The sequence below is a fragment of the Delftia sp. Cs1-4 genome (assembly GCF_000214395.1).
In the GTDB taxonomy this organism is placed as follows: domain Bacteria; phylum Pseudomonadota; class Gammaproteobacteria; order Burkholderiales; family Burkholderiaceae_C; genus Comamonas; species Comamonas acidovorans.
On record NC_015563.1, the window covers coordinates 1,179,049 to 1,628,431 of the forward strand.

The 449,383-nt window shown below is 65.7% G+C and carries 412 protein-coding genes and 9 tRNA genes (2 of these 421 running past the window's edge); 250 read left to right on the plus strand and 171 right to left on the minus strand.

Going from position 1 to position 449,383, the window contains the following annotated elements; all coding sequences use genetic code 11:
• The 11 genes from DELCS14_RS05170 to DELCS14_RS05220 all read left to right on the plus strand — a co-directional run.
• Nucleotides 1–713, plus strand: partial view of a pilus assembly protein PilM gene (locus tag DELCS14_RS05170; protein WP_043795715.1) — the 3' portion only. Its footprint begins 367 nt before the window's first position; only the last 713 of its 1,080 coding nucleotides appear in the window; its start codon lies off the left edge, out of view; its stop codon occupies nucleotides 711–713.
• Nucleotides 710–1,321 (plus strand): PilN domain-containing protein, encoded by a 612-nt coding sequence (locus DELCS14_RS05175; RefSeq protein ID WP_013800760.1) that lies wholly within the window; start codon nucleotides 710–712, stop codon nucleotides 1,319–1,321. The genes DELCS14_RS05170 and DELCS14_RS05175 overlap by 4 nt, the downstream gene beginning before the upstream one ends.
• Nucleotides 1,321–1,998: a type 4a pilus biogenesis protein PilO gene (locus tag DELCS14_RS05180; RefSeq protein ID WP_013800761.1), complete on the plus strand. Its 678-nt coding sequence runs from the start codon at nucleotides 1,321–1,323 to the stop codon at nucleotides 1,996–1,998. The genes DELCS14_RS05175 and DELCS14_RS05180 overlap by 1 nt, the downstream gene beginning before the upstream one ends.
• Complete coding sequence (locus DELCS14_RS05185; protein WP_013800762.1) at nucleotides 1,998–2,546, plus strand: pilus assembly protein PilP; 549 nt, start codon at nucleotides 1,998–2,000, stop codon at nucleotides 2,544–2,546. The genes DELCS14_RS05180 and DELCS14_RS05185 overlap by 1 nt, the downstream gene beginning before the upstream one ends.
• Nucleotides 2,543–4,690, plus strand: a complete 2,148-nt coding sequence (locus tag DELCS14_RS05190; protein ID WP_013800763.1) for a type IV pilus secretin PilQ — start codon at nucleotides 2,543–2,545, stop codon at nucleotides 4,688–4,690. The genes DELCS14_RS05185 and DELCS14_RS05190 overlap by 4 nt, the downstream gene beginning before the upstream one ends.
• A gap of 23 nt (nucleotides 4,691–4,713) precedes the next feature.
• Nucleotides 4,714–6,141 carry an Ig domain-containing protein gene (locus tag DELCS14_RS05195; RefSeq protein ID WP_043795717.1) on the plus strand — a complete coding sequence of 476 codons (1,428 nt, stop codon included), beginning with the start codon at nucleotides 4,714–4,716 and terminating at the stop codon, nucleotides 6,139–6,141.
• A 65-nt stretch (nucleotides 6,142–6,206) separates the two neighbouring features.
• Nucleotides 6,207–6,737 (plus strand): shikimate kinase, encoded by a 531-nt coding sequence (locus tag DELCS14_RS05200; protein ID WP_013800765.1) that lies wholly within the window; start codon nucleotides 6,207–6,209, stop codon nucleotides 6,735–6,737.
• A gap of 129 nt (nucleotides 6,738–6,866) precedes the next feature.
• Complete coding sequence (gene aroB / locus DELCS14_RS05205; RefSeq protein WP_013800766.1) at nucleotides 6,867–7,985, plus strand: 3-dehydroquinate synthase; 1,119 nt, start codon at nucleotides 6,867–6,869, stop codon at nucleotides 7,983–7,985.
• A 64-nt stretch (nucleotides 7,986–8,049) separates the two neighbouring features.
• Nucleotides 8,050–9,228 carry a deoxyguanosinetriphosphate triphosphohydrolase gene (locus DELCS14_RS05210; RefSeq protein ID WP_013800767.1) on the plus strand — a complete coding sequence of 393 codons (1,179 nt, stop codon included), beginning with the start codon at nucleotides 8,050–8,052 and terminating at the stop codon, nucleotides 9,226–9,228.
• A gap of 138 nt (nucleotides 9,229–9,366) precedes the next feature.
• Complete coding sequence (locus tag DELCS14_RS05215; RefSeq protein ID WP_012207370.1) at nucleotides 9,367–9,987, plus strand: DUF1415 domain-containing protein; 621 nt, start codon at nucleotides 9,367–9,369, stop codon at nucleotides 9,985–9,987.
• Nucleotides 9,984–10,883 carry an SAM-dependent methyltransferase gene (locus tag DELCS14_RS05220; RefSeq protein WP_013800768.1) on the plus strand — a complete coding sequence of 300 codons (900 nt, stop codon included), beginning with the start codon at nucleotides 9,984–9,986 and terminating at the stop codon, nucleotides 10,881–10,883. Before DELCS14_RS05215 ends, DELCS14_RS05220 begins: the two co-directional genes overlap by 4 nt.
• Nucleotides 10,884–10,890: 7 nt before the next feature.
• Here DELCS14_RS05220 and DELCS14_RS05225 read toward each other — a convergent pair whose 3' ends face one another.
• The gene (locus DELCS14_RS05225) at nucleotides 10,891–12,000 is read right to left on the minus strand and encodes an MBL fold metallo-hydrolase (protein ID WP_013800769.1); all 1,110 of its coding nucleotides are present in this window, start codon (nucleotides 11,998–12,000) and stop codon (nucleotides 10,891–10,893) included.
• A gap of 192 nt (nucleotides 12,001–12,192) precedes the next feature.
• Here DELCS14_RS05225 and DELCS14_RS05230 point away from each other — a divergent pair, with 192 nt between their 5' ends.
• From DELCS14_RS05230 to DELCS14_RS05240, 3 genes are all read left to right on the plus strand, one after another.
• Complete coding sequence (locus DELCS14_RS05230) at nucleotides 12,193–13,605, plus strand: alkaline phosphatase (RefSeq protein ID WP_013800770.1); 1,413 nt, start codon at nucleotides 12,193–12,195, stop codon at nucleotides 13,603–13,605.
• Nucleotides 13,606–13,643: 38 nt separating this feature from the next.
• Nucleotides 13,644–15,161: an alkaline phosphatase gene (locus tag DELCS14_RS05235; RefSeq protein WP_013800771.1), complete on the plus strand. Its 1,518-nt coding sequence runs from the start codon at nucleotides 13,644–13,646 to the stop codon at nucleotides 15,159–15,161.
• Nucleotides 15,162–15,256: 95 nt separating this feature from the next.
• Nucleotides 15,257–16,054, plus strand: coding sequence for a hypothetical protein (locus DELCS14_RS05240; protein ID WP_013800772.1), 798 nt, complete (start codon nucleotides 15,257–15,259; stop codon nucleotides 16,052–16,054).
• Nucleotides 16,055–16,249: 195 nt separating this feature from the next.
• Here the strand turns inward: DELCS14_RS05240 and DELCS14_RS05245 are convergent, their stop codons facing one another.
• From DELCS14_RS05245 to DELCS14_RS05265, 5 genes are all read right to left on the minus strand, one after another.
• Complete coding sequence (locus tag DELCS14_RS05245; RefSeq protein WP_012207363.1) at nucleotides 16,250–17,257, minus strand: tripartite tricarboxylate transporter substrate binding protein; 1,008 nt, start codon at nucleotides 17,255–17,257, stop codon at nucleotides 16,250–16,252.
• 175 nt (nucleotides 17,258–17,432) lie between these two features.
• Nucleotides 17,433–18,173, minus strand: a complete 741-nt coding sequence (locus tag DELCS14_RS05250; RefSeq protein ID WP_013800773.1) for an SDR family oxidoreductase — start codon at nucleotides 18,171–18,173, stop codon at nucleotides 17,433–17,435.
• A 7-nt stretch (nucleotides 18,174–18,180) separates the two neighbouring features.
• Nucleotides 18,181–19,392, minus strand: a complete 1,212-nt coding sequence (gene pcaF / locus DELCS14_RS05255) for a 3-oxoadipyl-CoA thiolase (protein ID WP_013800774.1) — start codon at nucleotides 19,390–19,392, stop codon at nucleotides 18,181–18,183.
• Between the two features lie 72 nt (nucleotides 19,393–19,464).
• Nucleotides 19,465–20,124: a 3-oxoacid CoA-transferase subunit B gene (locus tag DELCS14_RS05260; RefSeq protein WP_026062883.1), complete on the minus strand. Its 660-nt coding sequence runs from the start codon at nucleotides 20,122–20,124 to the stop codon at nucleotides 19,465–19,467.
• 26 nt (nucleotides 20,125–20,150) lie between these two features.
• Nucleotides 20,151–20,852 (minus strand): 3-oxoacid CoA-transferase subunit A, encoded by a 702-nt coding sequence (locus DELCS14_RS05265; RefSeq protein WP_012207359.1) that lies wholly within the window; start codon nucleotides 20,850–20,852, stop codon nucleotides 20,151–20,153.
• An 86-nt stretch (nucleotides 20,853–20,938) separates the two neighbouring features.
• On the opposite strand from DELCS14_RS05265, the gene DELCS14_RS05270 reads away from it, so the two are divergent.
• From DELCS14_RS05270 to DELCS14_RS05285, 4 genes are all read left to right on the plus strand, one after another.
• On the plus strand, nucleotides 20,939–21,778 hold the full coding sequence (locus DELCS14_RS05270; protein ID WP_013800775.1) for an IclR family transcriptional regulator C-terminal domain-containing protein: 840 nt from the start codon (nucleotides 20,939–20,941) through the stop codon (nucleotides 21,776–21,778).
• A 55-nt stretch (nucleotides 21,779–21,833) separates the two neighbouring features.
• Entirely contained in the window at nucleotides 21,834–22,544 is a 711-nt protein-coding gene (locus tag DELCS14_RS05275; protein WP_013800776.1) for a transposase, read from the plus strand.
• Nucleotides 22,545–22,732: 188 nt separating this feature from the next.
• Nucleotides 22,733–27,463 carry a glutamate synthase-related protein gene (locus DELCS14_RS05280; protein ID WP_013800777.1) on the plus strand — a complete coding sequence of 1,577 codons (4,731 nt, stop codon included), beginning with the start codon at nucleotides 22,733–22,735 and terminating at the stop codon, nucleotides 27,461–27,463.
• A gap of 69 nt (nucleotides 27,464–27,532) precedes the next feature.
• Nucleotides 27,533–29,008: a glutamate synthase subunit beta gene (locus DELCS14_RS05285; RefSeq protein WP_013800778.1), complete on the plus strand. Its 1,476-nt coding sequence runs from the start codon at nucleotides 27,533–27,535 to the stop codon at nucleotides 29,006–29,008.
• A gap of 210 nt (nucleotides 29,009–29,218) precedes the next feature.
• Here DELCS14_RS05285 and tatC read toward each other — a convergent pair whose 3' ends face one another.
• The 10 genes from tatC to galE form a co-directional block, all read right to left on the minus strand.
• Nucleotides 29,219–30,043, minus strand: a complete 825-nt coding sequence (gene tatC, locus DELCS14_RS05290) for a twin-arginine translocase subunit TatC (RefSeq protein ID WP_013800779.1) — start codon at nucleotides 30,041–30,043, stop codon at nucleotides 29,219–29,221.
• A 150-nt stretch (nucleotides 30,044–30,193) separates the two neighbouring features.
• Nucleotides 30,194–30,691, minus strand: coding sequence for a Sec-independent protein translocase protein TatB (gene tatB / locus DELCS14_RS05295; protein WP_012207353.1), 498 nt, complete (start codon nucleotides 30,689–30,691; stop codon nucleotides 30,194–30,196).
• Between the two features lie 21 nt (nucleotides 30,692–30,712).
• A complete protein-coding gene (gene tatA, locus DELCS14_RS05300) occupies nucleotides 30,713–30,952 on the minus strand; it encodes a Sec-independent protein translocase subunit TatA (protein ID WP_013800780.1) in 240 nt (79 codons plus the stop codon).
• A gap of 193 nt (nucleotides 30,953–31,145) precedes the next feature.
• Nucleotides 31,146–31,508, minus strand: a complete 363-nt coding sequence (locus tag DELCS14_RS05305) for a histidine triad nucleotide-binding protein (protein WP_013800781.1) — start codon at nucleotides 31,506–31,508, stop codon at nucleotides 31,146–31,148.
• A gap of 41 nt (nucleotides 31,509–31,549) precedes the next feature.
• The gene (locus tag DELCS14_RS05310; RefSeq protein WP_013800782.1) at nucleotides 31,550–32,581 is read right to left on the minus strand and encodes a patatin-like phospholipase family protein; all 1,032 of its coding nucleotides are present in this window, start codon (nucleotides 32,579–32,581) and stop codon (nucleotides 31,550–31,552) included.
• 19 nt (nucleotides 32,582–32,600) lie between these two features.
• Complete coding sequence (locus DELCS14_RS05315) at nucleotides 32,601–32,993, minus strand: membrane protein (RefSeq protein WP_013800783.1); 393 nt, start codon at nucleotides 32,991–32,993, stop codon at nucleotides 32,601–32,603.
• Nucleotides 32,990–33,403, minus strand: coding sequence for a phosphoribosyl-ATP diphosphatase (locus DELCS14_RS05320; protein ID WP_013800784.1), 414 nt, complete (start codon nucleotides 33,401–33,403; stop codon nucleotides 32,990–32,992). Before DELCS14_RS05320 ends, DELCS14_RS05315 begins: the two co-directional genes overlap by 4 nt.
• Nucleotides 33,400–33,798 (minus strand): phosphoribosyl-AMP cyclohydrolase, encoded by a 399-nt coding sequence (gene hisI / locus DELCS14_RS05325; protein WP_013800785.1) that lies wholly within the window; start codon nucleotides 33,796–33,798, stop codon nucleotides 33,400–33,402. Before hisI ends, DELCS14_RS05320 begins: the two co-directional genes overlap by 4 nt.
• A gap of 244 nt (nucleotides 33,799–34,042) precedes the next feature.
• Nucleotides 34,043–34,843, minus strand: a complete 801-nt coding sequence (hisF, locus tag DELCS14_RS05330) for an imidazole glycerol phosphate synthase subunit HisF (protein ID WP_013800786.1) — start codon at nucleotides 34,841–34,843, stop codon at nucleotides 34,043–34,045.
• A gap of 76 nt (nucleotides 34,844–34,919) precedes the next feature.
• Nucleotides 34,920–35,930 (minus strand): UDP-glucose 4-epimerase GalE, encoded by a 1,011-nt coding sequence (gene galE, locus DELCS14_RS05335; RefSeq protein ID WP_013800787.1) that lies wholly within the window; start codon nucleotides 35,928–35,930, stop codon nucleotides 34,920–34,922.
• A gap of 235 nt (nucleotides 35,931–36,165) precedes the next feature.
• Between galE and DELCS14_RS05340 the strand changes: the two genes are divergently transcribed.
• From DELCS14_RS05340 to hisA, 29 genes are all read left to right on the plus strand, one after another.
• A complete protein-coding gene (locus tag DELCS14_RS05340) occupies nucleotides 36,166–38,994 on the plus strand; it encodes a bifunctional glycoside hydrolase 114/ polysaccharide deacetylase family protein (RefSeq protein ID WP_013800788.1) in 2,829 nt (942 codons plus the stop codon).
• Nucleotides 38,960–42,799, plus strand: coding sequence for a tetratricopeptide repeat protein (locus DELCS14_RS05345; protein ID WP_013800789.1), 3,840 nt, complete (start codon nucleotides 38,960–38,962; stop codon nucleotides 42,797–42,799). The genes DELCS14_RS05340 and DELCS14_RS05345 overlap by 35 nt, the downstream gene beginning before the upstream one ends.
• A 25-nt stretch (nucleotides 42,800–42,824) precedes the next feature.
• Entirely contained in the window at nucleotides 42,825–43,376 is a 552-nt protein-coding gene (locus DELCS14_RS05350) for a hypothetical protein (RefSeq protein WP_012207342.1), read from the plus strand.
• A gap of 23 nt (nucleotides 43,377–43,399) precedes the next feature.
• The gene (locus DELCS14_RS05355; RefSeq protein WP_013800790.1) at nucleotides 43,400–44,779 is read left to right on the plus strand and encodes a PelD GGDEF domain-containing protein; all 1,380 of its coding nucleotides are present in this window, start codon (nucleotides 43,400–43,402) and stop codon (nucleotides 44,777–44,779) included.
• Entirely contained in the window at nucleotides 44,772–45,794 is a 1,023-nt protein-coding gene (locus DELCS14_RS05360; protein WP_013800791.1) for a hypothetical protein, read from the plus strand. Before DELCS14_RS05355 ends, DELCS14_RS05360 begins: the two co-directional genes overlap by 8 nt.
• Nucleotides 45,791–47,347, plus strand: a complete 1,557-nt coding sequence (gene pelF / locus DELCS14_RS05365) for a GT4 family glycosyltransferase PelF (RefSeq protein ID WP_013800792.1) — start codon at nucleotides 45,791–45,793, stop codon at nucleotides 47,345–47,347. Before DELCS14_RS05360 ends, pelF begins: the two co-directional genes overlap by 4 nt.
• A complete protein-coding gene (pelG, locus tag DELCS14_RS05370) occupies nucleotides 47,347–48,720 on the plus strand; it encodes an exopolysaccharide Pel transporter PelG (protein WP_013800793.1) in 1,374 nt (457 codons plus the stop codon). Before pelF ends, pelG begins: the two co-directional genes overlap by 1 nt.
• A 208-nt stretch (nucleotides 48,721–48,928) precedes the next feature.
• Nucleotides 48,929–49,735 carry an amino acid ABC transporter substrate-binding protein gene (locus DELCS14_RS05375; protein ID WP_012207337.1) on the plus strand — a complete coding sequence of 269 codons (807 nt, stop codon included), beginning with the start codon at nucleotides 48,929–48,931 and terminating at the stop codon, nucleotides 49,733–49,735.
• Nucleotides 49,736–49,866: 131 nt separating this feature from the next.
• On the plus strand, nucleotides 49,867–50,520 hold the full coding sequence (locus tag DELCS14_RS05380; protein ID WP_012207336.1) for an amino acid ABC transporter permease: 654 nt from the start codon (nucleotides 49,867–49,869) through the stop codon (nucleotides 50,518–50,520).
• Between the two features lie 162 nt (nucleotides 50,521–50,682).
• Nucleotides 50,683–51,435, plus strand: coding sequence for an amino acid ABC transporter ATP-binding protein (locus tag DELCS14_RS05385; protein ID WP_034347627.1), 753 nt, complete (start codon nucleotides 50,683–50,685; stop codon nucleotides 51,433–51,435).
• 218 nt (nucleotides 51,436–51,653) lie between these two features.
• On the plus strand, nucleotides 51,654–52,493 hold the full coding sequence (locus tag DELCS14_RS05390) for an ABC transporter ATP-binding protein (RefSeq protein WP_013800794.1): 840 nt from the start codon (nucleotides 51,654–51,656) through the stop codon (nucleotides 52,491–52,493).
• Nucleotides 52,490–53,272, plus strand: a complete 783-nt coding sequence (mlaE, locus tag DELCS14_RS05395) for a lipid asymmetry maintenance ABC transporter permease subunit MlaE (RefSeq protein WP_012207333.1) — start codon at nucleotides 52,490–52,492, stop codon at nucleotides 53,270–53,272. The genes DELCS14_RS05390 and mlaE overlap by 4 nt, the downstream gene beginning before the upstream one ends.
• A 44-nt stretch (nucleotides 53,273–53,316) precedes the next feature.
• The gene (mlaD, locus tag DELCS14_RS05400; RefSeq protein ID WP_012207332.1) at nucleotides 53,317–53,802 is read left to right on the plus strand and encodes an outer membrane lipid asymmetry maintenance protein MlaD; all 486 of its coding nucleotides are present in this window, start codon (nucleotides 53,317–53,319) and stop codon (nucleotides 53,800–53,802) included.
• Nucleotides 53,799–54,602 (plus strand): VacJ family lipoprotein, encoded by an 804-nt coding sequence (locus DELCS14_RS05405; protein ID WP_013800795.1) that lies wholly within the window; start codon nucleotides 53,799–53,801, stop codon nucleotides 54,600–54,602. The genes mlaD and DELCS14_RS05405 overlap by 4 nt, the downstream gene beginning before the upstream one ends.
• Nucleotides 54,603–54,718: 116 nt before the next feature.
• Nucleotides 54,719–55,360, plus strand: coding sequence for an ABC transporter substrate-binding protein (locus tag DELCS14_RS05410; RefSeq protein WP_013800796.1), 642 nt, complete (start codon nucleotides 54,719–54,721; stop codon nucleotides 55,358–55,360).
• Nucleotides 55,361–55,380: 20 nt separating this feature from the next.
• A complete protein-coding gene (locus tag DELCS14_RS05415) occupies nucleotides 55,381–55,662 on the plus strand; it encodes an STAS domain-containing protein (protein ID WP_013800797.1) in 282 nt (93 codons plus the stop codon).
• 73 nt (nucleotides 55,663–55,735) lie between these two features.
• Nucleotides 55,736–56,665, plus strand: coding sequence for an ABC transporter ATP-binding protein (locus DELCS14_RS05420; protein WP_013800798.1), 930 nt, complete (start codon nucleotides 55,736–55,738; stop codon nucleotides 56,663–56,665).
• Nucleotides 56,662–57,417, plus strand: coding sequence for an ABC transporter permease (locus DELCS14_RS05425; RefSeq protein ID WP_012207327.1), 756 nt, complete (start codon nucleotides 56,662–56,664; stop codon nucleotides 57,415–57,417). The genes DELCS14_RS05420 and DELCS14_RS05425 overlap by 4 nt, the downstream gene beginning before the upstream one ends.
• A 128-nt stretch (nucleotides 57,418–57,545) precedes the next feature.
• A complete protein-coding gene (locus DELCS14_RS05430; protein WP_012207326.1) occupies nucleotides 57,546–57,794 on the plus strand; it encodes a BolA family protein in 249 nt (82 codons plus the stop codon).
• 96 nt (nucleotides 57,795–57,890) lie between these two features.
• Complete coding sequence (gene murA, locus DELCS14_RS05435; protein ID WP_012207325.1) at nucleotides 57,891–59,159, plus strand: UDP-N-acetylglucosamine 1-carboxyvinyltransferase; 1,269 nt, start codon at nucleotides 57,891–57,893, stop codon at nucleotides 59,157–59,159.
• Nucleotides 59,156–59,806 carry an ATP phosphoribosyltransferase gene (gene hisG / locus DELCS14_RS05440; protein ID WP_012207324.1) on the plus strand — a complete coding sequence of 217 codons (651 nt, stop codon included), beginning with the start codon at nucleotides 59,156–59,158 and terminating at the stop codon, nucleotides 59,804–59,806. The genes murA and hisG overlap by 4 nt, the downstream gene beginning before the upstream one ends.
• The gene (locus tag DELCS14_RS05445; RefSeq protein WP_013800799.1) at nucleotides 59,790–60,461 is read left to right on the plus strand and encodes a DUF6348 family protein; all 672 of its coding nucleotides are present in this window, start codon (nucleotides 59,790–59,792) and stop codon (nucleotides 60,459–60,461) included. The genes hisG and DELCS14_RS05445 overlap by 17 nt, the downstream gene beginning before the upstream one ends.
• Before the next feature lie 17 nt (nucleotides 60,462–60,478).
• A complete protein-coding gene (hisD, locus tag DELCS14_RS05450) occupies nucleotides 60,479–61,795 on the plus strand; it encodes a histidinol dehydrogenase (protein ID WP_013800800.1) in 1,317 nt (438 codons plus the stop codon).
• A 134-nt stretch (nucleotides 61,796–61,929) separates the two neighbouring features.
• Entirely contained in the window at nucleotides 61,930–62,178 is a 249-nt protein-coding gene (locus DELCS14_RS05455) for a DUF6364 family protein (RefSeq protein WP_043782827.1), read from the plus strand.
• Nucleotides 62,175–62,612 carry a PIN domain-containing protein gene (locus tag DELCS14_RS05460; RefSeq protein ID WP_043795720.1) on the plus strand — a complete coding sequence of 146 codons (438 nt, stop codon included), beginning with the start codon at nucleotides 62,175–62,177 and terminating at the stop codon, nucleotides 62,610–62,612. Before DELCS14_RS05455 ends, DELCS14_RS05460 begins: the two co-directional genes overlap by 4 nt.
• A 53-nt stretch (nucleotides 62,613–62,665) precedes the next feature.
• Nucleotides 62,666–63,790, plus strand: coding sequence for a histidinol-phosphate transaminase (gene hisC, locus DELCS14_RS05465; protein ID WP_013800801.1), 1,125 nt, complete (start codon nucleotides 62,666–62,668; stop codon nucleotides 63,788–63,790).
• Nucleotides 63,787–64,392, plus strand: coding sequence for an imidazoleglycerol-phosphate dehydratase HisB (gene hisB / locus DELCS14_RS05470; protein WP_012207318.1), 606 nt, complete (start codon nucleotides 63,787–63,789; stop codon nucleotides 64,390–64,392). The genes hisC and hisB overlap by 4 nt, the downstream gene beginning before the upstream one ends.
• Nucleotides 64,393–64,473: 81 nt before the next feature.
• The gene (hisH, locus tag DELCS14_RS05475) at nucleotides 64,474–65,142 is read left to right on the plus strand and encodes an imidazole glycerol phosphate synthase subunit HisH (RefSeq protein ID WP_013800802.1); all 669 of its coding nucleotides are present in this window, start codon (nucleotides 64,474–64,476) and stop codon (nucleotides 65,140–65,142) included.
• 61 nt (nucleotides 65,143–65,203) lie between these two features.
• A complete protein-coding gene (gene hisA, locus DELCS14_RS05480) occupies nucleotides 65,204–65,944 on the plus strand; it encodes a 1-(5-phosphoribosyl)-5-[(5-phosphoribosylamino)methylideneamino]imidazole-4-carboxamide isomerase (protein WP_012207316.1) in 741 nt (246 codons plus the stop codon).
• A gap of 85 nt (nucleotides 65,945–66,029) precedes the next feature.
• Here hisA and DELCS14_RS05485 read toward each other — a convergent pair whose 3' ends face one another.
• On the minus strand, nucleotides 66,030–67,220 hold the full coding sequence (locus DELCS14_RS05485; RefSeq protein ID WP_013800803.1) for a spherulation-specific family 4 protein: 1,191 nt from the start codon (nucleotides 67,218–67,220) through the stop codon (nucleotides 66,030–66,032).
• A gap of 85 nt (nucleotides 67,221–67,305) precedes the next feature.
• On the opposite strand from DELCS14_RS05485, the gene DELCS14_RS05490 reads away from it, so the two are divergent.
• The gene (locus tag DELCS14_RS05490; protein ID WP_013800804.1) at nucleotides 67,306–68,208 is read left to right on the plus strand and encodes a D-hexose-6-phosphate mutarotase; all 903 of its coding nucleotides are present in this window, start codon (nucleotides 67,306–67,308) and stop codon (nucleotides 68,206–68,208) included.
• Nucleotides 68,209–68,277: 69 nt separating this feature from the next.
• On the opposite strand, the gene DELCS14_RS05495 is transcribed toward DELCS14_RS05490, so the two are convergent.
• The gene (locus tag DELCS14_RS05495; protein ID WP_013800805.1) at nucleotides 68,278–69,429 is read right to left on the minus strand and encodes a Do family serine endopeptidase; all 1,152 of its coding nucleotides are present in this window, start codon (nucleotides 69,427–69,429) and stop codon (nucleotides 68,278–68,280) included.
• A 353-nt stretch (nucleotides 69,430–69,782) separates the two neighbouring features.
• Between DELCS14_RS05495 and DELCS14_RS30365 the strand changes: the two genes are divergently transcribed.
• From DELCS14_RS30365 to pdxA, 10 genes are all read left to right on the plus strand, one after another.
• Nucleotides 69,783–70,193 carry a hypothetical protein gene (locus DELCS14_RS30365; protein WP_157158235.1) on the plus strand — a complete coding sequence of 137 codons (411 nt, stop codon included), beginning with the start codon at nucleotides 69,783–69,785 and terminating at the stop codon, nucleotides 70,191–70,193.
• Nucleotides 70,194–70,308: 115 nt separating this feature from the next.
• Nucleotides 70,309–70,617, plus strand: a complete 309-nt coding sequence (locus DELCS14_RS30370) for a hypothetical protein (RefSeq protein WP_157158236.1) — start codon at nucleotides 70,309–70,311, stop codon at nucleotides 70,615–70,617.
• Between the two features lie 103 nt (nucleotides 70,618–70,720).
• The gene (locus DELCS14_RS30375) at nucleotides 70,721–71,146 is read left to right on the plus strand and encodes a hypothetical protein (protein ID WP_157158237.1); all 426 of its coding nucleotides are present in this window, start codon (nucleotides 70,721–70,723) and stop codon (nucleotides 71,144–71,146) included.
• A 208-nt stretch (nucleotides 71,147–71,354) separates the two neighbouring features.
• Nucleotides 71,355–71,633, plus strand: coding sequence for a hypothetical protein (locus tag DELCS14_RS31135; RefSeq protein WP_228676853.1), 279 nt, complete (start codon nucleotides 71,355–71,357; stop codon nucleotides 71,631–71,633).
• Nucleotides 71,634–72,219: 586 nt separating this feature from the next.
• Complete coding sequence (locus tag DELCS14_RS31140; RefSeq protein ID WP_228676854.1) at nucleotides 72,220–72,420, plus strand: hypothetical protein; 201 nt, start codon at nucleotides 72,220–72,222, stop codon at nucleotides 72,418–72,420.
• Between the two features lie 136 nt (nucleotides 72,421–72,556).
• Nucleotides 72,557–72,970 carry a hypothetical protein gene (locus tag DELCS14_RS30380; RefSeq protein WP_157158238.1) on the plus strand — a complete coding sequence of 138 codons (414 nt, stop codon included), beginning with the start codon at nucleotides 72,557–72,559 and terminating at the stop codon, nucleotides 72,968–72,970.
• 103 nt (nucleotides 72,971–73,073) lie between these two features.
• Complete coding sequence (locus tag DELCS14_RS30385; protein ID WP_157158239.1) at nucleotides 73,074–73,397, plus strand: hypothetical protein; 324 nt, start codon at nucleotides 73,074–73,076, stop codon at nucleotides 73,395–73,397.
• A 574-nt stretch (nucleotides 73,398–73,971) separates the two neighbouring features.
• Nucleotides 73,972–75,297 carry an MFS transporter gene (locus tag DELCS14_RS05510; RefSeq protein WP_013800808.1) on the plus strand — a complete coding sequence of 442 codons (1,326 nt, stop codon included), beginning with the start codon at nucleotides 73,972–73,974 and terminating at the stop codon, nucleotides 75,295–75,297.
• Nucleotides 75,298–75,371: 74 nt separating this feature from the next.
• Nucleotides 75,372–76,130 (plus strand): Nif3-like dinuclear metal center hexameric protein, encoded by a 759-nt coding sequence (locus tag DELCS14_RS05515; RefSeq protein ID WP_013800809.1) that lies wholly within the window; start codon nucleotides 75,372–75,374, stop codon nucleotides 76,128–76,130.
• Nucleotides 76,131–76,231: 101 nt separating this feature from the next.
• Entirely contained in the window at nucleotides 76,232–77,293 is a 1,062-nt protein-coding gene (gene pdxA / locus DELCS14_RS05520; protein ID WP_013800810.1) for a 4-hydroxythreonine-4-phosphate dehydrogenase PdxA, read from the plus strand.
• Between the two features lie 92 nt (nucleotides 77,294–77,385).
• On the opposite strand, the gene mscL is transcribed toward pdxA, so the two are convergent.
• On the minus strand, nucleotides 77,386–77,814 hold the full coding sequence (gene mscL / locus DELCS14_RS05525; protein WP_012207302.1) for a large conductance mechanosensitive channel protein MscL: 429 nt from the start codon (nucleotides 77,812–77,814) through the stop codon (nucleotides 77,386–77,388).
• Nucleotides 77,815–77,963: 149 nt separating this feature from the next.
• On the opposite strand from mscL, the gene petA reads away from it, so the two are divergent.
• The 6 genes from petA (at nucleotide 77,964) to DELCS14_RS05555 (ending at nucleotide 82,290) form a co-directional block, all read left to right on the plus strand.
• Entirely contained in the window at nucleotides 77,964–78,560 is a 597-nt protein-coding gene (petA, locus tag DELCS14_RS05530) for a ubiquinol-cytochrome c reductase iron-sulfur subunit (protein WP_012207301.1), read from the plus strand.
• 14 nt (nucleotides 78,561–78,574) lie between these two features.
• Entirely contained in the window at nucleotides 78,575–79,990 is a 1,416-nt protein-coding gene (locus tag DELCS14_RS05535; RefSeq protein ID WP_013800811.1) for a cytochrome bc complex cytochrome b subunit, read from the plus strand.
• A gap of 17 nt (nucleotides 79,991–80,007) precedes the next feature.
• Nucleotides 80,008–80,763, plus strand: a complete 756-nt coding sequence (locus DELCS14_RS05540; protein WP_012207299.1) for a cytochrome c1 — start codon at nucleotides 80,008–80,010, stop codon at nucleotides 80,761–80,763.
• Nucleotides 80,764–80,866: 103 nt separating this feature from the next.
• Nucleotides 80,867–81,478 (plus strand): glutathione S-transferase N-terminal domain-containing protein, encoded by a 612-nt coding sequence (locus tag DELCS14_RS05545; RefSeq protein ID WP_012207298.1) that lies wholly within the window; start codon nucleotides 80,867–80,869, stop codon nucleotides 81,476–81,478.
• A gap of 101 nt (nucleotides 81,479–81,579) precedes the next feature.
• Nucleotides 81,580–82,116, plus strand: a complete 537-nt coding sequence (locus DELCS14_RS05550) for a ClpXP protease specificity-enhancing factor (RefSeq protein WP_013800812.1) — start codon at nucleotides 81,580–81,582, stop codon at nucleotides 82,114–82,116.
• Between the two features lie 98 nt (nucleotides 82,117–82,214).
• Nucleotides 82,215–82,290: transfer RNA gene (locus tag DELCS14_RS05555), tRNA-Thr, on the plus strand.
• A gap of 69 nt (nucleotides 82,291–82,359) precedes the next feature.
• Here DELCS14_RS05555 and DELCS14_RS05560 read toward each other — a convergent pair.
• Nucleotides 82,360–82,665, minus strand: a complete 306-nt coding sequence (locus DELCS14_RS05560; protein ID WP_034396930.1) for a hypothetical protein — start codon at nucleotides 82,663–82,665, stop codon at nucleotides 82,360–82,362.
• A 311-nt stretch (nucleotides 82,666–82,976) separates the two neighbouring features.
• Between DELCS14_RS05560 and secA the strand changes: the two genes are divergently transcribed.
• The 4 genes from secA (at nucleotide 82,977) to DELCS14_RS05580 (ending at nucleotide 88,798) form a co-directional block, all read left to right on the plus strand.
• Nucleotides 82,977–85,724, plus strand: a complete 2,748-nt coding sequence (secA, locus tag DELCS14_RS05565; RefSeq protein ID WP_013800813.1) for a preprotein translocase subunit SecA — start codon at nucleotides 82,977–82,979, stop codon at nucleotides 85,722–85,724.
• Nucleotides 85,725–85,874: 150 nt separating this feature from the next.
• On the plus strand, nucleotides 85,875–87,107 hold the full coding sequence (gene argJ, locus DELCS14_RS05570; RefSeq protein ID WP_013800814.1) for a bifunctional glutamate N-acetyltransferase/amino-acid acetyltransferase ArgJ: 1,233 nt from the start codon (nucleotides 85,875–85,877) through the stop codon (nucleotides 87,105–87,107).
• A 165-nt stretch (nucleotides 87,108–87,272) separates the two neighbouring features.
• A complete protein-coding gene (locus DELCS14_RS05575; RefSeq protein WP_013800815.1) occupies nucleotides 87,273–88,229 on the plus strand; it encodes an ATP-binding protein in 957 nt (318 codons plus the stop codon).
• Nucleotides 88,230–88,279: 50 nt separating this feature from the next.
• Complete coding sequence (locus DELCS14_RS05580) at nucleotides 88,280–88,798, plus strand: NUDIX domain-containing protein (protein WP_012207292.1); 519 nt, start codon at nucleotides 88,280–88,282, stop codon at nucleotides 88,796–88,798.
• Between the two features lie 10 nt (nucleotides 88,799–88,808).
• Here the strand turns inward: DELCS14_RS05580 and DELCS14_RS05585 are convergent, their stop codons facing one another.
• From DELCS14_RS05585 to DELCS14_RS05620, 8 genes are all read right to left on the minus strand, one after another.
• On the minus strand, nucleotides 88,809–89,039 hold the full coding sequence (locus tag DELCS14_RS05585) for a DNA gyrase inhibitor YacG (protein WP_085929076.1): 231 nt from the start codon (nucleotides 89,037–89,039) through the stop codon (nucleotides 88,809–88,811).
• A gap of 17 nt (nucleotides 89,040–89,056) precedes the next feature.
• On the minus strand, nucleotides 89,057–89,812 hold the full coding sequence (zapD, locus tag DELCS14_RS05590) for a cell division protein ZapD (RefSeq protein ID WP_012207290.1): 756 nt from the start codon (nucleotides 89,810–89,812) through the stop codon (nucleotides 89,057–89,059).
• Nucleotides 89,813–89,901: 89 nt separating this feature from the next.
• Nucleotides 89,902–90,546, minus strand: a complete 645-nt coding sequence (gene coaE / locus DELCS14_RS05595; RefSeq protein ID WP_013800817.1) for a dephospho-CoA kinase — start codon at nucleotides 90,544–90,546, stop codon at nucleotides 89,902–89,904.
• 14 nt (nucleotides 90,547–90,560) lie between these two features.
• Nucleotides 90,561–91,445 (minus strand): A24 family peptidase, encoded by an 885-nt coding sequence (locus DELCS14_RS05600; RefSeq protein ID WP_013800818.1) that lies wholly within the window; start codon nucleotides 91,443–91,445, stop codon nucleotides 90,561–90,563.
• Complete coding sequence (locus DELCS14_RS05605) at nucleotides 91,445–92,662, minus strand: type II secretion system F family protein (RefSeq protein ID WP_013800819.1); 1,218 nt, start codon at nucleotides 92,660–92,662, stop codon at nucleotides 91,445–91,447. The genes DELCS14_RS05600 and DELCS14_RS05605 overlap by 1 nt, the downstream gene beginning before the upstream one ends.
• A gap of 38 nt (nucleotides 92,663–92,700) precedes the next feature.
• Nucleotides 92,701–94,443 carry a type IV-A pilus assembly ATPase PilB gene (pilB, locus tag DELCS14_RS05610; RefSeq protein WP_013800820.1) on the minus strand — a complete coding sequence of 581 codons (1,743 nt, stop codon included), beginning with the start codon at nucleotides 94,441–94,443 and terminating at the stop codon, nucleotides 92,701–92,703.
• A gap of 130 nt (nucleotides 94,444–94,573) precedes the next feature.
• Nucleotides 94,574–94,650 (minus strand) — tRNA-Pro (locus tag DELCS14_RS05615).
• 33 nt (nucleotides 94,651–94,683) lie between these two features.
• Nucleotides 94,684–95,613 carry a polyprenyl synthetase family protein gene (locus DELCS14_RS05620; RefSeq protein WP_013800821.1) on the minus strand — a complete coding sequence of 310 codons (930 nt, stop codon included), beginning with the start codon at nucleotides 95,611–95,613 and terminating at the stop codon, nucleotides 94,684–94,686.
• Between the two features lie 230 nt (nucleotides 95,614–95,843).
• Between DELCS14_RS05620 and rplU the strand changes: the two genes are divergently transcribed.
• The 4 genes from rplU (at nucleotide 95,844) to proB (ending at nucleotide 98,925) form a co-directional block, all read left to right on the plus strand.
• The gene (gene rplU, locus DELCS14_RS05625) at nucleotides 95,844–96,155 is read left to right on the plus strand and encodes a 50S ribosomal protein L21 (protein ID WP_012207284.1); all 312 of its coding nucleotides are present in this window, start codon (nucleotides 95,844–95,846) and stop codon (nucleotides 96,153–96,155) included.
• Between the two features lie 15 nt (nucleotides 96,156–96,170).
• Entirely contained in the window at nucleotides 96,171–96,428 is a 258-nt protein-coding gene (gene rpmA / locus DELCS14_RS05630) for a 50S ribosomal protein L27 (protein WP_012207283.1), read from the plus strand.
• A gap of 149 nt (nucleotides 96,429–96,577) precedes the next feature.
• Nucleotides 96,578–97,693, plus strand: a complete 1,116-nt coding sequence (gene cgtA / locus DELCS14_RS05635; RefSeq protein ID WP_012207282.1) for an Obg family GTPase CgtA — start codon at nucleotides 96,578–96,580, stop codon at nucleotides 97,691–97,693.
• An 83-nt stretch (nucleotides 97,694–97,776) separates the two neighbouring features.
• On the plus strand, nucleotides 97,777–98,925 hold the full coding sequence (gene proB / locus DELCS14_RS05640; RefSeq protein WP_012207281.1) for a glutamate 5-kinase: 1,149 nt from the start codon (nucleotides 97,777–97,779) through the stop codon (nucleotides 98,923–98,925).
• A 66-nt stretch (nucleotides 98,926–98,991) separates the two neighbouring features.
• On the opposite strand, the gene DELCS14_RS05645 is transcribed toward proB, so the two are convergent.
• Nucleotides 98,992–99,681, minus strand: a complete 690-nt coding sequence (locus DELCS14_RS05645) for an RNA pyrophosphohydrolase (protein WP_013800822.1) — start codon at nucleotides 99,679–99,681, stop codon at nucleotides 98,992–98,994.
• Between the two features lie 93 nt (nucleotides 99,682–99,774).
• Between DELCS14_RS05645 and DELCS14_RS05650 the strand changes: the two genes are divergently transcribed.
• Nucleotides 99,775–101,520, plus strand: coding sequence for a proline--tRNA ligase (locus tag DELCS14_RS05650; RefSeq protein WP_013800823.1), 1,746 nt, complete (start codon nucleotides 99,775–99,777; stop codon nucleotides 101,518–101,520).
• Nucleotides 101,517–102,170, plus strand: coding sequence for a lytic transglycosylase domain-containing protein (locus DELCS14_RS05655; RefSeq protein ID WP_013800824.1), 654 nt, complete (start codon nucleotides 101,517–101,519; stop codon nucleotides 102,168–102,170). Before DELCS14_RS05650 ends, DELCS14_RS05655 begins: the two co-directional genes overlap by 4 nt.
• Nucleotides 102,171–102,224: 54 nt before the next feature.
• Here the strand turns inward: DELCS14_RS05655 and DELCS14_RS05660 are convergent, their stop codons facing one another.
• From DELCS14_RS05660 to hemA, 5 genes are all read right to left on the minus strand, one after another.
• On the minus strand, nucleotides 102,225–103,598 hold the full coding sequence (locus DELCS14_RS05660; RefSeq protein WP_034396907.1) for a hemolysin family protein: 1,374 nt from the start codon (nucleotides 103,596–103,598) through the stop codon (nucleotides 102,225–102,227).
• Between the two features lie 187 nt (nucleotides 103,599–103,785).
• The gene (gene grxD / locus DELCS14_RS05665; RefSeq protein ID WP_012207276.1) at nucleotides 103,786–104,109 is read right to left on the minus strand and encodes a Grx4 family monothiol glutaredoxin; all 324 of its coding nucleotides are present in this window, start codon (nucleotides 104,107–104,109) and stop codon (nucleotides 103,786–103,788) included.
• Nucleotides 104,110–104,225: 116 nt separating this feature from the next.
• Complete coding sequence (prmC, locus tag DELCS14_RS05670; protein WP_013800826.1) at nucleotides 104,226–105,095, minus strand: peptide chain release factor N(5)-glutamine methyltransferase; 870 nt, start codon at nucleotides 105,093–105,095, stop codon at nucleotides 104,226–104,228.
• Nucleotides 105,096–105,105: 10 nt separating this feature from the next.
• Nucleotides 105,106–106,188, minus strand: a complete 1,083-nt coding sequence (prfA, locus tag DELCS14_RS05675) for a peptide chain release factor 1 (RefSeq protein ID WP_013800827.1) — start codon at nucleotides 106,186–106,188, stop codon at nucleotides 105,106–105,108.
• A 173-nt stretch (nucleotides 106,189–106,361) separates the two neighbouring features.
• On the minus strand, nucleotides 106,362–107,687 hold the full coding sequence (gene hemA, locus DELCS14_RS05680; protein ID WP_012207273.1) for a glutamyl-tRNA reductase: 1,326 nt from the start codon (nucleotides 107,685–107,687) through the stop codon (nucleotides 106,362–106,364).
• Nucleotides 107,688–107,759: 72 nt separating this feature from the next.
• Between hemA and DELCS14_RS05685 the strand changes: the two genes are divergently transcribed.
• Nucleotides 107,760–108,035 (plus strand): hypothetical protein, encoded by a 276-nt coding sequence (locus DELCS14_RS05685; protein ID WP_013800828.1) that lies wholly within the window; start codon nucleotides 107,760–107,762, stop codon nucleotides 108,033–108,035.
• Nucleotides 108,036–108,090: 55 nt separating this feature from the next.
• Here DELCS14_RS05685 and DELCS14_RS05690 read toward each other — a convergent pair whose 3' ends face one another.
• Nucleotides 108,091–109,014, minus strand: a complete 924-nt coding sequence (locus DELCS14_RS05690) for a LysR substrate-binding domain-containing protein (RefSeq protein ID WP_013800829.1) — start codon at nucleotides 109,012–109,014, stop codon at nucleotides 108,091–108,093.
• A gap of 148 nt (nucleotides 109,015–109,162) precedes the next feature.
• On the opposite strand from DELCS14_RS05690, the gene DELCS14_RS05695 reads away from it, so the two are divergent.
• Both DELCS14_RS05695 and DELCS14_RS05700 read left to right on the plus strand, forming a co-directional pair.
• Nucleotides 109,163–110,155, plus strand: a complete 993-nt coding sequence (locus DELCS14_RS05695) for a tripartite tricarboxylate transporter substrate binding protein BugE (protein WP_012207270.1) — start codon at nucleotides 109,163–109,165, stop codon at nucleotides 110,153–110,155.
• The gene (locus tag DELCS14_RS05700) at nucleotides 110,155–111,060 is read left to right on the plus strand and encodes an N-formylglutamate amidohydrolase (protein WP_013800830.1); all 906 of its coding nucleotides are present in this window, start codon (nucleotides 110,155–110,157) and stop codon (nucleotides 111,058–111,060) included. Before DELCS14_RS05695 ends, DELCS14_RS05700 begins: the two co-directional genes overlap by 1 nt.
• Here DELCS14_RS05700 and DELCS14_RS05705 read toward each other — a convergent pair.
• From DELCS14_RS05705 to ugpB, 6 genes are all read right to left on the minus strand, one after another.
• A complete protein-coding gene (locus tag DELCS14_RS05705) occupies nucleotides 111,057–113,483 on the minus strand; it encodes a DUF3772 domain-containing protein (protein ID WP_043796591.1) in 2,427 nt (808 codons plus the stop codon). The genes DELCS14_RS05700 and DELCS14_RS05705 overlap by 4 nt on opposite strands.
• Nucleotides 113,484–113,636: 153 nt before the next feature.
• Nucleotides 113,637–114,401 (minus strand): glycerophosphodiester phosphodiesterase, encoded by a 765-nt coding sequence (ugpQ, locus tag DELCS14_RS05710; RefSeq protein WP_013800832.1) that lies wholly within the window; start codon nucleotides 114,399–114,401, stop codon nucleotides 113,637–113,639.
• 90 nt (nucleotides 114,402–114,491) lie between these two features.
• Entirely contained in the window at nucleotides 114,492–115,502 is a 1,011-nt protein-coding gene (gene ugpC, locus DELCS14_RS05715; protein WP_013800833.1) for a sn-glycerol-3-phosphate ABC transporter ATP-binding protein UgpC, read from the minus strand.
• 89 nt (nucleotides 115,503–115,591) lie between these two features.
• On the minus strand, nucleotides 115,592–116,440 hold the full coding sequence (gene ugpE / locus DELCS14_RS05720) for a sn-glycerol-3-phosphate ABC transporter permease UgpE (protein ID WP_012207265.1): 849 nt from the start codon (nucleotides 116,438–116,440) through the stop codon (nucleotides 115,592–115,594).
• 2 nt (nucleotides 116,441–116,442) lie between these two features.
• Nucleotides 116,443–117,324 (minus strand): sn-glycerol-3-phosphate ABC transporter permease UgpA, encoded by an 882-nt coding sequence (gene ugpA / locus DELCS14_RS05725; RefSeq protein WP_012207264.1) that lies wholly within the window; start codon nucleotides 117,322–117,324, stop codon nucleotides 116,443–116,445.
• A gap of 123 nt (nucleotides 117,325–117,447) precedes the next feature.
• Nucleotides 117,448–118,752: a sn-glycerol-3-phosphate ABC transporter substrate-binding protein UgpB gene (ugpB, locus tag DELCS14_RS05730; RefSeq protein ID WP_013800834.1), complete on the minus strand. Its 1,305-nt coding sequence runs from the start codon at nucleotides 118,750–118,752 to the stop codon at nucleotides 117,448–117,450.
• A 420-nt stretch (nucleotides 118,753–119,172) separates the two neighbouring features.
• Between ugpB and DELCS14_RS05735 the strand changes: the two genes are divergently transcribed.
• The 22 genes from DELCS14_RS05735 (at nucleotide 119,173) to DELCS14_RS05840 (ending at nucleotide 143,854) form a co-directional block, all read left to right on the plus strand.
• Nucleotides 119,173–123,087, plus strand: a complete 3,915-nt coding sequence (locus tag DELCS14_RS05735; protein WP_013800835.1) for an FAD/FMN-binding oxidoreductase — start codon at nucleotides 119,173–119,175, stop codon at nucleotides 123,085–123,087.
• Nucleotides 123,087–123,542, plus strand: a complete 456-nt coding sequence (locus tag DELCS14_RS05740; RefSeq protein WP_013800836.1) for an HIT family protein — start codon at nucleotides 123,087–123,089, stop codon at nucleotides 123,540–123,542. Before DELCS14_RS05735 ends, DELCS14_RS05740 begins: the two co-directional genes overlap by 1 nt.
• 10 nt (nucleotides 123,543–123,552) lie before the next feature.
• A complete protein-coding gene (locus tag DELCS14_RS05745; protein ID WP_013800837.1) occupies nucleotides 123,553–123,975 on the plus strand; it encodes a DUF971 domain-containing protein in 423 nt (140 codons plus the stop codon).
• Between the two features lie 227 nt (nucleotides 123,976–124,202).
• Complete coding sequence (gene ubiE, locus DELCS14_RS05750; protein WP_013800838.1) at nucleotides 124,203–124,934, plus strand: bifunctional demethylmenaquinone methyltransferase/2-methoxy-6-polyprenyl-1,4-benzoquinol methylase UbiE; 732 nt, start codon at nucleotides 124,203–124,205, stop codon at nucleotides 124,932–124,934.
• Between the two features lie 53 nt (nucleotides 124,935–124,987).
• Complete coding sequence (locus DELCS14_RS05755) at nucleotides 124,988–126,004, plus strand: Tim44-like domain-containing protein (protein WP_012207258.1); 1,017 nt, start codon at nucleotides 124,988–124,990, stop codon at nucleotides 126,002–126,004.
• 122 nt (nucleotides 126,005–126,126) lie between these two features.
• The gene (locus DELCS14_RS05760) at nucleotides 126,127–126,765 is read left to right on the plus strand and encodes a hypothetical protein (RefSeq protein WP_043795724.1); all 639 of its coding nucleotides are present in this window, start codon (nucleotides 126,127–126,129) and stop codon (nucleotides 126,763–126,765) included.
• Nucleotides 126,762–128,327 carry a ubiquinone biosynthesis regulatory protein kinase UbiB gene (gene ubiB, locus DELCS14_RS05765; protein WP_013800840.1) on the plus strand — a complete coding sequence of 522 codons (1,566 nt, stop codon included), beginning with the start codon at nucleotides 126,762–126,764 and terminating at the stop codon, nucleotides 128,325–128,327. The genes DELCS14_RS05760 and ubiB overlap by 4 nt, the downstream gene beginning before the upstream one ends.
• Nucleotides 128,328–128,385: 58 nt before the next feature.
• Entirely contained in the window at nucleotides 128,386–129,834 is a 1,449-nt protein-coding gene (locus DELCS14_RS05770) for a sodium:solute symporter family protein (protein WP_013800841.1), read from the plus strand.
• A 177-nt stretch (nucleotides 129,835–130,011) separates the two neighbouring features.
• Entirely contained in the window at nucleotides 130,012–132,030 is a 2,019-nt protein-coding gene (locus DELCS14_RS05775) for a DUF11 domain-containing protein (RefSeq protein WP_013800842.1), read from the plus strand.
• Nucleotides 132,031–132,249: 219 nt separating this feature from the next.
• Entirely contained in the window at nucleotides 132,250–132,567 is a 318-nt protein-coding gene (locus DELCS14_RS29715) for an FmdB family zinc ribbon protein (protein ID WP_012207253.1), read from the plus strand.
• Nucleotides 132,568–132,585: 18 nt separating this feature from the next.
• Nucleotides 132,586–133,209: a DUF502 domain-containing protein gene (locus DELCS14_RS05785; protein WP_012207252.1), complete on the plus strand. Its 624-nt coding sequence runs from the start codon at nucleotides 132,586–132,588 to the stop codon at nucleotides 133,207–133,209.
• Nucleotides 133,210–133,250: 41 nt separating this feature from the next.
• Complete coding sequence (gene aspS / locus DELCS14_RS05790; protein WP_013800843.1) at nucleotides 133,251–135,053, plus strand: aspartate--tRNA ligase; 1,803 nt, start codon at nucleotides 133,251–133,253, stop codon at nucleotides 135,051–135,053.
• A gap of 78 nt (nucleotides 135,054–135,131) precedes the next feature.
• Complete coding sequence (locus DELCS14_RS05795) at nucleotides 135,132–135,956, plus strand: CsgG/HfaB family protein (RefSeq protein WP_013800844.1); 825 nt, start codon at nucleotides 135,132–135,134, stop codon at nucleotides 135,954–135,956.
• On the plus strand, nucleotides 135,956–136,441 hold the full coding sequence (gene nudB, locus DELCS14_RS05800) for a dihydroneopterin triphosphate diphosphatase (RefSeq protein ID WP_013800845.1): 486 nt from the start codon (nucleotides 135,956–135,958) through the stop codon (nucleotides 136,439–136,441). Before DELCS14_RS05795 ends, nudB begins: the two co-directional genes overlap by 1 nt.
• A gap of 27 nt (nucleotides 136,442–136,468) precedes the next feature.
• Entirely contained in the window at nucleotides 136,469–137,242 is a 774-nt protein-coding gene (locus DELCS14_RS05805) for an endonuclease/exonuclease/phosphatase family protein (protein ID WP_012207248.1), read from the plus strand.
• 129 nt (nucleotides 137,243–137,371) lie between these two features.
• Complete coding sequence (gene folE / locus DELCS14_RS05810; RefSeq protein WP_013800846.1) at nucleotides 137,372–138,094, plus strand: GTP cyclohydrolase I; 723 nt, start codon at nucleotides 137,372–137,374, stop codon at nucleotides 138,092–138,094.
• Nucleotides 138,095–138,205: 111 nt separating this feature from the next.
• Nucleotides 138,206–139,087 carry an EamA family transporter gene (locus DELCS14_RS05815; protein WP_013800847.1) on the plus strand — a complete coding sequence of 294 codons (882 nt, stop codon included), beginning with the start codon at nucleotides 138,206–138,208 and terminating at the stop codon, nucleotides 139,085–139,087.
• Between the two features lie 14 nt (nucleotides 139,088–139,101).
• Nucleotides 139,102–139,974, plus strand: coding sequence for a DUF429 domain-containing protein (locus tag DELCS14_RS05820; RefSeq protein WP_043795726.1), 873 nt, complete (start codon nucleotides 139,102–139,104; stop codon nucleotides 139,972–139,974).
• Between the two features lie 45 nt (nucleotides 139,975–140,019).
• The gene (locus DELCS14_RS05825; RefSeq protein ID WP_013800849.1) at nucleotides 140,020–140,664 is read left to right on the plus strand and encodes a LysE family translocator; all 645 of its coding nucleotides are present in this window, start codon (nucleotides 140,020–140,022) and stop codon (nucleotides 140,662–140,664) included.
• 62 nt (nucleotides 140,665–140,726) lie between these two features.
• Nucleotides 140,727–141,614, plus strand: a complete 888-nt coding sequence (locus tag DELCS14_RS05830) for an alpha/beta fold hydrolase (RefSeq protein ID WP_049801341.1) — start codon at nucleotides 140,727–140,729, stop codon at nucleotides 141,612–141,614.
• A 58-nt stretch (nucleotides 141,615–141,672) separates the two neighbouring features.
• Nucleotides 141,673–142,698, plus strand: a complete 1,026-nt coding sequence (locus DELCS14_RS05835; protein WP_013800851.1) for an AraC family transcriptional regulator — start codon at nucleotides 141,673–141,675, stop codon at nucleotides 142,696–142,698.
• Between the two features lie 142 nt (nucleotides 142,699–142,840).
• Complete coding sequence (locus DELCS14_RS05840) at nucleotides 142,841–143,854, plus strand: tripartite tricarboxylate transporter substrate binding protein (protein ID WP_013800852.1); 1,014 nt, start codon at nucleotides 142,841–142,843, stop codon at nucleotides 143,852–143,854.
• On the opposite strand, the gene DELCS14_RS05845 is transcribed toward DELCS14_RS05840, so the two are convergent.
• The 6 genes from DELCS14_RS05845 to DELCS14_RS05870 form a co-directional block, all read right to left on the minus strand.
• Nucleotides 143,841–145,322 carry an amidase gene (locus DELCS14_RS05845; RefSeq protein WP_013800853.1) on the minus strand — a complete coding sequence of 494 codons (1,482 nt, stop codon included), beginning with the start codon at nucleotides 145,320–145,322 and terminating at the stop codon, nucleotides 143,841–143,843. The two genes, DELCS14_RS05840 and DELCS14_RS05845, sit on opposite strands and share 14 nt — an antisense overlap.
• Before the next feature lie 100 nt (nucleotides 145,323–145,422).
• Nucleotides 145,423–146,916: an ABC transporter substrate-binding protein gene (locus DELCS14_RS05850; protein WP_013800854.1), complete on the minus strand. Its 1,494-nt coding sequence runs from the start codon at nucleotides 146,914–146,916 to the stop codon at nucleotides 145,423–145,425.
• Nucleotides 146,917–147,045: 129 nt separating this feature from the next.
• On the minus strand, nucleotides 147,046–147,903 hold the full coding sequence (locus DELCS14_RS05855; RefSeq protein ID WP_013800855.1) for an ATP-binding cassette domain-containing protein: 858 nt from the start codon (nucleotides 147,901–147,903) through the stop codon (nucleotides 147,046–147,048).
• Nucleotides 147,900–148,952 carry an ABC transporter ATP-binding protein gene (locus DELCS14_RS05860; RefSeq protein ID WP_013800856.1) on the minus strand — a complete coding sequence of 351 codons (1,053 nt, stop codon included), beginning with the start codon at nucleotides 148,950–148,952 and terminating at the stop codon, nucleotides 147,900–147,902. The genes DELCS14_RS05855 and DELCS14_RS05860 overlap by 4 nt, the downstream gene beginning before the upstream one ends.
• Before the next feature lie 15 nt (nucleotides 148,953–148,967).
• Complete coding sequence (locus tag DELCS14_RS05865) at nucleotides 148,968–149,891, minus strand: ABC transporter permease (protein WP_012207236.1); 924 nt, start codon at nucleotides 149,889–149,891, stop codon at nucleotides 148,968–148,970.
• On the minus strand, nucleotides 149,888–150,850 hold the full coding sequence (locus DELCS14_RS05870; RefSeq protein WP_013800857.1) for an ABC transporter permease: 963 nt from the start codon (nucleotides 150,848–150,850) through the stop codon (nucleotides 149,888–149,890). Before DELCS14_RS05870 ends, DELCS14_RS05865 begins: the two co-directional genes overlap by 4 nt.
• Nucleotides 150,851–151,158: 308 nt before the next feature.
• Here DELCS14_RS05870 and DELCS14_RS05875 point away from each other — a divergent pair, with 308 nt between their 5' ends.
• Entirely contained in the window at nucleotides 151,159–151,422 is a 264-nt protein-coding gene (locus DELCS14_RS05875; protein ID WP_012207234.1) for a YfhL family 4Fe-4S dicluster ferredoxin, read from the plus strand.
• Between the two features lie 4 nt (nucleotides 151,423–151,426).
• On the opposite strand, the gene pth is transcribed toward DELCS14_RS05875, so the two are convergent.
• The 7 genes from pth to DELCS14_RS05910 all read right to left on the minus strand — a co-directional run bounded on the left by pth (nucleotide 151,427) and on the right by DELCS14_RS05910 (nucleotide 157,357).
• The gene (gene pth / locus DELCS14_RS05880; protein WP_013800858.1) at nucleotides 151,427–152,050 is read right to left on the minus strand and encodes an aminoacyl-tRNA hydrolase; all 624 of its coding nucleotides are present in this window, start codon (nucleotides 152,048–152,050) and stop codon (nucleotides 151,427–151,429) included.
• 126 nt (nucleotides 152,051–152,176) lie between these two features.
• Complete coding sequence (locus DELCS14_RS05885; protein ID WP_013800859.1) at nucleotides 152,177–152,806, minus strand: 50S ribosomal protein L25/general stress protein Ctc; 630 nt, start codon at nucleotides 152,804–152,806, stop codon at nucleotides 152,177–152,179.
• Between the two features lie 173 nt (nucleotides 152,807–152,979).
• Nucleotides 152,980–153,939, minus strand: coding sequence for a ribose-phosphate pyrophosphokinase (locus DELCS14_RS05890; RefSeq protein ID WP_012207231.1), 960 nt, complete (start codon nucleotides 153,937–153,939; stop codon nucleotides 152,980–152,982).
• A gap of 44 nt (nucleotides 153,940–153,983) precedes the next feature.
• Nucleotides 153,984–154,060 (minus strand) — tRNA-Gln (locus tag DELCS14_RS05895).
• Between the two features lie 29 nt (nucleotides 154,061–154,089).
• Entirely contained in the window at nucleotides 154,090–154,953 is an 864-nt protein-coding gene (gene ispE / locus DELCS14_RS05900) for a 4-(cytidine 5'-diphospho)-2-C-methyl-D-erythritol kinase (RefSeq protein WP_013800860.1), read from the minus strand.
• A gap of 71 nt (nucleotides 154,954–155,024) precedes the next feature.
• On the minus strand, nucleotides 155,025–155,573 hold the full coding sequence (locus DELCS14_RS05905) for an outer membrane lipoprotein LolB (RefSeq protein ID WP_172642944.1): 549 nt from the start codon (nucleotides 155,571–155,573) through the stop codon (nucleotides 155,025–155,027).
• On the minus strand, nucleotides 155,570–157,357 hold the full coding sequence (locus DELCS14_RS05910; protein WP_170962004.1) for a tetratricopeptide repeat protein: 1,788 nt from the start codon (nucleotides 157,355–157,357) through the stop codon (nucleotides 155,570–155,572). The genes DELCS14_RS05905 and DELCS14_RS05910 overlap by 4 nt, the downstream gene beginning before the upstream one ends.
• A gap of 61 nt (nucleotides 157,358–157,418) precedes the next feature.
• On the opposite strand from DELCS14_RS05910, the gene mutM reads away from it, so the two are divergent.
• The 3 genes from mutM (at nucleotide 157,419) to mutY (ending at nucleotide 161,657) form a co-directional block, all read left to right on the plus strand.
• Nucleotides 157,419–158,249, plus strand: coding sequence for a bifunctional DNA-formamidopyrimidine glycosylase/DNA-(apurinic or apyrimidinic site) lyase (gene mutM / locus DELCS14_RS05915; RefSeq protein WP_012207227.1), 831 nt, complete (start codon nucleotides 157,419–157,421; stop codon nucleotides 158,247–158,249).
• Nucleotides 158,250–158,584: 335 nt separating this feature from the next.
• A complete protein-coding gene (locus tag DELCS14_RS05920) occupies nucleotides 158,585–160,582 on the plus strand; it encodes a dynamin family protein (RefSeq protein ID WP_013800863.1) in 1,998 nt (665 codons plus the stop codon).
• 4 nt (nucleotides 160,583–160,586) lie between these two features.
• Nucleotides 160,587–161,657 (plus strand): A/G-specific adenine glycosylase, encoded by a 1,071-nt coding sequence (mutY, locus tag DELCS14_RS05925; protein ID WP_013800864.1) that lies wholly within the window; start codon nucleotides 160,587–160,589, stop codon nucleotides 161,655–161,657.
• A 21-nt stretch (nucleotides 161,658–161,678) separates the two neighbouring features.
• On the opposite strand, the gene DELCS14_RS05930 is transcribed toward mutY, so the two are convergent.
• The 7 genes from DELCS14_RS05930 to DELCS14_RS05960 all read right to left on the minus strand — a co-directional run bounded on the left by DELCS14_RS05930 (nucleotide 161,679) and on the right by DELCS14_RS05960 (nucleotide 169,269).
• Entirely contained in the window at nucleotides 161,679–161,921 is a 243-nt protein-coding gene (locus DELCS14_RS05930) for a hypothetical protein (protein ID WP_012207224.1), read from the minus strand.
• Nucleotides 161,918–163,351, minus strand: coding sequence for a cell envelope integrity protein CreD (gene creD, locus DELCS14_RS05935; RefSeq protein WP_013800865.1), 1,434 nt, complete (start codon nucleotides 163,349–163,351; stop codon nucleotides 161,918–161,920). Before creD ends, DELCS14_RS05930 begins: the two co-directional genes overlap by 4 nt.
• A 109-nt stretch (nucleotides 163,352–163,460) precedes the next feature.
• On the minus strand, nucleotides 163,461–164,921 hold the full coding sequence (gene creC / locus DELCS14_RS05940) for a two-component system sensor histidine kinase CreC (protein WP_013800866.1): 1,461 nt from the start codon (nucleotides 164,919–164,921) through the stop codon (nucleotides 163,461–163,463).
• A 16-nt stretch (nucleotides 164,922–164,937) separates the two neighbouring features.
• Nucleotides 164,938–165,657 (minus strand): two-component system response regulator CreB, encoded by a 720-nt coding sequence (gene creB / locus DELCS14_RS05945; RefSeq protein ID WP_083829061.1) that lies wholly within the window; start codon nucleotides 165,655–165,657, stop codon nucleotides 164,938–164,940.
• A 30-nt stretch (nucleotides 165,658–165,687) separates the two neighbouring features.
• On the minus strand, nucleotides 165,688–166,590 hold the full coding sequence (gene rapZ, locus DELCS14_RS05950; RefSeq protein ID WP_012207220.1) for an RNase adapter RapZ: 903 nt from the start codon (nucleotides 166,588–166,590) through the stop codon (nucleotides 165,688–165,690).
• A 4-nt stretch (nucleotides 166,591–166,594) separates the two neighbouring features.
• Nucleotides 166,595–168,370 (minus strand): DNA repair protein RecN, encoded by a 1,776-nt coding sequence (recN, locus tag DELCS14_RS05955; RefSeq protein WP_013800868.1) that lies wholly within the window; start codon nucleotides 168,368–168,370, stop codon nucleotides 166,595–166,597.
• Nucleotides 168,371–168,372: 2 nt separating this feature from the next.
• A complete protein-coding gene (locus DELCS14_RS05960) occupies nucleotides 168,373–169,269 on the minus strand; it encodes an NAD kinase (protein WP_012207218.1) in 897 nt (298 codons plus the stop codon).
• Nucleotides 169,270–169,299: 30 nt separating this feature from the next.
• Between DELCS14_RS05960 and hrcA the strand changes: the two genes are divergently transcribed.
• The 3 genes from hrcA (at nucleotide 169,300) to DELCS14_RS05975 (ending at nucleotide 170,705) form a co-directional block, all read left to right on the plus strand.
• Complete coding sequence (gene hrcA / locus DELCS14_RS05965; RefSeq protein WP_013800869.1) at nucleotides 169,300–170,304, plus strand: heat-inducible transcriptional repressor HrcA; 1,005 nt, start codon at nucleotides 169,300–169,302, stop codon at nucleotides 170,302–170,304.
• 67 nt (nucleotides 170,305–170,371) lie between these two features.
• Nucleotides 170,372–170,450, plus strand: a tRNA-Ile gene (locus DELCS14_RS05970).
• A 178-nt stretch (nucleotides 170,451–170,628) separates the two neighbouring features.
• Nucleotides 170,629–170,705, plus strand: a tRNA-Arg gene (locus DELCS14_RS05975).
• Between the two features lie 80 nt (nucleotides 170,706–170,785).
• Here the strand turns inward: DELCS14_RS05975 and DELCS14_RS05980 are convergent.
• The 5 genes from DELCS14_RS05980 to DELCS14_RS06000 form a co-directional block, all read right to left on the minus strand.
• A complete protein-coding gene (locus DELCS14_RS05980) occupies nucleotides 170,786–173,155 on the minus strand; it encodes a CHASE2 domain-containing protein (protein ID WP_013800870.1) in 2,370 nt (789 codons plus the stop codon).
• A 27-nt stretch (nucleotides 173,156–173,182) separates the two neighbouring features.
• Complete coding sequence (locus DELCS14_RS05985) at nucleotides 173,183–174,973, minus strand: FecR domain-containing protein (protein ID WP_085929077.1); 1,791 nt, start codon at nucleotides 174,971–174,973, stop codon at nucleotides 173,183–173,185.
• Nucleotides 174,967–175,680: a response regulator transcription factor gene (locus DELCS14_RS05990; RefSeq protein ID WP_012207214.1), complete on the minus strand. Its 714-nt coding sequence runs from the start codon at nucleotides 175,678–175,680 to the stop codon at nucleotides 174,967–174,969. Before DELCS14_RS05990 ends, DELCS14_RS05985 begins: the two co-directional genes overlap by 7 nt.
• Before the next feature lie 94 nt (nucleotides 175,681–175,774).
• The gene (locus tag DELCS14_RS05995; RefSeq protein WP_013800872.1) at nucleotides 175,775–177,067 is read right to left on the minus strand and encodes a tryptophan--tRNA ligase; all 1,293 of its coding nucleotides are present in this window, start codon (nucleotides 177,065–177,067) and stop codon (nucleotides 175,775–175,777) included.
• A 75-nt stretch (nucleotides 177,068–177,142) separates the two neighbouring features.
• Nucleotides 177,143–177,811, minus strand: coding sequence for a site-2 protease family protein (locus DELCS14_RS06000; protein WP_170962005.1), 669 nt, complete (start codon nucleotides 177,809–177,811; stop codon nucleotides 177,143–177,145).
• Nucleotides 177,812–177,996: 185 nt separating this feature from the next.
• On the opposite strand from DELCS14_RS06000, the gene DELCS14_RS06005 reads away from it, so the two are divergent.
• On the plus strand, nucleotides 177,997–179,367 hold the full coding sequence (locus DELCS14_RS06005) for a methyl-accepting chemotaxis protein (RefSeq protein WP_013800874.1): 1,371 nt from the start codon (nucleotides 177,997–177,999) through the stop codon (nucleotides 179,365–179,367).
• 105 nt (nucleotides 179,368–179,472) lie between these two features.
• On the opposite strand, the gene DELCS14_RS06010 is transcribed toward DELCS14_RS06005, so the two are convergent.
• Both DELCS14_RS06010 and DELCS14_RS06015 read right to left on the minus strand, forming a co-directional pair.
• Nucleotides 179,473–180,117 carry an L-threonylcarbamoyladenylate synthase gene (locus DELCS14_RS06010; protein ID WP_012207210.1) on the minus strand — a complete coding sequence of 215 codons (645 nt, stop codon included), beginning with the start codon at nucleotides 180,115–180,117 and terminating at the stop codon, nucleotides 179,473–179,475.
• Nucleotides 180,118–180,142: 25 nt separating this feature from the next.
• Nucleotides 180,143–181,006 (minus strand): 3',5'-nucleoside bisphosphate phosphatase, encoded by an 864-nt coding sequence (locus tag DELCS14_RS06015; RefSeq protein WP_013800875.1) that lies wholly within the window; start codon nucleotides 181,004–181,006, stop codon nucleotides 180,143–180,145.
• Nucleotides 181,007–181,218: 212 nt separating this feature from the next.
• Here DELCS14_RS06015 and DELCS14_RS06020 point away from each other — a divergent pair, with 212 nt between their 5' ends.
• Nucleotides 181,219–183,006, plus strand: a complete 1,788-nt coding sequence (locus DELCS14_RS06020; RefSeq protein WP_013800876.1) for a methyl-accepting chemotaxis protein — start codon at nucleotides 181,219–181,221, stop codon at nucleotides 183,004–183,006.
• A 58-nt stretch (nucleotides 183,007–183,064) separates the two neighbouring features.
• Here the strand turns inward: DELCS14_RS06020 and DELCS14_RS06025 are convergent, their stop codons facing one another.
• From DELCS14_RS06025 to DELCS14_RS06055, 7 genes are all read right to left on the minus strand, one after another.
• Nucleotides 183,065–183,727, minus strand: coding sequence for a DUF799 domain-containing protein (locus tag DELCS14_RS06025; RefSeq protein WP_013800877.1), 663 nt, complete (start codon nucleotides 183,725–183,727; stop codon nucleotides 183,065–183,067).
• 1 nt (nucleotide 183,728) lies between these two features.
• Nucleotides 183,729–184,103, minus strand: a complete 375-nt coding sequence (locus tag DELCS14_RS06030; protein ID WP_013800878.1) for a DUF4810 domain-containing protein — start codon at nucleotides 184,101–184,103, stop codon at nucleotides 183,729–183,731.
• Nucleotides 184,100–184,780, minus strand: a complete 681-nt coding sequence (locus tag DELCS14_RS06035) for a CsgG/HfaB family protein (protein ID WP_013800879.1) — start codon at nucleotides 184,778–184,780, stop codon at nucleotides 184,100–184,102. The genes DELCS14_RS06030 and DELCS14_RS06035 overlap by 4 nt, the downstream gene beginning before the upstream one ends.
• A 97-nt stretch (nucleotides 184,781–184,877) precedes the next feature.
• Nucleotides 184,878–186,596 carry a single-stranded-DNA-specific exonuclease RecJ gene (gene recJ / locus DELCS14_RS06040; RefSeq protein WP_013800880.1) on the minus strand — a complete coding sequence of 573 codons (1,719 nt, stop codon included), beginning with the start codon at nucleotides 186,594–186,596 and terminating at the stop codon, nucleotides 184,878–184,880.
• A 10-nt stretch (nucleotides 186,597–186,606) separates the two neighbouring features.
• The gene (locus DELCS14_RS06045; RefSeq protein WP_013800881.1) at nucleotides 186,607–187,605 is read right to left on the minus strand and encodes a hypothetical protein; all 999 of its coding nucleotides are present in this window, start codon (nucleotides 187,603–187,605) and stop codon (nucleotides 186,607–186,609) included.
• 66 nt (nucleotides 187,606–187,671) lie between these two features.
• Nucleotides 187,672–188,997 (minus strand): sulfatase-like hydrolase/transferase, encoded by a 1,326-nt coding sequence (locus tag DELCS14_RS06050; protein WP_013800882.1) that lies wholly within the window; start codon nucleotides 188,995–188,997, stop codon nucleotides 187,672–187,674.
• Nucleotides 188,998–189,041: 44 nt separating this feature from the next.
• Nucleotides 189,042–190,064 (minus strand): tripartite tricarboxylate transporter substrate binding protein, encoded by a 1,023-nt coding sequence (locus DELCS14_RS06055; RefSeq protein WP_013800883.1) that lies wholly within the window; start codon nucleotides 190,062–190,064, stop codon nucleotides 189,042–189,044.
• Nucleotides 190,065–190,243: 179 nt separating this feature from the next.
• Here DELCS14_RS06055 and DELCS14_RS06060 point away from each other — a divergent pair, with 179 nt between their 5' ends.
• From DELCS14_RS06060 to lolD, 3 genes are all read left to right on the plus strand, one after another.
• On the plus strand, nucleotides 190,244–190,714 hold the full coding sequence (locus DELCS14_RS06060; RefSeq protein ID WP_034396824.1) for a MarR family transcriptional regulator: 471 nt from the start codon (nucleotides 190,244–190,246) through the stop codon (nucleotides 190,712–190,714).
• 61 nt (nucleotides 190,715–190,775) lie between these two features.
• On the plus strand, nucleotides 190,776–192,029 hold the full coding sequence (locus DELCS14_RS06065; RefSeq protein WP_043796595.1) for a lipoprotein-releasing ABC transporter permease subunit: 1,254 nt from the start codon (nucleotides 190,776–190,778) through the stop codon (nucleotides 192,027–192,029).
• Entirely contained in the window at nucleotides 192,022–192,738 is a 717-nt protein-coding gene (gene lolD, locus DELCS14_RS06070) for a lipoprotein-releasing ABC transporter ATP-binding protein LolD (RefSeq protein WP_013800885.1), read from the plus strand. The genes DELCS14_RS06065 and lolD overlap by 8 nt, the downstream gene beginning before the upstream one ends.
• A 34-nt stretch (nucleotides 192,739–192,772) precedes the next feature.
• Here the strand turns inward: lolD and DELCS14_RS06075 are convergent, their stop codons facing one another.
• The gene (locus DELCS14_RS06075) at nucleotides 192,773–194,239 is read right to left on the minus strand and encodes a methyl-accepting chemotaxis protein (RefSeq protein ID WP_013800886.1); all 1,467 of its coding nucleotides are present in this window, start codon (nucleotides 194,237–194,239) and stop codon (nucleotides 192,773–192,775) included.
• A gap of 214 nt (nucleotides 194,240–194,453) precedes the next feature.
• On the opposite strand from DELCS14_RS06075, the gene DELCS14_RS06080 reads away from it, so the two are divergent.
• The 9 genes from DELCS14_RS06080 to DELCS14_RS06120 all read left to right on the plus strand — a co-directional run bounded on the left by DELCS14_RS06080 (nucleotide 194,454) and on the right by DELCS14_RS06120 (nucleotide 206,198).
• The gene (locus DELCS14_RS06080; RefSeq protein WP_013800887.1) at nucleotides 194,454–195,275 is read left to right on the plus strand and encodes a TatD family hydrolase; all 822 of its coding nucleotides are present in this window, start codon (nucleotides 194,454–194,456) and stop codon (nucleotides 195,273–195,275) included.
• A 75-nt stretch (nucleotides 195,276–195,350) separates the two neighbouring features.
• Nucleotides 195,351–195,896 (plus strand): DNA-deoxyinosine glycosylase, encoded by a 546-nt coding sequence (locus tag DELCS14_RS06085; RefSeq protein ID WP_013800888.1) that lies wholly within the window; start codon nucleotides 195,351–195,353, stop codon nucleotides 195,894–195,896.
• Nucleotides 195,897–195,915: 19 nt separating this feature from the next.
• A complete protein-coding gene (locus DELCS14_RS06090) occupies nucleotides 195,916–196,725 on the plus strand; it encodes a hypothetical protein (protein ID WP_013800889.1) in 810 nt (269 codons plus the stop codon).
• An 84-nt stretch (nucleotides 196,726–196,809) separates the two neighbouring features.
• The gene (locus tag DELCS14_RS06095; protein WP_013800890.1) at nucleotides 196,810–198,612 is read left to right on the plus strand and encodes a GspE/PulE family protein; all 1,803 of its coding nucleotides are present in this window, start codon (nucleotides 196,810–196,812) and stop codon (nucleotides 198,610–198,612) included.
• Nucleotides 198,613–198,819: 207 nt separating this feature from the next.
• Complete coding sequence (locus DELCS14_RS06100) at nucleotides 198,820–199,308, plus strand: tripartite tricarboxylate transporter TctB family protein (RefSeq protein WP_013800891.1); 489 nt, start codon at nucleotides 198,820–198,822, stop codon at nucleotides 199,306–199,308.
• 15 nt (nucleotides 199,309–199,323) lie between these two features.
• A complete protein-coding gene (locus DELCS14_RS06105; protein WP_012207191.1) occupies nucleotides 199,324–200,835 on the plus strand; it encodes a tripartite tricarboxylate transporter permease in 1,512 nt (503 codons plus the stop codon).
• A gap of 154 nt (nucleotides 200,836–200,989) precedes the next feature.
• Nucleotides 200,990–202,306, plus strand: coding sequence for a DUF3422 domain-containing protein (locus tag DELCS14_RS06110; RefSeq protein WP_013800892.1), 1,317 nt, complete (start codon nucleotides 200,990–200,992; stop codon nucleotides 202,304–202,306).
• A gap of 157 nt (nucleotides 202,307–202,463) precedes the next feature.
• Complete coding sequence (locus DELCS14_RS06115) at nucleotides 202,464–203,261, plus strand: SDR family oxidoreductase (protein ID WP_013800893.1); 798 nt, start codon at nucleotides 202,464–202,466, stop codon at nucleotides 203,259–203,261.
• Between the two features lie 186 nt (nucleotides 203,262–203,447).
• Nucleotides 203,448–206,198 carry an EAL domain-containing protein gene (locus DELCS14_RS06120; protein ID WP_013800894.1) on the plus strand — a complete coding sequence of 917 codons (2,751 nt, stop codon included), beginning with the start codon at nucleotides 203,448–203,450 and terminating at the stop codon, nucleotides 206,196–206,198.
• On the opposite strand, the gene DELCS14_RS06125 is transcribed toward DELCS14_RS06120, so the two are convergent.
• Nucleotides 206,173–207,075, minus strand: a complete 903-nt coding sequence (locus DELCS14_RS06125; protein ID WP_013800895.1) for a DMT family transporter — start codon at nucleotides 207,073–207,075, stop codon at nucleotides 206,173–206,175. The genes DELCS14_RS06120 and DELCS14_RS06125 overlap by 26 nt on opposite strands.
• A 136-nt stretch (nucleotides 207,076–207,211) precedes the next feature.
• Here DELCS14_RS06125 and DELCS14_RS06130 point away from each other — a divergent pair, with 136 nt between their 5' ends.
• Both DELCS14_RS06130 and DELCS14_RS06135 read left to right on the plus strand, forming a co-directional pair.
• Nucleotides 207,212–208,192, plus strand: coding sequence for a quinone oxidoreductase (locus DELCS14_RS06130; protein ID WP_013800896.1), 981 nt, complete (start codon nucleotides 207,212–207,214; stop codon nucleotides 208,190–208,192).
• Complete coding sequence (locus tag DELCS14_RS06135; protein WP_013800897.1) at nucleotides 208,189–209,013, plus strand: NUDIX domain-containing protein; 825 nt, start codon at nucleotides 208,189–208,191, stop codon at nucleotides 209,011–209,013. Before DELCS14_RS06130 ends, DELCS14_RS06135 begins: the two co-directional genes overlap by 4 nt.
• A gap of 6 nt (nucleotides 209,014–209,019) precedes the next feature.
• Here the strand turns inward: DELCS14_RS06135 and DELCS14_RS06140 are convergent, their stop codons facing one another.
• From DELCS14_RS06140 to DELCS14_RS06155, 4 genes are all read right to left on the minus strand, one after another.
• Nucleotides 209,020–210,684 carry a Na/Pi cotransporter family protein gene (locus DELCS14_RS06140; protein ID WP_013800898.1) on the minus strand — a complete coding sequence of 555 codons (1,665 nt, stop codon included), beginning with the start codon at nucleotides 210,682–210,684 and terminating at the stop codon, nucleotides 209,020–209,022.
• A 263-nt stretch (nucleotides 210,685–210,947) separates the two neighbouring features.
• Nucleotides 210,948–211,463 (minus strand): signal peptidase II, encoded by a 516-nt coding sequence (gene lspA / locus DELCS14_RS06145; RefSeq protein WP_013800899.1) that lies wholly within the window; start codon nucleotides 211,461–211,463, stop codon nucleotides 210,948–210,950.
• Between the two features lie 20 nt (nucleotides 211,464–211,483).
• The gene (gene ileS / locus DELCS14_RS06150) at nucleotides 211,484–214,339 is read right to left on the minus strand and encodes an isoleucine--tRNA ligase (protein WP_013800900.1); all 2,856 of its coding nucleotides are present in this window, start codon (nucleotides 214,337–214,339) and stop codon (nucleotides 211,484–211,486) included.
• Between the two features lie 105 nt (nucleotides 214,340–214,444).
• Nucleotides 214,445–215,494 (minus strand): bifunctional riboflavin kinase/FAD synthetase, encoded by a 1,050-nt coding sequence (locus tag DELCS14_RS06155; protein WP_013800901.1) that lies wholly within the window; start codon nucleotides 215,492–215,494, stop codon nucleotides 214,445–214,447.
• A 157-nt stretch (nucleotides 215,495–215,651) separates the two neighbouring features.
• On the opposite strand from DELCS14_RS06155, the gene DELCS14_RS06160 reads away from it, so the two are divergent.
• Nucleotides 215,652–216,209 (plus strand): HNH endonuclease, encoded by a 558-nt coding sequence (locus DELCS14_RS06160; RefSeq protein WP_013800902.1) that lies wholly within the window; start codon nucleotides 215,652–215,654, stop codon nucleotides 216,207–216,209.
• Nucleotides 216,210–216,220: 11 nt separating this feature from the next.
• Here the strand turns inward: DELCS14_RS06160 and DELCS14_RS29720 are convergent, their stop codons facing one another.
• The 4 genes from DELCS14_RS29720 to DELCS14_RS06180 form a co-directional block, all read right to left on the minus strand.
• On the minus strand, nucleotides 216,221–217,534 hold the full coding sequence (locus DELCS14_RS29720) for a tetratricopeptide repeat protein (RefSeq protein WP_013800903.1): 1,314 nt from the start codon (nucleotides 217,532–217,534) through the stop codon (nucleotides 216,221–216,223).
• Nucleotides 217,535–217,652: 118 nt separating this feature from the next.
• A complete protein-coding gene (locus DELCS14_RS06170; protein ID WP_013800904.1) occupies nucleotides 217,653–218,972 on the minus strand; it encodes a methyltransferase domain-containing protein in 1,320 nt (439 codons plus the stop codon).
• Between the two features lie 113 nt (nucleotides 218,973–219,085).
• Nucleotides 219,086–221,155: an ATP-binding protein gene (locus DELCS14_RS06175; RefSeq protein WP_013800905.1), complete on the minus strand. Its 2,070-nt coding sequence runs from the start codon at nucleotides 221,153–221,155 to the stop codon at nucleotides 219,086–219,088.
• Nucleotides 221,143–223,122 (minus strand): ATP-binding protein, encoded by a 1,980-nt coding sequence (locus DELCS14_RS06180; RefSeq protein ID WP_043796597.1) that lies wholly within the window; start codon nucleotides 223,120–223,122, stop codon nucleotides 221,143–221,145. Before DELCS14_RS06180 ends, DELCS14_RS06175 begins: the two co-directional genes overlap by 13 nt.
• Before the next feature lie 168 nt (nucleotides 223,123–223,290).
• Between DELCS14_RS06180 and DELCS14_RS06185 the strand changes: the two genes are divergently transcribed.
• The 3 genes from DELCS14_RS06185 to DELCS14_RS06195 all read left to right on the plus strand — a co-directional run bounded on the left by DELCS14_RS06185 (nucleotide 223,291) and on the right by DELCS14_RS06195 (nucleotide 226,975).
• Nucleotides 223,291–223,992, plus strand: a complete 702-nt coding sequence (locus DELCS14_RS06185; protein WP_013800907.1) for a response regulator transcription factor — start codon at nucleotides 223,291–223,293, stop codon at nucleotides 223,990–223,992.
• Between the two features lie 170 nt (nucleotides 223,993–224,162).
• Complete coding sequence (locus DELCS14_RS06190) at nucleotides 224,163–225,905, plus strand: IPTL-CTERM sorting domain-containing protein (RefSeq protein WP_013800908.1); 1,743 nt, start codon at nucleotides 224,163–224,165, stop codon at nucleotides 225,903–225,905.
• Between the two features lie 122 nt (nucleotides 225,906–226,027).
• Nucleotides 226,028–226,975 (plus strand): bestrophin family protein, encoded by a 948-nt coding sequence (locus DELCS14_RS06195; RefSeq protein ID WP_012207174.1) that lies wholly within the window; start codon nucleotides 226,028–226,030, stop codon nucleotides 226,973–226,975.
• A 95-nt stretch (nucleotides 226,976–227,070) separates the two neighbouring features.
• Here DELCS14_RS06195 and DELCS14_RS06200 read toward each other — a convergent pair whose 3' ends face one another.
• The 3 genes from DELCS14_RS06200 to DELCS14_RS06210 form a co-directional block, all read right to left on the minus strand.
• Entirely contained in the window at nucleotides 227,071–228,186 is a 1,116-nt protein-coding gene (locus tag DELCS14_RS06200) for an acyl-CoA dehydrogenase family protein (protein WP_012207173.1), read from the minus strand.
• Between the two features lie 69 nt (nucleotides 228,187–228,255).
• Complete coding sequence (locus DELCS14_RS06205; RefSeq protein ID WP_012207172.1) at nucleotides 228,256–229,437, minus strand: acyl-CoA dehydrogenase family protein; 1,182 nt, start codon at nucleotides 229,435–229,437, stop codon at nucleotides 228,256–228,258.
• 114 nt (nucleotides 229,438–229,551) lie between these two features.
• Nucleotides 229,552–230,232, minus strand: coding sequence for a YceH family protein (locus DELCS14_RS06210; protein WP_043796599.1), 681 nt, complete (start codon nucleotides 230,230–230,232; stop codon nucleotides 229,552–229,554).
• A 98-nt stretch (nucleotides 230,233–230,330) separates the two neighbouring features.
• On the opposite strand from DELCS14_RS06210, the gene purN reads away from it, so the two are divergent.
• Nucleotides 230,331–230,909 carry a phosphoribosylglycinamide formyltransferase gene (gene purN / locus DELCS14_RS06215; RefSeq protein WP_012207170.1) on the plus strand — a complete coding sequence of 193 codons (579 nt, stop codon included), beginning with the start codon at nucleotides 230,331–230,333 and terminating at the stop codon, nucleotides 230,907–230,909.
• A 7-nt stretch (nucleotides 230,910–230,916) separates the two neighbouring features.
• Here purN and DELCS14_RS06220 read toward each other — a convergent pair whose 3' ends face one another.
• The gene (locus tag DELCS14_RS06220) at nucleotides 230,917–231,189 is read right to left on the minus strand and encodes a DUF1653 domain-containing protein (protein WP_013800910.1); all 273 of its coding nucleotides are present in this window, start codon (nucleotides 231,187–231,189) and stop codon (nucleotides 230,917–230,919) included.
• Between the two features lie 92 nt (nucleotides 231,190–231,281).
• On the opposite strand from DELCS14_RS06220, the gene DELCS14_RS06225 reads away from it, so the two are divergent.
• Nucleotides 231,282–232,610 (plus strand): RsmB/NOP family class I SAM-dependent RNA methyltransferase, encoded by a 1,329-nt coding sequence (locus DELCS14_RS06225; protein WP_013800911.1) that lies wholly within the window; start codon nucleotides 231,282–231,284, stop codon nucleotides 232,608–232,610.
• Between the two features lie 115 nt (nucleotides 232,611–232,725).
• On the plus strand, nucleotides 232,726–233,949 hold the full coding sequence (locus DELCS14_RS06230) for a fatty acid desaturase (RefSeq protein WP_013800912.1): 1,224 nt from the start codon (nucleotides 232,726–232,728) through the stop codon (nucleotides 233,947–233,949).
• Here the strand turns inward: DELCS14_RS06230 and DELCS14_RS06235 are convergent.
• A complete protein-coding gene (locus tag DELCS14_RS06235) occupies nucleotides 233,924–234,292 on the minus strand; it encodes a hypothetical protein (protein WP_013800913.1) in 369 nt (122 codons plus the stop codon). The two genes, DELCS14_RS06230 and DELCS14_RS06235, sit on opposite strands and share 26 nt — an antisense overlap.
• Nucleotides 234,293–234,504: 212 nt before the next feature.
• On the opposite strand from DELCS14_RS06235, the gene DELCS14_RS06240 reads away from it, so the two are divergent.
• A complete protein-coding gene (locus DELCS14_RS06240) occupies nucleotides 234,505–235,989 on the plus strand; it encodes a PLP-dependent aminotransferase family protein (protein ID WP_013800914.1) in 1,485 nt (494 codons plus the stop codon).
• A 120-nt stretch (nucleotides 235,990–236,109) separates the two neighbouring features.
• On the opposite strand, the gene rpmG is transcribed toward DELCS14_RS06240, so the two are convergent.
• From rpmG to trxB, 3 genes are all read right to left on the minus strand, one after another.
• Nucleotides 236,110–236,280, minus strand: a complete 171-nt coding sequence (gene rpmG / locus DELCS14_RS06245) for a 50S ribosomal protein L33 (RefSeq protein ID WP_012207164.1) — start codon at nucleotides 236,278–236,280, stop codon at nucleotides 236,110–236,112.
• A gap of 20 nt (nucleotides 236,281–236,300) precedes the next feature.
• On the minus strand, nucleotides 236,301–236,534 hold the full coding sequence (gene rpmB / locus DELCS14_RS06250; protein ID WP_012207163.1) for a 50S ribosomal protein L28: 234 nt from the start codon (nucleotides 236,532–236,534) through the stop codon (nucleotides 236,301–236,303).
• 267 nt (nucleotides 236,535–236,801) lie between these two features.
• Complete coding sequence (gene trxB / locus DELCS14_RS06255) at nucleotides 236,802–237,755, minus strand: thioredoxin-disulfide reductase (RefSeq protein WP_013800915.1); 954 nt, start codon at nucleotides 237,753–237,755, stop codon at nucleotides 236,802–236,804.
• Between the two features lie 261 nt (nucleotides 237,756–238,016).
• Between trxB and DELCS14_RS06260 the strand changes: the two genes are divergently transcribed.
• The 3 genes from DELCS14_RS06260 (at nucleotide 238,017) to DELCS14_RS06270 (ending at nucleotide 242,741) form a co-directional block, all read left to right on the plus strand.
• On the plus strand, nucleotides 238,017–240,380 hold the full coding sequence (locus DELCS14_RS06260; protein ID WP_043795743.1) for a DNA translocase FtsK: 2,364 nt from the start codon (nucleotides 238,017–238,019) through the stop codon (nucleotides 240,378–240,380).
• Between the two features lie 29 nt (nucleotides 240,381–240,409).
• A complete protein-coding gene (gene lolA / locus DELCS14_RS06265) occupies nucleotides 240,410–241,045 on the plus strand; it encodes an outer membrane lipoprotein chaperone LolA (RefSeq protein ID WP_013800917.1) in 636 nt (211 codons plus the stop codon).
• 169 nt (nucleotides 241,046–241,214) lie between these two features.
• Nucleotides 241,215–242,741: a methyl-accepting chemotaxis protein gene (locus DELCS14_RS06270; RefSeq protein ID WP_013800918.1), complete on the plus strand. Its 1,527-nt coding sequence runs from the start codon at nucleotides 241,215–241,217 to the stop codon at nucleotides 242,739–242,741.
• Here the strand turns inward: DELCS14_RS06270 and brnQ are convergent.
• Entirely contained in the window at nucleotides 242,728–244,041 is a 1,314-nt protein-coding gene (brnQ, locus tag DELCS14_RS06275; RefSeq protein WP_013800919.1) for a branched-chain amino acid transport system II carrier protein, read from the minus strand. The two genes, DELCS14_RS06270 and brnQ, sit on opposite strands and share 14 nt — an antisense overlap.
• 442 nt (nucleotides 244,042–244,483) lie before the next feature.
• Here brnQ and DELCS14_RS06280 point away from each other — a divergent pair, with 442 nt between their 5' ends.
• Nucleotides 244,484–245,788: a replication-associated recombination protein A gene (locus tag DELCS14_RS06280; RefSeq protein ID WP_012207157.1), complete on the plus strand. Its 1,305-nt coding sequence runs from the start codon at nucleotides 244,484–244,486 to the stop codon at nucleotides 245,786–245,788.
• Nucleotides 245,789–245,820: 32 nt separating this feature from the next.
• Here DELCS14_RS06280 and DELCS14_RS06285 read toward each other — a convergent pair whose 3' ends face one another.
• Nucleotides 245,821–246,270 (minus strand): helix-turn-helix domain-containing protein, encoded by a 450-nt coding sequence (locus DELCS14_RS06285; RefSeq protein WP_013800920.1) that lies wholly within the window; start codon nucleotides 246,268–246,270, stop codon nucleotides 245,821–245,823.
• 90 nt (nucleotides 246,271–246,360) lie between these two features.
• On the opposite strand from DELCS14_RS06285, the gene DELCS14_RS06290 reads away from it, so the two are divergent.
• A complete protein-coding gene (locus DELCS14_RS06290; protein ID WP_013800921.1) occupies nucleotides 246,361–247,089 on the plus strand; it encodes an SDR family oxidoreductase in 729 nt (242 codons plus the stop codon).
• 80 nt (nucleotides 247,090–247,169) lie between these two features.
• Nucleotides 247,170–247,775: a 2-hydroxychromene-2-carboxylate isomerase gene (locus tag DELCS14_RS06295; protein ID WP_013800922.1), complete on the plus strand. Its 606-nt coding sequence runs from the start codon at nucleotides 247,170–247,172 to the stop codon at nucleotides 247,773–247,775.
• Between the two features lie 8 nt (nucleotides 247,776–247,783).
• Here the strand turns inward: DELCS14_RS06295 and DELCS14_RS06300 are convergent, their stop codons facing one another.
• Nucleotides 247,784–248,131: a GFA family protein gene (locus tag DELCS14_RS06300; RefSeq protein WP_013800923.1), complete on the minus strand. Its 348-nt coding sequence runs from the start codon at nucleotides 248,129–248,131 to the stop codon at nucleotides 247,784–247,786.
• A 305-nt stretch (nucleotides 248,132–248,436) separates the two neighbouring features.
• On the opposite strand from DELCS14_RS06300, the gene DELCS14_RS06305 reads away from it, so the two are divergent.
• The 7 genes from DELCS14_RS06305 to DELCS14_RS06335 all read left to right on the plus strand — a co-directional run bounded on the left by DELCS14_RS06305 (nucleotide 248,437) and on the right by DELCS14_RS06335 (nucleotide 254,456).
• Nucleotides 248,437–249,366 (plus strand): branched-chain amino acid ABC transporter permease, encoded by a 930-nt coding sequence (locus DELCS14_RS06305; protein ID WP_012207152.1) that lies wholly within the window; start codon nucleotides 248,437–248,439, stop codon nucleotides 249,364–249,366.
• Nucleotides 249,367–249,376: 10 nt separating this feature from the next.
• Entirely contained in the window at nucleotides 249,377–250,456 is a 1,080-nt protein-coding gene (locus tag DELCS14_RS06310; protein WP_013800924.1) for an ABC transporter ATP-binding protein, read from the plus strand.
• A 17-nt stretch (nucleotides 250,457–250,473) separates the two neighbouring features.
• A complete protein-coding gene (locus DELCS14_RS06315) occupies nucleotides 250,474–251,268 on the plus strand; it encodes an ABC transporter ATP-binding protein (protein WP_013800925.1) in 795 nt (264 codons plus the stop codon).
• Nucleotides 251,269–251,271: 3 nt separating this feature from the next.
• The gene (locus DELCS14_RS06320; protein WP_012207149.1) at nucleotides 251,272–252,018 is read left to right on the plus strand and encodes an ABC transporter ATP-binding protein; all 747 of its coding nucleotides are present in this window, start codon (nucleotides 251,272–251,274) and stop codon (nucleotides 252,016–252,018) included.
• A gap of 252 nt (nucleotides 252,019–252,270) precedes the next feature.
• A complete protein-coding gene (locus DELCS14_RS06325; RefSeq protein ID WP_012207148.1) occupies nucleotides 252,271–252,633 on the plus strand; it encodes a DMT family protein in 363 nt (120 codons plus the stop codon).
• A 142-nt stretch (nucleotides 252,634–252,775) separates the two neighbouring features.
• On the plus strand, nucleotides 252,776–253,423 hold the full coding sequence (locus DELCS14_RS06330; protein WP_013800926.1) for a DUF47 domain-containing protein: 648 nt from the start codon (nucleotides 252,776–252,778) through the stop codon (nucleotides 253,421–253,423).
• Between the two features lie 22 nt (nucleotides 253,424–253,445).
• The gene (locus DELCS14_RS06335) at nucleotides 253,446–254,456 is read left to right on the plus strand and encodes an inorganic phosphate transporter (protein WP_012207146.1); all 1,011 of its coding nucleotides are present in this window, start codon (nucleotides 253,446–253,448) and stop codon (nucleotides 254,454–254,456) included.
• A 94-nt stretch (nucleotides 254,457–254,550) separates the two neighbouring features.
• Here the strand turns inward: DELCS14_RS06335 and DELCS14_RS06340 are convergent, their stop codons facing one another.
• Together DELCS14_RS06340 and DELCS14_RS06345 are read right to left on the minus strand one after the other, a co-directional pair.
• Nucleotides 254,551–255,057 carry an NINE protein gene (locus DELCS14_RS06340; RefSeq protein WP_012207145.1) on the minus strand — a complete coding sequence of 169 codons (507 nt, stop codon included), beginning with the start codon at nucleotides 255,055–255,057 and terminating at the stop codon, nucleotides 254,551–254,553.
• 7 nt (nucleotides 255,058–255,064) lie between these two features.
• Nucleotides 255,065–255,589 carry a GNAT family N-acetyltransferase gene (locus tag DELCS14_RS06345; protein WP_013800927.1) on the minus strand — a complete coding sequence of 175 codons (525 nt, stop codon included), beginning with the start codon at nucleotides 255,587–255,589 and terminating at the stop codon, nucleotides 255,065–255,067.
• A 146-nt stretch (nucleotides 255,590–255,735) separates the two neighbouring features.
• On the opposite strand from DELCS14_RS06345, the gene rpsP reads away from it, so the two are divergent.
• The 6 genes from rpsP to DELCS14_RS06375 all read left to right on the plus strand — a co-directional run bounded on the left by rpsP (nucleotide 255,736) and on the right by DELCS14_RS06375 (nucleotide 259,840).
• Nucleotides 255,736–255,990, plus strand: a complete 255-nt coding sequence (gene rpsP / locus DELCS14_RS06350) for a 30S ribosomal protein S16 (protein ID WP_012207143.1) — start codon at nucleotides 255,736–255,738, stop codon at nucleotides 255,988–255,990.
• Nucleotides 255,991–256,122: 132 nt separating this feature from the next.
• On the plus strand, nucleotides 256,123–256,692 hold the full coding sequence (gene rimM / locus DELCS14_RS06355) for a ribosome maturation factor RimM (RefSeq protein WP_013800928.1): 570 nt from the start codon (nucleotides 256,123–256,125) through the stop codon (nucleotides 256,690–256,692).
• 12 nt (nucleotides 256,693–256,704) lie between these two features.
• Complete coding sequence (gene trmD, locus DELCS14_RS06360; RefSeq protein WP_013800929.1) at nucleotides 256,705–257,475, plus strand: tRNA (guanosine(37)-N1)-methyltransferase TrmD; 771 nt, start codon at nucleotides 256,705–256,707, stop codon at nucleotides 257,473–257,475.
• Between the two features lie 110 nt (nucleotides 257,476–257,585).
• A complete protein-coding gene (rplS, locus tag DELCS14_RS06365) occupies nucleotides 257,586–257,966 on the plus strand; it encodes a 50S ribosomal protein L19 (RefSeq protein ID WP_013800930.1) in 381 nt (126 codons plus the stop codon).
• 87 nt (nucleotides 257,967–258,053) lie between these two features.
• Entirely contained in the window at nucleotides 258,054–258,782 is a 729-nt protein-coding gene (locus DELCS14_RS06370) for a CoA pyrophosphatase (protein ID WP_012207139.1), read from the plus strand.
• Nucleotides 258,783–258,850: 68 nt separating this feature from the next.
• Complete coding sequence (locus DELCS14_RS06375) at nucleotides 258,851–259,840, plus strand: CobD/CbiB family protein (protein WP_034398910.1); 990 nt, start codon at nucleotides 258,851–258,853, stop codon at nucleotides 259,838–259,840.
• An 88-nt stretch (nucleotides 259,841–259,928) separates the two neighbouring features.
• On the opposite strand, the gene rsgA is transcribed toward DELCS14_RS06375, so the two are convergent.
• The 3 genes from rsgA to DELCS14_RS06390 are packed head-to-tail and all read right to left on the minus strand — an operon-like array spanning nucleotide 259,929 to nucleotide 262,566.
• Nucleotides 259,929–260,897, minus strand: a complete 969-nt coding sequence (gene rsgA, locus DELCS14_RS06380) for a ribosome small subunit-dependent GTPase A (RefSeq protein ID WP_013800931.1) — start codon at nucleotides 260,895–260,897, stop codon at nucleotides 259,929–259,931.
• Nucleotides 260,898–260,915: 18 nt separating this feature from the next.
• On the minus strand, nucleotides 260,916–261,248 hold the full coding sequence (locus DELCS14_RS06385; RefSeq protein WP_013800932.1) for a 4a-hydroxytetrahydrobiopterin dehydratase: 333 nt from the start codon (nucleotides 261,246–261,248) through the stop codon (nucleotides 260,916–260,918).
• Between the two features lie 16 nt (nucleotides 261,249–261,264).
• Nucleotides 261,265–262,566 carry a M48 family metallopeptidase gene (locus DELCS14_RS06390; RefSeq protein WP_013800933.1) on the minus strand — a complete coding sequence of 434 codons (1,302 nt, stop codon included), beginning with the start codon at nucleotides 262,564–262,566 and terminating at the stop codon, nucleotides 261,265–261,267.
• A gap of 30 nt (nucleotides 262,567–262,596) precedes the next feature.
• On the opposite strand from DELCS14_RS06390, the gene orn reads away from it, so the two are divergent.
• The 3 genes from orn to DELCS14_RS06405 all read left to right on the plus strand — a co-directional run bounded on the left by orn (nucleotide 262,597) and on the right by DELCS14_RS06405 (nucleotide 267,211).
• Complete coding sequence (orn, locus tag DELCS14_RS06395) at nucleotides 262,597–263,211, plus strand: oligoribonuclease (protein WP_013800934.1); 615 nt, start codon at nucleotides 262,597–262,599, stop codon at nucleotides 263,209–263,211.
• 324 nt (nucleotides 263,212–263,535) lie between these two features.
• Nucleotides 263,536–265,590 (plus strand): DEAD/DEAH box helicase, encoded by a 2,055-nt coding sequence (locus tag DELCS14_RS06400; protein WP_013800935.1) that lies wholly within the window; start codon nucleotides 263,536–263,538, stop codon nucleotides 265,588–265,590.
• A gap of 151 nt (nucleotides 265,591–265,741) precedes the next feature.
• Nucleotides 265,742–267,211 (plus strand): sensor domain-containing diguanylate cyclase, encoded by a 1,470-nt coding sequence (locus DELCS14_RS06405; RefSeq protein ID WP_330873353.1) that lies wholly within the window; start codon nucleotides 265,742–265,744, stop codon nucleotides 267,209–267,211.
• 22 nt (nucleotides 267,212–267,233) lie between these two features.
• On the opposite strand, the gene DELCS14_RS06410 is transcribed toward DELCS14_RS06405, so the two are convergent.
• Entirely contained in the window at nucleotides 267,234–268,466 is a 1,233-nt protein-coding gene (locus DELCS14_RS06410) for a multidrug effflux MFS transporter (protein ID WP_013800937.1), read from the minus strand.
• Nucleotides 268,467–268,592: 126 nt separating this feature from the next.
• Between DELCS14_RS06410 and DELCS14_RS06415 the strand changes: the two genes are divergently transcribed.
• On the plus strand, nucleotides 268,593–269,732 hold the full coding sequence (locus tag DELCS14_RS06415; protein ID WP_228676856.1) for a TRAP transporter substrate-binding protein: 1,140 nt from the start codon (nucleotides 268,593–268,595) through the stop codon (nucleotides 269,730–269,732).
• A 36-nt stretch (nucleotides 269,733–269,768) separates the two neighbouring features.
• Here DELCS14_RS06415 and DELCS14_RS06420 read toward each other — a convergent pair.
• The 4 genes from DELCS14_RS06420 to DELCS14_RS06435 form a co-directional block, all read right to left on the minus strand.
• Nucleotides 269,769–269,844: transfer RNA gene (locus DELCS14_RS06420), tRNA-Lys, on the minus strand.
• Nucleotides 269,845–269,890: 46 nt separating this feature from the next.
• Nucleotides 269,891–269,966, minus strand: a tRNA-Lys gene (locus tag DELCS14_RS06425).
• A 55-nt stretch (nucleotides 269,967–270,021) separates the two neighbouring features.
• A tRNA-Lys gene (locus DELCS14_RS06430) sits at nucleotides 270,022–270,097 on the minus strand.
• Nucleotides 270,098–270,282: 185 nt separating this feature from the next.
• Nucleotides 270,283–271,260, minus strand: coding sequence for a GMP reductase (locus DELCS14_RS06435; protein WP_013800939.1), 978 nt, complete (start codon nucleotides 271,258–271,260; stop codon nucleotides 270,283–270,285).
• 330 nt (nucleotides 271,261–271,590) lie between these two features.
• On the opposite strand from DELCS14_RS06435, the gene DELCS14_RS06440 reads away from it, so the two are divergent.
• The gene (locus DELCS14_RS06440; RefSeq protein ID WP_013800940.1) at nucleotides 271,591–274,059 is read left to right on the plus strand and encodes a UvrD-helicase domain-containing protein; all 2,469 of its coding nucleotides are present in this window, start codon (nucleotides 271,591–271,593) and stop codon (nucleotides 274,057–274,059) included.
• A 24-nt stretch (nucleotides 274,060–274,083) separates the two neighbouring features.
• On the opposite strand, the gene DELCS14_RS06445 is transcribed toward DELCS14_RS06440, so the two are convergent.
• The 5 genes from DELCS14_RS06445 to DELCS14_RS06465 form a co-directional block, all read right to left on the minus strand.
• Complete coding sequence (locus DELCS14_RS06445) at nucleotides 274,084–274,716, minus strand: hypothetical protein (RefSeq protein WP_013800941.1); 633 nt, start codon at nucleotides 274,714–274,716, stop codon at nucleotides 274,084–274,086.
• 283 nt (nucleotides 274,717–274,999) lie between these two features.
• A complete protein-coding gene (locus DELCS14_RS06450; protein ID WP_013800942.1) occupies nucleotides 275,000–276,952 on the minus strand; it encodes an alkaline phosphatase PhoX in 1,953 nt (650 codons plus the stop codon).
• Between the two features lie 306 nt (nucleotides 276,953–277,258).
• Nucleotides 277,259–278,101, minus strand: coding sequence for a BPSS1780 family membrane protein (locus tag DELCS14_RS06455; RefSeq protein WP_013800943.1), 843 nt, complete (start codon nucleotides 278,099–278,101; stop codon nucleotides 277,259–277,261).
• 146 nt (nucleotides 278,102–278,247) lie between these two features.
• Nucleotides 278,248–279,204: a homoserine kinase gene (locus DELCS14_RS06460; protein ID WP_013800944.1), complete on the minus strand. Its 957-nt coding sequence runs from the start codon at nucleotides 279,202–279,204 to the stop codon at nucleotides 278,248–278,250.
• A gap of 124 nt (nucleotides 279,205–279,328) precedes the next feature.
• Complete coding sequence (locus DELCS14_RS06465; protein ID WP_013800945.1) at nucleotides 279,329–279,700, minus strand: hypothetical protein; 372 nt, start codon at nucleotides 279,698–279,700, stop codon at nucleotides 279,329–279,331.
• 72 nt (nucleotides 279,701–279,772) lie between these two features.
• Between DELCS14_RS06465 and polA the strand changes: the two genes are divergently transcribed.
• From polA to DELCS14_RS06480, 3 genes are all read left to right on the plus strand, one after another.
• On the plus strand, nucleotides 279,773–282,616 hold the full coding sequence (polA, locus tag DELCS14_RS06470; protein ID WP_013800946.1) for a DNA polymerase I: 2,844 nt from the start codon (nucleotides 279,773–279,775) through the stop codon (nucleotides 282,614–282,616).
• A gap of 57 nt (nucleotides 282,617–282,673) precedes the next feature.
• Nucleotides 282,674–283,570, plus strand: coding sequence for a dienelactone hydrolase family protein (locus DELCS14_RS06475; RefSeq protein ID WP_012207122.1), 897 nt, complete (start codon nucleotides 282,674–282,676; stop codon nucleotides 283,568–283,570).
• A 172-nt stretch (nucleotides 283,571–283,742) separates the two neighbouring features.
• Complete coding sequence (locus DELCS14_RS06480) at nucleotides 283,743–284,567, plus strand: ZIP family metal transporter (RefSeq protein WP_013800947.1); 825 nt, start codon at nucleotides 283,743–283,745, stop codon at nucleotides 284,565–284,567.
• A gap of 28 nt (nucleotides 284,568–284,595) precedes the next feature.
• Here the strand turns inward: DELCS14_RS06480 and DELCS14_RS06485 are convergent, their stop codons facing one another.
• Together DELCS14_RS06485 and DELCS14_RS06490 are read right to left on the minus strand one after the other, a co-directional pair.
• The gene (locus tag DELCS14_RS06485; protein WP_013800948.1) at nucleotides 284,596–285,258 is read right to left on the minus strand and encodes a response regulator transcription factor; all 663 of its coding nucleotides are present in this window, start codon (nucleotides 285,256–285,258) and stop codon (nucleotides 284,596–284,598) included.
• The gene (locus DELCS14_RS06490; protein ID WP_012207119.1) at nucleotides 285,255–286,667 is read right to left on the minus strand and encodes a cache domain-containing protein; all 1,413 of its coding nucleotides are present in this window, start codon (nucleotides 286,665–286,667) and stop codon (nucleotides 285,255–285,257) included. Before DELCS14_RS06490 ends, DELCS14_RS06485 begins: the two co-directional genes overlap by 4 nt.
• A 647-nt stretch (nucleotides 286,668–287,314) precedes the next feature.
• Between DELCS14_RS06490 and DELCS14_RS06495 the strand changes: the two genes are divergently transcribed.
• Complete coding sequence (locus DELCS14_RS06495; RefSeq protein WP_013800949.1) at nucleotides 287,315–287,785, plus strand: Rid family detoxifying hydrolase; 471 nt, start codon at nucleotides 287,315–287,317, stop codon at nucleotides 287,783–287,785.
• A gap of 27 nt (nucleotides 287,786–287,812) precedes the next feature.
• The gene (locus DELCS14_RS06500) at nucleotides 287,813–289,300 is read left to right on the plus strand and encodes an aminotransferase class V-fold PLP-dependent enzyme (protein ID WP_012207117.1); all 1,488 of its coding nucleotides are present in this window, start codon (nucleotides 287,813–287,815) and stop codon (nucleotides 289,298–289,300) included.
• A 185-nt stretch (nucleotides 289,301–289,485) separates the two neighbouring features.
• Here DELCS14_RS06500 and DELCS14_RS06505 read toward each other — a convergent pair whose 3' ends face one another.
• Both DELCS14_RS06505 and DELCS14_RS06510 read right to left on the minus strand, forming a co-directional pair.
• Nucleotides 289,486–290,247: a LytTR family DNA-binding domain-containing protein gene (locus DELCS14_RS06505; RefSeq protein ID WP_012207116.1), complete on the minus strand. Its 762-nt coding sequence runs from the start codon at nucleotides 290,245–290,247 to the stop codon at nucleotides 289,486–289,488.
• Complete coding sequence (locus tag DELCS14_RS06510; protein WP_013800950.1) at nucleotides 290,228–291,382, minus strand: histidine kinase; 1,155 nt, start codon at nucleotides 291,380–291,382, stop codon at nucleotides 290,228–290,230. Before DELCS14_RS06510 ends, DELCS14_RS06505 begins: the two co-directional genes overlap by 20 nt.
• 150 nt (nucleotides 291,383–291,532) lie before the next feature.
• Here DELCS14_RS06510 and argH point away from each other — a divergent pair, with 150 nt between their 5' ends.
• From argH to DELCS14_RS06525, 3 genes are read left to right on the plus strand one after another with little or no spacing between them, the layout of a single operon-like run.
• Complete coding sequence (argH, locus tag DELCS14_RS06515) at nucleotides 291,533–293,014, plus strand: argininosuccinate lyase (RefSeq protein ID WP_012207114.1); 1,482 nt, start codon at nucleotides 291,533–291,535, stop codon at nucleotides 293,012–293,014.
• A gap of 25 nt (nucleotides 293,015–293,039) precedes the next feature.
• Nucleotides 293,040–294,038, plus strand: a complete 999-nt coding sequence (locus DELCS14_RS06520) for a Bug family tripartite tricarboxylate transporter substrate binding protein (protein ID WP_013800951.1) — start codon at nucleotides 293,040–293,042, stop codon at nucleotides 294,036–294,038.
• 21 nt (nucleotides 294,039–294,059) lie between these two features.
• On the plus strand, nucleotides 294,060–295,556 hold the full coding sequence (locus DELCS14_RS06525) for a rhomboid family intramembrane serine protease (protein WP_013800952.1): 1,497 nt from the start codon (nucleotides 294,060–294,062) through the stop codon (nucleotides 295,554–295,556).
• Here the strand turns inward: DELCS14_RS06525 and DELCS14_RS06530 are convergent, their stop codons facing one another.
• Nucleotides 295,557–296,882 carry a hypothetical protein gene (locus DELCS14_RS06530; protein WP_013800953.1) on the minus strand — a complete coding sequence of 442 codons (1,326 nt, stop codon included), beginning with the start codon at nucleotides 296,880–296,882 and terminating at the stop codon, nucleotides 295,557–295,559.
• Nucleotides 296,883–297,302: 420 nt separating this feature from the next.
• Between DELCS14_RS06530 and DELCS14_RS06535 the strand changes: the two genes are divergently transcribed.
• The 14 genes from DELCS14_RS06535 (at nucleotide 297,303) to pbpC (ending at nucleotide 317,789) form a co-directional block, all read left to right on the plus strand.
• Complete coding sequence (locus tag DELCS14_RS06535; protein WP_013800954.1) at nucleotides 297,303–303,365, plus strand: MG2 domain-containing protein; 6,063 nt, start codon at nucleotides 297,303–297,305, stop codon at nucleotides 303,363–303,365.
• An 89-nt stretch (nucleotides 303,366–303,454) separates the two neighbouring features.
• Nucleotides 303,455–303,982, plus strand: a complete 528-nt coding sequence (locus DELCS14_RS06540; protein ID WP_013800955.1) for a DUF2867 domain-containing protein — start codon at nucleotides 303,455–303,457, stop codon at nucleotides 303,980–303,982.
• A gap of 39 nt (nucleotides 303,983–304,021) precedes the next feature.
• Complete coding sequence (locus DELCS14_RS06545; protein ID WP_013800956.1) at nucleotides 304,022–304,318, plus strand: hypothetical protein; 297 nt, start codon at nucleotides 304,022–304,024, stop codon at nucleotides 304,316–304,318.
• A 186-nt stretch (nucleotides 304,319–304,504) separates the two neighbouring features.
• Entirely contained in the window at nucleotides 304,505–306,601 is a 2,097-nt protein-coding gene (locus DELCS14_RS06550; RefSeq protein ID WP_013800957.1) for a BCCT family transporter, read from the plus strand.
• 95 nt (nucleotides 306,602–306,696) lie between these two features.
• Complete coding sequence (locus DELCS14_RS06555; protein ID WP_013800958.1) at nucleotides 306,697–307,641, plus strand: helix-turn-helix domain-containing protein; 945 nt, start codon at nucleotides 306,697–306,699, stop codon at nucleotides 307,639–307,641.
• Between the two features lie 131 nt (nucleotides 307,642–307,772).
• A complete protein-coding gene (locus DELCS14_RS06560) occupies nucleotides 307,773–309,173 on the plus strand; it encodes an amidase (protein WP_013800959.1) in 1,401 nt (466 codons plus the stop codon).
• A gap of 66 nt (nucleotides 309,174–309,239) precedes the next feature.
• Nucleotides 309,240–310,307, plus strand: a complete 1,068-nt coding sequence (locus DELCS14_RS06565) for an ABC transporter ATP-binding protein (protein WP_013800960.1) — start codon at nucleotides 309,240–309,242, stop codon at nucleotides 310,305–310,307.
• 100 nt (nucleotides 310,308–310,407) lie between these two features.
• Nucleotides 310,408–311,703 (plus strand): ABC transporter substrate-binding protein, encoded by a 1,296-nt coding sequence (locus tag DELCS14_RS06570; RefSeq protein WP_013800961.1) that lies wholly within the window; start codon nucleotides 310,408–310,410, stop codon nucleotides 311,701–311,703.
• 21 nt (nucleotides 311,704–311,724) lie between these two features.
• Nucleotides 311,725–312,621 (plus strand): sugar ABC transporter permease, encoded by an 897-nt coding sequence (locus tag DELCS14_RS06575; protein WP_013800962.1) that lies wholly within the window; start codon nucleotides 311,725–311,727, stop codon nucleotides 312,619–312,621.
• Entirely contained in the window at nucleotides 312,618–313,466 is an 849-nt protein-coding gene (locus DELCS14_RS06580; protein ID WP_013800963.1) for a carbohydrate ABC transporter permease, read from the plus strand. Before DELCS14_RS06575 ends, DELCS14_RS06580 begins: the two co-directional genes overlap by 4 nt.
• Before the next feature lie 48 nt (nucleotides 313,467–313,514).
• On the plus strand, nucleotides 313,515–313,904 hold the full coding sequence (locus DELCS14_RS06585) for a VOC family protein (RefSeq protein ID WP_012207101.1): 390 nt from the start codon (nucleotides 313,515–313,517) through the stop codon (nucleotides 313,902–313,904).
• Entirely contained in the window at nucleotides 313,901–314,770 is an 870-nt protein-coding gene (locus DELCS14_RS06590; protein ID WP_013800964.1) for an endonuclease/exonuclease/phosphatase family protein, read from the plus strand. Before DELCS14_RS06585 ends, DELCS14_RS06590 begins: the two co-directional genes overlap by 4 nt.
• Before the next feature lie 94 nt (nucleotides 314,771–314,864).
• Nucleotides 314,865–315,425, plus strand: a complete 561-nt coding sequence (locus tag DELCS14_RS06595; RefSeq protein ID WP_012207099.1) for an HdeD family acid-resistance protein — start codon at nucleotides 314,865–314,867, stop codon at nucleotides 315,423–315,425.
• 63 nt (nucleotides 315,426–315,488) lie between these two features.
• Nucleotides 315,489–317,789, plus strand: a complete 2,301-nt coding sequence (pbpC, locus tag DELCS14_RS06600) for a penicillin-binding protein 1C (protein ID WP_013800965.1) — start codon at nucleotides 315,489–315,491, stop codon at nucleotides 317,787–317,789.
• A gap of 17 nt (nucleotides 317,790–317,806) precedes the next feature.
• On the opposite strand, the gene DELCS14_RS06605 is transcribed toward pbpC, so the two are convergent.
• Nucleotides 317,807–318,490: a TetR/AcrR family transcriptional regulator gene (locus tag DELCS14_RS06605; protein WP_013800966.1), complete on the minus strand. Its 684-nt coding sequence runs from the start codon at nucleotides 318,488–318,490 to the stop codon at nucleotides 317,807–317,809.
• A gap of 128 nt (nucleotides 318,491–318,618) precedes the next feature.
• On the opposite strand from DELCS14_RS06605, the gene DELCS14_RS06610 reads away from it, so the two are divergent.
• Nucleotides 318,619–319,563, plus strand: a complete 945-nt coding sequence (locus DELCS14_RS06610; protein WP_012207096.1) for a tripartite tricarboxylate transporter substrate binding protein — start codon at nucleotides 318,619–318,621, stop codon at nucleotides 319,561–319,563.
• Between the two features lie 25 nt (nucleotides 319,564–319,588).
• Nucleotides 319,589–320,140: a cupin domain-containing protein gene (locus tag DELCS14_RS06615; protein ID WP_012207095.1), complete on the plus strand. Its 552-nt coding sequence runs from the start codon at nucleotides 319,589–319,591 to the stop codon at nucleotides 320,138–320,140.
• Between the two features lies 1 nt (nucleotide 320,141).
• On the opposite strand, the gene DELCS14_RS06620 is transcribed toward DELCS14_RS06615, so the two are convergent.
• Nucleotides 320,142–321,143, minus strand: a complete 1,002-nt coding sequence (locus DELCS14_RS06620; RefSeq protein ID WP_013800967.1) for a helix-turn-helix domain-containing GNAT family N-acetyltransferase — start codon at nucleotides 321,141–321,143, stop codon at nucleotides 320,142–320,144.
• 155 nt (nucleotides 321,144–321,298) lie between these two features.
• Complete coding sequence (locus DELCS14_RS06625) at nucleotides 321,299–322,957, minus strand: L-lactate permease (protein ID WP_013800968.1); 1,659 nt, start codon at nucleotides 322,955–322,957, stop codon at nucleotides 321,299–321,301.
• Nucleotides 322,958–323,176: 219 nt separating this feature from the next.
• On the opposite strand from DELCS14_RS06625, the gene DELCS14_RS06630 reads away from it, so the two are divergent.
• On the plus strand, nucleotides 323,177–324,352 hold the full coding sequence (locus tag DELCS14_RS06630) for an alpha-hydroxy acid oxidase (RefSeq protein WP_013800969.1): 1,176 nt from the start codon (nucleotides 323,177–323,179) through the stop codon (nucleotides 324,350–324,352).
• A gap of 63 nt (nucleotides 324,353–324,415) precedes the next feature.
• On the opposite strand, the gene DELCS14_RS06635 is transcribed toward DELCS14_RS06630, so the two are convergent.
• Nucleotides 324,416–326,116, minus strand: a complete 1,701-nt coding sequence (locus tag DELCS14_RS06635) for a 2-isopropylmalate synthase (RefSeq protein WP_013800970.1) — start codon at nucleotides 326,114–326,116, stop codon at nucleotides 324,416–324,418.
• Nucleotides 326,117–326,411: 295 nt separating this feature from the next.
• Here DELCS14_RS06635 and DELCS14_RS06640 point away from each other — a divergent pair, with 295 nt between their 5' ends.
• Entirely contained in the window at nucleotides 326,412–327,263 is an 852-nt protein-coding gene (locus tag DELCS14_RS06640; RefSeq protein ID WP_013800971.1) for a helix-turn-helix transcriptional regulator, read from the plus strand.
• Between the two features lie 15 nt (nucleotides 327,264–327,278).
• Here the strand turns inward: DELCS14_RS06640 and DELCS14_RS06645 are convergent, their stop codons facing one another.
• Nucleotides 327,279–327,827, minus strand: coding sequence for a DUF3455 domain-containing protein (locus DELCS14_RS06645; protein ID WP_013800972.1), 549 nt, complete (start codon nucleotides 327,825–327,827; stop codon nucleotides 327,279–327,281).
• Between the two features lie 312 nt (nucleotides 327,828–328,139).
• Between DELCS14_RS06645 and DELCS14_RS06650 the strand changes: the two genes are divergently transcribed.
• From DELCS14_RS06650 to DELCS14_RS06670, 5 genes are all read left to right on the plus strand, one after another.
• Nucleotides 328,140–328,724 (plus strand): sigma-70 family RNA polymerase sigma factor, encoded by a 585-nt coding sequence (locus tag DELCS14_RS06650; protein WP_013800973.1) that lies wholly within the window; start codon nucleotides 328,140–328,142, stop codon nucleotides 328,722–328,724.
• Between the two features lie 37 nt (nucleotides 328,725–328,761).
• Nucleotides 328,762–329,589 carry an anti-sigma factor gene (locus DELCS14_RS06655; protein ID WP_013800974.1) on the plus strand — a complete coding sequence of 276 codons (828 nt, stop codon included), beginning with the start codon at nucleotides 328,762–328,764 and terminating at the stop codon, nucleotides 329,587–329,589.
• Between the two features lie 232 nt (nucleotides 329,590–329,821).
• Complete coding sequence (locus DELCS14_RS06660) at nucleotides 329,822–330,760, plus strand: DMT family transporter (protein ID WP_013800975.1); 939 nt, start codon at nucleotides 329,822–329,824, stop codon at nucleotides 330,758–330,760.
• 42 nt (nucleotides 330,761–330,802) lie between these two features.
• Nucleotides 330,803–332,125 (plus strand): DNA polymerase IV, encoded by a 1,323-nt coding sequence (dinB, locus tag DELCS14_RS06665; protein WP_013800976.1) that lies wholly within the window; start codon nucleotides 330,803–330,805, stop codon nucleotides 332,123–332,125.
• Nucleotides 332,126–332,316: 191 nt separating this feature from the next.
• Nucleotides 332,317–333,876, plus strand: coding sequence for a PAS domain-containing methyl-accepting chemotaxis protein (locus DELCS14_RS06670; protein ID WP_013800977.1), 1,560 nt, complete (start codon nucleotides 332,317–332,319; stop codon nucleotides 333,874–333,876).
• Nucleotides 333,877–333,900: 24 nt separating this feature from the next.
• Here DELCS14_RS06670 and queF read toward each other — a convergent pair whose 3' ends face one another.
• From queF to DELCS14_RS06690, 4 genes are all read right to left on the minus strand, one after another.
• Complete coding sequence (queF, locus tag DELCS14_RS06675; protein WP_013800978.1) at nucleotides 333,901–334,749, minus strand: NADPH-dependent 7-cyano-7-deazaguanine reductase QueF; 849 nt, start codon at nucleotides 334,747–334,749, stop codon at nucleotides 333,901–333,903.
• Nucleotides 334,750–334,905: 156 nt separating this feature from the next.
• Nucleotides 334,906–335,790 (minus strand): 2OG-Fe(II) oxygenase, encoded by an 885-nt coding sequence (locus DELCS14_RS06680; protein WP_013800979.1) that lies wholly within the window; start codon nucleotides 335,788–335,790, stop codon nucleotides 334,906–334,908.
• 78 nt (nucleotides 335,791–335,868) lie between these two features.
• Nucleotides 335,869–336,654: a peroxide stress protein YaaA gene (yaaA, locus tag DELCS14_RS06685; RefSeq protein WP_013800980.1), complete on the minus strand. Its 786-nt coding sequence runs from the start codon at nucleotides 336,652–336,654 to the stop codon at nucleotides 335,869–335,871.
• Between the two features lie 118 nt (nucleotides 336,655–336,772).
• The gene (locus DELCS14_RS06690; RefSeq protein WP_013800981.1) at nucleotides 336,773–339,907 is read right to left on the minus strand and encodes an Rne/Rng family ribonuclease; all 3,135 of its coding nucleotides are present in this window, start codon (nucleotides 339,905–339,907) and stop codon (nucleotides 336,773–336,775) included.
• 592 nt (nucleotides 339,908–340,499) lie between these two features.
• Between DELCS14_RS06690 and DELCS14_RS06700 the strand changes: the two genes are divergently transcribed.
• The 4 genes from DELCS14_RS06700 to DELCS14_RS06715 are packed head-to-tail and all read left to right on the plus strand — an operon-like array spanning nucleotide 340,500 to nucleotide 343,681.
• Nucleotides 340,500–341,504: an RluA family pseudouridine synthase gene (locus tag DELCS14_RS06700; RefSeq protein WP_043795769.1), complete on the plus strand. Its 1,005-nt coding sequence runs from the start codon at nucleotides 340,500–340,502 to the stop codon at nucleotides 341,502–341,504.
• A 24-nt stretch (nucleotides 341,505–341,528) separates the two neighbouring features.
• On the plus strand, nucleotides 341,529–342,215 hold the full coding sequence (locus DELCS14_RS06705) for an HAD-IA family hydrolase (RefSeq protein WP_043795772.1): 687 nt from the start codon (nucleotides 341,529–341,531) through the stop codon (nucleotides 342,213–342,215).
• A gap of 49 nt (nucleotides 342,216–342,264) precedes the next feature.
• The gene (locus DELCS14_RS06710; protein WP_013800985.1) at nucleotides 342,265–342,633 is read left to right on the plus strand and encodes a Rieske 2Fe-2S domain-containing protein; all 369 of its coding nucleotides are present in this window, start codon (nucleotides 342,265–342,267) and stop codon (nucleotides 342,631–342,633) included.
• Nucleotide 342,634: 1 nt separating this feature from the next.
• Nucleotides 342,635–343,681 carry a S49 family peptidase gene (locus tag DELCS14_RS06715; RefSeq protein ID WP_013800986.1) on the plus strand — a complete coding sequence of 349 codons (1,047 nt, stop codon included), beginning with the start codon at nucleotides 342,635–342,637 and terminating at the stop codon, nucleotides 343,679–343,681.
• An 85-nt stretch (nucleotides 343,682–343,766) separates the two neighbouring features.
• Here the strand turns inward: DELCS14_RS06715 and DELCS14_RS06720 are convergent, their stop codons facing one another.
• Together DELCS14_RS06720 and DELCS14_RS06725 are read right to left on the minus strand one after the other, a co-directional pair.
• Nucleotides 343,767–344,558: an SAM-dependent methyltransferase gene (locus tag DELCS14_RS06720; protein ID WP_013800987.1), complete on the minus strand. Its 792-nt coding sequence runs from the start codon at nucleotides 344,556–344,558 to the stop codon at nucleotides 343,767–343,769.
• The gene (locus DELCS14_RS06725; RefSeq protein WP_013800988.1) at nucleotides 344,555–345,175 is read right to left on the minus strand and encodes a Maf family nucleotide pyrophosphatase; all 621 of its coding nucleotides are present in this window, start codon (nucleotides 345,173–345,175) and stop codon (nucleotides 344,555–344,557) included. The genes DELCS14_RS06720 and DELCS14_RS06725 overlap by 4 nt, the downstream gene beginning before the upstream one ends.
• 25 nt (nucleotides 345,176–345,200) lie before the next feature.
• Between DELCS14_RS06725 and DELCS14_RS06730 the strand changes: the two genes are divergently transcribed.
• The 25 genes from DELCS14_RS06730 to purT all read left to right on the plus strand — a co-directional run bounded on the left by DELCS14_RS06730 (nucleotide 345,201) and on the right by purT (nucleotide 367,868).
• A complete protein-coding gene (locus DELCS14_RS06730) occupies nucleotides 345,201–345,758 on the plus strand; it encodes a YceD family protein (protein ID WP_013800989.1) in 558 nt (185 codons plus the stop codon).
• Nucleotides 345,759–345,895: 137 nt separating this feature from the next.
• A complete protein-coding gene (gene rpmF / locus DELCS14_RS06735) occupies nucleotides 345,896–346,078 on the plus strand; it encodes a 50S ribosomal protein L32 (RefSeq protein ID WP_012207072.1) in 183 nt (60 codons plus the stop codon).
• A gap of 113 nt (nucleotides 346,079–346,191) precedes the next feature.
• Nucleotides 346,192–347,232 (plus strand): phosphate acyltransferase PlsX, encoded by a 1,041-nt coding sequence (gene plsX, locus DELCS14_RS06740; RefSeq protein WP_013800990.1) that lies wholly within the window; start codon nucleotides 346,192–346,194, stop codon nucleotides 347,230–347,232.
• A gap of 5 nt (nucleotides 347,233–347,237) precedes the next feature.
• Nucleotides 347,238–348,215, plus strand: coding sequence for a beta-ketoacyl-ACP synthase III (locus DELCS14_RS06745; RefSeq protein ID WP_013800991.1), 978 nt, complete (start codon nucleotides 347,238–347,240; stop codon nucleotides 348,213–348,215).
• Nucleotides 348,216–348,271: 56 nt separating this feature from the next.
• On the plus strand, nucleotides 348,272–349,216 hold the full coding sequence (fabD, locus tag DELCS14_RS06750; RefSeq protein WP_043796600.1) for an ACP S-malonyltransferase: 945 nt from the start codon (nucleotides 348,272–348,274) through the stop codon (nucleotides 349,214–349,216).
• Nucleotides 349,213–349,959, plus strand: a complete 747-nt coding sequence (fabG, locus tag DELCS14_RS06755; protein WP_013800993.1) for a 3-oxoacyl-ACP reductase FabG — start codon at nucleotides 349,213–349,215, stop codon at nucleotides 349,957–349,959. Before fabD ends, fabG begins: the two co-directional genes overlap by 4 nt.
• Nucleotides 349,960–350,108: 149 nt before the next feature.
• Entirely contained in the window at nucleotides 350,109–350,348 is a 240-nt protein-coding gene (acpP, locus tag DELCS14_RS06760; RefSeq protein WP_003058049.1) for an acyl carrier protein, read from the plus strand.
• 39 nt (nucleotides 350,349–350,387) lie between these two features.
• Nucleotides 350,388–351,632 (plus strand): beta-ketoacyl-ACP synthase II, encoded by a 1,245-nt coding sequence (fabF, locus tag DELCS14_RS06765; protein ID WP_013800994.1) that lies wholly within the window; start codon nucleotides 350,388–350,390, stop codon nucleotides 351,630–351,632.
• Nucleotides 351,633–351,717: 85 nt separating this feature from the next.
• Nucleotides 351,718–352,239: a hypothetical protein gene (locus tag DELCS14_RS30390; protein ID WP_013800995.1), complete on the plus strand. Its 522-nt coding sequence runs from the start codon at nucleotides 351,718–351,720 to the stop codon at nucleotides 352,237–352,239.
• 38 nt (nucleotides 352,240–352,277) lie between these two features.
• A complete protein-coding gene (gene rpoE, locus DELCS14_RS06770; protein WP_043783676.1) occupies nucleotides 352,278–352,907 on the plus strand; it encodes an RNA polymerase sigma factor RpoE in 630 nt (209 codons plus the stop codon).
• A gap of 75 nt (nucleotides 352,908–352,982) precedes the next feature.
• Nucleotides 352,983–353,699 carry a sigma-E factor negative regulatory protein gene (locus DELCS14_RS06775; protein WP_013800997.1) on the plus strand — a complete coding sequence of 239 codons (717 nt, stop codon included), beginning with the start codon at nucleotides 352,983–352,985 and terminating at the stop codon, nucleotides 353,697–353,699.
• 304 nt (nucleotides 353,700–354,003) lie between these two features.
• Entirely contained in the window at nucleotides 354,004–355,476 is a 1,473-nt protein-coding gene (locus DELCS14_RS06780) for a DegQ family serine endoprotease (RefSeq protein WP_013800998.1), read from the plus strand.
• A gap of 428 nt (nucleotides 355,477–355,904) precedes the next feature.
• Nucleotides 355,905–357,713 (plus strand): translation elongation factor 4, encoded by a 1,809-nt coding sequence (gene lepA, locus DELCS14_RS06785; RefSeq protein WP_012207063.1) that lies wholly within the window; start codon nucleotides 355,905–355,907, stop codon nucleotides 357,711–357,713.
• The gene (gene lepB / locus DELCS14_RS06790; RefSeq protein WP_012207062.1) at nucleotides 357,713–358,690 is read left to right on the plus strand and encodes a signal peptidase I; all 978 of its coding nucleotides are present in this window, start codon (nucleotides 357,713–357,715) and stop codon (nucleotides 358,688–358,690) included. The genes lepA and lepB overlap by 1 nt, the downstream gene beginning before the upstream one ends.
• Nucleotides 358,691–358,770: 80 nt before the next feature.
• A complete protein-coding gene (locus tag DELCS14_RS06795) occupies nucleotides 358,771–359,133 on the plus strand; it encodes a DUF4845 domain-containing protein (protein WP_012207061.1) in 363 nt (120 codons plus the stop codon).
• Nucleotides 359,134–359,817 carry a ribonuclease III gene (gene rnc / locus DELCS14_RS06800; protein WP_012207060.1) on the plus strand — a complete coding sequence of 228 codons (684 nt, stop codon included), beginning with the start codon at nucleotides 359,134–359,136 and terminating at the stop codon, nucleotides 359,815–359,817.
• A complete protein-coding gene (gene era, locus DELCS14_RS06805; RefSeq protein ID WP_012207059.1) occupies nucleotides 359,814–360,848 on the plus strand; it encodes a GTPase Era in 1,035 nt (344 codons plus the stop codon). The genes rnc and era overlap by 4 nt, the downstream gene beginning before the upstream one ends.
• Nucleotides 360,849–360,875: 27 nt before the next feature.
• Nucleotides 360,876–361,646 (plus strand): DNA repair protein RecO, encoded by a 771-nt coding sequence (gene recO / locus DELCS14_RS06810; protein WP_012207058.1) that lies wholly within the window; start codon nucleotides 360,876–360,878, stop codon nucleotides 361,644–361,646.
• Nucleotides 361,643–362,416: a pyridoxine 5'-phosphate synthase gene (locus tag DELCS14_RS06815; protein WP_013800999.1), complete on the plus strand. Its 774-nt coding sequence runs from the start codon at nucleotides 361,643–361,645 to the stop codon at nucleotides 362,414–362,416. Before recO ends, DELCS14_RS06815 begins: the two co-directional genes overlap by 4 nt.
• Nucleotides 362,417–362,436: 20 nt before the next feature.
• Nucleotides 362,437–362,832, plus strand: coding sequence for a holo-ACP synthase (gene acpS, locus DELCS14_RS06820; RefSeq protein ID WP_013801000.1), 396 nt, complete (start codon nucleotides 362,437–362,439; stop codon nucleotides 362,830–362,832).
• A 59-nt stretch (nucleotides 362,833–362,891) separates the two neighbouring features.
• Nucleotides 362,892–363,983, plus strand: a complete 1,092-nt coding sequence (gene nagZ, locus DELCS14_RS06825) for a beta-N-acetylhexosaminidase (RefSeq protein WP_013801001.1) — start codon at nucleotides 362,892–362,894, stop codon at nucleotides 363,981–363,983.
• Between the two features lie 111 nt (nucleotides 363,984–364,094).
• Nucleotides 364,095–365,192, plus strand: coding sequence for an ATP-dependent 6-phosphofructokinase (locus DELCS14_RS06830; protein WP_013801002.1), 1,098 nt, complete (start codon nucleotides 364,095–364,097; stop codon nucleotides 365,190–365,192).
• Between the two features lie 7 nt (nucleotides 365,193–365,199).
• A complete protein-coding gene (locus DELCS14_RS06835; RefSeq protein WP_013801003.1) occupies nucleotides 365,200–365,859 on the plus strand; it encodes a cold shock and DUF1294 domain-containing protein in 660 nt (219 codons plus the stop codon).
• A gap of 18 nt (nucleotides 365,860–365,877) precedes the next feature.
• Nucleotides 365,878–366,540: a hypothetical protein gene (locus DELCS14_RS06840; RefSeq protein WP_013801004.1), complete on the plus strand. Its 663-nt coding sequence runs from the start codon at nucleotides 365,878–365,880 to the stop codon at nucleotides 366,538–366,540.
• Between the two features lie 110 nt (nucleotides 366,541–366,650).
• Nucleotides 366,651–367,868 (plus strand): formate-dependent phosphoribosylglycinamide formyltransferase, encoded by a 1,218-nt coding sequence (purT, locus tag DELCS14_RS06845; protein ID WP_013801005.1) that lies wholly within the window; start codon nucleotides 366,651–366,653, stop codon nucleotides 367,866–367,868.
• A gap of 69 nt (nucleotides 367,869–367,937) precedes the next feature.
• Here the strand turns inward: purT and DELCS14_RS06850 are convergent, their stop codons facing one another.
• From DELCS14_RS06850 to DELCS14_RS06870, 5 genes are all read right to left on the minus strand, one after another.
• Nucleotides 367,938–368,606: a mechanosensitive ion channel family protein gene (locus tag DELCS14_RS06850; protein ID WP_013801006.1), complete on the minus strand. Its 669-nt coding sequence runs from the start codon at nucleotides 368,604–368,606 to the stop codon at nucleotides 367,938–367,940.
• A gap of 108 nt (nucleotides 368,607–368,714) precedes the next feature.
• Nucleotides 368,715–369,797: a diguanylate cyclase gene (locus tag DELCS14_RS06855; protein ID WP_013801007.1), complete on the minus strand. Its 1,083-nt coding sequence runs from the start codon at nucleotides 369,795–369,797 to the stop codon at nucleotides 368,715–368,717.
• Between the two features lie 110 nt (nucleotides 369,798–369,907).
• The gene (locus DELCS14_RS06860) at nucleotides 369,908–370,924 is read right to left on the minus strand and encodes a hypothetical protein (protein WP_013801008.1); all 1,017 of its coding nucleotides are present in this window, start codon (nucleotides 370,922–370,924) and stop codon (nucleotides 369,908–369,910) included.
• A 92-nt stretch (nucleotides 370,925–371,016) separates the two neighbouring features.
• A complete protein-coding gene (lysS, locus tag DELCS14_RS06865) occupies nucleotides 371,017–372,576 on the minus strand; it encodes a lysine--tRNA ligase (protein ID WP_013801009.1) in 1,560 nt (519 codons plus the stop codon).
• Nucleotides 372,577–372,821: 245 nt separating this feature from the next.
• Nucleotides 372,822–373,496 carry an LON peptidase substrate-binding domain-containing protein gene (locus tag DELCS14_RS06870; protein ID WP_013801010.1) on the minus strand — a complete coding sequence of 225 codons (675 nt, stop codon included), beginning with the start codon at nucleotides 373,494–373,496 and terminating at the stop codon, nucleotides 372,822–372,824.
• A 90-nt stretch (nucleotides 373,497–373,586) separates the two neighbouring features.
• Between DELCS14_RS06870 and DELCS14_RS06875 the strand changes: the two genes are divergently transcribed.
• Nucleotides 373,587–374,144: a YggT family protein gene (locus DELCS14_RS06875; RefSeq protein WP_013801011.1), complete on the plus strand. Its 558-nt coding sequence runs from the start codon at nucleotides 373,587–373,589 to the stop codon at nucleotides 374,142–374,144.
• 77 nt (nucleotides 374,145–374,221) lie between these two features.
• Here DELCS14_RS06875 and accD read toward each other — a convergent pair whose 3' ends face one another.
• The 13 genes from accD to DELCS14_RS06935 all read right to left on the minus strand — a co-directional run bounded on the left by accD (nucleotide 374,222) and on the right by DELCS14_RS06935 (nucleotide 388,122).
• On the minus strand, nucleotides 374,222–375,097 hold the full coding sequence (gene accD / locus DELCS14_RS06880; protein WP_013801012.1) for an acetyl-CoA carboxylase, carboxyltransferase subunit beta: 876 nt from the start codon (nucleotides 375,095–375,097) through the stop codon (nucleotides 374,222–374,224).
• 65 nt (nucleotides 375,098–375,162) lie between these two features.
• Nucleotides 375,163–375,972, minus strand: coding sequence for a tryptophan synthase subunit alpha (gene trpA / locus DELCS14_RS06885; protein ID WP_013801013.1), 810 nt, complete (start codon nucleotides 375,970–375,972; stop codon nucleotides 375,163–375,165).
• Nucleotides 375,969–377,225 carry a tryptophan synthase subunit beta gene (trpB, locus tag DELCS14_RS06890; RefSeq protein ID WP_012207042.1) on the minus strand — a complete coding sequence of 419 codons (1,257 nt, stop codon included), beginning with the start codon at nucleotides 377,223–377,225 and terminating at the stop codon, nucleotides 375,969–375,971. Before trpB ends, trpA begins: the two co-directional genes overlap by 4 nt.
• On the minus strand, nucleotides 377,203–377,925 hold the full coding sequence (locus DELCS14_RS06895; RefSeq protein ID WP_013801014.1) for a phosphoribosylanthranilate isomerase: 723 nt from the start codon (nucleotides 377,923–377,925) through the stop codon (nucleotides 377,203–377,205). Before DELCS14_RS06895 ends, trpB begins: the two co-directional genes overlap by 23 nt.
• 32 nt (nucleotides 377,926–377,957) lie before the next feature.
• Nucleotides 377,958–378,806, minus strand: a complete 849-nt coding sequence (gene truA, locus DELCS14_RS06900) for a tRNA pseudouridine(38-40) synthase TruA (RefSeq protein WP_013801015.1) — start codon at nucleotides 378,804–378,806, stop codon at nucleotides 377,958–377,960.
• Nucleotides 378,807–378,919: 113 nt separating this feature from the next.
• Nucleotides 378,920–381,826, minus strand: a complete 2,907-nt coding sequence (locus DELCS14_RS06905) for a FimV/HubP family polar landmark protein (protein ID WP_172642947.1) — start codon at nucleotides 381,824–381,826, stop codon at nucleotides 378,920–378,922.
• A 367-nt stretch (nucleotides 381,827–382,193) separates the two neighbouring features.
• A complete protein-coding gene (gene asd, locus DELCS14_RS06910) occupies nucleotides 382,194–383,306 on the minus strand; it encodes an aspartate-semialdehyde dehydrogenase (RefSeq protein ID WP_013801017.1) in 1,113 nt (370 codons plus the stop codon).
• A gap of 99 nt (nucleotides 383,307–383,405) precedes the next feature.
• Entirely contained in the window at nucleotides 383,406–383,666 is a 261-nt protein-coding gene (locus DELCS14_RS30395) for a hypothetical protein (protein ID WP_157158241.1), read from the minus strand.
• A 28-nt stretch (nucleotides 383,667–383,694) separates the two neighbouring features.
• Entirely contained in the window at nucleotides 383,695–384,765 is a 1,071-nt protein-coding gene (leuB, locus tag DELCS14_RS06915) for a 3-isopropylmalate dehydrogenase (RefSeq protein ID WP_012207037.1), read from the minus strand.
• A gap of 96 nt (nucleotides 384,766–384,861) precedes the next feature.
• Nucleotides 384,862–385,515: a 3-isopropylmalate dehydratase small subunit gene (leuD, locus tag DELCS14_RS06920; RefSeq protein WP_012207036.1), complete on the minus strand. Its 654-nt coding sequence runs from the start codon at nucleotides 385,513–385,515 to the stop codon at nucleotides 384,862–384,864.
• 20 nt (nucleotides 385,516–385,535) lie between these two features.
• Nucleotides 385,536–385,661, minus strand: a complete 126-nt coding sequence (locus tag DELCS14_RS06925) for an entericidin A/B family lipoprotein (protein WP_012207035.1) — start codon at nucleotides 385,659–385,661, stop codon at nucleotides 385,536–385,538.
• A 31-nt stretch (nucleotides 385,662–385,692) separates the two neighbouring features.
• The gene (gene leuC / locus DELCS14_RS06930) at nucleotides 385,693–387,114 is read right to left on the minus strand and encodes a 3-isopropylmalate dehydratase large subunit (protein ID WP_013801018.1); all 1,422 of its coding nucleotides are present in this window, start codon (nucleotides 387,112–387,114) and stop codon (nucleotides 385,693–385,695) included.
• 63 nt (nucleotides 387,115–387,177) lie between these two features.
• Nucleotides 387,178–388,122 (minus strand): LysR substrate-binding domain-containing protein, encoded by a 945-nt coding sequence (locus tag DELCS14_RS06935; RefSeq protein WP_012207033.1) that lies wholly within the window; start codon nucleotides 388,120–388,122, stop codon nucleotides 387,178–387,180.
• A gap of 292 nt (nucleotides 388,123–388,414) precedes the next feature.
• Between DELCS14_RS06935 and DELCS14_RS06940 the strand changes: the two genes are divergently transcribed.
• Nucleotides 388,415–389,626 carry a tetratricopeptide repeat protein gene (locus DELCS14_RS06940; RefSeq protein WP_043795783.1) on the plus strand — a complete coding sequence of 404 codons (1,212 nt, stop codon included), beginning with the start codon at nucleotides 388,415–388,417 and terminating at the stop codon, nucleotides 389,624–389,626.
• Nucleotides 389,627–389,695: 69 nt separating this feature from the next.
• Here the strand turns inward: DELCS14_RS06940 and dnaJ are convergent, their stop codons facing one another.
• The 3 genes from dnaJ to grpE form a co-directional block, all read right to left on the minus strand.
• Complete coding sequence (gene dnaJ / locus DELCS14_RS06945) at nucleotides 389,696–390,838, minus strand: molecular chaperone DnaJ (protein ID WP_013801020.1); 1,143 nt, start codon at nucleotides 390,836–390,838, stop codon at nucleotides 389,696–389,698.
• 100 nt (nucleotides 390,839–390,938) lie between these two features.
• Nucleotides 390,939–392,888 (minus strand): molecular chaperone DnaK, encoded by a 1,950-nt coding sequence (dnaK, locus tag DELCS14_RS06950; RefSeq protein ID WP_013801021.1) that lies wholly within the window; start codon nucleotides 392,886–392,888, stop codon nucleotides 390,939–390,941.
• A 114-nt stretch (nucleotides 392,889–393,002) separates the two neighbouring features.
• A complete protein-coding gene (grpE, locus tag DELCS14_RS06955) occupies nucleotides 393,003–393,548 on the minus strand; it encodes a nucleotide exchange factor GrpE (protein WP_013801022.1) in 546 nt (181 codons plus the stop codon).
• A gap of 307 nt (nucleotides 393,549–393,855) precedes the next feature.
• Between grpE and rpsF the strand changes: the two genes are divergently transcribed.
• From rpsF to dnaB, 5 genes are all read left to right on the plus strand, one after another.
• Entirely contained in the window at nucleotides 393,856–394,218 is a 363-nt protein-coding gene (gene rpsF, locus DELCS14_RS06960) for a 30S ribosomal protein S6 (RefSeq protein WP_012207028.1), read from the plus strand.
• A 26-nt stretch (nucleotides 394,219–394,244) separates the two neighbouring features.
• Nucleotides 394,245–394,535 carry a primosomal replication protein N gene (gene priB, locus DELCS14_RS06965; RefSeq protein ID WP_012207027.1) on the plus strand — a complete coding sequence of 97 codons (291 nt, stop codon included), beginning with the start codon at nucleotides 394,245–394,247 and terminating at the stop codon, nucleotides 394,533–394,535.
• An 18-nt stretch (nucleotides 394,536–394,553) separates the two neighbouring features.
• Nucleotides 394,554–394,835, plus strand: coding sequence for a 30S ribosomal protein S18 (rpsR, locus tag DELCS14_RS06970; RefSeq protein ID WP_012207026.1), 282 nt, complete (start codon nucleotides 394,554–394,556; stop codon nucleotides 394,833–394,835).
• Between the two features lie 11 nt (nucleotides 394,836–394,846).
• Nucleotides 394,847–395,299, plus strand: a complete 453-nt coding sequence (rplI, locus tag DELCS14_RS06975; protein WP_013801023.1) for a 50S ribosomal protein L9 — start codon at nucleotides 394,847–394,849, stop codon at nucleotides 395,297–395,299.
• 132 nt (nucleotides 395,300–395,431) lie between these two features.
• The gene (gene dnaB, locus DELCS14_RS06980) at nucleotides 395,432–396,865 is read left to right on the plus strand and encodes a replicative DNA helicase (RefSeq protein WP_012207024.1); all 1,434 of its coding nucleotides are present in this window, start codon (nucleotides 395,432–395,434) and stop codon (nucleotides 396,863–396,865) included.
• A 73-nt stretch (nucleotides 396,866–396,938) separates the two neighbouring features.
• Here dnaB and DELCS14_RS06985 read toward each other — a convergent pair whose 3' ends face one another.
• From DELCS14_RS06985 to DELCS14_RS07000, 4 genes are all read right to left on the minus strand, one after another.
• Nucleotides 396,939–397,337, minus strand: coding sequence for a hypothetical protein (locus DELCS14_RS06985; protein ID WP_013801024.1), 399 nt, complete (start codon nucleotides 397,335–397,337; stop codon nucleotides 396,939–396,941).
• Nucleotides 397,338–397,340: 3 nt separating this feature from the next.
• Nucleotides 397,341–399,158, minus strand: coding sequence for a PhoH family protein (locus DELCS14_RS06990; RefSeq protein ID WP_013801025.1), 1,818 nt, complete (start codon nucleotides 399,156–399,158; stop codon nucleotides 397,341–397,343).
• A gap of 176 nt (nucleotides 399,159–399,334) precedes the next feature.
• Nucleotides 399,335–399,820 (minus strand): peroxiredoxin, encoded by a 486-nt coding sequence (locus tag DELCS14_RS06995; protein ID WP_013801026.1) that lies wholly within the window; start codon nucleotides 399,818–399,820, stop codon nucleotides 399,335–399,337.
• A 138-nt stretch (nucleotides 399,821–399,958) separates the two neighbouring features.
• Complete coding sequence (locus DELCS14_RS07000) at nucleotides 399,959–400,327, minus strand: Mth938-like domain-containing protein (RefSeq protein WP_043796605.1); 369 nt, start codon at nucleotides 400,325–400,327, stop codon at nucleotides 399,959–399,961.
• A 170-nt stretch (nucleotides 400,328–400,497) separates the two neighbouring features.
• On the opposite strand from DELCS14_RS07000, the gene DELCS14_RS07005 reads away from it, so the two are divergent.
• The 7 genes from DELCS14_RS07005 to DELCS14_RS07035 all read left to right on the plus strand — a co-directional run bounded on the left by DELCS14_RS07005 (nucleotide 400,498) and on the right by DELCS14_RS07035 (nucleotide 407,242).
• Nucleotides 400,498–401,733 (plus strand): pyridoxal phosphate-dependent aminotransferase, encoded by a 1,236-nt coding sequence (locus DELCS14_RS07005; protein WP_013801028.1) that lies wholly within the window; start codon nucleotides 400,498–400,500, stop codon nucleotides 401,731–401,733.
• A 108-nt stretch (nucleotides 401,734–401,841) separates the two neighbouring features.
• The gene (locus DELCS14_RS07010; RefSeq protein ID WP_012207018.1) at nucleotides 401,842–403,191 is read left to right on the plus strand and encodes a homoserine dehydrogenase; all 1,350 of its coding nucleotides are present in this window, start codon (nucleotides 401,842–401,844) and stop codon (nucleotides 403,189–403,191) included.
• A gap of 140 nt (nucleotides 403,192–403,331) precedes the next feature.
• A complete protein-coding gene (thrC, locus tag DELCS14_RS07015; protein ID WP_013801029.1) occupies nucleotides 403,332–404,759 on the plus strand; it encodes a threonine synthase in 1,428 nt (475 codons plus the stop codon).
• Between the two features lie 46 nt (nucleotides 404,760–404,805).
• Nucleotides 404,806–405,366, plus strand: a complete 561-nt coding sequence (gene mobB, locus DELCS14_RS07020) for a molybdopterin-guanine dinucleotide biosynthesis protein B (RefSeq protein WP_013801030.1) — start codon at nucleotides 404,806–404,808, stop codon at nucleotides 405,364–405,366.
• A gap of 9 nt (nucleotides 405,367–405,375) precedes the next feature.
• Nucleotides 405,376–406,611, plus strand: coding sequence for a gephyrin-like molybdotransferase Glp (glp, locus tag DELCS14_RS07025; protein WP_013801031.1), 1,236 nt, complete (start codon nucleotides 405,376–405,378; stop codon nucleotides 406,609–406,611).
• A complete protein-coding gene (moaD, locus tag DELCS14_RS07030) occupies nucleotides 406,608–406,883 on the plus strand; it encodes a molybdopterin converting factor subunit 1 (protein WP_013801032.1) in 276 nt (91 codons plus the stop codon). Before glp ends, moaD begins: the two co-directional genes overlap by 4 nt.
• 5 nt (nucleotides 406,884–406,888) lie before the next feature.
• Nucleotides 406,889–407,242 (plus strand): recombinase family protein, encoded by a 354-nt coding sequence (locus tag DELCS14_RS07035; protein WP_013801033.1) that lies wholly within the window; start codon nucleotides 406,889–406,891, stop codon nucleotides 407,240–407,242.
• Here the strand turns inward: DELCS14_RS07035 and dapA are convergent.
• The 3 genes from dapA to DELCS14_RS07050 form a co-directional block, all read right to left on the minus strand.
• Complete coding sequence (gene dapA, locus DELCS14_RS07040; protein WP_013801034.1) at nucleotides 407,188–408,123, minus strand: 4-hydroxy-tetrahydrodipicolinate synthase; 936 nt, start codon at nucleotides 408,121–408,123, stop codon at nucleotides 407,188–407,190. The genes DELCS14_RS07035 and dapA overlap by 55 nt on opposite strands.
• Before the next feature lie 281 nt (nucleotides 408,124–408,404).
• A complete protein-coding gene (locus DELCS14_RS07045) occupies nucleotides 408,405–408,749 on the minus strand; it encodes a hypothetical protein (protein ID WP_013801035.1) in 345 nt (114 codons plus the stop codon).
• Between the two features lie 8 nt (nucleotides 408,750–408,757).
• Nucleotides 408,758–409,012: a hypothetical protein gene (locus DELCS14_RS07050; RefSeq protein ID WP_012207010.1), complete on the minus strand. Its 255-nt coding sequence runs from the start codon at nucleotides 409,010–409,012 to the stop codon at nucleotides 408,758–408,760.
• Nucleotides 409,013–409,107: 95 nt separating this feature from the next.
• On the opposite strand from DELCS14_RS07050, the gene DELCS14_RS07055 reads away from it, so the two are divergent.
• Complete coding sequence (locus DELCS14_RS07055) at nucleotides 409,108–409,569, plus strand: molybdenum cofactor biosynthesis protein MoaE (protein WP_013801036.1); 462 nt, start codon at nucleotides 409,108–409,110, stop codon at nucleotides 409,567–409,569.
• Between the two features lie 12 nt (nucleotides 409,570–409,581).
• Here the strand turns inward: DELCS14_RS07055 and DELCS14_RS07060 are convergent, their stop codons facing one another.
• A complete protein-coding gene (locus DELCS14_RS07060) occupies nucleotides 409,582–410,472 on the minus strand; it encodes an EamA family transporter (protein ID WP_228676857.1) in 891 nt (296 codons plus the stop codon).
• A 104-nt stretch (nucleotides 410,473–410,576) separates the two neighbouring features.
• On the opposite strand from DELCS14_RS07060, the gene DELCS14_RS07065 reads away from it, so the two are divergent.
• The 6 genes from DELCS14_RS07065 to DELCS14_RS07090 all read left to right on the plus strand — a co-directional run bounded on the left by DELCS14_RS07065 (nucleotide 410,577) and on the right by DELCS14_RS07090 (nucleotide 418,278).
• Entirely contained in the window at nucleotides 410,577–411,485 is a 909-nt protein-coding gene (locus DELCS14_RS07065) for an AraC family transcriptional regulator (RefSeq protein WP_013801038.1), read from the plus strand.
• Nucleotides 411,486–411,618: 133 nt separating this feature from the next.
• Nucleotides 411,619–414,231, plus strand: a complete 2,613-nt coding sequence (gene clpB / locus DELCS14_RS07070; protein WP_012207006.1) for an ATP-dependent chaperone ClpB — start codon at nucleotides 411,619–411,621, stop codon at nucleotides 414,229–414,231.
• A 30-nt stretch (nucleotides 414,232–414,261) separates the two neighbouring features.
• A complete protein-coding gene (locus DELCS14_RS07075; RefSeq protein WP_012207005.1) occupies nucleotides 414,262–414,615 on the plus strand; it encodes a hypothetical protein in 354 nt (117 codons plus the stop codon).
• A 130-nt stretch (nucleotides 414,616–414,745) separates the two neighbouring features.
• Nucleotides 414,746–416,242: a coniferyl aldehyde dehydrogenase gene (locus DELCS14_RS07080; protein WP_083829062.1), complete on the plus strand. Its 1,497-nt coding sequence runs from the start codon at nucleotides 414,746–414,748 to the stop codon at nucleotides 416,240–416,242.
• Between the two features lie 257 nt (nucleotides 416,243–416,499).
• The gene (locus tag DELCS14_RS07085; protein ID WP_013801040.1) at nucleotides 416,500–417,021 is read left to right on the plus strand and encodes a GNAT family N-acetyltransferase; all 522 of its coding nucleotides are present in this window, start codon (nucleotides 416,500–416,502) and stop codon (nucleotides 417,019–417,021) included.
• 45 nt (nucleotides 417,022–417,066) lie between these two features.
• Nucleotides 417,067–418,278, plus strand: coding sequence for a class I SAM-dependent methyltransferase (locus DELCS14_RS07090; RefSeq protein WP_013801041.1), 1,212 nt, complete (start codon nucleotides 417,067–417,069; stop codon nucleotides 418,276–418,278).
• Nucleotides 418,279–418,306: 28 nt separating this feature from the next.
• Here DELCS14_RS07090 and DELCS14_RS07095 read toward each other — a convergent pair whose 3' ends face one another.
• Nucleotides 418,307–418,849 (minus strand): hypothetical protein, encoded by a 543-nt coding sequence (locus DELCS14_RS07095; protein ID WP_013801042.1) that lies wholly within the window; start codon nucleotides 418,847–418,849, stop codon nucleotides 418,307–418,309.
• 226 nt (nucleotides 418,850–419,075) lie between these two features.
• Between DELCS14_RS07095 and DELCS14_RS07100 the strand changes: the two genes are divergently transcribed.
• Entirely contained in the window at nucleotides 419,076–420,065 is a 990-nt protein-coding gene (locus DELCS14_RS07100) for a tRNA-dihydrouridine synthase (RefSeq protein WP_013801043.1), read from the plus strand.
• Nucleotides 420,066–420,078: 13 nt separating this feature from the next.
• Here DELCS14_RS07100 and DELCS14_RS07105 read toward each other — a convergent pair whose 3' ends face one another.
• The 14 genes from DELCS14_RS07105 to DELCS14_RS07150 form a co-directional block, all read right to left on the minus strand.
• Nucleotides 420,079–421,893, minus strand: a complete 1,815-nt coding sequence (locus tag DELCS14_RS07105; RefSeq protein WP_013801044.1) for a phospholipase D family protein — start codon at nucleotides 421,891–421,893, stop codon at nucleotides 420,079–420,081.
• A gap of 83 nt (nucleotides 421,894–421,976) precedes the next feature.
• A complete protein-coding gene (ribD, locus tag DELCS14_RS07110; RefSeq protein ID WP_043795790.1) occupies nucleotides 421,977–423,086 on the minus strand; it encodes a bifunctional diaminohydroxyphosphoribosylaminopyrimidine deaminase/5-amino-6-(5-phosphoribosylamino)uracil reductase RibD in 1,110 nt (369 codons plus the stop codon).
• 65 nt (nucleotides 423,087–423,151) lie between these two features.
• Complete coding sequence (locus DELCS14_RS07115) at nucleotides 423,152–423,586, minus strand: type IV pilin protein (protein WP_269784347.1); 435 nt, start codon at nucleotides 423,584–423,586, stop codon at nucleotides 423,152–423,154.
• A complete protein-coding gene (locus DELCS14_RS29725; protein WP_013801047.1) occupies nucleotides 423,586–427,086 on the minus strand; it encodes a PilC/PilY family type IV pilus protein in 3,501 nt (1,166 codons plus the stop codon). Before DELCS14_RS29725 ends, DELCS14_RS07115 begins: the two co-directional genes overlap by 1 nt.
• Nucleotides 427,087–427,100: 14 nt before the next feature.
• Nucleotides 427,101–427,868: a PilX N-terminal domain-containing pilus assembly protein gene (locus DELCS14_RS29445; RefSeq protein WP_013801048.1), complete on the minus strand. Its 768-nt coding sequence runs from the start codon at nucleotides 427,866–427,868 to the stop codon at nucleotides 427,101–427,103.
• The gene (locus DELCS14_RS29730) at nucleotides 427,865–428,761 is read right to left on the minus strand and encodes a PilW family protein (RefSeq protein WP_013801049.1); all 897 of its coding nucleotides are present in this window, start codon (nucleotides 428,759–428,761) and stop codon (nucleotides 427,865–427,867) included. Before DELCS14_RS29730 ends, DELCS14_RS29445 begins: the two co-directional genes overlap by 4 nt.
• A gap of 23 nt (nucleotides 428,762–428,784) precedes the next feature.
• Nucleotides 428,785–429,546, minus strand: a complete 762-nt coding sequence (pilV, locus tag DELCS14_RS29450; protein WP_013801050.1) for a type IV pilus modification protein PilV — start codon at nucleotides 429,544–429,546, stop codon at nucleotides 428,785–428,787.
• Nucleotides 429,540–430,127, minus strand: coding sequence for a GspH/FimT family pseudopilin (locus DELCS14_RS29455; protein ID WP_013801051.1), 588 nt, complete (start codon nucleotides 430,125–430,127; stop codon nucleotides 429,540–429,542). Before DELCS14_RS29455 ends, pilV (DELCS14_RS29450) begins: the two co-directional genes overlap by 7 nt.
• Before the next feature lie 247 nt (nucleotides 430,128–430,374).
• Nucleotides 430,375–430,800 carry a type IV pilin protein gene (locus DELCS14_RS07125; RefSeq protein WP_013801052.1) on the minus strand — a complete coding sequence of 142 codons (426 nt, stop codon included), beginning with the start codon at nucleotides 430,798–430,800 and terminating at the stop codon, nucleotides 430,375–430,377.
• Nucleotides 430,801–430,808: 8 nt separating this feature from the next.
• Nucleotides 430,809–433,205: a PilC/PilY family type IV pilus protein gene (locus DELCS14_RS07130; RefSeq protein WP_013801053.1), complete on the minus strand. Its 2,397-nt coding sequence runs from the start codon at nucleotides 433,203–433,205 to the stop codon at nucleotides 430,809–430,811.
• Between the two features lie 15 nt (nucleotides 433,206–433,220).
• Nucleotides 433,221–433,985: a pilus assembly protein gene (locus DELCS14_RS07135; protein ID WP_013801054.1), complete on the minus strand. Its 765-nt coding sequence runs from the start codon at nucleotides 433,983–433,985 to the stop codon at nucleotides 433,221–433,223.
• The gene (locus DELCS14_RS07140) at nucleotides 433,982–434,857 is read right to left on the minus strand and encodes a PilW family protein (RefSeq protein WP_013801055.1); all 876 of its coding nucleotides are present in this window, start codon (nucleotides 434,855–434,857) and stop codon (nucleotides 433,982–433,984) included. The genes DELCS14_RS07135 and DELCS14_RS07140 overlap by 4 nt, the downstream gene beginning before the upstream one ends.
• Nucleotides 434,854–435,474 (minus strand): type IV pilus modification protein PilV, encoded by a 621-nt coding sequence (gene pilV / locus DELCS14_RS07145; RefSeq protein WP_013801056.1) that lies wholly within the window; start codon nucleotides 435,472–435,474, stop codon nucleotides 434,854–434,856. The genes DELCS14_RS07140 and pilV (DELCS14_RS07145) overlap by 4 nt, the downstream gene beginning before the upstream one ends.
• On the minus strand, nucleotides 435,465–436,028 hold the full coding sequence (locus DELCS14_RS07150) for a GspH/FimT family pseudopilin (RefSeq protein WP_013801057.1): 564 nt from the start codon (nucleotides 436,026–436,028) through the stop codon (nucleotides 435,465–435,467). The genes pilV (DELCS14_RS07145) and DELCS14_RS07150 overlap by 10 nt, the downstream gene beginning before the upstream one ends.
• An 803-nt stretch (nucleotides 436,029–436,831) precedes the next feature.
• Between DELCS14_RS07150 and rpsO the strand changes: the two genes are divergently transcribed.
• From rpsO to nuoH, 14 genes are all read left to right on the plus strand, one after another.
• Nucleotides 436,832–437,098, plus strand: a complete 267-nt coding sequence (gene rpsO, locus DELCS14_RS07155) for a 30S ribosomal protein S15 (protein WP_012206984.1) — start codon at nucleotides 436,832–436,834, stop codon at nucleotides 437,096–437,098.
• Nucleotides 437,099–437,305: 207 nt separating this feature from the next.
• Entirely contained in the window at nucleotides 437,306–439,567 is a 2,262-nt protein-coding gene (pnp, locus tag DELCS14_RS07160) for a polyribonucleotide nucleotidyltransferase (protein WP_013801059.1), read from the plus strand.
• 119 nt (nucleotides 439,568–439,686) lie between these two features.
• Nucleotides 439,687–440,688, plus strand: a complete 1,002-nt coding sequence (locus tag DELCS14_RS07165; protein ID WP_012206982.1) for an NAD(P)H-quinone oxidoreductase — start codon at nucleotides 439,687–439,689, stop codon at nucleotides 440,686–440,688.
• A 2-nt stretch (nucleotides 440,689–440,690) separates the two neighbouring features.
• Entirely contained in the window at nucleotides 440,691–441,437 is a 747-nt protein-coding gene (gene tpiA / locus DELCS14_RS07170; RefSeq protein ID WP_013801060.1) for a triose-phosphate isomerase, read from the plus strand.
• A 58-nt stretch (nucleotides 441,438–441,495) separates the two neighbouring features.
• Entirely contained in the window at nucleotides 441,496–441,888 is a 393-nt protein-coding gene (gene secG, locus DELCS14_RS07175; RefSeq protein WP_012206980.1) for a preprotein translocase subunit SecG, read from the plus strand.
• Between the two features lie 117 nt (nucleotides 441,889–442,005).
• A tRNA-Leu gene (locus tag DELCS14_RS07180) sits at nucleotides 442,006–442,090 on the plus strand.
• A gap of 73 nt (nucleotides 442,091–442,163) precedes the next feature.
• Nucleotides 442,164–442,523 carry an NADH-quinone oxidoreductase subunit A gene (locus DELCS14_RS07185; RefSeq protein ID WP_012206979.1) on the plus strand — a complete coding sequence of 120 codons (360 nt, stop codon included), beginning with the start codon at nucleotides 442,164–442,166 and terminating at the stop codon, nucleotides 442,521–442,523.
• Between the two features lie 23 nt (nucleotides 442,524–442,546).
• The gene (locus DELCS14_RS07190; RefSeq protein ID WP_012206978.1) at nucleotides 442,547–443,026 is read left to right on the plus strand and encodes an NADH-quinone oxidoreductase subunit B; all 480 of its coding nucleotides are present in this window, start codon (nucleotides 442,547–442,549) and stop codon (nucleotides 443,024–443,026) included.
• A 10-nt stretch (nucleotides 443,027–443,036) separates the two neighbouring features.
• Nucleotides 443,037–443,645 carry an NADH-quinone oxidoreductase subunit C gene (locus DELCS14_RS07195; RefSeq protein WP_043783660.1) on the plus strand — a complete coding sequence of 203 codons (609 nt, stop codon included), beginning with the start codon at nucleotides 443,037–443,039 and terminating at the stop codon, nucleotides 443,643–443,645.
• A 32-nt stretch (nucleotides 443,646–443,677) separates the two neighbouring features.
• Nucleotides 443,678–444,931, plus strand: a complete 1,254-nt coding sequence (locus DELCS14_RS07200) for an NADH-quinone oxidoreductase subunit D (RefSeq protein ID WP_013801061.1) — start codon at nucleotides 443,678–443,680, stop codon at nucleotides 444,929–444,931.
• A complete protein-coding gene (gene nuoE / locus DELCS14_RS07205; protein ID WP_012206975.1) occupies nucleotides 444,928–445,419 on the plus strand; it encodes an NADH-quinone oxidoreductase subunit NuoE in 492 nt (163 codons plus the stop codon). The genes DELCS14_RS07200 and nuoE overlap by 4 nt, the downstream gene beginning before the upstream one ends.
• A complete protein-coding gene (nuoF, locus tag DELCS14_RS07210; protein ID WP_013801062.1) occupies nucleotides 445,416–446,774 on the plus strand; it encodes an NADH-quinone oxidoreductase subunit NuoF in 1,359 nt (452 codons plus the stop codon). Before nuoE ends, nuoF begins: the two co-directional genes overlap by 4 nt.
• Before the next feature lie 15 nt (nucleotides 446,775–446,789).
• Entirely contained in the window at nucleotides 446,790–448,913 is a 2,124-nt protein-coding gene (gene nuoG, locus DELCS14_RS07215) for an NADH-quinone oxidoreductase subunit NuoG (RefSeq protein ID WP_013801063.1), read from the plus strand.
• Nucleotides 448,910–449,383, plus strand: partial view of an NADH-quinone oxidoreductase subunit NuoH gene (nuoH, locus tag DELCS14_RS07220; RefSeq protein WP_013801064.1) — the 5' portion only. 603 nt of this gene lie beyond the right edge of the window; 474 of the gene's 1,077 nt are visible here — the first part of the coding sequence; it begins with the start codon at nucleotides 448,910–448,912; its stop codon lies off the right edge, out of view. Before nuoG ends, nuoH begins: the two co-directional genes overlap by 4 nt.

Here is a 449,383-nt window from a genome sequence, read left to right on the forward strand (position 1 = left end):
TCGATGAAGTGAGTCTGGACTTCTGTGTCATAGGCCCGTCATCGAATTCACCCGGCGATGTGGACGTGCTCATTGCCGCATCGCGCCGCGAGAAGGTCCAGGACCGCCAGGGCCTGGCCGAGGCGGCCGGCCTCAAGCCGACGGTCATCGACATCGAGCCCCACGCCTCCCGCATGGCGGCTGCAAGGCTGATCGAGCGCCTGCCCAATCAGGGCAACAACGCCCTTGTGGCCTTGTTCGAGTTGGGCGCCATGACGACCAGCATGCAGATCCTGCGCGACGACGAGGTGCTGTATGACCGGGACCAGGCTTTTGGCGGCGCACAGCTGACGCAACTGATCGCGCGCCAATATGGTTTCTCGCTCGAAGAGGCCGAGTCCAAGAAGCGCAGCGGCGAACTTCCGGAGGACTACGCGTCCGCCGTGCTCAAGCCCTTTGTGCAAAGCATGACGCAGGAAGTGTCGCGCGCACTGCAGTTCTTTTTCACCAGTACGCCCCACAACCGCATAGACCACATCCTGCTGGCAGGCGGCTCGGCCCCACTTTCCGGCCTGTCCGAGGCCATCACGCAGCAGACCGGATTTGCCTGCAGCCTTGCCAATCCCTTTGATGGAATGGAAGTCGGCAGCGGCGTACGCCTCAAGCGCATGTCGCGCGAGGCCCCCGCCTACCTGACCGCCTGCGGACTGGCCATGCGGAGGTTTGTCTCGTGATCCTGATCAATCTGCTTCCTCACAGAGAAGCAACACGAAAGCGCCGCAAGGAAGCATTCCAGGCCACCATGGTCCTGTCGGCCCTGGTGGGGCTTTTGATCATTGGCGCGGTGTACTGGTGGTACCAGATGATGATCGAGGCCCAGCAGGCCAAAAACAGCATGCTGCGCGCCCAGATCACCGTGCTGGAGTCCCAGATCAAGGAAATTGCCGGGCTGGAGGATGAGATCACGGCCCTGCGTGCACGTCAGAAGGCCGTGGAAGATCTGCAGTCCGACCGCAATCTTCCGGTGCACATGCTCAACGAGCTGGTGGCGCAGTTGCCCGATGGCGTCTACATCACCAGCATCAGGCAGGAAGGCCTGTCTGTGACCATGCAGGGTACGGCGCAGTCCAATGAGCGGGTTTCCGAAATGCTGCGCAATCTGTCCGAAGGAACACCCTGGATCTCCAAGCCTGATCTGGTGGAAATCGTGGCCAGGACGGTCAATGTCACGCCCAAGGACCAGCGCCGCGCTGCTGCGTTCAATCTGCGCTTTCAACTGACGCGTGCCAGTGTGGCGGAAAAGAGCCTTTCGACGCCGGCCAACCCAGGAAAGCCCCAGTGATGGCCAAGAAGAAAAAGAACGACATCGACTTCTCCGCACTGCAGGAGAACATCCAGCGCCAGTTCCGTGGTCTTGATCCCAATGACCCGTCGCGGTGGCCTGTGTTGCCGCGGGCGCTTTTGTGTGTGGCCATCGCGCTGGCTGTGGCCGCCGTGCTCTGGTATGTGCTGATCAAGGACTACGAAGACACCTTGGAGCAGGAGCGCAATACCGAAGTCACGCTGCGCCAGGACTTCAGCCAGAAGCTGTCCAAGGCCGTCAGCCTGGATGGCCTGAAGAAGCAGCGTGAACAGGTCCAGCAGTATGTGACGCAACTGGAAAAGCAATTGCCCAGTAAGGCGGAAATGGCGGCGCTGCTCTCGGATATCAATCAGGCAGGGCTGGGCCGCAGCCTGCAGTTTGAAACCTTCCGGCCTGGTGCGATGGTTGTCAAGGAGTACTACGCCGAGTTGCCCATTGCGTTGAAGGTCACGGGCCGCTTCCATGACATTGGATCCTTTGCGTCCGATGTGGCCTACCTGTCGCGCATCGTGACCTTGAACAATCTCTCGATCGTCCCCGTGGGCAAGGAAGGCAGCGAAGTCTTGAGCATGGAGGCGACGGCTCGGACCTTCCGCTACCTGGATGCCGACGAGGTGCAGGCGCAACGCGCGGCTGCAGGGAAGGGCAAGAAATAATGAGACACATGCGTTTCAGCGGCTGGCTCACGCTGGCAGCCTGCTTGGCCGTCTCAGGCTGCTCTTCTTCTGATCAGGAGGAGCTGCAGAGCTGGATGGCTCAGGAAAGAGCCAATGCCAAACCCCGTATCAAGCCTCTGGAAGAGCCCAAGACCTTCACACCCCAGGCCTATCTTGGTTCTGATGGCATGGATCCCTTCAATCCCATGAAGCTGATGCAGGTGCTGCGCAGGGAGTCTGCACAGACTAGCGCCAATACCACCCTGATTGCTTCCGAACTCAATCGCCGCAAGGAACCGCTGGAGGCCGAGCCTTTGGATGCAATGACCATGGTCGGCAGTCTGGACAAAAAAGGCGTGCCTACGGCGCTTGTCAGGGTGGGGGCTTTGCTGTACCAGGTTCGGGCAGGAAATTACCTGGGGCAGAACTACGGCAAGGTTACCCGGATCACCGAGACGTCCATCCAGTTGCGGGAAATCGTCCAGGACGGCAGCGGCGACTGGATAGAGAGAAATAGCACACTGGAGTTGCAGGAGGGAAGAAAATGATGGGCACACATCGAAGCATGTTGCACAAGGCTCGCTGGGGAATCGCCGTAGGCGGTTGGCTGCTTGGCTCCTTGGCATGGGCGCAGTCCGCGATAGAGTCGGTCTCCGGCTCGATTCAAGGAGGCACTGAGGTGGTGCGCATCGAGCTTTCCGAAGCGCTGGCTGCGGACCCGACCGGATTTGCAATCCAGTCGCCTGCACGAATCGCACTGGATTTCCCTGGCGCAACCAATGCCACGGGTAAATCGATGGTCGAGCTCAACCAGGGCAACCTGCGCTCCATCAATATCGTGGAGGCATCCGGCCGCTCCCGCCTGGTGCTGAATCTGAAGTCTGCTACGTCCTACCGCACTGAACGCCAAGGCAAGGCACTGCTGATCCTGTTGGATCCGGTGGCAACGTCTGCCACAGTAAAGCCTTCTACGCAGCAGGGCGTGTTTGAAGCCAAGACAGCTGTTGGCAGTGATGTCCAGCCCATTCGGGATGTTGATTTCCGCCGCGGCAGTGACGGCTCGGGCCGCATCGTCGTGGGTCTGAGCAATAGCCAGGTTGGCGTGGATCTGCGCCGCGAAGGCAAGGAACTGGTGGTCGATTTCCTGCGCTCCTCTTTGCCTGAAGGGCTGCGACGCAAGCTGGATGTTGGGGATTTCGGAACGCCGGTGCAGACAATCTCTTCGGTGCAGCAGGGTGAGTCGGTCCGCATGCGCATCGCTCCCGTCGGCGACTGGGAGCACAGCGCCTACCAAAGCGACAGCCAGTTTGTGATCGAGGTCCGCCAGAAAAAGGTGGATGTGAGCAAGCTCACGCAGGGACCCGGCTACAGCGGTGAAAAGCTCTCCCTGAACTTTCAGAACATCGAAGTGCGGTCGCTGTTGCAGGTGATCGCCGATTTCACGAACTTCAATATCGTGACCTCGGACACGGTTTCTGGTGCGTTGACCCTGCGTCTCAAGGACGTTCCCTGGGATCAGGCGCTGCAGATCATTATGGACGCCAAGGGCCTGGGCATGCGCAAGTCCGGCTCGGTGCTCTGGATTGCTCCCAAGGATGAGATCGATGCCCGTACAAAGCGTGACTATGAAGCCGCGATGGAAATTCAGAAGCTGGAGCCGCTGAGAACCCAAGGATTTCAGCTGAATTATGCGAAGGCGGCCGATATTCTGTTGCAAATCACGACCAACACCAGCGGAAGTGGTGTCGGTGGAACGGCTACGAGATTCCTGTCTGAGCGTGGATCCGCAATCTCTGAGCCTCGAACCAATCAACTCTTTGTGACTGACACCCCTTCCAAGCTTGAGGCGATGAAGGCTTTACTGGCGACGTTGGATGTGCCAGTGCGCCAAGTGCTCATTGAGGCGCGTATCGTGGAAGCCCGTGACACATTTGGGCGTGCGCTAGGTGTGCGCCTCGGGGGTGGGGACCTGCGTGCTCAGCGCGGTGGTGATGGTGGCTACAGTATCGGTGGTGACAATCGTGTTGCGTTCGGTACTGGCTTTGATAACGCGAATGCTTCTGCGGGTGCGGGAGGGACAGTTAATACTTCGGGCAGCTTTGTGAATCTTCCGGCATCCGTGGCGGGTGTTTCTGGGTCTGGTACCTTTGCCATGTCCATATTCAATGCTGCGGCCAACCGTTTCCTCACGTTGGAGCTCTCGGCAATGGAGGCGGATGGTCAAGGTAAGATCATTTCAAGCCCTCGTCTCATGACAGCTGATCAGACTAAGGCACTGATCGAGCAGGGTACCGAATATCCGTACTCGGTCACAGCACCAAATGGCGCGACCACCATAGCTTTCAAGAAGGCTGTGCTGAAGCTGGAGGTGACGCCTCAAATAACTCCTGAAGGTGATATTATTCTGGACTTGGATATCAATAAGGATTCTCGTGGGGAAACCACAGTCCAGGGTGTGGCGATTGATACCAAGCATATCAAGACACAGATTCTGGTGCAAAACGGTGGCACGGTGGTGATTGGGGGTATCTTTGAGCTGGAAGAGACCAATCAGGAAAACAAGATTCCTTTCCTGGGCGATGTGCCTGTGTTGGGTAATCTCTTCAAGAGCCGTTCCAGGGCTTCTTCCAAGAGAGAAATGCTGGTGTTCATTACGCCAAAGATGCTATCGGATATCAGAAATACTCGTTGAATAATAGTAGAAGGTAAGTAATCATGCAAAAAATCTTGTTTGGCACCATGCTGGCACTCGGTTTGGCCGGGTGTGGAGGTGGTGGTGGGAGTGCTGGAGAGACAAGTCAGCCTTACACCATTTCGTTGCGTGCGGATAAAACGCAGCTTCCGGTGAATCTGGGAAATACTGGTCCTGACATTGGTGCGAATGCGGCATATACAACAACGATGTATGTTGAGGCTCGCCAAGGGAGCATGCCTATTCCTGGTGGAGAGGGTATTTTTCAATGTGCGATGACTGCAGGCCTTGATTCGGCAGTGCTGTATTATCTGGACGGAACAGATAAGAAAGACGATCAAGGAAACATATCGGCCAGCCGTTCCATTGTGTTGGGCTCCAATTCTGGAAGTGCCACTTTCCATTTGCACGCAATCGACAAGGCTGGTGTGGCGAGCGTGACCTGCACGGTAACCGATCCTCGCGATAAGCGTCAGGTGAGCGCTGTTGCCAGTGTCAATGTCGGCGGTGCAGCGCAGGGCATTCCCGCCAGCACGCTGGCCGTGACCCAGACGCCTGGCTATCTGGGCTCCCGCGACAACCTCTCCAATCTGCGAAACAACGTCGCACTGGAAGTGAAGGTGGTCGACGACCGCAATCAGCCGGTCACTGGCACCAGTCCCAATGTGCAGGTTCGGATTTTGCCCAGCTCGGCTTATGAAGGTGCGCGCCTGATCTCTGGATCCAAGGCTGGCTCTTCGTTGCAAGTCAATTCGCTCAACGGCATTGCACAGCTGTCGCTTTCCAGTGGCCCCGATAGCGGCGCCATCGTGCTGGAAACGACCGTGGACCGCCGGGACAATGATGTCAGCAATGGCATTCAGGATCCCATCAGGGCCTATACCGTTGTGGGTGTCTATCACGAGATCGCCAAGACGCCTCTGGCCCTGCCTGATGGCTTGAGCATCACGGGTGTCAAGGACCAGCCTCTGGTGTACGGCTTTGCGGCAACAGGCGGCATTCCTCCTTATCGCTGGTCGACACTGGGTGGTGTTCCAGACGGTATGCGCCTGAGCAGCGACGGCGTGCTTTCCGGTACGCCGACGGTGGTCGGAACCTTCAACATGCTGGTACGTGTGCAGGACGCACAGGGCACCGTGGTCGACAAGACCGTGACCGTGACCATCGCGGCCAAGGCACCTCTGGCCTTCACTGCACCGACCATCTCTGGCGTCCGTGATGTGGCCCTGGCGTACGCACTGTCGGCAACTGGCGGTAGCGCTCCCTACACGTGGGTGAGTCTGGGTGGCACTCCCGAAGGGCTGGCGTTGTCCAGCGACGGCATCTTGTCGGGTACTCCGACAGCGGATGGCACCTTCAACATGATCGTGCGCGTCACGGATGCCGACAACACGGTGATCACGAGGAACATGACCATCACGGTGGCCAAGCCGGCAACCACGACGCCGTAAAGGCGATGCCGTTCGCGGCCATGGGAGATAATTTTGATTTCCCATGGCCCGTGCGGTAACAGCAAATGGATGTATCAGGCTTGGTAACCCGGGTGGCCCTGATCGGCCTGCCCGGCTCCGGCAAATCGACCATAGGGCGCCAGCTGGCGCGCCTGTGGTCGATGCGTTTTGTGGATGCGGATCATGTGGTCGAGCAGCGCATAGGCTGCAGCATCCGGGAGTTTTTCGAGCGCGAGGGCGAGCAGGCTTTTCGAGACATGGAGTCGCAGGTCATTGATGAGCTGTCCGCCTCCACATCCAGCCTGCTGCTGTCCACGGGTGGTGGCGTGGTGCTGCGCGAGCAAAACCGCCGCCATCTGCATGCGCGCACCCAGGTCTTCTATCTGGATTGCACGCCAGAGGCCATCGCCGCGCGGCTGCGCAACGATGTGACGCGGCCCTTGCTGCAGGTGGAAGACCCGGCGCTGCGCCTGCGGGAGCTGTTGCTGCAACGCGAGCCGCTTTATCTGGAGACGGCTCACTTCGTGATCCAGACATCGGGTCTGTCTGTGGCGCAGGCTGCGCAGCGCATACGCATGCAGGCGGAACTGGCCTGAGCACAGTCAGGTGGAACACCAAAGGCCTCGGCACTTGCCGGGGCCTTTTTCTTTAAGATCGGCGGTTGCCGGGCGCGCTGCCGTGTCGCGCAATTCCTTTCACTCTTTCTGCCTTGGAGCGACACCATCTTGCCCACCGCTTCCTCCTTGCCTGCCGCCCAGGTCGTGACCATCGACCTGGGTGACCGTTCCTATCCGATCACCATCGGCACCGGCCTGCTGGACCAGGCCGCGACCTATGCCGCCCTGCCTTCTGCGGCCCAGGCCGTGATCGTCAGCAATGATGTGGTCGCGCCGCTCTACGAGCCCGCACTGCGTCGCGTGCTGGAACAACGCTACCGCAGCGTGCGTACCGTGGTGCTGCCCGATGGCGAGGCCCACAAGGACTGGCAGACGCTGAACCTGATCTTTGACGACCTGCTGTCCGGCGGCTGCGACCGCAAGACCGTGCTGTTCGCGCTGGGCGGTGGCGTCATTGGCGACATGACCGGCTTTGCCGCCGCCAGCTATATGCGCGGCGTGCCCTTCGTGCAGGTGCCCACCACGCTGCTGTCGCAGGTGGACTCGTCGGTGGGCGGCAAGACCGCCATCAACCATCCGCTGGGCAAGAACATGATCGGCGCCTTCTACCAGCCGCAACTGGTGGTTTGCGACCTGGCTTCGCTGGACACGCTGCCCGTGCGCGAGCTGAGCGCCGGCCTGGCCGAGGTCATCAAGTACGGGCCGATCGCCGACATGGACTTCCTGGCCTGGCTGGAGGAGAACATGGATGCCTTGCTCGCCCGCGACCGCAGTGCGCTGGCGCACGCGATCAAGCGCAGCGTGGAGATCAAGGCCTGGGTCGTGGGCCAGGACGAGAAAGAGGCTGGGCTGCGCGCCATTCTCAATTTTGGCCACACCTTCGGGCATGCGATCGAGGCCGGCATGGGCTACGGCAACTGGCTGCACGGCGAAGGCGTGGGCGCCGGCATGGTCATGGCGGCCGAGCTGTCGCATCGCCTTGGCTTGGTGGATGCCGCCTTTGTGCAAAGGCTGCGCGTGCTGATCGAACGTGCGGGTCTGCCGGTGCGTGGCGCCGTACTGGATGCGCGTGACAACGCTGGCCGCTATCTGGAGCTGATGCGCGTGGACAAGAAGTCCGAGGCGGGCGAGATTCGCTTCGTTCTCATCGACGGGCCGGGAAAGGCCGTCATGCGCTCGGCACCCGATGCCTTGGTGCGCGAAGTCATAGACGCCTGCTGCGCCTGACGCGCGGCGCCGGGGGCAAGCCGGAACTGCTAGAGTGCCCTTGTCAGCATGATGAGGCGATCGAATGCAGAAACAGGCCCTGGCCCCTTATGCCTGCAACCCGGCGTTCAGCCGGGGGCGGCGTTTCCCGGAGGCGCCTGCGCCCACGCGCAGCGACTTCCAGCGCGACCGGGACCGCATCGTCCATTCCTCGGCCTTCCGGCGCCTGGTCTACAAGACCCAGGTCTTCGTCAACCATGAAGGCGATCTGTTCCGCACCCGCCTGACGCACTCGCTGGAAGTCGCCCAACTGGGCCGCTCGGTCGCCCGGTCCCTGCAGCTCGACGAGGATCTGGTCGAAGCCATCTGCCTGGCCCACGACCTGGGCCACACCCCCTTCGGCCATGCGGGCCAGGACGCGCTCAATGCCTGCATGCAGCCGCACGGCGGCTTCGAGCACAACCTGCAAAGCCTGCGCGTGGTGGACCGACTGGAGGAGCGCTATCCGGCCTTTGACGGGCTCAACCTGAGCTTCGAGACGCGCGAGGGCATTCTCAAGCACTGTTCGCGCACCAATGCCGAGCACCTGGAAGCGCGGGAGCCCGGTGGCGTGGCCCACCGCTTTTTGCTGGGCCGGCAGCCTTCGCTGGAGGCCCAGCTGTGCAATCTGGCCGATGCCATTGCCTACAACGCCCATGACGTGGACGATGGCGTGCGCTCCGGCCTGATCACCATGGCCCAGCTGCGCGAGGCCGTTCCTTTGTTCGCGCGCTATCACGATGCAACGCTGGCCGAGCATCCCCAACTGGGCATGCCTTTGGCCGAGCGCCGACTGCTGTACGAAAGCATCCGCCGCATGCTCAGCGACCAGGTCTATGACGTGATCGCCGCCACGCAGCAACGCATTGCTCAGGCGCGGCCCTGTTCGGTCGATGAGGTGCGCGCACAGGCTGGCCCCCTGGTGGGCTTCAGCGATACCATGAGGCAGCAGTCGTTGCAGCTCAAGCAGTTCCTGTTCCGCAATCTCTATCGCCATGAACAGGTGATGAAGACCATGGACGGCGCGCAGCAGGTGGTGGCCGAGCTGTTTGCGGCCTACATGGTGGAGCCCGATCGCATGAAGCCGCGTTTCGTGCAGCGGGCCATGCTGGCCGAGGACGTATCGGCGCGTGCGCGGGTGGTGGCCGACTTCATCGCCGGGATGACGGATCGCTACGCGGCCCGGGAGCATGAGCTGCTGACAGGCCTGCGCCTGCTGGGCTGAGAAATCCGAGCACCGGCATCGCCCGGGCGGCGCGGCTAGAATGCGGACCCTGCGTGACAGGGCAGGGAAGGGTTCCTGGACGGTTTCGCAATGTCTGGGGGCGCAGTGCCCCCGTTCGCATTTTTGAAGGGCACAGCCATGACCGATACCAACCACGAGATTCGCGCGGCCGAGTTTCCGCCTGTCACCGTGATCGAGGATACGGTGCACTGGCTCGAAAAGGCCGTGATCGGCCTGAACCTGTGCCCCTTCGCCAAGGGCGTGCACATCAAGGGCCAGATCCACTACACGGTCAGCCAGGCCACCGACGCCGAGGGCGTGGCGGCGGATCTGCACCGCGAGCTGGAAGCGCTGGCCGAGGCCTCGCCCGAGAAGCGCGACACCACGCTGCTGATCCTGCCCCATGCGCTGCAGGAGTTCCTGGACTTCAACGACTTCCTCGAAGTGGCCGACGCCATGGTCGAGGAACTGGACCTGGGAGGCATCCTGCAGGTGGCCTCGTTCCATCCGCAGTTCCAGTTCGAGGGCACCGAAGCCGACGACGTCACCAACTGCACCAACCGCTCGCCCTATCCCACGCTGCACCTGCTGCGCGAGGACAGCATAGACAAGGCGGTCGAAGCATTCCCCGAGGCGGAGTCCATCTACGAGCGCAACATGGAGACGCTGGAGAAGATCGGCATCGAAGGCTGGCTGGACATGGGCGTGGGCGCGCGCTGCCCCGTGGCGCATGCAGCCAAGCCGGGCGCAGCCGAATGAAGGCGCGCCAAGGCAAGCCTGCCGCGAAACCCGAGCAGGATGTGACCGAGCAGCTGGGCCTCAAGCCCGGCCAGTCCATCGAACTGCTCAAGGCGCTGCACATCCTCACGCGCGAAGGCAAGATCAACCAGGACTCGCGGCGCAAGCTCAAGCAGGTCTACCACCTGTACCAGTTCATCGCCCCCATCCTCGAAGAACTGTCGGCCGACGACCATGCGGTCACCCTGGCCGACCACGGCGCCGGCAAGTCCTATCTGGGCTTCATCCTCTACGACCTGTATTTCAAGCCGCTGGGGCGCGGCCATATCTACGGCATAGAAACGCGCGCGCCGCTGGTGGAAGCTTCACAGAAGCTGGCCGCCGAGCTGGGCTTCGACCGCATGGGCTTCCTCAACATGTCGGTGGCCGAATCCACGCATGCCGACTTCATGCCTGCGCAATTCGACGTGGTCACGGCCTTGCACGCCTGCGACACCGCCACCGACGACGCCATCGCCTTCGGCCTGGAGAAGAAAGCCAAGGCCATGGTGCTGGTGCCCTGCTGCCAGGCCGAGGTCGCTGCCTGCCTGCGCCAGACCAAGGCGCTGAGCCTGACGCGCACGCCCCTGGCAGAACTGTGGCGCCATCCCATACACACGCGCGAAATGGGCAGCCAGCTCACCAACGTGCTGCGCTGCCTGTACCTGGAAGCCTGCGGCTACCAGGTCACCGTGACCGAGCTGGTCGGCTGGGAGCACAGCATGAAGAACGAGCTGATCATTGCGCGTTATACGGGGCAGAAAAAGCGCAGCTCGGCCGAACGGCTGCATGCCCTGCTGGCGCAGTTCGGGCTGGAGCAGACGCTGGCGCACCGCTATCCTCATCTGCCGGCCCCCGCACAGGCCGTTCCCGCCTGATCGGTTCCTAGCCGATGGCTGCGGCACCGGGCATCGCCCGGTACCAGGCAATCCCCTCACCATCGATGCTGCGCTCCACCTGCCCCGCATGCATCAAATGATTCAGGCAGGCCAGGCTCTCGCCCGTGGCCATGCCCAGCAGGGCGGGGCTGGATTCGCTGATGGGGCGTGAGAACAGGGCGCCGAAGACATCGACGGCGCGACGCGGTTCGGCCAGTGCGGCCAGCAAGCGGGCGTTGGCGCGTTCCTGGCCTGCGGCCAGTGAATCGATTCGTGCATGCAGGCCGCGAAAGCAATCGCCATGCGCGGGCAGGACGAGCACATCGTCGGGCACTTCGCGCCTGACCTTTTCCAGAGAATCCATCCAGTCGGCCATGGGGTTGGCGTCTGGCTCCATGGCATGGACCGAGACGTTGGACGAGATGCGCGGCAGCACCTGGTCGCCCGAGATCAACAGCTTGAGATCGGGGCAGTAGAGGCTGGCGTGCTCGGGCGAGTGGCCGCTGCCGACCACCACGCGCCACAGGTGCTTTCCTATGCGCAGTTCCTCGCCGTCGTGCAGGCGGCGGTAGCTGTCGGGCAGGGCGTGGATGTGCTTGCCGAAGTTGCCGAAGCGGGCGCGGTAGGACTCCAGGGCGCTGTCGCTCCAGCCTGCGCGGCGGTAGAAGGCGATGGCGTCGGGCGGCGCCTCGCGGCTGCAGTCCGAGACCACGACGCGGCAGTTGAGGTACTCCAGGCGCGTCATGTACAGCGGCACATGGAACTTGCGCGTCAGCCAGCCGGCCAGGCCCACATGGTCGGGGTGCATGTGGGTGACCAGCACGCGTGTCAGCGAGCGGCCGTCGGTGGATTGGGAGAACAGCGCGCGCCAGGTGGCCACGCCTTCGTCGCTGCGCGCGCCGGTGTCGACGATGGCCCAGCCCTCGCCGTCATCGATGGCCCAGAGATTGATGTGATCCAGCGCATAGGGCAGGGGCATGCGTATCCAGAGCACGCCGGGTGCGACCTCCAGCGTCTGCCCGCGCTGCGGTGGCGCCTCGAACGGGTAGTCGAGCACCGGCTTGGGCGGCGCATCCGTGGCGTGCGAGGCGTTCGGGGCTTGGGCTTTCTGGTCCATGGGGTTCCTTGTTCAGTCGCGGGGGTGGCCGGGTGCTCCCCGGCTGGCAGCGCATCCCCGCAACGATACGCCTGCCGCTGCTGCCTTGCTGTCACGGGCTCGTCACAGGCCGCTCCTACAGTGCACGGGTCAATCAACAGGGGGAGGGCGCGGCCGTGCTGCGGGGTCCCCTGCCTACAGAGGGATATCCGCATGAAATTGAAGATGTTGTGCAGCGCGCTGGCTGGTGCCTCGCTGCTGTTGAGCGCCTGTGGCGGCAGCGACGGTTCGTCCGCAGCCGCTCCGACCAAGAACGTGCTGTTCTTCCTGGGCGATGGCATGGGCATCACCACCATGACGGCCGCACGCATCTACAGCGTGGGCGAAGACGGTGAGCTGACCATGGACAAGCTGCCCGAGACGGCCTTCGTCCACACCTTCTCTAACGACGCCCAGGTGACGGACAGCGCGCCCTCGATGGCCGCCTACATGACCGGCGTGAAGATGAACAACGAAGTCATCTCCATGACGCCCGACACCAAGGCCACGGACGCTGCGGGCAAGGCCTATCACACCAACTACGACAGCACCTGCCCCAGCGGCAACGGCCAGGCCGTTCCCACGCTGCTCGAGCAGATGAAGTCCGCCGGCTACGGCACGGGCGTGGTCTCCACCGCGCGCATCACGCATGCCACGCCGGCAACCACCTACTCGCACGTCTGCCACCGCGATGCGGAGAACACCATTGCCGCGGCCCTGGTGCCCGGCGGCTCCGGCTACAACAGCAAGCTCGGTGACGGCGTGGACGTGATCCTGGGTGGCGGCTCCTACTACTTCACGCCCAAGGCCGACGGCGGCCGCCGCAACGACAGCCGCAACCTGATCGCCGAGTTCAAGACGCAAAAGTACAGCTACGCCGCCAACAAGAGCGAGTTCGACAAGCTGCCCGTGGACGGCAGCAAGATCGCCGGCCTGTTCACCAAGGACCACATGGCCTATGACCTGGACCGCGATGCGACCAAGGAACCGAGCCTGGCCGATATGACGGGCAAGGCCATCGACGCACTGTCGGCCAAGAAGAAGGGCTTCTTCCTGATGGTGGAAGGCGGCCGCATCGACCATGCGCTGCACGCCACCAACGCGCGCCGCGCGCTGCAGGACACCGTGGCCTTCGACAACGCCATCCAGACCGCGCTGGACAAGATGGCCAAGCTCGATCCGGGCCTGAAGAACACGCTGATCGTCGTCACCGCCGACCATGACCACACGCTGCACCTGAACGGCTATGCCGCGCGCACCGGCAAGACCGAGGCCGGCAAGCCCGGCGTGCTGGGCCTGGTCAAGAACTACGTGGACGGCAAGGCCTCCACCGATGTGGACGGCAATCCCTACACCATCCTGGGCTTCGGCAACGGTCCCAAGCGCCTGGCCACGCGGGGTCCCATCGACGCTGCCTCGCTTGAAAGCCCCGACTACCTGCAGGAGGCCGTGGTGCCCCTGGCCTCCGAAACCCACGGCGGCGGCGACGTGTTCCTGGGCGCGCAAGGCATGGGTGCCGATACGTTCTCGGGCGTGATCGACAACACCACCGTCTTCACGCTGATCAAGAAGAGCATCGGCTTGTGATGCCGCACGCTGCAATCAAGGCACTCAAGGAATTCCACATGCATCCGATCCTCCAAAAGACCTCCCTCGCCCTGGCTGCGGCCGGCGCGCTGGCGCTGCTGGCACCTGCCGCCCATGCGGCTGGCGAGGCCAAGAACGTCATTTTCTTCCTCGGCGACGGCATGGGCCCGGTCACCGTGACCGCCGCGCGCATCTACAAGGGTGAGAAGCAGCTGGCTGCCAATCCCACGGCACTGACCAGCAGCGAGCGCGCCACGCTGACCATGCAGTCCCTGCCTTACGCCAGCCGCGTCAAGACCTTCTCGCGCGATGGACAGACCACGGACAGCGCGCCTTCGATGGCGGCCTACATGACCGGCGTGAAGATGAACAACGAAGTCATCTCCATGTCGGCCGAGACCCTGGCCTATGCGGCCAACGGCCAGCAGTACATCAACGGTGAGGACACCACCTGCCCGGCCGGCAACGGCCAGCCCGCGCAGACCCTGCTGGAACTGTCCAAGGCCAAGGGCCGTGCCGTGGGCGCCATCTCCACCACGCGCGTGGGCCATGCGACGCCTGCGGCCACCTACGCCCACATCTGCAACCGCAATGGCTACAACAGCATTGCCGAGCAGTCCGTGCCCGGCCATGCCAACTACAACGCCAAGCTGGGCGACGGCATCGACGTGCTCATGGGCGGCGGCCAGCGCAACTACCTGCCCAAGTCGGTCAACCCCAGCAGCAAGCGCACGGACACGGCCAACCTCGTGGACATGATGAAGGCCAAAGGCTACGCCTATGTCGCCAAGGGCAGCGAGCTGTCAGCCCTGGACGCGACCAAGGCCCCCAAGCTGCTGGGCCTGTTCACGCAAAGCGAAATGGCCTACGAGCTGGACCGCGTCAAGCAAAAGCTGGACGAGCCCAGCCTGTCCGACATGACCGGCAAGGCGCTGGACGTGCTCAGCCGCAATGACAAGGGCTTCTTCCTGATGGTGGAAGGCGGCCGCATCGACCACGCACTGCACGGCACCAATGCCAAGCGCGCGCTGGAGGACACGCTGGCCTTCGACCGCGCCATCGAGACCGCCATGGCCTACATGGAAAAGAAGGACCCGGGCCTGAAGAACACGCTGATCGTCGTCACGGCCGATCACGACCACAACATGGTGTTCAACGGCTACTCCAAGATCGGCAATCCCATCCTGGGCAAGGTGCAGGACTACCAGACCGGCCAGATGGCCAAGGCCCAGGACGGCAAGCCCTACACCACGCTGGCCTTCGGCAACGGCGGACGTCCCAACGCCACCGCCTCCAGCCAGGTCAATGCCGAAGATGGCAACAAGCCCTGGATCGCTCCCACGCGCGGCGCCTCGCGCGACGACGTGACGGCCGTGGACACCACGGACGACAACTACCTGCAGGAAGTCGGCCTGAACCTGGGCACGCCGGGCTCCGAGACCCATGGCGGCGGCGACGTGATGCTGTTCGCCGGCGGCGCGGGCGCCAAGATCTTCAAGGGCACGATGGACAACACCAAGGTGTTCTCCAAGGTCCGCGAAGCCGCTGGCCTGTAATTGTTTCTTCCTTCGTTGGCTGCTTGCCAACCCCTGGCCGGAGCCGTGGTACATGCGTGTGCCCGGCCCCGGTTTTTTCGCATTGGCTGGATTCCATGACGCTTTCCCTTCCGGCGCCGCGCGCGGCGCGCCACATCTACGCGGCCGCGCTGCTGGCCTGTTCCGTCTCCGCAGCATGGGCCGCCGAGCCGGCCAAGGCGGCGGCATCCGCACCCACGGCCGCAGTCCCTGCGGATTCCGTGGCCCGCACCACGGCCGCCGTGCAGGCCACGCCCGAAGCCGACCTGCGCATCACCTATGAAGCCATGAGCGTGGGCAGCGACGGCGTGCAGCGAAGCAGCGTCTATACCAACCGCGTCTACCGCCGCAAGGCCCAGCTGTGGATAGAGCGCGAAATGCCCGCCGCCCTGCGCCAGAGCCAGGACCACGGCCATGACCATGCCCACGGCCCGCACGCCGGCCACGCCCATGACGAAGCCCGCGCCGCACCCCTGTCCATCCGCCGCGCCGATGACGGCAAGGTCGGCGTGGAAGTCATCCTGGCCAAGCTGCGCCGCGTCATCAGCGTGGACTTGGCCCACCACGGCAACGTCGGCTACGGCGGCTCCTTCGACAACGTGTACTGGATCGTGCCGCCCACCGCGCTGCAAGGCATGGAACGCGTGGGCAAGCCGCACAACGGCGTGCAGCGCTACCGCGGCACGGCAGGCGAACAGACCACCGTCATCGACTGGGACGTGGCCAACCAGTTCGCCCGCCGCGTGGAGCGCAGCGACTCCCACGGCACCGAGCGCATCGTCGTCACCGCCAGCAAGCTGCCCGCACCGCTGGCCCAGCCCTGGAAGGCCATCGAAGGCTACGACAAGGGCGACTACTCCGACTTGCTGGATTGAACCCCAGCCCCCAACGCAAAAGAGCTGCCCGAAGGCAGCTCTTTTTCATTCCAACGCTCAAGCGCACGGCGCAGGAAACCGGCGCAGCCTAAAGCGGGAGACACCGAGGAAGGGCCTGGGCCGGCCGCGCCGCCCCGCACCGAGGGTGTCGTCCCCCTCAGGGGGAAGCCGCGCAGCGGCTCAGGGGGAGGCCAGTTACACCTGCGCTCCAGAGTCTTTTACGACCTTGCTCCACTTCGTCGATTCGGCCTTGATGTAGGCGAGGAATTCGGCCGGCGTGTCGATCACGACGTCACCGCCCTGGTCGTTGATCTTCTTGACCACGGCCGGGTCCTTGAGCACCTTGGCAATGGCCGTGTACAGGCGCTGCTGCACGGCGGCGGGTGTCTTGGCCTGGGTCCAGAGGCCGAACCACGAAGTGGCCTCGTAGCCGGGCACGCCGGCTTCGGCCACGGTGGGCACATCGGGCAGTTCGGGCGAGCGCTTGGCCGTGGTCACGGCGATGGGACGCAGCTTGCCCGAGCGCACGTGCTGGATGGCCGAGGGCATGTTGTCGAACATGATGGCGATCTGGTTGCCCAGCAGGTCGGTGATGGCCGGGGCGCTGCCCTTGTAGGGCACGTGCACCATGTCTAGGCCCGTCATGGAGCGGAACAGCTCGCCCGACAGGTGGATGGAGCTGCCGCTGCCCGAGGAGCCGTAGTTCAGCTTGCCGGGATTGGCGCGCGCGTAGGCGATCATTTCCTTGACGGTCTTGAACGGCTGGCTGGGGTGGGCCACCAGCAGGTTGGGCACGTTGGCCACGCGCGTCAGGGGCGAGAAGTCCTTGATGGGGTCGAAGCCGGGCTTGGCGTAGAGCGCGGCATTGATGGCATGCGTGCCCACGGTGCCCATGAACAGCGTGTAGCCGTCGGCCGGCGCACGTGCGGCGGCCACGGCGCCGATGTTGCCGCCCGCGCCGGGCTTGTTGTCCACGATCACGGTCTGGCCCAGTTCCTGCTGCAGCGCCTGGGCGACGATGCGCGCCAGGATGTCGGTGGTGCCGCCAGCGGCGAAGGGCACGAGGATGGTGATGGGCTTGCTGGGGAAGCCGTCCTGGGCCAGGGCGGCGGTGCCGGACAGGGCGCCGAGCGCGGTCAGGGATGCGGCGGCCAGCGCCTGCAGGCCACGGCGGCGGGTGAAGTGGGTGGTTTGATCGGACATCGAGAGGTCTCCTGATTCGGCAATAAGGTGGATGGCCGGGCCCGGCAAGGTCGGGCTGGGCCAGGGCAGGGCCCTGTGTGGCGCCCGCCTGTGCAGGCGGGCGCTTCCAGTGGTTCTTCTTGAAGGGTGTTGTGCCTGGGAAGGCGTTCGGTCAGACGGTCGGTCCGACGTTCGGTCAGATGGGCGCCACGCCCAGCGTGGTGCCGCCGCAGATGTAGAGCACCTGGCCGGTGACGAAGCCGTTGTCGGGCGACAGGAAGAACAGCGCGGCACGGGCCACGTCTTCCGGTGTGCCCATGCGGCCCACGGCAATGCTGTTGAGGATGCGCTGGGTCTGCGGCGCGCCCTCGGGGTTGCTCTTGGTGAACAGCTCGGTGGCGATGGGGCCGGGGCCAAGGGCGTTGACCGTGATGCGGTCGCGGCCCAGTTCCATGGCCAGGGTGCGCGTCAGGCCGATCAGGCCCGCCTTGGTCGCCGAGTAGACGATGCGGTCCGGCTTGCCCAGCGCGGCGCGCGAGGACATGTTCACGATGCGGCCCTCGCCGCAGGCACGCAGCGTGGGCAGGAAGGCCTGCACCAGCAGCATGGGCGCGCGCAGGTGCAGTCCCACCACGTCGTCGAGATGCTGGGTGCTGGCGTTGTCGATGGTGCCGGGGCGCGTGGCGCCCGCGTTGTTGACCAGGGCCACCACGTTGTGCGCGGCGGCAATGCGGGCCGCTGCCTCGGCGGTGGCCTGCTCGCTGGTCAGGTCGGCCTGGTAGCTCACCAGCAGCGGATGGCTCCATTCGGGCAGCACGTAGTCGAGGTTGACCACGGCGCGGCCCTGGGCCAGCAGGGCCTCGGCGATGGCGCGGCCGATGCCGTTGCTGGCGCCGCTGACCACGGTGACGGGTGTCTTGTTATCCACGGTGCTCATCGCAGTCTCAGACCTTTTCCAGGATCACGGCAATGCCCTGGCCCACGCCGATGCACATGGTGCACAGCGCGTAGCGGCCGCCCAGCGTGTGCAGCTGGTTCACGGCGGTGGTGGCCAGGCGCGCGCCCGATGCACCCAGCGGATGGCCCAGCGCAATGGCGCCGCCCCATTGGTTGACGCGGCGGTCGTCGTCGGCAATGCCCAGATCGCGCAGCACGGCCAGGCCCTGCGCGGCGAAGGCTTCGTTCAGCTCGATCACGTCCATCTGCTCCAGCGTCAGGCCGGTCAGGGCCAGCACCTTGCGCACGGCGGGCGCCGGTCCGAAGCCCATGATGCGCGGGGCCACGCCGGCCACGGCCATGCCGACCACGCGGGCGCGCGGCACCAGGTTGTATTGCTGGGCGGCTTCCTCGTTGGCCAGCAGCAGGGCGCAGGCGCCGTCGTTCACGCCGCTGGCATTGCCGGCCGTCACCGTGCCATCCGGGCGCACCACGCCCTTGAGCTTGGCCAGCGCCTCGATGGTGGTGGCGCGCGGATGTTCGTCCTGGCTCACCACGATGGCGTCGCCCTTCTTCTGGGCAATGGACACGGACACGATTTCCTTGGCCAGGTAGCCGGCTGCAATGGCGGCGGCCGCCTTTTGCTGGCTGGCCAGGGCCATGCGGTCCTGGGCTTCGCGCTCGATCTTGAAGTCGTCGGCCACGTTCTCGGCCGTCTCGGGCATGGAGTCCACGCCGTACTGCTGCTTCATCAGCTTGTTGACGAAGCGCCAGCCGATGGTGGTGTCGTACACGGCGTTGCTGCGGCTGAAGGCGCTTTCGGCCTTGGGCATGACGAAGGGCGCACGGCTCATGCTTTCCACGCCGCCCGCGATCATCAGGCGGGCCTCGCCCGCCTTGATGGCGCGCGCGGCCGTGCCCACGGCGTCCAGGCCCGAGCCGCACAGGCGGTTGATGGTGGCGCCCGGCACATCGATGGGCAGGCCGGCCAGCAGGGCGGACATGCGTGCCACGTTGCGGTTGTCTTCGCCGGCCTGGTTGGCGCAGCCGTAGAGCACGTCGGCCACGGCCGTCCAGTCCACGCCGGGGTTGCGCTCCATCAGCGCCTTGATCGGCACGGCGCCGAGGTCATCGGCACGCACCGGGGACAGGGCGCCGCCGTAGCGGCCGAAGGGGGTGCGGATGGCGTCGCAGATGAAGGCCTGGTTGGACTGGCTCATGGTGTCTCCTGGAAAAAGAATAAAGAGGTGCCGGGGTGCGCCGCAGCGCACCCACTGGGGGGAGCTGAGGGATCAGGCCGTGGCCGTCGCGTCCTTGATGGGCAGGCCCACGATGGACTGCAGCTCGGCGTGCGAGAGGCCGGGCACGGTGTCGATCAGGCGCAGGCCCTCGGGCGTGCATTCCAGCGTGCACAGGTCGGTGTAGATGCGTTTGACGCAGGACAGGCCCGTGAGCGGATAGCTGCAGGCCTCGACGACCTTGCATTCGCCGGTCTTGGTCAGCAGGTCCATCATCACCCAGGTCTGGCGTGCACCCACGGCCAGGTCCATGGCGCCGCCCACGGCGGGAATGGCACCGGCCTCGCCCGTGCTCCAGTTGGCCAGGTCGCCCGTGGCCGAGACCTGGAAGGCGCCCAGCACGCAGATGTCCAGGTGGCCGCCGCGCATCATGGCGAAGCTGTCGGCATGGTGGAAGTAGCAGCCGCCCGGCAGCAGGGTGACGGGCTGCTTGCCGGCATTGGTCAGGTCATAGTCCTCCTGGCCTTCGGCGGGCGCCGGGCCCATGCCCAGGATGCCGTTCTCGCTTTGCAGGATGACCTCGCGGCCGGCCGGGATGTGGTTGGCCACCTGGGTGGGCATGCCGATGCCCAGGTTGACATAGGCGCCGTCGAAGATGTCTTCGGCCACGCGCCGGGCCAGCTCTTGCTTGCTGCGTTTCTGGTAGCTGCTCATGCTCTTGCTTTCGGCGGTTGGGGCGCTCATGCGGTTTTCTTGAAGCCGCCGGCCTGGGTGGCCACGCGGTCGATCTTCACGATCTGGCTCACGTAGATGCCGGGCGTGACCACGGCCTCGGGGTCCAGCGCGCCCAGCTCCACGATCTCGTGCACGGTGGCGATCGTGTGCTTGGCCGCCGTGGCCATCACGGGTCCGAAGTTGCGGGCCGACATGCGGTAGGTCAGGTTGCCCCAGCGGTCGCCCTTCTCGGCCTTGACCAGTGCCACGTCGCCGTGGATGGGATGCTCCAGCACATAGTGCTTGCCGTTGATCTCGCGCGTTTCCTTGCCGTTGGCCAGTTCCGTGCCATAGGCCGTGGGGCAGAAGAAGCCGCCGATGCCGGCGCCGGCGGCGCGCAGGCGCTCGGCCAGATTGCCCTGGGGCACGAGTTCCAGCTCGATCTTGCCGCTGCGGTACAGGTCGTCGAACACCCAGCTGTCCACCTGGCGGGGGAAGCTGCAGATGATCTTGCGCACCTGGCCGCTCTTGAGCAGGGCGGCCAGCCCCTGGTCTCCGTTGCCCGCGTTGTTGTTGACCACGGTCAGCTCGCGTGCGCCCTGGGCGATCAGGCCGTCGATGAGTTCGGTGGGATTGCCCGAGGTGCCGAAGCCCCCGATCAGCACGGTGGAGCCGTCCTGGACGCCCGACAACGCCTCGGCGATGGTGTCGGTGATTTTGTTGATCACTTGCTTGTCTCCGGTATGCAGGCCGCTGGCGCTGCGCTAAAATGTTCGTATGTAGAACAAAAGTTCGCAGAAAGAATTATAGAGCCATGGAAAAAAATGCCGCTTCCGTAATTTCCACAGGTGGGGCAGAAGAAGAGGGCGGCACGCCGCGCCCCGGCGACAGCTATGTGCAGTCCTTCGCGCGCGGCCTGGGCGTGATCCGCTCGTTCAGCGCCGAGGCGCCCGCGCAGACGCTCAGCGAGGTGGCGGCGCGCACGGGGCTCACGCGCGCCGGGGCCCGGCGCATCCTGCTGACGCTGCAGACGCTGGGCTATGTGAAGAGCGACGGCAAGCTGTTCCAGCTCACGCCGCGCATCATGGAACTGGGCTTTGCCTACCTCAGCTCCACCCCGGTCTGGAACCTGGCCGAGCCCGTGATGGAAAACCTGGTCGACGAGGTCAAGGAGTCCTGCTCGGCCGCCGTGCTCGATGGGGGCGACATCGTCTATGTGCTGCGCGTGCACACCCACAAGATCATGAGCACCAACCTCGGCGTTGGCTCGCGCCTGCCGGCCTGCTGGACCTCGATGGGTCGCGTGCTGCTGGCCGGCGAGAGCGATGACTCCCTGCAGGCCCTGCTGGATGCGCGCGAGCGCCGGCAGTTCACGGCCCTGACCGAGCAGGATGATGACCGCCTTCGCCAGCGCATTCTGGAGGTGCGCGCCCAGGGCTGGGCCCTGGTGGACCAGGAACTGGCCGAAGGCCTGATCTCCATCGCGGCGCCCGTGAAGAACGCGGCCGGGCGCACCGTGGCTGCGCTCAACATCAGCGGCCAGGCCAACCGCAACAGCGCCGAGATGATGCGCGGGCAACTGCTGCCCCGGCTGCTGGCCGCCACGCAGCTGGTGAGCCAGCTGCTGCGGGCCTCATCGCGGCTTTCCCTGTAGGGCGGCGGGCGGCGCAGCGCTCCATAATTGCCGATCCACGCCCCGCACTCGCACCATGGCCCGCCTGCCCCGACTCACCCTTGCGGATCTGCCGCACCACATCATCCAGCTCGGCAACAACGGCGGGGACATCTTCATCGATGCCCAGGACCGGGAGACCATGCTGGGGCTGCTGCGCGAGATGGCGCGCAGCTGCGAGCTGGCCGTGCATGCCTACGTGCTGCTGCCCAGCCAGTTCCACCTGCTGGCCACGCCCCGCACCGGCGATGGCCTGCCCAAGTTCATGCAGGCCGTGGGCCGGCGCTATGTGCGCTACTTCAACGACCGCCACGGCCGCAGCGGCACGCTGTGGGAAGGCCGCTATCGTGGCACGGTGCTGCAGCCCAGCTGGCTGCTGCCCACCATGGTCTTCATGGACGACAGCCCCGTGCGCGCCGGCCTGGTCCAGCGGCCGGCCGACTGGCCCTGGTCCAGCTACGCGCACAACGCCGGCCTGCGCAGCGACGCGCTGATCCAGCCGCATGCCGTGTTCTGGGAGCTGGGCAACACCCCGTTTGCGCGGGATGCAGCCTATGTGGAAGCCGTGGAAGAGGGGGTTGGCGCCGACGACGCCGAGCGCATCAGCCAGTCGGCGCTGCGGGGTTGGGCGCTGGGCGATGAGCAATTCATTGCCGATTTACAACAGCGCACCGAGCGCCGTGTGACCCGCCAACGTGCCGGTCGTCCGCCCGGACGGACCAATGAGCGCACCACAACAGTGCGTTAGTACCCACTGATGGCCTGCAAGTGCTTGATTCCTCACTGCAGGTCTTTGTGAAATAAATATGTCCCTTATTAATTTCCGATTTTTTTGTTCTGGAATTAATTGGGATCTGACCCTTATATAAATTTATTGCATGAGGTGATGCCTTGCCTTAATCTTGCGTTCCCTGCGAAAAATTTGAGGATTCCGCCATGACGACGGCTGCCGAGATCAAGCATCTCCAAGACCACGGTCTGTACTCCAAGAGCAACGAGCACGACGCCTGCGGCCTCGGCTTTGTTGCACATATCAAGGGCGTCAAGCGCCATGACATCGTCACCGGCGCGCTCAAGATCCTCGAAAACATCGACCATCGCGGCGCCGTGGGCGCCGACAAGCTCATGGGCGATGGCGCGGGCATTCTGATCCAGATTCCCGACCAGCTCTACCGCGAAGAGATGGCAAAGCAGGGCGTGGCCCTGCCGCCGGCGGGCGAGTACGGTGTGGGCATGATCTTCCTGCCCAAGGAACACGCCTCGCGCCTGGCCTGCGAGCAGGAGATGGAACGCGCTATCAAGGCCGAAGGCCAGGTCCTGCTGGGCTGGCGCGATGTGCCCGTGAACCGCGACATGCCCATGTCGCCCACGGTCCAGGAAAAGGAACCCATCCTGCGCCAGGTCTTCATCGGCCGCGGCGCCGACGTGATCGTGCAGGACGCGCTCGAGCGCAAGCTGTACGTGATCCGCAAGACGGCCAGCGCCGCCATCCAGAACCTCAAGCTCAAGCACAGCAAGGAATACTACGTTCCCAGCATGAGCAGCCGCACCGTGGTCTACAAGGGCCTGCTGCTGGCCGACCAGGTGGGCGTGTACTACAACGACCTGTCCGACGAGCGCTGCGTCTCGGCCATCGGCCTGGTGCACCAGCGCTTCTCGACCAACACCTTCCCCGAGTGGCCGCTGGCCCACCCCTACCGCTACGTGGCCCACAACGGTGAAATCAACACCGTGCGCGGCAACTACAACTGGATGCTGGCGCGCGAGGGCGTGATGGCCTCGCCCGTGCTGGCCGAGGACCTCAAGAAGCTCTATCCCATCAGCTTCGCAGGCCAGTCCGACACGGCAACGTTCGACAACTGCCTGGAGCTGCTGACCATGGCCGGCTACCCCATCAGCCAGGCCGTGATGATGATGATTCCCGAGCCCTGGGAGCAGCACGAGTCCATGGACGAGCGCCGCCGCGCCTTCTATGAATACCACGCCGCCATGATGGAGCCCTGGGACGGCCCGGCCTCCATCGTGTTCACCGACGGCCGCCAGATCGGCGCCACGCTGGACCGCAACGGCCTGCGCCCCTCGCGCTACGTGATCACCGACGACGACCTGGTCATCCTGGCTTCCGAGGCCGGCGTGCTGCCCGTGCCCGACAGCTCCATCGTGCGCAAGTGGCGCCTGCAGCCCGGCAAGATGCTGCTGATCGACCTGGAGCAGGGCCGCCTGATCGAGGACGACGAGCTCAAGGCCAACATCGTCAACACCAAGCCCTACAAGCAGTGGATCGAGAACCTGCGCATCAAGCTGGGCAGTGTGGGCGGTGACACCCATGCCGGCCCCGAGGCCGCCAGCCTGCCGCTGCTCGAGCGCCAGCAGGCCTTCGGCTTCACGCAGGAAGACATCAAGTTCCTGCTGGCCCCCATGGCCAAGAACGGCGAGGAAGGCATCGGCTCCATGGGCAACGACAGCCCGCTGGCCGTGCTGTCGGACAAGAACAAGCCGCTGTACAACTACTTCCGCCAGATGTTCGCGCAGGTGACCAACCCGCCGATCGACCCCATCCGCGAAGCCATCGTGATGTCGCTGGTGTCCTTCATCGGACCCAAGCCCAACCTGCTGGACATCAACCAGGTCAACCCGCCCATGCGCCTCGAAGTGCACCAGCCCGTGCTGGACTTCGCCGACATGGCCAAGCTGCGCGACATCGAACGCCACACGCAGGGCAAGTTCAAGAGCGCAACGATCGACATCACCTACCCGCTGTCCTGGGGCAAGCAGGGCGTGGAAGCCAAGCTGGCATCGCTGTGCGCGCAGGCCGTGGATGCCATCAAGGGCGGCGCCAACATCCTGATCATCAGCGACCGCCATGTGAGCGCCACCCAGGTGGCCATCCCCGCGCTGCTGGCGCTGTCGGCCATCCACCAGCACCTGGTGCGCGAGGGCCTGCGCACCACGGCCGGCCTGGTCGTGGAAACGGGCACGGCGCGCGAAGTGCACCACTTCGCCGTGCTGGCAGGCTACGGCGCCGAGGCCGTGCATCCCTACCTGGCCATGGAAACCCTGGCCGACATGCACAAGGAGCTGGGCGGCGACCTGTCGGCCGACAAGGCCATCTACAACTACGTCAAGGCCATCGGCAAGGGCCTGTCCAAGATCATGTCCAAGATGGGCGTGTCCACCTACATGTCCTATTGCGGCGCCCAGCTGTTCGAGGTGATCGGCCTGAACAGCGACACCGTGGACAAGTACTTCACCGGCACGGCCAGCCGCGTCGAGGGCATCGGCGTCTTCGAGATCGCCGAGGAAACCATCCGCAACCACCGCGCGGCCTTCGGTGACGATCCCGTGCTGGAGACCATGCTGGACGCCGGTGGCGAATACGCCTGGCGCGCCCGTGGCGAAGAGCACATGTGGTCGCCCGACGCCATCGCCAAGCTGCAGCATTCCACGCGCTCCAACAACTGGAGCACGTACAAGGAATACGCCCAGCTGATCAACGACCAGAGCAAGCGCCACATGACGCTGCGCGGCCTGTTCGAGTTCAAGTTCGACCCGGCCAAGGCCATTGCGCTGGACCAGGTCGAATCGGCCAAGGACATCGTCAAGCGCTTTGCCACGGGCGCCATGTCGCTGGGCTCGATCAGCACCGAGGCCCATGCCACGCTGGCCGTGGCCATGAACCGCATCGGCGGCAAGAGCAACACCGGCGAAGGCGGGGAAGATCCCCAGCGCTACCGCAACGAGCTCAAGGGCATCCCGATCAAGAAGGGCGAGACCCTGGGCTCCATCATCGGCGCCGACAAGGTCGAGGCCGACATCGAACTGCAGGACGGCGACTCGCTGCGTTCCAGGATCAAGCAGGTGGCATCGGGCCGCTTCGGCGTCACGGCCGAATACCTGTCGTCCTCGGACCAGGTGCAGATCAAGATGGCCCAGGGCGCCAAGCCTGGCGAAGGCGGCCAACTGCCCGGCGGCAAGGTGTCCGACTACATCGGCAAGCTGCGCCACTCCGTGCCCGGCGTCGGCCTGATCTCGCCTCCGCCCCACCACGACATCTACTCCATCGAGGATCTGGCCCAGCTGATCCACGACCTGAAGAACGTGGCACCGCACGCCGACATCTCGGTCAAGCTCGTGTCCGAAGTGGGCGTGGGCACCATCGCGGCCGGCGTGGCCAAGTGCAAGAGCGACCACGTGGTCATCGCGGGGCACGATGGCGGCACGGGCGCATCGCCCTGGTCGTCCATCAAGCATGCGGGCTCGCCCTGGGAAATCGGCCTGGCCGAGACCCAGCAGACCCTGGTGCTCAACCGCCTGCGCGGCCGCATCCGCGTGCAGGCCGACGGCCAGATGAAGACCGGCCGCGACGTCGTCATCGGCGCGCTGCTGGGTGCCGACGAGTTCGGCTTCGCCACGGCGCCCCTGGTCGTCGAGGGCTGCATCATGATGCGCAAGTGCCACCTGAACACCTGCCCCGTGGGCGTGGCCACGCAGGACCCGGTGCTGCGCGCCAAGTTCTCGGGCAAGCCCGAGCATGTGGTGAACTACTTCTTCTTCATCGCCGAAGAAGTGCGCCAGATCATGGCCCAGCTGGGCGTTGCCAAGTTCGACGACCTGATCGGCCGTGCCGACCTGCTGGACACCCGCAAGGGCCTGCAGCACTGGAAGGCCCAGGGCCTGGACTTCTCGCGCCTGTTCGCCCAGCCCGAAGTGCCCGCCGACGTGGCGCGCTTCCATGTCGAAAAGCAGGACCACCTGCTGGACAAGGCGCTGGACGTGAAGCTCATCGAGCGCTGCAAGCCCGCCATCGAGAACGGCGAGCGCGTGCGCATCATGGAAGTGGCGCGCAACGTCAACCGCTCCGTGGGCGCCATGCTCTCCGGTGCCGTGACGCGCGTGCATCCTGAAGGCCTGCCGGATGACACCATCCGCATCCACTTCGAGGGAACGGGCGGCCAGTCCTTCGGCGCCTTCCTGTGCAACGGCATCACGCTGAACCTGCGCGGCGATGCCAACGACTACACGGGCAAGGGCCTGTCCGGCGGCCGCGTGGTGGTGCATGCCAGCCATGAATTCCGCGGCGACACGACGACCAACACCATCGTCGGCAACACCGTGATGTTCGGTGCCACCAGCGGCGAGGCCTTCTTCGGCGGCGTGGCCGGCGAGCGTTTCGCGGTCCGCCTGTCCGGCGCCACGGCCGTGGTCGAAGGCGTGGGCGACCACGGCTGCGAATACATGACCGGCGGCACCGTGGTGGTGCTGGGCAAGACGGGCCGCAACTTCGCGGCCGGCATGAGCGGCGGCGTGGCCTATGTGTATGACGAGGATGGCCGCTTCGCCGAGCGCTGCAACAAGGCGTCCGTCTCGCTGGACCAGGTGCTGCCCCACGACGAGCACCTGGCCCAGGTCTCGCCCGCCGTCTGGCACCGCCGCGAAACCGACGAACGCCAGCTGCGCGCACTGATCGAGGCGCACAGCCGCTGGACCGGCTCCAAGCGCGCCCGCGACCTGTTGGACAACTGGGCGGCGGCCCGCTCCAAGTTCGTCAAGGTCTTCCCCAGCGAGTACAAGCGTGCCCTGTCCGAGATGTACGAGCGCCAGGTGATGGAAGAGCCCGCCACGCCCGAGGTCGAGGAACACGCCAAGGAAGCCGTGGCCGCCAAATAACAAGGAAGCGAAGGATGCGGGCAGCGGCCCGCACCCATCCCTGCACCCCACACATCAGGACAACGAATCATGGGAAAGACCACCGGCTTCATGGAATATGAGCGCCTTGAGGAGGGCTACGCGCCCGTCGTCGAGCGCGTGAAGCACTACAAGGAATTCGTCATCGGCCTCGATGACAGCCAGGCCAAGATCCAGGGCGCGCGCTGCATGGACTGCGGCACGCCGTTCTGCAACAGCGGCTGCCCGGTCAACAACATCATTCCGGACTTCAACGACCTGGTCTTCCACGGCGGCTGGAAGAGCGCCAGCGCCGTGCTGCACAGCACCAACAACTTCCCCGAGTTCACGGGCCGCATCTGCCCCGCGCCCTGCGAGGCCGCCTGCACGCTGAACATCAACGACGACGCCGTGGGCATCAAGTCCATCGAGCACGCCATCATCGACCGTGCCTGGGCCGAAGGCTGGGTCAAGCCCCTGCCCAGCAGCCGCAAGACCGGCAAGAAGGTCGCCGTGGTCGGCGCAGGCCCCGCAGGCCTGGCCGCATCGCAGCAACTGGCGCGCGCCGGCCACGATGTCACGCTGTTCGAGAAGAACGACCGCGTGGGCGGCCTGCTGCGCTACGGAATTCCCGACTTCAAGATGGAGAAGTCGCACATCGACCGCCGCGTCGAGCAGCTCGTGGCCGAAGGCGTCAAGATCCGTACCGGCGTGCTGGTGGCGGGCAAGGACGGCCTGGGCGAAGACTCCAAGGTCACCAACTGGGCCAAGGAAACCGTCAGCCCCGAGCAGCTCATGGCCGAGTTCGACGCCGTGCTGCTGACAGGCGGTGCCGAGCAGTCGCGCGACCTGCCTGTGCCCGGCCGTGAACTCAAGGGCATCCATTTCGCCATGGAGTTCCTGCCGCAGCAAAACAAGGTCAACGCCGGCGACAAGCTCAAAGGCCAACTGCGGGCCGATGGCAAGCATGTCATCGTCATCGGTGGCGGCGACACCGGCTCCGACTGCGTGGGCACCAGCAACCGCCACGGCGCCGTCAGCGTGACCCAGTTCGAGCTGATGCCCATGCCGCCCGAGCAGGAGAACAAGCCCCTGGTCTGGCCCTACTGGCCGATCAAGCTGCGCACCAGCTCCAGCCACGAGGAAGGCTGCGAGCGCGAGTTCGCCATCGCCACCAAGGAGTTCATCGGCGAGAAGGGCCAGGTCACGGCCGTCAAGACCGTGCGCATCGAGATGAAGGACGGCAAGATGGTCGAGGTGCCCGGCAGCGAGCAGGTGCTCAAGGCCGATCTGGTGCTGCTGGCCATGGGCTTCGTCAGCCCCGTGCAGGCCGTGCTCGACGCCTTTGGCGTGGACAAGGACGCACGCGGCAACGCCAAGGCCACCACCGACTTCACGGGCGGCTACGCCACCAGCGTGCCCAAGCTGTTCGCCGCCGGCGACGTGCGCCGCGGCCAGTCCCTGGTGGTCTGGGCCATCCGCGAAGGCCGCCAGGCCGCTCGCTCCATCGACGAGTTCCTCATGGGCACGTCCGACCTGCCGCGTTGAGATGCCAACCCCGGAAGGGGCTTGGCCATAGACAAAGAAAAAGCCCTTGGTGATGAACCAAGGGCTTTTTATTACAGATTCCTCGTGTTTCAGCGTAGGCTCTTGAAACTGGCGCGCCCTAAAGCGAGGGACACCGAGGAAGGGCCTGGGCCGGCCGCGCCGCCCCGCACCGAGGGTGTCGTCCCCCTCTGGGGGAAGGCGCGAAGCGACTCAGGGGGAGGGTTTATCCTCTGCCGGCTTGTCCACTGCGGTGCCGGGTTCGGCTTCTTCTTCCGGTGCCTTGGAGACGCGGCTGAACCAGCCGGCGCCCAGGATGCCGATCTCGTAAAGAATGCACATCGGAATGGCCAGGGCCAGTTGGGAGATCACGTCGGGCGGCGTGACCACGGCGGCGATGATGAAGGCCACCACGATGAAGTAGCCACGGAAGGACTTGAGCTTGGCAATGTCCACCAGGCCGAAGCGCACCAGCAGCATGACCACGATGGGCACCTGGAAGGCCAGGCCAAAGGCCAGGTACAGGGACAGGATGGCCTCCACATACGAGGCGATGTCCGGCGTGGCCGCCACGCTGTCCGGGGTGAAGCCCTGGATGAAGGCGAACATCTTGTCGAGCACGAAGAACTGCACGAAGGCGATGCCGATATAGGCCAGCAGGCTGCCGAAGATGATCAGCGGCAGCGCAAAGCGCTTTTCATGGCTGTACAGGCCGGGCGCCACGAAGGCCCACATCTGGTACATGATCCAGGGCAGCACGGCCAGCACGCCCACCATCATCAGCACCTTGAGCGGTACGAAGAAGGGCGTGAACACGCCCACCGCGATGAGCTTGGCATCGGGCGGCATGTGGGCCTTGATCGGGTGGGCGATGAAGTCGATCAGCCCGTTGGGGCCGGGCCACACGGCCAGCACGGCGATCGCCAGACCGATGCCGTAGATGCAATAGAGCAGGCGGTCGCGCAGCTCCATCAGGTGCTGGACGAAAGGCTGCTCGGTGCCTGCCAGCTCGTCGTCTTTAGGTGGAATGTCGGACATGGTGCGAAACCGCGGCGGGCCGCAAGGGCATCCACGGACCTGGGGTGAAAAGCAGAAAGCCCGACGGATCGGGCAGGATTCGGCAATGGCGGGTGCCCGGGTGGCAGAGGCTGGGCTGGTTGCCTCGTGGCCCGCGGCGCGCCGGCATCTTCAGCGGGACTTCTGGGGGCGAAAGCGCGCCACGCGCGCCGCGCCCGACTGCGCCTTGGTGCGCACACCGGCGCGGGCCTTGTACCACTGGGGCACGGCGGCACGCTTGAGGCGCCAGTTCTTGCCCGGGTGGCGGTAGGCCGGCGCCACGGCGCTGTACGTATCGCTGTCGGAGCCGTAGGAAGAGGAGTCGTACGAGGAAGACGTGCCGTTGAGCGATGCCGTGGACTCGTTCCAGTCCTTCTCGAAGTTGGCGGCCGAAGTGTGGATGGATTGCTCGACGTCTCGCGCCGCGCCCTCCACGGTGTCCTTCATCTTGCGCAACTCGTCGAGTTCCATCGAACGGTTGACCTCGGCCTTCACATCGGAGACATAGCGCTGGGCCTTGCCCAGCAGGGTGCCGACGGTACGCGCCACGCGCGGCAGCTTCTCGGGACCGATGACCACGAGGGCCACGGCACCGATGAGCGCCATCTTGGAAAGGCCAATATCAAACATGGAAGCTTGGCGTGCAGGCCATCAGCTCTTTTGCTTGGCTTCGACGTCGATGGTGGTCTTGTCGGCAGCCGTCTGGCCGGCGACCTGGCCGGGAGCGGCTGCGGGAGTGTCGGTGGAGGTCGAGCCGTCCTTCACGCCGTCCTTGAAGCCCTTGACGGCGCCGCCGAGGTCGGAACCGATGTTCTTCAGCTTCTTGGTGCCAAACACCAGAACCACGATGGCCAGGACGATCAGCCAATGCCAGATGGAAAACGAGCCCATGAGAATCTCTCCTAAGAATTGCAGGTCATTTTAGACGCCGGGCCATGGCGGCAGTTCGCAAGGCCCCACAAAAGCCGTTTGGCCGATGCAAGAAACAGAGGGTGCCTCAAGCAAGAGACGGGCCACCTTGTGCCGGGCGGCAGCCGTCTGCCGCAGGCAGCGTGGCCGCCGCGGCGTTTTCAGCCCTTGAGTTTCAGCCCTTGAGCCAGGGGCGGGGGCCGCCCATGACGTGGATATGCAGGTGGTGGACTTCCTGGCCGCCTTCGGTGCCCGTGTTGACCACCAGGCGAAAGCCGCCGTCGGGATACGGGTTGCAGCCTTGCTCGGCGGCCAGGCGGGGCGCCAGCACCATCATGCGGCCCAGCAGCGCAGCGTCGTCGGCCTGGACCTGGGCCATGGAGGGGATGTGCTTCTTGGGCACCATCAGGAAATGGATGGGCGCGCCGGGATGGATGTCGTGGAAGGCGAAGACTTCTTCGTCCTCATAGACCTTGCGGGAAGGGATCTCGCCTTTGGTGATGCGGCAAAACAGGCAGTTCGGGTCGTGGTCGTGCATGGCGCTACAGGAATCCTGGGAAGCTGGCGGTAGGTTGGAAATCAGGCCGGATTGTCGTTGATGCGCAGCGTCTGGCGCACGCCGATGTCGCTGCGGTGCTGCTGGAGCCACTGCTGGCCCTGCTCGCGTCCGAGCTCGAACAGCTCGCGCACGAAGCGCATGTCGGAGCGCGTCTTGGTCGAGGCGCCATAGCCCTTGAGCACGGAGCCGCCGTCCACGCGGTGCAGCAGCACCTTTTTGTAGCGTGTCGGGTCCAGCTTGCCCTGCTCGAGCAGGCGCTTGACGAACTCGATGGCGCGCAACTCGGCCAGCAGGCCGGCGTTGAAGGTGACCTCGTTCATGCGGTCCATGATGTCGGCCGCCGTGTTGGGCAGATCGGTGTGCTCGATGGGGTTGATCTGCACCAGCAGGATGTCGCTGGACGCCGTGCCGTAGATCAGCGGGTACAGCGCCGGGTTGCCCGAAAAGCCGCCATCCCAGTAGGGCTCGCCGTCGATTTCCACGGCCTTGAACAGCTGAGGCAGGCAGGCCGAGGCCATGACCGCGTCGGCACTGAGTTTTCTGCCCGAAAAGATGCAGCCCCGGCCCGTGCGCACATTGGTGGCGCAGACAAAGACCTTGGGCACCACGCCTTCCACGGGCGGATGCGTCAGCGCCTCGAAATCCACGACCCGTTCGAGCAGCTTGCGCAGCGGGTTGATGTCCAACGGGTTGGTCTGGTAGGGCGAGAAGAACTGGTTGAGCACGCCCATGAAGGGGCTGCCCGGCAGGGGTGCGCCCCACATCAGGCTGCCCATGGTGCCCACGCCTTCCCACAGTTCGGTCAGCGTGGCGCGGGCCAGCTCGGCACCCAGCGCCTGGGCGGCCACCGGATCGCTTTCCTGGCGTGCAGCCTTGGCAAAGCCCTGGGCCAGGGCCACTGCATTCATGGCACCGGCGCTGGTGCCGCTGATGCCGTCGAAGACAAGGCTGCCGTCTTCCAGCAGCGCATCGAGCACGCCCCAGGTCAGGGCGCCGTGCGAGCCCCCGCCCTGCAGGGCGAGGTTGATCTTGCAGGTCGGGGTCGGAGTCATGGCGGTTTGCCCGGGACCGTCAGCGGTCCACGGCCTGGTTGCGGTTCATGGCGACCATGCCGCGCACGATGCGGTAGAGGAACCAGATGGAGATGACGGTCCAGGCGATCCAGCCGGGCACGAAGAACAGCAGCCACAGCGGCGCCGTGACCAGGTACAGGATGCCGGCCCAGATCACGCTGCGGATGCGCCACGAGAAGTGGTTGGCCATCCAGCTGCCTTCGGCGTCGCCGCGCTTGACCAGATCGATGATCAGGGCGATCACCAGCAGCGCAATGCTGGGCTGGGCGCCCGGCACGACGGCGGCCACGGCTACCACCAGGTGCAGCAGGTAGCTGACCCAGCCCCAGGCCTTGAGGCCTTCGATGCGGGACTGGTCCAGGGCACGGACTTCGATGTAATCGTCATTCATGGCAGCGGTCCTTTCTCGTTCACATCACGTTCCTGGGCCTTGCGCAGCGCCTTTTCCTCGATGCCGCTGGTGCCTTCGCGGCGCTCCAGCTCGGCAACGACCTGGGCGGGCGTCAGGCCATAGTGGGCCAGGGCGATCATGCTATGGAACCACAGATCGGCCACTTCGTAGAGGATTTTGCCGGCGTCTCCGCCATGGTCTGCGTCCTTGGCGGCCATGACCACTTCGGTGGCCTCTTCGCCGATCTTCTTCAGAAAGGCATCCGGGCCCTTGTGCAGCAGGCGGGCGACGTAGCTCTTGTCGGGGTCGCCGCCGTTGGCGGGCTTGCGGCTTTCGATGACGGCGGCCAGGCGCGCCAGGGCGTCCAGCGAGGAAGTGCTTGCGGTTTCGTTCATGGTCGTGGAATTCATTTGTAGATCGATTCGGGGTCTTTCAAGACCGGATCGACGGCCTGCCACTGGCCGTTCTGCAGCACGCTGTAAAAGCAGCTGTGGCGCCCCGTGTGGCAGGCAATGCCGGGCTCGTGGCCGGTCTGGGTGATCTTGAGCAGGACCACGTCGTTGTCGCAGTCGATGCGCACCTCGTGCACGGTCTGCACGTGGCCTGATTCCTCGCCCTTGAACCACAGCTTGTTGCGCGAGCGGCTGAAGTAGACGGCGCGGCCGAGCTCGGCCGTCTTGGCCAGGGCCTCGCGGTTCATCCAGGCGAACATCATCACGTCGCCCGTGTCCTTTTCCTGCGCGATCACGGGCACCAGGCCCTGCGCATCCCATTTGACTTGATCTAGCCAGTTCATTGCCTGCATTGTGAATATCCTGGGTGGGCATCCCTGTGACAGGATTGTCAGGAATTGCCTGGATTGAAAATACACCCCCTGAGTCGCTTCGCGCCTTCCCCCTCTCTCGCTGCGCGGGAGGGAGACGACAGCCTTGCTGCGGGGCGGCCCTTGCTCGCTGTCCCTGGTCCCTTGGGCCGCGCCGGTTTCATGGGTTGTGGGCGGCGCGAGCGCCATGGAAAACTGAAATGAAGGAGTCCGCCGACGCGCCGTATCAGAGGCGCACGGGCACGCCGCGCTCGGCCATGCGCTGCTTTGCCTGGCCCACGGTGAATTCACCGTAGTGGAAGATGCTGGCGGCCAGCACGGCGTCGGCGCCGCCCAGGGTCACGCCATCGGCCAGGTCGTCCAGCGAGCCCACGCCGCCCGAGGCGATCACGGGCACGGGCACGGCGTCGCTGACGGCGCGCGTGAGCTTCAGATCGAACCCGGACTTGGTGCCGTCGCGGTCCATGCTGGTCAGCAGGATCTCGCCCGCGCCGCGGCGCGCCATTTCGGCGGCCCACTGCACGGCATCCAGGCCGGTGTTCTTGCGCCCGCCGTGGCTGTACACGTCCCAGCCGGGGCCGGCAGCGCGGCCATCGGCGCCGATGCGCTGCTCGTCCTCGGCCGTACGCCGCTTGGCATCGATGGCCACGACGATGCACTGCGCGCCGTACTTGTCGGAGGCCGCATTGATCACATCGGGATTGGCGATGGCGGCCGAGTTGAAGCTGGTCTTGTCGGCGCCCGCGTTGAGCAGGCGGCGCACGTCCTCGACGGTGCGCACACCGCCGCCGACGGTCAGGGGAATGAAGACCTGGCTGGCCACCGATTCGATGATGGGCAGGATCAGGTCGCGCCCGTCGCTGGTGGCCGTGATGTCCAGGAAGGTCAGCTCGTCCGCGCCCTGGGCGTTGTAGCGCGCGGCGATCTCCACCGGGTCGCCCGCATCGCGCAGCTCCACGAAGTTCACGCCTTTGACGACGCGCCCTCCCGTGACGTCAAGACAGGGGATGATGCGTTTGGCAAGCATGGGCAGACTCGTGGCTAGGGCGTGAAACAAGGGCGAAAAGATACCACGCCCTCGGCGCCCGCAGGCGCTGCGGGGTTCAGCGCTTGAGGCCTGCGGCCTGGCTTTGCCAGCGCCATGCGTCTTCGCACATGCGATCGATATCCAGCACAGCCTTCCAGCCCAGCAGGCGCTCGGCCTCGGCGGGGTCGGCCCAGCACTGGGCCACGTCGCCGGGACGGCGCGCCACGATCTGGTAGGGCACGGGGCGGCCGCTGGCGCGCTCGAAGGCCTTGACCATCTCCAGCACCGAGACCGGGCGCCCCGTGCCCAGGTTCACGGTCAGCAGGCCCTGCTGCTCGCGCAGATAGCGCAGCGCCGCCAGGTGGCCGCGCGCCAGGTCGGTGACGTGGATGTAGTCGCGCACGCCCGTGCCGTCCGGCGTCGCATAGTCATCGCCATAGACACTGAGCTGCTGGCGCTGGCCGATGGCGACCTGCGACACATAGGGCATGAGGTTGTTGGGGATGTCGCGCGGGTCCTCGCCGATCAGGCCGCTTTCATGGGCGCCCACGGGGTTGAAGTAGCGCAGCCGTGCCAGGCTCCACTGGCCGGGCTCGGCCCGGTCCAGATCGGCCAGCATTTCCTCGATCCACAGCTTGCTGCGGCCGTAGGGGTTGGTGGCGGACAGCGGAAAGTCTTCGCGGATCGGCAGGCTGGCCGGATCGCCGTAGACCGTGGCCGAGGAGGAGAACACCAGGCTGCGCACGCCCGCCGTCCGCATGGCCTGCAGCAGGGCCACCGTGCCGCCCACGTTGTGTTCGTAGTAGCGCAGCGGCTGGGCCACGGACTCGCCCACGGCCTTGAGCGCGGCGAAGTGGATCACCTCGCGGATGGAGTGCTCGGCAAACAGCCGCTCCAGCGCGGCGCGGTCGCGCACGTCGCCCTCGACGCACAGCGGGCGCCGGCCCGTGATGCGTTCCATGCGGTCGAGCACATCGGGGCTGCTGTTGCTGAAGTTGTCGTAGATCAGGTAGGGCTCGCCCGCAGCGGCGAGTTCCACGCAGGTATGCGAGCCGATGAAGCCGGCGCCGCCTGTGACCAGAATCATGAATACCTTTCATTGGTGATTTTTCTGCCTGCCTAGTATCGCCATAACCCAGCTTCCCCCGTGCTTCAAGGGCGCCGAGCACAAAAGTAGGGAGAAGACACGTTTGCAGACAAAAACCGGTATGCTCGCGCCCGCATTTCGTCGGACTGACGATAGCTTTTATCAAATCGACTAGAAATTTGATGTACAAAAACTATGAATTGACCGTGCGTGGCCACATCCCAAGGAGAAGGCCGTGAACGCTTTCCTGCGAACCTGCATGTTTTGCTGGGGGCTGTTGTGCGGCTGGGCGGTGCAGGCCGCCGAACCAGCGGTTGCCGTCTATTACGGGAACAAGGCCTCGCTCAGTGAACTGAGCCTCTACGACATCGCTGTCGTGGAGCCGGGCCACGGCTACGACCCCGTTCAATTCCGCAAGCAGGCTCCGGGTAGCGAGCTCTACGCATATGCCTCCGTGGCCGAGGTGCTGCCCGAGCGCGCCTACTTCAGCAAGATTCCCGAGGCCTGGAAGATGGCGCGCAACGGCGCATGGCAGTCCATCGTCCTGGACCAGACGCCTGCCCAGTGGCCTGCCTTCTTCGCCGACGAGGTGATCGCACCGCTGTGGAAGCAGGGCTTTCGCGGCTTCTTCCTGGACACGCTGGACTCCTACCGCCTGGCCGCGAATTTCGACGAAAAGGCCCAGCAGGACGGCCTGGTGCGCGTCATCGAGACGCTGCACCAGCGCTACCCCGGCATCCGCCTGATCCTGAACCGGGGCTTCGAGATCGTGCCGCGCGTGCGCGACAAGGTACAGATGGTGGCGGCGGAGTCGCTGTTGCGGGGCTGGGATGCCAGCCTCAAGCGCTATGTGAACGTGCCCGAGAAAGACCGCGAATGGCTGCTGCAGCAACTGCAGACCATCCGCGAGCGCGACCGCCTGCCGGTGCTGTCCATCGACTACGTGGCCCCGCACGACCGCGACGCCACGCGCGAGACGGCCCGCCGCATTGCGCAGCTGGGCATCATTCCGTGGGTGTCGGATGCAGGCCTGCAGACCCTGGGCATAGGCCAGGTGGAGGCGGTGGCGCGCAGGGTGTTGATTCTCTACAACGGTGCCGACTATCCGTCCATCAACGGCGCATCGGCGCACCGCTTTCTGGAAATGCCCATCAACTACATGGGCTATGTTGCCGACTACGCCGATGTGCGCGAGCCCCTGCCCGAAGGCGTGGCGCGCGACCGCTATGCCGGCGTGGTGAGCTGGTTCGGCGGCGCGGTGCCCGAGATGCGGGCCAAAAGCGTGCGGCAGTGGCTGGCCAACCAGGTGCAGCAGGGCATGCCGCTGCTGGTGCTCAATACGCTGGGCCTGTCACAGGACCGTACCATGTCGGCCGCCCTGGGCACGCGCAGCACGGAAGCGGCACCCGTGTTCCCGCTGCGGCGCGCCGAAAAGGCGTCGGTCATGGGTTTCGAGATACAGCCGGCCGAGCCAGCGCACGATTACGAAGGCTGGGAGTTCACGCCGCAGATGGCCAAGGGCAGCCGCGAGCTGCTGTCCTTCGACGACAAGCGGGGGCGCCGCTTCGTGTCGGCCGCCATCACGCCCTGGGGCGGCTTTGCGCTCATGCCCTATGTGGTGGTGAGCATGCCGGGCACCGACCAGTCGCGCTGGGTGATCGATCCCTTCGCGCTGCTGCGCGAGGCGCTGCGCCTGAAGGATTTCCCCGCGCCCGATGTCTCCACGGAGAACGGCCGCCGCCTGTTGCTGGCCCATGTGGATGGCGACGGCTTTCCCTCCAGGGCCGAGCTGCCGGGCACGCCGTTCGCCGGTGAAGTGCTGCGCCGCGAGATCCTGGAGCGCTACAAGATCCCGCACACCATCTCGGTCATCGAGGCCGAGGTCTCGCCGCAGGGCCTGTATCCGCAGTGGGCCGAGCAGCTGGAGGGCATTGCCAAGCGCATCTTCGCCATGCCCCATGTCGAGATCGCCAGCCATTCCTACTCGCACCCCTTCTTCTGGGAGCCCGGGGCAGCGCCCGACGGGGATGACAGCAAGGAGGTGAACCTCAACCTCCACATCCCCGGCTACCAGATGGACATGAACCGGGAGATCAAGGGCTCGGTCGACTACATCCGCAAGCGCCTGGCGCCGCCCGGCAAGCCGGTGGACGTGTTCCTGTGGACCGGCAACACGGCGCCTAGCGCCGAGGCCCTGGCCATCTCCGATGCCGCCGGCCTGCTCAACATGAATGGTGGCGACACGGCCATCACGCGCAGCAATCCCTCGCTCACCGAGGTGCGCAGCTGGGGTCTGCGCAAGGGCGGCCACCTGCAGATCTATGCGCCCGTCACCAACGAGAACATCTACACCAACCTCTGGCACGGGCCGTTCTACGGCTTCGAGCGCGTCATCGAGACCTTCGAGATGACCGAGGCTCCCCGGCGCCTGAAGGCCGTGGACATCTACTACCACTCCTACTCCGCCAGCAAGCAGGCCAGCATCAAGGCGTTGCACAGGATCTACCAGTGGGCGCTGGCGCAGCGGCTGAACCCGGTCTACAGCTCCGAGTACATCCGCAAGGTGCAGGATTTCTACGAATTCGCCATCGGCCGCGACGCGCAGGGCTGGCGCCTGCGGGGTCCGGGCCAGCTGCGCACGCTGCGCATGCCGCCCGGCATGGCCCTGCCTTCCATGGCTGCCAGCAGCGGCATTGCCGGCTATGCCAAGGGGGCAGACGGCAGCTACCTGCATCTGGCCGGCAGCGCCGGATACCTGGTGCAACAGACGCAACAGGACGCCGCAGGCGCGGCCGCCCACGCGGCGCGCCCCTATCTGGTGGATGCCAATGCCCGGCTCACGCAATGGCAGCCCCAGGCCGACGGCGGCGTGCGCTTCGCCCTGCAGGGCCATGTGCCGCTGGAGCTGCGCATGTACCTGCCTGCCGGCTGTTCGCTGAGTTCCGCGAACGCCGCCACGCCCCTCCTTGCCGTGGCGGGTGCCGATACCGGCAACGCCAACCTCCGTTCCTTCAGAAGTACCCAAAACAGTGTCGAACTCCAAGCGCAATGCCGGGGGCTCTGAGCGCCCCATCACGGTTCCCTTCTGGCTGATCGCGCTGCTGGCGGTACTGATCGGTGGCGCCCTGTGGATGCTGTTTCCCAAGCAGGATCTGGAGCGCCGGCTCTCCGTCACCGGAGATGACTCCGAGCTTTCCTACAACTACCTGAGCAACCTGCTCAAGAGCGATCCCGGCAACGAGAACCTGCGCGCCCTGCTCAAGGCCAAGGAAGAGCGCCTGCAGGCCATCAAGCTGGCGCGGGAAGAGGCGGCCAAGCAGGCACTGCCCAGCGCAGCCGTCCAGGCCTGGGACCACTGGCAGGCCGCCTACCAGGGCTATCTGGAGGCGCAAAAGCAGGACCACCGCGCGGGCGGCCAGGCCGAGGCGCTGGCGCCGCAGGTGATGCAGGCGTTGAAGGACGTGCCGCTGCAGGGGCTGACCCAGGAGCAGGCGCTGTACCTGGCCTCGTCGGCGCTGGTGCTCAAGGACGCACCGCTGGCCCTGGGCATCTACGACGACGTGGCAGAGCGCCAGGCCGATCCCGCGCGCAAGGCGCAGGTCTATGAATCCGCAGCGCGGCAGGCGCTGGGCATGTCCCTGTACGAGGAATCGGCCCGGCTGCTGCGCCAGGCCAGCGCCACGACCGAGGACGTCCCGCAGTCGCGCGCCTACCTCTGGCAGGCCCTGCAGGTGCTGCAGTCCGGCAACCGTGCCAACGAAGCGCTGGCGCTGGCGCGCCAGCAGGAAGAGCTGCTGGGCAGCGACCCCGAGACGCTGCGAAAGCTCATCGGCCTGGCGCGCGCGGCCGGCAACCGGGCCGAGGCTGAGCGCTATGCCAAGCGGCTGCTGCAGCTGTCGCTGCTGCAGCAATGGCAGACGCAGGTGGCCGGGGCTTCGGGTGTCGGTCCGGACCCGGTTGCCGACGACGGCGCCTGGGCGCTGCAGCCCGTGGCCTGGACCGCCCCAGGCTGGCGCATGCTGCGCACGGCCGATCCCGTGCGCAAGCCGCCGCCGGGCCTGCCCTTTGACGACAAGACCTACCTGCTGGGCTACGAGGTGTTCCTCGAAAACCGCAACCTGGAAGATGCCTGGCGCGTGGCCACGGCCGCCGTGCGCCAGGCGCCGCAGGACATGGCCTGGCGCGAACGCCTGGCCCAGGTGTCCGAATGGATGGGACAGCAGCAGCAGGCCCTGGACAACTGGCTGGTCATTGCGCAGAACACGGGGCGCGAGGATGCCTGGAAGACGGTGATGCGCCTGGCGCCGGGCCTGTTCGACGACCGTGCCCTGATTGCCGGCCTGCGCCACCAGTTGAGCCGCCGTCCCCAGGATGCCGCGCTGCAGCAGGCGCTGGTCCAGGCCTACGAGCGCCAGGCCGAGCCCAGCGAGGCCATCGACTATCTGCAAAAGCACGGCAGCACGCCGCAGTCCCAGATCCTGCTGGCCCAGCTGGCCGAACGCGCAGGCCGGTCGCAACTGGCGCTGCAGGCCTGGAAGCGTGTGCTTGCCGATCCCGAGCAGCGCACGCCGGCCCATGCCATGCCCGCCGCCGTGCTCGCGCTGCTGCAGGGCGAGCCGGCCCTGGGCCTGCGCTGGCTGGAGGATGCGCAGACGCGCATTCCCGCCGGCATGCAGGACGAGGGCGAGTACTGGCGCCTGCTGGGCGACCTGGCCCAGGACCAGCGTCAGGAAGCACTGACGCTGAAGGCCTACCGCCGCCTGCTGCAGACGCCGCACGCCGGCATCAGCGACTACGACGAGGTGATACGCCTGCTGCAGCGCGCCGATCGGCGCGAGGCGGCCCGGATGTCCCTGCACGCCTGGGAGCAGTTCCATGACGTGCGCCATCTGACGCAGGCCTTCTACCTGTTGGAGGACCTGGAGGACTGGACGCAGATCGGCAGCCAGGTCGAACGCATCTTGGCCGACCCGGCCCTGGTCAAGCGCCTGCAGGGCCAGCCCACCTTCTTCCAGATACTGGGCGCCTACTACCAGCGCACGGCGCAATCGAAAAAGGCCATGGAGGCCTTCGAGAAGGGCCTGGCGCTGGACCCCGGCTCCACGCCGCTGCGCCAGGGCCTGATGTGGCTGCTGATCGACACGCAGAATGCGGCGGCCCTCAAGCTGCTGCTGGCGGCGGCCGAGCCTGTCTGGGCGCGCGATGCCGACATGCATGGCGCCCTGGCGGCGGCCTACATGACGCTGTCGCGCCCGGCCGTTGCGCTGGAACGCTATCTGAAGCCGCACCGCGCCGAGCATGCCGACGACTTCCTGTGGATGATGCAGTACGCCGACGCGCTGGAGCAGAACCAGCAGGCCGATCGGGCCTGGAGCCTGAGGCAGCAGCTGTGGACGCGCGAGAAGGTGCGGGCACGCGCCCAGGACGGCGCAGCGGCCCTGGCCGCCCGCAAATGGCTGACGGCTGAGGGGCTGGACGAGGTCCAGCGCCAGGCCCGCAGCCGGCTCATGCTCTTTCATACCCAGGGCGATGCCGAATTCGCCCTGATGCGCGAGCTGCTGCGCATGGACCTGGAAGGCGGGCGCCGCGAGCATTCCGCCGCTGCGGCCGAGTTGGCCATTGCCTGGCTGCAGGAGCGCGGCGAGTACCAGGCCGAGCGTGGCTACCTGTGGCAGCAGTACGCGCGCAGCCGCAGCAAGAGCACCAGCTCGCCGCTGTGGGCCGAGATCACGGTGGCCCTGGCGGAAAAGGATGTGGCCCAGGCCGGGGAGCTGCTACAGCGCCATGACGAGGCGCTGCCCCGCTATGACCGCATCAACGCGGCAGCCATGGTCGGCGATGTGCGGCTGGCGCAGACGGCGGCCTTCGAGAACATGGCCGACCAGCCCGACGACGATCCCCTGCACCTGGCGCTGACCGAGCAACTGCTGGCCTTCAGCGACTACGGCGGCCTGCAACTGCGCAACCGCCGCATGGACGCCATCGACGAGCAGGTCTCCCGGCTGCGCTGGCATGTGGGCCTGAACCCCCGCTGGGCGCTGGACCTGGATGCCGAGGACGTGCGCCGCACGGTCAACAAAAACACCCTGGTGCGCGGCCCCTCGCAGGAGCGGGGCATCGGCCTGCGCCTGACGCGCAAGACGCAGTCGGCGTCCAGCGAATTCATGCTGGGCCGGCGCGAAAGCCTGGAGAGCTACACGCCCATGCAGTTCACGCAGACCTACAACGTGGACAGCCGCTGGAGCCTGCAGGCATCACTGGGCCGGCACCTGGCCACGCAGGAAACGCTGGCCATGCGCATGGGCGGCATGAAGGACCGCGTGTCGCTGGGCAGCAGCTACCAGCTCTCGCGCCTGGACCAGATCACGCTGGAGCTGGCATCGGAGCGCTACCGCGTGCAAAGCGGCGCACGCGTGGGCTCCGGCAACCATGCGACGCTGCAATACCTGCACACCTACCGCAGCGAGGCGCCCACCCTGCAGTTCGGTGCCTTCACCTCCTGGCACCGCTACAGCCGCAACGACCCGGCGCTGCTGCAGGGCCGGGATGCGGCCATCCTGGGTTACCTGCCGCCGTTCAACGATCCCACCATCGACTATCTGCTGCCGCGCAGTTTCCGCTTCTCGGGCCTGCAGATGATGTTCAACACGGGCTACGAGCAGCAGTACACGCGCGCGCTGCGGCCCTACGCCAGCCTGGCCCTGACGCACCACAGCGTCAACGGCGCGGGCTACGAGCTGGGCATGGGCCTGGCCACCAGCCTGTTCGGCGCGGACCACCTCGCGCTGGGCCTGAATCTGTCCAAGTCGGGCATCAACACCGTGGGCAATACCCGCGAGCTGTTGCTGACCTACCGCCTCCACTACTGATCCGAAGACTTCAAGGAGCCTCTCCATGACACACCGCACCACTTTCGTCTCCCGCCTTCGCGTGCTCACGGGTATTGCCCTTGTCGGCCTGCTGTCTGCCTGCTCGACCATCGACCGGGGCACGGCGCCCGCGCTGGAGACGAATGCCAGCTGGGCGGTGCTGCCCTTCGAGAACCACACCGAAACGCCCATGGCCGGCAACCGCGCAGCCGCCATTGCCACGGCGCTGATCAATGCGCGTGGCGTGGGCCAGGTCAAGCGCTACACGGGCGATGCACTGCAGGAAACCCTGTTCGACGGCCGCGAAGCCAAGCGCCGCGACGACGCCCTGGCCTGGGCGCGCGGCGAAGGCGTGCGCTATGCGCTGACGGGCGCGGTGGACGAATGGCGCTACAAGGTGGGCGTGGATGGCGAGCCGGCCGTGGGCGTGACCTTGGAGATCGTGGACGTGGGCACCGGCGCCACCGTGTGGAGCGGCGCGGGCGCGCAAAGCGGCTGGAGCCGCGAGGCACTGGCCGCCGTGGGCCAGAAGCTGATCCGCAACCTGCTGGGCACAGGCCTGGCCAACGCCCGATAAGCGCATCCAGGGAACGACTCTTCATGCCAGACCAAGCCAGCACGCCCAAGGCGGCACCGCATTCCGCTGCACCGCGCCGCGCCGGCATTGCCGCGGAATTCAGAGGCTCGCCGCTGGGCCTGCTCGTGCAGACGAGCGCCAAGCCCTGGGTGGTGGTGGGCGAGACGCTGCTGCTGCCGGTGCTGGCTCTTTTGATCGGCATGTGGGCCAACCCGGACAATCCCCTGTGGGTGGAGTCCGAGTTCCCCTGGGCCTGGCTGGCGCCCGTGGTGGTGGCCCTGCGCTACGGGCCGGTGGCCGGCCTGTCGGCGGCCGGCGTGCTGCTGCTGGCCTGGCTGGGCGTCAACCAGCGCGATCTGTCGCTGTTCCCGGAACAGTACTTTCTGGGCGGCCTGATCCTGGTCATGGTCGTGGGCGAGATTTCCAGCCTCTGGCGCGCACGCATACGCCGCGCGCGCACGGCGCAGAACTACATGGACCAGCGCACCGAGCAGCTGATCCGCCAGCATTACCTGCTGCGCCTGTCGCATGACCGGCTGGAGCAGGAGCTCATAGGCCGTCCCGTGTCCATGCGCGATGCCATCAACGTGCTCAGCGGCCTCAGTGGCGCCGAGGGCGATGCGCAAAGCCTGCTCAACCTGCTGTCGCGCTTCAGCCAGATCAGCGTGGCCAGCCTGGTGCCCGTGCGCAATGAGGTGCTGGACCCCACGCCCATTGCCCAGCTGGGGGGCGAGCGGCCCATCCATGTCCACGATCCGCTGGTGCGCCAGGCGCTGGACAGCCATGTGCTGTGCCATGTCTCGCAGAGCATGGCGGAGGGCCAGCAGACGCAATACATCGTCGTGGCTCCCATGCTGGACCTGGAGGGCGAGATCTACGGCCTGCTGCTGGTCGAGGAAATGCCTTTCTTCGCACTGCAGGAAGAGGCGCTGCAGACCATCAACCTGCTGCTGGGCTACTACACGGACAGCGTGGCCGCCAACAGCCTGGCTGCGCCGCTGCTGCAGGCCTATCCCGATTGCCCGCCGCATTTCGCGTTCGAACTGCAGCGCATGGAGCATGTGAACCGCAGCGCGCGCCTGAGCAGCGTGGTGGTGGCGCTGGAGCTGTCGCCCTCGGCTGTGCAGTCCCAGATGGCCCAGCAGATCATGCGGCTGGAGCGCATGCTGGACCGCTCCTGGCTGCAGGAAAGCGATGGCCGGCAACTGCTGGCTATCTTCATGCCGTTGGGCACCAACGCCACGGCCGAGGGCTACCTGAACCGCATCGAGGGCTGGCTGGCCCAGCGCGGCGTGGCCTCGCTGGCCGATGCGGGCATCTTCCCGCGCACCATCTTGCTGGACCGCTGCTCGGCCAGCAGCGTGCTGGAGCGGCTCCATCAGATGGGGCAGGGCCATGCTTAACCTCAAGCTGGCCCTGGGCGCGCTGGCCGCGGAAATCGCCTCATGGAGCAGCCTGTGGCTGCTGCGCAGCCAGTCGGACGCGGCCCTGCTGGGCTATCTCACGGCCCACGGGCTGGCCAGCGGCCTGCTGGCGCTGTGCCTGACGCCCTTCCTGGCCACCTCGGCCAAGTCGGTGCGCCAGCGGCTGGCGCTGGTGGTGCTGATGGGGCTGTTTGCCTATGCCGTGCCGGTGGCCGGCATTTTGGGCGCCGTGGTCGCCACCATTGCGCTGCACACCCAGCGCGGCCCGCGTGGCGGCCCGCGTTTCCCGGTGATGCCCCTGCCTGATTTCGACCCGCACCAGCAGGCCAGCACCAGCCGCCGCCAGGCGGGCCTGCAGTCCTTCCTGGCCAATCCCAATGTGCCGGTCGCCTCGCGCATGCGGGCCATGGTGGCGCTGGGCAGCGTGCCGGGGCGCATTGCCTCGCCCATGCTGCGCACGGCGCTGGGCGATTCCAGCGAAGACCTGCGCCTGCTGGCCTACAGCATGCTGGACGCCAAGGAGCGCGAGATCAGCAAGACCATCCACCAGGAGCTGCAGCTGTTCGAGCATGCCCGCCAGTCCGAGGGCGATGCGCCCTACGGGCCGCGTGGCCTGCAGGCGGCGCGGGCGCTGACCGACCTCTACGCGGAGCTGGTCTACCAGGGCGTGGCGCAGGGCGATGTGCGCGACCACGCCATCAAGCAATCCCTGCACTACTGCGACCTGGTGCTCGCTCAGCGGCCCGACAATGCCTTGCTGCTGCTGCGCCGTGGCCGGCTGCTGCACATGCAGGGCAGGGCGGTGGAGTCGCTGGCCTGCTATGAGCGCTCGCTGGCGCTGGGCATGGAGCCGGCACGCGTCGTGCCCTACCAGGCCGAGCTGCTGTTCGATCGGCGCGAATTCGCCAGGGCGCAGGCCCTGATGCGTTCGCTGGACATCGAGCAAGCCCTGCCGCGCCTGAAGCCCAGCATCCGCTACTGGAGTGCCTCATGAGCCGTGCGAGCCAGTTCCCCACGGCGGCCAATGCGGACATCGCGCTGCTGCTGGAAGGCACTTTCCCCTATGTCAGCGGTGGTGTGTCCAGCTGGGTCAACCAGATCCTGCAGGCCTATCCCGAGCACCGCTTTGCCATCGTCTTCCTGGGCAGCCGGCGCGAGGACTATGGCGATTTCCGCTACGCACTGCCGCCCAACGTGGTGCACTTCGAGCAGCACTACCTGTTTGACGCGCTGCACTCCAATATCCAGCCCGCCCCTTCGCGCGGCCATCCCGAGGCCCTGGCCAAGGCCCGGGAATTCCTGGGCGCGCTGGAGGCGCATGACGGCAGTGCCGAAAGCCGGGCCAAGGTGCTGGCGGCCATGCGCTCCATTGCGCTGGAGCTGCAGCCCGGCGGCAGCCTGCCGCTGGAGGATTTCCTGCACAGCGAATTCGCCTGGGACCTGATCCGCGACAGCTACCGGCGCCACTGCACCGACCCGTCGTTCGTGGACTTCTTCTGGACCGTGCGCATCATGCTGCAGCCGCTGTGGCTGATGGCGCGCATCGCCCACGGGCTGATTCCGGTGCGCGTGCTGCATACCGTCTCGACCGGCTATGCGGGATTTCTGGGCGGCCTGCTGCACCATGCGCGCGGCCTGCCGCTGGTGCTGTCCGAGCATGGCATCTACACCAAAGAGCGCCAGATCGACCTGCTGCAAAGCTCCTGGATCCGCGACAACCGCAACATCTTCCAGCGCGACCCCATGGAGGTGTCGTTCTTCCGGCAGATGTGGATACGGTTTTTCGACTGGATGGGGCGCTTTTGCTATGGTGCGGCCGATCCCATCATTGCGCTGTACGAGAACAACCGCCTGCGCCAGGTGGCCGATGGCGCGGCCGCCGAGCGCACGGTCAGCATCCCCAACGGCATCCGCATAGAACGCTTTGCGCCGCTGCGCACCCAGCGGCCCGCCGAGACGCCGCCCGTGCTGTGCCTGATCGGCCGCGTGGTGCCCATCAAGGACATCAAGACCTTCATCCGCGCCATGCGCCGCGTGGTCAACCGGATGCCCCAGGCCCAGGCCTGGGTGGCCGGCCCCACGGCCGAGGACCCGGCCTATGCCGAGGAATGCCAGAACCTCGTGGACAGCCTGGGCCTGCAGGCCAACATCCGCTTTCTGGGCATGCAGAAGGTGGAGGAGCTGCTGCCCAAGGTGGGCGTGGTCGTGCTGTCTTCCATCAGCGAGGCGCTGCCCCTGGTGATCCTTGAAGCCCAGGCCGCAGGCGTGCCCGTGGTCAGCACCGACGTGGGTTCCTGCCGCCAGCTCATCGACGGGCTGGAGCCGCAAGACCAGGCCCTGGGCTCTTGCGGGCGCGTGGTCGGCATTGCCAATCCCGAGGCGCTGGCCGACGCCTGCCTGGAGCTGCTGAGCTCGCCCGCGCAGTGGCAGGCCGCCAGCGCGGCCGGGATTGCGCGCGTGGAGCGCTACTACTCCGACCGGCTGCTGTTCGAGCGCTACAGGCAGGTCTACGACAGGGCGCTGCAACAGTCCGAGGAAAAACACTGATGGCCGGCATTGGATTCGAACTGCGCCACCTGCTGCGCAAGAACACGCTGACCAGCGTGCTCCAGGCCTACGCCTATGCGGGCGTCATCGGCTCGGGGCCGTGGGTGTTCTCCATCATCGGCATCCTGCTGGTGGGGGTGTTCAGCGTCAGCGTGGTGGCGCCGCCGCTGCTGGTCACGCAGTTCCAGACCTCGGTGACCTATCTGGTGGCCAGCAGCCTGATCCTGACCGGGGCGGCGCAGCTGGCCTTCACGCGCTTTGTGTCGGACCAGCTGTTCCTCAAGAAGGACGAGAGCATCCTGCCCAACCTGCATGGCCTGCTGCTGGTGGTCGTGGCCACTGCCAGCGCGCTGGGCACGCTGGCGCTGTTCGTGGTGCTGCCGGGCCAGGGCCTGCTGTACCGCGTGCTGATGCTGGCCGGCTTCACGCTGATGTGCGTGGTCTGGGTCATGACCGTGCTGCTGTCGGGCCTCAAGCACTACCGGGCCATTGCCGGGCTGTTCGGCGCCACCTACCTGCTCATCGTGCTGCTGGCGCTGCCGCTGCGCTACTGGGGGCTGGAAGGGTTGCTGGCCAGCTTCGTGATCGGCCACGTGCTGCTGCTGGCCGGCATGTGGATGATCGTGCTGCGCAGCTTTCCGCTGCAGCAGCGCTGGATCGCCTTCGACTTCACGCAGCGCTCGCTGATCTTTCCGGCGCTGATCGGCATCGGCGTGCTCTACAACCTGGGCATCTGGATCGACAAGTTCATGTTCTGGTACTACCCGCCGACCTCGCAGCAGATCATCGGCGGACTCAGGGCCTCGCTGATCTACGACCTGCCGGTGTTCCTGTCGTACCTGTCCATCATTCCGGGCATGGCGGTCTTCCTGGTGCGCATCGAGACCGACTTCGTCGAGTACTACGACAAGTTCTTCGACGCCGTGCGCGGCGGCGGATCGCTGGAATACATCGAGTCCATGCGCAACGAGATGGTCTACGCCATCCAGGCGGGCCTGGGCGAGATCGCCAAGGTGCAGACGCTGGCCGTCCTCGTCACCCTGGTGGCCGGGCCGGCCATCCTGCAGTTGCTGGGCATCTCCCAGCTGTACCTGCCGCTGCTGCACGTGCAGGTGGTGGGCGCCGGCTTGCAGGTGGGTGTGATGGCCGTGCTCAACGTGTTCTTCTACCTGGACGAGCGGCGCATCGTGTTCATGCTCTGCATGCTGCTGGTGGTGCTGAACATTGCCTTCACGGGCATCTCGCTGGCCCTGGGCGCCGCGTTCTATGGCTACGGCTTTTGCCTGGCCATGCTGGTGACGCTGTGCGTGGGGCTGTACCTGCTCTCGCGCGAGCTCAACCGGCTCGAATACAAGACCTTCATGCTGCAGTGACCGGCAGGCATCTCTCGCCATTTGCCGATTTGCACGGTCTTGATCCAGCGTGTTGGCGGGGGGCGCCGGTCTGCGCGACAATACGGGATTCGGCGCCGGTACCCAACCGAGACAAAGGTTCCGCCGAGGAACCATTCATTACAACGATTGCGCACCTTGCGTGCAGCGGCCGCCGCCTTTCGCTTTTTCCACTCCAAAGCTTTAAGCCATGAAAAAACGCACCCTCTTGGCCATGGTGGCCCTGTCTGCACTGCTGGCAGCCTGCGGCAAGAACGAGTCCGCATCGACCGCCGCCGCGCCGGTTGCCGCCCCCGTGCCGGCAGCCATGACCAAGTTGGTGATCGGCCTGGACGACAACTTCCCGCCCATGGGCTTTCGTGACGACAAGAACGAGATCGTCGGCTTCGACATCGACATGGCGCGTGAAGCCGCCAAGCGCATGAACGTGGAAGTGGACTTCAAGCCCATCGACTGGAGCGCCAAGGAGGCCGAGCTGGTCGGCAAGCGCGTCGACGCGCTGTGGAACGGCCTGACCATCACCGAAGAGCGCAAGAAGAACATCGCCTTCACCGCGCCCTACATGGAGAACCACCAGATCATCATCGTGCGCGCCAACTCCGACATCAAGGACAAGGCCGGCCTGGCAGGCAAGGTCGTGGGCGCGCAGGATGGCAGCTCGGCCGTGGACGCCATCAAGAAGGACGCCGCCGTTGCCGCCAGCTTCAAGGACCTGAAGACCTTCGGCGACAACATCACCGCGCTGATGGACCTGTCGGCCGGCCGCCTGGACGCCGTCGTGGTCGACGAGGTCGTGGGGCGTTTCCACGTTGCTAAGAAGGCTGGCGAGTACCTGGTGCTCGAGGACAACTTCGGCACCGAGGACTACGGCGTGGGCCTGCGCAAGGAAGACACCGAAGTTCTTGGCAAGCTCGAAGCCGCACTGGCCGAGATGAAGAAGGACGGCAAGGCTGCCGAAATCGCCTCCAAGTGGTTCGGCAAGGACATCATCAAGTAAATCCGGCACACCATGCGACCGGCAAGGCCAGCCTGGCATTGCCGGTCTTTTGCGTTCTGGGACGCACGCGCCCGTGGCTGCCCGGATCCTGCCGATGCCGGCGGGGCCGCGCACCGCACTGAGGCCATTCGATGGAATATGTAATCTCGCTCATGGGGCCGCTGTCCGCCGGCGCCCTGGTCACCCTCAAGCTCTTCGTCATCACCCTGGCGCTGTCCATCCCCCTGGGACTGTCGCTGGCGCTGATGCGCATCTCCCGCTTTCCCGCCCTGAGCCGGCTGGTAGGCGGCTACATCTGGCTGATGCGCGGCACGCCGCTGATGCTGCAGATGCTGTTCATCTACTTCGCGCTGCCCTTCGTGCCCGTGATCGGCGTGCGCCTGCCCGATTTCCCTGCAGCCGTCGTCGCCTTCGCGCTGAACTACGCCGCCTACTTCGCCGAAATCTTCCGCGCGGGCATCCAGTCCGTGGACCGCGGCCAGTACGAGGGTGCCAAGGTGCTGGGCATGAGCTACGGCCAGACCATGCGCCGCATCATCCTGCCGCAGATGTGGGCGCGCATCATCCCGCCTGTGAGCAACGAGACCATCACCCTGGTCAAGGACACCTCGCTCATCTACGTGCTGGCCCTGAACGACCTGCTGCGCGCCGCGCGCGGCATCGTGCAGCGCGACTTCACCATCACGCCCTTCGTGGTGGCCGCAGGCTTCTATCTGGTCATGACTCTCGTGTTGACCTGGATCTTCCAATACCTAGAAAAACGCCATGCAAAGTATGACGCGTGAAACGCGACACCCCCTGAGTCGCTTCGCGCCTTCCCCCTCTCTCGCTACGCGGGAGGGGGACGACACCCTCGGTGCGGGGCGGCCCTTCCTCGGTGTCCCATGCCTGGGTTGCGCCCCTTTCGTCGGCATTGAACATGGGCAACTGACATGAATACCGAAACAATGATCAGTGCGCAGAACATCTGCAAGGGCTTTGGCGGCGTGCCGGTGCTGCGCGGCGTTTCGCTGGAGCTGGCGCGCGGCGAGGTGGTGGCCGTCATCGGTCCTTCGGGATCGGGCAAAAGCACGTTCCTGCGCTGCCTCAACCACCTGGAAACCATTGACAGCGGCCGTGTCGCCGTCGAGGGCGAGGTGCTGGTGGACAGCGGCGCGGACGGCCGCGCCCACTACGTGCCCGAGGCGCAGATCCGCCAGATCGGCCGCAAGATGGGCATGGTGTTCCAGTCCTTCAACCTGTTCCCGCACCTCACGGTGCTGGAGAACATCATCGAGGCGCCGATCGTCGTCAAGGGCCTCAAGCGCGAGCAGATCGTGCCCAAGGCCGAGGCGCTGCTCCACAAGGTGGGCCTGCTGGAAAAGCGCGATGCCTATCCCAACCGCCTGTCGGGCGGGCAAAAGCAGCGCGTGGCCATCGCCCGGGCACTGGCCATGGAGCCGGACATCCTGCTGTTCGACGAGCCCACCTCCGCGCTGGACCCGGAGCTGACCGGCGAAGTGCTGCGCACCATGCGCGAGCTGGCCCAGGAGCACATGACCATGCTGGTCGTGACCCACGAGATGGGCTTTGCCCGCGAGGTGGCCAATCGCGTGATCTTCATGGACAAGGGCGAGATCGTCGAGCAAGGCCCGGCGGAAGCCTTTTTTGCAGCGCCGCAGCACGCCCGGACCCAGGCATTTCTGCAGAACATGTTGTAAAAAAACATCTGTCCAGTCCGGACTTTCCCCAGGTCCAGAGAGCGTGCAACGCTTGTGTAGCAAGCGAAGCATGCTCTTTTTTTTATGGCGTTTTCTGCCATGACTTTTTGAGAAACATACACGGATGTATGTTTATCTCAGGGGGTGATGAGCAGGCATCGGCACCTGTCTGCACAATAGCGGGCTTGCCTGCGAACATTTATCGACCGCACCACAGCATGATCCCAACCGCCTCTTTCGTGGAGTTGCGCAACGTCACCTTCGGCTATGGCGAACGTGTGATCCTGCGCGACCTGTCGCTGCAGGTGCCGCGCGGCAAGGTCACGGCCCTGATGGGGGCATCGGGCGGCGGCAAGACCACCGTGCTTCGCCTGATCGGCGGCCAGCAGCATGCCCAGCAGGGGCAGGTATTGTTCGATGGCAAGGACGTCACCACCATGGACGCCGCAGGCCTGTACGCCGCGCGCCGGCGCATGGGCATGCTGTTCCAGTTCGGAGCGCTGTTCACCGACATGAGCGTGTTCGACAACGTGGCCTTCCCGCTGCGCGAGCACACCGATCTTCCCGACGAACTGGTCCGCGACATCGTGCTCATGAAGCTGCATGCCGTGGGCCTGCGCGGTGCGCGCGACCTCATGCCCAGCGAGATCTCGGGCGGCATGGCCCGCCGCGTGGCGCTGGCGCGGGCCATTGCGCTGGACCCCGAACTGATCATGTACGACGAGCCCTTCGCCGGGCTGGACCCCATCTCCCTGGGCACGGCCGCCCAGCTGATCCGCGAGCTCAACGATGCCATGGGACTGACCTCCATCCTGGTGTCCCATGACGTGGAGGAAACCTTCCACGTGGCCGACCATGTGGTCATCCTGGGCAACGGCGGCGTCGCCGCCCAGGGCTCGCCAGATGAGGTGCGGGCCAATCCCGACCCGCTGGTGCAGCAGTTCATCCACGCACGGGCCACCGGTCCCGTGCCTTTCCACTACCCCGGCGTGAGCGCCGAGGAAGATTTCGGCAACCCCGCAAGCTCCGGCAAGAGCAACGGCAGGAGGCACGCATGAACCGGCTGCATCCTGCGCGCATTGGCGCGGCGGTTCGCCAACAGCTGACGCAGCTGGGCATGGGCACGCGCCTGTTCGGCCGCCTGCTCGCCCTCATGGGGCCTGCGCTGGGCCGCCCGCGGCTGATCGGCGACCAGATCCATTTCCTGGGCAACTATTCGCTGGCCATCATTGGCGTTTCCGGCCTGTTCGTCGGTTTCGTGCTGGGCCTGCAGGGCTACTACACGCTGCAGCGCTATGGCTCGGCCGAGGCGCTGGGCCTGCTGGTGGCGCTGTCGCTGGTGCGCGAACTCGGCCCCGTCGTCACGGCGCTGCTGTTTGCCGGCCGTGCCGGCACGGCGCTGACGGCCGAGATCGGCCTGATGAAGGCCGGCGAGCAGTTGTCGGCCATGGAGATGATGGCCGTTGACCCGGTGCGCCGCATCCTGGCGCCGCGCTTCGTGGCCGGCCTGATCGCCATGCCGCTGCTGGCGGCCGTTTTCAGTGCCGTCGGCGTGATCGGCGGCTGGCTGGTGGGCGTGGTCATGATCGGCGTCGATGGCGGCGCCTTCTGGGGCCAGATGCAAAACGGCGTGGACTGGTGGTATGACCTGGGCAACGGCGTTCTCAAGAGCCTGGTGTTCGGCGTGGCGGTGACCTTCATCGCGCTGCTGCAGGGCTATGCAGCCAAGCCCACGCCCGAAGGCGTGTCCCGCGCGACCACGCGCACGGTGGTGATGGCCTCGCTGGCCGTGCTGGGGCTGGACTTCCTGCTCACGGCCACGATGTTCAGCCTTTGACCCGGCACCGGTGCCACCTCTCGCAAATCAAGGAAAAACAAACCATGCAGCAATCCAAGAGTGATGTCTGGGTCGGACTGTTCGTGCTGATCGGCGCTGCGGCGCTGGTGTTCCTGGCGCTGCAGTCGGCCAACCTGCTGAGCCTGAACTTCCAGAAGACCTATACGCTGACCGCGCGCTTCGACAACATCGGCGGACTCAAGCCCAAGGCAGCCGTGCGCAGCGCGGGCGTTGTCGTGGGCCGCGTGGAATCCATCACCTTCGACGACAAGGTCTTTCAGGCCAGCGTGACCATGGCCCTGGAAAACCGCTACGCCTTTCCCAAGGACAGCTCCCTGAAGATCCTGACCAGCGGCCTGCTCGGCGACCAGTACATCGGCATCGAAGCCGGTGCAGATGACCACAATCTCAAGGATGGCGACCGCGTCGTCGCAACCCAGTCGGCCGTTGTGCTGGAAAATCTGATCGGACAGTTCCTCTACGGCAAGGCCGAGCAGGGTGGCAGCTCCGGTGCAGGAGGCAAAGAATGACAACCAACCACCATGAACAGGCGACTGCGGGTCGCCCTGCCGCCCAGGCAGCCTCCTGGCAGCGCGCAGCCATGCTCGGCACGCTGGCCGCCGCCTCGCTGCTCGCCGGCTGCGCCACCGCTCCGGGCGAGGCACGCAACCCCCAGGATCCGTTCGAGCCGTTCAACCGCAGCATGTACTCGTTCAATGACGGGCTGGACCGCGCCGTCCTGAAGCCGGTGGCCACGGCCTACCGCGATGTCACGCCGCGCCTGGCGCGCGATGGGGTGAGCAACTTCTTCTCCAACCTGAGCGATGCCTGGTCATTCGTGAACAACGCGCTGCAGGGCCAGGCCGAGGGTGCCTACAACTCCATGGTGCGCTTCTCGGTGAACACGGTCTTCGGTCTGGGCGGACTGCTCGACATCGCCAGCGAGGCCGGCATAGAGCGCCAAAAGCAGGACTTCGGCCAGACGCTGGGCCGCTGGGGCGTGCCCACGGGGCCGTACCTGGTGCTGCCGCTGCTCGGCCCGTCCACGGTGCGTGACACGGCGGCTCTGCCTGTGGATGCCTGGGGCAACCCCCTGACGGCGATCAACGACATCCCCGTGCGCAACAGCCTGTATGTGCTGCGACTGGTGGATACGCGTGCACGCCTGCTCAATGCCTCGGACACGCTGGACTCCGTCGCCCTTGACCGCTACAGCCTGACGCGTGACGTCTACCTGAACCTGCGGCGTGGCAAGTCCGGCGATGACGGCCGCATCGAGGACTACGACGAAGATGCCGGCAAACTGCCGCCCGAAGACGGCGCAAAGTAAGCAGTTCGTAACATCCCGAGATGAAAAACGGTCCGCGCCTGACACGGCGCGGCCGGAAAAATGTGCAATATCAACCCGGTCCGGGGCATTGAGGCCCTGCTGGGAAAGGAAAAGTGATGATCAATCGACGTGCCTGGAGCGCTGCTGCGACAGCCGTGCTGGCCATGGGAACCTGGGGCGCTGCGCTGCCCGTCCACGCGGCCGACGAAACCCCTGATGCGCTGATCAAGCGTGTCTCCACCGACGTGCTGGAAACCATCAAGAAGGACCCCTCGCTGCGCGAGGGCGATGTCTCCAAGGTCAATGCGCTGGTCAATGACAAGGTCATGCCCTATGTGAATTTCCGCCGCATGACCTCGGCTTCGGTGGGCCCGGCCTGGCGCCAGGCCACGCCTGCACAGCGCGAGAAGCTGGAGACCGAGTTCAAGGCCCTGCTGATCCGCACCTATTCGGGCGCGCTGACCCAGGTCAGCAACCAGACCATCAATGTCAAGCCGGTGCGTGCTGCGCCCGGCGACATCGATGTGCTGGTACGCACCGAAGTGCTGGGCCGCGGCGAGCCCGTGCAGCTGGACTACCGCCTTGAAAAGTCCGGCGACGGCTGGAAGATCTACAACCTGAACGTACTGGGCGTGTGGCTGGTGGAAACCTACCGCAACCAGTTCAGCCAGGAAATCAATGCCCGCGGCATCGACGGCCTGATCGAGACCCTGGCCACGCGCAGCAAGATGCCGGCCACGCCGCCCTCCAAGGGCTGACAGCCGCTGACGCACGCGCCATGTTGCAGCTCCCCGGTGAACTGACCTACCGCCAGGCGCGCAGCTGCCTTGTGCAGCTGCAGCCCCAGGTGCAGGCCTTCGATGGCGCCCAGGTGCGCGTCGATGCCAGCGGCATCGAAGTCTTCGACTCGGCCGCCCTGGCCGTGCTGCTGGCCTGCCGCCGCACCGCGAAGGCGGCCGACAAGCAATTGGTGGTCGTGGGCCTGCCGCAGGGCCTGCAGTCCATGGCGGCGCTGTACGGCGTCGACGGGCTGCTGACCGACGCATCCTCCCCCTCCTGAGCCGGCGCAGCGCGCCGCTGCAAAGAGCCCTGCAAGGCAGGTTTGGCTGCAAGGGCCTAGAATCGCGCCTCGCATGTCTGCCGTCTCATTCCAATCCATCTCCAAGACCTACCAGACCCCCAAGGGGGCCTTCCAGGCGCTCAACCACGTGAGTCTGGACATCGAGGAGGGCGAGTTCTTCGGCCTGCTCGGTCCCAATGGCGCTGGCAAGACCACGATGATCAGCATCCTGGCCGGCCTGTCGCGCGCCACCAGCGGCCGCGTGCTGGTCCAGGGCAGCGACGTGCATGCCGACTACTCGGCTGCCCGGCGCAAGCTGGGCATCGTGCCGCAGGAGCTGGTCTTCGATCCCTTCTTCAATGTGCGCGAGGCACTGCGCTTTCAGTCCGGCTATTTCGGCGTCAGGAACAATGACGACTGGATCGACGAGCTGCTGCACAGCCTGGGGCTGACCGACAAGGCCAACTCCAACATGCGCCAGCTGTCCGGCGGCATGAAGCGCCGCGTGCTGGTGGCCCAGGCCCTGGTGCACAAGCCGCCCATCATCGTGCTGGACGAGCCCACGGCCGGCGTGGACGTGGAGCTGCGCCAGACGCTGTGGCATTTCATCGCGCGCCTGAACCGCGAAGGCCATACCGTGCTGCTCACCACCCATTACCTGGAAGAGGCCGAGGCGCTGTGCAGCCGCGTGGCCATGCTCAAGCAGGGCAACATCGTCAAGCTCTCGACCATGTCGGATCTGCTCAAGTCCGCCTCCTCCAACGTGCTGCAGTTCAAGACCGATACCGCCTTGCCGCCGGCCCTCGCCGCGCGGGCACGGGTGACCGGCCGCATCGTGCAGATACCCGCCAACGATGCCAGCGATGTGGAGCGCCTGCTCGCCGCGCTGCGCGAGGGCTCCGTCGTCCCCGAGGACGTGGAAATCCGCCGTGCCGATCTGGAGGATGTCTTCATCCACGTGATGAACGAGCAAGGCCAGACCTCGCAGGGAGCTTCGGCATGAACGGCTGGCAGACCCTGCTCAAGAAGGAAGTGCTGCGTTTCTGGAAGGTCAGCTTCCAGACCGTGGCTGCACCCGTGCTCACGGCCGTGCTCTATCTGCTGATCTTCGGCCATGTGCTCGAAGGCCGGGTGCTGGTCTACGACCGCATCAGCTACACGGCCTTCCTGATCCCCGGCCTGGTGATGATGAGCGTGCTGCAGAACGCCTTCGCCAACAGCTCCTCCAGCCTGGTGCAGAGCAAGATCATGGGCTCCATGGTCTTCGTGCTGCTCACGCCGCTGTCGCACTGGGCGTGGTTTGGCGCCTACGTGGGCGCTTCGGTGCTGCGCGGGCTGCTGGTGGGCGTGGGCGTGTTCATCGTCACGCTGTACTTCGCCATTCCCGAATTCACGGCGCCGCTGTGGATTCTGGTCTTCGGCCTGCTGGGCGCGGCGCTGCTGGGCACGCTGGGCGTGATCGCCGGCCTGTGGGCGGACAAGTTCGACCAGATGGCGGCCTTCCAGAACTTCCTGATCATGCCCATGACGTTCCTGTCGGGCGTGTTCTATTCCATCCAGTCGCTGCCACCTTTTTGGCAAAAAGTCAGCCATCTGAACCCGTTTTTCTACATGATCGACGGCTTCCGCTACGGCTTCTTCGGCCAGAGCGACGTGTCGCCCTGGGTCAGCCTGGCCATCGTCGGCTCGGCCTGGCTGGCGGTGAGCGCCCTGGCCGTGCACCTGCTGCGCATCGGCTACAAGATCCGCGGCTGAGGTTTTTCCACAGGCTGCGGCGGGCGCTGTGCCCGCATTGTTGAATCCACCCATGAACAGGCGGCCGGCGCCCGGCGCCGCCGCCAACCAAGGCCATGCCACGATGCATGGCAGGAAAGCTTCCCCCCATGACTGCAGACCAACTCAAGGAACTGATCGCCACCGGCCTGCCTTGCGAACACATTGCACTGGAAGGTGATGGACGGCACTGGTTTGCCACCATCGTCTCGGCCCAATTCGAGGGCCAGCGACTGCTGCAGCGCCAGCGCCTGGTCTACGCCACGCTGGGCCAGCGCATGCACACCGACGAGGTCCATGCCCTGTCCATGAAGACCTATACGCCCGCCGAGTGGGCTGCCCAGGCCGGCCAGGCCTGAGCCGGCGGTCAGGCACTTCAGACTCCTGCTGCACCGGTCGCCACGGCCCGTGCAGCATCTTCTTTTCCCCGATTTCCAGATTCAAGGCTGTCAGCCATGGACAAACTCCTGATTCGCGGTGGCCGAGCGCTGCATGGCGAGGTGACGGTCTCCGGCGCCAAGAATGCCGCCTTGCCCGAGCTGTGCGCCGCGCTGCTGTCGTCCGAGCCCGTCACCCTGCGCAACGTGCCGCGCCTGCAGGACGTGGCCACCATGCTCAAGCTCATCCGCAACATGGGTGTCAGCGCCGAGCACGATGACAGCGGCACCGTGCGCATCAACGCCGGCTCTCTGTCCAACCCCGAGGCACCCTACGAACTGGTCAAGACCATGCGCGCCTCGGTCCTGGCCCTGGGCCCGCTGCTGGCCCGATTCGGCCAGGCCCGCGTGTCGCTGCCCGGCGGCTGCGCCATCGGCTCGCGCCCCGTGGACCAGCACATCAAGGGCCTGCAGGCCATGGGCGCCGAGATCGTTGTCGAGAACGGCTACATGAACGCGTGCCTGCCCGGGCATCTCAAGCGCCTGCAGGGCGCCCGCATCACCACCGACATGGTGACCGTCACGGGCACCGAGAACTTCCTGATGGCCGCCGTGCTGGCCGAAGGCGAGACCGTGCTGGAAAACGCCGCCATGGAGCCCGAGATCGGCGACCTGGCCGAAATGCTCATCAAGATGGGCGCAAGAATTGAAGGCCATGGCACCGGCCGCATCGTCATCCAGGGCGTGGAGCGCCTGGGCGGCTGCGAGCACCAGGTGGTGGCCGACCGCATCGAGGCCGGCACCTTTTTGTGCGCCGTGGCCGCAACGGGCGGCAATGCGCTGCTGCGCAATGGCCGCGCCGACCATCTGGGCGCCGTCATCGACAAGCTCAAGGATGCGGGCGCTGAGGTGTCCGCCGAGGACGGCGGCATCCGCGTGCGCGCGGCGGGCAAGCTCAAGGCCCAGAGTTTCCGCACCACCGAATACCCGGGCTTTCCCACCGACATGCAGGCGCAGTTCATGGCGCTGAACCTGGTGGCCGAAGGCTGCAGCATGGTCACCGAGACCATCTTCGAGAACCGCTTCATGCACGTGGACGAAATGCTGCGCCTGGGCGCGCAGATCACCACCGACGGGCGCGTTGCCACCATCACCGGCAGCCAGTCGCTGTCGGGCGCGGCCGTCATGGCCACCGACCTGCGCGCTTCGGCCAGCCTGGTCATCGCCGGCCTCGTGGCCAAGGGCGAGACCCTGGTCGATCGCATCTATCATCTGGACCGCGGCTACGATCGCATGGAAGACAAGCTGCGCGGCCTGGGTGCCGACATCGAAAGAGTTTCCCAATGACCATCACGATTGCCCTGTCCAAGGGCCGTATCTACGACGAAACCGTGCCGCTGCTGGCCGCTGCCGGCATCTCGGTCAGCGAAGACATTGAAAAGTCGCGCAAGCTGATCTTCGAGACCAACAAGAGCGACGTGCGCGTGGTGCTGGTGCGCGCCTCCGACGTGCCGGTCTATGTGCAGTACGGCGGCGCCGATCTCGGGGTGGCCGGACTGGACTCGCTGATCGAGCATGGCGCCCAGGGCCTGTACCAGCCCCTGGACCTGAAGATCGCGCGTTGCCGCGTCAGCGTGGCCGTGCGCAACGGCTTCGACTATGCGCTGGCCGTCAAGCAGGGCGCCCGCCTGCGCATCGCCACCAAGTACCCCGAGATCGCGCGCAACTTCTTCGCCACCAAGGGCGTGCACGTGGACATGGTCAAGCTCTACGGCTCCATGGAGCTGGCCCCGCTGACCGGCATGGCCGACGCCATCGTCGACTTGGTGTCCACCGGCAACACGCTCAAGGCCAATGACCTGGTCGAGGTCGAGCCCATCATGGAGATCAGCTCGCGCCTGGTGGTCAACCAGGCGGCGCTCAAGCTCAAGCGCGAGCCGCTGCGCCACATCATCGATGCCTTCGCCGAGGCGGTAAATGGCCCCAGGGGCTGAGCCCGGCGATCCGGCGAAGGAGGCGCTTGCGCTGTGTTTCGCCGCGCATGGCCTGCCCTGCGAGGAATACAACGGCTGGCTGCTGCCTGGCGGCCAGGCACCAGGCGTGCTGGCTGATTGGCGCGGTGCCTACCTCGGCCATCCCCTGGTCGGTTCCCTGGCCGTGGTGGTCCGCCTGCCGGACGGGTACGAGATCATCGAGAATTTCACGGGCCTGGGTGAAGGCCTGCAGGGAATGCACGACGCATTCGGCCACTTCGCTGTCAGCGACCTGCATGTGATGCTCTCCGCCCTGTGGACGGCGCGCGATGAGGATGCCGTGCCAGCCGAGGCCTGGCAGGCCCATGGCCGACAATGGCAGGCCTATCCGGGCCCCTGGCATCTTCGCAACGATGCCCCGCTGCCCGAAGGCATCACTGAGCGCCTGCGGGCCTTGATCGAGGCCGAGGCGCTGGACAAGGACGAGGACCTGCACTGGTTCCGCTTCTTTGTCGGGCAGAACAATGGTGATTTCACCATTGAAGCGCTCAAGGACAATCAGAAGTGGCCCAGCGCTGAAGCCCTGCTGCGCGACCAGGACTGGCCCCTGCGCGACGGCTACTACGGCGCGCGCCTGTTCTTGATACTGAAGCACGGCTGCGAGACGGCCTGCTAGACCCCAAGGAAACCACAATGGAATATGTAGCTGCCCCTGCCCGCCTGTCGACTGCGGACGCCAACTTCGAACACGATTTTGCGCAGCGCCTGCATTGGTCGGCAGACACGGACGCGGCCATCGAGCAGCGCGTGGCCGACATCCTGGCCGATGTGCAAAAGCGTGGCGATGCGGCCGTGCTGGAGTACACGGCGCGCTTCGACGGATTGCAGGTGGACGGCATGGCAGCGCTGGAGCTGACGCAGGCCGAGCTCAAGGCCGCCTTCGACAGTCTGGGCGACGAGCAGCGCGATGCGCTGACGGCCGCCGCCCAGCGCGTGCGCACTTACCACGAGGCACAAAAGCGCGCCAGCGGCGAGAGCTGGAGCTACCGTGACGCCGATGGCACCCTGCTGGGCCAGAAGGTCACGCCGCTGGACCGCGTGGGCATCTATGTGCCCGGCGGCAAGGCGGCCTATCCGTCCAGCGTGTTGATGAATGCCATTCCCGCCCATGTGGCTGGCGTGCAGGAAATCATCATGGTCGTGCCCACGCCGCGCGGCGAGAAGAATGCCCTGGTGCTGGCCGCCGCCTATGTGGCCGGCGTCACGCGCGGCTTCACCATCGGCGGTGCCCAGGCCGTGGCGGCCCTGGCCTACGGCACGGCCACCATCCCCAAGGTGGACAAGATCACCGGCCCCGGCAATGCCTATGTGGCCAGCGCCAAGAAGCGTGTGTTCGGCACCGTGGGCATCGACATGATTGCCGGCCCCAGTGAAATCCTGGTGCTCGCCGACGGCAGCACGCCGCCCGACTGGGTGGCCATGGACCTGTTCAGCCAGGCCGAGCATGACGAGCTGGCGCAAAGCATCCTGCTGTGTCCCGATGCCGACTACATCGCCGCCGTCCAGCGTGAGATCGACCGCCTGCTGCCCGAGATGCCGCGGCGCGCCATCATCGCCAAGAGCCTGAGCGACCGGGGTGCCCTCATCCTCACGCGCGACATGCAGGAGGCCTGCGCCATCAGCAACCGCATCGCGCCCGAGCACCTGGAAGTCTCCAGCAACGATCCCCACCAGTGGGAGCCGCTGCTGCGCCATGCAGGCGCCATCTTCCTGGGGGCCTACACCAGCGAGAGCCTGGGCGACTACTGCGCCGGCCCCAACCATGTGCTGCCCACCAGCGGCACGGCGCGCTTTTCCTCGCCGCTGGGGGTCTATGACTTCCAGAAGCGGTCCAGCCTCATCGAGGTCAGCGAGCAGGGCGCCCAGACCCTGGGCCGCATCGCCTCGGTGCTGGCGCATGGCGAAGGCCTGCAAGGCCATGCGCGTGCGGCCGAAATGCGTTTGAAGTAGACACTCGCTTCGTGTTGAGTGAAGGCGCCGTTACCGAAAGGGGCGGCGCTTTTTGCTGCCTGAACGCCAGAGCAAGCGTGTCAAGAATTGACACGAAATCAGTGGAACACGAATTTCGTGTAGACTTGCGCCCTGTGAAGAACCTCACCATCACCGTCGAAGACAGCGTGCTCGAATGGGCCCGCATCGAGGCCGCGCGCCGCGGCACCAGCGTCTCGCGCATGGTGGGCGACTTCATGGCCGAGATGCAGCGCCGCGAGGACGCCTACGAGCGCGCCTACCTGGCCTGGCGTACGGACGAGCGCGGCTGGGACGGCGGCCAGCCGTCATCTGCACAGCCCGCCCAGCGCAGTGCCGCGCTGCGCCGCGAGGGCCAGGCATGAACACCGTCTTTGTCGATACCTCCGTGCTGGTCGCTGCCGAAGACACGGGGCAGGGCGCCTTGCATGCCGCCGTGCTGCAGTGGCTGGACCTGTTGTGGCGCACGCGCAGCGGGCGCACCGGCAGCCAGTCGCTGTGCGAGTTCTATGAACAGGTCACCACGTCCGCCCAGCCTTTGCCGCAGGGCGATGCGCGCGCCGCCATCCGCCGCTACCAGACCTGGACGCCCTGGAAGACCGATGCCGCCACGCTGGAAACCGCTTGGGCGGTGCAATCGCGCCACCAGCTGGCCTTTGGCGACTGCCTGGCCGTGGCCTGCGCCCAGCACAGCGGCTGCGAGCAGATGCTGACCCTGCACCTGCCGCACGGCACCCAGTTTGGCGGCGTCGCCATGGTGCACCCGCTGCACCAGGCGCTGCCGCAGCAGCAGGCCTGAGCGGCTTCGCTGATGGATTTCTTCCCCCACTGACTCGTGAAAGTGTGCATGCCATGACAGCTTCCATTCCGCAGGTTCAGGCCCTGGCCCTGGAGCGCATCCGCGCCGATGTCCGCGCCATGCATGCCTACCATGTGCAGCCCTCGCAAGGCCTGCTCAAGATGGACACGATGGAGAACCCCTTCCGCCTGCCCCCTGAATTGCAGGCCGCGCTGGGCGAGCGCCTGGGCCGGCTGGAGATCAACCGCTACCCTGGCGAGCGCCAGGAAGTGCTCAAGGACATGCTGGCCCGCTACGCGCAGGCGCCGGCCGGCAGCGCCGTGCTGCTGGGCAACGGCTCGGACGAGATCATCACGCTGCTGGCCCTGGCCTGTGCCCAGCCCCACGCCGAGGGCCGCGCCACCATGCTGGCGCCCATGCCGGGCTTCGTCATGTACCCCATGAGCGCCAGGCTGCAGGGCCTGGACTTTGTGGGCGTCAATCTGACGGCCGACTTCGAGCTGGACGTGCCCGCCATGCGCGCCGCCATTGCCGAGCACCGCCCCGCCATCACCTATATCGCCTATCCCAACAATCCCACGGCCACGCTCTGGGCCGAGGCCGATGTGCAGGCCGTGATCGACGCGGTCGGCGCCATTGGCGGCCTGGTCGTCATGGACGAGGCCTACCAGCCCTTCGCCCGCCGCAGCTGGGCAGAGAACATGCGCGCCGACCCGGCCCGCAACGCCCATGTGCTGCTGATGCGCACGCTCAGCAAGTTCGGCCTGGCAGGCGCGCGCCTGGGCTACCTGATCGGCCCGGCCGCCATCGTCGGCGAGATCGACAAGGTGCGCCCGCCCTACAACATCAGCGTGCTCAACTGCGAGACGGCCATCTTCGCGCTGGAGCACGAGGCGCTGTATGCGCAGCAGGCCGTGGCCATCCGCGCCGAGCGCCAGCCGCTGATCGATGCGCTGGCCACGCTGCCGGGTGTGGAAAAGATCTGGCCATCCGAGGCCAACATGGTCTTGCTGCGCGTGCGCGATGCCGCGCGCGCCCAGGCCGAGATGAAGGCCCGGGGCGTGCTGGTGAAGAATGTCTCTGCCATGCACCCGCTGCTGGCCAACTGCCTGCGACTGACCGTGGGCACCCACGAAGAAAACGCCCAGATGCTGGCGGCCCTGAAGGAATCCCTATGAGCAATGCAGCTCCCGCACGCACCGCCGAAGTGCAGCGCAATACCGCCGAGACCCGGATCAAGGTCGCCATCAACCTGGACGGCACGGGCAAGGCCAGCCTGCGCTCGGGCATCGGCTTTCTGGACCACATGCTCGACCAGATCGCGCGCCATGGCCTGATCGACCTCGATATCGACTGCGAGGGTGACCTGCACATCGACGGCCACCACACGGTGGAGGACATCGGCATCACCCTGGGCCAGGCCTTTGCCAAGGCCGTGGGCGACAAGAAGGGCATCCGCCGCTACGGCCATGCCTATGTGCCGCTGGACGAGGCCCTGAGCCGCGTGGTCATCGATTTCTCGGGCCGCCCAGGCCTGCACATGGACGTGAAATTCACGGCCGGCAGCATCGGCCAGCTTGACACCCAGCTGGTCTACGAATTCTTCCAGGGCTTCGTCAACCATGCGGGCGTGACCATGCACATCGACAATCTCAAGGGCTTCAACGCCCACCACCAGTGCGAGACCATCTTCAAGGCCTTCGCACGCGCCCTGCGCTTTGCGCTGGAGCATGACGAGCGCATGGCCGGCGTCATCCCCTCGACCAAGGGCGCTCTGTAAAGAGAAGCGATTGACTCCGGTCAGAGCTTGATCTGACCGGGCAATCCAGCCGAAAATCCGACCGAACACGCGCCACACGCTATGAGTTTGACTGACAACACCGTCGCCGTCGTCGATTACGGCATGGGCAATCTGCGCTCGGTTTCCCAGGCCGTGCGCACGGCCGCCGCCGACTCCGGCTGGCAGGTCGTGGTCACCGCCGATCCCGAGGTGGTGCTGGCCGCCAACCGGGTCGTGCTGCCGGGCCAGGGCGCCATGCCCGACTGCATGCGCGAACTGCGCGAATCCGGCCTGCAGGACGCCGTGCTGCACGCCGCTGCCAACAAGCCCCTGTTCGGCGTCTGCGTGGGCATGCAGATGCTGCTGGACCACAGCGACGAGGGCGATGTGCCTGGCCTGGGCCTGATCCCCGGCAATGTGCGCAAGTTCGATCTGGCGGGCCGCGTCCAGGCCGACGGCAGCCGCTTCAAGGTGCCGCAAATGGGCTGGAACCGCGTGCACCGCAAGCACAATGCCGGGCAGTCCCACCCGCTGTGGCGTGGAATTCCCGAAGACAGCTTCTACTACTTCGTGCACAGTTTCTACGCCGTGGTGCAGCAGCCCCAGCATTGCGCTGCAGAGGCCGACTACGGCGGGCGCTTTGCCTGCGCCATCGCACGCGATAATATTTTCGCCACCCAGTTTCACCCCGAAAAGAGCGCGGACCAGGGCCTGGCCCTGTTCCGCAACTTTCTGGGCTGGAAGCCCTGAACCCTCTTTCCCTCCCCGCACCGGCCGCTGCATCCCAGGCCTTCATTGCTCGCAAACCATCATGCTGCTCATTCCTGCCATCGACCTCAAGGACGGCCACTGCGTACGCCTCATCCAGGGTGATATGGACCAGTCGACCACGTTCGGCGAAGACCCGGCCATCATCGCCCGCCGCTGGCTCGACGCCGGCGCACGCCGCCTGCATCTGGTGGACCTCAATGGCGCGTTTGCGGGCCAGCCCAAGAACCTGGTGGCCATCAAGGCCATCCTCAAAGAGGTGGACGGCCGGATCCCGGTGCAGCTCGGCGGCGGCATCCGTGACTTGGACACCATCGAGAAATACATAGATGCCGGCATCAGCTACGTGATCATCGGCACCGCTGCCGTGAAGAACCCCGGCTTTCTGCAGGACGCCTGCAGCGCCTTTGGCGGCCATGTGATCGTCGGGCTCGACGCCAAGGACGGCAAGGTCGCCATCGACGGCTGGAGCAAGCTCACGGGCCAGGACGTGCACTCGGTGGCCAAGCGCTTCGAGGACTGGGGCGTGGAGTCCATCATCTACACCGACATCGGCCGCGACGGCATGCTCACGGGCATCAACATCGACGCCACCGTCAATCTCGCGCAATCGCTGAAGATTCCCGTCATCGCCTCGGGCGGCCTGGCGGGCATGGCCGACATCGAAGCGCTGTGCAAGGTCGAGGACGAAGGCATCGAAGGCGTGATCTGCGGCCGCGCCATCTACTCGGGCGACCTTGACTTCGCCGCGGCGCAGGCCCGCGCCGACGAGCTCAGGGCCTGAACGGCCTGCGCCTTCCCTGTATCCGCGGGCGCCTGTGCTTCACAGGCGCCCGCGCTGCATTCAGCACCAGGGATTCAGGCTTTCTTTACGAGCAGGCGGGCATGGCCTGCCCGGCATTGGCGGCGCGCACGGTCTGCACAAAGGCATCCCAGTAATTCGGCAGCCCGGCCCAGGGGTTGCCCACGCCGGTGCTGGGCTCGAACTCCAGCTGGGTCACGTAGATCCATCCCGCCTGGTAGCGGGCCGAGGCGGCCGACTGCACGGCCGACTGCATGGCCGCGCAGCCCGACACGTTGTGCACCAGCGAGGCCTGGTGGCTGTTGGGCAGCCCGTACAGCCAGTCAAAACTCGTCGTGCGCGGATCGTAGGTGGCGTAGGTGGAGCCCTTGCCCTCGAACGTGGTCAGCACATCGGCCACATCGGCATAACCGGCCACGGGCACGAGGCCCGGGTTGCCGATCACGATCAGGTTGGGATTCTTCGCCTTGATGTACTGGTAGATGGTGCGGTAGAAGTCCAGCCGGTTGGTGGTGGCCGCCATCTCGTCAATGAAGAAGCCCTTGACCAAGCCTGCGCCGTAGTGCGTGAAATAGTTGTCGATATTGGCCTGGATGCTGGCCAGCGATCGCGTGCCCGTGCCATAGCTGGAGCTCACATAGCCCACCAGCTGCCCGCCCGCGTTGGCAAAAGCGGTGGCGGCGCGCGTGATGTTCGCGTCCGGGCCACTGAAAATGCCGTTGGCCGGATTCAGGATGGCCGTCATCTGCACGGTCGGATTCGCCTGTGCGCTGGCGGTCAGCGCATTCCAGGCTGTGGCTCCCGAGCCGGTGGGATAGAAATACGTGGGCACCAGCACCCGCAGCGGTGCAGGTGCAGGACGCAGATAGAAGGTCTGGGAAGCGCTGCCCGTGCGGCCTGCCACGGTGGCGCTGGCCTGCACCTGCTGGCGGCCCGGCGTGGCGCCGGTCAGCGAAGCCGTTGCCACGCCGGAGCTGGTCAGTGCCGAGGTGCTGACGCCTGTGGCTGCGCTGAAGCTCACCACGGTTCCATCGGCGGCATTCACGCCATCGGCCAGAACACTTGCACGCAGGGCCAGTGCCGAGCCTGCAGTCACCACATCCCTGGCGGCAGGGGCCGTCCATTGCACGGTGACCGAGGTCACTCCGGGCTGGCCGGTGCCGCCATCACCCCCATTACCGCCATTGCCACCGCCAGCGTTGCTGTCACCACCGCCGCCTCCGCCGCAGGAGGCCACCGAGGCGGCCAGGGCGAGCATGCCGAGTCGCAGGACAAGAGAAGAGGGAGCGTGGGAGCGTTGCATGACAGAGGAGGGCTGAGCGGGGGAAAGGCTATATTCAAGCATGAAAGTTACATCTTCCTTTCCCGCGGTAACAGCTTTACCTGCGGCCGCGCAAGCTCCCGGCGCCTGCACTGATGCATGGCAGGGCCTGCCCGCCATCCGCCTGCGCCTGGCCTGCGGCGATACCGCCCTGGTGGCCTTGCAGGGCGCGCAGCTGCTGTCCTGGCAGGCCGGTGGCGAGGAGCAACTGTTCCTGAGCCCTCATGCCGCCCATGACGGCCACACACCCATACGCGGCGGTATTCCGGTCTGCTTTCCCCAATTCAACCAACGCGGCCCGCTGGTCAAGCACGGCTTTGCGCGCACCCTGCCGTGGCAGGCTGATGCAGCACAGGCCGAGGTTCTTGCCGGCGATGGCTTGTTCCTGCGGCTCAAGCTTGCCGATACGCCGCAGACGCGCGCCGTCTGGCCGCACTCCTTCGAGACCTGGCTGGAGGTGACGCTGTTGCCCGGCCGGCTTGACGTGGAGCTGGTGGTGCACAACCGTGGTGACGCGCCTTTGGCCTTCACTGCCGCCTTGCACAGCTACCTGCGCGTGGCGGACGTGGAGCAATGCCGGCTGCAAGGCCTTGACGGCCTGCTCTACTGGGATGCCGTGGCCGACACCCATCCCACGCAGCAAGGCGACGTGCGCTTTGGCGAAGAGCTCGATCGCGTCTACCCCCGGCCCGAGAAGACCATGGAACTGGCCGCTCCTGCCGGAGGCTTGCGCATCTCGCAGGATGCCGCCTGGAGCGAGACCGTGGTCTGGAACCCCGGTCCTGTGCTGTGTGCCCGCCTGGCCGACATGCCGCCACAAGGGTGGCGGCAGATGCTGTGCGTGGAGGCCGCCGCCATCGATGCGCCCGTGCATGTGGCGCCCGGCGCGCATTGGCGCGCGGCGCAGCGTTTGCACAAGCGGTAGTCCGGCACCCGCTCTTGAACGAAAAAGCGCCTGTGAACAGGCGCTTTTTCCATGGGTTCGTAAGCCGGGTCAGCGGCGCTGCATGCGTTGTGCCGACTGCGCAGGGCGCAGGCCCGGGGTGATCTGCAGCTCCACGGGGCCTTCGCCCCGGCGCACATCGAATTTCGCGGCCTCGCCGGGCTTGAGCGCGGCCACCGCGGTCAGCAGCTCGGACACATTGCGGATGGGCTTGTCGCCCACCTGCACGATCACATCGCCCGGGCGCATGCCGGCCTGGGCAGCGGGGCCTGCCTGGAGCACGCCGGTGATGATCACGCCGGAGTCGGCTTTCACGCCAAAGGTCTCGGCCAGTTCCGGTGACAGTTCATTGGGCTCCACGCCGATCCAGCCGCGCACCACGCGGCCGTCCTTGACGATGCCGTCCAGCACCAGCTTGGCCGTGGACACGGGAATCGCAAAGCCGATGCCCATGCTGCCGCCCGAGCGCGAATAAATGGCGGTATTGATGCCAAGCAGATTGCCGCTGGCGTCCACCAGTGCGCCGCCCGAATTGCCGGGGTTGATGGCGGCGTCGGTCTGGATGAAGTTCTCGAAGGTGTTGATGCCCAGCTGACTGCGGCCCAGTGCGCTGACGATGCCGCTGGTCACCGTCTGGCCCACGCCGAAGGGGTTGCCGATGGCCAGCACGCGGTCGCCCACGTCGATCTGGTCGGAATTGCCCAGAACGATGACGGGCAGCTTGTCCAGGGCGATCTTGAGCACGGCCAGGTCGGTCTCGGGATCGGTACCGATCACCTGGGCCTTGGCCTGGCGGCTGTCGGTCAGCGTGACCTCGATGTCATCGGCGCCCTCGACCACGTGGTTGTTGGTCAGGATGTAGCCGTCGGTGCTGATGATCACGCCGCTGCCCAGGCCTGCCTGCTCCTGCGTGCCCTGGTCGCCAAAGAAGAACTGGAACCACGGATCGTTGCTGCGCGGATGCCGTACCGCCTTGCTGGTGTTGATGCTCACCACGGCCGGCGCTGCCTTCTTGGCCGCAGGTGCAAAGCTGCCGGGGCTGACTTCTCCGACGGGCGTGGCCGGCGCCTCCAGCAACGCGATGCCGGCATTGCTGCGCACGGCTCCACGGCGCAGCCAGTCCGGCTGCAGGGTGGCGACGACAAAGTAGGCAGCCACCAGGATGGTGACCACCTGCGAAAACAGCAGCCAGGTGCGTTTCATGAAGTGTGGTGTTCTGTGCGGGAGTACAAGGCCTCATTGTGAGGCATGTCGTACACAGGGCGGTGGTGGGCGCGTTCGCTGGGGCGCTGGGTGATCGATGAATCACCGGACAACCGACATTGCTATATCGGGATGTGCCGATTTTTGCCTTTTTCTGAAGCGCTGAAGGGCGTGTCAATCTTTTTGTTGCGCCATTTGAAAATGGGACAAGTCTTATTTAAATTGGCTTGCTAATTATTTTTTCAAGTCACGATTTGATACGGATGAGGAATTTCAATACAATCGCGTCCCAATGAATAGAGCGGGGATGCGTAGGAACTTGCCAAAAGATAAAGTCTCTTGGGGAAATAGGCATGAAAAGAATACTTGGTTCTCTTACAGTTGGGATTGCTTTTGTTTTGGGATGCGAGGTCGGATATCGCGCACATAAAGCAGAAAGCGAAAACATAGAGAAATTTTCTGCAATAAAAGAAGTGAATTTCTCTCTGAAAAATGCCCCTACTCCGGATTGCTTGGGAGAAATAAGAGCGACAGAATATCTATTTAAGTTTTGTAGAGTGAATTTTTCATACGAATTTCTGATGGATGAAGATTATTTAAATTATAAGGATGGTATATACAGAAGTGATTTGAATTTTGCTGCTAAATATAGAGTGGAAAATCCAATAGACGAAAGCTATTTCAAGAGCTGTAAAGGCGTTAGCCTAGAATACCGTAGTCTTATAGTGAAATGTTGGGAGAGTATAAGTCATGAGTTAAATTGATTTAATTGGATATCTCAACACAAATGGATTTGCGTCACTTGTCGGAAAATTAAGAGAAATAGTCAGTTGAGAAATTTTCAAGAAGAGCTTGTTATGTAAATAGCAGAGCTGTAGCATGCCCAAGGCCACAGTAACATCGATATTTAACTGCTGCCGTGTTCAAATTGATCCAATCGGGCTGGAGCCGGGTCCCAATTTATATTTATATGCCTCTGAAAATTCTCTGGTATCAATTGATCCAAAAGGAGTGGAGGATTTTTTGGAAAACTGCAAAGGAAGGTATGCGCAATGTGCGAAAACTCAAGATCCCGGAGCAAGTACAATCGGCAATTGGTTGAGATGGAGGCTTTGTAAAAAACTTTTGATACTGGCTGCGACAAAGGACCTCAGATTTGTTGCGACGCAGATAGAAAAGATTGTTTAGGGGATGTTGATCCAAATGAACCAATCGGAATAGAACAGATTAAAAAGATGGCAGAGTGCCAGGCTGAATATGCTTCATGCATGGCAAGCTTCGGGGAAAATAAATGAAAAAATTATTAGTGGGTTCCGTTTTTATAATTGTCTTTTTGTGTGGGTTTGTACTTTGCTTATTTTTTTTAGTCAAAGCTAGCAAATTATGGGTTGCTGAAGAGGATATCAGAAGAGCGTTTTATTACGAATCGAAAGCTGTGGAAATGTATAATTCTGGGAATATTTCTGCTGCACGAGATAATATTGTGGCAGCCAGTGCTCTGGTTGATAATATTGTTAAGCGGAATGAATGGGGCTTGTTTGCGCCACTATTTATTATCGTTCTTCAGGAGCCTGAGTCGAGAGAAGATTACAACAAATGTTTATTGAGCTATCTTGATAAGGTGAAGGAATATGGCAGAGAGAAATCTGATTCGAAAGACTATTGTAGCGTTTTAGGGGCGGCGCTATTCGAGCGCAGAAGTGGAGGGGGAAATTAGGACTTGCGCAAAATCCGTGTCAACGTGACCTGCCTATTTCTTCGGGCCAGTGATTTATGGGAGGAGAGCGTGCTTAGATGTACGGTCGCAGGAAAATTCTTCAGCTGGAAGAGGAGAAAGCACTAGGGCAATCCGCCCGCATGACAGTGCCCGCACAACGCCGCGTATCCGCGTAGAACTCCAGCTAGCGACCAGCTCGCATCGGTCCTTGTCCAAGCTCTACGGCATTAACCCCAAGACCGTGGCGAAGTGGCGTGAACGCACCTCTGTGCTCGATGAGCGCATGGTTCTGCGGGACATAGCAAGCCAGCATCTTTCACAAGAGCAAGAACACTTGGCAATCGCGTTGCGCAATCAAGGACATCTGTCGCTGGACGATCTCATGGGGCAGCTCCTGGAGACAGCATCTGCAAGTTCAATGGCATCGAAAAAAGGCATACCAAGCCGTACCACCCCTAGACCAACGGGGGCATGGTCGAGCACATGAATCAGACCCTCAAGGAGTCCACGATCAAGGCGTATGAGTACGAGAGCCTGGATCAGCTACGGGAGCATGTCCAGGCATTCATTCGTTCAAAGCTACAACTTCGGCAAGCACTTGGAGGCGCTCAGGTGGAAAAAACTATTCCGTGCGATGTGCGAGGCATGGAAAAAAGACCCGAGCCGCTTTAGACTTCATCCGCGCCACCTCACCGTGGGACTGAACAGTCTAAGACACCCAGCACAACCGCACCTTTAGCGGCAATCAGGTATGCCATCTTATAAAAATAAACGGCTTGAAAAAACCAGCAGGTCAGTGATATTGAGGGTAATCGATGACTAATGAATTGTTCGCCATTGCCTCTGAAGCATATGACAGAAGAAATTACAGGAAGGCTTTGAATTTATTCCTTGAGTCAGCAAACTCTGAGGATGCGGATTCTATGCTGATGTTAGGGGTGATGTATGGATCTGGGAAAGGCGTTGAGATTGATTTTAAGATATAAATAGAATGGGATGAAAAGGCTGTTGCAGCAGGGAGTATTTCTGCTATTTTAAATCTTGGGATCACCTATCGCACTATCGGTGATTTGGTGAAGGCAAAGAATTGGTTTGAAAAGTATCTTGATGCTGGAGATGTTGAAGCGGTACTTCATTTGGCAAAAATATACATGGTAAGTGAGTTGGAGGCTGAGAAAATGAAAAAATATCTTGATATTGTTATTATTAGCAAAGATGCCCTTGAGATAACAAAGACTGAAGCTGTTGAACTGCATAAATATTTGTTCAAATAGGAAAATTAACCTATCACCCCAGTCAGCCGCTAAATCTGTGCTGTTGCTCATCGAGGCGAAGAACGTTTCAGCCGAACCGACACTAAAAATACGAAAAGGCTGATGGCATCGTTCGAATCGACAGAGATTGTGAGAGATGTATCGTTTGATGATAAAAAATAATATTCATTATCCTGTTGAATTCATCGTTCAGCAAGAGCATGGATACGCATTGTGGGTGGAGGGTGATGAAGATGGCTTTTTAAAGGATGTAGGCAGTGACAGTGTTCTCTATGCAAGAACCAGGATTGAATTGGATGAAATGTCTGAACGTGAAAAATTGAATGTGAATTTTGAGGAGGTTTTTAAAATAAATGTTGATCTTGTTCGTGGTTTGATAGACTCTATTGATTCATGTGTTGCGGTCGATGCTGGAAAATGCTTTGCTATTCTGGATTTTTTCAATATATCCCAAGATCTGGCAAGGGCTGCTAAGAGGGAAAATGAAGCTGGAGAGGATGTTGTTCTTGGTGATATCTTGGGTTTGAAGGTTGTGATCTTCCTTCAATGAAAAGGAAAGCTATTTCTCCCTTGTTCAATAACGATGAGATTTTGCAAATGAGATATTCCCATGAAAAATATCGGCAACTGATTGCTGAGAATTTCTCGATATCTTGAATTTGAGTCAAAAATCTATTGCGAGAAAGCAGGACGTTTCGATGGCGGCTGATGAAAAATGTCCGATAGATATCGGTAACCATGTCCGGCTGTTGAGTGTGCCTGCCTGGCTGCTGAAAGATCTTCCCAGTGATGAACAGTTGGAAATGCTGTCATACATTGGCAGGATAGCTTGTGTTGAAAGCATTGATGCCCATGGCTATATTTGGCTGGGATTCGGTTCTGCAGTTCAATTTGAAGATTACGGTGAATATGTGGGCCATAGTTTTTGCGTCCCGCCGGAATCGGTGGAGTTGCATTTCTTGAACAGTGAGAGTTGACGGCTGCGACCCTTCATCGGAAATGGCTGTGTCGGTGAGTGGCGGTGATCAGCGAACCAGATGCTCACGCAGCAGCCTGTTCACGCCCGAAAAACAGGATTGGCCTGAGCGGCATTCCTTTTCGCGGACAAAGTCTGAGGGGCTTATGCAGGAAAACGATCCAGGACCGATGAAAAGGCTTCATGCCTTCGTTCCGCAACAAGCGCCGCAAGGGTTATGAACGATCGATCCAATCTGGCTTGCGCGATGCAAGCGCTGCACCGTTGAAGAGCGTTTGCGCGCCTGCCAGCCCGCCCGCCCATGACCCATACGCCAGAGCGGGTAGACGCTCCGCCGTGATGTTGCGCCCAACGGCGCCAAAGCCGCGCTCCCCACACAGCTACAGTACAAACCCTAGAATCCCCCGACGACTGCGCCACGCCGCGTTCGCTGTTGCGCCGGCCCACAAGCCGGCCCCAAGAGAGAGCCAAGTCCTCCGATCCCGAAGTCTTGCAGAACGATCTGCCGCTGCACGCTCATCCGTTGCCGTGGCATCCACCGCGCCGTCCTGCTGTTCGACCCCTGGAAAAAAACCATGACTACGCTTGACCAAGCGCAGCCGGGCATGGCCCCTGCTGTTGCGACCGCACGTCCTCTCAACCGACAGGACTACAAGACCCTGGGCCTGTCGGCCCTGGGCGGCACCCTGGAGTTCTACGACTTCGTCGTTTTCGTTTTCTTTGCCAACGTCATCGGAAAGCTGTTCTTCCCGGCCGAGATGCCGGACTGGCTGCGCCAGCTGCAGACGCTGGGCATTTTTGCGGCGGGCTACCTGGCGCGGCCCATCGGCGGCATTCTGATTGCGCACTTTGGCGACATCCTGGGCCGCAAGAAGATGTTCACGCTGTCCATCTTCCTGATGGCCGTGCCCACGCTGGTGATCGGCCTGCTTCCCACCTATGCCTCCATCGGCATTGCCGCGCCGATTTTGCTGCTGGCCATGCGCGTGCTGCAGGGCGCGGCCATTGGCGGCGAGATGCCGGGCGCCTGGGTCTTCGTGGCCGAGCATGCGCCGGCGCGGCACTATGGCTTTGCCATCGGCTCGCTGACTTCGGGCATCACGGGCGGCATTTTCCTGGGCTCCATCATCGGTGTCTGGCTCAACAGCACCTACAGCGCCGAGGAGATCCACGACTGGGCCTGGCGCATGCCCTTCATCCTGGGCGGCGTGTTTGGCCTGGTTTCGGTCTACCTGCGCAAGTTCCTGCACGAGACACCCATCTTCCAGGAGCTGATGGCACGCAAGCAGGCCGACCGCGAACTGCCGCTCAAGACCATCGTGCGCGACCACCGCCAGGCCTGCGTGCTGGTGGCGCTGATGACCTGGGTGCTGTCCACGGCCATCGTGGTGGTGGTGCTGTTCACGCCGGCCTATCTGCAGAAGGTCTTCCACATCGACGCGGCCCTGGCCATGAAGGCCAACGCCGTGGCCACGGTGACGCTGACGCTGGGCTGCGTGTTCTGGGGCTGGCTGTCCGACCGTATGGGCACGCGTGTGGCCATGGTCGCGGGCTGGCTGGGCATGACGGTGACGGCCTATGTGTTCTATCTGAACCTGCCGGGCACGGCGTCCTCGCTGGTGTGGAGCTATGCGCTGGTGGGCTTTTTCGTGGGCAGCATTGCGCTGCTGCCGGTGGTGGGCGTGCGCGCTTTCCCGGCCGAGGTGCGTTTCACGGGCCTGTCCTTTGCCTACAACATGGCCTATGCGGTGTTCGGCGGCATGACGCCCATGCTGGTGTCCGTGTGGCAGCAGGTGGATGTGATGGCGCCGGCCCACTATGTGGCGGCCATGGGCATCCTGGGCGCGGCCATCGGCTTCTGGCCCCTGGCCTGCCGTGGTTGGCAACCCAGGCGCGGCTGAGCTTGGCAGTGGAATGAAGGGCAGCATGGCTGCCCTTTTTCTTGGGCGCCGCATGGATCGCTGACAATCCTTTCATGAGCACCACGCGACAAGAACTCCTGGCCCACTTCGACGGTTTGCTGCAGCCCGAGCGCTTCAAGGACTATGGTCCCAACGGCCTGCAGGTGGAGGGGCGCGGCGAGATCCGCCGCATCGTCAGCGGGGTGACGGCCAGCCGCGCGCTGATCGAGGCGGCCATCGAGGCGCAGGCCGATGCCATCTTCGTGCACCACGGCCTGTTCTGGCGCGGCATGGATGGCCGCATCACGGGCTGGCTCAAGGAGCGCATCCGCCTGCTGCTGGCCCACGACATCAACCTCTTTGCCTACCATCTTCCGCTGGATGCCCATCCGCAATGGGGCAACAACGCGCAACTGGGCGTGCAGCTGGGGCTTGAGGGCCAGGCAACGTTTGGCGAGCAGAACCTGGGCTGGATGGCCGCGGCGGAGTTTGCCGACGCGGCGGCGCTGGGCAGGCATGTGGAGCAGGCGCTGGGGCGCACGCCTGTCTGCGTGGGAGGAGAGCGACTGCGCCCCATTCGCCGCATTGCCTGGTGCACGGGCGGCGCGCAAGGTTTCTTCGAGGCCGCGATTGCCGCTGGGGCCGATGCCTTCATCACGGGCGAGATTTCCGAGCCGCAGGCGCACCTGGCGCGCGAGACGGGCGTGGCCTTCCTGGCTGCCGGCCACCATGCGACCGAGCGCTATGGTGCGCCGGCCCTGGCGGGGCAGGTGGCATTGGAGCTGGGGCTGGGGCTGGAGCACCGTTTCATCGAGATCGACAATCCGGCCTGATGCTGGCCTGTTAGTGGCCCACTATTGGCCCGCCCAGGGGGCGAGGCCTTTTGCTGCAAGCGCGGCGCGAATGACCGGCTTGCCTGATCCGGATACTGAAAATGCCTGATTCCACACAGTCCACGACCTTGATGGCCATCACCCAGGGCGACTCTGCCGGGGTGGGGCCCGAGACCATCGCCAAGGCGTTCATGGGCGCGCCCGAGCAGATGCGCGGCTGCTTCGTCGTCGGCGAGTTGCAGACGCTGCGCCGGGCAGCCGCCGTGGCGGCGCGTGCGCGCGATGGCGACAACGCCATTCCCATGCCCGTGGCCGTCATCGAGTCGGCTGAGCAACTGTGGCAGGTGCCGCCCCATTGCATCCCTTTGCTGGAGCTGCCCGGGCTGCCCGGTCCTGCGCCCTGGGGCCAGGTGAGTGCCAGCGCCGGTGACGCGGCTGCGCGCTGCGTGGTCTGGGCTGCGCGGGCTGCCTTGCGCGGCGAGATCGCGGCTCTTGTGACGGCGCCCCTGCACAAGGAGGCGCTGCATGCTGCGGGCGTGGACTTTCCTGGTCATACCGAGCTGCTGCAGTTCGAGGCTGCGCAGCATGCGGGTGTGGGCCTTGACCGCATGCCGGTGCGCATGATGCTGGCCAACGATGAGCTGCGCACGGTGCTGGTCAGCATCCATACCTCGCTGCGCAAGGCGATCGATGCGGTAACGAAGGACAACCTGCTGCAGACCTTGCGCATCACGCATGAGGCCTTGTCGCGCAGCCTGGGCCGCCCGCCGCGGATCGGTGTGGCAGGGCTGAACCCGCATGCGGGCGAGGGCGGCCTGTTCGGCAGCGAGGAGGTGGAGATCATTGCCCCGGCCATCGCCCAGGCGCGCGCCGAGGGCCTGGACGCCCATGGACCTTTTGCGCCCGATACGGTGTTCATGCGCGCCCGCAATGCGCCCGGCCACCCCGGTGAGTTCGACGTGGTGCTGGCCATGTACCACGACCAGGGACTGATTCCCGTGAAGTACCTGGGCGTGGAAAAGGGCGTGAATGTCACATTGGGGCTGCCGCTGGTGCGCACCAGTCCGGACCACGGCACGGCTTTTGATATTGCGGGGCAGGGCCTTGCAGAGGCGAGCAGCCTGATTGAGTCCGTGCGAATGGCGCGCAAATTGGCGGCTTGAATGGCTAGCCCAAGCACCGGGGATCTGCAGTAATGGAAAACGCCCGTGGCAACCATGCCACGGGCGTTTTGATTTGCGTCAAAACACGGATTTCAGCGCTTGAGGCTGTCGCGAATCTCGCGCAGCAGCACGATGTCTTCAGGTGTGACGGGGGCCGGCGCGGGGGCGGCCGGGGCCTCGCGGCGCAGGCGGTTGATCTGCTTGACCATCATGAAAATGATGAAGGCCAGGATGATGAAATTCACCGCCACCGTGATGAAGTTCCCATAGGCAAATACGGGGACGCCGGCCTTCTTGAGGGCATCGAGCGTCATCGCTGTTCCGGGGGGCACGCTGCCCAGCACGACGAACAGATTGGAGAAGTCCAGCTTGCCGAAAACCAGGCCAACGACCGGCATGATCAGGTCGTTTACCACGGAATCGACGATTTTGCCAAACGCTCCGCCGATGATGACGCCCACGGCGAGATCTACCACGTTTCCCTTAACTGCGAACTCACGAAATTCCTGCATCATGCCCATGGCTGGCTCCATCTGGAAAGAGTTTGAGATAGCGCAGTATTGCGCGGCTTTGGAGCCTGTCAATGTCGGAGTCGGTATGGAATAACCATACTCGCCCCGCTACAATTTATTGTTGACCCCAACTCAAGCGACGTAGTTCGAGGAACCCCATGAGTGACACTCCAATCGACTCCAGCAAGCGGACGTGGATCATCACGTCGGCGTGTGCTGGCGCGGTGGGCGGCGTGGCGACAGCCGTCCCGTTCGTGAGCACCTTCCAGCCATCCGAGAAGGCCAAGGCCGCCGGGGCTGCAGTGGAGGTCGATATCTCCGCACTCAAGGACGGCGAGAAGCTCACGGTCGAGTGGCGCGGCAAGCCAGTCTGGATCATCAAGCGCACGCCGGAACAGATCAAGGAACTGCCCGAGCTGGACAGCCAGCTGGCCGATCCCCAGTCCAAGCGCCACCCTGAAGAGTTCACGCCGCCCTACGCGATGAATGAAGCCCGCTCGATCAAGCCCGAAGTGCTGGTCGTCGTCGGCATCTGCACGCACCTGGGCTGCTCGCCTTCCGACAAGTTCCAGCCCGGCGCGCAGCCTTCGCTGCCCAATGACTGGAAGGGCGGCTTCCTGTGCCCCTGCCATGGCTCGACCTTTGACATGGCTGGCCGTGTCTTCAAGAACAAGCCGGCCCCCGACAACCTGCAGGTGCCACCGCACATGTACCTGTCGGAGACCAAGCTCCTCATCGGTGAAGACAAGGCTTGAGGGAGACAAGAACAATGGCCCACGAATTCAAGGACATCGATCCGAACGCGCCTGCGGGCGCCAAGCTCACGAACTGGTTCGAGAACCGTTTTCCAACGGCTTTCGACGCCTACCGTGTGCACATGTCGGAGTACTACGCTCCGAAGAACTTCAACTTCTGGTACATCTTCGGCTCGCTGGCACTGCTGGTGCTGGTGATCCAGATCGTCACCGGCATCTTCCTGGTGATGCACTACAAGCCGGACGCCGAGAAGGCGTTCGCCTCGGTCGAGTACATCATGCGCGATGTGCCCTGGGGCTGGCTGATCCGCTACATGCACTCCACGGGCGCGTCGGCCTTCTTCGTCGTGGTCTATCTGCACATGTTCCGCGGCCTTCTGTACGGTTCGTACCGCAAGCCGCGCGAACTGGTCTGGATCTTCGGCTGCGCCATCTTCCTGGTGCTGATGGCCGAGGCCTTCATGGGCTACCTGCTGCCCTGGGGCCAGATGTCGTACTGGGGCGCCCAGGTGATCGTGAACCTGTTCTCGGCGATCCCCTTCATCGGCCCTGACCTGGCGCTGCTGATCCGTGGTGACTATGTGGTGGGCGATGCCACGCTCAACCGCTTCTTCAGCTTCCACGTGATCGCCGTGCCCCTGGTGCTGCTGGGCCTGGTCGTGGCCCACTTGCTGGCGCTGCACGACGTGGGCTCCAACAATCCGGACGGCATCGAGATCAAGGGCCCCAACGCGCCCAAGGACGCCAAGGGCCATCCGCTGGACGGCATCCCCTTTCATCCCTACTACACGGTGCACGACATCTTCGGCGTGACGGTGTTCCTGTTCCTGTTCTCGGCCGTGGTGTTCTTCGCGCCCGAGTTCGGCGGCTACTTCCTGGAGTACAACAACTTCATTCCGGCCGATCCGCTGAAGACGCCTTCGCACATTGCGCCGGTCTGGTACTTCACGCCGTTCTACTCGATGCTGCGTGCCATCACCAGCGAGATGATGTATGTGCTGATCGCCTGCGTGTTGCTGGGTGCGGGCTTTGGCGTGCTCAAGTCGCGCCTGCCGGCCGCCGTCAAGGGCGTGGTCGCCATCGTGGCCCTGGGCGTCATCGCCATGATGCTGTCCATCGACGCCAAGTTCTGGGGCGTGCTGGTGATGGGTGGCGCCGTGATCATCCTGTTCGCGCTGCCCTGGCTCGATTGCAGCCCGGTCAAGTCCATTCGCTACCGTCCGAGCTGGCACAAGTACCTCTACGGCATCTTCGTGATCAACTTCGTGATCCTGGCCTATCTCGGTGTGCAGCCGCCTTCGCCCATCGGCGAGCGCGTGTCCCAGGTCGGAACGCTGTTCTACTTCGGCTTCTTCCTGCTGATGCCCTGGTGGAGCCGCCTGGGCAAGACCAAACCCGTTCCCGATCGTGTGACGTTCAAGCCGCACTGAAGCTGGAGAGAACAACAATGAAGAAACTGATTCTCACGTTGATCGCGGCCCTGGGCATCATGACCGGTGCACAGGCTTCCGAAGGCGGCATCGCCTGGGACAAGGCCCCGGGCAAGACCAATGACACGGCATCGCTGCAAAACGGCGCCAAGCTGTTCGTCAACTACTGCCTGAGCTGCCACTCGGCCGCATTCATGCGCTTCAACCGGCTGCAGGACATCGGGCTGACCGAGCAGGAAATCAAGGACAACCTGCTGTTCACCACCGACAAGGTGGGCGAGACCATGAAGGCGGCCATCAACCCGAAGGAAGCCAAGGAGTGGTTCGGTGCCAATCCGCCGGATCTGACGGTGATCGCGCGCTCGCGCGCAGGCCACAACGGCACGGGCGCCGACTACCTCTACACCTTCCTGCGCACCTTCTACCGCGATGACACCAAGGCCACGGGCTGGAACAACCTGGCCTTCCCCAGCGTGGGCATGCCCCATGCACTGTGGCAACTGCAGGGCGAGCGCCGTGCCATCTTCGAAGAAGCCGAAGAGCACGGCGTGAAGACCCAGGTTTTCAAGGGGTGGGAGCAGGTCTCTCCCGGCTCCATGAGCCCAGTGCAGTACGATCAGGCAGTTGGCGATCTGGTGAACTACCTGCAATGGATGGGTGAGCCGGCACAGAACAGCCGCATCCGCATTGGCGTGGGCGTGCTGCTTTTCCTGGCGGTCTTCATCTTCATTGCATGGCGCCTCAACGCCGCGTTCTGGAAAGACGTCAAATAAAACCGTGACTGCAGAAGGTCGTGCAAGCGATTGCGCGGCTGAACTGTGTGCAGAGTGGGCGCCGCGAGCGACCCACTCTTTTTGATTTTTAGGAGCCTCCACCATGATGGTGCTTTATTCGGGAACGACCTGCCCCTTTTCACACCGTTGCCGTTTCGTCCTGTTCGAAAAAGGCATGGACTTCGAGATCCGCGATGTGGACCTGTTCAGCAAGCCTGAAGACATCAGCGTGATGAACCCGTACGGCCAGGTGCCCATCCTGGTCGAGCGCGACCTGATCCTGTACGAATCGAACATCATCAACGAGTACATCGACGAGCGCTTCCCGCATCCCCAACTGATGCCCGGCGACCCGGTGGACCGCGCCCGCGTGCGCCTGTTCCTGCTGAACTTCGAGAAGGAACTGTTCGTGCACGTGAGCACGCTCGAGGAGCGCAACGTCAAGGGCAACGAAAAGGCCATCGAAAAGGCGCGCGCCCACATCCGCGACCGCCTGACGCAACTGGCTCCCGTGTTCCTCAAGAACAAGTACATGCTGGGCGAGAACTTCTCCATGCTGGACGTGGCCATTGCCCCGCTGCTGTGGCGCCTGGACTACTACGGCATCGAGGTGTCCAAGAACGCCGCCCCGCTGCTCAAGTACGCCGAGCGCATCTTCTCGCGCCCTGCCTACATCGAAGCGCTGACGCCTTCCGAGAAGGTGATGCGCAAGTAATTCGCATCGGTTGACGACTGATTGCGCGGGCAGGGAAGGCGGTCAACCGGTCGCCATCCTGCCCGTTTTCGTATTACGACCACTCTTTTCCTGGGATCGTCATGACTGCCCCCGAAGCAACTTCCACCCGCCCCTACCTGATCCGGGCCCTGTACGAGTGGTGCACCGACAACGGCTTCACACCCCACATCGCAGTGCGCGTGGACCGCAACGTGCAGGTGCCGCGCGAGTTTGTGCGCGACGGCGAGATCGTGCTCAACGTCAGCTACGACGCCACCAGCGGCCTGCAGATGGGCAATGACTTCATCAGCTTCACGGCCCGCTTCGGCGGCAAGCCACGCGAAATCATGGTGCCTGTCGAGCAGGTGATGGCCATCTACGCACGGGAGACCGGCCAAGGCATGGCTTTCCCGGCGCCGGAGTCGGATGCCGACAACGACAACGACAACGAAGTTTCGGTCGAGCAGGAATCCGATGAGCCTGTGTCGCAGGACGCAGTTGCTGAAGTGTCGGCCGAGCCAACTGCCGACGAACGCGTGGTGCAACTGGTGAGTATCCAGAACGAGGGCGATGATGAAGAGCCCCCGCGCACGCCGCCGCCCTCGGGCACGCGGCCCTCGCTGAAGCTGGTGAAGTAGGTTTTTCGTATCCCGGGCCTGCGATCACGCGCGCAAGCGTGTTCGCAGACGCCGGGAACGGCTGAAGCGGTCTTTTTCTGCGCTAGAATTCGTGCTTCGCCGGTTTAGCTCAGTTGGTAGAGCACCCGCCTTGTAAGCGGTAGGTCGTCAGTTCGAATCCGACAACCGGCACCAAAAGGTCTCCTTCGGAGGCCTTTTTTCATTGCCTTCTTCATTTCCGGCCGCGTTTGTTTCAGCGGCCGATCAGGCCTGCACTTTGAGCCGGATCTCGGTCACATCCCATCCCTTGGTGCGCAGGTGGGCGGCCATGGCGGGCAGCAACTGGCGGATCTTGGCGGCGGCTGCATTGTTTCGCACCAGCAGGCACCAGGTGCTGCCCTCGATGGGGCCTGCCTGCAGGCTGGCGCGCAGCAGCGGCGGCACCAGGGGCAGGATGGCCGTCAGGCGATTGCTGGAGTCCCGGGTGAGCTGTGCGAGCCGCGCCAGCGTGGGCGAGTTCTCGACGGCGTGCAGGGCGGTGACGGCGTGGTGGCGGCGTGTGAAGGTCATGGGCTTGAAGGGCTGGACTGGCAGCGTTGGCATGCGCCGGCCCGGAGGGTCGTTATAGCAGCATCTGCGGGGTGGCGCGGGTCCGGGGATTCGGGTTCGGGGCTGTGCGGCTGCATGCGTCGGCCTGCCTGAGAGAGGGTTGGACAGAGGCAGTTAGAATCAATTGTTCGGTTCTCGCTTCGGCCCGGTCGCATGTGTTCTTCAGAAGAGCACTTGCAGGCAGGTGGAGCGGCCCCATCTGAAATCCAACAATCTAGGGATTCCAGGCACACCGCAGTCCGCTTCAGCGGGCGGCGGTGTGTCTTTTTCGCATGGCCACCAACTTCCTCACCAAACTATTCGGCAGCCGAAACGATCGGCTTCTCAAGCAATACCGCAAGACGGTTGTTCGCATCAATGCGATGGAGCCCGACTACGAGAAGCTCAGCGACGAGGCTCTGCGTGCAAAGACGCAGGAGTTCAAGGAACGTGTGGCCAAGGGCGAGTCGCTGGACGACCTGCTGCCCGAAGCCTTCGCCGTGGTGCGCGAGGGCTCCAAGCGCGTCATGAAGATGCGCCACTTCGACGTTCAACTGCTGGGCGGCATGGCGCTGCACTACGGCAAGATCGCCGAAATGCGCACCGGCGAAGGCAAGACGCTGACCGCCACGCTGCCGGTCTACCTGAACGCACTTTCGGGCAATGGCGTGCACGTGGTGACCGTGAACGACTATCTGGCCAATCGCGATGCGACCTGGATGGCCAAGCTGTACAACTTCCTCGGACTGTCGGTGGGCATCAACCTGCCCAACATGCCGCGCGAGGAAAAGCAGGCCGCCTACAACAGCGACATCACCTACGGCACCAACAACGAATACGGCTTCGACTACCTGCGCGACAACATGGTCTACGAGTCGGGCGACCGTGTTCAGCGCGTGCTCAACTACGCCATCGTCGACGAGGTGGACTCCATCCTGATCGATGAGGCCCGCACGCCGCTGATCATCAGCGGCCAGGCCGAAGACCACACGGCCATGTACGTGGCCATGAACAAGATCGTTCCCAACCTGGTGCGCCAGGAAGGCGAGGCCGACCCGCGCACCGGCGAAGGCGTGACCAAGCCCGGCGACTTCACCGTGGACGAGAAGAGCCACCAGGTGTTCCTGACCGACCAGGGCTACGAGGCCGCAGAGCGCCTGCTGGGCCACGCCGGCATGATTGCCGAGGGCGCCTCGCTGTACGACCCGGCCAACATCACCCTGGTCCACCATCTCTACGCGGCGCTGCGTGCCAACAACCTCTACCACCGTGACCAGCACTATGTGGTGCAGAACGGCGAGATCGTCATCGTTGACGAGTTCACGGGCCGCCTGATGGCTGGCCGGCGCTGGAGCGACGGCCTGCACCAGGCGGTCGAGGCCAAGGAAGGCGTGACCATCCAGGCCGAGAATCAGACCATGGCCTCGATCACCTTCCAGAACTACTTCCGTCTCTACGGCAAGCTGGCTGGCATGACGGGCACGGCCGATACCGAGGCCTATGAATTCCAGGAAATCTATGGTCTCGAGACCATGGTGATTCCGCCCAACCGTCCCAGCAAGCGCGACGACCAGCTCGACCGTGTCTACAAGACCACGCGCGAGAAGTACGAGGCGGCGATCCGCGATATCCGTGAATGCCATGAGCGCGGCCAGCCCGTGCTGGTGGGCACGACTTCGATTGAGAACTCCGAAATCATCGACGAGCTGCTCAACAAGGAAAACCTGCCCCACCAGGTGCTCAACGCCAAGCAGCACGAGCGCGAGGCCGACATCGTGGCCCAGGCCGGTCGTCCCGGCATGATCACCATCGCCACCAACATGGCCGGCCGCGGTACCGACATCGTGCTGGGCGGCAACATCGAAAAGCAGGTGGCTGCTGTCGAGGCCGATGAATCCCTGTCCGAAGCCGAACGCCAGCAGCGCATCGAACAAATGCGCGCCGACTGGAAGATCGAGCACGACAAGGTCTCGGCCCTGGGTGGCCTGCGCATCATCGCCACCGAGCGCCATGAATCGCGCCGTATCGACAACCAGCTGCGTGGCCGTTCGGGCCGCCAGGGCGACCCCGGCTCCTCGCGTTTCTACCTGAGCCTGGACGATGCGCTGATGCGCATCTTCGCGGGCGACCGTGTGCGCGCCATCATGGACCGCCTGAAGATGCCCGATGGCGAAGCCATCGAAGCCGGCATCGTGACCCGCTCCATCGAAGGCGCGCAGCGCAAGGTCGAGGCCCGCAACTTCGACATCCGCAAGCAGCTGCTCGAATACGACGACGTGTCCAACGACCAGCGCAAGGTGATCTACCAGCAGCGCAACGAGATCCTCGACGCCTCGGACCTGTACGAGATGATCACGGTGATGCGCGACGACGTGGTGTCCGATCTGGTGCGCCAGTACGTTCCTGCCGAGTCCATGGAAGAGCAGTGGGATCTGGCCGGTCTGGAAAAGGCGCTGGAAAGCGAATGGCGCATCCAGCTGCCGCTGCAGTCGCAGGTGCAGTCCGCGCACGCCATCACCGACGAGGAAATCCTCGAAAAGGTGCTGCAGGCCGCCCGCGAAGTGTTCGATGCCAAGGTCGAGCTGATCGGCCGCGAGAACTTCACGCAATTCCAGCGCGCCGTCCTGCTGCAAAGCTTCGACACCAACTGGCGTGACCACCTGTCTGCACTCGACTATCTGCGCCAGGGCATCCACCTGCGCGGCTATGCGCAAAAGCAGCCCAAGCAGGAATACAAGCGCGAGGCCTTCGAGCTGTTCCGCCAGCTCATCGACCAGGTCAAGACCGAAGTCACACGCGTGCTGATGACCGTGCAGGTGCAGTCGCGCGAACAGGTGGAGCAGGCCACCGAGGCCCTGGAGCAGCGCAGCGCCCACAGCCTGGAGCACATGACCTATGGCGCTCCGTCGGATGGCGACATCGGTGGCTCCGTCGAAGACGAGCCGCTGGAGCTGCCCGAAGGCGCTCGCGTGGGCCGCAATGATCCCTGCCCCTGCGGCAGCGGCAAGAAGTACAAGCAGTGCCACGGCAAGCTGTCGTGATGCGGCGGGCGTCGTAAGACACCGCAAGACACGGAAAACGGCACGGATGCACTCCGTGCCGTTTTCTTTTTTAAGGTCGATGAAATACGTGCCGCTCCGGTTTGTTCCGATAATGGAGCGCGTTTTTCTTTCACTGTAGGAAGCCCCTCAATGCCTGTGAATCTCTCCGCTCCCGTGCACGCCGACCTGTTGGCGATCGACGGCGTTCGCATCGGCGTCACCGAAGCCGGTGTGCGCAAGGCCAACCGCAAGGACCTGTCCGTGTTCCTGCTCGACGAGGGCGCTTCGGTGGCTGGCGTGTTCACACAGAACCGTTTCTGCGCAGCGCCTGTGCAGGTCAGCCGCGAGCATCTGGTTCAGACAGCGGGCGCCATCCGTGCCATGGTCATCAACACAGGCAATGCCAATGCAGGCACCGGCGCCGACGGCCTGGCACGTGCGCGCCGTACCTGCGCAGATCTGGCAGCGCTGCTGCAGCTCAAGCCCGAGCAGATCCTGCCGTTCTCCACTGGCGTGATCATGGAAGAGCTGCCTGTGGACCGCATTGCAGCCGGCCTGCCGGCCGCCATTGCCGCAGCCAAGGCCGACAACTGGGGCACGGCTGCCGAGGGCATCATGACCACCGACACGCTGCCCAAGGCCTTCAGCCGGGCCGTGGACATTGGCGGCAAGCGCGTGAGCATCACCGGCATCAGCAAGGGCGCGGGCATGATCCGCCCCAACATGGCGACCATGCTGGGCTTTCTGGCCACCGATGCGGCCATCGCTCCCGAGCTGCTGCAGCCCCTGGTCAAGGAACTGGCCGACGGCTCGTTCAACCGTGTGACCATCGACGGCGACACGTCGACCAACGATTCCTTTGTGCTGGTGGCCACGCACAAGGCCGGCAATGCGCAGATCACTTCGCTGACCAGCGCCGAAGGCCAGGCCCTGAAGGCTGCATTGCTGGATGTGTCGCGTTTGCTGGCCCAGGCCATCGTGCGCGACGGCGAAGGCGCCACCAAGTTCATCACTATCAAGGTGGAGGGTGGCAAGACCGAGGCCGAGTGCCGCCTGGTGGCGTACTCCATCGCGCATTCGCCCCTGGTCAAGACGGCGTTCTTTGCCAGCGACCCGAACCTGGGCCGCATCCTCGCGGCGGTTGGCTATGCTAGCATCGACGATCTGGACCAGACCAAGATCGACCTGTACCTGAACGATGTGCATGTCGCAGTCAATGGCGGCCGCAACCCTGCCTATCAGGAGGAAGACGGCCAGCGCGTGATGAAGCAGCAGGAGATCATCGTGCGCGTGCTACTGGGCCGAGGGGAGGCCGAGCAGACCGTGTGGACCTGCGATCTGAGCCACGACTACGTGAGCATCAACGCCGACTACCGCTCCTGACTCTCCACCCACCGTGCCGCCGGCAGCCGCAGGCCTTGTGCCTGGCTGCTGCCAGCTTTCAATGGCGGCCGGCGCGCAAAAGCTCTGGCGTTGGCATGAGATCCATCTCGATTCCCGGGCATATCCAGCGTCGGTGGCCGTGAGATCCGTATTCGAGAGACATCCATGACATTGCCCACAGAAGCCGTCGCCGCCCCCTTGCTGCAACTCGTGCAGCGCGCCGAGCAGCTGATGCAGCGCATCGAGGCCATCCTGCCCCAGCCGCTGCAATCCCCCGCAGACTGGAATACCGCCATCGCCTGGCGCTATCGCAAGCGCGCCAACGGCTGCGGTTTGCTGGAGCCCGTGCGCCACGTCGGCGCCATGCAACTGTCCGACCTGCAGAACATCGATGTGCAAAAGGACAAGATTGCGCGCAACACCGAGCAGTTCGTGACCGGCCGCACGGCCAACAACGTGCTGCTCACCGGCGCGCGCGGCACGGGCAAATCCTCGCTGATCCGAGCCTGCCTGCATGCCTTTGCTGCGCAGGGGCTGCGCCTGATTGAGGTGGACAAGGCCGATCTGACCGACCTGCCCGACATCGTCGATGTGGTGGCCGGCCGGCCCGAGAAGTTCATCATCTATTGCGATGATCTGAGCTTTGAGGAAGGCGAGCCTGGCTACAAGGCCCTGAAGTCCATTCTGGATGGATCGGTCAGCGCCGCCAGCCCGAACGTGCTGGTCTATGCGACCAGCAATCGCCGCCATCTGCTGCCGGAGTACCAGTCCGAGAATCTGACCTACCAGCGCGGCGAGGATGGGGAGCTGCATCCCGGCGAGGTGATTGAGGAAAAGATCTCCCTGTCCGAGCGCTTCGGCCTGTGGGTGAGCTTCTATCCCTTCAGCCAAGACGAGTACCTGCGCGTGGTGGCGCAATGGCTGGAGGCCCTGGGACTGGACCAGGCCACGATCGAGGCCGCGCGTCCTGAGGCCCTGGTCTGGGCGCTGGAGCGTGGCTCGCGCAGCGGCCGTGTGGCCCATCAGTTCGCCCGTGACTATGCGGGCCGCGCCGAGCGCCCGAACCAGCGCCAGACCGGCATCGCCGATGTCCAAGGGCTGGCCGAAGAGGCCGAGCTCTGACAAGCCTGCTGCCCGGCCTTGGGGCCGGGCGGTTTTTTGCGAAAGATCAAGTGACTGAAAAAGAAATCTCTCTGAACGCCGGCGCCGATGCTGCCCAGTCTCAACCGCCGTCTCAAGCGCCGGCCCAGCGCAAGCACACCGAAGTCGCCGTTGGCGTGCTCCTGCGCGAGTCCGATGGCGCGCTGCTGATCACCAGCCGGCCGCCTGGCAAGCCCTATGCCGGCTATTGGGAGTTCCCTGGCGGGAAGATCGAATCCGGCGAGACCGTGGAGCAGGCATTGCGTCGCGAGCTTCAGGAAGAGCTGGGCGTCGAGATCGCAGCAGCCCCCGTCTGGAAGGTGACCGAGCATGACTATCCGCATGCCCTGGTGCGCCTGCACTGGTGCAAGATCACGCGTTGGAGCGGGGAGTTCGAGATGCGAGAAGGCCAGCAGATGGCCTGGCAGCAACTTCCGCTGCAGGTGCAGCCGGTGCTGCCTGGCGCCTATCCGGTGCTGCAATGGCTCAGCGAGGAACGCGGGCTGCCTTTTGATGCCGGCTTCTACGAGGCAGGCCAACCGAAAGTCTGATCAGGCCTGATCAGGGTTCAGTACGAGGATCGCCGAAGGGCGAATCCTCGGGAGGCATGGGCGCAGGCACGCGGAATTCCTCGTTGGCCCAGGCGCCCAGGTCGATCTGGTAGCAGCGCTCGCTGCAAAAGGGTCGAAAGCGGTTGGCCGGCGCGAACAGGCTGGGGCCGCTGCAGGTCGGGCAGCGCACCGTGGGCCCTGCGGATGATGCATCGGTAGAGGGCGTGGCTTGCGTGGACATGCCGGCAGTCTTTTCCATCAGCTGCAAAGCGTGACCTCGAACGAGGCATCTTCGCTGCAAGGCTGGGGTTTGGCGCCGCTCTCGGGGCGAAGCAGGCGCACTGAAACCAGCAGGCGGTTGCCGCTGATTTCCGGAACAAGATTCAATGCCGGGTCTATGCGAAGGCGCAGCAGCTGAAAGCTGCGACCGGGCGGCATGGCCTGCTGGAACACGCCCTTTTCTGCGGCCACCCATTGCGGCACGCCGGTTTCGCGCAGCATCTTGAGCAGCAGCTGCAGCGACTGACCCAGCGGGGTCAGTGTGCTGGCCCAGTCCTCCAGATCACGCAGTCGCACCTGGGGGTCATGGAACTGCCAGGCGTGATAGGCCGGCAAATCGAAACCGCAGGTGCCGCCAGGGATACCGATGCGGCTGCGCACGGCCATCAGCCATTCGTTGTCGGTCAGGGACTGGCCGGCCTTTCCGTTCTGGGCATTGAGCTGGGCAAAGCACTGCTCCACATGGCGGGACACCTGGTCGAGCATGTGCTCGGCGATATCGGGGTTGCCGCGCAGGCTGTCAAGCAGGCTTTTGTGGCGTTCGAGGTCCTTGAGCACGTCCGTCTTCAGGTCGGTGCGTGCTGCCACGTCCATGATCTCGAAGATGGTGACCAGCGCGAAATGGTGATCTATGGAATGAGCGCGCGACAGCAACTCGCCCAGGCGGCGATACAGCTGCTCCAGCCTGAGGTAGGTCCTCAGGCGCTCATTGAAGGGATATTCGTACAGGATCACGCTTGCTGGGCTCCTCGGGGTGCTCAGGAATCAGCTGTCTACGTCGTGCACATGCTGAATTACACGCACAGGCCAAGCCATGGCGTGCATCATAGCCCGAACCATGCCGAGATTCGATCGGTGCATGCGTGCAAAGCCTCTATCGTCATGGCTTCGTCGTTGTAGAGCACCCAGTCGGCTGCCGCCAGCCGTGCCGCGCGGGTGGCCTGGGCGGCGATGATGGCTTGCACGGCATCGCGGGGCAATTCGTTGCGGGCCATGACGCGTGCGATCTGTGTTTCCGTGCGGCAGTCCACGACCAGCACGGCATCGAGCAGGGCAGGCCAGCGGCCGGACTCCACAAGCAGCGGGATGTCATGCACGATGAGCGCGCATCCGGCATCGGTGGCCTGCTGGACTTCAAGGGCCGTTTGCCGAGCCACCAGAGGGTGGATGATGGCTTCCAGCTGCTGGCGTGCGGCAGGCTGCTGGAAGACCAGTTTGCGCATGCGCGCACGGTCCAGAGCACCGTTCGCATCGATCAGTTCAGGTCCGAAGCTGCGCGCAATCTCGGGCAATGCGGCACCTGCCGGTGCGGTGAGGCTGCGCGAGATCTGGTCGGCATCGATGATGCTTGCTCCGCGCAAGGCAAGCTGTGCGGCCACGGTGCTCTTGCCGCTGCCGATGCCGCCGGTCAGGCCCAGCCGGAAAGGGCGCGGGTGCGGACGTGGGGGCGGGGCGTTGCTGGATTCCATGCCGCAGTGTCGGATCAAAGACCGATGGCCGCCAACAGGGATTGCAGCATCTGCTGGGGGCCGAACACCATGGCGGCAAAGCCGGCGCCCGCAAGAAAGGGGCCGAAGGGAACATAGCCACCTTCGCGCAGGCGGCTGTTGATCTTCAGCGCAATGCCCACGATGGCGCCAATCACGGACGAGATCAGGATGATGGGCACAAGAGCCTGCCAGCCGAACCAAGCCCCAAGCGCGGCAAACAGCTTGAAGTCGCCGTAGCCCATGCCTTCCTTGCCGGTGGCCAGCTTGAAGGCCCAGTAGACCAGCCACAGCGAAAGATAGCCCGCTGCGGCACCCCAGACCGCGTCGGCCAGAGGCACGGCGGTCCAGTGCAGTGCCGATGAAAGCAGCCCGGCCCACAGCAAGGGCAGGGTGATGTCGTCGGGGAGCAGTGTGGTATCCCAGTCGATCAGCGCCAGGCTCAGCAAGGCGGCGCTGAACAGGCACCAGATGGCCCCCGTGGGCGTGATGCCCCATTGCATCGTGCAGTAGGCGAATAGCGCGGCGCAGGCCAGTTCCACCAGCGGGTAGCGGATGCTGATCGATGCCTTGCATTCCGAGCACCGGCCCCGCAGCGCCAGATAGCTGAGCACGGGAATGTTCTCGTACCAGTGGATGGCATGGCCGCAATGCGGGCAGCGCGAGCGGGGGCGGCTCAGGCTCAGGGGGGGCTCGGCAGGGGCAGGCGCAGCAGAGGGAGGCGTGGCGCCGGATTGCTCCTGCGCCCATTGGGCGCATTCCGCATTCCATTGCTGCTCCATCATGCGGGGCAGCCTGTGCACCACCACGTTGAGAAAGCTGCCAACCAACAGGCCCAGCAGGCCGCCCAATGCAGCCTGCATCCAGAGTTCCAAAACCATCAGACCACCTGACCCAGCTTGAAGATGGGCAGATACATCGAAACAACGATGCCGCCGATGAGGGTGCCCAGGAAAACAATGATGATGGGCTCCATCAGGCTGGACAGGCCAGCCACCATGTCATCGACCTCCTCCTCGTAGAAATCGGCCGCCTTGCCAAGCATGTGGTCGATGGAGCCGGATTCCTCGCCGATGGCGCACATCTGCAGCACCATGGAGGGAAAGACGTTGGCATTGGTCATGGCTACCGTGAGGCTGGTGCCGGTGGAGACTTCCTGCTGGATCTTCTCGGTGGCATTGGCGTAGACGGCATTCCCGGAGGCGCCGCCCACGGAATCCAGTGCCTCGACCAGCGGAACGCCTGCCGCAAACATGGTCGACAGCGTGCGCGTCCAGCGTGCGACGCAGGATTTCTCGATCAGCACGCCAAAGACCGGCACCTTCAGCAGCGTACGGTCCATGAATTGCTGCATGCGCTCGTTGCGCTTCCAGGCCTGCATGAAGAAGTAGAGGCCGCCGCCAATCACGCCAAAGATCAACCACCACCATTGGACAAAGACATCGCTGATGCCCATCACGAACAGCGTCGGCGCCGGCAGGTCAGCGCCGAACGAACTGAACACTTCCTTGAAGGCCGGGATCACGAAAATCATGATGATGGTCACGACGATGAAGGCCACCACGATGACCGAGATCGGGTACATCAGCGCCGATTTGATCTTGGACTTGATGGCCTCGGTCTTCTCCATGTACGTGGCCAGGCGGTCCAGCAGGGCTTCCAGGATACCGGCCGCTTCCCCGGCCTCCACCAGATTGCAGTAGAGGCTATCGAAGTACATGGGGTGCTTGCGATAGGCCGCATTCAGCGAGGTGCCCGTCTCCACGTCGGAGCGGATATCGGCCAGCAGGCGCGTGACACTGGGGTTGGTGTTGCCGCGCCCGACGATGTCGAAGGCCTGCAGCAGCGGGACACCAGCCTTCATCATCGTGGCCATCTGGCGCGTGAACAGCGCGATGTCCTTGGGTTTGATTCTTTTGCCGCCGCGCGTACGGCGCTTCTTGATCTTGCTGGGAAGCACGCCCTGACGGCGCAGCATGGCCTGGACCTGGTTGATGCCCCCAGCCCGGGTTTCGCCGCGGACGATCTTGCCGTTGCGATCCTTGCCCTCCCATTCAAAGACAAATTCCTTGATTCCTTTGGACGCGGCTGTGGCCATCGTGCTCCCTCGTTTATTGTCTGCGCTGTTCGCGCTATTTACTCATTGGTAACTGCCAGCACTTCTTCGAGTGAGGTCAGTCCTAGTCTGGCCTTGTGCAGTCCGGATCCGCGCAGAGACCGCACGCCTTCACGCTTGGCTTGTGCCGCGATCTCCAGCGCGCTGCCGTCTTGCAGGATGATGCGCTGGATTTCCTCGCTGATCGGCATCACCTGGTAGATGCCGACGCGTCCCTTGTAGCCGTTGTTGCATGCCTGGCAGCCCACGGGCTTGTAGGTGACCCAGCTACCGTCGATGTCCGCCTCGTCATAGCCCGCCTCCAGCAGCGCCTCCCGCGGGATATCCGCAGGCTCCTTGCACTGGGGGCACAGGCGCCTGGCCAGCCGCTGGGCGGTGATCAGGATCACGCTCGATGCGATGTTGAAGGGGGCAATGCCCATGTTGCGCATGCGCGTCAATGTGGTCGGTGCGTCGTTGGTGTGCAGCGTGGACAGCACCAAGTGGCCGGTCTGCGCGGCCTTGATCGAGATGTCGGCGGTTTCCAGGTCGCGGATTTCACCGACCATGATGATGTCGGGATCCTGGCGCAGGAAGGCCTTCAGCGCCGTCGCAAAGGTGAGGCCTGCCTTTTCGTTCACGTTGACTTGGTTGACGCCGGGCAGGTTGATTTCCGAGGGGTCTTCTGCCGTCGCGATGTTCACCCCGGCCTTGTTCAGCATGTTCAGGCAGGTGTACAGCGACACCGTCTTGCCCGAGCCGGTGGGGCCTGTCACCAGAATCATTCCGTAGGGGCGCCCGATGGCTTCAAGCAGGCGTGCCTTTTCCTCGGGTTCGTAGCCCAGGGCATCAATGCCCATCTTGGCCGAGCTCGGGTCCAGAATACGGATCACGATCTTCTCGCCAAAGAGCGTGGGCAGGGTGCTCACGCGAAAATCGATGACGCGGTCCGGACCCACCTTGAGCTTCATGCGCCCGTCTTGCGGAACCCGCTTTTCCGAGATGTCCATGCGCGAGATCACCTTGATGCGCGAGGCCAGCTTCTCCTTGATCGCAATGGGGGGCGATGCAATCTCACGCAACTCGCCGTCAATCCGGAAGCGTACGCGGTACTGATGTTCGTAAGGCTCGAAATGCAGGTCCGACGCGCGCATGTTGAAGGCGTCGAGCAGCATTTTGTGCAGGAACTTGACGATGGGCGCGTCCTCGACTTCCGTTGCCGCCGTGTTGTCCTTTTCCTCGGCAACCTCGTCGGGCTTGAGGTCGCCGAACTCGAAATCGCCGCCTCCGCTGTAGCTCTCCATGGTTTCGCTGGCGCTTTTGCTCTGCTGAGCTATCAGGCGTTCCAGCTTGTCGGCTTCGACGATGATCCAATCCACGCCTAGCTGGGTGGTGAACTTGATCTGCTCTGCAGCTTCCTGCTGTGTCGGGTCGGCCGTGGCCACCGTGATGCGGTTGCCTCGCTTGCTCAAGGGGAGGACGCGATAGGAGCTGATGATCTTGGCGTCCAGCAACTCATGCGGCAGGCGCGCGGCGTTGATGGCATCAAGATCGAGCAGCGGCGCGCTGAACATGGTGGAGACCGTCTCGGCCACTTCCAGGGCTGAGAGGATGCCTGCGTTGCTCAACTCGGCAATGAACGAGGTGCGGTTGGCGCCGGCCTTGCTGGCGGCGGCTTCCGCTGCCTGCTGCGACACCTTGCCTGCTGATATCAGGGCTCGCCCGATACCGGGAAGCGATGCAACAGCGGAAGCATTCTTGAGCGAGGAGTCAGCAACAGCCATGTAGCAAGACGTTTGAGAGGAAAGGACATTTATCCTATCATCCCTGAAGGCTTGAAAGGCCAGACGCACTGTTGCGCACCCAGGTCTTGAACCTGGCTCAATGGTGGCGTGGTGATGAAGTGACCAGAAATGGTCGGGGTGAGAGGATTCGAACCTCCGGCCTCTACGTCCCGAACGTAGCGCTCTACCAGGCTAAGCTACACCCCGTTGCTTTTGTAGACAAAGCAATGCAGCCTGAAATCAGGTGCGTCGCTCCAAAAGCTGAGAGGCTAATTGTAGCAAACTTGCCGTATGCAAATTGCTCGGGAGCACATTTATTGCGTCAATGGCGCGGCGCGCCTCGGCGTGTGCAGCCTCGCGTGCCACATCCAGCGCGCCTGTGCTGCGCACGATATCCACAACGGCAGACAACTGCTCGGTTGAGCCCTGCTCGATGGCGTTGCGCACGATGGCAGCCTGCTCCGGAGTGCCGCGCTGCATGGCGGCAATCAGCGGCAGGGTGCACTTGCCTTCGCGCAGGTCGTCGCCCAGGTTCTTGCCCATTTCCTGGGTGTCTCCTGTGTAGTCGAGCACGTCGTCAATGATCTGGAAGGCGGTGCCCAGTGCCTGTCCATATATGGCGCAGGCCTGTTCGATCTCGCGGGAGGCGTCGGCCAGCACGGCGCCCAGCTGCGCGCTGGCCTCGAACAACTGGGCGGTCTTGGAGCGGATGACGTGCAGGTAGCCAGCTTCGTCCAGCGAGGCGTCGTGCGTGTTGATGAGCTGCTGCACCTCGCCCTCGGCGATCACGTTGGTGGCGTCCGAGAGGATCTTGAGCACACGCATGCTGCCCACTTCCACCATCATCTGGAAGGAGCGCGAGTGCAGGAAGTCGCCGACCAGCACGCTGGCCGGATTGCCGAAGGTCTCGTTGGCCGTCGGGCGGCCACGGCGCAGGGTGGACTCGTCCACTACATCGTCGTGCAGCAAGGTGGCGGTATGAATCAGCTCGACCACCGCCGCCAGGACATGTCTGTCCCTGCCTTCGTAGCCCAGCGCATTGCAGACCATGAGCAGCAGGGCTGGGCGAAGGCGCTTGCCGCCGGCAGCGATGATGTACTGGGAGATCTGGGCAATCAGCGGGACGGTGGTCGTCAGGCGCTGGGCGATCACATGATCCACCTCGCGCATGTCGTCAGTGATCAGGGCAAGCGGATTGGGGGTGGAGAGAGCTGTGGTCAAGGTACTGTGGCCGCCAAGTGGATCGGCAATTATAGGAAGAGCGATCCCGCCTGCGGCCCGCCCTGGCGGTTGTTTGGGCGCGGGGTGGGAGCGCTTCATGCAAAGAATGTGAGTGCGTGCTAGAATCTCCGGCTTCCGTGGAAATTCGTTCGCGGAACTCTCAAATTCAAGAGGTTTAAATGTACGCAGTCATAAAAACCGGCGGCAAGCAGTATCGCGTTGCAGCCGGCGAAAAGATCAAGGTAGAACAGATTGCTGCGGACGTAGGCCAAGAAGTTGTGATCGATCAGGTTCTGGCAGTCGGCAACGGCGCTGAAATCAAGGTCGGCACACCTCTGGTGTCCGGTGCGTCTGTCAAGGCAACCGTGGTTGCTCACGGCAAGCACGACAAAGTGCACATCTTCAAGATGCGCCGTCGTAAGCATTATCAGAAGCGCCAAGGCCATCGCCAGCAGTTCACAGAGCTGCAGATCGTGGCGATCGCTGCTTAATTCAGGAGCTGAGTCATGGCACAGAAAAAAGGCGGCGGCTCTACGCGAAACGGGCGCGATTCCAAGCCCAAAATGCTCGGCGTGAAGGCTTTCGGTGGTGAACTGATCACGGCCGGCTCGATCATCGTGCGCCAACGTGGCACCAAGTTCCATCCCGGCGACAACGTCGGCGTGGGCAAGGACCACACCCTGTACGCTCTGGTGGACGGCCACGTGTCGTTTGCTGTCAAGGGTGCACTGTCCAAGCACACGGTCAATGTGACGGCTGCCTAAGCCCTGTCACTTCGACGCTCGAAGCCCCGACCTGTCGGGGCTTTGTCGTTTCAGGAGGGTTGTGCATCGTGCCTTCGCCCTCTTTTCCGTCTCTGAGGTGTGGCCTGGGGCTGTCTGGTGCACACTGCTTTTTGTAAACTGGATGCCTCATGAAGTTCGTCGACGAAGCTTATATCGACATTTCCGCCGGTGACGGCGGCAATGGCTGCGTGTCATTCCGGCACGAAAAATACAAGGAATTTGGCGGTCCCGATGGTGGAGACGGTGGCCGTGGCGGCCATGTCTACGCGGTGGCCGATGTCAACCTCAACACGCTGGTGGACTACCGCTTCTCGCGCCGGCACGATGCCACGCGCGGTGAGCACGGCAAGGGCTCGGACATGTTCGGCGCAGCGGGCAACGACATCACGCTGCGCATGCCGGTTGGCACCATCATCAGCGATGCCGAAACCGGCGAGGTGCTCTACGAGCTGCTGACGGCCGGTGAGGTGGTCACCATTGCCAAGGGGGGCGACGGCGGCTACGGCAACCTGCGCTTCAAGAGCGCGATCAACCGCGCGCCTCGGCAAAAGACACCGGGCTGGCCTGGCGAGCGCAAGAATCTCAAGCTGGAGCTCAAGGTGCTGGCCGACGTTGGACTGCTGGGCATGCCCAATGCGGGCAAGTCCACCTTCATTGCCGCGGTCTCCAATGCGCGTCCCAAGATTGCCGACTACCCGTTCACCACGCTGCATCCCAATTTGGGCGTGGTGCGCGTCGCTGCCGAGCAGAGCTTTGTGGTGGCCGACATCCCTGGCCTGATCGAAGGCGCCTCGGAAGGTGCGGGCCTGGGCCACCAGTTCCTGCGCCATCTGCAGCGCACCCGATTGCTGCTGCATGTGGTGGACCTGGCGCCGTTCGATGACAGCGTGGATCCTGTGGCCCAGGCCAAGGCCATCGTGGGCGAGCTGCAGAAGTACGATGCCGAGCTGTACAACAAGCCGCGCTGGCTGGTGCTCAACAAGCTGGACATGGTGCCGGCCGAGGAGCGCGCTGCACGCGTCAAGGACTTCGTCAAGCGCTTCAAGTGGAAGGGGCCGGTTTTCGAGATTTCCGCCCTGACGCGCGAAGGCTGTGAAGTGCTGATCCGCACCATCTACAAACATGTGCATGAGCAGCAGCAGATCGAAGCCGGTCCCAAGGAAATCGATCCGCGCTTCGTCGAAGTCGAGGGTGATGGCGTGGATCTCACCGATCCGCGTTTTGCACCCCGCGATTCCGAGTAAGAGCCGCCTGCCGCTCCCATCGCCTTGATCACAACAGCGGCGCGGCCTGCCTGGGCCTGCGCTGCAAGAATCACTATCCATCCATGTCTTCCAACTTGTTGCGTGATGCCCATCGCATCGTGGTCAAGGTCGGCTCCAGCCTGGTGACCAATGAAGGTCGCGGTCTTGATGAGGCCGCCATCCAGGAGTGGAGCCGCCAGCTGGCGGCCCTGGTGCGCGGGGATGAGAGCCATGGCGGTCAGCGGCGCGAGGTGATCATGGTCTCCAGCGGCGCGGTGGCTGAAGGCATGAAGCGCCTTGGCTGGGCCGCGCGGCCCAAGGAGATCCATGAGCTGCAGGCCGCCGCAGCCGTGGGCCAGATGGGGCTGATACAGATGTATGAGTCCAAGCTGCGCGAGCAGGGCATGGGCAGTGCCCAGGTGCTGCTCACGCATGCCGACCTGGCGGACCGCGAGCGCTATCTGAATGCGCGCAACACCTTGCTGACGCTGCTGGAGCTGGGCATCGTGCCGGTGATCAACGAGAACGACACCGTGGTCAACGATGAGATCAAGTTCGGCGACAACGACACCCTGGGTGCTTTGGTGGCCAACCTGATCGAAGCCGATGCCCTGGTCATCCTGACCGATCAGCGAGGCCTTTACAGCGCCGATCCGCGCAGCAATCCCGATGCGCGTTTCATCGACGTGGCAAATGCCGGCGATCCTGCACTGGAGGAGATGGCGGGCGGCGCGGGCTCGTCCATCGGCAAGGGTGGGATGATCACCAAGATCCTCGCAGCCAAGCGTGCGGCGGGCTCGGGTGCTTCAACCGTCATCGCCTGGGGCCGTGAACAGGACGTGCTGGTGCGTCTGGCTGCGGGCGAGTCCATTGGCACGCTGCTCGTGGCGCAGACCCACAAGAACCAGGCGCGCAAGCAGTGGATTGCCGACCATCTGCAGCTGCGCGGCTCCGTGTCCGTGGATGCCGGCGCCGTGGCCAAGCTGCGCGACGAAGGCAAGAGCCTGCTGCCCATCGGCATGGTGAATGTGGATGGCGAATTCGCCCGCGGCGATGTGATTGCCGTGCGCGATGCGCTGGGCATCGAGGTGGCGCGTGGTCTGGCCAACTATGCAAGTGCCGAGGCGCGCCTGCTTTGTCGTAAGAGCTCGGTGGAGATCGAGCGCCTGCTGGGCTATTCCGCAGGCCCGGAGATGGTGCACCGCGACAACATGGTGATTGCCGGGCACTGATGCTTGCGCAATCGGGGCAAAGAAAAAGCGCACCCTCGGGTGCGCTTTTGCATGGAGCCTTTGGCTTCAGGCCTTGCCTGGATCGGGGTGCAAGATCTGCTGCTGCCCTGACTGTGGATCAGGGTCGAAGCAGGCGCCAGGCGGCAACTCCATGCCGGGATTGACGCGAAAGCTGCCTGAGCGCGCCGGATGCAAGCCTGGAGCGCCATAGGTCTCGGGGCCTGTTTCATGGGCTTCCCTGGGGCGCATGCCGCTGCGAAGATAACGGTTGCGCTGCTGCTCGCCCCGTGGCAGAAAGCGTGCCAGTTCGGTCAGGGCCATTTCGTAGACGCCGCGTTTGAACTCCACCACCACATCCAGTGGCACCCAGTAGTCGTTCCAGCGCCAGGCGTCGAATTCGGGGTGGTCGGTGGCACGCAGGTTCAAATCCCAGTCGTGACCCATGAGTTGCAGCAAATACCAGATCTGCTTCTGGCCTTTGTAGTGTCCGCGCGCATCGCGGCGGATGTACCGGTCTGGCACCTCGTAGCGCAACCAGTCCCGGGTGCGGGCGACCACGCGAACGTGGTTGGGCATCAACCCCACTTCCTCATGCAGTTCCCGGAACATGGCCTGTTCGGGTGTCTCCCCCCGGTCAATGCCGCCCTGTGGAAACTGCCAGCTGTGGGTGCGGATGCGCTTGCCCCAGAACACCTGGTTCTTTTGGTTGAGCAGGATGATGCCGACGTTCGGGCGAAATCCGTCCCGGTCAAGCATAATCGAACCCCAATTTTCTGAATTGTGTCCATTATGCACGGTGCCTTGCCAGCGGCAAGCACGCTGCCCCGATTCCCGCGAAGCCCCTGATCCATGAAAGCCTCCCAATTTTTCATCTCCACCCTCAAGGAAGCTCCGGCCGACGCCGAAGTGGTCAGCCACAAGCTCATGACGCGGGCCGGCCTGATCAAGAAGCTGGGCGCAGGCATCTATAACTACATGCCCATGGGGCTGCGCGTGATCCGCAAGGTCGAGGCCATCGTGCGCGAGGAAATGAACCGTGCCGGTGCCGTGGAAGTGACCATGCCCGTGGTCCAGCCTGCCGAGATGTGGGAGGAGACGGGCCGCTTCGAGAAGATGGGCCCCGAGCTGCTGCGCATCAAGGACCGCCATGGCCGTGACTTCGTGATCCAGCCCACCAGCGAAGAGGTGGTGACGGACATTGCGCGCCAGGAGCTCAAGAGCTACAAGCAGCTGCCCAAGAATTTCTACCAGATCCAGACCAAGTTCCGCGACGAGCGCCGCCCGCGCTTTGGCCTGATGCGTGGCCGCGAATTCATCATGAAGGACGCCTATTCCTTCGACAAGGACCGCGACACCGCCCAGATCAGCTACCAGACCATGCGCGCGGCCTACAAGCGCATCTTCGATCGCTTCGGCCTGCAGTACCGTGCCGTGCGTGCCGACAGCGGCGCCATCGGCGGTGATCTGAGCGAGGAATTCCAGGTGATCGCCTCCACGGGCGAAGACGCCATCGTCTACTGCCCCAGCAGCGACTACGCCGCCAATATCGAGAAGGCCGAGGCCCTGGCGCCTGCAGGCCCCCGTCCCGCTGCAGCCCAGGCCATGGCCCGTGTGGCAACGCCGGGCAACAGCACCTGCGAATCCGTGGCCGCCCAGCTGGGCCTGCCGCTGTCGCAGACGGTGAAGTCCCTGGTGCTGGCCACCGACAAGCTCGACGACAAGGGCGAGGTGGCGGGAAGCCAGGTCTGGTTGCTGCTGCTGCGCGGCGACCATGAGATGAACGAGATCAAGGTGGCCAAGGTGCCTGGCCTGGACGTGGGCTTCCGCTTTGCCACTGTGGCCGAGATCGAGGAGCACTTCGGTTGCCAGCCCGGCTACCTGGGGCCCATCGGCCTGAAGCAGCCCGTGAAGCTGGTCGTGGACCGCGAGGTGGCCGTGATGGCCGACTGGGTCTGCGGCGCGAACGAGGCCGACTTCCACATCACCGGCGTGAACTTCGGCCGCGACCTGCCCGAGCCTGATGTCGTGGCCGACCTGCGCAATGTGGTGGCCGGCGACAAGTCCCCCGATGGCGCAGGCGAGCTGGCCATTGAGCGCGGCATCGAAGTGGGCCATGTGTTCTACCTGGGTACCAAGTACTCCCAGGCCATGAATGCCACCTTCCTGGCCGAGAACGGCAAGCCCTCGTTGTTTGAAATGGGCTGCTACGGCATTGGCGTGACGCGCCTGCCGGCTGCCGCCATCGAGCAGAACCATGATGAGCGCGGCATCATCTGGCCCGACGCGATTGCGCCCTTCACCGTGGTGGTCTGCCCCATCGGCATGGACCGCAGCGAGCCCGTGAAGGAAGCTGCCGAGAAGCTGCATGCCGAGCTGCTGGCACTGGGCGTGGACGTGATCCTGGACGACCGTGGCGAACGCCCGGGCGCCATGTTTGCCGACTGGGAACTGATTGGCGTGCCGCACCGCGTGGTGCTGTCCGACCGGGGCCTCAAGGAAGGCCAGGTCGAGTACCAGCATCGCCGCGACACGGAAGCGACCAAGATGGCCGCTGCCGATGTGCTGGGCCATCTCAAGCAGAGGCTGGGTCTGTGAGCCAGGCCCCCGTGATAGCGCGCCGCGATTGCCTGCGCCTGGCGGCTTCGCTGGGTGCTGCGCCGTTGCTGGGCGCGGTGGCCGCGCCCGCCTGGGCCGGCGGGCAGCTGGAAGAGCCGCTGGCCGATTCGGTGCGCACCGCGCTGAGTTCGGCCGTCACGGGATCGGCGCCGCCCGAGCTGCGCTTTGCCTCCACCGAGGCCCGCATGGACTACCTGCGCTGGCTCACGGCCAGCAGCGAGCGCCTGCGCTCGCGCAAGCCCGAACTTGCAACACGGCTGGAGTTCCTGCAGACCGTCTGGTACGAGGCCAAGCGCGCCGGACTGGAAATCTCGCTGGTGATGGGACTGGTGCAGGTGGAGAGCGCGTTCCGCAAGTTCGCCATCTCCAGCGTGGGCGCGCGCGGCTATATGCAGATCATGCCGTTCTGGATGCGGCTGATCGGCGATGGCGACATCGGCAAGCTGTTCCACATGCAGACCAATCTGCGCTTTGGCTGCGTCATCCTGCGCCACTATCTGGACCGTGAAAACGGCGATGCCTACATGGCGCTGGGCCGCTACAACGGCAGCCGCGGCCAGCCCCAGTATCCGAATGCGGTGTTTGCTGCGCAGCGCCGCTGGGAGATCGAGCCCTCGCGCTCGGCCTGAGGGGCCGCAGGCTGGCGCCTGGCGGCAGTCCTGCAGGCCTGCCTTGCTGCGTTTTCAGGACGACGTGTCCGGCGACATGCTGGACACCTTGGCTACGGCGGCGGCCGTATCGCCTGCATTGGGCGGGGCGGCCGGGCTGCTGCCCGACATGCGCGTGACCAGCACCTGGTCGATGCGGTAGCTGTCCACGTCCATGACCTCGAAGCGGTAGCCGCCCCATTGCACGGTGTCCGTGCGCCTGGGAATGCGCCGAAGCATGACCATGAGAAAGCCCCCCAGGGTTTCGTAGTCCTCGGAATGCGGCAACTCGTCGAGCTCCAGGGCCTGCATCACATCCTCTACCGGCGTGACGCCATCGATCAGCCAGGAGTTCTCGTCGCGGCGCAGGATCTGCTCCTCGTCGCCGGGGCTGACCAGGCCGCCCATCACCGTGCTCATCACGTCATTGAGCGTGACCACGCCGACCACCAGGCTGTATTCGTTGACGATGACGGCAAAGTCCTCATGCACCTGGCGGAACTGCTCCAGGACCTCGGCCAGCGTCAGGCGGTCCGGCACGACCAGCACCTTGTGGACCAGCGAGTCGTCCATGAGCGACAGGGACTGGTTGTTCAGCGCGCGCTGGAACAGGTCCTTGGCATCGACATAGCCGACGATGTGGTCGATGTCGCCGTCGCACACGGGGTAGGTGGAAAAAGGTTCTTCGGCAATGCGGACCCGGATCAGTTCATCGGGGTCGTCGCGGTGGAAGTAGGCGATGCGGTCGCGCTGCGTCATGGCCGAGCCGATGGTGCGCGAGTCAAGTTCGAACAGGTTGGCGATCACCTGCTGCTCCTTCGCGGCCAGCACGCCTGCGCGCGCGCCAGCTTCGGTCATGGCCAGGATGTCTTCGTGGGTGATGCGGTCATCGCGCACCGTGGGCAGGCCGAACAGCTTGGCAACGGCGTCGGCCAGGTGGTTGAAGCACCAGACCAGGGGCTTGAGCACGGCCATGCACCAGAGCATGGGGCGCAGCACGCGGATGGCCAGGGCCTCGGGCTCGGCCATGCTCAGGCGCTTGGGCAGCAGGTCGGCGAACAGAATGAACAGGGAGGTGACGCTGGCGAACGAGAGCAGGAAGCCCACGGTCTGCGCGCGGCTGTCAGGCAGCCAGAGCATCAGCAGCTCGGCCAGATAGGGGGTCAATGCCCCTTCGCCCACCACGCCGCCCAGGATGGCGACGGCATTCAGCCCAATCTGCGTGACCGTGAAATATTCGCCCGGCTGGGCCTGCATCTTCATGACCAGTTCGGCGCGGGGTTCGCCGTCCTCCATCATCTGCCGCAGTCGCAGGCGCCGCGAGGCGGCCAGCGAGATCTCGGCCACGGAGAAGAAGGCACTGGTCAATATCAGCGCGACGATCAACAGCAGACTTTGGGACAGACTCATAGGCAGGGCGGAGAAGCGGGCGCAGGCGCGCTTTTCCGGATGTGAAAGATGTGACCATTCGACCACACATCGCATGCCCCTGGCCCTGAGGCATGCCCGGGGAGTCCGCCGGCAGCGCGGCGCAAGCGAAAAAAAGCCACCCGAAGGTGGCTCGATGCTGCGCCGAAGGCGCGTGGTGCGATAAGGCTCAGGCCTTGGGTGCCAGCAGCTGCTGCAGCTCGCCCGACTCGTACATCTCCATCATGATGTCCGAGCCGCCGATGAACTCGCCCTGCACGTAGAGCTGGGGGATCGTGGGCCAGTTGCTGTAGTCCTTGATGCCCTGGCGGATTTCCTGGTCTTCCAGAACGTTGACGGTGGAGATGTCCTTGGTTTCCACGCCGCAGGCCTTGAGGATCTGGATGGCGCGGCCAGAGAAACCGCACATGGGAAAGCTGGCGCTGCCCTTCATGAACAGCAGGATGTTGTTGCTCTTGACCAGTTGGTCGATGCGTTGCTGGGTGTCGCTCATCTGTGTGGTGCTCCGGGGTCGTGGTGGGCGCCGCAGGCGCGGCGGCATGGATGGGATTATTTCACTCTCGGCGCGGACTTTGAAAGCATGCGGGATTGCTGCGCCCAGGCCAGAGCTCAGGTCAGAGCTCTGGCCTGCCCTTGCCATTGCCCGCCCGTGCAGCGGGCAATGCCGCCCAGGTCGTGGCGATGCTGCACGTCGCCAAAGCCGGCATGGCACAGCAGGGCGGCCACGGCATCGGCCTGGTCCCAGCCATGCTCCATCAGCAGCCAGCCGCCGCGGGCCAGCAGCGCGGGCGCCTGAGCGATGATGGCGCGGATATCGGCCAGGCCATCGGCACCGCTGGCCAGTGCCGACAGCGGCTCATGCGCCAAGGCCTGCAGGTGCGGATCGTCGTCGCGGATATAGGGCGGGTTGCTGACGATGAGGTCGAACGGTGCTTGCCCTGCCAGCGGCTGGAGCCAGCTGCCATGTGCGAACTGCACGCCCAGTTGCAGGCGCGTGGCATTGGCGCTGGCCACGGCCAGTGCGTCGGCGCTGGCATCCACGGCCCAGACCGTGGCGCCGGGGCGCTGGCTTTGCAGGGCAAGGGCTATGGCGCCGCTGCCGGTGCCCAGGTCCACCACGCGGCAAGCGGGGGCTGCCTGGGACTGAATTGGCATGAGCTCCAGCGCCCAGTCCACCAGGGTCTCGGTATCGGGGCGTGGGTCGAGCACACGCGCGTCCACGGTCAGATCGAGCCCGTAGAACTCCTTGTGGCCGAGCAGGTAGGCAACGGGTTCCGCGCCAAGACGGCGTGCGCACAGCGCGGCATAGGCCTCGGCCTGGGGGGCGGTCAGCATGTCCTCGTCATGGGTCAGCAGCCAGGCGCGGCCGCCAGACTGGCGCCCGAGCACATGCAGCAGCAGCATTTGCGCGTCGATGCGCGCAAGCCCCAGGGCCTGGGCCTGCTGCAGCGCTTCTTTGACGATGGGTGGATTGGCCATGGCCCGGGCCTCAGTTGTTGACCTGCAGCTCGGCCAGCAGTTCGGCCTCGCGTGCGGCCTGCAGCGCGTCGAGCACATCGCCCAGGTCGCCTTCCATCACGGCCAGCAGTTTGTAGATGGTGAGGTTGATGCGGTGGTCGGTGAGCCGGCCCTGCGGGAAGTTGTAGGTGCGGATGCGGTCGCTGCGGTCGCCGCTGCCGATCAGGCCCTTGCGCAGTGCTGCCTCCTTGGCCTCGCGCTCGCTGCGCTCCTTTTCCTGCAGGCGCGCCTGCAGCACCTGCAGGGCCTTGGCCTTGTTGCTGTGCTGGCTGCGGCCGTCCTGGCACTCGGCGACGATGCCCGTGGGCAGGTGGACCACGCGCACGGCCGAGTCGGTCTTGTTGATGTGCTGGCCTCCGGCGCCGCTGGCACGGAAGGTGTCGATGCGCAGGTCGGCAGGGTTGAGCGTGATGGCCTGGGTTTCGTCCGGCTCTGGCATGACGGCCACGGTGCAGGCACTGGTGTGGATGCGGCCCTGGGTCTCGGTGGCAGGCACGCGCTGCACGCGGTGGCCGCCGGATTCGAAGCGCAGGCGGCCATAGACGTCTGCGCCTTCCACGCGCAGCACCACTTCCTTGTAGCCGCCCAGCTCGCTCTCGTTGGCGCTCATGATCTCGACCTTCCAGCCCACCGCGTCGCAGTGGCGCGTGTACATGCGGGCCAGGTCGCCTGCGAACAGGGCCGATTCGTCGCCGCCCGTGCCTGCGCGGATTTCGAGGTAGGCGTTGCGCGCGTCATCGGGGTCCTTGGGCAGCAGCAGGCGCTGCAGCTCGTCCTCCAGCTGGACCAGCTCGGCCTCGGCGCTGGCGATTTCCTCCTGCGCCATGTCGGCCATGTCGGGGTCGGAGAGCATCTCCCGCGCGGCGGCCAGATCGGCCTCGCGCTGGCGGTGGCGCGCATAGCGGCCTGCAATGGCGGTGACGTCCGCGTGCTCGCGCGAGATGGCACGGTACTGCTTCATGTCGCCCATGATGTCTTCGCGCGAAAGCAGGAAGTTGAGTTCTTCAAGGCGCTGGGCGTAGCGCTCCAGTTGTTGGCGCAGAAAGTCTTGCATGGTGTGAGGCGGTGATGCGAAGGGCTGCTCGGGCAGCACTGCGGCGGGAAACGTGGGGGCCTGGAAGGGCGGATGGGCCGTAAAAACCGGGAGGGGCGGGGAGGGGCCTCAAGTGCGGCCGGGGCGCCACAGGCCCGCTGGCACGCGGCCCTGCGCAGGGGCGGCGAGCGCCGCTAGAGCGCCTTGTCGGGGGCCGTGCCGCGCGGGCCGCTTTGGGCCGAGCGCAGGAACAGGCGCGAGACCGTGTCCATGGTCTGGCTGCGCTGGTCGGCATCGCCCTTGTGCAGCTCGGCCAGGGTGCCGTGCAGCATTTTCTGCGTGAGGCCGCGCGACAGGGCCTCCAGCACGGTGTCGATGTCCTCGCCCTTGGCCAGCAGCTTCTTGGCGCGCGCAATCTCCAGCGCACGCCATTCATCGGTCTGGGTATTGAGCTGGCGGATCAGCGGCACCACACCGGCCTGCGGGCGGCGCTGGTCCAGCCAGTGCATGAAGCTTTGCACGCCGTGGTCGATGATGACTTCGGCCTGCTCGACCGCTGCCTGGCGCTGGGCCTGGCCCGTGCGCACCACGGTGGCCAGATCGTCCACAGTGTAGAGGTAGACGTCGCGCAGGTCCTTGACCTCGGATTCGATATCGCGCGGCACGGCCAGATCGACCATGAACATGGGGCGGTGCTTGCGCTTCTTGAGCGCGCTCTCCACGGCGCCCAGGCCGATGATGGGCAGGCTGGACGCCGTGCAGCTGATCACGGCATCGTATTCATGCAGATGGTCGGGCAGGTCGGCCAGCCGCATGGTGCCGGCGCCGAACTGGGCAGCCAGCTTCTCGCCGCGCTCCAGCGTGCGGTTGGCGATCATGATCTGCTTGGGGTGGCGGGCCGCGAAGTGGGTGGAGACCAGCTCGATCATCTCGCCCGCGCCCACGAACAGCACGCGGATCTGGGACAGGTCTTCGAACAGCTGGCCGGCCAGCCGCACGGCGGCAGCGGCCATGCTGATGCTGTGGGCGCCGATCTCGGTGGAGCTGCGCACTTCCTTGGCCACCGCGAAGCTGCGCTGGAACAACTGGTTCAGCGTGCTGCCCAGGGCGCCTGCGTTCTCTGCGGCGCGCACGGCATTCTTCATCTGGCCCAGGATCTGGGCCTCGCCCAGCACCATGGAATCGAGCCCGCTGGCCACGCGGAAGGCATGGCGCGCCACATGGCCGTCTTCCAGCAGATAGGAGTGCGAGCGCAGCAATTCGGACGAAATACCGCCGCTGTTGGCCAGCCAGTGCAGGGTGTGGTCCATGGCCGGCATCTCGGCCGCGCAGTAGATCTCGGTACGGTTGCAGGTGGAGAGAATGGCGGTCTCGACGGCGCTGTGCTGGCGGCCCGGGCCGGTCAGCGATTCGCGCAGGCCCTGCAGCGTGGGCACGATCTGGTCAAGCGCGAACGCGAAACGTCCCCGCATATCAAGCGGAGCCGTGTGGTGGTTGATGCCGAGTGCCCAGACTGCCATAACCCGGGATTATAAAATTTCGCGCAGTTTCAGGCATCCCTGATCACAACACCCTGGAATCGGAGCCCGCACATGGGATGGATTGCGAGTACGAATCATTGGCTGAACTTCCTGGCGCCTGCACTTTTCCTGTCGCCGGCCCTGATGTTGTGCGCGCTTTTGATCTATGGAAAATCGCAGCAATCCCTTGCCTGGTGGTTGCAGGTTGCTATCAATTTGGTTGTTGGTGCGCTGGTGTTGCTGGCCGGTTTGTGGTGGTTCGGGCGCGATGCAAAGATGGCGACCTACACCGCCCTGGTCCTCGTGATGGCGCTTTGCCAGTGGGTGCTTTCGCGCGGCTGGCGCTGATGGCTGACAGCAAAGATTGATGCAGATCAACGGAAGAGGGCGTTTCTCCCGGCGATCAGGGGCCTGAGACTGCGGCTGGAGGCACGGCACCCGGCGCGGCCTGCTCCAGCAGCCATGCACGGAACTGCACAAACGCTTCGGAAGGCGCCCGCGCGGCCGGCCGGCACAGAAAGTAGCCGCGTTCGATGTGGACGGGTGCAGGCAAGGCAAGGGCCACGCGGCCGGCGGCCAGGTCTTCCTCCACCAGGCAGCGCTGCACCAGGGCCACGCCCATGCCGGCAGCCACGGCCTGGACCAGCAGGGCCACCAGTTCGAAGTCTGCCGCAGGCGCGGGGCAGGGCCCGGGCAGGCCGAGGTGGCTCATCCAGCGCGCCCAGTTGCCCGGGTAGTTGGTGTGAAACAGCAAGGGGCGCGCAAGCACATCCGCTGCGCTGCGAATGGCTTGCGGGCCCTGCAATTCGCGCGGATGGCAGATGGGCACCAGATCGCGGCCCACCACATAGTCGGCCACCACATGGGCGGGCCAGGGCTCGCTGCCCACGCGCAGCCAGCCGTCTATCTCGGCGGCGGACAGCGGGTCATCGCGCCGATAGGGGGCGAACGAAAGGACGATACCCGGATGCAGGGCATTGAATCGCGGCAGGCGTGGAATCAGCCAGTGGCTGAACAGCGTGGGTACCACCGACAACCGCAGTTGCGGGCCGAAGTGGCGCCTGCGTGCGGCGGCCGAGGCCGATTCGATGGCGTGTACGGAGGGCTCCACGGCTTGCAGGTATTCCCGGCCAGCCTCGGTCAGCACGCTGCGCCGGCCCTGGCGCTCGAAAAGGGCAAAGCCCAGGTGCTCTTCCAGCCGGGCGATGGCGCGGCTGATGCCGCCCTGGGTGACATACAGCTCCTGGGCTGCCAGCGAGTAGCTGCCCAGGCGCGCCGCCGCCGCAAAGGCGTGCAGCTCGGAAAGCGAGGGAGAGTGCATGCGCATGACGGATGCAATTATGACGGTTTGTCATAGTTGCTTGCCGTCTTGTCTCTTTTCGCGCGTGCGGCGGCTGTCCAGAATCGGCGCCTGTTCCGCGAAGCCCTGCCCTGCAGCAGGCCGCTCTTTCATCCATCACGAGAGGAAACACACCATGGCAATGCGCCGCACCCTGTTGTCCAGCCTGGCCGCCTGCGCCGCCACTGCTCTTTTGGCTCCCGTCGCCTGGGCCCAGGGCCCGGCTGCCGACTATCCCAGCCGGCCGATCCGCCTGGTCGTGCCGTTTGGCGCGGGCGGCTCCACCGACATGGTGGCGCGTCTGCTGGCCGAGAAGATGAGCGTGATCCTGGGCAAGTCCGTGGTGGTGGACAACCGGGGCGGGGCGGGCGGCTCCATTGGCGCCTCCGAAATTGCGCGTGCTGCGGCCGATGGCTACACCATCGGCATGGCCACGGTGAGCACGCATGGCTCCAACCCGGCCATCTTCCGCAAGCTGCCCTACGACCCGATCAAGGACTTCGCGCCCATCACCAATGTGATGTCCGTGCCCAGCGTGTTCGTGATCAACGCCAGCGTGCCCGCCAAGACCATGAAGGAGTTCATCGCCCTGGCCAAGGCCAACCCGGGCAAGTACAGCTTTGCCTCGCCGGGCACAGGCTCCCTGGGCCACGCCAACATCGAGAATTTCATGAACCTGGCCGGTATCGACCTGCTGCACATCCCCTACAAGGGCGCGGGCCAGGCCATCACCGACGCGCTGGGCGGCCAGGTCAATGCCATGACGGACAACCTGCCCTCCACGCTGCCCCACATCAAGGACGGCAAGCTGCGCCCGCTGGCCGTGCTGGCCTTCAAGCGCGCCGACGTGCTGCCCGACGTGCCCACCTACACCGAGCTGGGCTTCCCGCAGATGGGCGATGGCGGCTGGTTCGGGCTGGTCGCACCTGCCGGCACGCCGCGCCCCATCATCGACAAGCTCAATGCGGCTGCGCACAAGGCCATGGCCATGCCTGACTACCTGGAAAAGCAAAAATCCATCTCGGGCGAGTCCATGGGCAACACGCCCGAGGAATTTGCCAAGCAGATCAAGGCCGCCATCGAGCGCTACACGGCCGTGGCCAAGCGCGCCAACATCAAGCTCGACTGATGGACCGCATGGCACAGACCGATTTTCTGCGCCCCCGGCCGGACACCCCGGTCGTGGTGCATCCCGCCACCGGCGAGGTGCTGCCCATCGTCTGCGACTCACCGCACAGCGGCACGTCCTATCCCGAGGATTTCGGCCATGCCGTGCCCATGTCCCTGCTGCGCCGTGGCGAGGACACGCATGTGGCCGCGCTCTGGGATCAGTGGCCCGCGCATGGCGCAACGCTGATCGAGGCCACCTTTCCGCGCACCTACATCGACCCCAACCGCAGCGAGGCCGACCTGGACCCCGCCCAGATCGACGGCCAGTGGCCCGTGCCCCTGGCGCCCAGCGTCAAGACCCGCCAGGGCCTGGGCCTGATCTGGCAGCGCATCAGCCGGGACGGCGTGGCCACGCCGCTGTATGAACGCCCGCGCACGGTGGCCGAGGTGGAGCACCGCATCGCGCGCTACTGGCGTCCCTACCATGCGGCGCTGGCGCAGGCCATCGATGACAGCGTGCAGCGCTTTGGCGGCGTCTGGCACCTGAACCTGCACTCCATGCCCAACGATGTCTACAAGCGCCTGGGCCGCACCGATGCGCCGCCGCTGGCCGACTTCGTGCTGGGCGACCGCGACGGCACGACCTGCGCGCCCGAGTTCATCCAGCTGGTGGGCGAGACGCTGGCGGGCTTTGGCTACAGCGTGGCCTACAACGAGCCCTACAAGGGCGTGGAGCTGATCGGCCGCATAGGCCAGCCGCACCTGGGCCGGCACAGCCTGCAGATCGAGATCCGCCGGCCGGTCTACATGGACGAGGACACGCGCGAGCCCAACGCGGGCTTCGAGCCGCTGCGCGGCCATCTGCGTGAGCTGATGGCCGTGGTCGCGGCGCATGTGCGCGCTGAAATGGCCGGGCGAGGCTAGGCCGGGCTGGCGGGGTCGCCGGGCATGGGCGGCGTGCCTGGTGAGCCCGGCATGCCTGCCACCACCGGCGCCGCCACCGAGGTGGTGGCCGGTGGCGACAGGTACAGGCCCGCGCCCTTGAGCGATGCCAGGATGCTGAACAGCACATCGCTGCGCACCCCGCCCGCATTGCGCGGGTTGCCCACGTAGCCGATGGCCAGGAAGGTCAGCGTGCCGTTGGCGATGCCTTCGAGCTGCACCAGAGGCTCGGGCGTGTCCAGGATGCCTTCATGCGTGCGAAAGGCTTCCAATATCAGGGTGCGCATGCGTTCGGCATCGGTGTCCAGCGGTGCGGGCAGGCGCAGCAGCACGCGCCCGGGCGCGCCGGCCAGCGTCATGTTGCGCACGGTCTTGGTGATGAATTCCGAGTTGGGCACGATGACGGTGGAGCGGTCGCCCAGCTGGATCTCGGTGGCGCGCACGTTGACGCGGCGCACGTCGCCCTCGGTATCGCCCAGCACCACCCAGTCGCCCACTTTCACGGGCCGCTCGGCCAGCAGGATCAGGCCCGAGATGAAGTTCTGCACGATGGCCTGCAGGCCAAAGCCAATGCCCACCGACAGCGCGCTGGCCACCCAGGCAATGCGCTCCACGCTGATGCCCAGCCCCGCCAGCGCCACGGCCACCACGAAGATGCCGCCCACATAGCCCAGCAGCGTGGTGATGGAGCTGCGCATGCCAGGCTCCAGCGAGGTGTTGGGGAAGTAGCGGTCCGTCAGCCAGCGCTTGATCACGCGGATCACGATCAGGCCCGTGACGATCACGGCGAATGCGGTGAACAGGGCCTGCGGCGCCATGGTGAAGTCGCCCACCTTGAGGCTGTGGTTCACCGTGCTGCCGCGGCGAAACACCTCGTCCGGCCCCGTGCCCAGCGGGGCCAGCAGGGCGATCACCATGTAGAACAACAGGGCCACGCGCAGCAGGCCCGAGACCAGCACCGAGGCCTGGTCGAGCAGCCGGCCCTCGATGCCCAGGCTCTGGTTCAGCCGGGTGCCGAAGCTGCCCTTGGACGACAGCAGGGCCTCGCACAGATCGTCGCCCAGCTGGAACAGCAGGTAGGTGGTGGCAAAGACCACGCCGGTCCACACCATCTGGCGCGCCAACGTTCCGGCCAGCGCCACGTAGCCGGTCACGGCCAGCGCAATGGTGGCAATGCTGGCCACCGCCGCGCAGGCTACGAGCAGGCCCACCCACAAGGGCCGGGGCGGTGCGGGCTCGGCCTGGGCGCCGTCTTCCTGCGCGACCGGCGCCGGCGCGCGCAGATGCCGCAGGGCCAGCATGACCACGGCCGAAATCAGCAGGGCCGACAGGGCGTGCACCGTGACCTCGGCGGCCAGGCTGGCGCCGATGATGGCGTTGACTTCGGTCACCAGGCCGTTGAGCGCGGCTCCGGCGGCAATCCACCAGGGATAGGGGCTGAGCCGCTCGGCCAGCTCGTCCGACACGCCGGGCAGGCGCCAGGAACTGCGCCTGCGCGACAGCAGGGTCTGGCCCAGCGACACCACGAAGGCGCCGAACAGCGTGACCTGCACACTGGCCTTGGCCAGCGCGTCCAGCGATTCGCTGAAGCCATCGCCGGCCTTGAGCACGCTCCAGGCCAGTTGCGCTGCCAGGCCGATCAGCAGCGTGTTGATCAGCACGGTGGCCGCCGCGCGCAACGAGCGGCGCAGGCGGCCGCTGGGCAGGCGCGCGGGCGCGGCACGCACCAGCAGACGCTCGGCCAGCCAAGGGCCGAGCAAGGCGATCAGCAAGGCGGCGGCCAGGCTGGCGATGAAGCCGCCCCGGCGATCGGACGCCATGGTGGAGGCGACGGCCTGGCGCAGCTCGCGCCCCAGGCCCTGCAGGCGCGCCGCGTCCAAAGGCGCGGCAGCGCGCAGGTTGCGCCAGAAGGGCCGGCCCAGTGGCGAGTCGGTGCGGGCCGTCAGCGCGGCCTGGAATTGTTCGCGGCGTTGGCGTATCAGCTCGTTGCCGCGCTGGTCGGCATCGACCGACACCAGCCGCGCGAGTTTGAGTTCGGAATCCACGGCACTGCGCTGCCTGGCCAGGCTGGCGCGCTGCTCGGCCACATCGGGCGCATCGGCAGGGGCGCCTTTTTCGGGCGCGGGGCCCAGGCCGGCCAGGCGCGAATCGATGTCGGCCAGTTCCTCGGTGCGGCGGGCTGCGACCTGGTCGGCCGCCGTGCCTATGGCCGCAGCCTCGTCCAGCAGCTTGCGGCCGTCATCGTCCTCGGCCAGCTTGCGGGGAATGGCGTCCAGCTGCTTGCGCAGATCGTCCACGCTGGGCAGGGCGGGCCGGCCGTCGGGCGCCGCCGTGGCCGCCGTTGCTGTGCGGTCCTGCGCATGGGCCGGAGCGGGCGCAGTGAGGACCAGCATTGCCAGGACCATCAGGCCGGTGGCCAAGCATTGGCGCAAGGCCTGCGCCCACGTAGGGCGCAGCGGGAGAGGGCACGGGCGGGGCGGTGTCATGGACGCACATTGTGCGGCGGGCCGCCGCGACGGTTGTTTCCAAAGGTCCGGCCCCGCCAGCCGGCAGCCGTCTCAGCGCGATGCGGGACTGAACATATCGACACGGTCGGTGATGACGCCGTCCGTGCCCAGGTCGATCAGGCGCTGCGCGGCCCATTCATCGTTGACCGTATAGCTGCTGCAGCGCAGGCCCGCGCCATGCACCTTGGCGACCAGGGCGGCATCCCACAGCGCATGGTTGAGCACCATGGCCGCGCAGCCCAGGTCCAGCGCGGTGCGCAGGTCGGCATCGCCCGTGGCATCGGCCAGCTTGTCCACCAGCAGGCCCCGCGGAATGTGCGGTGCCGTGTCGCGTGCGCCCTTGAGCGCATCGGTCTTGAACGAGGTGAACAGCGGCTGGATGCGGTCCCTGGGCCAGATGCGGTTCATCAGCTCGCCCGTGGCGCGGCCCGTGGCCTCTTCCTGGCCGGGCGTGGGCTTGATCTCCACGTTCAGGAAGAAGTGGTTGGCCAGGCACCAGCGGGCCAGGGCTTCCAGCGTGGGCAGGGCCTCTCCCGCAAAGGCGCGCGAGTGCCAGCTGCCGGCGTCCAGCTGGGCGATTTCGCCCATGGACAGGTCGCCACCCGTGCCGTGGCCGTTGGTGGTGCGCTCCAGCGTGGCATCGTGCATCAGGAACAGCACGCCGTCGGCAGACAGCTTGGCATCGCACTCGAACATGCGATAGCCGTGCGCGGCGCCCAGGCGGAAGGCGGCAATGGTGTTCTCGGGCGCCAGCTTGCCGGCGCCGCGGTGGGCCACCCACAGGGGGTAGGGCCAGGATTTCAGGTTCTCGGTCATGGCGAGTCCGTCAAAAGAAGGGAGCTTGGATGGAAAAAGAGAGCCTCTGGGGCTCTCTTGGAAAAGGTCGGAGAGCCGGCCTTCAGGGGATCAGATCCGCTTTCCGGATTCTGCGTCGAACCAGTGCAGGCGACGCTCTTCGGAAGGACGCACGCGCATGGTCTCGCCGGACTTGGGGAAGGGCGCGCCTTCGTCGATGCGCACCGTCATCGTCTCGCCATTGAGCGAACCATAGACCAGGCGCTCGGCACCCAGCATTTCAACGGTGTCCACCTTGATTTCCCAGCCGCCTTCGTTGACGACGACCAGGTGCTCGGGGCGAATGCCGAGGATGCGGCCGGCCGTGCCGCCGGGCGCGTTCTTGAGCAGGTTCATCGGGGGCGAGCCGATGAAGCTGGCCACGAAGGTGGAGGCGGGCGTGTGGTAGACCTCTTCGGGCGTGCCGAACTGCTCCATCACGCCGCCGTTCATGACGATCATGCGCTGGGCCAGGGTCATGGCCTCGACCTGGTCGTGGGTCACGAACAGGCTGGTGATGCCCAGCTCGGCGTGCAGCTTCTGGATCTCGATGCGGGTCTGGCCGCGCAGCTTGGCGTCCAGGTTGGACAGCGGCTCGTCGAACAGGAAGACCTTGGGCTGGCGCACGATGGCGCGGCCCATGGCCACGCGCTGGCGCTGGCCACCCGACAGCTGGCGCGGCTTGCGGTCCAGCAGGTGCGACAGCTCCAGGATCTTGGCGGCCTTGTCCACGCGGCGCTTGATCTCCTCGGGCGGCACCTTGGCGATCTTCAGGCCGTAGGCCATGTTCTCGTAGTTCGACATATGCGGGTACAGCGCATAGTTCTGGAACACCATGGCGATGTCGCGCTTGGCCGGTTCCACGTCGTTGACCACCTTGTCGCCGATCAGCAACTGGCCGTCGGAGATCTCCTCCAGGCCCGCCACCATGCGCAGCAGGGTGGACTTGCCGCAGCCCGAAGGGCCGACGATGACGACGAACTCGCCGTCCTTGATTTCGGCGTTGACGCCGTGCAGTACCTGGTTGGCCGACGGGCCCTGGCCGTAGCGCTTGATCAGGTTGCGAAAGGAAATGGATGCCATACGAAGATTCTGGTTGAGTCGCAGAGCGAAGGGCGCTGGCGCTTGCTCTGCGGGGTTCTATACGGTGGGTTGGGGCGGCGGCGAGCGGTTTACTTTTCGGTGTCCACCAGGCCCTTGACGAACCAGCGCTGCATCAGGATCACCACGGCGGCGGGCGGCAGCATGGCCAGCAGGGCCGTCGCCATCACCACGTTCCAGTCATTGCCGGTATCGCCGCTGGCCACCATGCGCTTGATGCCGATGACCACGGGGTACATGTCTTCCGAGGTGGTCACGAGCAGCGGCCACAGGTACTGGTTCCAGCCGTAGATGAACTGGATCACGAACAGCGCCGCGATCGAGGTCTTGGACAGCGGCACCAGCACATCCTTGAAGAAGCGCATGGGGCCTGCGCCGTCGATGCGGGCGGCCTCCACCAGCTCGTCCGGCACCGTCAGGAAGAACTGGCGGAACAGGAAGGTGGCCGTGGCCGAGGCGATCAGCGGAATCGTCAGGCCGGCGTAGCTGTTGAGCATGCCCAGCGTGGAGACGACTTCGTAGGTGGGGCCGATGCGCACTTCCACGGGCAGCATCAGGGTCACGAAGATCAGCCAGAAGCAGATCTTCTTGAACGGGAAGCGGAAGTACACCAGCGCGAAGGCCGACAGCAGCGAGATCGCGATCTTGCCCACGGTGATCACCATGGCCGAGACGAAGCTGATCCACATCATGCGTGCCACGGGCGCGCTGGAGCCGGGGCCCGAGCCACCGAACAGCGCGGCCTTGTAGGTTTCCCAGAAGTTGCTGCCGGGCACCAGGGGCATGGGCACCTGGATGATGTCCTGCGGCGTGTGCGTGGAGGCCACGAAGGCCAGGTACAGCGGAAAGCCGACGATGATCACGCCCAGCACCATGATCAGGTGCGAGAAAAAGGAGAGAAGGGGACTGCGTTCAACCATGATCAGTACTGCACTTTCTTCTCAACATAGCGGAACTGGATCACCGTGAGTGCGACCACGATCACCATCAGCACGACGGATTGGGCAGCCGAGCCGCTCATGTCCATGGCCTTGAAGCCGTCGTGATAGACCTTGTAGACCAGGATGGAGGTGTCCTGTCCCGGACCGCCCTGGGTCGTGGCGTCCACGATGCCGAAGGTGTCGAAGAATGCGTAGACCACGTTCATCACCAGCAGGAAGAACGTGGTGGGCGACAGCAGCGGGAACTGGATGTCCCAGAAGCGGCGCATGGGGCCCGCGCCGTCGATGGCGGCGGCCTCGATCAGCGACTTGGGGATGGACTGCAGGCCCGCAAGGAAGAACAGGAAGTTGTAGGAAATCTGCTTCCAGATCGCGGCGATGACGATCAGCGTCATGGCGTTGCCGGAGTTCAGCAGGTGGTTCCAGTCATAGCCGATCATGCGCAGCGCATAGGCCACGACGCCGATGGACGGCGAGAACATGAACACCCACAGCACACCCGCCACGGCGGGCGCAACGGCATAGGGCAGCAGCAAGGCGGTCTTGTAGGCAAGCGCGCCCTTGATCACGCGGTCCGCAAAGATGGCCAGCATCAGCGACAGCGCAATGCCGAACACCGCCACCAGCACGGAAAAGATGGCCGTGGTCTTGAACGAGGCCAGGTAGGCGGGGTCATCCAGCAGGTGCTGGAAGTTGGCAAACCCCACCCATTCGGTGGAGAAGCCAAACGTATCCTGCGCCTGGAACGACTGCACGATGGCCTGGCCTGCGGGCCAGAAAAAGAAGACCAGCACGATGACCATCTGTGGTGCTATCAGCAACCACGGCAGCCAGGCGGATCGAAAAAGAACGCGTTTTTCCATGACGGAACTCGGTAGAACAAAACAGCCCGCAAACCGGATGGCCGTGGGGCCGCCGGTTGCGGGCCTGTGATGCACGGTGCGGGCTGCCTGCGCAGCGGCCACACCGCAGATCACATGGGAGGATTACTTGTTGGCCCGGGCGAAGCGGCCCAGTTGCTCGTTGCCACGGGTGACAGCGGTGTCCAGGGCTTGCTGGGGAGTCTTCTTGCCAGTCCAGATCTGTTCGGTTTCCTCATCGATGATGGTGCGGATCTGAACGAAGTTGCCCAGGCGGATGCCGCGCGACTTGTCGGTGGTCTTGCGGATCATCTGCGTCACGGCGGTGTCGGTGCCGGGATGCTTTTCGTAGAAGCCCGATGCCTCGGTCAGCTTGTACGCAGCGGTGGTCACGGGCAGGTAGCCGGTGCGCTGGTGGCTGGCGGACTGGATCTTGGTGTTGTTCAGGAAGTTGAAGAAGTCAGCCACGCCCTTGTAGCGTTCGGCGCTCTTGCCGGCCATCACCCACAGGGAGGCACCGCCGATGGCCGTGTTCTGGGGCGCGCCCTTCACATCGGCGTAGTAGGGCAGTTGCGACTGGCCGAAGGCGAACTTGCCTTCCTTGACCACGCGGGCATACAGGCCGGAGGAGCCGGTGATCATCGCGCACTCGCCGGAAGCGAAGGCGGCGTCAGGCACGTTGCCGCGGCCCTTGTAGACGAAGCTGCCATCCTTGGCGGCCTTGGCCAGGTTCTCGAAGTGCTTGACGTGCAGCGGCGAGTTGAACACCAGCTTGGCATCAGTGCCGTCAAAGCCGTTGTTCTTGGTCGCGTACAGGGTGTTGTGCCACAGCGAGAAGCTCTCCAGCTGGGTCCAGCTCATCCAGCTCGTGGTCAGTGCGCAGCGGTGGCCCGAGGCCTTGAGCTTTTCGGCGGCGGCGAACACTTCGGGCCAGGTCTTGGGCGGCTTGTTCTCGTCCAGGCCTGCCTTCTTGAAGGCGTCCTTGTTGTAGTAGAAGATGGTGGTCGAGCTGTTGAGCGGGTAGCTCATCATCTGGCCGTTGGGGGCGGTGTAGTAGCCGGCCACGGCGGAGATGTACTCGCCCTGGTCGAACTTGAAGCCGCCGTCGTTCATGATCTTGGTGACGGGCACCACGGCGCCCTTGGAGGCCATCATGGTGGCCGTGCCCACTTCGAAGACCTGCAGGATGTCAGGCGCGTTGCCGGCGCGGAACGCGGCGATGGCGGCCGTCATCGACTCGTCATACTGGCCCTTGTACGTCGGCACGATCTTGTACTGGGTCTGGCTGGCGTTGTACTCCTTGGCCAGGTCGTTCACCCAGTCGCCCAGGGCTGCGCTCATCGAGTGCCACCACTGGATTTCGGTTTGGGCTTGTGCCGAGATGGTGGTGGCCGCGATCGCGGCTGCCATGGCCAGTTGCTTCAGTTGCATGAGGACTCCTCTAGTTCGGTGACGGTTTCAGACCGCTGCCACGGTAAGGCAGGGGCATGACATGTCTGTGTCATTGTTTTCGGATGCTTCGTACCGCACTACAGGCCAAACCCGGTGAGCCGCTGGTCCCGTATGTCAGTCGTGTGACAAAAAATGACACGCGAAGCGGCGCTATTTTAGGTCAATACCATTTCGTTTCAAAAGCCGGGTTGTTCGTATTGGCTCGTTTGTGCTCTTTCTGTATAAGGCACATCCACCGGGCTCCGCAAGATCACGCCCCGTTGGCGAGGGCTGGCTTCGCGGGCCGAGACGGCGCGCCGTCCAGAGCCCCGTGGGAAGCGCATCCTCGGGGCGCTCGCTTAAAATTGCGCTCCCACTTGGCTTAGCGGCGCCCCGAGAGCGCCAGACACGGTCTACCCCATGAATGTACCGATTGCGTTGGCAGCCCTGCAGGCACAGGCTGCCGAACCTGCACGTCTGCGAGAGATTCCCTACAACTACACCTCGTTTTCCGATCGCGAGATCGTGATCCGCCTGCTGGGCACGTCCATGTGGGATGTGCTCAACCAGCTGCGCCAGGAGCGGCGCACGGGCCGCTCTGCCCGCATGCTCTACGAGGTGCTGGGGGACATCTGGGTCGTTCAGCGCAATCCCTACCTGCAGGACGACCTGCTGCACAGTCCCGACCGCCGCAAGTCGCTGGTGGAGGCCCTGGAGCACCGCCTGGGCGAGATCGACAAGCGCCGTGCTCCGCAGCAGGACCCCGTGCGCGATGCGCTGGTGGGCCAGCTGGTGGATGCGGCGCGGCGCGCCGTGCATGAGTTCAACGCCACCTTCGTCGAGGCCGAGCAACTGCGCCGCCGGGTGCAAAAGAGCCTGGGCCGCCACACGGCCAAGGACAACATCAAGTTCGACGGCCTGTCGCGCGTGGCCCATGTGACGGACGCCACCGATTGGCGCGTCGAATACCCCTTCGTGGTGCTCACGCCTGATACCGAAGCCGAGATGGCCGCCCTGGTGCGTGCCTGTATCGAGCTGCGCCTGACCATCATTCCGCGCGGCGGCGGCACGGGCTACACGGGCGGCGCGATCCCGCTGACCTGGCGCAGCGTGGTGATCAACACCGAAAAGCTCGAAGCCATGACCGAGGTGGAGATGCGCCGCATTCCCGGCGTGGACCACGAGGTGCCCACCATCTTCACCGAAGCCGGCGTGGTCACGCAGCGCGTGGCTGATGCGGCCGAGCGCGCGGGCTTCGTCTTCGCCGTGGACCCCACATCGGCCGAGGCCTCTTGCATCGGCGGCAATGTCGCCATGAATGCGGGCGGCAAGAAGGCCGTGCTCTGGGGTACGGCGCTGGACAACCTGGTGTCCTGGCGCATGGTCACGCCCGATGCACAGTGGCTGGAAGTCACGCGCGTGGGCCACAACCTCGGCAAGATCCATGACGCCGAGATGGCCAGCTTCGAGCTGCAGTACTTCGAGGCCGACGGCAAGACCCCCATCCGCAGCGAGCGCCTGGACATTCCCGGCCAGAAATTCCGCAAGGAAGGCCTGGGCAAGGACGTGACCGACAAGTTCCTGTCGGGCCTGCCGGGCATCCAGAAGGAAGGCTGCGACGGCCTGATCACCAGCGCGCGCTGGGTGGTGCACCGCATGCCCGAGCACACGCGCACGGTCTGCATGGAGTTCTTCGGCAACGCCAAGGATGCCGTGCCCAGCATCGTCGAGATCAAGGACTTCATGTTCGCCGAGCAAAAGCGCTCGGGCGTGCTGCTGGCCGGCCTGGAACACCTGGACGACCGCTACCTGAAGGCCGTGGGCTACGCCACCAAGAGCAAGAAGGGCAACGGCCATCTGCCCAAGATGGTGCTGCTGGGCGACATTGCCGGCGACAACGCCGACGATGTGGCCCGCGTGGCCGCCGAGGTGGTGCGCATTGCCAACTCGCGCAACGGCGAAGGCTTCACGGCCGTCAGCGCCGAGGCGCGCAAGAAATTCTGGCTGGACCGCAAGCGCACGGCCGCTATCTCGCGCCACACCAACGCCTTCAAGATCAATGAAGACGTGGTGATCCCGCTGCCCCGCATGTGGGAGTACACGGACGGCATCGAGCGCATCAACATCGAACTGTCGCTGCGCAACAAGCTCAAGCTGTGCGATGCGCTGACGGACTTCTTCCAGCACGGCGACCTGCCGCTGGGCAAGCAGGACGATGCGGGCGACATCCCCTCGGCCGAGCTGCTGGAGGACCGCGTGCAGCAGGCCCTGGCTCTGGTGGCCGACGTGCGCACGCTGTGGCAGGGCTGGCTGGACGATGTCGAGAACCTTTTCCCGCAGCTGCAGGACCATACGCTGCGCGCCAGCTGGAAGACCCAGCTGAAGGCGCCCATGGCCCAGATCTTCGCGGGCGCGGCCTTCCAGCCGCTGCTGGCCGAAGTCAACGCCATCCACCAGCGCGTGCTCAAGGGCCGTGTCTGGGTGGCGCTGCACATGCACGCTGGCGACGGCAACGTGCACACCAACATTCCGGTCAACAGCGACGACTACGAGATGCTGCAGACCGCCCATGAGGCCGTGGCACGCATCATGGTGCTTGCGCGCCATCTGGACGGCGTGATCTCGGGCGAGCACGGCATCGGCATCACCAAGCTGGAGTTCCTCAGCGACGACGAGCTGGCGCCCTTTGCCGCCTACAAGCAGCGCGTGGACCCCGAAGGCCGCTTCAACAAGGGCAAGCTGATCCGCAACGAGAAGCTGCAGGCCGTGGTGGGCCAGAGCCATGACGGCCGCTCGCCGCGCGAATCGCTGATGTTCGCCGACCTGACCAACGCCTACACGCCCAGCTTCGGCCTGATGGGGCACGAGTCGCTGATCATGCAGCAGAGCGACATCGGCGCCATCGCCGACTCGGTCAAGGACTGCCTGCGCTGCGGCAAGTGCAAGCCCGTGTGCGCCACCCACGTGCCGCGCGCCAACCTGCTGTACAGCCCGCGCAACAAGATCCTGGCGACCTCGCTGCTGGTCGAGGCCTTCCTCTACGAGGAGCAGACGCGCCGCGGCGTTTCGCTGCGCCACTGGCAGGAGTTCGAGGACGTGTCGGACCACTGCACGGTCTGCCACAAGTGCTTCAACCCCTGCCCGGTCAAGATCGACTTCGGCGACGTGACCATGAACATGCGCAACCTGCTGCGCAAGATGGACAAGAAGAGCTTCAGGCCCGGCAACAAGCTGGCCATGGCCATGCTCAACGCCACCAATCCGGACACCATCAAGTTCATGCGCTCGGCCATGGTCGGCGTGGGCTTCAAGGCCCAGCGCCTGGCCTCCGACGTGCTGCACAGCCTGGCCAGGAAGCAGACCCAGCGTCCACCGGCCTCGGTGGGGCGTGCTCCCCTCAAGGAGCAGGTGATCCACTTCGTCAACAAGAAGCTGCCGGGCGGCCTGCCCAACAAGACGGCGCGCGCCCTGCTGGACATCGAGGACAAGGACTACGTGCCCATCATCCGCAGCCCGCAGACCACGAGCGCGGACACCGAGGCGGTGTTCTACTTCCCCGGCTGCGGCTCCGAGCGCCTGTTCAGCCAGGTGGGCCTGGCCACCCAGGCCATGCTCTGGCATGCCGGCGTGCAGACCGTGCTGCCACCCGGCTACCTGTGCTGCGGCTATCCCCAGCGCGGCAGCGGCCAGTTCGACAAGGCCGAGAAGATGATCACGGACAACCGCGTGCTCTTCCACCGCGTCGCCACCACGCTCAACTACCTGGACATCAAGACCGTGGTGGTCAGCTGCGGCACCTGCTACGACCAGTTGCAGGGCTACGAGTTCGGCAAGATCTTCCCGGGCAGCCGCATCATCGACATCCACGAATACCTGCTGGAAAAGGGCGTGACGCTGCAGGGCAAGGAGGGCTACCTCTACCACGACCCCTGCCACTCGCCCATGAAGCTGCAGGACCCGATGAAGACCGTCAAGGCGCTGGTCGGCGACGGCGTGGTCAAGAGCGAGCGCTGCTGCGGCGAATCGGGCACGCTGGGCGTCACGCGCCCCGACATCTCCACGCAGATCCGTTTCCGCAAGGAAGAGGAACTCAAGAAGGGCGAGGCCGCGCTGCGCGCCAGCGGCGCCCTGGCCGAGAAGGACAACGTGAAGATCCTCACCAGCTGCCCCAGCTGCCTGCAGGGCCTGTCGCGCTACGGTGGCGATATGAACAACGGCCTGCTGGAAGCTGACTACATCGTGGTCGAGATGGCGCGCCAGATCCTGGGCGAGAACTGGATGGCCGAGTACGTGCAGCGCGCCAACGCCGGCGGCATCGAACGGGTTCTGGTGTGATGGCTACGGCTGCAACCTGCCCCCTGTGCGCCGAAGAAGGCGGCCTGCCCGTCTGGCGCGGCCGGTGCCTGCGCGTGATCCGCGCGCAGGAGGAGGGCTTTCCGGCCTTCTACCGCGTGGTCTGGAATGCGCATGCGGCCGAGTTCTCGGACCTGGACGCCGCCGACCGCCAGCACTGCATGGATGCCGTGGTCCTGGTCGAGCGCGTCTTGCGTGAGCGCCTTGCGCCGGCCAAGATCAACCTGGCGGCACTGGGCAACATGGTGCCGCACCTGCACTGGCATGTGATTGCGCGCTTTGACTGGGACAGCCATTTCCCGGGCGCGGTCTGGGCTCCGGCCCAGCGCCCGCGCAATGGCGAGCGCGAGGCCGAGGTGGCAGCGCACTTGCCAGCCATAGACACGGCGCTGGTCCAGGCACTCGATGCCTGGCAACAGCACCCCGCCACTGAATGAGGAGCACCGCATGGCCGGCCTGACCCCTGACACCCCAACCCCCGAAGCCCTGACCGTGCACGGCGCATCGCGCGTGCTGGAAGTCGCCTACTCCGACGGCGCAAGCTTTCGCATCCCCTTCGAGCTGCTGCGCGTGTACTCGCCCTCGGCCGAAGTCCAGGGCCATGGCCCGGGCCAGGAAGTGCTGCAGACGGGCAAGCGCGAGGTGTCCATCACGGCCATCGAGCCCGTGGGCAACTACGCCATCAAGCCCTTCTTCAGCGACGGGCATGAAAGCGGCCTGTACACCTGGGAATACCTCTACGAACTGGGCCGCCGCCAGGACGAGTTCTGGGCGCAGTACCTGGACCGGCTGCAGGAGTCCGGCATGGACCGCGACACGCCCATGCCCGGCAAGGCCAGCGGCGGCGGACACGGCTGCGGCAGCCACTGACGCCGCGCACGGGTGCGCGCTGTATGGCGCCGTTCCCCTCGCACCACATTCCGGACCTCTGTACGGCACAGGGTTATTGGGGGTGGTGCTATATTTAAAATAGCTTGAAAGTCTTTGTTTGAAGGCGTTTCAAGCTGTTTGTTCTTGATAACCCTTGCCCGGCAAAGCCCGTGGCCACACGGGGTTGTCGCTGTACGCATTACTACTGCTTGCTTAGCATCGTTGTTATGAGCACCACACATTTCGGATTCCAGTCGGTGGACGAGCGCGAGAAGGCCAGCCGCGTGCGCGGCGTGTTCGACTCGGTCGCTTCGCGCTACGACGTCATGAACGACCTGATGTCGGGTGGTCTGCACCGTGCCTGGAAGGCCTATACGGTGATGGTGGCCAACCTCAAGGAAGGCGATAAGGCCCTGGACATCGCGGGTGGCACGGGCGATCTGGCCCTGGCCTTCGCCAAGAAGGTCGGCTCCACCGGCCAGGTGGTGCACACCGATATCAACGAGGCCATGCTGCGCGTGGGCCGCGACCGCCTGATCGACAAGGGCGTGATCCTGCCCACCATGGTCTGCGATGCAGAAGCCCTGCCGTTTCCCGACAACCATTTCGATCTGGTCAGCGTGGCCTTCGGCCTGCGCAACATGACCCACAAGGATGCGGCGCTCAAGGAAATGAACCGTGTCCTGCGCCCCGGCGGCAAGCTGCTGGTGCTGGAGTTCTCCAAGGTGGCCAAGCCCCTGGAGAAGGCCTACGACTGGTACTCCTTCAAGATTCTTCCGGCCATGGGCAAGCTCGTGGCGGGCGATGACGCCAGCTACCGCTATCTGGCCGAGTCCATCCGCATGCACCCCGGCCAGGAGGATCTCAAGCGCCTGATGCAGGAATGCGGCTTCGGCCATGTGGACTATCACAACATGACGGGCGGCATTGCGGCCCTGCATGTGGGAATCAAGTGCTGAGCGCGTGAGGCGTTCGGTGAGGTGGCGGCAACACGATTATTCGAGGAGATGACATGAAAAAGCTATGGTCTATGGTCTTGGTCGCGATGCTGGTGGTGGTCCACGGCACGGCCGACGCCAAGCGCATGGGCGGTGGCGGATCGGTGGGCAAGCAGTCGAGCAATGTGACGCAGCGTGAAGCTACGCGCGCGCCGGCGCAGAACACGCCGCCGCAGAACGCCGCCACACAGAACGCTGCGGGCAAGCCTGCAACGCCGCCTGCAGCCGCGCCGGCCAAGAAGCCCTGGGGCGCCATGCTCGGCGGCCTGGCCGCCGGCCTGGGTCTGGCCTGGCTGGCCCACTCGCTGGGTCTGGGCGCCGCCTTCGGCCAGTTCCTGCTGATCGCCCTGCTGGCCCTGGTCATCATGGTCGTGGTGGGCATGGTCATGCGCTCGCGCCGTGCAGCGGCCGGCGCGCAGCAGGCATCGTCCAGCCCCTTCGCCTTCCAGAACGCGGCCCCTGCGGGCGCGGGCAACATGGGTGGCAACGTGGACAGCGCACCGCTGGCACGCCAGTACAACCCCGAGAAGGTCGGCAACGACGCCTCGGCCCGTCCCTGGGAGCAGAACCACCAGCCGGCCGCCCTGGCCTCGGGTTCCGGCGTGCAGATCGGCTCTGCCCTGGCAGGCTCGCAGAACTGGGGTGTGCCTGAAGGCTTCGACACCGAAGGCTTCCTGACGGCTGCCAAGCGCAACTTCGTCACCCTGCAATCGGCATGGGACCGCTCGGACATCGCTTCGCTGCGCGCCATGATGACCGACGAGATGCTGACCGAGATCCGTGGCCAGCTCAGCGAGCGCGAGGTGCAGCGCCCTGGCCAGCCCAACCAGACCGACGTGGTCATGATCGATGCCCAGTTGCTGGGCATCGAGGATCTGGGCAATGACTACATGGCCAGCGTGGAATTCTCCGGAATGATCCGCGAGGACGCCTCGGCAGGCCCCACGCCCTTCCGCGAGGTCTGGAACATGACCAAGCCCAAGAGCGGCAGCAGCGGCTGGCTGGTCGCTGGCGTCCAGGCACTGCAGTAAGTAATTTGCAGAGGACCGGCGCAAGCCAGGGATGCGACAGGGGGTCACGCCATGGGCTGGCCACTTGTCTCGACCGGATTTGCGTCGGCCGCATCCTCTCACTTCGGGAATAATCGGGGACTATGGCAACACAGTCCCCTTTTTCTTTTCTGAACGGTCTCATGGAACGCGTGATGGCCGGTCCGCAACCGCCGCAATGGCTGGTCAGCGAGGTGCATCAGCGCCTCGTGCTGTTCCTCAACCATGTGCTGATGCAGGAGAAAGAGGCGATGGAGCGCCTCGTGCGGCAAATGGGCCGCGTGGCGCGCGTGCAGTGGCGCGGCTACTCCATGGCCCTGCAGATCACGCCCGCCGGCCTGTTCAACGTGGCGCCCGAAGGCGCGCAGCCCGACCTGCTGCTTGAAGTCACCGAGACCTCCCCGCTGGCCCTGGCCCAGGTGGCCCTGCGCGGCGACAAGCCCTCCATCCGGATCGAGGGCGACGTGCAACTGGCCGCCGACATCAACTGGCTGGTGGACCACGTCGAATGGGACGTGGAGGAAGACCTGGCCCGCATCATCGGCGATGCCCCCGCGCACACCGTGGCCAAGGTCGCGCGCAGCGCCGCCCAGGCGCTGCGCCAGTTCGTGGGCGCCCGCATGGCCGGCAAGCCCGATGCCGATGCCCCCGCCCCCGAGGCCGCACGTGCGGCAGCGCCCGCCAGCGCGCCCGTTGGTTCCCCCGTGGTATCCCTGCCCGGTTTCGAGAACGACAAGCCATGAGCCGGTTTCTTCGCGGGCTGACCATCCTCTGGGTGGTGTTCCGCTACGGACTCGACGAACTGGTGCTGTCGAGCTTCGAGCATCCCTGGATGCGCCGCGCACGCGCGGTGCTCACGCTGGGCCGGCGGCTGGACAAGCCGCGCGGCCAGCGCCTGCGCGAGGCCCTGGAGGAGCTGGGGCCCATCTTCGTGAAGTTCGGCCAGGTGCTGTCCACGCGCAGCGACCTGATGCCGCCCGACGTGGCCGAGGAGCTGGCCCGGTTGCAGGACCGCGTGCCGCCCTTCGATTCGCAGATTGCGGTGGACACCATCGAGCGCGCCTTCCGCAAGAAGCTGGACCAGATCTTCGTGAGCTTCGAGCGCGAGCCGGTGGCCAGCGCCTCCATCGCCCAGGTGCACTTTGCCGTGATCAGCGACCGCAACGGCGTGCAGCGCGACGTGGCCGTCAAGGTGCTGCGTCCGGGCATGAAGACCGTGATCGACAAGGACCTGGCGCTGATGCACATGATGGCGCGCTGGGTCGAGCGCCTGTCGGCCGACGGCAAGCGCCTCAAGCCCCGCCAGGTCGTTGCCGAATTCGACAACTACCTGCACGATGAGCTGGACCTGATCCGCGAAGCCTCCAACGCCGCGCAGCTGCGCCGCAACATGGAAGGGCTGGACCTGGTGCTGATCCCCGAGGTGTACTGGGATTTCTGTCGCAACGACGTGATGGTCATGCAGCGCATGACCGGCGTGCCCATCAGCCAGGTCGAGCGCCTGCGCGAAGCCGGCGTGGACATCCCCAAGCTGGCACGCGATGGCGTGACCATCTTCTTCACCCAGGTCTTTCGCGATGGCTTCTTTCACGCCGACATGCACCCGGGCAACATCATGGTCAGCCTGGAGCCCGAAACCTTCGGGCGCTACATCTCGCTGGACTTCGGCATCGTCGGCACGCTGACCGAGTACGACAAGGAATATCTGGCGCAGAACTTCACGGCGTTCTTCCGCCGTGACTACAAGCGCGTGGCCGAGCTGCACATCGAAAGCGGCTGGGTCCCGCCGAGCACGCGCGTGGACGAGCTGGAGGCCGCCATCCGCGCCGTCTGCGAGCCGTACTTCGACCGTCCGCTGGCCGAGATTTCGCTGGGCATGGTGCTGATGCGCCTGTTCCAGACCTCGCGCCGCTTTCAAGTCGAGATCCAGCCGCAACTGGTGCTGCTGCAAAAGACGCTGCTCAACATCGAAGGCCTGGGGCGCCAGCTGGACCCCAACCTGGACCTGTGGAGCACGGCCAAGCCCTTCCTCGAAAAATGGATGCTGGACCAGATGGGCCCGCAACGGCTGTGGCGCGAACTGCTGGCCGAGGCGCCGCGCTATGCCAAGCTCATTCCCGAGCTGCCGCGCCTGATCCATCGCCGGCTCACGCGCAACTCCGGCGAGCACGACGAACTGCTCAAGGAGCTGCTGCAGCAGCAAAAGCTCACCAACCGCCTGTTGCAGGCCATCGTCAGCGCCGGCATCGGCTTTGTCATCGCGCTGATCCTGCTGCAATTGGTGGTGCGGCTGCGCTGGTACTGAGAACACTGACGGGTTTCCGGACCTCTCCCTTTTCCCACTTTGAAACAGGAGTGCCAGCGTGCTGCTCTCTATGGTGATCGCCTACCTGTTCGTGACCATCGCCATCGGCCTGTGGGCGGCCAGGCGGGTCAAGAACACGGCCGACTTCGCAATTGCCGGGCGCCATCTGCCCATGTACATGATCATCACCACCACGTTTGCCACGTGGTTCGGCTCGGAGATCGTGCTCGGCGTGCCCGCCAAGTTCATCGAGGGCGGCCTGCGCGGCGTGGTCGAAGACCCGTTCGGCGCGGGCATGTGCCTGATCCTGGTGGGCCTGTTCTTCGCGGGCAAGCTGTACCGCATGACGCTGCTGACCATCAGCGACTACTACCGCCACCGCTATGGCCGGTCCATCGAGATCGTCTGCTCGCTGATCATCATGCTCAGCTACCTGGGCTGGGTCTCGGCCCAGGTCACGGCTCTGGGCCTGGTGTTCAACCTGCTGTCGGGCGGCACGGTCAGCATTCCCGTGGGCATGGCCATCGGCGTGGTGTCCATCCTGGCCTATACGCTGTTCGGCGGCATGTGGTCGGTGGCGGTGACGGACTTCCTGCAGATGATCATCCTGGTCGTCGGCCTGGTGGTGCTGGCCTGGTTTGCCAGCGACATGGCTGGCGGTGCCGGCAAGGTCATCGACCTGGCCGTGAGCCGCGATCTGTTCCAGTTCTGGCCCGAGCCCAGCTGGCATGAAATCCTCTTCTTCTTTGGCGCGGCCATCACCATGATGCTGGGCTCCATTCCCCAGCAGGACGTGTTCCAGCGCGTGATGTCGGCCCACAGCGAGAAGGCCGCCACGCGCGGCACCGTCATCGGTGGCTCGGCCTATATCTGCTTCGCCTTCGTACCCATGTTCCTCGTGGCCAGCGCGCTGATCATCATGCCGCAGGAGGCAGCGGAACTGCTCAAGCAGGACCCGCAGAAGGTGTTGCCCACCCTGGTCATGGACAAGATGCCCTTCGTCATGCAGGTGCTGTTCTTCGGCGCGCTGCTGTCGGCCATCAAGTCCTGTGCCTCGGCCACGTTGCTGGCGCCCAGCGTGACCTTCACCGAGAACATCTGGCGCCAGTTCCGCACCCAGGCCAGCGACCGGGAAATGCTGCTGGCCATGCGCATCAGCGTGCTCGTCTTCAGCATCTGCGTGCTGGCCTACTCGATCAAGATGGAAGGAACGCCCATCTATGAGCTGGTCTCCAGCGCCTACCAGGTGCCGTTGGTTGGTGCCTTCGTGCCGCTGGTCTTCGGGCTGTACTGGAAGCGCGCCACCACGCAGGGCGCCATTTGCGCCGTGGCACTGGGCATTGGCGTGTGGGTGGTCTTCATGGCCACGCCGGCTTTGCACGAGGCATTTCCGCAGCAATTGGCGGGACTGCTGGCTGCAGTGACGGGGATGGTGGCCGGATCACTGGCGCCGCAGTGGCTGGCCAATCGCAGCGCAGACATTCTTGAATTCAGCCCCGAAAGGTAAGCGCAGCTGCCTCGTTATTTGCGAAAACAATTGATGACAATCATCAATAGTTATTAACTATATAGTCGGCGACTGGGATTGTGGAGGTCCCGGAATGCTGACTTGGGTGGTGTGAAGCACAGGTCGTGACAGTACGGCGGACCTCCGAATAGCAAACGCTTGGGAGGAAGCACCGTCATGAAAACACTCAAACTGATTGCGAGGGCTCGCCGGCTGAAGCTGCGGCCTGTCGCTGGCGTCCGGTTCCGATGGAGTTGGCTTGGAGGCGCCTTGCTTGTGCCAGCCCTGTGCGGCCAGGTGGCAATGGCTGCGCCGAGGATCCCGGTCGCGCCGGTCATTGTCTGGAGCGAGGACTTCGAAAACCCGCAGACACCCCCCATCACCACGGAGGGGCGGGATCTGCTGGTCTACCAGGGCGCGGACCCTGCGGGGCAGATGTATACCGCCGACCCCCTGTACCGGATGAGCGCCAACCAGTGCAATGGCATAGTCACGTCCTTCAACCAGGATCCAACTTCGGCGACGATGAGTGCGGCCTGCGGTTCCCAAGGCAATTGGAACGCCCTGCAGCAGATGGCGGAGGTCGCAGGGCGCTATCAGGGCCAGAGTGCGGCGGATGCGGTCAAAAATCACGTCATGGCGATGCTTACAGCGAATGGGACCTTTCCTGCTGGCGCAATTGCCTTTCGCACCAAGGCCAATATTCCGCAAAGTTCCGGCAGCAGATTCCTCACGGCCCGTGCCGATGTGGTGGCGAACTTCTGCTCGTCAGGATTCGTCGCTCCGTTGCTGCGTTTTTCTCTTGTCAATGACGCTAATGCGGAACTGCCCATCTCCATGAACGCTGTCGATCCATGCGTGGATGGTGTGTCGTTCAATACGATGCCTATCGGTATTGGGATCATACAAACGGCCAGGGCCCAGACAGTGACCTCTCCCGGAGCCCTGCTCTTCAGCGGAGCCTCTGTCGGGTTTGTTCTGCACAACGACCAGACCAGCTCCATGGGCAACGATTCGTCGATCGACAACGCGCAGATCATCGATGTCACGCCGCAGCTGGACAAGGCCTTCTCGCCTGCCAGCATCCACCTCGGCCAGGTCTCCCGGCTGACCATGACCATCACCAATACGACCGATCTGCTGCGCAAGCGAGGCTGGTCGTTTACCGACAACCTGCCTGCAGGACTGGTCGTCGAGGGCAATGCCAGCACCACCTGCCCCGGCACGACCGTGCAGGCGGCAGCAGGCGGCAGCACCGTGACCGTGTCCAACGGAGACCTGGCCCAGGGCGCCGCCTTCTGCGAGGTGAGCCTCGACGTGCGTCCGACCGCGACAGGCAGCTTCACCAATGGCGCTTCCAACCTCAGTCTGATCGGCCTGAACCAGCCGGCGAGCCCGGCCGTGCTGGCGGTTGCGCCAGCGGCCGACATGCAGGCCACCTCCATCACGCTTCCCACGACCATGACGGTGGGCGTGCCGGTGTCCGGCAGTTTCAGCTGCACCAATGCCGGCCCCAGTGCGGCGACGGCGGCCTCGTGCGTGATCTCCGGCCTGCCAGCCGGGGCGACCACGTCCTGCACGCCCAGCGTCCCCACGGCCTCGCCATTGGCATCGGGCGGCAGCATCGCCTGCACAGTGCAGTTCACGCCCACCACAACGGGCACCATCGCGGCCTTGGTGACGGCGAGCAGCAGCACCGTGGATCCGGTGCCGGCCAACAACACCAAGGCCCACCCCTTCAACCCCGTGGAGCGGGCCGATATGCAGGCCACCAGCGTCACGCTGCCGGCCACCGCCAACGTGGGTGTTACCGTGAAGGGATCGTTCGTCTGCACGAATGCCGGCCCCAATGCGGCGGCCTTTGCCAATTGCTCCATCGCAGGGCTGCCGGCAGGTGCCAGCACCTCATGCACGCCTGCGGTGCCGACAGGCACACCGCTGGCCTCTGGCGCAAGCATTTCCTGCACGGTGAGCTTCACGCCCACCACGCAGGGCAGCCTGACGGCCACGGTGACGGCGGTCAGTGGAACCACGGACCCGGAGCCGGCCAACAATTCGCGTGACCAGGAGTTGGTGGTTGCTGCCGCATTGACGCCGGAGCCGGTCCCCGCCACCGGGGTGCCCGCCCTGGTGCTGATGGGCCTTGCCGTCATGCTGGCCGGTATGGGGATGCAGCGGCGCCGGGCACGGCGCTGAACATGGACGCGGCAGGCGCCCCGGCAGCGGGGCCGGCACCGCCCTGATGGAATGCCAGTCCGCGCGACTGGCATTTTGCATTTCGGGCCATCAGGTACCGACTGATGCATGCGGCTTGCGGCTCTCCGGCCTGGGCCTTTGGGGGCAAGGCAGCCGCAGTATCGGGCGGATGCCTATAATCGAAAGTTTTGCATCTTCTCTCGTATAAGCATTAGCGCCATGCCTATTTATGCATACAAGTGTGGCTCCTGCGGTCATGCCAAGGACGTGCTGCGGAAAATCTCGGATGCTCCGCTGACGACCTGCCCGGCCTGTGGTGCCGAGGCCTTTTCCAAGCAGCTGACGGCTGCCGGCTTCCAGCTCAAGGGCTCGGGCTGGTACGCGACAGACTTCAAGAACAGCGGCAGCAAGAGCGCCGCCACGCCGGCTCCAGCGGCAGACACCCAGGCCTCGGATACATCTGCCGCACCTGCGACAACTGCGCCTGCGCCTGCTGCGGCCCCCGCATCTGCTCCCGCACCCTCCACGGGCCATTAATCAAGGCTTGCATTTCTCATGTCCGCTCTGCGCAAATGGCTGTTCGCCGGCCTGCTGGTGATTGTTCCTCTGGTGATCACGCTGGGCGTGCTCAACTGGATCATCGGCACGCTGGACCAGACGCTGGCCATCCTGCCCGAGGCTTGGCATCCGGACCGGCTGCTGGGTTTCCACATTCCCGGCTTCGGCGTGGTGCTCACGCTGCTGATCCTGCTGGTGGTTGGCGCTGCGGCCAGCAACTTCATCGGCCGCAAGCTTGTCTCCTGGGGCGATGCGGTGGTCAGCCGCATTCCCGTGGTGCGCTCCATCTATTCCAGCGTCAAGCAGGTGTCCGACACCGTCTTCTCGGACAGTGGCAATGCGTTTCGCACCGCCGTGCTGGTGCAGTGGCCGCGCGAAGGCGTCTGGACCGTGGCCTTCGTCACCGGCTCGCCCAGCGGAGAGGTCGCCGCCTATCTGCGTGACGAATACCTGAGCGTCTTCGTGCCGACAACGCCGAACCCGACGGGCGGCTATTTCGTCATCGTTCGCAAGAGCGATTGCATCGAGCTGGAAATGAGCGTGGATGCCGCGCTCAAGTACATTGTTTCGATGGGCGTGGTGACTCCTCCGGATCTCACACTGCCCGCGGAATCCAAATAACAAACTGTCGCGCCCATCCCGGGCGCAGGAAGCTTTTCATCATGGCCATGCGCTCCCATTACTGCGGTCTAGTGACCGAAGCCCTGATGGGCGAAACCGTTACCCTGTGCGGCTGGGTGAACCGTCGCCGCGACCATGGCGGCGTGATCTTCATCGACCTGCGCGACCGCGAAGGCTATGTGCAGGTGGTCTGCGACCCTGACCGTGCCGAGATGTTCAAGACCGCCGAAGGCCTGCGCAACGAGTTCTGCGTGCAGGTCAAGGGCCTGGTGCGCGCACGTCCCGAAGGCACGACCAACGACAAGCTCAAGAGCGGCCAGATCGAAGTGCTGTGCCACGAGCTGAACGTGCTCAACGCCTCGGTCACGCCCCCGTTCCAGCTGGACGACGAGAACCTGTCCGAGACCGTGCGCCTGACCAACCGCGTGCTGGACCTGCGCCGCCCCTACATGCAGCGCAACATGATGCTGCGCTACCGCACGGCCATCCAGGTGCGCAACTTCCTGGACAAGGAAGGCTTCATCGACATCGAAACGCCCATGCTGGGCAAGAGCACGCCCGAAGGCGCGCGCGACTACCTGGTGCCCAGCCGTGTGCACGATGGCGAGTTCTTCGCCCTGCCGCAGTCGCCCCAGCTGTACAAGCAGATGCTGATGGTGGCCGGCTACGACCGCTACTACCAGATCACCAAGTGCTTCCGCGACGAAGACCTGCGCGCCGACCGCCAGCCCGAGTTCACGCAGATCGACTGCGAGACCTCGTTTCTGGACGAAGAGGAAATCCGCGCCATCTTCCAGCGCATGATCACCGAGGTCTTCAAGACCCAGCTGGACGTGGATCTGGGCGAGTTCCCGATGATGACGTACCAGGATGCGGCCTTCCGCTTCGGCTCGGACAAGCCTGACCTGCGCGTCAAGCTCGAGTTCACCGAACTGACCGAAGTCATGAAGGACGTGGACTTCAAGGTGTTCTCCACCCCCGCCACGACCAAGGGCGGCCGCGTGGTCGCGCTGCGCGTGCCCGGCGGCTCGCAGATCTCGCGCGGCGAGATCGACCAGTACACCGAATTCGTCAAGATCTACGGCGCCAAGGGCCTGGCCTGGATCAAGGTCAACGAAGTGGCCAAGGGCCGCGATGGCCTGCAGTCGCCCATCGTCAAGAACCTGCATGACGCGGCCATTGCCGAAATCCTCAAGCGCACGGGCGCACAGGACGGCGACCTCATCTTCTTCGGCGCAGACAAGGAAAAGATCGTCAACGACTCCATCGGCGCGCTGCGCCTGAAGGTGGGTCACAGCGAATTCGGCAAGGCCAACGGCCTGTTCGAGAACCGCTGGGCGCCGCTGTGGGTGGTGGACTTCCCCATGTTCGAGCACGACGAGGAAAACGACCGCTGGGCAGCCGTGCACCATCCCTTCACCTCGCCCAAGGACGGCCACGAGGAGCTCATGGTCACCGACCCGGCCAACTGCCTGGCCAAGGCCTACGACATGGTCCTGAACGGCTGGGAGCTGGGTGGCGGCTCGGTGCGTATCCACCGCGCCGACGTGCAGAGCAAGGTGTTTGACGCGCTCAAGATCTCTCCCGAAGACGCTCGCGCCAAGTTCGGCTACCTGCTGGACGCGCTGCAGTACGGCGCGCCCCCGCACGGTGGCCTGGCCTTCGGCCTGGACCGCCTGATCACGCTGATGACGGGTGCCGACTCCATCCGTGACGTGATCGCCTTCCCCAAGACCCAGCGCGCCCAGGACCTGCTGACGCAGGCACCTTCGCCCGTGGACGAAAAGCAGCTGCGCGAGCTGCACATCCGCCTGCGCAACCCGCTGGCGGCCACCCAGGGCTGAGGACCGGGCCTGGCGGCTTGATACGGACGGCAGAAGCTGGCACAGCTTCTGCCGTTTTTCTTTTTGCGGAGAGCTTTCATGCGTTTTCAAGGCATTGCATCGCTGGCGCTGGCTGTGCTGGCAGGGCTGGCAGGGCTGGGTCTGTCCGGCTGCGGGGAAAAGAAGACCGAGCTGGGGCAGGGCGGCTCGGAGATCACCGGCTCCGCCGGGCCCCTGGGCGCGAACAATGGCGCGCGCGAACTCGTGCGCTGCGACGCGCCCGTGGCCACGCTGGCCCTGGCCGAGAATCCCAACGGCTACGTCATGGGGTCGGGCTACCAGCTGCCCGCCTCGCCCGTGCCGCTGATCAAGCTGCTGGCCCAGCAAAGCGGGTGCTTTCGTGTGGTGGACCGGGGCGCGGGCCTGCGCGGCACGGTGCAGGAGCAGGACCTGAAGAACGCCGGCGTGCTGCGAGAGAACTCCACGGTGCGCAAAGGCCGTGGCTATGAGGCGCAATACACGCTGACGCCCAGCCTGACCTTCAGCGAGCAGGACGCGGGCCGGGGCCTGGCCGGCGTGGTTGCCATGATTCCGGTGCTGCGGGACATCGCGGGGCTGGCCGGCATGGTCGAGCAGGTCAAGTTCAAGGAGGCGCAGACCGCGCTGCTGCTGTCGGACAACGAAACCACCGAGCAGGTGGCCGCTGCCACGGGCGCCGCCCGCACCACCGATCTGGGCGTGGGCGGCATGGTGCTGGGCCGCCTGGGCGCGGCGGGCGCGGGCTGGAGCAATACCAACGAGGGCAAGGTCATCGCCGCCGCCTTTCTGGATGCCCACAACCAGCTCGTGCATCAGGTGCGCGCGCTGCAGGCCAAGGAGCTGCCGCCTCCCGTGGCGACCAAAGCGGTCCAGGGCAAGGGCTGATGCCTGCCATGCCAGGCTACAAGATCCCTGAATCGGTGCTGGTCGTCATCTACCGCGATGACGGGCAGGTGCTGCTGATGCGCCGCACGGCACCGGCGCCTGAGGGCGGGGAGTTCTGGCAGTCGGTGACGGGCAGCAAGGACCATGAAGGCGAGTCCTGGCGCGAGACCGCAGTGCGCGAGGTGCGGGAAGAAACCGGCATCAACCCCGAGGCGCCCGGCTGCCTGCTGCAGGACTGGGCGCTGGAGAACATCTACACCATCTACCCGGCCTGGCAGCACCGCTATGCGCCCGGTGTATGGCACAACCGCGAGAGGGTTTTCGGCCTGCGGATTCCGTCCTACACCCCTGTGTTCTTGAATCCGAGGGAACATACCGCATCTGCTTGGCATCATTGGCATGACGCTGCCGAGCGCTGCTACTCCCCGTCCAATGCGGAAGCCATCCTGATGCTGCCGCGATTCGCTTCACTGGAGCTGGACTGATCCCGATCCCTGTGTTCCTGACCGCCTATGACTGACAACGTGAAATCCTCCCACGAGGTGGACCCCGGCCCGTCCATACTGCGCGTCGCGACCTACAACATCCACAAGGGCGTGCAAGGCATGGGTCCCGTGCGCCGCCTGGAGATCCACAACCTGGGACACGCTGTGGAGCAGCTCGATGCCGACATCGTCTGCCTGCAGGAAGTGCGCAAGATGAACCACAAGGAGGCCGCCTACTTCGAGCGCTGGCCCCAGGTCTCGCAGGCGGAGTATCTGGCTCCCCTGGGCTACGAGGCTGTCTACCGCACCAATGCCTACACGCGCCATGGCGAGCATGGCAACGCGCTGCTCACCCGCTGGCCCGTGGTGGGCCACCAGCACGAGGACATCTCCGACCACCGCTTCGAGCAGCGGGGCCTGCTGCATGTGGAGGTGGAAGTGCAGAACCGGCGCGTGCACACCATCGTGGTGCACCTGGGCCTGATCCCCGGCAGCCGCGTGCGCCAGGTCTCCCAGCTCAAGCGCTTCATCGAGCGCGAGGTGCCGCCCGGCGCGCCCGTGGTGGTGGCTGGCGACTTCAACGACTGGGGTGGCCAGATCAAGCGCATGCTCGGCGGTTTCGGCCTGTACGAGTACGACGAATTGCCCAGCGTGCCCACCTATCCCTCGCGCCTGCCGCTGGCCCAGCTGGACCATGTCTACGTGCGCGGCCTCACCCCGCTGGGCCTGCATGTGCCCAAGGGACGCATCTGGTGGCGCATGTCCGACCATCTGCCGCTGATTGCCGAATTCCGCCTCTAGCCCCGGGTTCTGTCACACAAGCCATTCTTTTGCTATTGAAATGATAGCTTTCAGCGTGGGCAGAACCTGCGTTTGGGTGGAAAATCCCTTGCGTGCCATGCCGCGGGTTTCGCTGTTACCATGCCAGCCATGTTCAGAGAACTCGTCGACATGAAACAAGACAGCCAGGCCGAGGGCACCCCCGTCTCGGTCAAGATCCGCGAACGGTTGAAGCAGGCGCAAAAGCGCTTTCATGCGAACGACAACATCTCCGAATTCATCGAGCCCGGTGAACTCGAGCTGCTGCTCGACGAAGTCCAGGACAAGATGCAGGGCGTGCTCGACAGCATGGTCATCGACACCACGCACGACCACAACACGCGCGCCACGGCGCGCCGCGTGGCCAAGATGTATGTCAACGAGGTGTTCCGCGGCCGCTACGTGGCGCAGCCCGCCATCACCGAGTTCCCCAACGCCGAGCACCTCAACGAGCTGATGATCGTCGGCCCGATCACGGTGCGCAGCGCCTGCAGCCACCATCTGTGCCCGGTGATCGGCAAGATCTGGATCGGCGTGCTGCCCAACAAGAACACCAATGTCATCGGCCTGTCCAAGTACGCGCGGCTGGTGGACTGGATCATGGGCCGCCCCCAGATCCAGGAAGAGGCCATCATCCAGCTGGCCGACCTGATCCTCGACAAGACCCGCCCCGACGGCCTGGCCGTGGTCATGGAGGCTTCGCACTTCTGCATGTCCTGGCGCGGCGTGCGCGAGATGGACAGCAAGATGCTGAACTCCGTCATGCGCGGCGCCTTCCTCACCAATCCTGAACTGCGCCGCGAGTTTCTCTCGCTGGTGTCCAGCCGCAGGTAACTCCCCGGGGTGGCGTCCCCGGACGCCTCAGACAAGACCCCAGGCTGCGCAGTGCGCGGCCTTTTTTCTTTCCCGCGCCAAGCCCAAGCCCCGCTTTCCCCGGACCTGACCATGTCGCTGCAAGCCTTTGCCCTGATCATCATTGCCGGCCTCATCCATGCCGGCTGGAACATCGTGGCCAAGAAGGCGGGCGGCGACTCGCGCTTCGCCTTCTTCACCTCGGTCATCATGATGGTGATCTGGGCACCGCTGGGCTGGTGGGTGGGGCGCGATGTGGTGCCCACATGGGGGCGCAACGAATGGCTGGTGGTGCTGGCCAGCGGCCTGCTGCACGTGGCCTACTACGTGACCTTGCTGCGTGGCTACCGCAGCGCGGACCTCACCGTGGTCTATCCGCTGGCGCGCGGCTCGGGGCCGCTGCTGTCGTCCATGGTGGCGGTGGTGTTCCTGGGGGAGCAGATCTCCTCGCTGGGCGTGCTGGGCATTGCCGGCGTGGTGGTTGGCGTGTTCCTGATCGCGGGCGGCCCAGGCCTGCTGCGCGCACGCCATGACCCCGAAGCGCGCGAGCGGCTGCGGCTGGGCCTGTGGTACGGCCTGCTGACGGGCGCCTTCATCGCCAGCTACACCGTGGTGGACGGCTACGGCGTGAAGATGCTGCTGATGTCGCCCATCCTCATCGACTACATGGGCAACTTCGTGCGCGTGTTCCTGCTCGCTCCCGTGGTGCTGCGCGACCTGCCCACTGCGCGCAGCCTGTGGCGCACGCAGTGGCGCTTCGCGGCCCTGGTGGCGCTGATCAGCCCCATCGCCTATGTGCTGGTGCTCTACGCCATGCAGGATGCACCCATGTCGCACGTGGCGCCTGCGCGCGAAGTCTCCATGCTGTTCGCGGCGCTGATCGGCGGGCACATGCTGCGCGAAGGCGACCGCCTGGCGCGCATTGCTGGCGCGGTGTGCATTGCCGTCGGCGTGACGGCGCTGGGCCTGGGCTGAGCGCCATGGCCGCAATGCGGGTGCTGGGCTGCGATTTCAGCAGCCGGCCTACGGCGCGCAAGCCCATCACCATGGCGCTGGGCCACCTGCTGGCTGGTGGCACGGTGGTCCTGCAGGATTTGCTGGAGTTCGCCTCGCTGGACGCATGGGCCGCCTGGCTGGCCCGGCCCGCCGATTCGGCGCAGTCGGCGCAGTCGGCGCAGTCGGCCTGGGTGGGCGGATTCGACCTGCCTTTTGGCCTGCCGCGCGAACTGGTGGAGCAACTGGGCTGGCCCACGGATTGGGCGGCCTGCATGGATCACTACGCCGGCCTCACGCGCCAGAGCCTGCGCGAGCAGTTCAAGGCCTTTTGCGCGGCGCGGCCCGCGGGCGGCAAGTTCGCGCACCGCGCCACGGACGGGCCTGCCGGTGCCAGCCCTTCCATGAAATGGGTGAACCCGCCCGTGGCCTACATGCTGCATGCCGGGCTGCCCTTGCTGCGCGCGGCCGGCGTGCATCTGCCGGGCCTGCAACGGCCAGGCGAAGGCGATGCGCGCCGCGTGGCGCTGGAAGCCTACCCGGGCATGCTGGCGCGTGCCGTGATCGGCCGCCGCAGCTACAAAAGCGACGAACCCGCGCGACAAACGTCCGAACGCCATCAGGCGCGTGTGCAATTGCTGGCGGCGCTGGAGCGCGGCGACAACCCGCTGGCGCTGCGCCTGCGTATCGACGCCGAAGAAGCCCGCAACCAGTTGCTGGCGGACGGCAGCGGAGACCGGCTGGACGCCGTGATCTGCATGCTGCAGGCCGCCTGGGCGGTGGCCCGCCATGCGCAGGGCGATGCGCTCTACGGGCTGCCGCATGACCTGGACCCGCTGGAAGGCTGGATCGTCACCGCGCAAGCCTGACCCAAGCCGCGCTGGAACATGCGATGAATCGAAAAGAGAGAAGCGATGCCGACCTTTGAAACCCTGCTGGCCTTTTTCGGCGTGGCCGTGCTGCTGGGCCTGAGCCCGGGGCCTGACAACCTGTTCGTGCTCATGCAATCGGCCCAGCGCGGCTGGCGCGTGGGGCTGTGCGTGGTGCTGGGCCTGTGCCTGGGGCTGGTGGTGCATACGGCGGCGGTTGCGTTGGGCCTGGCGGCGCTGGTGGCTGCATCGCCCCTGCTGTTCACCGCCATCAAGCTGTGCGGCGCGGCCTATCTGGCCTGGCTGGCCTGGGGCGCGCTGCGCGCCGTGGCCCGGCCGGGCGAGATGCCGCAGGCCGGCGCAGCCGACCCGCTGACCCCTGTACGGGCGCTGCGCTGGGTGGGGCGTGGCGTGGTGATGAACCTCACCAATCCCAAGGTGCTGATCTTCTTCCTGGCCTTTCTGCCGCAGTTCGCGGACCCCGGGCGCGGCAGCGTGGCCACCCAGGTGATGGTGCTGGGCTGCGTGTTCATGCTGGCGGCGCTGCTGGTGTTCGGCGCCATCGCCTGCTGTTCGGGCTGGTTCGGCGTGCTGCTTCAGCGCTCCGTGCGCGCCCAGAACTGGCTCAACCGCGTGGCCGGGCTGGTCTTTCTGGGCATGGCCGTGCGGCTGGCCCTGGTGCAGCGTTAGGAATACTCTGCTTTTCGCTGGGGGCCACGGCGCAAGGGCCGGGCCGTGGCACAGTCCACGCCATGCTTTCCCGATTGCGCAATCTTTCATGGCCTGCCGCCTTGCTGATGGCGGGATTGTCCGGATTGGCCCTGCTGATGGCGGCGGCCTGGCTGGTGGGCAGCCTGTTGAGCCAGCCGGACCACCAGCCTGTCGGCGCGCCGCCCGCGGACTGGCCGGTCCAGACGCTGCAGCTGCCCACCGACGAGGGCGGGCAGGTCCGGGGCTGGTTCGCCAAGGGGCAGCCGGGCCATGGTGCCGTGCTGCTGCTGCACGGCGTGTACGCAGACCGGCTGGCCATGCTGGCGCGTGCGCGCATGCTCCATCGGCAGGGGTACTCCGTCTGCCTGATCGACCTGCCCGCGCACGGCGAAAGCAGTGGCGAGCGCATCAGCTTCGGCATGGTCGAAGGCGCAGGCGTGCGTGCCGCCATGGCCTATGTGCGGCAACAGCTGCCGGGCGAGAAAGTGGCGGTGATCGGCACATCGCTGGGCGGTGCGGCCCTGCTTTTGTCCCATGTGGCGCCGGGGCCGGATGCGGTGGTGCTGGAGTCCGTGTTCCCCGACATACGGCAGGCCATAGACAACCGCGTGCGCGCGCACATCGGCTGGCTGGCGGACGTGGTCACGCCCTTGCTGGCGTGGCAGCTGCCGCTGCGCCTGCATCTGGAGCTGGCGCAACTGCGTCCCATCGACCATGTGAAGGCGCTTGGCGCTCCCGTGCTGATCGCGGCCGGGCTGCAGGACCGGCACACCACGCCCGCAGAAACGCGCGAGTTGTTCGATGCGGCGCGTGAACCCAAGGCGCTGTGGATGGTGGAGGGCGCCGCGCATGTGGACCTGTACGACTACGCGCCCAAGCCCTACGAGCAGCGGGTGCTGGGATTCCTGGATCGATATCTGGGCCATTGATGGAGACAATGGCTGGCAGGCCTTGACCTGCCCATCTGACGCCGTCTCCACCAAGCCCATGCCACAAACCACGGCCCACACCATTGCCATTGCCCAGGTCCTGCAGATCGTGCAGGGCGTGCAGCGCAATGGCATGGATGTGCCAGCCATCCTGCGCCGCGCCGGCATTGCGCCGGCCCTGCTGGAGGCGCCGCTGTCGCGCGTGACCCAGGCGCAGTACGCGGCGCTGATCCGCGTGCTGCGCCGCGTTTGCCGCGACGAGTTGTGGGGTCTGTGCCGCCATCCGCTGCCCGTGGGCAGTTTTGCCCAGGCCTGCCGCACCATGCTGCCCTGCCGCACGCTGGGCGAGGCATTGCAGGCCGGGCTGCGTTTCTACCGCCTGGTGCTGCGCGACTTCGCTCCCCGGCTGCAGGTGGTGGATGGCGTGGCCCGCATCGCCATGGTGTCGCTGCGCGAGCGTGATGCGCCGCTGGCCTATGCCGAGCGTTCCTTTTGCTTTCTGGGCTATGGCGTCATGTCCTGGCTGGTGTCGCGCAGGATTGAGCTGACGGGCGTGTGTGCGCCGGCCGAAGCCAGCATGCCGTATGGCACGGAGGCGCAGCGCCTGTTCCTGGCGCCGCTGCAGCGTGACCGCGACTTCACGGGGCTGGAGTTCGATGCGCGCTGGCTGGAGTTGCCCGTGGTGCAGACCCCGGAGAGCCTGGCCGAATTCCTGGACCAGGCGGCCATGGGCCTGGTGATCCGCTACCGCGACCGCACGCGCCTGGGCGAGCGCATCCGCCGCCTGCTGCGCCGCGATCTGGCGGGGGAGCTGCCTTCGCTGGAGCAGGTGGGCGCCGCGCTGTCCATGACACCGCAGACGCTGCGCCGCCGCCTGCGCGACGAAGGCCTGGGCTTCCAATCCCTCAAGGACGACCTGCGCCGCGACGCCGCCATCGAATTGCTGAACCGCCCGGATCTGACCCTGGCCGACATCGCGGCCCGCGTGGGGTTTGCGGAGGCCAGCACCTTTCACCGCGCCTTCAAGGGCTGGACCGGCCTGCCGCCGGGCGCCTACCGGCAGGCCCAGCATCGCGGCCGCTGATCTTTTTTGCCAATCATTTTGAGACGATCGGCGATTGGTGGCGGAAGGCCCGGTGGCCACACTGTCCATGGACCCTGCCACTGCGGCAGGGCACACCGCCCCGCCAACGAGGGCGGAGCACCGAAGGACAAGGAGACAAGCCATGGAATCGAGCCGACGCGGCTGCCTGCGGGCGGCGCTGGCATGCGCCGCCAGCGCCTCACTGGGTGCCGCCCTGGGAACGGCATCGCCGATCGCCTTTGCACAGCCGGCAGGCGGTGCCTATCCATCCAAGCCGCTGCGCATGGTGATTCCCTATCCGGCGGGTGGCGGCACGGACATCATCGGCCGCATCATTGCCCAGCAACTGAGCCAGGCCTGGGGCCAGCCCGTGGTGGTGGAGAACCGGCCGGGCTCCAGCGGCATCATCGGCGGCGATGTGGTGGCCAAGTCGGCGCCCGATGGCTATACGCTGCTGCTGGGGATCACGGCCATGATCCAGTCGCCGGCGCTGTACGCCAGGATGCCTTATGACGTGCTCAAGGACTTTGCCCCCGTATCGCAGGTGGCCCTGTCCTCGGACCTGTTCGTGGTGCCGCGCGACGTGCCGGCCACGACGCTGCAGGAGTTCATCGCCCTGGTCAAGGCCCATCCGGGCAAGTACAGCAACGGCAACTACGGCAACGGCACCTCCTCGCACATGCATGGCGAACTGCTGCGTGCCAGGGCCGGGCTGGATCTGGCGCTGATTCCCTACAAGGGCGCAGCGCCGCTGGTCAACGATGTGCTGGGCGGGCAGCTGTCGTCGGGCTTCATCGACGTGTCCTCGGCCAATGCGCACCTGAAGTCGGACAAGATCCGCATCCTGGCCATCACCGGCATGCAGCGCCATCCGGCGCTGCCCGAGGTCCCCACCTTTGCCGAGCTGGGGCTGGCGGGCTTCGAGGCCAATGGCTGGTTTGCCACCTTCGTGGCGGCGGGAACGCCCCGGCCCATCGTGGACAAGCTCTCGGCCGAGGTGCGGCGCATCGTGGCCTCGCCCGAACTCAGCGGCCGCCTGGCGGCCATGGGGTTGCGTCCGGTGGGCGGCACGCCCGAGGAGCTGTCAGCGGCCATGGCGCGCGACCTGCCGCGCTGGGCGCGCATCGTCAAGGATGCGGGAATCAGGCTGGAGTAGCCGGCACTGCTCGTGCCCGTGCCTGTGCGCCGTCTTCGCTGTCGCCAGCGCCCCGGCCCGGCGGCAGGGGCTGTGGCCAGGCAGGCTGCGGCGGCCGCAACTGCTCCAGCACGCGGCTGAGCCGCAGCACACCCAGGTCGTCAAAGCGGCGGCCCGCGATCTGCACGCCGATGGGCAACTGCCCGTCATGCCCGCAGGGCACGGACGCGGCGGGCTGCTCGGACATGTTGTAGGGCACGGTGAAGGCAATGTGCTCCAGCGGTCGCAGCGGGTCGTTGGTGGGGCTGGGCAGGTGGGCCGGGAAAGCCGTGATGGGCGCCACGGGCGACAGCACATAGTCGAAGGCCGCCGTGGCCCGCACCGTGGCCACGCGCAGCAGGTGCGATTGCTGGCTGGCCACGAACAGCTGGGTGGCGGTGATGGACCCGGCACTGTCGGCCCAGTCGCGGATGAAGGGCAGGACCACGCGGCGCTGGGCGTCCGGCAGCGACTGCATTTCCACATGCGAGCGCATGCGCCAGAAATGGTCGAGGCCGTCGAGCATGTCGCGGGTGAGCCAGGGCTGGATGATCTCGATATGGGCGCCGGCCGATTCCAGCCAGGCCGCAGCCTGCTCCACCACGGCACGCACGCGGGGCTGCAGGGGCAGGCCGCAGCCGGCATCCAGCAGCAGGCCTATGCGCAGGCCGCGCACCTGGGCAGGGTCCATGTCGAAGCCGCTCCAGGCAATGTCCTGGTGCGGCAGGCCCATGCTGTCGCGCGCATCGGGCAGCGACAGCGCCTGCATCATCAGCGCGGCATCGGCCACGCTGCGCGTCATGGGGCCGGCGCAGCGGCCGGTGTAGGGCGGGTCGATGGGCACGCGGCCCAGGCTGGGCTTGAGGCCGAAGATGCCGCACCAGCCTGCGGGCAGGCGGATGGAGCCGCCAATGTCCGTGCCCACATGCAGCGGCCCGTAGCCGGCCGCCGCAGCGGCGCCCGCGCCTGCGCTGGAGCCGCCCGGCGTCTTGTCTGGATCCCAGGGGTTGAAGGTGTTGCCGTGCAGCGAGGACAGGCCCGAGGACAGCATGCCGTAGTCGGGCATGGTGGTCTTGGCGAAGAGGATGGCGCCCGCCTCGCGCAGGCGCGCAGCGGGCGGGGCATCTAGCGGGGCCGCGACCTGCGGCATGGCGGCCGTGCCCACGGGCGTGGGGTCGCCGCGCGTGGCGATGTTGTCCTTGACCGTGGCGGGGACGCCGTCAAGCAGGCCTGCCGGCTCGCCGCGCAGCCAGCGGGCCTCGCTGGCGCGTGCCTGGGCCAGTGCGGCCTCGGGGCGCAGCAGGTAGGTGGCGCCCAGGGCCGGCTCCCAGCGCTGCACATGGGCCAGCAGGTCTTGCATGACCTCGACGGGCGAGAGGCTGCGCTCCCGGTAGGCGCGCAGCAGCGCATGGGCGGGTAGGTCGTGCAGAGCCTGTGTCGTTCCAGTCATCGCGGCTTCCTTGAGGATGGCGGTTCCAGCGGCAGATCTGCCGCAGTGTGGACCGGGGCCACCGGCGCGCCTGTCGCCTGTGGCTCAGCCGGTGCGCGGTTCAGGTGGCCCAGGACAGTGCCGAGAGATCGTTGACGAAGATGGGCATGTCCTTCCACAGTCCGCGCAGGTTCTTGTTGGCCACGGTGACCCATTGCGGCGTGTAGAGGAAGGCGTGCACGCAATCCTGGGCCAGCAGGCGCTGCGCATCGCCCAGCAGGCGCGAGCGGTCGGCGGGGCGCGAGGCGTTCTTGATCTTGTCGTACAGCTCGTTGAACTGGGCGGACTCGTAGCCCCAGTAGTAGTCGGGCTTGGCGAAGTTGCCCAGGTCGAAGGGCTCGACATGGGAGATCAGCGTCAGGTCGTAGTTCTTGAGGGTGTAGGTGCCTGACAGCCACTGCGCCCATTCGACGTTCTGCAGCTTGGCGCGGATGCCGATCTTGGCCAGCTGCGCGGCAATCACCTCGCCGCCCTGGCGCGCGTAGGGCGTGGGCGGCAGGGTCATGGTCAGCTCCAGCGGGGTCTTGACGCCGGCCTCGGCCAGCAGCGCCTTGGCCTTTTCCACGTCGAAGGGGTTGATGCCCGTGGTGTCCACATAGCCAAAGGCCGTGGGCACGTAGTAGCTGCCGATGGGCAGGCCGTAGCCGTCGCCCGCGCCGTCGATCACGGCCTTGCGGTCGATGGCCGCGGCAATGGCGCGGCGCACGCGCGCGTCGCCCAGGGGCTTGCGTGCGTTGTTCATGGCCAGGATGGTCTTGGCACGCGAGCCGCTGACCACGACCTGGAAGCGCCCGTTGGCCTTGAACTGGGCCACGCTGCGCGGCGTCACGCGCGGGAAGGCATCGACGTCGCCAGCCAGCAGCGCAGCGACCTGGGCCGCGGGGTCGGAGATGAAGCGAAAGCTGGCGCGGCGAATGCGCAGGCCGGAGGCCATGCGGTGCTGCGGCCAAGCCGTGAGCGTGACCGAGGCGCCCTTGCTCCAGTTGCCCAACTGGTAGGGGCCCGTGCCCACGGGGCGCGTGGCGTTGGTGGCCGCGCTCTTGGGCTCGACGATGATGGAAGTCGCCTGGCCGAGCACGAAGAGGAAGTCGGGATCGATGTCCTTGTTGATCACGACCACGGTGTGGTCGTCCACCACGCGCGTGGACAGGGAGGCGAAGGTCCGCTTGTCCTTGTTGGTGCTCTTGTCGTCGCCCGCCCGGTCGAAGGAATACTTCACGCTGTGGGCGTTGCAGGGCTCGCCGTTCTGAAAACTCACGCCCTTGCGCAGGCGGAAGGTGTAGGTCTTGAGGTCGGGCGAGACCTCCCAGCTCTCGGCCAGCAGCGGCGAGACGCTGCCGTCCGGGTTGATCTTGGTCAGCGTCTCGAACAGGTTGTAGAGCACGATCTCGCCGATGGACGATGCGGCCCCGGCCGTGGGGTCCAGCCCCGGGGGCTCCAGCGTCATCGCCAGCGTGATGCTGTCCTTGCGGCTCTGGGCCAGCGCAGGCCAGGGCATCAGCAGGGGCAGGCCGGCAGCAGCGGAGCTGGCCAGCAGGGAACGGCGGTTGAACATGAACAGGTCTCCGGAAATTCTTGCAGATGGTTCTCGGGCCGCTGTCTGCGGCCTGCAGCAGTGTTTTTACACCACGGCGCACGGGTGCGTGGCCCTGGGGGCCTGGTCCGCGCGGGCGGCCGTCAGCTTTCAGGCCCGGTGCTGCAGGGCGATGCGCGGCACGGCCCGGACCAGGGCCTGCGTATACGGGTGCTGCGGGGCGTGGAACAGCTGCTGCGGCGCTCCGCGCTCGACGATGCGGCCCTCGCTCAGCACGATGGCGTCGTCGCACAGGTGCTGGACCACGGCCAGGTCGTGGCTGATGAACAGATAGGACAGGCCCAGCTGCTGCTGCAGATCGTGCAGCAGGTTCAGCACCTGGGCCTGCACCGAGACGTCCAGCGCGCTCACGGGCTCATCGGCCACGATGAGGCGGGGCCGTGTGATCAATGCCCGCGCAATGGCGATGCGCTGGCGCTGGCCGCCCGAGAACTCGTGCGGGTACTTGTCCAGATCCTGCGCACGCAGCCCGACCTGTTCCAGCGTGGCGCGGGCCAGGTCGCGCCGGGCGCTGCGTTCGGGCGACGCAGGCTGGGCGAGCAGGGGTTCGCAGACGATGTGCTCCACCGTCATGCGCGGGTCCAGCGAGCCGTAGGGGTCCTGGAACACCATCTGGAAGTCGCGGCGTGCCGTCCGCAGTGCCTGGCGGTCCAACTTGTGCAGATCCTGGCCCAGCAGCCGCACGCTGCCGGCGCTGGGCGTGTCCAGCGCCATGACCAGGCGTGCCAGCGTGGACTTGCCTGAGCCCGACTCGCCCACCACGCCCAGGCTGCGCCCCGCCGTCAGCGTGAAATCCACGCCGCGCAGCGCATGCACCTGCTCCGGCGCGCGCCACAGCGACCGGCGCGGCAGCTGGTAGCTGCGGGTCAGACCTGTCACTTGCAGCAGGGGTGCATCGGCAGCCGGTAGCGTCTGGACCGGTGGCGTCTGGAGGGGGTGCCCTGTCATGCGCATTCCTGTGCAGGCAGGCCCTGTGCAATGGCCTCGGGGCGCAGGCAGCGCACCACATGCGGCTGTGCCCAGGCCTGCAGGGATGCGGGCGTGGGCCGCTGCGGGCGCTCCAGTACCACGGGGCGCGGGCGCTTGCTGTGGCAGGCCGGCTCGGTGAAGCTGCAGCGGCCCGCGAAGGCGCAGCCGGCCGGCAGGTCCACCAGCTCGGGCACGGTGCCGGCAATGGTGGGCAGCCGGGCCGGCGGCAGGCTGCCGGGGGCGGACAGGTCCAACTGGGGCCTGGCCGCGAACAGGCCGCGCGTATAGGGATGGGCGCGGCGCGCGAAGATGGCCTCGGTCATGCCGCTTTCGACCACACTGCCGCCGTACATGACCAGCAACTGCTCCACGTTCTGCGCGATCACGCCCAGGTCGTGCGAGATCAGCAGCAGGGCCATGGAATGCTCGGCCACCAGTTCCTGCAGCAGGTCCAGGATTTGCTGCTGAACGGTCACGTCCAGCGCCGTCGTGGGTTCGTCGGCAATCAGCAGGTCGGGCCCGCAGGCCAGGGCCATGGCGATGGTGATGCGCTGGCGCTGGCCGCCCGAGAACTGGTGCGGATAGTCGTCATAGCGCTGGGCCGCACGGGCAATGCCCACGCGCTCCAGCAGCGCCACTGCATGCGCGCGCGCGGCCTGGCGGCCCAGGCGCAGGTGATGGCGCAGCGGCTCGGCCACCTGGCGGCCGATGCCGTGCACAGGGTTCAACGCCGTCATCGGCTCCTGGAACACCATGGCCATGCGGTTGCCGCGCAGGCGGCACAGCGCGTTCTCGTCCATGTCCAGCAGCTCCTTGCCGTTGAGCTGGATGCTGCCGTCCACCTGCGCATGCTCTGGCAGCAGGCCCATCAGCGCCAGGGCGGTCAGCGACTTGCCGCAGCCCGACTCGCCGATCAGGCCCAGCGTGGCGCCGCGCTCCAGGATGAACTCCAGGTTCTGCACTGCGCGCGCGCGGCCGCGCGGGGTCTGCAAGGTGATGGTGAGGCCGGAGACTTCGAGCAGGGGCATGGGCGCGTGCCTTCCTCAGCGCTGGCGCGACAGGCGCGGGTCGAGCAGATCGCGCAGCCCGTCGCCCAGCAGATTGAGCCCGAGCACCGACAGCGCAATGGCCAGGCCCGGCCACACGGCCAGCAGCGGTGCCTGGAACATGAGGGTCTGCGCCTCGCTGAGCATGCGGCCCCAGGAGGCCTGGGGCGGCTGCGTGCCCAGGCCCAGATAGGACAGGGCGGCCTCGGCCAGAATGGCCAGCGCGAACTGGATGGTGGCCTGCACCACCAGCACCGGCAGGATGTTGGGCAGCACATGGCGCCAGGTGATGCTGGCGCGGCCATGGCCGCAGGCGCGTGCGGCCAGCACGTATTCGCGCGCCCACACGGCCTTGGCCGATGCCCGCGTGATGCGCGCGAAGGTGGGAATGTTGAAGATGCCGATGGCAATGATGGCGTTGACGATGCCCGCGCCGAACACGGCCGTGAGCATGATGGCCGACAGCAGCGCGGGAAAGGCAAAGCTGAAATCGGCCAGCCGCATGATGGCCTCTTCCACCCAGCCCCTGCAGGCTGCCGCGACCAGGCCCAGCGCCACGCCCATCGACAGCCCGATGCCCACGGCAATCACGCCGACCAGGATGGAGCTGCGCGCGCCCAGGAACAGCAGCGAGGCCACGTCCCGCCCATAGGCGTCGGTGCCCAGCCAGTGCAGGGCGCCCGGTGCAGCCAGCTTGGCGTCCATGTCCATGTCGTAGGCAGAGCCCGGCGTCCACCAGAAAGACAGCAGGGCCGTGAGCAGCAGCAGCGCGGTCAGCACCGCTCCCAGCAGGAAGCTGCGGTGGCCCAGCATGCGCCGGCCCGCTCCGGCGGGCGCGCCCAGGGTGACGGCCCGCGTGGGCCGGTGGCCCGCTGGCGAGGTGGAGGGCGGGGGCGAAGGAGGGCTGTGCGGCTGGCTCATACGTCGCTGGCTTCGATGCGCGGATCAATGGCCGCGTACAGCACGTCCACGATGAAGTTGATGACCACCACCATGGCCGCCAGCAGCAGCACGCAGTTGCGCACCACGATCAGGTCGCGGTTGGCGATGGACTGGAAGATCAGCCGGCCCAGGCCCGGCAGGTAGAACACGTTCTCCACCACGATGGTGCCTGCCAGCAACTGGGCGAACTGCAGGCCCATGACCGTGAGCACGGGAATCATGGCGTTGCGCAGCACATGGCCCCAGAGCACGGCGCGGCGCGACAGGCCCTTGGCGCGGGCCGTGCGCACGAAGTCCTCGCGGAGCACCTCCAGCACGGCCGAGCGCGTGATGCGCGCCAGGATGGCCGCTTGCACCACGGCCAGCGAGATGGCCGGCAGCAGCAGCGCCTGCAGTGCCTGCAGCGGGCCGCCGCCGTCGGCCTCGCTCCAGCCGGGGAAGCCGCCGGCGGAAAACCATTGCAGCTTCACCGAGAACACCAGGATCAGCAGGATGGCAAACCAGAAATTGGGGATGGCGATGCCGACCTGTGCCAGGCCCATGATGCCCAGGTCGCCCCAGCGGTTGTGGCGCGAGGCGGCATAGATGCCGGCGGCCAGTGCCAGCACGGTCGTGATGAGCATGGCCATCACGGCCAGCGGCACGGTGACGGCCAGCCGCTCCAGCACCAGCTCGCTGACCGGCGTGCTGTAGGCGTAGCTCAGTCCCATGTCGCCGTGCAGCAGCCCCTGCAGCCACTGCAGGTAGCGCTGCCAGGCCGGCTGGTCCAGCCCCAGTTGCACGGCCAGCGCCTGCACCGCCTCGGGCGCGGCATCGGGGCCCATCAGCGTCTGGGCGGCATTGCCGGGCAGCACCTCCAGCACGCCGAAAACCACGGCCGATGCGCCCAGCAGCGTGGCTGCCAGCATCAGCAGGCGCTTGAGCAGAAAGATGCTCATGGGCAATCGGCCTCGGCAGGGTGGGTGGCGGTCACGTCGGCGGAGTAGGTGGATTGTTCTTGGAAGGGCCCGAATGGTACTGCGCACGGCCCATGCGCGCAGCATAGCGGCCTTTGAAGCGGCAGGGCCCCGGTGGACGGGGACGCGGCCATCGATTTCAGGGCGCCGGGCTTGCCCGTGCAGCCTCCATGCTTATGTGGCGGACAGGATAATGGCGGCATGACTGATGCCACCTTGCTGCAAGGCCCGTTCGGGGCGCATGGGCCCGCCCGGCCCGGAGCGTGGCTGGCACTTGCGAGGGACCTGCCATGGCTTTGATGATCACCGACGAATGCATCAACTGCGATGTCTGCGAGCCCGAGTGCCCGAACGATGCGATCTCCATGGGCGAGGAGTACTACGAGATCGAGCACAGCAAGTGCACGGAATGCGTGGGCCATTTCGATGAGCCCCAATGCGTGCAGATCTGCCCGGTGGCCTGCATTCCCGTGAATCCCGCCCATGTGGAAGACCGCGAGACGCTGATGCAGAAGTACCTGCGTCTGCAGTCCCAGGCTCCCGCTTCTTCCTGAACGTTCAGCCCTTGTCGCTCTCGGCCGTGGCCGGGCGTGCGGGCTTGGGGCGCGGCGGCTTGGTGGTGTGGATCAGCAAGGTTGCCTTGTCCATGTTGCCGGCCTGCAGTTCGGGCCAGGCCTTGAGGGAGTGGGCGATGCTGTCCTCGATCAGCTGGCGCTGGTCGGGTGCAGGCTTCTTGAGCACCCAGTTGGCGACTTCGGCCTTGTGGCCCGGATGGCCTATGCCGATGCGCAGCCGCCAGTAGTCGGCCGAGCCCAGCTGGGCATGGATATCGCGCAGGCCGTTGTGGCCACCGTGGCTGCCGCCGCGCTTGAGCTTGACCTGGCCGGGCTCGAAGTCCAGTTCGTCATGGACCACCAGGACTTCCTCGGGCTGAATCTTGAAGAAGCGCGCCAGCGCACCCACCGACTTGCCCGACAGGTTCATGAAGGTCTGCGGCTGCAGCAGCCAGACGTTCTCGCCGCGCACGCTGGCACGGGCCATGAGGCCGAAGTAGCTGCGCTCGGGCACCAGATGGACCTTGAGTTCGCGCGCCAGCGCATCAATCCACCAAAAGCCCGCGTTGTGGCGGGTGTCCTCATACTCCGGCCCGGGGTTGCCCAGGCCGACAAACAATTTGATCATCGGGCGATTATCTCCATGGCGGCCGCAGCCGGCGGGCGAGGGTGCTCCCCCATGCAAAAGGCCCACGCGAGGTGGGCCTTTTGCAGGTTTGCGGCAGCCGGGGCCACCGCAAGGGAAAGCCAAGAATTACTTCTTGCCCTTCTTGGCCGGAGCGGCCGGGGCTGCCACGGGAGCTGCCGATGCATCAGGAGCCACTTCGGGCAGCTTGATGGAGATCAGGGCGGGGTTCTTGTTGGAACCGCGCACCACGGCCTTCACGCCGTTGGGCAGCTTGACGCCTTGCAGGCCCAGGGTGGACTTGGAAGTCAGGCCGCTCAGGTCCACGGTGATGAACTCGGGCAGTTGGGCGGGCATGCACACCACGTCCAGTTCATGGACCAGGGGAGTGATCGTGCAGTTCTCGACCTTGACGGCCTGGGACTGTTCCATGCCTTCGAAGTGCAGCGGCACCTTCAGGTGAACCTTGGTCTTGTCGTCAACGCGCTGGAAGTCCACGTGCAGGATGAGCTGCTTGTAGGGGTGGAATTGCACGTCGCGCAGCACGACCTTGGAGGTCTGGCCGTTGACTTCCATGTCCAGGATGCTGGAGTGGAACACTTCCTTCTTCAGGGCGTGCCACAGGGCGTTGTGATCGATTTCGATCAGTTGGGCTTCGGCAGCACCGCCGTAGACGATGCCAGGGGCCTTGCCCGAATTGCGCAGACGGCGGCTCGCACCCGTACCTTGCTTGGCGCGCTCAAAAGCGACGAATTGCATAACTAACTCCTAGATGGATGGACCGCGACCAGCCTCATCCGTTGATAAAAGAACGCCCGTCCGATGCGGACCAGGCTGCTCTTGCGGTGTCCCGGGATGGTCCTGAAACCACTCCGGAACGCGCAAACCTCCCGAAGGAGGTTTGCTGGGTTCCGACCACAGGGGCCGATATTTTATTCAGAGAACAGGCTCAGCACCGAATCACCGGTGGAAATCCGCTGGATCGTCTGGGCAATCAGGGGTGCCACGGACAGTTGGCGGATCTTGCCGCAGGCCTGTGCCTCGGCGCTCAGGGGAATGGTGTTGGTCACCACGACCTCGTCCAGGGCGTTGCCGTTGCCGATGCGCTCGATGGCCGGACCCGAGAAGATCGGGTGCGTGCAGTAGGCATAGACACTCTTGGCGCCGCGCTGCTTGAGCACTTCGGCCGCCTTCACCAGCGTGCCGGCGGTGTCGATCATGTCATCCATGATCACGCAGTTGCGGCCGTCGATGTCGCCGATGACATGCATGACTTCGGAGACATTCGCCTTGGGGCGGCGCTTGTCGATGATGGCCAGGTCGCAGCCGAGCTGCTTGGCCAGCGCACGTGCGCGGACCACGCCACCGACGTCAGGGGAGACGACGATCAGGTCTTCGTAGTTCTTCTGGCGCAGATCGCCCAGCAGCACCGGCGTGGCATAGATGTTGTCCACGGGGATGTCGAAGAAGCCCTGGATCTGGTCTGCGTGCAGGTCCATGGTCAGGACGCGCTCGACGCCCACTGCCTGCAGCATGTTGGCCACGACCTTGGCCGTGATCGGCACGCGGGTGGAGCGCGGGCGGCGGTCCTGGCGGGCGTAGCCGAAGTAGGGAATCACCGCGCAGATGCGCTCGGCCGATGCACGCTTGAGCGCGTCCACCATGACCAGCAGTTCCATCAGGTTGTCGTTGGTCGGTGCGCAGGTGGATTGCACGACGAAGACGTCGCGCGTACGCACGTTCTGCTTGATCTCGACGGCGACTTCTCCATCGGAGAAGCGACCCACGTCGGCTGCGCCCAGCGTGGTGCCGAGGTGCTGAACGATTTCAGTGGCCATGCCAGGATTGGCATTGCCGGTGAAGACCATGATGTCAGGATGATGTGAATGCATTGAGCGCCCCAGTACGATGGGTTTGCCTTGACGCGAAAGACGTTTGGCAGGGGAGGAAGGACTCGAACCCTCGCATGCCGGAATCAAAATCCGGTGCCTTTACCAACTTGGCGACTCCCCTACACAGGCCTTCTGCCGCAGGCAGACAGCCTATAAACTTTCATCTTTCAGCCAATCCTTGAGAGGATGGGCCTGCAGATTGCTGCAAACTCTGACGTTCCAGGCGCCAGGGGCATCCTTTAAGTCAATCGTTTGCGTCAGTGGTGCAAATACTGCACTTCCTGAGCCCGTCATTCTAGCATGCAGTTTTAGTGAGTTTAGCCAATCGATGGCTTTTTTCACTTCAGGCTGCAGCCTTTCGGCGACAGGCTGCAAGTCGTTTTGGCCAAAGCCATAGTGATCTGCAGCAAAGTCTTCGATTGTAGCATGGGCATGATCGCGCTTGAGGGTTGCGTCGCGGAAGATGGACAGGGTCTCCAGCCCCGCCTCGGGCTTGACCACCACGAACCGCTGAGGCGGCAGGGCATTGGCCTGTTCCAGCGGCGTGATGCGCTCGCCTATGCCTTCCACCCAGGCGGAGTTGCCGCACAGAAAGAAGGGCACATCGGCGCCCAGGTCCAGTGCAATGCGCTGCAGCTCGCGCCGCGTCAGGTTCAACTGCCACAGGCGGTTCAGTGCGATCAGGGTCGATGCCGCATCCGACGAGCCCCCGCCCATCCCGGCCTGCGCCGGCAGGCGCTTTTCCACGCCGATGTGCACGCCCGCGCTGCAGCCGGTCGCCTGCTGCAGAGCCCGTGCGGCCCGCACGATGAGATCGTCGGCAGGAAGTGCCATGCCCGACAGGTCCTCGCGGCTGATCTGGCCGTCGCCACGCCTGTCGAAATGCAGCGTGTCATGCCAGTCCAGCAGCATGAAGACCGATTGCAGCAGGTGATAGCCATCGGCGCGGCGGCCGGTGATGTGGAGGAACAGGTTGAGCTTGGCCGGAGCCGGCACGTCGTGGAGCGAGCGCATGGGCTGGAGAAGATGAGGAAAAAGAGGCAGGGCAGGGGCGGCAGGTATGGAGCAGGCGCGCCCGGCGGAAATCAGGGCGTGTCGAGCACGATGCGCAGCGCGGCCGGCGGTTGCGGGTCATTGCGCCGGGCGGACAGGCGGCCCTGCTCCATGCGGGAGAGGTCAACCTGCCAGCCTGCGGCAGCGGTGGCCCGGCCCTGCAGCCAGTCGAACAGGGCGGCAATGGGCAGATCGCTGCCCGTCAGCTCCTGCACCAGTGCGGGCAGCGAGTCCGAGGTCTTGCGCTCCTCGCCTTGTTGCAGGCTTGCCTGACCCGGCTCCCAGAGCAGACGCGCCAGTGTCGAGCCCAGGGGCGTGAACAGCAGCAGCTCGCCGCGCTGGGGCGTGCCCAGCAGCTCGAAGCCTGCGCTGAAGGATTGGTTTTGCGCATCTTCCACCTGCAGCGCCAGCCGGCCCGCCCAGTGGCCTGCAGCGGTGGGGGCGGCTGCATCGGCCTGCAGCTGGCGGGGTGGCAGGGCACAGCCGGCCAGGGCCAGCAGTGCGGCGGCGGCCGCCGTGGCGCACAGCTGCCGGCGTGCAAGGGCGGGATGCGGAAACCCGGGCACGGCGCGGTAGCTCAAAGCGAGACGCCCAGGCGGCGCAGGGTTTCGCGCAGGGTCGTGTTGTCGGGACTGGTGGCCAGGCCCTGGCGCCAGATCTTCTGCGCGCGTTCGCGATCACCCTTGGCCCAGAGCACTTCGCCCAGGTGTGCGGCGATCTCCACGTCGGGGCGTGATGCGTAGGCGCTTTCGAGCAGCCTGAGGGCTTCGTCCAGGTCGCCCCGGCGGAATTTCACCCAGGCAAGGCTATCGGTGATGAAGGGGTCGCCAGGCGACATTTCCAGCGCCTTGCCGACGAGCTTTTCGGCTTCATCCAGATGGATGCCGCGTTCGGCGAAGGAGTAGCCCAGCGCGTTGTAGGCGTGCTGGAAATCAGGCTGGCGCGCGATGATGCCGCGCAGCAGCCGCTCCATTTCGTCATGCTTGCCAATGCGCTCCGCCAGCAGGGCGGTGTCGTAGGCGAGCTCGGCATCTTCAGGGTCCTGCTTTTGCAACTCGGCCTGCAGCGCGTAGGCCTGGGCATTTTGATTGGCATCGCGCAGCAGCTGCACTTCGGCCAGGCGCTTGAGCCGCTGCTGGCTGGGGCCGCTGGCGGGCACGGCCTCGATGAGGGCGCGGGCTTCCTTGAGCTTGCCCTGGCGCGCGAGCAGGGCGGCACGGCGCGCCTGCACGCTCAGCAGGTTGGGCGCGTCGTCGATGCGGCGCAGCAGGGCGTCGGCCTCGGCGAACTTGCCCTGCTTTTCTGCAATCTGGGACTGCAGCAGGTAGTACTGGGACTGGGCCGCACTGCGCGCCACACCGGCGGGAATCTGCGGCACGAGCTTGCCAAAGCGCTCGGTGGACGCCTGGGCTGCATCCACGTCGTTGGACTGCAGCTGCAGCGCGGCCAGGGTGGCCCAGGCTTCGGCGTAGTCGGGGGAATCCACGGTGATGGAGACCAGCTGCTGGCGGGCCTCGTCCATGCGCTGCTGGCCCAGCAGCACGCGGGCATAGGCCATGCGCATCTGGGCTGAAGGGTTCTTGGCCAGGTAGCGTTTGACGATGGGCTCCGCCTCGGGCATGCCGGCTTCCAGCAGCTCCATGGACAGCAGGGCCACGGGGCCGGTATCGGGTGTCAGTGCCTGTGCCTTTTGCACGGCCTGCATGGCGGCAGCCTTCTGCCCGGCGCCCAGGCGCATGTGGCCGATGGTGGCCCAGGCAAGGGGGCCACTGGCGGGGTTGTCGGTCTCGCCAGCCATGGCCTGCTCGACCACATCGGCGGCCAGGGCCTTGTCGCTGGCGTTGTTGTAGAGCTGGGTGATGCCCAGGTAGGTGGCGGGCTTGGAGGGCGCAGGCGTGGCCTCGATCTCGCGCTTGAGATAGCTGCCGGTATCGGCGATGCGGTTCAGTGCCACCAGGATCTGGAGCACGAAGCGGTTGGCGTCGCGGGACTGGGGAAAGGCGTCCAGCCAGGCGCGGGCATTGGCCAGTGCGCGTTCACCGGAGCGCGACTGCAGCGCCAGCTCGGTGCCGCGCCGGTACAGCTGCTCGCTGCCGCTGGTGCGTGCGGCCTCCATCATCATGGCCTGGGCGTCGCCCAGCGCACCTTCGCTGGCGGCGATCTCGCCGACCAGGATCTCGTAGAACAGCTCGGCGTTGAGGGCGGCGCGATCGTCCTCCGCAGAGGCGGCGGCGGACGAGGGAGGTTCGGGGGATTCCGTCTCGATGGTGGCTGCGGTCTTGCCCGGGAGTGCCCAGGCAGTGGCGGAACCCATGGCCAGGGCTGCTGCCACGGCAAGTCCCTGAAGGCGAAGGCGATGATCCATCGAACCATAATAATCGAAGCCCAGACCACATTTCGCACAACTACAGCACAACCCGGATCGCATGCCTGAATTGCCAGAAGTAGAAGTCACGCGGCGCGCTTTTGCCGCGCAGATCGCCGGAGCGCGCATTGAATCCGTGGCCTTGGGCAAGCCCTTGCGCTGGCCGTTGGGCATTGCCCCCGAGCTGCTGGCCGGGCGCGATGTGCACGGCGTGCGCCGGCGCGGCAAGTATCTGCTGATGGAGCTGAGCGAGGGCCTGCTGATGCTGCACCTGGGCATGTCGGGCAGCCTGCGTTTCGTGGCCCCCCATGAAGCACCGCTGGGGCCAGCAGGAACGCATGACCATTTCGACCTGCAGACCAGCAAGGGCCTGCTCCGGCTGCACGATCCGCGGCGCTTTGGTGCGGTGATGTATGTGGCAGCCGAGAGCGATCCCTGGGCGCGCAGGCTGCTGGACCATCTGGGGATGGAGCCGCTGGATGACAGTTTCTCGTTCGAGACCTTCCGGGCCGGCCTGAAGGCCAGCCGCACGCCCATCAAGCAATTGCTGCTGAACGGCAGCGTGGTCGTGGGCGTGGGCAATATCTATGCGTCCGAGGTGCTGTTCATGGCGCGCATCGCGCCCACGCAGCCGGCCTGCGAGGTCGGGCCGCGCAAGGTGCGCCGGTTGTTCGAGGAGATCCGCCGCGTGCTGGCCCTGGCGGTGGAGCAGGGCGGCACGACGCTGCGCGATTTCTCCGCGCCCGACGGCATGGCCGGCCACTTCCAGCTGCAGGCCAAGGTCTATGGCCGCGAAGGCCTGCCCTGCACGCATTGCGGCTCGCCCGTGCAAATGCTGCGCCAGGGGCAGCGCAGCACCTACTTCTGCGCGCGGTGCCAGAAGGCGGGATGATCGCTTCAAAAAACGGAGCGAATTCTCAACGTCTCGTAACGCCTGTTGCGGCTGCATTGCGGCAGGTCCCGCGAAGCATTTGCAAAAAGCGCCTGTTTCTCAAATTTCAGGCACCAGCCGCCGCAGATTGATGGTGAAATATTGTTTCATTTGTAAATAAACGATATTTTGTCCTTAATCCCCCCGCTCCAGGGGCCGGCCTTGGGGCGCCGCAGCAGGCAAAACGGGGCGACGGTGCTATATTTTGAAGAGAACAGGCATCACGCTTGCGGCGCAATGTCGAGGCGATCACTAGGCATCGGCAGACATTGGCGATGCAATGGCGGGGGAAACACGTGGGACCATCATTCAACGAGCAATTCGACCAGCACGGCGCATGGCGCCGCGGCTTTGCGCAGCAATTGCATGCGCTGCGCGAATGGCTGCAGTCCCAGGAGCTGCTGGATGTCGCGGTGCAGGAGCGGCTGCAGCGGCTGGAAGCCCAGGTGCGTGGCGACAAGGTCATGGTGGCCTTCGTGGCCGAGTTCTCGCGCGGCAAGTCCGAGCTGATCAATGCGGTCTTCTTCGCCCACTATGGCCGCCGCCTCATGCCGGCCAGCGCAGGGCGCACGACCATGTGCCCCGCCGAGCTGGGTTGGGAAGCAGAGCTGCAGCCCAGCCTGCGCCTGCTGCCCATCGATACGCGCGAATCGCTGGAAAGCCTGGGCCAGTGGCGCGCCCGTCCCGAGGCCTGGCTGCAACTGCCGCTCGACGTGAACAATGCCCAGCAGATCGCCGACACGCTGGCCAAGGTGGCCGAAGTGCGCAAGGTTTCCGTGGAACTGGCGCGGACCTGGGGCTTCTGGCATGACGAGGACCAGGGCGGCAATCCCTTCGTGGATGAGCAGGGCCTGGTCGAGGTGCCCATGTGGCGCCACGCGCTGATCAACATGCCCCATCCCCTGCTCAAGCAGGGGCTGGTGATTCTGGATACGCCCGGCCTGAATGCCGTGGGCGCCGAGCCCGAGCTGACCGTCAACCTGATCCCCCAGGCCCATGCCGTGGTCTTCGTGCTGGCGGCCGATACCGGCGTGACCAAGTCCGATCTGGCCATCTGGCGCGACCATGTGCTGCCGCCCGATGTGGCTTCGGGCCAGCATGCGCTGGCCGACTCCCGCCTCGTGGTGCTCAACAAGATAGACACGCTCTGGGACAGCCTGAGTTCCGCGTCGCAGGTGCAGGCCCAGCTGCAGCGCCAGCGCCAGGAGTCGGCACAGATGCTGGGCCTGCCCATGGAGCGGGTGCTGCCCGTGTCGGCGCAAAAGGGCCTGGTGGCCAAGGTCTCCAGCAACGATGCGCTGCTGCAGGCCAGCGGACTGCCCGTTTTCGAGAACATGCTGGCCGAGGGCATCATGGGCCAGCGCCAGAAGGTGCTGCAGACGGCCGTCAGGGCCAATGTGCAGCAGTTGCAGGTCGAGGTGGAGCGCGTGCTCAACATCCGCCGCCGCGACCTGGACGACCAGATGGCCGAGCTGCGCAGCCTGCGCGGCAAGAATGCCAGCGTCATCGCCTCCATGCGCCACCGCATCGAGAGCGAGCAGCAGGATTTCGATGCCAGCGCCGCCAGGATCCAGGCCGTGCGGCTGGTGCACATGCGCATGCTGCGCGACATCTTCCGGCAGCTGGGCTCCAGCGCGCTCAAGCAGGAGCTGGTCGATCTCAAGGATGCGCTGGAACAGCGCGGCCTGAAGCTGGGCGCCCGCAAGGTCTATGCCGAAACCTTCGAGCGCCTGCGCACCGTGGCGACCCGGGCCCAGGCGCAGGCCGGAGAGATCCAGTCCATGCTGGGCGCGACCTTCAAGGAACTCAATGCCGAGTTTGGCTTCTCGCTGCAGGCTCCGGCCCAGCTGGAACTGGCCGAGTTCGGCGGCGACCTGCAGCGCATCGAGGCCAGCTACACCCAGTACCTGGGCCTGGGCCACGCGCTCAGGCGCAGCAATCCTGCGTTTGCGCAGCGCCTGATCAAGGCGCTGGCGATGCGGTTGCGCACGGTGTTCGAGTCTGCGGCCAACGACGTGGACATGTGGAGCAAATCCGCCACAGCCCAGCTTGATGCCCAATTGAAGGAGCGCAAGCGCAGCTTTGCCCGCCGCATCGAAGCGGTGGACCGCATACAGAATGCGGCCTCGGGCCTGGTGGAACGCATTGCCGAGATCGAGACCGCCGACGAACAGCTCACGGCCTTGCAGCTGCAGCTGGGGCAGGCCACCATGGAACTGCTGCAACCCCTGTCGCCCACGCCCGCCTTCCCCGGCCTGGCAAAGGCTGCACAGGAAACCTCACTGACTGCTTGATATCTTGACCTTTCCCTCGATTGCCACGCCCGTCGTGCAGTGGCAGGCGTCGCATGGACGCAATCACCTGCCCTGGCAGCAGACGCGCGATCCCTACCGCGTCTGGCTCTCCGAAATCATGCTGCAGCAGACCCAGGTGAGTACCGTGCTGGGCTACTACCAGCGCTTTCTCGATGCCTTCCCCGATGTCGCCAGCCTGGCGGCCGCACCGCAGGACGCGGTGCTGGCGCTGTGGAGCGGCCTGGGCTACTACAGCCGCGCGCGCAACCTGCACCGCTGTGCCCAGGCCGTGGTCGAGGACTGGGGTGGTGCCTTTCCCGGCAGGGCCGAGGATCTGGCCACGCTGCCCGGCATAGGCCGGTCCACGGCGGGCGCCATCGCCTCCTTTTGCTTTTCCGAGCGTGTGCCCATCCTCGATGCCAACGTGCGGCGTGTGCTCACGCGCGTGCTGGCCTTCGATGCGGATCTGGCTGTTGCCAGGAATGAGCGCGAACTGTGGGACCTGGCCCAGCAGCTGTGCCCCACCGAGGATCTGCAGCAGGCCATGCCCCGCTATACCCAGGGCCTGATGGACCTGGGTGCCACCATCTGCACGCCGCGCAAGCCCAGCTGCCTGGTCTGTCCGCTGCAGCCGCAGTGCCGCGCGGCGCGCTTTGGCAATCCCGAAAACTATCCCGTGCGAACGCGCAAGCTCAAGCGCAGTTCCGAGGCCTGGTGGCTGCTGATCGCCGTGGACGGGCAGGGCCGCGTCTGGCTGGAGCGCCGTCCGCAGCAGGGCATCTGGGCGGGGCTTTATGCGCCACCCGTGTTCAACGGGCGCGAGGCGCTGGAGCAGGCGGCCGCACAGCATTGGCCAGGAACGGAGTCCCTGGACTGGACCGATCTGCCCGCCTTCCTGCATGTGCTCACCCACCGCGATCTGCACTTGCATCCGGTGCGCGTGCGCGTGCAGGGCGGTGGCATCGATGCCGCCACGCCGGACGGCCAGGGCTGCTGGGCCGATGCCGGAGCCTGGGCCGACATGGGCCTGCCAGCCCCCGTGCGCAAGCTGCTGGATGCGCAATTCGCGGGCTGAGGCCACGGCCGGCCCGGCTGGCTAGAACCTGCGGCGCGGCAGCAGCAGGGCGCATCGCAGCAGCATCCAGGCTAGCCACTGTTCCCGTGCGCCGGGCGTGCGCCTGGCGCGTGCGGTGGCGTCGGCAATGTGCAGGCGCAGGGAGCCAAGGGCATGGCGGTCCCCGCTTTGCACGGCCTGTTGCCAGGCCTGCTCGCAGCGCTGGCGCTCCAGCGCCTGATTGTCCGGGCTGCGGATATCGCTGATGGCGGTGATGGTGCTCATGGCTGCAGCGCTCCCACGGTGGGTGGGGTGCCCGCGTCTTCACTGGAGCGGTCGCCATCCTGCCGGCCGAAGGCATACCAGTCCACATGCCGCGTGCAGACCATGATCAGGGCCAGCACCGCGAACAGCGCGATCGATCCCACGATGAGCGCGCTTTGCTCCAGTTGCAGCAGCACGTACAGCAGGCCGTAGAGTGCGGCGATGCCCGCCGCAAACGGCAGGCCGCGGCGCAGGCTGCCCAGGATGTGGCTGGCGTAGTAGGCCAGCAGCAGCACGCAGGCCGAGGCGGCAATGCCGTAGGCGCTGGCAAATCCCATGTGCTCCGACAGGCTGATCAGCAGCAGGAAGAAGCTGCACAGCGCCGATCCCACCAGCAGGTACTGGATGGGATGCACGCGCAGCTGCTTGAGCACCTCGAACAGGCCGACGGCCACGAAGGTCAGCACCACGAAGAGCAGGCCGTACTTGGTGGCGCGGTCGCTCAACGAGTAGGCGTTGATGGGGTCCACGAAGTCCGTATCCAGCGATTCCAGGCAAGGGCCGCTGTTGGGGGCATGGGCGGTGGCCGCGTATTCCTCCATGTCGCGGCGGCCGGGCTGGCACAGCGGCTGCTGGTCGGTGAAGGCCTGGCGTGCGGACGAGGCCAGGGCCGAGAGGTTCCAACTGGCTTCGAAGCCCTTGTCGCTGATCTCCCGCCGGTTGGGCAGAAAGCTGCCACCGAACGAGGGATGGGGCCAGTCGGCCGACAACTGGACCTGGCTGTGGCTGCCCAGCGGCACGAAGGCCAGCTTTTCGGTGCCCACCAGTTCCAGGGCAATCTTCAGTTCAAGGGGCCCGTCCTTCTTGAGCAGGGCCGGCGCCAGTTCCGCCTGCAGGCCCTGCGAGTAGCGCTCCAGTGATGTGCCGGGGCCCACGTCCAGGCTCTTGCCATCGGCTTCGATGGTGGCCGAGCGTATGCCGCGCGGATCGGTGAGCGACAGCGCCACGCGCAGTGCGCCGCAGCGCACGGTCTGGTTGGCCGCCGTGTCGATGGAGGGCTTTTCCAGGTACTGGGCGGCGTTCGTGAAGCTGGCGCTGATGCTGTCCTGCATGGCATAGGTGCTGACCTGGTGCAGGCCGCGCGAGCGCTCCTCCATGCGCGCCGTGGCCTGGTGGCGCAGTTGGTCGGGCAGCAGCATGCGCTGGAACTGGCGCGTGGTCCATTCGGTCTTGCTGCCTTTTTCCAAGCCCGTGGTCTCGGTGCAGTTTTGCACCAGCACCGGGCCCATCAGCGTCTGGCGGCCAGCCAGGCTGGCGACCACGCCCTGCACGGCGTTGTCGCGGTTGCGTATGCGGTCCCGCACCACGTCGTGTATCAGGCCCAGGCCCAGCATCAAAAGGCCCAGCATGACCAGCAGGGCCACGCCTTTGGCAAGCAGTCGGTTCTTCATTCCACATCCCGTTCGTTGATCGTGGACGCAGTCTGGGCGGGGGCTGTGTGGCCGGAATGAAGTGTGTGAAGCGGGTGTGAAGTCGGATTCGCAGGACCGATGGGGGGCGTCAGTGTGCCCGCAGTGGCCAGTTCAGCGTGACACGCAGCCCGGGCTGGGCGTTGGCTGCCTGCATGCTGCCGCCGTGCAGCAGCATGATGCGCAGCACGATGGACAGGCCCAGTCCCGTGCCGCTGCGCTCCCCGTTGGGGCGGGGGGTGGTGAAAAAGCGTTCGCCCAGCCGGCCGAGTAGCGCCTCGGGCACGCCGGGGCCGTGGTCGCGCACGCTGACGCGGCCAGGCTCCAGGTCCACGTGGATGCTGCTGCCCTCGGGGGCGAAGTCGATGGCGTTGCTCAGCAGGTTGCTCAGGGCCAGCACCACCAGGTCCTGCTCCCAGGGGCCGCTGCTGTCCTGGCCTTGCAGCACCAGCTGGATGCGGCGCTGGTGCGCTGCGCTGTGGACTTGCGCCATGGCCTGTTCGGCACAGGCCTGCAGGCTGCAGGCCGTGTGCGGGTGCAGGGCGCGGCGCTGCTCCAGCTGGCTCAGGCGCAGCAACTGGTCCACGAGGTTTTGCAGGCGCTGGCACTGGTCCACCACCTGGCGCGCGAACAGTTCGCGGTCGGCCGATGGCAGGTCTTCCTGCAGCAGCTCGCCTGCGCCACGGATGGCAGCCACGGGGCTCTTGAGCTCGTGCGTGAGGGCCCGCACATAGCCTTCGATGTAGTCGCGTCCTTCCAGGCGGCTGCGCATGTTCTCCATGGCGCGGGCCAGCTCGCCCAGCTCGCCAGGCATGCGCGGGGCTTCGGGCATGGGGGGCGCCGTGGTGGGCGAGGCGGCCTCGTTGAGCGTGGGCGCCTGTACCTGCTGGGCATAGCTGCGCAGGCGCCGCACATGGATGACCAGCCACCAGGTCACGGCAAAGCCCACGCCGGCCGACAGCAGCAGGAACAGCAGGCCGCCGCGCAGCATCTTGCTTTCCGCGCTGTCCACGATCTTCTGCACCGAGTGGGCGGGCTTGGAGGCGGTGAGCACGCCCGCCACGCGGCCATCGACCATGATGGGTGCCGAGACATACATGACGCTGCTGGCCTCGTCGTTCTGCACCTCGCGCGTGGTGCGTGCGCCGTATTCGCCGCGCAGCGTGCGGTACACGTCGCGCCAGCGCGAGTAGTCGGCGCCCTGGTCCAGGCCGGCGGAGTCGAACAGCACCAGGCCCTTCTGGTCCGTGACGGTGACGCGCATGTCCAGGCTGGTCTTGCGCGTGTCCCAGATCCAGACCTTGACGGACTGGTTCGCATAGGCCTGCATGTGGTACGCGAAGCGGCTGTCGGCGGGCCTTTGCTGCAGCACGCCGCTGGCCATGTCGTCGCTGGCCAGCGCGGCCAGGGCGTAGGCGGTCTCGACCAGCGTGTCCTCGGTCACCTTGCGCACGCTGGGCTTGACCTCGACCATGAAGACGCGCAGCACGAAGAATGCGGCCAGGCCGTTGATGACGAAAAAGGCGAAGAACAGCCGCAGTCCGAGGCGCATGGCGTGCTGCGGTGGCTCAGCCCGGCAGCGTCAGGCTGTAGCCCATGCCGCGGTGGGTGGTGATGAAGTCCTGCTGCGGCGCCTGGGCGCGCAGCTTGGCGCGCAGGGTCTTGACGTGCGTATCCACGGTGCGGTCCGTGCTGTCGCTGTCCTGGCCCCAGATGCTGTCGAGCAGGAACTCGCGGCTGAGGATGCGCCCGGGGCGCTCCAGCAGGCAGCGCAGCAGCTGGTACTCGCGCCGCGTCAGCTCCAGGGGCACACCCTGCATGCGCACGCGCTGGCCTTGCGTATCGATGCTGAACAGGGCATCGGCCGGCGCTGCGCTGGCCGTTGGCGCGGGCTGCAGGCGCTGCGCACGGCGCAGCAGGGCACGGGTGCGGGCCACCAGCTCGCGCGGGCTGAAGGGTTTGGTGAGGTAGTCATCGGCGCCCAGCTCCAGGCCCAGCACGCGGTCCATTTCCTCGCCGCGTGCGCTGAGCACCAGCAGCGGCACGGCGGCGCCGGCCTGGCGCAGCTCGAGGCACCAGTCCAGGCCGTTGCCATCGGGCAGGCCCACGTCCAGCAGCAGGGCATCGGGCGGCTGTGCCTGCCATTGCGCGCGTGCATCGGCCAGCTGCAGGCAGTGGCGCACGGCGATGCCGTCACGCTCCAGCGCATAGCAGACGGTGCGCGCGATGGCGGGGTCGTCTTCCACCAGCAACACACGCGGAGCGTTCGTCATCGGCAAGCCTTGCATCGCAATGTTCCGGAGGCGGGGCCTGGCGCTTCAGACGTCGTGCGCAAGCAGGTCGGCAGGCTTGAGCGTGGGCCGGCTGTCCAGCGAGCGGTGCCGGCACAGCGTGGGCCAGCGCGGGGCAAAGTGCCGCGCCAGTTCCTCGACCAGGAAGACCGAGCGGTGCTGGCCCCCCGTGCAGCCGATGGCAACGGTGACATAGCTGCGGTGGTTGCTGGCCATCATGTCCAGCCAGGACTCCAGGAACTGCTGGATGTCGCGCCGCATCTGGTCCACGCCTGGCTGCTGGCGCAGGAACTCGGCCACGGGCGCGTCCATGCCGGTCAGCGGGCGCAGCTGGGGTTCGTAGTGCGGGTTGGGCAGCATGCGCACATCGAACACATAGTCGGAGTCCGAGGGCAGGCCGTGCTTGAAGCCGAAGGACTGGAAGACCAGGGTCATCTGGCCCACCGGGGCCGCAATCAGCTCCTTGATATAGCTTTGCAGCTGGGACGAGCGCAGGTGGCTGGTGTCGATGACATGCGACTTCTCGCGCAGGTCGCCCAGCAGCTCGCGCTCGGTTTCTATGTCCTGGACCAGGGCGCGGCGGCCTTCGGCGACCGGCCCCTGCGACAGCGGATGGCGGCGCCGGGTTTCGGAGAAGCGCCGCACCAGGGTGCCCGTGGTGGCGTCCAGAAAGACCAGGTGGGGCACGACGCCCTGGCGCTGCAGCCGTTCCAGCTGGCCGGGCAGGTGGGGCAGTCCGCCGGCGCTGCGCGCATCCATGGCAATGGCCACCTTGTTGCTGTGGCGGCCGTGCTCCAGTTCGACGAAGGCGGACAGCAGCTCGGGGGGCAGGTTGTCCACGCAGTAGTAGCCGGCATCCTCCAGCGCATGCAGGGCGACGGATTTGCCCGATCCGGACATCCCGGTGATCAGCACGATCTCAAGCGACATGGCATCAGCCTCCATTGGTGTTGCGCGCGCCGTTGGCCGCGCGTCCCGGCTTGGACCGTGTGCGGTCGGCATCGGCCTGGGGCCGCTGCCGGCCGGCCCGTCGCGGGGGTGGGCGGGGTGCAGGTGCCTGGCGCGCCATGGCCAGCATTTCGCGGGCATGGGCCATCGTGGTTTCGGACTGGCGCTCGCCACCGAGCATGCGCGCCAGCTCGGCCTCGCGTGCGGCGCTGTCCAGCGGCTGCACGGTGCTGAGCGTGCCTTGCCTGGCGCGCTGCTTGGCCACCAGGTAGTGCTGGTCGGCGCAGGCGGCAACCTGCGGCAGATGGGTGACGGACAGCACCTGCCGCGATCGGCCCAGTGCGTGCATGAGGCGGCCCACGGTCTCGGCAACGGCGCCGCCCACGCCCGAGTCCACCTCGTCGAAGATCAGCGTGCCGGCCTCGCCCAGTTCGCTGGTGGTCACGGCGATCGCCAGCGAAATGCGCGACAGCTCGCCGCCCGACGCCACCTTGGCAATCGGCTTGGGACTGGCGCCCGGGTGGCCGGCAACCAGAAAGGCCACGCTGTCCACGCCAAAGGCACCAGGGGAGTCGGCCGTGGACAGGGCGGCCTCGAACAGGCCGCCTTCCATGCCCAGGCCCTGCATGGCCTGGGTGATGGCGCGCGACAGGCGCGGCGCGGCCAGGGCGCGCTGCTGCGACAGCACCCGGGCGCTGGCCTGGTAGTGCTGCTGCGCCGATTGCTCGGCAGCATGCAGGGCCTCGATGTCCACGGCGGCGTCCAGCTGCTGCAGCTCCTGGCGCCAGCCGGCCAGCAGTGCCGGCAGTTCATCGGGCGTGCGGCGGTAGCGGCGCGCCAGCTGCATCCACAGCGACAGGCGTTCATCGAGCTCGGCCAGGCGCTCGGGGTCCAGGTCGGCGCGGCGCAGATAGCTTTGCAGCGAATGGCGCGCATCCTGCGCCTGGGCCATGCACGAGGCCAGCACGTCGGCAATGTTCTGGAAGTCGGGCTCCAGGTGTTCCTGGTTCTGGATCAGGTGGCTGGCGCGGCCCAGCGGAGTGATCACGCCGGCCTCGTCGTCCTCCAGCATCTGCAGCGTGGTCTGGGCGGTGTCGATCAGGGTCTGGGCATGGGACAGGCGCGTGTGCTGGGCATTGAGCTCGTCCCACTCGTCGGCCTGCGGGGCCAGCTTGTCGAGTTCGGTGATCTGCCACTGCAGCCGCTCGCGCTCGCGCTGCAGGCTGTCCTGGGCGGATTGCGCATGCTGCAGCGCCTGCCGGGCCTGGGACCAACGGCTCCAGCAGCCCTGGACCTCGCGGCTGTCGATGCCGGCATAGGCGTCCAGCAGCGCGCGCGCCGCATCGGGCCGCGTGAGGCTTTGCCAGGCATGCTGGCCGTGGATGTCGATCAACTGCTCACCCAGGGCGCGCAGCTGCGTGGCCGTGGCCGGCGTGCCGTTGATCCAGGCGCGGCTGCGGCCCTGGGTGTCCACCGTGCGCCGCAGCAGCAGGCTGCTGTCCTCGCAGGCCAGGCCTGCGGCCTCCAGCCAGGGGCGCAGCCGTGCGCAGCCGTCGAACTCCACGCAGATGTCGGCCTGGGTGCAGCCTTCGCGCACCACGTCCGCGTCGGCGCGGGCGCCCAGGGCCAGCTGCAATGCGTCGATCAGGATGGATTTGCCGGCGCCGGTCTCGCCGGTCAGCACGGTGAAGCCCGCATGCCAGTCCAGATCCAGGGCCTGCACGATCACGAAGTCGCGCAGAACGATGCGCTTGAGCGCCATGGTCAGGCGCCTCCCTCGTTCCAGCCCAGTTTCTTGCGCAGCGTGGCGAAGTAGTTCCAGCCCTTGGGATGCAGAAAGCGCACGCTGTGGTGGGCGCGGCTCACGAGGATGCGATCGCCGTGCTGCAGCGAGGCCAGGGACTGCATGTCGAAATTGGCGCTGACATCGCGCCCGGCCACGACCTCGATCGTGACCTCGTTGGCATCGGACAGCACGATGGGGCGGTTGGACAGGTTGTGCGGCGCAATGGGTGCCATCACCCAGGCAGGGATGGAAGGGTGCATCATCGGCCCGCCGGCGGACAGGGCATAGGCCGTGGAGCCCGTGGGCGTGGCCACGATCAGGCCGTCGGCGCGCTGGTTGGAGACAAAGCGGCCGCCCACCTCGATGCGCAGCTCCACCATGCCCGAGGTGCCGCCGCGGTTGACCACCACGTCGTTCATGGCCAGGGCCTCGAACACGCACTGGCCGTCGCGGATCACGCGGGCGCACATCAGAGGACGCAGGTCCTCCTCGTATTCGCCCTGCAGCATGGGCGTGAGCGTGGCCTCGAAGTCCTCCAGCGCGATGTCCGTGACAAAGCCCAGGCGGCCCTGGTTCACCCCGATCAGGGGCGTTCCGTATTGCGCCAGGTGCCGGCTCACGCCGAGCATGGTGCCGTCGCCGCCGACGACCAGGCCCAGGTCGCAATGCCTGCCCAGGCCATCGACATCGAGGGTGGGGTAGTCTGTGAGCCCTGCGTGCAGGGCCGATTGGGTATCAAGCACGACTTCGCAGCCCTGGCGCCTGAGGAAGTCCGCAATGCGCTCAAGCGCGTTGCTGGCATTCTCGGACGGGGCGCTTGCGCTGGGAGCGTGGTACTTCCCGATCAAGGCAACGTGGCGAAACGTGGACGTCATTTCTGGAAATTACATCATTAAAATCATCACATGCTCGACGAACGTGCCAAGTTGTTGCTCAAAGCGCTGATCGAGCGTTATATCGCTGACGGCCAGCCTGTGGGCTCGCGAACCCTGTCGCGTGCGTCGGGGCTTGAATTGTCGCCTGCCACGATACGCAATGTGATGGCTGACCTCGAAGACCTGGGGTTGATCATCAGCCCGCACACCTCGGCGGGCCGCATTCCGACCGCCCGGGGCTACCGGCTGTTCGTGGACACCATGCTCACTGCAGACCGTGCCGATATCGTGACGCCCGAGCTCGCGCCCGAGCAGCCGCAGAAAGTCATCGCCAACGCCGCCAACCTGTTGTCCAGCCTTTCCCAGTTCGTGGGCGTGGTGCTGGTGCCGCGCCGCACCTCGGTGTTCAAGCACATCGAATTCGTACGGCTGTCGGAGCGGCGCTTTCTGGTCATCATCGTATCGCCCGACGGTGACGTGCAAAACCGCGTCATCTTCACCGACGTGGACTACTCGGGCTCGCAGCTGATCGAAGCCTCCAACTTCCTCAACAGCCACTACGCGGGCCTGGCCATGGAAGAGGTGCGAGAGCGCCTCAAGGGCGAGGTGGAGCTGCTGCGCGGCGAGGTGGCCACGCTCATGCAGGCGGCCGTCAACATCGGCACGGAAGCCATGACCAGCGCCCAGGAGGACGTGGTCATCGCGGGCGAGCGCAACCTGCTGTCGGTCAGCGATTTCTCCAGCGACATGGGCAATCTGCGCCGCGCCTTCGACCTGTTCGAGCAAAAGACCCAGATCCTCAGGCTGCTGGATTTTTCCAGCCAGGCGGAAGGCGTGCGCATCTACATCGGCGGTGAAAGCCAGGTCGTGCCTTTCGAGGAGCTGTCCGTGGTCAGCGCGCCCTACGAGCTCGACGGCAAGGTGGTGGGCACGCTGGGCGTGATCGGGCCCACCCGCATGCACTACGACCGCATGATCCAGATCGTGGACATCACCTCCAAGCTCGTCAGCAATGCGCTGAGTCACAAGCGCTGAGTCCTGCGGGTTAGGCTCTACAATAGTTGTTTGCCATGGCCTGCATCCGTGCTGCCTTGGTGAATCAGGGGCCTTAGCTCATGCTTGGTTAGAGCAGCGGACTCATAATCCGTTGGTGCCCAGTTCGACTCTGGGAGGCCCTACCATCCATTGGTATGAAAAGCCTGCCGCCTTTCCGGGCGGCAGGCTTTTTTGCTGGGTGCAAGGCATGCCGCATGGCATGCCATCGCCCGGTTGCCGGGGAATGCGGGCGCCGGGTTTTTTGCAGAAATATGGCGCTTTTGTCCGGGAGCCCCAAAACCCGCTGCTACAATGCGAAGCGTTGCGGCTGTAGCTCAGCTGGATAGAGTACTTGGCTACGAACCAAGGGGTCGTGGGTTCGATTCCTGCCAGCCGCACCAAAAAACGCAAAGCCCTGAAGTTGAAAGACTTCAGGGCTTTTTCGTTTTCTGCATTTGCATCCGCATCCCTGGGATGCCAGTCAGGCCTGTTCCGCTTTCGGTAGCACGATGCTGAAGGCGCTGCCCTGGCCGGGCGTGCTTTCTATCTCAAGCTGCCCGCCATGTCGGGCGGCCACGGTGCGCACGAAGGCCAGGCCCAGGCCCACGCCGTCGAGGTGCTGGTGATGGTCCAGGCGCTCGAACGGCTGGCTCAGCCGGGCGACGGCCTTCCCATCCATGCCGGGCCCGTGGTCCCGGATGGTGATGCGGCAATGGCCTGCGTCCTGCTGCAGCAGGCATTGCACCGTGGCAGGGGTTGCCTGATCTGCGCGCGCTCCGTACTTGATGGCGTTGCCGATCAGGTTGACGGCCGCGCGGTGGAGCATGCCCGCATCGCCCAGCACGGGGCATTCCTGTTCGGGCAGGTGGAACTCCAGCTGCACGTGGGCCGCAGAGGCCTGGGCCCAGCAGCTTTCCACGGCCTGGTCCAGCACCAGGCCCAGGTCCAGCCGTTCCCGGCGCAGCGCCTGCTGCTGGGCGCGTGCCAGGTGCACGAAATCGTCGGCCAGCTGCAGGGAGGCCTGGGCATAGCCTTCGATGCGCGGCAGCAGGAGGCCGAGGTCGGGTGCCTGTACGGCGCCCCGCTGCATCTCCAGCAAGGTGATGATGGATGCCACGGGCGCACGGATGTCGTGCGAGATGAACTGCATGGCCTGGTCGCGCTGGGCCTGGGCGCTGCGCAGATCGCTGATATCGACCAGGGTGATCAGCCAGCCCGTGGTGGGCGGTGCCTCGAAGGTCTGGGTCAGCAGCATCAGGCTGCGTCCCATGGGGTCGCGCCCCTCGCTGCTGGGCGGCAGGCCGTGGGCGGCAAGTGCCTCGGGCGTGAGCAAGGGCTGGCCGGCGGATGCGCCGGCTGCCGTGTCCAGTGCCCGCAGACCATCGAGCAGCCGGGGCAGGGCATCGCCGGCCCTGAGGCCATGCCCCAGGCTGCGGGCATAGGCGTGGGCTGCGGCATTGGCCAGCAGCACATGGCCCTGCCGGTCGCAGACAAAGGTGGGCGAGGGCAGCTGGCGCAGGCTTTCGCTGACGAAATGGTGCAGGGCGCGCAGTTGGCGCGAAGCCTGCTCCACGGCCGCGATGCGCTGGTCCAGCAGGTCGCCGCCCAGGCGCAGCGCAGTGGGCAGGCCCTGCCCCTGCAGGTCGCGCAGCTCCAGCGCCAGAAAGCGCGCGGCGGCGCGTAGGCGCAGCCAGCTCCATAGCGGATAAGCCAGGGCCAGGCCCAGCAGGCCGGCTGCAGGCGCCGTCTGCACCTGCCACAGGCGCGGTGCAAGCCCGGCCAGCGAAAGGCAGGCCAGGGCCAGCAGCGCGCAGGCCAGCATGCCGCCCGACGGGCCCAGCCAGGCCAGGGCCAGCAGGGCCAGCAGCACGGCTGCCGCATTGAGCGCGCGGTTGAGCGTGGCCGACGCGGGATGCACATGCGAGCCCTGCAGGCTGCCGTTGAGCACATGGGCCAGCATCTCCACGCTGGAGATGGGCCGCGCGCTGGTGCCCAGCGGTGCGGTGAAGCGGCTGCCCAGGCCGGTGGCCGTCGTGCCGATGAGCACGTATTTGCCTCGGAATGCCGCTGCAGGAATGCGGCCGCGCAGCACGTCGATGTAGGAATAGGTGGTGAAGGGCGAGCGGTCCCTGGCGCCTTGCTCCGGCCTGGCCTGTGCAAAGGCAATGATCTCCTGCTGGCGGCGTTGCCAGGAGGGTGCGTCGGGGTCCATGGGCGGCGCGGGCTCCGGGCGGGCGCATGCGCGGCCGTTCTCGCCCACGCAGTGCAGGGCCAGTGCCATGTGCCACCAGGGCTGCTGCGCACTGCCTTCTATGGCATGGAAGCCGCGCACCGCGCCATCGGCGTCCACGGGCAGCTGGGTATGGCCCAGCGCCGCTGCGGCCTGTGCGAAGGCCGGCAGCGGGCCGCTGCCTGGCGCCACGGGCAAGACGGTGCGGCCGCTGCGCTGCAGAACGCGCGCCAGCAGCAGGTCGTCGCCGGGGTAGTCCAGGTCTTCCTCGCTGAGCATCACGTCCAGGCCTATGGCGCGCGGCGGTGCCTGGCTGATGCGTTCCAGCAGGCCGGCGTGCAGGGCGCGGCGCCAGGGCCAGCGGCCAATGGCGTCGATGCTGGCATCGTCGATGGCGACGATGACGATGTCCTGCGATGCCTTGGGGCGGTGCAGCCAACTGGCCGTGTCCTGGACGAAGCCGTTGATACGGTCGAGCTGCCCGTCGCCGCTGAGCCAGAACACCAGGGACAGCAGGCCCGCCGCCAGCAGCAGCCAGTCCCGCCGCAGTCCACGGCCACGCGCAGGCGCTGGCTGCGCCGGCGTGGCGGGGCTGTCAGGCAGGGGCGGCTGGGTGGACAAGCGCGGTCAGGGAATGAACGGGCACGGCTACTGGCGCTGCAGGCGCTCTCCGTTGCCCGAATGCATCATCTCGCCGCTGGCATCGACGATCCAGCTGCCGGTGCGGAATTGGCGCGCGGCCGAGAAATCGCTGCGCAGGCCGTTGGCATCCTCGATCTGCAGGCGCAGGTAGTAGCTGCCTGCGGGCAGCTCCTCGGTGCTCCATTGCGGCTGGTCGGTCCAGAGGTCCACCAGCGGCGCGGTGAACTCCTGGTCGCGCGCCACCATCACGTGGTAGCGCTGGCCGGGCTCGCCGCTCCAGCGGATCTGGCGGCTGCCTTCGGCCGGGCCGTCGCCCATCTGCAGCGCGCTGGCCGAGGGCTGGGGAGGAACGGCAGCCAGTTGCATGGCCTGGGCTGCGGCAAACGGGCCCTGGTCGGGCTGTCCATCGGCCAGCGTACGAATGCTGGCGGCACGCCAGAGATAGCGTCCGGCCGGCAGGCGAGCCAGCGTGGTGGCGGGCAGTGTGCAGTCGTTCAGGTCGCGTGCATCGATGGCGGGCTCGGCAAAGCCGGCCTGCGCATCGGCAGAGACGACCTGGATGCGGTAGCGCGCGGCGCCCACGACCTGGGTGCATTGCAGGCTGGCGCGGCCCAGGCCCACGGTGGCGTCGGCCTGGGGGGATTCATACAGCGGCGGCACGGGATGGGCCTTGACGCGCAGGGCGCGGCGGCTGGCGGCGCCCGGAATGCCCTGGGCATCGATGCCGCGCAGGGACAGCACGTAATCGCCGTCCTCCACGCCCGCCAGGCGAAGCGGCGATGCCGTGGCCTGGAAGCTGGCGCTGCGCAGCACCTGGGTCATGTCGGCATCGCGCGACAGCTGTAGCTGGTAACGCACGGCGCCCGGCAAGCCGGGCAGGGGCAGGCTGATCCAGTTGGCGTCTTCCGCCAGCGCGGGCCACGCCGTGATGTCGGGCGCGCCCAGCATGGGGCGGGGCTCGCCTACGCGACCATTGGCGGCCACGGCCACGCCCTGGCCCGGGCGCAGCAGCGCATCGCCAGTGTTCGCGCTTGAGGCGTCGGAGCCCACGGCGACGGTGCCTTCATCGACGGCGGCCGCCGTGCTGCCGGCGGCATCGGCCTGGACCAGGAAGCGGGTGCCGCGCACGCTGGTCGATGCAGCGGGCGTGCGGATCTCGAAGCGGCGCTGTGCGTTGCCGGGTTCGGGCGGCACGGAGGCCTCGACGCCGCCCTCGCGCAGGTCCAGCACGGACTGCAGGCTGCCGGCACGGCCCTTGCGGCGCATCTGGCGCAGCACCACATCGGACTGCGACTGCACGCGCACCAGGGAGCCATCGGCCAGGCGCACGGCGACGAATGCGTCCGGGGCCAGCTGCAGGCGCTCGCCTTCCTGCAGCGTCTGTCCCTTGCGCAGGGGTTGGCCCGCATCGTCTCCGGCCGCGCCCTGCGTATCGGCCAGGTGGTCCAGCGGGCGCGTGCTGCGCGCATCACCCTGCACGAATTCCACGGAGGCCACGGCGGCGCGCAGCAGGCGCACGGGGATCTCCAGCACGGAGCCGGGCCGCAGGCGGTAGGGGTTGGCCACGCCGTTGTGCTGCTGCAGGTCGGTCCACTGGCGGGCATCGCCCAGGTAGCGGGCCGCCAGCTGCTCCAGCGTGTCGCCGGCGACGACCCGGTGTGCCATCGTGTCGCCGTTGCGGCCCACGGGTTTGATCTGGGCCTGTGCGCCGCCCAGGCCCAGCAGGCCGAGAGCGGCCAGCATGCAGGCCCGCGATACGGGCCTGCCCAGGGCGGCAGGCATGTGTACGGTCATGATGCCTGCTGCAGCGCCTGCAGCGCTGCGTCGGGCACATCGAGGCGATAGCCATAGCCGTACACGGCACTGATGGCGTAGGGCTGTCCGGCGCGCAGGTTCAGAAGGGCGCGCAGGCGCGAGATATGCGTGTCCAGCGAGCGCGACTGCACTTCGGCGTTGTGTCCCCACACGGCTTCGCGCAGGTGCTCGCGCGACAGCAGCCGGCCCTGGTTCTGGAACAGGGTCAGGGCCAGCGTGTACTCGCGGTGCGTCACCTCGATGGGCTGGCCGTGCATTTCCAGGCTGTTGGTGGTGGTGAGGAAACGGTAGGGGCCGAACTCCAGCACGCTTTGCGTGTTCACCGGATAGGCGCGGCGCAACAGGGCGGCCATGCGCGCGCGCAGCTCGGCATGGCGCACGGGCTTGACCATGAAGTCGTCGGCGCCGCAGGACAGGCCCTCGACGATGTCGGCCTCTTCGCTGCGGTGGGTGATGATGAGGATGGGCAGCTCGCGGCTGACATGGCCACGCGCCCATCGCACCAGGTCCGTTCCTTCCATGTCGGGGAGGTGCCAGTCCACGATCAGCAGGTCGAAGCTCTCGCGGCGAAGCTCCAGTTGCAGGGCCGAGCCCGTCTGGTAGGTGTGGCAGCTGTGGCCCGTCTCCAGCGCGACCTGACGCAGCATCTCCAGTTGCAGCGGATCATCGTCCAGAGCAGCTATACGCATCCAAATGTCCTTTCACGCACGCGCCGCAATCCCGGCGCCGAGCCCGCGGGCAAGACTGCCCGCAAATAGGCGGTTTCTAAAGCGAAGCTTACCCTTACTCTGCGGCATCGCGCAGTTGCTGCAGGGCGGCCAGCACCAACTGGGGGTCTGCGGGCTGCAGCCGGGGCTGCAGTGCGGACAGGGCCGCCTCGCCTTCCTTTTGGAGCTGGCCAATGGCCTGGCCGGCTTCCTTGGGGGCGTCGAAGCCCAGGCTTTGCAGCAGCAGCTGGCCGTCGGCGGCGACGAGCTTGAAGTAGAACTTGCCGTCGGCTTCGCGGTATTGCTTGAACTGGGGCAGGGCCTGCCTGGCGGCCTTGGCCTTGGCGGCCACGGGGACCTGTGCCAGGCTGCGCAGGCCGACGGCCGAGCGCAGTTCGCGGATCAGGGGCAGGGTCTCGCGGCGGGCCTTGGCGGCGCCGGCCTGCAGGATGTCCTCCAGCTCGGCAGGGTGGGCCACCAGGTGCTCGTAGCGCTCGCGCATGGGGGCCAGCTCGCGGTCGATGCGCTCGAACAGCTGCTGCTTGGCGTCGCCCCAGGCAATGCCTTCGGCGTATTGGCGGCGCAGCGCCTCGGTTTCCTCTTCGGTGGCAAAGCCCTGGTAGATCTGGAACAGGGCCGAACCCTCGACTTCCTTGGGCTCGCCGGGCGTGCGCGAGTCGGTGGTGATGCTGCCGATGAGCTTGCGCAGCTGCTCGCGCGAGGAGAACAGCGGGATGGTGTTGTTGTAGCTCTTGCTCATCTTGCGGCCATCCAGGCCGGGCAGCGTGGCCACGTTCTCCTCGACCTGCGCCTCGGGCAGCGTGAAGAACTCGCCGCCGTAGATGTGGTTGAAGCTGGAGGCCATGTCGCGCGTCATCTCGATGTGCTGTACCTGGTCGCGGCCCACAGGCACCTTGTGCGCATTGAAGGCGAGGATGTCGGCCGCCATGAGCACGGGGTACATGAACAGGCCGGCGGTCACGCCGTCATCGGTCTCGGTGCCGTCCGCATGGTTCTTGTCCACGGCCGCCTTGTAGGCGTGGGCACGGTTGAGCAGGCCCTTGCCGGTCACGCAGGTCAGCAGCCAGCACAGCTCGGGGATCTCGGGAATGTCGGACTGGCGGTAGAAGGTCACATGCTCGGGGTCCAGCCCCGCCGCCAGCCAGCTGGCCGCGATCTCGATGGTGGAGCGCTGCACGCGTGCCGGGTCCTGGCATTTGATCAGGGCGTGGTAGTCGGCCAGGAAGTAGAAGTTCTCGACCTCGCGCGAGCGGCTGGCCGCGATGGCCGGGCGCAGCATGCCGGCATAGTTGCCGAGGTGCGGGGTTCCGCTGGGAGTGATGCCGGTGAGGAAACGGATGGTGCTCATGACGGGAGGCTTCGACAGGCAAGAAAGAAAAACAGGGAGCCGCAGAGACAGCCGGTGGACCGTTCTGCAGCGCGTTCAGCGCAGCAGCGCGATCAGCGGGGTCAGCGCGAAGTCGATCACGGCGTAGCCCAGGTCCATCAGCGGACGCAGCCACAGGCTGCCGACCACGCCGGCGATGACCAGGCCCATGACGATGAAAAAGCCCCAGGGCTCGATGCGCGCCACCCACTGCGCCTGACGCCAGGGCAGCAGGCCGACCAGGATGCGGCCACCGTCCAGCGGCGGCAGCGGAAACAGGTTGAATGCCCACATCACCAGATTGACCAGGATGCCGGCGCGGCACATTTCTATGAAGAAGCGCTCGCCCACGCCCGATCCCACCAGAACCACCAGCAGCACGCCCCACAGCAGGGCCTGCACGAAATTGGAGGCCGGGCCTGCCAGGGCCACCCAGATCATGTCGCGCTTGGGGTTGCGCAACTGGTCGAAGCGCACGGGCACGGGCTTGGCGTAGCCGAACAGAAAGGCGCCCGAGGTGGCGAAGTACAGCAGCAGCGGCATCAGGATGGTGCCGATGGGGTCGATGTGCTTGATGGGGTTGAGCGTGATGCGTCCCATCATGGCGGCCGTGTTGTCGCCGAAGTGGCGCGCGGCATAGCCATGGGCTGCCTCGTGCACCGTGATCGCGAAGAGCACGGGCAGGGCATAGATGAGTACGGTCTGGATGAGGTTGGAGATGTCCACGGCGGGCATTGTCTCAGACGCTGGCCACCCTTGCCGCTGGCAGCCGCCAGAGCCCGTGCGCTGCGCTCTGGCCGCGTGGATATGGTGGTTTCCCGCAGATTGGCAATGCCGCATTCTGTGTTGCAAAATGAAACACCGATGAGATGGTTCCCTCAACAGGTTTTTCACCAAGGCCCTCGGGCCATATGTACAAGAGGTGGCACGTGGGCGTACTGGGCTTGGGCAGGCTGCCGATAGGCTGGCGGCTGGTGATTGCGTTCGGCGGTATCAATCTGCTGGTCTTCACGATGATGGCGGTCACGGTGTTTTCACTGGGGCAGGCCGAACAGGCGCTGGCGGCCGGGGGAGCGACCACGGTGGCCGAGCAGGCGCTGGTGCATACGCGCTGGTGGGTGCTGGGGCTGGGGGCCGCCGTTTGCGTGCTGGCCCTGGTGGCCTGGTTCAGCCTGCGGCGGGGAATCGTGCAGCCGCTGGGCCAGGCCATCCTGATTGCCGAGACCGTGGCGGCCGGTGATTTGAGCCAGGAGTTCTCGACCGAGCTGCAGGGCGACTTCGGCCGCCTGCTCGGCGCGCTGGGCACCATGGAGGACACGCTGACCGAGCTGGTCGGCCGCATCAAGCAGTCCACGGATTCCATCGGCCTGTCGGCCGGCGAGATCGACGCCGGCAACTCCGACCTGTCGCGCCGCACCGAGGCCCAGGTCTCGGCGCTGGCCCAGACGGCCGCCAGCATGGAGCAGCTCACCGCCACCGTGCGCCAGAACGCTGACCGCGCGCATTCGGCCAGCGGCCTGGCCGTCGATGCCTCGTCCACCGCCAGGCGCGGCGGGGCCGTGGTGAGCGAGGTGGTGCAGACCATGGAGGCCATCAGCGGCAGCTCGCGCAAGATCGTGGACATCATCCAGGTCATCGAAGGCATCGCCTTCCAGACCAATATCCTGGCGCTCAATGCGGCGGTGGAAGCGGCGCGTGCGGGCGAGCAGGGCCGGGGCTTTGCCGTCGTGGCCAGCGAGGTGCGCAGCCTGGCCGGGCGCTCGGCCGAGGCCGCCAAGCAGATCAAGGAACTGATCACCACCAGCGTGCGCCAGGTGGAAAGCGGAGCCGGCCTGGTCAACCAGGCGGGCGCCACCATGCAGGAAATCGTGGGCGCCGTGGGCCAGGTATCGGGCCTGCTGGGCGAAATGTCGCAGGCGCTGCGCGAGCAAAGCGAGGGCATTGCCCAGGTCAACGCCGCCGTGGGCCACATGGACAGCGCCACCCAGGAGAACGCAGCCCTGGTGCAGCAGGCCTCGCGCGCGGCTTCGGCGTTGAGCGAGCGCGCCCAGGATCTGGAGCAGGCGGTGGGCGCCTTCAAGCTCGATGACGAGCCTGAGTCTGCGGCGGGCGCGGGGTTCTCGGCAGCGCAGGCCAGGCCCGCGCTGGCCCCGTCCGTTGCCGTGGCGCCCACAGCAAGTTCGCCAAGTTCGCCAAGGTCACCAAGTTCGCCAAGGCCGCCGCAGCGTGCGCCGACTCCTGCAGCCCGGTCGCTGCAGTCGCTGGAATTGGCGCAGCACTGATCTGCATCTCTCTCGTCAGCGACCCTTCACAACACAAACGCCGGGCTTGCCCGGCGTTTGTCGTTCATGCGGTGCGGAGCATGGCCCCTGCTCGGGCCATCTTCATCAGGCCATCTCAAGGCCCAGGGCGTCCAGGCTGCCCCTTCCCTGGCGCACCACGGTCGGCGGATTGCCCAGGGCCATGGGAACCAGGTCGATCACGGTGGTCGGCTCCGACGGGCAGGCGCCTGCATCGACGATGGCGTCAAGCTCGTGGGGAAAGCGTTCCAGGATGGCGTCCGCGTCGTGCAGGGCCTCGGTCTCGCCCGGCGGGATCAGCGTGGTGGCGATCAGCGGCTCGCCCAGTTGCTCCAGCAGCAACTGCGTGCCCTTGCGGTCCGGCACGCGCAGGCCGATGGTCTTGCGCGAGGGATGGCTCAGGCGCTTGGGCACTTCCTTGGAGGCTTCCAGGATGAAGGTGTACGGCCCCGGCGTGGCCAGCTTGAGCAGGCGGTACTGGCGGTTGTCCACGCGCGCATAGCTGGACAGCTCCGACAGGTCGCGGCACAGCAGCGTGAGATGGTGCTTGTCGTTGATCTGCCGGATGCGGCGAAGCCGCTCCACCGCAGGGCGGTCGTCCAGATGGCAGACCAGCGCGTAGCTGGAGTCCGTGGGAATGGCCAGGATGGCGCCCTGGCGCAGCATGTCGGCGGCCTGCTTGATGAGACGGGGCTGGGGATTGTCGGGGTGGGCTTCGAAGCGTAGGACCATGGTGTGCGTTGTTGGCGGGAGGAGCTCAGGCCAGCTGTATGCGCTCGCTCAGCAGTTCCCATACCGGCGTCAGCTGGCCCGGCAGGTAGGGCAGGTCGCCCAGATCGGTGTGCGATTCCTCGGGGCTGTGGAAGTCGCTGCCGCGCGATGCGGCCAGGCCGAATTCGCGCGCCATGTCGGCATAGATGGTGTATTCGCTGGGCCGGTGGCTGCCGGTGACGACCTCGACGCCCTGCCCGCCATGGGCCTTGAACTCGGAAAACAGCGCGTATTCCTCGTTGGCGGTGAGCGCGTAGCGGGCCGGATGGGCGATCACCGCCACACCGCCGGCCTGCGTGATCCAGCGCACGGCATCGGCCAGGCGGGCCCAGGTGTGGGGCACGTAGCCGGGATGGCCTTCGGTCAGGTAGTGGCGGAACACCTCGCCCGTGTCGCGGCAGCGGCCGGATTCCACGAGAAAGCGTGCGAAATGGGTGCGTGAGATCAGGCCGGGATTGCCGGCGAAGCGCAGCGCGCCTTCGTAGCTGCCTTCGATGCCGGCCAGCTCCAGCTGGCGGGCCATCTCGCGGGCGCGTGGGCCGCGCCCGTCGCGCGTGGCGTGCAGCCCTTCGAGCAGGGCGGGGTCGTCCGCGTCAAAGCCCAGTCCCACGATGTGCACGGTGGCACCTGCAAAGCTCACCGAGATCTCGGCGCCCGTCAGGTAGTCCATGCCGCAGGCGCGTGCGGCGGCGGCGGCGCGGTGCTGGCCGCCGACTTCGTCATGGTCGGTCAGCGCCCACAGCTGCACCCCCCGGGAGGCGGCGCGTTCGGCCAGTTGCTCCGGCGTCAGCGTTCCATCCGAGACCACGGAGTGGCTATGCAGATCGGCGTTCAGATAGGACTTGGGCACCGGTCCATTGTAGGTGTCGGTGCTTTTCCGAGCCGGGCAGTGCGGCTGGGGGACTTCCCTGAGTGCGGGTTAACAGGCCTCAATAGTGACGGATGCATGACGATGATCAGCCAGGCGCCGTCAAGGGTGGACAAGAATGGTTTCCGGAGCGATGGGCGGCAGGGGCGCCATGGCCTGGCTCCGGCATTGTTATAAAAAAGATCGGTTTTTCCATGAATCTGAATCAAATCACGGTCGCCCAGAAGCTGTGGGCCCTGGTGCTGGGACTGCTGGTGAGCATGCTGGTGGTCAACGGCGGCATCCTGGTCTATCTGCACGGGGTCAACGAGAAGATCAACACCGATGTGATGACCGCGCAAAGCGGCGCCACGCTGGCGCGCGAGTGGCGGCATCTGACGCAGATGAGCGTGGAGCGCTCCATCGTCGCGGCCATGTCGCCCGACGAGACGCTGGCAGCGCAGCAGCGCGCGTTGATGAGCAAGGGCATAGAGCGCATCAACGTGCTGCAAAAGCAGGTGAGCGACCTGCAACTGGGCACGCAGTCCAAGCAGGCGCTGGACGCCGTGGCGGCCGAGCGCCGCGAGACGCTCAAGGCCAACTCGGCGGCCCAGGAGGCGCGCAAGGCCAGCGATTTCGCCACCACGTTCGACATCGTTGAAAAGCAGCTGCGCCCGGCGGCCGAGCGCTACAACAGCGCGCAGGAAGCCTTCGTGCAGCAACTGGAGCGCCAAAGCGAGCTGGCGCGCGAGGAAGGCGTGGCCCATCGGCGCCAGGCGTACTGGATCGGTGCGCTGGCCAGTGCGGTCATCGTGGCCCTGGGCCTGTTCATGGGGGTGGCCATCATGCGGTCGATCACGCGGCCGCTGGACCAGGCCGTGGCCCTGGCCGACGGCATTGCCGCAGGCGACCTCACGGGCTCGGTGCAAAGCAACCGGGGCGATGAGCTGGGCCATCTGCTGGGCGCACTCAACGGCATGGCGCAGCGGCTGCGCGGCGTGGTGGGCGAAGTGCGCTCTGGCGTGGAGTCCGTGTCCACGGCCTCCAACCAGATCGCCAGCGGCAACCAGGACCTGTCCTCGCGCACCGAGCAGACAGCGGCCAACCTGGAGGAGACGGCGGCCAGCATGGAAGAGCTGACGGCCACCGTCACCCAGTCGGCCGACACGGCGCGCCAGGCCAACCAGCTGGCGGCCACGGCCGCGCAGGCGGCCGAGCAGGGCGGTGCCGTGGTGGCCCAGGTGGTCACCAGCATGCAGCAGATCACGGACAGCAGCCGCAAGATCGCCGACATCATCGGCGTGATCGACGGCATTGCCTTCCAGACCAATATCCTGGCGCTGAACGCCGCCGTGGAAGCGGCCCGCGCAGGCGAGCAGGGCCGGGGCTTTGCCGTGGTGGCGGGCGAGGTGCGTTCGCTGGCCCAGCGCAGCGCCGAGGCGGCCAAGGAAATCAAGCTGCTGATCACCACCAGCGTGGACAACGTGCAGTCGGGCTCGAAGCAGGTGGAGCAGGCGGGGCGTTCCATGGAGGAAATCGTCTCCAGCGTGCGCCGCGTCAGCGACCTCATCGGCGAGATCACGGCCTCGTCCACCGAGCAGCGCGACGGCATCGGCCAGGTCAACCAGGCCGTGACCCAGCTCGACCAGATGACCCAGCAGAACGCGGCCCTGGTCGAGGAATCCAGCGCGGCTGCGCTGGCCATGCAGGACCAGGCGCGGCGCCTGTCCGAGGTGGTGGCGGTGTTCAAGCTGGGGCAGGAGGGCAGCGCACTGGCGCCGGCCAGGGCACACGTGCCGGCCACCGCAGCGGCACGCCGGCCGGCATCTATCGGTGCAACCGGTGCAACTGCTGCGGTGCGCCCTGCGCCTGCGGCACCCGTACGTCCAGCGCCCGCCGTGCGCAATGCACCGGCGCCCCAGAAGATCCAGCAGCCCGTGGCGAAAGCCCCCGCCAGGACAGCGGCCAAGACCGGGGCGGACGACGACTGGGAGACCTTCTGACCGGGAGGAGCGGGGATGCAGGCCGGCGTGCAAGTCAGCGCCGGCCTGCAGGCCTTCGTCAGTTGCGCGGCTTGCCGTAGTCGGGCGAGCGCGGGCCTGGCAGCAGTCCGCGCTGCGCCATGGGCGACAGCAGGCGCTGGTTGGCGATGGAGGCGATCTGCACGCTGCGGTCGTTCATGGTGTCCAGGATCTGGTTGAGCAGTGCCGTCACCAGGATGCCGACCAGTCCGCCGCCTGAGCTTTGTCCTTCGGCGCTGGAGGCCGTGGCACTGCCATCCCACAGCTGGGTGCCGGTGCGCAGGTCCACCAGCCTGGCCTCCAGCGTGACCACCGAGGCGCTGCTGATCACCGCATAGCTGGTGCCGTAGTTGCGGATGTTCAGGTACAGGGCCGCATCGGCGCCAAAGATTTCACGGAGCTTGGCCACGGGCAGTTCCTGGGCGTCGTCGGCGCTGACGATGCCGTTCTGGCGGAACATTTCCTCGGTGACCGCCACGGGCAGAACGTAGTAGCCGGCCTCGGCCAGCGGCAGCGTGATCTGGGACAGCACGCCCGCCGGTGCATTCACTTCCGGGGACTGGTTCAGCGCAGGCATGACCAGGATGGAGGCAGGCTTGGATGCCCGCAGCGCCGAATAGTCATAGGGCGCGGTGGTGGCGCACCCGGTCAGCGCCACGGTCATGGCAAGAGCCAGGGTCTTGATGTGATCGGTCAGGCGCATGTCAATTCTTGCGGGCCGTGAAGGTTTGCAGCAGCGTGTCCATGAAGGTGGCGGACTCGGGGAAATGCTGTTTTTCCTCGGCCAATTGCTCCACCGTCTTTTCGTTGTTGCCGGTCCGGGAATAGAGCATGGCCATATGGGCGCGGTAGCCGGGCGGCAGCGCCTTTCCCTCGGCCTGGACCTTCATGCGGGCTTCTTCCAGCTTGAGCAATTGGTCCTCGGCGCCGGTACTGCCGTCGTCCTTGAGATATTGGTAGACCTGGGGCTGGTAGTCATTCCAGGCATACAGCGGCTGGCGCGGCGCCGCGCAGCCGGCCAAAGTGGCGCAGATGGCCAGCGCGGCCAGGGCCGCTGCCGAATGGATGGGGCGCTTCATTGCGCGGGCTTCCATGCGCCGCTGTCAATGCCGGCCGCCAGCTTGTCCACGGCTTCGCGGATGGCCAGATCCAGTACCTTGCCGTTGAGCGTGGAGTCATAGCCGGCCGTGCTGCCGAATCCCACGATTTCGCGGTTCGACAGGCTGTATTCGCCGGCACCCTGCACCGAATAGACGACTTCGGAGGTCTGCACCCGGACGATGTTCAGGCTGACCTTGGCATAGGCCACCTGCTCCTTGCCACGGCCGAGCACGCCGAAGAACTGGCGGTCTCCGACCACCTTGCGGCCGAACTCGCTCACGTCGCCGGTCACGACATAGGTGGCGCCCTTGATCGCTTGCTCCTGCTTGTTGAAGCCCGCTTCCTGGCGGGTCTCGGACATGTTGTCGCGGTCCAGCACGCTGAATCGGCCGCTTTGCTGCAGATGGGTGACCAAAATGGTTCTGGCCTGGCCACCGAGGCGATCGACGCCGTCCGAGAAAATGCCGCGCTGAAAGCTGGAGCGGTTGTCGAATTTGCCCACGGAAATGGGGCTGCGCGGGCCTTGATAGGCGCTGGATGCAGAAGCGGGCTTGGCCGTTTCAAGCGTGCGCGATTGCTCGGTGGTGGAGCAGCCGGAAAGGCCGGCGGCCAGGGTAATGGCAATGGCCGTGCAAGGCCACAGGCGAGAGGTCATGAGTATTTCCCCGGTTTTCTTGGAATGAATTTGCAATAATTTGTTGCAAAAACCGGGGATATTAACCGAGGGGCACCGTGAATGGCGCCCCGGGTCTCTAGGACGCGTCCGAATGCACTCCCTCGATCAGGAATTGCACCTTGCGCTCTCCGCGCCATTCATTGATGTCCATGCGAAAGGCAATGCACGCCGATGGCGGCAGCGGGTCGGTATGGCCGAACCAGATGCCGTCCACGGTTTCGCCCTGATGGCGCAATTGCAGTTTCAGGTGCTTTTCACCGACCAGGCGTTGTGACAGCACTTCCAGCTGTTCGCTGAAGGTGGGCGGGGCAAAGCCCTGGCCCCAGACCGCGAGATTGAGCTGCTCGACCATTTCGGGCTTGCGGAAATCCGGGTCCAGCGGTCCGTCGGTCTCTATGCGGCGCGTCAGCGTGGCTGCGTCCAGCCATTCCTGTGCCACCTGGGCCAGGGCCTTTTCGAACACCGCGAAACCGGCCTCGGCAATGGTGCAGCCGGCCGCCATGGCGTGGCCGCCAAAGCGCAGCAGCAGGCCGGGGTGGCGCTTGGATACGAGGTCCAGCGCGTCGCGCAGGTGAAAGCCGGGAATGGAGCGGCCCGAGCCCTTGAGTTCATGCTCGTGCCCCGGCGCGCCGCTGGCGGCGAAGACGAAGCTGGGCCGGTGCATGCGGTCCTTGATGCGCGAGGCCACGATGCCGACCACGCCCTCGTGGAAGTCGGGGTCGAACACGCTGATGGCGGCCGGCGGCGTCATGCCGTCCTCGCACAGGCCTTCGGCCATGAGCAGGGCCTGCTCGCGCATGCCGCCTTCCAGTTCGCGGCGTTCGCGGTTGATGGCGTCCAGCATCTGCGCCAGGTTGGCGGCGCGGCCCGCATCGTCCGTGGTCAGGCACTCGATGCCGATGGTCATGTCGGACAGCCGGCCTGCGGCATTGATGCGCGGGCCCAGGGCAAAGCCGAAGTCGAACGTGGTGGCCGCAAAGGCCTTGCGGCCAGCGGCTTCGAACAGGGCCAGCAGGCCCGGCTGCATCTGGCCACGGCGGATCTGCTTCAGGCCCAGGGCGACCAGGCGGCGGTTGTTGGCGTCCAGCCGCACCACGTCGGCCACCGTGCCCAGGGCAACCAGGGGCAGCAGGGCCTCCAGCCGGGGCTGGCTGGCCTTGTCGAAGCGGCCGCGTGCGCGCAGCTCGGCGCGCAGGGCCAGCAGCACGTAGAACATCACGCCGACACCGGCCATGGACTTGCTCTCGAAGCTGCAGCCGGGCTGGTTGGGGTTGACGATGGCATCGGCCAGCGGCAGGTGGTTGCCGGGCAGGTGGTGGTCGGTGACCACCACCTGAAGGCCCAGGGCCTTGGCCTCGGCCACGCCTTCGACGCTGGCAATGCCGTTGTCCACGGTGACCATCACTTCGGCGCCGGTTTCCTTGACGCGGCGTGCGATGGGCGGCGTCAGGCCGTAGCCGTCCACCACGCGGTCGGGCACCAGGTAGCTGACCTCGGTCGCGCCCAGCATGCGCAGGCCGCGCCAGCCCACGGCGCAGGCGGTGGCGCCGTCGCAGTCGTAGTCGGCCACGATGCACAGGCGCAGGCCGCGCTCTATGGCGTCGGCCAGCAGCCGCACGGCGGCCTCCATGCCCAGCAGGCCGGAGGGGGCCAGCAGGCGTGCAGGGGTGTCGTCCAGTTCGTCGGCGGAGCACACGCCGCGTGCGGCGTAGAGCTGGGCCAGCAGCGGATGGACGCCGGCTTGGCGCAGTGCCCAGGCCTGCTGTGCAGGGATCTCGCGGGGGATGATTTTCATGGGCAATGTGTCAGAGCATGCGGCCCAGGTCGGGCAGGGCGCGGGGGCCGAAAAGGCCCGTCAGCCTGTCCAGCCAGCGCGGCGGGCGGCTGCTCCATGCGATGGCATGGCGTTCGCCGCACAGCGTCAGCGTGAGCGGGTGGCCTGCGCGCACGCGCTCCAGCAGGCGGGCGATGAGCCCGGCGTCCAGCGCCTTCCAGGCCTCGCGCCACGCAGCGGGGTTGCCCTGCAGGGCTGCGGCGTGAAGGTCGTCCAGGCATTGCACGGCGGCCTTGGCGCCGGTGGCCGTGCCGGGCTGCAGGCGCCCGGCGCCATGGACCCAGAAGGCGTTGATGGGCACCTGGCCGCGCGCGGAGCGGGCATCGTTGAAGACATGGGTGTAGAGCAGCATCTGCACCTCGCTTTGCAGGCGGTGCAGGGCGCGCGCCTGCTGCGCATCGGGCAGCCAGGGCCGCACGTCGCGGCCGATGACGCGGTCCATGGAGGCCGTGGCCAGGTCATCGAACAGCGCACCGCGCGCCAGCCAGCGCTGCGGCTGCTGGTACTCCAGCACGATGCCGTCGTCAGCGAACCAGGGCGCCAGCAGGGCCAGCAGCTGGCGGGATTCCTCATCGCTGAGGGGTGTGGTGGCGGGATCGCTCTGGTGGACCTGGTCTGCGCCTATGTGCCAGTGGCAGGGCGTGACATAGGCGCAGGCCTGCGCCGTCTCACCGGCCTGCCAGGCGGCCCAGGCAATCAGGCCCGGCGCATCGGGCAGGCCCAGCGAGCGCGCCAGGGCGCGTTCGTGGGGGGGAGAAAAATCCATCTCCGTGCCGGTCTGTGCGGGCGCGGGCTGCATCAGCGCCAGCAGGGATTGGAGATGGGGCAGCTCCAGTCCGCCCCAGACGGCCGCGACGGCAGCGTCATCCGCTGCATCCGAGGACGGACCGCCGGCATAGGGAATGATCCATTCGGTCGTTTCCTCCAGCGGGGCTTGGGTGGAGGACACCAGGGGCGCGGTCAAAAGCATGGCCGCTATTGTCGGGCATGGGGTGCCGCAGTGCCGGCGCCTTCGTTTTTCCCCTTGGAGCGCGGTTCAGCGCTGGGGCATGTCCCGGGCCGAAGAGACCAGGCTGACCGTGGCGTCCTCGGGGATGGGCGGCATGCCCTGGTTCCAGTCTTCCCAGGCGCTGCGCATGGCGGCCAGACGCTCGGGCGCGCGCACTGCCTGGTTGGCGCGCTCGCGCTCGTCGGCGGCAAGGTCGAACAGGTAGTCGATGCCGTCCACGCGCAGGTACTTCCAGTCGCCATCGCGCAGGGCACGTTGGCCGCGGTGCTTCATGCGCCAGTGCAGGGTGCGCGGGAATTCGGCATCTTCGGCGCGCAGCACGGGCAGCAGCGAGATGCCGTCCAGCCCATGGCCCTCTGGCGCCTGCACGCCGGCGGCATCCAGCACCGTGGCCGACCAGTCCATGCTCATGCAGTGCTGGGGGCTGCTGCGGCCCGGTGCGATGACGGCTGGCCAGTGCGCGATCCAGGGCACGCGTATGCCGCCCTCTGTCAGGTCCATCTTGCCGCCGACCAGGGGCCAGTTGTCGGAGAAGCGTTCGCCGCCGTTGTCGCTGGTGAAGACGATGAGGGTGTTGTCCAGCTGCCCGTTGGCGCGCAGCGCCTCGACGATCCAGCCTATGCCTTCGTCCATGTGGTGGATCATGCGGCGGTACTGGTGGATGTTGCCGCCGTCCAGGTGGGCAATGCCTGCGCCCAGCGCCTCGGCCGTGCTGCGGTCATCGCGCGTTTCCCAGGGCCAGTGCGGCGCCGTGTAGTGCAGGCTCAGGAAGAAGGGCGCATCGCCTTGGGCCATGCGGTGGACGAAGTCCACGCTGCGCTGTGACAGCAGGTCGGTCAGGTAGCCCTCGTCATGGTGTTCCTCCTCGCCCACCCACAGGTCGTGCTGGCCCGAGCTGCTCAGGTGGGTGAAGTAGTCCACGCCGCCCGACATGGGGCCGAAGTATTCCTCGTAGCCCGAGCGCAGCGGGCCGAAGTGCGGCGGGTAGCCCAGGTGCCATTTGCCGATCAGCGCCGTGCGGTAGCCCGCATCCCTGAGCATGGAGGCCACGGTGGGCATGTCCGTCGGCAGGCCCAGCTTCTCGCCCAGCGGCGTGCCGCGTGTCTTGCTGTTGATGGGTTCCTCGGCCGCACCGCGCAGGCGGTACTGGTAGCGCGCCGTGGCCAGGGCAAAGCGCGTGGGAGAGCACACGGGCGAGTTGGCATAGCCCTGGGTGAGCCTGAGGCCGCCGGCGGCCAGGCGGTCGAGCATGGGAGACACCGGGCCGAAGTCGGCCGCGCGGCCGCCGTAGCAGCCGAGGTCGGCATAGCCGAGGTCGTCGGCCACGATGAAGAGGATATTGGGACGGGACATGGAAATGCGCTCTGTGCAGGGTTGTGGGCGGGAAGCGGCGGCGCTCATTCCATCTTCATTCCGGTGGACTGGATCACGGTCCGGTAGCGGTCGGCCAGCGCCTGTATGCGTTCGGCGGCGGCCGGGCCGGTCAGGCCTTCGTAGAACAGGTCGTTGGCGCGCAAGCGCTCGCGCAGGGCCGGATCCTTCATGGCCTTTTCCAGCGCGGACTGGATTCTTGCGACCAGGGGCTCGGGCGTGGCGGCAGGCACCCACAGGGCGAACAGCACTTCCTGCTCCAGGTCCTTGTGGCCCAGTTCGCCCACGGTGGGCACGCCGGGCACCAGCGGGTTGCGCTGGCGCGTGGTCACGGCCAGCGGCACGACCTTGCCGGCCGCCACCTGGCCCAGCATGGCCGAGGAGCTGATGATGCCGCCGTCCACCTCGCCCGCCAGCACGGCCGTGCTGGCCGGGGCGTTGCCCTTGTAGGGCACGTGGCTGACCTTGGCGCCCGTGGCATGGGTGAGGATGGCCGAGGCCAGGTGGCCCGGCGTGCCGTAGCCGGCCGAGCCCAGCGTCAGGCCGCTTCTCTTGCCCTGGGCGATGAACTGGTCCAGGGTCCTGAGGCCGGTGCGCGGGTTGACGGCCACCATCATTCCCTGCGAGGCGATCATCATCACGGGACGCAGGTCCGCGCCCTTGAAGGGCATGCTCTTGTAGATGAAGGGATTGACGGTGAAGGTCGTGTCGATGCCGACCAGCAGCGTATAGCCGTCGCCGGGCGCCTTGGCCGCGTTGTCGGTGCCGATGTTGCCGCCCGCGCCGGGCCGGTTGTCCACGACGAAGGGCTGTTTGAGTTCACGCTGCAGTACCTCGCCCAGGCTGCGCGCCAGGATGTCGGCAGCGCCGGCGGGCGCGAAGGCGACGACGATGCGCACGGGTTTGGCGGGCCAGGCCGCGGCATCGGCGGCCGCATCGGCCCGGGCGCCAGCGCCGGAGCCCAGGCCCAGCAGAAGGGCCAGGCCGGCCCGCAGCAGCGGGCTGCGCAAGGCATGGGTGGCATGGGTGGCTTGGAACAGGGAAAACATGGTGGCGAACTTTCTGCGCTGCGGGGGCGCCGGGCTTTGCGAGAATCCCCAGGCCGGCTCCGGACGGTGGCTCCCGTTGTCTCCTTTCCGGACGGGGCCACTGTAGAAGTCCCCGCAGCAATTGATCTAATCAACTGTTCCCCGTGAATACCCGTCCCGCTCCCACCTCCATCCAGCAGATGCTGCTGTTTCGCATCAACCGCTACTTCGGTGCAGCGGGCGGCGTGGCCATGCGCATGTGCGAGGCGCATTTCGGCATCACGCGCCGCGAGTGGGGCGTGATGGCCACGGTGGCTGCCAACGAGGGCCTGCTGTCGTCGGAGCTGGCCGAACGCGCGCAGCTGGACCGCGCACGCACCTCGCGCGCCCTCAGCGGGCTGGAGGAAAAGGGCTGGGTGCAGCGCAGCCCCATGCCCGGCGACCGCCGCCGCGTGGCCGTGTCGCTGACCGCCGAGGGGCGGCGCATGTACGGCCTGATCCTGCCGCGCATGGCCCAGATCCACCTGGACCTGGTGTCCGTGCTCAGCGACGAGGAGCTCGCACAATTCGATACCTTGCTGGCCAGGCTGCAGCGCCATGCGCTGACGCTGGAGGCGGAGGGCCGCTACGACGCCCTGCCGCGTGTGGACCGCGGACGGCACCGGCGCTGACACGCCGACGGCAAAGCCTGCCGCCATGCAGGGCCTGTGGGCGATGACACAATGCATGCCCATGCAATTTCCCTACGAACTGGCCGTCGGCTGGCGCTACACCCGGGCGGGGCGCGCCACGCGCCGCAACGGCTTCATCTCGTTCATCTCCGGCGTCTCCATGCTGGGCATCGCCCTCGGTGTGGCGGCGCTGATCATCGTGCTCAGCGTGATGAACGGCTTCCAGAAGGAAGTGCGCGACCGCATGCTCAGCGTGGTCTCGCACATCGAGATCTTCGCGCCCCAGGGTGCGGCGCTGCCCGATCTGGAACGCACCATGCGCGAGGCGCGCGCCAACCCCGACGTGCTGGGCGCTGCACCCTTCGTCGCGGCCCAGGCGCTGCTGGCGCGTGGCGAGGACATGAAGGGCACCCTGGTGCGCGGCATCGATCCGGCGCGCGAGGGCGAGGTCACCGATGTGGCCGCCACCAATGCCGAGGTGCTCAAGCGCCTGTTGCCTGGTGAATTCAACGTGGTGCTGGGCGTGGAGCTGGCGCGCTCGCTGGGCGTGCGCCAGGGCGACATGGTCACGCTGATCGCCCCGGGCGGCCAGGTCACGCCGGCCGGCGTGGTGCCGCGCCTCAAGCAGATGCATGTGGTCGGCACCTTCGACTCCGGCCACTACGAATACGACTCGGCCCTGGTGATGATGCATTACGAGGACGCGCAGCGCCTGTTCCGCCTGGAAGGGCCGACTGGCATCCGCCTGAAGCTCAAGGACCTGCACGAAGCGCCGCGCGTGGCCATGGAACTGGCCCACACCATCACCGACCGCCTGCTGATCCGCGACTGGACCCAGCAGAACCGCACCTGGTTCGCGGCCGTGCAGCTGGAAAAACGCATGATGTTCATCATCCTCACGCTCATCGTCGCCGTGGCTGCGTTCAACCTGGTGTCCACGCTGGTGATGACGGTGACCGACAAGCGCGCCGACATCGCCATCCTGCGCACGCTGGGCGCCTCGCCTTCCAGCATCATGGGAATCTTCATGGTGCAGGGCGCCATGGTCGGCGTCATCGGCACCTTCGCGGGCCTGCTGCTGGGCCTGGGCATCGCCTTCAACATCGATGTCATCGTGCCGGCCATCGAGCGCCTGCTGCACGCCAACTTCCTGCCCAAGGACATCTACCTGATCAGCAAGATGCCCAGCGATCCGCAGTACAGCGACATCATGCCCATTGCCGTGATCTCCCTGGTCCTGGCCTTTGTCGCCACCATCTATCCCAGCTGGCGCGCCAGCCGCGTGAACCCCGCCGAGGCGCTGCGCTATGAATGAAGTGAATGTGATGCCCGGTTTCGAAGTGTCCCAGCAGGGCGCCGTGGTCCTGGATGCGCGCGGCCTGACCAAGCGCTTTGCCGAAGGCCGGCTCAACGTGCAGGTGCTGGCAGGTGTCGATCTGCAGGTGCGTGCGGGCGAGACGCTGGCCATTGTCGGCGCCTCGGGCTCGGGCAAGAGCACGCTGCTGCACCTGCTAGGCGGGCTGGACGCTCCCACCAGCGGCAGTGTCACCCTCAAGGGCGAGCCCCTGCATGAACTCAGCGCCCAGAAGCAGGGTGCGCTGCGCAACAGGCACCTGGGCTTCATCTACCAGTTCCACCATCTGCTGCCCGAATTCAGCGCCCAGGACAACGTGGCCATGCCGCTGCGCATACGCCGCGACGACAGGGCCGAGTGCATGGAGCGCGCCGCACGCATGCTGGCGGCCGTGGGCCTTGGCGAACGCATGCTGCACCGTCCGGCCGAACTGTCGGGGGGCGAGCGCCAGCGCGTGGCCATTGCCCGCGCCCTGGTCACCCAGCCGGCCTGCGTGCTGGCCGACGAGCCCACGGGCAACCTGGACCGCAGCACGGCCGACACCGTGTTCCGTCTGATGCTGGAGCTGGCGCGCAGCCATGGCACGGCCTTCGTCATGGTCACCCACGATGAGCAGCTGGCGGCGCGCTGCGACCGCATGGTGCGCCTGGTGCAGGGCCAATTGGCCTGACCGGCAGGCCTGACCGGCAGGCCTGAGTCTGGCCTCAGGCCATGCGCAGCAAGGTGCCCGGCAGGCGCTGGGCGCCTGCGGGAAGCACGACCGCTGCCGGGGCCGACTTGATCTGCGGCGCAGCGGGAACGATGGATGCCGGCAGCGGCTTGCGCTGCGCCTGGTCCCTGGATGCATCCGCGACGGCCGCGCTCTGCGCCGTCAGGTCGGCCGTCACCTCGCGCAGGCGTGCCGACTGGGCCATGGACGCCTGCACCACATCGCCCATGATGGCCGTGACCTGGTGGGAGGAGTCCACGATCTCCTGCATGGTGCCGCCGGCCTGGCGCACCTGATTGGCGCCCAGTGCCACCTGCTCCACCGAGGTGTGGATGAGCTGCTTGATTTCCTTGGCGGCGGCGGCGCTGTTCTGTGCCAGTGCCCGTACCTCGCCCGCCACCACGGCAAAGCCCCGGCCCTGCTCGCCTGCGCGGGCCGCCTCCACGGCAGCGTTGAGCGCGAGGATATTGGTCTGGAAGGCGATGCCGTCCATCACGCCGATGATGTCGCTGATCTTGCGCGAGCTGGCGCTGATGGACTCCATGGTGCCCATGACCTCGTGCACCGTGCGTCCGCCCTGCTCGGCCACCAGGCAGGCCTGGCGTGCCAGTTCGTTGGCCTGGCCTGCGTGCTCGGCGCTTTCGCTCAGGCCCTGCATGGCCTCGCCCAGGGTCTGCGCGGCCGTGAAGCGGCGCGTGATATCGCGGGCGTACTTGACCACCTTGAAGGGCCGGCCGTCGGCATCGAGGATGGGGTTGTAGCTGGCCTCGATCCAGACCTGGCGGCCGTGCTTGCCGATGCGCAGGTACTGGCCCGCATCGTGCTGGCCGCTGGCCAGCTTGCGCCAGAACTGCGCATATTCGGGGCTGTGGCGTTCATGGGGCTGGACGAACATGCTGTGGTGCCGCCCCGTGACCTCATCCAGCGTGTAGCCCATGGCCTGCAGGAACAGGCGGTTGGCATGCAGGATGTTGCCCTGCAGGTCGAACTCGATGATGGCCTGCACCTTGGAGATGGCGGCCAGCTGGCCTTCGGCGTCGGCGTTGCGGCGCTGCTGCTCGGTGATGTCGGTGGCGTACTTCACCACCTTGAAGGGCCTGCCATGGCGATCGAAGATGGGGTTGTAGCTGGCCTGCAGCCAGACATCGCGCCCGTCCTTGGCAATGCGGCGGTAGCGCCCCGCGTCGTGGATGCCGCTGCCCAGGCGCTGCCAGAACGCGGTGTATTCAGGCGACTCGCTCATCTGGTGGTCCACGAACATGCGGTGGTGCTGGCCGATGACCTCGCCTTCCTCATAGCCCATGGTGTCCAGGAAGTTCTGGTTGGCGGCCAGCACATGGCCTTGCAGATCGAACTCGATCACGGCCTGGGACTTGTGGATGGCTGCCAACTGCCCATCCAGTTCCGCCTGGCGGCGTGCGCCACCCAGGTCCAGGATCCGACTCCATGCTGAGCGCTTCATGGGAAATTCCTCTCTCCAAAGAATGCCTGCCGGTGTTGCGAGAGCTCGACGCGGGGGTGTAAATGTTTCTTTATGTATTTATATGGACCGCCAAGTGTTTCGGGTATTGATTTTGTCAAACGGAGCCAGCTCGCAATAAGCCCAGGGTTTGCCCTTGGTTTTCGCATTGCCTGCCTCTGGCGAGCCGGGTGCAGGCCGGTGGCATGATGCGGCCATGCCCGCCTGGATAGACACCCATTGCCACCTTGACGCCCCTGAATTCGATGCCGACCGCGATGCCGTGCGCGCGCAGGCGGCCGAGACAGGCGTTGCACATCTGGTGATACCGGCCGTGGCGCGCGAGCACTGGGACACGGTGGTGGCGCTGGCGCGGCGCCATGGCGACAGCTATGCGCTGGGCATCCATCCGCTGTACACGCCCAATGCCCGCGAGCAGGACATTGCCGCATTGCGCGAGACGCTGGCGCGGTTGCGCGGCGATGCGCAACTGGTGGCCGTGGGCGAGATCGGCCTGGACTTCTTCGTGCCCGGGCTGGATGCGGACCGGCAGATCTGGTTCTACGAGCAGCAGATCGCGCTGGCGCGCGAGTTCGACCTGCCCGTCATCCTGCATGTGCGCAAATCCAGTGACCGGCTGCTCAAGACCCTGCGCGCGCGGCCTGTGGCGGGCGGCATTGCCCATGCCTTCAACGGCAGCGTGCAGCAGGCCCAGGCCTTCATCGACCTGGGCTTCAAGCTGGGCTTTGGCGGGGCCGTGACCTATGACCGGGCGCTCAAGCTGCGCGAGCTGGCAGCCGCCCTGCCGCTGGATGCGCTGGTGCTGGAAACCGATGCCCCCGACATTCCGCCGCACTGGCTCTACACCACGGCCGGGCAGCGTGCCCAAGGCCAGGCCCAGGGCCGCAATACGCCGGCCGAGCTGGCACGCATTGCGGACGTGATTGCGCAGTTGCGCGGCATCACGCCCCAGGCCCTGGCCGAGGCCACGGGCCGCAACGCGCGTGCCGCGCTGCGCGGCCTGCCCGCCATGGCCTGAACCAGGCTGGAGCGGAACCTGAACCTGAGCGGTCTTGCCGCCCGCTGCCAGCAGCCCGGCGACCGCTGGGCGACAATGCCGGCCATGTCCTTGACCGTTCCCGACCTGCCGCCCCCCGGCGCCCCGCGCTGGCAGGGCCTGGCGCCGGTGGCCGATGCGCGGACCCGGGCCCTGGTGCTGGGCAGCTTTCCGGGCCTGCGATCGCTGCAACTGCAGCAGTACTATGCCCATCCGCAAAACCAGTTCTGGCCCTTGCTCCAGGCCCTGTGGCCCGGGCATCCGCAGCCCGGCCGCGACGACTATGCGGGCCGCTGCGAATGGCTGCTGGCCCGCGGCCTGGGCCTGTGGGACGTGTATGCCAGCTGCGAGCGCGAAGGCAGCCTGGACAGCGCCATACGCGCGGCCGAGGTGAATGATTTCGTGGCGCTGCGCACGCATTGCCCCCGACTGGCGCTGGCCCTGCACAACGGTGGCGAGAGCTACAAGCACGCTGGCCGCACGCAGGCCCTGGGCCTGGCCGCCGTGAAGCTGCCATCGACCAGCCCGGCCAACGCGAGCTGGAGTTTCGCGCGCAAGGTCCAGGCCTGGCGCGAGGCGCTGGCTGCCCATCAATTGCTCTGATTTTTTGACTGTTCCCGACGTGATACGCAAGACCCGCGGCGCCGCCAAGGCAGCCCCATCCTCTTCCTCCAGCGCCACCACCGCCGCAGACATCGAGCTGCCTGAAGTCAGCGTCTCTGACGATGGCGATGTGCGCCACCTGCACCTGGGCACGCCCTGGATCCAGGGCTCCATGCGCATACGCGAGCCGTTCGAGATCGAGCTCGAATACGTGCAGCGCATGATGGGCTGGCTGCTGTTCATGGAGCCCGCCAGCGTGGCTGGCCGCCATGCCATGCAGCTGGGCCTGGGCGCGGCCGCCATCACCAAGTTCTGCCACAAGAAGCTGCGCATGCGCACCACGGCCATCGAGCTGAACCCGCAGGTGCTGGCCGTGTGCCGCAGCTGGTTCAAGCTGCCGCCCGACAGCGACACGCTGCGCGTGGTGCTGGCCGATGCGGCCCAGGAAATCCGCAAGAGCCAGTGGCTGGGCACGGTCGATGCGCTGGCCGTTGATCTCTATGACCACGATGCGGCCGCGCCCGTGCTGGACAGCGCCGAGTTCTATGCCGACTGCCGCAATCTGCTGACCGAGGACGGCATCATGACCGTCAACCTGTTCGGCCGCACCTCCAGCTACGAGCGCAGCCTGGCGCGCATGGCCGAAGCCTTTGGCGAAGAGGCCATGTGGGCCTTCCGCCCCACGCGCGAGGGCAACACCGTGGTGCTGGCCCAGCGCACGCCGCGCGCGCTCGACCCCGTCGCGCTGCAGGCTGCCAGCGCCCAGGTGCAGGCCCGCTGGGACCTGCCCACGACGCGCTGGCCCAAGATCTTCGTGCGGCCCTGGTAGAGCGGGGCTGGTAGAGCGGGGCTTGCCGGGCAGGGCGGCCGGCAGGCTTACCATAGGGCGCAGTTCAGCTTCCGGCCCAACGCCATGTCCGATCCGACCTCCACCGCACAGCCCAAACCCGCCGTTGTTCCCAGCAATCCTTCGGGGCCCCTGGACTGGCGCAGGCTGGTGCAGTGGCTGCTGGCCGATGGCGTGATCACGGCCGAAGAGGCCCAGCGCACCGTGGCGCGCTGCTCGCAGGCCGAGAGCACCCAGCACCCGCTGGTCCGGCTGGCCAACGTGGGCGTGGCCCGCGCCGGCGACGGGCGCGCGCTGGACATTGAGGAGCTGACCCAGTACCTGGCAACCCGCAGCGGCATGGCCTACCTGCGCATCGACCCGCTGCGCGTGGATGCGGGCCGCGTCGGCGAAATCATGAGCGCCAGCTATGCCGAGCGCCACAAGGTGCTGCCCGTGCAGGTATCGCCGCAGGAAGTGGTGGTGGCCACGGCCGAGCCCTTCATCGACGACTGGGTGGCCGAGGTCGAGCGCCAGGCGCGCCGCAAGGTGCGCCGCGTGCTGGCCAGTCCGCTGGACCTCAAGCGCTACACGGGCGAATTCTTTGCGCTGGCCAAATCGGTGCGCGCAGCCGAGAAGGCGGGCGGCGCAGCCAGCGCGGCCAGCTTCGAGCAGCTGGTGGAGCTGGGCAACAGCAGCAAGCAGCTCGACGCCAATGACCAGGGCGTGGTGCGCGTGGTGGACTGGCTGTGGCAATACGCCTTCGACCAGCGCGCCAGCGACATCCACATGGAGCCCCGGCGCGAGCAGGGCGTGATCCGTTTTCGCATCGACGGCGTGCTCCACCCGGTCTACCAGGTGCCCATGGGCGTGCTCAATGCCATGGTCTCGCGCGTGAAGCTGCTGGGGCGCATGGACGTGGTGGAAAAGCGCCGCCCGCAGGATGGCCGCATCAAGACCCGCAACCCGCGCGGTGACGAGGTGGAAATGCGCCTGTCCACGCTGCCCACGGCCTTTGGCGAGAAGCTGGTGATGCGGATCTTCGATCCCGACAACACGGTCAAGGACCTGGATGCACTGGGCTTCACCAGCCATGACGCCCAGCGCTGGAACGAGCTGGTGCGCCGCCCGCACGGCATCATCCTCGTGACCGGGCCCACGGGCTCGGGCAAGACCACCACGCTGTACTCCACGCTCAAGCGGGTGGCCACGGAGGCGGTCAATGTCAGCACCGTGGAAGACCCGATCGAAATGATCGAGCCCAGCTTCAACCAGACCCAGGTGCAGCCTCAGCTGGACTTCGGCTTTACCGAGGGACTGCGCTCGCTGATGCGCCAGGACCCGGACATCATCATGGTGGGCGAAATCCGCGACCTGGCCACCGCCGAAATGGCCGTGCAGGCCGCGCTGACCGGCCACCTGGTGTTCTCCACGCTGCACACCAACGATGCGCCCAGCGCCGTGAGCCGGCTGATGGAGCTGGGCGTGCCGCCCTACCTGATCAATGCCACGCTGCTCGGTGTGCTGGCCCAGCGCCTGGTGCGCACGCTGTGCCCGCAGTGCAAGCAGCGCGACGAGGAGACCTCGGCCGCCACGCTGGCCGAGGCCGTGCGGCCCTGGAAACTGTCAGGCAGCTACCAGCCCTACAAGCCCGTGGGCTGCGTGGAGTGCCGCATGACGGGCTTTCGCGGGCGCATGGGCCTGTACGAGCTGCTGACCGTGAGCGAGGCGCTCAAGCAGCAGGTCCACACCTCGCCTTCCATGGATGCGCTGCGCCGCCAGGCCGTGCAGGACGGCATGCGCCCGCTGCGCCTGGCAGGTGCCCTGCGCGTGGCCGAAGGCGTGACCACGCTGGACGAGGTCATGGCCAGCACGCCCTTGCTGGGATGATGGGCAGTCGATTGGTGGGTTGGAGCGTGAGTGCCTGCTCTGGCGCAGGCCTTTGACATGGATGGATCGGGTGCCCCGTGCTGGCACCTTTTTTCATTCATGCGGGTAGGACATGAGGGTATGCCCTTTGTAGGTGGAATCCACATCCAGACACAGTTTTTCTGAACGCAAAATCGCCGGGTCGTGATTCCGTAAGGAGACATTCTCGTGAAAATCAAGAGTCAGAAAGACTTTTTTTCGGGCGTGATGTTTTTGGTTATCGGCCTCGCTTTTGCGATCGGCGCTACCAACTACACCGTCGGCACCGGTGCCCGCATGGGCCCGGGCTACTTCCCGCTGATCCTGGGTGTGCTGATGTCCATTCTGGGCACGGCCATCTGCTTCACCGGCCTGACCAAGGGTCCTTCGGGCGGTGACAAGATCGGCAAGTGGGCGTGGAAGCAAGTGTTCTTCGTCCTGGCTGCGAACTTCGCGTTCGGCGTACTGCTGGTCGGCGTTCCCAATCTGGGCATTCCCCAGTTCGGTCTGATCGTCGCCATCTACGCGCTGGTGTTCATCGCCAGCCTGGGCGGTCATAGCTTCAAGTTCAAGGAAGTGGCAATTCTGTCCACCGTCCTTGCTGTGGGCAGCTATGTGGCCTTCGTGTGGGCACTGAATCTTCAGTTCCCCGTCTGGCCCAGCTTCATCACCGGTTAAGCAGGAGCATCGTCCGTGGAACTTTTTCAGAACCTGGCGACCGGCTTCGGCGTCGCCTTCACTTTCCAGAACCTGATCTACTGCTTCGTCGGCTGTCTGCTCGGTACGCTCATCGGCGTGCTTCCAGGCATCGGCCCCGTGGCAACGATCGCCATGCTGCTGCCAGCAACCTACGCCCTGCCTCCGGTGGCGGCGCTGATCATGCTGGCCGGTATTTACTACGGTGCGCAGTACGGTGGCTCGACCACCGCCATTTTGGTGAACCTGCCTGGTGAATCCTCGTCCGTGGTGACCGTGATCGACGGCTACCAGATGGCAAGAAAGGGGCGAGCGGGACCCGCTCTCGCTGCCGCAGGCATAGGCTCGTTCTTCGCAGGTTGCGTGGGCACCGTGATCCTGGCCGCCTTCGCGCCTCCGCTGACGGAAGTCGCCTTCAAGTTCGGCCCTGCCGAGTACTTCTCCCTGATGACCCTGGGCCTGATCGGCGCCGTGGTGCTGGCTTCGGGCTCGCTGCTCAAGGCCATTGCCATGATCGTGCTGGGCCTGCTGCTGGGCATGGTCGGCACCGACGTGAACTCCGGCGTTGCCCGCTACAGCTTCGACATTCCCGAGCTGACCGACGGTATCGACTTCGTCGTGATCGCCATGGGTGTGTTCGGCTACGGCGAAATCATTGCCAACCTGTCCAAGCCTGAAGACGAGCGCGAAGTGTTCGCCGCCAAGGTGACGGGCCTGATGCCCACGAAGGAAGACTTCAAGCACATGATTCCGGCCATGCTGCGCGGCACGGCCCTGGGTTCTGCCCTGGGTATCCTGCCCGGTGGCGGTGCCATGCTGTCGGCCTTTGCTGCCTACACGATCGAGAAGAAGACCAAGCTCAAGCCGGGCGAAGTCCCCTTCGGTCAAGGCAACATCCGCGGCGTGTGCGCTCCCGAGTCGGCCAACAACGCCGGTTCGCAGACCTCCTTCATCCCGCTGCTGACGCTGGGCATTCCGCCCAACGCCGTGATGGCGCTGATGGTGGGCGCGATGACCATCCACAACATCCAGCCGGGCCCGCAGGTGATGACCAGCAACCCCGAGCTGTTCTGGGGCCTGATCGCCTCGATGTGGATCGGCAACCTGATGCTGATCGTGCTGAACCTGCCGCTGATCGGCATCTGGATCAAGCTGCTGACCGTGCCCTACCGCTGGCTGTTCCCGTCCATCGTGCTGTTCTGCGCGATCGGCGTGTACGGTACCAACAACAACACCTGGGACGTGTGGATGGTGGGTATCTTCGGCTTCGTGGGCTATGTGTTCCACAAGCTGGGCACCGAACCGGCTCCCTTGCTGCTGGGCTTCATCCTGGGCCCGATGATGGAAGAGAACCTGCGCCGGGCGCTGCTGCTGTCGCGTGGCGACTGGAGCGTGTTCGTGACCCGTCCGATCTCGGCCGGCCTGCTGCTCGCCGCCGTGGTGCTGCTGGTGGTGGTGCTGATGCCTGCAGTGAAGAACAAGCGCGAAGAAGCATTCGTAGAGGATTGATCGCCTCAGCGTTGCAACCATGTTGCTTGACGGCCCTTCGGGGCCGTTTTTTTTTTGGTCAACAAGCGATCCCGGTGGAAAGCTGTTGATCCCGGATGCCTGGGAGCCGACGCGCCCGTGACTGCACAATAGCGCGCAGTCTTTCGAGGTCACGATGTCCCCACTACTGTCATCCCAGCACCCGCAGCGCGTGCTGCTGCACAACGAGATCCACGCCCGCCCGGCCGAGGAGATGCAGGCGCCGCTGGCCATCACCCATGTGGTGATGCTCACCGATGCGGCCCAGCGCGAGGCCAGCCGCGCCCATGTGGCCACCCTGCTGCGCAACCACCACCTGCCGCCGCCCGATGCGGCGACCACCCATGTGCTGATCGACCTGGGCGCCTTCCACCTGCGCTGGGAACTGCACACGGAGTTCGTCTGCTGGACCTTCAGCAAGCCCATGTCGCAGGCCGGCATGGACGATGTGCGCGAGCCCGAAGCCGCCATCGACTACGTGCCGCGCGACTGGCTGGCGGCCTTGCCCGGCCAGTGCCTGAGCGGCCTGCACCTGTGGGCCTTGCAGGAGCAGGCGGTCAATGAGCCGCATCTGGTGCGCCACCTGCTGCAGGAAGACACGCTGGTGGGTGCGCGCGTGGCCGGCGATGCGGGCAAGGTCTACACCGACTTCGCCATCCATGCCGATGGCTTCTCGCGCATGCTGCTGCTGGCCGGCGAGTCATTGTCGCCACGCCGCCTGGGGCGGCTGGTGCAGCGGCTGCTGGAGATCGAGACCTACCGCATGGCGGCCCTGCTGGGCCTGCCGGCAGCCCGCCAGGCCGCTGCCGTACTGGCCACGGCCGAGCGGGATCTTGCGGCCCTGGCCCATTCCATCCGGCTTGCCGACCGCGATGCCGAGCCGGCACTGCTGGACCGGCTGACACGCCTGGCCGGGCAGGTGGAGAGCGAATACGCCACCACGCATTCGCGCTTTTCCGCCAGCGCGGCCTATTTCGAACTGGTGGACAAGCGCATTCAGGACATCCAGGAATCGCGCATCGACGGCATACAGACCATCCGCGAGTTCATGGACCGGCGCCTGACGCCGGCGCGCAGCACCTGCGAATGGGCAGCGCGGCGGCAGAACGCGCTGTCCGAGCGCGTCTCGCGCGTCAGCAGCCTGCTGCGCACGCGGGTGGAGATCGAGCAGCAGCAAAGCAGCCAGCAGTTGCTGGGCGCCATGAACCAGCGCCAGGACATGCAGTTGAAGTTGCAGTCCACGGTGGAGGGCCTGTCCGTGGCCGCCATCACCTACTACTTCACGGGCCTGATCAGCTACCTGGCCAAGGGCGCCAAGACGCTGGGCTGGCCCTGGTCGCCGGAGAGCACGGCCGCCGTCGCCATTCCCGTGGTGGCACTGGGCGTATGGTGGTCGCTGCGCAGGCTGCACCACAGATTGTTCCGTGGCCAGCACGGGTCCGGCACGCACTGAAGGGAGCTCCCGCAGCCCCGCCCATGCGCCTGTGTTCCCCAGCAGCGGCGTTTTCGCGTTTTCACACGTTTGGCGTGAAAGCATCGAAGCCTCGCGCACAATGTGCGCTGCCGTTCTGCAAGGATCGAGCAAGGCTTTTTTTGTTCAGGAGTGAGACATGGATCTGGGAATCGCGGGCAAGTGGGCCCTGGTATGTGGCGCCAGCAAGGGCCTGGGCTTTGGCTGTGCCAAGGCGCTGGCGCAAGAGGGCGTGAACCTGGTGATCAATGCGCGCAATCCCGAGGCACTGCAGGAGGCTGCGGCCAGCCTTGCCGCCCTGGCGCCGCAGGTGAAGGTGCTGGCCGTGGCGGCCGACATCACCACCGAGGAAGGCCGCGCCGCCGTGCTGTCGGCAGCCGGTGGCCCGGGCGTGGATTTCGACATTGTCGTCACCAATGCCGGCGGCCCGCCGCCCGGTGATTTCCGCGACTGGGACCGCGCGGCCTGGCTCAAGGCCGTGGACGCCAACATGCTCACGCCCATCGAGCTGATCAAGGCCACGGTGGACGGCATGGCGGCGCGCGGATTCGGCCGCATCGTCAACATCACCTCCAGCGCCGTGAAGGCGCCCATCGACATCCTGGGCCTGTCCAATGGCGCGCGCAGCGGCCTCACGGGCTTTGTGGCGGGCCTGGCGCGCAGTGGCATCGCGGCCAAGGGCGTGACCATCAACAACCTGCTGCCCGGCAAGTTCGACACCGATCGCCTGCGCACCACCTTCACGGCCGCCGCCAACAAGAGCGGCAAGAGCCTGGACGATGTGCGCCTGGTGCAGCAATCCCAGGTGCCGGCCCGCCGCTTCGGCACGCCCGATGAATTCGGTGCCATCTGCGCCTTCCTGTGCAGCGCGCACGCGGGCTACATGACGGGTCAGAACATCCTGCCCGACGGCGGCCTGTACGCAGGAACCTTCTGATGCGCCCGTGCACTGCCTCCATGAACGGGTCCAGGGCCGGCAAGGCCCGGGAAATGGTCCCTTGCATGGTTGCGCAGTGCCGAGCGGTCCATGGGCAGGTGCAGCCTTGACAGTCCCGTTCCTGCATCGTGGCCAGCGGCCTTGCCGCAGCCTGCCCATTCCAAACGCCATGCAGGGAGCCCGGAGATGACGGGCCAGCCCCATCAGACGGACTGGGCGGCGGCCGACCCCGTCCGCGCGCCCGGCCCGGCAGCGGCCGCAAGCCCTGCGCGCATGCGCCATACCCTGGCGCTGATGCTGGTGCTGCTGACGGTGGCCCTGGCGGCCGCCATGGTCTGGCTGCTCAGCGGCATGCGGACCACGGCGCAGGAAGAGGCTTCGCTGCGCCTGGTGCGCTTTGTGCTGGGCACCGAGGCGGCCATCAGCCGCAGCCTGGAATCCCTGGACGCCCTGGCGCTGGGCGTGGACGAACTGCTGGGTTCGCGCAACCCCGCATCGGCATCGCAGCCGCAACTGCAGGAAATGCTGCACACCATGGTGCGGCAGAACACGCTGGCGCAGCGCGCCTCGGTGCACGATATCCAGGGCCGGGAACTGGCCGCTTCGGGCGATGGCCCGGTCATCGACCTGCCTGCGCAGGCCTGGGAGCGCCTGGCGGGCCAAAGCCGCTCCGAATTGCTGGCAAGTCCACCCTCCGTCGCGCCGCAGGTGCCGGGTGGCGAGCGCATGCTGTACCTTGTGCGGCCCCTGAGCCGGGCGGAGCAGGGCGGCTATGTGCTGATGCAGGTGCCGGCTGCGGCGCTGGGCGCCGTGCTGGCCCAGGGCGGTGTGCTGGATGGCCTGGAGGTCACGCTGGAGCAGGGCAGCGGCGAGCTGCTGCTGTCCATGCCCCAGTATGGCGATGTCGCCGCTGTGCGGCTGCTGCCGACGACGTCGCAGCTGCCGTCCAGCGGCGTCATGCACATGGCCGCACGCCTGAGCCGCGTGCCTGCCCTGGTGGCTGCGCATCCGCTGCCCAAGGGACATCTGTGGGTCACGGCCAGCCTGCCCATGTCCTCCGTGCTGGCCGGCTGGCGCGTGGCTGCCTGGCTGATGGTGCTGGCCGTGATGATCTTCGGCGTGCTGCTGGCCGTGCTGGGCTGGACCGTGCACCGCTACATGGACCGCCTGCATGCCGCGCGGCGCCAGGCCCAGCGGTCCGAGCAGTGGCTGGACCAGGCGCTGGACAGCATGGTTAGCGGCTTTCTGCTGCTGGATTCGCAGCAGCGCGTGCTGCGCTGGAACCGCTGCTACGAGGAAATGTTCCCCTGGCACGCGGACCAGCTGGAGCCTGGGCGGCCCCTGCAATCGCTGCTCGATTCCTGCCCCAGCGCCGTGGGTCTGGCGGCGGCGCCGGCGCAGGCCGACGAGGCCAAGGACCTGCACCGCCAACTGGTGCTGCGGCCTGGCGTGCCCTTTGAGCAGCAACTGCCCAGCGGCCGCTTTGTCCAGATGACGGCACGGCTGGCCGCCGAGGACGGCGTGGTCATCACCTACAACGATGTCACCGATATCCGGCTGGCCACCGCCGAGATCGAGAGCCTGGCCTTCTACGATCCGCTGACCAGCCTGCCCAATCGCCGCCTGCTGCTGGACCGCCTGGCCCAGGCCACGGTGCTGGCCGCACGCGAAGGCTGGACCGGGGCGCTGCTGTTCCTGGACCTGGACCAGTTCAAGATGCTCAATGACACGCTGGGCCACGAAGTGGGCGACCAGCTGCTGCAGCAGGTGGCGCACCGCCTGCGCAGCGCCGTGCGATCTTCGGACACGGTGGCGCGCCTTGGGGGGGATGAGTTCGTGGTCATGCTCTGCGAGCTGTCGCACGAGCCTGCCGAGGCGGCCACGCTGGCCCAGCGCATTGGCGAGAAGATCCTGGCGCGGCTCAACCAGTCCTATGTGCTGGGCGCCCACCTGCACCGCAGCGCCTGCAGCATTGGCGCCACGCTGTTCGGCCGCCAGCCGCAGTCGGCGGCCGAGCTGCTCAAGCAGGCCGACATCGCCATGTACCAGATCAAGGCGCGCAACGGCAGCGGCCTGTGCTTCTTCGATCCGCAGATGCAGGTGGAAATCCACCAGCGCGTGCGCATGGAAGGCGACCTGCGCCAGGCCCTGGCGCAGTCCCAGTTCGAGCTGCACTACCAGCCCCAGTTCACGCTGGCCGGCGAGGTCATAGGCGCCGAAGCCCTGCTGCGCTGGCGCCACCCCGAACGCGGCCTGGTGCCGCCCGGCATGTTCATTGCCGTGGCCGAGGAAAGCGAGATCATCGTGCCGCTGGGCATGTGGGTGATCCGCACGGCCTGCGAGCAACTGGCGATCTGGCAAAAGGATGCGCGGCTGCGCCATCTGCAGGTGGCCGTGAATGTCAGTGCCCGCCAGTTCCGGCACCAGGACTTCGCCTCCCAGGTCATCGAGCAGGTGCGCAATGCCGGCATTGCGCCCCATCTGCTCAAGCTGGAGCTGACCGAGTCGCTGGTGATCGAGAACGTGCAGGAGTCCATCGACAAGATGAAGCAGCTGCGCAGCCATGGCGTGTGCTTTTCCATGGACGACTTCGGCACCGGTCACTCCTCGCTGACCTATCTCACCCAGCTGCCGCTGAACCAGCTCAAGATCGACCAGTCCTTCGTGCGCCACCTGGGCTTGCGCCATACCGATGACGTGATCGTGCAGACCATCATCGGCATGGCGCGCAACCTGAACCTGGATGTGATCGCCGAAGGCGTGGAGACCCTGGAGCAGCGCGCCCTGCTCGCGCACTACGGCTGCGAATACTTCCAGGGCTACCTGTTCAGCCCGCCCGTGCCCATACGCGCGTTCGAGCAGTTGCTGGCCAAGGTGCCCGTGCGCACCGTGGCGCATGGCCTGCCAAAGGCTATGCCCGGCGCGAAGACACCATGATGCCGCCCACGATGAGCGCGAAGGCCAGCCCGTGGTACAGCTGCGGCGTCTGGCCCAGCAGCGGAATGGACAGCAAGGCGGTGAACAGGGGCATCAGATTGCCGAAGAAGCCCGCCACCGCAGGGCTGCTGCGCTGCACGCCCAGGCCCCAGAAGCGATAGGCCAGGATGGCTGGCCCGATGGCGATGAACAGCAGGGCGCCCAGCAGCGGCCACCCTGCCTGAAGGTGAAAATGTCCCGATGCGGCCTCCAGTCCCGTGAACAGGCCGGACCACATCAGGCCGAAGACCATCTGTGCCAGCAGAAAGCCCGACCAGTCCGCGCGCAGCTGTCCTGACACGCTGGTCCTGGACAGCAGCCACGTATAGAAGGCCCACAGGATCGTGGCCAGCACCATGAACAGGTCGCCCGGCACCAGCTGCAGCTGGCGCAGCACCTGCGGATCGCCGCGCGACAGCACCACGGCCACGCCCAGCACCGACAGCGCGGCCCCCAGCAACTGGCGGCGGCTCACGGCAATGCCCCAGCAGATGCGGCCCACGGCCAGCATCCACACCGGCATGCTGGAGCCGACCAGGGTGGCATTCAGCGGCGTCGATGTTTTCAGCGCCAGGTACAGCAGGGCGTTGTAGCAGCCGATGCCCAGCAATCCCAGCAGCGCGAACTGGCGCCACTGCGGCCAGACGGAGCTGTCCCGGCGCAGCACCCATCCCGCCAGCGGCAGCAGCAGCATGAAGGCAATGGCCCAGCGCAGGAAATTCAGCGCGAAGGGCGAGATCAGGTCATGGACCATGCGGCCCACGATGGCATTGCCGGCCCACAGCAGCGGCGGCAGCGTCAGGATGGCGGCGGTGGAAGGCTTCAGCGGCTGGCTCATCGGGATCATCCGGCTTTCGGGCTCGCCACTATAGGCGTTGCGCGCTCTTTGCGCCGGCCATGCGTTGCCGTGTTCCGCGAGGCGGGCCGAAACATGGCACGATGCCGCTCTTGTCGCTTTTTGCAGGAGTGCTCCCATGGGTATTGCAGTGCAGATCCGCCACAACGGCGGCCCCGAAGTCCTGGAGCTGGTGCAGGTCGCCGTGGGCGAGCCCGGGCCAGGCGAGGTACGCATACGCCACCATGCGGTGGGCCTGAACTTCATCGATGTGTACCAGCGCTCGGGCCTGTACTCGCTGCCCATGCCCTTGAGCCTGGGCATGGAAGGCGCAGGCGTGGTCGAGGCCGTGGGGGCCGGCGTGCAGCACCTGGGCGTGGGCGATCGCGTGGCCTATGCCAGCAATCCTCCGGGCAGCTACAGCGAAGTGCGCGTCATGCCCGCCATGTGCGTGTGCCGCCTGCCCGATGCCATTGCGTTCGAGACGGCCGCCGCCATGATGCTCAAGGGCCTGACCGCCCAGTACCTGCTCAAGAAATGCATTCCGGTCGAGGGCCTGGCACCGGGTGATGCCGTGCTGTTCCATGCGGCGGCCGGTGGCGTGGGCCTGATCGCCTGCCAATGGGCCAGGGCCCTGGGCCTGCAGCTCATCGCCACCGCGGGCTCGGACGAGAAGTGCGCGCTTGCCCTGGCCAACGGTGCAGCCCATGCCATCAACTACCGCAGCGAGAACTTCGCCGAGCGCGTGCAGGAGATCACGGGCGGCCAGGGTGTGAAGGTGGTCTACGACAGCGTGGGCAAGGACACCTGGGAAGGCTCGCTGGCCTGCCTGCGGCGCTTCGGCCTGTTGGTGAGCTTCGGCAACGCCTCGGGCCCCGTGGCGCCTTTCGCTCCTGCCGTGCTCGCGGCCAAGTCGCTGTATGTGACGCGCCAGACCCTGTTCTCCCACATCACCAGCCGCGAGGCCACCCAGGCGATGGCCGACGATCTGTTCGCCGTGGTGGAAAGCGGTGCCGTGAAGATCCATATCGACCAGCGCTATCCGCTGGCCGAGGTGCGCCAGGCGCACCTGGACCTGGAGGCGCGCAAGACCACGGGCTCCACCATCCTGCTGCCATGAGTGTGTCAAAGCACCTTGCCGACCCGGCCGTGCAGGCCTGGCTGTGCCGCCTGCGCGCCGACACGCGCCAGCCCGCGCTGCAGCCGCGCCGGCCGTTGCTGGTGGCGGGGCAGGAAACAGGTTCGCTGGAAGACGGCCTGGCCGCGCTGCTGCCGGACGATGTGATGCATGCCCACGGCGTGGCACTGTGCCTGCAGGCCGGCCAATGGCATCTGCAAGGCCAGGGCGATGCCACGGTCCTGCTCAACGCCCTGGCCCGGGTGCTGCGTGCCACGGGCCACAGCGGCCCCTGGCGCGATGAGCAACTGGCCGTGTGCAACGTCCAGGGCCAGCGCATTGCCACCGTGGAGCGCGGCGCCGTGCGCCCGCTGGGCATTGCCACCCAGGCCGTGCACCTGGTGGGCGAGACGGCCGATGGCCGCATCTGGGTGCAGCAGCGCGCCGACAACAAGCCCACCAACCCCGGCATGTGGGACACGCTGATGGGCGGCATGGTGGCCGCGTGCGATACCGTGGCCGAGGCCGTGGAGCGTGAAACCTGGGAAGAGGCCGGCCTGCGCGTGGCCGAGCTGCAGGGCCTGCGCCATGGCGGCCATGTGCTGTTCGAGCGCCCCAGTGACGAGGCCGAGGGCCGGGGCTTCATGCGCGAGCGCATCGACTGGTTCAGCGCCACCGTGCCGCCGGCGCTGGAGCCCGGCAACCAGGATGGCGAGGTCCAGGCCTTTGCGCTGATCGAGCGCGACCAGCTCGTCGAATGGCTGCTGCAGGGCCGCTTCACGCCCGAGGCCACCCAGGTGCTGGTGGCCTGGCTGGGCTGGTGAAACGCTTCAGCGCGCCGTCTTGTTCAGTGCCGATTCCTTGAGCCGGCTGGGCGCCAGGGCGCCGGCCGATTCGAGGATGGGGTAGGCCACCGAGCACAGCAGCGAGTTGATGCGCTTGAGATCGCTGATCAGGTCGATGTGCAGCGAGCTGGTCTCTATGCTGGAGACGGTGTTGTCGGAAAGGCGCGCCAGGTGGGTGGCCGAGTAGGCCAGCTCCAGGTCGCGGAAACGCGCCTTTTCCTCCAGCAGCTTCTGCGCTTCGCGCACATTGCCGTTGAGGAACACGCTCATTGCCAGGCGCAGATTGTCCAGCAGGTGGTGCAGCAGCTCGCGGATCTCCTGCGTGCCGGCCTCGGAGAACTGGCGGCCCTTCTTGATCTTCTTGTCCTCGATGTCCAGCAGAACGCGCTCGATGATGTCGCCGATCTGCTCCATGTTGATGGTGAAGCTGATGATTTCCGTCCAGCGCTGGCCCTCGCGCTCATCCAGTTCGGCGCGCGAGATCTTGGTCATGTAGTACTTGATGGCCGAGTACAGATCGTCCACCGTGCCTTCAAGCTCGCGCAGTTCCTGGGACAGCTTGAGGTCGTCGGTCTCCAGCACCCGCTGCATGCCGATCAGCATGGACTCGACCATGTCGGCCTGGTGCAGGGCCTCGCGCGCGGCGCAGGAAATGGCCAGCGATGGCGTGCTCAGCGCCGAGGGGTCGAGGTGGCGCGGGCGCAGCAGGCTGGTGGAGCTGGCCTCGGGCTTGGGCAGCAAGGCCGTCACCCAGCGCGCCACGGTCTGCGTGAGGCCGATGAAGCACAGGCTGTTGAAGATGTTGAAGGCCAGGTGGAACAGCACGATGTTCTGGCCCTTGCCGTCGATCATCGGCATCACGTAGGTGGCCCACAGCCCCAGGAAGGGCGCGACGATGGCCACCCCCATGATCTTGAACAGCATGTTGCCGATGGTGACCTGGCGCACTTCGGTGCTGGACTTGGCCGTGGTCAGCACGGCCACCAGGCCGCTACCGATATTGGCGCCCAGCGTCAGGCCCAGTGCCACTTCCATGGGAATCGCGCCCGAGCTGGCCATGGCCGCGATCAGCAGCACGATGGCCAGGCTGGAATAGGCCATCACGGCCAGCAGCGCACCCAGCAGCAACTCCATGAAGATATCGCTGGTGACCGAGCCCAGCAGGGTGCGCACGGCGGGGGCTTCCAGCAGCGGCTCGGTGGCCTCGACCACCAGGCGCAGCGCCAGCAGCATCACGCCCAGGCCGATCAGCACGCGGCCTATGCGCCCGGCCGTGGTGTCCTGGCGGGTGATGAACAGCACCACGCCCACGAAGATGAAAAGCGGCGACAGCCAGGACAGGTCGGTGGAGAACAGCACGGCCATCAGCGCCGTGCCCACGTCGGCGCCGCGCATCACGGCCAGCGCGGCCGGCAGCGAGATCAGGCCCTGGCCCACGAAGGCCGAGGTCATCAGCGAGGTGGCCGTGCTCGACTGCACCAGCGCAGTCACACCCAAACCCGACAGCGCAGCCGAGAAACGGTTGCTCATGCTGTGGGCGAGCAGGTCGCGCAGGTTGGCGCCGAACACCCGCAGCACGCCGGTGCGGACCATGTGCGTGCCCCAGACCAGCAGGGCGATGGCGGCCAGTAGATTGAGTAAGTGCTTCATGTGCTGTGAGCGGAGAAGCGGACCAATATAACCCCGGTCCCGGCTTGCGCGCAGGAGAGTCGGCCGCATGAGCGCACAGTTTGGTGCGAAATAAAGAAAATTGTAGAAATAAAACGAATCAAAAAGAATTTCGGTTGACCAAAAACGCACTCAGGAAAACCCGAGGAGAAAGCCCGTCGGCACGCAGTTGCCGGCAGCCTCCATGAAAAAGCCCCTCGCAGGAGGGGCTGGGCTGGCTGTCGTGGCGTGCGCCGCGGCGGGGATCAGGTTCTTTTGGCCCGCCGTGCGCGCAGCACCTCGTCCAGGATCAGCAGGCCCGCGCCCACGCTGATGGCGATGTCGGCGGCATTGAAGGCCGGAAAGTGCGAACGGCCCCAGTAGAAGTCCAGGAAGTCCACCACGTAGCCGTGCTGCAGGCGGTCCACCACGTTGCCGATGGCGCCGCCCAGGATGCTGGCCAGCGAGAAGCAAAACAGCTTCTGCCCCGGATGCTTGCGCAACTGCCAGACGATGAGCAGCGTGGCCGCCACGCCGATGCCCACGAACAGCCAGCGCTGCCAGCCGCCCGCTCCGGCCAGGAACGAGAAGGCGGCGCCCGTGTTGTGGGCCCGCACGATGTTGAAGAAGCCCGTGATCGGCGTCCAGTCGCCCAGCTGGTAGGCACCAAGGATCCACTGCTTGGTGAGCTGGTCGATGGCGATGATCGCCAGCGACCAGGCCAGCCAGGGCCAGATGCGGCTGTTGCGGGATTCGGGGACCGCAGCAAAGGTAGGGGTCATGGCAGCGCCTCAGGGGTTGATTACGCCTTGTGGCGCTCTTCGCCAGCACCGTGCAGGTTGCTGTCGCAACGGCCGCACAGGCTGGGGTGCTCGGGGTTGATGCCCACGTCGGCACGGTAGTGCCAGCAGCGGTCGCACTTGGCATGGCTGCTGGGTGTGACGGCGGCCTGCAGGGCCTCGCCTGCCAGGGCCTCGGCCGCCGAGGTGATGAAGACGAACTTCAGGTCGTCGCCCAGGCTTTGCAGCAGGGCCAGGTCTTCGGGCTGGGCCGAGACACTGACTTCGGCCTGCAGCGAGGAGCCGACCCGGCCTTCGGTGCGCACGGCCTCGATGTCCTTGTTCACCACGTCGCGGATCTCGCGCAGGCGCGCCCACTTGGCCAGCAGGGCCTCGTCACCGGCCGGCAGGTCGGTGTAGGTCTCCAGGAAGATGGACTCGCTGTCGCCGAAGACCTTCCAGGCCTCTTCGGCCGTGAAGGACAGGAAGGGCGCCATCCAGCGCAGCATGGCATGCGTGATCTGGTGCAGGGCGGTCTGGGCGCTGCGGCGGGCCAGGCTCTTGGGCGCGCTGGTGTACAGGCGGTCCTTGAGCACGTCCAGGTAGAAGCCGCCCAGGTCTTCCGAGCAGAACAGCTGCAGCTTGGCCACCACGGGGTGGAATTCATAGACCTTGTAGTGCGCCAGCAGCTCGGCCTGGAACTGGGCCGCGCGGGCCAGGGCCCAGCGGTCGATCTCCAGCAGCTCTTCGGTGGGAACCGAGTCCTGCGCAGCATCGAAGTCGCTGACGTTGGCCAGCAGGAAGCGCAGCGTGTTGCGGATGCGGCGGTAGGCATCCACCACGCGGGCCAGGATCTTGTCGTCGATGCCCAGGTCGCCCGAGTAGTCGGTCGAGGCCACCCACAGGCGGATGATCTCGGCGCCCATCTTGTTGCTCACGTCCTGCGGGGCGACGGTGTTGCCCAGCGACTTGGACATCTTCTTGCCCTGGCCGTCCACGGTGAATCCGTGCGTCAGCAGGCCGCGGTAGGGCGCGCGACCGAAGATGGCCGAGGCCAGCAGCAGCGACGAATGGAACCAGCCGCGGTGCTGGTCATGGCCTTCCAGGTAGAGGTCGGCCTCGGGGCCCTGGTCGTGGTGCATTTCGGCGTGCGTGCCGCGCATCACGTGCCAGAAGGTGGAGCCCGAGTCGAACCAGACTTCGAGGATGTCGGTGCTCTTGGTGTAGTGCACGGCCTCCTCGGCGCCCAGGATGTCCTCGGCCGTCACGCGACTCCAGGCCTCGATGCCACCCTGCTCGACCATGGCGGCCGCCTGGTCGATGATTTCCATCGTGCGCGGGTGCAGCTCGCCGCTGTCCTTGTGCAGGAAGAAGGGCAGGGGCACGCCCCAGCTGCGCTGGCGCGAGATGCACCAGTCGGGGCGGCCGGCGATCATGTCGCGCAGGCGGGTCTTGCCGTTCTCCGGGTAGAACTGGGTGTGCTCGATGGCCTCCAGTGCGATCTGGCGCAGCGTCTGCGCGGGCTTGTCGCCGGGCTTGGTGAACACGCCCTCGCCCTCATCCATGCGGATGAACCACTGGGCTGCGGCGCGGTAGATCACGGGCGTCTTGTGGCGCCAGCAGTGCGGGTAGCTGTGGGTGATGGTCTTGGTGTCCATCAGGCGGCCGGCCAGCTTGAGCGCGTCGATGATGGCGGGCGTGGCCTTCCAGATGTGCTGGCCACCGAACAGCGGCAGCTCGGGTGCGTAGACGCCGTTGCCCTGCACGGGGCTCAGGATGTCTTCGCGCGTCATGCCGTTGTTCATGCAGCTGTTGAAGTCGTCCACGCCATAGGCGGGGGCCGAGTGCACGATGCCGGTGCCGTCATCGGCCGTGGCGTAGTCGGCCAGGAACACGGGCGAGACGCGGTCGAAGCCCTTGTCCATATCGGCCAGCGGGTGCTTGAACTGCAGGTGGTCCAGCTTCCTGCCCACGGCGGTGGCGACGACCTGGCCTTCGAGCTTCCAGCGTGCCAGGCACTTCTCGACCAGGGCCGAGGCCACGATCAGCAGGCCGCGCTCGGTGTCCACCAGGCTGTATTCCAGCTCGGGGTTGACGTTGAGCGCCTGGTTGGCGGGGATGGTCCAGGCCGTCGTCGTCCAGATGACGATGAAGGCTGGCTTGGCCAGCGAGGGCAGGCCGAAGGCGGCCGCCAGCCTGTCGGGCTCGGCCGTAGGGAACATCACGTCCAGCGTCTGGCTTTGCTTGTCAGCGTATTCGATCTCGAACTCGGCCAGCGAGGAGCCGCAGTCAAAGCACCAGTACACGGGCTTGAGGCCACGGTAGACGAAGCCGCGCTCCATGACGCGCTTGAGGGCGCGCAGCTCGGCGGCCTCGTTGGCGTAGTTCATGGTCTTGTAGGGATGGTCCCAGTCGCCGAGCACGCCCAGGCGCTTGAAGTCCACCATCTGCTGGGCGATCTGCTCGGTGGCGAAGGCGCGGCTCTTGGCCTGCATCTCGTCGCGCGGCAGGTTGCGGCCATGCAGCTTTTCGATGGCGTTCTCGATGGGCAGGCCGTGGCAGTCCCAGCCCGGCACGTACAGCGCGTCGAAGCCTTCGAGTTGGCGGCTCTTGACGATCATGTCCTTGAGCGCCTTGTTCACCGCGTGGCCGATGTGGATCTTGCCGTTGGCGTAGGGCGGGCCGTCATGCAGGATGAACTTGGGCGCACCGTGGCGCGCGTCGCGCAGCTTCTTGTAGAGCCCCTTGTCCTCCCATTCCTGGACCCAGCCCGGCTCGCGTTTGGGCAGGTCGCCGCGCATGGGGAAGGGCGTGTCGGGCATGTTCAGCGTGGCGCGATAGCCCGCATTGGCGTTGGGAGAGACTTTCGAATCAGACATGGAGAACCTTGAAAGCAGGCCAGAGCCCGGACCGTCTGGTCCAGGCACGGAAAAAGGGGAGGGAAGCCTGGTGCGCACCCGCGCCCGGGCAGGTGACGGAGAGCGTCAAATTCGGTCGCGCGTGGTCTGGCGACGGGTCTCGGTGTAGATGGGCGTGTGGATGGTGGCGAAGAACGCGCGCGCGTCATCGCAGTCCTTGGCGATGCCGGCGGTGAGGGCGTCGAGACTGTCGTACTTCAGCTCCTCGTGCAGTTTGTGCAGAAGTTCCACGCGGATGATTTTACCGTAGGCCTCTTCGCCTCCCGGCGCGCCGGGCCAATCGAGGCAATGCGTCTCCAGCAGGACGCGCCCGCCGTTGACATCCGTCGGGTCCAGGGAAGGGCGCACGCCGAGGTTGGCCACGCCGCGCAGAGGACGCTCATGCAGTCCGTGGACCAGCACCGCGAAGATGCCGCTGGCCGCGGGCTTCCAATGGTTGAAGCGCAGGTTCAGCGTGCGAAAGCCGTCGCCCGCGCCTTGGCGGCTCTCGGCCAGGCTGCGGCCCAGCTTGCGGCCGTGCACCACATGGCCGGAGATGGTGTAGGGATGGCCCAGCAGCCGCGCGGCGTCCTGCATGCGCCCCTCGGCCAGGGCTGCGCGCACATGGGTGCTGGACACGCGCAGGCCGTGCACCTCGTAGCTGTTCATGCGGGCCACATCAAAGCCCTGGCGCTGGCCTGCCGCATCCAGCATGGCGTAGTCGCCCGCACGCTGGGTGCCGAAGCGGAAGTCGTCGCCAACCAGCACGTATTTCGCGCCTAGGCCCGCCACCAGCACTTCGTCGATGAAGGCCTGCGGCGACTGGCTGGCCAGCGTCTGGTTGAAAGGCAGAACCACGGTCTGGTCCACCCCGCAGCGCTCCAGCTCCGACAGCTTGTCGCGCAGCGTGCCTATGCGCGCCGGAGCGATTTCAGGCCGTCCCAGGGTCTGGGCGAAGTAGTCGCGCGGATGGGGCTCGAAGGTCAGCACGCAGGTGGGCACACCACGCTGTGCAGCTTCGGCCGACAGCAGGGCCAGCATGGCCTGGTGGCCGCGGTGGACACCATCGAAATTGCCGATGGTCACGGCGCAGGCCGATTCCCGCCCTGGATGGTTGAAGCCTCGAAAAATCTTCATGGGACGCTTTGTTTTCAATAGCGGCTGGCACGCGCGCAGCCAGCGCAGGCTGTCAATCCGACATGGAAACAGAGTATATTGCCTCGATAAGGCCTGCCTTGCAGGCCCTGTGCACTGGCTGCATTCCCGTTCACTTTGGTGTCAGAGGAGGCGTGTCGTGAAGGTCTTGAAGCTGTCGGCCCAAGGGCTGCCCCAATCCTGGATCACGCTGGAGCAGGCGGCGCTGCATTACGCGGCGGACGATGTGCGCTGGGAGTCCGGCGGAGAGGTCGCCTGTTTCCGCGGTGGTCACAATGCCGTCACGGGCTGCCAGTCGGTCATCCACATCAACAGCATCATCGGCACGCGCGGGGCGCCTGCCATCAATCCGCACAGCCTGCAGCCGGGCCTGACCAATGGCAAGCTGTTCGCACGCGACCGCTGCATCTGCGCCTATTGCGGCCGCGTGTTCCATGAAAACGACCTCACGCGCGAGCACATCGTGCCCATCTCCGCAGGGGGAGGCCACCAGTGGATGAACCTGGTGACGGCCTGCCGCTCCTGCAATCACCGCAAGGGTGCCCGCACACCTGAGCAGGCGCGCATGCCGCTGCTCTACACGCCCTATATACCTAGCCTCTGGGAAGACTTCATCCTGCGCAACCGGCGGATCCTGGCCGATCAGATGGAGTTTCTGATCGCCCATGTGCCCAAGTCGTCACGGTTGCTTGCCTAGCGGCTCAGGCGTCAGCTGCGTTTGCGAGCGTAAATCACGAAGCCCTTGACGGGTTCGCCCTTTTCGTAGCGCAGCGTCGTGTGTTCTGTTTCCACAGTCTCGAAGTTAGCTGCTCGGCACAGTTTTTCTACATGGCTGAGTTTGTGAGCGTAGCGTTCTGTCACTGCGTTCAATACCAGATCTGGCCCTTCTTCGGGCGCAGCCTCGCATGAAAGTATCAATTGGCCTGCGGGCGCCAGCAGACGCTCCGAGTTGAAGATGACGGAGCTTGGATCACCCGCGTAGACCAGTACATCCAGCGCTGTGATGGCATTGTAGAAAGTTTCTGAGGCAGCTTTCAATGCACTGTCCAGATCTATGGTTTGCAAATGATTGTAAAGCTTCAGGCGTTGTGCCTGTTCGATCATCTTCTGGGATATATCGATACCGTCCAGCTGTCCTGCAATGCGTCCCAAGCTTGCTCCCAGCAAACCTGTACCACAGCCCAGATCTAGCAGATTGAATTTTTTATCGGGGTGGGCAGCAAGCAGCCTTGAGGCAACCTGCTTTGGCAATTGATACTTAAGAGCATTAACCAGAAGGTGGTCAAACTCTTTTGCCGCACCATCAAAAATTTCTTGGTTCAATTCGATCGGCTGTTGTGCGGGAGTCTGGCCTCTGGCTCGTGCGGCATAGTATTCATAGATCCTGCTCTCCGGCTCCAGTTCTAGCAGCGCAGCTGTGTCAGCGATGGCTTGCTTCAATTGGCCAATTGCAAGCGATGTGCGTGTGCGTCCGAGCAGAGCTTCTGTATCCCTGGGGTTCCGTGCAATTGTTGTGTTCCATAGCTCAAGTGCTTCAGCATGCTGGCCTTGCTTGCTCAAGCAGTTAGCCAATTGCCTCTGCAGATTGGTTCTATCAGGTTGCAGAGCAAGCATGCGGCGCAGGTAGCGCGCTGCCAGAGCGAGATCGTGCACAAGGTAGGCCGTCTGCACCAGATCTCCAAGTACCTGGAAATCCTGGGGTGCGAGTTTTGCTGCTTGCTCTGCAGCTTCTTTTGCCTCAGTGAACTGGCCTTGACGTGCATTTAGCTGAGCGAGTTCCACAAAACCTGGTGCCCACTTGGGGTCCATCTGGGTCCCGCGCAACATGAGCTGGAAGGCGCCCGTGATGTTCCCGGCCTTTTCTGCCATCAGACCGGCCATCATGAAGACGCGTGGGTCATTGGGTGCCTGTGCGCGGGCTTGATTGAGAACAAGGGCTGCTTCTTGCAGTTCGTCTTTGTTAATCAATGTACGAGCTCTTGCCAAGAGCGACAGGTTGGGATCGTTGTGCGAAGTGCTCATGGACACGCGTGGGTGAGAAGTGAATCAATGCGACGAAAAGGCAATTTAGGTCGCATGTCTAGAAGTAAATATTGAAGCCCAATAAGGGTGAGTGCATGGGGCTTCCGCTATGTGAGTCTTATGCCTGCACCGCCTTGGTTGCCGTCACGACGAAGCCGGCCACGGGGTAGTCACCCTCTTGTCGCAGTACCAACTCCTCGGTGGAAATGGTGAGGCCTGCTTTCTCGCACAGTGCTTCGACATGGCTGCGTTTGTGGGCGTATCGCTGGGTGGATTGCAGCACCAAGTCTGGCCCTTCTTCCGGTGCGGTTTCACAGGAGAAGATGAACTCGCCGTCATTCTTGAGAATGCGTGCAGCGTTAGGTACAACGTCATTCAAATCGCCGACGTAGGTGAGTACGTCAAGGCAGGTAATTACATCGTATTCCTGGTCTGGTGTATGGCTCAGAGCATCCAGTACGCCAACGGTGTGAAAACGGTCATAGACGTTATGTTTGGCCGCCTGCTCAATCATCTTGACCGAGCTGTCCACACCAATCAGAAAGCCTTGCATGGGCGCCAGGCAAACACCGAGCAGTCCAGTGCCGCAGCCAAGATCAAGCAGATTGAAGTCTTTGTTCGGATGGCGCTGGACCAGTTGGTCTGCAACGCGCTTGGGCAGTTGGTAGCCAAGCTCCCGAACCAGATGTGTATCGAAAGTTTGGGCCATTCCATCAAACATTGTTCGATGCAGCTCTACGGGCTGATGCTGAGGCGTCTCGCCTCGAGCCAACTCAGCATAGTAGGCAAGCGTGGTGTCCTCGGGAAATTTCTCCTGCAGCAGCTCGATGTCTGCCAAGACCGTCGCAGGCTCTCCTCGCGCTACGCTGGCCTTTATGCGTCCATATCGAAGCGAAGACTGGTCGGGATGCTCTTGAACCAAAGAATCCCAGATTTGGCCCGCTTCAGCGTGCTCACCCACGCTGCTCAGATCGTTGGCGAGATACTGGCGCAGCATCGCATCGCCGGGAAACAGCTGGAGACCTCGTCGCAGATGTTTGATGGCCATGGACAGGTTCCCTGCCCGATGAGCGATGTCAACCACGCCTGCAAGAACACGAGGATTGTTGGGCTCGATGCGCGCCACCTTTTCCGCCAGCTCAATTGCGGGAATGAATTGGTCACGACGCGCACGATACAGCGCGCTCTCCAGCAGGCCCGGGGCCCAGGCGGGGGCAAGCTCGTTGCAGCGCTCAAACGCTTCCTCTGCTTTTTTGAAATTGCCAGCCTTCTCTGCCATCAGTGCGCCAAGCATGAAGACGCGAGCGTCGTTTGGCATCTGACGGAGGGCTTTGTTCAGGGTTTGGGCGGCCTTTTCAAGGTCGCCTTGTTCGATTTGCCGGCGAGCCGTTTCCAGATGCTTGCGGTTGATATCGGCGGGAATGGAAATTGCGCTCATGGACGGAATGGTGAAATTGGCCAAGGGGTGGCGAGGCCATCATTGTGCAGACGCGTGGCGGCCCCGCCAGTGGCGAACTTTTCATTATCGTGGATTCTTCGCCCGGCGATGTTTCAAGCCGATGCCTGCAAGGTCTTGGCCTGCGGTGCGGACAAGGGGCGCGGTGGCAGCGTGAGCGTGAAGCGGGTGCCGCCCTGGGCTGATGGCGCTGCCTGTATGTCGCCGCCGTGCAGGCGCGCGATGCGCCGTGCGACCCACAGGCCCAGGCCGAAGCCGCGGGCCTGGTCCGCGCGGTGGCCGCGCTCGAAGCGCTCGAAGATGCGCTGCGCCAGCTCGGGTGCAAGACCCGGGCCCTGGTCGCTGACAGTGAGTTCCAGCCGGCCGTGTTCGTCGGTGCGCGCGCGCACGGCGATTTCTCCGGCCTTGGCGTATTTCACCGCGTTGTCCACGAGGTTGGACAGGGCGATGCGGGTGAGCGTGGAGTCGCACTCCCATGTGGCGGGCGCACTGGCGCTGTCCAGATTCAGGTGGTGGCGGCGTGACCAGTGCACAAGCTGCGCGGCATCATCGACCAGTTCCATGACGGGAGCGCGGTGCAATTGCAGACGGAAGGCGGGAGCATCCAGGCGGTCGCTGATCAGGCAGTTGTCCACCAGGGCCGTCAGGCGCCTGCAGGCGCGGCGGATCTGTGCGGCGCGCTCAAGCTGGGAGTCGATGTCGGGCGAGGGAAAGGACAGCTGCTCGGTGGCCGCGCTGTCCACCACGGCCAGCGGCGTGCGGAATTCATGGTTGACCATGTTGAAGAACTGGCGCTGCTCCAGCCGCAGCGTGCGTTCGCTGTGCAGTGCCGCCTGCAGTGCGTTCTGGGCGCGCAGCAGCTCGGCCGTGCGCAGGCGTACACGCTCTTCCAGCGCATGCTCGGACTTGGCAAGGGATTCGAGCAGCTGTGCCTGGCGTGCCATGGAGTCGCGGAATTTCTGGATCAGACCGGCGCCCACGGCCACGGTGATCACGATGTTGACCAGCAAGGTGTTGAGCTGCCAGAACACGCTGGTTTCTATGGTCGGCAGGCTGGTCAGGCCGACATAGGCCGCCGTCACGTACAGGCCCATCAGCCCATACATGGTGCTGGGAACCACCATCAGCACATGGACCAGATTGGCACGCTCGCGCAGCAGATTGCTCCATGCCACCACGGCGAACAGTGCGCTGATGGCCCAGGGCGCGCCAACCCCTATCCAGGCCCAGTCCTGGTAGCGGCCCAGCGGTATGCTGGGCAGGCACAGCAGCGGGATGATTCCCAGGGCGAGCAAGGCCCGATCCATGCGCCGCCAGCGTGTGTCGCGTGTCAGCAGCTCGCGCATCTGCCAGGCCAGGGCGGCGGGCAGCATCAAGGTACCCAGGCTGACGCACAGATGGCCCCAGTGCGCGAGATGGTCGGGCAGCCAGATCTGCAGGTACCCCCGGTCGCTGGCGCCGTGGATCAGCACGGCCATGGCGGCCACGGCCATGGCGGCCAGATTGCGCAGGCGCAGGGCCAGGGCTGCGCCGATGATCAGCAGGGCCAGCATGAGGTTGATGCCCTGGTGGATGCCCGATGCCCATTCCACGGCCGAGAACTGCGTCATCAGGCCGCTGCTGCGCCAGAGCGTGGCGTCCAGCTGCATGGGGCTGGAGGTCTGCACGCGCAGGATGAAGGGCAGGCCCGAGTACAGCGGAAACACCAGCTGCCGAACATGCACGCGCGGTTCGTCGGTGGCCGTATCACCGCTGCTGCGCATGCGCCATGCGCCGTCCACGTGCTGGTAGAGCGCAACGCGGTCCAGATAACTGGGCAGGATTTCCAGCCACAGCGGATCGTGCTCGGGGTCTGCCTTGCCGGCTGCGATGTGAGGCGCCTGCACCTTGAGCCAATACACATCGCGCGTATAGCCCTTGTTCAGCGGTGTATCGAGCAGGGTGAAGGCCGTATCGGGCAGGGCTGCCACCTGATCGATGGTGAAGTTGCCCTGGGCATCGACGAGCGCCAGCATGGGCAGGTCCGTGCCCAGCTGCAGGCGCTTTGCCGGCAGGGACTGCCAGGCCGGGCTGAGAATGAAGCAGACCACCAGCACCAGCGAAAACACCAGCCAGCCCGGCAGCGCCAGCCGGTTCAGGATACGCAGCAGGTTCAGGATACGCATGGCGAGGCGGGCTGTGTTGCAGCTGTGGCAAGGCCGCTGTCTTCGGGAATGCTGCTGGGCAGCGTCAGCGTGAAGCAGGTGCCGCCGCCCGCAGCTGGCGTGACCTGCACATCGCCGCCATGCATCTGGGCCACGCGCCGGGCCACCCACAGCCCCAGGCCGAAGCCTCGGGTCTGGTCCGAACGCTCTCCGCGCTCGTGCAGCTCGAAGATGCGCTGCGCCAACTCGGGCGCCATGCCAGGGCCCTCGTCGCTGACGGTGAGTTCCAGCCTGCCCTGTGCGTCCAGGCGGGCGTATACGGCGATTTCTCCGGCCTGGGCGTATTTCACGGCGTTGTCCACGAGGTTGGACAAGGCGATCCGTACCAGGGTGGGATCGCACTCCCAGGAGGCGGGGACGCCCGCAGTCTCCAGCTTCAGATGGTGGCGGCGCGACCAGTGCACGAGCTGCACGGCATCGTCGATCAGGTCCATCACGGGCACCCAGTCGAGCTGCAGCCGGAATGCAGGCGCGTCCAGTCGGTCGCTGACCAGGCAGTTGTCCACCAGGGCCGTGAGGCGCCTGCAGGCGCGGCGGATCTGGGCTGCGCGTTCCAGCTGGGAATCGATATCGGTGGACGGAAAAGTCAGTTGCTCGGTGGCCGCGCTGTCCACCACGGCCAGCGGCGTGCGGAATTCATGGTTGACCATGTTGAAGAACTGGCGCTGCTCCAGCCGCAGCGTGCGCTCGCCATGCAATGCGGCCTGCAGCGCGTTTTGCGCATGCAGCAGCTCCGCCGTGCGTGTGCGAACCCGTCCTTCCAGCGCATGTTCCGACCGGGCCAGCGACTCCACCAGCTGCGCCTGCCTGCCCATGGAGTTCTGGAATTTCTCGACCAGGCTGGCGCCCACGGCAATGATGATGAGGATGTACAGCAGCAGCGATTCCAGCTGCCAGTACATGCCTGCCTCAATGTCGGAAGACACCAGTCCCGTATAGGCCGCAGCCACGTGGATGCCCATGACCGTGTGCAGCGTGTAGGGAATCAGCACCAGCAGGTTGACGATGCTGGGACCCTGGCGGAACAGGTTCTGCCAGGCCACCAGCGCACTCAGCAGACTGGCCATCCAGGGCACGCTGACCCCCAGCCAGGCCCATTGCGTGTAGTGCCCCGTCGGTATGCTGAGTACGGCCAGCAGCGGTGCCACGGTCAGCAGCACCAGCATGCGATCGATGCGGCGCCAGGCCGTGCCGCGCGTCAAGGTCTCGCGTGCCTGCCAGGCAAAGGCGGCAGGCAGCAGGAAGACGCCCACGCTCACCCAGACATCCGCATGCGGCGCCCAGGGCTCGGGCAGCCACAGCTGGGCATAGCCGCGCACATTGGCGTTGTGGGTCAGCACCACGAAGGCCAGCAAGGTCATGGCCATCAGGCTGCGCATGCGCAGGGCCAGGGCCGCGCCCGCGATCAGCAGGGTCAGCACCAGATTCACACCCTGGTGCACGCCCGATGCCCACTCGACGCTGGACAACCAGGCCATCAGCCCCGTGCTGCGCCAGACCGTGGCGTACAGCTGCATGGCGCTGCTGGTCTCGATGCGCAGTACAAAGGGCTGGCCAGCGCGCAGTGGAAACACCAGCTGGCGCACATGGATGCGCTGAGCCATGGGCACGGTGTCACCGCTTTCCCTCGCCTGCCACAGGCCGTGCGCCTGCTGGTAGAGCGTGACCCTGTCCAGATAGGTGGGCGTGATCTCCAGCCACAGCGCATCGTTGTCGGCCAGCCCGCTTGTGGGCGCAAGGGCAGGCGCGGCAACCCTCACCCAGTAAGCATGGCGGGTATAGCCCTCGTTCAGAGGCGTGCGCCGGGTTTCGAAGGCATCATCGGGCAGGGCCGCGACCTGTTCAATGGTCATGCTGCGGCCCGCATCGGCAAGCACTTGCATGGGCAGGTCCTTGCCAAGACGCAGTCCCTTGTCAGGGGGAGGCATGGACGCCGGGCTCAGCACGAAAAATGCAAGCAACCCGAGCGAGACCATGATCCATGCAATAAATGTAAATTTTTGTGTGTTTCTCTGAACTGTGAGCATTCGAGAGTGTTCGTGCATGGCGGCGGACGTTCGCCCCAATGAAAATCCGCGCACCAATAGGCAAACATCATGCAGCAGACACTAGAGCCATCGATCGAGTTCACCGTCGCCGTCGTAGAGGACGACGAGGATATTCGTATCAATGTGTGTCGATTTTTAACAAAGTCTGGCTTGCATGCCTGGGGCACGGATTCTGCAGAAGACTTCTACATAAAGCTACTGCGCGAGAAGGCAGATCTGGTCGTCGTCGACCTGGGCCTGCCCGGCGAGGACGGCCTGAGCCTGGTCAAGCGCCTGGCCGAGCAGGAGATTCCCGTCGTGGTGCTCACGGCGCGCGGCGATCTGGACAGCCGCATCGCCGGCCTCAATGCCGGCGCCCTGCAGTACTTCGTCAAGCCCACCGACATGAACGAGCTGGTGGCCGGCATCCGCTCCCAGCTGCGCCGCAACACGGGCCAGCCGGCCCGGGCGGCGGCACCTTTCCTGACCTGGCGCCTTGACCCCCTTTCGGCCTGCATGGTCGCGCCCAACCACCAGATCATTGCCCTGACCAGTCGCGAGCTGGAATTGCTCGGCTGCCTGATGGCAACCCCCGGAACCATGGTGGCCAAGCAGACCTTGATCGAGACCATGGGATACGCCGATGTGGATGACGGCTTCCACCGCATCGAATCGCAGCTGACGCGGCTGCGCCGCAAGACCCTGGATATCTCCGGGCTGGCCCTGCCGGTGAGGGCAGTGTTCGGCCGAGGGCTGGTGTTCGTGCCTTAGGCGCCCGCCACTTTTCTTTCCCTTTCCCCAACTTTTGAACGCGGCTTTCAGAGCCCGCGCAGGGGATTCGTTCGCTCTTTTTTTGAGCGCGGGAAAGCTGCGGGGCTGTCGCCAGTGGCGCTACAGAGTTTTTTCAACGGTGCGAAAGCATCAAAAAAGAGAGGAGCGGTATGACAAGACAGACTATCCGTGCCGAGCGGAGTGCTTTCAAACAGAAGGCCGGAACCCAAACAAGGCGCCTGGCACTGGGAGCTGCGCTGCTTGCAAGCACCGTGGCCCAGGCATCGTTCATCAATGGCGATTTCGAGACGGGAAATCTGAATGGCTGGACGGAAGAGGCCTGGACCAACAATGGCACGGCGGCGACCTTGACGTCCAACCCCGTCAAACTGGCTGACCTGCAGCGGGCGGCTCCGGCGGGAAAGCTGCCGTTGAACTCGGTCGTCACAGCGCCCGAGGCGACGGTCAAGGATCGCCTGTGGGTTTCGGGCAGCTCCGATCTGTTGCTGCCCATGCGCGGCAGCAACACGGCCCGCATCAATCTGACCGAGACGCATATCCCTCGCAATGTGTCGCCAGAGCCCTCGTTTACCCCGCAGCCGAAGACAGCCAGTGCTATTTCGCAGGAAGTGACGCTGACGGCCGACGACATCGACAAGGACGGAAAGATCCATATCCGTTTCATCGCTGCACCGGTGCTGGATGATCCAGGCAGCGGTCACACGCCTGCTCAGCGTCCGTACTATGCCATTGCATTGGTCAAGACTTTCGATGCACAAACTGCTTCGGTGGTGGACAAGGAACTTTTCTTTAAATATCACTATGCGGGCCAACCGGGTGTGGCTTGGAAATCGTTCCAGGATGCGAATGGGCACTCGGAGTTGTTCACCGACCCTCAGGCCTATGACGTGGCGCCCGGCAATGAAGTGCTGCGTGTAGGCGATAAGGTTCGACTGGAAGCGATTGCCGCTGGCTGCAGCCAGAGCGGACACTCGGGCCACCTGTACGTGGACAACTTCACCACCGCCCTGCCCAAGGGGGTATGGATCACGGCGTCGGGACCGGTGAGTGCCCCCAAGAACGATGGCACTGAGATCACCTACACGTACAGCTACACCAACAATGCCAGTACGCCGGTGACCAATGTCGAGGTGACGCCGGCCATGCCGCAAGACAGCACGGGCGTTTCCACCAGCTTTGTCTCTTTGGTCGATGCGAAAAACTATTGCACCGCACCTGTGGGTGGCGTGGGCTCCACGGGCCCTGCAAAGTGCAGCATCCCCAGCCTTGCACCAGGTGAGACCCTGACGTTCAAGATGACGGTCAAGGTTCCGCTGGGCACGCCGGGCGACCAGATCAACAACGGCAACTACACCATTGGTGGCGATGGCGTGGCCACACTCATGGGAGCCATGGTGCAGACCAACCTGCTGGACACTGCGTCCTCCAGCGACATGACCACAAACCCGAGCGGACTGCCGCCCAAGGGCACGGTGGGCGTGCCTTATCCGCCGACAGCTTCGTTCTCCTGCACCAACCAGGGTGCTGCAACTGCGAACAATGCGATCTGCGGCGTGACCGGCCTGCCCCCGGGAGTTACCGTGGGTCAGTGCAAGGTGAATGGTGTGGACTGGGCCCAGGGCGATGCCGTCGCTGCAGGCGAGACGGTGGTCTGCCCGGTCTCCGGCACGCCGACGGCTCCAGGCACTTCCAACGTACAGGTCACGACGGGTGCGGACAACGACGTGACTCCTGCCAACAACCAGGTGGCGGCGTCTCCTGTGGTGATTGCGTCCCCTGCGGGCCCGGCCTCCATCCCCACCCTCTCCGAATGGGGCCTGATCCTGATGTCCGGCCTGATGGGCATTATGGGCTGGGGCATGGCGCGCCGCCGCCGCGCCAACCCGCTGTGACCGGCAGTCGGTCGTGACACAGGGCGCCCTTCGGGGCGCTTTTTTTTCATCTGGGCGCGGCCGCAGCCAATTGACTTGCTCAATGTGTGATCGAATAAGGGTTTGTACCTAGCGATATCCCCATGATCGTCCGTGATCGCCCCGCCGGCCTCAGGCTGTTTCTGATTTTGCGGGGCTCGGTGCTCCAGCGTATCCAGGTCACGCTGCTCGTGAACATCGTGTTCGCCGCCATCATCACTCTGGTGCATGGCAACCTGTTCGACGTCAAGATCACGGTGACGCCCATCCCTTTCACGCTGATCGGCCTGCCGCTGGCCATCTTCCTGGGCTTTCGCAACAACACCGCCTATGACCGCTACTGGGAAGGCCGCAAGCTCTGGGGTGAGATGGTGATCTGCGCGCGCACGCTGGCGCGCCAGTGCCAGAGCCTGATCGTCATCGATGGCGATCCGGACCCGGCTCGGCGCAGCAGCGATGTGCGCGTGCGCATGGTGCACCGGGCGATCGCCTTTGCGCATCTGCTGCGGACTCAGTTGCGCGGGCTGCACGAGGATGTGGCCGCAGGCCGCTGGCTGGTGGACAAGGAATGGCGCCAGCTCCAGGGCCTGCCGCTGGAGCAGCGCTGCGACGCACTGATGATGTCCATGGGCCGCGATCTGGCGCAGTGCGTGCGCCGTGGCGAGATGGACCCCTGCCTGGCCGCGTCCATGGACAAGACCTTCACGCGCATGACGGCGGCAGCCGCCTCGTGCGAGCGCATTCGCAACACGCCCATGCCGTTCTCCTATGCGCTGCTGCTGCACCGCACGGCCTATATGTACTGCTTTCTGCTGCCGTTCGGCCTGGTGGACACGACCGGGTTCATGACGCCCTTTGTCGTGGCCATCGTGGCCTACACCTTCTATGGGCTCGACGCCCTGGGCGATGAACTCGAAGAGCCCTTTGGCCTGGAGAGCAACGACCTGCCGCTGGACACCATCTGCCGCTCCATCGAGATCAGCCTGGGCTGCACGCTGGGCGAGACGGATCTGCCGGCACCGCTCAGGCCGGAGGGCTACCGGCTGACCTGAGACGGCGGGCAGACATGGGCAAAGGCCCATGAAAAAAGCCCCGCAGTTTTCTGCGGGGCCTGGTGTGGTGCGGTGCGGCGCGGTGAGGTCAGACCTCAGGCAAACACGCCGGCCGTGTCCTGCATCTTCGCGGAGACGATGCCCAGGTGATGCAAGGTGTCACCGCCCGTCATCTCCATCTGCGTCAGGCGCTTGAAGTAGTGGCTGCCCGCGTACTCGTCGGTCACGCCGATGCCGCCGTGCAGCTGGACCGACTGCTGGCCGACAAAACGCAGCGACTGGCCCAGCTGGACCTTGGCGCGCGCGATGGCCACGTGGCGCTCGGCATCGGCTGCGCTCATCTTGAGGCTGGCGTAATAGCTCATGGAGCGGGCCAGCTCCAGCTGCATCTTCATGTCGGCCACGCGATGGCGCAGGGCCTGGAAGCTGGCGATCACCGTGTTGAACTGCTTGCGCTGGTTCATGTACTCGGTGGTGAGCTTCAGCGTCTGCTCCATGGCGCCCACGCCTTCGGCGCACAGCGCGGCGTTGGCGGCGTCCTGGGCCAGCGTGAGGGCGGCCAGGCCATCGGCCGTCACCAGCGTGGCGGGGGCCGCCTGGCAGCGCAGTTCGGCCGCGCGGCTGCCGTCCTGGGTGCGGTAGCCCTGGGTGCTGACTCCGCTGGCGCCGCGCTCCACCAGGAAGAGGGCGATCTTGCCGTCCAACTGGGCCGGCACCAGAAAGGCGTCGGCCGCGTCGCCTGCAGGCACCACGCTCTTGGTGGCGTCCACCGTGTAGCCGCTGCCGCTCTTGCTGGCCTTGGCGGCGCAGACATCGAGGCGGTAGCGGGCCTGGCGCTCCTGGTGTGCCAGCACGACCAGGGCCTCGCCGCTGGCCACGCGCGGCAGCCACTGGCCGGCCACGGAGGCGTCGGCGTGCTTGCCGAGCACGCCGGCGGCCACAAAGGCCTGCGCCAGCGGCTCCATCACCAGGCCGCGGCCCAACTCCTCCATCACCACCATCACGTCGGTGGCGCCCAGGCCCAGGCCGCCGTGCTCCTCGGGCACGGTCAAGGCCGTCAGGCCCAGTTCGGCGAGCTCGCCCCAGACCTCGCGCGAAAAACCGCCCGCCTCGACGATGGAGCGGCGGCGCTCGAAGGTATAGCCCTTGTCCACCCAGCGGCGCACGGCGTCGCGCAGTTGCTGCTGGTCATCCGAAAAATCAAAGTCCATTTTCTGTCTCCCGAAGCTGATCGAAGCGCGTCCGGCGCACTTCCGGGTTCAGCGAAACTCCAGCCAAAATCAGCCCAGCACCGTCTGCGCGACGATGTTTCTTTGCACCTCGTTGGAGCCGCCGTAGATCGTCGTCTTGCGCATGTTGAAGTACGTCGATGCCAGCGGCGCGTTGTCCACCACGCCGCCGGGGAAGTCGCCCTGCCAGCCGGCTTCCATGGCCTCTTCGATGAAGGGCAGGCTGAAGGGGCCGGCGGCCTGCATCATCAACTCGGAGTAGCGCTGCTGAATCTCGCTGCCCTTGATCTTGAGCAGGCCGGCGATGTCCAGCGGGTTCTTGCCCGATTTCTCGGCCGACAGCACGCGCAGCACCAGCATTTCCAGCGCCACCACGTCGACTTCGAGCTTGGCGATCTCATCGCGGAAACGCTGGTCCTCGTAGACGCCTTCGGCCTTGGCGATGCGCTTGAGGCGCTCCAGCTCGCGCTTGGCGCGGTTCACGTCGGCGATGTTGGTGCGCTCGTGGCTCAACAGGTGCTTGGCGTAGGTCCAGCCCTTGTTTTCCTCGCCGATCAGGTTCTCGGCCGGCACCTCGACGTTGTCGAAGAAGACCTCGTTGACCTCGCACTCGCCGTCCAGCAGCTTGATCGGGCGCACGGTCACGCCGGGGCTCTTCATGTCCACCAGCAGGAAGCTGATGCCGGTCTGGGGCTTGCCCTCGTTGCTGGTGCGCACCAGGCAGAAGATCCACTCGCCGTACTGGCCCAGCGTGGTCCAGGTCTTCTGGCCGTTGACGATGTACTTGTCGCCCACGCGCTCGGCACGGGTCTTGAGGCTGGCCAGGTCCGATCCCGAGCCCGGCTCCGAGTAGCCCTGGCTCCACCAGACCTCGCCGCTGGCAATGCCGGGCAGAAAGCGCTGCTGCTGCTCGGGCGAGCCGTAGGCCATGATCACGGGCGCCACCATCACGGGGCCGAAGGGAATGATGCGCGGGGCGCAGGCCAGGGCGCATTCCTCCTCGAACAGATGCTTTTGCACGGCTGTCCAGCCGGGGCCGCCGAACTGCTTGGGCCAGCCGTAGCCCAGCCAGCCTTTCTTGCCAAGAATCTTGGCCCAGTTCTGCAGGTCGTCGCGCGTCAGGCGCAGCGAATGGCGCACCTTGTGCGCGATGTCCTGGGGCAGGTTGGCCCGCACCCAGGCGCGGACTTCCTCGCGAAAGGACTGTTCTTCAGGGGTAAATGCCAGGTCCATGGACTGTGTCTCCTTCAATCCCGGCTTTTGTAGCACGCACGTTCTTTTTTGGACTGTCCAGGGCGTGACAACCTATGGCAATCCCTGATGCTGGGGCCGCCTGAGCGCAGGCGATCAGCTGGATTGGCCGGGCTCCTCCAGCCCCAACTGTGCATAGACATGCGCAAGACGTGCCTGCAATTGCTGTACCTGGGCTTCGAGATCGACCACGCGCTGGGCCAGGGCATCGCCGCGTGCGCCTGCTGCAGCGGGGGGCTGGGCCATGGCGTTCACGTCCACGGGGCCGCACAGCAGATGGGCCCAGCGCTGCTCGCGTGCGCCAGGCGCGCGTGGCAGCAGCACGACCAGCGGGCCGCCTTTTTCCTCGCTGCGTTCGCGCAGCTCTTCCAGGAAGGCTTCGACGGATGAGATGTCGGCGAAGCGGTGCCAGCGCTCGGAGTTGATGCGCAGCTCGCCCGCCGTCTGCGGGCCGCGCAGCATCAGCAGGGACAGCAGCACGGCACTCTGGTCGGGCACCCCCACGCCGCGCGGGAAGTTGTGCTCCCAGCGCGTGGCGCGCGCGCTGCTGATCTGTACGGACATGGTGCGCAGGCGCAGGCTGTCCAGCGCTTCCTGGGCCTCGCCTTCGCTGACTTCCATCACCGGATCACGGCTGCTTTTCTGGTTGCAGCCCGTGACCAGCGCGTTGAGCGTGAGCGGGTAGCTGTCGGGCACGGTGCGCGCCTTCTCCATCAGGGTGGCCAGCACGCGGGCTTCGACAGCGGTCAGGGGGGTGGAGCGGGGATCGAATGGCATGGGGGTCTGAACGGAAGAGGTGACAAGGCCCGGCAGGGCCATGGGCCTTGCCGGGGCTGGCGCAGGCCGCGCGGCCTGCGGTGCGACAATCGCCGCCCATGAAAAATATCGTGATCCTGATCTCGGGCGGCGGCTCGAACATGGCTGCCATTGTGCGTGCTTCGCAGCAACAGGACTGGGCGCGGCGTTACGGCGCCCGCGTGGCCGCCGTGGTCAGCAACAAGGCCGAGGCTTCGGGCCTTGTTTTCGCGCGCGAGCAAGGCATTGCCACCGAGGTGCTGGACCACCGCCCGTTCCCCAGCCGCGAGGCGTTTGACGCCGAGCTGGCCCAGGTGATCGACCGCCACGCGCCCTCGCTGATCGTGCTGGCCGGCTTCATGCGCATCCTCACGCCGGGCTTCGTGGCGCATTACGAGGGGCGCATGATCAACATCCACCCCTCGCTGCTGCCCGCCTTCACGGGTCTGCACACGCACCAGCGGGCGATTGATGCAGGCTGCCGCTTTGCCGGCTGCACCGTGCACCGCGTTACGGCCGAGCTGGATGTGGGCCCCATCCTGGAGCAGGCCGTGGTGCCCGTGCTGCCCGGCGACACGGCCCAGGCGCTGGCCGCGCGCGTGCTGGTGCAGGAGCACCTCATCTACCCGCGCGCCGTGGCGCAGTTGATGCGGGGCTAGGGTCTGCTCACAGGCCTTCGCTCTGAAAGGCCTGCTGCTCCACTTCGGGGCAGCGTGCAAAGCGGGGCTGCTCCACGCCGTCGATGACCACGGTTTCATTGAACATGGCGGCAGGCCTCACCCACAGGCCGCGCTCGCCGTAGAGCGCGCGGTACAGCGTCATTGACTCGCGCGTCTCGCTGTGGCGCACGGTGGCGAGCACTTCGTAGAGGGCGCCCTTGTAGTGGCGGTACAGGCCCGGGGGCGTGGGGATCAGGGGAGGCAGGTCGTCGTCGGTCATGGGGCGCCATGGTAGCTGCGCCAGCCGGGGGCTGCTGCGGGTTCCGACCTGTGGCCCTCTCGGATTTGCAAGGCGGTGGGACAATTGCGCCCATGCATCCCAAACAGCTTCTCGACGCCTGCGCCGAACTGGTCAAGCGCACCCTGACTTTCGAACACCCGGCCGACGCCGTGGTGTCACGCTTTTTCCGTGAAAACCGCAACCTGGGCCCGCGCGAGCGTGCCGCGCTGGCCGAAACCGCCTACACCGTGCTGCGCAAGAAGCTGCTTTTTGAGAGCCTGGCACGTTCTGGCAGCGGCTCGCGCGAGCGCAGGCTGGCCATCCTGGGCTTTGCCCATAGCCAGGAAGCCCTGGCCCGCGTGGCCGGCAAGTCCGAGCAGGGCGTCAAGGAGGCGCTCGGCTTTGCGCGCGCAGCGCTGTCCCCCCAGGAACTGCAATGGCTGGACGCATGCGATGCCGTGCGCCCCGATGAGCTGATGGAGCCGCACCGCCACAACTTGCCCGAGTGGCTGGTCGCGCCGCTCAAGCAGCAGCTGGGTGAAGATTTCTGGGCCTTTGCTCAGAGCATGGAACAGGCCGCACCGCTGGATCTGCGCGTCAATGCGCTGAACGCCAAGCGCGCCGATGTGCAAAAGGAACTGGCCGATGCCGGCATCGCCGCCGAAGCCACGCCGTACTCGCCCTGGGGCCTGCGCGTGCAGGGCAAGCCCGCGCTGGCCCGGCTGGACGCCTTCACGCGCGGCGCTATCGAGGTGCAGGATGAAGGCTCCCAGCTGCTGGCGCTGATGCTGGACGCCAAGCGCGGCGAAATGGTGGTCGATTTCTGCGCCGGCGCAGGCGGCAAGACCCTGGCCATTGGCGCTTCGATGCGAAGCACGGGGCGCCTGTACGCCTTCGATGTGTCCGGCCACCGGCTCGAAGCCCTGAAGCCGCGCCTGGCGCGCTCGGGCCTGTCGAATGTGCACCCTGCGGCCATCGCCCATGAGCGCGACGACCGCGTCAAGCGCCTGGCCGGAAAGATCGACCGCGTGCTGGTCGATGCGCCCTGCTCGGGCCTGGGCACGCTGCGCCGCAATCCCGACCTCAAGTGGCGCCAGTCGGCCAAGGCCATCGAGGAGCTCACGCAAAAGCAGGCGGCCATCCTGGCCAGTGCAGCGCGCCTGGTCAAGCCGGGTGGGCGACTGGTCTATGCCACCTGTTCGGTCCTGCCGCAGGAAAACGAAGCCATCGCCGAGGCCTTTGCAGCGGAGCACTCTGACTTCGTGGCCATGGATGCCGGAGAACTGCTGGCCCAGCTCAAGGTGGAGCAGGGCGATGCGCTGTGCAGCGGCGGCGAGACCGACACGCAGTACCTGCGCCTGTGGCCGCAGCGCCATGAGACGGATGGCTTTTTTGCCGCCGTTTGGACCCGGAAGCCGTAACTTGCAGACGCAATAAGCTGTAAATCGCAGGAGATTGCCGAATGCCTTTGTAGGCGCATCGCCTAAAATTGAGGCATCGGTGCCACTGGGCGCCGCCTTGCCAAAGGCTTCGGTTATGTCGCTGGATTTCGGATCGGTTTGGAACCTCGCCGTGGATTGGATGGCCCATGGCCTGTGGCAGCTGTCGTGGTGGCAGCTGCTGCTGTACGCCCTGGTCACCACCCACATCACCATTGCGGGCGTCACCATCTTCCTGCACCGCTGCCAGGCCCACCGCTCGCTGGACCTGGGGCCGGTTCCTTCGCACTTCTTCCGTTTCTGGCTGTGGCTGGGCACGGGCATGGTCACCAAGGAGTGGGTGGCCATCCACCGCAAGCACCATGCCAAGTGCGAAACCGAGGACGACCCCCACAGCCCGCAGACACGCGGCCTGGACACCGTGATGCGCCAGGGTGCGGAGCTGTACCGCGAAGAGGCGGCGAACGCCGAGACACTCAGGAAGTTCGGCCACGGCACGCCCGACGACTGGATCGAGCGCCATCTCTACAGCCGGCATTCGATCTGGGGCCCTTCGCTGATGCTGATCATCAATGTGCTGCTGTTCGGCGCCATCGGATTGACGATCTGGGCCGTGCAGATGGCCTGGATTCCGTTCTGGGCTGCCGGCGTGGTCAACGGCCTTGGCCATTTCTGGGGCTACCGCAACTTCGAGGCCCAGGATGCCAGCACCAACCTCGTGCCCTGGGGCCTGATCATTGGCGGCGAGGAACTGCACAACAACCACCATACCTACCCGACCTCGGCGAAGTTCTCGGTCAAGCGCTATGAGTTCGACGTGGGCTGGGTCTACATCAGCGCCATGCAGAAGCTGGGCTGGGCCAAGGTCAAGAAGACGGCGCCTCGGTTGGTCATGGGCACCGTCAAGCCCGTGGCCGACGAAAAGACGCTGGAGGCCGTGATCGCCAACCGCTACGAGGTCATGGCCCGCTATGCGCGCGGCGTGCGCGCTGCCGTGCAGATCGAGCTCGATGCGCTCAAGCAGCGCAAGGCCCGGCAGGCCGACCTGTCCCTGCTCAAGACGGCGCGCCGCTGGCTGCACCGCGATGCCGACAAGGTGCCCGCCCAGGCACAGGGGCAACTGGCCCAGGCGCGCGCAGCCCACCCCGTGCTCGACCAGATGCTGGTCATGCGCGAGGAGCTGCGCCAGCTGTGGCTGAACACCTCGCTGTCGCGCGAGCAACTGACGGCCCATCTGCAGGCCTGGTGCCATCGCGCCGAGGCCAGCGGCATTGCCGCGCTCAAGGAGTTTTCCGTCAAGCTGCGCGCTGCCCACGCCTGAGGCCGCGAAGCCAGCCGGCAACCGACCATGCCCGGGGCCGCATCCCCTCTTCGGAGGCGATGCGGCTTTTTGCTGTGGGGCTCTGCCGCAGTTCCAGGCTTGCCATGGCCTGGGACAAGGAGCGGACCCGTATCTGCAGATCGGCGCTCGCGCGCCAGCCCTGGCCCGGCTGCAGCCTGAGGGCCGGCGCGGGCGCCCCATCCGCCCAGGCCTGTTGCGGGGCGGTGATTTCCAGCGGGCCGTGGCGGCAGAACAGTTCACTGCCCTCCGGCACATGAAGGTGAAGATCGTTGCCGGGGGCAAGATGGCGCAGTTCGAAAGAGCGGGTGTCGGCGTTGTGCATGGTCTGTGTCCTGTGATTCCAGGCCCTCAAGCGTATGCACGCGGCCCTCATCGGCACAGGCACAGCCCGCGGCTTGTTGCATCGCAGCAGTGCAGATGGCGATGGATCTGTTCTGCTTTGTGGTCGATGGATCTGTATCTGTTGCGTAACAGCGCCTTGCGGCAAGATCGCGGGCAAGTCCTCTCGTCCCCGATTCGTTCTCCATCTGCTCCATGACCCTTGCTAGCGCCTCTCCGACCCTGTACCGCCGCCTGGCGGCCGACTACAGCCTGGCCATGGAACTGGGCACGCTCAAGGCGGGCGAGCGCATGCCTTCTGTGCGCGAGCTTATGCGCCGCCATGAGGTCAGCCTGTCCACGGCGCTGCAGACGCTGCGGCATCTGGAGGACCTGGGCCAGCTCGAGGCCCGCCCGCGCGTGGGCTACTTTGTGCGCGATGCCCGGCCTGCAGGCCTGGCCCCGGCCAGCGAGCCCGACCTGAGCCAGCCGGTGCAACCGCTGCCGCAGCCGCACTTCGCAGGCATCAATGAACACATTTCCCTGATGCTGGAGCGCGGCCGCCAGGCCGATGTGCGTGTGGACCTGGGCGGTGCCACGCCGCCGCCCGAACTGTTCGATCGCGGCTACCTGAACCAGACCGCCGCCCGGCTGCTGCGAGAGCAGCCCGACCTGTTGGTGCTGGGGCGCTCCATGATGGGCAGCCACCCTGATTTCCAGCGCGCCATGGCGCGGCGCGCGCTGGCGGCGGGCATCCATGTGGCACCGGCCGATGTGCTGGCGACCACGGGCAATTCCGAGGCCGTGAGCCTGGCGCTGGCCGCTGTGGCCTCGCCGGGGGATGTGGTGGCCGTGGAGTCGCCGACCTACTACGGCCTGCTGCAGGTGGTGGAGTCCTTGCAGATGCAGGCGCTGGAGATTCCCTGCAGCCCGCGCACCGGCCTGTCCATCGAGGCGCTGGAGCTGGCCCTGCAGACCCAGCCGCGCCTGAAGGCCGTGGTGGTCGTGCCCGAGCTGCAGATGCCGCTGGGGACACGCATTCCCGATGAGCACAAGGCCAGGCTGGTCGATCTGTGCGGCGCCCACGGCGTGGCATTGATCGAGGACGACTCCTATGGACTGTTCGTGGAAAGCAGCCAGCCCGTGCGCCCCATCAAGGCCTGGGATCGCCTGCCGGGCCATGTCATCTATTGCGAGGCCTTCAACAAGAGCATGGCGCCGGGCCTGCGCCAGGGCTGGATGAACGCTGGCCAGTGGCATGGGCGGGTGCAGATGCTCAAGTTCGCGCGCAGCCGGGGCACCCAGACCCTGGCCCAGTTGCTGGCGGCCGCCTGCGTGGGCTCGCCCGCACATCTGCGCAATCTGCAGCGCCTCAAGCAGCAGTTGCGGCGCCAGCGTGAAGGCATGGCGCAGCTGGTGGCGCGGTTTTTCCCGCTGGGCACGCGGCTGAGCCTGCCGCCCGGCGGGCTCAGCCTGTGGCTGGAGTTTCCGGCTGGCGTGTCCACGTCCGCGCTGTTCACGCAGGCGCTGGCGCGCGGCATCCGCACGGCGCCGGGCAGCATGTTCTCGAACTCGGGGCGCTACGAGCACTGCATGCGCCTGGGCTGCACCCTGCCGGTGGATGCCGTGATCGAGCAGGCCTGCCGCGAGCTGGGTGCCATGGCCTGTGCGCAGCTGGGTCAGCCGGCGCGCGGTGGGTGACAGGCGAAAAACAGACGTAAAACGGACGCAAAGCGGGCACAAAGCCAACACAAAGCGGACGCAAAAAAACCGCCGGGCTTGCGCCGGGCGGTTTTTTGTCGGTACCGGGAACAGGCTGAATTACTTCAGCTTGATTTCCTTGTACGTGACGTGCTTGCGAGCCTTGGGATCAAACTTCATGATCGCCATCTTCTCGGGCATTGTCTTCTTGTTCTTGGTCGTGGTGTAGAAGTGGCCGGTTCCTGCAGTGGATTCCAGCTTGATCTTTTCGCGTCCGCCTTTAGCAGCCATGGTGTTTCTCCTTGAGGGATTTAGGCTTGGCCACGGGCACGCAGGTCTGCGAGCACGGAGTCGATACCGTTCTTGTCGATCAGGCGCAGAGCAGCGCTGGAAACGCGCAGGCGCACCCAACGGTTTTCGCTCTCAACCCAGAAACGGCGGTATTGCAGGTTGGGCAGGAAACGACGCTTGGTCTTGTTGTTGGCGTGGGAAACGTTGTTTCCCACCATGGGCTTCTTGCCCGTTACTTCACATACGCGTGCCATGAGGACACTCCGATAGTTGTACAGCCGCCGACGCTGATGCCCTGCATTTGCTGCATGGCTTGCCGGCAACCTCACCTCGCCATAAAGGGTGGCGGTAACCCCATGCTGAAAGTGTCCTGGCCATGCAAGCAAGGCGCGCTTCAAATTCAGCAAAGCCACGGATTATAGCGTCTCCATGAGAAAAGCCCCTGGGCCAGCCAAACACGGCTGCAGCCAGGGGCTTTTGCCGCCCTGCGGGAGAGCAAGGCGGGCAGGGTGGCGTCCTGCTTATTCCTGTTCGAGGAAGCGCTGGGCGTCCAGCGCGGCCATGCAGCCCGTGCCGGCGCTGGTGATGGCCTGGCGGTAGACATGGTCCTGCACGTCGCCGGCCGCGAACACGCCGTGCACGCTGGTCTGCGTGGCAAAGCCCTTGAGGCCGCCCTGGGTGATGATGTAGCCGGTCTCGTCCATCTCCAGGTGGCCCTTGAAGATCTCGGTGTTGGGCGCATGGCCGATGGCGATGAAGCAGCCCTGCAGCTGGATGTCCTCGGCATGGCCGTCCTGGGTGCTCTTGATGCGGATGCCGGTCACGCCGGACTGGTCGCCCAGCACCTCTTCGAGCACGAAGTGGGTCTTGAGCTCGATCTTGCCGGCCCGGACCTTGTCCATGAGCTTGTCCACGAGGATGGGCTCGGCCTTGAACTTGTCGCGGCGGTGCACCAGGGTGACCTTGCTGGCGATGTTGGACAGGTACAGGGCTTCCTCGACGGCCGTGTTGCCGCCGCCGACCACGCACACGGGCTGCTCACGGTAGAAGAAACCGTCGCAGGTGGCGCAGCCGGAGACGCCGCGGCCCATGAAGGCCTCTTCGGAAGGCAGGCCCAGGTACTTGGCCGAGGCGCCGGTGGCGATGATCAGGCTGTCGCAGGTATAGGTGCCGGAGTCGCCGGTCAGCGTGAAGGGGCGCTTGGAGAAATCGACGCTGTGGATGTGGTCGAACACCACCTGGGTCTTGAAGCGCTCTGCGTGCTCCAGAAAACGCTGCATCAGCTCGGGGCCCTGCACTCCGTTCACGTCTGCAGGCCAGTTGTCCACCTCGGTCGTCGTCATCAGCTGGCCGCCCTGGGCCATGCCGGTCACCAGCAGCGGGTTGAGGTTGGCGCGCGCGGCATAGATGGCGGCCGTGTAGCCGGCAGGGCCGGAGCCGAGGATCAGGACTTTGGCGTGTTGGGTAGAAGACATGGATGCAGTTCTTGAAAAAGGCGCACGCCGGCAGTCGGCGTGCAGAAAAAAAGATACATCGGGAACAGCTGTGGAGTATCGCTCCGCAGTCAGGTTCCCGTTGCCATATGGATCAATGGCCCGGATTGTCAAAAATGATCGACGTGGCGCCGTCATGCGGCGGTGTCATGCTCTGTTGCAAGTGCTTGCATTACGCTTGCGGGTCGCCCTGGCTGTTTTTGCGGCCAGTCCGAGGGGGCTGGGGTAAGCTCCCGCCTGCGTATGACTTACTCATTGAACGCTCTGAACGCTTCCACATCCGCCAAGGGCAAATCCAGGTCTGCGGCGCGCCCCGGCATGGTGGCGCGCTTCGGCCACGAAATGCTGCTGCTGGCGGGGCTGCTGGCCCTGGTGTTCTGGCTTGCCTCCATGCTCAGCTACTCGCCCCAGGATCCAGCGTGGTCCACCTCCGGGGCGGGACACGCGCGCCTGGTCGCCAACTGGATGGGCCGCGTCGGAGCCTGGCTGGCCGACGCCTGCTATTTCGGTTTCGGCATGTCGGTCTGGTGGCTGGTGCTGGCCTCGCTGCAGACCTGGCTGTCTTCCTTTGCGCGCTGGCTGCGCGGCGGCGTGCCGCGCGACGGTGTGCCACTGCCGCCCCTGTGGCGCCGGCGCCTGCGCTTTTGGGGCGGGCTGCTGCTGCTGCTGGGTGCGAGCTGCGCACTGGAGTGGACGCGCCTGTACCGCTTCGAGAGCGTGCTGCCCGGCCCGGCCGGCGGCGTCTTCGGCTACATGCTGGGGTACCACAGCCTGCAGTGGCTGGGCTTCATGGGCTCGGGCCTGATCGGCATCTGCGTGGCCGTGATCGGCCTGGCCATGGTGTTCCGCTTTTCCTGGGGCCATCTGGCCGAATCCATGGGCGCACGCCTGGACGGCTGGGTGCTCTTTCTTTTTGCGCGCCGTGAAAAGGCCCGGGACGAAGCCGCAGGCCGCCGCGCTGCGCGCGAGCGCGAGGAAGTGGTGCAGGAAGAGCGCACGGAAAGCGCCGTGCAGCACCCGCAGCCCGTGCAGATCATCGAACCTGTGCTCCAGGAGGCTGCGATACCCAGCGTGCGCGTGGTCAAGGAGCGCCAGAAGCCCCTGTTCTCCGAACTGCCCGACAGCAAGCTGCCCCAGGTGGATCTGCTCGATGCGGCGCAGCAGCGCCAGGAAAGCGTGTCGCCCGAGACGCTGGAGATGACCAGCCGGCTGATCGAAAAGCGCCTCAAGGACTTTGGTGTCGATGTGCATGTGGTCGCCGCCATGCCCGGCCCCGTGATCACCCGCTACGAGATCGAGCCGGCCACGGGCGTCAAGGGCTCGCAGATCGTGAACCTGGCCAAGGATCTGGCGCGCTCGCTGTCCCTGGTGTCCATCCGCGTGATCGAGACGATTCCCGGCAAGAATTTCATGGCGCTGGAGCTGCCCAATGCCAAGCGCCAGTCCATCCGCCTGTCCGAGGTGCTGGGCTCGCAGGTCTACCACGACGCCAAGAGCATGCTGACCATGGGCCTGGGCAAGGACATCGTGGGCAATCCGGTCGTGGCTGATCTGGCCAAGATGCCGCACGTGCTGGTGGCCGGCACCACGGGTTCGGGCAAGTCGGTGGGGATCAACGCCATGATCCTGTCGCTGCTGTACAAGGCCGAGGCCCGCGATGTGCGCCTGCTGATGATCGACCCCAAGATGCTGGAAATGTCGGTCTACGAAGGCATTCCTCACCTGCTGTGCCCCGTGGTCACCGACATGAAGCAGGCCGCCAATGGCCTGAACTGGTGCGTGGCCGAGATGGAGCGCCGCTACAAGCTCATGAGCAAGCTGGGCGTGCGCAATCTGGCGGGCTACAACACCAAGATCGACGAGGCCAAGGCGCGCGAGGAATCCATTCCCAACCCCTTCAGCCTCACGCCCGAGGAGCCTGAGCCGCTGCAGCGCCTGCCGCACATCGTCATCGTCATCGACGAGCTGGCCGACCTGATGATGGTGGTCGGCAAGAAGATCGAGGAGCTGATCGCGCGCCTGGCCCAGAAGGCCCGCGCGGCCGGCATCCACCTGATCCTGGCCACCCAGCGCCCCAGCGTGGACGTGATCACCGGCCTGATCAAGGCCAACATCCCCACACGCATCGCCTTCCAGGTCAGCAGCAAGATCGACAGCCGCACCGTGCTTGACCAGATGGGCGCCGAATCCCTGCTGGGCATGGGCGACATGCTCTACATGGCCAGCGGCACGGGCCTGCCCGTGCGCGTGCACGGCGCCTTCGTGTCGGACGAGGAAGTGCACCGCGTGGTGGGCTACCTCAAGGAGCAGGGCGAGGCCGACTACATCGAAGGCGTGCTCGAAGGCGGCACGGCCGAGGGCGACAGCGAGTTCGGCTCGGAGTCCGGCGACGGCGGCAATGGCGAGAAGGACCCCATGTACGACCAGGCCGTGGAAGTGGTCCTCAAGGACCGCAAGGCCAGCATCTCGTATGTGCAGCGCAAGCTCAGGATTGGTTACAACCGCTCGGCGCGCCTGCTGGAAGATATGGAAAAGGCGGGCCTCGTCAGCGGTCTCACGGCCAGCGGGCAGCGCGAAGTGCTGGTGCCCGCGCGCGCCGGGGAATGAGCCCGCTTCCCCGCAATCATGGAGAAAGAATGAAACGTCTGTTGACTGCAGTTGTGATCGCGGCAAGCGCGACGGCCTCGTGGGCCGATGGCCTCAAAAGCCTGGAAGCCTTCATGAAGAATTCCCAGGCCGGCCGCGCCGAATTCACCCAGGCCGTCACGGCCCCGTCCAAGGATGGCCAGCCGCCGCGCACCAAGAACTCCAGCGGCCAATTCGAATTCCAGCGTCCCGGCAAGTTCAGGTTCGTCTACACCAAGCCGTTCGAGCAGACCATCGTCGCCGACGGCAAGACGCTGTGGCTCTATGACGCCGACCTCAACCAGGTCACGCAGCGCCCCCAGGCCCAGGCCCTGGGCAGCACGCCGGCCGCCATCCTGGCGTCGGCCAACGATCTCAAGGCGTTGAGCGCCGACTTCGATCTGCAATCCGCGCCCGAGCAGGATGGCCTGCAATGGGTCCAGGCCAGCCCCAAGGACAAGAACGGCCAGCTCAAGAGCGTGCGCGTGGGCTTTGCGGCCGATGGCCAGCTTTCGGCGCTGGACATCCTGGACAGCTTTGGCCAGCGTTCGCTGATCCGCTTCAGCCAGCTGCAGACCCAGGCGTCCTTGCCAGCCTCCACTTTCGAGTTCAAGGTGCCAGCGGGCGCCGACGTGCTCAAGCAGTAAGCCGCGCTGCCGCGCGGGGCAACCCTTCAGGCCGGTCACAGGCTGCGGTGCGCAGTTTGTGAGGTTTTGTAATGGTTTTGCCTAATATCGTCGAGACAATGGCGGCCTGCGGCCAGCGATTGTTTCGACGTCCCTCCGAGGACATGCTGGCCGGCTCTCGCATGCCTTTATGAACCTCAGTCGCAAGTTGCCGCTCGCCATTGCCATGGCGCTGCTATTCACCCTCGCTGCCGGATTCTTCGGACTCTGGTCGGCCCATCGATCCCTAGGCGTCTTTCACGGCGATGTCCAGCGCCACATGGCGGCGGAACGCCTCGCCGCCGAGGTGGAAGGCCACTTCAAAACCCAGGTCCAGGAATGGAAGAACGTGCTGCTGCGCGGCTCGGACAACGCGCTGCGCGAGCAGCACTGGAAGGGCTTTCTGGCCGATGAGCGCGCCGTGCAGGACAAGACTGCCGCCTTGCTGGCCCTGGTGGACGATGCCTCCCTGCGCGAGATCGCCCAGGGCTTTGTGGCGCAGCACCGCAAGATGGCCGAGGGCTACCGCGTGGGGCTGGACAAATTCGAGGCCACGGGCTTCGACCCCTCAGTAGGCGACATGGCCGTGCGCGGCGTGGACCGCGAGCCGGCCGAGCTGCTTTCCCAGCTCAAGGCCGGCATTGCGGCGCAGAGCAAGGCGGTGGCCGACGATGCCTACAGCAGCGGCAAGCACGCCACGGAGCTGAGCCTGGTGCTGATGCTGGTGGCGGCCGTGGCCGGCGTGGCCATTGGCTGGCTCATCACCCGTGCCGTGGTGGCACCGCTGCGCAGCGCGGTCCAGCTGGCCGAGAAGGTGGCCCAGGGCCATCTGACCAATGCCATAGCGAGCGGCGGGCCAGACGAACTGGGCCAGCTGCTGCGGGCGCTGGGCGCCATGCAGGAGCAGTTGCGCAGCATCGTCGTGGAAGTGCGCGGCAATGCGGAGCAGGTGGCATCCGCCAGCTCGCAGATCGCGGCCGGCAACAGCGACCTGGCCCAGCGCACCGAGCAGCAGGCATCGGCCCTGCAGATGACGGCTTCTTCCATGGACCAGCTCGACTCCACCGTGCGCGGCAATGCCGATCACGCAGAGAAGGCCAACCTGCTGGCTTCGTCCGCCAGCGACATCGCCACGCGCGGTGGTGATGCCATCTCGGCCGTCGTGGGCACCATGCGCAGCATCCAGGATGCGTCCGAGCGCGTGGTCAGCATCATCGAGGTGATCGACGGCATCGCGTTCCAGACCAATATTCTTGCGCTCAATGCGGCCGTGGAGGCCGCGCGGGCCGGCGAACAGGGCCGGGGCTTTGCCGTGGTCGCCGCCGAGGTCCGCACACTGGCCCAGCGCAGCTCGGGCGCTGCGCGAGAAATCCGTGACCTGATCCAGGCCAACGCCCAGCGCGTGGCCCTGGGGGCCGAGGAGGTGGACAGCGCGGGTGCGACCATGGCCTCGGTGCAGGAGGTGATTGCCAAGGTCTCGCGCATGATCGGTGCCATCAGCCACTCCAGCGGCGAACAGAGCGCTGGCGTGAGCCACGTCAACAGCGCCATCGTCCGCATCGAGGAGGGGACCCAGCAGAACGCCGCGCTGGTGGAACAGACCAGTTCGGCCGCCGAGAGCCTGCGCAAGCAGGCCCATCAGCTGGTCGAACTCATGGCGCGTTTCAGGACGGCCTGAACGCGGTGGCCGGGGCCGGGCGCAGCCGGTCGTGGAGCGCCGCCAGCACCAGGGTGGCTGCCACGGGCAGGGCCCAGCCCATGCCGTTGCCCGGCAGGCTGTTCAGGAAGGCCGGCAGCCAGTCCTGCCAGCCTGCCGCCTTGGCGGCATCGACAAGGCCGAACACCAGCGCCACGGCCAGCACCGGCGCGAACACGCGCTGCGCATTGCGCCACAGGCCTGACAGCAGGCTCAACACCACCAGGGCGATGGCCAGCGGATAAATGCCCACCAGCACGGGGCCGGACAGGGCGATCAGCTGGGCCAGGCCCTGGTTGGACACCAGGATGCACGCCAGCCCAATGGCCACCACCACCGCGCGGTAGGGCAGGCGCAGCATCTCGCTGAAGTAGGCGCCACAGGCGCTGACCAGGCCCACGGCCGTGGTCAGGCAGGCCAGGGAAATCACCACGGCCAGCAGCAGGCTGCCGATGGGGCCGAAGGTGTGATCCACATAGCGCGTGAGGATGAGCACGCCGGTCTGCGCCTGCGGGGCGATGGACTGGCTGGTGGCGCCCAGATGGATCAGCGACAGGTACACCAGGCCCAGGCCCACGGCCGCGATCACGCCCGCGATGATGGCGTAGCGCGTCTGCAGCCCGGTGTGGGAGATGCCCCGGTCCCGGATGGCGTTGACGATGACGATGCCGAAGGCCAGGGCGCCCAGCGCGTCCATGGTCTGGTAACCCTCCAGAAACCCTTCGGTCAGGGGCGCGACCAGGTAGTCGCCGCTGGCGCTGGTGGCGGCACCGGCCGGCAGCAGCACGGCGGCGGCACCCAGCACCACCAGGGCCAGGATCAGCACGGGCGTGATCAGCTTGCCGATGGTGTCGATCAGCTTGCCGGGGAACAGGGACAGGCCCATGACCAGCACAAAGTACACCGCCGAGTAGATGAACAGCGCAGTGCTGCTGTGGCCCACGAAGGGCGCAAAGCCCATCTCGAACGACACGGTGGCCGTGCGCGGCGTGGCAAACAGCGGGCCGAGGATGAGATAGATCAGCAGGCCCAGCACCATGCCGGCCTTGCGGCCCACGGGCGAGGTCAGTGCATCGAGCCCGCCGCCCACGCGCGCCAGCGCCACCACGGTGAGCAACGGCAGGCCCACGCCCGTGAGCAGAAAGCCCGTGGCCGCCGCGGCCGCGTGCTCGCCGGCGCCCTGGCCGACCATGGGCGGAAAGATGATGTTGCCCGCGCCGAGGAACAGCGCAAAGGTCATGAAGCCTAGGGCGATAAGGTCCCGGGTCTTGAGTGTTTGCATGGATGCAGAAATGAAAAGGTCCCGCCTTGCCGCATGGCAGGCAGTTCCGGAAACGGTGGGAGGCGCGGAGCGATGGGGCAGCAATGGCGCAGGCCCGATGGCCGCGCATGCCGCGCGGCCGGCTCCGCAAAGGGCAGCATTTTAGGGCGGTGGCCCGAAGCGGGTGAAAAATGTCAGTGATTGCTCTTGATGAGATGCATGCAAACCATTCATGTCATGTGAGTGACATGCCTGCAGGCGATGGCCAGGCTCCCGGCTGGCGATCCATGGCTTCATCCCCCGCAGCCAGGTACAGGCATCAGGGGCTGGCGCACCCGCTGCCGCCATGGCGTGGACAATGGCGTCATGGTTTTGCAACTGCATCTGTTCCCCTCGGCAGTGAATCCGGCACATGGGCTGCCGAACGCCTTCTGCGCGGCGCTGCCTGCGACGGAGCTGGCCCATGGCTGATCTGTTCACCCAGGAGCCCTCCGCACCACTGGCCGAAGCCCTGCGGCCCAAGACCCTGGACGAGGTCGTGGGCCAGTCCCATCTGCTGGGCGAGGGCAAGCCGCTGCGCCTGGCCTTCCAGTCAGGCAAGCCGCATTCCATGATCTTCTGGGGGCCGCCCGGCGTGGGCAAGACCACGCTGGCCCGGCTCACGGCCACGGCCTTCAAGTGCGAGTTCATTGCGCTGTCTGCGGTGTTCTCCGGGGTCAAGGACATCCGCGCGGCCATGGAGCAGGCGCAGCAGAACCTGGCCATGGGCCGGCACACCATCCTCTTCGTGGACGAGATCCACCGCTTCAACAAGTCCCAGCAGGATGCGCTGCTGCCCTATGCGGAAAGCGGGCTGGTCACCTTCATCGGCGCCACCACGGAGAACCCTTCCTTCGAGGTGAACTCGGCCCTGCTGTCGCGCGCGCAGGTCTATGTGCTGCAATCCCTGACCGACGATGAACTCAGGCAACTGCTGCTGCGGGCGCAGGAAAAGGCCCTGGGCGGCCTGGAGTTCGACGACCTGGCGCGGGACACCATCGTCGGCTATGCCGATGGCGATGCCCGGCGGTTCCTGAACCTGCTGGAGCAATGCCAGACGGCGGCCGGCGCTGCGGGCGTCACGCGGATCGATGCCGAGTTCGTGCAGAACGCGCTGACCTTGAATGCCAGGCGCTTCGACAAGGGCGGCGACAACTTCTACGACCAGATATCTGCCCTGCACAAGTCCGTGCGCGGCTCCCATCCCGATGCGGCGCTCTACTGGCTCACGCGCATGCTCGATGGTGGCGCCGATGCGCGCTACCTGTCGCGGCGCATTGTGCGCATGGCCTGGGAGGATATCGGCCTGGCCGATCCGCGCGCCATGCAGATCGCCAACGACGCAGCCCTGACCTATGAGCGCCTGGGCAGCCCCGAGGGCGAGCTGGCGCTGGGCCAGGCCGTCATCTACCTGGCCATGGCCGCCAAGAGCAACGCCGGCTACAACGCCTACAACAAGGCCCGGGCCTTCGTGAAGCAGGACAGGAGCCGCGAGGTGCCCGTGCACCTGCGCAACGCGCCCACCAAGCTCATGAAGGAGCTGGGCTACGGCCATGAATACCGCTACGCGCACGATGAGCCCAACGCCTACGCGGCCGGCGAGACCTATCTGCCCGAAGGCATTGCGGAGCCGGGCTGGTACCAGCCCGTGCCGCGGGGCCTGGAGATCAAGATCGGCGAGAAGCTGGCCGTGCTGCGCAAGTGGGACGAAGAGGCTGGCGGCGCATAGCCGAAGCCGCTGAGGGCAGGCCGGTGCCGGGGCTAGGCGCCCGGGCCGGGCTCCACCGCCACGTCGCGCGCGTGCAGGGGGGCGTGGCACTCCGAGCAGACGACCAGGGGGTCGAACGTGTGGCCGCACACCGTATGCCGGTGCAGCAAGGGCCGGCCTTCCTCGCCGGACATGTGTACATCACCCCAGTGCACGATGGCCATGACCACGGGATGCAGGTCCAGCCCCTTGGGCGTGAGGCGGTACTCGTGCCGTACCGGCGCCTCCTGGTAGGCCACTTTATTGAGCACGCCTGCCTCGACCAGCCTGGCCAGCCTGTCCGACAGCATGGGGCGTGAAATGCCCAGGCGCCCCAGGAATTCATCAAAACGGCGTACGCCCAGAAAGCAGTCGCGCAGCACCAGCAGTGTCCAGCGGTCGCCGATGACCGAGACCGTGCGTGCGATGGAGCAGCGCTCCTCTTCCAGTTCGTTCCATTTCATTGGGCAGTTCCCCGCTTGACGGGTTCTGATTTTAAACCTACCGTGCTTTTAGTTCAAAAAATGAACTGACCAATCATCCACGGAGATCCCATGACCGACAAGAAAGCCATTCTCGTGATCGGCGCTGGCGACGCCACGGGCGGCGCCATCGCCCGGCGTTTTGCGCGCGAAGGCTATATCGCCTGCGTCACGCGCCGCGACGCGGACAAGCTCCAGCCCCTGGTCGAACAGATCCGCGCCGCCGGCGGGCAGGCACATGGTTTTGGCAGCGACGCGCGCAAGGAAGAGGAAATGGTGGCCCTGGTGCAGAAGATCGAGGCCGAGATCGCACCCATCGAGGTCGCCGTCTTCAACATCGGCGCCAACGTGCGCTTCGGCATCACCGAGACCACGGCGCGCGTCTACTTCAAGGTCTGGGAGATGGCCTGCTTCGCCGGCTTCCTGATGGGGCGGGAGGCGGCCAGGGTGATGCTGCCGCGCGGCCGGGGCACCATCATCTTCACGGGCGCCACCGCCAGCCTGCGCGGGCGCGAGGGCTTTGCTGCGTTTGCCGGCGCCAAGCACGGCCTGCGTGCGCTGGCCCAGAGCATGGCGCGCGAGCTCTGGCCCAAGGGCATCCATGTGGCCCACCCCGTGATCGACGGCGCCATCGACACGGAGTTCATCCGGAGCAACTTTCCCGAGCGCTATGCCCTCAAGCAGCAGGACGGCATCCTCAATCCCGACCACATCGCCGACCTCTACTGGCAACTGCACCAGCAGCCGCGCGATGCCTGGACGCATGAAACCGAAATCCGCCCCTGGATGGAGTCCTGGTAGGCCCTTCAGCCATTTGCGTCCCTTCAGCCGCTTCAGCCCCTTCGCTTCGATGTTCCATCCCATTTGATGCAGGCCGTGCCATGAACCCCAACGTGCAATTCCTCTTCGACTTCGGCAGCCCCAACGCCTATCTCTGCCACCAGGTCATCCCCGCAATCGAGGCGCGCAGCGGCATCCGCTTCGACTATGTGCCGGTCCTGCTGGGCGGCCTGTTCAAGCTGGCCAACAACCGCTCACCGGCCGAGGCGAATGCCGACATTCCCAACAAGCGCGCCTATGAGGCGCTGGAACTGCAGCGCTTCGTGCAACGGCATGGGCTCACGCGCTTCCGGATGAATCCGCACTTTCCCGTCAACACCCTGCAAATCATGCGCGGGGCCGTGGCGGCGCAGGGCCTGGGCTGCTTCGAGCGTTATGTGGATGCGGTGTTCTCCAGCATGTGGGAGAAGGGCTGCAAGATGGACGATGCCCAGGTGATCGGCACCGAGCTGTCCGGGGCGGGCCTGGACGGCCCAGCCCTGATCGCCGCAAGCCAGACGCCCGAAGTCAAGGCCCGGCTGCTGGCAAATACCGAGCAGGCCTTCCACCGTGGCGCTTTCGGATCGCCCACCTTTTTTGTTGGCGACGAGATCTACTTCGGCAAGGACCGCCTGCGCGACGTGGAGGAACAAGCGCTGCGGGCCTGAAGCCAGCCTCAGGCCGATCGCCCGTCGTAGCGCGTGATGCGCAGTGCCTCGGGGTCCACGCCTTCCAGGCAGCGCACGTTGACGGCCGCCATGTGCCGGCCCTGGGGATCGATGGCCTCGCCGAACGGATGGATGCCGCAGGTCGGGCAGAAGCGGTGCTGGATCAGGTGCCGGTTGAAGGTGTAGGTCCGCATCTGTTCATCGGGCGTCTGCAGCTGCAGCTGTTCCCTGGGAACGAACCACATGAGCGCGCCCTTGCGCGCGCAGATGGAGCAGTTGCAGGCCATGGCCTGGGTGAGTTCGCCTTCCACATCGAAAGCGATGCCGCCGCAGTGGCAGCTGCCGTGGTATTTCATCGGGGTTCTCCGTGGCCACCTCGGGCTGGCGGCACTGCCGTTGATGGTAGGAGTTCATGCTGGCTACGGCAAATTGCTGCAGTGCTACATAAGAGCACGTGGCTTGTAAAGCCTCGGGAAACCCCCCTGCAACAAGGCGTTGCAGGCCACCGGGGGGTGCCTAGAATCGCCAATCCCCTGCGGTTTCCGGGCCACAAGCCAGGATGCGGCGGGAGAGCTTCCACCACCATGGCATTGCTGGCTCCGTTCGTTTGGATGCGAGGCACGCTGAATGTCTCCATCCTGGACTAAAGGGGAGAGCGCATATGGACATACTGCTTCAGCAGGTCATCAACGGATTGGTCCTGGGCAGCATGTACGCCCTGATCGCCCTGGGCTACACCATGGTGTACGGCATCATCCAGCTCATCAACTTCGCCCATGGCGAGGTGCTCATGGTCGGCGCGCTGACCAGCTGGAGCTGCATAGGCCTGATGCAGGAGGCCATGCCCGGTGCGCCGGGCTGGCTGATCCTGCTGCTGGCGACCGTGATCGCCTGCGTGGTGGCCGCGGCACTGAATTTCGTGATCGAGAAAGTGGCCTACCGCCGCCTGCGCAGCAGCCCGCGCCTGGCGCCGCTGATCACGGCCATCGGCGTCTCGCTGCTGCTGCAGACGCTGGCCATGATCATCTGGAAGCCCAACTACAAGGCCTATCCCACGCTGCTGCCGAGCACGCCCTTCGAGATCGGCACGGCGGTGATCACGCCCACCCAGATCCTGGTGCTGGTGGTCACGGCGATCGCGCTGGCATCGCTGACCTATCTGGTCAACTACACCAAGCTCGGGCGCGCCATGCGGGCCACAGCCGAGAATCCGCGCGTGGCGGCATTGATGGGCGTCAAGCCCGACGTGGTGATCTCGGCCACCTTCATCATCGGCGCCGTGCTGGCGGCCATCGCGGGCATCATGTACGCCTCCAACTACGGCACGGCCCACCACACCATGGGCTTTCTGCCGGGGCTCAAGGCCTTCACGGCGGCCGTGTTCGGCGGCATCGGCAACCTGGCCGGCGCCGTGGTCGGCGCCATGCTGCTGGGGCTGATCGAGTCCATAGGCTCGGGCTACATCGGCGACCTCACGGGCGGCGTATTGGGCAGCCACTACACCGACATCTTCGCCTTCATCGTGCTCATCATCATCCTGACGCTGCGCCCCTCGGGCCTGCTGGGTGAGCGTGTGGCCGACCGCGCCTGAGGAGACCCGCATGAACAGCAAGAAGACCGTGCAATGGATTCTGGGCGGCCTGGCGCTGATGGTGCTGCCGCTGGTGCTGCAGTACTTCGGCAATGCCTGGGTGCGCATCGCCGACCTGGCCCTGCTCTATGTGCTGCTGGCACTGGGCCTGAACGTGGTGGTGGGCTATGCAGGCCTGCTGGACCTGGGCTACGTGGCGTTCTATGCCGTGGGCGCCTACATGTTCGCGCTGATGGCCTCGCCGCATCTGGCGGAGACCTTCGAGGGCTTTGCCGCCATGTTCCCTGATGGGCTGCATACCTCCATCTGGCTGGTGATACCGCTGGCGGCGCTGCTGGCGGGCATCACGGGAATACTGCTGGGCATCCCGGTGCTCAAGCTGCGCGGGGACTACCTGGCCATCGTCACGCTGGGCTTCGGCGAGATCATCCGCATCTTCATGAACAACCTGGACCAGCCGGTCAACATCACCAACGGGCCCAAGGGCATAGGCCAGATCGACTCGGTGAAGATTCTGGGCCTGGACCTGGCCAAGCGCCAGGAGATCTTCGGCTACGACATCAGCTCGGTCACGCTGTACTACTACCTGTTCCTCTTCCTGGTGCTCGTCAGCATCGTGATCTGCTGGCGCCTGCAGGACTCGCGCATCGGCCGCGCCTGGATGGCCATCCGCGAGGACGAGATCGCCGCCAAGGCCATGGGCATCAACACGCGCAACATGAAGCTGCTGGCCTTCGGCATGGGCGCTTCCTTCGGTGGTGTCTCGGGCGCCATGTTCGCGGCCTTCCAGGGCTTCGTCTCGCCCGAGTCGTTCAGCCTCATGGAGTCCATCATGATCGTGGCCATGGTGGTGCTCGGCGGCCTGGGCCATCTGCCGGGCGTGATCCTGGGGGCGGTGCTGCTGTCGGCCCTGCCCGAGGTGCTGCGCTATGTGGCCGGTCCCTTGCAGCAGATGACCGATGGGCGGCTTGACGCCTCCATCCTGCGCCAGTTGCTGATCGCGCTGGCCATGATCGTCATCATGCTGATGCGTCCGCGTGGCCTGTGGCCGTCGCCCGAGCATGGCAAGAACCTGCCGCACCAGTCCTGAGCATGGAGACAACGCAGATGGCGAACACGGCAGACAACGGCTCCACCTCCCCGGTGCTCAGGGTTTCGGGCATTTCCAAGCGCTTTGGCGGACTGCAGGCCCTGTCCGATGTGGGCATGACCATTGGCCGGGGCCAGGTCTACGGCCTGATCGGCCCCAACGGCGCGGGCAAGACCACTTTCTTCAACGTGATCACGGGCCTGTACACGCCCGACAGCGGCAGCTTCGAGCTGGCCGGCAAGGCCTACGAGCCCTCGGCCGTGCACAAGGTGGCCAAGGCCGGCATTGCGCGCACCTTCCAGAACATCCGGCTGTTTGCCGAGATGACGGCGCTGGAGAACGTGATGGTCGGGCGCCATGTGCGCACGCATTCGGGCCTGATCGGCGCGGTGTTCCGCACGCCAGGCTTCAAGGCCGAGGAAGCCGCGATACGCGAGCGGGCCCGCGAACTGCTGGACTACGTGGGGATTTCCAAATACGCCGACTTCAAGGCCCGCACGCTGAGCTACGGCGACCAGCGCCGCCTGGAGATCGCGCGGGCGCTGGCCACCGACCCGCAACTGATCGCGCTGGACGAGCCTGCCGCCGGCATGAACGCCACCGAGAAAGTGCAGCTGCGCGAGCTGATCGACCGCATCCGCCGGGACCAGCGCACCATCTTGCTGATCGAACACGACGTGAAGCTGGTCATGGGCCTGTGCGATCGCGTCACCGTGCTGGACTACGGCAAGCCCATCGCCGAAGGCACGCCGGCCGAGGTGCAGAAGAACGACAAGGTGATCGAAGCCTATCTGGGCACCGGAGGACACTGAACCATGGGTGAGCAAGTGCAAGACAAGGGCGTGTCCGCGCCGGTGCTGTTGAAGGTCCAGGGACTGAAGGTGGCCTATGGGGGCATACAGGCCGTCAAGGGCGTGGACTTCGAGGTCCGCCAGGGCGAGCTGGTCTCGCTGATCGGCTCCAACGGTGCGGGCAAGACCACGACCATGAAGGCCGTCACGCGCAGCCTGCAGATGGCGGATGGCGACGTGCACTACCTGGGCCGCAGCATCCGCAACGTGGGCGCCTGGGATCTGGTGGCCCAGGGCCTGGTCATGGTGCCGGAGGGGCGCGGCGTGTTCGCGCGCATGACCATCACCGAGAACCTGCTCATGGGCGCCTACACGCGCAACGACAAGGCCGGCATTGCCGCCGACATCGAGCGCATGTTCGGCATCTTCCCGCGCCTGAAGGAGCGCCGCGACCAGCTGGCCGGCACCATGTCGGGTGGCGAGCAGCAGATGCTGGCCATGGCGCGCGCGCTGATGAGCCAGCCCAAGGTGCTGCTGCTGGACGAGCCCTCCATGGGCCTGTCGCCCATCATGGTGGACAAGATCTTCGAGGTGGTGCGCGATGTGCATGCGTTGGGCGTGACGCTGGTGCTGGTCGAGCAGAACGCCAGCCGTGCGCTGGCGCTGGCCGATCGCGGCTATGTGATGGAGTCCGGCCTGATCACCATGACCGGGCCAGGCCAGACCCTGCTCAGCGATCCGCGCGTGCGGGCCGCCTACCTGGGCGAGTGAACTCCGGGGCAGCCGCCTGCGCAGAGGTTGCTGGAATGTCCCGTGCCATCGACGGGATATGGCAAAAATATGACGATTTGATGAAGATTCATCGAATGCCCATCGATGCGGGATGTTGCGTATCTGTGCGATGAAGCAGGTTTTTCAAGAAAATTCGCGCAAAAAAGCAATTTTTGGAAAGTAATCGAAAAACCGGCTTCTGGCGCTGCGGGCGCGATAATTCAGGCCTTCCAGCACCCGGGCGCACCTCACATGAACTGGCTCCAACACATCCCCGTCGGGCTGCAGACCGTGGTCCTGCTGGCCATGAGCAATGTCTTCATGACGTTTGCCTGGTATGGGCACCTGAAGAACCACGCCTCGTCGCCCTGGTACGTGGCAGCCCTTGTCAGCTGGGGCATTGCGCTGTTCGAGTACCTGCTGCAGGTGCCCGCCAACCGCATAGGCCACACGCAGTTCAGCGTGGCGCAGCTCAAGATCATCCAGGAGGTGATCACGCTGTCGGTGTTCGCGCCTTTTGCCGTGCTCTACCTGAACCAGCCCCTCAAATGGGACTTCCTCTGGGCCGGCCTGTGCATGGTGGGCGCGGTGTATTTTATTTTTCGCAGCGGCTGACAAGGCGGCGCGCCGGCGCGCAAAAACGCGCTTGGGACTCAAGAGTACACTTCGCCCCGTTCAAGCCGGGAAGCCATGCCAAGCATCCGCAATGTGACGCAGTGAGTCGCCTGGTTCCCACTTTTCCCGGTAAGGAGCATTCATGCTTTTTGGCAAACTATTGCCACGCGAAGGCAATTTCTTCGAGATGTTCAACCAGCATGCCGACCGCATCGTCGATGCCGCGCATGCCTTCTCGCAGCTTGTCGCCAACTACAACGATCCTCATCTTCGCGAGAAGTACAACGAGGACGTGAACAACGCCGAGCGTGCCGCCGACCGCGTGACGCATGACGTCACCAAGGCGCTGCACAAGACCTTCATCACGCCGCTGGACCGCGAGCAGATCCACTCGCTGATCAACACCATGGACGACGTGGCCGACCTGATCCAGGACTCGGCCGAGACCATGGCGCTGTACGACGTGCGCCACATGACGGATGAGATCACGCGCCTGACCGACCTGTGCGTGCGCTGCTGCGAGCGGCTGCGCGATGCGGTCAAGCTGCTGTCGCGCATCTCCGATCCATCGGTGGTGGACGCGGCGATGAAGACCTGCGAGGAAATCGACCGCCTCGAATCGGACGCCGACCGCGTGATGCGCTCGGCCATGAGCAAGCTGTTCCGCGAAGAGCCCGATGTGCGCGAAGTCATCAAGCTCAAGGCCATCTACGAGCTGCTGGAGACGGTGACCGACCGCTGCGAGGACGTGGCCAACCTGATCGAGGGCATCGTCCTCGAGAATTCCTGAGCCCTCGCGGAGTCGTTTCGTTATGGAATCCGTACAAGCGGCCCTGTGGGTCGTGATCCTGCTGGTGGTGCTGGCCTTGCTGTTCGACTTCATGAACGGCTTCCACGATGCTGCCAACTCGATCGCCACCGTGGTCTCCACGGGCGTGCTCAAGCCCACGCAGGCCGTGGCCTTCGCGGCCTTCTTCAACGTGGTGGCGGTCTTTGTCTTTCACCTCAGCGTGGCGGCCACCGTGGGCAAGGGGATCGTCCAGCCCGGCATCGTGGACACGCACGTGGTCTTCGGCGCCCTGGTCGGCGCCATTGCCTGGAACGTGATCACCTGGCACTACGGCATCCCCAGCAGCTCCTCGCATGCGCTGATCGGCGGCATCGTGGGCGCCGTGATCGCCAAGGCTGGCGCGGGCGCACTGATCGCCAGCGGCATCTGGAAGACCGTGGCCTTCATCTTCGTCTCGCCGCTGCTGGGCTACCTGCTGGGCTCGCTGATGATGGTGCTGGTGGCCTGGATCTGCCGCCGCGCCGCTCCCAACCGGGTGGACCGCTGGTTCCGCCGGCTGCAGCTGGTCTCCGCCGGCGCCTACAGCCTGGGCCACGGCGGCAATGATGCGCAAAAGACCATCGGCATCATCTGGCTGCTGCTGATCGCCACCGGCTATGCCAATGCCGGCGACGCGGAGCCGCCGCTGTGGACCATCGTCAGCTGCTACCTGGCCATCGGCCTGGGCACCATGTTCGGCGGATGGCGCATCGTCAAGACCATGGGCCAGAAGATCACCAAGCTCAAGCCCGTGGGAGGCTTCTGCGCAGAAAGCGGCGGCGCGCTGACGCTGTTCTTCGCGACCTTCCTGGGCGTGCCGGTCTCGACCACGCACACCATCACGGGCGCCATCGTCGGCGTGGGCTCCACCCAGCGCGCCAGCGCCGTGCGCTGGGGCGTGGCGGGCAACATCGTCTGGGCCTGGGTGCTGACGATCCCTGCCAGCGCCTTCGTGGCTTCCATTGCCTACTGGATCAGTCTCCAGCTGTACTGAGCCAAGGCAAGTGCCTCCACCCAAAAAGAAAGACCGCCATTGGCGGTCTTTCTTTTTGGGTGGAGGCACGCGCTGGCGCACCACAGCGAAAACTTCACTGCGAAATCTTGCGCGCTTCCTCCACCTGGTGCTCGAAGTAGTGCTGGAAGCTGTAGGCAATGCTGGCCATGAGCACGGCGGCGCCCAGCATCAGGGACAGCGCAATGGCAAAGATGGTTGACCAGCCCGTGCGCCCGGCCTGCGCCTGCACGTCAATGCCGGGGTTGTGGCGCCGGTTCCAGGCTTCGGTGTCGGTCAGCCCGTAGAGGATGGCGCGCAGCGCGCAGCCGGCGATGGTGAAGCCCAGCAGCGGAATCAGCAGCCAGCTGAGCTGGTCGTCCTGCCCCAGTTGCTGGACGCGCTCGATGCCGTACACGCCCAGCGCCGTGGGCACGGGCAGCAGCCAGCCCAGCCAGTCGCCGAAGCCATGCAGATAGAAGCGGTGCAGCCCCAGCGGCCCGCCGACGAAGGCCAGCCAGGTCGTCAGGGTCTTGCTTTTGGAGCGCGCAGCCCCCTGCTGTGCTTGAGCGGGCTGAGGCAAAGGCGTGCTGGGTCGGTTCATGCGCCCATTATTCGGGCGAACTGCGGTTGCCGTCTCCCAGGGTCTTCTCCATGAGAACGATGTCCAGCCAGCGGCCGAACTTCCATCCCATGGAGCTCAGCGTGCCCGCCGGGGTGAAGCCCGCGGCGCGGTGCACGCCGATGGAGCCGGCATTGGCCGAGTCACCGATCACCGCCAGCAGCTTGCGCACGCCGGCCGCCTCGCATTCGCGCGACAGCGCATCGAGCAGCAGGCGGCCCACGCCCTGGCCGCGCGCCGCGTCATGCACGTAGATGGAATCCTCGGCGGAGAAGCGATAGGCCGGGCGCGGCTTGAACCAGTTGGCGTAGGCAAAGCCCAGCACCTGGCCCTGTTCGTCCACGGCGACCAGATAGGGCAGGCCCTTGGCCAGCACGTCCGCGCGGCGCGTGGCCATGTCCGATTCGGCAGGGGGATCGGTCTCGAACGTGCCCGTGCCGTGCAGCACGTGGTGGCGGTAAATGGAGGTGATGGCGGCGAGATCGCCGTCCAGGCTTGAGCGAATGGTAGGCATGGAAAGGGAAGTTGGATATAATCGCTGGTTTTACGGCGTGTCGCTGGCCGGGTGGCCATGTCGCGTGTCTCAAACGCCGCAAAACATGTGCAGCCATTCATTGTCTAGTTAATTGTGTGGTGGCTGCGCCCACCCGAAGGAAAATCATGGTCGTCATTCGACTCTCTCGCGGCGGTTCCAAGGCCCGTCCGTTCTACAACATCGTTGCCGCCGACAAGCGCGTGCGTCGCGATGGTTCGTTCATCGAACGCCTGGGCTTCTACAACCCCAACGCCCGTGGCGGCGAAGAGGGTCTGCGCGTTGCTCTGGACCGCGTGAACTACTGGAAGGGCGTTGGCGCGCAGGCTTCCGAGACCGCAGAGCGCCTGATCAAGCAGGCCACCCAGAAGACTGCTGCCTAATTCAGCATCCCTTCTGAAATCGGGTTCCGTTGGCTTGTCTGACGGAGCCCTTTTTTGTTTTCCCCTCTGGATCGCCTTGCAGGGATCTGCAACGATCTGCATTGACTGTCCATCTACTGCCTACCGACTGCCATGAGCCACATGCCTGAACTCGAAGCCAGCGTCCTGCCCGCCGATGCCGTGGAGGTCGGGCGCATCGCCGATGCCTGGGGCATCAAGGGCTGGTTCAAGGTGGCCGCCTTCAGTGCCGACCCCGAGGCCCTGTTCACCGCAAAGCAGTGGTATCTGCAGCCCCCCGAGAAGGGTGCGCGGCAGTTCACCGGTACGGTGCTGCTGCCGGTCAAGCAGGCGCGCGTCCACTCCGATTCCGTCGTCGCCACATCGCCTGTCGTGAACGACCGCAATACCGCCGAGGCCCTGCGTGGCGCGCGCATCTTCGTGGCGCGCAGCGATTTCCCGCAGCCCGAAGATGGCGAGTATTACTGGGTCGATCTGCTGGGCCTGTCCGTGGTCAACCGCGAGGGCGTGGCCCTGGGCGTCGTCCGCGACCTGCTGTCCACCGGCCCGCAGACCGTGCTGGTGCTGGCCTATGAAGAGGATGGCAAGGAGCGCGAGCGCATGATTCCCTTTGTCGATGCCTATGTGGACAAGGTGGATCTGCCGGGCAAGACCATCGTTGCCGACTGGCAGCCCGACTATTGATCGCCGACCTCCATGCGCTTCGACATCATCACGCTGTTCCCTGAGCTGTTCACGCCGTTTCTTGAAAGCGGCGTCACGCGCCGTGCCTATGCCTCGGGCCAGGTCGGCGTGCACCTGTGGAATCCGCGCGACCATGCCCAGGGCAACTACCGGCGCGTGGACGATCGCCCCTTTGGCGGCGGTCCGGGCATGGTGATGATGGCCGAGCCGCTGCAGCGCTGCCTGGAGGCGGCCCGGCAGGCGCGCCGCGAGGCCGGCGAGCCCGGGCCGGCTCCCGTGGTGCTGTTCTCGCCGATCGGCACCACGCTGCGCCATGCCGTGGTGGCCGACTGGGCGCAGGGGCAGGGCGCAATCTTGCTGTGCGGCCGCTACGAGGGCCTGGACCAGCGCTTCATCGATACCCATGTCACGCACCAGTTGAGCCTGGGCGACTTCGTGCTGTCTGGCGGCGAGATCGCTGCCATGGCCCTGCTGGATGCCGTCGCGCGGCTGCAGCCCGGCGTGCTCAATGACGAAGGCAGTTTCCAGCAGGACAGCTTCAATCCGGCGCTCGACGGCCTGCTCGATTGCCCGCACTACACCCGCCCCGAAGTCTGGGAAGGGCGGGAAGTGCCGGCGCCACTGTTGTCCGGCCACCACGCGCAGATCGAGCGCTGGCGCCGTGACCAGCGCCTGTCCATCACGGCCAGGCACCGGCCCGAGCTGATAGAGCAGGCGCGCGTCCAGGGCCTGCTCAACGCCAAGGACGAGGGGTTTTTGGCAAAAAACGTCTCCGGGCTATAATCCGCGATTCTTCGATCCTCTATCCGGCCGCTGCTACGAACAAAGCAGCCATGGCGCCAATCCCGGCGCTTGCCAATCCTGGCGCGGACAAGATCGATTGGATGTTGACCATGAATCTGATCCAGATCCTCGAGCAAGAGGAAATCGCCCGTCTGAACAAGACCATCCCCCAGTTCGCCCCCGGTGACACCGTCATCGTGAGCGTGAACGTGGTCGAAGGCAGCCGCAAGCGCGTGCAGGCTTACGAAGGCGTGGTGATCGCCAAGCGCAACCGTGGCCTGAACAGCGGCTTCACCGTGCGCAAGATCTCCAGCGGTGAAGGCGTGGAGCGTACGTTCCAGACCTACTCGCCCCTGATCGCCGGCATCGAAGTCAAGCGTCGCGGTGATGTGCGTCGTGCCAAGCTGTACTACCTGCGCGAGCGCAGCGGCAAGTCGGCCCGCATCAAGGAAAAGCTGCCGTCGCGTGTCAAGGTTTCTGCCGAAGCCTAAGCACCTGCGTCACAGCTGGAAAGCCGCTACAGTCGCCTGTAGCGGCTTTTTTGTTGTCCGGCCGTTTCCCATCACAAGCCTTCATTCGTGTCCTCTCTGCCCGATACCGCCATTCCCGTGCCGACCGGCGGGCCAGTGCCCGCAGCCGTGCCGTCGATCGCCGACCCGCGCATGGCGCAACTGATTGGCAAGGACAGCCACCTGCCTGCCGTGCCCCCCGAAGCCCGCACGCCCGAGGCCCTGCGCCAGCGCTTTGCGCTGCCGCCCCAGTGGGCTCCCGAGGTGGTGCGCGAGAAGCGCTTCAGCGATCGCCAGCCCACCGATGCCGCCGTGCTCGTGCCTATCGTGATGCGCCCCGAGCCCACGGTGCTGCTGACCGAGCGCACGGCCCACCTGTCCACGCATTCGGGACAGGTGGCATTTCCGGGCGGCAAGCGCGATCCGGAGGATGCCTCTGCCCAGGCCACGGCCCTGCGCGAGGCGCATGAGGAAGTCGGACTGGCCGCCAGCGATGTGCAAGTGCTGGGCACGCTGCCCATCTACATCACGGGCACGGCCTTCCTGATCACGCCGGTGGTGGCCCTGGTCGATCCCCGGGCGCACCTCAATCCCAATCCCTACGAAGTGGCGGATGTGTTCGAGGTGCCGCTGGCCTTCCTGCTCGATCCTGCCAATCATGAGCGCCACTCCATGGTCTGGAACGGCGTGCCGCGCGAATGGTTTGCAATGCCCTACCAGGATGGTGATCGCCAGCGCTACATCTGGGGCGCCACGGCCGGCATGCTGCGAAATCTTTACCGATTCCTGTCGGCCTGATGCCCGGATCGCGGGCCGTGCCACCCCGGGGTCACTGACCTGTCTGCATGCGCCAGTATGATGGCCGGATGAGTTTCTTTGCCATTCTGATCGCCTTGCTGATCGAGCAGGCGCGCCCGTTGACGCCGGCCAATCTCGTGCACACAGGCTACAGGGCCTGGACGGTTTCGGTGCGCCGCAACTTCGATGCCGGCCAGGCGCACCATGGCTGGCTGGCCTGGACCGTGGCGGTGGCATTGCCCTGCGTGCTGGTGACGGGCATCTACCTGCTGCTGCTGTGGGGCGTGGGCTGGCCGCTGGCCATGGTCTGGAATGTGGCCGTGCTCTATGTGACGCTGGGCTTTCGCCAGTTCAGCCACCACTTCACACGCATCCGCGATGCGCTGGATGCAGGCGATGAGTATGCCGCGCGCGAGGCGCTGGCTCACTGGCAGCAGGTCGATGCCAGCGAGGTGCCGCGCAGCGAGGTCGTGCGCCATGTGATCGAGTACTCGGTGCTGGCCGCGCATCGCCATGTGTTTGGCGTTCTGTTCTGGTTCTCTGCGCTGGCAGCGCTGGGGCTGGGTCCGCTCGGCGCCGTGTTCTACCGCATGACCGAGCACCTGTCGCGCTCCTGGTCGCGCAAGGGCCTGGTGGGCGGCACCCAGGTCAGTCCCCAGTTGCAGCACACCTCCCGGCTGGCCTGGACCGTGATCGACTGGTTGCCTGCACGGTTGACGGCGCTGTCCTTTGCCGTGGTCGGCAGCTTCGAGGAAGCCATCGAAGGCTGGCGCTTCCATGCCCAGCGCTTTCCCAACGACAACGATGGCGTGATCCTGGCCGCCACCTCGGGTGCCATCAATGTGCGCCTGGGCGGCGAGGCACTCAAGCGCCGCGAAGGCATCTCGGTGACCCGCGACGACGGCGAGGAGATCGATCTCGATGTGGACAGCGAAGCCACGCCGGGCCGCGAGCCCGAGATCGGCCATCTGCGCAGCGTGGTCGGCCTGGTCTGGCGTTCGGTCGTGGTCTGGCTGCTGCTGCTGGCCCTGCTGTCGCTGGCGCGTTTGCTGGGCTGATCGCTGCGCCGCAGAAGGCGAGCCCTGCCTGTCTTGCCAGGCAGCAGCCCGCCCTTCCTGATGCAGCCGGGTCGTTGTTTTGAGGAGGTCAGTACTTCTGCGCCTGGCTCAATTCATCGAACAGCTCGGCGTAGATGTAGTAGCGGTTGGCGCTGATGTCGTGGTCGGCATCCATTCCGGTTTCCTCGTCTTCCACGCGCGGCATGACGGCGCATCCCGGCTCGTGCAGGTGGGTGCAGTTGTAGAACTTGCATTCCTGCGCATGGGCGCCGATGTCGGGCATGCAGCGGGGCAGGTCCGTGGGCTCTATGTGGCGCAGGCCGAATTCCTGGAAGCCCGGTGAGTCGATCAGCGCCGTGGTGCGCTCTTCGTCCATCCAGTACCAACTGGTCGTGGTGGTCGTGTGCTTGCCGGAGTTCAGCGCCTGCGAGATCTCGTTGGTGGCCGCGCGTGCGCCGGGCACCAGCAGGTTGATCAAGGTGCTTTTGCCCGAGCCGGAGGGGCCCAGGACCAAGGTGGCCTTGCCCTTGAGGTGTTGCATCAGCAACTGCCGGTCGGCCTCGCCTTCGTTGGCCAGCGACAGCGACAGCACCTCGTAGTGCGGCGTTTCCTGGCCCAGGTACATCTCGCGATAGGGCTTCAGGCGCTCCCAGGCATCGGCGAAGGGCTCGGCCAGGTCACGCTTGTTCAGGGCGATCAGGGGCTTGATGTGGGTGGCTTCGGCGGTGATGAGGGCACGGGCCAGCTGGCTTTCGGAGAACACCGGCTCGGCCGCGATCAGGATCAGCACCTGGTCGATGTTGGCCGCAAAGGACTTGGTGCGTATTTCGTCCTGGCGGTAGAACAGGTTGCGCCGTTCCAGCACCTTCTCTATGGTGCCTTCCTCGCCCTGGCCGGCGGGTGGCAATTGCCAGCGCACGCGGTCGCCGACCACGGTCTGGCTCTTCTTGCCGCGCGGATGGCAGATGTGGCGTGCGCCTTCTTCGGTCTCGACCACGCAGTGGCGGCCATGGCTGGAGACGACCAGGCCTTCTCGCAATGCGGAGCGCTCAGCCATGGGATGCCAGGATGGGATTCATGGACGCTCCAGCAGCGCGTCGATGCGCCTTGCGCACTCGATGTCGGTAGACGAGATGCCGTTCACGTCATGCGTGTTCAGGCGCACGCCGCAACGGCCGTAGCTCACGGTCAGGTCGGGGTGGTGGTCCTGCTGGTGGGCGATCAGGGCCAGCGCGTTCACGAAGGCCATGGTCTCGTAGTAATTGGCAAAGGCGTAGCTCTTGGCGATGGCATCGCCATCGAGCTGCCATCCCGGCAGGTCCGCCAGTGCGGTGCGCAATTCGTCCGGCGTCAGCGCGCGGCGCTGCTGGGTGGACCAGTCCTGTTGTTGCAAGCGTTGTGTGCTCATGGTGGATGTGAAAGGTTCAGGTCGGAGAAGGCATGCGCGCCAGCCGGGCGAGGGCGGGCGGATGCGAGTAGTAAAAGCCCACGTACCAGGGATCGGGCGTGAGCGTTGAAGCATTGTCCTCGTACAGCTTGAGCAGTGCCGAGGCCAGATGGGCGCCGCTGGCCTGTTGCATGGCATAGGCATCGGCTTCGAACTCGTCGCGGCGCGACAGGGCCGAGAACAGCGGGGTGACAAAGAAGCTGAATACCGGCACGGCCAGCAGGAACAGCAGCAGTGCCACGGCCTCGTTGCCGGCGCCTATTCCGCCATGGCCCAGCGTAAGGTCCAGACCCGGGCGCACGCCCAGGCCCAGGTAGAACCACAGCTGCTGCGACAGCCAGCCCAGCAGTGCGAAGCCGGCCAGGCTGGCGGCGAACATCAGCAGCATGCGCTTGAGGATGTGGCGGTGCTTGAAGTGGCCCAGCTCGTGCGCGAGCACGGCCTCCACCTCGTCGGCGTCGAGCTGCTTGAGCAAGGTGTCGAAGAACACCACGCGCTTGGAATGGCCGAAGCCCGTGAAATAGGCATTGGCATGGGCCGAGCGCCGGCTGCCATCCATCACGAACAGCCCTTTGGCCGTGAAGCCGCAGCGCTGCATCAGCGCGCTCACGCGCTCCTTGAGCGTGCCTTCGGCCAGCGGTTCGAACTTGTTGAACAGCGGTGCGATGAAGGTCGGAAAGATCCACATCAGCAGCAGGTTGAACGCCGTCCACACGGCCCAGGCCCACAGCCACCACAGGTCGCCGGCCGAGCCCATGAGCCACAGGATCAGGGCCGCCAGGGGAAGGCCGATGGCCGCGCCCATGGCGGTGGACTTGATGGCATCGGTCAGCCACAGCCGCAGCGTCATCTGGTTGAATCCAAAGCGCTGCTCCAGCACAAAGGTCTGGTAGAGCGACAGCGGCAGCTCCACCAGCCCGGAGATCAGGGCAAAGCCGGCCAGCAGTGCCAGTTGCTGCCACAGGCCGGCGCCCATCAGTTCCAGCAGCCACTGGTTGAGCGCGTCGAGCCCGCCCAGCAGCGTCCATGCGAGCAGCACCACGGCGCCCAGCGTCATCTCGATCAGGGCGATGCGGGCCTTGGCCAGCGTGTAGTCGGCGGCCTTTTGATGGGCCGCGAGGCTGATGCGTTGCGCAAAGGCCTCAGGCACCTCGGCCCGATGGCGTGCCACATGGCGGACCTGGCGCGAGGCCAGCCAGGCGCGCAGCAGCCACTGGGCCAGCACGGCTGCGGCAAACAGCAGGGACAGCGTCGAGGAAAAATCGGGGTTGAAGGCCATGTGGCCGCAGTGTAGGCGACAATTTGGGCCATGTCCGAAGCCTCCGAAGCCGCCAGCGCTTGCATTCCCGTCCCCGCCGAACCCGGCACGTCCATCACCCTGGCCAAATCCGATCTCAACCTCGTCTGGCTCGACTGCGAGATGACCGGGCTGCAGCCCGATACCGATCGCATCATCGAGATCGCCGTGGTCGTCACCAGTCCGGACCTGGCCATTCGCATCGAAGGGCCGGTATTTGCCATCCATCAGGCAGATGCGCTACTCGATGGCATGGATGCCTGGAACAAGGGCACACATGGCAGGAGCGGCCTGATCGATCGCGTCAAGGCATCGACCATCAGCGAGGCCGATGCGGAGGCTGCGCTGATCAAGTTCCTCTCGCAGTACGTTCCCAAGGCCAAGGCTCCGCTGTGCGGCAACAGCATCGGGCAGGACAGGCGCTTCATGGAGCGCTACATGCCCAAGCTCAACAACTTCTTCCACTACCGCAATGTCGATGTCAGCACCCTCAAGGAACTGGCCAGACGCTGGAAGCCCGACGCCTATGCGTCCTTCAAGAAGGCCCAGCGCCACACGGCACTGGCCGATGTGCACGAGTCCATCGATGAGCTGGCGCACTACCGTGCGCGCCTGCTGAGCGTCTGAATCTGGCGGCCCCGGCCATTTTTTGTGCCAGGGGCTTGCGGGAAAACCCGGGGAGTGCGACAATCTACAGCTTGCCCCCATCAACAAGGGGCAATTTGCACATCTCCATCACACAAGGGCCCCTGCGCTGTGTGTCTGCGGTCGGTGTCCATAGACCACCATGAAGGCTTTCATGGATGGCGGGACCACCGGTTTCGGACCAGCCGAAAATGCCCATCCGCCCTTTTGCGAAGGGCCGGTTAAGTCTGACGGTGGATGTTGACCCAACCGTCGAGAAAAGCGTGCCAGATCGCTGACTGCGCGTGCTTTTCGTTAGAGCCATTCATGAACGATATCTCTCAAGAGCAGGGCATCATTGCCGCTGCCGATTCCTCTTTTGCTTCCGCCGCTGAAGCATCTTCCGTGCTGAACGCCGCCGTTGCCAGCGCCGAGCAGGCCGCCGAATCCCTGGCCGCTGCCGAAGTCGTGGAAATCACCGAAGGCGCCGAGGCTGTTGAAGCAGCCCCCGAACTGCCCAATGCCTTCATCGAGCTGGGCCTGGCTGAAGAGCTGGTCCGTGCCGTTGCCGATCTGGGCTACACCCAGCCCACGGCAGTGCAGGCGCAAGCCATTCCCCTGGCCATGGGCGGCGATGACCAGGCCTTCATCGACCTGATGGTGTCCAGCCAGACCGGCTCGGGCAAGACCGCTGCCTTCCTGCTGCCCGTGCTGCACACGCTGATCCAGCAAAAGGCTGACGAAGAAGCCGCCATCCGCGCCGAATATGACCGCCAGTGCGCCGAAGCAACGGCCAGCGGCCAGCCCACGCCCAAGCGCAACAAGCGCAAGGACCCCACGAATCCCCGCAACTTCAAGGCAGCCGTTCCCGGCGCCCTGATCCTGTGCCCCACGCGCGAGCTGGCACAGCAGGTGGCGCATGACGCCATCGAGCTGGTCAAGCACTGCCGCGGCATCCGCATTGCCAACGTGGTGGGCGGCATGCCCTACCAGCTGCAGATCGCCAAGCTGCAGAACGCCAACCTCGTGGTGGCCACTCCCGGCCGTCTGCTGGACCTGCAGCGCTCGATGCAGATCAAGCTCGACCAGGTTCAGTTCCTGGTGGTGGACGAAGCCGACCGCATGCTGGACCTGGGCTTCTCGGACGATCTGGCCGAAGTCAACGACCTGACGGCACAGCGCAAGCAGACCATGATGTTCAGCGCCACCTTCGCGCCCCGCATCCAGCAACTGGCCATGCGCGTGATGCATGACGGCGGCTCCGGCGTGAAGAAGGTCACCATCGACACGCCTCAGGAAAAGCACGCCAGCATCAAGCAAGTGCTGTTCTGGGCCGACAACTCCCAGCACAAGCGCAAGCTGCTGGACCACTGGCTGCGCGACACCACGATCAACCAGGCCATCGTTTTCGCATCGACCCAGGTCGAGTGCGACGGTCTGGCCAATGACCTGCAGCAAGACGGCTTCTCCGCCGTGGCACTGCACGGCGCCCTTAGCCAGGGCCTGCGCAATCGCCGCCTGATGGCGCTGCGCAGCGGTCAGGTGCAGGTGCTGGTGGCTACCGATGTGGCGGCACGCGGCATTGACGTGCCCACCATCACCCACGTCTTCAACTACGGCCTGCCCATGAAGGCAGAGGACTACACCCACCGTATCGGCCGCACGGGCCGTGCCGGTCGCGAAGGTGTGGCCGTCACGTTCGCGGAATTCCGTGACCGTCGTCGCATTTTCGATATCGAGGCCTACAGCCGCCAGCAATTCAAGGCCGAAGTGATTCCTGGCCTGGAACCTGCACAGCGCGCACCCAGCAGCAACGAAGGCCGTGGCGGCCGTCGTGGCGGCGGTGGTTTTGAAAGCCGTGGCGGCGATCGCCGTGGTGCCGGCGGCGGTGGCCGTGGTGGTTTCGGTGGTGATCGTGGCTTTGGCGGCGATCGCGAGCGCAGCTTCGGTGATCGCGGTGGCGATCGTGGCTTCGGCGCACGCCGTGATTCCGAAGGCTATGGCCGCAAGGCTGGCTTCGGTGGCTTCGGCGGTGGCCAGCGCGAAGGCGGCTTCGGCCAGGGCCAAGGTCAGCGCGAAGGCGGCTACAGCCAGGCTCCGCGTGAAGGCGGCTACAGCCAGGCCCCGCGCGAAGGCGGCTTTGGCCGTGGCGGTGAAGGCCGTGGCTTCAGCGGCGACCGTGGTGCTCCGCGTGGCGGCGATCGCCGTGACGGCGCTCCCCGCGAAGGCGGCTTCCGTGGTGCATCCGGCGAGTCGCGCGGCTTTGGCGGTGGCGAATCCCGTGGCGGCTTCGGCGGCGGCGAGCGCCGTCCTGCCTTCGGCAAGAGCGCTCCCAAGCCTTACTCGCCCCAGGGCGGTGATCGCAAGCGCGTCGTGCGCTGATCGATCTCGGCATTGCATGCAGACCGGCCCTTCGGGGCCGGTTTTTTTTCGGCCATCTGCGTCCTCGCGTGGTGCGGCCTGTCCTTGATGGTGCAGAACCTGCTGTCTGGCGGGCTCTGTGACTGCCATAATCGCGGCGCGGAGGTGCCCTGTGGAGTCTTTGATCGCGTCCAGTGTGGATTTTGAACACATGTTCGAACTGGCCCCCGTCTCGCTATGGCTGGAGGACTACAGCGCGCTCAAGCGGCTGCTCGACCAGTGGCGTGCACAGGGCGTGACCGATCTGCAGGCGCATTTCCTGGCCCACCCCCAGGCGCTGCAGCAGTGCAGCGCGGCGCTCAAGGTGGTGCGCGTCAACCAGCGCACGCTGGACCTGTTCGGCGCCAGTGACCAGCAGACCTTTCTTGCCAGCCTGGGCCAGGTGTTCCGCGATGACATGCACGCGGGCCTGGCCTGCGAGCTGGAGGATCTGTGGCAGGGCTCTCTGAGCTTTGCCAACCGCACCGCCAACTACACGCTGGACGGGCGGCGGCTTGATGTGCAGATCCGTGGCCGCATCCTGCCCGGTCATGAAGCGCTTTGGGACTGCGTGCTGGTGTCGCTGGAAGACGTGACGGCCGAGATGCGCAGCGCGCGCCAGCTGCACCGCAGCGAACAGTACTCGCGCGACCTGTTCGAGTACTCGCCCGTGTCGCTGTGGGTCGAGGATTTCAGCGCCATCAAGCGCCTGCTCGACGATGTGCGCGCCCAGGGCATCAGCGACTTCGCCACCTTCCTCAAGGTGCACCCGGAATTCGTCTCGCGCTGCATGCAGGAGATTCGCGTCGTGGACGTGAACCGCCAGACGCTGCGCATGTTCGGCGCCACCGACAAGCTGCAACTGCTGAGCCGGCTGGGCCGCATCTTCCGTGACGAGATGATCGACTCCTTTGCCGATCAGTTGCAGGACCTTTGGAGCGGCAAGCTCGTGCAGCACCGCGAAGTGGTGAACTACGCCCTGTCAGGCGACGCTCTGCACATCCACATGCAGCTGGCCGTGCTCGATGGCCATGCCGATGACTGGGGGCTGGTGCTGCTGTCGCTGGTGGACATCACGGCGCGCAAGAAGGCCGAGGCCTACCTCGAATACCTGGGCAAGCACGATGTGCTGACCCAGTTGCGCAATCGCGCCTTCTATATCGAGGAACTCAATCGCCTGGCACGCAAGGGGCCCTGGCCGCTGGCGGTGATTGCCATCGACATGAATGGCCTCAAGGAGGCCAATGACGAGCATGGCCATGCCGCAGGCGACGACATGCTGCGCCGCGTGGGCGAAGTGCTGACCAAGGCCGTGGATGCGCCTGCCTGCGCGGCGCGCATAGGCGGCGACGAATTCATGGTGCTTTTGCCGGCTTCGGACGAGCGCGGCGCCGAGGCGGTCAAGGAGCGCATCCTCTCGCTGCTGGAGCTCAACAACCAGTTCTATCCGGGCCAGGCGGTCAGCCTGTCCATGGGCGTGGCCTGCTGCGATTCGGGCAGCCAGGTCGAGGCCACCGTCTCGCGCGCCGACCAGGCCATGTATGCCGAAAAGGCGCGCTACTACAAGGAAAGAATGCTGGACCGCCGCGCGGGCCGCGCTTAGCGGTCTTGCACCGCAGTGCCTGTCAGGCCTCCGAGGCGTGCCGCCCGATTTCGGGCCAGCGGTGGTGGAGGTAGATCCAGGACGCCAGCCCGATCAGCATCATGCTGATCGAGCCCAGGGCCAGCAGTACGGTCGAATGCATCACCAGCGGTGCAATCATGCCGGCCACGATGCCATTGGCCGTGGAGCCGACCACGGCCTGCAGCGATGAGGCCAGGCCGCGCCGCTCGGGGTGGATGTCCAGCACCAGCAGCGTGACCACGGGCACCATCATGGCCCAGCCGAAGGCGAACACCCCCACGGGAATCAGCGCCCAGCTCACGTGGGCGGGCCAGATCAGGTTGGCGACCAGGTTGACGATGGACACGACGAACATGATCAGAAAGCCATGTCGGATCTGGTGCTTGGGCGGAATGCGCCCGGCCAGACGGCCGCTCACCCATGCGCCGCCCATGATTCCCGAGATCGAGATCACGAAGAACCAGAAGAACTGCTGCGGCTGCAGGTGCAGCAGGTCGCCCAGGAAGGCGGGCGCCGACAGCACATACAGAAACATGCCGTTGAACGGCACGCCGCTGGCAAAGGCCAGCAGCACAAAGCGCGGATCGCTGCACAGCTCCTTGTAGCCGTGCATCAGAGGCTTGAAGCGGAAGGGCTGGCGCTGCGCCTGTGGCAGGGATTCCGGCAGGAATCGCCAGTTGATGCCCCACAGCAGCACGCCCACCAGGGTCAGGAACCAGAACACTGCCGCCCAGCCCAGGTGTATGAACAGCCAGCCGCCCATCACAGGGGCCAGGGCTGGCGCGATGCCAAAGAAGATGGTGATCTGCGCCATCACGCGCTGGGCCTGGGCGGGTGGAAACAGGTCGCGCACCACGGCGCGCGACACCACGATGCCGGCACCCGTGGACAGGCCTTGCAACGCGCGAAACAGCACCAGCTGCGTGATGTTCTGCGACAGCGCACAGCCCGCCGATGTCAGCGTGAATACGGCCAGCCCCCACAGCACCACGGGGCGGCGGCCAAAGCTGTCGGCCATGGCGCCGTGGAAAAGGTTCATGAAGGCAAAGCCGAACAGATAGGCCGACAGCGTCTGCTGCATCTGCAGCGGCGTGGCGTTCAGGGCCTGGGCGATGCCGGAGAAGGCGGGGATGTAGGTATCGATCGAGAACGGCCCCAGCATGCCCAGGATGGCAAGCAGGACGGCCAGGGCCCAGCGCGGGCCCTGCCAGAGCGGGGAAACATTTTGTGGCATGCAGGCGAGGCGGTTGTGCGTTGCGGGAGACCGCAGGCGCAGAAAAAGGCCGCGCGCCCTTGCGCCTGCGGCAGGGTGACACTGTAGCGGCTTGGCTGGAATCCGGTGTGACGGATGGCTTGGCGAATGACCTGGGCGATGGAATGGTTCGATAGTTTGTATCTAAATGATGTAAATATCGATAGAATTTATCTTTTTCGCCAGCATGCACAGGTCCGCCGCGGGGGTGGATGGCATGGTTCTGGGTGCTTTCGCCAAGGATCTTTCATGACTGTTTCTCGCCGCACGTTGATATCGGCTCTGGCCCCGGCTGCGTTGCAACTGACTGCCGGCGCTGCCTGGTCCAAGGGCCGTCGACTGCAGCTGTCGGCGGCCTATGGCGATGGCATCTTCCACACGCAGAACCTGCGCAACTTCGCGGCGCGCGTGGGTGCCGATACCCAGCAGGCGCTGGAGATCGATGTGGTGTCCAACTCTGCGCTCAAGCCCATGGCGCAGGTGCTTCCTGCGCTCAAGCGCAATGAAATCCAGTTCGGCGAAGTTCTCATGTCGTCCTATGTGGATATCCATCCGCTTCTGGCCATGGACTCGCTGCCTTTCATCGTGCGTGGCTTTGACGAGGCTGCGCACCTGTGGCAACTGACCCGTCCCGTGCTGCAGGAGTTTTTGCTGGCTCAGCAGGGTGTGCGCCTGCTGTTTGCCGTGCCTTGGCCGGCGCAGGGCCTGTTCTGCCGGCGCCCGGTCAACAGCATCGTGGATCTCAGGGGGCTCAGGCTGCGGGTGCAAAGCGATGCGACCAAGCGGCTGGCGGAACTCTGGGGAGCGCAGCCGGTGGTGCTCGCGGCCGGTGATCTTGGCATGGTGCTGGAGCAGGGAGGTATTGACGCCATGGTTTCATCCAGTGCCACCGGCGTCGACAGCCAGGCTTGGAAGACCATGAAGGTGTTTCTGGACATCAAGGCCTGGATTCCCAAGAACATGTTGTGCGTCAGCGAACTTGCCTGGAAGGGCTTTGCCGAGCCGGAACGCCAGGCCATCAGCCGCGCCGCCGCGCTGGCCGAGAAAGAAGGCTGGGCGCTGGCCCAGCAGGCCGATGAGCTGGGCAAGAAGGTTCTTGTCGACAACAAGATGTCCGTGGCCGCGCCATCGGCGGACCTGCGCCGCATGCTGGATTTGATGGGGGAGCGCTTTGGCCGGGAGTGGGTGGCCAAGGCTGGCAGCAGCAATATGTCTGTGCTGATGGAATACAACAAGAAAAGGCACTGAGCGCTGTCGCGCCGAGTGCCTTGTTCTGGGTATTGGTGGTGGGCCCTGAGTGATTCGAACACTCGACCAACGGATTAAGAGTCCGCTGCTCTACCAGCTGAGCTAAGAGCCCACGTATTTCTGCGTGGATGCCTGATGAGATCAGGCAAAAAAATTCTTGGTGGGCCCTGAGTGATTCGAACACTCGACCAACGGATTAAGAGTCCGCTGCTCTACCAGCTGAGCTAAGAGCCCCCTCGGGTATTCCGAAGGAATCAGCCTGGATGAATCCAGGCTGAAAAGGAATTTTTGGTGGGCCCTGAGTGATTCGAACACTCGACCAACGGATTAAGAGTCCGCTGCTCTACCAGCTGAGCTAAGAGCCCCAAAAACAAGTCTGCGCTGCAAACGAGACCGCAATTATGCGGCATTTTTTGTGCGCTTGCAGGAAGACGCGCCAAATTTTTAGTTCATGGCCTGGTGGCACTGAGCCGGGCCCGCGTGCCGCCCGGTGCGCAGCCGCAAAAAAAGGCGGCCGATGCCGCCTTTGGGGTGCTGGCGCGCAGCGCGCTTACATCAGCAGATGTTCGCCTGCGTTGTCACCGCCCAGGATCACGTAGTTGACCTTGCGGATGTCCATCAGCTTCTTGCCGCCGGAGTAGCTGATCGAGCTTTGCACGTCCTGCTCCATCTCGATCAGGGTGTTGGCCAGAAGGCCCTTGACGGGTTCGAGGATGCGCTTGCCCTCCACGTGCTTGTACTCGCCCTTGTTGAAGTCCGAGGCCGAGCCGTAGTACTCCTTGAAGCGTTGGCCGTTTTCCTCGACGGTCTGGCCCGGCGATTCCTCGTGGCCCGCGAACAGCGAGCCGATCATCACCATGGTGGCGCCAAAGCGCACGCTCTTGGCGATGTCGCCGTGGCTGCGGATGCCGCCATCGGCAATGATGGGCTTGGTCGCCACGCGCGCGCACCACTTGAGCGCCGACAGCTGCCAGCCGCCCGTGCCAAAGCCCGTCTTGAGCTTGGTGATGCAGACCTTGCCGGGGCCGATGCCGACCTTGGTGGCGTCAGCGCCCCAGTTCTCCAGGTCGATCACGGCTTCGGGCGTGCCCACGTTGCCGGCGATCACGAAGGACTTGGGCAGCTTTTCCTTGAGGTAGCCGATCATGTTCTTCACGCTGTCGGCATGGCCGTGGGCGATGTCGATGGTGATGTATTCGGGGCACAGGCCTTCGGCGACGAAGCGGTCCACGGTGTCGTAGTCGGGCTTCTTGACGCCCAGCGAAATGGAGGCGAAGCAGCCCTTGCCCTGCATCTCACGCACGAACTGCACGTTGTCCAGGTCAAAGCGGTGCATCACGTAGAAGTAGCCGTTCTGGGCCAGCCAGGTGCAGATGCTCTCATCCACCACCGTCTTCATGTTGGCCGGCACGGCCGGGATGCGGAAGGACCGACCGCCCAGCTCCACGCTGGCATCACACTCCGAGCGGCTTTCCACGCGGCACTTGCGCGGCAGCAGCAGGATGTTGTCGTAGTCGAAGATTTCCATTTGATTCCAAGCTCCATGAAAGGTCGCGGCAGGAACATCCCTCCGCGATGGGGCGCTTGGCTTGGAGGCCGGTCTTGCGGGCGGCGCGGGCGGGCCGCGTCGCCAGGGCGGCTGTGGCCCGGGCACAAAAAACCGGACCGCAAGAAACTTGGGCCCGGTGATTGATTCTATACGTTGCCGGCGACGGGCCTGGGCACCCTGTCGATATAGCGGTTATAGGGATGGCGTTATGAGCCTGCAAGGGCGCGCTGCGCGTGCCGATTGTGGGCCGATTGCGGGAAATGCGGCATCGGTTTCCCTGGGGGGCAAGGTGCTTTCTACAATGCCAGGATGTTCCCGATCGATCTGCTCGACGGCACCTCCGGTGCCGCGCCCGCCCCCAACTCCCCTTTGCTGACCCACCTCAATGAGGAGCAGCTCGCTGCCGTCACGCTTCCGGCCGGCCACGCGCTGATCCTGGCCGGCGCGGGCTCGGGCAAGACGCGGGTGCTGACCACGCGCATCGCCTGGCTGCTGCAGACGGGCCAGGCCACGCCGGGCTCCATCCTGGCCGTGACCTTCACCAACAAGGCGGCAAAGGAAATGCTGGCCCGCCTGTCGGCCATGCTGCCTTACAACGTGCGCGGCATGTGGATCGGCACCTTCCACGGCCTGTGCAACCGGCTGCTGCGCGCCCACCACCAGGCGGCAAAGCTGTCGTCCACCTTCCAGATCCTGGACACGCAGGACCAGCTGTCGGCCGTCAAGCGCCTGTGCAAGCAGTTCAACGTGGACGACGAGCGCTTTCCGCCCAAGCAGCTGCAGTACTTCATTGCCGGCTGCAAGGAAGAGGGCATGCGCCCCGGCGACGTGGTGGCCAATGACCCGGACACGCGCAAGAAGGTCGAGATCTACCAGCTCTACGAGGAACAGTGCCAGCGCGAAGGCGTGGTCGATTTCGGCGAGCTGATGCTGCGCTCCTACGAGCTGCTGCGCGACGACGCCGCGCTGCGCGCCCACTACCAGCGGCGCTTTCGCCACATCATGGTGGACGAGTTCCAGGACACCAACAAGCTGCAGTACCAGTGGCTCAAGCAGCTGGCGGGCGACATGGTGGATGGCCGCCTGCAGGCCACGGGCAGCGTGATCGCAGTGGGCGACGACGACCAGAGCATCTACGCCTTTCGCGGTGCGCGCGTGGGCAACATGCAGGACTTCGTGCGCGAGTTCGACGTGCGCCAGCAGATCAAGCTGGAGCAGAACTACCGCTCCTACAGCAACATCCTGGACTGTGCCAACGCGCTCATCAGCCACAACAGCCAGCGCCTGGGCAAGAACCTGCGCACCACCCAGGGGCCGGGCGAGCCCGTGCGCATCTACGAAGCGCCCACGGACATGGCCGAGGCGCAGTGGATGGTCGAGGAAATCCAGCAGCTCGTGAAAAAGGACGGCTGGCAGCGCCAGGAAATCGCCGTGCTCTACCGCAGCAATGCGCAAAGCCGGGTGATCGAATCGCAGCTGTTCAATGCCGCCATTCCCTACCGCGTGTACGGTGGCCTGCGCTTTTTCGAGCGCGCCGAAATCAAGCATGCGCTGGCCTACCTGCGCCTGCTGGAGAACCCGCACGACGACACCAGCTTTCTGCGCGTGGTGAACTTCCCGCCGCGCGGCATCGGCGCGCGCAGCGTGGAGACGCTGCAGGACGCGGCGCGCAGCGCGGGCTGCTCGCTGCACGATGCCGTCTCGGCGGTGCCGGGCGCGCCGGGCACCAAGCTCGCAGGCTTTGTCGCCAAGATCGACGTGCTGCGCGAGCAGACCCAGGGCCGCACGCTGCGCGAGATCATCGAGGCCATCGAGGAAGAAAGCGGCCTGCTCGAGCACTACCGCAACGAAAAGGAAGGCGCCGACCGCATCGAGAACCTGCAGGAACTCGTGAACGCGGCCGAGAGCTTTGTCACCCAGGAAGGCTTTGGCCGCGACGCCGTGGCCCTGCCGCTGGACGAGCACGACGGCGCCAGGGCGCTGACGCAAAGCCCGGCCAGCCAGGGCCTGGACCCTGCGCTGCCGCTGCTGGACACGCCGCTCACGCCGCCGGCCGGCGCCGTGGCCGGCATGGTCGATGCCGATACCGGCGAGACACTGTCGCCGCTGGCCGCCTTCCTGACGCACGCGGCGCTGGAGGCTGGCGACAACCAGGCCCAGGCCGGCCAGGACGCCGTGCAGCTGATGACCGTGCATGCCTCCAAGGGGCTGGAGTTCGACGCCGTCTTCATCGGCGGCGTGGAAGAGGGCCTGTTCCCGCATGAGAACGCCATGATGGACCGCGGCGGCCTGGAGGAAGAACGCCGCCTGGCCTATGTGGCCATCACCCGCGCGCGCAAGCGCCTGTACCTGAGCCATTCGCAGACGCGCATGCTGCACGGGCAGACGCGCTACAACGTCAAGAGCCGCTTCTTCGATGAGCTGCCCGATGAGGCGCTCAAGTGGATCACCCCCAAGCAGGGCGGCTTTGGCAGCTACGCGCCCCGCCCCGGTGGCGGCGGTGGTGGCGGCTATGGTTCACGCGATCGCGGCGGCTTCGGCAACAAGGCCGAAGGCTGGCGCAGCGAGGTCTTCGCCAGCCCTCCCGTGCCGCCGCAGAAGGTCGCTCCGGGCCACGGCCTGCGCGTGGGCCTGAACGTGTTCCACAACAAGTTCGGCGAAGGCAAGGTGCTGGCCCTGGAAGGCACGGGCGACGACGCGCGCGCCCAGGTCAGCTTTGGGCGCCACGGCACGAAGTGGCTGGCGCTGTCCATTGCCAAGCTCACGGTCGTGGAGTGAGGCGCGGGCTGCCGCGCCCGGCGTTCAGGGCTTGACTTCGAAGCTCAGCGTCGTGGTGTGGCGCACGTCGGTGTATTTCTTGCCGTCCAGCGTGACTGAGCCGTTGTCCACGCGCGCCGTCACCTCCAGCACGTACAGGCCCGGGAAGTAGGGCTTGAAGCTCACCGTGCCGTCCTGCGATGGCGTGAGCGTGCGGTACCAGCCCTCGCTGGTCTGCACGTTGACCTGGCTGGCCGCGACCTTGCGGCCCTTGAACACCAGCTGGAACGTATCGCCGCCCGCCGTGGTGGGCACCAGCTCCAGGTCGTTCACGGCCTTGGTGTCGTTGCGGCCGAAACGGGCCTGGTAGTAGGTCAGCACGCCATTGGCGCCGGGGCGCGTGGCGGCGATGCGCACATCGCCCTGGCCTGCGTCCGCGGTGAAATGATTGGCGTCGGCCTTCAGGGGAAGGCTCTTGCCGTCGGGCAGGACCTGCTTGGCGTCTTCCAGGGCCGGCAGCTGTTCCAGCGGCTTGCGCAGCTCTCCGGCATAGGCCCGGGCCTGTCCTGCGTCCTGCTGCAGCCAGAGATAGTCGGCATGCGCGGCCGGCACCGCCAGTGCGGCGGCGGCGGCCAGCCATGCGGCGGTGCTGCGAAGGATGCGGGAAGGTTCGGTCATGGAGTCTCTCCTGTGGTGTGGCTCTGCGTGCGCCTGCCGGGCCTTGAGAGGCGTGATCCGGCGGGGCTGAAGATGGTGCGATGGCGGGCGAGCGACGCCGCAATGCATCAGAAATTATAGCGATCAGGTGAGAATGACTCTTGTTTTGCACGCTAAGAGTCGGGTTCATGACATCCATGCAATTGCGGCGCAGACATGCAAAAAGGCCATGGAAATCCATGGCCTTTATGTGGCGGCGTCACTCGCCGCAGGGCGGCGGGGCGACGGGGCGCTATGGCGGCGGTCAGGCCGACAGCTTGGGCTGGGCCGCGGTGCCGGTCAGGTAGCCGACGGCGGCGCCGAACTTGCCGCGATAGTTGGCGCTGATCAGCGGGTCCAGCGTGGGCTTGACCACGTTGTGGATGGCGCCCCAGTCACCGGCGTGCTGGAAGTTGCTCATGATGTAGGTCCAGCCGTTGATCTCGTCCACGGCATGCAGGCCGGTGGATTCGCCGCCGGCGGGAATCGACATCAGGCGCGACAGCTGCTTGGTGTCGATGTTGTAGGCCCACAGGAAGTTGTTCACGTGCTGGCCACTGTCCTCGCCGATGAACAGGGTGCGCATCTTCTCCGAGAACTTGAGGTTGTCGGGATTGCAGATCTTGTTCGGGTTGCCGGTGTTGCCCAGCGCGTCGGCGCTGATGTCTTCGCCGGCCAGCAGGGCCTTGGTGTCCACGGGCATCCACTCGCTGTTGATGGCGGCGCCTGCCGTGTCCTTCTGGCCGCCGCGCAGGTTCAGTGCCATCACGGCGCCGGCCTTGAGCTGCTTGGGGATGGACACGCCGTTGCCGGCCACGTTCAGCGCGTCACCGGCCACCATGGATTTTTCGCAGTTCTGCAGGGCCGAGTAGGCCACCTTGTCCTTGGCGTTGACGGTCGTGCCTTCCATCTTGGTGAAGCCCATGCTCGCGCCCTTGAAGGCGGCGTAGCGGTGGGTTTCCAGGAAGGCGGCGGCCTTGTCCATGCCGGGGTTGATCTTGATCCACTCGACCTTGCCGTTGGCCGTGATCTTGGTGTAGCTGGCGTCGCCCGGATCGGTCTTGGCCACGGTCATGATGTCCGTGGGCTTGAGTGTGTTGGCCAGTTGCTCGATCTCGGCGCTGGTGGCCGAGCCCAGCTTGATCCAGGTCAGCGCGGCGGCGCTGCCCGATGCGGGGTCGATGGAGAAGCCCGCGCCCACCTTGGCCACGTACAGCGAACCCGAGGACAGGTCCTTTTCCTTGTCGGCCACGAAGACGAAGTAGCCGCTGTTGGTGGCGTCGTCGCCCATCAGCGCCGTGCGCTGGTCGGGCATGACCTGGACCAGCTCGTGCGAGATGCGGCCCATGCAGAAATGCTTCTTGATGCTGGCCGTGCCGTCCGCGTTGACCGTCACTTCGGGCATGTGGCCGTAGTGGTAGGGGTTGGCCTTGGTCTGGTCGCCATACAGGTTCTGGCTGAAGGCCAGCAGCTGGGCATTGCCGGTGGCGAAGGCGTCGGGCTCGTACTCTTCGCTGGACAGGTGGGTGCCCCAGGGCGACAGGCTGGCGCCGCAGGTGATCCACAGGCCGTGCACCTTGGAGGTGTCCACGTTGTGGTATTTGACCAGGCTGAGCTTGCCGGTGGTCTGGTCCTGGTCCAGCGTCAGCACGGCGATGGGCGAGGGCAGCTTGCCGTACATGTCGGTCTTGCCATCCTGCGCCCAGGTGGTGTATTCGAACTGCACCACGGCGAACACGGGCTTGCCCTTGACGCCGTCCACCTTGGCATTGGGCACGGTCAGCAGTGAGGTGCCGTCGGGCGAATCGGAGAAGAAGTGGCGCTCGCTGCCGGCCACGGTGCGGTCGATGATCTTGTTGTTGTTGATGTCGTAGTAGCCGCCGGCCAGGATCTTGCCGCCCTTGCCGTCGGACACTTCATCGCCGGTGACGAAGAAGGGCTGGTAGCCCAGGTCGAAGCTCTGCTCGCTGTTGTCGCTGAACTGCACCTTGAGCTGCGAGGCCACGGTCATCCTGGCCATGGCCTGGGGGTTGGCCAGCGTGGGCGCTGCCATGGAGGTGAAGCTGGCCGCCACATAGTTCTTCGCGGGGCCGTCGTCACCGCCGCCGCAGGCGGTCAGCAGGCCGGTGGCGGACACGGCGGAGCCGAGCGGCAGCAGGGGGGCGCCGGTCAGGAATTGCAGCGCCTTGCGGCGGGAGAGCATCGTGGATTGGGACATGGGGCTTCCGTTATGGGTTTGTCAGCGTCAACCCATCGGGGGCGGGATGGGCCGGGATGCCGCCGCGCACTCGCTGGCTTGACATCCGCACGGCATGCTAGGCAGCCGGTGTGACAGAGCGATGGCATCCGCATGACGAAACCGTGACAGCGTCATATGACAGCCGCCAGGCGAGGGGTACCAGGCGATGCGGCCAGTCAAAAAAACAAAGAAGAGGCACGAAGAGGGAGCCGAAGAAGGGCCCGAAGAAAGGTCCAAAGAAAAAGCCCCTTGAAAGGGGCTTTGTGGGGTGCAGTGGCGAAGCGCTCAGCCGGACAGTCCGGGCGGCGCAGGCGGCGCAGGCGGCTCGGTGCCGATGGCGTCGCTGCCATCGCTTTCATCGGGCGCTGCAAAGCAGTCGCGGAAGGTGAAGACAATGGAGGTGAAGAACATGGCGGCCAGCAGCATGGCCGTGCCGATCATCAGGCCGTTGGCAATGCTGCCCAGCACCTGGGCCAGCACGGCCGAGATCAGGGCCATCACGATGCCGGCCACGATGAACACGCCCATCCAGCTCAGGCCGAAGACCACCAGCGCGCCGATGTTGCGCACACAGGCCACCAGGCTGAAGAACACGGCCTTGACCGGCGGCACGTTGTGCCAGTGCACCAGCCCCGGCGCGTGCCAGAACAGCAGGGACAGCGGCAGGTACAGGCCCATGCTCAGCCACATGGCGGCCTGGAAGTCGGGCGACTCGGCGATCTCGCGCGTCAGCGGCTCGCCGCCCAGGTAGACGTTGGCAAACTGGCCGTCGTCCACCAGCATGGACAGGCCCATGATCAGCAGGAAGCCTGCCGCATACATGGCGCCCAGCGTGAGCATGGAGTTCAGGCGCTGGCGCCCGGTACGAAAGGCCACCAGCAGCAGGGCCGGCGTGGGCGCACGCCCGTGCGATGCCTCGGCCGCCGCCACCATCATGGCCAGCGAGGTGGCCGGCAGCAGGCCCAGCGCGATCACGGGGCCGATCAGCGGCAGCACCGTGACCAGCGACATGGCCGCCATCGACAGAAAGAACAGTGCCGCCAGTGCCAGCGGCTGCTGGCGGAAGGTGCGGATGCCCTGCTGCACCCATTGCAGGCCGGTACGGGCGGGAACGATGAGAAGTTTCATGGGGTGAGGAAGTCGGGGCGCCTGGATGGGGCATGGCCTCTGGCATGGGCCGCGCCGCTGGCGCCCGAACGGGGACTGTACCCGAGGACGCGCGGCCCGTGGACCGCAAAGCCCTCTGTCGGCCGCGCTGTGGCGGTCTTCGGACGTCAGTCCAGCGCCACCGGGTGGGCCAGGCGCTGGCGCAGCACGCGCTCGAAATGGGTGGGGTCGTGGGGAACGAGCATGGAGGCCTCGCGCGGCAGGTGGAAATCCCACAGGCGGGAAATCCAAAAGCGCAGCGCGCCCGCGCGCAGCATGGGGTTGAACAGCTCGCGCTCGGCTGCTGTCAGGGGGCGCACCGACTGGTAGGCGTCGATCATGGCCCTGGCCTTGGTGGCGTCATGGGCGCCGGTGGCGTGTTCGATGCACCAGTCGTTGAGGCACACGGCCAGGTCGAACAGCCAGCTGTCCACGCCTGCGAAGTAGAAGTCGAAGAAGCCGGTCAGGCGCTCGCCATCGAACATCACGTTGTCGCGGAACAGGTCGGCGTGCACGGGGCCGCGCGGCAGCGCCGCATACGCGGGCGAGGCGGCCACATGGTTCTGGAAGGCCAGCTCGGAGCGCAGCAGGTCGGCCGTGGGTGCGTCTATGTGCGGGATGACCGTGGGCACGGTCTCGTTCCACCAGGGCAGGCTGCGCAGATTGGGCTGCTGGCGATCGTAGTCGCGTCCGGCCAGGTGCATGCGCGCCAGCATCTCGCCCACGGCGGCGCAGTGCGCGGGCTGGGGCGCCAGCTCGCTCTTGCCGGGCAGGCGGTTGACGATGGAGGCCGGCTTGCCGCACACGCTCAGCAGAATGTCGCCGCTGCGCGTCTCGGCCTGCGGGTCGGGCACGGGAATGCCGGCCTGCGCCAGGTGCTTCATCAGGTACAGGTAGAAGGGCAGTTGCTCGGCCGTCAGGCGCTCGAACAGCGTCAGCACCCACTCGCCCTGTTCGGTGGTGAGAAAGTAGTTGGTGTTCTCTATGCCGCCCTGGATGCCGCGCAGCTCCTTGAAGGAACCCAGGGACATGCGGCGCAGCAGCTCGCGCGCGTCTTTGTCGGAGACTTCGGTGAAAACGGCCATGTTGCATTGCCGGCCTTCAGGGCGCGGCGGAAATCGTTGTCGTCAGATATGGAAAGAGGGCAGCGCCGTCAGGTGCTGCCCCCTGGGATGCCGCCGGGCCGGGGCCCGGACAGTCCGGTGAGGATCAGAACTTCTTGAGGTTCCAGACGCGCGTGCCGTTGGTGCCGTCGCCATCGCCGCGGTTGCGCGAGGAACGGGCGCCGTCGTTGGACTGCACTTCATACGAAGGCATGTCGCCGACCTTGGGCTGCACGGTGATGCTGCGGGTCTGGCCGCCCACGCGCAGCTCGTCAACGCGGCTGCCGCCATCTTCCACATGGATGTGTTCCACGCGCTGGTTGGTTCGGTCGCGGCCCTCGGGCTTGGCCGTGTCCGGCGCGGTCTGCTCGGTCGCCGCCGCAGGAGCGGTGGAGGCAGCCGGGGCAGGCGTGGGGTTCTGGGCCAGCACGGAGCTGGCGGCCAGGGTCAGGAAGATGAAAAGTGGAGCGGCGCGCATAGGCTCCATTGTAGAACTTGCAGCGGGCGCTGTCCCGCCCTGTCACCCTGCCGGCGCGTGCACAATCGGCGCATGAGCAATTCCAAGACCCTGGTGCTGATCGACGGCTCCAGCTACCTCTACCGCGCCTACCACGCCATGCCGGACCTGCGCGCCGAGCCCGGCAACCCGGAAAGCCCTGCCACGGGCGCCATCCGCGGCATGATCAACATGCTCCAGGCGATCAGGAAGGAAGTGGCGGCCGACTACGCCGTCTGCGTGTTCGATACCAGCGGACCCACCTTCCGCGACACGCTCTACCCCGAATACAAGGCGCACCGCTCGCCCATGCCCGACGATCTGCGCTCGCAGATCGAGCCCATCCATGAAGTGGTCCGCCTGCTGGGCTGGCCCGTGCTGGCCATCCAGGGCGTGGAGGCCGACGACGTGATCGGCACCCTGGCCAAGACGGCCGCCGCCCAGGGCGTGAACGTGGTGATCTCCAGCGGCGACAAGGACCTGTCCCAGCTGGTGGACTCCCACATCATGGTGATGGACACCATGAGCGGCAAGCGCCGCGACGTGGCCGGCGTGACGGCCGAGTTCGGCGTGCCGCCCACGCAGATGATCGACTACCAGGCCCTGGTCGGCGATGCCGTGGACAATGTGCCCGGCGTGTCCAAGGTGGGCCCCAAGACGGCCGTCAAGTGGCTGGCCGAGCACGGCTCGCTCGACGGCCTGATTGCTGCGGCCGACGGCATCAAGGGCGTGGCCGGCCAGAACCTGCGCGATGCCATCGCCTCGGGCCAGCTGGCGCTGAGCCGCCAGTTGGTCACCATGAAGACCGACTGCGACCTGACCGCCGAAGTGCCCACCCTGCCGGTGCTCGACGCGCTGGCGCCGCGCGAGCCCGATACCGCGCCGCTGCGCGACTTCTATGAGCGCTACGGCTTCAAGGGCCTGGCGCGCATGCTCGGCGGTGCCGCGCCCGAGCCCGATGCGCTGGAAGCCGTCAAGGCCGGCCGCAAGCCAGCGGCCAAGCCGCGTGCCGACCAGTCCACGGGCGACATGTTTGCCCAGGAGCAGGCCGAATCCGACGACGCCACCACCGAGGCCGAGGCCGTCCAGCAGCGTCCGCTGGACTATGACGTGGTGCTGACCTGGGAAGCGTTCGACCAGTGGCTGGCCAAGATCAACGCCGCCGAACTCACGGCCCTGGATACCGAAACCACCTCGCTGGACGAGATGCGTGCCGAGATCGTGGGCATCTCGCTGAGCGTGGAGCCCGGCGCCGCTGCCTACATCCCCCTGCGCCATGCCGGCCCCGACGCGCCAGAGCAACTGCCGGCCGACGAGGTGCTGCAGCGCCTCAAGCCCTGGCTGGAGGATGCGGCCCGGCCCAAGCTGGGCCAGCACGTCAAGTACGACCGCCATGTCTTCGCCAATGCCGGCATCGAGGTGCAGGGCTATGTGCACGACACCATGCTGCAAAGCTATGTGCTGGAAGTGCACCGCCCGCACGGCCTGGCCAGCCTGGCGCTGCGCCACACCAACCGCACGGGCATCAGCTATGAAGACCTGTGCGGCAAGGGCGCCCACCAGATCCCGTTCGCCCAGGTGCCCGTGGACAAGGCTGCCGCCTATGCCTGCGAGGATGCCGACCAGACCCTGGATGTGCACCGCGTGCTGTGGCCGCAGCTGCAGGCCAACGACGGCCTGCGCGGCGTCTACGAGCTGGAGATCGCCACCAGCGAGGCCCTGTTCCGCATAGAGCGCAACGGCGTGCTCATCGATGCCGCCACGTTGGCCAAGCAGAGCAACGACCTGGGCCAGCGCATCGTGCAGCTGGAGCAGGAGGCCTATGACATCGCGGGCCAGCCCTTCAACCTGGCCAGCCCCAAGCAGCTGGGCGAAATCTTCTTCGACAAGCTGGGCATGCCCGTGGTCAAGAAGACGGCCACCGGCGCACGCAGCACCGACGAAGAGGTGCTGGAGAAGCTGGCCGAGGACTATCCGCTGCCCGCCAAGCTGCTGGAGCACCGCAGCCTGTCCAAGCTCAAGGGCACCTATACCGACAAGCTGGCCCAGCTGGCGCTGCCGCGCACGGGCCGCGTGCACACGCACTACGCCCAGGCCGTGGCCGTGACGGGGCGCCTGTCCAGCAACGACCCCAACCTGCAGAACATCCCCATCCGCACGCCCGAAGGCCGGCGCGTGCGCGAGGCCTTCATTGCCGCGCCCGGCCATGTGATCGCCAGCGCCGACTACTCGCAGATCGAGCTGCGCATCATGGCCCACCTGTCGGGCGACGAGTCCCTGCTGCGCGCCTTCCACGAAGGCCGCGACGTGCACCGTGCCACGGCATCGGAAGTCTTCAACGTGGAGCTGGAGCAGGTCAGCAGCGAGCAGCGCCGCTATGCCAAGGTCATCAACTTCGGGCTGATCTACGGCATGAGCAGCTTTGGCCTGGCCAAGAACCTGGGCATAGAGACCAAGGCCGCGGCCGCCTACATCGACCGCTATTTCCAGCGCTATCCGGGCGTCAAGCGCTACATGGACGAGACGGTGGAATTCGCGCGCGACCACGGCTACGTGGAAACCGTCTTCGGCCGCCGCCTGTACCTGGTGGACATCAACGGCGGCAGCGGCCCGCGCAAGAAGGCGGCCGAACGGCAGGCCATCAACGCGCCCATGCAGGGCACGGCGGCCGACCTGATCAAGAAGGCCATGGTGGCGGTGCAGGCCGAGCTCGATGCCAGGCAGTCCGAGGTCCGCGTCATCATGCAGGTGCACGACGAACTGGTGTTCGAGCTGCCCGAAGGCGAGTCGGACTGGGTGCGCACCGAGATCCCGCGCCTGATGGCCGGCGTGGCCGACCTGAAGGTGCCGCTGCTCGCCGAGGTGGGCCTGGGACCCAACTGGGACAAGGCACATTGAGCTTCACGCAGGCATCGTAGACTTGGCCGGTTCTCAACTACCACCAAGGAGAGATGCATGCGTGACGATCAGCAGCAAGACCTGAAGGCCCTGGTTCCGGGGCGCAGCAGCGAAGAGGGGCCTACGCGGCGCCTGGCATTGCAGACGGCCCTGGGCCTGGGCTATGCCGCAGCGGCCACGCCGCTCATGGCGCAGACCGCCATCTCCACGCCGGCCGACGGCCTGACGGCCGGCGAGGTGCATTTCACCGTGAACGGCTTCAAGGTGCCCGCCTACCGCGCCGCGCCCGCGGGCAAGAAGAATGTGCCCGTGGTGCTGGTGATCTCCGAGATCTTCGGCGTGCACGAATACATTGCCGACACCTGCCGCCGCCTGGCGCGTGCCGGCTACCTGGCCATTGCCCCCGATCTGTATGCGCGCCAGGGCGACCCCAAGACCTATACCGACATCGCCAAGCTCATGAGCGAGCTGGTCTCCAAGGTGCCCGACGAGCAGGTCATGGCCGACCTCGACGGCGCCGTGCAATGGGCCGGCACGCAGGGCGGCGATACGGCGCGCGTGGCCATCACGGGCTTTTGCTGGGGCGGGCGCATCACCTGGCTGTATGCGGCCCATGGCCCGGTCAAGGCCGGCGTGGCCTGGTACGGCCGGCTGGAAGGCGCCAAGACGGCGCTGCAGCCACGCCATCCGCTGGAGCTGGTCTCCAGCCTCAAGGCGCCGGTGCTGGGCCTGTATGGCGGGCAGGACACGGGCATTCCGCTGGAATCCGTGGAGCGCATGCGCGAGGCGCTCAAGCAGGGCTCGGCAGCGGCCAAGGCCTCGGAGTTCGTGATCTACCCGGAGGCGCCGCACGCCTTCCATGCCGACTACCGGCCCAGCTACCGCGAGCAGGCTGCGCGCGACGGCTGGCAGAAAATGCTGGCCTGGTTCAACAAGAACGGCGTCGCGCCCTGAGCTTTTTTGCGCAGGGGGGCTTGACAGCTTCTGTAGGCTGAAACCGAGGGCACCCGACACCGTGGCCTGCTTCCTTCATGGGATCGCAGGCCACGGCTGCGATGGGTCCTGTCTTTCTGCGAGAATTCGCGGGTTTCGCCTGCAAGGGCATACGGTTGAAGCACAAATCGCTATGACATTGGTAGCAATCATTCTGGCCACCCTGGCCGCCGGTATTGGCAGCGTCTGGGTGGCCGCGTTGTTGATGGGGCTGGGAGGCAATCGCTCGCCGGGCATGATGCCGCAGCGGCTGTTGAGCCTGGCGGCGGGCGCGCTGCTGGCCACGGCCTTCATGCACCTCTTGCCCGAGGCCTTCGAGAGCGAGGCCGGGGCGCATGACCTGTTCGTGACGCTGCTGGTGGGCCTGGTGTTCTTTTTCCTGCTGTCCAAGGCCGAGCTGTGGCACCACGGGCATGAGCACGGCGCGCCGCCGGCCCATGAGCACGAACATCACGATCACCAGGGCCACACCCATGACCATTCCCATGATCACCATCACGGCCACCGCCACGGCGGCTGGGCCGTGCTGACCGGCGACAGCGTGCACTGCTTCGGCGATGGCGTGCTGATCGCCTCCGCCTTCATGGCCGACATGCGCCTGGGGCTGATCGCGGCGGTATCGGTGCTGGCCCACGAGGTGCCGCACCACATGGGCGACATCGTGGTGCTGCGCCAGTCCAGCTCCAACCGGCGCGTGGCGCTGATCAAGGTGTCCATGGCCGGAGCCGTGACCACGCTGGGCGGCATTGGCGGCTATTTCCTGGTGGGACAGCTGCAGGAACTGCTGCCGTACTTCCTGGCCGTGGCCTCCAGCAGCTTCATCTACGTGGCGCTGGCCGACCTGATTCCCCAGCTGCAAAAGCGCCTGAGCGCGCGTGAGACCGTGGCCCAGGTGGGCTGGCTGATGCTGGGCATCGTGCTGGTCACCGTGGTCAGCCGCGCGGCGCACGCGCACTGAGGCTGATGTTGAGGCTGAGGCGCGGGTCCTAGCCTGCGCGGGCCTCCTGGGGTGCCGGCCCCAGCAGGTCGGCGTAATCCACCGCGTACTTGATGAAGGCCGCATGGCCGTCAATGCGCAGCTTGCGGCGCAGGTGCAGGCGATGGGTTTCCACGGTACGCACCGAGGTGCCCATGAGCGCGGCGATTTCCTTGTTGGAGCGGCCCTCCGAGATCCACTGCAGCACGCTGGCCTCGCGCGGCGTGAGGGCGCGCCGGGGCCCGGAGGCGCTGCCGTCTTCCTCGGCCACAGGTTGCAGGCCGGGGCTGAAATACAGGCCGCCGGCGTAGACCCGGTCTATGGCCTCGATGAGCTGCTGTGCAGGCGCGTCCTTGAGCACATAGCCGCGTGCGCCCAGCGCCACGGCGCGGCGCACGTATTCGGGATCCTCATGCATGGACAGCACCAGCACGCGCACCAGCGGGAACTGATCGCGGAACAGCGCGGCCAGGTCGATACCGCTGGCGCCCGGCATGCGGATGTCGGTGACCACCAGGTCGGGCGACAGCTCGCGGGCCAGCGGCAGGGCCTGGTCCACGCTGGCGGCCTCGCCCACCACACGGATATGGTCCGTGGCCTGCAGGCGCATGGACACGCCGTCGCGCACGAGAGGGTGGTCGTCCACCAGGAGGATGCGGATCATGGGGTTCATGCAGCGGCCCGTGGGAGTTCGAATTCCGGTGAGGGAGACAGCGGCATGCCGCCATCGCGGTAGAGCACGGCGACCAGCCGGGTGCCCCGGCGCCCCGAACTGATGGACAGATGGCCGCCCAGGCCTTCGATGCGCTCGCGCATGTTGCGCAGGCCGATGCCGCCCTGGCGGTCGCGCTGCACGCGGCGCATGTCGAAGCCCTGGCCGTCGTCGCTGACCTGCAGCACCACGCGGCGGCGCTGAAAGTGCAGGCTGACATCGATGCGCGTGGCCTGGGCATGGTTTTGCGCATTCGTCACGGCCTCCTGGGCCACGCGGAACAGGGCCGTGGCATGGCTGGGCGGCAGAAAGCGCGTCTCGCCCCGGCAGCCGAACTGCATGCGCAGGCCGTCCTCGGCCTGCATCTGCTGGCTCATCAGCGCCAGGGCCGGTGCCAGGCCCAGGTCGTCCAGCAGGGCGGGGCGCAGGCCGTGGGAGACGCGCCGTATCTCCACCAGTGCGTGGTTGAGCTGCTCCAGGCCCTGGTCCACCATGCGCTGGGCCGTGGCCGGGTCCTGCGCGGCCAGCCGCCTGAGCTGGGCCTGGGCCGTCTCCAGCAGGAACTTGGAGGAGACCAGCACCTGCACCACGCCGTCATGCAGGTCGCGCGCCACGCGCGTGCGTTCCTCTTCCTGCGAATGCACCACGCGCTGGGCCAGCCGCTGCAGCTTGTTGCTGGACACGCGGTGATCGCTGAGATTGAACACCAGCCCCGCCACGCCGATGAGCACGATGCACAGCGCCGCAATGCCGAAGATGCGCCAGCGCGTGGCCGCGATGTTGGCCTGGGCGCTTTCGTCGATCTGGCGCAGCGCCTGCTCCACATCGTCCAGGTACAGGCCCGTGCCCAGCGACCAGCCCCATTCGGGCACCGTGGCCACATAGGCAAGCTTGGCCTCGGTACGCAGCGACGACGGTTTTTGCCACTGGTAGCGCACCAGGCCGCCGCCGCTGCGCGCGGCGTCCAGGATGATCCTGGCGGGTCCTGCGCCGCCGGGGCTGTTGGGATCGCACAGGTCCACGCCCGACAGGCCCATCTGGCGCGCATCCAGCAGCACGTTGCCGTGTTCGTCGTAGACAAAGAAGTAGCCGTCCTCGCCGAACTGCATGCGCGACAGCATCTCCAGCGCCTGGCGCCGCTGCACGGATTGCTCCTCGCCGCTGGACTTGATGCGCGTCAGCGCCGTGGTCGCCAGCTGGACGTAGTGGCGCAGCTCCGTCTCCTTGCTGTGCAGGTAGGCGGTCTCGACCAGTTCCCGTTCCTGGTGGGCCAGCTCCAGGGTCTGGTGCTGCACGGTCGCCGCGACCAGGCCCAGGGCGAGCGCGATGGCGGCAATCGACAGAAGTGCAAGTTTCAGCGGAAGTTGCATGGAAGCCTGTGTGGGGTGCACCGACGATCTTTTCCGCCCAGTGGCCGGGCCTTGTCAACAGGGCTTGCGCGCATGCCGCCAGCGCCAGGGCGGCGGCCTTTGAATGGCAGGCGCTGTATTTTCCAATGGCCTGCGCGCCCCGTATATCCACGCAGATTCACGCGCGCGTGAAAAGGCGTTTGAATATCCCAAGGGAAACACCATGGAAAATAGTTTTTGGGTGCGAAACAATATCCCATGGATACTGGAAATCCGAGATGCATTTTCTTGGTGCGTACTCCCCTTTTTGGGGTTTTGGATAATCGTTTTGCCGTATTGTGGTGCGCCGTCCCTCTGATGCCTGATGTGCTGCTTGCTGTTGAGCAGATTCCGTGCCAAACCATTGTTTTCAAAGAATGTTGAAGGGCTGCGTAGCACTGCGTGGGTCCGTGTGCGTAGTGGTGCGTAGGGGAAAATTCATTATCGAATGCCCCAGATCCCTGCCTAGAATTTCTCCGTGAAATCACGAATTCGAATCATTTTGTATCGATGATTCAAGTCACCTCTGAGGACTGGGCTAATGGTGACAAAGTGTTTCCATAACGCCAATGCAGTAATGCGTGGCACGGCAGTGGCAGCTTGTATTTTTGTTTGAGAAGGGCAATACCATGGATATTCGAACGAACCTGGGGCGCATGGCGCTGGCATGCGGGGTGGCGGTGGTGGCGGCGGCGCTGGTGGGTTGCGCTGCGCCCAACAAGCGCGAGGTGCTGTCCACCACGCAGATCTACCCGGCCATCGGCCCGTACTCGCAGATGGTGGCGCATGGCAACACCATCTACTTCTCGGGCGTGCTGCCGCTGAACGCACAGGGCACGGCCATCCAGGGCGCCACCATCGAAGAGCAGACGCGTGCCGTGCTCGACCACATCGGCGCCAAGCTCAAGTCCCAGGGACTGGGCTATGAGGATGTGCTGTCCACCTCGGTCTTCATGAAGGACCTCAACGAGTTCGCCGCCATGAACAAGGTCTATGGCGAGTACTTCAAGACCGGCGCCCCCGCTCGGGCCACGGTGGAGGTGGCGCGCCTGCCGCGCGATGTGAAGATCGAAATCTCGGCCATCGTCGGCCGCCGCTGACCGCTTGCGCAACGACAGGAGGACCGCATGAACGCACGACACCCCCAGATCGCGGCCGAGCAGGCCACATCCCTGACCGCCACTGCGGCCGCCGGCGAATCCGGCTATCCCGCGCGCTGGACTTCCAAGCGCCGCGACTTCCTGCGCATGCTGGGCTACGGCACCGGCGCCGCCACGCTGGGCCCGCTGCTGGCCGCCTGCGGCAGCGGCAACGCCCAGACCTCGGCGGCCGCGCTGCGCGAGCAGCTCATGCGCGACGAAGCCTTCTGGACCGACGTGCAGAGCATGTTCATCCTCAAGCCCGAGAAGACCTACATGAACATCGGCACGGCCGGCTCCATGCCCAAGCTGGTGCTCGACGTGTTCGATACCGAAAACCGCAAGAAGGCCGCCGACTCTGGCAACGGCTACAGCAACCTGCTGGACCTGCGCAAGCAGGTGGCGCCGGGCTTTGGCGTGGATGCCGACGAACTGGCCTTCTCGGCCAACACTTCCTCGGGCATGTGCCATGCCATCCTGGGCATCGACTGGCAGCGTGGCGACGTGGTGGTCACCACCAACCACGAGCACGGCGGCGGCGACACGCCCCTGAAGATCGCCCAGGACCGCTACGGCATCGAGGTCTCGCGCATTGCGCTGCCCGTGGGCAACAACCAGACGGCGGCCACCTACGTGAACCTGTTCGACGAGCGCATCCGCGCGCTCAAGGCCCAGGGCAAGCGCGTGCGCGCCATGATGTGGTCCTCGCCCACCTACAAGACCGGCACCATGCTGCCCATTGCCGACCTGATGGGCGTGGTCAAGGCGCATGGCCTGATCAGCATCGTGGACGGCGCCCACCTGCCGGGCATGATGGCCTACAACTATGCGGAGCTGGGCATGGACTTCATGTCCGGCGCGGGCCACAAGTGGCAGTGCGGCCCGGGCTCGACGGGCATCCTCATCATCCGCAACAAGATGCGCGCCTCCAACCCGCTGCCCCTGCCCAAGTGGTACCCGGTGCACACCAGCGCCTACCCGGCGCTGGAGCGCACGACCACGGCCAAGGAGACCTACGACATCGCCGCCTCGGTCACCTCCTGCGGCAGCGTGCACACGCCCATGTTCATGGCGCTGGCCCAGGCCTGCGCGCAGTGGGACAGCATCGGCCGCAAGAAGATCGAGACCTATGACCTGACGCTGTCGTCCTACCTCAAGGAAAAGATCGTCGAGCGCTGGGGCGTGGACTCGCTGTACTCGCCCAAGGACGATCCCAAGCTGCTGTCGGCGCTGACCTGCTTCAACCCGTTCCAGAACAAGGACGACGTGATGAACGGGACCAAGTCATCGACCTTCGTGGCGCGCATGCTCAGCGACTATCCGCAGGGCTTCGTGATCCGCAACTCCAACTTCCCCGTGATCGGCGCGGCGGCAGACCACTACGGCGTGCGCGTCTCCACGCACCTGTGGCATGACGCGCGGGACGTCGATCTGCTGGTGGATGCGATGTGGGATCTGTCTAGAAAGATGGCTTGACCCCCTGAGCCGCTTCGCGGCTTCCCCCTTCTCGCTTCGCGGAGGGGGACGACACCCTCGCTGCGGGGCGGCGCGGCCGGCATAGGCCCTTGCTCGGAGTCCCTCGCGTTGGGCCATGCTTGTGTTGGGGGCGTGCTTTCTGGCGCAGGGGGCTGTCTTGGGCCGGGCTTCTTGAGCCCTGCGCCTCAGCCGGGCTGTCCTTCGTCGCGGATGGCGGCGCGGACCTGGGGGAGCTGGCGGCGCGAGACCATGAGCAGTTCGGGGATGCCGTGCAGGCGCAGGGCCCAGCCTTCGCCTTCGGTGGGGTCGTCGTGGCGTTCCAGGGCGCGCAGGGCGCTGCGGGCCACCAGCGCGTTGCGGTGCACGCGCAGCAGGTGGTCGGCGTGGCGGGTTTCCAGGTCGGCCAGGGCGCCGTCGAGGATGTAGCTGCGGCCCACGGTGCGCACGGTCACGTATTTCTGTTCGGCCTTGAGGTAGAGCACTTCGGACAGGGGCAGGCGCACGGTGGTGCCCCGGTCCTGTATCAGCAGCACGGGGCCGCTGTCGCGCTCGGCCGTCTGGTGCACCGCCGTGCGTGCGGCCTTGGCCAGGGCCTGCTGCAGGCGCTCGCGGCGCACGGGCTTGGTCAGGTAGTCGGCGGCGTCCAGGTCGAAGGCCTCGACCGCATGGCCGGCATGGGCGGTGACGAAGACCACGGCAGGCGGCAGCGGCAGGCGGCGCAGTGCGTGCGCCAGGGCCAGGCCGTCCTGGCCCGGCATGTGGATGTCCAGCAGCGCCAGTTCCACGGCGCGCGGGCCCGGCGCCTGCAGCACGGCCATGGCCTGGCGCGCGTCTGCCGCTTCACTGACCTGGTGCGGGCCGGTGCCCGTGCAGGCTTCCACATCGGCCAGCAGGGTGCGCAGTCGCGCGCGGGCCAGGGCTTCGTCGTCAACGATCAGGATGTGCATGGTCCTTCTTCTTCGATACGGCCTTCGTGGGGTGGCTGGCAGGCGCAGCCAGCGGCAGGCTGATGCGCACCACGAAATGGCCCTTGAGCGTGCGCGCCGTGAGGTGGGCCTGCAGGTCGTGCAGCAGCGACAGCCGGGCGCGCACATTGGCCAGCGCAATGCCGTTGCCGCGCGTGCCAGCTGCGCTGGCGGAATCGATCTCGGTGGGCAGGGTGTTGGTGATGCGCACCTCCACCAGATCGCCACGGCGCTCGGTGCGCACCTGCAGCTTGCCGCCGCGTGCGCTGGGCTCCACGCCATGGCGTATGGCGTTTTCCACCAGCGGCTGCAGCAGCAGCGGCGGCAGCAGGGCGCCGTGGGCGGCAGGGTCCAGTTGCCAGCGCACCTGCAGCCGTTCGCCGAAGCGCACCTGCTCGATGGCCAGGTAGCGCTGGGCCAGCTCGATCTCCTCGGCCAGCGTGGTCGTGCTGTGCGGCTCGGCCAGCGCGTAGCGGAACAGGTCGCTGAGGTCTTCCAGCAGGGCCTCGGCCTTGGCGGGCTCGGCACGCACCAGTGCGATGGCGCTGTTGAGCGTGTTGAACAGGAAATGCGGACGTATGCGCGACTGCAGCTCGGCCAGCCGCGCCTGCGTGTCGGCGGGGGTGTGGCCGCGTGCGCGCAGCACCAGGGCGGCTACCAGCAGGGCCGCCAGCAGTCCGCCGGACATGGCGCTGGCCAGCCAGGGGGCGCTGGTGCCGCCGGCCAGTTGCAGCATGGCGCAGGCATACAGCCCGGCCGCCATGCCCAGCAGCACGCCGGCCGCGTACTGCCCGGTGGACGGCAGGCGCTGCAGCGGATGCTTGAGCAGGCAGGCCGCCACCAGCCAGACCAGGGTGCCGGGCAGGCTGGCGCCGGTCAGCAGGGCCATGTTCTCCAGCCACTGCAGCAGCGAGTCGGCGCCGAACATCGCAGCCGTGGCCGCCACGGCCTGCACGAAGAGCACGGCGCGCAGCACCACGCCGACGTTGCAGGCGTCGAAGACCAGCGCCGCAGGCAGGGGCGAAGGGGCGGTGGTGGGGGTCGGCTGGGTCGGCAAGGGGCGGCAGGTAGTGTTTCGGCGGGTGGGGTTCGCGCCGCATGCCCGGATTATGGTCATGCCGGGCGGGCCTGCACAGCGGTCACACCGCCCATGCAGGCCCCTGCACGGGCGTGGCGCCGCCCAGGTCGATAGAATCTTCGCTTCCTGCCCGCGCGGGGGGCGTGCCGCCCACCGCCTGCACCGCCTAATCGAAGATCGCGTCCTCACATGTCTGCCAATCAACCAACGTCCGCCTCGCACAACCAGCTCGACACCAAGGCCCAGGCCTGGTCCGCTCTCTTTGAAGAGCCGATGAGCGATCTGGTCAAGCGCTATACCTCCAGCGTGTTCTTCGACAAGCGCCTGTGGCAGGCCGACATCACGGGCAGCCTGGCGCATGCCGAGATGCTGGCGGCCCAGGGCATCATCGCCGCCGCCGACCACGAGTCCATCCGCAAGGGCATGGCGCAGATCACGCAGGAAATCGAGTCCGGCCAGTTCGAGTGGAAGCTCGACCTGGAAGACGTGCACCTGAACATCGAGGCCCGCCTGACCCAGCTGGTCGGCGACGCCGGCAAGCGCCTGCACACGGGCCGCAGCCGCAATGACCAGGTGGCCACCGACGTGCGCCTGTGGCTGCGCGGCGAGATCGACCTCATCGAAGGCCTGCTCGGCGAGCTGCAGCTGTCCCTGGTCGAAGTGGCCGAGAAGAACGTGGACGTGATCCTGCCCGGCTTCACCCACCTGCAGGTGGCCCAGCCCGTGAGCTTTGCCCACCACCTGCTGGCCTATGTGGAAATGTTCAAGCGCGACGCCGAGCGCATGCTGGACCTGCGCCGCCGCGTCAACGTGCTGCCGCTGGGCAGCGCGGCCCTGGCCGGCACCACCTACCCGCTGGATCGCGAGCGCGTGGCCCGCACCCTGGGCATGGAAGGCGTCTGCCAGAACTCGCTGGACGGCGTCAGCGACCGCGACTTCGCCATCGAATTCACCTCGGCCGCCAGCCTGTGCATGGTGCACGTGAGCCGCCTGTCCGAAGAGCTGATCATCTGGATGAGCCAGAACTTCGGCTTCATCCGCATCGCCGACCGCTTCACCACGGGCTCGTCGATCATGCCGCAGAAGAAGAACCCCGACGTGCCCGAACTGGCACGCGGCAAGACCGGCCGCGTGGTCGGCCACCTGATGGGCCTGATCACCCTGATGAAGGGCCAGCCCCTGGCCTACAACAAGGACAACCAGGAAGACAAGGAGCCGCTGTTCGACACCGTGGACACCCTGAAGGACACGCTGCGCATCTTCGCCGAGATGATCGGCGGCCAGGCCGACCCGGCCACGGGCGGCAAGAAGGGCGGCATCACCGTCAACGCCGAAGCCATGCGTGCCGCCGCACTCAAGGGCTACGCCACCGCCACCGACCTGGCCGACTACCTGGTCAAGAAGGGCCTGCCCTTCCGCGACGCGCACGAGACCGTGGCCCATGCCGTCAAGCTGGCCTCGCAAAAGGGCGTGGACCTGACCGAGCTGCCGCTGGCCGAACTGCAGGCCTTCAACCCCGGCATCGAGGCCGATGTCTTCGAGGCGCTCAGCCTGGAAGGCTCGCTCAATGCGCGCAACACCCTGGGCGGCACGGCGCCGGCTCAGGTGCGCAAGCAGCTCGCAGGCCACCAGGCGCGCTTGAATGCACGCCTGAACGCACGCCTGGGCTGATCCCCCCGTTCGCCGGAGCCGCGCCATGACATCTTCCCGCCGCCAACTGCTGACCGGGGCGCTGCGCGCCGCCGGCGCAGTGACTGCCGTTGCCGCCTCGTCGGCCCTGGCTCCGCTGGCCTGGGCACAGCCCGGGCAGGCCATCCGCATCCTGGTGGGCTTTCCGCCGGGCGGCGGCACGGATGCCATCGCACGCCTGCTGGCCGACCGGCTCAAGGACGTGCTGGGCACCACGGTGCTGGTGGACAACCGCCCCGGCGCGGGCGGGCAGATCGCGGCGCAGCAGCTCAAGGCGGCTGCGGCCGATGGTCACACGCTGTTCCTCACGCACGACCACACCATCTCCATCCTGCCCCAGGTGGTGAAGAAGCCGGGTTTCGACCCTGGCCATGACTTCGTTCCCGTGGCCGGCTTTGCCACCTTCGTGAACGCGCTGGCGGTCTCCGCCAACACGCCGGCGCGCAACCTTGCCGAGTATGTGGAGTGGGTGCGCCAGGGCGCAAAGCGCGGCAGCATCGGCATTCCCGCGCCCGCGTCCACGCCGGAATTCCTGGTCAGGCTGCTGGGCGAGCACTACAAGCTGGACCTGGTGGCCGCGCCCTACCGGGGCAGCGCGCCCATGCTGGCCGACATGCTGGGCAACCAGATTCCGGCCGGCATCGCCTCGGTGCAGGACTTCATGGAAAACCACAAGGCCGGCAAGCTGCGCGTGATCGGCGTGCTGGGTACGCGCCGCCAGGCCACCATGCCCGAAGTGCCCACGCTGGCCGAGCAGGGCGTCAAGGGCTTCGAGGACACGCCCTACTACGGCATCTACGCGCCGCGCGGCACGCCCCAGGCCTTCATCGACCGCTTCTCCGCCGCCGTGGCCACCGTGCTCAAGCAGCCCGATGTGCACGAGCAGCTCACCGCCCTGGGCCTGACCGTGGGCCACATGCCGCCCGCACAGCTGGCCGAGCGCGAGCAGGCCTATACCCAGGTCTGGAAACGCATCATCCAGACCAGCGGCTTCCAGCCGCAGTAAGCGCGCGTCCAGCGGTCCCGCATGTTCTACGCGATTCCGCTGGAGGACCGGCCCCGCTGGAGCAATCCGCCGTGGATGACGCTGCTGATCATCCTCGTGAACGTGCTGGTGTTCTTCGGGCCGCAGCGCTCCGAGGAGCGTGCCCAGCAGGCGGCGGCGCAGTTCTATGCCGCCAGCGCGCTGCCGGGCATCGAGTTGCCGCGCTTCGTGGACTGGCTGCAGCGCACGGATTCGCCCATTGCCAAGCAGGCGAAGGTGCTGCAGAAAAAGGGCCTGGTCAAGCCGCTGCTGCAGCGCATGGAGCAGGAGCCCGCCTTCCTGGCGCTGCTGCGCAGCGGCCAGATCGTTGTGGCCAGCGATCCCCTGCACGGGCAGTGGCAGACGGACCGCAGCCGCTACGAGGCCTTGCAGCCGCCGCCCTTCACCACGCGCTGGGCGCAGGACTATGGCGAGGACGCGCCGCTGCGCCCGGTGACCTGGATCACGTCGGCCTTCCTGCATGCCAGCACGGGCCATCTGGTCGGCAATATGCTGTTTCTCTTCATGTTCGGCTTTTCGGTGGAGCTGGCACTGGGGCGGGCCACCTATCTGCTGTTCTATCTGCTGGGGGCCGTCGGGGCTTCGCTGCTGTCCTCCTGGGTCCATGGGGGTGCGGGCGTCTATGGTCACGGGCTGGGCGCTTCGGGCGCGGTCGCAGCGCTGATGGGCATGTACGCCGTCATGTACCGGCTGCGGCGCATCCGCTTTTTCTACCAGTTGTTCTTCTACTTCAACTACGTCACGGCACCGGCCCTAATCCTGTTGCCGGCCTGGATTGCGAATGAAGTGCTGCAGCACTTCTTCAGCGGCCGGGGCGTGGACTACATGGCCCATCTGGGCGGTCTGCTGACGGGCGCAGCCCTGATGGCCCTGCATCTGCGCCGCAAGCCACGGGCGGCGGTGGTGGGCCGCCATTCGGCGCCGGACGATGGCTTCGACACGCATGTCGCCAACGCGCGACGCCTGGGCCAGGCGCTGGACATGGAGGGCGCCCTGCGCGCCTGGCGCGCCGCCGCCCAGCTGCGGCCTGCCGACACCGAGGTGCTGCGCGCCTGGTTTGCCGCAGCCCGCTATGCGCCTGCCAGCGAGGACTTCCACCGTGCGGCCCGGCGCATCTTCAGGCTGCCGGCCCGTGATGCCGCCACCCTCGCCTGGCAGCACGCCAGCTACCGCATCTACCTGGACCTGGCCCGCCCAGGCGCCAGGATCGCGCCCGAGGACATGGCCAGGCTGGTGCGCCGCTTCACGCGTGCCCGTGCGTTCGACGATGCCGAGAAGCTGTGCCACGCGCTGCTGCAGGCAGCACCCGGCCAGCCGGGCCTGGGCGAGACGCTGTGCCTGCTGGTCAACGGCCTGCTGCAGCAGGGGCTGGCACAGCGCGCCCGCGCCTGGCTGCCACAACTGCAGCGCTGGGCGCCCGATGAGGCCGTGACCCGGCTGTTGCTCGACGGGCAGGCCCGGTCCCAGGCCACGGCGTGATCAGTGCGGGGCCGGGCGCGGGTCCGGTCCCTGTTCCGGTTCCGGGTCACGCAGCAGCCACCGCACCTCCTGCGTGGCCTCGCTGTCGGGATGGCGCGCCTGCAGCGTGGCCAGGATGCCCTGGGCCATGTCCCGGCGCCCGAAGCCCTGCAGCATCAGGCGCGCCGCCAGTTCATAGGCATGGGGCACGGCGGCATGGCCCTTGAAGCGTTTGTCGAAGCCCGAGATCAGGGTCAGCGTCGCCTGTGCATCGCCCGCGCGCCAGGTGCTGCGCGCCAGGGCCAGTGTCTGGTCGGCATCGTCCAGCGCAAAGCTCGCTTCCTTGGCGCGGCAGGCCTGGAACACCTTGAGCGCCTCGGCGGTCTGGCCCTGGCGCAGCAGCAGGGCGATGAAGCGCCGGCCGTGGTCCAGCAGCGTGGCCGTCTTGTCCGACAGCAGCAGCAAGCGGTGGTAGCGGCGCTGGGCATGCGTGTCGTCGGGGTGGGTGCGCTGGTCCTCGTAGGCCAGGCCCAGCGCGGCGGCCAGGTCGCCAGCGGCCACGTGCTCGGCCACGTCCTCGTCCAGCTGCTGGCGGGCGATCTGTTCGGGCGTGCGCGCAGGCGCCCCGTCGGGCCCGCTGTCTGCCTGGGGCACGGCGTCGATGCCCAGAGCCTCATGGTGCTGGTACATCACATAGCCCAGCAGGCTGGCCATGACCCAGCCGAAATAGATCATGGCGAAGTTGAACAGCGGCAGCAGGATCAGCCCGCTGAACAGCGGCAGCAGCAGCGACATGGCGATCTGCGCACCGCTGCTCAACAGAAACAGAAAAAAGCACAACAGCGCATAGGGCTTGCCTATGATGCGCACCGTGTCCAGGATCAGCAGCGGATTGAGTGCGGAGAAAAAGCCCGTCGTCTGCACCAGCACGATGATGCTGGCCGGCAGCAAAAAGGACAGCAGCAGCAGGGCCAACTGCGCCATGCCCAGGCTCACCCGCGCACACCAGCCGACGATGATGCCGTGCACCACCAAAATGGCGAACAGCTTCCAGGGCAGATGGGTCCAGTCCGGGTCCAGGTGGCGAGGATAGTCCGCAGCGCGCGATATGCCCTGCGAACCCAGCGCTGCCACCTTGAAACCATAGCGGCTGGCGGCCAGCAGGATACCGATCTGCACCAGCCCGATGGCCAGGGGTGCGGGCAGGAAGAACAGCGCCTTGAACAGCAGGCTGCCCAGCGACAGCAGCAGCGCATAGCCCAGCGGCTGTGACTGGAACGGAAAGGCGAAGAACTGGTTGATCCGGTGCCAGAACGGCTGAGGCACGGCAACGTGGTTCGGCTTCATGGACGGACTCTCTCCCTGTGTTGTATCCGCGCAGTATAGGCAGCACGCTGTATGTAGTCTGACGGGGCCTGTGGTGGGAGGTGAGCCCTGTGATTGCACGGATATGACGTGTTGATGCGCCGATGTCTTACAGACGGATACACCGCAGACCCGGTTCCGGGCACCCGCAGCAGGGCCTGCAGCGGATGCGGGCCGGTATCATCCCGCGCAGTGGTTTTCAGCCGCAGCGGATGCGGCCCTGCATTCGGTGCATGCGGGCGACAGGCCTGCGCCTTGTTTCAGCCCTTGCCGCCGAGCCCTGCCTGCAGCGCAGGGTTTTTCATTTGCAGCGTGTCATGCGGACAGCTCGCGTCGCAGTGCTGAAAGCCTGCTCATTCCAAGAAAACAGCGGGCCATCTGAGCCCGACAGAAGGGATTGCCATGGGGGTGCTTCGCACGAAAGCGATCAGTGGGTTGCAGGGGGCTCCGGCGCACAGCCGGCCCTGGAGCCGGTGGGGGTTGGGGCTGCTGCTGGGATCGGCGGCGCTGACGGCGCAGGCCGTGGGCGTGCGCCAATTCAGCCCGCAGGGAGAGGTGGCCAAGGTCGAGCAGGTGGTGGTGCAATTCGATGGCACGGCCGTGCGCTTTGGCGACCCCAAGGCGGCCGCGCCGGTCACGCTCAGCTGCAGCGATGTGGCGGCCACCCAGGGCACGGGCCGCTGGAACAGCGACCGGGAATGGGTGTTCGACTTCAAGCAGGCCCTGCCGCCCGGCGTGCGCTGCACGGCCCAGCTGGTGGCCGGCTACAAGTCGCCTGCGGGCACGGCCGTGACGGGCGCTGCCAGCTACCAGTTCCAGACCGGCGGCCCTGCCGTGCTGGACATGGCGCCCGACACCTATGAACAGATCGACGAGGAGCAGTACTTCGCGCTGCGCCTGTCGGGCCCGGCCACCGTGCAAAGCCTGCAGCAGCACATGTGGTGCACGGCCGAAGGCGTGGGCGAGCGCATTCCCGTGCGCCTGATCGACGGCAAGGAGCGCGACGAGCTGCTCAAGCACCGCGGCTGGGACAAGGCCGCCGCCAAGAACCCGCTGCAGTACGCCACGCTGGCCTGCAACCGCCGCCTGACGGCGGGCACGACCATGAAGCTGGTTTTTGGCGCCGGCATCGCCACGCCCAATGGCGTGGCCAGCCGCCAGGACAAGCGCTTCGAGTACCGCGTGCGCGAGCCCTTCGCGGCCGAGTTCAGCTGCGAGCGCGAGAACGCCCAGGCCGCCTGCCTGCCGATCCGCCCCATGCGCCTGAACTTCAATGCCCCCGTGCCGCGCAAGCTGGCCGAGGGCATTCGCCTGAGCAGCGGCGCCTCCAAGGTGGCGCCCGTGATCGACGGCGAATACGGCGAAAAGCTCAGCGAGGATTCGCTGGTGCAGAACCTGAGCTTCCCGGCCACCATGCAGGCCCAGGCGCGCTATACGGTGGAGCTGCCTCCGCAGTTCAAGGACGCGGCAGGCCGCAGCCTGAGCAATGCCGACATGTTCCCGCTGCAGGTGGCCACGGGCGCGCTGCCGCCGCTGGCCAAGTTCGCGGCTTCGCCCTTCGGCATCGTCGAGCGCTATGCAGAAGGCCCGGACGGCCCGGCCCTGCTGCCCGTGACGCTGCGCAATGTGGAGTCCGAGCTGGCCACCAAGTCCCTGGATGCCAGCCGCGTGAGCACCAAGCAGCCCGGCAGCGATGCCGAGATCATTGCCTGGATGCGCCGCGTGGCCGACTACGAGTCCTCCGACATGGACCGCAAGCGCGCCTCGCGCGACATCAAGGGCCCGCTGCCGCCCGTGATCGACAACGAAAACCGCGACTATGTGCAGACGCGCATGCTGTCGCTGCTGGCCGGCCAGGGCGACGTCAAGACGCTGGAGCTGCCCAAGCCCGTCAAGGGCGATCCGCGCCCCTTCGAGGTGGTGGGCATTCCGCTCACGCCGGGCTTTCACGTGGTCGAGATCGCCTCGCCGCTGCTGGGCCAGTCGCTGCTCGATGAGCGCTACGGCTCGGCGCGCAGCATGTATGTGCGCACCTCGGCCCTGGTGACCAACCTGTCCGTGCACTTCAAGCTCGGCCGCGAGAACGCGGCCGCCTGGGTGACCACGCTGGACAAGGGCCAGGCCGTGGCCAATGCCAAGATCCAGGTCTCCGACTGCAATGGCAAGGTGCTGACCTCGGCCACCACCGACGCCAGTGGCGTGGCGCGCCTGGAAGGCCTGTCGCCCGAGCCGCCCCAGTGCACGGGCGGTGTCGGCTACCGCTCGCCGGCCTACTTCGTCAGCGCACGCGCCCAGGGCAAGGACGGCCAGCAGGAGCTGGCCTTCACCTGGAGCGACTGGCAGCGCGGCATCGAGTCCTGGCGCTTCAACGTGCCCACCAGCCGCAGCGCCCAGCGCGACGAGGTGGCCCACACCATTTTCGACCGCACGCTGCTGCGCGCCGGCGAGACCGTGTCCATGAAGCACCTGATGCGTACCCAGACCGGCATCGGCCAGGGGCAGGGCGGCTTTGCGCTGCCCGAGCAGCGGCCCACGCAACTGGTCATCACCCATGAAGGCAGCGGCCAGCAGTACACGCAGCCGCTGCAGTGGCGTTCCACGGGCACGGGCGGCCTGAGTGCGGAAAACAGTTTCTCCGTGCCCAAGGGTGCCAAGCTCGGTTCGTATTCCGTGGAGCTGCGCGGCGATGGCAATGGCTCGCGCGGGCGCAACAACCGCTTCGGCACGGGCAGCTTCCGTGTCGAGGAATTCCGCCTGCCCGTGCTCGAAGGCCGTGTGGGCCCCGAAGGCAAGCAGGCCCTGGTCGGCGTCTCCAGCCTGCCGGTGCAGGTGCAGGTGAACTACGTCTCCGGCGGCCCGGCCTCCAACCTGCCGGTGCGCGTGTCCGCCCTGGTGCGCTCCACCTGGATGGACCGCAGCGACTGGCAGGGCTTCAGCTTCTCGGCACCGCGCAGCGCCCAGGACACGGGCCAGAGCGATGACGAGGAGGCCACGGCCTCCCAGGACAGCAAGGTGGTGGCCGACAAGCTGCCCGTGACGCTGGACCGTGAAGGACTGGGCAAGCTCAAGATCGAGAACCTGCCCAAGCTGCGCGAGCCGCGCGAGCTGCTGATCGAGGCCACCTATGCCGATCCCAATGGCGAGGTGCAGACCCTGCGCAGCACGCAGATGCTGTGGCCCGCGGCCATCGTGGCCGGCGTGCGCGCCGAAAGCTGGATCACCACGGGCCGCAAGCTCCAGTTCCAGGCGCTGGCGCTGGGCGTGGACGGCAAGCCCCAGGCCGGCGTGCCGGTCAAGGTGGAGGCCATCTCCCGCGTCACCACCAGCAGCCGCAAGCGCCTGGTGGGGGGCTTCTACAGCTACGACAACCAGACCACGCTCAAGTCCATGGGCACGGTGTGCACGGGCAACAGCGATGCCCAGGGCATGGTGCAGTGCGAGGCCCAGCTGTCGCAGCCCGGCGAGGTGGAGCTGATCGTCACCGCCTCCGACAAGGACGGCCGGCCCGCCCAGGCCGCCTCCAGCGTCTGGGTCACGCGCCAGGGCGAACTGTGGTTCGGCGGCGAGGACCATGACCGCATGGACGTGCTGCCCGAAAAGCGCAGCTACGAGCCCGGCGAGACCGCGCGCTTCCAGGTGCGCATGCCCTTCCGCTATGCGACGGCCCTGGTCGCCGTGGAACGCGAAGGCATCGTCAGCACCCAGGTCATGCAGCTCAATGGCCAGAACCCCACCGTGGAGCTGAAGGTCCAGCCCGACTGGGGCCCCAACGTCTACGTGAGCGTGCTGGCCCTGCGCGGGCGGCTGCGCGAGGTGCCCTGGTACAGCTTCTTCACCTGGGGCTTCAAGGCGCCGCGCGAGTGGTGGAACGCCTTCTGGCACGAGGGCAAGGAGTACATCGCGCCCACGGCCCTGGTCGATCTGTCCAAGCCCGCCTACCGCCTGGGCATGGCCGAGATCCGCGTGGGCACCAAGGCCCACCGCATCGACGTCAAGGTCACGGCCGACCAGGCCAGCTACCAAGTGCGCGGCACCGCCAAGGTCACCATCAGCGCCACGCTGCCCGACGGCAAGCCCGCCGCTGGCGCCGAGGTGGCGCTGGCGGTCGTGGACCAGGCCCTGCTGGAGCTCATGCCCAACACCAGCTGGCAGCTGGCCGACGCCATGCTGCGCCGCCGCGAGTGGGGCGTGCAGACATCGACCGCGCAGATGGAGGTGATCGGCAGGCGCCACTACGGCCGCAAGGCCGTGGCCGCTGGCGGCGGCGGTGGCCGCAGCCAGACGCGCGAGCTGTTCGAGACGCTGCTGCTGTGGAATCCGAGCGTGGTGCTGGACGCCCAGGGCAAGGCCCAGGTCAGCGTGCCGCTCAACGACTCGCTGACCACCTTCCAGGTGGTGGCGGTGGCCGACCATGGCGTGTCGATGTTCGGCACGGGCCAGGCGCCCATCCGCACGGCCCAGGACCTGCAGATCATCAGCGGCCTGCCGCCGCTGGTGCGCGAGGAGGACCAGTTCCGTGCCATGGTCACGCTGCGCAACACCTCGGCCAAGGCCATGAAGGTGCAGGTCACGCCGCGTGCCACGCTGCTGGAGCTGGCAGCGCAGACCGTGGAGATTCCCGCAGGCGAGGCGCGCGAGGTGGCCTGGAACGTCACGGCGCCGGCCCAGCTGGGCCAGACGCGCGCCGAGGCGCTGATCTGGGAGATCGAGGCCCGCGACACCGCAGGCGGTGACAAGCCGGCCAGCGACAGGCTGAAGGTCAGCCAGCGCATCATCCCGGCCGTGCCGCTGACGGTGCAGCAGGGCACGCTGATGCAGGTCGATGGCAGCATCAACCTGCCCGTGCAACTGCCGGCCGATGCACTGTCCGGCCGGGGCGGCCTGCGCATGTCGCTGGCGCCCAAGCTGGCCGAAGGCCTGCCGGGCGTGCGCGACTGGTGGGCGCGCTATCCCTACAGCTGCCTGGAGCAGGTCACCAGCAAGGCCGTGGGCATGAGCGACGCCACGCTGTGGCAGTCCACCATGGGCCAACTGCCCAGCTACTTGGACGGCGACGGCCTGGCCAGCTACTTCCCGCTGGCAGGCGACGGTTCGGGCCGTGCGGCCCGCGGCAGCGATACGCTGACGGCCCACCTGCTCAACCTCTCGGCACTGGCACAGGGCGTGGACAAGCGCTTCGTGCTGCCGGCTGCCGAGCGCGAGCGCATGGAAAACGGCCTGATCGCCTTCGTCGAAGGCCGCATCCAGCGCAGCTTCTGGAGCCCGCGCAAGGATCTGGACATGCGCAAGCTGGCCGCCATCCAGGCGCTGGCGCTGACGGGCCGCGCCAATCCGCGCATGCTCGACAGCATCACCATCGCGCCCAACGACTGGCCCACGCATGCCGTCATCGACTGGGTGGCCCTGCTCAAGCACATGCGCGAGCTGCCCCAGCGCGAACAGCAGCTGGCCCAGGCCCAGCAGATCCTGCGCGCCCGCCTGAGCTACCAGGGCACGCGCGTGGCCTTCAGCAATGAGCAGGACGACCAGTGGTGGTGGCTGATGCAGGGTCCCGAGGTCAACCTGGCCCGCCTGATGCTGGTCAACATGGACGACCCGACGTGGAAGGAAGAGCTGCCGCGCCTGGCCAACGGCTTCATCTCGCGCCAGAGCAACGGCGCCTGGGGCACGACCACGGCCAACCTGTGGGGCGCGCTGGCACTGCAGCGCTTCTCGCAGCAGTTCGAGGCCACGCCCGTGACGGGCGCCACCCAGGCGGCTTTGGGCGCGTCCCAGGCCCGCGTGGAGTGGAGCCAGGTCACGCGCATGCGCGCCAGCGACACCGAGGGCGCGGCGCACCAGGCGTCCAGCTTCGGCGCGACCACGGTGGTCGGCGGCCTGCGCAACAACACCATGTTCCTGCCCTGGAGCGCGGTGGGTGATGCCCGCAAGGGCCAGCTGACGGTGACCCAGCAGGGCACCGGCAAGCCCTGGCTCACGCTGCAGTCGGTGGCGGCCGTGCAGCTGAAGGCGCCGTTCAGCGCCGGCTACACCGTCACGCGCACGGTCAAGCCCGTGGAGCAGGCCGACAAGAGCCTGCCCGCAGGCCAGTACTCGCGCGGCGACGTGCTGCGCGTCACGCTGGAGGTGCAGGCCCGCACCGACATGACCTGGGTGGCCATCACCGACCCCGTGCCCACGGGCGCCACCATCCTGGGCGGCGGCCTGGGGCGCGACTCGGAGATCGCCTCGGGCGGCGAGCGCGCAGAAGGCGCGGGCTGGCTGGCTTATGAAGAGCGCAGCTTCGAGGCCTACCGCGCCTACTACCAGTACCTGCCCAAGGGCAATACGAGCGTGGAGTACACCGTGCGGCTGAACAATGCCGGCGACTTCGCGCTGCCGCCCACGCGGGTGGAGGCGCTGTATGCGCCCGAGATGTTCGGCGAGGTTCCCAACGCCCGCATCAAGGTGAGCGACAAGCGCTGATGCAGCGTTGATGGCGCCCTGACAAGGGGGCGGCCCTGCGGCCTATGATGGCTGCAGGACCGCCCCCTTTTTTCATCACCCTCCGCTCCATGGCACAAGTCATCCTCTCCCCGGTTCCCGCAGGCAGCGCCCTGCAGGACCGCCTCAAGACCGCCTATTTCCACGACAGCTACCAGCTGCAATTGCCGGACGACGGCAGCAGTCCCATGGCGCTGTACCTGCGCTGCGTGGGCCGCACGCCGGGCTGGATCGACTTTCTGATGCGCCTGCGCAACCGCGTGGTGGCGCCCTTCGGCATCAAGGACCTGGGCACGCTCAGCGGCGTCGATGCGCAGCGCCAGCCATCGAGCTACCGCGTGGGCGACCGCGCCGGCATCTTCCGTGTCCATGCCCTGAGCGACAGCGAAGTGGTCCTGGGCGACAGCGACCGGCACCTGGACGTGCAGGTCTCCCTCATGCGGCTGCCCAGCCCCGAGGGCGCGCCGTCCGGCACCTTCACCGCCGCCATGTCCACCGTGGTCCATGTGCACAATGCCTTGGGCCGTATCTACATGCTGGGCGTGGCGCCGGCGCACCGCGTCATCGCCCCGGCCGTGGTGGCCAAGCTGGCCGGCTGAAAGCTGCGGATGGAGCCGTCGGCTGTCCAGGCCATCAAAATGGCCGTCGTGGGTGCCTCGGGGCTGTCCAAGGACGCCTTGCATATCTACGTGGGCCTGACGGTGGCGCTGGCCGCCTGCGCCGTGCTGCGCAGACCCCTGGGCAGCTGGACGCCCCTCCTGGCGGCCCTGGTGGTGGCCATGACGGGCGAGCTGCTGGACATGCGCGACGATATCGCGAGCCTGGGGTACTGGCGCTGGGGCGCCAGCCTGCACGACATTGCCAATACCGTGTTCTGGCCCGCCGTACTGGCTGCGCTGGCGCGCTGGAGCAGCGTGCTGGGGCGTCGGCCCTGAAGTCAGCAAATCGGAAGCCTTTGGCGTTGGCGTCCGACGCCTGCTTCCACGCCGCCCTTGCATACTTGCGGCCTTTGCCCGGCGGACATCCCCCGAGCAGGGAACGCGGCCCGCCCCACAAGGGCAGGGCCGCCACCATTGCGAATCGGTTCCCGGGCACACCATTGATCACAAGAGAGAGGGTATATGCCAGACACGACCACCGATCCCCGACCGGCGCCACCCGCGCCACCAGTGGCTCCGCCACCGGATGCACCGCAGGCGGCCACGCCATCGCCTGCCGAGCCTGCACCGCGCATCACCTTCTCAGGCCCCGTCGTCATTCCTTCCCTGCTGGTGCTGGGCCTGCTGCTGCTGTACTGCGGCCTCATGCCCGACAGCGCCGACCGGCTGTTCTCCAGCGCCCAGGCCTGGGTGGTGGGGCACATGGACTGGTTCTATGCCGTCTCGGTCACGCTGTTCCTGGTCTTTCTGATCTTCGTCGCGTCCAGCCGTTTCGGTGATATCCGCCTGGGTCCCGATGATGCGGAGCCCGAGTTCAGCTTCATCTCCTGGACCGCCATGCTGTTCGCCGCCGGCATGGGCATCGGCCTGATGTACTTCGGCGTGGGCGAGCCGCTGCAGCATTTCCTCAAGCCGCCCACGGCCGTGCCTTCCACGCCGGCTGCCGCGCGCGAGGCGCTGCAGTCCACCTTCTTCCACTGGGGCTTCCATGCCTGGGCCGTCTACGGAACCATGGGCCTGGTGCTGGCGTACTTCGGCTTTCGCTACAACCTGCCGCTGACCATGCGCTCGGGCCTGTACCCGCTGCTGGGCAAGCGCATCAACGGCCCCATCGGCCACAGCGTGGATGCCTTCGCGCTGGTGGGCACCATCGCGGGGATCGCCACCACGCTGGGCTATGGCGCGCTGCAGCTGGCCGCCGGCCTGCACACGCTGACGGGATGGGACACCTCCACGGCGCTGTTCCGCATCTCGGTCATCGTCATCGTGGTCGGCCTGGCCGGGCTGTCGGCCGTCTCGGGCCTGGACAAGGGCGTGCGCCGCCTGAGCGAGTTCAATCTCGTGCTGGCCTTCATCCTGCTGGCCTTCGTCATCGTGGCGGGGCCCACGGTCTTCCTGTTCGAGGCGCTGAGCGAGAACATCGGCAACTACCTGTCTGGCCTGGTCCAGCTGTCGTTCCGCACCTTCGCCTACGAGCCGCCCAGCCAGGAAGGCTGGTTCGGCGGCTGGACCATCCTCTACTGGGCCTGGTGGATCTCCTGGTCGCCCTTCGTGGGCATGTTCATCGCGCGCATCTCGCGCGGGCGCACCATCCGCCAGTTCGTGACCGGCGTGCTGCTGGTGCCCACGGCCTTCAACCTGCTGTGGATGACGGCCTTCGGCAACAGCGCCATCTGGATAGACACCCACGTGGCCATGGGCGCGTTGGGGCAGACGGCCTCGAACGTGGATGCGCTGCTGTTCCGCTTCTTCGAGTACCTGCCCTGGTTCAAGCCCGTGGCCTGGCTCACCATCGTGCTGATCGCGGTGTTCTTCGTCACCTCGGCGGACTCCGGGGCCTTCGTGGTGGACAACATCGCCTCGCGCGGCCATGCGCGTTCGCCGGTCTGGCAGCGGCTGTTCTGGGCTGCCGTGCTGGGCGTGACGGCCATGGTGCTGATGCTGGCCGGCGGCCTCAAGGCGCTGCAGGCCATGACCCTGGTGGCGGCCCTGCCGGTGGCCGTCATCATGCTGGCCCTGTGCTACGGGCTGTGGCGCGGGCTGCAGGCCGACCGCGCACACTTCTCGCCCGACCTGGCTCCGGCCACCAGCTTCTGGAGCGGCCAGCACTGGCGCAAGCGCCTGGAGCAGATCGTGCACCAGCCCTCGCGCGCCGATGTGCGCAGGTTCCTGGCCGGCGTGGTGCTGCCGGCCATGAACGAGGTGGCCGCCGAGATGCAAAGGCGCGGCGTGCAGGCCGTGGTCACCGAGGACCTGGACGGCGAGGGCGCCGTGCGCCTGACCGTGCCCGATCCCTCGCTGCGCGACTTCGTCTACGGCGTGCGCGCTACGCGCCGCACGGTGCCCACCTTCCTGGTGAGCGAGGCGGCCAGCGAGCAGGAGCGCCGCCATGTCTACGAGCCCATCACGTTCTTCGAGGACGGACGCCTGGGCCACGACATCCAGTACCTGCGCAGCGAGGAAGTCATCGCCGACATCCTGCGCCACTACGAGCGCTACCTGTCGCTGAGCGCCGACCAGCGCACGCATCTGCTGAACCGGGCTCCGGGCCACAGCTGAGCCGTGCCGAGCAGCGCCGCCGTCGCGGCACCCCGGGCCTTTGGGTAAACACCGGGGTGCCAGCCGGCGGCCGCCTGCGGATACTGGGCGCTGCCATGCAGCTCGAATACTCTACCCATTCGCAGGAGCCACGCCATCGTTTCGACTACTGGCACGAGGTGGTCTGCCGCCACTGCATCCCTGCCGACAGCCACCGCGCGCAGGGGGACGCCGCAGGTCCCGGCGGCTTCGGGGCCACGCTGTCCGTGCGGTCCCTGGGACTGCTGGAGATCAGTGCCATGTCGGCGCCCAGCCACCGCTGGGTGCGCAACGCAGCCCACCTGCGCCTGCATGCCCGCGACGAGCTGTGGCTGGGCTATCTGCTCCAGGGCCAGGCCGAGGTGCGCCAGGGCGGGCAAGTGGCCCGGCTGAGTGCGGGCAATCTGGTGCTTTATGACGCTGCGCAGCCTTTCGAATTCTCGGTGGCGCCCCGCGATATCTTGCTGATGCGCATTCCGCGCAGCGAATTGTTGAATCGCTTTGCCCGTGCACCCTTGCACGCGGGCCGGGTGCTGCATGGCCATGCCCCGGCCGTGGCGCCGCTGCGGGCCATGCTCGGCGAGGCCATCGCCATGCCGCCTGCGCCGCACGGTGATGCCTTGGCGCAGCGCTTCGGCATGGCGCTGCTCGACGTGCTGGCCCTGGCGCTGGAGATGCAGGAAATGGCCGTGCAGCCCCGCTCGGAACGGGATCTGCACGGCCGCATCCAGGCGTTCATCCAGGACAACCTGGGCTCGCCCGAGCTGTCGCTGCAATGGCTGGCGCAGCAGCACAACGTCTCGCCGCGTACCGTGACGCGGGCCTTTGCGCGGCGCAACCAGACGCCCATGGGCCTGGTATGGCAGCTGCGGTTGCAGGCCAGCCGCCAGGCCCTGATGCAGGGGCGCTGCTCCAGCGTGACCGAGGCGGCCTTCGCGCATGGATTCTCCGATGCGGCGCACTTCAGCCGAGCCTTTCGCAAGGCGTTCGGCTGCACGCCCCGCAGCCTGCTGGCCGCCTGAGCAAGGTCGCTGTCCCTCACGAACAAGCGTCGGTGCCGCCGGCTCCCTAGCATGGGCCTGCCGTGCGTCCCGTGCGGCTTTTCCAGTGCAACAACGGTGGCGCCCCGGAGTCGGGCGCCGGGAGACATGCCATGAACGACAGCGAACTGCACCATCTCGAACTGCTGGAGGTGGGGCGTGAGATCCAGTCCCGCCGCATTTCCTCGGAAGAGGTGACCCGCCACATGCTTGCGCGCATCGAGGCCGTGGATGCGCGGCTGCACAGCTACGTGACGGTGATGGCGCAGCAGGCGCTGGAGGACGCCCGCCGCGCCGACGCCGAGATCGCGCAGGGCCGCCGCCGCGGTGCGCTGCACGGCGTGCCGCTGGCGCTCAAGGACCTGCTGTGGACCCGGGGCGTCCCCACCACGCATGGAATGACGCTGCACCGCGACCATCGCCCCACGGAAGATGCCACCGTGGTGCGCAGGCTGCGCGAGGCCGGCGCCGTCATCCTGGGCAAGCTGCAGCAGACCGAAGGCGCCTTCGCCGACCACCATCCCGAGATCACTGCCCCCGTCAACCCCTGGGGCGCCCAGCTGTGGCCCGGGGCCTCGTCCAGCGGCTCGGGCGTGGCCACGGCGGCGGGGCTGTGCTTCGGATCGCTGGGCACGGACACCGGGGGCTCCATCCGCTTTCCATCGGCCGCCAACGGCATCACGGGGCTCAAGCCCACCTGGGGCAGGGTGAGCCGCCACGGCGCCTTCGAATTGGCCGCGTCCCTGGACCACATAGGCCCGATGGCGCGCAGTGCCGCCGATGCCGCAGCCATGCTCGCGGCCATCGCCGGGGCGGACCCGCTGGACCCTACGGCCAGCCAGTGCAGCGTGCCCGACTATCTGGCCATGATGACGCGCGGATTCTCCGGCCTGCGCCTGGGCATGGACCGGCAATGGGCACTGGACGGCGTGGATGCCCCCTCCCGCCAGGCGGTGGAGCAGGCCCTGGCGGTGGCGCAGCGCCTGGGGGCCAGCGTGCAGGAAGTCCGCTTTCCCGATGCCACCCAGGCGGTGGAGGACTGGCCGGCGTTGTGCGCGGTGGAGACCGCCGTGGCGCACGGCGCCACTTTCCCTGCACGGCGCGAGGCCTATGGCCCCGGGCTCGCCGGGCTGATCGACCTGGGGCTGGGCCTGTCTGCCACCGACTACCAGCGGCTGCTGCTGCGCCGCGCGGACTTCACGGGCCGGGTGCGTGCACTCTTCGCGCAGGTGGACCTGCTGCTGGTCCCCGCCACGGCCTTTGCGGCCCCCACGCTGCAACGCATGGCGCATTTCGGCTCCGATGCCGAGCTGTTCTCGGGCATGCTGCGCTACACCTGCCCCTTCGACCTCACGGGCAGCCCCACGATCACGCTGCCCGGCGGACGCACTCCCGAGGGCGCGCCCGTGGCCTTCCAGTTCGTGGCCCCCGACTTCCGCGAAGACCTGCTGGTGCGCGCGGGCTGGGCGTTCCAGCAGGCCACGGATTGGCACAGACAGCACCCTGCTGCCTGAGCTGCATGGGGCGCCAGGCCGGTGGCGCGACACGGGCCTGTCACACAGCCTTCCTAGACTGGCGTGATGTCCTTGATCGAGATGGAAGGTGTCGCCAAGTCCTGGGGCGGCACCACGGCACTGCAGGCGCTGGATCTGCGCATTGAACCCGGATCCTTTTGCGTGCTGCTCGGTCCCTCGGGCTGCGGCAAGTCCACCACGCTGCGCATCATCGCGGGCCTGGAAAGCGCCACCTCGGGCCGCGTGCGCATCGATGGGCAGGATGTCACCCAACTGCCGCCCGCTCGGCGCGGCATTGCCATGGTGTTCCAGAACTACGCGCTGTTCCCGCACCTGACGGTGGCGCAGAACATCGGCTTCGGCCTGTCCGTGCGCAAGGTCCCGGCGGCCGAGGCGCGTCGGCGCATCGACGAGGCCGCCGCGCTGCTGGGCCTGGACGCGCTGCTGGCGCGCCGGCCCGGCCAGCTGTCGGGCGGCCAGCAGCAGCGCGTGGCGCTGGGCCGCGCCCTGGTGGCCCGCGCCCGCGTCTGCCTGATGGATGAGCCGCTGTCCAACCTCGACGCCCAGCTGCGCCAGGAAATGCGCACCGAGCTGCGCGAGCTGCAGCGGCGCCTGGGCCTGACCGTGGTCTATGTCACGCACGACCAGGCCGAGGCCATGGGCATGGCCGACCAGGTGGTGCTGCTCAGCCAGGGGCGCGTGGAGCAGTGCGCCGCGCCCCAGGAGATCTACAGCCGGCCCGCCACCACCTTTGCCGCGCGCTTCATCGGCACGCCGGCCATGAACATCGCGCGCCTCGACGGCCTGCACATCGCGGGCAGCCATGCCAGCGCCGCGCCCGCCGGCCTGCAGCAACCGGGCCAGGCGCGCTGGCTGGGCGTCAGGCCCGAGGACATGCGCCTGTCGCTCCATGGCGATGTCGGCAGCGACCCCGTGGTGGCTGCCGACATCGAAAGCCTCGAATACCTGGGCGCCGACCTGGTGCTGCGCTGCCGCGTGGGCAGCGAACAACTGATGGTGCGCACTGCAGGCAGCCAGCTCGGCGGCCTGCAGCCGGGCCAGCTCGTGGGCCTGCGCTGGGCGCGCGAGGCCACGCATTTCTTTGACGAAAAGGGGCGTCGCTGCACGGCCTGATGCCGAGGCACCGGCCCCCAATTCCTTCGCCAATTCACCGTTTCAGCCGTTTCAGCCGTTCCGGCTTTCGCACCCGAAGCACCTTCCAGGAGAGTCCGCCATGCAACGCCATGCCTTCCTCAAAACCCTCGCAGCCGCTGCCGCCCTGGCCGCCACGGGCCTGCTGAACACCGCCAGCGCGCAGACGCCGCTGGAGGTGCCGTTCTACTACCCCGTGGCCGTGGGCGGCCCCATCACCAAGGTGATCGACGGCTATGCGGCCGAGTTCAACAAGGCCCATCCGCAGTACCGGATCACGCCCGTCTATGCGGGCACCTACCAGGAGACCATCGTCAAGGCGCTGACGGCCCACAAGTCGGGCAAGCCGCCGGCCAGCTCGGTGCTGCTGTCCACCGACATGTTCACGCTGATCGACGAGGACGCCATCGCCCCCATCGACGACTTCGTGAAGACCGATGCCGACCGGGCCTGGCTCAAGGGCTTCTACCCGGCCTTCATGGCCAACAGCCAGGCGGGCGGCAAGACCTGGGGCGTGCCCTTCCAGCGTTCCACCGTGGTCATGTACTACAACAAGGAAGCCTTCAAGGAAGCCGGCCTGGACCCGAACAAGGCGCCGCAGAACTGGAAGGAACTCAAGGAAGCCGCCCACAGGCTGACGAAGAAGGACGCCAGCGGCAAGGTCGTGCAGTACGGCATACAGATCCCGTCCACGGGCTTTGCCTACTGGATGCTGCAGACCCTGACCACGCCCAATGACGTGCTGCTGGCCAACGAGGCCGGCACCCAGGTCACGCTGGACAGCCCCAAGGTAGTGGAGGCGCTGGACTTCTGGGTGGGCCTGGTCAAGGAGGGCGTGCACCCGGCCGGCGTGGTGGAGTGGGGCACGACGCCCAAGGACTTCATGGAAAAGAAGGCCGCCATCATCGTCACCACCACGGGCAACCTGACCAATATCCGTGCCAATGCCAAATTCGACTTCGGCGTGGGCCAGATCGCAGGCAACGTGCGCAAGGGCTCGCCCACGGGCGGCGGCAATTTCTACCTGTTCAAGAAGGCGCCCCGGGAGCAGCAGGAGGCGGCCTTCCAGTTCATGAAGTGGGTCACCCAGCCCCCGCTGGCCGCGCAGTGGAGCATGGACAGCGGCTACGTGGCCGTCTCGCCCGCCGCCTATGACACGCCCGCGCTCAAGAAGTATGGCCAGGACTTCCCGCAGGCCCTGGTGGCGCGCGACCAGCTGCCCGTGTCGGTGGCCGAGTTCTCCACGCATGAGAACCAGCGCGTGACCAAGGTGCTCAACGACGCCGTGCAGGCCGCCCTCAACGGCAGCAAGACCTCGGCCCAGGCCCTGCAGGATGCGCAAAAGGAAGCAGACCGCATCCTGCGCCGCTACAAGTGATGGCGCAGTGCCGCTGACCGCATGAGCTCCGCTCCCGCCTCCCTTGTCCGCGGCCGCCAGGCCGTCCATGCCTGGCTGATGCTGCTGCCGGCGCTGGTGCTGCTGGTGGCCTTCACGCACTGGCCGGCCGTGGCCACGCTGATCGACAGCCTGCATGCCACGCCGCGCGGCGGCCAGCCGGGGCCATGGGTGGGGCTGGAGAACTACGCCGTGATGGTGGACGACCCGGTGTTCTGGCAGGCCGTGCGCAACAACCTGTGGTTTGCGGCGGCCACGATTCCACTGTCCATGGCACTGGCGCTGGCCATGGCGCTGTGGGTCAACGAGAGGCTGGCCGGCCGCGCCTTCGTGCGCATGGCGTATTTCACGCCCACGGTGCTGCCCATGATTGCCGTGGCCAACATCTGGCTGTTCTTCTACACGCCGCAGTACGGGCTGCTGGAGCAGTTGCGCGGTGCGCTGGGGCTTTCTGCGCACAACTGGCTGGGCGACCCGTCCACGGCGCTGGCCTGCGTGACCGTGGTGGCGGTGTGGAAGGAGGCGGGCTTTTTCATGATCTTCTACCTGGCCGCGCTGCAGACCCTCAACCCCAGCCTGAGGGAAGCTGCGGCCATCGAGGGGGCCTCGCGCTGGTACTTCCTGCGCCGCGTGCAGTGGCCGCTGCTGATGCCGACCACGCTGTTCGTGCTGGTCAATGCGGTGATCAATGCCTTCCGCCTGGTGGACCATCTCTTCATCCTCACGCGCGGCGGGCCGGACAACGCCTCCACGCTGCTGCTCTATCACCTGTACGAAGTGGGCTTCAAGTTCTGGGACACGGGCTATGCGGCGGCCCTGACCGTGGTGCTGGTCGCCGTGCTGGCGGCCGTGGCGCTGCTGCAGTTCTTCGTGCTCGACAAGAAGGTGCACTACCAATGAGCGCCGCACCCATTGCCTCGCGCCATGCGCCGCGCGCGCTGTACGGCGCCACCTGGCTGGATACGCTGGCCGCCTGGCTGCTGGCCCTGCTGTGGATACTGCCGCTGGCCTATGCGTTCTGGACGGCCTTCCATCCGCCCGAATACTCGGCACGCTTCGACCTGGCCGCGCCCTGGACGCTGGAGAACTTTCGCCGTGCCTGGCAGGCCGCGCCCTTTGCGCGCTATTTCCTGAACACGGCCGTGCTGGTGGTCATGATTTTGGCGGCCCAGCTGGCGCTGGGCACGCTGGCCGCCTATGCCTTTGCGCGCTACCGCTTTCGCGGCCAGGGCCTGGCCTTTGCCCTGGTGCTGGTGCAGCTGATGATCATGCCGGACATCCTGCTGGTGGCGAACTACCAGACCCTGTCGCGCCTGGGCGCCGTCGATACGCTGCTGGGCATCGGCCTGCCGTACTTCGCATCGGCCTTTGCGATCTTTTTGCTGCGCCAGACCTTCCTGGGCATTCCCCGGGAACTGGACGAGGCCGCGCGGGTGGAGGGCGCCAGCACCCTGCAGATTCTGTGGCGCGTCTACGTGCCGCTGGCGCGGCCCGTGTACCTGGCGTTTGCGCTGGTGTCGGTGAGCTTTCACTGGAACAACTTCCTGTGGCCGCTGATCATCACCAACAGCGTGCAGGCGCGCCCGCTCACCGTGGGGCTGCAGGTGTTCTCCAGCGTGGAGTCTGGCGTGGAATGGGCCACCATCACGGCCGCCACGCTGATGAGCTCGGGCCCGCTGCTGGTGGCCTTCGTGCTGTTCCAGCGCCAGTTCGTGCAGAGCTTCATGCGTGCGGGGATTAAGTGAGGGCGGTGCTAAAGTTCCTTGTCCCAGCCTTTCACCCCGAGGTCCACCATGTCCGGTCCCGCATCCGCAGGTCTGTTCATCTACGCCAAGCAGCCTGACCGGCTGGCGCTGTTCTACATGGAGGTGCTGGCCATGCGCATGCTGCACCACACCAGCGAGCTCATGGTGCTGCAGTCGCCGGACCTGCAACTGGTGCTGCACGCCATTCCCGAGGCGATTGCGCGGCACATCACCATCACCGAGCCACCCCAGCCGCGCGAGAACGTGGCCCTCAAATTCTTTGCCACCGTGACCAGCTTCGCGGCCGTTCGTCCCCTGGTCATCGCCCATGGCGGCCAGCTGTGGGAGCAGTCCTGGCAGGGGCCGGGCTTTCGCGTCTGCAACGCCATGGACCCCGAAGGCAACCTGTTCCAGCTGCGTGAGCCGCTGCCCGCATGATGCAGATCCTCACCTGGAACACCCAATGGTGCCTGGGCCTGGACGGCCGCATGGACCCGGAGCGCATCGTGGCGCATGCGCTGTCCATGGCCGATATCGACGTGCTGTGCCTGCAGGAAATCGCCATCCACTACCCCGGCCTGCAGGGCGCGCCCGGCGACCAGGTGGCGCAGATCCGCCAGGCCCTGCCCGAAGGCTGGAAGGTCTTCTTCGGCGCCGCCGTGGACGAGTTCACGGCCGTGGGCCGGCAGCGCTTCGGCAACCTGGTGGCCACGCGCCTGCCGGTGCTGCAACTGGCCCACCACCGCCTGCCGTATCCGCACGACGGCGGCGTGCGCAGCATGCCGCGCTGCTGCACGGCGGCCACGGTGATGGATGCCGCGCTGGGCCCCGTGCGCGTGATGAGCACCCACCTCGAATATTTCTCGCGCCGCCAGCGCATGGCCCAGGCGCTGGCGCTGCGTTCCCTGCAGATCGAGGCCCTGGGCCAGGCCGAGGCGCCGCCCCAGCCCGCCAGCGACGGCTCGCCCCAGCAGACCAAGCCGCACACGCCGCATGCCGTGCTCTGCGGCGACTTCAACTTCGAGCCGCATGAGGACGAATACGCCGGCCTGTCCGCCCCCTGGGCGACCGGCGAGCAGGGCGCCCTGAGTGCCGGCCAGTGGCACAACAGCTGGAGCGTGCTGCACCCGGACCAGCCCCAGCCGCCCACGTTCCGGTTGTTCGACCGCCAGTGGGGCCCCGAGCCCGCCGCCTGCGATTTCGCCTGGGTCAGCGACAGCCTGCGCGGCCATGTGCGTGGCTGGGCCGTGGACAGCGACACAAGGCTCTCGGACCACCAGCCCGTGCTGCTGCAACTGGATTGATCCAGGTCAGGGTCCGCCGCCAAGCCGGCCTTCGCCTACAGACAGTGTGGCGGGCCTGCTCCAAGGTCATGGGGACTGTTTTGAAGGAGCATCCATGAGCCCCAATCCGCTGTCCACGATTCTTCACCGCACCTGGTGGGTGCTGCTGCTGCGCGGCCTGGTCGCCATCGCCTTCGGCGTGCTGACCTGGGCGCAGCCGGCGGTATCGCTGGCGGCGCTGGTGCTGACCTTCGGCGCCTTCACCTTTGTCGATGGCTTGCTGGGCGTGTACTCGGCCATCCAGGGGCGCGACCAGATGCGCCACTGGTGGGTGCTGCTGCTGTGGGGCCTGGCCGGCGTGGTGGTGGGCGTGCTCACCGTGGTCGCGCCCGGCGTCACGGCGCTGGTCATGACGCTGTACATCGGCGCCTGGGCCCTGGTCACGGGCCTGCTGCAGATCGTGGCGGCCGTGCGGCTGCGCAAGGAGATCACGGGCGAGTGGCTGCTGATCCTGGGCGGCGTGCTGTCCGTGCTGTTCGGCGCCTTCGTGCTGGCCCAGCCGGGCGCGGGCATGATGGCCATGCTCTGGGTGCTGGCCACGTATGCGGTGGTCTTCGGCGTGCTCATGGTGCTGCTGTCCTTCAAGCTCAAGAAGGGCATACGCCATTCTTCCTGAGCCGCGGGTGCAAAGGCGGACAATGCCGGCTCCATGATCGAATCCCGGCGACCTTCTCCCTTCATGCGTCTTCCCCGCGCGGCCCTGGCGGCCGCGCTGCTGTTCGCGGCGGCCGGTGCCGCCCAGGCGCTACCCAGCTTTTCCGAGGTCCGCGAAGGCCACCGCTCCTCCGAGACCGAATTGCTCTCGCGCGAGGGCGAGGTGCTGCAGCGCCAGCGCACCGACGCCAGCGTGCGCCGTGGCGACTGGGTGGCCCTGGCCGACATCTCGCCCGCGCTGCGCACGGCCCTGGTCGTCAGCGAGGACAAGCGCTTCTACGAACACAGCGGCGTGGACTGGACTGCAGTGTCCGCCGCCGCCTGGGGCAACCTCTGGAACCAGCGCACGCGCGGCGCCAGCACCATCACCATGCAGTTGGCGGGCCTGCTCGACGGTGACTGGCGCCAGGGCCCGGGCGGGCGCAGCGTGGTGCAGAAACTGGGCCAGACCGTCTCGGCCCAGGTGCTGGACCGGCGCTGGCGCAAGGACCAGATCCTGGAGGCCTACCTGAACCTGGTGCCCTTCCGGGGCGAGATCGTGGGCATCGATGCGCTGTCGCGCACCCTGTTCGGCAAGGCCGCGCACGGGCTGGACGCGCGCGAGGCCGCTATTGCCGCCGCCCTGGTGCGTGCCCCCAACGCCTCGCCCGAGCGCGTGGGCCGGCGCGCCTGCGGCGTGCTGCAGTCGCTGGCGCCCGAGGATGCGGCGGCGCGCGACTGCACGGCCATGGAACTGCTCACCGCCAGCGTGCTGCTGCGCCGGCAATGGGCGGCCAGCGAAGGCCAGGCCCCGCACCTGGCGCGCCGCCTGCTGGCCGAGCCGCAGTCCAGGGGCCAGGCGCGCGTGCGATCCACGCTGAGCGCGCCCGTGCAGCGCTTTGCCGTGCAAAGCCTGCAGCAGCAACTGCGCGAGCTGCAGGGCCGCAACGTGGAGGACGGCGCCATCGTCGTGCTGGACAACGCCACGGGCGAGGTGCTGGCCTGGGTGGGCTCGTCGGGCGAATTGAGCCAGGCGGCCGAGGTGGACGGCGTCACGGCCATGCGCCAGCCCGGCTCCACGCTCAAGCCCTTTCTCTATGCCCAGGCGATTGCCGAGCGGCGGCTGACGGCGGCCTCGCTGATCGAGGATTCATCGGCCCACATTCCCACGCAGAACGGGCTCTACATCCCGCAGAACTACGACCGGCGCTTCAAGGGCTGGGTCTCGGCGCGCACGGCGCTGGCGTCGTCGCTCAACGTGCCGGCCGTGCGCACCTTGGTCATGGTCACGCCCGATGCCTTCTTCTCGCAGCTGCAGCGCCTGGGCCTGCCGCTGCGCGAAAGCGGCGGCTACCACGGCTTCAGCCTGGCGCTGGGTAGCGCCGAGGTGCCGCTGCTGCAGCTCACCAATGCCTACCGCGCCCTGGCCAACGGCGGGCAACTGACGCCCGTGCGCTGGGCGGCAGCCCCCGCTCCGGCTGCCGTGCCGAAGACCCAGGCCAAGGCCGGTGCCGCCGTGCAGGCCATCGACGCACGCGCGGCCTTCATCGTGGGCGACATCCTGTCCGATCCCATGGCGCGCGCGCCCACCTTCGGCACGGACAGCGTGCTGGCCACACGCTTCTGGTCGGCCGTCAAGACCGGCACCAGCAAGGACATGCGCGACAACTGGGCCGTGGGCTGGTCGCAGCGCTACACCGTGGGCGTGTGGGTGGGCAATGCGCGCGGCGAGGCCATGCACTCGGTCAGCGGCACCAGCGGCGCGGCACCTGTCTGGGCCGCCGTGATGGGCTTCCTGCATGCCCGCACACCCAGCCGCGCGCCCAAGGCGCCGGCGGGCGTGCTGCAGCAGGCGGTGCGCTTCGGCCCCGATGCCTCGGGCCTGCCGCTGGAGAGCGCGCGCAGCGAGTGGTTCGTGGCGGGCACGCAGCAGAGCCTGTTCGCCATGGCGGGCAGCGGCCTGCCTGCCGCATCCGCATCGACACGCGGGACTTCGGCGGCCTCGCCCGTGCGCATTGCGCGCCCGGCCAACGGCACCATCCTCGCGCTGGACCCCGACATTCCGCCGGACCGCCAGCGCGTGCAGCTGTCGGCCCGGCCCTCGGGCACGGCCGCCACGCAGGAATGGCAGGACGCCAGCCTGCGCTGGCGCATGGTCAGCGCCGCCCCGCCCGGCGCGGCCGAGCCTGCGCCCAAGGAAATTGGCCGGGGTGCTGCCGCCGCCTGGATGCCCTGGCCCGGCCGCCACCGGCTGGAGCTGGTCGATGCCAAGGGGCAGGTGCTGGACAGCGTGCAGGTGGAGGTGCGCGGCGCCGGCGTGGTGGCTTCGCGCGCGGGCGGGCGCTGATCAGGCGCCGGTCGTGATCACTGCGCCGCGCGGGGGGCCGCCGCGCGGATGCCCGCCGCCCGGAAGCCCGCCGCAGTGAAGGCCACCAGCTCGTCGATCACATGCTCCACGGGGTCGGCGCGGTGGCCGCCGCCCAGCATGCGGCTGACTCGGCCGTTGTCGGAGCGGATGTACATCATGGCGCCGTACATGCATTCCAGGCGCCACTGGAAATCGTGCTGGGACAGCTGCGGCAGAGCCTGGCGCAGCAGGGCCGCAAAGCGTTTGGCAGCCTCGTCGTAGGCGGCAAACACCACCTCCCTGACTGCCTGGTCGGGATCGACCGAGCACAGGGCCGTGACGCGGTTGAAGTCGGCCTCGCCCTCGCTGTGGGCGGCGCGCAGCGCAGGGGCGATGAAGGCCCGAAGAATGTCCTCCACGGCGGGCTGCGGCGACTGCTGCTCCAGCCTTTGCAGCAGCGCATGGCGCTGTCCGTTGACGGCCATCACGCGCTGCTCGAACAAGGCCTTGAGCAGGCCCAGCTTGTTGCGGAAGTGGTAGTGGATGGCGCCCGTGTCCACATCGGCCAGCGCCATGACGGCGCGCAGCGACGTGCCCGCGTAGCCATGCCGCGCAAACAGCTGCTCGGCGGCTTGCAGAAGGCGTTCGCGGGCCTGGGCGCGGGGTTCCTCGGCCGCGGTGTCATCGGTGCTGGACGTCATGGCTGCGGATCATAGACAGCGCCAGGCCCTTGCCGCACCAAACCATGGCATGGTGGTGACATGGATTGATTCAGTCGACTGACTGAATTAACATGCGCAGCCATCACACAACGACAAGGAGACACAGCATGACCACCCGCAAGTGGCTCGGCGCCCTGATGGCGCTGGGCTGCACCCTGGCCACCGCGCAGGAGCCGTTCCCGTCGCGGCCGCTGACCCTCATCAACCCCTGGGCGGCGGGCAGCTCCACCGATGTGATGGCGCGTACGTTGGCAGAGGAATTCCGCAAGCAGCTGGGCCAGAGCGTGGTCGTGGTCTCGCGCGACGGGGGCTCGGGCGTGATCGGCATGAATGTGCTGGCCCAGGCGCCGGCCGACGGGCTGACGCTGGCCTTCACGCCCATGACCCCCATCACCGTGCAGCCCCACTACGTCAAGGGCCTGAAGCTGGGGCCCGACAGCGTGCAGCCGCTGTGCGGCGTGACGGAGAACATCCTGGGCGTCAGCGTGCGCGCAGACAGCCCTTTCAAGACGATAGGCGAGCTGGTGGCGGCGGCGAAGAAGGGCTCGCTGAGCTACGGATCGCCGGGACCGAACTCGGCGCCCTTCCTGGCCATGGACCAGCTGGAGCGCGACCAGGGCCTCAAGCTCGTGCATGTGCCCTACAAGGGCGATGCCGGCTCGATACAGGAATTGCTGGCCGGGCGGCTGGACTTCGTCAGCAGCATCGCGGCCTCGGCTGCGCCCCAGATACGCGCGGGCAAGCTGCGCCTGCTGGCCGTGGCCTCGGAACGCCGCCACCCGGCCTTCCCCGAGGTGCCCACCTTCAAGGAGCTGGGCATGGCGGTGCAGGAGGAATCGTTTGCGGGCCTGTTCGTGCCGCGTGGCGTGCCCGAGGCGGTGCTGGGCCGGCTGGACGCTGCCTGCGCCGCCGCAGCGCGGTCCGATGCCGTCAGGCAGGTGGCCCAGCGCGGCGACCAGGTGGTCTTCCACCAGGACCGCCGCCAGTGGGACCGGCGCATCCACGACGAATTCCGCAAACAGGGCGCAGCGGCCGAACGCCATGCGCAGTGACCTCCTTTCCGCCATCTCTTCATCCATGACCGATTCCAGCCTGCCCCCCATCCGCCGCGTGATCACGGCCAACGACGCACAGGGCCGCTCCTTCATCGCCGAGGACGGCGCCTCGCCCGCCGTGCGCCTGGTCGAGGAACGCCCCGGCTACCGCATCACCAACCTGTGGCGCACCGATGCCTCACCCGCGCAGATCAATGCGCCCGACACCATTGCCATCCACCAGGGCGTGGCACCGCCGCCCTATGGCACGGTGCTGCGCATCCTGGACATTCCGCCCGAACCTGCCGATCCGCAGGAGCTGGCGCGCGCCCTGCATGCCACCTTTACACGCATGTACGGCGACGCCCACCGCAACGTGCAGCCCGGCGAGCATCCGGGCATGCACCGCACGGATACCGTGGACTACGCGCTGATGCTGGAGGGCGAGCTGGTCGCCATCCTGGACCGCCAGGAAACCGTGCTGCGCGCCGGTGACGTGCTCATCCAGCGCGGCACCAACCATGCCTGGGCCAACCGCTCGGGCCGGCCTGCGCGCATTGCCTTCGTGCTGGTGGCGGGCGAGCAGGGCTCCTGACTCAGGGTGCCTGGCCAGCCCATGCCGCCACGGCAGGGCGTGGCCGCACGAAGCGCTGCTCGATCACGGTCTCGCCCCATTGCTGGCCCGGCCATTCCTCGGCCAGGGTGAAGCCTGACGATTCGTAGAGCCGGCGTGCTGCATCCAGGCCCCGGAAGGTCCACAGCTGGGTGGCCTCGAAGGCCTGCTGGTCGCAGAACGCCAAGGCCTGCTGCAGCAGCTGGCGCCCCGTGCCGGCGCCGCGCAGGCCGTCTTCCAGGATGAACCAGCGCAGATGCGCCTGGCGGTCCTCGGGGTGCTTGCCCAGGTCCTCTCCATCGATGGCTACGGAGCCCACGATGCGGTCGCCGTCCAGCGCCGTCCACAGCTGGTTGCAGGGCTTGTCCAGCCGGCCCGCGAACTCGGCCAGGCCGCTGGCCACGCGGCTTTCGAAGAAGACGCCAAAGCCTGCGTGGCGCGCATAAAAGCGCGCATGCATGTCCACGATGCGGCCCAGGCAGCCGGGCCGGTATCCGGGCAGGACCTGTATCTGCGTGGGCACGGGCTGGGGCAGGGGCTCCTCCTGCCGGTGCGCCTGCAGCGCCCGGGCGTACAGTGCCAGCCCTTGGGCGACGGCCTGCTGCTGCGGCGCCTGCATGCGGTCCAGCGCCGCCGTCACCTGCTGGTGCCCGAAGGCCTCGATGGCGGCCAGCGTGCGCCGGCCCTTGGCGGTCAGGGCCAGCTGCTTGACGCGGCCATCCTCTCCATCGGCGGCTTCCTTCAGCTCGCCCGCCTCCACCAGCTTGCGCACCATGCGGCTGACGCTGGATTTCTCCAGCCCCAGGACCAGGGCCAGTTGCGAGGCCGCCATGCGCCCCTGCGCGCCGATCTCCAGGATGGCATGCACGGCCGAGGGCGGATAGTCCGTGGCCGCCAGCGTGGCCTGCATGAAGCCCAGCTCGCGCACCATCAGGCGCGAGGCGGCGCGGATGCCATCCACCAGGGAAAGATCGTGCTGCGGCATGGGTGCTCCTTGGGGCCGTGCAGGGTTTGAATATGGTTGCATGGTACAACCATAAATGCCGCTGCGCATCTGTTGATGCAGCGATGCGTACCCCAGGCGTAAAAAAGCCGCCCGGCGCATGCGGGCGGCTGGGGCCTGGCGCAGATGCGCAAGGCTCAATTGACCATCAGGCGGAACGGCCAGACATAGGCCTGCAGTGTCACGAAGATGCCCATCAGGCAGGCCAGGGCGACGGAGTGGAAGAACACGTAGCGCAGGATGTCGCCCTCATGGTTGAACCAGCGCGTGGCCGTGGAGGCGACGACGATGGACTGCGCATCGATCATCTTGCCCATCACGCCCCCCGAGCTGTTGGCCGCGCCCATGAGGTTGGGCGACAGGCCCAGCTGCTCTGCCGCCACCTTCTGCATGCCACCGAACAGCACGTTCGATGCCGTGTCCGAACCCGTCAGCGCCACGCCCAGCCAGCCCATCAGGGTGCCGAAGAAGGGGTAGAACACGCCCGTATTGGCGAAGGCCAGGCCCAGCGTGGTGTCCGTGCCCGAGTAGCGCGTCAGCGTGCCCAGGGCCAGCATCAGCACGATGGTGATGAGCGAATAGCGCACCAGCCAGATGGTGCGCACGAACTGGCTGACCAGCTGCACGGGGTTGTACTTCATGACCAGGCCGCCCACGATGGCCGACAGCAGGATGCCCGTGCCCGTGGCCGACAGCAGGTTCAGCGTGTAGATGGCGCCTTCCTTGGTGGGCTGGCGCACGACGGGCGGCACCTTCTCGATCAGGTTGTGCAGGCCTTCCATGGGAAAGGCCGGGGCGAACAGGCCGTTGAGCGCGGCCTTGACCGAGGGCAGGCCCCAGATGAAGACGAAGACCGTGAGGATGGCCCAGGGCGTCCAGGCGCGGATCACGTCGGCGCGCGGGTGCTGGGTCACGGCGCGGGGCGCCTGGGCCTCGCCGCCGCTGTTCTCATGGCCCTTGAGCGAGGTCGAGCGCCAGATGGTCCTGGGCTGCCACATGCGCAGGAAGCCGACCGTGCAGACCATGGAGACGATGGCCGCGATGATGTCCACCAGCTCGGGGCCGATGAAGTTGGACACCAGGTACTGCGGAATGGCGAAGGACACGCCGGTCACCAAAATGATGGGCCAGATCTCCATCATGGCCTTGCGCCCGGCAAAGGCCCAGATCAGCCAGAACGGCACCAGCACCGAGAAGAACGGCAGCTGGCGGCCGACCATGGCCGTGACTTCCATCAGGTCGTAGCCGTGCACCTTGGCCAGCGTGATCACCGGCGTGCCCAGCGCGCCGAAGGCCACGGGCGCGGTATTGGCGATCAGCGACAGGCCCGAGGCGGCCAGCGGCGAAAAGCCCAGGCCGATGAGGATGGCCGCCGTCACGGCCACGGGCGTGCCGAAGCCGGCCGCACCCTCGAAGAAGGCGCCGAAGGCGAAGGCGATCAGCAGCAGCTGGATGCGCCTGTCCTCGGTGATGCCGGCAATGGAGTCCTGCAGGATCTTGAAGCTGCCGTTCTTCTCGGTCAGCTGGTGCAGGAAGATGATGTTCAGAACGATCCAGCCGATGGGCAGCAGCCCCGTGAAGCCGCCGAACAGTGCCGCGCGCCCGGCCATGCCTGCCGGCATGTTGTAGACGAAGACCGCGATCACCAGCGCCGCAATCAGCCCGGCGCCGGCCGCCAGGTGGGCCTTCATGTGCAAAAAGCCCAATCCCACCAGCATGACCACGACCGGGATGGCCGCGAGCAGTGTGGACAGCCACATGTTGGAAAGAGGGTCGTAGACCTGCTGCCAAACCATAGGAGCGTCTCCTGAAGAGTTTTTAGGATGTTGTGCGGGGCGGATCGTCGCTCTCATGGCTGGTTGGCACACTAGCGTTAGCCCTCGGTTGGGCTGCGAGAGAGAAAATTTCAATCGGCGCACAAATCACTTCAAACCCGAACGGGTGACTGGAACGTGCCCTGCGCACTACCATGCTCGGCAGTCCCGCGGCATGCGGGTTCCAGAAAGCCAGAAAACGTGTCCACCGACCTTTCCAAAATCACCTGCATCGAAGACCTGCGCATCGTGGCCCAGCGCCGCGTGCCGCGCATGTTCTATGACTACGCCGACTCGGGCTCCTACACCCAGGGCACCTACCGCGCCAACGAGGACGACTTCCAGAAGATCAAGCTGCGCCAGCGCGTGGCCGTGAACATGGAGGGGCGCAGCACGCGCACCACCATGATCGGCCAGCAGGTGGCCATGCCCGTGGCCATTGCGCCCACGGGCCTGACCGGCATGCAGCACGCCGATGGCGAGATCCTGGGCGCGCGCGCGGCCCAGGCCTTCGGCATTCCGTTCACGCTGTCCACCATGAGCATCTGCTCCATCGAGGACATTGCCGAACACACGGCCCGCCATCCGTTCTGGTTCCAGCTCTATGTGATGCGCGACCGCCGGTTCATGGAGCGCCTGATCGAGCGCGCCCGTGCCGCCAACTGCTCGGCCCTGGTGCTGACGCTGGACCTGCAGATCCTGGGCCAGCGCCACAAGGACATCAAGAACGGCCTGTCCACGCCCCCGAAGCCCACGCTGCGCAACCTGGCCAACCTGGCGACCAAGCCGCACTGGTGCCTGGGCATGCTGGGCACCAAGCGCCGCACCTTCGGCAACATCGTCGGCCATGTGGATGGCGTGGCCGACATGAGTTCGCTGTCGTCGTGGACCGCCAGCCAGTTCGACCCCAGCCTGAACTGGGGCGATGTGGAGCGCATCAAGAAGCTCTGGGGCGGCAAGCTCATCCTCAAGGGCGTCATGGACGCCGAGGACGCGCGACTGGCGGCCGACAGCGGCGCCGATGCGCTCATCGTCAGCAACCACGGCGGCCGCCAGCTCGACGGCGCACCCTCGTCCATCGAGGCGCTGCCCGGCATTGCCGAGGCGGCGGGCAAGGACATCGAGGTCTGGATGGACGGCGGCATCCGCAGCGGCCAGGACGTGCTCAAGGCGCGTGCCCTGGGCGCCCAGGGCACGATGATCGGCCGCAGCTTCCTCTACGGCCTGGGCGCCTATGGCCAGGACGGCGTGACGCGTGCACTGCAGATCATCCAGAAGGAGCTGGAGACCACGATGGCCTTCTGCGGCCATACGCAGATCGATACCGTGGACCGCAGCATCCTGCTGCCCGGAACCTATCCGGGCGCCGTGCGCTGAACCGGCAAAAGCCGCACGAGAAAAGGACCGCCTCGGCGGTCCTTTTTCCTTTCAGGCTGCGCCTCAGGCTTGGGCAGGTACGCGCCGGCTTTCCGGCTGCGCCGCCACCAGCCGGCCCGCCGCATGCAGCACGGCCAGGATGGACGCGGTCACGATGTTGGCATGGCGCCCCGCACCGAAGCGCGTGCCCGCCACGCCGGGCAGGGCGGCCTCGACGATGGCCAGCGCCATGGCCCCGGCGCCCTGGCCCAGGCTGCGCTCCTCGTAGTGGTCAATGCGCAGCGCCACGCCCAGGTGCTGGCCGAGGGCGGCGGCCACGGCATCGATGGGGCCGCTGCCTTCGCCATACAGCTGCAGCCGAAGGCCGTCTGGCCGGACCACTTCCAGCGCAATGCCCTGGCCCTGGGCGCTGTCGAACAGGTGGTGGCTGCGGTAGTGCCAGGGAAGCTGCAGGGGTGCGAGGTAGGTGGCCTCGAACAGCTTCCACAGGTCGTCGCTGGCCAGCTCGGCCTCGCAGGCGTCCGCCTGTTTTTGCACCACGGCGCTGAACTCCACCTGCATGCGGCGCGGCATGGTCACGCTATGGTCGCGCTGCAGCAAAAAGGCAATGCCGCCCTTGCCCGACTGGCTGTTGACGCGAACGATGCTGTCGTAGGTGCGGCCCAGGTCCTGCGGGTCGATGGGCAGGTAGGGAACGCGCCAGGGCGCATCGGGCCGCTGCGCCGCAAAGCCCTTGGCGATGGCGTCCTGGTGCGAGCCCGAGAACGCCGTGAACACCAGGTCGCCCACATAGGGGTGGCGCGGATGGATGGGCAGGGCCGTGCATTCCTCCGCAATGCGCGCCACGGCGGCGATGTCCGAGAAATCCAGGCCCGGCGCGATGCCCTGCGTGTAAAGGTTCAGCGCCAGCGTCACCACATCGAGGTTGCCGCTGCGCTCGCCATTGCCGAACAGGCAGCCTTCCACGCGCTGGGCTCCCGCCAGCAGCGCCTGCTCGGCGCAGGCCACGCCCGTGCCCCGGTCGTTGTGCGGGTGCACGGACAGCACGATGTGCTCGCGCCGTTCCAGGCGGCGGTGCATCCACTCGATCTGGTCGGCGAAGACATTGGCCGTGCTCACTTCCACCGTGGTCGGCAGGTTGATGATCATGGGCCGCGCGGGGCCTGCATCCCAGGCGCGGATGGCCGCGTTGCACACGGCCAGCGACACGTCGAGCTCGGCCATGCAGAAGGTCTCTGGCGAGTACTGCAGCACCCATTCGGTCTCGGGGTGGGCATCGGTCAGTTCGCGCAGCAGGGCGATGTGGTGCTCCACCATGGCGATGATCTCGGGCACCTGCATGCCGAAGACGATCTCGCGCCAGGCTGGGGCAATGGCGTTGTAGAAGTGCACGATGGCGCGCCGCGCTCCGGCCACGCTGTCCACCGTGGCGCGGATCAGGTCCTCGCGCAGCTGGGTGATGACCATGGGCGTCACGTCGCCGGGGATCAGCCCGTTGTCGATCAGGTGGCGCACGATGCCGTAGTCGGTCTGCGAGGCCGAGGGAAAGCCCACCTCGATCTCCTTGAAGCCTATGCGCACCAGTTCATGGAACAGGCGCAGCTTGCGCTCGCGGTTCATGGGCTCGAACAGGGCCTGGTTGCCATCACGCAGGTCGGTGGACAGCCACACGGGCGCCTGGCTCAGCTGGCGTGAGGGCCATTGGCGCTCGGGCAGGTCGACGGCGGGGAAGGGACGGTATCTGGACGCGGGATTCTTCAGCATGCGGGCCTCGCAGGAAACGCTGGGGTTTGCAGCCACCGGATCGGCCGGCGGCCCCGCTCTCCTGGCTTCCCGGTGTGGGAAGCTGCGCCAGGCCGGGATCAGGGAGAGTCGGTGCGAAATGCGGCGCCTGCGCAGGCGCCCGGACCCCGGCCATGGGCCAGGGATAGTAGGGAGGGCGAGGGCAGGCAGTGCATGGTGCGATGGCGGTGAATCACAGGGAACGGGTGCCAGTTTGCGGGCAGGGTGCTTGTCTGTCTTTATAGAATTTCTCATTTTCTATATGGATCTGGACAATATGCGCACGACCCATGTCCCGGCTTCTGCAGCCGCCGTTCCCTGCAGCCATGCCGGGCTGCCCGAGCTGCAGGCCGCCGCACCGCTGCCGGTCACGGGCGTGGCCGCCGACTATCCGGCGGGGCTGGAGGTGGAGGAACACTCCCACGAATGCTGCCAGCTGCTCTACGCCGTGCAGGGGGTGCTGGAGGTGCGCGCAGGCAGCGGGCGCTGGGTGGTGCCGCCCACGCGCGGCGTCTGGCTGCGCTCGGGCGTGCCCCACGGCCTGCGCATGCGCGGCGCGGTACAGGTGCGCAGCCTGTTCGTCGATGCGCAGGCCGCTGCAGACCTGCCGGGTACGGACTGCGTGATCGAGGTCTCTCCCCTGCTGCGCGAGCTCATCAGCGAGGTGGCTCGCTGGCCTGCATCGGCATCGCCGGGGCGGCGTGAATCCATGGTGGTCGAGCTATTGCTGCAGGAGCTGCGCCAGCCGCCCGTGGTGCCGTTTCACCTGCCCTGGCCGCAGGATGCGCGCATGGCCGCTGTCTGCCATGCGCTGGCCGAAGGAGACGGGGCGGATGGCTTTGCAGCCACGGCCGCCACAGCTGCCACAGCCGGTGATTGGGCCGCACGGCTGGCCATGGGCGAGAAGACCTTCCATCGCCATTTTCTGCAGGCCACGGGCATGAGTTTTGGCCGCTGGCGTCAGCGCGCACGGCTGCTGTCATCCATGCAGGCGCTGCTGGCCGGAAGGCCCATCGTGCAGGTGGCGCTGGAGGCCGGCTATGAAAGCCACAGCGCCTATTCGCTGGCCTTCAGGCGCCAGTTCGGCATGCCGCCCTCGGCCTTCGGGGCCAGGGGCGACAGGCTGTAGGGGGGGCAGGCCGCGTCAGGCGGCCTTCCAGATGATGTAGTCGGCCTGGTACTGCACGACCTGCTTCTGGCCCAGCGTGGAGCTGTTGCAGGCCATGGCAGGGGCCACGCCGCCGCGCGTGGCCACGCGCTGGATATAGGTCACGCCCTGCATGGCGCCCATGCCGGTGGCGGGCTCGGCCTTGACCAGTTGCATGGGGATGTTGCCCGCGCTGGACGGCGCCACGGCGACCTGGGTAGCCGTGACCTTGGAGCCGTCCTGGTGCGCCCAGGTGGCGGGCGGGCCGAAGTAGCGGCCGATGACGCGGCCCTGGCGGTCCGTCAAACGCGCATCGGGGCCGACAAAGGCCCATTCCTGCTCCATCGCCTGGTCCTTCTTGGCGCGGCATTCATAGGTGATCTGGCCTATGCCCACCGTCTCCATGGCAACCTTGTGGCCTGCAGGCACCTGCACGGCGGCCGGCAGGTCGGACTGGGAATAGCTCTTGCCCATGTCCATGGAGGAGCAGGCGCCAAGGGTCAGTGCGGCCATGGTGGCCAGGCCGAGGGGGAGGATGTAGCTCATGAAGGTCTCCAGGTCGATGGGTTGAGGGGTGTCGCCTTGGACCGCTGTCCGGGGCGCGACACAGGGAATACGCAGCAAGGCAGCGGCTGGATTCACCTGAATTGAAAAAAAATTTATCCGCATCCGGTTCGCAATGTGCTGCGTATTGCTCACGGAGGGCCGGTGCAAGCCGGGAGACCCCTGCCAGACCTTCTGCAAACCCCGGCTGAGCACCGATATGCCCCTTGAATCCGATCGAAAGACAGAACAAGCCCCCGGGCGGCCACGCAACAGTGCGGGCCACGGGGCCGCCCGCTCGCCCACAATGCGTGCATGGGCACCACACCAACCGACCAAGAGCTGATGGACCTTCTGGACCGCATCGCAGCGCAGGACGAGCCCGCGCTCCGCAGCCTGTACGAGGCCACCTCGTCCCGGCTGTACGGGCTGGCGTTGCGCATCCTGCGGCACAAGGACTGGGCCGAAGACGTGCTGCAGGACAGCTACCTGCACATCTGGCGCAGCGCCTCGGGCTACCGGGGCACGCTCAGCCCGCCGCTGGCCTGGATGGGACTGGTGGTGCGCAGCCGGGCCCTGGACTTTCTGCGCCGGCGCCGCGCCGAACGCCTGCACCTGAACGAAGAGTTCGACGAGGCGCAACTGGCGGCCCATGGCGGCGGGAACGATGAAAGCCAGGGCCCGCTGCAACTGGCCGAGGCCAGCGAACAGGCCGTGGCGCTGTACCAATGCCTGGAGCGGCTGGAAGGCCGCCAGCGCGAGGTGGTCAGCCTGGCCTATCTGCGCGACCTCAGCCATGGCGAGCTGGCGGGCCAGCTGCAACTGCCGCTGGGCACGGTCAAGACCTGGATACGGCGCGGCCTGGAGCAGCTGCGCCGCTGCCTGTCACGCCATGCGTGAAGCAGTTGACATGCTCTGAGCGGCCAAAGGATTTGCCATGAATATTTCCCGACACCCCGAACTGCTGGACCGGCTGGCCGCCGCTTACGCCCTGGGCACGCTGCGGGGCGCGGCACGCCGCCGCTTCGAGCAACTGGCCCGTGACCAGGCCCCGGTGCGCGCCGCCGCCCTGCTGTGGCAGGGCCGCTGGTCGGCTCTGTCCGAAATGCAGGCGCCCGTACGCCCTGACGATGCGGTCTGGGTCCGTATCGACAACCTGCTGCAGGCCGAAAAGGCCCGCGCCGCCCAGGCGCACCGGCGGCGCGCCGACGATGCGCCTGGCATGGCCCGGCGCACGGAATCCGCCGTGGGCCGGGCCCTGGCCTGGTGGCGCGGCGCCGCCGTGCTGGGTGCCTGCGCCACCGTGGCGGCCGTGGCCGTGGGGCTGTGGTCGCACCAGGACCTGCGCCAAAGCGGCGAGCGCCAGCTGGCCGTGCTGAACAACCAGCTGCAGGCCACCCAGGCAGCGCTGCAGGCCGCGCCCCAGATCCAGTACGTGGCCGTGCTGGCCGACGACAAGGCCGATGCCTCCATGCTCGTGACCTTCGACCCCGGCAAGAACACCCTGGTGCTGCAGCGCGTGGGCGACTTCCATGAGGCCTCCGACAAATCACTGCAGCTGTGGGCCCTGCCGCCCCAGGGCGGCCCGCAATCGCTGGGCGTGCTGGGACGCGACAAGCTGCTCAAGCTGACCGCTGCGGCCGCCGAGGTCCAGGGCGTGCCTGCCCTGGCCATCAGCCTGGAGCCCAAGGGCGGCGTGCCCAGCCAGACCGGGCCCACGGGACCGGTGCTGTTCAAGGGCGCTTTGATCCGGCGCGACCTGTAGCGCGCCGCGCAGGCCCGCTCGCCATTGGCGACGGCCGTGCTGCTGCACAACGCAGCCTGTTTGCCCTGGCCAGAGCAGGGCGCGCGTGCAGCGCTGGCTGGCCGGCCTCTGTTTCGCTGCCGGGCGCGGCAGCCTTCTCCAAGCGCGTGCGCCTGGTGCCCGACCGGCGGCTATGCTGGCCGGCACTCAGCCGCCCGCGCCTTGCCGGCGGTGCCTTCCCTTTTTTGCCGACATGCTTTCTTCCCTCCAAGACCTGACCTGGCTGTGGGTGCCCGTGGTGCTGTTCGCCGCAGCCGCCCAGACCGTGCGCAACACGGCGCAGCGCTCGCTGACCGCCGAGCTCGGCACCCTGCCGGCCACCCTGGTGCGCTTTCTGTACGGCCTGCCGTTTGCCGGCATCTACCTGCTGGCGCTGTACCTGGGAGGCGATGGCGCCTGGTCGCTGCCCCGGTTCTCATGGGCCTACCTGGGCTGGATCGCGCTGGGTGCCTTCTTCCAGGTCGCGGCCACGGCGGCGCTGCTGCTGGCCATGAAGGAGCGCAACTTCGCCGTGGCCGTCACCCTGTCCAAGACCGAGGTGCTGCAGGTGGCCCTGTTCGCCGGCATCTTCCTGCATGAGTTGCCCACCGCCGTGGCGCTGGCGGCCATGGCGCTGGCCACCTTCGGCGTGCTCATCCTGTCGCTGCCGCCGCGCGGCCAGATGCTGTCGCTGTCGGCCTGGGCCAGCCGATCGGCGCTCTACGGCCTGGCCTGCGGTGCCTGCTTTGCCATTGCCACCGTGGGCTACCGGGGCGGCGCCGTGGAACTGGCGCGCCTGGGCGAGATATCTCCCTGGCTGTCAGGCGCCTGGGGCGTGCTGATCGCCCAGCTCATGCAGACCCTGGGCCTGGGCGCCTGGATCGCGCGCACCCACGCGCAGGGCCTGCGCCCCATCTTCCGCGCCTGGCGCGTCTCGCTGCTGGCCGGCGGCATGGGCGCGGCCGCCTCGCTGGCCTGGTTCACCGCCTACGCCATGCAGGGCGCGGCACCCGTGCGCACGCTGGGCATGGTCGAGGTGGTGTTCAGCTACATCGTCTCGCGCCGCGTGCTCAGCGAAAGCCTGAGCCGCCAGGAGAAGATCGGCATGAGCCTGATGGTGCTGGGACTGGTGCTGATCTGCCTGCAGGGATGAATGGTCCAGGGTCTGTGTGAACAAGCCTTGCAGGCTGTATGAATGCACAGTTGCCGCAATAATGGCGGCGTGCCTGAAACGACACCAACGACACCCACGACACCCGCAAGCCCTGCCGATGCTGCGCCCCCGCGCCGCATCGCCCACTTGGACATGGACGCCTTCTATGCCTCGGTGGAACTGCTGCGCTATCCGCAGCTCAAGGGACTGCCCGTGGTCATCGGCGGCGGACGCCGCGCGCACGACGAGGCGCTGGATGCGCGCTACGCCGGCCGGCTGAACGAGATTCCGGTGGACGAGTTCTCTCGCCTCAAGGACTACGTAGGCCGGGGCGTGATCACCACGGCCACCTACCCGGCGCGCCAGTTTGGCGTGGGCTCGGCCATGGGCATGATGAAGGCCGCACGCCTGTGTCCCCAGGCCATTCTGCTGCCCGTGGACTTTGCCGAGGTGCGGCGCTTCTCGCGCATGTTCAAGGACATCATCGTCTCCATCGCCCCGCTGATGGAGGACCGCGGCGTGGACGAGGTCTACATCGACTTCACCGACGTGCCCGGCGGCCAGCGCGAAGGCGGGCGCGTGCTGGCGCGGCTGATCCAGAAAACCATCACCGACGCCACGGGCCTGACCTGCTCCATCGGCGTAGCGCCCAACAAGCTGCTGGCCAAGATGGCCAGCGAATTCAACAAGCCCAACGGCATCTCCATCGTCCAGCCCGACGATCTGCAGGCCGTGATCTGGCCGCTGGCCTGCCGCAAGATCAACGGCATAGGCCCCAAGGCCGATGCCAAGCTGCAATCGCTGGGCATACAGACCATTGGCGAGCTGGCCAAGCAAAGCCTGCCCCAGCTCGTGCAATGGTTCGGCCGCGCCTACGGCAACTGGCTGCATGGCGTGTCCTGGGGGCGCGACGAGCGGCCCGTGGTCACGCATAGCGAGCCCGTCTCCATGAGCCGCGAAACCACCTTCGAGCGCGACCTGCATGCCGTGCGCGACCGGGCCGAACTGAGCGCCATCTTCACCGACCTGTGCGAACGCCTGGCCCAGGACCTGCAGCGCAAGGGCTACATGGGCCGCACCGTCGGCATCAAGCTGCGCTACGACGACTTCAAGACCGCCACGCGCGACCACACGCTGGAGCTGCCCATGGCCGATGCCGCCACCCTGCGCCGCGCCGCAGGCCAATGCCTCAAGCGCGTGCCCCTGGCCAAGCGGCTGCGCCTGCTGGGCGTGCGCGTGGGCAACCTCGTTCGCACGGCCGACTGGAATGCCACCGCCCACGACCCGCTGGCGCGCGAGCAACTGCTCAGGGGACCGGCCCAGCCCGCGCCGGACAGCGATCCCTTTACACCTCAACTGTTCTGAATCATCACCACAAATCTGGCGCACACGCTGTAAAACCATGCACCAGTTCCGAGCATGGGACTGCGGTTGCCGTGCTGTGAGATGATTTGGAAATGTGAATTTGTGTTTCCGTTTGATGGATTCCGGTGGCTTCAGAGCGTTTCGCCATGCCATTTCACAAGAACAAGAGACATCCCAAAGGAGTGGTACCCATGCGCGTGAATTTGCCCGTCAGCCAGCTCAACTACGACTTTCCGGGCGATGAGCTGCTGGTATCCGTCACCAACACCAAGGGCGAGATCACCCATTGCAACCCGGCCTTCGTGCGGGTCAGCGGCTATTCCTACGAGGAACTGATCGAGCAGCCGCACAACCTGATCCGCCACCCGGACATGCCGGCCGCCGCCTTCAAGGACATGTGGCGCACCATCGCCCACGGCTACCCGTGGACTGCCCTGGTCAAGAACCGGCGCAAGAACGGCGACCACTACTGGGTGCGCGCCAACGTCACGCCCATCATGGAAGGCGGCCGGCCGCGCGGCTACCTGTCGGTGCGCACCAAGCCCCGGCCGGACGAGATCGAGGCCGCCGAAGCCCTCTATGCCCGCATGCGCGCCGAAGCCGATGCCGGCCAGGAAACCCTGCGACTGCGCGGCGGCGAACTGCGCCGCCTGGGCCTGGCAGGCCTGTGGGACCGCCGCAGCGACCTGGGCCTGACAGCCCGCATGGCGCTGATGCTGGGCGGCGTGGGCCTGGCGGCCATGCTGCCCGACCTGCTGGGCTGGCAGGGCGCCGCAGCCTGGGGCACGCGCCTGGCCGCCTTGCTGGCGGGAGGCAGCTTTGTGCTGTGGCGCTTCCAGCAGCGCTGCGTGGCGGGCCTGGAGCAGGCCAGCGGCTTTGCCGCCGACATTGCCAGCTGCCAGCTGGGCACCAACATGCAGCACGACTACAGCGGCCCCATGGGTGCCCTGATGCAGCGGCTGCAGCAAATCCAGATCAACCTGCGCGCCGTGGTCGGCGACGTGCGCACCGAAATGCGCGGCTTTGCCACCACCGCCCACGAGATCGCCCAGGGCAGCTTCGACCTCGCGCAGCGCACAGAATCCCAGGCCACCAGCCTGCAGCAGACGGCGGCCTCGATGGAAGAGATATCGGGAACCGTGGCGCAGACCGCCGACACGGCCCAGCTCATGGCCCATGAAAGCGACCAGAGCCGCCAGGTTGCCGGCAAGAGCGGCGCCGCCATCCAGGAAGTGGGCTCTGCCATGGAGCACATCCGCGGCTCCTCGCGCCGCATGGGCGAGATCATCGGCGTCATCGAAAGCATTGCCTTCCAGACCAACCTGCTGGCCCTGAATGCCGCCGTCGAAGCGGCACGCGCAGGCGAGCAGGGCCGAGGCTTTGCCGTCGTGGCCGGCGAAGTGCGCGCCCTCGCCCAGCGCAGCGCCTCGGCCGCCAAGGAAATCAGCGGCCTCATCAACCGCACCGTGGACGGCATCAACGACGGCAACGCCCGCATGGACGCCGCTGGCCGCACCATCGACGGCATGGTCGACGCCGTGGGCCGCGTCAGCGACCTGGTCCACCAGATCAGCATCGCCACGCGCGAACAATCCGTAGGCATCGCCCAGGTCAACGACGCCGTGGCCCAACTCGACTCCGTCACCCAGCAAAACGCCGCCCTGGTCGAACAATCGGCCGGCGCGGCGGGCTCGCTGCGCGCCAGCGCCCAATCGCTGGAGCGGTCGCTGGAGGTGTTTACGTTGCGGTGAGTGGGAAGGGGCCGGCCGCCTCTTTTACTGCCGCGCCGAGCGCACGTTGGCCGGCAAGGCGCCAGGATGGCTGGTGCGGAACGGGTTGATGTCCAGGCCGCCACGGCGCGTGTAGCGTGCGTAGACCGAGAGCTTGAGGGGGCGGCAGCGGGTCCAGATGTCCATGAAGATGCGTTCCACGCATTGCTCATGGAATTCGTTGTGGTTGCGAAAGCTCACCAGGTATTGCAGCAGGCCTTCCTGGTCGATCTGCGCGCCGCTGTAGCGGATCTGCACGCTGCCCCAGTCGGGCTGGCCCGTGACCAGGCAGTTGCTCTTGAGCAGGTGGCTGACCAGGGTTTCGGTGACGGGGCCTTCTTCATGGTTGGCGCGCAGCAGCTCCGGGGCGGGCTGGTATTGCGTGCACTCCACATCCAGACGGTCCAGCAGCAGGCCGTCGAGCTCCTGCACCATTTCCTGGTCGAATCGGTCCAGGCCGATGATCTTCACGCCGATGCTTCCCTTTTGCTCGCTGCCGCGCCACAGCGCTTCGGCCAGATCGGTGCGCAGGCGTGCCTGGACCTCGGCAGCGTCGGCCAGGCGGGTGTTGTTGAAGCTGTTGAGGTAGAGCTTGAAGGACTTGCTTTCGATGAGATTGGGGGTCTCGCAGGGAATCGTGAAATGCACGAGCGCCACCTGCGGCTTGCCGCGCAGGTTGAGCCAGGACAGCTCGAACGCCGTCCACAGGTCGGCGCCGAAGAAGGGCATCTGTCTGCCCTGAATGCCGATTTCTTCGCGCTTGGGCGCGCGGGGCAGGGGGAACAGCAGCGAGGGGGCGTACTGGTCGATGTAGGCGGAGCTTTTGCCCAGCTGGGATTGTTCGGGAGTGTTCATGGAAAAAGGGCCGGCCGTGCCGGCGCTGGTCAGGCCTGGACGGTCCGCGCGGAGCGCGTGGACCCAGGCTTTGAAGCTAACTGAATTTCCATGCCCGCAGGCATGGGTGGCCATATAAGGTCAATAAGGGTGGGTGCGCCCGGGTTCGCTGGCTCTTCAGTGGAATTCGCGCTCGCGCAGCCATTTGGTGGCGATCCATTTCTCGCCGGCCAGCACGGGCGCGCCGCCGTGCAGGGTGCGCGTGGAAGGGTCGGGGCGCTCATAGCTGAAGAAGACGGCGTTGCCCCGGCGCGGCACGACCTGCAGCGGCACTTCGGGAAAGATGGTGGCGCCGCCCCGTTCGGGCTCGTTCAGGTAGATGACCAGGGTGCCCACGCGCTGGCCGCCGCGCTTGAGGATGGTGGGCGTGCCGGGTTCGCCGGGCGCGAAGTAGTCGTGGTGGGGCTTGTATTCGGCGCCCGGGCCGTAGTGCAGCACCTGCAGGCCTTCGCCATGGTCCAGCGGCCAGCGCAGCAGGCGGGCGATGCGTTCTTCCAACTGGCTGACGATGCCGGTTTCCCCACGCTGGAAGAACATGCCGTTGCTGGTTCGGTCGTCATTGATCTCTTCACCGCCGCTTTGCGTGGCCACGGTGAGCGAGCGCGCCATGCGCGGACGCGCGGCGGCGATGATGGCGTCGCACTCCTCGTGCGAGAGCAGGTTGCCGAAGACCACGATGCGCGGGTTGCGCATGCTCACCAGCACCTGGACCTGGCGGTCGCCGACATCGATGCTGCTGGGGTCCTGGGCAAGGTCCGGTTCGGGCAGGCTCGAGGCCGAGATGACGACGGCCGGTGGCGCTACATCGCCCTGTTCGGGCAGGTCCAGCGCCCGCCTTGCCAGTTCTTCGCTCCAGCCCACGTCGCGCATGGAGCGCAGCAGGGCCGCAGGCCCTATGCCGGATGCGCGCTGGTCGCGCACCCATTGCATGAGTTCGGGCGTGAGACCCACGGGCAGGTCCTGCGCGGCGGTCTGGGAATCTGGTGAGGATTTGAGGCTCATGGCGTGCAGTGCGGCCCTTGCCGCAGTGAATGGACTCCAAAGGCATCGAGGCCGGGGCCGGCCGGTGGCCGGCGAGGCTCAGTCAGCGGTCTTGCGACGGAACACCAGGCGCGCAGGCGTCGAGGAAGCTGGCGCCAGCGCGTAGCCCTCCAGATCGAAGGCTTCGAGTTCAGCCGCGCTGCGAGCGCGTCGTTGTATGGCAAATCGTGCCATCAGCCCGCGCGCACGTTTGGCATGGAAGCTGATGATCTTGTAGGCGCCGTTCTTGTAATCCTCGAATGCGCATTCCACCACCGGGGGCTTGAGGTGCTTCAAGTCTACCGATTTGAAGTATTCCTGCGAAGCCAGGTTGACGATGACGCGCTCGCCCGCCGGCTGCTTGGCCGCGCGCTGGTTCAGGTGCTCGGCAATGCGGCTGCCCCAGAACTGGTAGAGGTTGCTGCCATGCGCGGTTTCCAGCCGCGTGCCCATTTCCAGGCGGTAGGGCTGCATGCGGTCCAGCGGGCGCAGCACGCCGTACAGGCCGCTGAGGATGGCCAGGTGCTGCTGGGCCCAGTCCAGGTCCTCGGCATCCAGGCTGCGTGCCTGCAGGCCCTCGTAGACATCGCCGTTGAAGGCGAGCAGCGCCTGCCGGGCGTTGGTGGCCGTGAAGCGCGGGCTGAAGGCCTCGTAGCGCGCCACGTTGAGCGCGGCCAGCTTGTCGCTGATACCCATCAGTTCCGACAGTTGCTGGGGCGACTGGCGGCGCAGCACTTCGATCAGCTCCAGCGGCTGTTCGGAGAAGACGGGCAGCGTGTGCGGCAGTTTCGGGGGCAGTGGCGTGTCGTAGTCCAGCGATTTGGCGGGGGAGAGCAACAACAGCATGGCGGGACGGAAGCTCCTGGAAAGAGGTGGACGGAAGGCGTGGGGAGACAGATGAGGTGAGGGCGGAGGCGGAAACAAACAGGGGCCGCGAGGGCCCCTGTGTTGTCACTGTCTGTGGTCAGACCTGGGCCGCGCCCTGTGGCTGCGGCTGCTGCTCGAACGGCAGCTGCAGTTCGCTGAGGTCCTTGCGTGTTTCCACGAGGATCAGCGGGCCGTCATCCAGAGCGACCACGGGCGGGCGCTCGCGCACGACGCGCTCGGGCTGCGGTTCGGCGGCGATGGCTGCCTGGGCTGCCGCCACCTTGTCGGCATCGGAGCCCACCCATTGCAGGCCCGAAGCGGCGGCCAGCGCCTGCAGCTCGGACATGGGCAACTGGTAGGCCTGGACCTTGGGCAGGCCGCGTTCGGCGGTTGCTTCAACGGCCTTGGCTGCTGCGGGCGCGACTGCCACTGCGGCAGGAGCGGCCACGGGTGCAGGTGCTGCCACGGGTGCCACCACGGGGGCGGGTGCGACCGGCGCGGGGGTCACCGCAGCCACAGGCGCGGGAGCGGCAACCTGCTGCTCGGGCACGGGGGCCGCGACGGGTTGCTGCACCGCTTGGGCTGCTGCAGCTGCTGCGGGCTGCGCAGGCACTTGCGCTTCGGCCATGGCTTCAGAAGCCTGGGCTTCGGCGGCAGGGCTGGCTGCGTTGAAGTAGCTGCGGCGGGCAGGCTGGTCCTGCTCGGGAGCGGCGGCTTCGAAGGATTGGACGGCTTCGCCCTCCGCTTCGCGCGGTGCGCGCTCTGCACGGTCACCGCGATCGCCACGCTCGCGGCGGTCACGGCCATAGCGGTCGCGCGAACGGCGCTGGCGCGGCTGCTCTTCGCCGGAGGCGGGGGCAGCGTTGTCCAGGGACGGGTCCTGTTGCTGGGCCTGGTTGTCCAGGTTCTCTTCGGTCTCGGGAGCGACTTCGAACTGGCGGGGCTGGCGCTCGCTGCGTTCGGCGCGTTCACCACGTTCACCGCGCTCGCCACGTTCGCGGCGGCCTTCGCCGCGCTCCTGGCGCTCGCCACGCGGGGCGCGCTCGGGACGCTGCTCGATGGTGCTGCCATCTGCAGCGACAGCGGCCACGCCGTTCACGGCTTCCAGCGGCTGGCGGCTTTCACCGTCACGGCTGCGTTCACCACGGCCACGGCGTTCGCCGCGGTCGGCGCGCTCACCGCGCTCGCCACGATCCGGGCGCTCTCCACGCTCCGGGCGTTCACCGCGTTCAGTGCGCTCACCACGCTCGGCATTGCGGCGGTTGCGGTCACCGTTGCCGGCCTGGCGTTCGGCATTGGGGGCGCCAGCGCGCTCTCCATTGCGCTCCGAGCGCTCGCCACGCTCACCATTGCGTTCGTTGCGGCGGCCACGGTTGTCGTTGCGGCCGTCACGGCGTGCTTCGCGAGCGGGGGCTTCGGCGGCCGGAGCGGGCGCTGCGACTGGCGCAGGTGCCGCGCTAAAGCCGAACAGGCTCTTGAGCCAGGCAAAGAAGCCTTGCTCGCGGACCACGACGGGGGCGACGGCCGGTGCGGGCGCTGCAGCGGTTGCCGCAGGCTTGGCATCGCGCTGCTGGCCGTTGGCCGGGCGGTTGCGGCTGCCTTCGGGACGGGGCTCGGCGATGGGGGCCGGCATGTCGGGCAGCACGCCCTTGATCATGGGCGTCTGCTTGTTGGTGGGCTCCTGCGAGCGGCGCGTCACCGTGGTTTCCGCGTCCAGCTCCTCGGCCAGCTTGTAGCTGGCTTCCATGCTTTCCAGGCGCACGTCGTCGTGCTTGAGGCGCTCGAGCTTGTAGTGCGGCGTGTCCATGGACTTGTTGGGAACCATGATCACGTTGACGCGCTGCTTGAGTTCGATCTTGGTGATCTCGCCGCGCTTTTCGTTGAGCAGGAAGCTGGCCACTTCCACGGGCACCTGGCAGTGCACGGCGGCCGTGTTGTCCTTCATGGACTCTTCCTGGATGATGCGCAGGATCTGCAGCGCCGAGCTTTCCGTGTCACGCACGTGGCCGGAGCCACCGCAGCGCGGGCAGTTGATGTGCGCGCCTTCGGACAGGGCCGGCTTGAGGCGCTGGCGGCTCATCTCCATGAGGCCGAACTTGCTGATGGTGCCGAACTGCACGCGGGCACGGTCCTGGCGCAGCGCGTCGCGCAGGCGGTTCTCGACCTCGCGGCGGTTCTTGCTCTCCTCCATGTCGATGAAGTCGATGACGATCAGGCCGCCCAGGTCACGCAGGCGCATCTGGCGCGCGACTTCGTCGGCGGCTTCCAGGTTGGTGCGTGTGGCGGTTTCCTCGATGTCGCCGCCCTTGATGGCGCGGGCCGAGTTCACGTCGATGGAGACCAGCGCTTCGGTGTGGTCGATGACGATGGCGCCGCCCGAGGGCAGGGTCACGGTGCGCGCGTAGGCCGATTCGATCTGGTGCTCGATCTGGAAGCGGCTGAACAGCGGAGCGTCGTCACGGTAGCGTTTGACGCGGGCGGCATGCTCGGGCATGACGTGCTGCATGAACTGCTGCGCCTGCTCGTAGATGTCGTCGGTGTCGATGAGGATGTCGCCGATGTCGCCGTTGAAGTAGTCGCGGATGGCGCGGATCACCAGGCTCGATTCCTGGTAGATCAGGAAGGCGCCCTTGGCCGACTTGGCGGCGCCATCGATGGCGTTCCACAGCTTGAGCAGGTAGTTCAGGTCCCACTGCAGCTCGGGCGCGGTGCGGCCGATGCCGGCGGTGCGCGCAATGATGGACATGCCCTTGGGGTACTCAAGCTGGTCCATCGCCTCCTTGAGTTCGGCACGGTCCTCGCCCTCGATGCGGCGCGAGACGCCACCGCCGCGCGGGTTGTTGGGCATCAGCACCACGTAGCGGCCGGCCAGCGAGATGAAGGTGGTCAGGGCCGCGCCCTTGTTGCCGCGCTCTTCCTTCTCGACCTGGACGATCAGTTCCTGGCCTTCGCGGATGACTTCGTTGATGCGGGCCTGGCTGGGGGAGACGCCTTCGGCGAAATACTGCTTGGAGATTTCCTTGAAGGGCAGGAAGCCGTGGCGGTCCTCGCCGTAATCGACGAAGCAGGCCTCAAGGCTGGGCTCCACGCGCGTGACCACGGCCTTGTAGATGTTGCCCTTGCGCTGCTCGCGCCCTTCGATTTCGATTTCGTAGTCGAGCAGCTTCTGACCATCGACGATGGCAAGGCGACGTTCTTCCGACTGCGTGGCGTTGATGAGCATCCGTTTCATGATGCGTTTCCTTTATTCGTTTTCTCTGGGGCGCGCCGGAGTGCAGCCTCTGCTGCCAGACCGTCACGCCTTTGACTTGTAATCAAAGACAGGCTCGCGAGGGAGCCGAGATGCCGGACTGACGCGTCGAAACGAAAGGAATCGCCGGATGCCTTGATGCTTGAGACCTGGCTCAAGTCAGCAATGGGGGCAAGGGCAGGGGGACGAGAGCGATGAGAGAGGCACGCCGTCCAGCTTCAAGCGAAGCTGCTGCACGTGCGGGGCAGGCGGGAGGCTTGGGGGCGGCAATGATCCTGGGCGCAGGCGTTTTCCTGCTCCACAGCGTGACCATCCATGCCCAAAAGATCCACATGCTCGCTTTTGATCCGCTGGCAGCGGTGGACGCCGGGTCCGACCCCTTCTGCCAGCTTGAGATTCCGTATCAGTGTTTCAATTCGTCAGCCACAACCGATGCAACGACGAACTTCGCAGGCCATCTTTTCCTGCTGTTTCGCGTGCATGACACCGGATGGCATCGACCTGCCTGTGCGGGGAAATGGCTGTTTGGACTAAACTCCATGAGAATCAACCACTTATAAATAGTTCGGCACAGGTGAAACACATTATAGAGGGCAAACCGGCAGACGACCGTTCCCTGAACGCAGCCACTGCCGCAGTGCGGCTGATCGAAGTCGATGACGATTCGGCCGGACAGCGGTTGGACAACTTTCTCATACGCCATCTCAAGGGCGTTCCCAAGACCCATGTCTATCGCATCATCCGCAGTGGAGAAGTGCGCATCAACAAAGGGCGCGTCAGTGCGGAAACCCGCGTTTCTACCGGCGATATCGTCCGCATACCGCCCGTGCGCATTTCCGAAAAAGTCGCCGAAAAGGCCGAGCGGCCAGCGCCAGCCAGGGATTTCCCCAGTCTGCTGGAAGACGAGCACCTGATCGCCATCGTCAAGCCCGCCGGTGTGGCCGTGCATGGCGGCTCGGGTGTGAGTTTTGGTGTCATCGAGCAACTGCGCCAGGCGCGGCCGCAAAGCCGTTTTCTGGAGCTGGTGCATCGGCTCGACCGAGAGACATCCGGCATCTTGCTGGTGGCCAAGAAGCGCTCGGCGCTGACGCATCTGCAGGACCAGTTCCGCGAGCGCGAGACCGGCAAGACCTACCTGGCCCTGGTCCAGGGCACCTGGCCGGCCAATCACAAGGTGATTGATCTGCCGCTGCACAAATACCTGCAGGCGGACGGCGAACGCCGCGTGCGGGTGACCACGGCCGATGATCCTGACGGCATGCGCTCCGTCACGCTGGTGCGCGTTCGCAGCACGCTGGCGCCCCAGCCCCTGCTGGGACTGCCGGCCATGAGCCTGCTGGAGGTGACCATCAAGACCGGGCGCACGCACCAGATCCGCGTGCACCTGTCCAGCCAGGGGCACCCGATTGCGGGCGATGACAAATATGGCGACTTCGACCTGAACCGACGCCTGCAGAAACAGGGGCTCAAACGCATGTTCCTGCACGCATGGCGGCTACAGTTCACCCACCCGGCCAGTGGCGAGCGGGTGGAGCTGCGCGCCGAGCTTCCCGAAGAACTGGCCCGTTTCGCCGGCTGACGCTGGCTCTGACTCCTTGTAGATATGACAAATCCTGGTTCTTCCGAGATGCACCGTGCGCGCCGCTTCGATCTCATTGCCTTCGACTGGGATGGGACGCTGTCGGATTCCACCGCGGTGATCGTCAAGTGCATTCAGGCGGCCGTGGCCGATGTGGGGGGCACGCCTCCCAGCGATGAGGCGGCGTCCTATGTGATCGGCATGGCGCTGATGCCCGCATTGGCGCGTGCAGCGCCCGATGTGCCGCCCGAAAAATACCCCGAGCTGGGCAACCGCTACCGCCACCATTTCATCAAGCACCAGGACGACATCAGCCTGTTCGCCGGCGTGCTGCCCATGCTGGCGGCGCTGCGCGAGCGAGGGCACCTGCTGGCCGTGGCCACGGGCAAGAGCCGCCGTGGTCTGAACGATGCGCTGCAGGACCCGCAGTTGCGCGGCATGTTCGACAGCTCGCGCACGGCGGACGAGACTGCCGGCAAGCCGAATCCGCTGATGCTGCAGGAGCTGATGGCCGAATTTGGTGCGGACCCTTCGCGGGTGCTGATGATCGGCGACACCACGCACGACCTGGAACTGGCCCGCAATGCAGGCTGTGCCAGCGTGGGCGTGGGCTATGGTGCGCATCCCACCGACGGCTTTGGCATGCTGAAGCCGTTGCATGTGGCGCAGAGTGTTGCGGATTTGCATCAGTGGCTGTTGGCCCATGGCTGAGTCGTCATGCCCGCGTCAGCGCGTGGATTCATGCTCTTGAGGTGTGCCGTTGACCGTTGAACGCATCGTTCTGTGCGCCAGCGATGCCCTGCAGGAAGGGGCGAATGCCGTGCCTTTCGACGTGGTCTACGCGGGTCATGCCTGCCGCGCATTCGCCATCCGCTTCGAGGGACAGGTGCATGCCTATCTGAATCGCTGCACCCATGTGGCCATGGAGATGGACTACCAGCCGGACCGCTTTTTCGATGACACCGGACGCTGGCTGCTGTGCGCCACCCATGGAGCGGCCTACGCGCCCGACAGCGGCGCCTGCGCTGGCGGGCCCTGCCGTGGCGGCCTTGTGAAAATCTCCCTGAGCGAAAGCGCGGGGGTGGTGCACTGGCATACTGCCGATAACCTGAAACCCGTCGAGTTCTGACATGACTTCCCCCATACCTCCGGAAAATCCTGGCTCCGCATCGCACCCATCCCCGGGTGCGGACCTGTGGGCCCGGGCCACGCCCGCCACGGCGGCTGCCGATGCGCGCACGGCGGCATCGAGCGGCTGGGAGCGGGAGGTGCTGGAAAAGCTGGTCTTCTCCACCATCAACGAGCAGCGTGCCTCGCGCCGCTGGCGCCTGTTTGGCCGCCTGCTGTGGACGGCGCTCATCCTCGTGGTGCTGTGGGTGCTGTTTGCCAAGGACACGGCGACCACGACCAGTTCCTCCCCGCACACGGCCGTGGTCGAGGTCAAGGGCGAGATCGCCGCAGGTGCCGACGCCAGCGCGGAATTCGTGGTGGCCGCCATGCGCAGTGCCTTCGAGGATTCGGGCTCGCGCGCCGTGGTGCTGCTGATCAACTCGCCGGGCGGCAGCCCTGTGCAGGCCGGCATCATCAATGACGAAATCGTGCGGCTCAAGGGCAAGTACGACAAGCCCCTGTATGCCGTGGTGGAAGAGACCTGCGCTTCGGCCGCCTACTACATTGCCGCCGCCGCCGATGAGATCTTTGTGGACAAGGCCAGCATCGTGGGCAGCATCGGCGTGCTCATGGATGGCTTTGGCTTCACCGGCGCCATGGAAAAGCTCGGCGTGGAACGCCGCCTGCTGACGGCTGGCGAGAACAAGGGTTTCCTGGACCCGTTCAGCCCCATGTCCGAAGGGCAGCGCGAACATGCCCACAAGATGCTGGGCCAGATCCACTCGCAGTTCATCAACGTGGTCAAGGCTGGCCGTGGTGACCGCCTGCATGAGACGCCCGAGACTTTCAGCGGCCTGTTCTGGACCGGCCAGCAGGCGGTGGAGATGGGCTTGGCCGACAAGCTGGGCAGTCTTGACTATGTGGCCCGTGAAGTGGTCAAGGCGGAAGAGGTGGTGGATTACACGCGCCGCGACAACGTGGCCGAGCGTCTGGCCAAGCGTTTCGGCGCGGCTTTTGGCGGCGGTGCGGTGCAGGCACTGCGTTCCAGCCTCCCGGCTCTGCGCTGATTCTTGCGGGGTCTCCCGCTCGGTCTGCCAAGACGAAAAAGCCCGCCTTCGACAAGAAGGCGGGCTTTTTCGCTGGTGGGCGGCTTCAGCGGCCGATGGAGAACACCACCGGCGTGCGGTTGTCCGGCGCTTCCTTGTGCTGGCGCCATTCGCGCACCAGTCGGCTTTCGATGCGGGCGCTCTCCAGTGTCAGGCCGCAGGCCAACGCCAAACGGGTATGGGGTTGCAGCGTCTGCAGCAGGGCTTGCCAAAGCGCGGCGTTGCGGTAGGGCGTCTCGATGAACTGCTGGGTCTGGCCTTGGCGCAATGCCAGGGCTTCAAGCTCCTTGATGCGCTGCACCCGTCCGCCGGCATCCTGGGGCAGGTAGCCCACAAAGGCATAGTTCTGTCCGTTGAGCCCGCTGGCGGCCAGTGCCAGCAGCAGCGATACGGGTCCGATCAGCGGCACGACGCGTATGCCCAAATCGTGCGCGGCGCGCACGATGGAGCTGCCGGGGTCGGCCACGGCGGGCATTCCGGCCTCGCTGACCAGTCCCATGTCATGCCCGGCCAGCAAGGGGGCGAGCAGTGGCTTGGCGTCAAAGACGGCGGCACCCTTGTCGCCATGGTCCCCCTTCTTGTGGGCCTCGCGCGGCAGCTCGGTGATCTGCTGGGTCTGCAAGGGCTGGGCCAGTGCATGCAGCGCGTCGATGCGCTTGAGATAGGCGCGTGTGCTCTTGGCGTTTTCGCAAATCCAGTGGGTCAACCGTGCAGCGGTGCGCAGTGTCCCATCGGGCAGGACCTGCGTCAGCGGCGTTTGCTCATCGCAGCCGAAGTCCAGCGGCGCGGGCACCAGGTAGAGCGTTCCTGTCAGGGGCTTGGTGATGGCGTCGCTCATGGCAGCACGGCTCCTGCGGCGCGCAGCAACTGGCATGTGCGGATCAGCGGAAGGCCGATCAGTGCCGTGGGGTCGTCGCTGACGATGGCGTCGAGCAGGGCAATGCCCAGGCCCTCGCTCTTGGCGCTGCCTGCGCAGTCATAAGGCTGCTCAGCGCGCAGGTAGCGCTCGATTTCCGCATCGTTGAGATCGCGAAAGCGCACCTGAACCGTCACCACGTCGGTCTCGGAAAAGCCGGTTTCCTGGCAGACCACGCTCACGGCAGTGTGGAAGTTCATCTGGCGCCCGCTCATCTGGCGCAACTGTTCGGTGGCGCGTTCATGGTTGCCGGGCTTGGACAGCGGCAGGCCATCGAGCTCGGGCACCTGGTCGGAGCCGATGACAACGGCGCGGGGGTGCAGCGCAGCCACGGCCTGGGCCTTGGCCAGGGCCAGGCGCAGGGAAAGGGCGTGCGGTGTCTCTCCGGCCAGAGGTGTTTCATCGACTTCCGGGGAGACGGTCTGGAATGGCAGCCGCAGCCGCTCCAGGAGTTCGCGGCGGTAGCGTGAGGTGGAGCCAAGGATCAGGGGACGCGCCAGGCCGGGAGCCTGGGCTAAGGCGGGGTGGGGAGCTTGCATGCCCGGATTCTCTTACACTGCCCGCATGAGCAAGGAATTTTCTGCGGCCCGCCTCGATGTTCGCGCTTTCGCGCAATCGCAGGGCCATCTTCAGGACCAGACAACACTGTCAGTCTTCCCGCGTCTGGCCCAGGATGCGCAGCCGGATGTCGGTGACACGCACGGCCAGGTGCACTGGCAGGCGGACGGCGAGCTGGTCGAGCAGACCGGCGGCCCCGGTCAGGTGTGGCTGCATCTGCAGGCCGATGCCGTCGTGCCCATGGTGTGCCAGCGCTGCCTGGCCCTGGCGCCCATCACCCTGCAGGTTGATCGGTCTTTTCGCTTTGTTGCGGATGAAGCCACAGCCGAGTCCGAGGACGATGAAAGCGATGAGGACCTGCTGGTGCTCAGCCGCGAGTTCAATCTGCTCGAGCTCATAGAGGACGAGTTGCTCATGGAACTGCCTGTGGTGCCGCGTCACGATGTCTGCCCCGAGACTGTGAGCTTGCAGTCCAGCGACGCGGACTTCGAGCAGGCCATCGAGGACAAGCCCAACCCGTTCGCCGTCCTTCGCGGCCTGGATGTGGGCAAATCCGCAGACTGATCGAGAAGCCCGGAAAAAAGGTCGAGGCCGGGAAAAGCGATTGCGCTATAATCAAGGGCTTCGCGCGAAACCCCCTCGTGTCTTTAATGGGCTGATCGCGTTTTTTACCAACCCTTTTCAGATACACAGGAGCCATCATGGCTGTTCAGCAGAACAAGAAGTCCCCCTCCAAGCGCGGTATGCACCGTTCGCACAATGCACTGAATGTGCCTGGCATCGCCGTGGAACCCACCACGGGTGAAACCCACCTGCGTCACCACATCAGCCCCAACGGCGTGTACCGCGGCCGTCAAGTGCTGAAGAACAAGTCCGAAGCCTGACCTTCGACCGTTCCCGCAGAGCCCGCGGCTACAGTTTTCGTAGCGCGGGCTTTTGTTTTTTCTGATGGCCGTTCCTATCTTTCCAGGCCTTGCAACAGGCTTGCCAGTCGCTCATGATCACTTTGGCCGTTGACTGCATGGGGGGTGATCACGGCCCCCGCGTCACGCTCGCGGCGTGCCGCCAGTTCCTCGATTCCCATTCCGACGCCCGGCTGCTGCTGGTCGGTCAGCCCGATGCGCTGGCTGGCTTTGCGCATGAGCGCGCCAGCGTGGTGCCGGCCTCGGAAGTCGTCGGCATGGATGACCCGATCGAGGTGGCGCTGCGCAGGAAGAAGGATTCCTCGATGCGCGTCGCCATCCAGCAGGTCAAGGATGGCCAGGCTGCTGCTGCCGTGTCGGCTGGGAATACGGGTGCGCTGATGGCCATCTCGCGCTACCTGCTCAAGACGCTGGATGGCATCGATCGCCCCGCCATCGCTCCCCAGTTGCCCAATGCCAAGGGTGGTGCCACCACGGTGCTGGACCTGGGTGCCAACGTGGATTGCTCGGCTGAGCATCTGCTGCAGTTCGCCGTCATGGGCTCGGCCCTGGTATCTGCGCTGAACAACGAAGAGGCGCCTTCGGTGGGCCTGCTCAATATCGGCGAAGAGCAGATCAAGGGCAGCGAAGTCATTAAGCGTGCGGGCGAACTGTTGCGCGCGGCCGGCAAGGCCGGTCACCTGAACTTCTACGGAAACGTCGAAGGCAACGATATCTTCAAGGGCACGACCCAGGTCGTGGTCTGCGACGGCTTTGTGGGCAACGTGGCCCTCAAGTCTTCCGAGGGGGTGGCGTCCATGATCTCCAATGCCCTCAAGCAGGAGTTCAAGCGCAACATCTTCACCAAAATGGCTGCAATCGTTGCCTATCCGGTGCTAACTGCGCTGATGAATCGCGTGGACCATCGGCGTCACAACGGTGCGGCGCTGCTGGGCCTTCGTGGGCTGGTGTTCAAAAGCCATGGGTCAGCCGATGCCTTGGCTTTCGAGCACGCGCTGAACCGCGCGTATGATGCGGCCCGCAACAACCTGCTCGACCGTGTCCGTACCCGCATCTCCGCAGCCCTGCCTCTTTTGCTGGCTGCGCAGTCGGAATCGGGACCGTCGGCGCCCTAATACAGATGAGACGCTACGCACGCATCACCGGCACGGGCAGCTACCTGCCACCCCGCCGACTCACCAATCACGATCTGGCAGCCGAGCTGGCCCAGCGTGGCATCGAGACCTCGAACGAGTGGATCGTCGAGCGCACCGGCATCCATGCCCGTCACTTTGCCGCGCCCGACGTGGCCAGCAGCGATCTGGCCCTGGAGGCGTCGAAGAAGGCGCTGGAGGCCGCTGGCTGCCAGCCACAGGACATCGACCTGATCATCGTCGCCACCTCGACGCCCGACATGGTCTTCCCGTCCACTGCCTGCATCCTGCAGAACAAGCTTGGCGCCAACGGCTGCGCGGCCTTTGACGTGCAGGCTGTGTGCAGCGGCTTTGTCTACGCTCTCACGGTGGCCGATGCCATGATCCAGTCCGGCGCCGCAAGCCGCGCGCTGGTGGTGGGTTCCGAAGTCTTCAGCCGCATCCTTGATTTCAACGACCGCACGACCTGCGTGCTGTTCGGCGACGGCGCCGGCGCGGTGGTGCTGGAGGCGTCCGAACAGCCTGGGATCCTGGCGTCCGACCTGCATGCCGATGGCAAGCATGTCGGCATCCTCTGCGTGCCGGGCAATGTGTCCGGCGGCCAGGTGCTCGGTGATCCGCTGCTGAAGATGGATGGACAGGCCGTGTTCAAGCTGGCGGTCGGCGTGCTGGAAAAGGCCGCCCGCGCGACGCTGGACAAGGCCGGGCTCACCGATGCCGATATCGACTGGCTGATCCCTCACCAGGCCAACATCCGCATCATGCAAAGCACGGCGCGCAAGCTCAAGTTGTCCATGGACAAGGTGGTGGTGACCGTGGACCAGCATGGCAATACCTCGGCCGCCTCGATCCCGCTGGCGCTGGACCACGGCGTGCGCAATGGCCAGGTCAAGCCTGGGCAGACCGTGCTGCTGGAAGGCGTGGGTGGTGGCTTCACCTGGGGTGCGGTGCTTCTCAAGATGTGATGCGGGATGCCTGCCTGTCGGCAGGCTCCCATGGCGCGGCTTTTATTTTTGAAAATATGAAGAAGTTTGCATTCGTCTTTCCCGGCCAGGGCTCGCAATCGGTGGGCATGCTCGACGGATGGGGTGACCATCCTGTCGTGGCGCAGACGCTGGCCGAAGCGTCCGAGGCGCTGGGTGAAAACATCGGCCAGCTGATCCAGCAAGGACCGAAGGAAGCCCTGGCGCTCACCACCAACACCCAGCCCGTGATGCTGGTGGCCGGTGTGGCCGCCTGGCGCGTGTGGCAGGCCGAAGGCGGCGCGCTGCCCGATGTCGTGGCAGGCCATTCGCTGGGCGAGTATTCCGCCCTGGTCGCCTCGGGCGTGCTGACGCTGGCCCAGGCTGCCCCGCTGGTGCGCCTGCGTGCTGCAGCCATGCAGGAGGCCGTGCCCGTGGGCACGGGCGCCATGGCGGCCATCCTGGGCCTGGACGCCGACAAGGTGCGCGCAGGCTGCGCCGAGGTCACGGCTGCCCTGGGTGGCGCTGAAGTCGTCGAAGCCGTCAATTTCAACGATCCTTCGCAGACCGTGATCGCCGGCAGCAAGGCTGCTGTCGAAAAGGCCTGCGAAGCCCTCAAGGCCGCAGGCGCCAAGCGTGCCCTGCCGTTGCCCGTGTCGGCGCCGTTCCATTCCAGCCTGATGAAGCCTGCGGCCGAAAAGCTCAAGGCGGCGCTGGCTGCCACGGCGCTGGCTGCGCCGCAGATTCCCGTGCTCAACAACATCGACGTGGCGGTCGAGCAAGACGCCGACGCCATCCGCGATGCGCTGTATCGCCAGGCCTTTGGCCCGGTGCGCTGGGTTGAATGCGTTCAGGCCATGAAGGCGCGCGGCATCGTGCATCTCGTCGAGTGCGGTCCCGGCAAGGTGCTCATGGGCCTGACCAAGCGGATTGACGCGGACCTGACGGCCGCTGCCCTCTATGATCCGGCCACGCTGGCCGACGTGAAAGAATCCCTCGCATGACTGACAACCAGAACAAGCCCCAGGTTGCCCTGGTGACGGGTGCCTCGCGTGGCATTGGTGCTGCCATTGCCCAGGAGCTGGCAGCGCGCGGCTACCGCGTGATCGGCACGGCCACCACCGACGGTGGCGCGGAAAAGATCGGCCAGGCTCTGTCGGCCCATGAGGGCTGCCGCGGCGTGAACCTCAATGTCACGGATGGGGCGGCCGTCGATGCCTTGATCGACAGCATCGTCAAGAATGACGGCGGCCTGCATGTGCTGGTCAACAACGCCGGTATCACACGCGACACCCTGGCCATGCGCATGAAGGACGACGACTGGGATGCGGTGATCGACACCAATCTCAAGGCGGTTTTCCGAGTCAGCCGTACGGCCATTCGGCCCATGATGAAGCAGCGTTTTGGCCGCATCATCAACATCACCAGCGTCGTTGGCGCCTCCGGCAACCCCGGTCAGGCCAACTATGCAGCCGCCAAGGCCGGCGTTGCCGGCATGACGCGTGCGCTGGCCCGTGAACTGGGCAGCCGCGGCATCACGGTCAACTGCGTGGCGCCTGGCTTCATTGCCACCGACATGACGGCGGAGCTGCCCGAAGAGCAGAAGAACGCCCTCAAATCGCAGATCGCCATGGGCGATCTGGGTCAACCCAGCGACATCGCCCATGCCGTGGCCTACCTCGCATCTGCGGGTGCGGGATACGTCACCGGCCAGGAATTGCACGTCAACGGCGGCATGTACATGTAAGTGCTGCGGCGGCTTCGGGCAGACCCCTGCCAGAAGCCGGCGTTGCTTGCAACAGAAGAGGCCGTTTCCTCGCGACGGCCGGCTGAAGAGGGCCTGAGGCCCGAAGCAGCTAGAATCGCGGGTTCATTCACAACCCCCAGAGGGAAACCATGAGCGATATCGAAGCACGTGTCAAAAAAATCATTGCCGAACAACTCGGCGTTGAAGAGTCTCAAGTCACCAACGAAAAGGCCTTCGTGGCTGATCTGGGTGCTGACTCCCTGGACACGGTGGAGCTGGTGATGGCCCTGGAAGATGAATTCGGCATCGAGATCCCCGACGAAGACGCGGAAAAGATCACGACGGTGCAAAACGCCATCGACTACGCCAACACCCACCAGAAGGCCTGATAGGGCCCTGACCCGAGCGATCAGCAGAAGGTTTTACGCATGAGCCGTCGTCGCGTTGTCGTGACCGGCCTGGGTTGCATCTCCCCCGTGGGTAACACGGTGGGCGACGCCTGGGCCAATCTTTTGGCCGGCCAGTCCGGCATTGACCTCATCACCAAGTTCGATGCCTCGAACTTTGCCTGCAAGATTGCGGGTGAGGTCAAGGGATTCGATGTGGAGTCGTACATGAGCGCCAAGGATGCGCGCTCCATGGACACCTTCATCCATTACGGCATCGCTGCTGCGGCGCAAGCCGTGCAGGACTCAGGTCTGCCCACGGGCGAGGCCTTGTCGGATGATCTGGCCACGCGCATCGGCTGTGTGATCGGTTCGGGCATCGGCGGCTTGCCGCTGATCGAGAACACCCACGCGGAACTGGCTGCGCGCGGACCGCGCCGCATCACGCCGTTCTTCGTGCCTGCCTCCATCATCAACATGGTGGCTGGCCATGTGTCCATGCGCTTCGGCTTCAAGGGGCCGAATCTTGCCGTGGTGACTGCCTGCACGACCGGGCTGCACTGCATAGGCGAGGCGGGACGCATGATCGAATACGGCGATGCCGATGTGGTGGTGGCTGGTGGCACGGAAGCCACGGTCTCCCCCCTGGGCGTCGGCGGCTTTGCCGCCATGCGCGCCCTGTCCACGCGCAATGATGATCCCAAGGCCGCTTCGCGCCCCTGGGACAAGGACCGCGACGGCTTCGTGCTGGGCGAAGGCGCGGGTGTGCTGGTGCTGGAAGAGTACGAGCATGCCAAGGCCCGCGGTGCCAAGATCTACGCCGAACTGTGTGGCTACGGCATGAGTGCCGACGCCGGCCACATGACGGCACCCAACATGGACGGCCCGCGCCGCGCCATGCTGGCAGCTTTGCGAAATGCCGGCATCAATGCCGACCAGATCGACTATCTGAACGCGCACGGCACTTCCACGCCGCTGGGCGACCTCAACGAGACCAACGCCATCAAGGCGGCTCTGGGCGATCACGCCAAGAAAATCGTTGTCAGTTCGACCAAGTCCATGACAGGTCACCTGCTGGGCGGTGCTGGTGGCATCGAGAGCGTCTTCACCGTGCTGGCACTGCACGAGCAAAAGATTCCTCCGACCATCAACCTGGACAACCAGGACCCGGAGTGCGATCTCGACTACTGCGCCAATACGGCGCGGGACGCGACGATCGAGGTGGCGGTGAAGAACAACTTCGGCTTCGGAGGCACCAACGGAACGCTGGTGTTTAAGCGGATCTGAGGCCTGCGCAACGCACATGAAAAGCCCGCCCCGCAAGGGAGCGGGCTTTTTTATTTCGCGCATGTGCCAGGTGAAAGCAGGGTAAATGCCGTTCATGCTGCGGTTTTGCGACACTGCAGGCATGCCGTCTCGCCATGCGCTGCCCGCAGTTCGCCATCCGCTGAAGCCCTCGCGCACCGTGGCAGCATGCCTTTGTGCGCTTTGGCTGCTGGCCGCCATGCTTTTGCTGGCATGGGCCTTGAATCTCCAGGCTGGGTGGTGGCCTGCAGCCGTGGCCTTTGCGGTTTGCCTGGTTGCTGCTGCAGGCATGTGGCATGGATGGCACAGCCTGGGTAAAGGTTTCATCGCCTGGGATGGCGTGCAGTGGTCGATCGGCGAGTCGGACCCAGGCCAGGCTGCGCAGCCGGTGCTGCTGCAGGTGCGAGCCGATGGTGGATCGTGGTTGTGGGTGCAGGTCCGTTCCCTGAGTTCCATGGTGCCGGCGGGGCCCTTGCGTTGGCGCAGCTCCCGCTGGCTGCTCCTGTTGTGCAGGCAGAGTCCGGAAACCTGGGGTGATTTGCGGCGTGCTGTATATTCCCCGGCCAGACCTACAGAACGGGCGCAATGACTGCGCCAGGGCCGCCGCGGCCCGTCTTCACCGATTTCATGACGCCTCCCGAATTCCCGCCTTCTTCTGCCGATAGCGACCTGGCTCTGGTCGAGCGCACCAACGCAGGAGACATGCGGGCCTTCGAGCTACTGGTCATCAAGTACCAGCGCCGCATCGAGCGCCTCATCGGCCGCATGGTGCGCGACGTGGACCTGGTGCCGGACATTGCGCAGGAAACCTTCATCCGCGCCTATCGTGCCCTGCACCAGTTTAGGGGTGATGCCCAGTTCTATACCTGGCTGTACCGCATTGCCGTGAATACTGCCAAGAAGGCGCTGCTGGACATGAAGCGCTCGCCGCTGATCACCGAAAGCGCGTTACACAACGGGGATGACGATGATGAAACTTCCCGGGTCAGCCAGGAACTAACCACCGAAGAAACGCCCGAAACGATCCTGGCAGCCCAGGAAATTGCCCAGGCAGTCAACGCCGCCATGGAGGCTTTGCCCGAGGATCTCCGACAGGCTGTCACGTTGCGGGAAATCGAAGGCCTGAGCTACGAGGAAATCTCGAACGCCATGGGTTGCCCCATCGGCACCGTGCGCTCACGGATTTTTCGCGCACGGGAAGCGATTTCAGCCAGGGTCAAGCCTTTGCTGGAGCGCCAGTCGGGCAAGCGTTGGTAGGCGTGATGGGTTGTGGCCGCCGGTGGCGCATTTTTTGGGTACAGGGTCTCAAAGCAGACAAGCAGGTGATTGATCATGAATGACGATCTGACGAAGCGCGAACAGTTGTCGGCATTGGCTGATGGTGAACTCTCTGCCGCAGAGTTGCAGGCCGTGCTGGCCTATGCGGAAAGCGATGCAGGCCAGCAGGAGTGGCGCATGTACCACCTCGTGGGCGATGTGCTGCGTTCCCCGGAATTGGCGCATCACAGCCGGCACGATGTGCTCTCCGGAATCCGCGCCCAACTGGCCAACGAGCCTCGCCGTCCGCTGGTTTCCGTGGCCACTGAAGAGCTGGCGCAAATTGCGCATCCGGCGCAGGACCGGGCTGTGATCAATGGAGCGCCGCTGCGCGATGCGGCCAATGCCTCGGTATTCCGCTGGAAGATGGCGGCGGGCTTTGCCTCCGTGGCGGCCGTGGCTGCCATTGGCTGGAGCGTGATGCTGGGCGCGCCTGCCGGTCCCGGCGCGGCGCCGGGCCGGGCCCTGGCGGCTCTTGAGACGGGCGCTCCGTCGGCGCCGGTTGCGGTGGCTGGCAATGCCCAGGATTTCCCGCTTGGCGATACGGCCCAGTCTTCATCGGTCGTGGCGGTGGCCGGACCCTACGGGCAGAGCGTGATGCTGCGTGATCCGCGCCTGGATGCGCTGCTGGCCTCCCATCCGCAATACAGTGGCCCGGCCACGTTGCAGATGCCTGCCAGCTTCTTGCGCAACGCCAACTTCGCCTCGGCACCGCGCGCCAACCAGCGCTGAATCTCACAGGAGAGCATTGCTCTCCTGCCTTCTTTTGCACCCGCGTCCAGCCTTTCGGCATTGAAATGGACGCGGGTGCAGTCATTTGTGCTCCATGTACGGCGGCTCGTGCCCCATGCATGCTGCCGATTCGGGAACTAACCGCGTCTTTCAGGCTTCTGAGCCATCGTCTGGCCGATGCTCGCCAGGACTACGCCAGAATGTGACGTTCGTCCGAAAGCAAGTCGGCTGCCATGTGTCCGAACAAACCGCCTGGGCGCGATGGCGTCGGGGCAACGTAATGATTGAGATGGAAAGGATGACCATGACCACTGTTCGATGGAAGACGCTGCAGTCCTGCACACTGGCCGGCGTTCTGGCGCTGGCTGCAGGCAGCGCAGGAATGCTGGTGCCGGTGAGTGCCGCCCATGCGCAAAGTGGCGCCGTGGTGCGGGGGCTGCCGGACTTCACCGATCTGGTCGAGCAGGTCGGCCCTTCCGTGGTCAACATCCGCACGCTGGAGAAGGTGTCCGCCAACTCCGCCGAGGCGCTTGGCATGGACGAGGACATGCTCGAATTCTTCCGCCGCTTTGGCCTGCCCGTGCCCAATGTGCCGCGCCAGCGCCCACAGCCGCGTTCGCAGCCTGACGAGGAGCAGCCGCGCGGCGTGGGTTCCGGCTTCATCCTGACGGCCGATGGCTTTGTGATGACCAATGCCCACGTGGTCGAAGGCGCTGACGAAGTCATCGTCACGCTGACCGACAAGCGTGAGTTCAAGGCCAAGATCGTGGGCAGCGACAAGCGCACCGACGTGGCCGTGGTCAAGATCGACGCCACAGGGCTGCCGGCCGTGAAGATCGGCGATGTGAACCGCCTCAAGGTCGGCGAGTGGGTGATGGCCATCGGCTCGCCCTTCGGCCTCGACAACTCCGTCACGGCGGGCATCGTCAGTGCCAAGCAGCGCGATACGGGCGACTATCTGCCGTTCATCCAGACCGATGTGGCCATCAACCCCGGCAACTCGGGCGGCCCGTTGCTGAACATGCGCGGTGAGGTCGTGGGCATCAACAGCCAGATCTATTCGCGCTCCGGCGGCTTCATGGGTATCAGCTTCGCGATTCCGATCGATGAGGCCGTGCGTGTCAGCGACCAGCTGCGCGCCACCGGAAAGGTCACGCGGGGCCGCATTGGCGTGCAGATCGGTCCGGTCACCAAGGACATTGCCGAATCCATTGGCCTGGGCAAGGCGCAGGGCGCACTGGTGTCGGCCGTCGAGCCGGATTCGCCTGCTGCCAAGGCGGGCGTCGAGGCCGGTGACGTGATCATCAAGTTCGACGGCAAGGCCATCGACAAGGTGGCCGACCTGCCGCGCCTGGTGGGCAATACCAAGCCTGGCACACGCAGCACCATCACCGTGTTCCGTCGCGGCGCAGCCAAGGATCTGGCCATGGTGATCGCCGAGGTCGAGCCCGACGGCGCGGCTCCGCAGGCCAAGGCCACCGGCAAGGGCAGCACCCTGGTTTCCCAGCCGCTGGGCCTGACGCTGGCCGAGCTCACGGATGCCCAGAAGAAGGAGCTGGGCATCAAGGGCGGCGTGCGCGTGACGGCGGCCGTCGAGGCTGCGGCACGTGCGGGCCTGCGCGAAGGCGACGTGATCCTGCAACTGGCCAATGTCGAGATCACGGGGCTCAAGAGCTTCGAGGCCACGCTGGCCAAGGTGGACAAGAGCAAGCCGGTGAACCTGCTGGTGCGCCGTGGGGAATGGGCACAGTACGTGCTGATCCGTCCGACGCGCTGAGGCCGCAGGGGAGGGCGGTTTTCCGGATCCTGGGGAATACCCTCGGAATCCTGACCCGGAGCCGCCCATGCCCCTTGGGGCATTGGGTAAAATGCCCCACCAAAGCGTGACGGCTCAAGGCGTCAGAAACCTGTTTTCAAAGGGGATTGTTGCGGTGCAAAAGCACCGCACTATCCGGTGATCGACGGGCGAGAAATGGCTCGGCGGTTCTGTTGATAAACTGTTGATAAATAATTGTGACAGATCAAGCCCGGACCTTTGCAGGCCTTGTCAGGGCTTGGTTTTCAGCCCGTTTTGCCTACAATAAAGTCCCAACTATCGCAGTTGCCAGAGATTGTTGGTTCGGGGCGCGTCGTTCATGGACGCGCCCTTTTTTCTTGCGCGCCGGCCCTGTCGTTTTCCACTTTCACTAGCAGTCCTTCCCGTTGATGAACCACATCAGAAATTTTTCCATCATTGCGCACATCGACCATGGCAAGTCGACGCTGGCTGACCGCCTCATCCAGCGTTGCGGAGGCTTGGCTGACCGTGACATGGAAGCCCAGGTGCTGGACTCGATGGATATCGAGAAAGAGCGCGGCATCACCATCAAGGCGCAGACCGCAGCCCTGCAGTACAAGGCCAAGGATGGCCAGGTCTACAACCTCAACCTCATCGACACGCCCGGCCACGTGGACTTCTCGTATGAAGTCTCGCGTTCGCTGTCAGCCTGCGAGGGAGCGCTGCTGGTGGTGGACGCCTCGCAGGGCGTCGAGGCGCAGACCGTGGCCAACTGCTACACCGCGCTGGAACTTGGCGTGGAAGTGACGGCGGTTCTCAACAAGATGGATCTGCCCCAGGCTGATCCCGAAAATGCCAGGGCCGAGATCGAGGATGTCATCGGCATCGATGCCAGCGACGCCATTCCCTGCTCGGCCAAGACCGGCATGGGCATCGAGGAGATCCTGGAGGCGGTGGTCGCCAAGGTGCCGCCGCCAAAGGGCGATCCCAATGGCCAACTGCGCGCCATGATCATCGACAGCTGGTTCGACACCTATGTCGGCGTCGTTATGCTGGTGCGCGTGGTCGATGGTGAACTCAAGCGTGGCGAGCGCTTCAAGATGATGGCCTCGGGCGCTGCCTATGAAGCCAACAACCTGGGCGTGTTCACCCCGGCCGACGTGCCGCGCGACGTGCTGCGCGCCGGCGAGGTGGGCTACATCATTGCCGGCATCAAGGAGCTCAAGGCAGCCAAGGTGGGCGACACCATCACGCTGGAAAAGAAGCTTCCCAACAATCTGGGTCCTGCCACCGAGGCCCTGCCCGGCTTCAAGGAAATCAAGCCCCAGGTGTTCGCGGGTCTGTACCCCACCGAAGCCAGCGAGTACGACCAGCTGCGCGATGCACTGGAGAAGCTGCAGCTCAACGATTCGTCCCTGCAGTTCGAGCCTGAAGTCTCGCAAGCGCTGGGCTTCGGCTTTCGCTGCGGCTTCCTGGGCCTGCTGCACATGGAAATCGTGCAGGAGCGCCTGGAGCGCGAATTCGACCAGGACCTGATCACCACCGCGCCCAGCGTGGTCTACGAAGTGGTCAAGGGCGATGGCGAGGTCATCCAGGTCGAGAACCCGTCCAAGATGCCCGATGCCGGCCGTATCGAGGAGGTGCGCGAGCCCATCGTCACCGTCCACCTGTACATGCCCCAGGACTATGTTGGCCCGGTGATGACGCTGGCCAACCAGAAGCGCGGCGTGCAGATCAACATGCAGTACCACGGCCGCCAGGTGATGCTCACCTATGAGATGCCGCTGGGCGAGATCGTGCTGGACTTCTTCGACAAGCTCAAGTCGGTCTCGCGCGGCTACGCCTCCATGGACTATGAGTTCAAGGAGTACCGCGCCTCCGACGTGGTGAAGGTGGACATCCTGCTCAACGGCGAGAAGGTCGATGCGCTGTCCATCATCGTGCACCGCTCCCAGGCCACGTACCGCGGCCGGGCCGTGGTGGCCAAGATGCGCGAGATCATCAGCCGCCAGATGTTCGATGTGGCCATCCAGGCCGCCATCGGCGCCAACATCATTGCGCGGGAAACCGTCAAGGCCATGCGCAAGAACGTGCTGGCCAAGTGCTACGGCGGCGACATCACCCGCAAGCGCAAACTGCTGGAAAAGCAAAAGGCCGGCAAGAAGCGCATGAAGCAGATCGGATCGGTGGAAGTGCCCCAGGAGGCCTTCCTGGCCATCCTGCAAGTGGAGGATTGATGCAAGCCATGCAATGGATTACGGCCGTCGTACTCGCGGCCTTCGTGGGCTATATCGGCGCCTGGTACACAGGCTTCATCGAGGGCAACTTCGCGCTGCTGCTGTTCCTGGCCACCGTGGTCACGGGCCTGTACTGGGTGGCCGAGCGGCTGTACTTTCTGCCGCGCCGCCGCCGCGCTGCCGTGGCCATCGAGGAGGCTGCCGTGGCACGCCGCGCAGAACTCGACCGCATGGGCATCGCCAAGACCGACATCGAGGTGTCGGAAGAGGCCAAGGGCCGCATCCTCATGCAGCCCTGGTGGCTGGACTGGACGGCAGGCCTGTTCCCGGTGATCGCGATCGTCTTCGTGCTGCGCTCGTTCCTGTTCGAGCCGTTCAAGATCCCGTCTGGCTCCATGATCCCCACGCTGCTCGTGGGCGACCTGATCCTGGTGAACAAGTTCACCTATGGCGTGCGCCTGCCGGTGATCAACACCAAGATCACGCAGGGAACGCCGCTGCAGCGTGGCGATGTGGTGGTGTTCCGCTACCCGCCCCAGCCCAGCCTGGACTACATCAAGCGGGTGGTGGGCCTGCCGGGCGACGAGATCGCCTACCTGAACAAGCGGCTGACGATCAATGGCAAGGAAGTCCCGGTCAATGCACTGCCCGACTTCTTCGACAAGGATGCAATGCGCTACTTCAAGCAGTACGAGGAGTCGCTGGGCGACAAGCCGCACCGCATGATCGTGAACCAGGACGTGCCCGCCTTCATCCAGGGCGCCAGCGGCTTCGAGTTCCGCGAGAACTGCCGCTACAGCGTCGAAGGCATCACCTGCAAGGTGCCGGAGGGCCAGTACTTCATGATGGGCGACAACCGCGACAACTCGCTGGATTCCCGCTACTGGGGCTTTGTGCCCGACAAGAACATCGTGGGCCGGGCTTTCTTTGTCTGGATGAACTTCGGGGATTTCAAGCGCATCGGCAGCTTCCATTGATCACATCACATCACATGCATGCCTGAGGACCGCAGTGGCCCGGGCATGCGCGAGGGATTCACATCGGAGGAGGAAAAAGCATGTTGACATCGAACAACCGGCGTTCGCGCCAGCGCGGCCTGTCCTTTCTGGGACTGGTGTTTGTGATTGCCCTGGGCGTGGGCGTGGTGGCCGTGGGCGCACAATCCGTGCCTGTCTTCCTGGAATACCAGGCCATCGTCAAGGCCGCCAACAAGGCGGCCCGCGAGGGCAATTCCGTGGCCGAGGTGAAAGCCAGCTTCGAGCGTTCCGCTGCCATCGATGACTTCACGTCCGTCAAGGGTGGCGATCTCGAAGTGACCAAGATCAATGACCGCGTGGTGGTGGGGTTCGAATATTCGCGCGAGATCCATCTCGTGGGCCCCGCGTACCTGACTTACCGTTTTAAGAAGCAGACCCAATAGGTGCCTCCCTTACTGAATGCGCTGCAGCTGAGGCTGCAGCATCAATTTGCCGAGCCTGCATTGCTGCAGCGTGCCGTCACGCACCGCAGCTTCTCGGCAGACAACAACGAGCGCCTGGAATTCCTCGGTGACTCGGTGCTGAACCTTGCCATTTCCAGCCTGCTCTACCAGCGGCTCAGTTCCATGCCCGAGGGCGATCTGTCCCGCGTGCGCGCCAACCTGGTCAAGGAAGGCACGCTGCACCAGATCGCGCTGAGGCTGCAGTTGCCTGATCTGCTGCGCCTGGGCGAGGGTGAATCCAAGTCGGGCGGCAAGCAACGCCCCTCTATCCTGGCCGATGCGGTCGAGGCCCTGATCGGCGCGGTCTATCTGGATGCCGGCTACGCGGCGGGCGAGAAGGTGGTACACCATCTTTTCGAGGGCGTGGACATCAATCCCCACATGCGCGCAGCCGAAAAGGATGCGAAGACGGCCCTGCAGGAATGGCTGCAGGGACGGCGCATGAAGCTGCCGCAGTACGAGGTGGTCGCCACCACGGGAGCCGCCCACCGCCAGACCTTTGAAGTGGCCTGCGCGATTGCCGAGCTGCAATTGCAGGCCCGGGGAACGGGTGCCTCGCGCAGAGCCGCAGAGCAGACGGCTGCCACAGCCATGCTGGAACTATTGAAAGCAAGACACGCATGAACCAAGACAAACCTCCGGCGCCGGCACAGACCGCCGCCGAACTCGATGCCCTGCTGGCTGCGGCCAAGCCCGGCGCCGGTGCAGCACGCACGGCATCCGCCCCTGATGAAGCCCAGGCGCCCGAGGTGCCGACAGGCCCGCAGCGCTGCGGCCTGATCGCCATCGTCGGCAAGCCCAATGTGGGCAAGTCCACGCTGATGAATGCGCTGGTGGGCCAGAAGATCAGCATCACCTCGCGCAAGGCGCAGACCACGCGCCACCGCATCACGGGCATTCGCTCGCGCGCCGCGACGCAGTTCATCTTCGTCGATACACCGGGCTTCCAGACCAAGCACAGCACGGCGCTGAACAAGTCGCTCAACAAGACCGTGATGGGCGCCATCGGCGACGTGGACCTGATCCTGTTCGTCGTGGAAGCCGGCCAGTTCACGCTGGCCGATGCCAAGGTGCTGTCGCTGTTCAAGCCCGGCATTCCCACGCTGTTGATCGCCAACAAGCTCGATACCGTGGGCCGCCGTGCCGAGATCGCCCCCTGGCTCAAGAGCATGCAGGAACGCCATCCGTTTGCCGAGTTCGTGCCCATGTCGGCCAAGAGCAAGGGCGACATCGAGCGCCTGTTCGGCATCTGCGAGAAGTACCTGCCCGAGCAGGACTGGATGTATGCGCCCGACGAGCTGACCGACCGCAGCGAGAAGTTCCTCGCCTCGGAAACCGTGCGCGAGAAGCTGTTCCGCTTCACGGGCGACGAGCTGCCCTACACCTCCACGGTGGTCATCGACAAGTTCGAGGAAGAGGCCAGCAAGCAGCACAAGCGCTTCATCCGCGTGGCGGCCACCATCGTGGTCGAGCGCGACGGACACAAGGCCATGATCATCGGAGAGAAGGGCGAGCGCCTCAAGCGCATCAGCACCGAGGCCCGCCAGGAGCTGGAAAAGCTCATGGATGCCAAGGTCTTCCTCGAAGTCTGGGTCAAGGTGCGCTCGGGCTGGGCCGACGACGAGGCCCGCGTGCGCTCCTTCGGCTACGAGTGAGAAACCTCCCCGCAAGGCCCTCTGTCCATGGCTAGCGCCAAGCGTGTCTCGGATGAGCCGGCCTATGTACTGCACAGCTATGACTGGAGCGAGTCCAGCCTGATCCTCGAGGTCTTCACGCGGCACCGGGGCCGCGTGGCGCTGGCGGCCAAGGGCGTCAAGCGCCCGACCTCGAACTTTCGCCCCGTGCTGCTGCCGCTGCAGCCGCTGAGCCTAAGCTACAGCCTGGGCGGTGAGGGCAATGCCGAGATCCACACCCTCAAGGGTGCCGAGTGGGTGGGCGGGCATGTCATGCCCCAGGGCGACGCCCTGATGTCGGGCCTGTACCTCAACGAGCTGCTGATGCGCCTGCTGGCGCGCGACGATCCCTATGCGGCGCTGTTCGACATCTATGCCGGCGTGGTGCGCGTGCTGGCGGGCCAGCATGGCGATGCCATCGAGCCCGTGCTGCGCACCTTCGAGCTGCTGCTGCTGCGCGAACTGGGCCATCTGCCCGCCTTGAACGAGGAAAGCGCCACGCTGGCGCCGCTGGCCGAAGGCCGCCGCTATGCGCTGGTGGCCGAAGGCGGCCTGCGCCCGGCGCTGCAGGGCGAGCGCGCCGTGCTGGGCGCTGCGCAATGGCAGGCCATTGAAAGCGCGCTGCAGGCCCGGCAGGCCTTCAATGCCACGCTGCATGTGGTGGCCCAACCCGAACAGGCGCTGGCCCTCAAGCCCCAACTGAGGGCCCTGCTGCAATACCATTGCGGCAGTCCCATGCTGCGCACCCGCCAGCTGATGATGGATCTGCAATCGCTATGAATCTTTCCCACGCTTTGCAGCGCACGGCGCTGTCGGTCAATGTCAACAAGGTTGCGCTGCTGCGCAACACGCGCCACCTGGGCATTCCCAGCGTGACGCGCGCCGCGCGCATCTGCCTGGAGGCCGGTGCCCAGGGCATCACCATCCATCCGCGTCCCGACCAGCGCCATATCCGCAGCGAGGATGTCTATGAACTGCAGGCGCTGATGACACAGTGGCCGCAGGCGGAGTTCAACATCGAGGGCAACCCGACGCAGAACCTCATGGACTTCATCCGCGACACGCGCCCGCACCAGGCCACCTTCGTGCCCGACAGCGAGGACCAGTTCACCAGCGACCATGGCTGGAACTTCCCGCAGGACGCCGAGCGCCTGAAGCCGCTGATTGCCGAATGCCGCCAGTTGGGCGTGCGCGTCAGCCTGTTCATGGACCCCGTGCCCGCCCAGATGGCCGCTGCGCGCGCCGTGGGTGCCGACCGGGTCGAGCTGTATACCGAACCCTACGCAGCTGCCTGGGGCACGGCAGACCAGGAAGCGCAACTGCAGGCCTATGCGGCGGCGGCCCAGGCGGCTTTGGATGCCGAGCTGGGCATCAATGCCGGCCACGACCTCAGCCGTGACAACCTGGCCGCCTTCGTGGCGCGCGTGCCGGGCCTGCTCGAAGTCTCCATCGGCCATGCGCTGATCGCCGACGCGCTGGAGCTGGGCTACGCCGAAACCGTGCGCGCCTACCAGCAGTGCATAGACCAGGGCATGGCGGCGCGCGCCTGAAGCTTTCGCGGAGCGAATCCATGATCTACGGCATCGGTACCGACATCTGCGACGTGCGCCGCATCCGCGCCAGCCTGGAGCGCCATGGCGACCGTTTCGCCGAGAAGGTGCTGGCCGAGGGCGAGCTGGCCACCTGGCGTGCCCGCCGCGCGCGCTGGCCTGAGCGCGGCATCCGCTTCGTGGCCACGCGCTTTTCCGCCAAGGAGGCCTTTTCCAAGGCCATAGGCATGGGCATGGTCATGCCCATGACCTGGCGCAGCTGCGAGGTCGTCAAGCTGCCCAGTGGCCAGCCTGCCATCGTGCTGCACGGCGCGCTCAAGGAATGGTTCGAGGCGCGCAACCTGCAGGTGCACCTGTCCGTGACCGACGAGAGCGACTATGCGGCCAGCTTCTGCGTGGTCGAGCGCCGCGCCTGATACCCGGCCAGCGTGACGCTGGCTTTTTTGACTCCACAGGATTCATAGGAACTCCCGGCATGACCGAGCACGCACCCCTCATCATCGACATCGCCGGCAAGGCACTCACCGATGTGGATCGCCAGCGCCTGGCGCATCCGCTGGTCGGCGGCATCATCCTCTTTGCCCGCAACTGGGAAAGCCGCGACCAGCTGGTGCAGCTGTGCGCCGATATCAAGGCGGTCAAGCCCGATTTGCTGATCTGCGTGGACCATGAGGGCGGGCGCGTGCAGCGTTTTCGCGCTGACGGCTTCACGCACCTGCCGCCCATGCGCGCCTTCGGCCAGATGTGGATGGACGACGGCAAGGGCAGCAAGCACCGTGAAGGCAGCGGCGCCCTGGCCGCCATGAATGCCGCCACGGCGGCCGGCTACGTGCTGGGCACCGAGCTGCGTGCCTGCGGCGTGGATTTCAGCTTCACCCCGGTGCTGGACCTTGACTACGGTGCCAGCAGCGTCATCGGCGACCGCAGCTTCCACCGCGACCCGCGCGTGGTGGCTGCGCTGGCCCGCAGCCTCATGCACGGCCTGCTGCAGGCAGGCATGGGCAACTGCGGCAAGCACTTTCCCGGCCACGGCTTCGTCAAGGCCGATTCGCATGTGGACATTCCGGTCGATGGCCGCAGCCTCACCGCCATCCTGGGCGAGGACGCCGCGCCCTATCCCTGGCTGTCCAGCGTGCTCACGGCCGTGATGCCGGCCCATGTGATCTACCCCAAGGTGGACAAGCGCCCGGCCGGTTTTTCCGCCAAGTGGCTCAAGGACATCCTGCGCAGCCGCCTGCGCTACGACGGCGCCATCTTCAGCGACGACCTGAGCATGGAGGGCGCGCGCCGCATCGACGGCCAGCTCATCGGCTACACCGACGCGGCGCTGGCCGCGCTGGAGGCGGGCTGCGACATGGTGCTGCTGTGCAACCAGAGCCTGGGCCTGGGCGAGCATGTGGACGAGCTGCTGGCCGGCATGGAGGTCGCGCAGCGCAGCGGCCGCTGGCAGCCCGATGCCGACAGCGAATCGCGCCGCGTGGCCCTGCTGCCGGAGACCGTGCCCCAGCCCTGGGACGACCTCATGCGCCAGCCTGCCTATCTGCAGGCGCTGGACCTGCTGCCTTGATGGATTGAAGAATGCCGCCGCTGGCCGCTCCGAGGGCCAAGGCGGGCTTTGCAAAGGCATGCGCGTGTTGTAAAGGGCGCGTCGGCCGGTGTTTCACAGGAGAGTTTTCCCATGCGCGTTGGCGTGCTGACCGGAGGTGGCGACTGCCCCGGCCTGAATGCGGTGATCCGTGCGGTCACCAAGTCCCTGATCAACCACGGCCAGTGCGAGGTGCTGGGCATTGCCGACGGCTTCGAGGGCCTGATGCTCGACCCGCCCGGCGTCAAGCCGCTGGGCTGGGACGAGGTCTCGGGCATCCTGCATGTGGGAGGCACCATCCTGGGCACCAGCAACAGCGCCAACCCACTGCGCGATGCGGCCACGCTGGAGCATGTGGGCCGCAATGTTCGGGCACTGGGCCTGGACGTGGTGGTGGCCATCGGCGGCGACGGCACCATGAGCCTGGCGCATGGCCTGGCCGAACAGGTGGGACTGACCTGCGTGGGCGTGCCCAAGACCATAGACAACGACATTGCCAATTGCGAGCGCAGCTTTGGCTTCGACACCGCCGTGGCCACGGCCACCGAGGCGCTGCGCCGCATCGAGAGCACGGCCAACAGCCACCACCGCGTGATGATCGTCGAGACCATGGGGCGCCATGCCGGATGGCTGGCGCTGGAGGCCGGCATTGCCGGTGCGGCCGACGTCATCCTGCTGCCCGAGATCGACTACGACCTGCAGGCCATCATCGACTTCTGCCGGGTCCGCGAGCAGCGCCAGCGCTACACCATCATCTGCATCGGCGAGGGCGCCAAGGAAAGCGGCGCCAGCCTCACGGTGCGCGAGCGCATCGAGCAAAGCCCCGACCCGGTCCGCCTGGGTGGCGTCGGCCATGTGCTGCGCGAGCGCCTGCAGCCCCACCTCAGGAGCGAGGTGCGCACCACGGTCCTCGGCCATGTACAGCGCGGCGGCGACCCCACGCCCTTTGACCGCGTGCTGGCCACGCAGTACGGCCACCATGCGGCGCAACTGGTACTGTCGGGGCGCTTCGGCCGCATGGTCACCCTGCAGGGCGGCGAGATCGGCAGCGTGGAAATCTCCCGCGTGGCCAACACCCAGCGCACCGTGCCCCTGGACCACGGCCTGCTCACCATGGCGCGCGACATAGGCATTTGCCTGGGCGAGCCATGCAAGCAGGATGCGCGGCCGGCCGCAGCCGGCAGCCACTGAGCCCGCCATGCGGCAGCAGGGACGTCTCACCGGCTGGAAGGACGAGCAGGGCTTCGGCTTCATCGAACCCGATGGAGGCGGCGCGCAGGTCTTTGTCCATATCAAGTCCTTCACCGATCGCCGCCGCAGGCCCGAGGGCGGAGAGCGTGTCAGCTACGTGCCCAGCCGCAACGCCCAGGGGAAATGGCGCGCGCAGGATGTGGCCTTCATTGGCGAACCAAGGACCGGCCGCCCGCAGCCTGCGCGGCGAAGCCGTGCCGGCATGCCTTCGCGGCCTCAGTCACCTGTGCGAGGCCCGGTGGCGGTGGGCCTGGCCGTTGCCTTCTTCTGCGTGCTGCTGGCTGTTGCCTGGAGCGGCCGCATGCCCTGGACACTGGTCGGCCTGTATGCGGCGGCAAGCTTTGTGACCTTCATGGTCTATGGATTCGACAAGTCCGCCGCCAGGAACGACCGCTGGCGCACCAGCGAAAGCCGTCTGCACCTGCTGGCACTGCTGTGCGGCTGGCCTGGCGCGCTGCTCGCGCAGGGGCTGCTGCGGCACAAGTCCAGCAAGGCCTCGTTCCAGTTGGTGTTCTGGATCACCGTGGTGCTCAACTGCGGCCTGCTGGCATGGCTGCTGTCATCGGCAGGTGCGCCGCTGCGGGCGCTGGCGCCCGGCATCTTCTGAGAATTGAAGGAACTGGCGATGACCCATGCCAGACCACGGGCCAAAATGCCCACCGCAAACGATGCATCGCTGCAGACCTGGCAGGCGTCTTGGGAGAGCGCCTGGTCCGCACTGGGTGCCAGCGCTCCGCAGCCTGTGCTGGCCGAGCTGCTGCAAAGCTACAGCGAGCCCCAGCGCCACTACCACACGCTGCAGCACCTGGGCGAGGCCATGGGCCTGCTGCAACCGGCGCTGGGCCTGGCCACGCACCCCGGCGAGGTGGCACTGGCGCTGTGGTTCCATGATGCCGTCTACGAAACCCAGTCCAAGGACAACGAGGCGCGTAGCGCCGACTGGGCCGTGGCCGTGGTGCGCGGGCAGGGTCTGCCTGCAGATATAGCTGAGCGCGTGCATGGTCTGATCATGGCGACCTGCCACGCTGCACAGCCGTCCGGAATCGACGCCCAACTGCTGGTGGATGCCGACCTGGGCATTCTCGCGGCCGACCCTCTGCGGTTTTCCGAATACGAGCTGCAGGTGCGGGCCGAGTACGAATGGGTGCCCTTGCCGCTGTACCGCGCCAAGCGCCGCGAGGTGCTGCTGGGCTTCATGCAGCGCGAGGCCATCTACTGCACCGACTGGTTCCGGCAACGGCTGGAGGCGCGGGCGCGGCGCAACCTCGCGCAGGCGCTGGGTTTGTAGGCGGCGCCTGCGTCGGCGTCCTATGATCGGGGGCTGCTGCGGGCCGTGCAGGCCTGCCTCCCTCTCTTTCTTATCTTGCCCAGGCTCCGCCTGGCTCACAGGACGCGCAGATGACCACCCTTGGAACCCCTTACTCCCCCCATGCCACCAAAGTCATGCTGCTGGGCAGCGGCGAACTCGGCAAGGAAGTGCTGATCGCGCTGCAGCGCCTGGGCGTGGAAACCATTGCCGTGGACCGCTACGAGAACGCGCCCGGCCAGCAGGTGGCCCACCACGCGCGCACCATCACCATGAGCGATCCGGCCCAGCTCAAGGCCTTGATCGAGGCCGAGAAACCCGACCTGGTCGTGCCTGAGATCGAGGCCATTGCCACGCCCATGCTCGAAGAGCTGGAAGCAGCCGGTGTGGTCACCGTGATCCCCACGGCCCGCGCCGCGCGCCTGACCATGGACCGGGAAGGCATCCGCCGCCTGGCCGCCGAGACGCTGGGCCTGGCCACCAGCCCTTATCGCTTCTGTGATTCGCAGCAGGAGCTGCAGGCCGCCATCGACGGCACCGATGGCCAGCCCGCCATCGGTTTCCCCTGCGTGGTCAAGCCCGTGATGAGCAGCTCGGGCAAGGGCCAGAGCAAGCTGGACGGCCCGGACGACGTGGCCAAGGCCTGGGACTACGCCATGGCCGGCGGCCGCGTGAGCCATGGCCGTGTGATCGTCGAAGGCTTCATCGACTTCGACTACGAAATCACCCAGCTCACGGTGCGCGCCAAGGGTGCGGACGGCCAGGTGCAGACGCATTTCTGCGATCCGATCGGCCACATCCAGCAGTCCGGTGACTATGTGGAGAGCTGGCAGCCCCATCCCATGCACCCGGCGGCGCTGCAGAAGTCGCGCGACATCGCCAAGGCGGTGACCGATGACCTGGGCGGCCTGGGCCTGTTTGGCGTGGAGCTGTTCGTCAAGGGCGAGCAGGTCTGGTTCAGCGAAGTCTCGCCGCGCCCGCACGACACGGGGCTGGTCACGCTGGCCACGCAGTGGCAAAGCGAGTTCGAGCTGCATGCGCGCGCCATTCTGGGCCTGCCCGTGGATGCCTCGCTGCGCAACCCCGGAGCCAGCGCCGTGATCTATGGCGGGCAGGATGCCGAAGGCCTGGTGTTCGACGGCGTGGACGAGGCCCTGGCCGTGCCGGGCACGGACCTGCGCCTGTTCGGCAAGCCAGAGAGCTTCGTCAAGCGCCGCATGGGCGTGGCCCTGGCACGTGCCCAGGATGTGGAGCAGGCGCGCACCAACGCCAAGCTGGCCGCCGGCAAGGTCCGGCCGCGCAAGCCCTGAGGCGCGCTGCTCAATGGCGAAGCCGCCGTCCCTTTGCCGGGCGGCGGCTTTTTTCATGCGGTGTCGGCCTTAGTTGGTCGTGTGCATGGGCGGCTGCGAGGGCTGGGCATCATGCGGCGTGGTCAGGCGGATGGCGCGCTCCTCCTCGCCATGGCTGGCATGCTCGCCATCCACACCCAGGCCGCCCTTCCAGCGCCGGACCACGCGCTGGAAGATCAGCGAGTTGGGGATCTGCAGCAGGTTGGGTGAGCCATCGGGCGCATGGGCGTCCTGCAAGGTGGTGTAGAGCATGTTGATGTCGATCACGCGGCCCTTGGCACCGGGCTTTTCGGCCGTGTCCAGCACCTCGATGTAGTCACCCAGGCGAAAGGGCCCGACGATGACGATGAGCAGGGCGCAGAACAGGTTGGACAGCACGCTCCAGGCCGCGAAGAAGGCCACGGCGCCCACGGTGGCAAAGCCGGTGAAGGCCGTCCACAGCACGGTGGCCGAGACGCCCAGGCGCTCCAGTACCAGGGGCACGGTGGCGGCAATGAGAATCCAGCGGAACACGCCGCGCAGCGGCACCAGCAGCTCCGGCGGCAGGCCGTAGTGCCGGCCCGCGCGTGCGATCAGCCGGCGAACCAGGCGATTGAGCAGCCAGGCCGCGCCGATGATCAGCAGGATCTGGGCACCGGGGATGATGAACTCCAGCCAATCCTGCATCCAGGTGGGCAGGTGCGCTTGAAAACGACGCATAACTTCAAACATTCAGGAAACAGGAATCCGCTTTCGGGACCCGGATGCGCAGCTCGCGCGCGCCCGGCATTGAGCTGCGATCGTAAGCGCAGCTGCAAGGCCCGGCAGTCAGGTGCGGCGCTGCTCCACCGTGTCCATCTGCATCTCGAAGCTGAAGAAGCGGTCGCGCCCCTGCGCCTTGGCCGCGTACAGTGCCTGGTCGGCGCGCATGAGCATGGCTTCGGCGCTGGTGTATTCGTCGGGAATGCAGGTGGTGATGCCGCCCGACAGCGTGAGACCCGATTCATGGGGCGAATCGGGGTGGCGTATGCGCAGCACGCGCAGCATCTGGCCCACGGCGCGCGCAAACGTCATGGCGCCCGAGCGTGGCGTGCGCGGCAGGATGAGCGCGAATTCCTCACCGCCATAGCGCGCCGCCACGTCACGGGGGCGTACGCAGACCTCGCGCAGCAGGCGTCCGATCTGTTTCAGGCATTCATCGCCATGCACGTGGCCATAGGTGTCGTTGTAGCGCTTGAAATGGTCCAGGTCGCAGAGCATCAGCGTCAGCGGCTGGCCTTCGCGGCGGGCCGAGGCGATCTCGGCATGCAGGATGCGGTCGAAGCCTCGGCGGTTGACCAGGCCCGTGAGCTGGTCGAGCTCGACCATTTCATTGAGCTTCTGGTTGGCCTCGTGCAGCTCGGCCGACAGCGATACCAGGCGCCTGCGCATGTCCAGCAGGCGGCGCATGGCGCGCAGCTTGGCCACGAGCACGATGGGCTTGACGGGCTTGACTAGGTAGTCGTCGCCTCCGGCCTCGATGCCGCGCCACACATCCAGGTCATTGTCCAGGCCGGACAGGAAGATGACGGGCGTCCACTCGCCAGGCTCGGCCTCGCGCAGCTGGCGGGCCACCCAGTAGCCATCCTCGCCGGGCAGGCGGATGTCCAGCAGCACCAGGTCGGGGCGCTGCTCGCGGAACAGGACCAGGGCGCTGGGGCCATCGGCAGCCTCCAGCACGCGGGTCACGCCCGCGTGCAGCAGCTCGCTGACCAGGCTGGTGCGCACCGAGGCCTGGTCTTCCACGACCAGCACGCAAAAGGGCGTGGACTCGTCCGTCGGCTTGGCGAAGCGCGCTCCGCTGGGCTCGATGGCGGGGGAGTCGGCGCTGTCGGTGGGCAGGGGAGGTGGAGCGGGGGGCATGGCCTTCATGGTTGCGAAACCAGGAATGGATCAAGGGGCCGCGCAGTGCGCGGCGTGGGGATGGCGCCAGTGTAAGTCGGGTGTCGCGTCCGTGTGCGATTGTGTGCACGGGGCTTTTGCTAGGCCAGCGGCAGATCCGTGCGGGCGCGGCTGGCCTCGTCATGCCACTGCACAAAGGCGTCGGCAGCCGGGCAGATGCGTGGGTTGCCCAGTTGCTGCAGCAGCCTGCACGCAGCAAAGCCCTGGGCTTTGCTGTCATAGGCAAGTGCCCACTGGCGGCGCTCCTCCTGCCGGTCTTCGGGAACGGGCCAGCTGCGCAGCGAGGTGGATAGGCTGGTCAGGCCCATGCGCCAGGGCTTGCCGGAGACACGTGCGCGAAAGCATTGCTGGCGCTCGCACAGCAGGGCATAGAGCGGGTCCACCTGCAGGGCGTCGAACAACCGCCCGACGGCCGGATCGTCCGATGCGAAATCGGCATGCGTGACGATGACGCGCAGGCCCTTGGGTGTTTCGTAGACGCGCAGTCCCCAGTCGGGGTGGCTTTTGTGGAAGGTTAGGACGCGCTCCATGGCGCGCGCGGCCGGCGAGTCCGTGGCCGCACGCTGGCGCGCCTGGCGTGCTTCCCACCAGCGCTGCACGCGCCGCATGGCCAGGAACAGCAGCAGCACGACCAGTGCCGTGGCCACCATCCGCGAATTGTTCTTGTGCGGTGCCAGCCGGGCCAGCCAGATGGCGACCGAAGCCAACAACAGCAGGGTCACGACGGGAAAGCGCACGGCGCTGGGCGGCTCGGGCAGGTCGATATCGGCGATGGCCACGCGCTCGGTGTTCAGGCAGTGGGCGCCGTAGCTGTTGCGCGTCATGACCGTGCCGTCGCGGCGCTGCAGGACTTCTTCGCGGATGGGGGTGGTGAAGCCGTCGAGCGCGTACTCGTTCTTCCATTCCATGCGGGGCTCGCCCTTTGGAAGCGCCGCATTGCGGGCGGCTTCCAGGGCCTGGCCAGCACGCTCCTGTGCGTGGGCCTGGGCGGCTTCCTGGCTGGTGTCGGACCATCCCCAGCGCTGGACGGTGATGCCGTGGGTGGGGCGGCTTTCATGCCGCAGGCGCGCCTGCGCCCAGTAGGTGGGGATGTGCATGGCGAGCCAGTATAGGGAAAAGCCGCCTGGCTCCCAAGGGAACGCAGGCGGCTTCAGTTGGCAACGCGCGCAGGCGCTGGATGCCGTGGGTTTTACTGTTCGCGGCGCAGGGCAGGGAACAGGATCACGTCGCGGATGCTGGCGCTGTCGGTCAGCAGCATCATCAGGCGGTCGATGCCGATGCCGCAGCCGCCCGTGGGGGGCATGCCGTACTCGAGGGCACGCACGAAGTCGTGGTCGAAGTACATGGCTTCGTCGTCGCCACCGTCCTTGGCCTGGACCTGGGCATTGAAGCGCGCGGCCTGGTCCTCGGCGTCGTTGAGCTCGGAGAATCCGTTGCCGAATTCGCGGCCCGTGATGTACAGCTCGAAGCGCTCGGTGACCTCGGGGCGCTCGTCATTGGCGCGTGCCAGCGGCGAGATCTCGGTGGGGTGCTCCATGATGAAGGTGGGCTGCCAGAGCTTTTCTTCCACCACTTCCTCGAAGTACAGCACCTGCAGGCTGGCCAGGGTGCGGGCGGACAGGCGGTCCTTTTCTTCCGTCATGCCCAGCTTGCGCAGCGCATTGGTCAGCCATTCGCGGTCGGCCACCTTGTCACCGGCCTCGGTGAACTTGACGATGGCCTCGGGAATGGTCAGGCGCTGGAAGGGCTGGGACAGGTCCACGGGCTTGCCGCCGTAGGTCAGCTGCAGCGTGCCCACGGCCTTTTGCGCGGCGTCGCGCACCAGGGCCTCGGTGTAGTCCATCAGGTCGCGGTAGTTCCAGTAGGCCGCGTAGAACTCCATCATGGTGAACTCGGGGTTGTGGCGAACCGAGATGCCTTCGTTGCGGAAGTTGCGGTTGATCTCGAAAACGCGCTCGAAGCCGCCGACCACCAGGCGCTTGAGGTACAGCTCGGGCGCGATGCGCAGGTACATCTCCTGGTCCAGCGCGTTGTGGTGGGTGACGAAGGGCTTGGCGTTGGCGCCGCCGGGAATGGGGTGCAGCATGGGCGTTTCCACTTCCAGGAAGCCGTGCTCCACCATGAATTCGCGGATGCCCGAGACGGCCTTGCTGCGTGCGATGAAGCGGCGGCGGGCCTGCTCGTCCATCATCAGGTCCACATAGCGCTGGCGCACCTTCTGCTCCAGGTCGGCCATGCCGTGGAACTTGTCGGGCATGGGGCGCAGGCTCTTGGTGAGCAGGCGCAGCGTCTGCACCTTGACCGACAGCTCGCCGGTCTTGGTCTTCATCAGCGTGCCCTCGGCGCCCAGGATGTCGCCCAGGTCCCAGCGCTTGAAGGCCGCATAGACCTCCTCGCCCACGGTGTCGCGCGTGATGTACAGCTGGATGCGACCGTGCGTGGGGCCCAGCGATCCGTCCTGGATGGTGGCAAAGCTGGCCTTGCCCATGACGCGCTTGAGCATCATGCGGCCGCCCAGGCTGACCTGAACGGCTTCGGCGTCCAACTGCTCGGCGCTCTTGTCGGCATGGGCCTGCTGCAGCGCCTCGGCGCGGTCGGCGGGCTTGAAGTCGTTGGGGAATGCCACGCCGCCCTGTTCACGGACCTGTTCGCGCAGGGCCTTGAGTTTTTCGCGGCGCTCGGCGATGAGTTGGTTTTCGTCCTGGGGAGCGGTCTGGTCCGCTGCGGATGGGGTGTTGTGTTCGGTCATGACAATGAGCGCCAGCGCAAAACGCCGAGGGGCCGGAAAAAAGCCGGGGGAAAAAAGCGGGAAAAGCCGAAAAAAGCCAGGCGCAAAGGGCTGGAGGGTGCAGAGGCGGCAGCAAATGCCACCGGCAAGCCCCGCAGCTGGCGGGCTGAATCCGCGATTTTAAGTTTTTTGGCGCGCTTTCGGTGCGCGGTGCTGTCAATGTGCCGGACGCCGCTGCGGTATGACGCTGCAGTCCTGCCAATTCGTCAGTGCCCGGCGGACGGGGAGCCGGGTGCCGGGCCCGGGGCATGGCCTATGCCGCTGCGCTCCAGCACATCGGCCACGAGCTCCAGCCGCACCAGCGGGCTGTCCAGCGCCATCAGTTGCTGCTTGATGGAGACCGGCATGGGCAGCAGCTCGGTCCAGCGGTTGGCCACCCAGCCGCAGTCGCCCATCTGTTCGGCGCTGGGCAGTCGGGCATGGTCGGCGTCTGTGGAGCGCGCGTGCAGCTGCATCAGCACCTGGGCCAGGGCCTGGGCGGTGGCGAGCAGGTGGCTGGGGATGGGCACGGCGGCATCGGCAGGCAGCATCTGCACATCGGCCACCCACAGGCCGTGGGGCAGCTGGCGGTGCTCCTGCATGCGAAAGCGCTGCGTGCCTTCGCACTGCAGGTGCAGCAGGCCGGGCTGGGGCTGCTGCAACTGGACGATGCGGGACAGCGTGCCCACGGCGTGCAATTGCTCGGCGGCCGCGCCTGCCTTGCGCACTTCGCTGCCGGCCTGCAGCGCCACCACGCCGAAGGGAGCGCCCGTGCGCTCGCACTTGCGGATCATGTCCAGATAGCGGACTTCAAAGACGCGAAGGCTCAGCAGGCCTTGGGGAAAGAGGACGCTGCCCAGGGGGAACAGCGGCAGGGAGTGCAGTGCGGTAGGGGCGGTCATGTGATGGGCGGGATGCGGCAGCTATCATCCCATGCTGTGCCAGGGCCGGATGGCCGTGGTCCGATCTTCCTCCCGCAGTCCTACAACGCCATGCTTTTTCAGATCGTTTCCTTTTTGCTCGACGTGGTCGTTGGCCTGTTGACCGGCGTCTGCCTGCTGCGCATGTACATGCAGGCCCAGCGCGTGCCCTTCGGCAACCCCGTGGGGCAGCTGGTGTTTGCGCTGTCCGACTGGATCGTGATGCCGCTGCGCCGCATCATCAAGCCGGCCGGGCGCTGGGACATGTCCAGCCTGATCGCCGCCTTCCTGCTGCAGATGCTGCAGTTCGTGCTGCTGTGGCTGTTGATGGGTGGGCAGTCCACCGTGGTTGCCCTGCCCTGGCTGGCGCTGTGCGGCCTGGCGCGCGTGGCGCTGTCGGGCATGGTGGGCGTGCTGCTGATCTATGCCATCTTGTCGTGGGTGCAGCCGCAGTCGCCGATGTATGGCGTGCTGCAGCGCCTGTCCGAGCCGATGCTGCGGCCCATCCGCCGTGTTGTTCCGCTGATCGGCGGTATCGATCTGTCGGCACTGGTGGCTCTGGTGCTGCTGCAGATCGCGCTGATGGTGCTGGGGTATATCCAGGGATCGGGCCTGATGCTGCTGGCCTGATTTCCCTGGTTTCCTGGACGTGAAAAAGCCGCCGCAGGCATCAACCTGCGGCGGCTTTTTTGTGTCTGCGCGAGGCTTTACTGGACCGCGTCGGCCGGCAGGCGCTGCAGCATGGCAAGCGAGGCGGCGATGCGGTCGCGCAGCTCGCGGCGGTCCACGATCATGTCCACGGCGCCCTTGTCCTGCAGGAACTCGGCGCGCTGGAAGCCTTCGGGCAGCTTCACGCGCACGGTGGTCTCGATCACGCGCGGGCCGGCGAAGCCGACCAGGGTCTTGGGCTCGGCAATGACGATATCGCCGACGAAGGCAAAGCTGGCGGAGACGCCACCGAAGGTGGGATCGGTCAGCACCGAGATGTAGGGCAGGCCCTTCTTGGCCAGGCGCGTGAGCGCTGCATTGGCCTTGGCCATCTGCATCAGGCTCAACAGGCCTTCCTGCATGCGCGCACCGCCCGTGGCGGTGAAGCAGATGAAGGGGACCTTCTGCTCGATGGCGGTCTCGACACCGCGCACGAAGCGCTCGCCGACCACGGAGCCCATGGAGCCGCCCATGAATTCGAACTCGAAGCAGGCTGCGACCACGTTGACGCTCTTGATGGCGCCGCCCATGACGACCAGGGCATCGGTCTCGCCGGTGTTCTCCAGCGCTTCCTTGAGGCGCTCAGGGTACTTGCGGCTGTCCTTGAACTTCAGGGCGTCGACGGGAATGACTTCCTGGCCGATTTCATAGCGGCCTTCGGCATCCAGGAAATGGTTCAGGCGGGCGCGGGCGCCGATGCGGTGATGGTGGCTGCAGCTGGGGCAGACGTTCTGGTTTTTCTCCAGATCGGCCTTGTAGAGCACGGTCTCGCAGCTCGGGCACTTGATCCACAGACCCTCGGGGATCTGCTGGTGGCGATCCGTGGGGTTGGTTTGCTGGATTTTGGCAGGCAGGAGTTTTTCAAGCCAGGACATGGTGTTTCCTTTTCAGGCGCAGGGCATGCGGCACCGGGCCGCATGCAAGGGCTGCATTATGCGACCTACGCGTCGAGTGCCTTGCGCACGCCGCGCAGGAAGTCGATGGTCAGGGGGACGATCTTTTCGTGGGGCTGGCCGTCCAGCATCTCGATGATGCGGCTGCCGATGACCACGGCATCGGCCACCCGGCCAATGGCCTGTGCCGTGGCCGCGTCGCGGATGCCGAAGCCCACGCCCACGGGAATGCTCACATGCTCGCGGATGCGCGGCAGCATGGCTTCCACGGCCGCCGTGTCGAGCGTGCCTGCTCCGGTCACGCCCTTGAGCGAGACGTAGTAGACATAGCCGCTGGCCACGCGCGCCACCTGCTGCATGCGCTCGGTGGTGGAGGTGGGCGCCAGCAGGAAGATGAGGTCCATGTCGCGCGCACGCAGTTGCGCGGCGAATGCCTCGCACTCCTCGGGCGGGTAGTCCACGATGAGCAGGCCATCGACGCCGGCCTCGGCCGCATCGTCCACGAAGCGGTCATTGCCGTGGATCTGGTCGTAGCGCTCCACCGGGTTGGCGTAGCCCATCAGCACCACGGGCGTGGTCTGGTTCTTCTGGCGGAACTCGCGCACATAGGCCAGCACCTGCACCAGGCCCACGCCATTGGCGATGGCGCGGTCGCCTGCCTTCTGGATGGTGGGGCCGTCGGCCATGGGGTCCGAGAAGGGCACGCCCAGCTCGATCACGTCGGCGCCGGCCTCCACCATGCCGTGCATCAGCGACGGCGTGATGGCCGCGAACGGGAAGCCTGCGGTGATGTACGGGATCAGGGCCTTGCGGCCTTCTTCCTGGAGTTTGGCGAAAGTCGTGGTGATGCGGCTCATTGAGCTGCTCCTCCCTTGACCGTGAGCCCGCGCATGGAGGGACGGTCGTAGTAATCGGCGCCCGAGAGGTCGGCCACAGTGCCGATGTCCTTGTCGCCGCGACCGGACAGGTTCACGAGGATGGACTGGTCGGCGCGCATGGTCTTGGCCAGTTGCATGGCATAGGCCACGGCATGGCTGGACTCCAGGGCGGGAATGATGCCTTCGGTACGGCACAGGTAGTGGAAGGCGTCCAGCGCCTCCTGGTCGGTGATGCCCACGTACTGGGCCCGGCCCAGTTCCTGCAGCCAGGCGTGCTCGGGGCCGACGCCGGGGTAGTCGAGGCCGGCGCTGATGCTGTGCGTCTCGGTGATCTGGCCGTTCTCGTCCTGCAGGATGAAGGTGCGGTTGCCGTGCAGCACGCCGCTGCTGCCGCGCTGCAGCGAGGCCGAGTGCTTGCCGCTGTCCAGGCCTTCGCCGGCCGCCTCCACGCCGATCAGGCGCGTGTTCTCGAACGGGATGTAGGGGTGGAAGATGCCCATGGCATTGCTGCCGCCGCCCACGCAGGCGACCACGGCATCAGGCTGGCGGTCGGCGCCCAGGAATTCGGGCATCTGCGTCAGGCATTCCTCGCCGATGACCTTCTGGAAGTCGCGCACCATCGCCGGGTAGGGATGGGGGCCGGCCACGGTGCCGATGATGTAGAAGGTGTTGTCCACGTTGGCCACCCAGTCGCGCATGGCCTCGTTGAGCGCGTCCTTGAGCGTGCGGCTGCCCGACTCCACCGGCACCACGGTGGCGCCCAGCAGGCGCATGCGGTAGACGTTGGGGCTTTGGCGCTTCACGTCCTCGGCACCCATGTAGACGATGCATTCGAGGCCGTAGCGCGCGCAGATGGTGGCCGTGGCCACGCCGTGCTGGCCGGCGCCCGTCTCGGCAATGATGCGGGGCTTGCCCATGCGCCGGGCGAGCATGGCCTGGCCGATCACGTTGTTGATCTTGTGCGCGCCCGTGTGGTTGAGGTCTTCGCGCTTGAGGTAGATCTGCGCGCCGCCCATCTCGCGCGACATGCGTGCCGCGTGGTAGACGGGCGAGGGACGGCCGACGAAGTGGGCCAGCTCGGACTGGAATTCGGCAACGAATTCCGGGTCGTTCTGGTACTTGGCGTAGGCGTCGCGCAGCTCGGTCAGAGCGTGTGTCAGGGTTTCGCTGGCAAAGCTGCCGCCGAAGCGGCCGAAGTGGCCGGATGCGTCAGGGTACTGGTATTCGAACATGGCTTGTCTGCAAAAGTTGGTCATCGGCCGCGCGCACGGCGGCGATGAATCGGTGTATCTTGCCGGCGTCCTTGATGCCCCTGAGGGGCTTGCCGTCGGGACCATCGGCCTCGACGCCGGAACTGACATCAACGGCCAGCGAGAGTCCTCGCGGGCGCACTTGCAAGATGCCATCGGTCACGTTTGCAGGCGTGAGTCCACCAGACAAAACGAGGTGAGAGGCGACGTTTGGTGGAAGGAGTGACCAATTGAATGCTTTTCCGCCACCACCATAGCCGTCGACATGGGCGTCGAGCAGTATGGCCTGGGCTTTCGAGTAACGCTGGGCATATTCTACGAGGTCGAAGCGCGCGGCGTCGGGACCAAGGGGAATGCGTGCGGCGCGCAGGAAGGCGCGGGTGCCGCCCGATGTGGCGGCAAGGCAGTCCTCGGGGGACTCGTCGCCGTGGAACTGCACGCAGGCGCCCGGGATGGCGGCGCAGGCAGCCATCACGTTGGCGGCGCTTTCATTGACGAACAGCAGCACCGGGGTCACGAAGGGCGGCAGGCGCCGCGCCAGTTCTGCAGCGCGCTGCACCGTCACGGCGCGCGGACTGGGGGCGTAGAGCACAAAACCCACGGCATCGGTGCCCGCAGCCACGGCGGCGTCCACGTCCTGTTCGCGGGTGAGTCCGCAGATCTTGATTCGAGTGCGCTGCATGGGGGCTGAAGAATGGGGGAGGGCTTGTCCGTTCAAGGGAGCCAATCATAGGCCGGGCTGCGCGAAGGAAGGCCCCATGAAGGATCGTATACGGGGCCCAGAAAGTACAGGCCGTCGGGCGAGAAGGTGGGCGCGGCGGCATCGCGGGAACGGGCGTCCAGTACCTGCTGCATCCACTGCGGCGCATATGCGCCCTGGCCGATGGCGATCAGGCAGCCCATGATGTTGCGCACCATGTGGTGGAGGAAGGCGCTGCCTTCGAACTCGAAGCGCCAGTAGCAGCATTCCATGGCCGCGTCGCCGGGCCGCATGGAGCTGGCTGCGGCCATCTGGGCGCCATCGCCTGCCATGCGGCGGGTGATGGACAGGCGGTGCAGCGTCTTGACGGGGGACTTGGCCTGGCAGCCCGATGCGCGGAACGAGCTGAAGTCGTGCTCGCCCAGCAGGTGCTGGGCGGCGGCCTGCATGGCGTCACCATCGAGCGCATGGAACACCCAGCCCACGCGCCCGGCCTCCACGCTGGGGCGCACGGGCGATTGCAGCAGCACATAGGCATAGCGCCTTGCCGTGGCACAGGCGCGCGAATGGAAGGCATCGGGCACGGGCTGGGCCCATTGCACGGCAATGTCCGGCGGCAGGAAGGTGTTGGTGCCACGGACCCAGGAGAACGGGGCCCTGTCCAGCGGCGTGTCGAAGTGGACGACCTGCATGAGGCCGTGCACGCCGGCATCGGTGCGGCCCGCGCAGAGGGTGTGCACCTCCTGAGCGGCAAAGCGGCCCAGGGCCGCTTCGAGATGGTCTTGAATGGTGTTGCCAGACAGCTGGCTTTGCCAGCCGCTGTAGCGCTGGCCGTTGTAGGCGACGCCGAGGGCTACGCGCATTGCGAGGCCTCCGGCATGGGTTGGGTGTGCATCAAGTTGTCAGTTTTCCATGGTGGCTTGCACCACCCTGTCACGCGAAACCGGTGCGGCGCCTGGGCAGGCGCCGCCGGGCTTCAATCTATCTCGGCCAGCAGGCGCTGGGCCTTGGCCTTGAGATCGCCGTGGGCCTCGGCGATCACTTCCTCGATCAGTGTACGGGCTCCGTCACTGTCGCCGATGGCGTTGAATTCCTGGGCCAGTGCCAGCTTGGTGGCCAGCGGGTCTTCAGGAGCCGAGGGCGGGGTTGCCGCAGCAGGGGTGTCGTTGCCCAGGTCCAGGGACAGGCTGCCAAGGTCGAATTCCAGCGACTCGGCCGGTTCGGGCTTGGCCTTGGCCGCCGTCTCCAGCACGCCGCCTGCCTGGGGCGTTGCCGGCGTTGGGGCGGGTGCCTCCGTGCTCAGGCCTTCCAGGTTGAACTCCATGGCGTCCAGCGACAGCAGCTCGGTCTTGGCATGGCTGTCGTCCGTGGTGGAGCTGGTCAGGGGCGAGGGCTCGGTGGCCGGGAAGCTGTCGGACGCCTGCGTGCCGGGCATGTCCAGCGACAGCATCTCGGTCGGCTGCATGCCGTCCATGGCGTTGCTGTGGTTCAGGGCGTCCGTCAGCGAGGCGTGGGCCGTGGGCTGGAAGCCGGGCATGTCCAGCGATGCAACAGGGGGCTCGACGTGGGGCTCGATGCGAGGTGTGTCGTCCTTTGCGGAGGGCGTGGCTTCCAGCGGCGCGCGCAGCGTGGGTTCCAGCGCTGCGAAGTCCTGTTCGCTGGGCATGGGGGCCGGTGCGGGCAGGGGGCTGGCGTGCTGCGCGGGCAGGCTGGCATCGGCCAGGCCGCCGGGCAGGTCCATGTTGAGGTCCATGTCCAGGTCCATGGGCAGGGTGGCAGGGCCTTCGCGGTGCGCATCCATGTCCAGGGGGCGGCTGGCCAGCGAGGCGGCAGCCAGTCCGGCAGCAGCCACTGCGGCGCCACCGGCAACGGCGGCACCAGACAGGGGCGCGGCGCCTGCAGGCTGGTAGAGGGCGTTTTCCGGGTCCAGGATGCGGCCCTGGTCGGCCAGGCGCTGCCAGTCCACGCCCTTGCCCTGGGTCAGTCCATGCAGGGTCTGCGCGACGGCCTCGAAGGCCTTGCGGTCATGGCGCTTGGCGTAGATGTCGGCCAGCTTCTGGTGCAGAGCGGTGCGGTTGGGGTCGGTGCGCAGCGCTTCCTTGAGGATTTCCTCTGCCTGCAGGTCGCGGCCATAGGCCAGGTAGACGTCGGCCTCGGCCACGGGGTCCACATCGCCCGCATCAAGCTGGCTGGGCGAGTAATGCATGGAGGTGCCGGACAGCTGGCTCGATGTGCCGGTGTCCACGCGTTGGCCGCCGCTGGCGCCAAAGAAGGAGTCGGCTGCCAGCTGGCTGTCGCCAAAGGCGCTTTCGCTGGAGGCGGCAGCGGCGCGGCGGCGCTGCATGACGCGGTAGCCGCCATAGCCCAGCAGCAGGGCCAGCAGGGCAGCACCGGCCAGCGGGATGGTGGGGTCTTCCAGCAGCGTATCGATGAAGCTGGGCTCGGCGATCGGCGCGACGGGGGCGGGTGCCGGCTTGGGCTTCGGCGGCTCGGCCGGAGCGGGCGTGGCGGGCGCGGCTTCTGCTGCGGGCGCTGCCGAGCCGACTGCATTGGCTGCGGCGTCTGGAGCAGCGGTGGGCGCAGCGGCCGCAGCAGCTGCATCGGCAGGCGCTGCCGGGGCCGCGGGAGTTGTCTGGGGTGCTGCAGCTTCAGGCGCTGCAGGCACGGTCGGCGCGCCCGGCACAGCCACGCCGTTTGCCGTGCCGCTGGCTGCCGAGGCAGGTGCTGCAGCAGCACCTTCGGCGGGCTTGGTGGCGGCGGCGATCTGGCTCAACTCGGACATGTTGCGCTGCAACTCGGCCGTGCGCGATGCCTGGTCGTCCGACTGCTTTTGCTTGGCCAGGCGCTCGTCGGCCTCCACGCCCTTGACGGCGCCCTTGGACAGGGTGAGCTTGTCGGGTGCTGCGGTGGACGGCTTGCGGTCCTCGACCTGGGCCTGGACGCTGCCCGATGCTTCACGATTGGCCGATGCCACGGGCGCGGCCGGCGCGGCGCTGGCCAGCTGGCGGCGGAACTGGTTGAAATCGCGGGACTGGGCGGCAACGATCTGGCGCGCTTCGCGCGGCGAGGTGGCCTGGGCCGTGGCTTCGTCCGGCACGGTGAGCACGGCGCCGGAGCGCATGCGGTTCACATTGCCGTTGATGAAGACCTTGGGATTGGTGCGCAGCATGGCCACCAGCATCTGGTCCAGCGAAACGCCGGCTGGCAGGTGGGCGGCGGCGATGCGGCCTGCCGTGTCCCCAGCCTTGATGCGGACTTCGGAGGCCTCGGACGACGCGGGAGCCGCTGCGGCGCGCTCGCGGGCTGCCGGGGCGGCACGGCGCGCGGCTGCTGGCGCGGGGCGGCTTTCCTCGGTGTTGCCTGCAGCGGCTTGCGATGGAGCTTGCGAGGGGGTGGGGGCTGCGCGGCGCGGCGCTGCGGCGGGCTCGGGTGCCGAGGCCTGGGCTGCAGCCGTCACGGCAGGCGGGAGCTTTTGCAGGGTGGGCGGATCCAGCAGCAGGGTGTAGTTGCGCTGCAGGTTGCCCGAAGCCCAGCTGGCGTCGATCACCAGATCGACAAAGGGTTCGTTGACGGGCTGTGTGCTTGTGAGGCGCAGCACGGCCGAGCCATCCGCGCGGCGCTGCACGCTGACGCGCACCTGGCTGGCGGTGGCGTTGTACTCCATGCCCTGGGTGCGGAAGACGCCGGGAGAGGCCACGCCCACGCGCAGGCCTTCGGCTTCAGCGGCGGTGATCTGGGGGATTTCGACTTCGGCACGCAGGGGCTCGCCCAGGGCCGATTGCACGTTCACCCGGCCCAGAGCCAGTGCCCAGGCCTCGGAGGCGGGCAGTGCGACCGAGACGACGGCCGCAGTGGCCAGCACAGAGAGTTTCCAACGATGCATAAAGCGTCAAACCTGTGTGGATGCAATTGGGCAGGCACTATTGTTATTGTGGGAATGCCCGCGCTTGCACATGTAATTGAAATTTACCCGGGGATAGATGGCACGCCATCTACCAAGGTGCTTGGGTCGCATTGTCGGCCACGCTATAGGATCACAAGCGTCTGGTTGCCGGCGAACGCCAATAGTTGTTGTCGAACGGCAACGAGAAGAAACACAATGTATCTTTGGTGATTGTAGGCAACCACCTACAGCCAATGGACAAGAGACCTGGGCATTGTGCCCAATTGCCCAGGGCTTAAAGCCGAAAAAAGCGCCATGTCCCGGCCCGGGACATGGCGCTTTTTGTGTTGGCTCAAGCCGGCGATGCTCAGGCGGCGAGCAGGATGCGCAGCATGCGGCGCAGCGGCTCGGCGGCGCCCCACAGCAGCTGGTCACCGATCACGAAGGCCGACAGATACTCGGGGCCCATGTTCAGCTTGCGCACGCGGCCCACGCCGACTTCCAGGCCGCCGGTGATGGCGGCAGGGGTCAGTTCCTTGACGGTGATGGCACGGTCGTTGGGAACCCACTTCACCCAGGGGTTGCCGGACTTGATGATGGCTTCCAGCTCTTCCAGGGGCAGGTCCTTCTTGAGCTTGAGGGTCAGCGCCAGGCTGTGGCAGCGCATGGCGCCGATGCGCACGCACAGGCCATCGACGGGGATGGTCTGCTCGGTGCCCAGGATCTTGTTGACCTCGGCCTGGCCCTTCCACTCTTCCTTGGACTGGCCGTTGTCCAGCTGCGCATCGATCCAGGGGATCAGGCCACCGGCCAGCGGTGCGCCGAAGAATTCGGTGGGCACGTCGGTGCGGATGGTCTGGGCCACCTTGCGGTCGATGTCCAGGATGGCGGATGCGGGCGTGGCCAGTTCGTCGGCCACGGCAGCGTGCACCACGCCCATGCCCTTGAGCAGTTCGCGCATGTGGTTGGCGCCGCCACCGGAGGCTGCCTGGTAGGTCATGGAGCTGACCCATTCCACGAGACCGGCCTTGAACAGGCCGCCCAGGCCCATCAGCAAGATGGAGTTGGTGCAGTTGCCGCCAATCCAGTTCTTGCCGCCCGCGGCGAGCTTGGACTGGATCAGCCCTTCATTGACGGGGTCGAGCACGATGACGGCATCGCCTTCCATGCGCAGCGACGAGGCGGCATCGATCCAGTGGCCGTTCCAGCCCGAGGCGCGCAGCTGGGGGAAGACTTCCTTGGTGTAGTCGCCGCCCTGGCAGGTGATGATGATGTCGCACTTGGACAGCTCGGCAATGTCGTTGGCATTGCGCAGCTCGGTGTGGGTCTTCGCCATGGCCGGGGCCTTGCCGCCGGCGTTGGAGGTGGAGAAGAACACGGGCTCGATCAGGTCGAAGTCGCCCTCTGCCTGCATGCGGTCCATCAGTACGGAGCCGACCATGCCGCGCCAGCCGACGAGGCCTACCAATTGCTTGCTCATTTTTGAAACGCCCTTTCAGTGTGAAAACAGTGCTTGATCAAGACTGTTGTCGCCCGGCTCGTCTAGGCCAGGTGAGGGCGCACGACGAACCGGGCTGGGTCAGCCTTTGATTGTCGTAATGGTTGTGGATGTGATTGCGCGCGCAGCCACACCAGCCAGGGCGGCGGGTGCAATGTTCAGCAGGAGGAACGGGCGGGCGGCAAACATAAGAGACGTCATTCTATCGAATACGCCAGGAAAGAGAATGTCTGTTTTGATGAATATCTTCGTCGAATCGGCGAAAAGTGGACGTCTATTTTGACGTTTTGCCATGTTGCGGCGAAGCAGGGCAGTGCCTGCCCGCCACAGGGACAGCTGCAAGCCGGGAGGCTGGCGGCCGTCATGGAATTCAGGCCAGTGCGGCCACCACGGCATCGCCCATCTCGCGGGTGGAGACCTTGGTCGTGCCTTCGCTGTAGATGTCAGCCGTGCGCAGGCCCTGGGCCAGCACCTTTTGCACGGCGGCTTCGATGCGCTGGGCGGCGGCTTCCTGGTTCAGCGAGAAGCGCAGCATCATCGCGGCCGACAGGATGGTGGCCAGCGGATTGGCAATGCCCTTGCCGGCGATGTCGGGGGCCGAGCCGTGGCTGGGCTCGTACAGGCCCTGGCCCCTGGAGTTGAGCGATGCCGAGGGCAGCATGCCGATGGAGCCGGTCAGCATGGAGGCTTCGTCGGACAGGATGTCGCCGAACATGTTGCCCGTGACCACCACGTCAAAGCGCTTGGGTTCCTTGACCAGCTGCATGGCGGCGTTGTCCACGTACATGTGGTCCAGTTGCACATCGGGGTACTGCTGGCCCACTTCGGTGACCACGTCCTTCCAGAACTGGAAGGTTTCCAGCACGTTGGCCTTGTCCACGCTGGTCACGCGCTTGCTGCGCTTTTGCGCGGCCTGGAAGGCGACATGGGCGATGCGCTCGATCTCGGGCTTGGAGTAGCGCATGGTGTCGAAGGCTTCCTCGGCACCGGGGAAGTGGCCGTCGGTGGCCACGCGGCGGCCGCGCGGCTGGCCGAAGTAGATGTCGCCGGTCAGCTCGCGGATGATGAGGATGTCCAGGCCCGCGACCAGCTCGGGCTTGAGGCTGGAGGCGTGGGTCAGTTCCGCATAGCAGATGGCCGGGCGGAAGTTGGCGAACAGGCCCATGTGCTTGCGCAGGCCCAGGATGGCCTGCTCGGGGCGCAGCGGGCGGTCCAGCGTGTCGTACTTCCAGTCGCCCACGGCGCCGAACAGCACGGCGTCGGACTCCATGGCCAGCTTCAGCGTGGATTCGGGCAACGGGTGGCCGGCAGCTTCGTAGGCAGCGCCGCCCACGGGGGCCGTCTGCATGTCGAAGTCCAGGCCCAGGGCGCCCAGCACCTTCACGGCTTCCGCAACGATTTCGGGGCCGATGCCATCACCGGGCAAGACTGCGATTTTCATGGTGTTCCTTTTGAGAGACTGTTCGGATGGTGGAAGGCCGCCGGCGGCTGGTTCAGCAACGCCTGCGGCCCATTGATGCGCGCAAGTGGAGATCGATCAGCGCTGCACCAGCGTGTGGGCCAGCCAGGGCTTGGTGGCCAGGCGCTCGGCCTCGTAGGCGCGGATCTTGTCGGCGTGGCGCAGCGTCAGGCCGATATCGTCAAAGCCGTTGAGCAGGCAGAACTTGCGAAAGGCGATGACATCGAAAGGGATCTCCTCGCCCTGCGGGCGCACGATCACCTGGCGATCCAGATCAATGGTCAGCTCGTAGCCGGGGAAGGCCGCGATCTCGTTGAACAGCATGTCGATCGTGGCCTCGGGCAGCACGATGGGCAGCAGGCCGTTCTTGAAGCAGTTGTTGAAGAAGATGTCGGCAAAGCTGGGCGCCAGGATGGCGCGAAAGCCGTACTGGTCCAGGGCCCAGGGCGCGTGCTCGCGGCTGGAGCCGCAGCCGAAGTTCTTGCGTGCGACCAGGATGGAGGCGCCCGCATAGCGCGGCTGATTGAGCACGAAGTCGGGGTTGGGCTTGCGCGATGCCGGGTCCTGGCCGGGCTCGCCATGGTCCAGGTAGCGCCATTCGTCGAACAGGTTCACGCCGAAGCCGGTCTTCTTGATCGACTTGAGGAACTGCTTGGGAATGATGGCGTCGGTATCGACGTTTTCGCGGTCCATGGGGGCGACAAGGCCCTTGTGTACGGTGAATTGTTGCATGGCTGTATCGGATTCAGGGTTCAGCGGGCGGCGCGTTCGATGGCGCTGCCCGCGCTTTGCACGTCCTGGCCAATGCCCTTGACGGTATTGCAGGCGGCCAGGGTGAAGGCCAGGCCGATCAGGAGGATCGAGAAGGAGGGCTTCATGGTGTGCAGGCGGGGCAGTTGCGGGATCGGATCAGGAGAACCTGCGGATGTCCACGAAGTGGCCGTGGATGGCGGCGGCTGCAGCCATGGCGGGGCTCACCAGGTGGGTGCGTCCGCCCGCGCCCTGGCGGCCTTCGAAGTTGCGGTTGCTGGTGGAGGCGCAGCGCTCGCCGGGCTCCAGGCGGTCGGCATTCATGGCCAGGCACATGGAGCAGCCGGGCTCGCGCCATTCAAAGCCTGCCGCCTTGAAGATCTGGTCCAGGCCTTCGCGCTCGGCCTGTTCCTTGACCAGTCCGGAGCCGGGCACGACCATGGCCAGCTTGATGTTGCGCGCCACCTTCTGGCCCAGCTTCTTGACCACGGCGGCGGCCTCGCGCATGTCTTCGATGCGGCTGTTGGTGCACGAGCCGATGAAGACCTTGTCCACGAAGATGTCATCGATCGCCTTGCCGGGCTCCAGCGCCATATAGGTCAACGCGCGTTCGATGGCGCCGCGCTTGCTGGCATCCTTTTCCTTGTCGGGGTCCGGCACGCGGGCATCCACGCCCAGCACCATCTCGGGCGAGGTGCCCCAGGTGACCTGAGGCACGATCTCGCTGGCGTGCAGCTCGACCACGCGGTCGAACTTCGCATCGGCATCGGAGTGCAGCGTCTTCCAGTAGGAGACGGCGGCATCCCATTCGGCGCCGGTGGGGGCCAGCGGGCGGCCCTTGACGTACTGGATGGTCTTGTCGTCCACAGCCACCAGGCCTGCGCGCGCGCCGCCTTCGATGGCCATGTTGCAGACCGTCATGCGGCCTTCCATGCTCAGGTCACGGATGGCTTCGCCGGCGAACTCGATGGTGTAGCCCGTGCCGCCGGCCGTGCCGATCTTGCCGATGATGGCCAGCACGATGTCCTTGGCCGTGATGCCGGGGGCCGCCTTGCCGCTGACGTTGATCAGCATGTTCTTGGCCTTCTTGGCCAGCAGGGTCTGGGTGGCCATCACGTGCTCGACCTCGGACGTGCCGATGCCGTGGGCCAGTGCGCCGAAGGCGCCATGCGTGGACGTGTGGCTGTCGCCGCAGACCACGGTCATGCCGGGCAGGGTGGCGCCCTGCTCGGGGCCCATGACGTGGACGATGCCCTGACCCTTGTCCATGAAGGGGAAGAAGGCCGCAGAGCCGAACTCGCCGATGTTGGTGTTCAGCGTGGTGATCTGTTCCTTGCTGATCGGGTCGGCAATGCCGTCATAGCCGCGCTCCCAGCCGTCGGTGGGGGTGTTGTGGTCGGCCGTGGCGACCACGGAGCTGATGCGCCACAGCTTGCGGCCGGCCATGCGCAGTCCTTCGAAGGCCTGGGGGCTGGTGACTTCGTGCACCAGGTGGCGGTCGATGTAGAGGACGGCGGTGCCGTCATCCTCGGTGTGGATGACGTGCTCGTCGAAGATCTTGTCGTAGAGGGTGCGTCCCATGGCGTTCTCGAATGGTTGGTGTCGTGGGGAAATTTTTGGGGGCATCCAGCGGCCAAGTGGCCTTCAGGATGCGCTGGCCGGCGGGCTCAGGTGCTCGACCAGCAGGCGGGCCGTGACGGGTAGCGCGTCGAAGTCACGCGCCACGATGCTCAGCTCGCGCCGAGCCCAGTCGTCGCTGAGCTCCAGTGCGCGCAGATGGCCCACGCCGTGCATGAGCTCGAAGGCGCGGTCGGGGATCAGTCCCACGCCCAGGCCGTTGTCGATCATGCGGCACATGGCATCCAGGCTGGTGACCTGGATGCGCTGGTGCAGCGCATGCCCCGCCTGTGCGGCGGCCGCGCGCATGGCCAGGCTGATGGAGGAGCCGGCCTGCAGGCTGACGATGTCCCATTCGAGCACATCGGCAAAGGCCACGCTGTCGCTGTGCGCCAGCGCGTGCTGCTCGGGCACCACGACGACCAGGCGATCCTCGCGGTAGGGGCGGTGCTGCAGTACGGGAGTGGCCTGGCCATTGCCCAGCGGCATGTATGCCATGGAGCAGATGCCGATGTCGGCCGTGCCTTCCTGTACGGCAGCCAGTACGGCGGGGCTGAGCTGCTCCTGCAGGTCGATCTTGACCTGGCCGTGCTTGCGCGCAAACACGCCCAGGTCTTCCGGCAGGAACTGCACGATGGCAGACATGTTGGCGTGGATGCGCACATGGCCGCGCACGCCATCGGCGTACTCGGACAGCTCGCCCTGCATGCGCTCCAGGCCGTACAGCACGTTGCGGGCATGGTGCAGCAGGCTTTCACCGGCCGGCGTCAAGGTCACGCCACGGCTGTGTCGGTACAGCAGGGCTGTGTCCACCGTGGCTTCGAGATCGGACAGGCGCTTGCTCACCGCCGAGGCTGCAATGAACTCACGCTCGGCCGCGCGGCCGATACTGCCAAGTTCGCAGACAGCCACGAACAGCTGCAGGGAGGTAAGGTCTATGCGCCGTGCAAAACTGCGCTCTGAATTCTTCATGTGGTGGGGTTCAGGCTTCTCATTAGGAGAAGCTGGATGGATTTTCTCGCACAAGTCATCGATCTGTCATCTTCAAGCGCGATGTCTTTGGTGATGTCGCGCGATTTCATGGAGATGGGGGTCATGCCTCCTGGCGATGGCTGCGAGCAGCCTTTCCTGTCGGAACGCTGGTTGCATACTGAAAGAATTTGTCAATCTTTGCGCCAGTCGCCTGCATGGATTGCTGCAAAAATAAGAGCATATGAACGATCGATACCCGACGGGCCTGCGAGCCCTGCCTGCAGGCCTGTCATTGCTGCTGGCCGCAGCCCTGTCCTGCATGGCCGTCCCGGCGTCTGCCAAGCCGCAGCCACCAGCGAAGAACACGGCCAAGAGCGGTGCGAAGGCACCGGCCAAACCTGCAGCCAGACCTGCAGCCAAAGCGGCAGCCAGGCCAGCGGGCAAGGCCGCCGTCAAGACCGGGGGCAAGTCGGCGCCCTCTCCAACCCGCAATGCGCCGGCCAAGGCCGCCGCCGCTGGCGTGGCGGCAGGTGCCGTTGCGGCCGGAACTGCCGCAGCCGCAGTGGGCCATGCCCCCAAGGGCGAGCCCGGTCTGAGTGCGGCCGAGGTTGCAGCGCTGCACCAGCATGCCGAGCAGGGCGAGGCCAGCGCCCAGTACGCGCTGGGTTCGCTGTACAAGCGCGGCCAGGGCGTTGCCCTGAGTGCCGAGACGGCGGCCCAGTGGTATGAGAGGTCTGCGCAGCAGGGCTATGCGCCAGCCCAGTCCGACCTGGGGTTGATGTATGCGAATGGCCGTGGCGTGGCGCGTGACGATGCCCAGGCCGTGCAGTGGTATCGCAAGGCTGCCGAGCAGGGCGATGCCGTGGCCCAGAACAACCTGGGCCTGATGCTGGCCGAGGGGCGCGGAGCCGCCAAGGACCCCGCGCAGGCCGTGCAGTGGTTCCAGCGCTCGGCCGAGCAAGGTGAAGCGGCCGGTCAGTACAGCCTGGGCGTGATGTATGCCACGGGCCGGGGCGTGGCCGAGGACGTGGCGCAGGCGCTGCGCTGGTTTGTGGCGGCGGCAGGCCAGGGCCATGCCGATGCGCAATTCAATGCCGGCATGCTCTATGCCGAAGGTGGCGTGGTCGATCGCGACATGGCGCAGGCCGCCCACTGGCTGGAGAAGGCGGCCGAGCAGGGCAATGCCGCAGCCCAGTCCAACCTGGGCGTGCTGTATGCCAATGGCCAGGGCGTGCCCGCCAGCGACGAGCAGGCCGCGCGCTGGCTGGAGCGTGCCGCCCAGCAGGGCGACGCGCTGGCGCAGTCCAATCTCGCCAGCCTTTATGCGTCGGGCAAGGGCGTGGAGCGCAGCCCGTCCCAGGCCTATTTCTGGATGCTGCTGGCGGCGGGCAGGGACAACTCGCTGGCCGCCAAGCGTGACAGCATGGCCCAGCCGCTGAGCGCGGCCGAGCGTGCACGCACCGAGCGCCAGGCGGCGGCCTGGAAGGCCAAACCCGCTCCCTGAGTCCTGTTGAGCATGCACCAATGAAAAACGCCTCGGAAGAGGCGTTTTTGTTGGGGGCTCAGTGCTGCATCAGCTGAAGAAGCTCTTGAGCCTGTCGGTCCAGCTCTCGCCGCTGGGCGAATGCTTGGCGCCGCCCTTCTTGAGCGATTCCTCCAGCTCGCGCAGCAGCTTGCGCTGGTACTCGGTCAGCTTGACGGGCGTCTCGACCACGATGTGGCAGTAAAGGTCGCCGGGATAGCTGGAGCGCACGCCCTTGATGCCCTTGCCGCGCAGGCGGAACTGCTTGCCGGCCTGGGTGCCTTCGGGGATGTCGATGGCCGCCTTGCCCGACAGGGTGGGGACCTCGATCTCGCCACCGAGCGCCGCCGTGATGAAGCTCACGGGCACGTTGCAGTGCAGGTCGTCGCCGTCGCGCTCGAAGATGTCGTGGTCCTTGATGCGGATCTCGATGTAGAGATCGCCCGCAGGCCCACCATTCGTGCCGGGTTCGCCATTGCCGGAGGAGCGGATGCGCATGCCGTCGTCGATGCCGGCCGGAATCTTCACTTCCAGTGTCTTCTGGCGCTTGACCTTGCCCTGGCCGCCGCAACTGGTGCAGGGCTCGGGAATGATCTTGCCCGTGCCCCGGCAGTGCGGGCAGGTCTGCTGCACGCTGAAGAAGCCCTGGCGCATCTGCACGCTGCCCATGCCGTTGCAGGTGGTGCAGGTCTTGGCGCTGGTGCCGGGCTTGGCTCCGCTGCCGTGGCAGGTGTCGCAGCCATCCCAGCTGGGGATGCGGATCTGCGCATCCTTGCCGTGGGCGGCTTCCTCCAGCGTGATCTCCATGGCGTAGCTGAGATCGTTGCCGCGGTAGACCTGGCGGCCGCCACCGGCGCCGCCGCGTCTGCCGCCACCCTGGTTGAACATGTCGCCAAAGATGTCGCCAAAGGCTTCGGCAAAGCCACCAAAGCCTTCGGCGCCGCCGCCCATGCCGCGGTTGGGGTCCACGCCCGCATGGCCGTACTGGTCGTAGGCCGCGCGCTTGTTGCTGTCGGAGAGCATCTCGTAGGCCTCCTTGGCCTCCTTGAATTTCTCTTCCGCCCCGCTTGCGGCATCCCCCTGGTTGCGGTCAGGGTGGTACTTCATCGCCAGCTTGCGATAAGCCTTCTTGATGTCGTCGTCCGAGGCGTTCTTGGCAACGCCGAGGACCTCGTAAAAATCGCGTTTGGACATGGTGTTTGCTAGCCAGTCAGTGAGAACAGGAACGCCGCGTCAGCCCCTTGGCAGGGCCGAGCGCGGCGGCAAGCGGTCGTCAAGGGACCACGCGCTGGGTTCAGTCCTTCTTGACTTCCTTGACTTCGGCGTCAACGACGTTGTCGTCAGCGGCTGCTGCACCGGCCGAGGCGCCTGCTGCACCGGCCGCGGCGGCGGCTGCTGCTGCCTCGGGGCCGCTGGCTGCCTGCGCATCGGCGTACATCTTCTCGCCGAGCTTCTGGCTGGCCGTCATCAGCGCCGTGGTCTTGGCGTCGATGGCGTCCTTGTCCTCGCCCTTCAGGGCCTCTTCCAGGTCCTTGACGGCGCTCTCGATGGCGGTCTTCTCGCCAGCGTCGAGCTTGTCGCCATGCTCGCCCAGGCTCTTCTTGACGCTGTGCACGGCAGCTTCGCCCTGGTTGCGGGCCTGGACCAGTTCCAGCTTCTTCTTGTCGTCGGCTGCGTTCAGCTCGGCGTCCTTCACCATCTTCTGGATCTCGTCCTCGGACAGGCCCGAGTTCGCCTTGATGGTGATCTTGTTTTCCTTGCCCGATGCCTTGTCCTTGGCGGACACGTTCAGGATGCCGTTGGCGTCGATGTCAAAGGCCACTTCGATCTGCGGCACGCCACGCGCTGCGGGCGGAATGCCTTCGAGGTTGAACTCGCCCAGCATCTTGTTGCCCGAAGCCATCTCGCGCTCACCCTGGAACACCTTGATGGTCACGGCCGGCTGGTTGTCGTCGGCCGTCGAGAAGGTCTGCGCGAACTTCGTCGGGATGGTCGTGTTCTTGGTGATCATCTTGGTCATCACGCCACCCAGCGTCTCGATGCCCAGCGACAGCGGCGTCACGTCCAGCAGCAGCACGTCCTTGCGGTCGCCCGACAGAACCTGGCCCTGCACGGCGGCGCCCACGGCCACGGCTTCGTCGGGGTTCACGTCCTTGCGGGGTTCCTTGCCGAAGAATTCCTTGACCTTCTCCTGCACCTTGGGCATGCGGGACATGCCGCCGACCAGGATCACGTCATCGATGTCGGACACGGACACGCCTGCGTCCTTGATGGCCGTGCGGCAGGGCGCAATGGTGCGCTCGATCAGGTCTTCGACCAGGCTTTCCAGCTTGGAGCGGGTCAGCTTGATGTTCAGGTGCTTGGGACCCGAGGCATCGGCCGTGATGTAGGGCAGGTTGATGTCGGTCTGGGCCGAGTTCGACAGCTCGATCTTGGCCTTCTCGGCGGCTTCCTTCAGGCGCTGCAGGGCCAGCACGTCCTTGGCCAGATCAACGCCCTGGTCCTTCTTGAACTCGGTGATGATGTAGTCGATGATGCGCTGGTCGAAGTCTTCGCCGCCCAGGAACGTGTCGCCGTTGGTGGACAGCACTTCGAACTGCTTTTCGCCGTCCACATCGGCGATTTCGATGATGGACACGTCAAACGTGCCGCCGCCCAGGTCATACACCGCGATCTTGCGGTCGCCCTTGTCGATCTTGTCCAGGCCGAAGGCCAGCGCAGCTGCCGTGGGCTCGTTGATGATGCGCTTGACTTCCAGGCCGGCGATGCGGCCGGCATCCTTGGTGGCCTGGCGCTGGGCGTCGTTGAAGTACGCGGGCACGGTGATCACGGCCTCGGTCACGGGCTCGCCCAGGTAGTCCTCGGCGGTCTTCTTCATCTTGCGCAGCACTTCGGCGGAAATCTGCGGCGGGGCCAGCTTCTGGCCGCGCACTTCCACCCAGGCGTCGCCGTTGTCGGCACGCGAGATGGTGTAGGGCATCAGGTCGATGTCCTTTTGCACTTCCTTCTCGTCGAATTTGCGGCCGATCAGGCGCTTGGCGGCGTAGATGGTGTTGCGGGGGTTGGTGACGGCCTGGCGCTTGGCCGAGGCGCCGACGAGGATCTCGCCGTCTTCCTGGTAGGCAATGATCGAAGGCGTGGTGCGTGCACCTTCGCTGTTCTCGATCACGCGCGTGGTGTTGCCGTCCATGATGGCCACGCAGCTGTTGGTGGTGCCCAGGTCAATACCGATGATTTTTCCCATTTTGAGTTCTCTCCGCGTTCTGTGAAATGTTTGAATGACTGCTAACTTGTGGCCGGCAGGCGCTGCTTCAAGGGGCTTTGCCTCTTTTTTGTCAGCGATGCCGTGAGCGCACGCTTACTGGGGCTGGGCCACGGTCACGAGGGCCGGGCGCAGGATACGGTCGGCAATCAGGTAGCCCTTTTGCAGCACCGACACCACGGTGTTGGCTTCCTGCTGGGCAGGCACCATGCTGATGGCCTGGTGCAGGTTGGGGTCGAATTTCTCGCCGGCTGCCGGGTTGATGGTCACGACCTTGTTGCGCTCCAGGGCCGAGGTCAGCTGGCGCAGCGTGGCGTCGGCGCCTTCGCGCAGCTGCTCCGGCGTGGCCTGCTGGATGGCCAGTGCGGCATCCAGGCTGTCGCAGACGGGCAGCAGGCTTTCGGCAAAGCTCTCGATGCTGAACTTGCGGGCCTTGGACACTTCGTCTTCCGCGCGGCGGCGCACATTCTCTGCCTCGGCCTTGGCGCGCAGGAACTGGTCAGCCAGCTCGGCGCTCTTGGCCTTGAGTTCGGCCAGCTCGGCCTGCAGGCGCTGCAGCTCGTCGGCGGCGTTGGCCGCCATGGCGGCTTCGATTTCTTCCGGGGCTGCGTCTTGAAAGGGGTTGGAGTTTTGTTCGGACATGGATGGAGACTTCAGCTACAAAACAAAAAGATCGCCGCGCTGGAGGCCAGACTTGGCGATTGCACGATCTTGAATCGAGATGCGAGCGGATCGGTGTATTTTCAAGGGCTTTGTGCCTGTGCATGCGCACTGCAGGTGCACACGGTGGGGGCAAAAGCCGGGCGAAGGGGCAAAAGCCCCACACGAATCCGGGGTCTCGGGCAGTGCGGAGTGTACAGATGGAAGAGGGCTGCGCTAGAATCCAATGCTTTGCCTTGCCGCACCGCTACAAGACGCAGTGGGCGGCGTTTTCCCAAAAGGAGTCGATATGCGTCATTACGAAATCGTTTTGTTGATCCACCCGGATCAGAGCGAGCAGGTTCCCGCCATGCTGGAACGCTACAAGGGCATGATCACCGCTGGCGGTGGCAAGGTCCATCGCGAAGAAGACTGGGGCCGTCGCCAACTGGCTTACATGATCAACAAGCTCGCCAAGGCCCACTACCTGTGCCTGAACATCGAAGCCGACCAGGCTGTGATGGCTGAGCTGGAGCATGCCTTCAAGTTCAACGATGCCGTGCTGCGTCACCTGACGGTTCAGAAGAAGAAGGCCGACACTGCGCCTTCCTCGATGATGAAGACCGTCGAGCGTGAAGAAGCCCGCAAGGCCAGCCAGACCGAACAGGCCTGAGCCCAGCCCTTTCAGAACCTGAAGGAGTGGAGAACCACGTTGCACTGACGGCCGCCATCGCAGAGCTTCAAGCACTGCGCTACACGCCGGCAGGGCTGCCCGCCCTTGAACTGCGACTCGAACACGCGTCGCGGCAAAAGGAAGCAGGAAGCGAACGCAGCGTGACGGCATCTGTCAAGGCGGTGGCCTTTGGCGCGCTGGCTGAAAAGCTGGCCCGCCAGGCGCTCGGCAGCCAGTGGAAGTTCCAAGGCTTCCTGGCAACGCCCCGCAACGGCAAATTGCTGGTTTTCCACATCCAGGACATTCAACAAAACTAATTTTCAAGAGGTCCAGAAATGGCCACGTTCAAGAAATTCAACAAGGACAAGCGCCCCAAGCGCAACACGCAGTCGCTGCTGTTCAAGCGCAAGCGCTTCTGCCGCTTCACCGTCGCCGGCGTCGAAGAAATCGACTACAAGGATGTGGACACCCTGCGTGACTTCATCGGTGAAAACGGCAAGATCGTGCCCGCTCGCCTGACCGGCACGCGCGCCATCTACCAGCGTCAGCTGAACACGGCCATCAAGCGCGCCCGCTTCCTGGCTCTGGTTCCTTACTCTGACCAGCACAAGATCTAAGGAATACAACCATGCAAGTCATTCTGCTCGACAAGGTTGTGAACCTCGGTGGCCTCGGCGACATCGTCAAGGTCAAAGACGGCTACGCCCGCAACTTCCTGATCCCCACGGGCGCTGCCCGTCGTGCCACGGCTTCCGCCAAGGCCGAGTTCGAAGCCAAGCGCGTCGAACTGGAAAAGCAAGCGGCTGAAAAGCTGGCTGCCGCTCAGCAACTGGGCGAAAAGCTCAACGGCGCAAACGTCAAGCTGACCCAGAAGGCTGGCGTTGACGGCCGCCTGTTCGGTTCGGTGACCAACGCCGACATCGCCGAAGAACTGACCAAGGCCGGCTTTGCCGTTGCCAAGTCGCAAGTTCGCCTGGTCAACGGTCCCATCAAGACCGTGGGCGACGCCACCGTGGTCGTGGCACTGCACACCGACGTCAGCGTCGAAGTGACGGTGTCGGTCTACGGCGACCACTCCTGATCCGGGGCTTGTCCCGTATCACCAAAAAGCCGCCTTAGGGCGGCTTTTTGCTTTGCCGTGCCAGGGTGATGACGCCGGGTGGCGCGGCCTTTTGCCAGCCGCTACGATGGCGGGCTCATCTCCAGGAATTCCATGTCGTCCGTAATGCCCCCGCTCGATCTCGATGATGCGTTCGCACCGCTGCCTGCTGGCGACCAGCAGGTGGCCCAGTTGCGCGTGCCGCCGCATTCGATGGAGTCCGAGTCCAGCGTTCTAGGGGGGCTGCTGCTGGACAACAACGCCTGGGAGCGTGTTGGTGATCTGCTGGTGGATGGTGATTTCTACCGCCATGAGCACAAGCTGATCTACGAGGCCATTGGCAAGCTGATCAACGGCAGCAAGCCGGCCGACGTGATCACGGTCTACGAGCATTTGCAGAGCATGGGCAAGGCCGAGGAAATCGGCGGCCTGCTGTACCTGAACCAGCTGGCGCAGTACGTGCCCAGCGCCACCAACATCCGGCGCTATGCGGAGATCGTGCGGGAGCGCTCCATCCTGCGCAAACTGGTGACCGCCAGCGACGACATCGCCACCAATGCCTTCAATCCGCAGGGCAAGACGGTCGATCGCATTCTGGACGAGGCCGAGCAGAAGATCCTGGCCATCGGCGAGGAGGGTGCGCGCAACAAGCAGGGCTTCCAGTCGCTCGACACGCTGGTGGTGGACCTGCTGGACCGTGTCCAGGAGATGGCCGACAACCCCATGGACGTGACCGGCGTGCCCACTGGTTTCGTCGATCTGGACCGCATGACCAGCGGCCTGCAGGCCGGTGACCTGGTGGTGCTGGCTGCCCGTCCCTCGATGGGCAAGACCTCGTTTGCGGTGAATATCGCCGAGCATGTGGCGCTCAACGAGGGCCTGCCGGTCGCCATTTTCTCGATGGAAATGGGCGCGGCCCAGCTGGCGGTTCGTATCGTCGGCTCCATCGGCCGCGTCAACCAGGGCAATCTGCGCACGGGCAAGCTCAACGACGACGAGTGGCCGCGCCTGACGGAAGCCATCGAGCGACTGCGCACGGTGTCCCTGCACATCGACGAGACACCGGGCCTGTCCCCCACGGAACTGCGCGCCAATGCGCGGCGCCTGGCGCGCACCTGCGGCAAGCTGGGCCTGATCGTGGTGGACTATTTGCAGCTGATGAGCGGCTCGGGCTCGGCTGCCAGTTCCGACAACCGTGCGACCGAGCTGGGCGAGATTTCGCGGGGCCTGAAAATGCTGGCCAAGGAACTGCAGTGCCCGGTGATTGCCCTGTCCCAGCTCAACCGCTCGGTGGAGCAGCGCACCGACAAGCGTCCCATGATGTCCGACCTGCGCGAATCGGGCGCCATCGAGCAGGATGCCGACATCATCATGTTCATCTACCGTGATGACTACTACAACAAGGACAGCAAGGAGCCGAACATTGCCGAAGTCATCATCGGCAAGCAGCGTAACGGTCCCACGGGAACGGTGAAGGTGTTCTTCCAGAAGAACCAGACGCGCTTCGAGAACCTGGCCGTGGGCTACGGTGGCGGCGACGAGTACTGATCGGGATACCCGGGCTTTGTGCCCGCAATGAAAAACGGCCCCGAGGGGCCGTTTGCTTTGGGTGGTTGGCGATCTACATGCGCCAGACCTGGATCAGCAGGCCCGCCACGCAGACGCCAAGGATGGCGCATGCCCAGGCCAGCCGCTGGGCGCCCGTGCGCAGTGCGCCCACGGTGGCCACGATCTGGGCGTTCTGCTCGGCCAGCTTTTCGATCAACTCCAGCGACTGGCGCTGGGATTGTTCCAGTTGCACGATGCGTGCGTCCTGGGCCTGGATCAGCTGCAGCGCCTGTTCGCCAGCCGAGCGCGGCGGTGCCAGCGGCTCGACGGCCGCAGGATGCTGTGCATCGAGCTCCTGCGCAGCGTCCTTCTTGCGCAGCAGGTTCTTGGCGGCCTTGACGACCTGGGGCGTGGCCTCGATGACATCGCCCCAGGGCACCAGCTTCAATGCGGTGATCCAGCTGATCGCCATGGCTTAGAGCACCTCGCTGGCGAAGTCTGCCAGGCGTGAACGCTCGCCGCGCGCCAGCGTGATGTGGCCGCTGTGCGGCCAGCCCTTGAAGCGGTCCACGGCGTAGGTCAGGCCCGAGGAGCCTTCGGTCAGGTAGGGCGTATCGATCTGCGCCAGATTGCCCATGCAGATGATCTTGGTGCCGGGGCCGGCGCGCGTGATCAGGGTCTTCATCTGCTTGGGCGTCAGGTTCTGGGCCTCGTCGATGATGACGTACTTGTTCAGGAAGGTGCGGCCGCGCATGAAGTTCATGCTCTTGATCTTGATGCGGCTGCGGATCAGCTCATTGGTGGCCGCGCGGCCCCATTCGCCGGCATTGCCGCCATCGCCCTTGGCCAGGAATTCGAGGTTGTCGTCGAGGGCTCCCATCCAGGGACCCATCTTCTCTTCCTCGGTGCCGGGCAGGAAGCCGATGTCCTCGCCCACGCTCACCGTGGCGCGCGTCATGATGATCTCGGTGTAGCGGCGGTCGTCCAGCACCTGGGACAGGCCGGCAGCCAGGGCCAGCAGGGTCTTGCCGGTGCCGGCCGTACCGGTCAGCGTGACCAGGTCGATGTCCGGGTTCATCAGCAGGTTCATCGCGAAGTTCTGTTCGCGGTTGCGTGCCGTGACGCCCCAGACGGCGTACTTGGGATTGCCGAAGTCCTTGAGCGTCTTGAGTACGGCCGTCTTGTCGCGGATCTCGGTCACGCGCATGAACAGGCTGGGCTCGCCCGGAGCCTCGTGGTAGACGAACTGGTTGATCATCAGCTGGTCGACGATGGCGCCGCTGATGCGGTAGTAGGTGATGGCGCCTTCCTGCCAGCTCTCGACGTTCTTGCCCGCCTTGGCCCAGAAGTCCTGGGGCAGGGCCAGGGCACCTGCGTACAGCAGGTCGCCGTCGTCCAGAACCTTGTCGTTCTGATAGTCCTCGGCCGCCAGGCCCAGCGCGCGTGCCTTGACGCGCATGTTGATGTCCTTGGACACCAGCACGACTTCGCGCTCGCTGAACTTCTTGCGCAGCGCGGCGACCACGCCCAGGATCTGGTTGTCCGCCTTGCCCTGGGGCAGGCTGTCGGGCAGCGAGGTCTCCAGCGGTTCCGTCTGGAAATACAGCATTCCCGTGGCGCTGCGCTGGCCCGTGGCATTCAGCGGCAGGCCCTTGTCCAGCGTTTCGGAGGGCTGGGAGGCGACCAGCGAATCCAGCGTGCGACTGACCTGGCGGCCGTTGCGCGCCACTTCGGTCATGCCCTTCTTGTGGCCGTCGAGTTCTTCCAGCACCACCATGGGCAGGAAGATGTCGTGTTCCTCGAAGCGGAACAGGCTGGTCGGGTCGTGCAGCAGCACGTTGGTGTCGAGCACGAACAGCGTCTTCGGCCCTGTGCGAGTGCGGCGCGGGCGAACCGGCGCTGCCAGCAGTGCTGCCGGCTTGGCTTCAGTGGAGGACCTTTTTGCCGAGCGGGCGCTGGACGGCGCTGCCGTTGCGTTGGAATTGTCGGTTGCGCGGCGCTGCCGATTGGCAGGGGCTGCAGTCGCGGGCGCAGGAGCCGGTGCCGGTGCCGGTGATGCGGGCTTGGTGTTGCGGCCGCGCGCCGGTGCGGGCTTTGCGGCTGTGGCGGTGTTGTTGGAGGCGGCAGCGGGGGCCGGCTTGCGCTTGCGCGTCGCGGCGGCAGCTACGGCCTCGGCTGCATCGGGAAGATCGTCAGCGGGCAGGGGGTCTGCGTGCTGGGCACCGCGCACGGGAAGAAAGGCTTCGGGGGAGAGCTTGGCGGCACGGCGGCCGGGTGCGGGGGGCAGGGGCATAGTGGACGAACCGTTCCTCAACAGGGATCAAAAAGCACAAAGCCGCCTGGAAACCGAGGCGGCTTTGGTGGGGTGACAGGGAAAAGCGTCTTTGCTAAGAGGCATCGTCCCATTATGCATAGGCTGATGGCCTGAATATGTCGGCCGGCGCTTTGTCGCCTGTCAGATTGTCGCTATCAGGCGGCTTGCTTCAGTGCCTTCAGGGTCTTGACAGCCTTGAGCACCTCGTCAACGTGGCCGGGGACCTTCAGGCCGCGCCATTCCTGCACCAGCAGGCCATCGGTGCCCACCAGGAAGGTGGAGCGCTCGATGCCCTTCACCTTCTTGCCGTACATGATCTTGTTCTTGACCACGCCGAACATGTGGCACATCTTCTCTTCCGTGTCGGCGATGAGCTCGAACGGCAGTTCCAGCTTTTCCTTGAAGTCGTCGTGCGACTTCATGTTGTCGCGCGAGACGCCAAACACGGTGGCACCAGCTTTCACGAAGTCCTTGTACTTGTCGCGGAACTGCATGGCTTCAGTGGTGCAGCCAGGCGTATTGTCCTTTGGGTAGAAATACAGGATCAGAATCTGGCCCGTGTGGGAGGTGTTGGTCACCTTGATCCCGCCGGTAGCGTTGGCTTCAAATTCGGGAAGGGGTTTGTTGACAACGATCGCCATGCGCTTATATCTCTCGGGTGTAGTCGTTGAAATGCCGAGGGCCGTGTTTGTGTTTTTGCTTTTATCGGAAATGCCCCCAACCGCAACCTGCAATTTTACCCTGAAAACGGGATTTCACCCAATCAGGGGGGCAGGAGTCTACTCCAAGAGTAGGGCCGCGACGACGTTACGGCCTTCGCTGGCAAGGATGTTGTAGGTGCGACACGCGGCCTGCGTGTCCATGCTTTCCAGGCCTATGCGCCGGGCCATGAGGGGGCGCAGCCAGGCCGCCGGCGGGAAGCGGTTGCGCTGGCCGCTGCCCAGGATGATGACCTCGGCATCCAGTTGGGACAGCGCCTCGAAATGCTCGGGCGTCAGGTCCTCGAAGCGGACGCAGTCCCAGGCCTGGCGCAGGCCCTTGGCGCCTACCAGCAGGCTGTGCTCGAATCTTTCCCTGTCCACGGCGACCCAGCCGGGGCCATAGCCCGTGATGCTCTGTGCTTCGGATTTGTCGGCGTGGAATTTCATGGATGAGGGTGGCGCGGTCTGCGCGATGGGGGTGGCCGCCACATGGCCGGGGCCAGGGCGATGCTGCATTGCGGAACTGTGGTCAAATTATAGGTTTCACCAGGGTGCATGGGGCACTTTGGCGTGCATGAAGGCCGCAAGCCCGCGCCGGCCACTTTCATATTCTCAGCATGAAAACCGTTCTCAAATCCGCAAAACTAGCCAACGTCTGTTATGACATCCGCGGGCCCATCATGGACGCGGCGAAGAAGATGGAAGAGGACGGGCAGAAGATCATCAAGCTCAATATCGGCAACCTGGCCGTGTTCGGCTTCGATGCCCCCGAGGAAGTGCAGCAGGACATGATCCGCAACCTGCCCAATTCGGCAGGCTACTCGGACAGCAAGGGCATCTTCGCGGCGCGCAAGGCCGTGATGCACGAGACCCAGCGCCAGGGCATCCTGGGCGTGACGCTGGACGATATCTACCTGGGCAATGGCGCATCCGAGCTGATCAGCCTGGCCACGAACGCGCTGCTGGACGACGGCGACGAGATGCTGCTGCCGGCGCCCGACTATCCGCTGTGGACCGCCGTCACCAGCCTGTCGGGCGGCACGCCCGTGCACTATATGTGTGACGAGTCCAACGGCTGGATGCCCGACTTGGACGACATCCGCGCCAAGATCACGCCGCGCACCAAGGGCATCGTCGTCATCAATCCCAACAACCCCACGGGCGCCCTGTACAGCAAGCAGCTGCTGCAAAGCATCGTGGCGCTGGCCCGCGAGCATGGGCTGGTGATCTTTGCCGATGAGGTCTATGACAAGGTGCTGTACGACGATGTCGTGCACACGCCGCTCGCCAGCCTGTCCACCGATGTGCTGACGCTGACCTTCAACTCGCTGTCCAAGGCCTATCGCAGTTGCGGCTACCGCGCCGGCTGGATGGTGGTCTCGGGCGACAAGAAGGCGGCCCGGGACTATATCGAGGGCCTGAACATGCTCTCCAACATGCGCCTGTGCGCCAATGTGCCCGGCCAATGGGCCGTGCAGACGGCGCTGGGCGGCCACCAGAGCATCGACGAGCTGGTGCAGGAGGGCGGCCGACTGCGCGTGCAGCGCGATCTGGCCCACAAGCTGATCACCGAAATCCCCGGCGTGAGCTGCGTCAAGCCGCAAGCCGCGCTGTACATGTTCCCGCGCCTGGACCCCGAGATCTACCCGATCAAGGATGACCAGGCGTTCTTCCTGGAAGTGCTGCAAGAGACCAAGGTCATGCTGGTGCAGGGAACAGGCTTCAACTGGCCGCACCCCGACCATTTCCGCATCGTCTTCCTGCCGCACGACACCGACCTGCGCGAGGCCATCCGCCGTCTCGCAGTGTTCCTCGAGAAATACCGCAAGCGCCACGGCACGGACCGCGGCTGAGCTGTGCGGGCCGGTGGAGGAGAGGGCCTTCCGCCGGCCATTGCTTTTTACCGGCTGCCGGCGCGCACCCTCTGGGCGCCGCAGCGTTTTTTGACTGGCAAGTAGTTTATGAAACCGATCCAAGTAGGCCTTCTGGGCATTGGCACCGTGGGCAGCGGCACCTTCAACGTGCTGCAGCGCAATCAGGAAGAGATCCGCCGCCGTGCGGGCCGCGGTATTGAGATTGCCATGGTGGCCGACCTGGATACGGAACGCGCCCGCTCCGTCGTGGGCGACACGGCCAAGGTGGTCGGCGATGCGCGCGAGATCATCGCCAACCCCGAGATCGACGTGGTGATCGAGCTGATCGGCGGCTACGGCATTGCCAAGGCCCTGGTGCTGGAAGCCATTGCCGCCGGCAAGCATGTGGTCACGGCCAACAAGGCCCTGCTGGCCGTGCATGGCAGCGAAATCTTCAAGGCTGCCGCCGAGAAGGGCGTGATGGTGGCCTACGAAGCGGCCGTGGCCGGTGGCATTCCCATCATCAAGGCGCTGCGCGAAGGCCTGACGGCCAACCAGATCCAGTGGGTGGCCGGCATCATCAACGGCACGACCAACTTCATCCTGTCCGAAATGCGCGACAAGGGCCTGGACTTCGACGTGGTGCTCAAGGAAGCCCAGCGCCTGGGCTATGCCGAAGCCGATCCGACCTTCGACATCGAAGGCGTGGACGCCGCCCACAAGGTCACGCTGATGAGCGCCATCGCCTTCGGCATTCCCGTGCAGTTCGACAAGGCGCATGTGGAAGGCATCACCAAGCTGTCTGCGGCCGACATCAAGTACGCCGAGCAACTGGGCTACCGCATCAAGCTGCTGGGCATCACCAAGCGCACGGACAAGGGCATCGAGCTGCGCGTGCACCCCAGCCTGGTGCCGACCAAGCGCCTGATCGCGAACGTGGAAGGCGCGATGAACGCCGTCGTCGTCCATGGCGATGCCGTGGGCACCACGCTGTACTACGGCAAGGGCGCGGGCTCCGAGCCCACGGCCAGCGCCGTGATCGCCGACCTGGTGGACATCGCCCGCCTGCACACGGCCGACCCCGAGCACCGCGTGCCCCCGCTGGCCTTCCAGTCGAACACGCTGGTCGCCGCAGGTGGCGAGCTGCCCGTGCTGCCCATGAGCGAGGTGGTCACCAGCTACTACCTGCGCATCCGCGTGGCCGACGAAGCCGGTGTGCTGGCCAAGATCACCAGCATCCTCGCGGGCATGGGCATCAGCATCGACGCCCTGCTGCAGCGGGAGGCCGGCGAAGTGAGCGGCGACAGCGAAGGCAGCCAGGGCGTGCCGCAGACCGACCTGATCATCCTGACCCATGCCACGCGCGAAGGCGATATGGACACGGCCCTGGCCCAGATCCAGCAACTGCCCACGGTGCTGGCCCCTATCAACCGCATCCGCAAGGAAGAGTTGAACTAAGACACCCCCTGAGCGGCTGCGCCGCTTCCCCCTCTCTCGCACGCGGGAGGGGGACGACGCCCTCGCTGCGGGGCGGCCCTTGCTCGGCATCCCTGGCATCGGCCGCGCCCCGTCTCACAGAATACTGACGAGGAAGCGACATGCTTTATCTTTCCACGCGCGGCCACGCGGACCGCAAGCGCTTTTGCGACATCCTGCTCGAGGGCCTGGCGCCCGATGGCGGGCTGTACCTGCCCGAGCACTATCCGCAGATCGATGCCGCCCGCCTGGGCGAGCTGCGCAGCATCTACAAGGAGCAGGGCTACGCGGCCCTGGCCTTCGAGATCCTGAGCCTGTACATCGACGACATCCCGGCCGAGGATCTGCGCGCCCTGTGCGCCAAGACCTATACGCAGCAGGTGTTCGGCACGGCCGAGATCACGCCGCTGCGCGCGCTGGAAGACGGCCTGTGGCTCGAAGCCCTGTCCAACGGCCCCACGCTGGCCTTCAAGGACATGGCCATGCAGCTGCTGGGCAACCTGTTCGAGTACGAACTGGGCCGCCGTGGCGAGGAACTGAACATCCTGGGTGCCACCAGTGGCGATACCGGCAGCGCGGCCGAGTACGCCATGCGCGGCAAGCAGGGTGTGCGCGTGTTCATGACCAGCCCGCGCGGCCGCATGAGCCCTTTCCAGCAGGCCCAGATGTTCAGCCTGCAGGATGCCAACATCCACAACATCGCCATCGAGGGCGTGTTCGACGACTGCCAGGACATCGTCAAGGCCGTCTCCAACGACCACGCCTTCAAGGCGAAGTACAAGATCGGCACGGTCAACTCGATCAACTGGGCCCGCCTGCTGGCCCAGGTCGTCTACTACTTCGCCGGTTACCTGCAGGCCACGCAGAGCAATGACCAGAAGGTCAGCTTCACGGTGCCCAGCGGCAACTTCGGCAACATCTGCGCCGGCCATGTGGCGCGCCAGATGGGCCTGCCGATCGCACGCCTGGTGGTGGCGACCAACGAGAACGATGTGCTCGACGAGTTCTTCCGCACGGGCGCCTACGTGGTGCGCGGCAGCGAACATACCTACGAGACATCAAGCCCCTCGATGGACATCTCCAAGGCCAGCAACTTCGAGCGCTTCGTGTTCGACCTGCTGGGCCGTGATGGCCAGGCCACGCGCGAATTGTTCGCCGAGGGCGTGGCACGCCAGGGCCGCTTCGACCTGGGCGGCAACCCGCTGTTCCAGGAAGCTGCTGCCCGCTACGGCTTTGTCAGCGGCAAGAGCACGCATGCCGACCGCCTGGCCACCATCCGCGATACCTTCGAGCGCTTCGGCACCATGATCGACACGCACACGGCCGACGGCGTCAAGGTGGCGCGCGAGCAGCTGCAGGCCGGCGTGCCCATGATCGTGCTGGAGACGGCACTGCCCATCAAGTTCGCCGCCACCATCGAGGAAGCCCTGGGCCGCCTGCCCGATCGCCCGGCCAAGTTCGAAGGCATCGAGGACCTGCCCAAGCGCGTGACCGACTTGCCGGCCGACGCCGAGCAGGTCAAGGCCTATATCGCCCGGCATTGCGACTGATGCGGCAGCCGGGCTGCCCAAAGGTCCGCAGCAGGAGGGCATGGCGATGAAGGTCATAGGCTTCGCCGGCTACTCTGGCTCGGGCAAGACCAGCCTGGTGGAGCCCCTGATCACGCTGATGCGTGCGCAGGGGCTCAGCGTTTCGGTGGTCAAGCATGCCCACCACCATTTCGATGTCGATCATGAGGGCAAGGACAGCTGGCGCCACCGCAAGGCGGGCGCCTATGAAGTGGTGCTGGCCTCGGATCGCCGTCTGGCGCTGATGCGCGAATTCCCCCGTCCCACGGAGCTGTCGGTGCACGACATGCTGGCCGAACTCGATCCGCGCGTGGATTGGGTGCTGGTCGAAGGCTTCAAGCACGCCGACCTGCCCAAGATAGAGATCTGGCGCGAACAGCCCGAGCGCGCCAGCGCCGGCAAGACCCAGGCGCCGCTGTATCCGCACGACCCCCATGTGCTGGCCATTGCGACCGACGCACCGCAGCGCTTGCCAGAGCCGCCACGCCAGCCCGTGCTCGATCTCAATGCGCCAGGGCAGATACTGCAATGGCTGCTGGAGCATGCGCAGCAACTGCGCTACCGTGCCCCAGGCCTCCCTCGAAATTAGGAAAACACCATGCGAGCCCCGCTCAAGCCCCTTGACGAAGCGCTGGCCGAATTGCTGGCCCAGGCCCTGCCGCTGGCCGGCGATGACACCGTGGACAGCTTCGATGCCGATGGCCGTGTGCTGCTGGCCGATGCCGTCTCTCCGCTGCAAGTGCCGCCCCAGGACAACAGCGCCATGGACGGCTACGCCGTGCGCAGCGCCGAATGCACCCAGGGCAATGCCGAGCTGCCCGTCTCGCAGCGCATCCCCGCAGGCGCCGTGGGCCAGCCGCTGGCTGCCGGCACGGTGGCGCGCATCTTCACGGGCGCTCCGGTGCCCGAAGGTGCCGATGCCATCGTCATGCAGGAAGACTGCGAAGTCCTGGAAGACGGTCGCGTGCGCATCAAGGCGCGGCCCGAGGCCGGGCAATGGATACGCCGCTCTGGCGAAGACATCCGGCGCGGCGCCACCGTCATCGCGGCCGGCACGCGCCTGTCGCCGGCCGAGCTGGGCCTGGCCGCCAGCATCGGCCTGGCCTCTTTGCGCGTGGCACGCAAGCCGCGCGTGGCCTTGTTCTCCACAGGCGACGAGCTGGTCATGCCGGGCACCGTGGCGCCCGAACAGATGCCGCCCGGCAGCATCTACAACAGCAACCGATTCTTCCTTCGCGCCCTGCTGCAGCGCATGGGCTGCGAGGTCACCGACTTCGGCATCGTCCCCGACCGGCGCGAGGCCACCGTGCAGGCCCTGCGCGAAGCGGCCCGCGCGCATGACCTGATCCTGACCAGCGGCGGGGTGTCTGTCGGCGAAGAAGACCATGTCAAGCCCGCCGTGCAGGCGCTGGGCCAGCTCGACCTCTGGCAGATCGCGGTCAAGCCCGGCAAGCCCTTCGCCTATGGCCGTGTGAACCGCGAAGGTGAAGGCTTTGCCCACTTCATCGGCCTGCCCGGCAACCCGGTCTCCAGCTTCGTCACCTTCCTTTTGCTGGTGCGCCCCTTCGTGCTGCGCCTGCAGGGCGTGCAGCAGGCGCTGCCGCGCTCGGTCGAGGTGCGCGCCGACTTCCATTGGCCGCGCGGGGACAAGCGCCGCGAATTCCTGCGCGTGCGCTACAACGACAGCGGCGGGCTGGAGCTGTTCCGCAACCAGAGTTCGGGCGTGCTGACCTCGGCGGCCTGGGGCGATGGCGTGGTGGACAACCCACCGGGCCAGGCCATTGCGCCGGGCGACCGGGTGCGCTTCATCGCCTTTTCGGAGCTGCTGTCATGAGCCAGGCCGTCCCCATCGCCATCACCATCACCGTGCGCTATTTCGCCTCCATCCGCGAAGCCCTGGGCACGGGCAGCGAAACCCTGTCCACCGAGGCCGCCACCGTGGGCGCGCTGCGTGAGGAACTGATTGCGCGTGGCGGTGCAGCCGCCGAAGCGCTGGCCCCTGGCAAGGCCGTGCGCATGGCGCTGAACCAGGTCCTGTGCGATGCCGGGGCCGCCATTCGCCAGGGGGACGAGGTGGCTTTCTTTCCTCCCGTGACCGGAGGTTGACCCAAATGACCACCGACAAGCCCGTGGACCAGGCCATCAGTGCACGCACGCGCAAGGCCCTGTCCGAAGCCAAGGCGCGCGGCGTGCAACTGGGCCGTGCAGGCGCAGACAACCTGCGCGCCACCGTGGAAAAGCGCAAATCCACGGCCGATGCCTTCGCCCAGCAGCATGAGGCGCTGTTCGCCGAACTGCAGGCGCGCGGCCTGACGCACCGCGCCATGGCCTCCGAACTCAATGCGCGCGGCATTGCCGCGGCCCGGGGCGGCGAGTGGACGCACGGTCAGGTGCAACGCATCCTGAACCGCTATGCCGACCTGCGCTCTGCAACACCGTCTGCAGACGGCAGCAGCGGCAGCTGAATCCCGGCCAGCCGCTGCGCCAGCGCGGCCGATGCCGGCTGCATGGGCGCACGCAGCGTTGCCCGCATTCGGCCCTGCTGCGCCAGCAAGGCCTTGATGGGTGCGGGATTGGGCTCGGCAAAGCAGGCGGCGATGTGCGGCTGCAGCGGCTGCCACAGCGCACGGGCAGCGGGCAGGTCGCCGCGCTCCAGGCATTGCATCAACGCGACGAAGTGCCGTGTATGCGCGTGCGCGCTGGCAGCAATCGCTCCCGCACCGCCCAGGGCCAGCGTGGAAAAGATCTGCGCGTCTTCGCCAGCCAGCACCTGCAGTTGCCCATCGGCGATCAGTGCCTGGGTCTTGGCGGCATCGCCCCCGCAATCCTTGATGGCCACGATGCGCTCATGTGCGGCCAGCGCACGCAGCGTGGCCAGCTCCAGCACCACGCCGGTGCGGTAGGGAATGTCGTAGACGATGACTGGATGGGCGCTGCGCTCGGCAATCGCCGTGAACCACTGCAGCAGGCCTGCCTGCGATGGGCGTATGTAATGCGGCGCGGGCACCAGAATGCCGGCCAGCGGCAGGGCGTTCAGTGCCTGAACGCGGGCCAGCGCATGCCCCAGGTGGCAGTCCGAAACGCCCATGACCACGGGCATGCCCTGGGCCGCTGAGAGGATGGTGGACAGGGCGGCATCGTGCTCCGCTTCGCTCAGCGCGGCGGCCTCGGCGGTCGAGCCGCAGGCCACGTAGCCGGCGATGCCGGTGGCGTTGTAGTGCTGCACCAGGGCGCGCAGAGCCCCGTGGTCCACCGCCGCCTCATCTCCAGGAAGAAAGGGCGTGACCAGCGGAAGCCACAGCCCCTGGAATCGGGCTTGCGGCGAGGTGGTGGAAGGCAAAGACATGGAAGATCCCTTCGGGTGATTCAAACAATGAACGACCGGACGCAGCTACCGGCCAGACCGAGGGCGGAAAGGCAGGCGCCTGAAGGGATGCGGGAAGGGGAGATGGAGGCTGCCGGGCCGGTTCCGTCGCTCATCTGGACGGAACCTCAGCTCCGGTCAGACGAGCTGGGGTTTGCAGGCTTTGCCCAGGCACAGGCGCACGGCATCACCGTGGCATGTGGGGAAGGCAAAGATTGCAGGCATGGCGCGCAGTGTAGCGCGCCTGAGCGCCTGGAGGGCTGTCAGGCTGCGCCTTCGGCGCCGGGAGGGGGTGATGCATCGGGCAGCAGCGGTGCCTGCCACTCCAGCAGCTCGGCCAGGCGCTGCACGATCCAGCGCGCCTCGCCAGGGCTGACGATGGAGCCCTCGGCCGCCAGGCCCGCGTGCATGCCCAGCAGCACGCCTTGCTCCGAGGAGTTGCCGGAGTGATAGAGCGTCTGCGCCTGCTCGACCAGGTGGCTGGCCAGGTCCTCGCACAATTCATAGCGCCCGACCACGTCTGCAATCGATGCCTTGAGCCGGCCGTGCCGGTCGGCATACAGGGCGGCAAAGCTCGGCGGCGGCTGTATCTGGCTGGTCTCGTCCATGGCGCGCCTCAATCGGGTTCAAACAGGCGCTCGAAGCGTGCAAGGTCTTCGGCCAGCTCGCAGCTCACGAGCTGGCCCATCTTGCCGTCGGCCAGGCGGTGGGCTGCGAACAGCGTGGCCTTGCCGCGAAAGTTGTAGTCGGGCAGATGGATGATGGTGTAGGGATGGGACACGAACAGCTGATGCTCGTAGACCACGCGCTGCTCGTTGCGCGGCGACGGGTAGAGCGTGTATTCGGGGGTGGTGATCGTGAGTGTGGCCATGCATGGCCCGCTGCAGCAAAAGGCCGGCGGCGGGGGAGGGCAATGCTACCGCGTTCATCACACCCTGGTGCGCCGCCGCCTGCGACAATGCGGGCATGCAAGCAGCCCGTGTATCCATCCAGACCGAGGATTTCGACGTATCGGCCGAACTCGCCGCCCTGCGCGGCGGCGACGCGCGCGTGGGCGCGGTCTGCAGCTTCATCGGCACGGTGCGTGACCGCAACGAGGGCGCCGCCGTGGCCAGCATGGAGCTGGAGCACTACCCGGGCATGACCGAGAAATCGATCGAGGCCATCATCGACGAGGCGGTCCAGCGCTTCGGCATCCATGGCGCGCGCGTCATCCACCGCATCGGTCCGCTGCAGCCCATGGAACAGATCGTGCTCGTGGCCGTCACCGCCTCGCACCGGGGCATGGCCTTCCAGGCCTGCGAATACATCATGGACTACCTCAAGTCGCTGGCGCCTTTCTGGAAGAAGGAACAGACGCCCGAGGGCGCGCGCTGGGTGGATGCGCGCGTCAGCGACGAAGAGGCGCTGGCGCGCTGGCGCCAGTGAAGCGGCGGGGCTTCAGGCCTTGAGCGCAGCACCCCGCAACCATTGCGGCGGGCGGAACACCAGCAGGTTTCCGAGCATCACCAGCAGCAGCCCGCCCACGGCCAGCGGCGTCCAGACATAGCCCTCGAACAGGGCCGAGATGCTGAGCGCAACAATGGGGAACAGCACCGTCGCATAGGCCGCCTTCTCTGGGCCCAGCCGGCCCACCAGGGTCAGGTAGGCCGTGAACGCAATCACCGAGCCTGGAATGGCCAGGTACAGCCAGGAGCCCACATAGGTGCAGCTGGCATCGAAGCGCCAGGGCAGGCCTGCCACCAGCGCATAGCCGGTCAGCAGCAGCGTGCCGGCCAGCATGCCCCAGGCATTGGTCTGTGCGGGCCGCCAGCCCATGGACTGCAGCGACGCAGACAGCATGTTCCCGCAGGAAAAGCACAGCGTGCCCAGCACCGCCCAGGCCAGGCCAGGCAGGCTGGCATGCCGGCCTGCGCGCAGCTCGGGCCAGAACAGCGCCACCAGGCCTGCAAGGCCAAAGAGGCTGCCGGCCAGCACATGGGGAGCCAGCCTGCGGCCGTGGATGATGCGCGCCAGCAGCGCGTTCCAGAGATTGGCGCTGGAGAACACCACGGCGGCCAGGCCGCTGGCCAGCGTCTCGCTGGCATGCATGAAGCACACGAAGTTGAAGCTGAACAGGCACAGGCCCTGCGCCAGCACGCGCGGCAGCGCCGGGCCGCGGGGCACGCGCAGCTGCCGCGACCAGGCCAGCCAGGCGAACATCAGCACGGCGGCCAGCGCAAAGCGGTAGGCAATGGACAGCTCCACGGGCACGGCGCCCAGCTGCAGCTTCAGGGCGATCCAGGTCGAACCCCAGATCAGCACGACCAGGGCATAGAGGGTGGCAGTCATGGCCGGTGATGATGGCGCCGCAGGCTGGGCGGGCATGGCAGATTCCTGCGGTTTGATGGCCTGGCGCCATGCGTCGGTATGGCTGCGGGACCACAATCGCTGCCATGACGCCCACGCCGCTGCCCGAGCTGCCCTCCAGCCACCTGTGCCAGGTGCTGTCACGCTCCAAGGCCCGGCTGCAGCGGCGCGTGCGCCTGAGCGAAGGGGTGGAGCTGGCCGTCTGGGCCAATGTGGACGACGAGGTGCGCTACTGCCAGCCCGGTCACCACACGCTGTCGGTCTACCTGGCCGGGGGCGAGGGCTCGCAGCTCAAGGCGCGGCCCGAGGCCATGGGGGCGCCGGGGCGCATCTGCATCTTCACGCCAGAGGACGAATCGCACTGGCTGGTGCGCTCGCCCGTGCAGTTCCTGCACCTGTATGTGTCCGACCTGGCCTGGGCGGGGCGCGTGGTCCGCATGCTGGATGCCGAGCCCCGCTCGCGCACCTTGCGTGCGCAGATCTACGGGGATGATCAGGCCTTCCACGCTGGTGCCCGTGCGCTGATGCAGCTGGACTGGCAGGACCCGCAGCAGCAACTGGCGGCCGATGCCATTGGCCAGCAGCTGGTGGACCGGCTGGTGCTGCAGTCCGCCACGCCGCGCCAGCTGCAGGCGCTGCAGCGGCCGCTGGGCGGGCTTTCTGCGGCCATGCGGCGCAGGGTGCTGGCCCATGTCGAGGCGCATCTGCATGACTCCAAGGCCGTGTCGCTGCCGGCACTGGCGAGACAGGCCTGCCTCTCCGAATTCCATTTCGCACGCATGTTCCGCCAGAGCATGGGCTGCACAGTGCACGAATGGGTGCTGCAGCAGCGCCTGGCCCGGGCACGGCGCGCCCTGTCTGCGCGCAACGTGCCGCCGTTGGCCGAGCTGGCGCTGGATTGCGGCTTTTCCAGCGCCAGCCACCTGGTGCGCAGCTTCCGGGCGCATTTGGGCGTTACGCCTACGCAGTTCTCGATCTTTCAGCGCAATGCTTGAGAAGGATGGCCGGCCTCGCCGGCCTTGATCTGGCGCAAGCGTCTGTCCTTGCAGGCCGGGCATGGCTTGAAATTTGCCCTGCCGGTATCAGATAAATCGCAATGACCCTGTTTCAGGAGCGAAAAGAAACACCATGCGAATCGACAAACTGACAACCAAGTTCCAGGAAGCCCTGGCCGACGCGCAAACGCTGGCCCTGGGCGGAGACCAATCCAATATCGAACCCCTGCACCTGCTCGTGGCGCTGCTGCGCCAGGACGATGGTCCGCGCTCGCTCTTGCAGCGCGCCGGCGCCAACGTGGGCCAGCTGCAGGCCGCAGCCGAGAAGGCCCTGGCCGATCTGCCGCGCGTGCAGCACCAGGACCAGGTGCAGGTCGGCTCCGAGCTGGGCCGGCTGCTGCAGGCGACCGAGAAGGAAGCCCTCAAGCGCGGCGACCAGTTCATTGCCAGTGAGCTGTTCCTGCTGGCGCTGACCGACAGCAGCGGCTCTTCCACGCGCGCAGGCCAACTGCTCAAGGAAAGCGGCGTGACGCGCTCCAGCCTGGAGTCGGCCATCAACGCCGTGCGCGGCGGCCAGACCATGGACAGCGCCGAAGGCGAAGGCCAGCGCGAGGCCCTCAAGAAATACACCATGGACCTGACCGAGCGCGCGCGCATCGGCAAGCTCGATCCGGTGATCGGCCGCGACGACGAAATCCGCCGCTCCATCCAGGTGCTGCAGCGCCGCAGCAAGAACAACCCCGTGCTCATCGGCGAGCCCGGCGTGGGCAAGACCGCCATTGTCGAGGGCCTGGCCCAGCGCATCGTGGCCGGCGAGGTGCCCGAAAGCCTCAAGAACAAGCGCGTGTTGTCGCTGGACATGGCGGGCCTGCTGGCCGGCGCCAAATACCGTGGCGACTTCGAGGAACGCCTGAAGTCCGTGCTCAAGGAAGTGGCCCAGGAAGAGGGCCGCATCATCCTGTTCATCGACGAGATCCACACCATGGTCGGTGCCGGCAAGGCCGATGGCGCCATGGACGCGGGCAACATGCTCAAGCCGGCCCTGGCGCGCGGCGAGCTGCACTGCATCGGCGCGACCACGCTCGATGAATACCGCAAGTACATCGAAAAGGATGCGGCGCTGGAGCGGCGCTTCCAGAAGGTGCTGGTCGAAGAGCCTTCCGTGGAGGACACCATCGCCATCCTGCGCGGTCTGCAGGTGCGCTACGAGGCCCACCACGGCGTGGATATCACCGACCCGGCCATCGTGGCTGCGGCCGAGCTGAGCCACCGCTACATCACCGACCGCTTCCTGCCCGACAAGGCCATCGATCTGATCGACGAGGCCGCGGCCAAGATCAAGATCGAGATCGACTCCAAGCCCGAGGTCATGGACAAGCTCGAGCGCCGCATGATCCAGCTCAAGATCGAGCGCGAGGCCATGAAGAAGGAAAAGGACGAGGCCTCGCAAAAGCGCCTGCAGCTGATCGAGGAAGAACTCGGCAGCCTGGAGCGCGAGTACGCCGACCTGGAAGAGGTCTGGAAGAGCGAGAAGGCCAGCGCCCAGGGCTCCGAGCAGATCCGCAAGGAGATCGACCAGATCCGCATCCAGATCGAGGAGCTCAAGCGCAAGGGCGACTTCAACAAGGTGGCCGAGCTGCAGTACGGCAAGCTGCCCTCGCTGGAAAAGCAACTCAACGAAGCCCAGGCCAACGAGCAGGGGCAGGGCGGCGCCCCCGCCCACAGGCTGCTGCGCACCCATGTCGGCGCCGAGGAAATTGCCGAAGTGGTCAGCCGTGCCACGGGCATTCCCGTGGCCAAGATGATGCAGGGCGAGAAGGACAAGCTGCTGCGCATGGAAGACCGGCTGCATGACCGCGTCGTCGGCCAGGACGAGGCCATCTCGGCCGTGGCCAATGCCATTCGCCGCTCGCGCTCGGGTCTGTCCGACCCCAACCGGCCCACGGGCTCCTTCCTGTTCCTGGGCCCCACGGGCGTGGGCAAGACCGAGCTGTGCAAGGCGCTGGCCGGCTTCCTGTTCGACAGCGAGGACCATCTGGTGCGCATCGACATGAGCGAGTTCATGGAAAAGCATTCCGTGGCCCGCCTGATTGGCGCGCCGCCCGGCTACGTGGGCTACGAGGAAGGCGGTTACCTGACCGAGGCCGTGCGCCGCAAGCCCTACAGCGTGTTGCTGCTCGATGAGGTCGAAAAGGCCCATCCCGACGTGTTCAACGTGCTGCTGCAGGTGCTGGACGATGGTCGCCTGACCGATGGCCAGGGCCGCACCGTGGACTTCAAGAACACGGTCATCGTGATGACGAGCAACATAGGCTCTTTGCTGATCCAGGCCATGGTCGGCGAGGATTACGATGATGTGAAAGATGCGGTCTGGGGGGAACTCAAGAACCATTTCCGACCCGAATTCCTTAACCGCATCGACGAAACCGTGGTCTTCCACGCGCTCGACGCGAAGAATATCGAGTCGATCGCAAGGATTCAGCTCAAGCTGCTGGAGCGTCGTTTGGAGAAAATGGACCTTGCGCTGCAGGTGTCCGACCAGGCACTGGCCGAACTGGCCAAGGTGGGCTTCGATCCCGTTTTCGGGGCCCGGCCGCTCAAGCGCGCGATACAGCAGCGGATCGAGAATCCGCTGTCGAAACTGCTGCTCGAAGGGCGCTTTCCGCCCAAGAGCACGATTGCGGTACATGTGGACCCGGTACTGGAGCCGGGCGTATTCCGGTTCGATGCGGCAGACCCCGCCTGACGCACCGGGCCAGCCAAGAAAGGCTTTGCTTTGAACGATTTTGTCGCCACCCTGACCCGCTGGGCCGTTCGCATCCTGCTGATGCTTGTGGGCCTGGTCTTCTTTGTCAGCCTGCTGACCGCCGCGGCGCTGCTGGCCCTGGTCTGGGCCGTGAGAGCGCTGTGGGCCAGGCTCACCGGCCAGCCGGTGATGCCCTGGGCCATGCGCATGAGCCCGCGGGCGGGCTGGCAGACCGTGTACCGCTCCGGCTCCGAGTGGATGGCACAGCGTCCGCAGCGCGCCTATGGCGCAGCCGAGGGCGGTGGCCGCCGCGCCGGTGCCGGCGTACTGCCGGGTGCGGGCGAGGTGACCGACGTTCAGCCCCGTGAAGTGCGCGAGCCCTGAAGCGTCTTGCTGCAGCCTTTACGCGTCCTGCGCATCTTCGTGCCCAGGCCGCGCGTGGCGGCCCGTATAGTCTGAAACCCTCGGGAGCCCGTGCAAGGCTCCCTTTTTTTTCCTGCCGCTGCATGCCAACATGTGCCGCGACGCATCCTTGGAATGCGGCGCATGCAAGTGTCTTCTTACCATTGAGCCTATGACCCAGCTGGATCTCCACCGCGTCTTCGACCTTCAGTACCAGGCCAGCCGGGCGCAGGTGGACGTGCCCCTGCTGGTACGCCGCGAACGCCTGCTGCGCATGCAAAAGCTGCTGGACGAACACGGCCCCGTGCTGGCTGCCGCCGTGCAGGCCGACTTCGGCATGCGCTCGCCACGGCTGACCGAGATGGTGGAGCTGTTCGTGCTGCGCAACCTGCTCAAGCACACGCTGCGCCATCTGGCGCGCTGGTCGGGGCGCCAGCGGGTGCGAACGCCGCTGATGCTCATACCCGGCCGGGGCTGGATAGAGCGCCAGCCGCTGGGCGTGGTGGGGGTGATTTCCCCGTGGAACTATCCGGTGCAGCTGGCGCTGGGGCCGGCCATCACGGCCCTGGCGGCGGGCAACCGCGTCATGCTCAAGCCCAGCGAACTCACGCCGCACACCTCGGCCCAGTTGGCAGCGCTGGTGGGGCAGTTTTTCGCGCCCGAGGAATTCGCCGTCATCGAAGGCGATGTGAGCATTGCCACGCAGTTCTCGGGCCTGCACTTCGACCATCTGCTGTTCACCGGCTCGACTGCCGTGGGCCGGCGCGTGGCGCAGGCGGCGGCGGCGCACCTGACGCCGACGACGCTGGAGCTCGGTGGCAAGTCGCCCTGCATCATCTCCACCGACTGCGACCTGAAGGAGGCCGCGCTCAAGATCGCGCATGGCAAGCTCGTCAATGCGGGCCAGACCTGCATCGCCCCCGACTACGTGCTGCTGCCGCGCGGGCAGGAGGCGGAGTTTGCCGAGGCCTTCCGCACCGCGGCACGGCGGCTGTTCCCGCGCTTTGCCGGCAATCCGGACTATGCGGCCATCCTCACCAAGCGCCACCTGGCGCGCCTGCGGCAGATGCTGCGCCAGGCCCAGGGCATGGGGGCGCATGTCGAATGGATGGAGGACGGCGGAGCCGGCCAGGAGAGCGCCGACATGGCCTGGGGCGATGCCGTGGAGCGCCAGATGGCGCCGGCCCTGGTCTTCAATGCCACCAGCCAGATGCAGCTCATGCAGGAGGAGATCTTCGGCCCCATCCTGCCCGTGATCAGCTACGACAGGCTGGATGACGTGGTCTCGGCCATCAATGCGGGGCCCAGGCCGCTGGCGCTGTACTGGTTCGGCCGCGATGAGAAAGTGCGTGATGCCGTGCTGTCACGCACCATCAGCGGCGGGGTGACGGTCAACGACACCCTGCTGCACTTCGCCCACGAGAACCTGCCCTTCGGCGGCGTGGGCGACAGCGGCTGGGGTGCCTACCATTCGGAGCAGGGCTTTGCACGGCTGAGCCATCAGAAGGCGGTGTTCGTGCAGTCGCGCTGGTCGGGGGCTTCGATGCTGTATCCGCCCTATGGCGCAAGGTTCGACCGCATCATGGAGTTGATGCGCCGCTGGCTGTGAGCGAGGGGGTGATTTCTCGCCGTTGCCGGGCTTGCCTGCATCGTGAGAAATTGTCAACTGATTCCTTGCCAAGCCTTGTGTCGCGTGCACCAGCTGCTCTTTTTTGGAGAGCACATAGCACATCCCAATGCCGAGGGCAAGAAAACGAGCACAGCCGTACTTGCGTGCATGGCTAAGAGCCGCAACGCACGCAAAAAGCGCGATTCCTGTGAAAATCACGCCCTTCTATTTTCACCTGTTTTCGTTTCGGTTTTTCCATGTCTAGTATCCAGGTTCGTCCAGCCACTCTCCGCGATGCAAAAGCGATTGCCCAGATCCATACTGCTTCCGCCATGGAGGCTTATCGCGGTCTGGTTCCCGATGACCAGCTCAAGAGCATGTCGTCGGTAGAAAAACGCCAGGCCTATTGGCGCGAAGCCATCGAATTTTGCGAACCCCAGGTTCAGGTCGCCATCGACGGCGACAAGATCGTCGGCTTCGTCGGTTTCGACCGCTCGCGCGATGAGAAGTCGCGCCAGACCACCGGTGAAATTTGGGCCATCTATGCCTCTCCCACGCACTGGAATCAGGGTGTGGGCGTGGCCCTGTGGGACGCCGCACGCGACGGCCTGCTCGAAGAAGGCTGCACCAATGTCACCTCGTGGGTGCCGCTGCGCAATGAACGTGCGCTGCGCTTCCATGAGCTCGCCGGCTTCAAGCGCGAAATGTCCACCGCCAAGACGGCCCAGGTTGGCGCTCTCAAGATCGAGGAAGTGCGGCTCAAGCGCGCACTGAACTGATCGATTCGCCAAACCATCCACCCATCACTCACGGAGCAGCAGGCCTTGTCCTCTTCCCAGAACTGGTCCCTGCTGCAGTGGCAGGAGCACGAGGCCACCCAGGTTGCCCTGTGGCGCGCGGACAGCACCATGACCGCACCGCGCCGCATCGTCATCGCTGACGACAGCCTGGCCGCCGACAGCGCCTACCGCCTGGCCTGCGAAGGCCAGGCCATGCTGTGGCGCGGCGATTTCCAGAATGCCCGGCAGTTGCTGTCGGCCCTGGGCCGCCGCCTCGACAAGCCCGCCCGTGAGACTTCCGCCAAGGCGCGCCAGCGCCGCGCCGGCAAGGAAGACGCCAAGCCGGTCTTTCCCCACGCCTTCCACCTGCACCGCCAGGCACTGGCGCAGCGTGCGCGCATCCTGTCCAGCGTGATGATCGAGCTCGATACCCGCTGGCACTGTGCCCTGCGCCGCGCACCGGACTGGAGCGAAGCCTGTCGCGAAGCCTGGGGCGAGATTCCCGCCGACCAGGGCGCTCAAAGCGTGATCGTTCCCCTGCGTGAACTGCTGGGTGCCCTGGGCGCACATGAGTGGCGCAAGAAGGGCGTGGCCCTGGCCGTGCCGGGCATGCCGGAGTTCAGCATTCACCCGCACTACGGCGTGTTCTCCCCGGTGCGCGGCGAGTACCTGGATCTGGTGGCGCAGGCTCCCCTGCCGGCCGCAGCCCAGCAGGCTGATGCCGCCGTCTGGGATATCGGCACGGGCACGGGTGTGCTTTCCGCTCTCTTGCTGCACCGTGGCGTGCGGCAGGTGGTGGCCACCGACCTGAGCGACCGGGCACTGACCTGCGCGCAGGACAACCTGCAGCGGCTGGGTCTGGCGCAGCGCGTGAGCCTGCGCAAGGCGGACCTGTTCCCTGAAGGCCGGGCCGCCTTGGTGGTCTGCAATCCGCCGTGGCTGCCGGGCAAGGCCAGCTCCTTGCTGGAGCAGGCCGTCTATGACGAAGGCAGCCGCATGCTGCGCGGTTTTGTCGAGGGCCTTGCTGCACATCTGCTGCCGGGCGGCGAAGGTTGGCTGATCCTGTCGGATCTGGCCGAGCACCTGCAGTTGCGCTCGCGCGAGGAACTGCTGGGCTGGATCGATGCCGCAGGCCTGCAGGTCCTGGGCCGCGAGGACATCCGCCCGCGCCATGGAAAGGCTGCGGACTCCACCGATCCGCTGCACGCGGCACGCGCCGCCGAGCTCACCTCGCTGTGGCGCCTGGCGCCGCGCTGATCGCGCGCGCGTCCACCCTTCGTTTCGTCTAGGCGCCCTGTGCCGTCGCTGCCTCCTGGGGCAGCAGATGCCGCAGGCGCTCGCGCAGGGCATCGGCGCGCTCGTCGCCCGCATGTTCCTGCACTGTCTGCAGCAGCTGCAGGGCGGCGGCCTGCAGTGCCTCAAGATCGCGCGCCTCGCGCAGCAGATGGCGCAGCACCTGGGCCTTGTCCTCATGGCGGTTGGCAAACATGCGCTCGCACATATCGAACAGGTACATGCGTGTGCCGGCAAGATTCAGCGTGGCAGCGGGGCCGGGCGGGCTGGATTCCTTCGCAGCGGCCGGTGCCATGGAGGGGGCCTGAGCACGAGCCGGGGGTGATGATTCGGCGGCTTGGCCAGCCAGGCGCTGCAGGTGGCCGCTGGCGATCAGTTGCTCGATCAGTTCGCCGGCCTGTGCGCCCAGGACCTGCTGCAACTGCTCCTCGGTGCGGCCATCGGCCATCAGCAGCACCGAGCGCTCGCGCAGCGGCAGGCTGCGGCGGCCGGGCTGCAGCTCTTCAAGGGCCTTGGCGGTTTTTTGCAGCAGCATGGTGGGGGCAGGGAGTCCGACAAGCCCCGATTGCACGTTACATGAATGACCGTGGCGTGAAGAAGCCATGACAACTGCTCCGCCCCGGTGTTCTGCGGCAAGCGCACAATCGCCTGCCATCGCATGGGCGGGCGCTGATTTCCAGGTGCTGGCGGCCGATGCCGATCGCAGAAATATTGTTTGATCTGTAACAGGAAGACGGGGCGCAGGCCTCGCGACATAGGTGATGAGACTGTTGCTGGCGCCCATGGAGGGCTTGCTTGATTTCGTGCTGCGCGATGTGCTCACGCGCGTGGGCGGCGCAGACCGCTGTGTCTCGGAGTTCATCCGCGTCACGGGGACCGTGCTGCCCGACAAGGTGTTCCTGCGCACCATGCCGGAGCTCAACAACGGCAGCCGGACGCTGGCAGGTGTCCCTGTGCGTGCGCAGCTGCTGGGCTCGGACCCGGACAGCATGGCGGCCAATGCGGCCAATCTGGCGCGCCTGGGTCCGGAAGGCATCGACCTGAACTTCGGCTGCCCCGCCAAGGTGGTCAACCGCCATGGCGGCGGTGCTGCGCTGCTGCAGGACCCGGAGCAGATCGCGCGTGTGGTGGGGGCCGTGCGTGCAGCCGTTCCGGCGGCCATGCCTGTGTCGGCCAAGATGCGCCTGGGTTTCAACGACACGACCCTGATGACCGAATGCGCCCAGGCCATGCAGGCCGGTGGCGCCTGCGAAATCGTCGTACACGCCCGCACCAAGCTCGACGGCTACCGTCCGCCTGCCTATTGGGACATGATCCCGCGCATCCGCGAGTCCGTGACCGTGCCCGTGGTGGCCAATGGCGAGATCTGGACGGTGGAGGATGCGCTGCGCTGCCGTGAGCAATCGGGCTGCGGCGATCTGATGCTGGGCCGGGGAATCGTTGCCGACCCAGGCCTGGCGCTGGCCATTCGCGCTGCCGTGGAAGGCGGGCAGGCACCGGCGGAACAGCTTGCGGCACAGGTGGTCTGGAGCGACCTGGTGCCGCAGGTCCAGCGTTTCTGGGACATGGTCTGCGAGGACCTGGAGCCGCGCCAGCGCGCAGGCCGCCTCAAGCAATGGCTGAACCTGCTGCGCCGCCGCTTTCCCGAAGCCGAGCAGGCTTATCAGGAAGTGCGCATGCAGACTGACCAGCGCGAGATCACGCTGTGGGTGCAAGCGCTGGCGCGGCGTCAGGAGTGGGCCGGGCTCTAGCGCGATCAGCCGGTCACAGCAGATGGTCGGGCGCCAGCGGGCCAATGAGCTTGAGCATCAGGCGCAGGCCCCAGCTGGCATCGGGCTCGCTGTGCTCGTCACCGCGCTCGCTGTCTTCCGAGGCCCGCCACACCAGCTCGCCATCCTTGTCGAGCTCGACGCGCCAGCTGCCATCCTGCAGGCCCTCGTCAATGCTTTGCGTAGCCAGGCGGCCGAACTCGCGGCTGGCGATGAGCAGGGCAATCTCGGTGTTCTGCAACTGCGAGCGCAGATCCAGGTTCATCGAGCCGACTGCCACCAGATGCCCGTCCACCACCAGCAGCTTGGAGTGCAGCATTGCACGCGATGCGCCTGTGGAACCCGAAGGACCGCCGCCACCCGTGCTGCCCGAGCCGAATGCAGAGCGGACGCTGGCCGCCGTGCTGCGCATCTCGTACAGTTCAACGCCCATCTCCAGCAGCGCCTTGCGGTGGCGCGCGTAGCCGGCATGGGCCAAAGGTGCATCGTTGGAGGCCAGCGAATTGGTCAGAATCCGAACGCGCACTCCGCGTTGCCGTGCGCCACGAAACGCCTCCATCATGTCCGGGCCCGGCACGAAGTAGGGCGAGACCACCAGCAGATCGCGCCGGGTCTTGCGCACCAGGGCCAGCAGGCCATCGACCACCGAATCGGCCTCCAGCACCGGACGCGCCGCCTGGCGCAGGGCGCCAGCCGGCTGGCCCATGGGCAGCGTGCCGGCAGGCCTGGCCTGCGGGCTGTGCGGAGCGGGGCTGGCCTGTGCGGCCGCATCCGTGCCAGCGCTTGTGATGGAGCCTGGGCCGTCATCCCTGTCCAACGGAATCTTGGCGGGCTCATCCACCAGCACGGCGGCCGATGCCCATGTCCAGCGAGCCTTTCGCAGATCCATGGGCTGCTGGTCCCAGATGATCCGGCGCTGCTCGGCCGTCTGGTCATCTGACTTTGTCTCCTTTGGGGGAACGGCAGGTGTGGGGTCCTCCTCCTGCGCCTGGTCATCATCGTCCGCAAAGCGCTCGCGCAACTGCTTGAGCTCCTTGAGGCTGATCAGCGACTGGACGGGATAGGCGCGCTGGTTGTTCCAATAGCTGTCGAAGCTGCGTGACAGGTCGTTGACCACCGGCCCCGCCGCCAGCACGTCGAGGTCCACGAAATTGCTGGCGCTGTCCGCATCGAAATACGCATCGCCCAGATTGCGACCTCCGATCACGCCCATGGCGTTGTCGGCGATGAACAGCTTGTTGTGCATGCGCTGCTGGGCCCGCTGGAAATCGGTCAGCAAGGTATAGGCACGGCCCAGCGCCGAGCTGCGCGCGCCCGCCAGGGGGTTGAACATGCGCATCTCGATACCCGGCACAAAGGCCAGGCGCATGACCTGCGCATTCGCGCCCGTGCTGTGGAAATCGTCCAGCAGCACGCGCACGCGCACGCCACGCCGGGCCGCCTCGACCACGCCGCGCAGCAGGCGCTGCGTGCTCTCGTCGGCATGTATGGCGTAGTACTGCAGGTCCAGCGTCTGCTGCGCTCCCTCGACCAGTGCCAGCCGGGCGCCATAGGCGGCCTGGGCACCGGACAGTAGGGTGAAGGCGGAGGTTTGAGGCTTGACGCTGGCAGGCCGCAATTGCTGAACCAAAGACCCCAATGGCGTGCTTTGCGGGGCTTCCAAGGCTGCAGTGACGGGGCGATCGACCTGGGAGGGCAAGCTGCTTGCGCAGCCGCAGACCACGGCGGACACCAGCAGGACAAGCGTGGTCCGCAGGCCTCGAAACAGGCTGGTGGATGGAAGGGGCTGTAAGTTGCGAGCGCCGGACATGATTCGAAGATTTGGCCTAAGGATCGGTCAATCGGGTGTCGGACGGCTGCGCCAGCCGGTGGTCCAGGAAGCCGCTGTTCGCGTCAGAAGCTGGCGCGGTCCACAACGCGGGCCACAACGCGCAGGTCTTGCCCGATGCGTTGCACATCATGCAGTGCCAATGCAAGGGCCTCGGACAGCGCGTCCAGCGGCCCGAAACTGGCGATGCCCATGCCACCCGTGCCCAGCAGCTTGGGGGCCAGGTACAGCAGCAGCTCATCGACCAGCCCCTCGCGTACCAGCGAGCCATTGAGCTTGAAGCCGGCTTCCACATGCAGCTCGTTCGTGCCGCGCGCCGCCAGGTCACGCAGCATGGCGCACAGGTCCACCTTGCCGTGCGCGTTGGGCATGGGAATGACGGTCGCGCCCAGGTCCTGCAGTGCACTGGTTTTCGATGCATCCCGGCTGCTGGTGTAGATCAGGCAGCCGGCCGGGGCCTGGAGTACCTGGGCTGTGAGCGGCATGTCCAGCCGGCTGTCCACAACAGCGATGCGCGGCTGGCGCGGCGTAGCCACATCCCGCACGTTCAGGCGCGGATCATCTTCCAGCACCGTGCCTATGCCCGTCAGTATGGTGCATGCCCTCGCACGCCACGCATGGCCATCGGCGCGTGCCTCGGGGGATGTGATCCATTGGCTGGTGCCGTTGTGCAACGCGGTCGCCCCGTCAAGGGAACTGGCCGCCTTCATGCGCACCCACGGTATGCCCCGCAGCATGCGGCTGAAGAAGCCAATGTTCAGCTCCCGGGACTCGTCTGCACCCGGCCCCACCACCACATCCACGCCTGCCGCGCGCAGGCGCGCGAAGCCTTGGCCGGCGACCTGGGGATTGGGGTCCGTCAGTGCGCCTACCACCTTGGCAACGCCAGCGGCGATCAGGGCATCGCAGCAGGGACCCGTACGGCCCTGGTGCGAGCAAGGCTCCAGCGTCACATAGGCGGTAGCTCCGCGCACATCCTCGCCTCGGGCCACGGCATCGCGCAGTGCCATCACTTCGGCATGTGGGCCGCCAGCCTGCTGAGTGAACCCTTGGCCGACGACTCTGCCATAAGGTGCCACCAGCACGCAGCCCACGCGCGGATTGGGGGAGGAAAGAAAAAGCGCCTGGGCGGCGAGCCCAAGCGCTTGGTGCATGTGTGGCACGGTGTTTGTCATGGTGCCTGGGATGGTAACAAGCCTGGGCTCGATCAGCGCCTGGCAGGTCGGTATCTACCCGGTGTTCACCTGCCCCAGCAGTCGGAGACGATGGTGCCTGTCGTGGCCCCGTTGGCGCCGCGCAATCCGCTTTGCGTCAAGGTGTAGTTGCCGCACTTGTCGTTGGCTTGGGCTCCCTTGGGCGTTGCCGTCACGGTGAACGTGCTTCCATCCGTGGAGTTCAGTGAAATATCGTAGCGATTGGAGGGAACTGTCTTCAAGGATGCAGGGAAACTGGCGGTGAGCGGATAGGTTCCGTTGGAAGTTGCCGCCCGCTCAAGCCATTGCGCCGCTTGCAAAAGGCCGGCCCGCGCTTCCGCCCGATGCCCACGCCGAATATATTCGTTGTAGCTTGGCATGGCGATGGCTGAAAGTATGCCGACCACAGCGACGACGATCATCAACTCAATCAGCGTGAATCCAGCAGATCTTTTCATCATGATTTTATTCTCCAGATGCATCAGTTCAATTGCCTCCAGTTGGGGCGCAGCATCAACTCCGGGATTTTTGATAGCTTATCTTCACGCCCACTATTGCCTTTCCTGACCTGAAGAGATTTGTTGCTGAATCGAAGTTCCTTGGGGTCCGAGGTCATCCTGTTCACTGATTTGTCCTCGCCGTTGTATAGGCCATCTCCAGTCAGATCAAGAATCTGCGTTCTAGGTTTTGATCCCTGTTCGATAGTCAACAAAGTGCGAAATGGCTTTGCGGATTTAGGCGTTGGTTCACAGCTTTCTTCCGTACCTGTCGTGGCGCCTCCAGACGCAGGGACTTCACTCATGATTTCCAGAACGTTGCTGCCGTCATAGAATTCAATGGCATTGAGTACACGCTCGCCAGCTTCCGGAAGATCAAAATACCACCCTTTGACTGCGGTGCAATTTGATTTTCCTTGGCAGTCATAGATGGCGCTGTTGTTGCTCACGGCCCAGAAATCACGGTTAGAGCTTGCGAGTTCCCCAGGCTTCTTGGCGCCCTCAATCGCCTGGCTCATCAATTGAGTCCGTGAAACTGTGGCAGGTCTCGGATCTGATGTTTCCAAAACAACCTTGCCTTTGCTTGTGGCATCCTTGCTGATCGTATAGCGCGTATTGTCAATAATGGAATAAACAGTCTGTTTGGAGTCTGTGTCTGTACGATCTCCCTCAGTCAGGCTGCGTCCTGTTCCGAAAGCCACCATGAGGCCGCCGACCTGTCTGTTGGGCCTCAATACAGGAGGTGTCGTGATGGGCTGGCGGCTTGTGGCGCTGCCAGTTACTCCCGTGGAATAGGTGGCAGTGAATAATGGGCTTCCGTCAAATGCAACATTCCAGTTGGAGGCATTGTTGCTGGAGATGTCAAATTTCCAGAGATTACCGCGCAAATCTCCTGCATAGACAATATCTGGAACACCATCGCTGTTGATGTCGAGAAACTGTGGGGTTGACAGCCCATTTTGATCAGCCTCTGCGTTTTTGGGTGTTGTCACGGGTACTGCTGAAATTTTCTTGAGCTCCCTGTTTCCATCCAGATATTGAATGAGTAGAACAGGCCTCTCGTTCGTGCTGTTGTAACCGTTACCCATGATTGCCGCCCAGCGGCCATCATTGGTTTGTGTTATTTGCAAGGCTCTTTGTGGATTTGCCTCTTCAACGACAGGGGCACCAAAGATGTGGCCAATATCCGCATCTGAGCCATCAGTCTTGTCCATGATGACCAGGCTGCTCGCATTGGCCTTGCTGAAGTCGGTGGCAATCACGCCATCTGTGGTGCCGGGCTTTGTGGTATTGAGCACAAAATAACCTTTGCCGCCAGCGCCCAATGTTCCTACCAGATAGGTGGCCCAGTTTGGGGACTCCTTGGTTCCCAGATTGAGGTCACCTGTGAAAGGTGAGCCATCTACATAATATTTATGTGTGTAGCCGGTGTTGGAGAAATCTGGAAGATTTTTAATGACTCCCTGGGGAACGTATGCTATTTTCTCAGAGCCATCAATGGCAGAGAATCCATGAAGCATGCCGTCATTTCCTCCTACATAAAGCATTGGGATGCGTTTACTGTGGGTAGCTATATAGCGGGTGTAGCTGGCAATATTATATGTGAGTGACGGAGGTCCAGCATACCAGATGCTGGAGTTGACAATATCGGCCTGGCGGGATTTTCTTTGACGAAATACTCCTCCAGTTTGATTTTCCTCCTTGCTGCGATCCCCGCGGATATAGTTGACTCTGTCCTTGCCGCGGCCGTCGCTGGGCGTCAAGTTCAAGAGTGCCTGCTGTGCGGTGCTCAGCTGCGTGGTGGTTCCCCATTCAAAGGATATTCCCGTGCTTCCATTGTGTGACAGGATAAGCCTGGATGTGATGTCTGTAGCAGATAAGGCATCCAGCTTATCCGCTGTTGTCATGTGATTATTGGGGGCTGTCTTATTTGGATTGAGGCCCCAGGCTGGATTGGGTGTTGTCTTCCAGCTGATATTCTGTGAATCCTGTGGATCAACGACGGAGATTATTTTCTCGGATGCAACAAAGCCACTCCAACGATTCTTGTTGGAATTAAGGTCTTCTGCGGCGACATACCCCGATTGGAAAGACTCGGTGTTGTTGCGGCTGATGGAATTGGATGCGCTGGTAAATCCTGTCAGTGGGCTTGTATTGTCGGCAACGATGGAGCTGAAAATCTCATCAAATGCTTTTTCCAGATCGGCGCCAGTTTGCACAGGGAAGAACTTCCCTCTGCTGTTGATCGCCATATGCCATAGCTCTTCTGGACGCACATAGTCGGTGATGGCCTGGCCTTTGCGTGTTCCACTGGTATAGCTACCGTCATAATCGTCGTCGGTTGCATCGGTCCACTTCTTGATGCCTAGTATTGCATCCGTGAAACCATCTCCGTACATTCCATTGGTGAAAATGGGGTTTTTGTTCGTGTCATCCCAATTGCTTGCGCGTGCTCCGTAGCCAATGGTGTGGGTGACTAAGTGTTGCCAGGTTGCAGGGTCATTTTTAGGATTCCACTCTGGCTTTATGGTTACAGAGCTGTTCCCAGATTTGAAGGTTTCATCGGTCGATTTTTTGGGTTCAAAAGGTATCTCATTCTTGATGTTGGGCTGCAAGTCTGTGGACCAATAGTGAAATGCCATATCGGCAAGCGTAGGATATGCGAAGTAATAATCTATCTTGTTGACTCTCTGTTTTTTTGTGCCGGAGCCGTAATTATCGCGATATATTTTTGTCTGATCACTCGTGATGTCGTAAGTCAAAGTGGGGCCGTATTTTGGCGCTTCTGGAGTGGGGAGTGATTTCGTCGTTCCATCGGAATTGCCTATGGCTTCTGCATGGGAGCTGACCATCTTGGTCTGGAAATCAAAAGAATTGAAGTTGGTTGATGGTAGATAGGTATTCCAGCCACCGTCTGTCATGAAAACGTGATATGCCCTGCGGCAAGAGATGGGCTTGGTGTCAGCAATGCCGGGAGTGGCATTCCAGGGGCTATCTGCGCCCGTGGTTTTCATATACTGGCCTGCATTCCACATCATCGTATGAGAAGGAGTTCCGTCCTTTGCACTGATAGAGTCCACCCAGGCGGAGAAATTGTCCTTGTGGGCTCCTGAAAAGTTTGCCATGGCGTTGTTGCCGTCGCAACCTGACTGGTCGCTGGGGATATTGTTACACCGCCACATCGACTGCCATGCCAGCCTAAACTGATTGTCATATTTGCTGGTCTTGACCAGTACATTCTTCAGGCCACTTTTTAGCGAAGTGATACGGGCTGGCTTGCTACTGCTTGCCGAGCCTCCGTCATCATTCCAGGCCATGCTGCCCGAGTCATCGACGGACAAGACTACATTGGGAATCGGCATCTTGTGTGCGGAACCAGCGGGATACTGGGCAAAAGGTATTTCTGCCGAAATTGCCTGTGTACCTGCGAATGCGGAGAATACGGCGCAGGCCAGTGTGCGTTGCTGAAATGAAGGCTTTTTCATGATTTTCTCCGTATTTATTCGGCTAGGCTCAAAGACAGGGTGGATTGGAGGACCACCTCAGTACCGGGCTTGAGTCCCCGGGCGAGTGCCGTGATGCGATATACCCATCTTTTTTTTCGGGAAGGTGCAAAAATTTCCACATTGGCTCCTGGTGGAACGCCTTTGAGAAGTGAAATATTAGGATCCACGTAAGGCAGAACCTCTACCCAGTACCATGCGCCACGACGATCCTTCAGAGCGCTTGGTGTGGCAGTTACGTTGAGTATGGGGTTTCCACCGGTTCCCGTTTTCGCTCCGGTGAACTGTCCGTATCGTGCACCTACGTTTTCTGCAGTCATTTCTGCAAGGCGCGTGGGGTCGTGCCAAAAATCCTGTGGGTCTGCGAATTTCTGACAAATTCCTTTATAGCACTTAGAGTCGTAAGTGCCCAACGTGTTGATGAGATTGGGTAGATCCTTTGTCTCAATGTCGAAATAGATGGTAGTCAATCTTCGACACACATCGCCTTTATCTGCATCCGGCGTGCAGTAACTTCCGTTGGTGTTGACTCCGCGTATATCCATTTCAGCATCTTGCAGCATGGCCTGTGCGGCTTCGAAGGCGCGGCGATAGTCTGCATCATTGCCTACAATCATTTCGTTGAGCAGCGCCGTTCTTGATGCCCATAATGCCAAAAGCATTGAGAGTAGAACCAAAATGATAATCACGTAAAGTGATATTCCGCGCTGTTTCTGTCGACGAGCCAAATGGTATACTGTCTTGTAAATGCTTGGATTTTTCATGATAGCGCTTGGCCTTGGCTACGGATTTGAAAGGTATTCCTGAATACCATGCGCAAGCGGTTGCCACGCTTTACAGATGAGCCATCGCATTTTTTATAACTGGCTCCCGCTGTATCTATTGATTCGGATCCCTCCAGTTCCAGACAAACTTCGATGGCATACACATCACGCCATCCATTTAGCGAAGAGGATGCTGTGCTTGCACTGGCATATTTGGTTTTAGGTAAACCTGTCTTTGTGCTATCCGGATCCTGTGTCAAATACTTGATTTTCATGTCCTTGACGTTGCGTATGATCGGTTTGGGTGTGCCGCTGACCCCCGTACAAATCAGTTCGTCATTGCTTGATAGCCTGAACTTGCTTTCTATGATGTATGCGGTTGTAGATCCACTATTTTCACCCAGGCAGTCGCGCAGTTGATTGCCTTCTGCATTGGCTGTGGCAGGTGGAGTCGGGGTTAGTATCTCTTCATAGTTTTGATATCCGATGCTTAGGGCGTATTCGCTGCTGCTTGGACTATCTATGCCGGTCAGCATACTCGTGCGCCTATCGAACATTGGACGCGTTCCTGCCGGGTCCGGTGGATCAAATGCAACCGGAGTCATGGGTCGGAGTGCTTCTGAAGAGCCAAAAGAGTCGAAGTTCAATTCCAGTTGAATGGTGCCCGCTTGGCGTATTTGCTGGCCCATGACCCGAAATGCGTAAGCGGCTTGTTGCTGCAGGTTGCTGGCGTCACTAACGGTTCCAGAAACACCACGAGATATCATCAGTGCACCGATGCCTACCGCGACTGTCAAAAGGCCGATGGTGATCCCGATCATCAATTCGAGAAGGGTTGCTCCTTCCTGAATTTTCAAGGATTTAATTGTCGGATGATTTATATTTTTGGTCATCGCTGTCTCTCGAAGAGTGAACTTCAGCCGGGGCAATATAGTGGTGTTGTGCCGCTTGCTTTCCCCAAAAGAAATGGTGTGCAGCGCTGATTGGGTTGTATATATTGAATGTGGCATATCAAGCCGGTGGGGCAGCTGACTTTGGCAGATCCTGTATCTGCTGGAGTGAATGGCTCCGTGTATTTGTCATCATTACTGCCGTCTGACGCCTTGTGCTCTTTCTCATTGGCTTTCCAGCCAATCATGACTCCTAGTTGACGCCGGTTTTCTGTGGCGCTATCCACAGCACTGACGAAAATGGCTGCATCTCCTTTAGGTAGGGTCGATTTTACGGTTTCTTTCCACTGGGTAATATCATAGGCGCCCATTTCAGAGGGGGAGCATCCTTCTGGTTTGCAGCTGCCTGTTGGAGAATCTTTCCAATCACTTTGGTAAGCATCAAGATTGCCCAGGCCATTAGGGTTGGCTTGAATTTTCTCGCTCAAATCTTCTATCAGTCGAATGGCTTGGGCACGGTTGAGGCTGGTTTGCGTGTCTGCGAGATTTCGCAGTTGCAAGCCGAGTATTCCAAGAATTCCCAATGACATCACGACAATGGCGACAAGAGATTCGATCAGGCTGATGCCAGATTGAATATTGGCCATACGTATTGTTTTCATGGTGGTTCTTGGTGCTGGTGCTGCGTGGCGGATCTGCAAGCCATGATGGATTTTCATGGAAAGCAAAGGAGGTAGCCCGATTTCGACAATGCGAGATTGAAAGAAGGATTTTTCGAGATTCAGCATGTGCCATCCCCCGTATTCAATCGGCGGATCATTCCCCCTGCTGCCACGCAAAGGGTTGCAGCGGCCGAGTTGGTGGCATTTGAGCCTTGGGGGAAGAGGCGGAAATTGAAACTGCTGCTTCCGGCGCTTGCAAGCTGGCCCCAACGGTCCACCGTGATATATCCGTTGCTGCTTGCGAGATTGATTTCCAGCTTGGTAGGGGCAGAAGATGTCTGAAGCGTCAGTTCACCTGAGTCCTGGGTGGCGTTGTTGTTGGCATCGATAAAGACGGTCCAGCCGCAACCCCACTGGGTGTTGGCGTCGGCCGCAGTGCAGCCATTGCCACTGGCGATCTTTTTGAGGACGATCTTTCCACCGCGCTTGATGGCTTCTGAGCGCGCGTAATAGAGGATGGACTGAAGGTCTTCGGTTGCTGCGCGTACACGCCATCGTTCGATGAGTGGCCGAAAGCTGGGTGCTGCCAACGCAGCCAGTATGGTGATGATGGCGATCACAACCATCAGTTCGATTGTGGTGAAGCCACGTGCGACCAGCCTTTGTTGTTGGCTGGACAGGCTGGATGTGGGAGGGGCAGCGTACATTGGCGCATCCTAGATTTCTGGATGCGCGTTGGGAGTTCATTCCGGATGGATGGCTCAGGCAGCGGGATGAGTGGTGCGCTGTGTAAACCTCTGCTCAGTTCGTCAGGCAGTCGCTTGCCGATTGCTGATCGAGAGGGGGAAGGTGCGTAAACCTACCAGGTAGACGCGCTCACTCGGATCTCCTTGGGTCCTTGTGTCGCGGATGCGCATTAACAGGTCAGGAAGCTGGCACTCTGAACTTGTAAGACTACCGCCCCCAGCACTCCACCGCCGTGGTATTCACACCCAGGCCGCGCGCATCGCGCTCGCCCGTATGGGTCAGCGTGAAATCGCCGCATCGGTCATTGAGCTGGGAGCCACGGCGCGTGGCGATCAGGGTGTAAGTGTCGTCGTCGTGGCCGCTGGTTGCCAAAAAGTCGATGGTGTAGCGCTTGCTGGAATCACGGGTCCAAGTCAGGTCTGCAGGCAGCTTGGTTGGGTAGACCCCGTTGGCCGTGGCTGCGCGCTCCAGCCATTGCTGGGCCTGCAGCAGGCCTGCGCGGGCATCGGCGCGGTGGACTCCGCGGATGTATTCGTTGTAGCTGGGCACGGCGACGGTGCCGAGGATGACTATGACGGCCACGACGATCATGAGTTCTATGAGTGTGAAGCCCGGGGGAGGAGGGCGGCGCATTGTGCGGCTCATTTCATTTGGCGCCAGCTGGGGCGCAGGGATTGCTCGGGCATGCGGGCGAGGACGTTGAGGCGGCCATCGGTGTCGTAGCCAATGGCGTGATGGCCTTTTTTGAGCAATGTCTGGGATCCCCCGGAGACGGTTGCGCGCGAGGCTTCCTGATCGGCCGTGTCGTAGACGCCGTCGCCGTTGCTGTCCATCAATGGAACACTGGGCCGCTTGCCATCCATGATGTTCATGAGCGTCAGAAATTGGCTTTCCTCGCTCACACTGCAGGCGTCAGCGGGGCGGCTTATGGCTTCACCAGGACGCCTGGAGGGTCTGGCGGGTATCTGGCTGTAGATCGCGAGGAGGTTGCTGCCGTCGTAGAAGCTCATCGGCTTGAGCAGGCGCTCACCTGACAGGGGAAGGTCCATGTACCAGCCTTTATGCCGCGTCCAGTCGAGGTCGGTGGCGGAGTCCACTCGCCAGGTGCCACGGCCTACGATCCCTTGCGTCTGAGTGTTCACCGAGCGTTTGGCCAGCTCACCGAGGCCGGATACAGGGGCTGGACGCTGCCCTGCAGGCAGCTTGCACTCAGAGTCCGAGTCACCCTTGCAAGGCTGTACCCGGCCGTCCGCGAGCAGCTTGTAGCGGGTGTTGTCGAGGATGGAATAGATGCTCTGCACCGCCGTGTTGCCAGTGTCCTGCTGGTTGATGTTGCGTCCTGTGCCGAATGCCACCAGCATGCCGCCCACAGTCACGCGTTCATTGCTTCCCGAGGGTTCTGTGGTGACGCTGTACCGGTCATTGGCGCGTACGGACGCAGGGGCGGTAATGGGCTGGCGCAGTGCGCGAGAGGCCGTTGGCGAACTGCCACCCATGGCGGTGTACAGCGGCCGGCCGTTGAAGGCCATGCCCCAAGCGGAAGAGGCATCGCTGGCGATGATGAATTTCCACAGATTGCCCTGGAGGTCGCCCGCATAGACCACATCGGGCCGGCCATCGCCATTGATGTCCACGAGGCGTGGGGCAGAGAGCCCATTGTTGGTAGTCTCCGGTGTGGTGCCGGTGGGGATGTCGCCTGTGGCCACGATGCGCAGCAGCTCCTGGTTGCCGTCGAGGTACTGGATCAGCAGCACGGGGCGCTGGTTGATGCTGTGGTAGCCGTTGCCCGTCACCAGAGCCCAGCGGTTGTTGTTCAACTGCGTGATCTGGATGCTGCGTTGCGGGTTGGCATCGTCCCGCACGGGGGCCGCAAGGATATGGCCCAGGTCCTTGTCTTCCTGGCAAGTGGTGCGCTGCCAGAGGTCGGCGGAGATGGCGCAGTCCCCAGGATCGCTGTTGCGGGTCTGGGTGCGGTCCAGCAGGACCAGCGTGCCGGTGCCGTGTTCGTTGAAAGCCTCTGGGTGCGTGATGTCCAGCACAAAGTAGCCTTTGGCACCGGCGCCCGGCATGCCTGCCAGCACGGTGCGCCACTGTGGGGATGCATGGCTGCCTGAGTTGATGTCGCCGCTCATGGCAGAGCCATCCACGAAGTAGCGATGCCGGGTGTCGTAGTCGAGGTCGGAAAGGCGTGCCAGCCCCGAAATCACGCCACGGGGGATGTAGGCGATCTTCTCGCTGCCGTCAGTGGCAGAAAAGCCGTGCAGCATGCCGTCGTTGCCGCCCACGTAAATCATGGGCTGGCGCTTCTGCTGGGCTAGTGCATAGGCCGCGTAGCCCGGCAAAGGCGAGTTGTCCACGGGGTGGCCGGTGTGCCAGATCTGGGAGTTGACGATATCGCCCTGGCGCGAGCCGCGTTGGCGAAAAGGGTGGGCCGGGCCAGGGCGCGGCGGTTGTCCCGCAGCTTCCATGCGGCGGTCGCCACGTATGAAGTTGAACCTGTGCTTGCCCAGTTTGTCTGCCCTGCCTTCGGCATCGACGCTGAAAGAGGCCTTCTGGGGGCGGTCCAGCTCATGCCATTTGAAAGACACGCCCCTTTGCAGTCTGTCACTCCAGGTCAGGATCAGGCGTTCATTGAGTACCTGTTGATCACTGAGTGCATCCAGGTGGTCAGCCGTGCTTTTGCCTTGCCAGCCGGCTGCTGCGGTGATGCTCCCGTCGGCTTGGACCGTTTCTGCGCTGATCCAGCCGCTCCAGGCAGCTTTGGCACTGTAGCGGGCCGTGAATATGTCCACGCCTGCCTGTGCAATCACGCTGCCGTTGGACGTGGCGGAGCTGCTGCGGCCCTTGGCATTGGCTGGCTGGCCTGTCAGGCAGTCTTCAATGGGCGTGGCAAATTCTTTGTCTTCTCTCTGTGCCAGGGAAACTGGCGTACCTGCCTCAGAGAAACGTTGAGCCTGGCTGTTTTGCGCGGCCAGGACGGCGGCGATCACGGTTGGCAGCAGGAGGGGGCGGAACTCAGGTTGGAAGAGATAAGGCATGTCAGACGTTCTGAATCAGTCGCGGCGCTTCTGGCGGACATAGGTCTGTTGCAGCACCACCTGGGTGGCGTTCTTGCGGCCGTGAGCGATGGCTGTGATGCGATAGATCACCTGGGGCTGCATGTAGAGGGCCAGACGGGGTGAGTCGTTTGCGATGAGACCTGAGTTCCCTGCGTTGGCGTCATAGGGCAGGATCTCTATCCAGTACCACGCCCCCTTTCCTGTCTCACGGCTTGCCAGGATGGGATTGCTCTTGCCCTCAGAAATGGCGCCCGTGAACTGGCCGTAGCGTGCGGCTACATCGGTGGCGGTCATCTGGCTCAGCGTGATCCCTTTGGTCTCGTCCACGTTGTTCCAGAAGTCCTGAGGCCCTGTGCGCTTGGTGCACAGGGCGTCTCTGCAGCTTGTGGGGGTGGCTTGGTTCAGGTTGGCCAACAGCAGACCTACCTGCTGGCTTTCCTGGGGAAACTGGGTGATGGTTGCAGCGTTGCGGCAGACGGATGGACGGCTGCTGTTGGCGATGCAGGCGGCGCCGTTGGCCTGTTCGCCTCGAATGTCCAGTTCGGCATCCTGCAGCAATGCCTGTGCAGCTTCGAGGGCGCGTTGGTAGTCGGCATCGTTGCCCACGAACATTTCGTTGAACAGGGCGCTGCGCGATGCCCAAAGTGCCAGCAGCATGGAAAGCATGACCAGGGTGATCACGATGAACAGTGCGACGCCTTTCTGGCGCTGCGCGGCACAGGTGTGGGCATGCCGCATGCCTGCTGCTTTGGCGGTCATCCAGCCATCCCCTGGCTGCGCAACTGATACACGCTGCGAAAGACCATGTGCAGGCGCCGGGTCCTGGGCGCCGGCAGTGTGGTCATGTCGATGGATTCGGCTGTGCCGTCACTGCTTGCGCAATCGGTGTAGCGGCTGTCGACGGGCATGTTGATGACTTCGGTTCCGAAAAGCACCAGACAGACCTCGGCGGCAACGACGCGTGACCAGTCCTGGCCCACGGCGGCTGCGTTGACGTACTGCAGGCGTGCATCACCTTTCGGCGACTGGATCAGATAGCGCACCTGGAAGTTGGCGACGTTCTGGGCCAGTGGCTGGGCTCCCGCAGAGGGTGCTCCGGTGCAGCGCAGGGTGTTTTTGCGGGTGTCCAGCGCAAAGCGGCTCAGGATCAGGTTGTGGCTGTTGGCCTGGCCCAGGCAATTGCGCTGCAGTGAAGTTTCGATGGCCGAGCCGTGCAGCGGTTGCGTGTAGTTGCTGTAGCCCACGGTGAGCTTGTATTGAGCGCGGCCTGGCGCATCAAGGCCCAGGATGGTGTCGTGCGCAGGGTCGAAATCTTGTGCGCTCGCCTCGAATGCAACGGGGTCCGCCACGTCAACGGTGTCTGTTCCCTTTTTTGCAGACGAGAGAAGCAGCCGAAGAGACCCCGCCTGCCGGATCTGCCGGCCCATGACGCGGAAGATGTGGGATGCCTGCTGCTGCAGCTGGCTGGCATCGCTGACGGTGCCGGAGACGGCGCGTGATGCCATGAGTGCGCCCAGGGCCACGCCGATGATCAACAGTCCCAGGAGAAGGCCCACCAGCAGTTCGACCAGGCTCAGGCCGCGTTGATCAGGCTGCATAAGCGTTGCGGCGGCGATGCGGGTGTGCTTCATGGGCTTGCGCAGAAGAACTGGACTGCGTTGTTGGCAAGATATGGCGCGCAACGAGCGCTGAGCGCTATGTATTGCAGGTGGCAGGTTCTGCCGGTGGGGCAGGCCATGGCTTCGTCGCCGTGTGTGCCATCGCTATGGAGTCCGATGGGTTTTTTGTAGTCGGCTTTGCTGGATTTCTCGTTTTCACGCCAGCTGATCACGATGCCCAGGTGCCGTCCGTTGCTGGTGTCGTCTGCTGCAGGGAAGACCTTGGCGGCTCCGCCTGGCAGCAGTTGGTGCACGGAAGCCTTCCACAGCGCGAGGTTGTAGCTGGCCAGCGTTTCCGGGTCGCATGGTGTGGCGCTGCAGTCGGCGGTGGATTCAGGGGTGTGATCCCAATCGGATTCGTAATTGCCCATCTGCCCGAGGGAGTTGGGATTGGCGTGGGTGCGCTCGCTGAAGTCTTCGATCAGCCGGATGGCCTGAGCGCGGCGCACGCCGCTTTGGGTGTCGGCCAGGGTGCGCATCTGCAGGCTCAGGATTCCCAGAACACCCAAGGCCGTGACGACGGTGGCAACCAGGGTTTCAATCAGGGTGAAGCCTTTGGCGTGCCGAGCGTGGGTACTTGTCAGGCGCATGGAATGCCCTCCCGGCCGACCACCCGGATGCGTCCGCCGGCCGAAACGCAGATGCCTTTCGCTGCAGCAGAGACGAGGCCGGCGGAAGACGGGGCGACAGCAAAGCCCATGGCCGTGAATCCACCCATTTGTCCCCATCGGTCCACACTGATGATGGCGGCGGATCTGGAGCGGATGACAAGGGTGCGAGCGGGAGTGTCGAAGCGCTGTAGTTCTTCCCGGGGATCCCAGCGCTTGTTGCCATTGCGGTCAATGAACACTACCCAGCCACAGCCCCAGTCCGCGTGACGTGCAGCCAGAGTGCAGCCGTTGGTGCCTTGGGGTAGTTTCTGGATGAAGACGCCGCCCCCGCGCCGGACGGCTTCGGAGCGCGCGTATTGCAGCGTCGACTGCAGGCCCTCCACGGTCTGGCGAACGCGCCATCGCTCGATGATGAGGTGGAAGCTGGGTGCTGCCAGCGTGGTGAGCACGGCGAGGATGGCGACGACCACCATCAGCTCGATGGCCGTGAAGCCTTTTGCGCCCGGGTGGGCCTGAGGCCAGGTCGATGACATGTCTTGAATCCCTCCCCCACGATCTGCTTGCGAAGCGCTGGTTGTTTTTGCGCGCTGCTCAATCTATTGGGGTTCTTCGTGCATGTCTTTCGGACAAATCTGTTTCTGTCCTCAACAATTAGGAGTCATACCGTTGGTGCAGAGTCATCCGGCATGACGATGCGTCAAAAAATCCAATGGTGACAAGGTATTGCCGGCTTTGCCGCTATCGGACTCCGGGGTAGGACTGTTTTTTTGTTGGGGGAACGCTCAGCGCTGCTGTCTGCCGGGTGGCGGCCGGGTATATCCGGTGCATGCCCCTGCGTTGTGCCGGCCCTGGCATTCGCGGTACAGCCGCTTGTCGCGTTGCTCGGGCGATTCCTCGGAACTGCTGCGCTGGGTTGGAACACGGACCCGCTGTCCGCCTTTTTTGCGCTTGGCGCCTTGCGCGGCCGATGTGTCGGAGCGGTGAGGGCTCGCCTGGGCCGGCAGGGCCAGGCATAGGGCCGCGACCAGGCAGAGCAGGGTGCATTGCTGCCGATGTGCGCGCCAGGTTGCAGCAGTGAATGAAAAACGCGTCGCCATGGTGTTGCCCTCCCGTGATCTATGAATGTCTGCAGGTTTCGCGGCATTCTGGGCGGGCTGTCGGCCGGCGCGGTGTGGGGCCACAAAGCATGTGTGGAAGCTGGACAGGGCGCGCTTGTTATAATCCCAGGGTTTTGCATGGTGCAAGACGCACGTCGGGGCCTTTCCAGTCCCGGCGCAAGTAACCAAGGCTGCCTCCCTGCTTTTGTCTGTGAGGGGCCAATTTCAAAGGAAAAAAAATGATCGCATCTTCCGTGAAGGCTGAAGTCGTCAAGTCCAACGCACGCTCTGCCAACGATACTGGCAGCCCAGAAGTGCAAGTGGCTCTGCTGACCGCACGCATCAACGAGCTGACCCCTCACTTCAAGCAACACGCCAAGGACCACCACGGTCGTCGCGGCCTGCTGCGCATGGTGAGCCGTCGTCGCAAGCTGCTGGACTACCTCAAGTCCAAGGACGCTGATCGCTACACCGCACTGATCGCCAAGCTGGGCCTGCGCAAGTAAGCACGGTGGGAGATCAAAACGCCTGAGTTAGCCTGTCTAGCTCAGGCGTTTTTTACTTCGGAGAATGCAAGACAGAGCGAAGCTGTGTCATTCCAGTGCTGCTGATTTGATAGCAGTGAATCCAGCACTGGAATGGCATCGTGTTCTGAATTGCTCTCCATCATGGCCCGATGAGTGCATCGGTCCACCCATTCCAAAGGAGCAACAATGTCCATCTTCAACAAAGTCACCAAGACCTTCCAGTGGGGCCAGCACACGGTCACCATGGAAACCGGCGAGATCGCCCGCCAGGCTTCCGGCGCCGTGCTGGTCAACATCGATGACACCGTGGTGCTGGCCACCGTGGTGGCGTCCAAGCAGGCCAAGTCCGGCCAGGACTTCTTCCCGCTGACCGTCGATTACATCGAGAAGACCTACGCCGCAGGCAAGATCCCCGGCAGCTTCTTCAAGCGCGAAGCCAAGCCCAGCGAACTCGAAACCCTGACCAGCCGCCTGATCGACCGCCCGATCCGCCCGCTGTTCCCCGAAGGTTTCTACAACGACGTGCACGTGGTCATCCACACCGTGTCGCTGAACCCCGAAGTCGATGCCGACATCGCCGCCCTGATCGCCACCTCGGCTGCCCTGTCCGTGTCGGGCATTCCCTTCAATGGCCCCATCGGTGCTGCCCGCGTGGGTTACATCAATGGCGAGTACGTGCTCAACCCCGGTCAGACCCAGCGCAAGGATTCGCAGATGGATCTGGTTGTGGCCGGCACCGAAGCCGCCGTGCTGATGGTGGAGTCCGAAGCGCAGCAACTGCCTGAAGACGTGATGCTGGGCGCCGTGGTCTTTGGCCACGAGCAAGGTCGCATCGCCATCGAAGCCATCCACGAGCTGGTGCGCGAAGCCGGCAAGCCCGTCTGGGACTGGGTTGCTCCCGCCAAGGATGAAGAGCTGATCGCCAAGGTGGCTGCACTGGGTGACGAAGCCCTGCGCACGGCCTACCAGATCCGCAACAAGCAAAGCCGCACGCAAGCCTGCCGCGAAGCCTACGCCGCCGTGAAGGCCGGCCTGACGGCCCAGGGCGTGGAGTTCGACGGCGTCAAGGTCGAAGGCATGCTGTTCGACATCGAGGCACGCATCGTTCGCAGCCAGATCCTGGCCGGCGAGCCGCGCATCGACGGCCGTGACACGCGCACCGTGCGCCCCATCGAAATCCGCAACTCCGTGCTGCCCCGCACGCACGGCTCGGCCCTGTTCACGCGCGGCGAGACGCAGGCCCTGGTCGTGTCCACGCTGGGCACCGAGCGCGACGCGCAGCGCATCGACGCGCTGGCTGGCGAGTTCGAGGACCGCTTCCTGTTCCACTACAACATGCCTCCCTTTGCCACCGGCGAAGTGGGCCGCATGGGCTCGACCAAGCGCCGCGAAATCGGCCACGGCCGTCTGGCCAAGCGCGCCCTGGCGGCCTGCCTGCCCAGCAAGGAAGAATTCCCCTACACCATCCGCGTGGTGTCGGAAATCACCGAGTCCAACGGCTCCTCGTCCATGGCTTCGGTCTGTGGCGGCTGCCTGTCGATGATGGATGCAGGCGTTCCGATGAAGGCCCACGTGGCCGGCATCGCCATGGGCCTGATCAAGGAAGACAACCGCTTCGCCGTGCTGACCGACATCCTGGGTGATGAAGATCATCTGGGCGACATGGACTTCAAGGTGGCCGGCACCACCAGCGGCATCACTGCGCTGCAGATGGACATCAAGATCCAGGGCATCACCAAGGAAATCATGCAGGTCGCCCTGGCCCAGGCCAAGGAAGCGCGCATGCACATCCTGGGCAAGATGCAGGAAGCCATGGGCGAAGCCAAGGCCGAGATCTCGTCCTTCGCTCCCAAGCTGTACACGATGAAGATCAACCCCGAGAAGATCCGTGACGTGATCGGCAAGGGCGGCTCCACCATCCGTGCACTGACCGAAGAGACCGGCACGCAGATCGACATCGGCGAAGACGGCACCATCACCATCGCCTCCAGCGATGCCGCCAAGGCCGATGAAGCCAAGCGCCGCATCGAAGAGATCACGGCCGAAGTCGAAATCGGCAAGATCTACGAAGGCCCGGTCACCAAGATCCTGGACTTCGGTGCTCTCGTGAACCTGCTGCCCGGCAAGGACGGTCTGCTGCACATCAGCCAGATTGCCCACGAGCGCGTGGAGCGCGTCGCCGACTACCTGCAGGAAGGCCAGATCATCAAGGTCAAGGTCATGGAGACCGACGAAAAGGGTCGTGTCAAGCTGTCGCTGAAGGCGCTGACCGAGCGTCCTGCCGGCATGGAGCGCAGCGAGCGCCCCGCGCCTGCCGAGCGTGAGTTCCGCCAGCCGCGTGAGCCCCGCCAGCAGCGCGAGTTCCGCGAGCCGCGTGAACCCCGCGAGCCCCGTGACGGCGGCCGTCCGGCTGCCGAGGGCGAGCAGCAACAGCAACAGCAGCAGTAATGCCCGGCAAGGCCATTCCCCAAAAGGGGGTGGCCTTGCAGGTGCATGTGGTGACTGGCAAAAAGCGCTGACCTGTTCAGCGCTTGTGGCATTTTTGACAGGGATTGCGAGGTCGAAAGATGGAAAAGCAAATCATGCGTGCCGTGGAACTCACGGACTTTGGTGCTCCCGAGGTATTGCGCCTGGGCGAGCGTCCGCTGCCCGTTGCGGGTGCGCAGGAGTTGCTGATTCAGGTGTCGGCCAGTGGTGTCAATCGCCCTGATGTGTTGCAGCGCAAGGGGCACTATGCTCCGCCGCCGGGCGCCTCCGATCTGCCCGGGCTGGAAGTGGCTGGGGTGATCGTGTCGGGCGACGACGAAGCCATGCGGCTGGCAGGCCTGCGCGTGGGAGACCGCGTGTGCGCGCTGCTGGCCGGCGGTGGCTATGCGGAGTACTGCGTTGCGCCTGTGGCCCAGTGCCTGCCCATCCCGGCAGGGCTCAGCGAGGTGGAGGCTTCGGCATTGCCCGAGACCTTCTTTACCGTCTGGAGCAATGTGTTCGACCGCGGTGCCTTGCAGGCGGGCGAAACCCTGCTGGTGCAGGGTGGCAGCAGCGGCATCGGCGTGACGGCTATCCAGCTGGCCAAGGCGCGCGGCGCAACGGTCATCGTGACCGCTGGCTCCGACGCCAAGTGCGCCGACTGCCTCAAGCTGGGTGCCGACCATGCCATCAACTACCGTACGCAGGACTTTGCCGCGGAGGTGCAGCGCATCACCGAAGGCAGGGGCGTGGACGTGATCCTGGACATGGTGGCGGGTGGCTATGTGGCGCGCGAAGTGCAAAGCCTGGCAGAGGATGGCCGCCTGGTCATCATTGCGGTGCAGGGTGGCATCAAGGCAGAGTTCGACGCGGGCCTGGTCCTGCGTCGCCGTCTGCTGGTGACGGGCTCCACACTGCGTCCGCGGCCTGTGGCTTTCAAGGCGGCCATCGCACAGGCCCTGCGCCGCGAGGTCTGGCCGCTCATCGAGGCAGGCGGCATTCGTCCTGTGATCCATAGCACCTTTGCTGCCGCTGATGCCGACAAGGCGCACGCGCTGATGGAGTCGAGTCAGCACACCGGCAAAATCGTTTTGACGTGGTAACCATGAAGAAGAAACTCATCGTCGGCAACTGGAAGATGAATGGCAGCCTGGCTGCCAATGCCGTTTTGCTCAAGGCCCTCAAGGAGGGTCTGCCCGAGGGGGGCAATGCGGGCGTGGCTGTGGCCGTGCCTGCCGTCTATCTGGCCCAGGCCCAGGCCGAGCTTGAAGGCTCGGCCATCGGCGTGGCCGCGCAGGACGTGTCGCAGCATGAATCGGGTGCCTATACGGGCGAGCTGTCGGCCGCAATGCTTCGGGATTTTGGCGTGCGCTATACGCTGGTGGGGCACTCGGAGCGTCGCCAGTACCATGGCGAAACCGATGCCGTGGTGGCGCTGAAGGCGCAGGCTGCGCTGGCCAAGGGCGTCACGCCCATCGTCTGTGTGGGCGAAACGCTGGCGGAGCGCGAGGCGGGGCAGACCGAAGAAGTGGTCAAGCGCCAACTGGCGGCCGTGATCCACCAGGTGGGCCAGTGCATCAATGAGCTGGTCGTGGCCTATGAGCCCGTCTGGGCCATTGGCACCGGCAGGACCGCCACACCGGAGCAGGCCCAGCAGGTGCATGCCGTGCTGCGCGCCCAACTGGCGGCTGCCAGCCAGCAGGCCGATCGCATCGCCTTGCTGTACGGCGGCAGCATGAATGCCTCCAATGCGGCCCAGCTGCTGGCCCAGGCCGACATTGATGGTGGCCTGGTGGGCGGAGCGTCGCTCAAGGCGGCCGATTTTCTGACCATCATCGCTGCGGCCCAGTAAGCCGGGGCGGTTTTTCCATTCGCTTTTTTAGCTCTCGCGTTACTAGCAGGTACAACCAATGAATGCATTCGCAAGCGTGATCCTCGCCGTTCAGATGCTGTCGGCTCTCGGCATGATCGGCCTGATCCTGATTCAACACGGCAAGGGTGCCGACATGGGCGCCTCGTTCGGCAGCGGCAGCTCCGGCAGCCTGTTCGGTGCCTCGGGCAGCGCCAACTTCCTGTCGCGCTCCACGGCAGGCCTGGCCACGGTGTTCTTCGTGGCCACGCTGGCGCTGGCCTATCTGAGCAATGCGCGTCCCGTCAGCTCGGGCAGCGTGCTGGAAGGTGCCGCACCCATCACGGCTCCGGCTCCTGCGGCCTCTGGCGCTGCTGGCGAAGTGCCTGCTCCTGCTGCAGGCCAGGCGCCTGCTGCCGGTGCTGAAGGCGCTGCCCAGATCCCCACGAAATAATTTCGAACAAAGTCCTCGGTCCTCCGGGTCCGAGGGTTTTTCAGAGTAGAATCTAGAGATTGTTCGGTAGGCGGAATCTTTGCAACGGAGATAAAGAGCCAGCCGAAATCAAGACTTGCCGTCGTGGTGAAATTGGTAGACACGCTATCTTGAGGGGGTAGTGGCGAAAGCTGTGCGAGTTCGAGTCTCGCCGACGGCACCAAGATATAACTAAGAGCCTGCCCTGCTGATCAGGCTGATCGGTGCGGGCATGCCTTTCAAGGTAGCCGCACACGATGAACATCGACCAGTATCTTCCCGTTCTTTTGTTCATTCTCGTCGGCATGGGTGTCGGCGTAGTCCCCCTGGTACTGGGGTATGTGTTGGGTCCGAACCGACCCGATGCCGCCAAGAACTCCCCCTATGAATGTGGCTTCGAGGCCTTCGAAGACGCGCGCATGAAGTTCGATGTGCGCTACTACCTCGTCGCCATCCTGTTCATCCTGTTTGATTTGGAAATCGCCTTTCTGCTGCCCTGGGCCGTTGCGCTTCGGGACGTGGGTGGGGCTGGTTTCGCCGCTGTCCTGATTTTCCTGACCGTTCTCGTCGTGGGCTTTGTCTACGAATGGAAGAAGGGTGCGTTGGACTGGGACTGAAGCGGGTTCACTAAGGAAACACGATGATCGAAGGCGTGATGAAAGAAGGCTTCATCACCACGAGTTACGACTCTGTGGTGAATTGGGCCAAGACGGGCTCGCTGTGGCCCATGACATTTGGTCTGGCCTGCTGCGCGGTGGAGATGATGCACGCTGCGGCGGCGCGTTACGACATCGGTCGCTTTGGCTCGGAAGTCTTCCGTGCCAGCCCGCGGCAGTCGGACCTGATGATTGTGGCCGGCACCCTGTGCAACAAGATGGCGCCCGCCATGCGCAAGGTCTATGACCAGATGTCCGAGCCCCGCTGGGTCATCTCCATGGGCTCGTGCGCCAACGGCGGCGGCTACTACCACTACAGCTATTCCGTGGTGCGCGGCTGTGACCGCATCGTGCCGGTCGATGTCTATGTGCCTGGCTGCCCCCCCACGGCGGAAGCCCTGATCTACGGCATCATCCAGCTGCAGCAGAAGATCCGCCGCACCCATACCATCGCTCGCGTCTAAGGGCTAGATGATGACTGCTATTGCGATTCACCCCGAAGTGCTTCGGGATGTGGTGGCTGCTGCCTTGGGCGACAAGGCGCGCAGCGTGACCGTGGCCCTGGGCGAGGTGACGGTCGAAGTGTCCGCCGCCCAGTATCTGGAGGCCATGCAGGTTCTGCACACCGCCCCGGATTGCCGGTTCGAGGTCCTGGTGGACCTGTGCGGCGTGGACTACTCCACCTATGCAGAAGTCGGGCGTGAAGGCCCGCGCTTTGCCGTGGTATCCCACCTGCTGTCGATCAGCCTGAACCAGCGCCTGCGCGTTCGTGTCTTTTGCACCGACGACGATTTCCCGGTGGTGGCTTCCGTCACTTCCGTCTGGGCGGGTGCGAACTGGTTCGAGCGCGAGGCGTTCGACCTGTTCGGCATCGTCTTCGACGGCCATGACGACCTGCGTCGCATCCTGACCGACTACGGCTTCATCGGCCATCCCTTCCGCAAGGACTTCCCGCTGTCGGGCCATGTGGAAATGCGCTATGACCCCGAGCAACAGCGCGTGGTGTACCAGCCGGTCACCATCGAGCCCCGCGAGATCACGCCGCGGATCATCCGCGAAGACAACTACGGGGGCCTGCACTGAAGGCGCTCCAGGCGCCTTTTTGATGGACGACCATGGCTGAAATCAAGAACTATTCCCTGAACTTTGGTCCGCAGCACCCGGCAGCGCACGGCGTGCTGCGCCTGGTGCTGGAGCTCGACGGTGAAGTGGTGCAGCGCGCAGACCCGCACATCGGTCTGCTGCACCGTGCGACAGAAAAACTGGCAGAGAGCAAGACCTACATCCAGTCGCTGCCCTATATGGACCGGCTGGACTACGTGTCCATGATGTGCAACGAGCACGCCTACTGCCTGGCCATCGAGAAGCTGCTGGGCATCGAGGTGCCCATCCGCGCCCAGTACATCCGCGTGATGTATTCGGAGATCACCCGCATCATGAATCACCTGATGTGGCTGGGCTCCAGCGGCAACGATGCGGGCAGCTCCACGACGCTGATCTACACCTTCCGTGAGCGCGAAGACCTCATGGACATGTACGAGGCGGTTTCGGGTGCGCGCATGCACGCGGCCTACTTCCGTCCGGGCGGCGTCTACCGCGACCTGCCCGACACCATGCCTCAGTACAAGGCCAGCAAGGTGCGCAATGCGCGCTCGGTCGAGATCATGAACCGCAACCGCCACGGCTCGTTGCTGGACTTCATCGACGACTTCACGCAGCGCTTCCCCAAGTGCGCCGACGAGTACGAGACCCTGCTGACCGACAACCGCATCTGGAAGCAGCGCAACGTGGACATCGGCGTGGTGACGGCCGAGCGCGCCATGAACCTGGGCCTGACCGGCCCCATGCTGCGTGCCTCCGGCGTGGCCTGGGACATGCGCAAGTCGCAGCCCTATGAGGTCTATGACCGCATGGACTTCGACGTGCCCGTGGGCAAGACCGGCGACTGCTACGACCGCTACCTGGTGCGCGTGGCCGAAATGCGCCAGTCCAACCGCATCATCAAGCAGTGCGTGGACTGGCTGCGTGCCAACCCGGGCCCGGTGATCGTGGACAACCACAAGATTGCCCCGCCGCCGCGCGAAGGCATGAAGTCCAACATGGAAGAGCTGATCCACCACTTCAAGCTCTTCACCGAAGGTTTCCGCGTGCCCGAAGGCGAGGCTTACGCGGCCATCGAACACCCCAAGGGGGAGTTCGGCATCTACATCGTGAGCGATGGGGCCAACAAGCCCTACCGCCTGAAGATCCGTCCGCCGGGATTCGCCAATCTGTCCGCCATGGACGAAATGTGCCGAGGCCACATGCTGGCCGACGCCGTGATGGTGCTGAGTACCCTGGACATCGTGTTTGGAGACGTTGACCGATGATTACCGAAGCGACCAAGGAGCGCTTTGCGCGCGAGGTGGCCAAGTACCCGGCCGACCAGAAGCAGTCTGCCGTGATGGCCTGCCTGTCCATCGTGCAGCAGGAGCAGGGCTGGGTCAGCGCCGAGAGCGAGGCCGTGATTGCCGAGTTCCTGGGCATGGCCGAGATCGCGGTGCACGAAGTCACCACGTTCTACAACATGTACAACCAGCGCCCCACGGGCACGTACAAGCTGAACGTCTGCACCAACCTGCCTTGCCAGCTGCGCGACGGCTACAAGGCGCTGCACCATCTGGAATCCCGTCTGGGCATCAAGATGGGCGAGACCACGCCTGACGGCATGTTCACGCTGCAGCAGTCCGAGTGCCTGGGCGCCTGCGCGGATTCGCCGGTGATGCTGGTGAACGACCGCTGCATGTGCAGCTTCATGAGCAACGAGAAGCTCGACGAATTGATCGACGGCCTGCGCGCCGCGGAGGGCAAGGCATGAACGCCGCCGCACAATCGGTCCTGGCCAAGTTTGCCTCTTCGGGCAGCGAAACCTGCTTTCACGACCGCCACATCAATCCGCAGATCTACGCCGACCTGACCGGCGCCAACTGGTCCATCAAGGACTACGAGGCACGCGGCGGCTATCAGGCGCTGCGCAAGATCCTGGGCAAGGATGGCAGCGAAGGCCTGACCCAGGACCAGGTGATCGCCACCGTCAAGGAATCGGGCCTGCGCGGCCGCGGCGGCGCAGGTTTCCCCACGGGCCTGAAGTGGAGCTTCATGCCCCGCCAGTTCCCGGGCCAGAAGCACCTGGTCTGCAACTCGGACGAAGGCGAGCCTGGCACCTGCAAGGACCGCGACATCCTGGTGCACAACCCGCACATCGTGATCGAGGGCATGATCATCGCCGCCTACGCGATGGGCATCTCCCTGGGCTACAACTACATCCACGGCGAAATCTTCGAAGCCTATGAGCGCTTCGAGGCCGCGCTGGAGGAAGCCCGCGCTGCCGGCTACCTGGGTGACAACATCATGGGCAGCAGCTTCAGCTTCCAGCTGCACGCGCACCATGGCTTCGGCGCCTATATCTGCGGCGAAGAGACAGCGCTGCTGGAGTCGCTGGAAGGCAAGAAGGGCCAGCCGCGCTTCAAGCCGCCGTTCCCGGCCAGCTTCGGCCTGTACGGCAAGCCCACCACCATCAACAACACCGAAACCTTTGCGGCCGTTCCCTGGATCATCCGCAACGGCGGCGCTGCGTACCTGGAGTGCGGCAAGCCCAACAACGGCGGCACCAAGATCTTCTCGGTCAGCGGCGACGTGAACCTGCCCGGCAACTACGAAGTGCCGCTGGGCACGCCCTTCAGCAAGCTGCTGGAGCTGGCCGGTGGCGTGCGCACGGGCCGCAAGCTCAAGGCGGTGATCCCCGGTGGATCGTCCTCGCCCGTGCTGCCGGCTGACATCATCATGGAATGCACGATGGACTACGATTCCATCGCCAAGGCCGGCTCCATGCTGGGCTCGGGCGCCGTGATCGTGATGGACGACTCGCGCGACATGGTCGAGAGCCTGCTGCGCCTGTCTTACTTCTACCAGCACGAGTCCTGCGGCCAGTGCACCCCTTGCCGCGAAGGTACGGGCTGGCTGTGGCGCGTGGTCAACCGAATCGAGCACGGCGAAGGCCGTCCTGAAGACATCGAGCTGTTGGACTCGGTGTCCGTGAACATCATGGGGCGCACGATCTGTGCGCTGGGCGATGCGGCAGCGATGCCGGTGCGCGCCATGATCAAGCACTTCCGCCACGAGTTTGAAGCGAAGATCCAGAACGCTTCCAAGCAGGCGGTCCACGCCGCCTGATCGCGAGAAAAGCATATGGTTGAAATTGAACTGGACGGAAAAAAGGTGGAGGTCGCCGAAGGCTGCATGGTCATGCATGCAGCCGAGAAGGCAGGCACCTACATCCCGCATTTCTGCTATCACAAGAAACTTTCCATCGCCGCCAACTGCCGCATGTGCCTGGTGGATGTGGAAAAAGCCCCCAAGCCCATGCCTGCCTGCGCCACGCCCGTGACGCAGGGCATGATCGTGCGCACCAAGAGCGAGAAGGCGATCAAGGCACAGCAATCGGTGATGGAGTTCCTGCTCATCAATCACCCGCTGGACTGCCCGATCTGCGACCAGGGCGGCGAATGCCAGCTGCAGGATCTGGCCGTGGGCTACGGAAGCTCCGCCTCGCGCTACGAGGAAGAAAAGCGCGTGGTCTTCCACAAGGACGTGGGCCCGCTGATCTCCATGCAGGAGATGAGCCGCTGCATCCACTGCACCCGCTGCGTGCGCTTCGGACAGGAAGTGTCCGGCGTGATGGAGCTGGGCATGATCAACCGCGGCGAGCACTCCGAGATCACCACGGTGGTGGGCGATACGGTGGACTCCGAGCTGTCGGGCAACATGATCGACATCTGCCCCGTGGGCGCGTTGACGAGCAAGCCCTTCCGCTACAGCGCCCGTACCTGGGAGCTGTCGCGCCGCAAGTCGGTCTCGCCCCATGATTCCACGGGTGCCAACCTCATCGTCCAGGTCAAGAACCACAAGGTTCTGCGCGTCGTGCCCTTCGAGAACGAAGAGGTCAACGAGTGCTGGATCGCCGACCGCGATCGCTTCTCCTACGAAGCCCTGAACAGCGACGAACGCCTGACCCGCCCCATGCTCAAGCAAGGCGGCGAGTGGAAGGAAGTCGATTGGCAGACCGCCCTCGAATACGTGGCCAACGGCCTGCGCCAGATCAAGAACGACCATGGCGCATCCGCCATCGGTTCGCTGGTCAGCCCGCACAGCACGCTGGAAGAGCTGTACCTGGCAGGCAAGCTGGTGCGTGGCCTGGGCAGCGAGAACATCGACTACCGCCTGCGCAATGCCGAGTTCACCGCCGCCCAGGGCGTGCAGTGGCTGGGCACGCCCATCGCGTCGCTGTCCAAGCTGCAAGGCGTCCTGGTGCTGGGCTCCAACCTGCGCAAGGACCATCCGCTGTTCGCGCAGCGCATCCGCCAGGCTGCCAAGCAGGGCTGCGCCGTGCTCGCCATCAATGAGCGTGTCTACGACTGGGCCATGCCGGTGACGGCGTCCATCGTGGCTGCCCCGGACTGGGCCCAGGCGCTGGCCGATGTGGCCGCCGCCGTGGCGCAGGAAAAGGGCGTTGCCGCTCCCGTGGCCGCCGCCGACGTGCATGCCGAGGCCCAGGCCATCGCCGCCGCGCTGCTGCGCGGCGAGCGCAAGGCCATCTTGCTGGGCAATGCCGCTGCGCACCACGCACAGGCATCGACCCTGCTGTCGCTGGCCAACTGGATTGCCGAGCAGACCGGCGCCTCGGTCGGCTACCTGACCGAAGCCGCCAACACGGTGGGCGCACAGTGGGTGGGCGCACAGCCTGCCGCCTCGGGCCTGAACGCAGGCCAGATGCTGGCCGGCGGCCTCAAGGCCGTGCTGCTGCTGAACAACGAACCCGTGTTCGACTCCGCTGCTGGCGCCCGCGCCGCGGAGGCACTGGGCAAGGCCGAGATGGTCGTGACCCTGAGCCCCTTCAAGGCCAACATGGAATTCAGCGACGTGCTGCTGCCCATCGCTCCGTTCACGGAAACCTCGGGCAGCTTCGTCAACGCCGAAGGCCGCCTGCAGAGCTTCCACGCCGTGGTCAAGCCGCTGGCCGAAGCCCGTCCGGGCTGGAAGGTGCTGCGCGTGCTGGCCAACCTGCTGGGCGTGCAGGGCGTGGACTACGAGACGTCACAGGACGTGCTCGCAGCCGCCACGGCCGCTGCCACCAGCGTGCCTGCCAACCTGCTGGGCAACGGTGCTCCTGCCGTGAATTCCATCGCCAACGGTGCCGGCCATGCCGCGCCCGTGGTGGCCAGCATTTATCAGCTCGACAGCATCGTGCGCCGCGCGACATCGCTGCAACTGACGGCAGATGCACGTCAGGCTCGTGAGGGAGGCGCCGCATGATTGACGCACTCAAGACGGCCGGTGCCGGCCTGATCGCCGCACCCTGGTGGACCGACGTGGCCTGGCCCGTGCTCTGGATCCTGCTGGGCATCGTTGCCATCGTCGCCCCGCTGATGGGCGCCGTGGCCTACCTGACGCTGTGGGAGCGCAAGCTGCTGGGCTTCATGCAGGTTCGCATGGGTCCCAACCGCGTGGGTCCCTTCGGCCTGCTGCAGCCCCTGGCCGACGGCCTGAAGCTGCTGACCAAGGAACTGATCCAGCCCACGGCTGCTGCCAAGGGCCTGTTCTACGTGGGCCCGGTGATGGCCATCATGCCCGCCCTGGCGGCATGGGTGGCGATCCCCTTCGGTCCCGACGTGGCCCTGGCCAACGTCAATGCCGGCCTGCTGCTGATCATGGCCATCACGTCCATCGAAGTCTATGGCGTGATCATTGCGGGCTGGGCCTCCAACTCCAAGTACGCCTTCCTG

Bases quoted from the DNA above. Each gene is read 5' to 3' on its own strand.
- galE (WP_013800787.1), bottom strand. From the start codon at position 35,930: ATGATTCTGGTCACAGGCGGCGCCGGCTTCATCGGCTCGCATACCTGC.
- lepA (WP_012207063.1), top strand. From the start codon at position 355,905: ATGAACCACATCAGAAATTTTTCCATCATTGCGCACATCGACCATGGC.
- DELCS14_RS05460 (WP_043795720.1), top strand. From the start codon at position 62,175: ATGAACACCGTCTTTGTCGATACCTCCGTGCTGGTCGCTGCCGAAGAC.
- DELCS14_RS06060 (WP_034396824.1), top strand. From the start codon at position 190,244: ATGCTGCTGTTTCGCATCAACCGCTACTTCGGTGCAGCGGGCGGCGTG.
- DELCS14_RS06985 (WP_013801024.1), bottom strand. From the start codon at position 397,337: ATGGCGATCAGCTGGATCACCGCATTGAAGCTGGTGCCCTGGGGCGAT.
- DELCS14_RS30390 (WP_013800995.1), top strand. From the start codon at position 351,718: ATGCCGTTCATGCTGCGGTTTTGCGACACTGCAGGCATGCCGTCTCGC.
- leuC (WP_013801018.1), bottom strand. From the start codon at position 387,114: ATGGGACGCACCCTCTACGACAAGATCTTCGACGAGCACGTCATCCAC.
- DELCS14_RS06455 (WP_013800943.1), bottom strand. From the start codon at position 278,101: ATGAAACTTCTCATCGTTCCCGCCCGTACCGGCCTGCAATGGGTGCAG.
- DELCS14_RS06595 (WP_012207099.1), top strand. From the start codon at position 314,865: ATGAGCCCCAATCCGCTGTCCACGATTCTTCACCGCACCTGGTGGGTG.
- DELCS14_RS05820 (WP_043795726.1), top strand. From the start codon at position 139,102: ATGCGGGTGCTGGGCTGCGATTTCAGCAGCCGGCCTACGGCGCGCAAG.
- DELCS14_RS06125 (WP_013800895.1), bottom strand. From the start codon at position 207,075: ATGAGCCAGCCGCTGAAGCCTTCCACCGCCGCCATCCTGACGCTGCCG.
- DELCS14_RS06185 (WP_013800907.1), top strand. From the start codon at position 223,291: ATGCAGCAGACACTAGAGCCATCGATCGAGTTCACCGTCGCCGTCGTA.
- DELCS14_RS06525 (WP_013800952.1), top strand. From the start codon at position 294,060: ATGTTCTACGCGATTCCGCTGGAGGACCGGCCCCGCTGGAGCAATCCG.
- DELCS14_RS06905 (WP_172642947.1), bottom strand. From the start codon at position 381,826: ATGCATCGTTGGAAACTCTCTGTGCTGGCCACTGCGGCCGTCGTCTCG.
- DELCS14_RS06795 (WP_012207061.1), top strand. From the start codon at position 358,771: ATGTTGACATCGAACAACCGGCGTTCGCGCCAGCGCGGCCTGTCCTTT.
- DELCS14_RS06835 (WP_013801003.1), top strand. From the start codon at position 365,200: ATGCGGCAGCAGGGACGTCTCACCGGCTGGAAGGACGAGCAGGGCTTC.
- DELCS14_RS06480 (WP_013800947.1), top strand. From the start codon at position 283,743: ATGACATTGGTAGCAATCATTCTGGCCACCCTGGCCGCCGGTATTGGC.
- DELCS14_RS07185 (WP_012206979.1), top strand. From the start codon at position 442,164: ATGAACATCGACCAGTATCTTCCCGTTCTTTTGTTCATTCTCGTCGGC.
- DELCS14_RS06325 (WP_012207148.1), top strand. From the start codon at position 252,271: ATGAACTGGCTCCAACACATCCCCGTCGGGCTGCAGACCGTGGTCCTG.
- DELCS14_RS06095 (WP_013800890.1), top strand. From the start codon at position 196,810: ATGTCCGATCCGACCTCCACCGCACAGCCCAAACCCGCCGTTGTTCCC.
- DELCS14_RS29725 (WP_013801047.1), bottom strand. From the start codon at position 427,086: ATGAAAAAGCCTTCATTTCAGCAACGCACACTGGCCTGCGCCGTATTC.
- DELCS14_RS06465 (WP_013800945.1), bottom strand. From the start codon at position 279,700: ATGCGCGCCGCTCCACTTTTCATCTTCCTGACCCTGGCCGCCAGCTCC.
- rpsO (WP_012206984.1), top strand. From the start codon at position 436,832: ATGATCGCATCTTCCGTGAAGGCTGAAGTCGTCAAGTCCAACGCACGC.
- tpiA (WP_013801060.1), top strand. From the start codon at position 440,691: ATGAAGAAGAAACTCATCGTCGGCAACTGGAAGATGAATGGCAGCCTG.
- DELCS14_RS06025 (WP_013800877.1), bottom strand. From the start codon at position 183,727: ATGCGCCTGACCGATCACATCAAGACCCTGGCTCTTGCCATGACCGTG.
- DELCS14_RS06625 (WP_013800968.1), bottom strand. From the start codon at position 322,957: ATGGTTTGGCAGCAGGTCTACGACCCTCTTTCCAACATGTGGCTGTCC.
- DELCS14_RS30370 (WP_157158236.1), top strand. From the start codon at position 70,309: ATGCCCAAGGCCACAGTAACATCGATATTTAACTGCTGCCGTGTTCAA.
- DELCS14_RS05510 (WP_013800808.1), top strand. From the start codon at position 73,972: ATGACTACGCTTGACCAAGCGCAGCCGGGCATGGCCCCTGCTGTTGCG.
- trmD (WP_013800929.1), top strand. From the start codon at position 256,705: ATGCGCTTCGACATCATCACGCTGTTCCCTGAGCTGTTCACGCCGTTT.
- DELCS14_RS30375 (WP_157158237.1), top strand. From the start codon at position 70,721: ATGAAAAAATTATTAGTGGGTTCCGTTTTTATAATTGTCTTTTTGTGT.
- DELCS14_RS06030 (WP_013800878.1), bottom strand. From the start codon at position 184,103: ATGAAGCGCCCCATCCATTCGGCAGCGGCCCTGGCCGCGCTGGCCATC.
- ugpC (WP_013800833.1), bottom strand. From the start codon at position 115,502: ATGGCATCCATTTCCTTTCGCAACCTGATCAAGCGCTACGGCCAGGGC.
- rimM (WP_013800928.1), top strand. From the start codon at position 256,123: ATGAGCCACATGCCTGAACTCGAAGCCAGCGTCCTGCCCGCCGATGCC.
- acpS (WP_013801000.1), top strand. From the start codon at position 362,437: ATGATCTACGGCATCGGTACCGACATCTGCGACGTGCGCCGCATCCGC.
- DELCS14_RS07165 (WP_012206982.1), top strand. From the start codon at position 439,687: ATGGAAAAGCAAATCATGCGTGCCGTGGAACTCACGGACTTTGGTGCT.
- DELCS14_RS06055 (WP_013800883.1), bottom strand. From the start codon at position 190,064: ATGTTTTCCCTGTTCCAAGCCACCCATGCCACCCATGCCTTGCGCAGC.
- DELCS14_RS06115 (WP_013800893.1), top strand. From the start codon at position 202,464: ATGGATCTGGGAATCGCGGGCAAGTGGGCCCTGGTATGTGGCGCCAGC.
- DELCS14_RS07050 (WP_012207010.1), bottom strand. From the start codon at position 409,012: ATGGCCACACTCACGATCACCACCCCCGAATACACGCTCTACCCGTCG.
- DELCS14_RS07000 (WP_043796605.1), bottom strand. From the start codon at position 400,327: ATGAAATTCCACGCCGACAAATCCGAAGCACAGAGCATCACGGGCTAT.
- ileS (WP_013800900.1), bottom strand. From the start codon at position 214,339: ATGTCTGATTCGAAAGTCTCTCCCAACGCCAATGCGGGCTATCGCGCC.
- DELCS14_RS05860 (WP_013800856.1), bottom strand. From the start codon at position 148,952: ATGCCCCTGCTCGAAGTCTCCGGCCTCACCATCACCTTGCAGACCCCG.
- DELCS14_RS06085 (WP_013800888.1), top strand. From the start codon at position 195,351: ATGCCGGCCATGTCCTTGACCGTTCCCGACCTGCCGCCCCCCGGCGCC.
- DELCS14_RS06375 (WP_034398910.1), top strand. From the start codon at position 258,851: ATGAGTTTCTTTGCCATTCTGATCGCCTTGCTGATCGAGCAGGCGCGC.
- DELCS14_RS30380 (WP_157158238.1), top strand. From the start codon at position 72,557: ATGTATCGTTTGATGATAAAAAATAATATTCATTATCCTGTTGAATTC.
- DELCS14_RS05960 (WP_012207218.1), bottom strand. From the start codon at position 169,269: ATGACGTCCACGTTTCGCCACGTTGCCTTGATCGGGAAGTACCACGCT.
- DELCS14_RS05425 (WP_012207327.1), top strand. From the start codon at position 56,662: ATGAACGGCTGGCAGACCCTGCTCAAGAAGGAAGTGCTGCGTTTCTGG.
- ribD (WP_043795790.1), bottom strand. From the start codon at position 423,086: ATGACAAACACCGTGCCACACATGCACCAAGCGCTTGGGCTCGCCGCC.
- pelF (WP_013800792.1), top strand. From the start codon at position 45,791: ATGAGCCGTGCGAGCCAGTTCCCCACGGCGGCCAATGCGGACATCGCG.
- DELCS14_RS05410 (WP_013800796.1), top strand. From the start codon at position 54,719: ATGATCAATCGACGTGCCTGGAGCGCTGCTGCGACAGCCGTGCTGGCC.
- ugpQ (WP_013800832.1), bottom strand. From the start codon at position 114,401: ATGACCGAGAACCTGAAATCCTGGCCCTACCCCCTGTGGGTGGCCCAC.
- DELCS14_RS05240 (WP_013800772.1), top strand. From the start codon at position 15,257: ATGACGCTTTCCCTTCCGGCGCCGCGCGCGGCGCGCCACATCTACGCG.
- DELCS14_RS06080 (WP_013800887.1), top strand. From the start codon at position 194,454: ATGCCCGCCTGGATAGACACCCATTGCCACCTTGACGCCCCTGAATTC.
- DELCS14_RS06660 (WP_013800975.1), top strand. From the start codon at position 329,822: ATGCTTTCTTCCCTCCAAGACCTGACCTGGCTGTGGGTGCCCGTGGTG.
- DELCS14_RS06290 (WP_013800921.1), top strand. From the start codon at position 246,361: ATGACCGACAAGAAAGCCATTCTCGTGATCGGCGCTGGCGACGCCACG.
- hisD (WP_013800800.1), top strand. From the start codon at position 60,479: ATGGAATATGTAGCTGCCCCTGCCCGCCTGTCGACTGCGGACGCCAAC.
- creD (WP_013800865.1), bottom strand. From the start codon at position 163,351: ATGAAGAACCGACTGCTTGCCAAAGGCGTGGCCCTGCTGGTCATGCTG.
- tatA (WP_013800780.1), bottom strand. From the start codon at position 30,952: ATGGGCTCGTTTTCCATCTGGCATTGGCTGATCGTCCTGGCCATCGTG.
- hisF (WP_013800786.1), bottom strand. From the start codon at position 34,843: ATGCTTGCCAAACGCATCATCCCCTGTCTTGACGTCACGGGAGGGCGC.
- ugpE (WP_012207265.1), bottom strand. From the start codon at position 116,440: ATGGTTGAACGCAGTCCCCTTCTCTCCTTTTTCTCGCACCTGATCATG.
- DELCS14_RS06415 (WP_228676856.1), top strand. From the start codon at position 268,593: ATGACCTGGGCGATGGAATGGTTCGATAGTTTGTATCTAAATGATGTA.
- DELCS14_RS06840 (WP_013801004.1), top strand. From the start codon at position 365,878: ATGACCCATGCCAGACCACGGGCCAAAATGCCCACCGCAAACGATGCA.
- DELCS14_RS05700 (WP_013800830.1), top strand. From the start codon at position 110,155: ATGGACCGCATGGCACAGACCGATTTTCTGCGCCCCCGGCCGGACACC.
- DELCS14_RS06305 (WP_012207152.1), top strand. From the start codon at position 248,437: ATGGACATACTGCTTCAGCAGGTCATCAACGGATTGGTCCTGGGCAGC.
- DELCS14_RS06895 (WP_013801014.1), bottom strand. From the start codon at position 377,925: ATGCAGCGCACTCGAATCAAGATCTGCGGACTCACCCGCGAACAGGAC.
- ubiE (WP_013800838.1), top strand. From the start codon at position 124,203: ATGAGCACCACACATTTCGGATTCCAGTCGGTGGACGAGCGCGAGAAG.
- hisH (WP_013800802.1), top strand. From the start codon at position 64,474: ATGAGTTTGACTGACAACACCGTCGCCGTCGTCGATTACGGCATGGGC.
- mlaE (WP_012207333.1), top strand. From the start codon at position 52,490: ATGAACCGGCTGCATCCTGCGCGCATTGGCGCGGCGGTTCGCCAACAG.
- DELCS14_RS06830 (WP_013801002.1), top strand. From the start codon at position 364,095: ATGCGCGTTGGCGTGCTGACCGGAGGTGGCGACTGCCCCGGCCTGAAT.
- rsgA (WP_013800931.1), bottom strand. From the start codon at position 260,897: ATGGCTGAGCGCTCCGCATTGCGAGAAGGCCTGGTCGTCTCCAGCCAT.
- DELCS14_RS06855 (WP_013801007.1), bottom strand. From the start codon at position 369,797: ATGAAGGCCATGCCCCCCGCTCCACCTCCCCTGCCCACCGACAGCGCC.
- DELCS14_RS05190 (WP_013800763.1), top strand. From the start codon at position 2,543: ATGATGGGCACACATCGAAGCATGTTGCACAAGGCTCGCTGGGGAATC.
- DELCS14_RS05805 (WP_012207248.1), top strand. From the start codon at position 136,469: ATGACTGACAACGTGAAATCCTCCCACGAGGTGGACCCCGGCCCGTCC.
- DELCS14_RS05485 (WP_013800803.1), bottom strand. From the start codon at position 67,220: ATGCTCGCCCTGGCCGCCTCGGTGGCCTCCTGCGGCGGAGGCGGCGGT.
- DELCS14_RS05445 (WP_013800799.1), top strand. From the start codon at position 59,790: ATGGCCCCAGGGGCTGAGCCCGGCGATCCGGCGAAGGAGGCGCTTGCG.
- DELCS14_RS05605 (WP_013800819.1), bottom strand. From the start codon at position 92,662: ATGGCCACAGCCGCGTCCAAAGGAATCAAGGAATTTGTCTTTGAATGG.
- rpmB (WP_012207163.1), bottom strand. From the start codon at position 236,534: ATGGCACGCGTATGTGAAGTAACGGGCAAGAAGCCCATGGTGGGAAAC.
- DELCS14_RS06540 (WP_013800955.1), top strand. From the start codon at position 303,455: ATGGCACAAGTCATCCTCTCCCCGGTTCCCGCAGGCAGCGCCCTGCAG.
- DELCS14_RS06135 (WP_013800897.1), top strand. From the start codon at position 208,189: ATGAGTGTGTCAAAGCACCTTGCCGACCCGGCCGTGCAGGCCTGGCTG.
- glp (WP_013801031.1), top strand. From the start codon at position 405,376: ATGCGAGCCCCGCTCAAGCCCCTTGACGAAGCGCTGGCCGAATTGCTG.
- DELCS14_RS06440 (WP_013800940.1), top strand. From the start codon at position 271,591: ATGTTCCCGATCGATCTGCTCGACGGCACCTCCGGTGCCGCGCCCGCC.
- DELCS14_RS06155 (WP_013800901.1), bottom strand. From the start codon at position 215,494: ATGAAGATTTTTCGAGGCTTCAACCATCCAGGGCGGGAATCGGCCTGC.
- DELCS14_RS05755 (WP_012207258.1), top strand. From the start codon at position 124,988: ATGAAAAAGCTATGGTCTATGGTCTTGGTCGCGATGCTGGTGGTGGTC.
- DELCS14_RS05310 (WP_013800782.1), bottom strand. From the start codon at position 32,581: ATGACTCCGACCCCGACCTGCAAGATCAACCTCGCCCTGCAGGGCGGG.
- leuD (WP_012207036.1), bottom strand. From the start codon at position 385,515: ATGCAACAATTCACCGTACACAAGGGCCTTGTCGCCCCCATGGACCGC.
- DELCS14_RS06450 (WP_013800942.1), bottom strand. From the start codon at position 276,952: ATGTCCCAATCCACGATGCTCTCCCGCCGCAAGGCGCTGCAATTCCTG.
- DELCS14_RS06570 (WP_013800961.1), top strand. From the start codon at position 310,408: ATGCAACGCCATGCCTTCCTCAAAACCCTCGCAGCCGCTGCCGCCCTG.
- DELCS14_RS06635 (WP_013800970.1), bottom strand. From the start codon at position 326,116: ATGCTGAAGAATCCCGCGTCCAGATACCGTCCCTTCCCCGCCGTCGAC.
- rapZ (WP_012207220.1), bottom strand. From the start codon at position 166,590: ATGTCGCTTGAGATCGTGCTGATCACCGGGATGTCCGGATCGGGCAAA.
- DELCS14_RS06320 (WP_012207149.1), top strand. From the start codon at position 251,272: ATGGGTGAGCAAGTGCAAGACAAGGGCGTGTCCGCGCCGGTGCTGTTG.
- DELCS14_RS06390 (WP_013800933.1), bottom strand. From the start codon at position 262,566: ATGGCCTTCAACCCCGATTTTTCCTCGACGCTGTCCCTGCTGTTTGCC.
- recO (WP_012207058.1), top strand. From the start codon at position 360,876: ATGGCTAGCGCCAAGCGTGTCTCGGATGAGCCGGCCTATGTACTGCAC.
- moaD (WP_013801032.1), top strand. From the start codon at position 406,608: ATGAGCCAGGCCGTCCCCATCGCCATCACCATCACCGTGCGCTATTTC.
- lolA (WP_013800917.1), top strand. From the start codon at position 240,410: ATGAAACGTCTGTTGACTGCAGTTGTGATCGCGGCAAGCGCGACGGCC.
- DELCS14_RS05855 (WP_013800855.1), bottom strand. From the start codon at position 147,903: ATGACAGGGCACCCCCTCCAGACGCCACCGGTCCAGACGCTACCGGCT.
- DELCS14_RS06445 (WP_013800941.1), bottom strand. From the start codon at position 274,716: ATGACCGAACCTTCCCGCATCCTTCGCAGCACCGCCGCATGGCTGGCC.
- DELCS14_RS06190 (WP_013800908.1), top strand. From the start codon at position 224,163: ATGACAAGACAGACTATCCGTGCCGAGCGGAGTGCTTTCAAACAGAAG.
- DELCS14_RS05560 (WP_034396930.1), bottom strand. From the start codon at position 82,665: ATGACCTTCACACGCCGCCACCACGCCGTCACCGCCCTGCACGCCGTC.
- DELCS14_RS06580 (WP_013800963.1), top strand. From the start codon at position 312,618: ATGAGCGCCGCACCCATTGCCTCGCGCCATGCGCCGCGCGCGCTGTAC.
- DELCS14_RS06195 (WP_012207174.1), top strand. From the start codon at position 226,028: ATGATCGTCCGTGATCGCCCCGCCGGCCTCAGGCTGTTTCTGATTTTG.
- DELCS14_RS06690 (WP_013800981.1), bottom strand. From the start codon at position 339,907: ATGAAACGGATGCTCATCAACGCCACGCAGTCGGAAGAACGTCGCCTT.
- DELCS14_RS05250 (WP_013800773.1), bottom strand. From the start codon at position 18,173: ATGAGCACCGTGGATAACAAGACACCCGTCACCGTGGTCAGCGGCGCC.
- DELCS14_RS06475 (WP_012207122.1), top strand. From the start codon at position 282,674: ATGCGTGACGATCAGCAGCAAGACCTGAAGGCCCTGGTTCCGGGGCGC.
- DELCS14_RS05280 (WP_013800777.1), top strand. From the start codon at position 22,733: ATGACGACGGCTGCCGAGATCAAGCATCTCCAAGACCACGGTCTGTAC.
- DELCS14_RS29720 (WP_013800903.1), bottom strand. From the start codon at position 217,534: ATGAGCACTTCGCACAACGATCCCAACCTGTCGCTCTTGGCAAGAGCT.
- DELCS14_RS06505 (WP_012207116.1), bottom strand. From the start codon at position 290,247: ATGCACATCCTGATCGTTGACGACGAAGCCCTGGCCCGCGCGCGACTG.
- fabG (WP_013800993.1), top strand. From the start codon at position 349,213: ATGACTGACAACCAGAACAAGCCCCAGGTTGCCCTGGTGACGGGTGCC.
- DELCS14_RS06605 (WP_013800966.1), bottom strand. From the start codon at position 318,490: ATGACGTCCAGCACCGATGACACCGCGGCCGAGGAACCCCGCGCCCAG.
- DELCS14_RS05545 (WP_012207298.1), top strand. From the start codon at position 80,867: ATGATGGTGCTTTATTCGGGAACGACCTGCCCCTTTTCACACCGTTGC.
- rpmA (WP_012207283.1), top strand. From the start codon at position 96,171: ATGGCACAGAAAAAAGGCGGCGGCTCTACGCGAAACGGGCGCGATTCC.
- DELCS14_RS06110 (WP_013800892.1), top strand. From the start codon at position 200,990: ATGTCCCCACTACTGTCATCCCAGCACCCGCAGCGCGTGCTGCTGCAC.
- thrC (WP_013801029.1), top strand. From the start codon at position 403,332: ATGCTTTATCTTTCCACGCGCGGCCACGCGGACCGCAAGCGCTTTTGC.
- DELCS14_RS05235 (WP_013800771.1), top strand. From the start codon at position 13,644: ATGCATCCGATCCTCCAAAAGACCTCCCTCGCCCTGGCTGCGGCCGGC.
- DELCS14_RS06720 (WP_013800987.1), bottom strand. From the start codon at position 344,558: ATGAGCGACGCCATCACCAAGCCCCTGACAGGAACGCTCTACCTGGTG.
- nuoE (WP_012206975.1), top strand. From the start codon at position 444,928: ATGATTACCGAAGCGACCAAGGAGCGCTTTGCGCGCGAGGTGGCCAAG.
- DELCS14_RS07195 (WP_043783660.1), top strand. From the start codon at position 443,037: ATGACTGCTATTGCGATTCACCCCGAAGTGCTTCGGGATGTGGTGGCT.
- DELCS14_RS07080 (WP_083829062.1), top strand. From the start codon at position 414,746: ATGTGCCGCGACGCATCCTTGGAATGCGGCGCATGCAAGTGTCTTCTT.
- DELCS14_RS05320 (WP_013800784.1), bottom strand. From the start codon at position 33,403: ATGAATTCCACGACCATGAACGAAACCGCAAGCACTTCCTCGCTGGAC.
- grpE (WP_013801022.1), bottom strand. From the start codon at position 393,548: ATGTCCGAACAAAACTCCAACCCCTTTCAAGACGCAGCCCCGGAAGAA.
- DELCS14_RS07125 (WP_013801052.1), bottom strand. From the start codon at position 430,800: ATGCGCCGCCCTCCTCCCCCGGGCTTCACACTCATAGAACTCATGATC.
- DELCS14_RS06315 (WP_013800925.1), top strand. From the start codon at position 250,474: ATGGCGAACACGGCAGACAACGGCTCCACCTCCCCGGTGCTCAGGGTT.
- mobB (WP_013801030.1), top strand. From the start codon at position 404,806: ATGAAGGTCATAGGCTTCGCCGGCTACTCTGGCTCGGGCAAGACCAGC.
- rpsF (WP_012207028.1), top strand. From the start codon at position 393,856: ATGCGTCATTACGAAATCGTTTTGTTGATCCACCCGGATCAGAGCGAG.
- DELCS14_RS06645 (WP_013800972.1), bottom strand. From the start codon at position 327,827: ATGAGCTACATCCTCCCCCTCGGCCTGGCCACCATGGCCGCACTGACC.
- DELCS14_RS05405 (WP_013800795.1), top strand. From the start codon at position 53,799: ATGACAACCAACCACCATGAACAGGCGACTGCGGGTCGCCCTGCCGCC.
- DELCS14_RS06730 (WP_013800989.1), top strand. From the start codon at position 345,201: ATGAGCAAGGAATTTTCTGCGGCCCGCCTCGATGTTCGCGCTTTCGCG.
- cgtA (WP_012207282.1), top strand. From the start codon at position 96,578: ATGAAGTTCGTCGACGAAGCTTATATCGACATTTCCGCCGGTGACGGC.
- DELCS14_RS06640 (WP_013800971.1), top strand. From the start codon at position 326,412: ATGCGCACGACCCATGTCCCGGCTTCTGCAGCCGCCGTTCCCTGCAGC.
- DELCS14_RS05740 (WP_013800836.1), top strand. From the start codon at position 123,087: ATGGCTACGGCTGCAACCTGCCCCCTGTGCGCCGAAGAAGGCGGCCTG.
- DELCS14_RS05875 (WP_012207234.1), top strand. From the start codon at position 151,159: ATGGCTTTGATGATCACCGACGAATGCATCAACTGCGATGTCTGCGAG.
- DELCS14_RS05575 (WP_013800815.1), top strand. From the start codon at position 87,273: ATGACATTGCCCACAGAAGCCGTCGCCGCCCCCTTGCTGCAACTCGTG.
- DELCS14_RS06510 (WP_013800950.1), bottom strand. From the start codon at position 291,382: ATGACCATAATCCGGGCATGCGGCGCGAACCCCACCCGCCGAAACACT.
- fabF (WP_013800994.1), top strand. From the start codon at position 350,388: ATGAGCCGTCGTCGCGTTGTCGTGACCGGCCTGGGTTGCATCTCCCCC.
- DELCS14_RS05390 (WP_013800794.1), top strand. From the start codon at position 51,654: ATGATCCCAACCGCCTCTTTCGTGGAGTTGCGCAACGTCACCTTCGGC.
- DELCS14_RS06495 (WP_013800949.1), top strand. From the start codon at position 287,315: ATGGATATTCGAACGAACCTGGGGCGCATGGCGCTGGCATGCGGGGTG.
- tatB (WP_012207353.1), bottom strand. From the start codon at position 30,691: ATGTTTGATATTGGCCTTTCCAAGATGGCGCTCATCGGTGCCGTGGCC.
- DELCS14_RS05210 (WP_013800767.1), top strand. From the start codon at position 8,050: ATGCAGAAACAGGCCCTGGCCCCTTATGCCTGCAACCCGGCGTTCAGC.
- nuoG (WP_013801063.1), top strand. From the start codon at position 446,790: ATGGTTGAAATTGAACTGGACGGAAAAAAGGTGGAGGTCGCCGAAGGC.
- lepB (WP_012207062.1), top strand. From the start codon at position 357,713: ATGCAAGCCATGCAATGGATTACGGCCGTCGTACTCGCGGCCTTCGTG.
- clpB (WP_012207006.1), top strand. From the start codon at position 411,619: ATGCGAATCGACAAACTGACAACCAAGTTCCAGGAAGCCCTGGCCGAC.
- leuB (WP_012207037.1), bottom strand. From the start codon at position 384,765: ATGAAAATCGCAGTCTTGCCCGGTGATGGCATCGGCCCCGAAATCGTT.
- DELCS14_RS05650 (WP_013800823.1), top strand. From the start codon at position 99,775: ATGAAAGCCTCCCAATTTTTCATCTCCACCCTCAAGGAAGCTCCGGCC.
- DELCS14_RS06240 (WP_013800914.1), top strand. From the start codon at position 234,505: ATGACCCTTGCTAGCGCCTCTCCGACCCTGTACCGCCGCCTGGCGGCC.
- DELCS14_RS07150 (WP_013801057.1), bottom strand. From the start codon at position 436,028: ATGTCATCGACCTGGCCTCAGGCCCACCCGGGCGCAAAAGGCTTCACG.
- DELCS14_RS05870 (WP_013800857.1), bottom strand. From the start codon at position 150,850: ATGAGCATCTTTCTGCTCAAGCGCCTGCTGATGCTGGCAGCCACGCTG.
- DELCS14_RS05515 (WP_013800809.1), top strand. From the start codon at position 75,372: ATGAGCACCACGCGACAAGAACTCCTGGCCCACTTCGACGGTTTGCTG.
- secA (WP_013800813.1), top strand. From the start codon at position 82,977: ATGGCCACCAACTTCCTCACCAAACTATTCGGCAGCCGAAACGATCGG.
- plsX (WP_013800990.1), top strand. From the start codon at position 346,192: ATGATCACTTTGGCCGTTGACTGCATGGGGGGTGATCACGGCCCCCGC.
- dnaK (WP_013801021.1), bottom strand. From the start codon at position 392,888: ATGGGAAAAATCATCGGTATTGACCTGGGCACCACCAACAGCTGCGTG.
- DELCS14_RS05305 (WP_013800781.1), bottom strand. From the start codon at position 31,508: ATGCACGACCACGACCCGAACTGCCTGTTTTGCCGCATCACCAAAGGC.
- DELCS14_RS06560 (WP_013800959.1), top strand. From the start codon at position 307,773: ATGAACGACAGCGAACTGCACCATCTCGAACTGCTGGAGGTGGGGCGT.
- DELCS14_RS06220 (WP_013800910.1), bottom strand. From the start codon at position 231,189: ATGACCGACGACGACCTGCCTCCCCTGATCCCCACGCCCCCGGGCCTG.
- DELCS14_RS06590 (WP_013800964.1), top strand. From the start codon at position 313,901: ATGATGCAGATCCTCACCTGGAACACCCAATGGTGCCTGGGCCTGGAC.
- DELCS14_RS07085 (WP_013801040.1), top strand. From the start codon at position 416,500: ATGTCTAGTATCCAGGTTCGTCCAGCCACTCTCCGCGATGCAAAAGCG.
- DELCS14_RS05825 (WP_013800849.1), top strand. From the start codon at position 140,020: ATGCCGACCTTTGAAACCCTGCTGGCCTTTTTCGGCGTGGCCGTGCTG.
- dapA (WP_013801034.1), bottom strand. From the start codon at position 408,123: ATGTCTTTGCCTTCCACCACCTCGCCGCAAGCCCGATTCCAGGGGCTG.
- tatC (WP_013800779.1), bottom strand. From the start codon at position 30,043: ATGTCCGACATTCCACCTAAAGACGACGAGCTGGCAGGCACCGAGCAG.
- DELCS14_RS05760 (WP_043795724.1), top strand. From the start codon at position 126,127: ATGGCAACACAGTCCCCTTTTTCTTTTCTGAACGGTCTCATGGAACGC.
- DELCS14_RS06550 (WP_013800957.1), top strand. From the start codon at position 304,505: ATGCCAGACACGACCACCGATCCCCGACCGGCGCCACCCGCGCCACCA.
- DELCS14_RS05380 (WP_012207336.1), top strand. From the start codon at position 49,867: ATGGAATATGTAATCTCGCTCATGGGGCCGCTGTCCGCCGGCGCCCTG.
- DELCS14_RS06175 (WP_013800905.1), bottom strand. From the start codon at position 221,155: ATGCGTATCCTGAACCTGCTGCGTATCCTGAACCGGCTGGCGCTGCCG.
- mutM (WP_012207227.1), top strand. From the start codon at position 157,419: ATGCCTGAATTGCCAGAAGTAGAAGTCACGCGGCGCGCTTTTGCCGCG.
- DELCS14_RS06650 (WP_013800973.1), top strand. From the start codon at position 328,140: ATGGGCACCACACCAACCGACCAAGAGCTGATGGACCTTCTGGACCGC.
- DELCS14_RS07095 (WP_013801042.1), bottom strand. From the start codon at position 418,849: ATGCTGCTGCAAAAAACCGCCAAGGCCCTTGAAGAGCTGCAGCCCGGC.
- DELCS14_RS06050 (WP_013800882.1), bottom strand. From the start codon at position 188,997: ATGTCCCGTCCCAATATCCTCTTCATCGTGGCCGACGACCTCGGCTAT.
- DELCS14_RS05735 (WP_013800835.1), top strand. From the start codon at position 119,173: ATGAATGTACCGATTGCGTTGGCAGCCCTGCAGGCACAGGCTGCCGAA.
- DELCS14_RS05270 (WP_013800775.1), top strand. From the start codon at position 20,939: ATGGAAAAAAATGCCGCTTCCGTAATTTCCACAGGTGGGGCAGAAGAA.
- DELCS14_RS06500 (WP_012207117.1), top strand. From the start codon at position 287,813: ATGAACGCACGACACCCCCAGATCGCGGCCGAGCAGGCCACATCCCTG.
- DELCS14_RS05885 (WP_013800859.1), bottom strand. From the start codon at position 152,806: ATGCAATTCGTCGCTTTTGAGCGCGCCAAGCAAGGTACGGGTGCGAGC.
- DELCS14_RS07005 (WP_013801028.1), top strand. From the start codon at position 400,498: ATGAAAACCGTTCTCAAATCCGCAAAACTAGCCAACGTCTGTTATGAC.
- DELCS14_RS05815 (WP_013800847.1), top strand. From the start codon at position 138,206: ATGTCGCTGCAAGCCTTTGCCCTGATCATCATTGCCGGCCTCATCCAT.
- DELCS14_RS07135 (WP_013801054.1), bottom strand. From the start codon at position 433,985: ATGACCGCCAAAGCAGCAGGCATGCGGCATGCCCACACCTGTGCCGCG.
- DELCS14_RS05865 (WP_012207236.1), bottom strand. From the start codon at position 149,891: ATGAGCCAGCCGCACAGCCCTCCTTCGCCCCCGCCCTCCACCTCGCCA.
- accD (WP_013801012.1), bottom strand. From the start codon at position 375,097: ATGTCCTGGCTTGAAAAACTCCTGCCTGCCAAAATCCAGCAAACCAAC.
- yaaA (WP_013800980.1), bottom strand. From the start codon at position 336,654: ATGCTGTTGTTGCTCTCCCCCGCCAAATCGCTGGACTACGACACGCCA.
- DELCS14_RS05230 (WP_013800770.1), top strand. From the start codon at position 12,193: ATGAAATTGAAGATGTTGTGCAGCGCGCTGGCTGGTGCCTCGCTGCTG.
- DELCS14_RS05695 (WP_012207270.1), top strand. From the start codon at position 109,163: ATGGCAATGCGCCGCACCCTGTTGTCCAGCCTGGCCGCCTGCGCCGCC.
- DELCS14_RS05350 (WP_012207342.1), top strand. From the start codon at position 42,825: ATGACACACCGCACCACTTTCGTCTCCCGCCTTCGCGTGCTCACGGGT.
- DELCS14_RS06485 (WP_013800948.1), bottom strand. From the start codon at position 285,258: ATGAACCCCATGATCCGCATCCTCCTGGTGGACGACCACCCTCTCGTG.
- DELCS14_RS05745 (WP_013800837.1), top strand. From the start codon at position 123,553: ATGGCCGGCCTGACCCCTGACACCCCAACCCCCGAAGCCCTGACCGTG.
- brnQ (WP_013800919.1), bottom strand. From the start codon at position 244,041: ATGCAAACACTCAAGACCCGGGACCTTATCGCCCTAGGCTTCATGACC.
- DELCS14_RS06180 (WP_043796597.1), bottom strand. From the start codon at position 223,122: ATGCCTCCCCCTGACAAGGGACTGCGTCTTGGCAAGGACCTGCCCATG.
- DELCS14_RS05685 (WP_013800828.1), top strand. From the start codon at position 107,760: ATGGGATGGATTGCGAGTACGAATCATTGGCTGAACTTCCTGGCGCCT.
- secG (WP_012206980.1), top strand. From the start codon at position 441,496: ATGAATGCATTCGCAAGCGTGATCCTCGCCGTTCAGATGCTGTCGGCT.
- mscL (WP_012207302.1), bottom strand. From the start codon at position 77,814: ATGGGCATGATGCAGGAATTTCGTGAGTTCGCAGTTAAGGGAAACGTG.
- argJ (WP_013800814.1), top strand. From the start codon at position 85,875: ATGCCTGTGAATCTCTCCGCTCCCGTGCACGCCGACCTGTTGGCGATC.
- DELCS14_RS05225 (WP_013800769.1), bottom strand. From the start codon at position 12,000: ATGGACCAGAAAGCCCAAGCCCCGAACGCCTCGCACGCCACGGATGCG.
- DELCS14_RS06385 (WP_013800932.1), bottom strand. From the start codon at position 261,248: ATGAGCACACAACGCTTGCAACAACAGGACTGGTCCACCCAGCAGCGC.
- dnaJ (WP_013801020.1), bottom strand. From the start codon at position 390,838: ATGTCCAAACGCGATTTTTACGAGGTCCTCGGCGTTGCCAAGAACGCC.
- DELCS14_RS06075 (WP_013800886.1), bottom strand. From the start codon at position 194,239: ATGAAGCGCTCAGCATGGAGTCGGATCCTGGACCTGGGTGGCGCACGC.
- DELCS14_RS06545 (WP_013800956.1), top strand. From the start codon at position 304,022: ATGGCCGTCGTGGGTGCCTCGGGGCTGTCCAAGGACGCCTTGCATATC.
- proB (WP_012207281.1), top strand. From the start codon at position 97,777: ATGTCTTCCAACTTGTTGCGTGATGCCCATCGCATCGTGGTCAAGGTC.
- DELCS14_RS05490 (WP_013800804.1), top strand. From the start codon at position 67,306: ATGAAAGTTACATCTTCCTTTCCCGCGGTAACAGCTTTACCTGCGGCC.
- DELCS14_RS05990 (WP_012207214.1), bottom strand. From the start codon at position 175,680: ATGCGTATAGCTGCTCTGGACGATGATCCGCTGCAACTGGAGATGCTG.
- DELCS14_RS06045 (WP_013800881.1), bottom strand. From the start codon at position 187,605: ATGCTTTTGACCGCGCCCCTGGTGTCCTCCACCCAAGCCCCGCTGGAG.
- asd (WP_013801017.1), bottom strand. From the start codon at position 383,306: ATGAGCAAGCAATTGGTAGGCCTCGTCGGCTGGCGCGGCATGGTCGGC.
- trpB (WP_012207042.1), bottom strand. From the start codon at position 377,225: ATGTTCGAATACCAGTACCCTGACGCATCCGGCCACTTCGGCCGCTTC.
- DELCS14_RS06715 (WP_013800986.1), top strand. From the start codon at position 342,635: ATGACTTCCCCCATACCTCCGGAAAATCCTGGCTCCGCATCGCACCCA.
- hrcA (WP_013800869.1), top strand. From the start codon at position 169,300: ATGCTCGACGAACGTGCCAAGTTGTTGCTCAAAGCGCTGATCGAGCGT.
- DELCS14_RS05220 (WP_013800768.1), top strand. From the start codon at position 9,984: ATGAAGGCGCGCCAAGGCAAGCCTGCCGCGAAACCCGAGCAGGATGTG.
- DELCS14_RS06230 (WP_013800912.1), top strand. From the start codon at position 232,726: ATGTCGCTGGATTTCGGATCGGTTTGGAACCTCGCCGTGGATTGGATG.
- rplU (WP_012207284.1), top strand. From the start codon at position 95,844: ATGTACGCAGTCATAAAAACCGGCGGCAAGCAGTATCGCGTTGCAGCC.
- DELCS14_RS05360 (WP_013800791.1), top strand. From the start codon at position 44,772: ATGCTTAACCTCAAGCTGGCCCTGGGCGCGCTGGCCGCGGAAATCGCC.
- DELCS14_RS06655 (WP_013800974.1), top strand. From the start codon at position 328,762: ATGAATATTTCCCGACACCCCGAACTGCTGGACCGGCTGGCCGCCGCT.
- DELCS14_RS06300 (WP_013800923.1), bottom strand. From the start codon at position 248,131: ATGAAATACCACGGCAGCTGCCACTGCGGCGGCATCGCTTTCGATGTG.
- DELCS14_RS05930 (WP_012207224.1), bottom strand. From the start codon at position 161,921: ATGAGCACCATCACCGCCATCAGCGATATCCGCAGCCCGGACAATCAG.
- DELCS14_RS06120 (WP_013800894.1), top strand. From the start codon at position 203,448: ATGACGGGCCAGCCCCATCAGACGGACTGGGCGGCGGCCGACCCCGTC.
- DELCS14_RS06065 (WP_043796595.1), top strand. From the start codon at position 190,776: ATGCAATTTCCCTACGAACTGGCCGTCGGCTGGCGCTACACCCGGGCG.
- DELCS14_RS05535 (WP_013800811.1), top strand. From the start codon at position 78,575: ATGGCCCACGAATTCAAGGACATCGATCCGAACGCGCCTGCGGGCGCC.
- DELCS14_RS06270 (WP_013800918.1), top strand. From the start codon at position 241,215: ATGAACCTCAGTCGCAAGTTGCCGCTCGCCATTGCCATGGCGCTGCTA.
- DELCS14_RS30365 (WP_157158235.1), top strand. From the start codon at position 69,783: ATGAAAAGAATACTTGGTTCTCTTACAGTTGGGATTGCTTTTGTTTTG.
- lspA (WP_013800899.1), bottom strand. From the start codon at position 211,463: ATGACCCCTACCTTTGCTGCGGTCCCCGAATCCCGCAACAGCCGCATC.
- DELCS14_RS05690 (WP_013800829.1), bottom strand. From the start codon at position 109,014: ATGCGCATGCACTCTCCCTCGCTTTCCGAGCTGCACGCCTTTGCGGCG.
- DELCS14_RS06490 (WP_012207119.1), bottom strand. From the start codon at position 286,667: ATGCAACTTCCGCTGAAACTTGCACTTCTGTCGATTGCCGCCATCGCG.
- DELCS14_RS07100 (WP_013801043.1), top strand. From the start codon at position 419,076: ATGAGACTGTTGCTGGCGCCCATGGAGGGCTTGCTTGATTTCGTGCTG.
- argH (WP_012207114.1), top strand. From the start codon at position 291,533: ATGTCTGCCAATCAACCAACGTCCGCCTCGCACAACCAGCTCGACACC.
- DELCS14_RS06330 (WP_013800926.1), top strand. From the start codon at position 252,776: ATGCTTTTTGGCAAACTATTGCCACGCGAAGGCAATTTCTTCGAGATG.
- DELCS14_RS06235 (WP_013800913.1), bottom strand. From the start codon at position 234,292: ATGCACAACGCCGACACCCGCTCTTTCGAACTGCGCCATCTTGCCCCC.
- DELCS14_RS05185 (WP_013800762.1), top strand. From the start codon at position 1,998: ATGAGACACATGCGTTTCAGCGGCTGGCTCACGCTGGCAGCCTGCTTG.
- DELCS14_RS05830 (WP_049801341.1), top strand. From the start codon at position 140,727: ATGCTTTCCCGATTGCGCAATCTTTCATGGCCTGCCGCCTTGCTGATG.
- creB (WP_083829061.1), bottom strand. From the start codon at position 165,657: ATGCAAGGCTTGCCGATGACGAACGCTCCGCGTGTGTTGCTGGTGGAA.
- DELCS14_RS05315 (WP_013800783.1), bottom strand. From the start codon at position 32,993: ATGAATGACGATTACATCGAAGTCCGTGCCCTGGACCAGTCCCGCATC.
- orn (WP_013800934.1), top strand. From the start codon at position 262,597: ATGTCCGAAGCCTCCGAAGCCGCCAGCGCTTGCATTCCCGTCCCCGCC.
- DELCS14_RS06990 (WP_013801025.1), bottom strand. From the start codon at position 399,158: ATGCCCCTGCCCCCCGCACCCGGCCGCCGTGCCGCCAAGCTCTCCCCC.
- prfA (WP_013800827.1), bottom strand. From the start codon at position 106,188: ATGCAAGACTTTCTGCGCCAACAACTGGAGCGCTACGCCCAGCGCCTT.
- DELCS14_RS06205 (WP_012207172.1), bottom strand. From the start codon at position 229,437: ATGGACCTGGCATTTACCCCTGAAGAACAGTCCTTTCGCGAGGAAGTC.
- pilB (WP_013800820.1), bottom strand. From the start codon at position 94,443: ATGGCTGTTGCTGACTCCTCGCTCAAGAATGCTTCCGCTGTTGCATCG.
- DELCS14_RS06435 (WP_013800939.1), bottom strand. From the start codon at position 271,260: ATGGAAATCTTCGACTACGACAACATCCTGCTGCTGCCGCGCAAGTGC.
- DELCS14_RS05180 (WP_013800761.1), top strand. From the start codon at position 1,321: ATGGCCAAGAAGAAAAAGAACGACATCGACTTCTCCGCACTGCAGGAG.
- recJ (WP_013800880.1), bottom strand. From the start codon at position 186,596: ATGAAAATCATCCCCCGCGAGATCCCTGCACAGCAGGCCTGGGCACTG.
- hisC (WP_013800801.1), top strand. From the start codon at position 62,666: ATGACAGCTTCCATTCCGCAGGTTCAGGCCCTGGCCCTGGAGCGCATC.
- DELCS14_RS05245 (WP_012207363.1), bottom strand. From the start codon at position 17,257: ATGTCCGATCAAACCACCCACTTCACCCGCCGCCGTGGCCTGCAGGCG.
- ugpB (WP_013800834.1), bottom strand. From the start codon at position 118,752: ATGCAACTGAAGCAACTGGCCATGGCAGCCGCGATCGCGGCCACCACC.
- pcaF (WP_013800774.1), bottom strand. From the start codon at position 19,392: ATGAGCCAGTCCAACCAGGCCTTCATCTGCGACGCCATCCGCACCCCC.
- pilV (WP_013801050.1), bottom strand. From the start codon at position 429,546: ATGCTGAATCTCGAAAAATCCTTCTTTCAATCTCGCATTGTCGAAATC.
- DELCS14_RS06995 (WP_013801026.1), bottom strand. From the start codon at position 399,820: ATGGCGATCGTTGTCAACAAACCCCTTCCCGAATTTGAAGCCAACGCT.
- DELCS14_RS05540 (WP_012207299.1), top strand. From the start codon at position 80,008: ATGAAGAAACTGATTCTCACGTTGATCGCGGCCCTGGGCATCATGACC.
- DELCS14_RS06935 (WP_012207033.1), bottom strand. From the start codon at position 388,122: ATGAAGAATTCAGAGCGCAGTTTTGCACGGCGCATAGACCTTACCTCC.
- DELCS14_RS06410 (WP_013800937.1), bottom strand. From the start codon at position 268,466: ATGCCACAAAATGTTTCCCCGCTCTGGCAGGGCCCGCGCTGGGCCCTG.
- creC (WP_013800866.1), bottom strand. From the start codon at position 164,921: ATGCGCCTCGGACTGCGGCTGTTCTTCGCCTTTTTCGTCATCAACGGC.
- DELCS14_RS06725 (WP_013800988.1), bottom strand. From the start codon at position 345,175: ATGCAAGCTCCCCACCCCGCCTTAGCCCAGGCTCCCGGCCTGGCGCGT.
- DELCS14_RS05890 (WP_012207231.1), bottom strand. From the start codon at position 153,939: ATGCATTCACATCATCCTGACATCATGGTCTTCACCGGCAATGCCAAT.
- DELCS14_RS05215 (WP_012207370.1), top strand. From the start codon at position 9,367: ATGACCGATACCAACCACGAGATTCGCGCGGCCGAGTTTCCGCCTGTC.
- DELCS14_RS05275 (WP_013800776.1), top strand. From the start codon at position 21,834: ATGGCCCGCCTGCCCCGACTCACCCTTGCGGATCTGCCGCACCACATC.
- DELCS14_RS07045 (WP_013801035.1), bottom strand. From the start codon at position 408,749: ATGGACGAGACCAGCCAGATACAGCCGCCGCCGAGCTTTGCCGCCCTG.
- DELCS14_RS06585 (WP_012207101.1), top strand. From the start codon at position 313,515: ATGTCCGGTCCCGCATCCGCAGGTCTGTTCATCTACGCCAAGCAGCCT.
- folE (WP_013800846.1), top strand. From the start codon at position 137,372: ATGTTCAGAGAACTCGTCGACATGAAACAAGACAGCCAGGCCGAGGGC.
- DELCS14_RS05995 (WP_013800872.1), bottom strand. From the start codon at position 177,067: ATGAGCACCATCCGTTTCCTCACCGGCATCACTCCCAGCGGAACCCCG.
- coaE (WP_013800817.1), bottom strand. From the start codon at position 90,546: ATGGAATCCAGCAACGCCCCGCCCCCACGTCCGCACCCGCGCCCTTTC.
- DELCS14_RS06225 (WP_013800911.1), top strand. From the start codon at position 231,282: ATGCATCCCAAACAGCTTCTCGACGCCTGCGCCGAACTGGTCAAGCGC.
- fabD (WP_043796600.1), top strand. From the start codon at position 348,272: ATGAAGAAGTTTGCATTCGTCTTTCCCGGCCAGGGCTCGCAATCGGTG.
- truA (WP_013801015.1), bottom strand. From the start codon at position 378,806: ATGCGCGTAGCCCTCGGCGTCGCCTACAACGGCCAGCGCTACAGCGGC.
- DELCS14_RS05385 (WP_034347627.1), top strand. From the start codon at position 50,683: ATGATCAGTGCGCAGAACATCTGCAAGGGCTTTGGCGGCGTGCCGGTG.
- DELCS14_RS29445 (WP_013801048.1), bottom strand. From the start codon at position 427,868: ATGAAAAATCCAAGCATTTACAAGACAGTATACCATTTGGCTCGTCGA.
- DELCS14_RS05775 (WP_013800842.1), top strand. From the start codon at position 130,012: ATGAAAACACTCAAACTGATTGCGAGGGCTCGCCGGCTGAAGCTGCGG.
- DELCS14_RS05705 (WP_043796591.1), bottom strand. From the start codon at position 113,483: ATGGTCCTGGCAATGCTGGTCCTCACTGCGCCCGCTCCGGCCCATGCG.
- nudB (WP_013800845.1), top strand. From the start codon at position 135,956: ATGCCTGCCATGCCAGGCTACAAGATCCCTGAATCGGTGCTGGTCGTC.
- DELCS14_RS06875 (WP_013801011.1), top strand. From the start codon at position 373,587: ATGCTTTTTCAGATCGTTTCCTTTTTGCTCGACGTGGTCGTTGGCCTG.
- DELCS14_RS06260 (WP_043795743.1), top strand. From the start codon at position 238,017: ATGACTTACTCATTGAACGCTCTGAACGCTTCCACATCCGCCAAGGGC.
- DELCS14_RS06780 (WP_013800998.1), top strand. From the start codon at position 354,004: ATGACCACTGTTCGATGGAAGACGCTGCAGTCCTGCACACTGGCCGGC.
- DELCS14_RS05850 (WP_013800854.1), bottom strand. From the start codon at position 146,916: ATGTTCAACCGCCGTTCCCTGCTGGCCAGCTCCGCTGCTGCCGGCCTG.
- ubiB (WP_013800840.1), top strand. From the start codon at position 126,762: ATGAGCCGGTTTCTTCGCGGGCTGACCATCCTCTGGGTGGTGTTCCGC.
- queF (WP_013800978.1), bottom strand. From the start codon at position 334,749: ATGAACACTCCCGAACAATCCCAGCTGGGCAAAAGCTCCGCCTACATC.
- DELCS14_RS05585 (WP_085929076.1), bottom strand. From the start codon at position 89,039: ATGTCCACGCAAGCCACGCCCTCTACCGATGCATCATCCGCAGGGCCC.
- DELCS14_RS06140 (WP_013800898.1), bottom strand. From the start codon at position 210,684: ATGAAGCACTTACTCAATCTACTGGCCGCCATCGCCCTGCTGGTCTGG.
- DELCS14_RS05835 (WP_013800851.1), top strand. From the start codon at position 141,673: ATGCCACAAACCACGGCCCACACCATTGCCATTGCCCAGGTCCTGCAG.
- DELCS14_RS06310 (WP_013800924.1), top strand. From the start codon at position 249,377: ATGAACAGCAAGAAGACCGTGCAATGGATTCTGGGCGGCCTGGCGCTG.
- hisI (WP_013800785.1), bottom strand. From the start codon at position 33,798: ATGCAGGCAATGAACTGGCTAGATCAAGTCAAATGGGATGCGCAGGGC.
- prmC (WP_013800826.1), bottom strand. From the start codon at position 105,095: ATGGCCAATCCACCCATCGTCAAAGAAGCGCTGCAGCAGGCCCAGGCC.
- nagZ (WP_013801001.1), top strand. From the start codon at position 362,892: ATGACCGAGCACGCACCCCTCATCATCGACATCGCCGGCAAGGCACTC.
- DELCS14_RS07190 (WP_012206978.1), top strand. From the start codon at position 442,547: ATGATCGAAGGCGTGATGAAAGAAGGCTTCATCACCACGAGTTACGAC.
- purT (WP_013801005.1), top strand. From the start codon at position 366,651: ATGACCACCCTTGGAACCCCTTACTCCCCCCATGCCACCAAAGTCATG.
- DELCS14_RS06860 (WP_013801008.1), bottom strand. From the start codon at position 370,924: ATGCACATCCCCACCTACTGGGCGCAGGCGCGCCTGCGGCATGAAAGC.
- DELCS14_RS05420 (WP_013800798.1), top strand. From the start codon at position 55,736: ATGTCTGCCGTCTCATTCCAATCCATCTCCAAGACCTACCAGACCCCC.
- DELCS14_RS05840 (WP_013800852.1), top strand. From the start codon at position 142,841: ATGGAATCGAGCCGACGCGGCTGCCTGCGGGCGGCGCTGGCATGCGCC.
- DELCS14_RS06870 (WP_013801010.1), bottom strand. From the start codon at position 373,496: ATGACCGCCCCTACCGCACTGCACTCCCTGCCGCTGTTCCCCCTGGGC.
- rpoE (WP_043783676.1), top strand. From the start codon at position 352,278: ATGACGCCTCCCGAATTCCCGCCTTCTTCTGCCGATAGCGACCTGGCT.
- DELCS14_RS07115 (WP_269784347.1), bottom strand. From the start codon at position 423,586: ATGCATCTGGAGAATAAAATCATGATGAAAAGATCTGCTGGATTCACG.
- DELCS14_RS07060 (WP_228676857.1), bottom strand. From the start codon at position 410,472: ATGACTGCCACCCTCTATGCCCTGGTCGTGCTGATCTGGGGTTCGACC.
- DELCS14_RS05550 (WP_013800812.1), top strand. From the start codon at position 81,580: ATGACTGCCCCCGAAGCAACTTCCACCCGCCCCTACCTGATCCGGGCC.
- pilV (WP_013801056.1), bottom strand. From the start codon at position 435,474: ATGCGCCTGACAAGTACCCACGCTCGGCACGCCAAAGGCTTCACCCTG.
- recN (WP_013800868.1), bottom strand. From the start codon at position 168,370: ATGGCGCTCAAGCGCATCGTTCTGCGCGACTTCGTGATCGTGCAGGCC.
- pnp (WP_013801059.1), top strand. From the start codon at position 437,306: ATGTCCATCTTCAACAAAGTCACCAAGACCTTCCAGTGGGGCCAGCAC.
- trpA (WP_013801013.1), bottom strand. From the start codon at position 375,972: ATGAGCCGCATCACCACGACTTTCGCCAAACTCCAGGAAGAAGGCCGC.
- DELCS14_RS06565 (WP_013800960.1), top strand. From the start codon at position 309,240: ATGTCCTTGATCGAGATGGAAGGTGTCGCCAAGTCCTGGGGCGGCACC.
- DELCS14_RS05645 (WP_013800822.1), bottom strand. From the start codon at position 99,681: ATGCTTGACCGGGACGGATTTCGCCCGAACGTCGGCATCATCCTGCTC.
- DELCS14_RS06745 (WP_013800991.1), top strand. From the start codon at position 347,238: ATGAGACGCTACGCACGCATCACCGGCACGGGCAGCTACCTGCCACCC.
- DELCS14_RS06670 (WP_013800977.1), top strand. From the start codon at position 332,317: ATGCGCGTGAATTTGCCCGTCAGCCAGCTCAACTACGACTTTCCGGGC.
- DELCS14_RS05200 (WP_013800765.1), top strand. From the start codon at position 6,207: ATGGATGTATCAGGCTTGGTAACCCGGGTGGCCCTGATCGGCCTGCCC.
- pelG (WP_013800793.1), top strand. From the start codon at position 47,347: ATGGCCGGCATTGGATTCGAACTGCGCCACCTGCTGCGCAAGAACACG.
- DELCS14_RS07105 (WP_013801044.1), bottom strand. From the start codon at position 421,893: ATGTCCGGCGCTCGCAACTTACAGCCCCTTCCATCCACCAGCCTGTTT.
- DELCS14_RS06520 (WP_013800951.1), top strand. From the start codon at position 293,040: ATGACATCTTCCCGCCGCCAACTGCTGACCGGGGCGCTGCGCGCCGCC.
- DELCS14_RS05785 (WP_012207252.1), top strand. From the start codon at position 132,586: ATGTCCGCTCTGCGCAAATGGCTGTTCGCCGGCCTGCTGGTGATTGTT.
- DELCS14_RS05600 (WP_013800818.1), bottom strand. From the start codon at position 91,445: ATGGTTTTGGAACTCTGGATGCAGGCTGCATTGGGCGGCCTGCTGGGC.
- hisB (WP_012207318.1), top strand. From the start codon at position 63,787: ATGAGCAATGCAGCTCCCGCACGCACCGCCGAAGTGCAGCGCAATACC.
- lysS (WP_013801009.1), bottom strand. From the start codon at position 372,576: ATGACCGAACACAACACCCCATCCGCAGCGGACCAGACCGCTCCCCAG.
- DELCS14_RS05495 (WP_013800805.1), bottom strand. From the start codon at position 69,429: ATGAAACGCACCTGGCTGCTGTTTTCGCAGGTGGTCACCATCCTGGTG.
- DELCS14_RS06535 (WP_013800954.1), top strand. From the start codon at position 297,303: ATGGGGGTGCTTCGCACGAAAGCGATCAGTGGGTTGCAGGGGGCTCCG.
- DELCS14_RS06615 (WP_012207095.1), top strand. From the start codon at position 319,589: ATGACCGATTCCAGCCTGCCCCCCATCCGCCGCGTGATCACGGCCAAC.
- era (WP_012207059.1), top strand. From the start codon at position 359,814: ATGAACCAAGACAAACCTCCGGCGCCGGCACAGACCGCCGCCGAACTC.
- DELCS14_RS05660 (WP_034396907.1), bottom strand. From the start codon at position 103,598: ATGAGTCTGTCCCAAAGTCTGCTGTTGATCGTCGCGCTGATATTGACC.
- DELCS14_RS06575 (WP_013800962.1), top strand. From the start codon at position 311,725: ATGAGCTCCGCTCCCGCCTCCCTTGTCCGCGGCCGCCAGGCCGTCCAT.
- hisA (WP_012207316.1), top strand. From the start codon at position 65,204: ATGCTGCTCATTCCTGCCATCGACCTCAAGGACGGCCACTGCGTACGC.
- petA (WP_012207301.1), top strand. From the start codon at position 77,964: ATGAGTGACACTCCAATCGACTCCAGCAAGCGGACGTGGATCATCACG.
- rpsR (WP_012207026.1), top strand. From the start codon at position 394,554: ATGGCCACGTTCAAGAAATTCAACAAGGACAAGCGCCCCAAGCGCAAC.
- dinB (WP_013800976.1), top strand. From the start codon at position 330,803: ATGCACAGTTGCCGCAATAATGGCGGCGTGCCTGAAACGACACCAACG.
- DELCS14_RS06335 (WP_012207146.1), top strand. From the start codon at position 253,446: ATGGAATCCGTACAAGCGGCCCTGTGGGTCGTGATCCTGCTGGTGGTG.
- DELCS14_RS06285 (WP_013800920.1), bottom strand. From the start codon at position 246,270: ATGAAATGGAACGAACTGGAAGAGGAGCGCTGCTCCATCGCACGCACG.
- polA (WP_013800946.1), top strand. From the start codon at position 279,773: ATGAGCAATTCCAAGACCCTGGTGCTGATCGACGGCTCCAGCTACCTC.
- DELCS14_RS06280 (WP_012207157.1), top strand. From the start codon at position 244,484: ATGGCTGATCTGTTCACCCAGGAGCCCTCCGCACCACTGGCCGAAGCC.
- DELCS14_RS07130 (WP_013801053.1), bottom strand. From the start codon at position 433,205: ATGCCTTATCTCTTCCAACCTGAGTTCCGCCCCCTCCTGCTGCCAACC.
- DELCS14_RS06400 (WP_013800935.1), top strand. From the start codon at position 263,536: ATGAACGATATCTCTCAAGAGCAGGGCATCATTGCCGCTGCCGATTCC.
- mlaD (WP_012207332.1), top strand. From the start codon at position 53,317: ATGCAGCAATCCAAGAGTGATGTCTGGGTCGGACTGTTCGTGCTGATC.
- DELCS14_RS06005 (WP_013800874.1), top strand. From the start codon at position 177,997: ATGTACAAGAGGTGGCACGTGGGCGTACTGGGCTTGGGCAGGCTGCCG.
- nuoF (WP_013801062.1), top strand. From the start codon at position 445,416: ATGAACGCCGCCGCACAATCGGTCCTGGCCAAGTTTGCCTCTTCGGGC.
- pbpC (WP_013800965.1), top strand. From the start codon at position 315,489: ATGCGTCTTCCCCGCGCGGCCCTGGCGGCCGCGCTGCTGTTCGCGGCG.
- DELCS14_RS06345 (WP_013800927.1), bottom strand. From the start codon at position 255,589: ATGCCTACCATTCGCTCAAGCCTGGACGGCGATCTCGCCGCCATCACC.
- pdxA (WP_013800810.1), top strand. From the start codon at position 76,232: ATGCCTGATTCCACACAGTCCACGACCTTGATGGCCATCACCCAGGGC.
- DELCS14_RS06620 (WP_013800967.1), bottom strand. From the start codon at position 321,143: ATGCCGCAGCACGATCTTTCCCTGGTGGATGGCATCCGCGCCGCCTCG.
- DELCS14_RS06020 (WP_013800876.1), top strand. From the start codon at position 181,219: ATGAATCTGAATCAAATCACGGTCGCCCAGAAGCTGTGGGCCCTGGTG.
- DELCS14_RS05430 (WP_012207326.1), top strand. From the start codon at position 57,546: ATGACTGCAGACCAACTCAAGGAACTGATCGCCACCGGCCTGCCTTGC.
- DELCS14_RS06775 (WP_013800997.1), top strand. From the start codon at position 352,983: ATGAATGACGATCTGACGAAGCGCGAACAGTTGTCGGCATTGGCTGAT.
- DELCS14_RS05285 (WP_013800778.1), top strand. From the start codon at position 27,533: ATGGGAAAGACCACCGGCTTCATGGAATATGAGCGCCTTGAGGAGGGC.
- DELCS14_RS06925 (WP_012207035.1), bottom strand. From the start codon at position 385,661: ATGAAGCCCTCCTTCTCGATCCTCCTGATCGGCCTGGCCTTCACCCTG.
- DELCS14_RS06680 (WP_013800979.1), bottom strand. From the start codon at position 335,790: ATGAGCCTCAAATCCTCACCAGATTCCCAGACCGCCGCGCAGGACCTG.
- rpmG (WP_012207164.1), bottom strand. From the start codon at position 236,280: ATGGCTGCTAAAGGCGGACGCGAAAAGATCAAGCTGGAATCCACTGCA.
- DELCS14_RS07065 (WP_013801038.1), top strand. From the start codon at position 410,577: ATGACGCCCACGCCGCTGCCCGAGCTGCCCTCCAGCCACCTGTGCCAG.
- rplI (WP_013801023.1), top strand. From the start codon at position 394,847: ATGCAAGTCATTCTGCTCGACAAGGTTGTGAACCTCGGTGGCCTCGGC.
- DELCS14_RS05415 (WP_013800797.1), top strand. From the start codon at position 55,381: ATGTTGCAGCTCCCCGGTGAACTGACCTACCGCCAGGCGCGCAGCTGC.
- DELCS14_RS07055 (WP_013801036.1), top strand. From the start codon at position 409,108: ATGCAAGCAGCCCGTGTATCCATCCAGACCGAGGATTTCGACGTATCG.
- DELCS14_RS07035 (WP_013801033.1), top strand. From the start codon at position 406,889: ATGACCACCGACAAGCCCGTGGACCAGGCCATCAGTGCACGCACGCGC.
- DELCS14_RS06210 (WP_043796599.1), bottom strand. From the start codon at position 230,232: ATGCCATTCGATCCCCGCTCCACCCCCCTGACCGCTGTCGAAGCCCGC.
- lolD (WP_013800885.1), top strand. From the start codon at position 192,022: ATGAATGAAGTGAATGTGATGCCCGGTTTCGAAGTGTCCCAGCAGGGC.
- ugpA (WP_012207264.1), bottom strand. From the start codon at position 117,324: ATGGAAAAACGCGTTCTTTTTCGATCCGCCTGGCTGCCGTGGTTGCTG.
- purN (WP_012207170.1), top strand. From the start codon at position 230,331: ATGAAAAATATCGTGATCCTGATCTCGGGCGGCGGCTCGAACATGGCT.
- DELCS14_RS07010 (WP_012207018.1), top strand. From the start codon at position 401,842: ATGAAACCGATCCAAGTAGGCCTTCTGGGCATTGGCACCGTGGGCAGC.
- DELCS14_RS05795 (WP_013800844.1), top strand. From the start codon at position 135,132: ATGCGTTTTCAAGGCATTGCATCGCTGGCGCTGGCTGTGCTGGCAGGG.
- DELCS14_RS06705 (WP_043795772.1), top strand. From the start codon at position 341,529: ATGACAAATCCTGGTTCTTCCGAGATGCACCGTGCGCGCCGCTTCGAT.
- rpmF (WP_012207072.1), top strand. From the start codon at position 345,896: ATGGCTGTTCAGCAGAACAAGAAGTCCCCCTCCAAGCGCGGTATGCAC.
- hisG (WP_012207324.1), top strand. From the start codon at position 59,156: ATGACCATCACGATTGCCCTGTCCAAGGGCCGTATCTACGACGAAACC.
- DELCS14_RS29455 (WP_013801051.1), bottom strand. From the start codon at position 430,127: ATGTACGCTGCCCCTCCCACATCCAGCCTGTCCAGCCAACAACAAAGG.
- DELCS14_RS06340 (WP_012207145.1), bottom strand. From the start codon at position 255,057: ATGAACCGACCCAGCACGCCTTTGCCTCAGCCCGCTCAAGCACAGCAG.
- DELCS14_RS29730 (WP_013801049.1), bottom strand. From the start codon at position 428,761: ATGACCAAAAATATAAATCATCCGACAATTAAATCCTTGAAAATTCAG.
- DELCS14_RS05845 (WP_013800853.1), bottom strand. From the start codon at position 145,322: ATGACTGGAACGACACAGGCTCTGCACGACCTACCCGCCCATGCGCTG.
- DELCS14_RS05620 (WP_013800821.1), bottom strand. From the start codon at position 95,613: ATGCGCGAGGTGGATCATGTGATCGCCCAGCGCCTGACGACCACCGTC.
- DELCS14_RS06815 (WP_013800999.1), top strand. From the start codon at position 361,643: ATGAATCTTTCCCACGCTTTGCAGCGCACGGCGCTGTCGGTCAATGTC.
- DELCS14_RS29715 (WP_012207253.1), top strand. From the start codon at position 132,250: ATGCCTATTTATGCATACAAGTGTGGCTCCTGCGGTCATGCCAAGGAC.
- acpP (WP_003058049.1), top strand. From the start codon at position 350,109: ATGAGCGATATCGAAGCACGTGTCAAAAAAATCATTGCCGAACAACTC.
- DELCS14_RS06295 (WP_013800922.1), top strand. From the start codon at position 247,170: ATGAACCCCAACGTGCAATTCCTCTTCGACTTCGGCAGCCCCAACGCC.
- DELCS14_RS06610 (WP_012207096.1), top strand. From the start codon at position 318,619: ATGACCACCCGCAAGTGGCTCGGCGCCCTGATGGCGCTGGGCTGCACC.
- DELCS14_RS06555 (WP_013800958.1), top strand. From the start codon at position 306,697: ATGCAGCTCGAATACTCTACCCATTCGCAGGAGCCACGCCATCGTTTC.
- DELCS14_RS06530 (WP_013800953.1), bottom strand. From the start codon at position 296,882: ATGAAGCCGAACCACGTTGCCGTGCCTCAGCCGTTCTGGCACCGGATC.
- dnaB (WP_012207024.1), top strand. From the start codon at position 395,432: ATGTCGTCCGTAATGCCCCCGCTCGATCTCGATGATGCGTTCGCACCG.
- DELCS14_RS06850 (WP_013801006.1), bottom strand. From the start codon at position 368,606: ATGCGTCGTTTTCAAGCGCACCTGCCCACCTGGATGCAGGATTGGCTG.
- rpsP (WP_012207143.1), top strand. From the start codon at position 255,736: ATGGTCGTCATTCGACTCTCTCGCGGCGGTTCCAAGGCCCGTCCGTTC.
- DELCS14_RS05355 (WP_013800790.1), top strand. From the start codon at position 43,400: ATGCCAGACCAAGCCAGCACGCCCAAGGCGGCACCGCATTCCGCTGCA.
- DELCS14_RS05195 (WP_043795717.1), top strand. From the start codon at position 4,714: ATGCAAAAAATCTTGTTTGGCACCATGCTGGCACTCGGTTTGGCCGGG.
- DELCS14_RS05260 (WP_026062883.1), bottom strand. From the start codon at position 20,124: ATGAGCAGCTACCAGAAACGCAGCAAGCAAGAGCTGGCCCGGCGCGTG.
- DELCS14_RS05910 (WP_170962004.1), bottom strand. From the start codon at position 157,357: ATGGATCATCGCCTTCGCCTTCAGGGACTTGCCGTGGCAGCAGCCCTG.
- rplS (WP_013800930.1), top strand. From the start codon at position 257,586: ATGAATCTGATCCAGATCCTCGAGCAAGAGGAAATCGCCCGTCTGAAC.
- DELCS14_RS06010 (WP_012207210.1), bottom strand. From the start codon at position 180,117: ATGGTCCTACGCTTCGAAGCCCACCCCGACAATCCCCAGCCCCGTCTC.
- murA (WP_012207325.1), top strand. From the start codon at position 57,891: ATGGACAAACTCCTGATTCGCGGTGGCCGAGCGCTGCATGGCGAGGTG.
- DELCS14_RS06035 (WP_013800879.1), bottom strand. From the start codon at position 184,780: ATGACCTCTCGCCTGTGGCCTTGCACGGCCATTGCCATTACCCTGGCC.
- DELCS14_RS06130 (WP_013800896.1), top strand. From the start codon at position 207,212: ATGGGTATTGCAGTGCAGATCCGCCACAACGGCGGCCCCGAAGTCCTG.
- DELCS14_RS07140 (WP_013801055.1), bottom strand. From the start codon at position 434,857: ATGAAGCACACCCGCATCGCCGCCGCAACGCTTATGCAGCCTGATCAA.
- aspS (WP_013800843.1), top strand. From the start codon at position 133,251: ATGGCCATGCGCTCCCATTACTGCGGTCTAGTGACCGAAGCCCTGATG.
- ispE (WP_013800860.1), bottom strand. From the start codon at position 154,953: ATGCGCTCGCTCCACGACGTGCCGGCTCCGGCCAAGCTCAACCTGTTC.
- trxB (WP_013800915.1), bottom strand. From the start codon at position 237,755: ATGTCTTCTACCCAACACGCCAAAGTCCTGATCCTCGGCTCCGGCCCT.
- grxD (WP_012207276.1), bottom strand. From the start codon at position 104,109: ATGAGCGACACCCAGCAACGCATCGACCAACTGGTCAAGAGCAACAAC.
- DELCS14_RS07200 (WP_013801061.1), top strand. From the start codon at position 443,678: ATGGCTGAAATCAAGAACTATTCCCTGAACTTTGGTCCGCAGCACCCG.
- DELCS14_RS06200 (WP_012207173.1), bottom strand. From the start codon at position 228,186: ATGGACTTTGATTTTTCGGATGACCAGCAGCAACTGCGCGACGCCGTG.
- hemA (WP_012207273.1), bottom strand. From the start codon at position 107,687: ATGGCAGTCTGGGCACTCGGCATCAACCACCACACGGCTCCGCTTGAT.
- pth (WP_013800858.1), bottom strand. From the start codon at position 152,050: ATGATCAAATTGTTTGTCGGCCTGGGCAACCCCGGGCCGGAGTATGAG.
- DELCS14_RS06460 (WP_013800944.1), bottom strand. From the start codon at position 279,204: ATGGCCGTTTTCACCGAAGTCTCCGACAAAGACGCGCGCGAGCTGCTG.
- DELCS14_RS06170 (WP_013800904.1), bottom strand. From the start codon at position 218,972: ATGAGCGCAATTTCCATTCCCGCCGATATCAACCGCAAGCATCTGGAA.
- DELCS14_RS05375 (WP_012207337.1), top strand. From the start codon at position 48,929: ATGAAAAAACGCACCCTCTTGGCCATGGTGGCCCTGTCTGCACTGCTG.